The 461,373-nt window shown below is 44.1% G+C and carries 408 protein-coding genes, 2 tRNA genes, 1 other RNA gene, 1 pseudogene, 2 riboswitches and 2 other annotated features (2 of these 416 running past the window's edge); of the genes and pseudogenes, 164 read left to right on the top strand and 248 right to left on the bottom strand.

What is annotated here, in order from left to right; genetic code table 11:
• A protein-coding gene (locus OCU77_RS06365) for a fumarate hydratase (protein ID WP_048897081.1) crosses the window boundary here: on the bottom strand, nt 1-1,225 show its 5' portion. It extends 284 nt beyond the left edge of the window; 1,225 of the gene's 1,509 nt are visible here — the first part of the coding sequence; it begins with the start codon at nt 1,223-1,225; its stop codon lies off the left edge, out of view.
• Nucleotides 1,226-1,499: 274 nt separating this feature from the next.
• On the opposite strand from OCU77_RS06365, the gene pabB reads away from it, so the two are divergent.
• The 5 genes from pabB to OCU77_RS06340 all read left to right on the top strand — a co-directional run bounded on the left by pabB (nt 1,500) and on the right by OCU77_RS06340 (nt 8,700).
• Nucleotides 1,500-2,897, top strand: a complete 1,398-nt coding sequence (gene pabB, locus OCU77_RS06360; RefSeq protein ID WP_084711669.1) for an aminodeoxychorismate synthase component 1 — start codon at nt 1,500-1,502, stop codon at nt 2,895-2,897.
• A 211-nt stretch (nt 2,898-3,108) separates the two neighbouring features.
• Nucleotides 3,109-3,735 carry a CoA pyrophosphatase gene (locus OCU77_RS06355; protein ID WP_048897078.1) on the top strand — a complete coding sequence of 209 codons (627 nt, stop codon included), beginning with the start codon at nt 3,109-3,111 and terminating at the stop codon, nt 3,733-3,735.
• A gap of 180 nt (nt 3,736-3,915) precedes the next feature.
• A complete protein-coding gene (locus OCU77_RS06350) occupies nt 3,916-5,166 on the top strand; it encodes an aromatic amino acid transport family protein (RefSeq protein ID WP_048897077.1) in 1,251 nt (416 codons plus the stop codon).
• A gap of 238 nt (nt 5,167-5,404) precedes the next feature.
• On the top strand, nt 5,405-6,766 hold the full coding sequence (locus OCU77_RS06345; protein WP_048897288.1) for an L-serine ammonia-lyase: 1,362 nt from the start codon (nt 5,405-5,407) through the stop codon (nt 6,764-6,766).
• Between the two features lie 89 nt (nt 6,767-6,855).
• Complete coding sequence (locus tag OCU77_RS06340) at nt 6,856-8,700, top strand: LTA synthase family protein (protein WP_048897076.1); 1,845 nt, start codon at nt 6,856-6,858, stop codon at nt 8,698-8,700.
• Nucleotides 8,701-8,740: 40 nt separating this feature from the next.
• Here the strand turns inward: OCU77_RS06340 and OCU77_RS06335 are convergent, their stop codons facing one another.
• The 6 genes from OCU77_RS06335 to OCU77_RS06310 all read right to left on the bottom strand — a co-directional run bounded on the left by OCU77_RS06335 (nt 8,741) and on the right by OCU77_RS06310 (nt 17,452).
• A complete protein-coding gene (locus tag OCU77_RS06335; RefSeq protein ID WP_048897075.1) occupies nt 8,741-9,700 on the bottom strand; it encodes an ADP-ribosylglycohydrolase family protein in 960 nt (319 codons plus the stop codon).
• 100 nt (nt 9,701-9,800) lie between these two features.
• Complete coding sequence (locus OCU77_RS06330; RefSeq protein ID WP_048897074.1) at nt 9,801-10,394, bottom strand: acetate uptake transporter; 594 nt, start codon at nt 10,392-10,394, stop codon at nt 9,801-9,803.
• Between the two features lie 403 nt (nt 10,395-10,797).
• Nucleotides 10,798-11,565, bottom strand: coding sequence for a uridine phosphorylase (gene udp, locus OCU77_RS06325; RefSeq protein WP_048897073.1), 768 nt, complete (start codon nt 11,563-11,565; stop codon nt 10,798-10,800).
• A 340-nt stretch (nt 11,566-11,905) separates the two neighbouring features.
• On the bottom strand, nt 11,906-14,437 hold the full coding sequence (locus OCU77_RS06320; protein WP_107302383.1) for a zinc/cadmium/mercury/lead-transporting ATPase: 2,532 nt from the start codon (nt 14,435-14,437) through the stop codon (nt 11,906-11,908).
• Nucleotides 14,438-14,604: 167 nt separating this feature from the next.
• Nucleotides 14,605-15,729: a M20 family metallopeptidase gene (locus OCU77_RS06315; protein WP_048897072.1), complete on the bottom strand. Its 1,125-nt coding sequence runs from the start codon at nt 15,727-15,729 to the stop codon at nt 14,605-14,607.
• A gap of 886 nt (nt 15,730-16,615) precedes the next feature.
• Entirely contained in the window at nt 16,616-17,452 is an 837-nt protein-coding gene (locus OCU77_RS06310; RefSeq protein ID WP_048897071.1) for an SDR family oxidoreductase, read from the bottom strand.
• Between the two features lie 304 nt (nt 17,453-17,756).
• On the opposite strand from OCU77_RS06310, the gene OCU77_RS06305 reads away from it, so the two are divergent.
• The gene (locus tag OCU77_RS06305; RefSeq protein WP_048897070.1) at nt 17,757-18,611 is read left to right on the top strand and encodes a MurR/RpiR family transcriptional regulator; all 855 of its coding nucleotides are present in this window, start codon (nt 17,757-17,759) and stop codon (nt 18,609-18,611) included.
• Nucleotides 18,612-18,915: 304 nt separating this feature from the next.
• Entirely contained in the window at nt 18,916-20,361 is a 1,446-nt protein-coding gene (pyk, locus tag OCU77_RS06300) for a pyruvate kinase (RefSeq protein WP_048897069.1), read from the top strand.
• Between the two features lie 102 nt (nt 20,362-20,463).
• Here pyk and rimJ read toward each other — a convergent pair whose 3' ends face one another.
• A complete protein-coding gene (rimJ, locus tag OCU77_RS06295) occupies nt 20,464-21,042 on the bottom strand; it encodes a ribosomal protein S5-alanine N-acetyltransferase (RefSeq protein WP_048897068.1) in 579 nt (192 codons plus the stop codon).
• A 22-nt stretch (nt 21,043-21,064) separates the two neighbouring features.
• Here rimJ and OCU77_RS06290 point away from each other — a divergent pair, with 22 nt between their 5' ends.
• Entirely contained in the window at nt 21,065-21,550 is a 486-nt protein-coding gene (locus OCU77_RS06290) for a methylated-DNA--[protein]-cysteine S-methyltransferase (RefSeq protein ID WP_107302382.1), read from the top strand.
• Between the two features lie 42 nt (nt 21,551-21,592).
• On the opposite strand, the gene tyrR is transcribed toward OCU77_RS06290, so the two are convergent.
• From tyrR to pspA, 6 genes are all read right to left on the bottom strand, one after another.
• Entirely contained in the window at nt 21,593-23,125 is a 1,533-nt protein-coding gene (gene tyrR, locus OCU77_RS06285) for a transcriptional regulator TyrR (RefSeq protein ID WP_048897067.1), read from the bottom strand.
• A gap of 310 nt (nt 23,126-23,435) precedes the next feature.
• Nucleotides 23,436-24,476, bottom strand: coding sequence for a YcjF family protein (locus OCU77_RS06280; RefSeq protein ID WP_107302381.1), 1,041 nt, complete (start codon nt 24,474-24,476; stop codon nt 23,436-23,438).
• Nucleotides 24,473-25,870 (bottom strand): YcjX family GTP-binding protein, encoded by a 1,398-nt coding sequence (locus OCU77_RS06275; protein ID WP_048897066.1) that lies wholly within the window; start codon nt 25,868-25,870, stop codon nt 24,473-24,475. The genes OCU77_RS06280 and OCU77_RS06275 overlap by 4 nt, the downstream gene beginning before the upstream one ends.
• Before the next feature lie 228 nt (nt 25,871-26,098).
• Entirely contained in the window at nt 26,099-26,485 is a 387-nt protein-coding gene (gene pspC, locus OCU77_RS06270; RefSeq protein WP_048897065.1) for an envelope stress response membrane protein PspC, read from the bottom strand.
• Entirely contained in the window at nt 26,482-26,712 is a 231-nt protein-coding gene (gene pspB / locus OCU77_RS06265; RefSeq protein WP_048897064.1) for an envelope stress response membrane protein PspB, read from the bottom strand. The genes pspC and pspB overlap by 4 nt, the downstream gene beginning before the upstream one ends.
• A gap of 54 nt (nt 26,713-26,766) precedes the next feature.
• Nucleotides 26,767-27,432, bottom strand: coding sequence for a phage shock protein PspA (gene pspA / locus OCU77_RS06260; protein ID WP_048897063.1), 666 nt, complete (start codon nt 27,430-27,432; stop codon nt 26,767-26,769).
• Between the two features lie 263 nt (nt 27,433-27,695).
• On the opposite strand from pspA, the gene pspF reads away from it, so the two are divergent.
• From pspF to OCU77_RS06230, 6 genes are all read left to right on the top strand, one after another.
• Nucleotides 27,696-28,754 (top strand): phage shock protein operon transcriptional activator, encoded by a 1,059-nt coding sequence (gene pspF, locus OCU77_RS06255; RefSeq protein ID WP_107302380.1) that lies wholly within the window; start codon nt 27,696-27,698, stop codon nt 28,752-28,754.
• Nucleotides 28,755-28,929: 175 nt separating this feature from the next.
• Complete coding sequence (gene sapA / locus OCU77_RS06250) at nt 28,930-30,543, top strand: ABC transporter substrate-binding protein SapA (protein ID WP_048897287.1); 1,614 nt, start codon at nt 28,930-28,932, stop codon at nt 30,541-30,543.
• A 5-nt stretch (nt 30,544-30,548) separates the two neighbouring features.
• On the top strand, nt 30,549-31,511 hold the full coding sequence (locus OCU77_RS06245; protein ID WP_107302379.1) for an ABC transporter permease: 963 nt from the start codon (nt 30,549-30,551) through the stop codon (nt 31,509-31,511).
• Nucleotides 31,498-32,385 carry a putrescine export ABC transporter permease SapC gene (gene sapC / locus OCU77_RS06240; protein ID WP_048897062.1) on the top strand — a complete coding sequence of 296 codons (888 nt, stop codon included), beginning with the start codon at nt 31,498-31,500 and terminating at the stop codon, nt 32,383-32,385. Before OCU77_RS06245 ends, sapC begins: the two co-directional genes overlap by 14 nt.
• The gene (locus OCU77_RS06235; protein WP_048897061.1) at nt 32,385-33,383 is read left to right on the top strand and encodes a peptide ABC transporter ATP-binding protein; all 999 of its coding nucleotides are present in this window, start codon (nt 32,385-32,387) and stop codon (nt 33,381-33,383) included. The genes sapC and OCU77_RS06235 overlap by 1 nt, the downstream gene beginning before the upstream one ends.
• Entirely contained in the window at nt 33,380-34,204 is an 825-nt protein-coding gene (locus tag OCU77_RS06230; RefSeq protein ID WP_048897060.1) for a peptide ABC transporter ATP-binding protein, read from the top strand. The genes OCU77_RS06235 and OCU77_RS06230 overlap by 4 nt, the downstream gene beginning before the upstream one ends.
• 25 nt (nt 34,205-34,229) lie before the next feature.
• Here OCU77_RS06230 and OCU77_RS25205 read toward each other — a convergent pair whose 3' ends face one another.
• The 9 genes from OCU77_RS25205 to aroA form a co-directional block, all read right to left on the bottom strand.
• The gene (locus OCU77_RS25205; RefSeq protein ID WP_169773245.1) at nt 34,230-34,706 is read right to left on the bottom strand and encodes a type II secretion system protein; all 477 of its coding nucleotides are present in this window, start codon (nt 34,704-34,706) and stop codon (nt 34,230-34,232) included.
• A 187-nt stretch (nt 34,707-34,893) separates the two neighbouring features.
• On the bottom strand, nt 34,894-35,589 hold the full coding sequence (pyrF, locus tag OCU77_RS06220) for an orotidine-5'-phosphate decarboxylase (protein WP_048897058.1): 696 nt from the start codon (nt 35,587-35,589) through the stop codon (nt 34,894-34,896).
• A gap of 155 nt (nt 35,590-35,744) precedes the next feature.
• On the bottom strand, nt 35,745-38,918 hold the full coding sequence (locus tag OCU77_RS06215) for an Ig-like domain-containing protein (protein WP_162845604.1): 3,174 nt from the start codon (nt 38,916-38,918) through the stop codon (nt 35,745-35,747).
• 104 nt (nt 38,919-39,022) lie between these two features.
• On the bottom strand, nt 39,023-40,192 hold the full coding sequence (gene lapB, locus OCU77_RS06210; RefSeq protein WP_048897054.1) for a lipopolysaccharide assembly protein LapB: 1,170 nt from the start codon (nt 40,190-40,192) through the stop codon (nt 39,023-39,025).
• Nucleotides 40,193-40,195: 3 nt separating this feature from the next.
• Nucleotides 40,196-40,480 (bottom strand): LapA family protein, encoded by a 285-nt coding sequence (locus tag OCU77_RS06205; protein WP_048897053.1) that lies wholly within the window; start codon nt 40,478-40,480, stop codon nt 40,196-40,198.
• 320 nt (nt 40,481-40,800) lie between these two features.
• Nucleotides 40,801-41,091, bottom strand: coding sequence for an integration host factor subunit beta (ihfB, locus tag OCU77_RS06200; RefSeq protein ID WP_048897052.1), 291 nt, complete (start codon nt 41,089-41,091; stop codon nt 40,801-40,803).
• Nucleotides 41,092-41,175: 84 nt separating this feature from the next.
• A complete protein-coding gene (rpsA, locus tag OCU77_RS06195) occupies nt 41,176-42,846 on the bottom strand; it encodes a 30S ribosomal protein S1 (protein ID WP_048897051.1) in 1,671 nt (556 codons plus the stop codon).
• A 103-nt stretch (nt 42,847-42,949) separates the two neighbouring features.
• On the bottom strand, nt 42,950-43,630 hold the full coding sequence (gene cmk, locus OCU77_RS06190) for a (d)CMP kinase (RefSeq protein WP_048897050.1): 681 nt from the start codon (nt 43,628-43,630) through the stop codon (nt 42,950-42,952).
• Nucleotides 43,631-43,874: 244 nt separating this feature from the next.
• Complete coding sequence (gene aroA, locus OCU77_RS06185) at nt 43,875-45,155, bottom strand: 3-phosphoshikimate 1-carboxyvinyltransferase (RefSeq protein ID WP_107302376.1); 1,281 nt, start codon at nt 45,153-45,155, stop codon at nt 43,875-43,877.
• A gap of 313 nt (nt 45,156-45,468) precedes the next feature.
• Between aroA and OCU77_RS06180 the strand changes: the two genes are divergently transcribed.
• Nucleotides 45,469-45,900 (top strand): nucleotide triphosphate diphosphatase NUDT15, encoded by a 432-nt coding sequence (locus OCU77_RS06180; protein ID WP_048897049.1) that lies wholly within the window; start codon nt 45,469-45,471, stop codon nt 45,898-45,900.
• A gap of 6 nt (nt 45,901-45,906) precedes the next feature.
• Nucleotides 45,907-46,362 carry a GNAT family N-acetyltransferase gene (locus OCU77_RS06175; RefSeq protein ID WP_048897048.1) on the top strand — a complete coding sequence of 152 codons (456 nt, stop codon included), beginning with the start codon at nt 45,907-45,909 and terminating at the stop codon, nt 46,360-46,362.
• A 53-nt stretch (nt 46,363-46,415) separates the two neighbouring features.
• Here OCU77_RS06175 and OCU77_RS06170 read toward each other — a convergent pair whose 3' ends face one another.
• Nucleotides 46,416-47,531 (bottom strand): DUF5666 domain-containing protein, encoded by a 1,116-nt coding sequence (locus OCU77_RS06170; protein WP_048897047.1) that lies wholly within the window; start codon nt 47,529-47,531, stop codon nt 46,416-46,418.
• 146 nt (nt 47,532-47,677) lie between these two features.
• Here OCU77_RS06170 and OCU77_RS06165 point away from each other — a divergent pair, with 146 nt between their 5' ends.
• Both OCU77_RS06165 and OCU77_RS06160 read left to right on the top strand, forming a co-directional pair.
• Complete coding sequence (locus OCU77_RS06165; RefSeq protein WP_048897046.1) at nt 47,678-48,346, top strand: response regulator transcription factor; 669 nt, start codon at nt 47,678-47,680, stop codon at nt 48,344-48,346.
• Entirely contained in the window at nt 48,318-49,598 is a 1,281-nt protein-coding gene (locus tag OCU77_RS06160; protein ID WP_048897045.1) for a sensor histidine kinase, read from the top strand. Before OCU77_RS06165 ends, OCU77_RS06160 begins: the two co-directional genes overlap by 29 nt.
• Before the next feature lie 85 nt (nt 49,599-49,683).
• Here OCU77_RS06160 and serC read toward each other — a convergent pair whose 3' ends face one another.
• Complete coding sequence (gene serC / locus OCU77_RS06155; protein ID WP_048897044.1) at nt 49,684-50,766, bottom strand: 3-phosphoserine/phosphohydroxythreonine transaminase; 1,083 nt, start codon at nt 50,764-50,766, stop codon at nt 49,684-49,686.
• Between the two features lie 242 nt (nt 50,767-51,008).
• Nucleotides 51,009-53,681 carry a DNA topoisomerase (ATP-hydrolyzing) subunit A gene (gyrA, locus tag OCU77_RS06150; protein ID WP_048897043.1) on the bottom strand — a complete coding sequence of 891 codons (2,673 nt, stop codon included), beginning with the start codon at nt 53,679-53,681 and terminating at the stop codon, nt 51,009-51,011.
• 484 nt (nt 53,682-54,165) lie between these two features.
• Between gyrA and OCU77_RS06145 the strand changes: the two genes are divergently transcribed.
• The 6 genes from OCU77_RS06145 to yfaE all read left to right on the top strand — a co-directional run bounded on the left by OCU77_RS06145 (nt 54,166) and on the right by yfaE (nt 60,206).
• Nucleotides 54,166-54,312, top strand: coding sequence for a hypothetical protein (locus tag OCU77_RS06145; protein WP_162845603.1), 147 nt, complete (start codon nt 54,166-54,168; stop codon nt 54,310-54,312).
• 266 nt (nt 54,313-54,578) lie between these two features.
• Nucleotides 54,579-55,289, top strand: coding sequence for a bifunctional 2-polyprenyl-6-hydroxyphenol methylase/3-demethylubiquinol 3-O-methyltransferase UbiG (gene ubiG, locus OCU77_RS06140; RefSeq protein WP_048897042.1), 711 nt, complete (start codon nt 54,579-54,581; stop codon nt 55,287-55,289).
• Between the two features lie 134 nt (nt 55,290-55,423).
• Nucleotides 55,424-56,086, top strand: coding sequence for an HAD family hydrolase (locus OCU77_RS06135; RefSeq protein WP_107302375.1), 663 nt, complete (start codon nt 55,424-55,426; stop codon nt 56,084-56,086).
• 384 nt (nt 56,087-56,470) lie between these two features.
• On the top strand, nt 56,471-58,738 hold the full coding sequence (gene nrdA, locus OCU77_RS06130) for a class 1a ribonucleoside-diphosphate reductase subunit alpha (protein WP_048897041.1): 2,268 nt from the start codon (nt 56,471-56,473) through the stop codon (nt 58,736-58,738).
• Between the two features lie 44 nt (nt 58,739-58,782).
• Nucleotides 58,783-59,916: a class Ia ribonucleoside-diphosphate reductase subunit beta gene (nrdB, locus tag OCU77_RS06125; RefSeq protein WP_048897040.1), complete on the top strand. Its 1,134-nt coding sequence runs from the start codon at nt 58,783-58,785 to the stop codon at nt 59,914-59,916.
• Nucleotides 59,913-60,206, top strand: a complete 294-nt coding sequence (yfaE, locus tag OCU77_RS06120; protein ID WP_048897039.1) for a class I ribonucleotide reductase maintenance protein YfaE — start codon at nt 59,913-59,915, stop codon at nt 60,204-60,206. The genes nrdB and yfaE overlap by 4 nt, the downstream gene beginning before the upstream one ends.
• A gap of 99 nt (nt 60,207-60,305) precedes the next feature.
• Here the strand turns inward: yfaE and OCU77_RS06115 are convergent, their stop codons facing one another.
• The gene (locus OCU77_RS06115; protein WP_048897038.1) at nt 60,306-61,529 is read right to left on the bottom strand and encodes a CinA family nicotinamide mononucleotide deamidase-related protein; all 1,224 of its coding nucleotides are present in this window, start codon (nt 61,527-61,529) and stop codon (nt 60,306-60,308) included.
• 537 nt (nt 61,530-62,066) lie between these two features.
• On the opposite strand from OCU77_RS06115, the gene tyrP reads away from it, so the two are divergent.
• The 3 genes from tyrP (at nt 62,067) to OCU77_RS06100 (ending at nt 66,453) form a co-directional block, all read left to right on the top strand.
• Nucleotides 62,067-63,284, top strand: a complete 1,218-nt coding sequence (gene tyrP, locus OCU77_RS06110; protein WP_107302374.1) for a tyrosine transporter TyrP — start codon at nt 62,067-62,069, stop codon at nt 63,282-63,284.
• Nucleotides 63,285-63,606: 322 nt separating this feature from the next.
• Nucleotides 63,607-65,580, top strand: coding sequence for a putative bifunctional diguanylate cyclase/phosphodiesterase (locus tag OCU77_RS06105; protein WP_107302373.1), 1,974 nt, complete (start codon nt 63,607-63,609; stop codon nt 65,578-65,580).
• 162 nt (nt 65,581-65,742) lie between these two features.
• On the top strand, nt 65,743-66,453 hold the full coding sequence (locus OCU77_RS06100; RefSeq protein WP_048897036.1) for a sulfite exporter TauE/SafE family protein: 711 nt from the start codon (nt 65,743-65,745) through the stop codon (nt 66,451-66,453).
• Nucleotides 66,454-66,463: 10 nt separating this feature from the next.
• On the opposite strand, the gene OCU77_RS06095 is transcribed toward OCU77_RS06100, so the two are convergent.
• Nucleotides 66,464-67,666 carry a methyltransferase gene (locus tag OCU77_RS06095; RefSeq protein ID WP_048897035.1) on the bottom strand — a complete coding sequence of 401 codons (1,203 nt, stop codon included), beginning with the start codon at nt 67,664-67,666 and terminating at the stop codon, nt 66,464-66,466.
• 141 nt (nt 67,667-67,807) lie between these two features.
• A complete protein-coding gene (gene cysB / locus OCU77_RS06090) occupies nt 67,808-68,782 on the bottom strand; it encodes an HTH-type transcriptional regulator CysB (protein WP_107302372.1) in 975 nt (324 codons plus the stop codon).
• A 250-nt stretch (nt 68,783-69,032) separates the two neighbouring features.
• On the opposite strand from cysB, the gene OCU77_RS06085 reads away from it, so the two are divergent.
• The 3 genes from OCU77_RS06085 to miaE all read left to right on the top strand — a co-directional run bounded on the left by OCU77_RS06085 (nt 69,033) and on the right by miaE (nt 72,610).
• Entirely contained in the window at nt 69,033-70,676 is a 1,644-nt protein-coding gene (locus OCU77_RS06085; RefSeq protein WP_048897034.1) for a sensor domain-containing diguanylate cyclase, read from the top strand.
• Between the two features lie 275 nt (nt 70,677-70,951).
• Nucleotides 70,952-71,713 carry a hypothetical protein gene (locus tag OCU77_RS06080; RefSeq protein ID WP_048897033.1) on the top strand — a complete coding sequence of 254 codons (762 nt, stop codon included), beginning with the start codon at nt 70,952-70,954 and terminating at the stop codon, nt 71,711-71,713.
• A 141-nt stretch (nt 71,714-71,854) separates the two neighbouring features.
• A complete protein-coding gene (gene miaE, locus OCU77_RS06075; RefSeq protein WP_048897032.1) occupies nt 71,855-72,610 on the top strand; it encodes a tRNA isopentenyl-2-thiomethyl-A-37 hydroxylase MiaE in 756 nt (251 codons plus the stop codon).
• A gap of 94 nt (nt 72,611-72,704) precedes the next feature.
• Here the strand turns inward: miaE and topA are convergent, their stop codons facing one another.
• Nucleotides 72,705-75,356, bottom strand: a complete 2,652-nt coding sequence (gene topA / locus OCU77_RS06070; protein ID WP_048897031.1) for a type I DNA topoisomerase — start codon at nt 75,354-75,356, stop codon at nt 72,705-72,707.
• A 462-nt stretch (nt 75,357-75,818) separates the two neighbouring features.
• Here topA and OCU77_RS06065 point away from each other — a divergent pair, with 462 nt between their 5' ends.
• Entirely contained in the window at nt 75,819-76,067 is a 249-nt protein-coding gene (locus OCU77_RS06065) for a YciN family protein (protein WP_048897030.1), read from the top strand.
• A gap of 74 nt (nt 76,068-76,141) precedes the next feature.
• Here the strand turns inward: OCU77_RS06065 and OCU77_RS06060 are convergent, their stop codons facing one another.
• Together OCU77_RS06060 and sohB are read right to left on the bottom strand one after the other, a co-directional pair.
• Nucleotides 76,142-76,555 carry a DUF805 domain-containing protein gene (locus OCU77_RS06060; RefSeq protein ID WP_048897029.1) on the bottom strand — a complete coding sequence of 138 codons (414 nt, stop codon included), beginning with the start codon at nt 76,553-76,555 and terminating at the stop codon, nt 76,142-76,144.
• Nucleotides 76,556-76,563: 8 nt separating this feature from the next.
• Nucleotides 76,564-77,625 (bottom strand): protease SohB, encoded by a 1,062-nt coding sequence (gene sohB, locus OCU77_RS06055; protein WP_048897028.1) that lies wholly within the window; start codon nt 77,623-77,625, stop codon nt 76,564-76,566.
• A gap of 211 nt (nt 77,626-77,836) precedes the next feature.
• Here sohB and OCU77_RS06050 point away from each other — a divergent pair, with 211 nt between their 5' ends.
• The gene (locus tag OCU77_RS06050; RefSeq protein WP_048897027.1) at nt 77,837-78,580 is read left to right on the top strand and encodes a YciK family oxidoreductase; all 744 of its coding nucleotides are present in this window, start codon (nt 77,837-77,839) and stop codon (nt 78,578-78,580) included.
• A gap of 86 nt (nt 78,581-78,666) precedes the next feature.
• Here the strand turns inward: OCU77_RS06050 and rluB are convergent, their stop codons facing one another.
• From rluB to rnm, 3 genes are all read right to left on the bottom strand, one after another.
• Nucleotides 78,667-79,719 carry a 23S rRNA pseudouridine(2605) synthase RluB gene (gene rluB / locus OCU77_RS06045; RefSeq protein ID WP_048897026.1) on the bottom strand — a complete coding sequence of 351 codons (1,053 nt, stop codon included), beginning with the start codon at nt 79,717-79,719 and terminating at the stop codon, nt 78,667-78,669.
• Between the two features lie 137 nt (nt 79,720-79,856).
• Nucleotides 79,857-80,477: an L-threonylcarbamoyladenylate synthase gene (locus tag OCU77_RS06040; protein ID WP_048897025.1), complete on the bottom strand. Its 621-nt coding sequence runs from the start codon at nt 80,475-80,477 to the stop codon at nt 79,857-79,859.
• A gap of 31 nt (nt 80,478-80,508) precedes the next feature.
• Nucleotides 80,509-81,378, bottom strand: a complete 870-nt coding sequence (gene rnm, locus OCU77_RS06035) for an RNase RNM (protein WP_048897024.1) — start codon at nt 81,376-81,378, stop codon at nt 80,509-80,511.
• 122 nt (nt 81,379-81,500) lie between these two features.
• Nucleotides 81,501-81,596: a sequence feature (Trp leader region), on the top strand.
• 83 nt (nt 81,597-81,679) lie between these two features.
• On the opposite strand from rnm, the gene OCU77_RS06030 reads away from it, so the two are divergent.
• The 8 genes from OCU77_RS06030 (at nt 81,680) to OCU77_RS05995 (ending at nt 90,933) form a co-directional block, all read left to right on the top strand.
• Nucleotides 81,680-82,693, top strand: coding sequence for a bifunctional 3-deoxy-7-phosphoheptulonate synthase/chorismate mutase (locus OCU77_RS06030; RefSeq protein WP_048897023.1), 1,014 nt, complete (start codon nt 81,680-81,682; stop codon nt 82,691-82,693).
• The gene (locus OCU77_RS06025; RefSeq protein ID WP_048897022.1) at nt 82,690-84,258 is read left to right on the top strand and encodes an anthranilate synthase component 1; all 1,569 of its coding nucleotides are present in this window, start codon (nt 82,690-82,692) and stop codon (nt 84,256-84,258) included. Before OCU77_RS06030 ends, OCU77_RS06025 begins: the two co-directional genes overlap by 4 nt.
• Nucleotides 84,259-84,275: 17 nt before the next feature.
• On the top strand, nt 84,276-84,908 hold the full coding sequence (locus tag OCU77_RS06020; protein WP_107302371.1) for an aminodeoxychorismate/anthranilate synthase component II: 633 nt from the start codon (nt 84,276-84,278) through the stop codon (nt 84,906-84,908).
• Nucleotides 84,909-84,922: 14 nt separating this feature from the next.
• Entirely contained in the window at nt 84,923-85,933 is a 1,011-nt protein-coding gene (gene trpD, locus OCU77_RS06015) for an anthranilate phosphoribosyltransferase (protein ID WP_048897021.1), read from the top strand.
• Nucleotides 85,934-85,935: 2 nt separating this feature from the next.
• Nucleotides 85,936-87,318 (top strand): bifunctional indole-3-glycerol-phosphate synthase TrpC/phosphoribosylanthranilate isomerase TrpF, encoded by a 1,383-nt coding sequence (trpCF, locus tag OCU77_RS06010; RefSeq protein ID WP_048897020.1) that lies wholly within the window; start codon nt 85,936-85,938, stop codon nt 87,316-87,318.
• 1 nt (nt 87,319) lies between these two features.
• Nucleotides 87,320-88,510: a tryptophan synthase subunit beta gene (gene trpB / locus OCU77_RS06005; RefSeq protein WP_048897019.1), complete on the top strand. Its 1,191-nt coding sequence runs from the start codon at nt 87,320-87,322 to the stop codon at nt 88,508-88,510.
• Complete coding sequence (gene trpA / locus OCU77_RS06000; protein WP_048897018.1) at nt 88,510-89,316, top strand: tryptophan synthase subunit alpha; 807 nt, start codon at nt 88,510-88,512, stop codon at nt 89,314-89,316. Before trpB ends, trpA begins: the two co-directional genes overlap by 1 nt.
• A gap of 372 nt (nt 89,317-89,688) precedes the next feature.
• Entirely contained in the window at nt 89,689-90,933 is a 1,245-nt protein-coding gene (locus OCU77_RS05995) for a dicarboxylate/amino acid:cation symporter (RefSeq protein WP_107302370.1), read from the top strand.
• Nucleotides 90,934-90,996: 63 nt separating this feature from the next.
• Here OCU77_RS05995 and OCU77_RS05990 read toward each other — a convergent pair whose 3' ends face one another.
• From OCU77_RS05990 to OCU77_RS05980, 3 genes are all read right to left on the bottom strand, one after another.
• Nucleotides 90,997-91,518, bottom strand: coding sequence for a DUF2058 domain-containing protein (locus OCU77_RS05990; protein ID WP_048897017.1), 522 nt, complete (start codon nt 91,516-91,518; stop codon nt 90,997-90,999).
• A 90-nt stretch (nt 91,519-91,608) separates the two neighbouring features.
• Nucleotides 91,609-92,520 (bottom strand): DNA-binding transcriptional regulator DsdC, encoded by a 912-nt coding sequence (dsdC, locus tag OCU77_RS05985; RefSeq protein ID WP_048897016.1) that lies wholly within the window; start codon nt 92,518-92,520, stop codon nt 91,609-91,611.
• Between the two features lie 101 nt (nt 92,521-92,621).
• Complete coding sequence (locus OCU77_RS05980; RefSeq protein ID WP_048897015.1) at nt 92,622-93,206, bottom strand: TfoX/Sxy family DNA transformation protein; 585 nt, start codon at nt 93,204-93,206, stop codon at nt 92,622-92,624.
• A 444-nt stretch (nt 93,207-93,650) separates the two neighbouring features.
• On the opposite strand from OCU77_RS05980, the gene OCU77_RS05975 reads away from it, so the two are divergent.
• The 3 genes from OCU77_RS05975 to OCU77_RS05965 all read left to right on the top strand — a co-directional run bounded on the left by OCU77_RS05975 (nt 93,651) and on the right by OCU77_RS05965 (nt 96,344).
• Nucleotides 93,651-94,226 carry an LON peptidase substrate-binding domain-containing protein gene (locus OCU77_RS05975; protein WP_048897014.1) on the top strand — a complete coding sequence of 192 codons (576 nt, stop codon included), beginning with the start codon at nt 93,651-93,653 and terminating at the stop codon, nt 94,224-94,226.
• A 122-nt stretch (nt 94,227-94,348) separates the two neighbouring features.
• Nucleotides 94,349-95,272, top strand: a complete 924-nt coding sequence (locus OCU77_RS05970; protein WP_048897286.1) for an HDOD domain-containing protein — start codon at nt 94,349-94,351, stop codon at nt 95,270-95,272.
• Nucleotides 95,273-95,444: 172 nt separating this feature from the next.
• Nucleotides 95,445-96,344, top strand: a complete 900-nt coding sequence (locus OCU77_RS05965; RefSeq protein ID WP_048897013.1) for a lysine exporter LysO family protein — start codon at nt 95,445-95,447, stop codon at nt 96,342-96,344.
• Nucleotides 96,345-96,407: 63 nt separating this feature from the next.
• Here OCU77_RS05965 and OCU77_RS05960 read toward each other — a convergent pair whose 3' ends face one another.
• The 15 genes from OCU77_RS05960 to yceD all read right to left on the bottom strand — a co-directional run bounded on the left by OCU77_RS05960 (nt 96,408) and on the right by yceD (nt 109,122).
• Nucleotides 96,408-96,539 (bottom strand): hypothetical protein, encoded by a 132-nt coding sequence (locus tag OCU77_RS05960; RefSeq protein ID WP_261855997.1) that lies wholly within the window; start codon nt 96,537-96,539, stop codon nt 96,408-96,410.
• Between the two features lie 184 nt (nt 96,540-96,723).
• Complete coding sequence (gene ptsG, locus OCU77_RS05955) at nt 96,724-98,154, bottom strand: PTS glucose transporter subunit IIBC (RefSeq protein WP_048897012.1); 1,431 nt, start codon at nt 98,152-98,154, stop codon at nt 96,724-96,726.
• A gap of 466 nt (nt 98,155-98,620) precedes the next feature.
• The gene (locus OCU77_RS05950; protein ID WP_048897011.1) at nt 98,621-99,400 is read right to left on the bottom strand and encodes a TatD family hydrolase; all 780 of its coding nucleotides are present in this window, start codon (nt 99,398-99,400) and stop codon (nt 98,621-98,623) included.
• A 16-nt stretch (nt 99,401-99,416) separates the two neighbouring features.
• Nucleotides 99,417-100,382 (bottom strand): DNA polymerase III subunit delta', encoded by a 966-nt coding sequence (holB, locus tag OCU77_RS05945; RefSeq protein ID WP_048897010.1) that lies wholly within the window; start codon nt 100,380-100,382, stop codon nt 99,417-99,419.
• Nucleotides 100,383-101,012, bottom strand: a complete 630-nt coding sequence (tmk, locus tag OCU77_RS05940; protein ID WP_048897009.1) for a dTMP kinase — start codon at nt 101,010-101,012, stop codon at nt 100,383-100,385.
• Entirely contained in the window at nt 101,012-102,022 is a 1,011-nt protein-coding gene (gene mltG, locus OCU77_RS05935) for an endolytic transglycosylase MltG (RefSeq protein ID WP_107302369.1), read from the bottom strand. Before mltG ends, tmk begins: the two co-directional genes overlap by 1 nt.
• Nucleotides 102,016-102,825, bottom strand: coding sequence for an aminodeoxychorismate lyase (pabC, locus tag OCU77_RS05930; protein ID WP_048897008.1), 810 nt, complete (start codon nt 102,823-102,825; stop codon nt 102,016-102,018). The genes mltG and pabC overlap by 7 nt, the downstream gene beginning before the upstream one ends.
• A 79-nt stretch (nt 102,826-102,904) precedes the next feature.
• Nucleotides 102,905-104,143 (bottom strand): beta-ketoacyl-ACP synthase II, encoded by a 1,239-nt coding sequence (gene fabF / locus OCU77_RS05925; protein WP_048897007.1) that lies wholly within the window; start codon nt 104,141-104,143, stop codon nt 102,905-102,907.
• Nucleotides 104,144-104,230: 87 nt separating this feature from the next.
• Complete coding sequence (acpP, locus tag OCU77_RS05920; protein ID WP_016961388.1) at nt 104,231-104,467, bottom strand: acyl carrier protein; 237 nt, start codon at nt 104,465-104,467, stop codon at nt 104,231-104,233.
• 157 nt (nt 104,468-104,624) lie between these two features.
• Nucleotides 104,625-105,359 (bottom strand): 3-oxoacyl-ACP reductase FabG, encoded by a 735-nt coding sequence (gene fabG, locus OCU77_RS05915; RefSeq protein WP_048897006.1) that lies wholly within the window; start codon nt 105,357-105,359, stop codon nt 104,625-104,627.
• 53 nt (nt 105,360-105,412) lie between these two features.
• The gene (gene fabD / locus OCU77_RS05910; protein WP_048897005.1) at nt 105,413-106,336 is read right to left on the bottom strand and encodes an ACP S-malonyltransferase; all 924 of its coding nucleotides are present in this window, start codon (nt 106,334-106,336) and stop codon (nt 105,413-105,415) included.
• An 83-nt stretch (nt 106,337-106,419) separates the two neighbouring features.
• Nucleotides 106,420-107,376, bottom strand: a complete 957-nt coding sequence (locus OCU77_RS05905; RefSeq protein WP_048897004.1) for a beta-ketoacyl-ACP synthase III — start codon at nt 107,374-107,376, stop codon at nt 106,420-106,422.
• A gap of 5 nt (nt 107,377-107,381) precedes the next feature.
• A complete protein-coding gene (gene plsX, locus OCU77_RS05900) occupies nt 107,382-108,407 on the bottom strand; it encodes a phosphate acyltransferase PlsX (protein WP_084711668.1) in 1,026 nt (341 codons plus the stop codon).
• A 9-nt stretch (nt 108,408-108,416) separates the two neighbouring features.
• Entirely contained in the window at nt 108,417-108,587 is a 171-nt protein-coding gene (gene rpmF / locus OCU77_RS05895; RefSeq protein ID WP_048897003.1) for a 50S ribosomal protein L32, read from the bottom strand.
• Between the two features lie 19 nt (nt 108,588-108,606).
• Nucleotides 108,607-109,122: a 23S rRNA accumulation protein YceD gene (gene yceD / locus OCU77_RS05890; protein ID WP_048897002.1), complete on the bottom strand. Its 516-nt coding sequence runs from the start codon at nt 109,120-109,122 to the stop codon at nt 108,607-108,609.
• Nucleotides 109,123-109,400: 278 nt separating this feature from the next.
• Here yceD and OCU77_RS05885 point away from each other — a divergent pair, with 278 nt between their 5' ends.
• On the top strand, nt 109,401-109,982 hold the full coding sequence (locus OCU77_RS05885) for a Maf family protein (protein ID WP_048897001.1): 582 nt from the start codon (nt 109,401-109,403) through the stop codon (nt 109,980-109,982).
• 150 nt (nt 109,983-110,132) lie between these two features.
• Here the strand turns inward: OCU77_RS05885 and rluC are convergent, their stop codons facing one another.
• Nucleotides 110,133-111,080 (bottom strand): 23S rRNA pseudouridine(955/2504/2580) synthase RluC, encoded by a 948-nt coding sequence (gene rluC, locus OCU77_RS05880; protein WP_048897284.1) that lies wholly within the window; start codon nt 111,078-111,080, stop codon nt 110,133-110,135.
• 646 nt (nt 111,081-111,726) lie between these two features.
• Between rluC and rne the strand changes: the two genes are divergently transcribed.
• Together rne and OCU77_RS05870 are read left to right on the top strand one after the other, a co-directional pair.
• Nucleotides 111,727-114,975, top strand: a complete 3,249-nt coding sequence (gene rne / locus OCU77_RS05875; RefSeq protein ID WP_107302368.1) for a ribonuclease E — start codon at nt 111,727-111,729, stop codon at nt 114,973-114,975.
• A 325-nt stretch (nt 114,976-115,300) separates the two neighbouring features.
• Nucleotides 115,301-116,860 (top strand): SulP family inorganic anion transporter, encoded by a 1,560-nt coding sequence (locus OCU77_RS05870; protein WP_048897000.1) that lies wholly within the window; start codon nt 115,301-115,303, stop codon nt 116,858-116,860.
• 135 nt (nt 116,861-116,995) lie between these two features.
• On the opposite strand, the gene OCU77_RS05865 is transcribed toward OCU77_RS05870, so the two are convergent.
• Nucleotides 116,996-117,487, bottom strand: a complete 492-nt coding sequence (locus OCU77_RS05865; protein ID WP_048896999.1) for a low molecular weight protein-tyrosine-phosphatase — start codon at nt 117,485-117,487, stop codon at nt 116,996-116,998.
• Between the two features lie 92 nt (nt 117,488-117,579).
• Here OCU77_RS05865 and OCU77_RS05860 point away from each other — a divergent pair, with 92 nt between their 5' ends.
• The 6 genes from OCU77_RS05860 to OCU77_RS05835 all read left to right on the top strand — a co-directional run bounded on the left by OCU77_RS05860 (nt 117,580) and on the right by OCU77_RS05835 (nt 123,427).
• Entirely contained in the window at nt 117,580-118,491 is a 912-nt protein-coding gene (locus OCU77_RS05860) for a D-alanine--D-alanine ligase (RefSeq protein WP_048896998.1), read from the top strand.
• Nucleotides 118,492-118,673: 182 nt separating this feature from the next.
• A complete protein-coding gene (cobT, locus tag OCU77_RS05855) occupies nt 118,674-119,702 on the top strand; it encodes a nicotinate-nucleotide--dimethylbenzimidazole phosphoribosyltransferase (protein ID WP_048896997.1) in 1,029 nt (342 codons plus the stop codon).
• Nucleotides 119,703-119,704: 2 nt separating this feature from the next.
• Nucleotides 119,705-120,511, top strand: coding sequence for an adenosylcobinamide-GDP ribazoletransferase (locus OCU77_RS05850; RefSeq protein WP_048896996.1), 807 nt, complete (start codon nt 119,705-119,707; stop codon nt 120,509-120,511).
• A 28-nt stretch (nt 120,512-120,539) separates the two neighbouring features.
• Nucleotides 120,540-121,145 (top strand): cob(I)yrinic acid a,c-diamide adenosyltransferase, encoded by a 606-nt coding sequence (gene cobO / locus OCU77_RS05845; protein WP_048896995.1) that lies wholly within the window; start codon nt 120,540-120,542, stop codon nt 121,143-121,145.
• A 299-nt stretch (nt 121,146-121,444) separates the two neighbouring features.
• Nucleotides 121,445-122,803 (top strand): endonuclease/exonuclease/phosphatase family protein, encoded by a 1,359-nt coding sequence (locus tag OCU77_RS05840; RefSeq protein WP_048896994.1) that lies wholly within the window; start codon nt 121,445-121,447, stop codon nt 122,801-122,803.
• Nucleotides 122,804-122,992: 189 nt separating this feature from the next.
• The gene (locus OCU77_RS05835) at nt 122,993-123,427 is read left to right on the top strand and encodes a phosphate-starvation-inducible protein PsiE (RefSeq protein ID WP_107302367.1); all 435 of its coding nucleotides are present in this window, start codon (nt 122,993-122,995) and stop codon (nt 123,425-123,427) included.
• An 85-nt stretch (nt 123,428-123,512) separates the two neighbouring features.
• Here OCU77_RS05835 and OCU77_RS05830 read toward each other — a convergent pair whose 3' ends face one another.
• Both OCU77_RS05830 and OCU77_RS05825 read right to left on the bottom strand, forming a co-directional pair.
• The gene (locus tag OCU77_RS05830) at nt 123,513-124,835 is read right to left on the bottom strand and encodes an anaerobic C4-dicarboxylate transporter (protein ID WP_048896993.1); all 1,323 of its coding nucleotides are present in this window, start codon (nt 124,833-124,835) and stop codon (nt 123,513-123,515) included.
• A 367-nt stretch (nt 124,836-125,202) separates the two neighbouring features.
• Nucleotides 125,203-126,261, bottom strand: coding sequence for a metal-dependent hydrolase (locus OCU77_RS05825; protein ID WP_048896992.1), 1,059 nt, complete (start codon nt 126,259-126,261; stop codon nt 125,203-125,205).
• A 334-nt stretch (nt 126,262-126,595) separates the two neighbouring features.
• Here OCU77_RS05825 and OCU77_RS05820 point away from each other — a divergent pair, with 334 nt between their 5' ends.
• Nucleotides 126,596-127,048 carry a CBS domain-containing protein gene (locus OCU77_RS05820; RefSeq protein ID WP_048896991.1) on the top strand — a complete coding sequence of 151 codons (453 nt, stop codon included), beginning with the start codon at nt 126,596-126,598 and terminating at the stop codon, nt 127,046-127,048.
• Between the two features lie 138 nt (nt 127,049-127,186).
• On the opposite strand, the gene OCU77_RS05815 is transcribed toward OCU77_RS05820, so the two are convergent.
• The 3 genes from OCU77_RS05815 to apbC all read right to left on the bottom strand — a co-directional run bounded on the left by OCU77_RS05815 (nt 127,187) and on the right by apbC (nt 131,578).
• Nucleotides 127,187-129,370, bottom strand: a complete 2,184-nt coding sequence (locus tag OCU77_RS05815) for an AsmA family protein (protein WP_048896990.1) — start codon at nt 129,368-129,370, stop codon at nt 127,187-127,189.
• Nucleotides 129,371-129,656: 286 nt separating this feature from the next.
• Nucleotides 129,657-130,301 carry a uridine kinase gene (gene udk / locus OCU77_RS05810; RefSeq protein WP_048896989.1) on the bottom strand — a complete coding sequence of 215 codons (645 nt, stop codon included), beginning with the start codon at nt 130,299-130,301 and terminating at the stop codon, nt 129,657-129,659.
• A gap of 182 nt (nt 130,302-130,483) precedes the next feature.
• Nucleotides 130,484-131,578: an iron-sulfur cluster carrier protein ApbC gene (apbC, locus tag OCU77_RS05805; RefSeq protein ID WP_239685792.1), complete on the bottom strand. Its 1,095-nt coding sequence runs from the start codon at nt 131,576-131,578 to the stop codon at nt 130,484-130,486.
• A 224-nt stretch (nt 131,579-131,802) separates the two neighbouring features.
• Between apbC and metG the strand changes: the two genes are divergently transcribed.
• The 4 genes from metG to OCU77_RS05785 all read left to right on the top strand — a co-directional run bounded on the left by metG (nt 131,803) and on the right by OCU77_RS05785 (nt 138,188).
• A complete protein-coding gene (gene metG / locus OCU77_RS05800; RefSeq protein ID WP_048896988.1) occupies nt 131,803-133,851 on the top strand; it encodes a methionine--tRNA ligase in 2,049 nt (682 codons plus the stop codon).
• A gap of 535 nt (nt 133,852-134,386) precedes the next feature.
• Nucleotides 134,387-135,700, top strand: coding sequence for a dicarboxylate/amino acid:cation symporter (locus OCU77_RS05795; RefSeq protein ID WP_048896987.1), 1,314 nt, complete (start codon nt 134,387-134,389; stop codon nt 135,698-135,700).
• Between the two features lie 405 nt (nt 135,701-136,105).
• On the top strand, nt 136,106-136,960 hold the full coding sequence (locus tag OCU77_RS05790; protein WP_107302366.1) for a hypothetical protein: 855 nt from the start codon (nt 136,106-136,108) through the stop codon (nt 136,958-136,960).
• Nucleotides 136,961-137,018: 58 nt separating this feature from the next.
• On the top strand, nt 137,019-138,188 hold the full coding sequence (locus OCU77_RS05785; RefSeq protein WP_048896986.1) for a DUF3103 family protein: 1,170 nt from the start codon (nt 137,019-137,021) through the stop codon (nt 138,186-138,188).
• A gap of 137 nt (nt 138,189-138,325) precedes the next feature.
• On the opposite strand, the gene serS is transcribed toward OCU77_RS05785, so the two are convergent.
• The 5 genes from serS to lrp all read right to left on the bottom strand — a co-directional run bounded on the left by serS (nt 138,326) and on the right by lrp (nt 146,037).
• Nucleotides 138,326-139,618 (bottom strand): serine--tRNA ligase, encoded by a 1,293-nt coding sequence (gene serS / locus OCU77_RS05780; RefSeq protein WP_048896985.1) that lies wholly within the window; start codon nt 139,616-139,618, stop codon nt 138,326-138,328.
• Nucleotides 139,619-139,744: 126 nt separating this feature from the next.
• Nucleotides 139,745-141,085, bottom strand: a complete 1,341-nt coding sequence (locus OCU77_RS05775) for a replication-associated recombination protein A (protein WP_048897281.1) — start codon at nt 141,083-141,085, stop codon at nt 139,745-139,747.
• A 121-nt stretch (nt 141,086-141,206) separates the two neighbouring features.
• Nucleotides 141,207-141,839 carry an outer membrane lipoprotein chaperone LolA gene (gene lolA / locus OCU77_RS05770; protein WP_107302365.1) on the bottom strand — a complete coding sequence of 211 codons (633 nt, stop codon included), beginning with the start codon at nt 141,837-141,839 and terminating at the stop codon, nt 141,207-141,209.
• A gap of 57 nt (nt 141,840-141,896) precedes the next feature.
• Nucleotides 141,897-145,166, bottom strand: a complete 3,270-nt coding sequence (locus OCU77_RS05765) for a DNA translocase FtsK 4TM domain-containing protein (protein ID WP_107302364.1) — start codon at nt 145,164-145,166, stop codon at nt 141,897-141,899.
• 376 nt (nt 145,167-145,542) lie between these two features.
• Nucleotides 145,543-146,037, bottom strand: a complete 495-nt coding sequence (lrp, locus tag OCU77_RS05760) for a leucine-responsive transcriptional regulator Lrp (RefSeq protein WP_048896983.1) — start codon at nt 146,035-146,037, stop codon at nt 145,543-145,545.
• A 157-nt stretch (nt 146,038-146,194) separates the two neighbouring features.
• Here lrp and ald point away from each other — a divergent pair, with 157 nt between their 5' ends.
• The 4 genes from ald to cydC all read left to right on the top strand — a co-directional run bounded on the left by ald (nt 146,195) and on the right by cydC (nt 152,166).
• Nucleotides 146,195-147,316 carry an alanine dehydrogenase gene (gene ald / locus OCU77_RS05755; protein ID WP_048896982.1) on the top strand — a complete coding sequence of 374 codons (1,122 nt, stop codon included), beginning with the start codon at nt 146,195-146,197 and terminating at the stop codon, nt 147,314-147,316.
• Between the two features lie 194 nt (nt 147,317-147,510).
• Nucleotides 147,511-148,473 (top strand): thioredoxin-disulfide reductase, encoded by a 963-nt coding sequence (gene trxB, locus OCU77_RS05750; protein WP_048896981.1) that lies wholly within the window; start codon nt 147,511-147,513, stop codon nt 148,471-148,473.
• Nucleotides 148,474-148,679: 206 nt separating this feature from the next.
• Nucleotides 148,680-150,452, top strand: coding sequence for a heme ABC transporter permease/ATP-binding protein CydD (gene cydD / locus OCU77_RS05745; RefSeq protein ID WP_048896980.1), 1,773 nt, complete (start codon nt 148,680-148,682; stop codon nt 150,450-150,452).
• Nucleotides 150,445-152,166 carry a heme ABC transporter ATP-binding protein/permease CydC gene (gene cydC / locus OCU77_RS05740; RefSeq protein ID WP_048896979.1) on the top strand — a complete coding sequence of 574 codons (1,722 nt, stop codon included), beginning with the start codon at nt 150,445-150,447 and terminating at the stop codon, nt 152,164-152,166. The genes cydD and cydC overlap by 8 nt, the downstream gene beginning before the upstream one ends.
• 93 nt (nt 152,167-152,259) lie before the next feature.
• On the opposite strand, the gene OCU77_RS05735 is transcribed toward cydC, so the two are convergent.
• Nucleotides 152,260-152,721 (bottom strand): outer membrane lipoprotein, encoded by a 462-nt coding sequence (locus OCU77_RS05735; RefSeq protein WP_048896978.1) that lies wholly within the window; start codon nt 152,719-152,721, stop codon nt 152,260-152,262.
• Nucleotides 152,722-152,758: 37 nt separating this feature from the next.
• Here OCU77_RS05735 and aat point away from each other — a divergent pair, with 37 nt between their 5' ends.
• From aat to speB, 6 genes are all read left to right on the top strand, one after another.
• Nucleotides 152,759-153,472 (top strand): leucyl/phenylalanyl-tRNA--protein transferase, encoded by a 714-nt coding sequence (gene aat / locus OCU77_RS05730; RefSeq protein ID WP_048896977.1) that lies wholly within the window; start codon nt 152,759-152,761, stop codon nt 153,470-153,472.
• Nucleotides 153,473-153,474: 2 nt separating this feature from the next.
• Nucleotides 153,475-154,170 (top strand): arginyltransferase, encoded by a 696-nt coding sequence (locus OCU77_RS05725; protein WP_048896976.1) that lies wholly within the window; start codon nt 153,475-153,477, stop codon nt 154,168-154,170.
• A gap of 216 nt (nt 154,171-154,386) precedes the next feature.
• A complete protein-coding gene (gene infA / locus OCU77_RS05720) occupies nt 154,387-154,605 on the top strand; it encodes a translation initiation factor IF-1 (protein ID WP_005298441.1) in 219 nt (72 codons plus the stop codon).
• Nucleotides 154,606-154,908: 303 nt separating this feature from the next.
• Nucleotides 154,909-155,070 carry a hypothetical protein gene (locus OCU77_RS05715; protein WP_160314686.1) on the top strand — a complete coding sequence of 54 codons (162 nt, stop codon included), beginning with the start codon at nt 154,909-154,911 and terminating at the stop codon, nt 155,068-155,070.
• Between the two features lie 205 nt (nt 155,071-155,275).
• Nucleotides 155,276-157,183: a biosynthetic arginine decarboxylase gene (gene speA / locus OCU77_RS05710; protein ID WP_048896975.1), complete on the top strand. Its 1,908-nt coding sequence runs from the start codon at nt 155,276-155,278 to the stop codon at nt 157,181-157,183.
• A gap of 82 nt (nt 157,184-157,265) precedes the next feature.
• Nucleotides 157,266-158,180: an agmatinase gene (gene speB, locus OCU77_RS05705; protein ID WP_048896974.1), complete on the top strand. Its 915-nt coding sequence runs from the start codon at nt 157,266-157,268 to the stop codon at nt 158,178-158,180.
• An 89-nt stretch (nt 158,181-158,269) separates the two neighbouring features.
• On the opposite strand, the gene clpA is transcribed toward speB, so the two are convergent.
• Both clpA and clpS read right to left on the bottom strand, forming a co-directional pair.
• Nucleotides 158,270-160,534 carry an ATP-dependent Clp protease ATP-binding subunit ClpA gene (gene clpA, locus OCU77_RS05700; protein WP_048896973.1) on the bottom strand — a complete coding sequence of 755 codons (2,265 nt, stop codon included), beginning with the start codon at nt 160,532-160,534 and terminating at the stop codon, nt 158,270-158,272.
• Between the two features lie 45 nt (nt 160,535-160,579).
• Nucleotides 160,580-160,900, bottom strand: coding sequence for an ATP-dependent Clp protease adapter ClpS (gene clpS / locus OCU77_RS05695; protein WP_048896972.1), 321 nt, complete (start codon nt 160,898-160,900; stop codon nt 160,580-160,582).
• Nucleotides 160,901-161,482: 582 nt separating this feature from the next.
• On the opposite strand from clpS, the gene cspD reads away from it, so the two are divergent.
• Nucleotides 161,483-161,704, top strand: a complete 222-nt coding sequence (gene cspD / locus OCU77_RS05690) for a cold shock domain-containing protein CspD (protein ID WP_048896971.1) — start codon at nt 161,483-161,485, stop codon at nt 161,702-161,704.
• A gap of 197 nt (nt 161,705-161,901) precedes the next feature.
• Here the strand turns inward: cspD and icd are convergent, their stop codons facing one another.
• Entirely contained in the window at nt 161,902-163,152 is a 1,251-nt protein-coding gene (icd, locus tag OCU77_RS05685) for an NADP-dependent isocitrate dehydrogenase (RefSeq protein WP_048896970.1), read from the bottom strand.
• 142 nt (nt 163,153-163,294) lie between these two features.
• On the opposite strand from icd, the gene OCU77_RS05680 reads away from it, so the two are divergent.
• The 7 genes from OCU77_RS05680 (at nt 163,295) to OCU77_RS05650 (ending at nt 171,683) form a co-directional block, all read left to right on the top strand.
• Entirely contained in the window at nt 163,295-163,939 is a 645-nt protein-coding gene (locus tag OCU77_RS05680; RefSeq protein WP_048896969.1) for a pseudouridine synthase, read from the top strand.
• A gap of 386 nt (nt 163,940-164,325) precedes the next feature.
• Nucleotides 164,326-165,441 (top strand): tRNA 2-thiouridine(34) synthase MnmA, encoded by a 1,116-nt coding sequence (gene mnmA, locus OCU77_RS05675; protein WP_048896968.1) that lies wholly within the window; start codon nt 164,326-164,328, stop codon nt 165,439-165,441.
• A 13-nt stretch (nt 165,442-165,454) separates the two neighbouring features.
• Nucleotides 165,455-166,072 (top strand): high frequency lysogenization protein HflD, encoded by a 618-nt coding sequence (gene hflD, locus OCU77_RS05670; RefSeq protein ID WP_048896967.1) that lies wholly within the window; start codon nt 165,455-165,457, stop codon nt 166,070-166,072.
• Nucleotides 166,073-166,153: 81 nt separating this feature from the next.
• Nucleotides 166,154-167,524 (top strand): adenylosuccinate lyase, encoded by a 1,371-nt coding sequence (gene purB / locus OCU77_RS05665; protein WP_048896966.1) that lies wholly within the window; start codon nt 166,154-166,156, stop codon nt 167,522-167,524.
• A gap of 246 nt (nt 167,525-167,770) precedes the next feature.
• The gene (norV, locus tag OCU77_RS05660; protein ID WP_048896965.1) at nt 167,771-169,285 is read left to right on the top strand and encodes an anaerobic nitric oxide reductase flavorubredoxin; all 1,515 of its coding nucleotides are present in this window, start codon (nt 167,771-167,773) and stop codon (nt 169,283-169,285) included.
• Between the two features lie 12 nt (nt 169,286-169,297).
• The gene (norW, locus tag OCU77_RS05655) at nt 169,298-170,449 is read left to right on the top strand and encodes an NADH:flavorubredoxin reductase NorW (RefSeq protein WP_048896964.1); all 1,152 of its coding nucleotides are present in this window, start codon (nt 169,298-169,300) and stop codon (nt 170,447-170,449) included.
• Nucleotides 170,450-170,549: 100 nt separating this feature from the next.
• Nucleotides 170,550-171,683, top strand: a complete 1,134-nt coding sequence (locus tag OCU77_RS05650) for a ribosomal protein uL16 3-hydroxylase (protein WP_048896963.1) — start codon at nt 170,550-170,552, stop codon at nt 171,681-171,683.
• A gap of 76 nt (nt 171,684-171,759) precedes the next feature.
• On the opposite strand, the gene OCU77_RS05645 is transcribed toward OCU77_RS05650, so the two are convergent.
• The 9 genes from OCU77_RS05645 to OCU77_RS05605 all read right to left on the bottom strand — a co-directional run bounded on the left by OCU77_RS05645 (nt 171,760) and on the right by OCU77_RS05605 (nt 181,573).
• Nucleotides 171,760-173,862: a methyl-accepting chemotaxis protein gene (locus OCU77_RS05645; RefSeq protein WP_048896962.1), complete on the bottom strand. Its 2,103-nt coding sequence runs from the start codon at nt 173,860-173,862 to the stop codon at nt 171,760-171,762.
• 204 nt (nt 173,863-174,066) lie between these two features.
• Nucleotides 174,067-175,053, bottom strand: coding sequence for a murein tripeptide/oligopeptide ABC transporter ATP binding protein OppF (oppF, locus tag OCU77_RS05640; protein WP_048896961.1), 987 nt, complete (start codon nt 175,051-175,053; stop codon nt 174,067-174,069).
• On the bottom strand, nt 175,053-176,018 hold the full coding sequence (gene oppD / locus OCU77_RS05635; RefSeq protein WP_048896960.1) for an ABC transporter ATP-binding protein: 966 nt from the start codon (nt 176,016-176,018) through the stop codon (nt 175,053-175,055). Before oppD ends, oppF begins: the two co-directional genes overlap by 1 nt.
• 111 nt (nt 176,019-176,129) lie before the next feature.
• Nucleotides 176,130-177,041, bottom strand: a complete 912-nt coding sequence (gene oppC, locus OCU77_RS05630; RefSeq protein ID WP_048897280.1) for an oligopeptide ABC transporter permease OppC — start codon at nt 177,039-177,041, stop codon at nt 176,130-176,132.
• A 15-nt stretch (nt 177,042-177,056) separates the two neighbouring features.
• Nucleotides 177,057-177,977: an oligopeptide ABC transporter permease OppB gene (gene oppB / locus OCU77_RS05625; protein ID WP_048896959.1), complete on the bottom strand. Its 921-nt coding sequence runs from the start codon at nt 177,975-177,977 to the stop codon at nt 177,057-177,059.
• A gap of 79 nt (nt 177,978-178,056) precedes the next feature.
• Nucleotides 178,057-179,691, bottom strand: a complete 1,635-nt coding sequence (locus OCU77_RS05620) for an ABC transporter substrate-binding protein (protein WP_048896958.1) — start codon at nt 179,689-179,691, stop codon at nt 178,057-178,059.
• A gap of 451 nt (nt 179,692-180,142) precedes the next feature.
• Nucleotides 180,143-180,307, bottom strand: a complete 165-nt coding sequence (locus tag OCU77_RS05615) for a hypothetical protein (protein WP_162489931.1) — start codon at nt 180,305-180,307, stop codon at nt 180,143-180,145.
• A 513-nt stretch (nt 180,308-180,820) separates the two neighbouring features.
• Nucleotides 180,821-181,039 carry a helix-turn-helix domain-containing protein gene (locus OCU77_RS05610; RefSeq protein ID WP_048896957.1) on the bottom strand — a complete coding sequence of 73 codons (219 nt, stop codon included), beginning with the start codon at nt 181,037-181,039 and terminating at the stop codon, nt 180,821-180,823.
• Entirely contained in the window at nt 181,040-181,573 is a 534-nt protein-coding gene (locus OCU77_RS05605) for a DUF2975 domain-containing protein (RefSeq protein ID WP_048896956.1), read from the bottom strand.
• Between the two features lie 156 nt (nt 181,574-181,729).
• Here OCU77_RS05605 and OCU77_RS05600 point away from each other — a divergent pair, with 156 nt between their 5' ends.
• Nucleotides 181,730-182,932, top strand: coding sequence for an aspartyl protease family protein (locus OCU77_RS05600; protein ID WP_048896955.1), 1,203 nt, complete (start codon nt 181,730-181,732; stop codon nt 182,930-182,932).
• Between the two features lie 102 nt (nt 182,933-183,034).
• Nucleotides 183,035-183,424: a hypothetical protein gene (locus OCU77_RS05595; RefSeq protein WP_048896954.1), complete on the top strand. Its 390-nt coding sequence runs from the start codon at nt 183,035-183,037 to the stop codon at nt 183,422-183,424.
• A 92-nt stretch (nt 183,425-183,516) separates the two neighbouring features.
• On the opposite strand, the gene OCU77_RS05590 is transcribed toward OCU77_RS05595, so the two are convergent.
• From OCU77_RS05590 to moaA, 5 genes are all read right to left on the bottom strand, one after another.
• Complete coding sequence (locus OCU77_RS05590; protein ID WP_048896953.1) at nt 183,517-184,053, bottom strand: hypothetical protein; 537 nt, start codon at nt 184,051-184,053, stop codon at nt 183,517-183,519.
• 474 nt (nt 184,054-184,527) lie between these two features.
• The gene (moaE, locus tag OCU77_RS05585) at nt 184,528-184,977 is read right to left on the bottom strand and encodes a molybdopterin synthase catalytic subunit MoaE (protein WP_048896952.1); all 450 of its coding nucleotides are present in this window, start codon (nt 184,975-184,977) and stop codon (nt 184,528-184,530) included.
• A 2-nt stretch (nt 184,978-184,979) separates the two neighbouring features.
• Entirely contained in the window at nt 184,980-185,225 is a 246-nt protein-coding gene (gene moaD / locus OCU77_RS05580) for a molybdopterin synthase sulfur carrier subunit (protein WP_048896951.1), read from the bottom strand.
• A complete protein-coding gene (gene moaC / locus OCU77_RS05575) occupies nt 185,222-185,701 on the bottom strand; it encodes a cyclic pyranopterin monophosphate synthase MoaC (protein WP_048896950.1) in 480 nt (159 codons plus the stop codon). The genes moaD and moaC overlap by 4 nt, the downstream gene beginning before the upstream one ends.
• Before the next feature lie 60 nt (nt 185,702-185,761).
• Nucleotides 185,762-186,751 carry a GTP 3',8-cyclase MoaA gene (gene moaA / locus OCU77_RS05570; protein WP_048896949.1) on the bottom strand — a complete coding sequence of 330 codons (990 nt, stop codon included), beginning with the start codon at nt 186,749-186,751 and terminating at the stop codon, nt 185,762-185,764.
• Nucleotides 186,741-186,916: riboswitch (molybdenum cofactor riboswitch) on the bottom strand. Its footprint overlaps the gene before it by 11 nt.
• Nucleotides 186,917-187,110: 194 nt before the next feature.
• On the opposite strand from moaA, the gene OCU77_RS05565 reads away from it, so the two are divergent.
• From OCU77_RS05565 to yvcK, 3 genes are all read left to right on the top strand, one after another.
• On the top strand, nt 187,111-187,338 hold the full coding sequence (locus OCU77_RS05565; RefSeq protein WP_048896948.1) for a hypothetical protein: 228 nt from the start codon (nt 187,111-187,113) through the stop codon (nt 187,336-187,338).
• A 169-nt stretch (nt 187,339-187,507) separates the two neighbouring features.
• Nucleotides 187,508-188,080, top strand: coding sequence for an LON peptidase substrate-binding domain-containing protein (locus OCU77_RS05560; RefSeq protein WP_048896947.1), 573 nt, complete (start codon nt 187,508-187,510; stop codon nt 188,078-188,080).
• A 211-nt stretch (nt 188,081-188,291) separates the two neighbouring features.
• Entirely contained in the window at nt 188,292-189,191 is a 900-nt protein-coding gene (gene yvcK / locus OCU77_RS05555) for a uridine diphosphate-N-acetylglucosamine-binding protein YvcK (RefSeq protein WP_048896946.1), read from the top strand.
• Here yvcK and OCU77_RS05550 read toward each other — a convergent pair.
• The 3 genes from OCU77_RS05550 to uvrB all read right to left on the bottom strand — a co-directional run bounded on the left by OCU77_RS05550 (nt 189,153) and on the right by uvrB (nt 193,471).
• Entirely contained in the window at nt 189,153-189,512 is a 360-nt protein-coding gene (locus OCU77_RS05550; protein WP_048896945.1) for an Hpt domain-containing protein, read from the bottom strand. The genes yvcK and OCU77_RS05550 overlap by 39 nt on opposite strands.
• A 10-nt stretch (nt 189,513-189,522) precedes the next feature.
• Nucleotides 189,523-190,920 carry a quorum-sensing sigma-54 dependent transcriptional regulator LuxO gene (gene luxO, locus OCU77_RS05545; RefSeq protein WP_442799766.1) on the bottom strand — a complete coding sequence of 466 codons (1,398 nt, stop codon included), beginning with the start codon at nt 190,918-190,920 and terminating at the stop codon, nt 189,523-189,525.
• A gap of 535 nt (nt 190,921-191,455) precedes the next feature.
• On the bottom strand, nt 191,456-193,471 hold the full coding sequence (gene uvrB, locus OCU77_RS05540) for an excinuclease ABC subunit UvrB (RefSeq protein ID WP_107302363.1): 2,016 nt from the start codon (nt 193,469-193,471) through the stop codon (nt 191,456-191,458).
• Nucleotides 193,472-194,215: 744 nt separating this feature from the next.
• Between uvrB and OCU77_RS05535 the strand changes: the two genes are divergently transcribed.
• Entirely contained in the window at nt 194,216-194,722 is a 507-nt protein-coding gene (locus tag OCU77_RS05535; RefSeq protein WP_048896943.1) for a M48 metallopeptidase family protein, read from the top strand.
• Here OCU77_RS05535 and OCU77_RS05530 read toward each other — a convergent pair.
• From OCU77_RS05530 to OCU77_RS05520, 3 genes are all read right to left on the bottom strand, one after another.
• A complete protein-coding gene (locus OCU77_RS05530; protein WP_048896942.1) occupies nt 194,709-194,939 on the bottom strand; it encodes a DUF6500 family protein in 231 nt (76 codons plus the stop codon). The genes OCU77_RS05535 and OCU77_RS05530 overlap by 14 nt on opposite strands.
• 466 nt (nt 194,940-195,405) lie before the next feature.
• Nucleotides 195,406-195,496, bottom strand: a tRNA-Ser gene (locus OCU77_RS05525).
• Between the two features lie 25 nt (nt 195,497-195,521).
• Nucleotides 195,522-195,609 (bottom strand) — tRNA-Ser (locus OCU77_RS05520).
• 238 nt (nt 195,610-195,847) lie between these two features.
• Between OCU77_RS05520 and OCU77_RS05515 the strand changes: the two genes are divergently transcribed.
• Nucleotides 195,848-196,420: a UPF0149 family protein gene (locus OCU77_RS05515; RefSeq protein ID WP_048898767.1), complete on the top strand. Its 573-nt coding sequence runs from the start codon at nt 195,848-195,850 to the stop codon at nt 196,418-196,420.
• A 100-nt stretch (nt 196,421-196,520) separates the two neighbouring features.
• Here the strand turns inward: OCU77_RS05515 and OCU77_RS05510 are convergent, their stop codons facing one another.
• From OCU77_RS05510 to aspS, 19 genes are all read right to left on the bottom strand, one after another.
• Entirely contained in the window at nt 196,521-197,378 is an 858-nt protein-coding gene (locus tag OCU77_RS05510) for a bile acid:sodium symporter family protein (RefSeq protein WP_048898766.1), read from the bottom strand.
• Between the two features lie 91 nt (nt 197,379-197,469).
• Nucleotides 197,470-198,531 carry a quinolinate synthase NadA gene (gene nadA / locus OCU77_RS05505; RefSeq protein WP_048898765.1) on the bottom strand — a complete coding sequence of 354 codons (1,062 nt, stop codon included), beginning with the start codon at nt 198,529-198,531 and terminating at the stop codon, nt 197,470-197,472.
• A gap of 173 nt (nt 198,532-198,704) precedes the next feature.
• Entirely contained in the window at nt 198,705-199,457 is a 753-nt protein-coding gene (gene ybgF / locus OCU77_RS05500) for a tol-pal system protein YbgF (protein WP_048898764.1), read from the bottom strand.
• A gap of 13 nt (nt 199,458-199,470) precedes the next feature.
• A complete protein-coding gene (gene pal, locus OCU77_RS05495) occupies nt 199,471-199,998 on the bottom strand; it encodes a peptidoglycan-associated lipoprotein Pal (RefSeq protein ID WP_048898763.1) in 528 nt (175 codons plus the stop codon).
• 32 nt (nt 199,999-200,030) lie between these two features.
• Nucleotides 200,031-201,380, bottom strand: a complete 1,350-nt coding sequence (gene tolB, locus OCU77_RS05490) for a Tol-Pal system beta propeller repeat protein TolB (RefSeq protein ID WP_048898762.1) — start codon at nt 201,378-201,380, stop codon at nt 200,031-200,033.
• Between the two features lie 8 nt (nt 201,381-201,388).
• Complete coding sequence (gene tolA, locus OCU77_RS05485; RefSeq protein WP_048898761.1) at nt 201,389-202,411, bottom strand: cell envelope integrity protein TolA; 1,023 nt, start codon at nt 202,409-202,411, stop codon at nt 201,389-201,391.
• Between the two features lie 14 nt (nt 202,412-202,425).
• Nucleotides 202,426-202,869, bottom strand: a complete 444-nt coding sequence (gene tolR, locus OCU77_RS05480) for a protein TolR (RefSeq protein WP_048898760.1) — start codon at nt 202,867-202,869, stop codon at nt 202,426-202,428.
• 3 nt (nt 202,870-202,872) lie between these two features.
• On the bottom strand, nt 202,873-203,562 hold the full coding sequence (gene tolQ, locus OCU77_RS05475) for a protein TolQ (RefSeq protein WP_048898759.1): 690 nt from the start codon (nt 203,560-203,562) through the stop codon (nt 202,873-202,875).
• Entirely contained in the window at nt 203,552-203,965 is a 414-nt protein-coding gene (ybgC, locus tag OCU77_RS05470; protein WP_048898758.1) for a tol-pal system-associated acyl-CoA thioesterase, read from the bottom strand. The genes tolQ and ybgC overlap by 11 nt, the downstream gene beginning before the upstream one ends.
• A 237-nt stretch (nt 203,966-204,202) precedes the next feature.
• Nucleotides 204,203-204,505: a cyd operon YbgE family protein gene (locus OCU77_RS05465; RefSeq protein ID WP_048898757.1), complete on the bottom strand. Its 303-nt coding sequence runs from the start codon at nt 204,503-204,505 to the stop codon at nt 204,203-204,205.
• The gene (gene cydX, locus OCU77_RS05460) at nt 204,498-204,605 is read right to left on the bottom strand and encodes a cytochrome bd-I oxidase subunit CydX (protein WP_048898756.1); all 108 of its coding nucleotides are present in this window, start codon (nt 204,603-204,605) and stop codon (nt 204,498-204,500) included. The genes OCU77_RS05465 and cydX overlap by 8 nt, the downstream gene beginning before the upstream one ends.
• Before the next feature lie 12 nt (nt 204,606-204,617).
• Nucleotides 204,618-205,754 (bottom strand): cytochrome d ubiquinol oxidase subunit II, encoded by a 1,137-nt coding sequence (gene cydB, locus OCU77_RS05455; protein WP_107302361.1) that lies wholly within the window; start codon nt 205,752-205,754, stop codon nt 204,618-204,620.
• A gap of 15 nt (nt 205,755-205,769) precedes the next feature.
• The gene (cydA, locus tag OCU77_RS05450; RefSeq protein ID WP_107302360.1) at nt 205,770-207,356 is read right to left on the bottom strand and encodes a cytochrome ubiquinol oxidase subunit I; all 1,587 of its coding nucleotides are present in this window, start codon (nt 207,354-207,356) and stop codon (nt 205,770-205,772) included.
• Between the two features lie 1,074 nt (nt 207,357-208,430).
• Nucleotides 208,431-209,444, bottom strand: coding sequence for a Holliday junction branch migration DNA helicase RuvB (gene ruvB, locus OCU77_RS05445; RefSeq protein ID WP_048898755.1), 1,014 nt, complete (start codon nt 209,442-209,444; stop codon nt 208,431-208,433).
• A 19-nt stretch (nt 209,445-209,463) separates the two neighbouring features.
• A complete protein-coding gene (gene ruvA / locus OCU77_RS05440) occupies nt 209,464-210,084 on the bottom strand; it encodes a Holliday junction branch migration protein RuvA (RefSeq protein WP_048898754.1) in 621 nt (206 codons plus the stop codon).
• Between the two features lie 110 nt (nt 210,085-210,194).
• Complete coding sequence (locus OCU77_RS05435; RefSeq protein ID WP_048898753.1) at nt 210,195-211,268, bottom strand: glycosyltransferase family 4 protein; 1,074 nt, start codon at nt 211,266-211,268, stop codon at nt 210,195-210,197.
• A 126-nt stretch (nt 211,269-211,394) separates the two neighbouring features.
• Nucleotides 211,395-211,916, bottom strand: a complete 522-nt coding sequence (gene ruvC, locus OCU77_RS05430) for a crossover junction endodeoxyribonuclease RuvC (RefSeq protein ID WP_048898752.1) — start codon at nt 211,914-211,916, stop codon at nt 211,395-211,397.
• Between the two features lie 22 nt (nt 211,917-211,938).
• Nucleotides 211,939-212,682 carry a YebC/PmpR family DNA-binding transcriptional regulator gene (locus OCU77_RS05425; protein WP_107302359.1) on the bottom strand — a complete coding sequence of 248 codons (744 nt, stop codon included), beginning with the start codon at nt 212,680-212,682 and terminating at the stop codon, nt 211,939-211,941.
• A gap of 121 nt (nt 212,683-212,803) precedes the next feature.
• Nucleotides 212,804-214,600, bottom strand: a complete 1,797-nt coding sequence (gene aspS, locus OCU77_RS05420) for an aspartate--tRNA ligase (protein WP_048898751.1) — start codon at nt 214,598-214,600, stop codon at nt 212,804-212,806.
• 334 nt (nt 214,601-214,934) lie between these two features.
• Here aspS and OCU77_RS05415 point away from each other — a divergent pair, with 334 nt between their 5' ends.
• From OCU77_RS05415 to OCU77_RS05375, 9 genes are all read left to right on the top strand, one after another.
• A complete protein-coding gene (locus tag OCU77_RS05415) occupies nt 214,935-215,825 on the top strand; it encodes a DUF72 domain-containing protein (protein WP_048898750.1) in 891 nt (296 codons plus the stop codon).
• Between the two features lie 217 nt (nt 215,826-216,042).
• A complete protein-coding gene (gene cmoA, locus OCU77_RS05410) occupies nt 216,043-216,771 on the top strand; it encodes a carboxy-S-adenosyl-L-methionine synthase CmoA (RefSeq protein ID WP_048898749.1) in 729 nt (242 codons plus the stop codon).
• Between the two features lie 15 nt (nt 216,772-216,786).
• Nucleotides 216,787-217,761: a tRNA 5-methoxyuridine(34)/uridine 5-oxyacetic acid(34) synthase CmoB gene (gene cmoB, locus OCU77_RS05405; RefSeq protein ID WP_048898748.1), complete on the top strand. Its 975-nt coding sequence runs from the start codon at nt 216,787-216,789 to the stop codon at nt 217,759-217,761.
• Nucleotides 217,762-217,930: 169 nt separating this feature from the next.
• Complete coding sequence (locus OCU77_RS05400) at nt 217,931-218,704, top strand: ATP-dependent zinc protease family protein (RefSeq protein ID WP_048898747.1); 774 nt, start codon at nt 217,931-217,933, stop codon at nt 218,702-218,704.
• A gap of 13 nt (nt 218,705-218,717) precedes the next feature.
• Nucleotides 218,718-220,223, top strand: coding sequence for an inactive transglutaminase family protein (locus tag OCU77_RS05395; RefSeq protein ID WP_048898746.1), 1,506 nt, complete (start codon nt 218,718-218,720; stop codon nt 220,221-220,223).
• 3 nt (nt 220,224-220,226) lie between these two features.
• Nucleotides 220,227-221,204 (top strand): alpha-L-glutamate ligase-like protein, encoded by a 978-nt coding sequence (locus tag OCU77_RS05390; RefSeq protein ID WP_048898745.1) that lies wholly within the window; start codon nt 220,227-220,229, stop codon nt 221,202-221,204.
• Between the two features lie 125 nt (nt 221,205-221,329).
• Nucleotides 221,330-222,496, top strand: coding sequence for a MalY/PatB family protein (locus OCU77_RS05385; protein WP_048898744.1), 1,167 nt, complete (start codon nt 221,330-221,332; stop codon nt 222,494-222,496).
• A gap of 105 nt (nt 222,497-222,601) precedes the next feature.
• Entirely contained in the window at nt 222,602-223,111 is a 510-nt protein-coding gene (locus tag OCU77_RS05380; protein ID WP_048898743.1) for a VC2046/SO_2500 family protein, read from the top strand.
• A gap of 287 nt (nt 223,112-223,398) precedes the next feature.
• The gene (locus OCU77_RS05375; protein WP_244915149.1) at nt 223,399-224,091 is read left to right on the top strand and encodes an SDR family oxidoreductase; all 693 of its coding nucleotides are present in this window, start codon (nt 223,399-223,401) and stop codon (nt 224,089-224,091) included.
• 78 nt (nt 224,092-224,169) lie between these two features.
• On the opposite strand, the gene adhE is transcribed toward OCU77_RS05375, so the two are convergent.
• Complete coding sequence (gene adhE / locus OCU77_RS05370; protein WP_048898742.1) at nt 224,170-226,857, bottom strand: bifunctional acetaldehyde-CoA/alcohol dehydrogenase; 2,688 nt, start codon at nt 226,855-226,857, stop codon at nt 224,170-224,172.
• A gap of 700 nt (nt 226,858-227,557) precedes the next feature.
• Between adhE and OCU77_RS05365 the strand changes: the two genes are divergently transcribed.
• Both OCU77_RS05365 and OCU77_RS05360 read left to right on the top strand, forming a co-directional pair.
• Nucleotides 227,558-228,196, top strand: a complete 639-nt coding sequence (locus tag OCU77_RS05365; RefSeq protein ID WP_048898741.1) for a YchE family NAAT transporter — start codon at nt 227,558-227,560, stop codon at nt 228,194-228,196.
• A 266-nt stretch (nt 228,197-228,462) separates the two neighbouring features.
• Entirely contained in the window at nt 228,463-229,281 is an 819-nt protein-coding gene (locus OCU77_RS05360; protein ID WP_048898740.1) for an ion transporter, read from the top strand.
• A 131-nt stretch (nt 229,282-229,412) separates the two neighbouring features.
• Here the strand turns inward: OCU77_RS05360 and glpQ are convergent, their stop codons facing one another.
• Both glpQ and cysS read right to left on the bottom strand, forming a co-directional pair.
• On the bottom strand, nt 229,413-230,486 hold the full coding sequence (glpQ, locus tag OCU77_RS05355; RefSeq protein WP_048898739.1) for a glycerophosphodiester phosphodiesterase: 1,074 nt from the start codon (nt 230,484-230,486) through the stop codon (nt 229,413-229,415).
• A 313-nt stretch (nt 230,487-230,799) separates the two neighbouring features.
• The gene (gene cysS, locus OCU77_RS05350; protein ID WP_048898738.1) at nt 230,800-232,182 is read right to left on the bottom strand and encodes a cysteine--tRNA ligase; all 1,383 of its coding nucleotides are present in this window, start codon (nt 232,180-232,182) and stop codon (nt 230,800-230,802) included.
• Between the two features lie 394 nt (nt 232,183-232,576).
• Here cysS and OCU77_RS05345 point away from each other — a divergent pair, with 394 nt between their 5' ends.
• Nucleotides 232,577-233,074 (top strand): peptidylprolyl isomerase, encoded by a 498-nt coding sequence (locus tag OCU77_RS05345; protein ID WP_048898737.1) that lies wholly within the window; start codon nt 232,577-232,579, stop codon nt 233,072-233,074.
• 40 nt (nt 233,075-233,114) lie between these two features.
• Entirely contained in the window at nt 233,115-233,840 is a 726-nt protein-coding gene (gene lpxH, locus OCU77_RS05340; RefSeq protein WP_107302357.1) for a UDP-2,3-diacylglucosamine diphosphatase, read from the top strand.
• Between the two features lie 162 nt (nt 233,841-234,002).
• Here the strand turns inward: lpxH and OCU77_RS05335 are convergent, their stop codons facing one another.
• Nucleotides 234,003-234,884, bottom strand: coding sequence for a sulfite exporter TauE/SafE family protein (locus tag OCU77_RS05335; protein ID WP_107302356.1), 882 nt, complete (start codon nt 234,882-234,884; stop codon nt 234,003-234,005).
• 208 nt (nt 234,885-235,092) lie between these two features.
• On the opposite strand from OCU77_RS05335, the gene OCU77_RS05330 reads away from it, so the two are divergent.
• The 11 genes from OCU77_RS05330 (at nt 235,093) to hisIE (ending at nt 244,814) form a co-directional block, all read left to right on the top strand.
• The gene (locus OCU77_RS05330) at nt 235,093-236,322 is read left to right on the top strand and encodes an EAL and HDOD domain-containing protein (protein WP_048898736.1); all 1,230 of its coding nucleotides are present in this window, start codon (nt 235,093-235,095) and stop codon (nt 236,320-236,322) included.
• Nucleotides 236,315-236,854: a YchJ family metal-binding protein gene (locus OCU77_RS05325; RefSeq protein ID WP_048898735.1), complete on the top strand. Its 540-nt coding sequence runs from the start codon at nt 236,315-236,317 to the stop codon at nt 236,852-236,854. The genes OCU77_RS05330 and OCU77_RS05325 overlap by 8 nt, the downstream gene beginning before the upstream one ends.
• Nucleotides 236,855-237,046: 192 nt before the next feature.
• Nucleotides 237,047-237,232, top strand: a complete 186-nt coding sequence (locus tag OCU77_RS05320) for a hypothetical protein (protein WP_048898734.1) — start codon at nt 237,047-237,049, stop codon at nt 237,230-237,232.
• A 175-nt stretch (nt 237,233-237,407) separates the two neighbouring features.
• Nucleotides 237,408-237,545: a sequence feature (His leader region), on the top strand.
• A 64-nt stretch (nt 237,546-237,609) separates the two neighbouring features.
• Complete coding sequence (gene hisG / locus OCU77_RS05315) at nt 237,610-238,506, top strand: ATP phosphoribosyltransferase (RefSeq protein ID WP_107302355.1); 897 nt, start codon at nt 237,610-237,612, stop codon at nt 238,504-238,506.
• Nucleotides 238,507-238,511: 5 nt separating this feature from the next.
• Complete coding sequence (hisD, locus tag OCU77_RS05310) at nt 238,512-239,849, top strand: histidinol dehydrogenase (RefSeq protein ID WP_107302354.1); 1,338 nt, start codon at nt 238,512-238,514, stop codon at nt 239,847-239,849.
• Nucleotides 239,850-239,851: 2 nt separating this feature from the next.
• A complete protein-coding gene (gene hisC / locus OCU77_RS05305; protein WP_107302452.1) occupies nt 239,852-240,901 on the top strand; it encodes a histidinol-phosphate transaminase in 1,050 nt (349 codons plus the stop codon).
• Between the two features lie 14 nt (nt 240,902-240,915).
• Complete coding sequence (gene hisB, locus OCU77_RS05300) at nt 240,916-242,001, top strand: bifunctional histidinol-phosphatase/imidazoleglycerol-phosphate dehydratase HisB (RefSeq protein ID WP_084711779.1); 1,086 nt, start codon at nt 240,916-240,918, stop codon at nt 241,999-242,001.
• Nucleotides 242,001-242,633, top strand: a complete 633-nt coding sequence (gene hisH / locus OCU77_RS05295; protein ID WP_048898731.1) for an imidazole glycerol phosphate synthase subunit HisH — start codon at nt 242,001-242,003, stop codon at nt 242,631-242,633. The genes hisB and hisH overlap by 1 nt, the downstream gene beginning before the upstream one ends.
• 19 nt (nt 242,634-242,652) lie before the next feature.
• Nucleotides 242,653-243,387 carry a 1-(5-phosphoribosyl)-5-[(5-phosphoribosylamino)methylideneamino]imidazole-4-carboxamide isomerase gene (hisA, locus tag OCU77_RS05290; protein WP_107302353.1) on the top strand — a complete coding sequence of 245 codons (735 nt, stop codon included), beginning with the start codon at nt 242,653-242,655 and terminating at the stop codon, nt 243,385-243,387.
• A 15-nt stretch (nt 243,388-243,402) separates the two neighbouring features.
• Nucleotides 243,403-244,176 (top strand): imidazole glycerol phosphate synthase subunit HisF, encoded by a 774-nt coding sequence (gene hisF / locus OCU77_RS05285; RefSeq protein WP_048898730.1) that lies wholly within the window; start codon nt 243,403-243,405, stop codon nt 244,174-244,176.
• Nucleotides 244,173-244,814 carry a bifunctional phosphoribosyl-AMP cyclohydrolase/phosphoribosyl-ATP diphosphatase HisIE gene (gene hisIE, locus OCU77_RS05280; protein WP_048898729.1) on the top strand — a complete coding sequence of 214 codons (642 nt, stop codon included), beginning with the start codon at nt 244,173-244,175 and terminating at the stop codon, nt 244,812-244,814. Before hisF ends, hisIE begins: the two co-directional genes overlap by 4 nt.
• A 282-nt stretch (nt 244,815-245,096) precedes the next feature.
• Here hisIE and OCU77_RS05275 read toward each other — a convergent pair whose 3' ends face one another.
• Nucleotides 245,097-245,675, bottom strand: a complete 579-nt coding sequence (locus tag OCU77_RS05275; protein ID WP_048898728.1) for a thymidine kinase — start codon at nt 245,673-245,675, stop codon at nt 245,097-245,099.
• A 226-nt stretch (nt 245,676-245,901) separates the two neighbouring features.
• Nucleotides 245,902-247,497 (bottom strand): Na+/H+ antiporter NhaC family protein, encoded by a 1,596-nt coding sequence (locus tag OCU77_RS05270; protein WP_048898727.1) that lies wholly within the window; start codon nt 247,495-247,497, stop codon nt 245,902-245,904.
• 95 nt (nt 247,498-247,592) lie between these two features.
• Nucleotides 247,593-247,775, bottom strand: a riboswitch (Lysine riboswitch).
• Nucleotides 247,776-248,144: 369 nt separating this feature from the next.
• Here OCU77_RS05270 and OCU77_RS05265 point away from each other — a divergent pair.
• Entirely contained in the window at nt 248,145-248,546 is a 402-nt protein-coding gene (locus OCU77_RS05265; protein ID WP_048898726.1) for an H-NS family histone-like protein, read from the top strand.
• 386 nt (nt 248,547-248,932) lie between these two features.
• Here the strand turns inward: OCU77_RS05265 and OCU77_RS05260 are convergent, their stop codons facing one another.
• Both OCU77_RS05260 and OCU77_RS05255 read right to left on the bottom strand, forming a co-directional pair.
• Nucleotides 248,933-249,898 (bottom strand): lytic murein transglycosylase, encoded by a 966-nt coding sequence (locus OCU77_RS05260; RefSeq protein WP_107302352.1) that lies wholly within the window; start codon nt 249,896-249,898, stop codon nt 248,933-248,935.
• 7 nt (nt 249,899-249,905) lie between these two features.
• Nucleotides 249,906-250,187 (bottom strand): YcgL domain-containing protein, encoded by a 282-nt coding sequence (locus OCU77_RS05255; protein WP_048898725.1) that lies wholly within the window; start codon nt 250,185-250,187, stop codon nt 249,906-249,908.
• Between the two features lie 222 nt (nt 250,188-250,409).
• On the opposite strand from OCU77_RS05255, the gene minC reads away from it, so the two are divergent.
• The 3 genes from minC to minE are packed head-to-tail and all read left to right on the top strand — an operon-like array spanning nt 250,410 to nt 252,169.
• Nucleotides 250,410-251,072 carry a septum site-determining protein MinC gene (gene minC / locus OCU77_RS05250; RefSeq protein WP_048898724.1) on the top strand — a complete coding sequence of 221 codons (663 nt, stop codon included), beginning with the start codon at nt 250,410-250,412 and terminating at the stop codon, nt 251,070-251,072.
• Between the two features lie 21 nt (nt 251,073-251,093).
• Nucleotides 251,094-251,906, top strand: a complete 813-nt coding sequence (gene minD, locus OCU77_RS05245) for a septum site-determining protein MinD (RefSeq protein ID WP_048898723.1) — start codon at nt 251,094-251,096, stop codon at nt 251,904-251,906.
• Between the two features lie 2 nt (nt 251,907-251,908).
• The gene (gene minE, locus OCU77_RS05240) at nt 251,909-252,169 is read left to right on the top strand and encodes a cell division topological specificity factor MinE (protein ID WP_048898722.1); all 261 of its coding nucleotides are present in this window, start codon (nt 251,909-251,911) and stop codon (nt 252,167-252,169) included.
• A gap of 72 nt (nt 252,170-252,241) precedes the next feature.
• Here the strand turns inward: minE and rnd are convergent, their stop codons facing one another.
• The 7 genes from rnd to OCU77_RS05205 all read right to left on the bottom strand — a co-directional run bounded on the left by rnd (nt 252,242) and on the right by OCU77_RS05205 (nt 260,132).
• On the bottom strand, nt 252,242-253,363 hold the full coding sequence (gene rnd, locus OCU77_RS05235; protein ID WP_107302351.1) for a ribonuclease D: 1,122 nt from the start codon (nt 253,361-253,363) through the stop codon (nt 252,242-252,244).
• A 275-nt stretch (nt 253,364-253,638) separates the two neighbouring features.
• Nucleotides 253,639-255,327 (bottom strand): long-chain-fatty-acid--CoA ligase FadD, encoded by a 1,689-nt coding sequence (gene fadD, locus OCU77_RS05230; RefSeq protein ID WP_048898721.1) that lies wholly within the window; start codon nt 255,325-255,327, stop codon nt 253,639-253,641.
• Between the two features lie 272 nt (nt 255,328-255,599).
• Nucleotides 255,600-256,472, bottom strand: a complete 873-nt coding sequence (locus tag OCU77_RS05225; RefSeq protein WP_048898720.1) for an alpha/beta fold hydrolase — start codon at nt 256,470-256,472, stop codon at nt 255,600-255,602.
• A 29-nt stretch (nt 256,473-256,501) separates the two neighbouring features.
• Nucleotides 256,502-257,050, bottom strand: coding sequence for a Slp family lipoprotein (locus OCU77_RS05220; RefSeq protein WP_107302350.1), 549 nt, complete (start codon nt 257,048-257,050; stop codon nt 256,502-256,504).
• Nucleotides 257,051-257,135: 85 nt separating this feature from the next.
• Nucleotides 257,136-257,438, bottom strand: coding sequence for a hypothetical protein (locus OCU77_RS05215; protein ID WP_048898719.1), 303 nt, complete (start codon nt 257,436-257,438; stop codon nt 257,136-257,138).
• 34 nt (nt 257,439-257,472) lie between these two features.
• Nucleotides 257,473-258,174: a tRNA (adenosine(37)-N6)-threonylcarbamoyltransferase complex dimerization subunit type 1 TsaB gene (gene tsaB, locus OCU77_RS05210; protein WP_107302349.1), complete on the bottom strand. Its 702-nt coding sequence runs from the start codon at nt 258,172-258,174 to the stop codon at nt 257,473-257,475.
• A gap of 20 nt (nt 258,175-258,194) precedes the next feature.
• Nucleotides 258,195-260,132 carry an ATP-dependent DNA helicase gene (locus OCU77_RS05205; RefSeq protein ID WP_048898718.1) on the bottom strand — a complete coding sequence of 646 codons (1,938 nt, stop codon included), beginning with the start codon at nt 260,130-260,132 and terminating at the stop codon, nt 258,195-258,197.
• 182 nt (nt 260,133-260,314) lie between these two features.
• On the opposite strand from OCU77_RS05205, the gene purU reads away from it, so the two are divergent.
• Nucleotides 260,315-261,148 carry a formyltetrahydrofolate deformylase gene (gene purU / locus OCU77_RS05200; RefSeq protein ID WP_048898717.1) on the top strand — a complete coding sequence of 278 codons (834 nt, stop codon included), beginning with the start codon at nt 260,315-260,317 and terminating at the stop codon, nt 261,146-261,148.
• 93 nt (nt 261,149-261,241) lie between these two features.
• On the opposite strand, the gene OCU77_RS05195 is transcribed toward purU, so the two are convergent.
• Nucleotides 261,242-261,826 (bottom strand): VOC family protein, encoded by a 585-nt coding sequence (locus tag OCU77_RS05195; RefSeq protein WP_048898775.1) that lies wholly within the window; start codon nt 261,824-261,826, stop codon nt 261,242-261,244.
• A gap of 417 nt (nt 261,827-262,243) precedes the next feature.
• Here OCU77_RS05195 and argS point away from each other — a divergent pair, with 417 nt between their 5' ends.
• Nucleotides 262,244-263,974 carry an arginine--tRNA ligase gene (gene argS, locus OCU77_RS05190; RefSeq protein ID WP_107302348.1) on the top strand — a complete coding sequence of 577 codons (1,731 nt, stop codon included), beginning with the start codon at nt 262,244-262,246 and terminating at the stop codon, nt 263,972-263,974.
• 251 nt (nt 263,975-264,225) lie between these two features.
• On the top strand, nt 264,226-265,245 hold the full coding sequence (locus OCU77_RS05185) for a GGDEF domain-containing protein (protein WP_107302347.1): 1,020 nt from the start codon (nt 264,226-264,228) through the stop codon (nt 265,243-265,245).
• Between the two features lie 118 nt (nt 265,246-265,363).
• Here OCU77_RS05185 and OCU77_RS05180 read toward each other — a convergent pair whose 3' ends face one another.
• The gene (locus OCU77_RS05180) at nt 265,364-265,969 is read right to left on the bottom strand and encodes a DUF924 family protein (protein ID WP_048898716.1); all 606 of its coding nucleotides are present in this window, start codon (nt 265,967-265,969) and stop codon (nt 265,364-265,366) included.
• Between the two features lie 208 nt (nt 265,970-266,177).
• On the opposite strand from OCU77_RS05180, the gene OCU77_RS05175 reads away from it, so the two are divergent.
• On the top strand, nt 266,178-266,609 hold the full coding sequence (locus OCU77_RS05175; RefSeq protein ID WP_048898715.1) for an HIT domain-containing protein: 432 nt from the start codon (nt 266,178-266,180) through the stop codon (nt 266,607-266,609).
• A gap of 75 nt (nt 266,610-266,684) precedes the next feature.
• On the opposite strand, the gene OCU77_RS05170 is transcribed toward OCU77_RS05175, so the two are convergent.
• The 5 genes from OCU77_RS05170 to znuA form a co-directional block, all read right to left on the bottom strand.
• Complete coding sequence (locus OCU77_RS05170; protein WP_048898714.1) at nt 266,685-266,927, bottom strand: FeoC-like transcriptional regulator; 243 nt, start codon at nt 266,925-266,927, stop codon at nt 266,685-266,687.
• Complete coding sequence (gene feoB / locus OCU77_RS05165; RefSeq protein WP_048898713.1) at nt 266,924-269,200, bottom strand: Fe(2+) transporter permease subunit FeoB; 2,277 nt, start codon at nt 269,198-269,200, stop codon at nt 266,924-266,926. Before feoB ends, OCU77_RS05170 begins: the two co-directional genes overlap by 4 nt.
• Nucleotides 269,200-269,427 carry a FeoA family protein gene (locus OCU77_RS05160; RefSeq protein ID WP_048898712.1) on the bottom strand — a complete coding sequence of 76 codons (228 nt, stop codon included), beginning with the start codon at nt 269,425-269,427 and terminating at the stop codon, nt 269,200-269,202. The genes feoB and OCU77_RS05160 overlap by 1 nt, the downstream gene beginning before the upstream one ends.
• Nucleotides 269,428-269,793: 366 nt before the next feature.
• Nucleotides 269,794-271,143, bottom strand: a complete 1,350-nt coding sequence (mepM, locus tag OCU77_RS05155) for a murein DD-endopeptidase MepM (protein WP_107302346.1) — start codon at nt 271,141-271,143, stop codon at nt 269,794-269,796.
• Nucleotides 271,144-271,145: 2 nt separating this feature from the next.
• Nucleotides 271,146-272,039 carry a zinc ABC transporter substrate-binding protein ZnuA gene (gene znuA / locus OCU77_RS05150; RefSeq protein WP_048898711.1) on the bottom strand — a complete coding sequence of 298 codons (894 nt, stop codon included), beginning with the start codon at nt 272,037-272,039 and terminating at the stop codon, nt 271,146-271,148.
• A 93-nt stretch (nt 272,040-272,132) separates the two neighbouring features.
• On the opposite strand from znuA, the gene znuC reads away from it, so the two are divergent.
• On the top strand, nt 272,133-272,921 hold the full coding sequence (znuC, locus tag OCU77_RS05145; protein ID WP_048898710.1) for a zinc ABC transporter ATP-binding protein ZnuC: 789 nt from the start codon (nt 272,133-272,135) through the stop codon (nt 272,919-272,921).
• Nucleotides 272,914-273,702 (top strand): zinc ABC transporter permease subunit ZnuB, encoded by a 789-nt coding sequence (znuB, locus tag OCU77_RS05140; protein WP_107302345.1) that lies wholly within the window; start codon nt 272,914-272,916, stop codon nt 273,700-273,702. The genes znuC and znuB overlap by 8 nt, the downstream gene beginning before the upstream one ends.
• A gap of 43 nt (nt 273,703-273,745) precedes the next feature.
• On the opposite strand, the gene OCU77_RS05135 is transcribed toward znuB, so the two are convergent.
• The 9 genes from OCU77_RS05135 to sdhC all read right to left on the bottom strand — a co-directional run bounded on the left by OCU77_RS05135 (nt 273,746) and on the right by sdhC (nt 283,773).
• On the bottom strand, nt 273,746-274,051 hold the full coding sequence (locus OCU77_RS05135) for a VF_A0006 family four-cysteine protein (RefSeq protein WP_048898709.1): 306 nt from the start codon (nt 274,049-274,051) through the stop codon (nt 273,746-273,748).
• 121 nt (nt 274,052-274,172) lie between these two features.
• Nucleotides 274,173-275,045, bottom strand: a complete 873-nt coding sequence (gene sucD, locus OCU77_RS05130; protein ID WP_107302344.1) for a succinate--CoA ligase subunit alpha — start codon at nt 275,043-275,045, stop codon at nt 274,173-274,175.
• The gene (gene sucC / locus OCU77_RS05125; RefSeq protein WP_107302343.1) at nt 275,045-276,211 is read right to left on the bottom strand and encodes an ADP-forming succinate--CoA ligase subunit beta; all 1,167 of its coding nucleotides are present in this window, start codon (nt 276,209-276,211) and stop codon (nt 275,045-275,047) included. The genes sucD and sucC overlap by 1 nt, the downstream gene beginning before the upstream one ends.
• 159 nt (nt 276,212-276,370) lie before the next feature.
• Nucleotides 276,371-277,582, bottom strand: coding sequence for a 2-oxoglutarate dehydrogenase complex dihydrolipoyllysine-residue succinyltransferase (odhB, locus tag OCU77_RS05120; protein WP_048898708.1), 1,212 nt, complete (start codon nt 277,580-277,582; stop codon nt 276,371-276,373).
• A gap of 52 nt (nt 277,583-277,634) precedes the next feature.
• Nucleotides 277,635-280,445 carry a 2-oxoglutarate dehydrogenase E1 component gene (gene sucA, locus OCU77_RS05115; protein ID WP_048898707.1) on the bottom strand — a complete coding sequence of 937 codons (2,811 nt, stop codon included), beginning with the start codon at nt 280,443-280,445 and terminating at the stop codon, nt 277,635-277,637.
• Nucleotides 280,446-280,550: 105 nt separating this feature from the next.
• The gene (locus OCU77_RS05110; protein WP_107302342.1) at nt 280,551-281,264 is read right to left on the bottom strand and encodes a succinate dehydrogenase iron-sulfur subunit; all 714 of its coding nucleotides are present in this window, start codon (nt 281,262-281,264) and stop codon (nt 280,551-280,553) included.
• Nucleotides 281,265-281,278: 14 nt separating this feature from the next.
• On the bottom strand, nt 281,279-283,045 hold the full coding sequence (gene sdhA / locus OCU77_RS05105) for a succinate dehydrogenase flavoprotein subunit (RefSeq protein ID WP_048898706.1): 1,767 nt from the start codon (nt 283,043-283,045) through the stop codon (nt 281,279-281,281).
• Nucleotides 283,046-283,393 carry a succinate dehydrogenase, hydrophobic membrane anchor protein gene (gene sdhD, locus OCU77_RS05100; protein ID WP_048898705.1) on the bottom strand — a complete coding sequence of 116 codons (348 nt, stop codon included), beginning with the start codon at nt 283,391-283,393 and terminating at the stop codon, nt 283,046-283,048.
• The gene (gene sdhC / locus OCU77_RS05095) at nt 283,387-283,773 is read right to left on the bottom strand and encodes a succinate dehydrogenase cytochrome b556 subunit (protein WP_048898704.1); all 387 of its coding nucleotides are present in this window, start codon (nt 283,771-283,773) and stop codon (nt 283,387-283,389) included. The genes sdhD and sdhC overlap by 7 nt, the downstream gene beginning before the upstream one ends.
• Before the next feature lie 411 nt (nt 283,774-284,184).
• Between sdhC and OCU77_RS05090 the strand changes: the two genes are divergently transcribed.
• Nucleotides 284,185-285,474, top strand: coding sequence for a citrate synthase (locus OCU77_RS05090; protein ID WP_048898703.1), 1,290 nt, complete (start codon nt 284,185-284,187; stop codon nt 285,472-285,474).
• Between the two features lie 103 nt (nt 285,475-285,577).
• Here OCU77_RS05090 and OCU77_RS05085 read toward each other — a convergent pair whose 3' ends face one another.
• Nucleotides 285,578-286,336, bottom strand: coding sequence for a Nif3-like dinuclear metal center hexameric protein (locus OCU77_RS05085; protein ID WP_048898702.1), 759 nt, complete (start codon nt 286,334-286,336; stop codon nt 285,578-285,580).
• Nucleotides 286,337-286,576: 240 nt separating this feature from the next.
• Between OCU77_RS05085 and OCU77_RS05080 the strand changes: the two genes are divergently transcribed.
• Nucleotides 286,577-287,404 (top strand): DUF1853 family protein, encoded by an 828-nt coding sequence (locus tag OCU77_RS05080; protein ID WP_048898701.1) that lies wholly within the window; start codon nt 286,577-286,579, stop codon nt 287,402-287,404.
• A gap of 78 nt (nt 287,405-287,482) precedes the next feature.
• On the opposite strand, the gene pgm is transcribed toward OCU77_RS05080, so the two are convergent.
• Both pgm and seqA read right to left on the bottom strand, forming a co-directional pair.
• Nucleotides 287,483-289,129: a phosphoglucomutase (alpha-D-glucose-1,6-bisphosphate-dependent) gene (gene pgm, locus OCU77_RS05075; RefSeq protein ID WP_048898700.1), complete on the bottom strand. Its 1,647-nt coding sequence runs from the start codon at nt 289,127-289,129 to the stop codon at nt 287,483-287,485.
• A 39-nt stretch (nt 289,130-289,168) separates the two neighbouring features.
• Complete coding sequence (gene seqA / locus OCU77_RS05070) at nt 289,169-289,720, bottom strand: replication initiation negative regulator SeqA (RefSeq protein ID WP_048898774.1); 552 nt, start codon at nt 289,718-289,720, stop codon at nt 289,169-289,171.
• A gap of 103 nt (nt 289,721-289,823) precedes the next feature.
• Between seqA and OCU77_RS05065 the strand changes: the two genes are divergently transcribed.
• From OCU77_RS05065 to fldA, 3 genes are all read left to right on the top strand, one after another.
• Nucleotides 289,824-290,597, top strand: a complete 774-nt coding sequence (locus tag OCU77_RS05065) for an alpha/beta fold hydrolase (RefSeq protein WP_048898699.1) — start codon at nt 289,824-289,826, stop codon at nt 290,595-290,597.
• Between the two features lie 236 nt (nt 290,598-290,833).
• Nucleotides 290,834-291,055, top strand: coding sequence for a DUF2788 domain-containing protein (locus tag OCU77_RS05060; protein ID WP_048898698.1), 222 nt, complete (start codon nt 290,834-290,836; stop codon nt 291,053-291,055).
• 206 nt (nt 291,056-291,261) lie between these two features.
• Nucleotides 291,262-291,789: a flavodoxin FldA gene (gene fldA, locus OCU77_RS05055; protein ID WP_048898697.1), complete on the top strand. Its 528-nt coding sequence runs from the start codon at nt 291,262-291,264 to the stop codon at nt 291,787-291,789.
• A 78-nt stretch (nt 291,790-291,867) separates the two neighbouring features.
• Here the strand turns inward: fldA and OCU77_RS05050 are convergent, their stop codons facing one another.
• Nucleotides 291,868-292,422 carry a DUF4442 domain-containing protein gene (locus tag OCU77_RS05050; RefSeq protein ID WP_107302341.1) on the bottom strand — a complete coding sequence of 185 codons (555 nt, stop codon included), beginning with the start codon at nt 292,420-292,422 and terminating at the stop codon, nt 291,868-291,870.
• 277 nt (nt 292,423-292,699) lie between these two features.
• On the opposite strand from OCU77_RS05050, the gene fur reads away from it, so the two are divergent.
• Nucleotides 292,700-293,146: a ferric iron uptake transcriptional regulator gene (gene fur, locus OCU77_RS05045; protein ID WP_048898695.1), complete on the top strand. Its 447-nt coding sequence runs from the start codon at nt 292,700-292,702 to the stop codon at nt 293,144-293,146.
• Between the two features lie 116 nt (nt 293,147-293,262).
• On the opposite strand, the gene glnS is transcribed toward fur, so the two are convergent.
• Nucleotides 293,263-294,924 carry a glutamine--tRNA ligase gene (gene glnS / locus OCU77_RS05040; protein ID WP_048898694.1) on the bottom strand — a complete coding sequence of 554 codons (1,662 nt, stop codon included), beginning with the start codon at nt 294,922-294,924 and terminating at the stop codon, nt 293,263-293,265.
• Between the two features lie 397 nt (nt 294,925-295,321).
• Nucleotides 295,322-296,815 carry an N-acetylglucosamine-specific PTS transporter subunit IIBC gene (nagE, locus tag OCU77_RS05035; RefSeq protein ID WP_048898693.1) on the bottom strand — a complete coding sequence of 498 codons (1,494 nt, stop codon included), beginning with the start codon at nt 296,813-296,815 and terminating at the stop codon, nt 295,322-295,324.
• A gap of 255 nt (nt 296,816-297,070) precedes the next feature.
• Here nagE and nagB point away from each other — a divergent pair, with 255 nt between their 5' ends.
• The 6 genes from nagB to OCU77_RS05005 all read left to right on the top strand — a co-directional run bounded on the left by nagB (nt 297,071) and on the right by OCU77_RS05005 (nt 305,200).
• Entirely contained in the window at nt 297,071-297,871 is an 801-nt protein-coding gene (nagB, locus tag OCU77_RS05030; protein WP_048898692.1) for a glucosamine-6-phosphate deaminase, read from the top strand.
• A 13-nt stretch (nt 297,872-297,884) separates the two neighbouring features.
• A complete protein-coding gene (gene nagA, locus OCU77_RS05025) occupies nt 297,885-299,021 on the top strand; it encodes an N-acetylglucosamine-6-phosphate deacetylase (RefSeq protein WP_048898691.1) in 1,137 nt (378 codons plus the stop codon).
• 3 nt (nt 299,022-299,024) lie between these two features.
• Nucleotides 299,025-300,239: a DNA-binding transcriptional regulator NagC gene (gene nagC, locus OCU77_RS05020; RefSeq protein ID WP_048898690.1), complete on the top strand. Its 1,215-nt coding sequence runs from the start codon at nt 299,025-299,027 to the stop codon at nt 300,237-300,239.
• 168 nt (nt 300,240-300,407) lie between these two features.
• A complete protein-coding gene (locus OCU77_RS05015; protein ID WP_107302340.1) occupies nt 300,408-301,997 on the top strand; it encodes a cation:proton antiporter family protein in 1,590 nt (529 codons plus the stop codon).
• A gap of 304 nt (nt 301,998-302,301) precedes the next feature.
• Complete coding sequence (gene asnB, locus OCU77_RS05010; protein WP_048898689.1) at nt 302,302-303,972, top strand: asparagine synthase B; 1,671 nt, start codon at nt 302,302-302,304, stop codon at nt 303,970-303,972.
• A 322-nt stretch (nt 303,973-304,294) separates the two neighbouring features.
• Nucleotides 304,295-305,200, top strand: a complete 906-nt coding sequence (locus OCU77_RS05005) for an aldo/keto reductase (RefSeq protein ID WP_048898773.1) — start codon at nt 304,295-304,297, stop codon at nt 305,198-305,200.
• Nucleotides 305,201-305,283: 83 nt separating this feature from the next.
• Here OCU77_RS05005 and OCU77_RS05000 read toward each other — a convergent pair whose 3' ends face one another.
• From OCU77_RS05000 to htpG, 4 genes are all read right to left on the bottom strand, one after another.
• Nucleotides 305,284-306,588, bottom strand: coding sequence for an inosine/guanosine kinase (locus tag OCU77_RS05000; RefSeq protein ID WP_048898688.1), 1,305 nt, complete (start codon nt 306,586-306,588; stop codon nt 305,284-305,286).
• Between the two features lie 210 nt (nt 306,589-306,798).
• Nucleotides 306,799-307,770, bottom strand: a complete 972-nt coding sequence (gene hemH, locus OCU77_RS04995; RefSeq protein WP_048898687.1) for a ferrochelatase — start codon at nt 307,768-307,770, stop codon at nt 306,799-306,801.
• 201 nt (nt 307,771-307,971) lie between these two features.
• Nucleotides 307,972-308,616, bottom strand: coding sequence for an adenylate kinase (gene adk / locus OCU77_RS04990; protein ID WP_048898686.1), 645 nt, complete (start codon nt 308,614-308,616; stop codon nt 307,972-307,974).
• A gap of 213 nt (nt 308,617-308,829) precedes the next feature.
• Entirely contained in the window at nt 308,830-310,734 is a 1,905-nt protein-coding gene (gene htpG / locus OCU77_RS04985; protein WP_048898685.1) for a molecular chaperone HtpG, read from the bottom strand.
• Nucleotides 310,735-310,988: 254 nt separating this feature from the next.
• Between htpG and OCU77_RS04980 the strand changes: the two genes are divergently transcribed.
• On the top strand, nt 310,989-311,840 hold the full coding sequence (locus OCU77_RS04980) for a transcriptional regulator (RefSeq protein WP_048898684.1): 852 nt from the start codon (nt 310,989-310,991) through the stop codon (nt 311,838-311,840).
• The gene (locus tag OCU77_RS04975) at nt 311,831-312,376 is read left to right on the top strand and encodes a regulatory protein ToxS (protein ID WP_048898683.1); all 546 of its coding nucleotides are present in this window, start codon (nt 311,831-311,833) and stop codon (nt 312,374-312,376) included. The genes OCU77_RS04980 and OCU77_RS04975 overlap by 10 nt, the downstream gene beginning before the upstream one ends.
• A gap of 72 nt (nt 312,377-312,448) precedes the next feature.
• Here OCU77_RS04975 and recR read toward each other — a convergent pair whose 3' ends face one another.
• The 5 genes from recR to OCU77_RS04950 form a co-directional block, all read right to left on the bottom strand.
• On the bottom strand, nt 312,449-313,051 hold the full coding sequence (gene recR, locus OCU77_RS04970) for a recombination mediator RecR (RefSeq protein ID WP_048898682.1): 603 nt from the start codon (nt 313,049-313,051) through the stop codon (nt 312,449-312,451).
• Between the two features lie 3 nt (nt 313,052-313,054).
• Complete coding sequence (locus OCU77_RS04965) at nt 313,055-313,384, bottom strand: YbaB/EbfC family nucleoid-associated protein (RefSeq protein ID WP_048898681.1); 330 nt, start codon at nt 313,382-313,384, stop codon at nt 313,055-313,057.
• 59 nt (nt 313,385-313,443) lie between these two features.
• Nucleotides 313,444-315,618, bottom strand: coding sequence for a DNA polymerase III subunit gamma/tau (gene dnaX / locus OCU77_RS04960; RefSeq protein ID WP_048898680.1), 2,175 nt, complete (start codon nt 315,616-315,618; stop codon nt 313,444-313,446).
• Between the two features lie 148 nt (nt 315,619-315,766).
• Complete coding sequence (gene apt / locus OCU77_RS04955) at nt 315,767-316,312, bottom strand: adenine phosphoribosyltransferase (protein WP_048898679.1); 546 nt, start codon at nt 316,310-316,312, stop codon at nt 315,767-315,769.
• A 94-nt stretch (nt 316,313-316,406) separates the two neighbouring features.
• Nucleotides 316,407-316,796 (bottom strand): YbaN family protein, encoded by a 390-nt coding sequence (locus OCU77_RS04950; protein WP_048898678.1) that lies wholly within the window; start codon nt 316,794-316,796, stop codon nt 316,407-316,409.
• Nucleotides 316,797-317,502: 706 nt separating this feature from the next.
• Between OCU77_RS04950 and OCU77_RS04945 the strand changes: the two genes are divergently transcribed.
• Nucleotides 317,503-317,868, top strand: coding sequence for a dksA-type zinc finger protein (locus tag OCU77_RS04945; protein ID WP_048898676.1), 366 nt, complete (start codon nt 317,503-317,505; stop codon nt 317,866-317,868).
• Between the two features lie 212 nt (nt 317,869-318,080).
• Here OCU77_RS04945 and OCU77_RS04940 read toward each other — a convergent pair whose 3' ends face one another.
• A complete protein-coding gene (locus tag OCU77_RS04940; RefSeq protein ID WP_048898675.1) occupies nt 318,081-318,728 on the bottom strand; it encodes a YccT family protein in 648 nt (215 codons plus the stop codon).
• A gap of 175 nt (nt 318,729-318,903) precedes the next feature.
• Nucleotides 318,904-319,926, bottom strand: a complete 1,023-nt coding sequence (locus tag OCU77_RS04935; protein WP_048898674.1) for a porin — start codon at nt 319,924-319,926, stop codon at nt 318,904-318,906.
• Nucleotides 319,927-320,460: 534 nt separating this feature from the next.
• On the opposite strand from OCU77_RS04935, the gene dinG reads away from it, so the two are divergent.
• The 7 genes from dinG to OCU77_RS04900 all read left to right on the top strand — a co-directional run bounded on the left by dinG (nt 320,461) and on the right by OCU77_RS04900 (nt 327,554).
• Nucleotides 320,461-322,539: an ATP-dependent DNA helicase DinG gene (dinG, locus tag OCU77_RS04930; protein ID WP_048898673.1), complete on the top strand. Its 2,079-nt coding sequence runs from the start codon at nt 320,461-320,463 to the stop codon at nt 322,537-322,539.
• Between the two features lie 14 nt (nt 322,540-322,553).
• Entirely contained in the window at nt 322,554-323,327 is a 774-nt protein-coding gene (locus tag OCU77_RS04925) for a sulfite exporter TauE/SafE family protein (RefSeq protein ID WP_162845602.1), read from the top strand.
• Between the two features lie 37 nt (nt 323,328-323,364).
• Nucleotides 323,365-323,916 (top strand): primosomal replication protein PriC, encoded by a 552-nt coding sequence (gene priC / locus OCU77_RS04920; protein WP_048898671.1) that lies wholly within the window; start codon nt 323,365-323,367, stop codon nt 323,914-323,916.
• 2 nt (nt 323,917-323,918) lie between these two features.
• Nucleotides 323,919-324,830: a histone deacetylase family protein gene (locus OCU77_RS04915; protein ID WP_048898670.1), complete on the top strand. Its 912-nt coding sequence runs from the start codon at nt 323,919-323,921 to the stop codon at nt 324,828-324,830.
• 19 nt (nt 324,831-324,849) lie between these two features.
• On the top strand, nt 324,850-325,014 hold the full coding sequence (rsmS, locus tag OCU77_RS04910) for a pleiotropic regulatory protein RsmS (protein ID WP_048898669.1): 165 nt from the start codon (nt 324,850-324,852) through the stop codon (nt 325,012-325,014).
• Nucleotides 325,015-325,241: 227 nt separating this feature from the next.
• Entirely contained in the window at nt 325,242-326,537 is a 1,296-nt protein-coding gene (locus OCU77_RS04905) for a phosphatase PAP2 family protein (RefSeq protein WP_048898668.1), read from the top strand.
• A gap of 99 nt (nt 326,538-326,636) precedes the next feature.
• Nucleotides 326,637-327,554 carry a cation transporter gene (locus OCU77_RS04900; RefSeq protein WP_048898667.1) on the top strand — a complete coding sequence of 306 codons (918 nt, stop codon included), beginning with the start codon at nt 326,637-326,639 and terminating at the stop codon, nt 327,552-327,554.
• Nucleotides 327,555-327,808: 254 nt separating this feature from the next.
• On the opposite strand, the gene OCU77_RS04895 is transcribed toward OCU77_RS04900, so the two are convergent.
• A complete protein-coding gene (locus OCU77_RS04895) occupies nt 327,809-330,601 on the bottom strand; it encodes a M16 family metallopeptidase (protein ID WP_048898666.1) in 2,793 nt (930 codons plus the stop codon).
• Nucleotides 330,602-330,852: 251 nt separating this feature from the next.
• Between OCU77_RS04895 and yidZ the strand changes: the two genes are divergently transcribed.
• On the top strand, nt 330,853-331,842 hold the full coding sequence (gene yidZ, locus OCU77_RS04890; protein ID WP_048898665.1) for an HTH-type transcriptional regulator YidZ: 990 nt from the start codon (nt 330,853-330,855) through the stop codon (nt 331,840-331,842).
• A gap of 106 nt (nt 331,843-331,948) precedes the next feature.
• Here yidZ and OCU77_RS04885 read toward each other — a convergent pair whose 3' ends face one another.
• The 11 genes and pseudogenes from OCU77_RS04885 to OCU77_RS04835 all read right to left on the bottom strand — a co-directional run bounded on the left by OCU77_RS04885 (nt 331,949) and on the right by OCU77_RS04835 (nt 342,848).
• Complete coding sequence (locus OCU77_RS04885) at nt 331,949-332,419, bottom strand: RNA-binding S4 domain-containing protein (protein WP_053111812.1); 471 nt, start codon at nt 332,417-332,419, stop codon at nt 331,949-331,951.
• Between the two features lie 296 nt (nt 332,420-332,715).
• On the bottom strand, nt 332,716-333,111 hold the full coding sequence (locus tag OCU77_RS04880; RefSeq protein WP_048898663.1) for a type 2 periplasmic-binding domain-containing protein: 396 nt from the start codon (nt 333,109-333,111) through the stop codon (nt 332,716-332,718).
• A 10-nt stretch (nt 333,112-333,121) separates the two neighbouring features.
• The gene (locus tag OCU77_RS04875) at nt 333,122-334,399 is read right to left on the bottom strand and encodes a hypothetical protein (protein ID WP_239685956.1); all 1,278 of its coding nucleotides are present in this window, start codon (nt 334,397-334,399) and stop codon (nt 333,122-333,124) included.
• A 111-nt stretch (nt 334,400-334,510) separates the two neighbouring features.
• Entirely contained in the window at nt 334,511-336,130 is a 1,620-nt protein-coding gene (locus tag OCU77_RS04870) for a methyl-accepting chemotaxis protein (RefSeq protein WP_048898661.1), read from the bottom strand.
• A 384-nt stretch (nt 336,131-336,514) separates the two neighbouring features.
• A complete protein-coding gene (locus OCU77_RS04865; RefSeq protein ID WP_107302339.1) occupies nt 336,515-337,879 on the bottom strand; it encodes a hypothetical protein in 1,365 nt (454 codons plus the stop codon).
• 11 nt (nt 337,880-337,890) lie between these two features.
• Nucleotides 337,891-338,118 (bottom strand): hypothetical protein, encoded by a 228-nt coding sequence (locus OCU77_RS04860; protein ID WP_048898658.1) that lies wholly within the window; start codon nt 338,116-338,118, stop codon nt 337,891-337,893.
• 91 nt (nt 338,119-338,209) lie between these two features.
• Entirely contained in the window at nt 338,210-338,776 is a 567-nt protein-coding gene (locus OCU77_RS04855; RefSeq protein ID WP_048898657.1) for a TetR/AcrR family transcriptional regulator, read from the bottom strand.
• A 309-nt stretch (nt 338,777-339,085) separates the two neighbouring features.
• Nucleotides 339,086-340,228, bottom strand: a complete 1,143-nt coding sequence (locus OCU77_RS04850) for a mandelate racemase/muconate lactonizing enzyme family protein (protein WP_107302338.1) — start codon at nt 340,226-340,228, stop codon at nt 339,086-339,088.
• Nucleotides 340,229-340,342: 114 nt separating this feature from the next.
• Complete coding sequence (locus OCU77_RS04845) at nt 340,343-341,299, bottom strand: DMT family transporter (protein ID WP_048898656.1); 957 nt, start codon at nt 341,297-341,299, stop codon at nt 340,343-340,345.
• Between the two features lie 45 nt (nt 341,300-341,344).
• Nucleotides 341,345-342,456: pseudogene (locus tag OCU77_RS04840) on the bottom strand (UxaA family hydrolase).
• A gap of 62 nt (nt 342,457-342,518) precedes the next feature.
• A complete protein-coding gene (locus OCU77_RS04835) occupies nt 342,519-342,848 on the bottom strand; it encodes a UxaA family hydrolase (protein WP_048898655.1) in 330 nt (109 codons plus the stop codon).
• A 154-nt stretch (nt 342,849-343,002) separates the two neighbouring features.
• Here OCU77_RS04835 and OCU77_RS04830 point away from each other — a divergent pair, with 154 nt between their 5' ends.
• A complete protein-coding gene (locus OCU77_RS04830; protein ID WP_239685954.1) occupies nt 343,003-343,656 on the top strand; it encodes a GntR family transcriptional regulator in 654 nt (217 codons plus the stop codon).
• A gap of 349 nt (nt 343,657-344,005) precedes the next feature.
• Here OCU77_RS04830 and ffs read toward each other — a convergent pair.
• Nucleotides 344,006-344,102: signal recognition particle sRNA small type (gene ffs, locus OCU77_RS04825), an RNA gene on the bottom strand.
• Between the two features lie 185 nt (nt 344,103-344,287).
• On the bottom strand, nt 344,288-345,019 hold the full coding sequence (locus OCU77_RS04820) for a VP0952 family biofilm-associated protein (protein WP_048898654.1): 732 nt from the start codon (nt 345,017-345,019) through the stop codon (nt 344,288-344,290).
• 72 nt (nt 345,020-345,091) lie between these two features.
• Here OCU77_RS04820 and OCU77_RS04815 point away from each other — a divergent pair, with 72 nt between their 5' ends.
• The gene (locus tag OCU77_RS04815) at nt 345,092-345,400 is read left to right on the top strand and encodes an MGMT family protein (RefSeq protein WP_048898653.1); all 309 of its coding nucleotides are present in this window, start codon (nt 345,092-345,094) and stop codon (nt 345,398-345,400) included.
• Between the two features lie 71 nt (nt 345,401-345,471).
• Here OCU77_RS04815 and OCU77_RS04810 read toward each other — a convergent pair whose 3' ends face one another.
• The gene (locus tag OCU77_RS04810) at nt 345,472-345,891 is read right to left on the bottom strand and encodes a YbaY family lipoprotein (RefSeq protein WP_048898652.1); all 420 of its coding nucleotides are present in this window, start codon (nt 345,889-345,891) and stop codon (nt 345,472-345,474) included.
• Nucleotides 345,892-346,125: 234 nt separating this feature from the next.
• Here OCU77_RS04810 and tesB point away from each other — a divergent pair, with 234 nt between their 5' ends.
• Nucleotides 346,126-346,986 (top strand): acyl-CoA thioesterase II, encoded by an 861-nt coding sequence (gene tesB / locus OCU77_RS04805; RefSeq protein WP_107302337.1) that lies wholly within the window; start codon nt 346,126-346,128, stop codon nt 346,984-346,986.
• 223 nt (nt 346,987-347,209) lie between these two features.
• Here the strand turns inward: tesB and OCU77_RS04800 are convergent, their stop codons facing one another.
• The 10 genes from OCU77_RS04800 to OCU77_RS04755 form a co-directional block, all read right to left on the bottom strand.
• Nucleotides 347,210-348,991 (bottom strand): SmdB family multidrug efflux ABC transporter permease/ATP-binding protein, encoded by a 1,782-nt coding sequence (locus OCU77_RS04800; RefSeq protein ID WP_107302336.1) that lies wholly within the window; start codon nt 348,989-348,991, stop codon nt 347,210-347,212.
• Complete coding sequence (locus tag OCU77_RS04795) at nt 348,991-350,733, bottom strand: ABC transporter transmembrane domain-containing protein (protein ID WP_107302335.1); 1,743 nt, start codon at nt 350,731-350,733, stop codon at nt 348,991-348,993. Before OCU77_RS04795 ends, OCU77_RS04800 begins: the two co-directional genes overlap by 1 nt.
• Nucleotides 350,734-351,078: 345 nt before the next feature.
• Nucleotides 351,079-354,045, bottom strand: coding sequence for a cytochrome D1 domain-containing protein (locus OCU77_RS04790; RefSeq protein ID WP_107302334.1), 2,967 nt, complete (start codon nt 354,043-354,045; stop codon nt 351,079-351,081).
• 40 nt (nt 354,046-354,085) lie between these two features.
• Nucleotides 354,086-355,582, bottom strand: coding sequence for a hypothetical protein (locus OCU77_RS04785; protein WP_239685950.1), 1,497 nt, complete (start codon nt 355,580-355,582; stop codon nt 354,086-354,088).
• A gap of 14 nt (nt 355,583-355,596) precedes the next feature.
• Entirely contained in the window at nt 355,597-356,187 is a 591-nt protein-coding gene (locus OCU77_RS04780) for a hypothetical protein (protein WP_048898651.1), read from the bottom strand.
• 19 nt (nt 356,188-356,206) lie between these two features.
• A complete protein-coding gene (locus OCU77_RS04775; RefSeq protein WP_048898650.1) occupies nt 356,207-357,631 on the bottom strand; it encodes an FAD-dependent oxidoreductase in 1,425 nt (474 codons plus the stop codon).
• Nucleotides 357,628-358,446, bottom strand: coding sequence for an FTR1 family iron permease (locus tag OCU77_RS04770; protein ID WP_048898649.1), 819 nt, complete (start codon nt 358,444-358,446; stop codon nt 357,628-357,630). Before OCU77_RS04770 ends, OCU77_RS04775 begins: the two co-directional genes overlap by 4 nt.
• A gap of 37 nt (nt 358,447-358,483) precedes the next feature.
• A complete protein-coding gene (locus OCU77_RS04765; protein WP_107302333.1) occupies nt 358,484-358,966 on the bottom strand; it encodes a hypothetical protein in 483 nt (160 codons plus the stop codon).
• Nucleotides 358,967-359,092: 126 nt separating this feature from the next.
• Entirely contained in the window at nt 359,093-361,114 is a 2,022-nt protein-coding gene (locus tag OCU77_RS04760) for a hypothetical protein (protein WP_048898648.1), read from the bottom strand.
• 311 nt (nt 361,115-361,425) lie between these two features.
• Nucleotides 361,426-361,890, bottom strand: coding sequence for an Lrp/AsnC family transcriptional regulator (locus OCU77_RS04755; RefSeq protein WP_048898647.1), 465 nt, complete (start codon nt 361,888-361,890; stop codon nt 361,426-361,428).
• Between the two features lie 136 nt (nt 361,891-362,026).
• On the opposite strand from OCU77_RS04755, the gene OCU77_RS04750 reads away from it, so the two are divergent.
• The 4 genes from OCU77_RS04750 to OCU77_RS04735 all read left to right on the top strand — a co-directional run bounded on the left by OCU77_RS04750 (nt 362,027) and on the right by OCU77_RS04735 (nt 366,800).
• The gene (locus OCU77_RS04750) at nt 362,027-363,103 is read left to right on the top strand and encodes a PLP-dependent cysteine synthase family protein (protein ID WP_048898646.1); all 1,077 of its coding nucleotides are present in this window, start codon (nt 362,027-362,029) and stop codon (nt 363,101-363,103) included.
• 282 nt (nt 363,104-363,385) lie between these two features.
• The gene (gene queC, locus OCU77_RS04745; protein WP_048898645.1) at nt 363,386-364,072 is read left to right on the top strand and encodes a 7-cyano-7-deazaguanine synthase QueC; all 687 of its coding nucleotides are present in this window, start codon (nt 363,386-363,388) and stop codon (nt 364,070-364,072) included.
• Nucleotides 364,073-364,436: 364 nt separating this feature from the next.
• Nucleotides 364,437-365,756: a BamA/TamA family outer membrane protein gene (locus tag OCU77_RS04740; protein WP_048898644.1), complete on the top strand. Its 1,320-nt coding sequence runs from the start codon at nt 364,437-364,439 to the stop codon at nt 365,754-365,756.
• Between the two features lie 18 nt (nt 365,757-365,774).
• Nucleotides 365,775-366,800 carry a hypothetical protein gene (locus OCU77_RS04735; RefSeq protein ID WP_048898643.1) on the top strand — a complete coding sequence of 342 codons (1,026 nt, stop codon included), beginning with the start codon at nt 365,775-365,777 and terminating at the stop codon, nt 366,798-366,800.
• Between the two features lie 95 nt (nt 366,801-366,895).
• On the opposite strand, the gene prmB is transcribed toward OCU77_RS04735, so the two are convergent.
• Nucleotides 366,896-367,828 carry a 50S ribosomal protein L3 N(5)-glutamine methyltransferase gene (prmB, locus tag OCU77_RS04730; RefSeq protein WP_048898642.1) on the bottom strand — a complete coding sequence of 311 codons (933 nt, stop codon included), beginning with the start codon at nt 367,826-367,828 and terminating at the stop codon, nt 366,896-366,898.
• Between the two features lie 53 nt (nt 367,829-367,881).
• On the opposite strand from prmB, the gene smrB reads away from it, so the two are divergent.
• Complete coding sequence (gene smrB / locus OCU77_RS04725) at nt 367,882-368,412, top strand: endonuclease SmrB (RefSeq protein ID WP_048898641.1); 531 nt, start codon at nt 367,882-367,884, stop codon at nt 368,410-368,412.
• A 102-nt stretch (nt 368,413-368,514) separates the two neighbouring features.
• Here smrB and OCU77_RS04720 read toward each other — a convergent pair whose 3' ends face one another.
• Nucleotides 368,515-368,877, bottom strand: a complete 363-nt coding sequence (locus tag OCU77_RS04720; protein WP_193391657.1) for a hypothetical protein — start codon at nt 368,875-368,877, stop codon at nt 368,515-368,517.
• A 151-nt stretch (nt 368,878-369,028) separates the two neighbouring features.
• Nucleotides 369,029-369,502: a phosphohistidine phosphatase SixA gene (sixA, locus tag OCU77_RS04715; RefSeq protein WP_048898640.1), complete on the bottom strand. Its 474-nt coding sequence runs from the start codon at nt 369,500-369,502 to the stop codon at nt 369,029-369,031.
• Between the two features lie 310 nt (nt 369,503-369,812).
• Here sixA and OCU77_RS04710 point away from each other — a divergent pair, with 310 nt between their 5' ends.
• On the top strand, nt 369,813-372,578 hold the full coding sequence (locus OCU77_RS04710; protein ID WP_048898639.1) for an insulinase family protein: 2,766 nt from the start codon (nt 369,813-369,815) through the stop codon (nt 372,576-372,578).
• Nucleotides 372,579-372,654: 76 nt separating this feature from the next.
• Here OCU77_RS04710 and fadJ read toward each other — a convergent pair whose 3' ends face one another.
• Entirely contained in the window at nt 372,655-374,760 is a 2,106-nt protein-coding gene (gene fadJ / locus OCU77_RS04705) for a fatty acid oxidation complex subunit alpha FadJ (RefSeq protein ID WP_107302332.1), read from the bottom strand.
• On the bottom strand, nt 374,760-376,070 hold the full coding sequence (fadI, locus tag OCU77_RS04700; protein ID WP_048898638.1) for an acetyl-CoA C-acyltransferase FadI: 1,311 nt from the start codon (nt 376,068-376,070) through the stop codon (nt 374,760-374,762). Before fadI ends, fadJ begins: the two co-directional genes overlap by 1 nt.
• Nucleotides 376,071-376,767: 697 nt before the next feature.
• Between fadI and OCU77_RS04695 the strand changes: the two genes are divergently transcribed.
• The 4 genes from OCU77_RS04695 (at nt 376,768) to OCU77_RS04680 (ending at nt 381,270) form a co-directional block, all read left to right on the top strand.
• Nucleotides 376,768-377,340 carry a sigma-70 family RNA polymerase sigma factor gene (locus OCU77_RS04695; RefSeq protein ID WP_048898637.1) on the top strand — a complete coding sequence of 191 codons (573 nt, stop codon included), beginning with the start codon at nt 376,768-376,770 and terminating at the stop codon, nt 377,338-377,340.
• Nucleotides 377,327-378,055, top strand: a complete 729-nt coding sequence (locus OCU77_RS04690; protein WP_107302331.1) for a DUF3379 family protein — start codon at nt 377,327-377,329, stop codon at nt 378,053-378,055. Before OCU77_RS04695 ends, OCU77_RS04690 begins: the two co-directional genes overlap by 14 nt.
• 338 nt (nt 378,056-378,393) lie before the next feature.
• A complete protein-coding gene (locus OCU77_RS04685; RefSeq protein ID WP_048898636.1) occupies nt 378,394-379,665 on the top strand; it encodes an outer membrane protein transport protein in 1,272 nt (423 codons plus the stop codon).
• A 366-nt stretch (nt 379,666-380,031) separates the two neighbouring features.
• Complete coding sequence (locus OCU77_RS04680; RefSeq protein ID WP_048898635.1) at nt 380,032-381,270, top strand: outer membrane protein transport protein; 1,239 nt, start codon at nt 380,032-380,034, stop codon at nt 381,268-381,270.
• A gap of 74 nt (nt 381,271-381,344) precedes the next feature.
• On the opposite strand, the gene OCU77_RS04675 is transcribed toward OCU77_RS04680, so the two are convergent.
• The 10 genes from OCU77_RS04675 to ccmA all read right to left on the bottom strand — a co-directional run bounded on the left by OCU77_RS04675 (nt 381,345) and on the right by ccmA (nt 389,346).
• Nucleotides 381,345-382,181, bottom strand: a complete 837-nt coding sequence (locus OCU77_RS04675; RefSeq protein ID WP_144414902.1) for an MlaA family lipoprotein — start codon at nt 382,179-382,181, stop codon at nt 381,345-381,347.
• A 74-nt stretch (nt 382,182-382,255) separates the two neighbouring features.
• Nucleotides 382,256-383,470 carry a c-type cytochrome biogenesis protein CcmI gene (ccmI, locus tag OCU77_RS04670; protein ID WP_048898634.1) on the bottom strand — a complete coding sequence of 405 codons (1,215 nt, stop codon included), beginning with the start codon at nt 383,468-383,470 and terminating at the stop codon, nt 382,256-382,258.
• On the bottom strand, nt 383,470-383,982 hold the full coding sequence (locus OCU77_RS04665) for a cytochrome c-type biogenesis protein (RefSeq protein ID WP_084711781.1): 513 nt from the start codon (nt 383,980-383,982) through the stop codon (nt 383,470-383,472). The genes ccmI and OCU77_RS04665 overlap by 1 nt, the downstream gene beginning before the upstream one ends.
• Nucleotides 383,982-384,536, bottom strand: a complete 555-nt coding sequence (locus OCU77_RS04660) for a DsbE family thiol:disulfide interchange protein (RefSeq protein WP_107302330.1) — start codon at nt 384,534-384,536, stop codon at nt 383,982-383,984. Before OCU77_RS04660 ends, OCU77_RS04665 begins: the two co-directional genes overlap by 1 nt.
• Entirely contained in the window at nt 384,536-386,521 is a 1,986-nt protein-coding gene (locus OCU77_RS04655; protein WP_048898632.1) for a heme lyase CcmF/NrfE family subunit, read from the bottom strand. Before OCU77_RS04655 ends, OCU77_RS04660 begins: the two co-directional genes overlap by 1 nt.
• Complete coding sequence (ccmE, locus tag OCU77_RS04650) at nt 386,518-387,003, bottom strand: cytochrome c maturation protein CcmE (protein WP_048898631.1); 486 nt, start codon at nt 387,001-387,003, stop codon at nt 386,518-386,520. The genes OCU77_RS04655 and ccmE overlap by 4 nt, the downstream gene beginning before the upstream one ends.
• Nucleotides 387,000-387,206 carry a heme exporter protein CcmD gene (gene ccmD, locus OCU77_RS04645; protein ID WP_048898630.1) on the bottom strand — a complete coding sequence of 69 codons (207 nt, stop codon included), beginning with the start codon at nt 387,204-387,206 and terminating at the stop codon, nt 387,000-387,002. Before ccmD ends, ccmE begins: the two co-directional genes overlap by 4 nt.
• Before the next feature lie 7 nt (nt 387,207-387,213).
• Nucleotides 387,214-387,945, bottom strand: a complete 732-nt coding sequence (locus OCU77_RS04640; protein WP_048898629.1) for a heme ABC transporter permease — start codon at nt 387,943-387,945, stop codon at nt 387,214-387,216.
• A gap of 76 nt (nt 387,946-388,021) precedes the next feature.
• Complete coding sequence (ccmB, locus tag OCU77_RS04635; protein ID WP_094955879.1) at nt 388,022-388,690, bottom strand: heme exporter protein CcmB; 669 nt, start codon at nt 388,688-388,690, stop codon at nt 388,022-388,024.
• A gap of 5 nt (nt 388,691-388,695) precedes the next feature.
• Nucleotides 388,696-389,346: a cytochrome c biogenesis heme-transporting ATPase CcmA gene (gene ccmA, locus OCU77_RS04630; protein WP_048898628.1), complete on the bottom strand. Its 651-nt coding sequence runs from the start codon at nt 389,344-389,346 to the stop codon at nt 388,696-388,698.
• A gap of 108 nt (nt 389,347-389,454) precedes the next feature.
• On the opposite strand from ccmA, the gene OCU77_RS04625 reads away from it, so the two are divergent.
• Nucleotides 389,455-390,312 carry a hypothetical protein gene (locus tag OCU77_RS04625; protein WP_048898627.1) on the top strand — a complete coding sequence of 286 codons (858 nt, stop codon included), beginning with the start codon at nt 389,455-389,457 and terminating at the stop codon, nt 390,310-390,312.
• Nucleotides 390,309-390,605 carry an EscU/YscU/HrcU family type III secretion system export apparatus switch protein gene (locus OCU77_RS04620; RefSeq protein ID WP_048898626.1) on the top strand — a complete coding sequence of 99 codons (297 nt, stop codon included), beginning with the start codon at nt 390,309-390,311 and terminating at the stop codon, nt 390,603-390,605. Before OCU77_RS04625 ends, OCU77_RS04620 begins: the two co-directional genes overlap by 4 nt.
• 15 nt (nt 390,606-390,620) lie before the next feature.
• On the opposite strand, the gene OCU77_RS04615 is transcribed toward OCU77_RS04620, so the two are convergent.
• The 36 genes from OCU77_RS04615 to OCU77_RS04440 all read right to left on the bottom strand — a co-directional run bounded on the left by OCU77_RS04615 (nt 390,621) and on the right by OCU77_RS04440 (nt 427,491).
• A complete protein-coding gene (locus OCU77_RS04615; protein WP_048898625.1) occupies nt 390,621-391,052 on the bottom strand; it encodes a DUF2802 domain-containing protein in 432 nt (143 codons plus the stop codon).
• On the bottom strand, nt 391,052-391,543 hold the full coding sequence (locus OCU77_RS04610; RefSeq protein ID WP_048898624.1) for a chemotaxis protein CheW: 492 nt from the start codon (nt 391,541-391,543) through the stop codon (nt 391,052-391,054). Before OCU77_RS04610 ends, OCU77_RS04615 begins: the two co-directional genes overlap by 1 nt.
• Before the next feature lie 22 nt (nt 391,544-391,565).
• Nucleotides 391,566-393,092 (bottom strand): chemotaxis protein CheW, encoded by a 1,527-nt coding sequence (locus tag OCU77_RS25200; protein ID WP_315972514.1) that lies wholly within the window; start codon nt 393,090-393,092, stop codon nt 391,566-391,568.
• Nucleotides 393,082-393,861, bottom strand: a complete 780-nt coding sequence (locus tag OCU77_RS04600) for a ParA family protein (RefSeq protein ID WP_048899783.1) — start codon at nt 393,859-393,861, stop codon at nt 393,082-393,084. The genes OCU77_RS25200 and OCU77_RS04600 overlap by 11 nt, the downstream gene beginning before the upstream one ends.
• Nucleotides 393,862-393,871: 10 nt before the next feature.
• The gene (locus OCU77_RS04595; RefSeq protein ID WP_048899782.1) at nt 393,872-395,026 is read right to left on the bottom strand and encodes a protein-glutamate methylesterase/protein-glutamine glutaminase; all 1,155 of its coding nucleotides are present in this window, start codon (nt 395,024-395,026) and stop codon (nt 393,872-393,874) included.
• Nucleotides 395,027-395,110: 84 nt separating this feature from the next.
• The gene (locus tag OCU77_RS04590; protein ID WP_048899781.1) at nt 395,111-397,420 is read right to left on the bottom strand and encodes a chemotaxis protein CheA; all 2,310 of its coding nucleotides are present in this window, start codon (nt 397,418-397,420) and stop codon (nt 395,111-395,113) included.
• Between the two features lie 9 nt (nt 397,421-397,429).
• The gene (locus tag OCU77_RS04585) at nt 397,430-398,149 is read right to left on the bottom strand and encodes a protein phosphatase CheZ (RefSeq protein WP_048899780.1); all 720 of its coding nucleotides are present in this window, start codon (nt 398,147-398,149) and stop codon (nt 397,430-397,432) included.
• Nucleotides 398,150-398,184: 35 nt separating this feature from the next.
• Nucleotides 398,185-398,556: a chemotaxis response regulator CheY gene (gene cheY, locus OCU77_RS04580; protein WP_048899792.1), complete on the bottom strand. Its 372-nt coding sequence runs from the start codon at nt 398,554-398,556 to the stop codon at nt 398,185-398,187.
• Nucleotides 398,557-398,613: 57 nt separating this feature from the next.
• Nucleotides 398,614-399,336, bottom strand: a complete 723-nt coding sequence (locus tag OCU77_RS04575; protein WP_048899779.1) for an RNA polymerase sigma factor FliA — start codon at nt 399,334-399,336, stop codon at nt 398,614-398,616.
• Nucleotides 399,329-400,216 carry a MinD/ParA family protein gene (locus OCU77_RS04570; protein ID WP_107302329.1) on the bottom strand — a complete coding sequence of 296 codons (888 nt, stop codon included), beginning with the start codon at nt 400,214-400,216 and terminating at the stop codon, nt 399,329-399,331. Before OCU77_RS04570 ends, OCU77_RS04575 begins: the two co-directional genes overlap by 8 nt.
• Nucleotides 400,209-401,891 carry a flagellar biosynthesis protein FlhF gene (flhF, locus tag OCU77_RS04565; protein WP_048899778.1) on the bottom strand — a complete coding sequence of 561 codons (1,683 nt, stop codon included), beginning with the start codon at nt 401,889-401,891 and terminating at the stop codon, nt 400,209-400,211. Before flhF ends, OCU77_RS04570 begins: the two co-directional genes overlap by 8 nt.
• 127 nt (nt 401,892-402,018) lie before the next feature.
• Nucleotides 402,019-404,115, bottom strand: coding sequence for a flagellar biosynthesis protein FlhA (gene flhA / locus OCU77_RS04560; RefSeq protein ID WP_048899777.1), 2,097 nt, complete (start codon nt 404,113-404,115; stop codon nt 402,019-402,021).
• Between the two features lie 237 nt (nt 404,116-404,352).
• Nucleotides 404,353-405,483, bottom strand: coding sequence for a flagellar biosynthesis protein FlhB (gene flhB, locus OCU77_RS04555; RefSeq protein ID WP_107302328.1), 1,131 nt, complete (start codon nt 405,481-405,483; stop codon nt 404,353-404,355).
• A gap of 24 nt (nt 405,484-405,507) precedes the next feature.
• On the bottom strand, nt 405,508-406,290 hold the full coding sequence (gene fliR, locus OCU77_RS04550) for a flagellar biosynthetic protein FliR (protein WP_048899776.1): 783 nt from the start codon (nt 406,288-406,290) through the stop codon (nt 405,508-405,510).
• Between the two features lie 34 nt (nt 406,291-406,324).
• The gene (gene fliQ, locus OCU77_RS04545; protein ID WP_048899775.1) at nt 406,325-406,594 is read right to left on the bottom strand and encodes a flagellar biosynthesis protein FliQ; all 270 of its coding nucleotides are present in this window, start codon (nt 406,592-406,594) and stop codon (nt 406,325-406,327) included.
• Between the two features lie 17 nt (nt 406,595-406,611).
• Complete coding sequence (gene fliP, locus OCU77_RS04540; protein ID WP_107302327.1) at nt 406,612-407,445, bottom strand: flagellar type III secretion system pore protein FliP; 834 nt, start codon at nt 407,443-407,445, stop codon at nt 406,612-406,614.
• A complete protein-coding gene (fliO, locus tag OCU77_RS04535) occupies nt 407,442-407,846 on the bottom strand; it encodes a flagellar biosynthetic protein FliO (RefSeq protein ID WP_239686030.1) in 405 nt (134 codons plus the stop codon). The genes fliP and fliO overlap by 4 nt, the downstream gene beginning before the upstream one ends.
• Nucleotides 407,847-407,869: 23 nt before the next feature.
• A complete protein-coding gene (gene fliN / locus OCU77_RS04530; protein ID WP_048899774.1) occupies nt 407,870-408,259 on the bottom strand; it encodes a flagellar motor switch protein FliN in 390 nt (129 codons plus the stop codon).
• A gap of 14 nt (nt 408,260-408,273) precedes the next feature.
• Nucleotides 408,274-409,320 carry a flagellar motor switch protein FliM gene (fliM, locus tag OCU77_RS04525; protein ID WP_048899773.1) on the bottom strand — a complete coding sequence of 349 codons (1,047 nt, stop codon included), beginning with the start codon at nt 409,318-409,320 and terminating at the stop codon, nt 408,274-408,276.
• 7 nt (nt 409,321-409,327) lie between these two features.
• Nucleotides 409,328-409,816: a flagellar basal body-associated protein FliL gene (gene fliL, locus OCU77_RS04520; RefSeq protein WP_048899772.1), complete on the bottom strand. Its 489-nt coding sequence runs from the start codon at nt 409,814-409,816 to the stop codon at nt 409,328-409,330.
• 66 nt (nt 409,817-409,882) lie between these two features.
• Complete coding sequence (locus tag OCU77_RS04515; protein ID WP_048899771.1) at nt 409,883-411,835, bottom strand: flagellar hook-length control protein FliK; 1,953 nt, start codon at nt 411,833-411,835, stop codon at nt 409,883-409,885.
• 139 nt (nt 411,836-411,974) lie between these two features.
• Nucleotides 411,975-412,418 (bottom strand): flagellar export protein FliJ, encoded by a 444-nt coding sequence (gene fliJ, locus OCU77_RS04510; RefSeq protein WP_048899770.1) that lies wholly within the window; start codon nt 412,416-412,418, stop codon nt 411,975-411,977.
• Nucleotides 412,419-412,435: 17 nt separating this feature from the next.
• The gene (fliI, locus tag OCU77_RS04505; protein ID WP_048899790.1) at nt 412,436-413,791 is read right to left on the bottom strand and encodes a flagellar protein export ATPase FliI; all 1,356 of its coding nucleotides are present in this window, start codon (nt 413,789-413,791) and stop codon (nt 412,436-412,438) included.
• Nucleotides 413,792-413,931: 140 nt separating this feature from the next.
• The gene (fliH, locus tag OCU77_RS04500) at nt 413,932-414,729 is read right to left on the bottom strand and encodes a flagellar assembly protein FliH (protein WP_048899769.1); all 798 of its coding nucleotides are present in this window, start codon (nt 414,727-414,729) and stop codon (nt 413,932-413,934) included.
• 86 nt (nt 414,730-414,815) lie between these two features.
• Nucleotides 414,816-415,856 (bottom strand): flagellar motor switch protein FliG, encoded by a 1,041-nt coding sequence (gene fliG, locus OCU77_RS04495; protein WP_107302326.1) that lies wholly within the window; start codon nt 415,854-415,856, stop codon nt 414,816-414,818.
• On the bottom strand, nt 415,849-417,600 hold the full coding sequence (fliF, locus tag OCU77_RS04490; RefSeq protein WP_048899768.1) for a flagellar basal-body MS-ring/collar protein FliF: 1,752 nt from the start codon (nt 417,598-417,600) through the stop codon (nt 415,849-415,851). The genes fliG and fliF overlap by 8 nt, the downstream gene beginning before the upstream one ends.
• 15 nt (nt 417,601-417,615) lie before the next feature.
• Nucleotides 417,616-417,927 carry a flagellar hook-basal body complex protein FliE gene (fliE, locus tag OCU77_RS04485; RefSeq protein WP_048899767.1) on the bottom strand — a complete coding sequence of 104 codons (312 nt, stop codon included), beginning with the start codon at nt 417,925-417,927 and terminating at the stop codon, nt 417,616-417,618.
• 178 nt (nt 417,928-418,105) lie between these two features.
• Nucleotides 418,106-419,518 (bottom strand): sigma-54-dependent transcriptional regulator, encoded by a 1,413-nt coding sequence (locus OCU77_RS04480; protein WP_048899766.1) that lies wholly within the window; start codon nt 419,516-419,518, stop codon nt 418,106-418,108.
• Nucleotides 419,519-420,589, bottom strand: coding sequence for a sensor histidine kinase (locus OCU77_RS04475; protein WP_048899789.1), 1,071 nt, complete (start codon nt 420,587-420,589; stop codon nt 419,519-419,521).
• 148 nt (nt 420,590-420,737) lie between these two features.
• Nucleotides 420,738-422,198: a sigma-54 dependent transcriptional regulator gene (locus OCU77_RS04470; protein ID WP_107302325.1), complete on the bottom strand. Its 1,461-nt coding sequence runs from the start codon at nt 422,196-422,198 to the stop codon at nt 420,738-420,740.
• 174 nt (nt 422,199-422,372) lie between these two features.
• Nucleotides 422,373-422,777: a flagellar export chaperone FliS gene (fliS, locus tag OCU77_RS04465; protein ID WP_048899788.1), complete on the bottom strand. Its 405-nt coding sequence runs from the start codon at nt 422,775-422,777 to the stop codon at nt 422,373-422,375.
• Between the two features lie 17 nt (nt 422,778-422,794).
• Complete coding sequence (locus tag OCU77_RS04460; protein WP_048899765.1) at nt 422,795-423,079, bottom strand: hypothetical protein; 285 nt, start codon at nt 423,077-423,079, stop codon at nt 422,795-422,797.
• Between the two features lie 34 nt (nt 423,080-423,113).
• The gene (fliD, locus tag OCU77_RS04455) at nt 423,114-424,481 is read right to left on the bottom strand and encodes a flagellar filament capping protein FliD (RefSeq protein WP_048899764.1); all 1,368 of its coding nucleotides are present in this window, start codon (nt 424,479-424,481) and stop codon (nt 423,114-423,116) included.
• A gap of 23 nt (nt 424,482-424,504) precedes the next feature.
• Nucleotides 424,505-424,942, bottom strand: a complete 438-nt coding sequence (locus OCU77_RS04450; protein ID WP_048899763.1) for a flagellar protein FlaG — start codon at nt 424,940-424,942, stop codon at nt 424,505-424,507.
• A 63-nt stretch (nt 424,943-425,005) separates the two neighbouring features.
• Nucleotides 425,006-426,121: a flagellin gene (locus OCU77_RS04445; protein WP_048899762.1), complete on the bottom strand. Its 1,116-nt coding sequence runs from the start codon at nt 426,119-426,121 to the stop codon at nt 425,006-425,008.
• Between the two features lie 248 nt (nt 426,122-426,369).
• Nucleotides 426,370-427,491 carry a flagellin gene (locus tag OCU77_RS04440; protein ID WP_371703299.1) on the bottom strand — a complete coding sequence of 374 codons (1,122 nt, stop codon included), beginning with the start codon at nt 427,489-427,491 and terminating at the stop codon, nt 426,370-426,372.
• Between the two features lie 343 nt (nt 427,492-427,834).
• On the opposite strand from OCU77_RS04440, the gene OCU77_RS04435 reads away from it, so the two are divergent.
• Nucleotides 427,835-429,943 carry a tetratricopeptide repeat protein gene (locus tag OCU77_RS04435; protein ID WP_048899760.1) on the top strand — a complete coding sequence of 703 codons (2,109 nt, stop codon included), beginning with the start codon at nt 427,835-427,837 and terminating at the stop codon, nt 429,941-429,943.
• A gap of 98 nt (nt 429,944-430,041) precedes the next feature.
• On the opposite strand, the gene flgL is transcribed toward OCU77_RS04435, so the two are convergent.
• The 13 genes from flgL to OCU77_RS04370 all read right to left on the bottom strand — a co-directional run bounded on the left by flgL (nt 430,042) and on the right by OCU77_RS04370 (nt 443,021).
• Nucleotides 430,042-431,232, bottom strand: a complete 1,191-nt coding sequence (gene flgL, locus OCU77_RS04430; protein WP_048899759.1) for a flagellar hook-associated protein FlgL — start codon at nt 431,230-431,232, stop codon at nt 430,042-430,044.
• A gap of 13 nt (nt 431,233-431,245) precedes the next feature.
• On the bottom strand, nt 431,246-433,129 hold the full coding sequence (gene flgK / locus OCU77_RS04425; protein ID WP_048899758.1) for a flagellar hook-associated protein FlgK: 1,884 nt from the start codon (nt 433,127-433,129) through the stop codon (nt 431,246-431,248).
• Between the two features lie 173 nt (nt 433,130-433,302).
• Nucleotides 433,303-434,268 carry a flagellar assembly peptidoglycan hydrolase FlgJ gene (gene flgJ, locus OCU77_RS04420; RefSeq protein ID WP_084711837.1) on the bottom strand — a complete coding sequence of 322 codons (966 nt, stop codon included), beginning with the start codon at nt 434,266-434,268 and terminating at the stop codon, nt 433,303-433,305.
• Nucleotides 434,269-434,333: 65 nt separating this feature from the next.
• Complete coding sequence (locus OCU77_RS04415; RefSeq protein ID WP_048899756.1) at nt 434,334-435,431, bottom strand: flagellar basal body P-ring protein FlgI; 1,098 nt, start codon at nt 435,429-435,431, stop codon at nt 434,334-434,336.
• Nucleotides 435,432-435,451: 20 nt separating this feature from the next.
• Complete coding sequence (flgH, locus tag OCU77_RS04410) at nt 435,452-436,225, bottom strand: flagellar basal body L-ring protein FlgH (RefSeq protein ID WP_048899787.1); 774 nt, start codon at nt 436,223-436,225, stop codon at nt 435,452-435,454.
• Between the two features lie 19 nt (nt 436,226-436,244).
• The gene (gene flgG / locus OCU77_RS04405) at nt 436,245-437,033 is read right to left on the bottom strand and encodes a flagellar basal-body rod protein FlgG (RefSeq protein WP_048899755.1); all 789 of its coding nucleotides are present in this window, start codon (nt 437,031-437,033) and stop codon (nt 436,245-436,247) included.
• Nucleotides 437,034-437,053: 20 nt separating this feature from the next.
• Nucleotides 437,054-437,803 (bottom strand): flagellar basal-body rod protein FlgF, encoded by a 750-nt coding sequence (flgF, locus tag OCU77_RS04400; protein WP_048899754.1) that lies wholly within the window; start codon nt 437,801-437,803, stop codon nt 437,054-437,056.
• Nucleotides 437,804-438,027: 224 nt separating this feature from the next.
• Entirely contained in the window at nt 438,028-439,329 is a 1,302-nt protein-coding gene (flgE, locus tag OCU77_RS04395; RefSeq protein ID WP_048899753.1) for a flagellar hook protein FlgE, read from the bottom strand.
• 28 nt (nt 439,330-439,357) lie between these two features.
• Nucleotides 439,358-440,074, bottom strand: coding sequence for a flagellar hook assembly protein FlgD (gene flgD, locus OCU77_RS04390; protein WP_048899752.1), 717 nt, complete (start codon nt 440,072-440,074; stop codon nt 439,358-439,360).
• A gap of 16 nt (nt 440,075-440,090) precedes the next feature.
• Nucleotides 440,091-440,507 (bottom strand): flagellar basal body rod protein FlgC, encoded by a 417-nt coding sequence (gene flgC, locus OCU77_RS04385; protein WP_048899751.1) that lies wholly within the window; start codon nt 440,505-440,507, stop codon nt 440,091-440,093.
• Between the two features lie 3 nt (nt 440,508-440,510).
• Complete coding sequence (gene flgB, locus OCU77_RS04380) at nt 440,511-440,906, bottom strand: flagellar basal body rod protein FlgB (protein WP_048899750.1); 396 nt, start codon at nt 440,904-440,906, stop codon at nt 440,511-440,513.
• Nucleotides 440,907-441,168: 262 nt separating this feature from the next.
• The gene (locus tag OCU77_RS04375) at nt 441,169-441,996 is read right to left on the bottom strand and encodes a CheR family methyltransferase (protein ID WP_048899749.1); all 828 of its coding nucleotides are present in this window, start codon (nt 441,994-441,996) and stop codon (nt 441,169-441,171) included.
• 101 nt (nt 441,997-442,097) lie between these two features.
• Nucleotides 442,098-443,021 (bottom strand): chemotaxis protein CheV, encoded by a 924-nt coding sequence (locus OCU77_RS04370; RefSeq protein ID WP_048899748.1) that lies wholly within the window; start codon nt 443,019-443,021, stop codon nt 442,098-442,100.
• Nucleotides 443,022-443,151: 130 nt separating this feature from the next.
• On the opposite strand from OCU77_RS04370, the gene flgA reads away from it, so the two are divergent.
• The 3 genes from flgA (at nt 443,152) to OCU77_RS04355 (ending at nt 444,749) form a co-directional block, all read left to right on the top strand.
• Nucleotides 443,152-443,859: a flagellar basal body P-ring formation chaperone FlgA gene (flgA, locus tag OCU77_RS04365; protein WP_244915148.1), complete on the top strand. Its 708-nt coding sequence runs from the start codon at nt 443,152-443,154 to the stop codon at nt 443,857-443,859.
• 75 nt (nt 443,860-443,934) lie between these two features.
• Nucleotides 443,935-444,255, top strand: a complete 321-nt coding sequence (gene flgM / locus OCU77_RS04360) for a flagellar biosynthesis anti-sigma factor FlgM (protein ID WP_048899746.1) — start codon at nt 443,935-443,937, stop codon at nt 444,253-444,255.
• Nucleotides 444,256-444,320: 65 nt separating this feature from the next.
• A complete protein-coding gene (locus tag OCU77_RS04355) occupies nt 444,321-444,749 on the top strand; it encodes a flagella synthesis protein FlgN (protein ID WP_048899745.1) in 429 nt (142 codons plus the stop codon).
• Between the two features lie 14 nt (nt 444,750-444,763).
• Here OCU77_RS04355 and OCU77_RS04350 read toward each other — a convergent pair whose 3' ends face one another.
• Nucleotides 444,764-445,054, bottom strand: coding sequence for an ArsR/SmtB family transcription factor (locus OCU77_RS04350; protein ID WP_048899744.1), 291 nt, complete (start codon nt 445,052-445,054; stop codon nt 444,764-444,766).
• Between the two features lie 132 nt (nt 445,055-445,186).
• Between OCU77_RS04350 and OCU77_RS04345 the strand changes: the two genes are divergently transcribed.
• Nucleotides 445,187-446,116, top strand: coding sequence for a permease (locus OCU77_RS04345; RefSeq protein ID WP_244915147.1), 930 nt, complete (start codon nt 445,187-445,189; stop codon nt 446,114-446,116).
• Between the two features lie 542 nt (nt 446,117-446,658).
• Nucleotides 446,659-448,410, top strand: coding sequence for a methyl-accepting chemotaxis protein (locus OCU77_RS04340; protein WP_239686029.1), 1,752 nt, complete (start codon nt 446,659-446,661; stop codon nt 448,408-448,410).
• Between the two features lie 91 nt (nt 448,411-448,501).
• Here OCU77_RS04340 and OCU77_RS04335 read toward each other — a convergent pair whose 3' ends face one another.
• Both OCU77_RS04335 and OCU77_RS04330 read right to left on the bottom strand, forming a co-directional pair.
• Nucleotides 448,502-449,992: a YfcC family protein gene (locus OCU77_RS04335; protein WP_048899742.1), complete on the bottom strand. Its 1,491-nt coding sequence runs from the start codon at nt 449,990-449,992 to the stop codon at nt 448,502-448,504.
• Entirely contained in the window at nt 449,989-451,344 is a 1,356-nt protein-coding gene (locus tag OCU77_RS04330) for a M20 family metallopeptidase (RefSeq protein ID WP_048899741.1), read from the bottom strand. Before OCU77_RS04330 ends, OCU77_RS04335 begins: the two co-directional genes overlap by 4 nt.
• 1,073 nt (nt 451,345-452,417) lie before the next feature.
• Here OCU77_RS04330 and focA point away from each other — a divergent pair.
• The 4 genes from focA to OCU77_RS04310 all read left to right on the top strand — a co-directional run.
• Nucleotides 452,418-453,254 carry a formate transporter FocA gene (gene focA, locus OCU77_RS04325; RefSeq protein ID WP_048899786.1) on the top strand — a complete coding sequence of 279 codons (837 nt, stop codon included), beginning with the start codon at nt 452,418-452,420 and terminating at the stop codon, nt 453,252-453,254.
• A 60-nt stretch (nt 453,255-453,314) separates the two neighbouring features.
• A complete protein-coding gene (gene pflB, locus OCU77_RS04320; protein ID WP_048899740.1) occupies nt 453,315-455,591 on the top strand; it encodes a formate C-acetyltransferase in 2,277 nt (758 codons plus the stop codon).
• Between the two features lie 361 nt (nt 455,592-455,952).
• On the top strand, nt 455,953-457,572 hold the full coding sequence (locus OCU77_RS04315; RefSeq protein ID WP_048899739.1) for a response regulator: 1,620 nt from the start codon (nt 455,953-455,955) through the stop codon (nt 457,570-457,572).
• On the top strand, nt 457,566-461,373 hold the 5' portion of the coding sequence (locus OCU77_RS04310) for a transporter substrate-binding domain-containing protein (protein ID WP_048899738.1). Its footprint extends 422 nt past the window's final position; only the first 3,808 of its 4,230 coding nucleotides appear in the window; its start codon is at nt 457,566-457,568; its stop codon lies off the right edge, out of view. The genes OCU77_RS04315 and OCU77_RS04310 overlap by 7 nt, the downstream gene beginning before the upstream one ends.

Raw genomic sequence — 461,373 nt, 5'->3', positions numbered from 1 at the left:
AGCCTGCTTGCTCTAGCATCATATCGGTAAACTTATCCATACGTGTTGAGGTTGTCGGGCCTGCAGGGCCAACAACTTCATCACCTACAGCATCTACTGGGCCGACGTAATAAATAAAGCGATTGTTAAAATCAACTGGAAAATCTTCACCACGTGCTAGCATATCTTGAATGCGCTTATGCGCGGCGTCACGGCCTGTTAAAATTTTACCTGACAGCAGTACTGTTTCACCTGACTTCCACTCTTGTACATCGGCTTTGGTAATATCATCAACATTGACACGACGAACATTATTACCCACTTCCCAAGTCACTTCTGGCCAGTCTTCCAGTTTAGGTGGTGTCAGTTCCGCAGGACCTTGGCCATCTAAAGTGAAATGAACATGGCGTGTTGCTGCGCAGTTAGGAATCATGCACACAGGTTTAGAAGCAGCATGGGTTGGTGCAGTTTTGATTTTTACATCAATAACCGTTGTCATACCACCAAGGCCTTGCGCGCCAATACCCAGCTTATTCACACGGTCAAAAATGTCTAAACGCAGTTCTTCTTCGGCATTTTGTGCACCGCGTTCTTGCAGCTCATGAATATCCACGGATTCCATCAGCGATTCTTTTGCCAGTACCGCTGCTTTCTCAGCCGTACCGCCAATACCTATGCCCAGCATGCCAGGTGGACACCAACCTGCGCCCATCAGAGGTACGGTTTTCTCAACCCATTCTGCAATGTCATCAGACGGGTTTAGCATTACCATTTTCGTTTTATTTTCTGAACCGCCGCCTTTCGCTGCGATCTGAATGTCCACTTTATTACCCGGTACCATATCAATATGCACAACTGCAGGTGCGTTATCTTTGGTATTTTTACGGCTACCAGCAGGGTCAGCAACAACCGATGCTCGTAGTGGATTATCTGGGTTAGTGTATGCTTGGCGTACACCTTCATCGATCATCTCTTGTACCGTCAGATCACTGTCCCATTGAACATTCATACCGATCTTTACGAAACAAGTTACAATGCCTGTATCTTGACAAATTGGGCGGTGACCTTCCGCAGACATGCGCGAGTTAATTAAAATCTGCGCAATGGCATCTTTCGCTGCCTGACTTTGCTCTTTGTTATAGGCTTTTTCCAATGCTTGAACAAAGTCTAATGGGTGATAGTAAGAGATATATTGCAAAGCATCTGCAACACTACTAATCACGTCTTCTTTACGGATGACAGTCATATTTGCCCTCGTTGATTATTATCATTCCATGGCGCCCGATTTGCATCCTTTCAATGATTGCAACCTTGAGATACAAATAGGTATCAGTAGGGAAAGTTACAATCACTTTGCCAATATCCTGCGGCATAACCCTTTTGTTATATTTACTGACATAAATCGCCATAAATAAGCCAAAAGGTTCTTCCTTGGGCGTCGTATTCAAAACTCACTTTATGATACTCTTGCGGGCAACTTCGCGCTATGCGCTAATCGAACACCTGTCACAAAAAAGAAAATGATTTGTAAATCACAATCCTCGCTAAAGATTGAACAGCTCAAGTATCATCCAACTGCGTCACTGGAATGGTTTTCACCACTCTCTGCAATGCCGTGGGCTATGATATTACGCTCTGCTGCCAACAATCATCCAGATAATCGCTTTGATATTTTAGTTGCTGATCCTTTAGCCACTTTAGAGACACAAGGTGAAATAACCCGTATTAAATTGTCAGATGGTGCCGAAAAAACAAGCACCGAGGATCCCTTCAAGCTCGTTGCTTCACTCCAAGCATCATTATTACCGTCAGTTAACACTATGACGGGTATCCCTTTTCTTGGTGGGGCTTTAGGCTTTTTTGGTTACGATTTAGGAAGACGTATAGAAACTATACCTACATTAGCAGAACATGATTTAGCCACTCCTGATATGGCTGTAGGGATCTATGACTGGGCACTCATTGCCGATCACCAACGTAAAGAACTGTTCTTAGTTTCACCAAAAGACAGTAACCGCTTAACTTGGCTTCAGGATCTGAAAAACACTGCACAATTGAACCACGAAAAAGATGTTTCACAACATCCTGATGAATTTGCATTAACATCTGATTGGTCTGCCAACATGACTTTTGCGAGTTATTGCGAAAAGTTTAATCAAGTACAAGAATATTTAACATCCGGTGATTGTTATCAAATAAACCTTGCTCAGCGCTTTTCAGCCAGCTACTGCGGGAATGAGTGGCACGCATATTGTAAATTAGACGCTACGAATGGCGCGCCATTTTCAGCCTTTATTCGCACAGATCAAAGCAGCATTTTATCTGTTTCGCCTGAACGTTTCTTACAGCATCAGCAAGGCCAGATTCAAACTAAGCCAATCAAAGGCACTCGCCCTCGCTTTAAAAACGAACAAGAAGATCATGCCAGTGCAGAAGCGCTACGCTTAGCTGAAAAAGATCGCTCAGAAAACCTGATGATCGTCGATTTATTGAGAAATGATATTGGCAGAGTAGCAAAAGCAGGCACTGTAAAAGTCCCAAGTCTATTCGCTATCGAAAGTTTCCCTGCCGTTCATCACCTTGTTAGTACGGTAACTGGTGAGTTAGCTAGCCAGTATTCCCCGTCTGATTTGCTGCGTGCTTGCTTTCCTGGTGGTTCAATTACAGGCGCCCCAAAAGTGCGTGCCATGGAGATCATTGAAGAACTCGAACCCAACCGTCGAAACCTCTATTGCGGCAGCATTGGCTATATTAGTCAATGCGGCAAGATGGACACCAGTATCACAATTCGTACTCTTATTGCAGAAAACCAAAAAATATATGCTTGGGCAGGGGGTGGCATAGTCGCAGACAGTGAAGTAACCAGTGAGTATCAAGAAACACTGGACAAACTCAGTAAGATTTTGCCAATCTTATAATTACAAACTGATAACTTACACAGTGATCGATTTAACAATAAAACTATATGAGTATTGAATCTGCCTCTGAAACACGGCTACTCTGTAGCTTGTTTCAACCAATATTTAGCAACGGATAGCTGAATATAATGTCAAACAGTCGCCTGTGTCCCCTAGCGACTACACTAGAAGCTGCAGATCACCAAAATGCAGAGTGAACCACGGAAGGGTTATGAACCAGCAGCAGTTATTAAGTCGATTTATACTGGCGCCAACCGCAGACTATGACGAAAGTCATCAGTTGCGTGTGCGCCAGCATCTTGCTGCTCACTCCCTGACTACCCAACAACACCGCTCTCCGTTTAAGCCAGCTGCCGTGCTGATTTCGCTTGTGCCTCGTAATAACACCTTTAACGTTGTGTTAACCCAACGTGCCCATCACTTAAAGCATCATCCAGGGCAAGTTGCTTTTCCCGGTGGTAAAAAAGAACACTCTGATGTTGATCTTATCGACACTGCGCTAAGAGAAACCTATGAAGAGACAGGAATTATTTGTAACCGCGATAACATTTTAGGACAACTTCCGCCACTTCCAACAATAAGTGGATATGTCGTCACACCATATTTATCAACCATTTCCCCGCACTACTCTCCCACATTAGATCGCAACGAAGTTGACAGTTTATTCGAAGTTCCACTCGAATACTTAATCAACCCATTGAATATAAAAAGCCATAAATTCCCTGTAAATGGCCATTTACATGATATTTATTCCATATCATTCAGCAAATATTCAATTTGGGGTGCCACCGCACAAATGATTAAAATTCTATCAATGCAGCTTTGGCATGAAATATAATATTGCGACGGATTACTTTAGCTAATGCAAATACCAAGTAAAATGTGACGGCGATCACTTTTAATTGTATTGCAAAATGTATACATTCAATAACGAGATCTTAATCAAAGTTTTACTTCTATAAATCCTCAAAATGCGCCTCGTTCCTAACGTTCCCGTTCCGAAAATTGGATTTATACTATGCAAACTACTACAAGTTCCGCATCAGCAACTGCTCCAAAAGCAAAGTGGACCTATAAAGATTTCACTTGGGCATTATCACTATTTGGTACCGCTGTTGGTGCCGGTGTACTTTTCCTTCCAATCAAAGCTGGCGCTGGTGGCTTCTGGCCTCTTGTTATTTTGGCTCTTATCGCTGCACCAATGACTTGGTTCGCACATAAAGGTCTAGCACGCTTTGTTCTTTCTTCGAAAAACCCTGACGCAGATATCACTGATACTGTTGAAGAGCATTTTGGTAAATCTGGCGCAAAAATTATTACGTTCGCATACTTCTTTGCCATTTACCCAATTGTACTTATCTACGGTGTAGGTATTACTAATACCGTTGACTCTTTCCTTGTAAACCAAATGGGCATGGAACAACTTCCTCGTCCATTACTGTCTGGTGTGCTTATCGCTCTAATGACTGCGGGTGTAGTGTTCGGTAAAGAACTTATGCTTAAAGCAACATCAGCAATGGTTTACCCACTAGTATTCATCCTACTAGCACTTTCTGTTTACCTGATTCCTGGCTGGAACACTTCTATGATGGAAGTAACACCAGACTGGAGCGCAATGCCTACTGTTATCTGGTTAGCAATTCCAATCATTGTTTTCTCTTTTAACCACAGCCCAATCATTAGCCAGTTCACAAAAGAACAACGTCGTGTATACGGTGACAACGCAGTTGCAAAAACTGACATGATCACTGGTGGTGCAGCGATGATGCTTATGGGCTTCGTAATGTTCTTCGTATTCTCTGTAGTACTTTCAATGTCTCCTGAGCAACTAGCAATGGCACAAGCAGAGAACATCAGTGTTCTTTCTTACCTAGCTAACGTTCACGAATCACCATTGATTTCTCTACTAGGTCCACTGGTTGCTTTCGCAGCTATCACATCAAGCTACTTCGGTCACTTCCTTGGTGCTCACGAAGGTCTTGTTGGTCTAGTTAAATCAGAGAAAACACCAGCTAAGAAAGCAGAGAAAATCTCTCTAGGTTTCATCGTAATCACGACTTGGGTTGTAGCAATTGTTAACCCAAGCATCTTGGGTATGATTGAGACTATGGGTGCACCAATGATTGCAGGTATCCTGTTCCTAATGCCTGTATTCGCAATGTACAAAGTACCAGCAATGGCTAAGTACAAAACTTCAGCACCTGTACGCATTTTCACAGCACTATGTGGTGTTGCAGCGATTACTTCTGTAATCTACGGTGCACTATAAGGTTAAATAACACTCTTAGAGTATTATTTACTACCAGCGCTGATTTCTGATAAGAAAATGTGCTACAACGCATGGTCTTCACAGAGAATTAGCGTAAAATAGACAACCTAAAGAGCAGGGATGATTCATCTACTGCTCTTTTGTTTTTCTACATCTCGCCAAGGAAGGGGCGAGACAAATAAAACGATACAGTCCAAATTTAAAGCAGAGTGCTTTGAAACAGGCTGAGGTAATGAACATGATCAGTGTTTTTGATATCTACAAAATCGGTGTGGGTCCTTCCAGTTCACACACTGTCGGCCCAATGAAAGCAGGTAAAGAATTCATCGACGACCTGCGTGCAATGGGCAAATTACGTGATGTAACCAAAATTACCGTTGACGTTTATGGTTCTCTTTCTCTTACCGGTAAAGGTCACCACACAGATATCGCTATCATCATGGGTCTAGCGGGCAACAGCCCTGAACATGTTGATATTGATAGCATCCCTGGTTTTATTGCTCGTGTTGAAGAAACAGAGCGTCTTCCTGTTGGCATGCACTGCCACACTGTCGACTTCCCTCGTGACGGTGGCATGAACTTCCATACGACTAACCTTCCTCTTCACGAAAACGGCATGACTATCACAGCTTTCGTTGGTGAAGATGTTGCGTACACCAAGACATACTACTCTATCGGTGGTGGCTTCATCGTTGACGAAGAAAACTTCGGCAAAGAAGCAGCGTCTACAGTTAAAGTACCTTACATGTTCACTAAAGCTGAAGAGCTGGTTGAACAATGTAAAGAACACGGTTTATCAGTAAGTTCACTAGTGATGGCGAACGAACGCGCGATGAACGCAGAAGACGAAATCAGCACTTACTTCGCTAATATCTGGAAAACCATGCGTGAATGTATGGAACGCGGTATGAACGAAGAAGGTATTCTACCAGGTCCACTACGTGTACCTCGTCGTGCAGCAGCACTTCGTCAACAACTGATGACGAACGAAAAGCTAAGCAACGATCCAATGACGGTTGTTGATTGGGTTAACATGTACGCTTTCGCTGTTAACGAAGAAAACGCTGCAGGCGGTCGTGTTGTTACAGCACCAACAAATGGCGCATGTGGCATCATCCCTGCCGTTTTAGCTTACTACGACAAGTTCATTCAATCTGTTGGCCCTAAAGATTACACGCGTTACTTCGCAGCATCTGGTGCTATCGGCGGCCTTTACAAGCGCAACGCTTCTATCTCTGGTGCTGAAGTAGGCTGTCAGGGTGAAGTAGGTGTTGCTTGTTCTATGGCGGCAGCTGGTCTTGCAGAGCTTATGGGTGGTAGCCCAGAGCAAGTATGTATGGCTGCTGAAATCGCAATGGAGCACAACCTAGGTCTTACATGTGATCCTGTTGCTGGTCAGGTACAAGTACCTTGTATCGAGCGTAACGGTATTGCTGCAGTTAAAGCAATCAACGCAACCCGCATGGCACTACGCCGTGCATCTGCACCACGCGTATCACTTGATAAAGTTATCGAGACTATGCTGGAAACAGGTAAAGACATGAATGCTAAATACCGTGAGACTTCTCAAGGTGGCCTAGCTATTAAAGTTATCTGTTAATTAGATTTAAAATTATATATTATGCCCCTTTCTTTAGGGGCATTTTTTTGCCTTTATATTATAAGTGATAAATAAAGGTCAGGCTTCAGTTGCTCTTCAATATATTAATAACCTCATTTATTTTATTCTTCTTCACCTTATTAAGTAAACTTGTCGTATTTTCTTTAGGTGTTATTCCTTTTTCGTTTGAATCTCTTTATGCTCTTTTTTGGGGGCTACAATTAGATTTAACAACCGTCGCTATCTTTACGACTTTATGTCTTATTTTAAATATCCCTACAGCTCTATTATTTGCTAAAAATAGTATAATTGAAAAACTTCCAATTATACTTATATCTTGGTGGATAATCATTTCTACAACAGCAGATGCTATCTACTTTATAGAAGCTGGACGACATATAACTTTTGAAGTATTCACAGGCGAAGGTTCTGGATTTGCTCTATTCATCACATGTCTTATCAAATTCCCGCTTCAAAGTATTGCAGCCTTTACGCTTTGTGTTATATCGGCTTTTATAACGGTTAAGATTTACTTACCTCAACGTTATTCACTAAGTAGACTTAAAAGTAATTTAGCGTATTCACTTGTATGGATCATTTTTGCGGTCACAATGATACGTGGAGGCTGGCACGACCATCCACAATCACCGATGAGTGTTTACAAGATAGGTGATCCTAAGCAAGCAGAAGTCGCGTGGAATGCCCCTTACGCAATCACCTACTACCTTGTTAAAGGCGTTAAGAAAGCCGCGCATCGTATAACACCGGTCATCGATGACACCAGCATTTCACAACTACGAAAACAACTACCCCAAAGTTATGAAACTAAACTATCTGAAATAAAACCCCTAAATATCATTTTTCTCTTACTTGAAAGTTGGGGAGCGGCTGATATGAAGAGTTATGCCAATCATACTGATGTAACCCCTTTCTTTAATCAATTAAGAAAAGAATCATTCTCTCCTCACTCTATGTATGCAAATGGATTCAGAACTGTAGAAGGAATGTTTGCTTCTTTTTGCTCTTATTCAAATCCCATTGGTGCAGGTGTTGCAGGTACCCAACTTCAAAATATGAATTATATGTGTCTCCCAAGAATTCTTAATAATAAAGGTTGGAGCACCCATTTTGTTCAAGGAAGTGGAAAAGGAATCGTTGGCTCTTTTTCTCAAACTCTGGGTTTTAAATATTCCTATGGAGAACATGATTATAATCGTGATTCTATACTTAACCACTGGGGATATATGGATGATGACATTTATCAATTTTCATTAGATAAAATTAAAGAGCTTAAATCACCCTATTTTATAGCCATTAATACAGGCACAACGCATGATACTTATTTGCCAAATGAAAGTGACTATAATTTTGGGACTCAGTCTCGAGAACAAATAAGATATAGTGTTCTAAATAATGCTGATAAGTCTCTCGAAAAATTCATCGTTAAACTTAATGCTACTGTTACTGAACCGACTATTGTTGTTTTAATGTCCGACCATACCGCAGGTATGCCTCATACAGGGTTACAGCGTAATTCCATTCCCTTCTTGATGTATGGGATCAATGTGGATGTTCCTAAAACTAAACCTTACATCAACGCATCTCAGCGAGATGTCGCGCCAACGATACTCGATATTATGGGAGGATCAGCAAGATGGTTTACCGGTCAGTCAATGTTCGACAACAATTACAGCAGCTCAGCAGACTTCTCTCAAGGTAAGTCCGCTACTTGGATCAAAAACAATAAGTTAGTCAAAATAAATGCTGAAACAGGCAGTATTGAGCAATGTGCTTTCGTTGGAGAAAACACGATAGATTTAGAAAATACACCTTGTGAAAGTGAAGAGTTTCAAGCATTAATAAAAGAAGTTAGAGCCTACACATCATACTCTCAGCAACTCCTCTATAATGGGGAAACGGCAAGCTACTCATAATATTAACAAGGCGCTCACTCAATAAATGAGCGCCTTTTTATCAATATGATGCTGCTAATAAGGCTTCTATATCTTCCGCTATTGCCTCACCATTTTGCAATGTTGTCAGCCATGAGATGGGAATGCCATTCTCATCACCAAAGCCATAGCAAGCCCCTGCAATTGCTCCTACTATCATGGCTCGGCCACAGCTATCCCCCGATGCTTTAATATTATTCAACACCGCTTCGGTATAGCTATTACTGTTGTTAAGCACCCATGCGGCAAGCGGTAAGCTATCGGCTAAACGACAAGCCTGATTAACGATAGTAAGCACATGGCTTAAATCATTCACTTCCCCTTTTAACACCCGTACCTGCTCTATCTTTTCTCTTATTTCCTCAGGCGATTTAATTTTCAATATATTCAAAACAGGATCTATACGGCGAGAACGTAACGCCTCATTAAGGGCACAAGCAAAAGCTTTTGAGCATTGTAGTGCTGTCTCGTTTTGGTGAGTAATACCAACAATACGATCAATTTCTTGCTCAAGCTTCTCTGAGGGGTATTTTAAGGCAACTAGCGCAGGGATTGCGCATAAGGCTGGATTTTGATCATCATCGCTGCCTGAGTCTTCAGGCCAATCATCAGGGTCTAACGAGGAGAGTGACAAAACTAACGCTTTAGTTGGACTATCAACATAACCAATGAACTCCCCCCCTGGACCGAAATGTTCTAAAACATGCTGTTGAATATAGTGAGTGCTAATCGTAGGGTCACTCAGCAACCGAATGTACAGCGCAAGCCATTCTCCATAAATAGTCGATTCGCCCGCAACCAACCTATCGTGCGCATAGTAACCATCAACACCTTTATAATGTTCGGGATTGGGTTCAATAAAAGGGAAGTGCGGGAGAGATAAAAGCGATTTCACTCGCTCAGGAGAATATATCCAATGAGTCCCCATACTCGCAGCGTCTGCGATGAGGGCCCCCATAATCGCTGCATATCGCTGTGCCATACTGATTCCTTATCGTCTAGAAGGTGAAGCTGAGACACTTCTATTCTAGACGATCAAAAAAACCTCGCCGAAGCGAGGTTTTTTCATCAATAAGGTGCGATTAAGCTGCAGCTTTAAGCGGTGCTGCTTGCGCTACTTTTTTCTCACCTACAGGCAGAATTGTACGACCGAATTCGTTGTTCAATACTTGTGCCATAGCGAAGTAGATTGCACTTGCACCACAGATGATACCTTCGAAACCAGCGATTGTGCCAATCAGTGCGCTACCTGTGAAATCACGAGCGGCAAGAAGGAAGAACAATACAGTTAGTGAAGCAAAAACGAATTGCTTAGCACGTGGGTAGCAAAGTGAACCGATGAACATGAAGCCAGTAAAGATGCCCCATAATAGTAGGTACCAGCCCATGAAAGGTGCAGGGCTTGCCGCTAGACCCATTTTTGGCATAACGATTAGACCGACAAGTGTTAGCCAGAATAGACCGTAAGAAGTAAATGCTGTTGTACCAAACGTATCACCACGCTTGAAGCACATCATGCCTACAAGCACTTGACCAAGACCGCCGTAGAAGATACCCATTGCTAGGATCATTGAATCAATAGGGAAGAAACCCGCATTGTGGATGTTTAAAAGGATGGTAGTCATACCAAAGCCCATCAAACCTAAAGGTGCTGGGTTAGCTAGTTTTGTAGACATTGAGTTCCCCTACAGGAGTAGTTCAAAAAAAGTAATAAATATTAAAAAATGTGTGCATCTGTAATGCGCGGCGAATTCTAATGGATGATCACGGCAAGATCAATCCAGCAAACGCTGAAAAAGGCAGCAAAAAGAGAAAAACATTCAACTTTTTTGATTTAAGTAAATATTAAGTACAATTAACTCCCACCCACAAGTGTAACCAAGTGTAAAAAACGTAATTTTATAGATAAATATGCACCTTGATACAAGGTTGCTATGAATATCCAGAAATCACCACAAAACGACGTAAATACAGTGATTACTCTTACTATCACTTGACCCATCCTTGAATAGCGGCCATAAAAAAACCACCCGAAGGTGGTTTTAGACGTGTAGAAGCCAAAGCTTCATTTTAGAAACATTATTCAGCAAGCATACGGCGTGCGGCATCAACCACGACTTTGATTGAGCGAGTTTCTGTCGCTTTCAGTGTTGCGTGATCAGGGATCTCTTTTTGAGTACGGTTGATAATAACACCCGCAACACAACCAGCACGTAAACCAGAACTTGCACACATAGTCAGCAAGGTTGCAGATTCCATTTCAAAGTTAAGTACACCCATTTGCTGCCATTCATCCATAGAACCTTGGAAACGACGTACAACACGGCCAGTGAATGTATCGTAACGCTCTTGGCCTGGGTAGAAAGTATCGCTTGATGCCGTCACACCTGTATGTACAGTTGCGTTATCAGCATCACACGCGGCTTTCATTGCTGTTGCAACATCAAAGTCAGCAACCGCAGGGAACTCCATTGGGGCAAAGTGAAGGCTAGCGCCGTCTAGACGAACTGAGCCCGTTGTTACGATCATATCGCCAGGGTTGATGTGTGGCTGAATCGCGCCAGTTGTGCCAACACGTAGGAAAGTACGAACACCAAGTTGTGCTAGCTCTTCTACAGCAATCGACGTAGATGGACCACCAATACCTGTCGAACAAACTACCACTGATTTACCATCAAGTTTCGCGCGAAATACTGTGTACTCACGAGAGCTTGCTAGAAACTCAGGGTTATCCATTAGGTTGGCAATCTTTTCAACGCGAGCTGGATCACCTGGGATGATCGCTAGTTCAGCACCGTTAAGATCCGCTTTATTAACACCTAAGTGGAAAACATTATTGTCAGACATATTGATATCCTTTTTATCGTTATTGCATTCTGTGTAGAGTCGTCAGAATACTTTAATCATAGGGTACGTTAAGAGTCATACTCAGCAAGTTTCACTCTCAAAAGCATGTTCTTACGATAGCCCATCAAATCACACTTTTTAGTGACAGCAATCACGTTAAACAAAATCGATTAGTTTTCATTTCTCACAAAAAAGTGACACGAGTCACCTAAAATCGTTTGCGGATGGCAAAGATCACAAAAAAACCGCAGTAACATTTCTGTTGGCTGCGGTTTATTTTAGTTAGTGGGCGAGTATTAACGCTGGAATATTAATCAGAAATTCTCACCAAATAGTCCACTTATTTATCAGGGTTAAAGCGAAGTAGCCTGAGCGCATTTAATGTCACCAGAGCTGTTGCACCACTATCGGCCAATACTGCGACCCACAACCCAGTCATTCCTAATAACGTCGTCACAAGGAACACACCTTTCAAACCCAAAGCAAGCACGATGTTTTGACGAATATTCGCTAGTGTTGCACGTGACAGCGCAATCATATTCGGCAACTCAGATACGCGATTATGTGTTAAGGCTGCATCAGCAGTTTCTAACGCGACGTCTGTGCCGCCCCCCATCGCGATACCAATCGACGCTGTTTTCATTGCAGGCGCATCGTTAATGCCGTCGCCAACCATGGCGATATTATGCCTGTCGTTCATCTCACGTACCGCAGACACTTTATCTGCAGGTAACAAGCCAGCACGAAAGTCGATACCAATATCCGCAGCAATGGCGCTTGCTGCACGACAGTTATCACCCGTTAACATGACCGCACCAACACCGATTTCTTTAAGAGCAATAATTGCTTTAGCAGCATCATCTCGCAGATTATCACGCCACGCGATAACACCAACAGGAAGGCTACCTCTCATCGCAACGACCAGCGTTTTACCTTGGTTTTCTAGATTATCTACGGTTTGCTGCTGCTCTACGGTCAGTAGCACTGATTCAGGTAGGCGATCGGCTGCGCATAGTAAAAGCATCTCACCATCAACCTCACCTTGAATACCCTTACCCACCAATGCTTCACGATGCTTAGCTTCTGGGATATGAATACCCTTATTCTCTGCAGCTTTGATCACTGCCATAGCAAGTGGGTGAAGCGAGCCTGCTTCAATCGCAGCGGCTTGACGTAATAACCTCGTCTCATCCCCTTCCCAGCTCACCAGATCAGTCATCACAGGTTTGCCTTCCGTTAAGGTACCTGTTTTATCAAAAGCAACGGTTTGAATATGGCCTAACTGTTCAAGCGCAGCGCCCCCCTTGATTAAAGCACCACGTTTAGCCGCGGCGGCTAGACCTGAAGTAATAGCAGCTGGCGTTGAAATCACCAAGGCACACGGACATGCAATAAGCAGTAGCGTTAAACCTTTGTATAACCACTCATCCCATGACTGCCCAAATAACATAGGTGGAATAACAATCACTAGAGCCGCTAACACTATCATTGCTGGCGTATACCAACGGCTAAACTTATCCAGAAAACGTTCTAATGGTGCTTTACGAGACTCGGCATCTTCAATCAAATGAAGAATACGATCGATAGCATTATCACCTTGTTCCGATTCAATAGTTAATTGCACCACTTTGTCAGCAACTAATGAACCTGCCATCACTTTATCACCAGGCATACGCTCAACAGGCACCGATTCCCCTGTCAGAGCACTTTCATCAAAGCTCGCCGCAATATCTAAGACAATACCATCAGCAGGTAAGCGTGCACCTGGCGCAACCTCAATCACATCACCTTTCTTCAGACTTTCAACTGCGACTTTGGTACGTTCGCCATTAGGTCGCACCACAGTCGCTTCTTCAGGTACAAGATCCATCAAGGCTTTTACACCGCTGCGAGCACGAGAGGCAGCGTAACCTTCCAGTTGCTCACCAAGTAAAAACAGCAAGAGTACCATTGCCGCTTCCGCAGTTTCACCCAAGTAAAGCGCACCTAATGCTGCGATAGACATTAAGGTTTCAATTGAGAATGGTGAACCTGACTTAGCGAGGTTAATCGATTTTTTTAAGATTGGGATTAAGCCCAATATTGTGGTGACAGAAAACGCAATTAGGCCATAAAACTCAGACTGACTATCAATTGCAAACGAGACGATCATCATGAATGCAATGGCAATCACAGCGAAATGTTGCTGAATAAAACTAGGCTGATCATCTTTGACTGAAGATGTCGATCCAACTAATCGAAAACCTGCTTCTTTAGCTTTGCCTTCAATTTTATCCGCCATTGGAGACGCACTGCTTACCACTAATTTTTCAGTCGCAAACATCACTTTGGCTTGCTCAACACCGGTAAGACTCAGAACAGCCTTTTCAAGTTTAGCGGCACAGCTTGGGCAGTCCATGCCTAAAATATTCCAACGCTGGGTATGACCAGACTCATTGACAAGCGCAGCTTCAATATTTTCATCTTTCAACACATCTTCGTTTGCTGAACATTGTCCTGCACTGCAGCAATCAGAGGCATTGCTACTACCAGCGGCATTATGACTAATAGGTGTGTCATGACAATGTGGTTGAGTAGAGCCAGAAGGCGGAGTTAATACCGAAGATGAGTCAGCATTTTCAACCGTAGTGAATGCTTTAAATTTTGTCATAGATTTATCTGCCAAAGGTTGGTTAATCACGGCTCCTGAGGAGGCAGCATCACCACCATCATCACCATCACTTGTATCTGAAGTGCTGCTGCAACTTGAAGAAGTGCCTGTTGAACAACAATCAGTTGTCACTGCACTTTCAACTTTAACTGTGCTTGCACTCCCTACTGCGGCTTTAGTTGTATGAATATGGTTTTTCTTACTGTTACATTGAGCACACATAGCGCATCTCCTTAATACTTTCATACCGTAATAAACAGTGTTGACGGTATGAATGATTGTTCTGATAACAAAGATAAACCTTGGAGCTAAGTCCAAGGTCAAGCGTTAAGGTAATAAAAAAGCCAAAACTTTTCAGTTTTGGCTTTTCGCTATGACATTAAGTCAATCTACAAACGGCGTAGCGTATTTGCTAACAGCTCAATGCGAGGCGCAATCGAATCAATCAACAGATATTCTTTATCACTGTGGAAGCCAGCCCCCATAGGACCAAAACCATCCAATGTCGGTGTGCCAAGTGCCGCAGTGAAGTTACCATCGGAACCACCACCTGCATCTTCCCAGCCATACACAATATTCAGCTTATCAGCTTCTTCACTAACAAGTTTGATCAGTGCTTCAGTATCGCTTGAAGGCTGCATCGAAGGCTTGAAAGTCACTCGGTTGACCGTCACACTCGCGCCCGCTTCAAATGGTGCTTCAGCCATTGCTAATAGCTTTTCGTGGATCGTTTCTGCTTCATCGGTATTCCAAAAACGCAGGTCTACAGTTGCTTTCGCGTAATCAGGAACAACATTGACAGCCATACCACCTTCAATCACACCCACATTCATAGTGGTGCCCGTTTCGAGGTTAACCATATTTTTAATGGCTAATGACCAGTGGCTTAATTCATAAATTGCATTTACACCATCAGCCAATGCAGAGCCAGCATGAGAAGCTACACCGTGGAATTCAATTTCGTACTTAGCATTACCCTTACGAGAGCGGATTAAGTTACCTGTTGGGCGTGATGCTTCACAAACCAAGACTTGGCGGCTCTTACGTGCAAAGCCTTCCAGCCACTCACGAGAATAGATAGAACCAATTTCTTCATCGCAATTCAAAACAACCACAATCGCAAGGCGGGAACGTTCTTCGTCAGTGAGCGCTTTTAATGCATACCATGCGCTCAGAATGCCTGACTTCATATCAGTTGCGCCAGGGCCATACACCTTCTCATCATCAAAGGTCATAGGACGTTCGGCGACAGTGCCGACAGGAAATACTGTGTCCATATGACCACTCAGCATTACATCATAATGCTCAGCATCTGGTTTATTGGTGATTGCCAGACATGGCCCGGAATCGGGATGAGGCTGATGACGGCTCACCGTAAAGCCAAGAGATTCAAACATAGGGGTAAGTACATCTGCCACCTGCGCAATGCCTGTTGGGGTGTGGCTACCACAATCGATATTCACTAATTGTGCTAATTGCTCAAGGTACGTATTCAGCGAAAAACTCTGAGTCATCGCATTCTCCTTTAACGACATAGAGACTGTCTTTACAACAATATGAGCAGGCATAGTGGCAGAGCGCGACAAGATAAACCCTGATTTACATCATTTTTTGCAGAACAGAAATAGCCTTGCTTTAAATTCAATTTAAAATCATGAAGTTAAAATAAAAACTATAAATTTAGATAATTTCTTTGAACTAAGCCGATAAACACCAGTCATATATAGTGACATTAAGATTGACGATATATGAATTGTTCGCAGGCCGCCAACACGCATTCTTCTCTTCAATCTACGATGCCACTGCTGCTTAACTCCTAATTGTGTAAATAGAGCTTCGCCCACTCAATGTTAGTGGGCTTTTTTTTACCCACAAAGCAGGCAAAACACTAAGCAGCTGATATTTAATGGTTTTTAGCTTTTTTGAATCTTTTTTTAAATTTATTGGAACCATTCTGAAAACAGCCAGTCTGAATATATGACATTCAAATTAATGGTGATGCAAAAAGAGTGTTTTCATCATTAATCATTGATGCCACTGCTGCTAAAACTCCTTATTTTGTGTAAATGAATTATACCGTTTGGTAATCCCGCTGAGGACTCAGCGGGATTTTTTTACGCTTTATGCACAAAAAAGTTCCCTTCATCACCTAAAAAGCACCGAACCATTAAAATATCATTTTTTCTGAAATTATTTTGAACCAAGCTGATTTCGTGAAGTCATATTATATAGATTGAGATTAATTCTTTACCCATCACTGAATTATTAATGTGTTTTTAGTTATGGGTAAGTGCTACTGAGTCCTTATGCATTTAATCTTGAACTGCCACTGCTGCTTAAACTCCGAATTTTTTGGATATTCACGCTGAGCCCTTTGCTCAGCGTTTTTTTATCTAAAAATTAATACTTAAGGTCATCTAGCTCAGGTTTTACCTGCATCAAATCATCTTTGTCTAACACTAAACCAAGCTGTTCGCAGGTAAACAAAGCGTCAACTTGTTTCTCATTCTCACCACAATTATCAGTAAATTCTGGCACCGCTAACCCTGCTAATTTCGCCATCGCAGTATAGTAATCGGCTCGAGAAGGATGCTGGCTCGCAGCAAGATGGAAAACACTTTGCACAGGCTGAGAACGAATAATCGCCGTTATCGCCCGAATACAGTCTTGCTGATGAATCAAGTTAACAGGTGCCCCACCTTGCTGAATGTTACTACGCCCTGATAAAAATTTAACAGGGTGCCTATTCGGACCAATCAAACCTGCAAGTCTAAGTACAGTGACCTGTTCACCCCAAGAGGCCATCAAACCTTGTTCAATCTCATAATGTGCCTTGCCTGACTCTGTCGTCGGCATAGGAGTCGTCTTCTCAGAAACGGTACCAGTACAGTCACCATAAACGGACGTTGTACTGATAAAAATCAATCTTCGACACCCTTTTCTTTTGGCTTCTTCGCACAAGATTAAAATAGATTGCGCGTACTGTGCCGATAGCAACGTTTTTCGACCTGGTGGGATATTCACTACCATCACATCACAATCAAAAAAGTCATTCAGTTCTTCTACTGCTTCCTTGTTCAACGGCAATGCTAATGGAAAGCCGAGAATACCGTTATGACTAAGAGCTTGTGCGTCCGCGAGAGTACGCTTAGATCCCTGTACCTGCATTCCCTGATTTTTTAAATAATGGGCAAGTGGTAACCCTAACCACCCACATCCACAAATACTGACTTTCATGATATTTCCTTTCATTCTCTAATAAGCATTATTAACTGCACTATTAATTTCAAGCTGTAAATTAATTCCCACAATATGAAATTAAATAACAGAATAAGTGCCAAATCGCGCGTATTATTGATGATTTAACGCATTTTATTTTCAATTCTGAAAGAGAAAACTCGATCCCTGTCAAATTATAATAAAAAGGAATGCCGATATTGATCGATTCACTAGGAGTAACAATCACAGAGGTAGTATAGTTTCACCATATTGGCTAACTATGTAGTCTTTTGAAACTCAGTAACGAAGCGCGGTAATCTCGATGAATACCCTAGAAAAAATTCAGAAAAATTTAGATAACTTCAGTAAGTCTGAACGTAAAGTTGCAGAAGTTATCATTGCTTCCCCGCAAACTGCTATTCACTCAAGCATTGCTACATTAGCCAAAATGGCTGATGTGAGTGAGCCAACGGTAAACCGTTTTTGTCGCCGCTTAGACACAAAAGGCTTTCCCGATTTTAAATTACATTTAGCACAAAGCCTTGCAAATGGTACACCTTATGTGAACCGCAACGTTGAAGAAACAGATGGCCCAGATGCGTACACATCAAAAATTTTCGAATCAACAATGGCTTGCCTAGATGTTGCGAAAAACAGCCTGGAGCCACTTCAAGTTAATCGTGCTGTTGATTTGCTAACACAGGCTAAGAAAATATCTTTCTTTGGCCTTGGCGCATCAGCATCTGTTGCGCATGATGCACAAAACAAGTTTTTCCGCTTTAACATCCCAGTCGTTTGTTTTGACGATATTGTGATGCAACGTATGAGCGTTATTAACTGTAGTGACGGCGATGTTGTCGTTGTTATTTCACACACCGGGCGTACTAAGAGCCTGGTCGAAATAGCACGTATGGCACGCGAAAATAGCGCAACGGTTATTGGTATCACAGCCAAAGACTCACCGTTGGATCATGAGTGTTCGCTATCTATCTGTTTGGATGTACCTGAAGACACAGACATTTATATGCCTATGGCTAGCCGTGTTGTACAAATGACGGTTATTGATGTACTCGCAACAGGCTTTACATTACGTCGTGGCGCTGGTTTTCGTGAAAACCTTAAACGAGTGAAAGATTCGTTGAAAGACTCTCGTTTCTCTAAACAAGATCTTATCTAAGCCAACCACAAATCAGTCCAACCATACTCTAAAGGCATGCATTTATATTCATGCCTTTTCTTTTTTAAATGGCTAACTTGTTCTCTGCAGCCCTTTTCTAACCGCTACACTTACTTCATTGAATAAACTACCGCTGAAGTTCATTTTTATTTCATCTGTTGCATGTATATTTCTTACAGTTTATTGATGAATAACAACGAACATTTCGCTTGTCTTGTAGTAATATTTCAAACAGATTAATGGTTTTAACTGGCCCGTTCCTAACCAGTCCATTTTTCTTTATGAATCATAAATGGAGTTCCCAATGTCTGATAGGCTAAGACGCACTAAAATCGTAACTACTCTGGGTCCAGCAACGGATCGCGATAACAACCTTGAAAAGATTATCGCAGCTGGCGCTAATGTTGTTCGTATGAACTTCTCCCACGGTAGCCCTGAAGATCATATCCAACGTACTAAAACTGTACGTGAAATTGCGGCTAAGCTAGGTAAACACGTTGCAATTTTAGGCGACTTACAAGGCCCTAAAATTCGTGTTTCAACGTTTAAAGACAACAAAATTCAACTCGCTATTGGTGATAAATTCACACTTGATAGTGACTTGGCAAAAGGCGAAGGTAACCAAGACGCTGTTGGTCTTGACTACAAAGAGCTGCCAAAAGATGTAACGGCTGGTGACGTTCTATTACTTGATGATGGTCGTGTACAGCTACGTGTTGTTTCTGTTGAAGGTAATAAGGTTCACACCGAAGTAACAGTTGGTGGTCCTTTATCAAATAACAAAGGCATCAACAAACAAGGTGGCGGTCTATCTGCAGAAGCGCTAACGGACAAAGATAAAGCAGACATCTTAACCGCAGCTGCAATGAAAGTGGATTACCTTGCTGTTTCGTTCCCGCGTAACGGTGAAGATATGAAATATGCACGCCGTTTAGCTGTTGACGCAGGCCTTGAAGCTAAGCTCGTCGCGAAAGTAGAGCGTGCTGAATCTGTTGCGACAACAGAAGCAATGGATGACATCATTTTAGCCTCTGATGCAGTAATGGTTGCACGTGGTGACCTAGGTGTTGAAATTGGTGACCCTGAGCTTGTAGGCGTTCAGAAGAAACTTATTCGTCGTGCACGCAGCCTGAACCGTACTGTGATCACTGCTACGCAAATGATGGAATCGATGATCACTAGCCCAATGCCAACACGTGCAGAAGTTATGGACGTGGCAAATGCGGTTCTTGATGGTACAGATGCCGTAATGCTATCTGCTGAAACAGCCGCTGGCGATTTCCCTGTTGAAACCGTAACAGCAATGGCAAGTGTCTGTCTGGGTGCTGAAAAAGAACCTAGTATCAATGTTTCAAACCACCGTCTAGCGCGTACGTTTGAATCACCAGAAGAAACAATTGCAATGTCTACCATGTACGCAGCTAACCACATGGAAGGCGTTAAAGCGATGGTAACGATGACAGAGTCTGGCCGTACACCACTGATGATGTCTCGTATTTCATCGGGTTTACCTATTTTCGCCATGTCACGCAATGAAAGTACGCTTAACCGTGCTGCACTATTCCGTGGTGTCACACCGATCTTCTTTGATCGTGAAAGCGATGCGGGCCTTGAAGCAGCGAAACATGCCGTTGCTGTGCTGAAAGAACAAAACTACCTAGCAACAGGTGATCTTGTGATTATCACTCAAGGTGATGTGATGGATACCGTTGGTTCAACCAACAACATGCGTATTCTAACTGTTGAGTAATAGCTAGAAATACAGCACAAAAAACAAAGGGCTTGCACTGTGCAAGCCCTTTTTATATCAAGGTTAATTGATGAATCAGGTGCCTCGACTTCTGCAAGTACTTTATGGCGTCTGCCAATTCGGATTTATTTTCGAAGTCAGCACATGATCTTCCCACTTACCGTTTATTAGCAGGTAATCTTTAGCATACCCTTCTTTTTCAAAGCCTAATGATTCCAATACTTTTTCGCTTTTTGCATTACGAGGCATATAACCCGCTATCACACGATGAAAATTATGCTCTTCAAATAACCATTGAACTGTCGCAGCCACAGCACGACGCATAATGCCCTGACCTTGATAATGCTCACCTAGCGAGTAACCAACATGACACGCATGAAACGGGTGTTTCACTAGATTACTGAAATTCACCACACCACAAATTTCATCACTTCCCGCTTTGAAAATAACGAAATAATACGCAAGATGATGCTTTTGTAACTCAGTCAATTGAATTAAACGTTTTTCCCAACCCGCTAATGTATAAAAGTGCTCCTCGCGCAAAGGCTCCCAAGGTTGAAGGTAAGCGCGATTTTTTTGGTAATAGGCTGTAATCTGCTCAGCATCTTTGTTAGCAATCAGGCGAATTTTCAGATCATCGACTGCTAAATTTGATGAACGGTTTATAATAGAATTAAACAAATTAGTCCCTTAAGCCGTAACTATGTATTTCGACTATCTTGATACTGATATTGGTAGAATTTTTTTACTTGCAGACTCACAAGGTCTACGCCAACTCACTATTTGCAGCCCAGGCTTCTGCCCTGATAAGGAATGGGAGCATGAACCAACCAAAATGCAGCTCTATACTCATGAATTAAAAGAGTATTTCCAAGGAAAAAGGAAAAAATTCACCTTTCCTATCGCTCCACAGGGCACAAGCTTTCAAATTAAAGTATGGCAAGCTCTTCGCCATATCCCGTTTAATCAACACCAAACTAACCTACAAATTGCACAACAATTAGGCTTGCCGCATGCCGCCAGTGCAGTGGGAATGGCAAGAAATGTAAACCCAATCCCTATCGTTATTCCTTGCCACCGCATTGCGAGTAACGTCTCTTCACGCTATCACTTTGGTGATGATGTCATCCAACAGCTACATGCCCTTGAAACCGGACAACTCGCGTTGATTTCTACCCATAAAAAGTAGTTTTGTTGTCAGTAGTCGCCTATGGCGGCTACCTACTAGCATCTACTTATTAATATGGTATTCGCGTAGCTTATTCGCCACAGCGGTATGAGACACTCCAAGTCTTTTTGCCAACTTACGCGTTGATGGGTAGCTCTTGTACAGATTTGTCAAAATACCCGATTCATAGCGCTTCATGATGTCGTCTAATGAACCATCAAGAATTTCGTCACTAATGATACTGGTGGTTTCATTTTCAGGTAATTGAATGTCTTCAATTTCCAATTCATCACTATCCACTTGAGTCATCGCACGGAACAAAACATTCCTTAGCTGACGAATATTACCCGGCCAAGCATATTGGCTAAGATACTGAGCCAACTTATCGGAAATATTTGGCTTAGGTTGCTGCAACTCTTGGGCAAATTGAGATAAAAACAGATCCGCGAGCGGTACGATATCTGCAGTACGTTCGCGTAATGGCGGCACCACTAATGCCAGCACATTAAGTCGATAATATAAATCTTCACGGAATTGCCCTGCGGTGATCAAATCTGGTAATTTCTTTTGTGTTGAGCAAATAACACGTAAATCAACTTTAATTTCGTGCTCTTCGCCCACACGTCGAAAAGTGCCATCTTGTAAAAAGCGCAATAGTTTAATTTGAAGGTGCGCCGACATCTCACCGATTTCATACAAGAAAACCGTACCGCCATCTGCTTGTTCAAATATCCCTTTTTTACTTGGCTCGGTCGCACTGCCCGCAAAACCAAAAAGCTCAGTCTCGGCAGCGTTATCAGGCATTGACACACAGTTCACCACCATAAAAGGTTGGTCACGGCGAACAGAACGTTGATGACACGCCCGCGCCAACATTTCTTTACCTGTTCCTGTTTCACCTTGGATCAATAACGGAGCATCAAGCAAGGCAAGCTTTTTAGCTTGAGATAGCAGATGCTTAAAACGAGATGACTGACCAACAAGGTGCTCAAACCCATTATCACCACTAATTTTACGCATGGCGATTGGCATTTTAGCTTCGGATAAAGACTTGAGCAGTACAACAGCACTTGCCATGACTGACTCTTCATTATCATCAGTCACAAATACTGGCATAATTTCCATCATGTAATCTAAGCCAGAAATCACCACCATTTCACTGCGATGCTCACCCGCTTGATTTTCTAGCCACTGCTGAAAATTAAACCCAAGAATAGTTTGTATCGGTTCACCCAAAATCTCTTCGCGTTGCTTGGCGATCAAACGTTCCGCCGCTTCATTGGCAAGATCTATTTTGCCATGAAGGTTAATCGAGAAAACAGGATCAGGCAGTGTTTCTAATAAGGCACTTAACTCTTTATGCTCACGTTCACTAGGCATAAACTGAATTTTTCGCACGTCAGTTACGCCATCAAGTTGGCGTATTTGCGACATTAACTGACTGAATGGTTCAAATTCAATCTCAGGGCAGTTTAAGTAAATAATGCCAATGCGATCAATTTCAATCCCGCGAAGATCAATCTGCTGATTGGTGAGAATATCCAGCAATTCACGGGTAATCCCTAAACGATCTTCACAAAAGACTTGTAGCCTCATATTTTCCACTCCAAAAGTGTCAACTATTCCTGACACTTGAAGTGTGCGTCGATGTGTAATTTGAGTCAAGTAGAGCCTGATAACCTGTAACAATTATCGAGTTAAATGTGCTCAAGATCAGCTAAGCGAGTCAAAATCCGACTTCTGACACAAACCTTACCAAGGCGGCATCTTTTATAAAGAAACATAGGTGAAACCAATCGCAGCCAGATCCAGAAACATCGTCCGGGAAAATAAAATAACAGGCGAGAAAAAGGCAACACAAGGTTGCCTTTAAAGTAAATATTGAAAGATGCGCGTAGATTATAAATTACGCATCATCTTGTTTCTTAGTTAATTGCGCTAATAAGTCGCGGCGTATTTCACCCAGTTTAGGCTGGGATCCCTCTTGCCATGGTAAGGGACGCATTAACGCCATGGCTTTTAAGCCGAGTCTTGCAGTCAATAATCCAACGCCTACACCTTGCGCCACTCGGGTGGAAACACGACCAGCAATATCCATCGACAGCATATTCATGCCAGTATCAGCCACCACCTCACTGGCTCCTGCCAGTGCCATGTTAGCTAAAACCAATTTAACCAAGCGAATGCGTGACCAGTAACCCAATTCGACACCATAAACTGCCGATATTTGCTCAATCAATCTAAAGTTTCGCCAAGCAACCAGTAACATATCAGCAATGGCTAATGGGCTTAATGCCACCATTAACGCAGCTTCGCTCGAATACTTACTGACCAAACGTCGCGCTAATTTATCTTGTTGCGACATCACCATTTGATCATAAAGAAGGATCACTTCACGGTCATTGTGAGTAGCTGCTAACGACTGCTGCCAGCGATCATAGCCTACGTGTTCATTGTGAATGCCACTTTGCTTGGCTAGCTTGGTACAAAACGTTTTACCCTGTCCCATGCCATCGGCATCCAACAGCGCTTGTGCCTGATCGCGCTCAGTCTGACGCTGCTTCAAACGACGCAGCTTAAAGAGTTCTCGTCCTAGCGCAGCAATCCCCGTCGTTGCGATTGCAGCCGTAATGCCACTCCAACCAAGTGCAAGCCAATCTCCACTCTGATAAGCAGTTGCAACATAATCGACAGTTTGCCAGCCCACCATCGCCGCACCCGCCACCAGCAAACCTTTAAACCAACCACTACTTTTCTTTGACTTGGCCAGCGTTCTTTCTAAATCTTTTTCAAGGCTGACATCAGGATCAGCCTCAGGTGTCGTTTCAGGTAGGAACGTATTGTCGCCAGCAAATTTAAGTTGGCTATTTAATTCAAGATCTGGCTCTGTCTCTTGAGGTTCATCAAATACGACTTTTCTTTTTAATTCTTGAGGTTGTTGGCTCATTGTAATTTGTCCCCCAATAAATACTCCAACGCCTTATCCATACGGATATGCGGCAATGGTTCATCATTTTGTTGTGCTAATGGCCTGAAATTCACAAAATCAAACCCATTTTGTTCCCAGTAGTTCTCATTCGGCAGCCGACGAGGCACTTCCCCGGGATAAATAGTTTGGGGCTGTTCATCAAGAGTATGCCCTCTTAATGCAGGCATTTGCTGACCGTGGTAAGACACAAACCCAGGCTCTGTCGCTTGAATAGAAGACAAGCTAACACAGTCCATTTTTATGCCTTCAAACGAGGCGGTTTGCCACGCTTCGTTAACCAGCTGTTGCAGTAAACTCACTAAATTCGGGTGTTGCTCTGGCGTCACATGGTCTGCTTTTGTTGCCGCAAACAGTACTTTATCTATTCGCGGTGAGAACAATCTTCGCATTAACGAACTACGACCATATTTAAAGCTTTGCATCAGTTGATCGAGCGCTTGACGCATATCATTAAACGACTCGGGCCCTGCGTTTAGCGGCTGAAGGCAATCAACCAAAATAATCTGGCGATCAAACTTTGAAAAATGATCACGATAAAACGCTTTCACTACATGCTGCTGATAATACTTATAACGCTGCGCTAACATAGCAAAGTTACTGTGTTCATCTGCCTGTGCTAGTTCCGCTTCGCTGTAATGCTGTAACCATGCAAAAGGGAAAAACTGTAAAACAGGTGCACCCGCTAATTCGCCGGGTAAGACAAAGCGACCAGGCTGAACCCAGTGCAAGCCACCTTCCGATTTGCACGCGTAGAGGTAATCTGTGAAGGCTTTAGATATGGCTTCTATTTGCGCTTCATCCGCAGGGGCAAAAGGATCTAACTCAGCCCCTAATGTCAGCCAGTCTTGAGCCAGCGCCTCTCGCTGCCCTTTCATCAATTTGGCTTGCTGTGCCGACCACTCGATAAAGTTCATGTCGAGCAGAGGTAAGTCCAATAACCACTCACCAGGGTAATCAACAATATCAAGGTAGAGTGTCGCCGTGTCTTGCAGCAATTTCATCGGCCCTCTTTGGGGCTTATATCGCAATGCTAAGCGAGTTTGACTGACATCGCGTGTTGGATCGGGCCAAGCTGGCGGTGTCGATAATAAGGCATTCATCCCTTCATCGTACGCAAACTTTGGTACATGTAAATCAAGCTGTGGGACACGCTTCGCCCCAAGCAAATGTCCGTCACGAACCGCCGTAAAAAGTGGCAAACGTGGATTTGTGCTGACATGCATCAGCTGATTAATCAGCGAAGTGATAAAAGCGGTTTTTCCCGCTCGGGATAACCCTGTCACAGCCAAACGCACATGACGATCTAGGCTGCGGTTCACCAGTTTATTAAATTCATTACCAATTCGGTTCATAGCAATTCCTGCGAAAGAGCAAAGGCAAAAATGCGACAATAAATGCGTTAGCCTGCTGATGACATCAACTTTATCGTAGTGAAGGTTAACCTTGGATGAATGGATTTATCCGCTTGCATTAAGGTTGAACGAATAAAGTGTAAAGCGCCAAAGTAAAGATCAACCCCTAAATAAACGATAAAAAAACAAAAAGCAGGCCTAAGCCTGCTTCAATTAATGGTGGTCAAATTACAAGTTCTTAAATTCACGCTGAACATTGAAGGTGGAAGACGTCACATACGCTTCAATATCACGTACATTCTTTTCAATGTCATCCAGTTCAAGTTCAACATTGCGAAGGACTTGCTCTGGCGGTAACCCCGCCTGCCATGATTTCTGCTTCACATTATGTTCTTTATAAACATACTGCTGTTGGCTTCGATCTTCTGGCATCTTATCAAGAATCAAGCATGCAGCAATGTAAGCAACCAAGACAACAAAACCTAACCCCAGTAAAAATGCAGACACAGTAAGAATACGTACTAACCATACCTCCAGGCCAAAGTACTCCGCAACACCTGCACACACACCACCTAGCTTGCCATTTTTGGGGTCACGATAAAGCATTTTGCTCATTGCTTATGCCTCCACTGTGGTGCCTCTGCATCAAGGATTTTTTCCAGCGTTACAATACGCGTTTGCATCTGTTCTGCACGAACAACGAGCGACTGTAGTTTTTCTTGATCCTCACTGGATAATCCTTGTGATGCATGACGTTTACTCCGATAGTGCAAAATTAACCACAGTGGGGCTACCACCACCATGAACACAATTAATGGAGCAGCAATAAATCCCATCGACATTCGTTATCTCCTATTCGCGCAGCAAAACATATCCCAATCAATATAAAGGCTATCTTACTCTTTATCCTTAATATTTGCTTTGAGGCGCTCTAACTCTTTTTCAATTTCGTCTTGCGCTTGTAGATCTGCAAACTCTTGCTCTAAGTTTTTACCTCGACCTAGGTTATAGCTATCAGCTTCCGCTTCCATTTCGTCGATGCGACGTTCATATTGCTCAAACTTAGACATAGCTTCATCAACTTTACCTGTATCAAGCTGACGACGAACATCACGGCGATTACCTGCGGTTTTATGACGCATTACAAGTGCTTGTTGACGAGCACGTGTTTCTTGCAGTTTGCGCTCTAGCTCTGCGACTTCACCTGACAGTTTATTGATTGTATCTTCAACCAATTTATACTCTTCGTTCAGTGTTAGTACTACATCACTCAGTTTTTGCTTTTCGATTAAAGCAGCACGCGCCAAATCATCGCGACCCTTTTGTAGCGCTAAACTCGCTTTTTGCTGCCAGTCATCTGCTTGTGCTTGTAGTGATTCGATACGGCGATGTAATTCTTTTTTATCCGCTAAGGCACGCGCAGAAGAAGTACGTACTTCGACTAATGTGTCTTCCATTTCCTGAATAATCAGGCGGATCATTTTTTGTGGATCTTCGGCTTTATCTAGCAGTGAGTTAACGTTCGCGTTCACGATATCTGCAAAGCGTGAAAAAATACCCATAATTTCTCTCCTCGTTGAATGGATGAATGCGAATAACCTTATCGGCTTGGTGCATCCATCAAAAACTGTGTTGTCCAAAAGATATTCAACAAGCTGAGTGTAAATCTGGTTAAGTTAATCAGTTGACTCACTTGTCATGACTATAGATATATCAAGCAGCGTGCCAACTTTTAATTTATTAATAATCAGCAACTTAACTTTGCCTTTCATTGAGGGGACTGCTATGTTGTGGGTAATTACGCCAACAATTAGCGAGATTAACCATGCAAAAACAGGATAATTTAATTGGTGAGTCTGAAGCATTTCTCAGCGTGCTCGACACCGCGTCACGGCTTGCCTCTTTGAATAGACCACTGTTAATCCTTGGGGAGCGGGGAACAGGGAAAGAGCTGATTGCTCAGCGAATCCATTATTTATCAAAACGTTGGGATCAGCCTCTAGTCACGCTAAATTGCGCGGCGTTAAGTGAAGGCGTGATTGATTCAGAACTGTTTGGCCATGAAGCTGGCGCGTTTACAGGAGCAAAAGGTCGCCATCAAGGCCGCTTTGAACGCGCAGAAGACGGAACACTATTCCTTGATGAGCTAGCAACAGCACCACTTGGCGTACAAGAAAAATTATTACGCGTCATCGAATATGGTGAATACGAACGCGTGGGGGGCAGCAAAACTTGCCAAGCGAATGTCCGCTTGATCTGTGCAACCAACGCTGATTTGCCTCAACTGGCGCATGAAGGTAAATTTCGGTCTGACCTATTGGATCGGTTAGCCTTTGATATTATTCACTTACCGCCTCTGCGCGAGCGGCAAGAAGATATCTTACCTTTGGCTGAATACTATGCTGTACGAATGTGTCGCGAAATGGGGTACGGTTATTTTTCTGGATTTACCTATTCAGCTCGCCGTGCGCTGCTCGAATACACTTGGCCCGGTAATATTCGGGAACTGAAAAATGTTGTTGAGCGTTCAGTATTTCGCCATAGCCAAGAAGATATTCCTGTTGATGAAATTATTACCGATCCATTCACGCCACCTTGGCAAACGAATAACGCCCCCAAAGCAGACTTAGCACCTTCACACACGGCCGCTGCTATCGATACCAATAACCCACCTACTGTCATAAGTGATAGCTCGCTCCCCTCGTTACCTATCGATTTTAGACAATGGCAACAACAGCAAGAAGTGGCTGTTATCCAACACGCACTAAAACAATCTCAATTCAATCAACGACGAGCCGCTGATCAATTAGGTTTGAGCTACCATCAATTAAGGGGGCTACTCAGGAAATATCAACTTGTAGGGAGTGAACCGAGTAATAAGTAAGCAACAAAATAAATGTGGAGAATCGTGAGCATAAAAATTATCGATATTATGCCTGTGGTTTAGCGGCAAAATAGCTAAAACACGATAATTTCAGTGGTTATTACCACTGCTGACTTGGTGCAAAGGAGAGAAAGTGATAAATTTGGATGCTTATTTTCACAAATACCCTTTCCTTATGAACGTCTTTAGTCGTTGCCTGCTCGCTTGTTGGGGGCTGGTTAGCTTAGTTGGCTGCCAAGAACCTACCCAAGAAAGTAATACGCGCAGCAGAGGTTTCATCTACTGTGGGCAAAGTACGCCAACAACGTTTAACCCTCAGCTGACCGACAGTGGGCTCACAGCCGACACCTTAGCCGCTCAACTGTTTGACCGCTTACTGCAACTCGATCCTGTCAGCCACCAACCCTTGCCAGGGCTCGCGCGTAGCTGGGATATCAGTGGCGACGGCTTAGTCTATACCTTCCACCTACGCAGTGGTATTGAGTTTCAGACCACGCCTTGGTTCAAGCCAACGCGACCATTCAACGCACAAGATGTTGTTTTCAGTTTTAAACGCGTCATTGAGCCGAACCACCCTTTCTATCAAGCATCAGGGGGACGTTACCCTTGGTTTGAAAGTATTGGCTTTAGTCACCTAATTAAAGACATCACAATGACGGATACCAACACGGTAACCTTCACGTTGAATCGTCCAGATAATGCCTTCTTATCTAATTTAGCAACAACCTATGCAGTTATTTACTCGCAAGAGTATGGGCAGCAACTGCTTAAAGCTGGCCAGCTTGATCAACTAGATATGAAACCTATAGGAACAGGTCCGTTTTATTTAGACTCTTATGTGCCAAATAATGTCATTCGATTAAAACGTCATTGGGGATACTGGCGTGGCGCCGCACCTATGGAGCAAGTCATTTTTGATATCGCTTCACACGGCACAGGCGATCTTGCCAAATTACTGAGTCAGGAGTGTGATGTCTTATCATCCCCGGTTGCCAGCCAGCTACCTGTCATTTCTGATGATCCCGAGTTTGAGTTACTTGCCCAAACCGGTATGAACGTAGCTTTTCTGGCCTTTAATAATGATAAAAAATCCTTGGCTAATCCTAAAGTTCGTCAAGCAATCAATGCGGCAATAAACAGAGATAACCTACTTAACTCTGTTTATTACGGCACAGGAACTGAAGCAAAAAGCCTATTACCGCCTATGTCTTGGGCATACAACCATACCAGCCAAGCCCAAGGCTACAATCCAGAATTAGCACGTACACTCTTAAAAGAAGTGGGTATTGAGCCAGGCGTGACATTGGATTTATTAGTGCCTCTAGATCCTCGCCCTTATAATCCAAGCCCGAAGAAAACAGCCGAGCTGATTCAAGCCGATCTAGCTGCAATTGGGATCACTCTCAATGTCACGATAGAAAAACAAGATCGTATTAGTGCCATCAGCAATCAATTCGACATGGTTTTAACTGGTTGGATTGCGGATAACGGTGATCCAGATAACTTCTTGCGACCATTACTATCTTGTGACGCTAAGCAAGCTGGGCTGAATGTAGCAAATTGGTGTAACCTGTCGTTTGATAACTTACTAGAGCTAGCCTCTCGTACAAATCAACTTGAACAACGCGTTAGCTACTACCACCACGCCCAAGATATTATTGACCAAGAAGTACCCATAGTGCCATTGGCGCACGGTGTACACTTTCAAGTTCACCATCGTTCTCTTGGTGGCCTTCAGATGAGTCCATTCGGCACACGCTCTTTTTCTAGCGTGTACCGAAGCGAGTAATTACCATGTTTATTTATACAATCCGTCGGCTTAATCTTTTTATTATTACGCTCGCGATATTAACCATGATCGGCTTCAGCATTTTGCGCCTCGATCAAACATCGCTATGGAGTAACCAACCCTTTTGGAGTGGTTGGCTCATCTATATTGAAAATTTACTCTCAGGCAACTTAGGGTTAAATCAAAATGGCACCCCTATTTTGCAGGAAGTACTCACTGTTTTTCCTGCTACCTTAGAGTTATGCTTCTTTGCGTTTGGCCTATCACTGGTTGTGGGCATACCGCTTGGCACACTGGCGGGGGTACGCCAAGGTCGCCCTGTCGATACCATCATTTCATCACTGGCGTTAGTGGGCTACTCCATCCCTCTTTTTTGGCTGGCAATGCTGCTAATTTTATTATTTTCACTTAACTTAGGCTGGCTGCCCGTTGCTGGGCGTCACAGTTTGTTATATGAAATCCAGCATGTCACAGGCTTTGCGATTGTGGATGTCTTATTGTCAGAAAAGCCTTATCGTGCAGAAGCGTTAGTCGACGTCATTCGTCACCTCGTATTACCAACATTGGTGCTTGCTATGGCACCAACAACGGAGGTAATCCGCCTAACGCGTGCATCGGTCGCTGAAGTGATGACCCAAAACTATATCAAAGTAGCGCACACCAAAGGTTTATCCACATTTGAAATCATCATTCGTCATGTGAGGAAAAATGCGATTCCACCTATCATTCCTAAACTCGGTATGCAGTTTTCAACCATGATGACTTTCGCCATGCTGACTGAATCAATTTTCAACTGGCCGGGAATTGGCCGTTGGTTATTAGATGCAATCTCAGATCAAAACTATGTAGCTATTCAAGCTGGTGTAATTACAGTGGCAAGTTTCATTCTTATTGCCAACATCTTCTCTGACTTAGCGGGCGCGGCAATAAACCCCCTAGCACGGAAGGAATGGTATGCCATCAAATAATATTTATCAGGAACAGAAAATCCCAACCCAATGGGAGCGTTCTCGCCAAGATTTTCGTAGCAACTCTTTAGCGATGTTTGGCTTATGGTGTTTAGTCTTAACCTTATTACTAACAATAAGCTCACGCTGGCTTGCCCCCTACCTTCCTCACGTTCAGGTAGGCGAGTTATTGATGCCACCATCGTGGGATCAGTCTGGCCATGTTGAGTTTTTCTTTGGTACCGATGATCTCGGCCGCGATATTCTAAGTCGTTTGCTTATTGGCTCACAGCTTACGTTTGGTTATGCATTATTGGTCGCATTTGCCTCTAGTGTGATAGGTATCATTATTGGTGTGCTAGCTGGAATGACCCGAGGCTTAAAATCTAGCTTCCTTAACCATATTCTAGATACCGTCCTTTCCATTCCTTCCCTATTGCTGGCCATTATTGTGGTTGCCTACATGGGGCCGGGAGAAACCAATATTTTACTCGCCATTTGGCTTGCGCTGATCCCACGCTTTATCCGCGCCATTTACACAGCGGTACACAACGAAGTAGAAAAAGATTACATCATTGCCGCTCGCCTTGATGGTGCAAATAATTTCTATCTGCTGTACCACTCAATTTTACCGAACATTCTAACCACGATTACCACGGAAATAACACGTGCTATCTCTATCGCCATTTTAGATATCGCAGCCTTGGGTTTTCTGGGGTTAGGCGCCCAAGCACCATCATCAGAATGGGGAGCCATGCTCGGTGATTCCGTTGAGTTAATTTACCTTGCACCTTGGACAGTAACCTTACCGGGTCTGGCTATTATGTTCAGTGTCTTAATTGTAAACTTAGTTGGTGAAGGACTCCGCCAAGCCTTAAATGCGGGGATAGACTAATGCCATTACTGGATATACGTAATCTAACGATCGAAATCGATACCCCTCAAGGTATGGTGAAAGCGGTTGATCGTATGAGCTTAACGCTAAATGAAGGTGAAATTCGAGGCCTTGTTGGCGAGTCGGGCTCAGGTAAAAGCCTAGTAGCGAAAGCGATTGCTGGTGTCAGTAAAGATAACTGGCGCATCAGTGCTGACCGTTTACGCCTTGGTAATATCGACCTACTGGCACTTACGCCACGTGAACGCAGAAAGATTGTTGGCCGTGAGATCGCAATGATCTTCCAAGAACCGTCATCGTGCTTAGACCCTTCAGAACCTGTTGGTGAACAGCTAGAAGAAGCGATCCCGTCATCATCATTTAATGGTAAATGGTGGCAACGTTTTGGTTGGCGTCAAAAACAAGCCATTGCCCTACTGCACAAAGTCGGTATTAAAGAACATAAGCGTGTCATGCACAGCTATCCGTATGAATTAACGGATGGTGAATGTCAGAAAGTCATGATTGCGATGGCGATAGCGAACCGTCCCCGTTTGTTGATTGCAGATGAACCAACCAATGATCTTGACCCTATTACTCAGGCGCAAATATTTCGCTTATTGAGTCGGATGAATCAACTCGGCAACACAACAATCCTACTCGTAAGCCATGATTTAACACTGGTAACTCAGTGGGCAGATCGAATTACCGTGATGTATTGTGGGCAATCTGTCGAATCAGGTAGCCGAAAGCAATTAATTGAATCACCACATCACCCGTATACAGAAGCACTTTTGCGTGCTATGCCTGATTTCAGTCAGGATATTCCGCACAAAAGTAAGCTTGAAACCCTAGCGGGCTCGATTCCACCGCTACAACACTTACCGATAGGTTGTCGATTGGGCCCTCGTTGCCCACATGCACAACGTAAATGCGTCGAAGTACCTAAGCGTAGAAAAATTAAAAACCATAAGTTTAGCTGCCACTTTCCGCTAAACATGGAGGACGGTAACAAATGAGTGCTTTACTCGAAGTTGAAAACTTAAAAAAAGATTATCACTACCGTTCAGGCTTGTTTCGTCGACGCACTATTGAAGCCGTTAAACCTGTTTCATTTTCGTTAGAAGCGGGTGAAACCATGGCATTCATGGGCGAGAATGGTTCAGGCAAATCAACACTCGCAAAAATGCTAGCGGGTGTTGTCGAACCCACCGAAGGGATTATTCGAGTAAACGGCGATACGCTTTCGCCGAACGATTTTCAGACCCGCTGTAAATTGATCCGAATGATTTTCCAAGATCCGAACACCTCGCTTAACCCGCGCATTCAGATCGGAAAGATCCTTGAAGGTCCATTAAAGCGAAATACCAATATGACGCCACAAGCTCGTGAACGTCGTATTATGGACACCTTAAAACGTGTTGGCTTATTACCAGAACATGCTTATTTTTACCCTCAAATGCTGGCAACAGGACAAAAGCAACGTGTCTCTTTAGCCCGTGCTTTAATCTTACAGCCTTGTATTATTGTGGCTGATGAAGCATTAAATGGTTTAGATATGTCGATGCGATCGCAGATCATTAACCTGCTGTTTGAGCTACAAGAAGAGATGGGACTGTCATATATTTATGTATCACAGCATATGGGCGTGATTAAACACTTTACCGATAAGGTCATGGTTATGCATGAAGGGGAAGTTGTAGAATCAGGTAAAACAGCCGATGTGTTCAGTAATCCTCAGCATCCTTTAACACAGAAGCTATTAGACAGTCACTTTGCTGCGCCTTCACACGATCGCAGTAGCCGTATTAGTGGCGCAACACCTAAGATTTGCTGCTAAATGAGATTAAGCTATGGGCTGTTAATTAGCAGCCCGTATCCACCATTTCTAACGTGTAGTTAGTGGTGGTATTCGATGTTGGCGGACGATACATCACATAGCAGTTCTGTTTTTTATTCGTAAAATTTCTCGGCATGATATACAAACCATCTTTGGTTGGGCTTGGGTTATGCCACATCCACTCATATTTGCTAGCGTCTTGATACGGCACTTCCCCGAATTCCCCCACCAATAATTCACTCCAAACATCTTTATATTGGTTCTTTGGATAACCATAAATGACTTCTATCGAGCGGCCGTTCATCGCGACTGCACCCGATGGTGATCTATCAAGGCCAGTGATTATCGATTTAGCATAAACTTGCTCAGAGGCGGATGCCATTGCGGCTTTCATTCCTGCCAATGTCGCTTTACGAGCATCGTGTTGTAAATCAAGGAAACGAGGTGCGGCAGTAACGGCTACAATGCCGAGAATAACGATAACAATGACTAGTTCAATCAAGGTAAATCCTCGAACATCACTACTTTTAATCATGTTTACCAGTCACTTATATCGCTAAAAAGAATGACGATATTTTGACACACACCATAGATAAGCTACAAATATAAATTCTAATTATTGTTAATCAAATACAAAAACGGCCCACATTACTGTGAGCCGTCAGCGTAAATTTAGCAGAGAAAGCGAGTTACGCTAGCGATGCATTAATTTCTGCAAGTACTGCAGCAGGATCGGCAGCTTTAGTAATAGGACGGCCAATCACAAGGTAGTCAGAACCTGCTTGTACGGCTTCCACTGGCGTCATTACACGTCGTTGATCACCAGCAGCACTGCCAACTGGACGAATACCAGGAGTAATTAGCTTAAATTCTTGACCGAGATTAGCTTTTAGCATTGATGCTTCTTGCGCTGAACAAACAACACCGTCTAAGCCGCTGTTCTTCGTCAAATTCGCAAGATTTAGTACATGCTCTTGTGGCTCACATTGGATACCAATACCAGCAAGATCAGACGCTTCCATACTTGTTAGTACAGTTACAGCAATCAATAGTGGGCGATCTTTTCCATAAGGCTCTAGAATTTCGCGCGATGCGGCCATCATGCGCTCGCCACCACTGGCGTGAACATTGACCATCCACACACCTATATCGGCAGCTGCTGCAACAGCGCGAGAACAAGTGTTCGGGATGTCATGAAATTTCAGATCTAGAAATACAGAATGGCCCCGATCATGCAGTTTACGCACAAAGTCAGGGCCAAAATAAGTAAACATCTCTTTGCCAACTTTCAGTCGACAACTTCCCGGTTCGATACGATCAACAAAGGCTAACGCATCATCTAGTTTTGGGTAGTCGAGAGCGACAATCACTTTTGGGTCTAACATGGCATCTCCTGCTAAGTTATATGTTCAATCCAATTCAGCAATGCTGAACTGGGGTCAGGATTTTACATGAAAATTGTAATTTATCGAGCCCTTATCTGCATTTCATTACAATTACAACAAAAGTGGCACTAAACTAGCGCCACTAAACGTTTACCTTACTGAGAAAACAGTTCCAAATAATCTAACACTACAGCAGTTCCCGGCTTACCTTCAGTTACAAAACGAACCTCATTGGTTCCTGAGGGAAATACGACGGAATAACTCTGATAGTACTCGGTGTCTGTGGCTTTATAACGATCACGTCCACTCCCTCGACCATTACCGTTAGCAACCCCAGGCTTTCTGGAAAAGTCACCATTGATGTTAAAACTGGTTGCAACCCCGTTTTTATAAAGCACCAGCCCATCAACCCAATTCGCGCCATCACGATACTGGATCTTAAAATGCCCTTGCTTATAAGCATCTTCAGACCCAAGACGCACTACGGCTTGAGAAAATAGTTCACCATGGCTGGTTACAGAAAGTGCCGTTCCATGACCTCGTAAGATAAGTTGTGACGGTTCGTTGCGATGATGCTGGCCAGTAACAGTGACTTGTACCCCTTCAATCAACTTCGATACATTCATCGGCCACGCACGACTATCTACCTTATCACTACTATCAAGTTCATCTTGAGTAAAAGATAACGTTAATCGCTTGCCTTGTTTTTCTGGATTTACAACGCTCCAAATATTCCCGTTTACCCAGCCATCAGCAAATTGTGTATCTATGCGCCAATACAGTACTGGCCGCTGACGATCTGGTAGGATCTGAACTGTTGTTGCCATTCCCATATCACGTTGCTGTTCAAAGACAGTTAAGTCAGCTTGGTATCCCCAAGTTAAGCGATAACCTTTGACCCCTTTATTATTCCAGCGTAACGTTAAGTCTTGCCATGATGTCGATTTACCATTGAGTGGAGCATTGGAATACGCTTTTTGTTTGCCCTCGTAAAAATCACGAACTTCTTGTTCGTTCAACGCATAACTGTATAGTTGAATATCATCAACCCGCGATTTATGACTAACAAAGTCAGTCACGTCTTCCCAAATTGTTGTATCTCCCGCATTAAGCTGACGCATAAACCATGGTCCAACGTATTGGGAGTACCAATCACGCCCCGAACTATACCAACCATGCGTACCACCAGGGTAAACACCAGCAAAACCATCAGGTAAAGTAACATGGTCAGAAAAATCGGTATCACTCTTGGCCAACTTCATCGGCACAATTTTATTGTCTACCCAAGTTGTAACTGTGTTGTTTTCGCGGTTGACCACCCAAACAATTTTGTGCGGTTTATTGTCATTCACCACGACAGCATCAGGTTTGGCATACGCATGAACAATATGCGGCTGCTGACGAAAGTGACTTTGTGTAAAGAATTGACGTCCCACTAAAGTCCAACCGAGCCCCTTTAGCGGCTCACCTGAATGATTAGCTCGCTGGGTATTACCATTGAAATACGACAATGCAAACCCTTCATCTAGTTTACCTTGCCCAACCATAGCAATTTCTTGGCTTCCGCGACTCATGCTGCCATCAGCACGATGAGAAACAAAATCACCATCTTGGGTAAATGTCAGCGATACAGAATAGCTAGACAGGCCTGGTACTAAATCATGAGGCACATGGTCTTTATTCGCCATTACATCATTTTCTTCAAAGACTAAGTTGTAACCGCCTTCTCGCAAAATTTCCTGAGCTAAACCGACATAAGACCAACGTGGCAAATTTGTCACTCTGCGGATAAAATGTTCCCCTCCCGCTTGATTAACCAACAAATGAATATCACCAGCGGCTTTGTTATCTTCGGTTTTTAAATTTTTCCGAACTGTGTAGTTATCTAGCGAATAATAAGCAATTCGTGATTTCGACAGCACTCGCACATGAACTTCGCTGCGATCAGCCATACCCTGATCATCAACAATTACGTAACTAAATTCATCTTCCCCCACAAAACCGACCGGGGCGACATATTCAAAAACACCATTCCCCAAATGTGCAATACGAGCGTTTTGAGCCGAGCGCTGGTCAAACGCGCGAATCATCACTTTGCCGCCAGATAAATTACCGTTAGCATCAAAGTCATTTGCAAAGACATTAACTTGCCCTCGCCCATCACGCTCAACATCCAAGTGATCAATGTTGGCATTTGGGCTCATTCGCGACTGCATTGCAGGAACGATTTTGCCATTCATCGCCCCCGGAGAAGATTTAACAACCGAAATATTATTGGTCGGGATCAGTTCCATAGCCCCCATTAGACCAACAGACTCAGGGCCAATATCGTGACCCAAATTAAATGCATGCCCTACTTCATGAAGCGTGCACCACAAGGATTTATTATATTCACACCAACTCGTTAACCCCGTATTCGCACCACTATTGGCAGGGCCGGTGAAACGATGAAAGAGTGAAAACTTTTTGTCTAACTTAGTACGCAAATGCTGTTGTTGTTCATTTTCACTCAACCCACTTGGCTTAGCGGTCGCAATCAAGCCACCGGCATAACTAAATCGAATAAGTGCGTCGCGAGCAAACACGTAATCCAACAAATTAGCAGCATAATCCATACCACCAATCGCACTATTTAGCTTTTTCTTAAATATTTTGTCGTAACTATCAAATGAGGCAAAAAAAGTAATCTCTGCTAGCTGAAGATAAAAGCTCTCCTTGCTAGGAATAGGCGAAGAGAGCGATGGTGCGCCAAGCTGATGGTTCTCTTTTATTGGCTGTAAATCGACGGGAGAGCGATTGATTGCATTATTAAGGAGTAGCCCTTTTTGTACCTTCGTCGGCACGGGTATTGAAGGGATTTCCCAAGCCAACTGGCCTCCATAAAAAACACGACCATAGAAATTATTCTCCCCATCCACATAACCGATAATCATTGATTCTGGCTCAGAATCAACTTGTCCTCGGTAACTGCGAACTTCCGGAGTATAGCTTAAAGGCGTAATTTCAGCGGGGTTGTCTGCCGCATATTGATAGAAGACCGTATCTTTGCGACGTAAGGAGAATTTATTAAGCGTAACTTGTAAGACCTGATCATTACGTCTTACGGTTGTCTTGAAAGACTGTGGTAACGTTTCGTAATCGGCAATATTGAGTTTATCAGGCAGGGTACCGCCTCCAGAACCACCACCTGTTGTTCCTGTTCCTGTTCCTGTTCCTGTTCCTGTTCCTGTTCCTGTTCCTGTTCCTGTTGAGGATGAACTTGATGATTCACCACCACAAGCTATTAATAAACAAATAAAAGTAAATATAATTAAGATGCGACCAAACATAAAAACACCGTACAATAAATACGGTGTTTTTATACACTACAAAGCATTAAGATGCACTTAATTGCTTCTATTTTGATTGAACAAATAAAAAGGATTATTTAGTCTTACTCGCCATCCAAACCGCGAATAGGCTTCACTGTTCCCCAACTTTTACAAGATGGGCACTGCCAGTACAAAGAGTGGGTAGCAAAACCACAGTTACGGCACCGATAGTGCGGTTTAAGTTTAAGTTGTTCACCCACCAATTTACGCAACGAGGTTAAGCTATCTTTAGCACGCCCCTCTTCGGCCTCATCAAGGTGATAGTCCATCAATTGATAGAAGCCTTTCATGGTTGGGTTTTTAGTTAATTGACGAGTCATGAAAGCCTGAGCAAGTGCTGCGCCTTCATGTTTGAAAATTTCATCAGCCAACATCAACTCTGCAGTCGCACCTGCTTTGTGATCCACCGAATTTTGCAGATATTTAAGCCAAGCCGTTTCATTGCCCATTGCCTCATAGCATTGCAGCAACAAAGGTAACCCTTCACTAATAAAGTCGACATCTTGTTCAGCAATTCGCTCTAATTGCTTCGCTGCAGATTTGTATTCTTTTTCAGAGATCATAATACGCGCTGACGCTATCGTCGCTCGAACACAATTCTTATCGGTAGATAATGCTTTTTTTAGGTGTTGCTTAGCTTTATCTGAATTTTGGGCACCAAGTTCCAACATCGATAATTCACACCAGTAATGTGCAATATCATGCTTTAACTTTGTCTTACCCATCTTTACAAGTTGTGTCGCCATCTCTATCGCATTTTCCCATTCACGGGTCTGCTGATAAATAGAGAGGAGCTGTTGGAGTGCCGCTTTACGATGATCGGGTTCATCAAGCAATTGCTGAAATATTTTTTCTGCTCGATCGAGGAAACCAGCAGCCATGTAGTCTTTTGCTAACTGTTGTAACGCGAGATTACGTTGATCGATTGTTAGGTTTGGGCGAGCAATCAAGTTTTGGTGAATACGAATCGCACGATCTACCTCACCTCGGCTTCGAAAAAGGTTGCCAAGTGCAAGGTGGGTATCGATTGTTTCACTGTCAACTTGAAGCAGCTCAATGAACACATCTACTGCTTTATCTGACTGATCAGAAAGCAATAGGTTCAAACCTGTCACGTATTGACGTGACATGTGATGAGACTGTTCTTGTCGTTCGTTTTGTGCGTTCCTGTTACCCATATACCAACCATAAGCGGCGGCAATAGGGAGTAACAGGAACAACAGCTCAAGCATTAATTAGTCCTTCGCTGGCGCGGCACGAAGCTGCTCCAACTCTTTTTGTTGCTTAGCAACTTTTTTGGTTAGTAGATTTTTAGATACACGTGCTTTTAAATATAGAAGGCCACAAATCAACCAACCGATAGCAAAACCACCACCGAATGCGATACCTAATAATGTTGATAACTGGAACTCACCCTGGGCAACAAGGTAATTAAAATTCACCAGCTCTTGGTTTTGTGCCCCAAGCGCTAGGGTGATCAAAAAGCAGACTATGAGTAGCAGAATGCCAATTATTTTCATCGTGAATCCTCTCACTTAATCCATCAAAGTTCGATTATATCAAACAGAACATTCTGTGATTATGCAGCAACTCGTTACCAAAATCATTAAGTAACGGCATAATTCAGCACGTTCTATGAACACTTAGCTCTCAATATTGATATATTCATAAGAATAAACATTTTCTGCTTAATAAATAGTAACTTAACTCATTACCATTTTGCAGAATCACGGTTCAGAATCAATATTCTAAGGTGTCTTCTTTTCGCTGGCAACATAACTCAAATTTTAGGCATAAAAAAACGGCATACAATGTATGCCGTTTTTTGTCAGAACCGAGGTTAACCTGCCAGAGACAAATTAACACGATCGCGTAATTCTTTACCTGGTTTGAAGTGAGGAACGAACTTGCCGTCCAACTCAACTTTATCACCAGTTTTAGGGTTGCGACCTACACGGGGAGCACGGTAATGCAACGAGAAGCTACCAAAGCCGCGGATCTCAATGCGATCCCCCTCTTCAAGGGTGTTCGCCATGTGCTCAAGGATATCCTTGATTGCATCTTCTACCTGTTTGGCAGAAAGATGTGTTTGTTGACTACATAGCCTTTCAATTAATTCAGACTTTGTCATAAACACTCCGGTTTTTAGTATGTTTCTCAATAGTATAACCGTTTAGGGAGAAAATGCTAAAACGCTTTTTCTCCCTAAGCTCAATTATTCGCCTTTAGCAGCTTTGAAAGCGTCAGCCATAGCGTTACCGAACGAAGCGTCGTCTTGCTTGTTCAGAGTAGCCATTGCTTCTTGCTCTTCAGCAACGTCTTTAGCGCGTACAGATAGGTTGATTACGCGGTTCTTACGGTCAACGCCTGTGAATTTAGCTTCAACAGAATCGCCTACAGAAAGAACTAGAGTTGCGTCTTCAACACGGTCAACAGATGCTTCAGAAGCACGTAGGTAACCTTCAACGCCTTCAATTAGCTCAACTGTTGCGCCTTTCGCGTCAACTGCAGTAACAGTACCAGTAACTAGAGCACCTTTCTTGTTAACTGCAACGTAGCCGTTGAATGGGTCTTCTTCGATTTGCTTAACGCCTAGAGAGATACGCTCACGCTCTGCGTCAACTGCAAGAACTACTGCAGAGATTTCGTCGCCTTTCTTGAAGTCACGAACTGCGTCTTCACCAGAAACATTCCAAGAAATGTCAGATAGGTGAACTAGACCGTCGATGCCGCCTTCAAGACCGATGAAGATACCGAAATCAGTGATAGACTTGATCTTACCAGTTACTTTGTCGCCCTTAGCTTGCATTTCTGCAAATGACTGCCATGGGTTAGCTTTACACTGCTTAAGACCTAGGCTGATACGACGACGTTCTTCGTCGATATCAAGAACCATAACTTCAACTTCGTCGCCCACGTTAACAACTTTTGATGGGTGGATGTTTTTGTTAGTCCAATCCATCTCAGAAACGTGTACAAGACCTTCAACGCCTTCTTCGATTTCAACGAAGCAGCCGTAGTCAGTTAGGTTAGTTACGCGGCCAGATAGCTTAGTGCTTTCTGGGTAACGCTTAGCGATTGCAACCCATGGATCTTCGCCAAGTTGCTTAAGACCTAGTGATACGCGAGTACGCTCACGGTCGAACTTAAGAACTTTAACGTTGATTTCGTCGCCAACATTAACGATTTCACTTGGGTGCTTAACGCGTTTCCAAGCCATATCAGTAATGTGTAGAAGACCGTCAACACCACCAAGATCAACGAATGCACCGTAGTCAGTAAGGTTCTTAACGATACCTTTAACTTCCATGCCTTCTTGTAGAGATGCAAGTAGCTCGTCACGCTCAACGCTGTTTTCAGATTCGATAACTGCGCGGCGAGAAACAACAACGTTGTTGCGCTTCTGATCAAGCTTGATTACTTTGAACTCTAGCTCTTTGTTTTCAAGGTGAGCAGTGTCACGGATTGGACGTACGTCTACTAGTGAACCTGGTAGGAACGCACGGATGCCGTTAAGTTCAACTGTGAAGCCGCCCTTAACTTTACCGTTGATGATACCAACAACAGTTTCAGCTTCTTCGTAAGCTTTTTCAAGCTGGATCCAAGCTTCGTGACGCTTAGCTTTCTCACGAGAAAGTTTAGTCTCACCGAAACCATCTTCGATCGCGTCAAGAGCAACATCTACTTGTGCGCCGATTTCGATTTCAAGTTCGCCAGCAGCGTTCTTGAATTCTTCAGCTGGGATAGATGACTCAGACTTAAGGCCAGCATCAACAAGAACGTAACCGTTCTCGATAGCTACTACAGTACCTTTAACGATCGCGCCTGGGCGTGTTTCGATTTCGTTCAGAGACTCTTCAAAGAGTAAAGCAAAAGATTCAGTCATTATTTAATCTTCAATATGATAAACAACCATGGGTATCCTACCGCATGGGGTTGATATAAAAGTCAGTTATCTTCCGTGACACCGACGCCGCCTTGCTGATTGCTCAACAAGACAATTTTTTTTCAATATAAGCGAGTGCTTGCGCTGTCACTTCCTCTATTGAAAGCTCAGTAGAGTCTAGCACTAAAGCATCATCAGCGGGACGCAGAGGAGCAACCGCACGGTTACGATCTCTATAATCGCGTTCTTGAATCTCGCCTAAAAGGGTGACAAAGTTAACATCTATGCCTTTATTTTGCAACTGATTCATACGGCGATTAGCACGTTCTTCCGCACTCGCATCAAGGAAGATTTTTACTTCTGCTTGCGGGAAAACAACTGTCCCCATATCGCGGCCATCTGCTACTAAACCAGGTGCTTCACTAAATGCTCGTTGGCGACGAAGTAAGGCTTCACGTACACGAGGAAGTGCAGCAATTTTTGACGCTGCATTCGCGACATCTTGGGTACGCAATGTAGGCGATACATCCTCCCCTTCTAAGATCACTTTCACCAAATCACCTTCAGCTACAAACTGCACATCTAAGTGCGCAGCCAGTACCACTAACGCGTCTTCTGACTCCAGATCAACACCGTGGTGAAGCGCTGCAAGTGCAAGTACGCGGTAGATAGCGCCAGAATCTAAAAGGTTCCAACCTAGCTTGTCAGCTAAAAGCATACATAATGTGCCTTTACCTGCACCGCTGGGGCCATCAACCGTGATGACGGGTGAATGTGTAGACATAGAGTATCTCCGAATATTTTCACAATCGTTAATATTAATCGCTTAATTTTGCATAGCATAAACCAGCAACAACAAAGTTAAGCCATCAATCAAACGGGCGCAGATTATACGTGATTTTTTTGTAAAGGGGCAGAAGAAAACAGCTGCATAGACGATGAATGTGCCGCATGAAGAAAAAACACCCATATCGAGTAATATGGGTGTGATTATTGATTATTTTCCTATAGTTATTTCAACACTCGCTTTATTGGCTTAGGCCTTTTAATTTGTCGAAATAATCAGGGAAAGTTTTTGACGTACATTTCGGATCGTTAATCGTCACAGGTGTATCGCTTAATGCCACCAGCGAGAAACACATTGCCATACGATGATCATCATAGGTATCAATTGCGGCATGAGACAGCTGCTGAGGCGGCGTAATTGTTATGTAATCATGCCCCTCTTCCACTTCTGCGCCAACTTTACGTAGTTCAGTCGCCATTGCCGCCAAGCGATCGGTTTCTTTGACCCGCCAGTTATAAACGTTACGAATAGACGTTGTGCCTTCAGCAAATAATGCCGTCGTCGCAATCGTCATGGCTGCATCTGGAATATGGTTGAAATCAAGATCGACCGCTTTTAACTCACCTCGGCGGGCAATCACAAAATCATCTCCCCACTCAATTTCAGCCCCCATCGCGGCTAATGCATCAGCAAACTGAACATCACCTTGAATGCTTTTCTTTCCAATTCCCGTTACTTTGACCGTCCCGCCGTTAATAGCAGCCGCCGCAAGGAAGTAAGACGCTGACGATGCATCTCCTTCCACTAAGAAGTCACCAGGTGCTTGGTAGGTTTGTCCTGATGGTACAACAAACTCTTGATAATCACGGTTTTCAACTATCACACCAAATTGCGCCATAATATGCAGTGTAATATCAATATAAGGTTTAGATACCAAATCACCTTTAATGCGAATCACGGTGTCTTGCGTTGCCATTGGCGCAGCCATCAAGAAAGCAGTCAAAAATTGGCTAGAAATAGAACCATCAATTTCAACTTCGCCGCCATTAAGGCCCGTACCTTTAATTGCAAGTGGTGGATAATGTTCATTTTCTAGGTAAGTGACTTCAGCACCTGCGGTCCGTAGCGCATCTACCAAGTGTCCAATTGGGCGCTCTTTCATACGAGGCTCACCTGTTAAGACAAACTCACCACGGCCTAAGCACAATGCCGCGGCAAGTGGGCGCATTGCAGTACCAGCATTGCCAAGGTATAGCTCTAGTGCTTTTTCAGGTTGGAAAGCATGGCCTAAACCATTTACTACACACTCTGTTTTATCCTCAGAAAGTTCATATTGAACCCCTAACTGTTCGAGTGCATTTAGCATATGACGAATATCATCACTATCAAGCAAATTTGTTAAGCGTGTTTGTCCCTGTGCTAACGCCGCCAATAACAAGGCTCGGTTCGAAACACTCTTTGAGCCCGGCAGGTTCACTACACCATCAATCTGTTTAATTGGCTGTAACGTTAAACTTTCCATTTATTTATGCGTCTTCCTAAATTTTAGCGTTTCTGCAGATTAGCGAATTATGCTGTGAGATGCCAGCACCAATGCATCACCTAGCTAGTACAACCAAGCGATTACATATTAATTCACCTTAGTGCCCTTGTTTAATCCAACCCATTCGTGCCTATGCTTAAAAGAGCTATGACGAAAGACGCAATGACAATCATCGCATTTTCTGACGATAGAAGCGGCCAATTAAGCGCATTGTTAGCAAATTAGATTGGCAGTTCAGTTACTTCATTGTATATATAGTTTAAGAACACACTATTAGAGTTAAAGGCTTAATATGACAGCAGAAACCCCGAAAGTTGGCATAGGTATTATTCTGGTGAATAGCCAAGGGAAAGTCCTGATCGGTAAGCGCAAAAATAGTCACTCTCCGTATTACTCTATTCCTGGTGGCCACCTAGAAATAGGTGAGACGTTCGAGCAATGTGCTGTCCGTGAAATGCTTGAAGAAACGGGGGTTCAGATCCATAACCCGCAAGTGATTGCTATCACTAACAACCTCAAAACCTATCAAGAGTCTGGGTTGCATTACATCAGTATTGCCCTATTAGCGACTGAGTATTCCGGTACACCTGAACTAAAAGAGCCCGAAAAATGTGATGGTTGGCTATGGGTTGATCCGACTGCACTCCCACAACCTCACTTCGATGCAAGCGAACAGTCTATCGCCTGTTATTTAAATAATACCGTTTGCCTTAGTGCATCTTAAGTCTCTATGACACGTGCAGCCTCCTTCGCTATCCGGCCCGCTTATGATGAGGATTATGAATTTTTGTTTGATCTAAAAAAGCGAACCGAATTCGAACCCATTAAGCATGTTTTTGGTTGGGATGAAACGGTACAACGCCGTATTCATGCTGAAGAGTGGTTAGAAGAGCGCCCTTTAATCATAGCGTCGAAAGGCAAAGCGATAGGCAGTTACTTGGTACAAAACCAAGGCAATAAACTGTACTTTTGTCGGTTCTTTATTTTACCTTCGCATCAAGGACTCGGCATTGGCTCCCAAATTCTGAAGATGGCGATTAGACAAGCACAGCAGCAGCAACTGCCCTTAACCCTGAGTTACTTACAAAGCAATCGTGTTGGGGCGCTTTACCAGCGTATGGGGTTTGTTCAAACGGGTGAAGATAAAGAGTTCGTGTATATGCAATACGTTAATCCCTCTGAGTAAGAGTATAAAAAAAGCGCCAAGCGGCGCTTTTTCTCATACTAAAATAGCCAAGCTTAATCGTTCGATTCGATCTCTTTTGCCATTTTTCTTCCGTCAATGATCATGCCTTCAACTTCAACTTTTTGGCCGTCTAAGTTGTCGAACGTAATGCCATCATCGAACTCAGTCTTTGCATCCACGTAAATCGTTTCACCTGCCACCTCAAATTGTTTCAACTGGCTATTAACATTGGATGCCATACCTTCAAGATCGAATTCTTTCCCTTTGATCTTATCATCATCACCAAACTCAATTTCTTTCGCCCACAGCGTGTCACTTTGTGTTTGCAAATCAACTTCGATCCAACGCCCCAGTGCTAAGTCTGACTTTTTACCATCATCAAACTCAGTTTTTGCGGTGATTTCAGCGCGGATTCGCCCATTGATTTCAATTTGCGTTTGGCCTTTATTAACCCAAGTAAGTACACCCTCGACTTCCTGATCTGCATAGTCTTGCTCATCTTCCAGCTCGACCTTCTTAGCCGTAAAAGTACTGCCATCAAAAGTGCCGTATACTTCAACCCAGCTACCATTTTCTAGTTTCAGATCATCATCTTTATCAATAGATGCGCCGCTGTAATCGACCTCAACAGGACCAATTTTGAACCTCTTGTTATTATCATCAAGTTCAGCGACTACACCTTCAAATTCGTGCTGGTCGTTATCCAACTCTGCGATTTCTTTCACAGATACAATTTTTATTGAGCCATCGGCTTGGGTGTAACCTGTTACCAGTACCCAATCCCCAACCTCAATATCGTCATCTAATTTATATTCAAACGTTACACCATCAACCGTCACTTTCGTACCATCGATTTTTATCACCTTCCCCACAAGTGTAGGGTTCAGCTTAATGTCATTGGTTTCACCATTGTTAGCGGTCAACTGAACACGCATTCCCTCATCAAGATTACTGAATTGAAGTGTTTTACCTTGATAAGAGATTTTTGCATTTGCTGCTGATAGCTGCTCGCCGTGTAACGACAACGATTGCGTTGAAGGGTTTAAAGATTGAATTTGACCATCTAAGTTACCGGATTTCTTCACTATATTGTCATTACTGTCACTACCACTCCCGCCACAACCAACAAGTGCTACAGAAACCAATAATGTGAGTGCTTTTAACTTCATAATGTCCTACTGAAAATACTAAGTAACAATTTTCGCGCAGTATAAAAAGTTATTCGTGAAGAAATCGTGAAGGCGTGACATATAATTGACACATAAATGCAGTATTTTGTTCATCCTTAAAAGCCCGCTATCACTACAGTTATGATATGAAAGTACTTATTGTCGAAGATAACCCGCAAATAATCGAAACTATTTCTGATTATTTATCGCTTGATGGAGCGACGGTAGATTGTGCTTATCATGGTGAAGGGGCAATTTCTTTGCTTGAACATGAACAATACGATGTGATCGTCATGGATATCATGATGCCTAAACTCAATGGCATCCATACAGTCGAGTATTTACGTCAAGAACTACGTTGCGACATCCCCATCCTGTTTTTAACCGCAAAAAACAACCTCAGTGACAAAATTGCCGCTTTTCAGGCTGGAGGAGATGATTACCTAGTAAAGCCTTTTGCGCTTGAAGAACTTCATCTTCGCTTACAAGCACTGGCTAATCGCGGTCCACGCCAAGACATTGGGATACTCAAATTTGCTGATATCAGTATTGACCCTCGTACTGAGCAAGTAACGCGTGCGAACTCACACATCAAGCTCAGTCGCATCCAGTTTCTTATCCTTCAAGTATTAATGAAGAAAGCACCTGCCCTTATCAGTAAACAAGAACTCATTACGGCTGTATGGGGAGAAAACGCCCCTTCCAGCGATGCACTCCGTAGCCATGTTTATGGGCTTCGCAACGCTATCGATAAAGACTTTCCTTATTCACGATTAGAGACCATACATGGCAAAGGCTACCGACTCAAAGCATAAGGTTTACCCAAGTTTATATCGAAAACTGGTACTGACTTTCAGCATATTAACCTTAGTACTTGTCACTGTTTTTTGGGCCGTTATTTATAAAGCGGAAGAGCAAATGGAGATCATTAGCCTGCACCATTGGCTCGATACAGAGGCTAAACGCTATCAGCGCGATTACGTCTTTTTTGGTGAGGAGACAATTCCACCTAATACGGCCGAATTTTCAAGTTTTTGGAGTGAAAGGCCGCACCCTACATGGCTCAATGCTTACCAAAAACCAGGGTACTTTAAACACTTTATCGAAGATGATGATAAGCACTTTGTCGTGATCAAGCATCCATCAGGCATAGGATTTTATTACATTGTCTTCAATGACTACGCCGATGATTACCTTGATGATTATGAAGATAGCCTTCATTTCTACACCATACTTCTGGGTGGTATCGCCACGTTATTAGCACTTAGCTACGGCTTATATTTTGTTCGATTACTTGCAAAGCCTTTGAGTCAAATAGAAGAGAAAATTGAGCGACTCACCCCAGACACCCCAGGTGTTACCGTAACCGCTAAATACAAAGAATTACGCCGCATTGAAGAAAGCCTACTACAGAGCAAACTCACCACAGATGCCTACTTTAAACGCGAACAAGAGTTCCATCAATTCGCATCGCACGAGTTGCGAACACCATTGATGGTTATGTCAGGATCTATCGAGTTACTTGCACGGCTTGATGTCCTTCCGACCGTTGGTCAAAAGGCTGTAGCTCGGCTTCAACAAGCCAGCCATGATATGGAATTAATGACAGACACCTTACTGTTATTGGGTGTTGAACAAATAGAGCCCCACCATTATCAATCTCAGTCTTTATCGTTCGTACTCGAGAAACAAGTTCACTTATTATCGGCGTTATTCAGTCGCCACCAAGCAGCACTCACATTAACATCAAATAGCCAATTCACGGTCAATGCGCCTGCCAGCTTTGTCACTGTCGTTATCAATAATCTGATCAAGAACGCACATGAACATGGCAGCGGTACAGTCAACATATCGCTCAATAATGACACACTCAAAATACAAAACGCGCAAATAATCAGTACACCAGAATACAGCCAATCAAATAGCTATGGATATGGGCTGGTTATTATTCGCCGTATTTGTGAGCGTATGGGGTGGCCGCTGGATATAAAACATAACCCAGACTCGTTTATCGTGAGTGTGAAATTTGCCAAGCAGACAACACAAGCACCAAGTAGGTTGGTATAAAACCAATAAAAAAAGCAGCCGAGGCTGCCTTCATAATGATTGCTTGTACTGCGCCTTAATAAACAACTAGCGGCGCACGATAAAATTAAGCGTTCTCTTGTTCAAATCTCGCCATGAAAGTCACAAGGGCTTGAACACCTTCTATTGGCATTGCGTTATAAATAGATGCACGCATCCCCCCCACGGCACGGTGTCCTTTTAAAGCAACCAAACCCGCAACATCCGCTTGCTGTAAAAATAGCGCATCTAGATCTGGGTTCTTAAGCTGAAACGGTACGTTCATTAACGAACGGTTATCGATATGAACCTCGTTACGGTAAAAATCAGAATGATCAATAAAGTCATAAAGCACTTTTGCTTTGGCTTCATTACGCAGCTGCATTTCAGCCACGCCACCGATGCTCTTGAGCCATTTAAAAACTTCACCCGCCAAATACCAAGCAAATGTCGGTGGTGTATTAAACATTGATTCTTTATCCACCAGCACCGAGTAATCTAAAATACTTGGGAGAATCTCTTTGGCTTTACCTAACAAGTCATCGCGTACAATCACTAAAGTTAAGCCTGCTGGACCAATATTTTTTTGTGCGCCAGCGTAAATCACACCGTATTTAGACACATCTATTTCGCGCGACAGAATCGTTGAAGACATATCCGCAACAATCGGCTTATCGGTTTCAGGCAAGTCACGAATTTCGATCCCATCGATTGTCTCATTCGGGCAGAAATGTACAAACGCCGCATCTTCAGATAACGGCCACTCAGAGGCGGGTAAAATGGCTTTCTTACCATCGCGCACACACGTGATATCAACATTATTCGGTGTGCAGTATTTCTCGGCTTCTACTACGGCACTGTGAGCCCAGTAACCACCATCCATATAATCGGCCGATTTAGCATCACCCAATAAATTCATGGGTACGGCTGCAAACTGACCACGCGCACCACCATGGCAAAATAACACATGGTAGTTAGCTGGAATTGCTAATAAATCACGTAGATCTTTTTCCGACTGCTCCGCCACAGCAAGAAACTCTTTGCTGCGGTGGCTAATTTCCATCACAGACGTGCCTAAACCATTCCAATTAATGAGTTCTTCCTGAACCTTTTTTAAAACTTCCGCTGGAATCATTGCTGGGCCAGCGCAAAAGTTATAGACGTTTTCCATGATGAGAAGTGTGCTCCTGCTATACGAGATGGGGGATTTCGATTCATCACACCGATTTTAGCTGAATGTGATTACGATCAATCTCTTCGTTTTACACCTTTGTGGCAACGCTGAAAAGCCTTTCTCTATCGATTTAAAGAAAAAAATGAAGATAAGCCTTTCATCTGGCGGCCAATTTTATTTAGGCATAAAAAAACGCAACCCGTAGGCTGCGCTTTTATCAGTGATTCAATCTAAGAAGATTACTCTTCGTCAGTTGATTCATCTTGCTCTGAATCAGATTCAGGTTGTTGTGGCTGTTCAGCATCAGGCGCTTGGCCTTCCACTGCTTCACCGTCAACCACGGTTGCTTCGCCATCAATGACAGCGTCGTCATCCAGTAACACTTCTTCAGGCTCATCGATACGTTGTAGGCCAACAACAAGCTCATCTTCCGCAGTTCGGATCAAGGTAACACCTTGAGTGTTACGGCCAACACGGCTAACTTCAGACACACGCGTACGAACCAGAGTACCACCATTAGTGATCATCATGAATTCGTCACCATCTTCAGCTTGAACGGCACCAACGACTTTACCATTACGCTCAGAGACTTTAATCGATACAACACCTTGTGTTGCACGGCTCTTCGCTGGGTATTCTTCCAATGCAGTACGCTTACCGTAACCGTTTTCAGTTACTGTCAGTACGTCACCGTCATTGTGCGGTACGATTAGCGAGACAACTTTGTCGCCTTCCGCTAGTTTCATACCACGAACACCCGCAGCTGTACGGCCCATACCACGCACTTGTTCTTCAGAGAAGCGAACCACTTTACCCGCTTCAGAGAACAGCATGATTTGGTCAGTGCTGTTAGTAACGTCAACACCAATCAGTGAATCACCTTCACGTAGGTTCACCGCAATGATACCTGCGCTACGAGGACGACTGAAATCAGTTAATGGCGTTTTCTTAACTGTACCGTCTGCTGTTGCCATGAATACAAACTTATCATCTTCGTATTCTTTAACAGGCAAGATAGCAGTAATGCGTTCACCTTCTTCTAATGGAAGAATGTTAACAATTGGCTTACCACGTGCAGTACGGCTCGCTAGCGGTAACTGGTAAACTTTCAGCCAGTACATACGACCACGGCTTGAGAAGCACAGAATCGTATCGTGAGTATTGGCCACTAGCAGACGCTCGATGAAGTCTTCATCTTTCATGCGTGTTGCCGCTTTACCTTTACCACCACGACGTTGCGCTTCGTAATCACTTAGCACTTGATACTTAACGTAACCTTCGTGAGACAGTGTTACGACAACATCTTCTTGCGTGATTAGATCTTCAAGGTCGATATCGTGGCTTGCGGCTGTGATTTCAGTGCGACGCTCATCGTTGAACTGCTCTTTCACTGCAAATAGTTCTTCGCGAATAACTTCCATTAGACGCTCAGAGCTACCCAAAATAAGCAGTAGTTCTTCGATAATATCTAGAAGACCTTTGTATTCATCAAGGATCTTCTCGTGCTCAAGGCCCGTTAGACGGTGTAAACGAAGCTCAAGGATCGCTTGTGCTTGTTGTTCAGTTAAGAAGTACTGTCCACCGTGAATACCGTATTGAGGTGCTAGCCATTCAGGACGAGCAGCATCAACGCCAGCACGTTCAAGCATAGAGGCAACATCACCAAGCTGCCATGGACGCGCCAATAGGCCTTCACGAGCAACTTGTGGTGTTGGCGCTTGCTTGATTAACTCGATGATTTCATCGATGTTAACGAGCGCAATCGCTAAACCTTCAAGAATATGCGCACGCTCACGCGCTTTACGCAATTCAAAAATAGTACGGCGTGTCACCACTTCACGGCGGTGATTCACGAAGCACTTCAGCATTTCTTTTAGGTTAAACAACTTAGGTTGGCCATGGTCTAGTGCAACCATGTTGATACCAAATGTTGTTTGAAGCTGAGTTTGTGAGTACAGGTTATTCAGAATAACTTCGCCCACAGCATCGCGCTTACATTCAATAACAATACGCATGCCGTCTTTATCAGACTCATCACGTAGTGCACTGATGCCTTCAACCTTCTTATCTTTAACTAGCTCGGCAACCTTCTCGATTAGACGCGCTTTGTTAACTTGATAAGGGATTTCAGTAACAATAATGGTTTCTTTACCATTCTTGTCAGCTTCGATTTCAGCTTTGGCACGCATGTAAACTTTACCGCGGCCAGTGTTGTACGCATCGATAATACCTTTACGGCCATTGATCAATGCTGCTGTTGGGAAATCTGGACCTGGAATGTAATCCATTAGCTGATCGATAGTGATATCTTCATTATCGATATAAGCAAGACAACCATTAATCACTTCACCCAAGTTATGCGGTGGGATGTTTGTTGCCATACCCACGGCAATACCCGACGAACCATTTACCAGTAAGTTTGGCACTCTGGTAGGTAGAACGGCTGGGATTTGCTCTGTACCATCATAGTTAGGTACATAATCAACAGTTTCTTTATCGAGATCTGCCAACAATTCGTGGGCAATTTTTGCCATACGAATTTCGGTGTAACGCATTGCCGCTGCGGAGTCACCATCAACGGAACCGAAGTTACCTTGACCGTCGACTAACATGTATCGCAGTGAGAATGGTTGCGCCATACGTACGATAGTGTCGTATACAGCGCTATCACCGTGTGGGTGATATTTACCGATTACGTCACCTACCACACGGGCAGACTTTTTATATGCTTTATTCCAGTCATTGCCTAGCACATTCATCGCGAATAATACGCGACGGTGCACAGGCTTTAGGCCATCACGCACATCCGGAAGAGCACGACCAACGATAACTGACATCGCATAGTCGAGGTATGAGCCTTTCAGCTCCTCTTCAATGTTTACGGGCGTGATCTCTTTTGCAAGATCGCTCATTGAGCCAATATCCCTCAGGTAATTTCTGTCGTATTTTTATACGTGCAAGGTGCGAGAATATAGCATATTTCCGTAAAAATAGGCACACCTTTCACACTTTATGTTGTGAGTAATTGATGGGTTTGGTCAAAAAACGAAAGTAAATATCAGTCTATTAGTTAGCAAACCATCACTTCAACGTAAAAACACATACTCATATCAACTACTGCATAAAAATATAAAAGAAAGTGCTACCAATTGTAAAACTTAGATCTGCTCGCTTTTTATACAAAAACATTCACCGATCACTTCTTTATTAAGCAAAAATAAGATCGCAGTCACTACCGAGAAAAATAAGCCCAGTAGAATCAATTAGGCAATATCAAACAAGGTGAATACCTCGCATATTCAGTAGTCGCGACTGAATAGCAGTCCTTTGGTATACAGCCTTTTAGGTAATGCGTGCTCTGCGTAATGTTCACGTTAATTATTGAGTGAGGTTGTTATGTTGGGATCTGCGATTAATACCATTGGGCTTTGCATCATTGGCGGTAAATACATTCTTATGCTCATTCTTGCCGCTATGACTGCATTTTCAGGTTCAATTAACCCTGAAGCTTTTTCATTTGTCATGACCGAAATCTCACAGTAGCGCAGCAACTCGCCTCTGTTTCATTTCCTACCCTGCCTATGTTTTCTTCAGTTCAAGCGGGAAGCCACTCAGTGACTTCCCTTTATTATTTCGACGCTCACCGATTCACCTCATCTAATGCCATTCAGATTAGTAACATTCGCCGTGTTGTTATAAAAGTACGTCAGAAAAAATGATCCGTTACCGACTTGGATTGGTATAAATGTTTCAAGTCGCGATCAATTAGCTATAATGCGCCCACCGATTATGGACAAATGGCACGAAGCATGACCAAACCGTTAAATGTCGATCCGGCAGAAATCAGTAAATTTGAAGATATGGCCTCACGCTGGTGGGATCTTGAAGGTGAATTCAAACCCCTTCATGAAATCAACCCATTACGTCTAAATTACGTAATGGATCACGCTGATGGCTTGTTTGGTAAGAAAGTGCTCGATGTTGGCTGCGGCGGCGGTATTTTAGCAGAAAGTATGGCCGTCGAAGGGGCTGAAGTCACTGGCCTTGATATGGGCAAAGAGCCTCTGACTGTGGCTCGCTTACACGCATTGGAAACAGGCACAAAAGTGGAGTACGTGCAGAGCACGGCTGAAGAACATGCCGAGCAAAACCCAGAAGCTTATGACGTAGTTACCTGCATGGAAATGCTAGAACATGTGCCAGATCCTGCCTCTGTCATTGCTGCTTGCGCTAAAATGGTAAAGCCAGGCGGACACGTATTTTTCTCGACACTGAACCGCAATGCCAAATCTTACTTATTTGCTATTGTAGGCGCTGAGCAACTACTTAAAATCGTTCCAAAAGGCACGCACGATCACAGCAAGTTCATCCGACCTTCAGAAATGATGGCCATGATAGATCAGACCCCGCTGCAAGACCGTCACATAACGGGTCTTCACTACAACCCGTTAACCAATAACTACTGGCTAGGTAATAATGTGGATGTGAACTACATCGTGCATACCGTGAAACCTCTGTAGACAAAAATTGGTGAATTCTTAATCTGGTCACTTTATCATTGCTAAAGTGATCAGATACTTACCCAGTGTATGTCAAATCTAGCTATCCTTTATTAAAGCCCCGCAGCTTCATTAATTTTGATAAGGATATTGCCATGCCTCAACCAATTACAGGTGTACTGTTTGATCTTGATGGTACATTGTTAGATACCGCACCTGACATGGCACTCGCTGCTAACAAAGTTTTAGCTAATCACGGTATTCCCCCGCTGCGTGAACATCAAATTCAAGCCAACACCAGTTTTGGTGCGAAAGGCTTATTAGAAGCCGGATTTGATGGCATTCCAGATCATTTAGACTTCCCTCAACTTCGCCAAGCTTTTCTTGATTATTACCAAGAAAATATCTGTATCAACACCCGATTTTACCAAGGTATTGAAACCCTCTTGCTAACCTTAGAACAGCATAATGTGCCATGGGGGATCATGACCAACAAGCCGGCCTTTTTAACCGATTTGCTATTGCCCTTCTTTCCACTATTGCTCAAAGCCAAAGCCATCGTATGCGGCGATACCCTCCCCCTTGCAAAACCTCATCCTGAACCCTTGCTCTACGCCAGTGAGTTAATTGCGATCCCCCATCATCAGTGCGCCTATATTGGGGACATAGAGAAAGACATGATTGCAGCCAATGCCGCTAACATGCAGGGTTATGTCGCCAGTTGGGGTTATATCGGTGAGCATCATTCACCTGAAGAATGGAATGCGGCTGGTGTTCTGCCTACACCGCAAGACATACTCGCTTTGTTGCTTAAATAAATATCATCAATAAAGCCACTTTTTGAGCGTCTTTTATGCCTAATCGACAAGGTTTTATTGACTGAAAAATCAAGCAAAAAAAAATATTTTTTTCCAAAAAACTCACTCAAGATCTGTTGCAATTTTCTTTAATACTTATGTATCTGCCTGAGTGAGTTAGTGGGTACTAACTTTTTATAACGCATCCCCAAGTTATCCACAGATGGTCAATTTTTGTCAACTTGCAAAATGCCGTCATCAACACTATCTTGTAACGCATCAAGCTCAACACCCCAATATGTAGTGTTTTTATGCAAACACATAATCGTTACAAGGATCACATTCTTTAGTAACGAGTTACTCATAATTGCAAAAAACACGGGGTTCAACGGAATACTGCCAAAAATGAATCAACAGCTAACGGTTACTAAGCGTGATGGTCGCAAAGAGACTATCGAACTGGACAAACTTCACCGAGTGATTACTTGGGCTGCGGAAGGGTTAGAAAACGTTTCTGTATCACAAGTAGAATTGAAATCACACATCCAGTTCTACGATGGTATCAAAACAGAAGATATCCACGAAACCATCATCAAATCAGCGGCTGATCTCATTTCGGAAGAAACGCCAGATTACCAATACTTGGCGGCGCGCCTTGCGATTTTCCACCTTCGTAAGAAAGCATACGGTAAATTCGAGCCACCAGCACTTTTTGATCACGTAACGAACCTAGTAGAAAAAGGTAAGTACGACCAACATTTGCTCGAAGATTACACAGCTGAAGAATTTGCAGTGATGGATGGTTTTATCGATCACTGGCGCGATATGAACTTCTCATACGCAGCGGTTAAGCAACTTGAAGGTAAATACCTGGTTCAAAACCGTGTAAGCGGTGAGATCTTTGAAAGTGCGCAGTTCCTATATATCCTGATTGCTGCTTGCCTATTTGCTAAGTATCCAAAAGAAACACGTCTTGATTACATCAAACGCTTCTACGATGCAGCATCGCAGTTCAAGATTTCTCTACCAACACCTATCATGTCAGGTGTACGTACCCCTACCCGCCAATTCAGTTCTTGTGTACTGATCGAGTGTGACGATAGCCTTGATTCAATCAATGCAACCTCAAGCGCAATCGTACGTTACGTATCACAGCGTGCAGGCATTGGTATTAACGCAGGTCGTATCCGTGCGCTAGGTTCTGAGATCCGTGGTGGTGAAGCTTTCCACACCGGTTGTATCCCATTCTACAAATACTTCCAAACAGCCGTTAAGTGTTGTTCTCAAGGTGGTGTACGTGGTGGTGCAGCGACACTGTTCTACCCTATGTGGCACGGTGAAGTAGAATCTCTACTGGTACTAAAAAACAACCGTGGTGTTGAAGAGAACCGTGTTCGTCACATGGATTACGGCGTACAAATCAACAAATTGATGTACACCCGCTTGATTAAAGGTGAGAACATTTCTCTATTCTCTCCTTCTGATGTACCAGGGCTGTACGATGCATTCTTTGCGGATCAAGACGAATTTGAACGTCTATACGTAAAATATGAGCAAGACAGCAGCATCAAGCGCACAAGCGTTAAAGCGATTGATTTGTTCTCGCTACTGATGCAAGAGCGAGCTTCAACAGGTCGTATCTACATTCAAAACGTTGACCACTGTAATACACACAGCCCGTTTGACCCAGCTGTTGCACCAATTCGTCAGTCTAACCTATGTCTTGAGATTGCACTGCCAACCAAGCCATTGAACAACGTTGAAGACGAAAACGGCGAAATTGCACTATGTACGCTATCTGCGTTTAACTTAGGTGCGATTGAATCTCTTGATGATCTCGAAGAGTTAGCAGAACTGACTGTTCGTGCTCTTGATGCGCTATTGGATTACCAAGACTACCCACTACCAGCAGCACGCCGTTCAACCATGAACCGCCGTACGCTAGGTGTTGGTGTGATTAACTTTGCTTACTACCTTGCGAAAAATGGTGTTCGCTACTCTGACGGCAGCGCAAACAACCTAACGCACGAAGCATTTGAAGCGATTCAATACTACCTATTGAAAGCATCGCTTGGCTTAGCAAAAGAACAAGGCGCATGTCCTTCATTCAATGAAACGACATACGCACAAGGCATTCTACCTATCGATACTTACAAAAAAGATATCGATAAGATCTGTGACGCTGAACTGAAATACGATTGGGAAACACTGCGTGAAGAAATCAAAACGCACGGTTTACGTAACTCAACGTTGTCAGCGTTGATGCCTTCTGAAACATCGTCACAAATTTCGAATGCAACCAACGGTATCGAACCACCACGTGGTTTCGTTTCAGTGAAAGCATCAAAAGACGGTATCTTGAAGCAAGTTGTTCCTGAGTACAGTAAGTACAAAGATAACTATGAACTACTGTGGAACATCGGTAGCAATGATGGCTACTTGCAACTTGTTGGTATTATGCAGAAATTCATCGATCAGGCGATTTCAGCAAACACCAACTACGACCCAAGCAAGCAAGCTGGCGGTAAAGTGCCAATGAAACTCTTGCTAAAAGACCTGCTTAACGCGTATAAACTCGGCGTGAAAACGCTTTACTACCATAATACGCGCGATGGTGCTTCAGACGCTCAAGGCGATGTAGGTGCAGACGATTGCACAAGTTGTAAAATTTAAAGAATTGAATGGGAGCTTCGGCTCCCTTTAATGTCGAGGAAATCATGGCATACAGCACTTTTTGTCAAACAAATAACGATCAACTTAAAGAACCGATGTTTTTCGGTCAGCCAGTCAATGTTGCCCGTTACGATCAGCAAAAGTTCGAAATTTTTGAAAAACTGATCGAAAAGCAACTTTCATTCTTCTGGCGTCCTGAGGAAGTGGATGTCTCAGGCGATCGTATTGACTACAACAATCTGCCAGAGCACGAAAAACACATTTTCATCAGCAACTTGAAGTATCAAACGCTGCTTGATTCGATCCAAGGTCGTAGCCCTAACGTTGCGCTGCTCCCTATCGTTTCTATTCCTGAGCTTGAGACTTGGATTGAAACTTGGTCGTTCTCTGAAACAATTCACTCACGTTCTTACACGCATATTATCCGTAATATCGTCAAAGACCCGTCAATTGTTTTTGATGACATCGTAGATAACGAGCACATCATCAAGCGTGCTGGCGATATCTCTAAGTACTACGATAACCTGATCAACCAAACCAGCAACTACCACCGCCTAGGCGAAGGTACGCATGTTGTTAATGGTGAGAAAGTTGTTGTTAACCTTCGTGAAATCAAGAAAACACTTTACCTTTGCATGATGTCAGTGAACGCACTAGAAGCAATCCGTTTCTACGTGAGCTTTGCTTGTTCATTTGCATTTGCTGAACGTGAACTGATGGAAGGTAATGCAAAGATCATCAAGCTAATTGCACGTGATGAAGCACTACACCTTACTGGTACTCAGCATATCTTGAACTTACTACGTACAGGTCAAGACGATCCTGAAATGGCAGTGATTGCAAAAGAGTGTCAGCAAGAATGTTTCGACATTTTCCGCGATGCAGCTGAGCAAGAAAAAGACTGGGCTGAATACCTATTTAAAGATGGCTCTATGATTGGTTTGAACAAAGATATTCTTTGCCAATACGTAGAATACATCACTAACTTGCGTATGAGTGCTGTTGGTTTAAGCCAGGCGTACCCAGAAGCAAGTCAAAACCCAATTCCTTGGATTAACTCATGGCTATCATCTGATAACGTGCAGGTTGCTCCACAAGAAGCGGAAATCAGTTCGTACCTTGTTGGCCAGATCGATAACGATGTAAGCGCTGACGATCTTGGTGACTTCGAACTATGAGTCAATTAACCATTACGGTTAACGGCATTAAGGTTCACGGCAATAGTCGTGAGCCTTTGCTCGTCCAGCTTGAAAAAGTTGGCATTCAGCCAGAGTACCAATGCCGCAATGGTATGTGTGGTGCTTGTCGCTGCAAATTACAAACGGGTGCAGTCGATCAGCAGGATTCGATGGCATTTGTTGGTCAGAACGAAATTCTGAGTTGTTGCTCTGTGCCTAAATCAGACATCAATATTGAATTCGATTATCACGTTGTGCCACAAACACTCGCTGAAGCCTCCAATAGCTAACATTGCTTTGCAGCGTTAGCTATTTCGTTAAGCTGTCCTTTCCTTAACCTCCGTAGCAGCACTCCTTCACCACTGACTCATCCACACAAATCCTAGCTACTAGTGATGCGCCGCAAGAAATATCTCACCTGTCCGCTCTAACGAGCCATATTCACCCAGAACATCTTTATGCTCTAGCCAACGGCGCAGCATGTCTAACATCACAGTCGCAATCATAGTGCGATGTGCATTATGACCATACTCTCGCTTGGTTTTGACGGTTTGTGCCCAGTCACCTTGTGGGGTCGCCAGAGCAACAGCCACACAACCATCAATGCACATACCTGAGGCCAAAGCGACGTTCGTTTGGCTACGTTCACGTGCAGCAGATGCCATCGCCAAGGCAGCCGCGAGCTGATCGCTATTACTCTCATCAGCTTGCCCAGCTAGGATCCAGCCCTGTTGGCACTGAGCACGAGACTCCGGCGTATCTTGCATCCAATTGGTGACATAGCCACTGGTAAACTGCTCAGCCACTGTGAGCGTCAAATTATCAGCCGCTAAGCGCTGTCCAATATTCTCTATCAGCGATTGCTCAATAGATACAACATGATCCGCTAAGACCTCGATCATCTGTTGATGAAACTGCTGCGCATATTGATGTGCCTTGTCCGCAAACAATTTAACTTCTATAAACGGCAATGACGAGCGATAACCAATCTCACAGCCCTCTGGTAAATTCAATGCAGTCAAACTCTCACCAATACCTGATTCAGATAAACCAAAGGTATAAAAGCGATGACAACGTAGCGCGCTACTCTCAGGGTGTTGCCGCTTCATCCTTGGCAAAATTTCATCGTGGACCATTTTTTTGAATTCACTGGGTACGCCCGGTGTGAAATATAGCGTTGCCTTGTTCAACTTCATAGCGAAACCACATGCCGTACCGACAGGGTTTTCAAGCAGTTCAGCCCCTTCTGGCAACATGGCTTGCTTAAGGTTCGTTTTTGGCATGTCACGTCCGAGTTTCTGGTACTTCAGTAACATTTGTTCAACCCAGTAATCCGATTGCTCCAAACCTAGGTCACCAGCAACCGCTGCTGCTTGTGCGGTTAGATCATCGGTTGTAGGGCCAAGTCCACCGTTCACAATCACAATGTCGTTACGTAGGCTCGCATTCACTAATTCTTCCGCTAGAATTTCTAACTGATCCCCCACGGTTGTGCGCCGCGTCATCGCAAAGCCTTGTTCGAAAAACAGGCGTGAAAGCCAAGCAGCATTGGTATCGACAATGTCGCCATGCAATACCTCTTCCCCTGTACTGATCATTGCAATTTGTAGCATTGGTTCACCTTTATGCTTATGTATTTACTAAACCAACAGAACAAACAACTCCACACATTGTTCGTCGTTACTAAGTATATTAGCTTGCTCTGCCTCCTATGCCTACGCCTTAACTCACTGATAAACAATCAATCCTGCGCACTCGCTAACATTCTTTAAATGATTGTGGCTCAGCAAATTAAGCCTTCAATAAAACCCGCTCCTCTCAATACAGAGTGTAAACTTAGATTTACATAAAGTAATTCACCGTTGACAGTCTAGCTCACTAGCTTTAAGGTAGCTTTCAACCAAGATATTCCAGTCAAACACTGGAATACCAATAATAATAGCAATGAAAGAGTCAAAACTGTGATAACACACCATCAGCCAACCTATTATCGCTAGCCGCAGTAGCACTTAGAGCGTAAAGATTAAATTACACACCTACTGTGGCCACCCTAAAGCTATCACGATATAGCAAAAATCGTGACAACCTACTGATTTGGTAAAGATAACGAGGCCAAATCAAAATAGAATACTTTCGGGAGCGACCCTCAAATGACGATGAATAAGACCTTTGGCAGCATGTTAATTATTGCTGGTACCACGATCGGCGCAGGTATGCTTGCCCTTCCGCTCGCATCTGCCGGACTAGGGTTTTCTACCGCAATTATGATTATGGTGGGTATTTGGGCTCTAATGACCTACACCGCGCTATTAATGTTAGAAGTGCATCAATACGCGAGTCCAAACGCAACGTTACATACGCTTGCTCGAGACCTACTGGGTCGTAAAGGACAAGTAATTGCTAGCTTTGCCATGCTATTTCTGTTTTACGCACTGTGTGCCGCATACATTGCTGGTGGTGGTGCACAAATGAACGACAAACTTGTGCATTGGTTTGATCTCGATGTTGCACCGCAAGTTGGTACAATTGGCTTTACTGTCGTTATTGCTGCGGTGGTATCTATTGGTACCCACTCGGTTGATATGATCAACCGTATACTATTTAGCTTAAAAATTGTTGCACTGGCGACTATGCTCGGCTTACTTGTTCCTCACGTGCAAGGCGATCACCTTATTAATATGCCACTAGAGAAAGGATTGATCATTTCTGCACTGCCAGTTGTCTTTACTTCATTTGGTTTCCACGGCAGTATCCCTTCAATTGTTCGCTACGTTGGTATCGACATTCGCTCTCTGCGTAAAGTCATGGTGATTGGCTCTGCTGTTCCACTGACAATCTACATCTTGTGGCAAATTGCTAGCCAAGGCGTATTAAGTCAGCCAGATCTTATGGGCAGCTCAAATTTGGGCATGTTTATCAGTAGCCTTAGTGATATGTTGCATAATCCAATGGTGAGCCAATCTGTGTCTATCTTTGCAGACCTTGCTTTAGCAACATCATTCCTAGGAGTGAGTTTGGGGTTGTTTGATTTCCTATCCGACAGCTTTAACCGTGGCGATAAAGCCGGAGGTCGCCTTCAAACCGCCCTCATCACTTTTGTTCCACCACTGTGCTTTGCTTTGTTCTACCCGCAAGGCTTTATCATGGCGCTTGGCTACGCTGCAATTGCCTTGGTGATTTTAGCCTTATTCTTGCCTGTTGCTATGGTAAGTGCACAACGAAAAAAACAGGGTGAAACAAATGAATACGCTGATGGGTACCAAGTACGTGGTGGCAAGCCAGCGCTTGCGCTCGTTACCTTAAGTGGCTTTATCATTATTAGTGCCCAATTCCTACAAATGGCTGGTGTGATTCCCGCTGTTGGATAACAACTTATAAAGCCACTTTAGGCATGTTTATCTAAAGTGGCTTTTCAATAGAAAACCTATCATCCTTATAGCCTAGATCCCCATTTTTACTGGCGCGATATAATAAAATTGCATTTAATTAACACCTTAATCCTTTATGGTGAAAACAATCGTTTTCGGCGCATTATCGACTTTAATTTCTTCAAAAAATCAATAAATTAACCTCATCCATATTGTAATTAATGAACAGGCATCACGATTTCTTATAAAATTCATATTGTTAATAGTTATTTTGGGCTAATCTGAAGGCCTTACTCTTTGATACTAATTATAAAGTCTGGTAATGAGCCAACACTTTTCTCTTTTTGATCGCCTTCAATCCCCTGTGTGGGTATTCGACATAGATCACAAACGTATTATTTGGGCCAATCAGGCTTCACTACCATTATGGGAATCCTCGTCAACCGAGGAATTAGTTTCCCGTGACTTAGCCAAAGATATGTCACAAGCCGTCCATGCCATCCTTGAGGAATACCAACAGTATTTTCAACGTGGTGAGCATATAAAGACTTGGTGGAACTTCAATCCTAAGCAAAAACAAAAGAAGGCATTGTGTTGCTTCTCTGGCTTCACTTTAGACGATGGCAGAATGGCAATGCTGGTCGAAGTTATTGCTGATGAATCGACACTGCGCCGTGAACTTGCCTTTGCCGAATGCTCCAACCTTGCTTTGCTGTTTGAGTGCCAAGGCAGCTTAATCAGCGCCAATGATGTCTATACACATGAGTTCGGTTCTTTGCTGCAAGATTTAGCGCACTTTTTAGGCGACCGTCAATTGGCAGAGACTTGGCTAACAGAAGCAAGAGCAAACAGTGTTATTCATCGACAAAAGCTCTGTTGGACAGGTAAACAGCATCTTTGGTTTGATATTGAGGGCAAATGGCTGCAAGACAAGCAACAACTCTTGTTGCATCTCACCAATATCAGCCCTGAAAAAGAAAAATTACGTAAAGCCAAATACAACGCTGAACACGATTTTCTCACAGGGCTATTAAATCGCCGCGGTATTACCAATGCCATTAAGAAATCCCATCATGATCGCCAACCTTATAGCTTGCTCTTTTTAGACATTGATGGATTCAAACTGGTCAACGATACCTATGGTCATGCCATTGGCGACAAACTGCTGCGCGCGATTGCGATTCGCCTTAACGACACACTGCAACAAAAAGGCTTATTAGCGCGTTTTGGTGGTGACGAATTTATCATTCAGATCGAACGTCGTTACATTGCTGATAGCAGTCTGTTTGCCAAAGAATTAATTGCCGTGCTCAATCGCCCATTCCACCTAAAGGAAGTGGGTGAGCTATCGATTGGCTGCAGTATTGGTATTACCCATTACCCTGACGATGCCATTGATATTGAAACCTTGGTAACGCAAGCGGATATGGCAATGCATCGCGCAAAACTTCGGGGGCGTAACCGCAGCCATCATTTCTCACCTGAAATGGCTGATGCCTTATACCGTAAAATGACGCTACGCCATCACTTAACCGTAGCAATGGAAGAAGAAGCCTTTGAGTTGTATTACCAACCAATTGTCGATTTAAAAAGTCGGCAACTTAAAGGCTTTGAGGCCTTAGTGCGGTGGCATGACGAAGAATTAGGGCAAGTTTCTCCAGCAGAATTTATTCCTCTAGCAGAAGAAACCGGTCAAATTGTACCTATGGGGCGATGGATCCTTGAAACAGCCTGTAAACAGTTAGCAACATGGCAAAACAAGTACCAACGTAAGTTCATTATTAGTGTCAACTTGTCTCGTGCGCAGCTTCAAGCAAGTCTTGCAGGCAACGTGGCAGAACTTTTAGAACAATACCAACTTGAACCGTCTTCTTTAGCGTTGGAGTTGACTGAGTCGACCATGCTACAAGAATATGATGAAGCAAAACAATGTCTGGAAGATCTTGATGCCTTGGGGATAGAACTGCACCTTGATGATTTCGGTACAGGGTATTCCTCACTATCACAGCTACAAGATTTACCAATCAGTACAGTTAAGCTTGATCGCAGCTTTGTGCAAGGTGAGCATAAAGGTAGCCAAGCCATTATTGAAGCAACACAGGCCATATGTGAAAAGTTAGACTTAAAGGTTGTTGCAGAAGGTGTTGAAACGATATCTCAGCTTGAATACCTACAAAATTGTAACTTCGACTACTGCCAAGGTTACTACTTAGGTAAGCCTATGCCATCACATGAGCTTGAAGCGCGCGACTTCAATCTACTCAATAGCGTACCAGCGAGACGAGTGACTCACTGATCAACAACTCGCGTTATGCATGAAAACGTGAATACGATAAAGGCTCAGCATGGGCCTTTATCTTTAATTCGCTCTGTCATCGATAACGTTATTGCCAGAATAACACGAATAATAGTCCCCCTATTATCATGATGGAATGGCAGTGTGCGGAAGGAATAGGCAATGGATTTAGGACTATTACTGGCTATGCTGATGATTTTCATTGGCTCCTATGTACAAAGCTCTATCGGGTTTGGGCTTGCTATTATTACCGCCCCTATTCTGTTTCAAATTTCCCCCGACTATGTACCAGCACCTATTTGCCTAACCGCATTGTTTTTATCACTTATTAACGCTTATAAGTACAAAGCTAACATTTCTATGAAAGGGCTATGGATGGCATTTATCGGCCGTGTTCCGGGCTCTATTGCTGGCGGAGCCATGCTCTTTTATGTCGAGCCACAGACCTTGTCATTGTGGATTGGGGGGATTGTTTTGTTTGCGGTTATTATCAGTCTGCTACCGCTGCGTATCCAGCCGACAGATCCTCGCCTTGTGATTGCCGGGTTCTTCTCAGGCCTATTTGGCACAAGTTCAGGCATTGGTGGGCCGCCAATGGCACTATTACTTCAACACCAAGAAGCAAATCACATTCGCGCGAACTTATCGGCCTTTTTCGTCGTTAGCAGCCTACTGTCACTCATGGTTCAGGTGCCAGTTGGACATATGGGAATCAAACACCTTTACCTTTCTCTACCTCTCATTCCTATGTCTTATCTTGGCTATAAGCTAGCAATGAAAACGGTGGAGCATATTGATAAAAAAACAATTCGAGTAATCTCACTCGTCATGTGCTCTGTCTCAGGTATTGTCGCTATTTACGCTGCGCTCTAGCCTCCCTAGCTCAAGTCGTGGGCATAAACTCTGCGTGAATTAGGATATTCCGAGGCGTTGTTGGCTTGTCACAAAAGGTTCCTATCGTAACCTGATACCCAGACTCCTCCATGAAACATGCTCGGTCATACACCAGCCACATTTCAAGAGGACGACGAAATAGTTGACGTACTAGCTCCATACGCTCCACCAGTGCGTAACGCTGCTCACCTTCAGCCTGCCAATGGGAAAAATCAATCTCATTGGGTAATACCAGCCCTTTCTTTTCTGCAGCCCATAAACAAAACGCAGCAAAGCCTTCATTTAATAAGGCTTTTTGAATATTAGGAACAGGTAAATAAACGTTAGACCCTGATATATGACGTTGTAATGCATCAAACCCTAATCGAAAGCTCACTTCAACAAAGCGTTGGCGTCTTACGCGTTGACCTGCCGTCACCGTTTCTTGCAGTGGTAAGCGTAGATCATGCTTGGCTAACCGAATCTCACTACACTTGCTTATCTGTGATAATGGCTGGTACTCGGTATCACGGATCAGGTGGTAACAGCATGGCGAAATGCTCACGGCGCGGCCTTGTTTATTCGCTACACGTTGTAACAAGGATACGTGCAAATCACCACATGCATGGAGCGCAACTGCGTGTTGTTCAGACTTGATATATTGATCGCTGTCACAAGAGAAAGCATCCCCTTGAACGAATGTGATAGGCAAACCAAGTTGATTAACGGCAGCTTCACCGTCACGACAAAGTTGCTCTTGCCACTCTAAGCTCACTACAGGTGTTTGATGTGATGCAGCCAATACCCGTCCAAGGTGCCCTTTGCCCGCACACCATTCTAGCCAAGGTAAATTGTGTTGCGGTAATGCAGCATTAAACGCAGTAATTTGTGTCCATTTACGGCCAGGGATACCAACATCAAGCCCTTTCGGCAAAGCTGTTGTAGCTCTAGTCGTTAAAGGCTGGGTTTCAGATAAAGTAAGCAATTGATGTGCTTGAGGGATCCAAGGCGACAGTGCATCTGCCAAAGCGGTAGTATCTTGTGTCAGCGCCTCTATTTGTTCATCCGTGAGCGACATTAGCCACTGGCATAACTCAGGGTGAGATTGCTGCCAAGCCAATTGTGTTTCAGCAAACGGCATAAATTGCCAAAACGCACGCGTACTTGATAACGCAAAATCAAGCTGTTGAAGTAAAGAGGAGGAGCTAGGCATAAAGCTGTTCTTAAGAGAAAATACCGGGCGCTTAGTCTACCTGAACTATGGAAATAAAAAAGGCTACACACCATAGTGAGTAGCCTTCGAGCATCATGATATTTTAAAGCGAGTTATATACCTCAACGCTTATGTATCAAACTAACGAACGGGTAATTCCATCGTGGCAAACATGCTTTCAATTTCAGCATTCGTTTTCAACGCAACCGCTTGGTCAACAACATTACGCGTCAAATGAGGCGCAAAGCGCTCCATAAAATCATACATGTATGAGCGAAGGAAGGTGCCCTTCTTAAAGCCAATTTTTGTCGTACTCGCTTCAAAAATATGGCTGGCATCAATCGCGACAAGATCAGTATCTGTGACAGGATCCATTGCCATACTCGCAATCACACCGACACCAATGCCTAACCGAACATAGGTTTTAATCACGTCAGCATCGGTTGCGGTAAAGACAATGCGCGGCGTTAAGCCAGAGCGATTAAATGCACTGTCTAACTCTGAACGCCCTGTAAAACCAAACACATAAGTCACTAAAGAATAAGCGGCTAAGTCGTGTATGGTGATATTGTCTTTTTGCGCCAAAGGATGATCGGCCTTGACCACAATAGAACGATTCCAGTGGTAACACGGTAGCATGATCATGTCTTGATAAAGGTGGAGTGCTTCCGTTGCGATGGCAAAGTCAGTGGTGCCCTTTCCTACTGCATCGGCAATTTGAGAAGGCGTACCTTGATGCATATGCAGAGACACTTTCGGGTAACGTGCGGTAAACCCTTGGATCACTTGTGGTAGCGCGTAACGTGCTTGCGTATGAGTCGTTGCAATATTTAATGTGCCCATTTCAGGGTGAGTATGCTCACCGGCAACGGATTTAATACTTTCAACGCGAGATAAAATGTCTCGTGAAATACGTACAATTTCTTCGCCAGCCGTTGTCACCTTGGTCAGGTGTTTACCACTGCGCTCAAAGATTTGAATACCCAGCTCATCTTCCAGCAAGCGCACTTGCTTACTAATACCGGGTTGAGAGGTATATAAATTTTCTGCTGTCGCTGACACATTCAAGTTGTGATTCACAACTTCAACAATGTAGCGTAGTTGTTGTAGTTTCATGGTACCGCCTAACCTATAGTCCGTTACATCATATCAGTGCAACCATGCCTTTCGTATTGTTATATATCGTTTCGTTACGTTTTCATAGCATTTCTTATAGCTTTTTGCTCTAAAACAAAAAACTGAATGTTCACAAAATAGTCATAAGTTGGCGAATTCTCACACTATGAGTACAGAGTAAAGATCAAACACAAAGAAGGCTGCTATTATACAAAACGACGCCCTGTTTAATGAGTAGGGAATCAATAAGATGGAATGCGCACGTCCAAAGAACACAATACGAAAAGAAATATTCCAAAACAGCATGGTCTATTCAGTGCTGCTCCTCTCTTGCATGGCACTCATCATTTCTTGGCTGCTTTACAAATCAGAAGAAAGATCAGCACACCAGATCCTCAAACTCCACAATGAATCGACCAATTATATTATTGAAGGGCATTTCTCTGAACTCAGCAATATTGTCGAGAGCCTAACGCAATCCTATTGCGTTAAAAATGGATCAACGCTGAGTGAAGATGGGCAGCAGGAACTCATCAACTATTATCAAACCGTCACCAGTGCGAACAATAAAACAACGCACCTCTATTCGGCATACGCCAATAAATTATTGTTAATCCACAATTACACCCCGCCGCAAGGCTATGACCCAACCTCACGGCCTTGGTTTATTCAAGCCATCAAAGATGCCCCCAATGTTTCAATAGGAGTGCCTTACCAAGATGCAAAATATAATCTATGGCTGATCTCAACGGCGAAAGCATTTGTTGATAAAAATAACCGATCCGGTGTGATTGCGATTGATACACCACTGAGCATTATTACAGACCTACTCAACAAAAAAGCAGCGCGGTATACCACCTCAAAAAGTTTTATTACGGATCTCAAAGGTAGAGTGATCATTCACCCTGAATACAGCAAAATTAATCAACCGCTTCAAGGCATTGTCCACCAGCCCATTATACTCAACACAAGCCATGGTGAAATGACTTACAAGGAAAACGGTGTGTCGAAAATCGCTTACTATAGTCGAGTAAATGAAACAGGCTGGTTGCTCTTTACCGACGTGAACAAAAGCGAAATCTTCACTCCTATTATCTATCAGGTTATTCGCAATGTTGGTCTACTTGGTTTAGTGGCGGTGGCGTTAGCCTTGATATACAGCTCATTATTCAGTCAATCGTTATCGAGTTCTATGATTCGGCTAAAAGAGCACGTCCATCGCATTACCGAAGGAAAAGAACCAACGCATGCCACGCATACTTTCCCTAATAACGAAATTGGCAGTATTGCTAACGAGGTGCTTCAACTAACACAAGAGGCTTTGTATCAGCGCACCTTACGACTGGAACAAGCCAACCGTGAAATCGACGATATCAATCACACTCTGGAATTAAAGAATCAAGCGCTACAAAATTTAGCGGAGCGCGATCAACTCACTAACCTATTCAACCGTCGTAAAATCAATGAAACACTGCATAGCGAACAGGAACGCTTCATACGCTACCACACTCCATTTAGCATTATCATGATCGACATAGATCACTTTAAATATATTAATGATCAGTTTGGTCATCATGCGGGGGATGATGTTTTAAAAGAACTAACACTGCGCCTTAGCACCAATATACGTAAAACCGATATATTAGGCCGCTGGGGGGGTGAGGAATTTCTGCTAGTTTGCCCGGAGACAACGTTATCGCAGGCGAGTATTCTCTCAGAAAAAATACGGCGACTTGTCGAACAACAAGCCTTTTCCATCAACCAAGGGATTACAATCAGTGCAGGGGCAACAGAGTATTGCCTTGAAGACTCATTAACATCCGTACTTTCTCGTGTAGACAACAACTTATATCAGGCAAAGAATGCAGGACGAAACCAAGTAATTGCAAAGTAATAGCAGTGCACAGAGCTGCACCTGATTAACGTCATCAACATTTGTATTAAACAAAGTACCATGCTTTTTGCGAATTATTCGTGTCATGGGCATGAGATTCAGATAAGCAACAACCTGCAAAAATACGCAACTATACACAAGAGCAATCGATCAAGTTCAAAAAAGACTAAATTCGTTATTTTGAGCCAGCATTTTTCAGCCTTGTGCTATCACCATACTGTCAGTTGGTGTATCTTATACCCTTACAACAAATGTTACGGAAATTTGATTATCTTATGAGCTTACCTTTAGTAATAGGCTTGGTTGCCTTGTTACTGATTTTGATTGTTGGGTATAACGTCATCATTCAGTATCGCCAACGTGTTGAAAGTGTTAAACACCAAGAGCTTGCCAAGCATATTGCCATTATTGATGCGACCGAAGACTTAATCGGTAATGCTCATCACATGCCATACAGCAAAGAGCTACTGGTTTGTTTAAATCAACGAATTATGTACGCTTTACAAAGTATGCATGAGGCTGATCCGTCGGATAAATCGCTGCCTGCACGTGTATCGAATGTCACTCAGCAAATCCAACATTTGCAACAAAACTACTCTAATGCTGATGTGGCGCCTTTCAAAACTCCCACAACAGATAAACAAGCGCTGGGCATGTTGCAATTAGTGAAACGCTTGAAGACTGTGGTCAAAAATGAACACAGTAAGGGCCGCTTCGCAACCCAAGCATTTGTAGCAGAAAATGCCCGCCTTGAAGGTATCCAACTGCGCATTAACATTGAGAATGTTGTGAAACGGGCCAATGAGGCTCGCATGAAGCGCCAGCTTGGTACTGCAAAACAGTTGCTGAAAAAAGGGATCGATGTTCTTGCGAGCAAGAATGACAACTACGCTAACCAAGCGCGTGAAAAATTGCAGATGATGCTGAATGAGATAGATAACAGCCAATCAGCAACGCAAGAGCAAGAACGCCAGCAGATGCTAAATAAAGATCAAGACGATCTTGATGTCTTGTTCCAGCCGAAGAAAAAGTGGTAAACCGCTTTCTTCTCTCCTTTTAAAAGGTCGCTTGCGGCCTTTTTTATTACCCCTAATCCCCCCTTTTTCCTCTTGTTCTTTACTTCGACTCCTGTGATATGATGAAACCTTATATAGCAGCCAGCCTCTTATAATAAGCTCATGATTTCAGAACTATTAACGCCAATAAACCACTTCCTTAAGGCCTCAACGCCCGACGCTTGGATTAATGAAGCACGTAAGCCAGAGAACCTTTCCGTTATTTTACGTGACCACATGCTGTGCGAACTCAAAGCTGCACAAAGTGCGATCTTTCTTATTCGTAAATATGCGGTCGACAAAGAAAGCGCACAACAGCTTGCTGAATGGGTGAAACCTTACGAAGCCTTGGCTTACAAAAAAACAGGTACCCTTGCCTCTCTTCGCGGTAAAAGCAACGCATCAAAGCAAATCACGCCACGTGCTGATTGTGCTTATAGCCAAGATTTGATCGATAAGATGGTCTTGCTGATTAGAGAGGAGCTGCACCACTTCTATCAGGTGTTAGAGCTAATGGAAAATAAAGGTGTTAGCTATGAACTGATCGATGCAGGCCGCTATGCTAAAGGGCTTATCAAGCACGTTACCAGTTACGAACCAGATGCCCTGATCGATAAACTGATTATTGGTGCTTTCATTGAAGCGCGTTCCTGCGAACGTTTCGCCAAACTTGCACCACACCTTGATGAAGACATAGAGAAATTTTACATCTCATTATTGCGCTCTGAAGCGCGCCATTATCAAGATTACCTCACACTCGCAGAGCAAATTGCGGGTAAGGATATCTCAGAGCGTGTGGCCTACTTTGCACGTGTTGAGGCCGACCTTATTACCTCGCCTGATACCGATTTTAAATTCCATAGCGGCACGCCTGCCTAAGCTCTAGGTTTCTAGGTTTCTAGGTTTCTAGGTTTGAATTTTAGCCACAAAAAAAACCGCCAGTCGGCGGTTTTTTTATCAGAGCTAAAACGGATTACTCCGCTTTATCTTCTTTTTCTTTCTTTGGCTTTTTACGCTTGTCGGTAATTTCCCACTTACCGTCAATGTATAAACCAGTCCAGCCAGATGGCTTACCATCCACTTCTGAACGTACGTAGTTCTCTTTCGTCTTACGACTGAAACGTACAACGGTTGGACGACCATCTGGGTCTTCCGTTGGCGCATCTGTCAGGTAAGTGAACTTAGGCGACAGACGGTCTTTAAAGCGAACGAGCTCTTCCACTAATGGCGCACGCGTCTCACGTGATTTAGGGAAAGTACTTGCAGCCATGAACAAACCAGAAGCGCCGTCACGTAGCACGAAGTAAGCATCAGGATCTTGCGAACACGGTAGTTCAGGTAAGTGAACTGGATCTTCTTTTGGTGGCGCAATCTCACCGTTTTTAAGGATCTTACGTGTGTTCTTACAATCGTCGCTCGTACAACCCATGTACTTACCGAAACGACCGTTCTTAAGCTCCATATCGGAACCACACTTATCACATTCGATAACTGGGCCGTCGTAGCCTTTAAGAACAAACTCACCTTTCTCGACGATGTAACCATCACAGCTTGGGTTATTACCACAAACATGCAATTTACGATCTTGGTCGATTAAGTAAGCGTCCATCGCTGTATCACACTTAGGACAACGTTTTTTAGCACGCAGCGCCGCTGTTTCAACGTCTTCTTCAAGTACGTTAACAATGCCGTCTTCATCACCTAAATTGATCGTCGTCTTACAACGCTCTTTCGGTGGTAATGCGTAGCCAGTACAACCAAGGAAAACACCCGTTGATGCGGTACGAATACCCATAGGGCGCGAACATGTTGGACACTCAATATCAGTTTCTACGATATTGTTTGGCTTCATGCCGCCTTCGTTTTCATCAAGCTCTGCTTTTTCAAGCTCAGCAGTGAAGTCACTAAAGAACTGGTCAAGCACTTGCTTCCAGTTTTTCTCGCCTTCAGCGATTTTATCTAGGTTGCCTTCCATGCGAGCAGTGAAGTCAAAGTCCATCAGATCAGCAAAAGACTGGTCTAAACGGTCTGAAACAATCTCACCCATTTTTTCAGCATAGAAACGACGCATATCAACACGTACATAACCACGATCTTGAATGGTAGAAATGATAGACGCATACGTTGACGGACGACCAATACCACGCTTCTCAAGCTCTTTAACCAATGCAGCCTCTGTAAAGCGCGCTGGCGGTTTAGTGAAGTGTTGCTTAGGCTCAAGCTCGGTTAGCGTTAATGTATCGCCAACGTGAACCATAGGCAGTGTAGTATCTTCGTTTTTACCAGATGGACGCTGAACGTGTGTCCAGCCCGCAAAACGCATAGTGCGACCTTTCGCTTTTAGCGTAAAGTCAGCAGCCGATACCGTGATAGTGCTTGAATCGTACTTAGCCGGCACCATCTGACAAGCAACAAACTGACGCCAGATAAGGTCGTACAGTTTAACGGCGTCTTGATCCATGCCTTCTAGGTGCTCAGCTTGCACTTCAACACTTGAAGGACGAATCGCTTCGTGCGCTTCTTGTGCATTGCCTTTGCTGCCATAGACATTGGCTTTTTCTGGTAGGTAGTTATCACCGTACTCAGACGCAATAAATTCACGCGCCGACTCAACCGCTTCTTTCGAAAGGTTCGTGGAGTCAGTACGCATATACGTAATGTAACCCGCTTCATACAAACGCTGAGCAAGGCCCATAGTTCGCTTAACGCCATAGCCTAAACGTGTACTCGCCGCTTGCTGAAGCGTCGAGGTAATGTAAGGCGCAGATGGTTTACTGCTGGTTGGGCGATCTTCACGATCAGCCACTTTATAAGTTGCGCTATCAAGCACAGACTTCGCAGCCATCGTATCGGCTTCGTTTTCAGGACGGAACGCTTTGCCCGACTGATGCGTTACCATTAAACGCAGTGCGTCACTACCCAAGGTTTGTGTATTCGCGTGAATATCCCAAAACTCTTCAGGTGTGAACGCTTTGATTTCGCGTTCGCGCTCAACAATTAGCTTCACCGCTACTGATTGAACACGACCTGCTGATAAGCCACGAGCGACTTTTTTCCACAATAGTGGAGAAACCATAAAGCCAACCACGCGATCAAGGAATCGACGCGCTTGCTGGGCATTAACCCCATCAATGTTCAACTCACCAGGCTGTTCAAACGCCTGTTGAATTGCATTTTTGGTAATTTCGTTGAAAACCACTCGTTTGTAACGTGCATCATCGCCGCCGATGATCTCACGAAGGTGCCACGCAATAGCTTCTCCTTCGCGGTCCAAATCGGTTGCGAGATAGACGTAGTCAGCGTCTTTGGCGAGTTTTTGAAGTTCGTTAACAACTTTTTCTTTGCCTGGAAGCACTTCGTACTGAGCCGCCCAATCGTTATATGGGTCAACACCCATTTTACCGATCAGCGATTTACGATCTTTTTCTTTCTTGATACGTGCTTTTTCTTCTGGACTTAACCCTTTGGTCGAAGTCGCAGCGGCTTTCTTGCCGGTACTACGCGCACCCGTTGGCAAATCACGAACGTGACCAACGCTTGACTTTACAATGAAGTCCTTACCCAAGTACTTATTAATCGTCTTGGCTTTGGCAGGGGACTCCACAATAACGAGAGATTTACCCATAATGACTCTATTACGTCCTCGTGCTCGTAAAAAACTATAATTAAAACATAAGGTTGGACGCTAAAAAACGTATTAATTTGCACCGCAACGCTATTACAATATTGGGCTACTATACAAGAAGGTCAACTGGTTTTTAATGAAAACGCGCTGATTGCTCGCCCCTTCCCCAGTTGTTACGCATAGGTTAAATGATATATCAAACCTATATTCTTGCGATTTTATGACGCTTTTTCTCGTCGTGAGGTAGCTTTAAGGCGCTAATGATTACCACCTATCCCACGATTTGACTATTTTTTACCAAAAATATTTGCAACCGCTCACATAAAAACAGCTACATATTTGGTTTTGCGCACAGCTTATAGCCTAAGAAGAAAAAAAACACTAATAAACGAAGGGTTTGAGTTCTGTTTGCATAATTCATACACTAGCGAGGTTTGAAACTTTCCATATAGAGCATTCACTATGAGCGACAAAACTTCTATTTCATCTAATGACCTATTAATGATCGCTAACCAAGAAATTCAAGATCACGAAGGCTTTCTTGAAGGTATGCGTGCAACGTCTGTTGAAGAAAAAGACGGTGTATTGGTCTTTAAAGGCGAATATTTCCTTGATGATAACGGCCTACCAACAGCTAAAACAACGGCTGTCTTCAACATGTTCAAATACCTCGCTCACCAACTTTCGCCAAAGTTCACGTTAGAAAACTAAGCGCTGCACGACACACAGCTTAAAGAAAAACCCGCCTACATCACTGTGGCGGGTTCTTTATAAAAGTCAGTCCATTACATTTCAATGGTCATACTGTCTTTGTCATCATCATTAGAGCGCGATGATGGTGGCGTTGCACCACCTTTAGGGTCGGGACCAAACTGATTATCCCCTTCTGTACCTTTTAATATGCCTAATTCCACTAAAGCAAAAATAGGCCCAATTAAAGGTAGGAAAGTCACGACAACCCACCAGCCGCTTTTGTTACGATCATGCAAGCGCTTAATGTTAAGCGCCATTGATGCCCACATAACAAAACCCAATACCACCATGGCTAATAAATCGACCATAGGGTTCGAGCCTGTATTTTCAGGGGAGCTATACATGAAAACAGGTATAGTGACGAATAATACTGGCAAACTATATAACCAGTAGTCACGTCGTCGCATACGCCCTTTAAATGAAAATAATGCCCACTTCTGATTCATAACAAACCTTATACGATTGGTCGTTGACCACGACTGATCCATTTAAGCAGCAAGGTATCTGCCGCCTCACTGGTTGCACCCGCCAATTTTTCAGCTAATTTCTTACGGCGAACATAACGAATATTCAGTACTTCACGATCTTTACATGCTTTCGTAATGTAATCGTCACTGGTGCCAATTTCATCCACTAAGCCAAGTTCATGCACTTGCTGACCAAACCAATGTTCACCCGTAGCAACTTTTTCAAGGTCGAGCTCAGGGCGATGTACTGCAATGAAATCTTTGAATAATCCGTGGGTTTCTTCAATTTCATCTTGGAATTTTTCACGGGCTTTGTCCGTGTTTTCACCGAACATGGTTAGGGTGCGTTTGAATTCACCTGCGGTAATTTGTTCAAACTCAATATCGTTCTTTTTCAAGACTTTATTAAAGTTTGGTAATTGCGCTATCACACCAATTGAACCCACAATAGCAAAAGGCGCAGAGATAATACGATCACCAACACATGCCATCATGTAGCCGCCACTGGCTGCAACTTTATCCACTGAGATCGTCAGTTTAATGCCAGCACTTTTTAAACGGTCAAGCTGAGATGATGCAAGGCCATAGCCATGAACCATGCCGCCGCCAGTTTCAAGACGAAGAAGCACTTCATCACCTTCGATGGCTACCGCTAGAATGGCTGTGATTTCTTCACGAAGTGACGTCACTTCTTTGGCATCGATGCTACCGTGAAAATCTAACACAAATAAACGAGGCTCACGCGCATGAGAGAGTTCGCCCTCTTTTGCGGCTTTTTTCACTTCTTCCTGACGGGCTTTGTCTTTTGCTTTTTCTTCTTTTTTCTCAACTTTTTCTTTTGCTTTCAGAAGTGCCTTATCATAAAGATGGCCTTCCAGCTGGTGCACAGTATGTTTATATTGCTCTGTTAAATCTGTCACTTCTAATTCACCTTTTGGTGAACCATGACGACCGTTTAAACCTTTAGCGACAATAAGAATACCGACAATCGCTATAACAACTGTGGCGATTTTGGCTAGAAATAAGCCGTAATCAAACAAAAAATCCAATGTTGAGTCCTCATTTTATGAACTTATCTCCATTGTAACCTGCTGAGGCTATGGCAATGCAATGAAAAAGAGACTATTTTACATTTTCGTTAAATCGACATGCTGCAAGGATATTATTTCAAGCATGAGTTAGCGTGATCATTGCACTGATAACGCTCATACCGATTTAGCACTACTATAAGCAAGCGCATATTCAATAAGGAAGTAATACGTGGAATATCAAATTGCAGCTGATTCTCTAAAAAATCGCGTTGTTTTGGTGACGGGAGCGGGTGATGGTATAGGCCGTCAGGCCGCAATAAGTTATGCCGCTCATGGCGCGACCGTCATACTGCTAGGACGTACTGTTGCTAAACTGGAAGCAGTTTATGACGAAATTGAACGCCTTGGTTACCCTCAACCTGCGATCATCCCACTCGATTTAAAAGGCGCAACCAAGCAGAACTATATCGACATGGCTGAAACCATCAGCGATCAGTTCGGTCGCCTAGATGGTGTATTACATAACGCTGGCTTATTAGGTGTACTTAGCCCATTTGATCAACTTGATGAAGACAGCTTCGATGATGTGATGCAAGTGAACGTTAAAGCACAAATGCTACTGACTCAAGCAGTGCTGCCACTGTTGAAACAAGCTGAAGATGCCCGCCTAGTGTTCACAAGTTCAACCGTTGGTCATGTGGGTCGTGCATTCTGGGGAAGCTATGCCATTTCTAAGTTTGCAACCGAGGGTATGATGCAAGTGCTCGCCGATGAACTGAGTAATACCAATGTTAGGGTTAATGCCATAAACCCAGGTGGTACTCGTACAGGCATGCGTGCTCAGGCCTTCCCTGCGGAAGATGCTTCGCTGCTCAAAACGCCGCTAGATATAATGCCGCTGTACTTATTCTTGATGGCACCAGAAAGCAAAGACGTTAACGGCCAGTGTATTGACGCGCAGCCAAAGCGCTAATAAATACAACAGGCTTAGACAGTGAACACTAAATGATAGATACAAAAAAAGCAGCTGTTCAGCTGCTTTTTTATTAACAATAAGAATTACTTGCGAGTACGAGGCTTCGCTGGCTTATTCTTTAATGGGTTACGACGGTTGCTTGCATTACCCGATGGCTTACGCTTACCTGATGATGCGTTATTACCGCCCTTACCTCTACCACCACGAGCATTACCACCTTCTTCAGCACCTTTATTACGGGTTGAAGTTGGATTACGACGCTCTTTGCCACCACGACCGCGGCGACCTGATGATTCTTCGCTTGCACGTTCTTCATGACGACGAACTGCACGACGGATCTGACGCACACCACGCTTACGCTTCTGACCTTCAACAGTCAGCATAGTTTCGCTTTCGTGCTCAAGCTCTACCATTTCACGTAGGTAGTTAACTTCAGTCAGTTCTAGCTCCATCCAACCGCCACGAGGCAGGTCTTTGGTTAGGTAGATGTCACCGTAACGAACACGCTTAAGACGACTTACTGTTACGCCTTGCGAGTCCCATAAACGACGAACCTCACGGTTACGACCTTCAGTGATCACAACGTAGAAAGTATGGTTCATACCTTCACCGCCAGCGTAAACGACATCTTCGAAACGTGCCATACCATCTTCTAGCTTCACGCCACGAACAAGGTTACGCACCATTTCTTCGTTTACTTCACCGAATACACGAACCATGTATTCACGTTGAACAGTACGGCTCGGGTGCATCAAGCGGTTTGCTAACTCACCATCGGTAGTGAACAGAAGAAGGCCACTGGTGTTTGCATCAAGACGACCAACAGAAACCCAACGGCCTTCTGTTAAACGTGGTAGACGATCAAATACAGTACGACGCCCTTCTGGATCGTGACGCGTACACAGTTCGCCTTCTGGCTTGTTATAAGCCAACACACGACAAACTTCATCACTTGTCGCAACGAGATCAACTTTGTGACCATCAATACGTACAAGTACACTTAGATCGTCAAGGCGGTCACCAAGCTTGGCAACAACACCATCAATACTTACACGACCAGCTTGAATCTTTAATTCGATTTCTCGACGAGAGCCCTGACCTGAACGTGCCAGCACTTTCTGTAATTTTTCACTCATTAGACAAACCTTTGTCGCCTTCACAGGCGTCGAAATACTCATCCCTGATACCGGGTGGTACCAAGCAGCGGCGAATTATGCCAAAAGCACCATGAAGTTACTACCACTTTCATGCTTATCCGCTACTTGCATTCTGTTTACTCAAATGGTGCAGGATCGCCCGAACCAACGCGCACGATTTGTGCATCACCATCACTGAAGTCAATAACGGTTGTTGGCTGCTCACCTAAATAACCACCATTCACAATCAAATCAACAGCATGCTCTAGTTTGTCACGGATATCTTCAGGATCAGATTCTGCCACATCACTATTTGGCAAAATAAGTGTCGTCGACATCATAGGCTCACCCAACTCTTCTAACAGTGCGAGTGCTATTGCATTATCAGGCACACGAATACCGATCGTTTTACGTTTTGGATTCATCAAACGACGCGGAACTTCTTTAGTTCCTTTGAAAATAAAGGTGTAAGCGCCCGGCGTATTGTTACGCAGTAAACGATACGCGACGTTATCAACGCGAGCGTATAAAGACAGTTCCGACAAGTCACGGCATAGTAGTGTGAAGTTATGCTTATCGTTCAAACGACGAATTTGGCAGATACGTTCTAATGCCGCTTTATTTTCAATCTGACAGCCTAGCGCATAGCCTGAATCTGTTGGATATACGATAACGCCACCATTACGAATAATCGCAACAGACTGCTTCACAAGACGTGCTTGTGGTGTTTCGGGATGCATGTAAAAAAATTGGCTCATGGTTCCTCCCAAAAGGCATAACGACATTGAGTTACTCGGTTACGTCTTCTGAATCATCTCGCTTCTTTTCGACATTCCAATCGTGCCACACCTCGGTTACCCCTTTAGGTAACCATAAGTTACGACCTAGTTCAGTCCATGGCGACGGATAATGAAAATCGGAGCCTTGAGAAGCAAGTAGTTGATAATCAATGGCATAATCACCGAGATTACGGCGTTCATGCTGTCCTTGTTGCGGCTGTGCCACTTCCATAGCATCGCCTTTTGCTTCCACGAAAGTCGTTAATAATCGCTTAAGCCATTTAGTGGTCATTTTATAGCGGCCAGGATGCGCTAATACCGCTTGTCCACCCGCTGCGTGAATTGCCGCCACTGCTTCTGCAATTGAACACCAGCTAGGTGGTACATAACCTGGGTTACCCCGAGTAAGAAACTTTTTGAATACCGCTTGCATGGTTTTGGCATAGCCTTCCGCGACAATCCACTGCGCAAAATGCGCGCGTGTCAGCGTCGCGTCACCGGCTAAGGCTTTAGCGCCAGCCAGTGCGCCCGGCATACGATTCTTTTCCAGTCGCTCACCAATTTGCTCTGCACGTTCAGCGCGTCGTGCTATTTGCTCTGCAATCAGAGTCGTAATTGCAGGATGCTCAGGGTCAATGTTTAATCCCACAATGTGAATATCAAAATTTTGCCAAAGTGTCGATATTTCAATGCCTTTGATGAGAGTTAAAGGCAAATTAAGTGCATCAATCGTTTGTTGAGCTTCTTCAAGCCCTGCAACCGTATCATGATCCGTAATGGCGAGTGCATCCACGCGGTTTAGCACCGCACGCTCAACTAACTCTTTAGGTGACAACCGACCATCAGATGCCGTCGTATGACTGTGTAAATCAAATAACATAAATTTTATTCTTGACTCTATATCTGTAAACTAGTTTACTAGTACGCAGTTACCCGAAATCATAAATCGACTAACAGGACGATCCCATGGTACAGCATATTCATCATCAACTCTGCGCTTTATTCTCTTGGTGGTGGCACTCCCAATCTTGGGCGGTGTAATTCCCTGTACCTAACGGACAGCATACACAGTAGCCCGCTCATTGCGGGCTTTTTTCGGCCTATTGTTTTTCGAAGCACTTTATTACCAGCATATTTCAGCCCAATGTCAATTCGATGTTGATGCTCACAAGGACACTATTATGATTATTGTACTAAAACCAGCCGCGACTGAATCTCAAGCAAAAGAAATCCTCCAACGTATTGAAGATGCAGGGCTCAAGCCACTTTACATGCCAGGTGTTGAACGCATAGTACTCGGTGCGCTTGGCGATGAACGTATTTTGCAAAAACTAAACCTAGATGCATACCCATGCGTTGAAACAGTCAAACCAATTCTGACCAAATACAAAATGGTCAGCCGCGAAGTACAGGCACACGATACTGTGGTTCGTTTCGGTAATGCAGCAATTGGTGGTAATCAGTTTGCAGTTATCGCGGGTCCTTGCTCGGTCGAATCAGAAGAACAGCTGTTATCTGTGGCTGAAGTCGTCAAAAAACACGGTGCTATAGCCCTTCGTGGTGGGGCGTATAAGCCTCGTACCAGCCCTTATGATTTCCAAGGTATGGGTGTTGAAGGCTTAAAACTCCTTAAGCAAGCAAATGAACAGCTTGGCATGCCAACAGTGTCTGAAGTCATGGAAGTCAGCCAGGTTGATACAATGTGTGAATATGTTGACTGCCTACAGATTGGCGCTCGGAATATGCAAAACTACGCATTATTAAAAGCTGTGGGCGAAAGTCAAAAACCGGTCTTGCTCAAACGTGGACTTTCAGCCACTATCGAGGAGTTGCTTCTAGCAGCCGAATACATTTATGACGCAGGAAATCCCAATATTATCCTGTGTGAACGAGGTATTCGCACCTATGAAACAGCAACACGTAATACATTGGACTTAAATGCGGTCGCCTATTTGAAGCAGCGTACTCACCTACCTGTTGTGGTTGATCCTAGCCATGGTACAGGTGTTCGAGAATTAGTGATTCCATTATCACGTGCAGCAGCTGCGGTTGGTGCCGACGGTATAATTGTTGAATCACACCTAAACCCGTGTGAGGCGCTATCGGATGGCCACCAAGCACTGACAGGCCCAATGTTTGAGCAATTAATGCAAGAACTTAAACCATTTGTAGAAGCGGCAGGGAGAACGCTGTGAACACAACCCAACGCACCGTTGGCGAGCTGGACGTGCTCAGCCTTGATGTACCCTATGTAGCGGAGCCCACTGAGCTATATTACACCGTTTGCGGTGACCGCCCACATAACCTATTGCTGGAGTCGGCAGAAGTCGACTCAAAACAAGATCTTAAAAGCCTAATGCTCATTGATGCTGCGGTACGTATTGTTTGCCGAGGCACTGACGTTAGATTAGAAGCGTTAACTGACAATGGTTTGAATGTATTACAAACCATAGAGCAAAAAATCCCAGACACTGTGGGTCGCCAGCGTCACACCGACTGCTTGACGTTAACATTTCCAACCGCAGAACGTGCGTTGGATGAAGACAGCCGCTTGCGCCAAGCCTCTTCATTTGATGCACTGCGGATGGTACAGCATGCATTCGATACTGCAGGCCACCCACAAGAAGCCCTCTTTCTTGGCGGCCTTTTTGCTTACGATTTGGTCGCAGGTTTTGAACCCCTGGTCGATGTCGAGCAAGATAATAAATGCCCTGATTACCTATTCTATATTGCTGAGACATTGCTTGTTATCGATCACCAGCGCCGCAAAGGTAAGCTGCAAGCCACACTATTTGGTGGCTATCAATATACCAATAGCTACTTCGAGTTAAGTCGTCGCTTGCAGCAAATCAAAGAGGCGTGTTTAGCACCAGCCACCGTTCCACCAGCAACTCAAATGGCGCAATGCGAACCTGAAGTAAGTGTGAGTGACGCTGATTTTTGCCAAACCGTTTCCGATTTGAAGCAATACGTGATTGGAGGCGATGTATTCCAAGTCGTGCCATCTCGTCAATTCACACTGCCATGCCCATCACCGCTCGTCGCTTACAAAGAATTAAAGATTGGTAACCCAAGTCCTTACATGTTCTTCATGCAAGATGTTGATTTCACCCTCTTTGGCGCATCACCAGAGAGTGCACTGAAATATTCGACAGAAACCAATCAAGTCGAGATTTACCCAATTGCAGGTACACGGCAGCGTGGAAAAAACGCCGATGGTTCGATTAATCTCGATTTAGACGGTCGCATCGAATTAGAACTGCGCTGTGACATGAAAGAAAATGCTGAACACATGATGCTAGTTGATTTAGCGCGCAATGATGTAGCGCGTATCAGTGAAGCAGGCACCCGCTATGTTGCCGATTTACTAAAGGTTGACCGTTATAGCCATGTCATGCACTTGGTTTCTCGGGTGGTTGGCCAGTTACGCAGCGATCTTGATGCCCTGCACGCTTACCAAGCCTGCATGAACATGGGGACGTTAACAGGCGCACCAAAAATCCGTGCCATGCAACTCATTCGTGACGTAGAGAAACGTCGTCGTGGTAGTTATGGCGGCGCCGTCGGCTACCTCACAGGTCATGGTGACATGGATACCTGTATTGTGATCCGTTCAGCTTACGTTGAAGACGGTATTGCTAGCGTACAAGCTGGAGCAGGTGTGGTATACGATTCTGTGCCGCAAGCAGAAGCCGATGAAACGCGTGGCAAAGCACAAGCCGTTATCAGCGCGATTCGCAAAGCCCACACTCAGGGATAAAGAAAAAGGTTAAGACTATGACGAAAGCCCATATTGTCCTACTCGATAATTTCGACTCTTTTACTTATAACCTTGTGGATCAGTTTCGCTCACTGGGTCACCCCGTTACTGTTTATCGTAACAGTTTGACGGTTGAACAAATGACACAAGCCATTGCCGAAAAAACAAATCCTGTGCTGGTGTTATCACCCGGTCCAGGCGCCCCTGCAGACGCAGGCTGTATGCCAGACTTGATTACCCACCTAAAAGGCAAAGTACCCATGATAGGGATATGCCTAGGCCATCAAGCCATTGTTGAAGCATATGGCGGTAAAGTGGAAGGCGCTGGCGACATTGTGCATGGTAAAGCGGCCATGATGCGTCACAACCAACACCCTGTTTTTGGCGAACTGCCTAACCCATTATCAATTGCTCGATATCATTCCTTGGTTGCAACCCAAGTTCCTGATAGTTTAGATGTTGTTGCCGATGTTAATGGTTTGGTTATGGCCGTTACACAAAATGAAGATAAAGTCTGTGGTTTTCAGTTTCACCCAGAATCTATCTTAACAACGCAAGGCGCTCAGTTACTGATTAACACGCTAGATTGGGTCACGACCCCCTTTGTACCCACGCCTTCAATACCAGCCGTTAATCAAGACGTAGAATAATAAGGAATATCATCATGGATGCTGTTATTTACGATATTGCTGACAAAATTTATGCCCAGCAATCACTAAGCCAACAAGAGAGTCACACCCTTTTTGATGCCATCATCAAAGGCGAAGTCGAACCTATTCTACTCTCTGCTGTTTTAACAGCATTAAAAATTAAGGGCGAAACACCCGCGGAGATTGCAGGCGCTGCCAGTGCACTGGTTGCCAATGCGAATGCCTTTCCAAGTCCAGATTACGACTTTGGGGATATCGTTGGTACAGGTGGCGACGGCGCAAATACCATTAATATTTCCACCACTGCCGCTTTCGTTGCTGCTGCTTGCGGAATTAAAGTCGCAAAACACGGTAACCGTGGTGTATCGAGCAAATCAGGATCATCAGATCTTTTGGATAAGTTCGGTATTAACTTAGCAATGAAACCAGAAACGGCTCGCCAAGCCTTAGATGATTTAGGTGTGTGCTTCTTATTTGCACCTGAGTATCACGGTGGTGTTCGCCACGCCATGCCTGTACGCCAAACCCTAAAAACACGCACAATCTTCAACCTTTTAGGCCCACTGATTAACCCAGCGCGACCAAACATCGAGTTAATGGGGGTTTACGATCAAGCCCTTGTGCGACCTATCGCAGAAACCATGGCAGCGATGGGGATGAAGCGTGCCGCCGTTGTTCACGGTAGCGGACTTGACGAAGTGGCTATTCATGGTGAAACCACTGTGGCAGAAATTATCAATGGTGAGATCACCGAGTACACGCTCACACCTGCCGATTTTGGCTTAGATACTCACCCACTAGAGGCTATAAAAGGGGGGGAGCCCGAAGAAAATCGCGCCATTATTACTGATATTTTAACAGGTAAAGGAACAGATGCTCAGCAAGGTGCTGTTGCTGTCAATGTTGCGCTACTCATGCGCTTATTCGGCCATGAAGATCTCAAAGCCAACACCCAAAAAGCCATTGATGTTATGCAGGCTGGCTCTGCATTTGCACTGGTTGAACAACTAGCAGCACGAGGTTAATTATGGAAACTGTCCTAGCAAAAATTGTTGCTGATAAACGTATTTGGGTCGACGCACGCAAAGCCAAGCAACCACTAGAAAGCTTTATTGATACGCTTTCCCACAGTGATCGCAGCTTTTACGATGCATTAGCTAAAAAAGAGCCTGCTTTTATTCTTGAATGTAAGAAAGCCTCACCTTCTAAAGGTTTGATCCGTGACGACTTCGATCTTGATTACATAGCCCAAGTATATAAAAACCATGCAAGTGCTATCTCAGTTTTAACCGACGAGAAGTATTTCCAAGGTAATTTTGATTTTCTGCCACAGGTCCGTAATCAGGTGACTCAACCTGTTTTGTGTAAAGATTTCATGATTGACCCTTATCAGGTTTATCTGGCACGCCATTATCAAGCAGATGCCATTTTGCTAATGCTGTCGGTACTGTCTGATGACGAATACCGCACGCTAGCGAATGTGGCTGAGACCCTAAAATTGGGAGTGTTAACTGAAGTCAGTAATGAAGAAGAACTTGAGCGCGCGATTACTCTTAATGCAAAAGTAGTGGGTATCAACAACCGCAACTTACGCGATCTCAGTATCGATTTAGATCGTACTAAACAACTCGCACCGCGTTTAAATGAAGGCACCATAGTGATCTCTGAATCAGGTATTTATACCAACCAGCAGATCCGTGATCTTTCTGCCTATGCTAATGGCTTTTTGATCGGCAGTTCACTCATGTCGGAAGATAACTTAGAACTGGCGGTCCGTCGTGTATTGATCGGTGAAAACAAGGTTTGTGGGTTGACTCATGCCGATGACGCAGTGACAGCTTACCAAAGTGGTGCCGTCTACGGCGGTTTGATTTTTGTTTCTGCCTCACCACGCCATGTCGACGTTGAGCAAGCACGCATGGTGATGAGTGGTGCCCCATTGAAATACGTCGGTGTTTTCCAAAATGCCGACCCAGAGCAAATAGCAAAAGCCGCACACACTCTAACACTTTCAGCCGTTCAGCTACACGGTGATGAAACACCTGACTATGTGCAAACGTTAAAGGCTGAGCTTCCAACTGAATGTGAAATCTGGAAAGCCCATGGCGTAACCGACTCCCTGCCTGAATTTGCTCGATGGCAAGTCGATAAGCACCTTCTCGATAGCAAAGTCGGTCAGCAAACTGGCGGTACGGGGAAGGTGTTCGATTGGTCGATAATCTCAGAGGCTGACAAAGAGAATATCCTGCTCGCAGGTGGTCTCTCTCCTGACAATGTCAGTGAAGCAACGCAATTGGGGTGCCGCGGACTGGACTTAAATTCCGGTGTTGAAAGTGCACCTGGTAAAAAAGACAAAACAAAATTGGCTGCGGCATTTGCGGCAATCAAAAGCATTAAGGACAATAAATAATATGAGCAAGTTAGATGCCTACTTTGGCGAATTTGGTGGTCAATTCGTTCCACAAATCCTAGTACCAGCTCTCGATCAGTTGGAAGACGCTTTTATTGATGCACAACAAGATCCTAGCTTTCAAGCTGAGTTCATCTCACTACTAAAAGAGTATGCTGGTCGTCCAACAGCCCTAACGCTTTGTCAGAACCTGACCAAGGGCACAAAAACCAAGTTATACCTCAAGCGTGAAGATTTACTTCATGGCGGTGCGCACAAAACCAACCAAGTGCTTGGTCAAGCCCTACTTGCTAAGCGTATGGGTAAACGTGAAATCATTGCAGAAACAGGCGCAGGTCAACATGGTGTTGCGACAGCACTTGCGTGTGCACTGCTCGATTTAAAATGTCGAGTGTACATGGGCGCTAAAGATGTAGAACGTCAGAGCCCGAATGTCTTTCGTATGAAACTGATGGGTGCAGAGGTTATTCCAGTTCACTCAGGTTCAGCCACCCTAAAAGATGCCTGTAACGAAGCAATGCGTGACTGGTCTGCAAGCTACGACAAGGCGCATTACCTACTTGGCACAGCTGCGGGGCCTCACCCATTCCCAACCATAGTGCGTGAATTTCAGCACATCATAGGTGAAGAAACCAAAGCACAGATTTTAGAAAAAGAAGGTCGCCTGCCTGATGCGGTGATTGCTTGTGTGGGTGGCGGTTCTAACGCCATTGGTATGTTCTCTGATTTCATCAAGGAAGAAGAAGTGGGCTTAATTGGTGTCGAACCTGCGGGGAAAGGTCTCGATACCAATATGCACGGTGCGCCACTTAAGCACGGTAAGCTAGGGATTTTCTTTGGCATGAAAGCACCATTGATGCAAGACGAACACGGCCAAGTCGAAGAGTCTTATTCTGTTTCTGCTGGCCTTGATTTCCCTTCTGTTGGACCACAACACGCACACCTCAATGCGATTGGTCGTGCGCAATACGGCGCAGTCACCGATGAGGAAGCTCTGAATGCCTTCCAACTTCTCGCCCGTAAAGAAGGCATAATCCCAGCATTAGAATCAGCACACGCACTCGCGTATGCAATGAAAATGATTGAAGAAAATCCAGAAAAAGAACAATTATTAGTGGTGAACCTATCAGGCCGTGGCGATAAAGATATCTTCACAGTTCACGACATTCTTGAAGCAAAAGGAGCGCTGTAATGGATCGTTATCAACAACTTTTCAGCCAATTGGCAGAAAAACAACAAGGCGCTTTTGTTCCTTTCGTTACAATCGGTGACCCAACCCCTGAGCAATCCATGCGCGTTATCGACACGCTTGTTGAATCAGGAGCCGATGCTCTTGAGTTAGGTATTCCTTTCTCTGATCCATTGGCCGACGGCCCCACCATTCAAGGTGCTACAATTCGCGCACTTGACTCAGGCACAACACCTGCCGTCTGCTTCGATATGATTGCGCAGATCCGTACTAAATACCCTGAGCTACCAATTGGTTTACTCATGTACGCCAACTTAGTGTTTTCAGCAGGTATCGATAATTTTTACCAACAATGTGCTAATGCAGGTGTCGATTCAGTACTGATTGCCGATGTTCCCGTTAATGAATCCGCTGACTTTCGTGCTGCGGCAGAAAAACACGGCGTTCACCCTATCTTTATTGCGCCACCGAATGCTGACGAAGCCACATTAAAAACCGTGTCTGAGTTAGGCGGCGGTTACACTTACCTACTCTCTCGTGCGGGTGTTACAGGTGCCGAAACCAAAGCAGGCATGCCTGTCGGTCACCTACTCGATAACCTGAAAAAGCATAATGCACCACCAGCCATTCTTGGTTTTGGTATTTCAACCCCAGAGCAAGTAAAAGAAGCTGTGGAAGCCGGTGCCGCTGGTGCTATTTCAGGTTCGGCTGTCGTCAAAATCATTGAAAACAACCTTGATAATCACCCAAGTATGCTTAGCAAACTAGCGAGCTTTGTCGCTCCAATGAAAGCAGCAACTCAGCGATAAGCCACGATCCCCCCCAACAGGCTATAGAGATCATACTTCTATGGCCTGCTTTTTATGATCATCGCAACGAGATCACATTAATAGTCAAACAACTTCTTTTTAGTCTCCCTCACTAATTACTCCCCACTATACTTCAATCAACCTTTCTCTCACGCCATATACTTGCAACACACCTGTAGCACGCTGTACTCACACAGGGCGCAATTAAAAATAAAATCGTCCATGTTATGAATTGATCTCCACAGGGATTACATGTAAAAACACACTCGCAAAACATAGAGTCAACAATTACAACAAATACAAAACAAAGCTCTACTCTCTATGGGCCATTAATGGCTTATTACACCGTTTAATGTAGACACGACAGAGGTATTGAAGGTGTTAGAAAATAAAGGACTTTTGAATAATATTGGCGTCCAAGTCGTCATCGCTATGGTGGTCGGTACACTCGTGGGAGCAATGATGGGGCCAACGGCCAGTATCTTCGCCCCGCTTGGCAGTATCTTTATTCACTTAATCAAAATGTTAGTTATCCCACTCGTCGCTGTGGCTATCATATCTGGCGCCGCAGGCTTAGGTAACAGTTCAGCAGCAGGTAAAGTCGGGTTATTAACCCTTGGCTTTTTCGGTTTTACTTCTGCTGTCGCCGTTGCTCTCGCGCTCTTTATGGGCGAAGTGTTCCAACCAGGTATCGGGGTTGACCTTTCTGGGGTTGAAGGCATGTTTTCTAACGCCTATGCTGACAAAGGTGACTTGCCTACCTTCTGGGCAACCGTGCTAGGCATGATCCCAACCAATGTTTTCCAATCTTTAAATGAAGCCAATATCCTGCAAATTCTCGTCTTCTGCTTATTCTTTGGTATTGCTGTTTCCAAATTAGAAAAAGATCGTCGCGATCCACTGATCAACGGTGTAAACGCGATTGTCGATGCCATGGTTTGGATGATCAACGTTGTTATGAAAATCGCCCCATTAGGGGTATTTGGCTTGATGGCAGATGCGGTGGGTACATTTGGCTTTAGTGCCTTGATGGTGGTATTTAAACTATTTGTTGTTTATGTCGTGGCTATTTTGGTTTACGGCTTTATCTTTTACCCATTAATGATAAAAGTATTCAGCAAAACCTCGCCCCTGAAATTCCTATCAGTAATGAAAAAGCCACAAGCTGTTGCACTATCAACAGCATCTTCGATGGCAACCCTGCCTGTGACGATGGAGGTCTGCGAAGAAGAACTGAAAGTAAAAAATTCAACCGCTTCATTTGTACTGCCGCTAGGTGCAACCATTAATATGAGTGGTAACGCCATTTACTATGGCTTGGTCGCTATCTTCTTCGCGCAAATATTCAATGTGGATTTAAGCATGAGTGCTTATATGGCGATAATCATCACGTCGACGTTAGGCGCTGTGGGTCAAGCTGGTGTGCCAGGACCTTCATTTTTGGTGGTTGCAGTATTACTATCGGCAGGGATTCCAATCGAAGGTCTACCACTTTTATTTGCGCTGGATCGTATCTTCGACATGATCCGAACAGCACTCAACATCACAGGGGATGCCGCTTGTGCGGTGATCATTAACGACCATATTGATGTAGAAACTAAACAAGAAAACGCTTAGCTCGCGTAAAAAATAAAGCCCTGAAAATTCAGGGCTTTATTTGAAAATTTAACAACGCAATCATTACCACATTAGATCATCAGGGATCACGAAATCAGCGTACGGATCATCCTCGTCCGGCTCATCGTTCTCCACGACATTATTCAATACAATGCTTGATTCATCACGTTGTGCAATCTTATCTGCCACTACGCTTGGAATGACTTCGTAGCTATCAGCCAAACGTACAATCGCTAAGCGACCACGCACCAACTGATCTTGCATTGTTTTATCAACATAAATCTTCTTCACTAACGTACCGTCGGTGAAGTTATAACCGATGTCACCATCTTTACGATCGAGACGGTTCATTTCGATAAGTTGCTTAACTTGTGCTTGAAATTCTTTTTTCTGAACTTCTTCGTTCTTAAGGCGATTTAGGTTCTTATCTTGCTCTAATTGCGCCGCTCGATTTGCTTCAACAGCCGCTTTCGCTTCACGCGCTTGAACACGTGATTTTTTCGAGCCTTTCGCTGCTTTTTTTAGTTTCTTTTTATCAACTAAACCAGCTTTAAGCATTTGCTCTTGTAGGCTTAACTTGGCCATTGATTCTCCATCATTAATCTGAGTAACACTTATACCGCTATTATCACTATCGAGTGATATAAGGGTCAAGGGGCTATCGAGTGTGAACCATTAAAATTCAGCAATTTCACTATGCAGCCACTCCTGAAAAGCTTTTATACGCGGTGAAATCGTGGCATCTTGCCGGCAAACAACGTAATAGCTCAAAGGTGACTGAACCGCCATATCAAAAGGTACAACAAGCCGACCATCTTTTAGCTGTTGGTCAACAAAGGAGTGCCGCCCCATCGCTATCCCCAAACCATTTTCGGCGGCTTGCAATGCTAAATCGGCACGATCAAAGGTACAGCTATTTTCAGGTAATTGAATACCATTAGTTTGTGCCCAATATTGCCATTCATCATTACGCCCGGCACGAGCCCAAGGGGCAGCATCATGCAGCAGCATACAGTTTATTAATAAATCAGGATTATTGTGTAAATAGTACTCTTGCGCATACTGTGGACTACATACGGGTACCATGCTCTCATCCATCAGCTTTTCTGAATGCAAACCTGCATATTTCCCATGACCAAAATAAATCGCGCAATCAAATGACTCTGTCTGAAAGTCAACCAAGTCATTACGTGTTCGCAAATGAAAACGGAGAGCTGGATACTTATCAATAAAATGTTTTAAGCGAGGAAGTAGCCACGTTTGGGCAAAAGTGGGTGGCACGGAGACATTAAAATCGCCACTTAATTCTAAGGTTTTTAAATCACGCAGTTCATGGGCAATATCACCAAAGTTTTGAGCGACAACGGCCTTCAGCCGCTTCCCTTCTTCGGTTAACAAGAGCTTTCTTGGCTGACGAATAAAGAGTTGAACCCCAAGGCTATCTTCAAGGTTCTTAATTTTATGACTAACCGCACTTTGAGTAAGACATAAAATTTCTGCGGCGCGGGTAAAGCTCATTTGATCGGCGGCAATCAAAAAACAATGTAAACCAGAAAGGACGGAGCCTGTTAACTTGGGAAGCTGCATACGTTATTGATATTCTTAATTATAAAGGCGTATGCATCCATTATAACAACAAAAGCCACTACAGGTGCAGCGGCCATTAAATCAATAAAACTAAAAGGGAGCTAATTAACAGCACTCAATAAGCTCGACTTCTGATCATCATTCAACAACGTCCAATGGCAACCTTGAACAGCACCAGCAAACATCCACAATAGCTTAATGTCTAAATCTTGTCCGTGTACTTGGCGTACTTTACAAAACACTTCTGATGCACCCAGCTCCATAAAACTGGTTACATCGTTCACACCGGCTTTTTTTACCATGCGTTCTAAGGTTAAACGCATATTTGGTAAGTCACGAATACGTTTGTTTTTGTCTGCCGCTTTCTCGACTTTATCTTGGCGTGCAATTTGGATCGAGTGTTCAACTAATTCATTGCTCAACTCGCGAGATTCATTAAAGAGCGGCGTAATATCGTAGTAATTAACGATCGCAGTTGTGCTACGTTTGATGTGTTTAAACTTTGCACAACCTAGCTGTTTCAAACGGTCATCCAACGCATCACCACCTCTTAAAAACAATGACTTATTAGTGATAATGGCGTACATAGCTCCGTTAATAAAGACCCCCATCCCACCAAACATTGAACGTTTTTCGTACTTGCCAAATCCACTGAGGTAGGTGAAATATTCTTCCTTAAACGACATAACTGTTCTCTCTTCTTGAAAAATAAGCGGTGAGCGTGTGCGTATTAAACCGAATGTCCGTGTCAACAATTTGACTATGCCATATCGACTGAGTGAACTCTACATATGCAACAAAATACTTAGTCAGTATGAGATTTCAAGCATATTATGCGATGCAAAAAAAGGGAAAAGAGACAAAAAGTGACCAAAAAGAAGCGGAAACTTGAGATGCATAACACCTTATCACTATTGACAAGTTTGTATGTTCGTGTGCGTTAAAACAGAACAAGGTCTATGATTATTGATATAAATGCCACTAAGATAGCGAGCATTGTCATTTAAAATCAACAACTTAAAACATCGAGTTATACAATGGTAATACTCGATGATCAGAAGCGACTTTCAATCATTATAAAGAATTGATAACAAGGTGGATTCAGTGTCACAGCAACAAGGAGCGACTTCATGAGCAAAATAGCATTGATGCCGCATACCCATCATTTGTTACCAGGTGGAAGGTTAGATATTAATGTCATAGAGGGTCGCTTTATACGAATGATGAAAGAGGCCTTGTCAGAAAAACGTCCATTTGCCCTTTGTATGTTAAACGAAGGGACAGAATCAGATCCTGTCAAAAATCTACCAGCCATAGTCACACTCGCCAAAATTATTGATTTTAACCAAACAGATACAGGGTTAATCAACATAGTGGTCGAAGGGCTACACAATATGAAGCTCTCTGTGGTTTATCATGAATACGATGGTTTATTCAGTGGTGAAGCGACCAACATGAATCAATGGCCATTCTTACCCATCAATTCAGCAACTGAATGCTTAGCGGAAAAGTTAAAGCATTATTTTGCCACCAACCCTGAACACACTGCGAACTATGATGCACAGAACTACCGTGATGCCAGTTGGGTATGTCAACGTTGGATAGAAATCGTACCTATAGAGGTACATTATAAGCAACTTTTAATGGCACAAGATTCGCCAAAACTCACTATCCGATTTTTACTTAAGCTTTTTCAACACGGATAAAGAATCGCCAAAAAATAGCCCCTTTAGACTGATTTATCACAAAGTTTGATTTAAGGTTACCGTCTTTTATACGGCTGTGTTATTGATAAGGTCAATCGCTAGCTGCCAAGTTTTTTTTCTCTATGGATCATGTCTCCTTTTTTTGGTTAAAACCTGAAAATAATAAAATTGTAAAAGGGCTCGAGTCTGAGTTTTGCGCACTTGTTAAAGACGCTATTCGCCATGACCGTCTTATTTTACCCCCTATCCCTGAAGTGCTCGCTCGACTACTTGACCTCTGTAAACAAGAAGAAACAACCGTACGTGATGTCGCAGATCTATTACTTGATGATCCAAGCATCACCGCACTTATCATCAAAACATCAAATACCGTCATTTTTAACCGACGTAATGTCATTTGCCACGATATTTTCACAGCAGTTTCTCGACTGGGCATCCATCGAGTCAGAGATATTGTTGCTGTCTACGCCATTCAAGAGCTCAAAAACAACGCGAATTTCAGCCTTGAATGTAACACTATTCTCAAGCACAGCGCCCAAAACTCTCGGCAATTAGCCGCAACAATGGCTGTAATCGCTAATCGCCTTCCGGATAAAAACCAGCACAAAAATAGGCTTGAGATCGATAAGTGCCTCTTAGCTGGTCTACTGGCTGATATCGGGCTATTTGGCTTAGTTCATGAATATCAAGCCTATCTTGATTCTGGTAACTACTTAGATCTCGATATTGCCAAGTATATTTTTGAGAACTGCTGTGACCAGAGCAGTGAGACCGTCCTTAAGCATTGGGGATTTGACGACGATTTTTTGGCGGTGGCAACCAACACGAAACCGCATAATTACCCTGAACACCATAACAGCTATTATCTTGAGATAGCACGTATGGCGAGTCATTTACTGATGTTTAGAAATAATGATACTGACATCGAGACTCATGAGATCGAACTTGATCTTAATGGTGCCGAACTTATGTATGAGCTCACCAATATCTCAGACTCCGAGTTCACAGGCCTGACAAAAGAAGCCATGCAAAATAGTGGCCTTTAACCTTTCATAATCACATCTTAGATTGCCCTATTTAGACGCTGTTGATAATCTACGAAAATCAGCAGCTTCTTGTTATGCTTCCAACTAATGCAAGCTTATTGTCATAATAAGCTTCATTTATGGTGCCTATACATACAGCTTGTTAACTTTCAATCTACACGCAAGGAACCGTATGTTTTCAGGGATGTTCTATATTTTCTTACCCCTTATAGTGGGGTATTTAATTCCTATCAGTAACGGAACACTGTTGGAATTCATCAATAAGCAAACCAGTCGGCTTGTGCTCGTTATTCTAGGGTTAATGGGGTTAAGCCTTGCAGGCTTAGATAATTTAAGTCAGAACCTCCACCACATCTTGCTTTATACCACCACTTTCTTCATTGCGATAAGTGCCTGTAATCTCATTGCGCTCCCTTTTATTGATAAATTGCTCCCTATTGCAACGGAGTTACAGCACAAGAAACTACCGTTCAAAGATATGATGATGGAATCAGTACGATTAATCTTGGTGGTTGCAGGCGGCCTCATTATTGGATTAATGCTAGGTATGGATCTTTCATGGGTCGATACCGCAAGCGAAATCATTCTACTGCTCCTGCTATTTTTGATCGGTATTCAACTGCGAAACAGTGGTATGACGCTAAGGCAAATATTATTAAACAAGAATGGTATGCTTATCGCCGCCGTTATTATTGTAACTTCTCTACTGGGAGGCATGATCGCTGCGCTCATTCTTGGCATACCAGTCAAGAATGGCTTAGCTATGGCCTCTGGATTCGGCTGGTACTCTCTAGCAGGGATTTTAATGGGTGATGGCCTTGGGCCTGTTTATGGCGGCGCAGCCTTCCTAAATGAGCTACTGCGTGAATTGGTGGCACTCACGCTAATACCTTTAATGATTCGCCGCTATCCAAGTACAGCCATTGGCTACGCAGGTGCAACGGCCATGGATTTTACGCTACCTGTTATCCAAAACTGTGGCGGAATCCGTTGCGTACCTATCGCGATTGTCAGCGGCTTCATCTTAAGTTTACTGGTCCCTTTTTTAATGTTGTTTTTCCTCTCTCTTTAATCGCTTTATTCCGATAACAGCGATAAAGCATGTCGCTGTTATCTGCCCTTACTTAATTACCCCTTAATCCCTCTCTGTAGCCTTGGCTTTGGCTTTGGCTTTGGCTTTGGCTTTGGCTTTGGCTTTGGCTTTGGCTTTGGCTTTGGCTTTGGCTTTGGCTTTGGCTTTGGCTTTGGACAAGGTGAATCGCTTCACGCCCTACCTACCACAAACGCAATCGTCCTAACTAATCCCTCTCTAGCTCAAGCTTTCACTCTTTACATCAATACAATACAAGACAGCACGTGGTTTAAACTTAGTAACACATGTGTCACCAAACCAGAGGCACAAAAAAGGGAAGCCGAAGCTTCCCTAGATATTTATGTCTGGTTAATTCGTATTAGTTGTTACGAATCCACTCATCCATGTCTGATTTCAAGTTATCAGATTTAGTACCGAAGATAGCTTGAACACCACTACCTGCAACAACAACACCTGCTGCACCTAGTTTCTTCAATTTATCTTGGTTTACGTTTTCAACACTTGCAACTGACACACGTAGGCGAGTGATACACGCATCAAGACCTGTGATGTTGTCTTTACCACCGAATGCCATTACTAGGTCTTTCGCTAGTTCAGAACCTGTTGCAGCTGCTTCTGATGATTCATCTTCATCTTCACGGCCTGGTGTTTTCAGGTCAAGAGTACGAATTACAGTGCGGAATACTACGTAGTAAAGTGCAGCGTAAGCAATACCTAGACCTACTAGTAGAAGCATGTTCTCTGCACGAGGAGATTGAACAACAAAGTCAATGAAACCGTTCGAGAACGTGTGACCGTGTACAACACCTAGTGAGTTGGTTAGCACGTATGCTAGACCAGAAAGAAGTGCGTGGATTCCGTAAAGTACTGGAGCAATGAATAGGAAAGAGAATTCAATTGGCTCAGTAATACCTGTTAGGAAAGATGTAAGCGCAGCAGAAGCCATGATACCCATAACTTTAGCGCGGTTTTCAGGCTTCGCAGAGTGTGCAATCGCGATTGCAGCAGCAGGAAGACCAAACATCTTGAATAGGTAACCACCAGCAAGTTGACCGAAACCGTTACCTGCAGCGCGTGAAGCGTCATCAGCAGTTAGGAAACAAGTCATGATACCGTTTACTTGCTCGCCTGCATTGTTCACACAGCTACCTGCTTCGTAGAAGAAAGGTACGTTCCAAATGTGGTGAAGACCAAAAGGAATCAGAGAACGTTCAACAACACCGTAAATACCAAACGCTGTTACTGGGTTTTGGTTTGCAGCCCAGTCAGAGAATGAAGCAATCGCGCCGCCAATTGGTGGCCAGATGAAAGATAGAACAACACCTAGTGCGATAGAAACGAAACCTGTGATGATTGGCACAGCACGTTTACCCGCAAAGAAACCTAGGTATTCAGGAAGCTGAATACGGAAGAAACGGTTAAATGCCCAACCAGCAACACCACCAGCTAGGATACCGCCAAGAACACCCGTATCGATGCTTTCAACGCCCATTACTGTTGCCATTACGCTTAGCGTAGCAGCCATGATGCCGTAACCAACGATAGCAGAAAGACCTGCAACACCGTCGTTATTTGTAAAGCCTAGTGCAACACCTACTGCGAATAGTAGTGGCATTTGGCCAAACACGGAACCACCCGCTTGTTCCATGATGTGTGAAACGATTTCTGGTAGCCAGCTAAAGTTAGCGGCACCAACACCTAGTAGAATACCCGCAACCGGCAGAACCGATACAGGCAGCATAAGCGCCTTACCGACTTTCTGTAGGTTTGCAAATAAGTTCTTAAACATATTGTGCTCCTGAGTGAGATGTATTGTTTGATTTAAATCGGTACTAGCGGCATACCCCCGTAGCCATAATGCTAGACCTCTTTTTTATATATTTCGGCATCAGTATAAAATGCGGCTGCAAATATAACTTGATGACAATCATAAATACCAACAGAGCGTGAAATATAATTTCAAAACATTATATAGATCACAGTTGTATTTTGCGCTTAAACACAAAAACGAAAGACCACACATCAAGGTAAGGTACTGATAAATATAAATTTAAGAGCAAATAAAAGAAGGTAATGGGAATTTTTATGCAGTTTTCAATCTTGTAACGCTTGTTATTTTACGTAACAAAACTACATTTCGAGGCTATTTGGCTAATTTGTCCGATAATTCGCCAGTTATAGGTATACCACTGGCGAATTATCAACAAAACAAGTAAACATTACAACCAGAGGGACATAACCCCCTCTGATATCAGTTAGTTATTTTTAGCACGCGAAAAAAGTTTGAAGAAGTTTTCAGTGGTCACTTTAGCTACCTCTTCACCGGATACGCCTTTCAGCAAGCCGATATAATCAGCAACTTCTTTCACATAAGCGGGTTGATTTTCCTTTCCTCGATATGGGATCGGGGCAAGGTAAGGTGAGTCTGTTTCAACAAGTAATCGTTCAAGCGGTAGATTACTCACAACATTTTTAAGCTCGCTCGCCTTATTGAAGGTCACAATACCTGAGATGGAAATATAGAAACCAAGTTCAATTGCTTCTTGGGCCATTTCTAGGCTTTCAGTAAAACAATGTAAGACACCACCACACTTCTCTGCTCCCTCTTCACGTAAGATACGCATGGTATCTTCACGTGCCATTCGGGTATGAATAATAAGCGGCTTATTCAACTCAACAGCAACACGGACATGTTGACGGAAAATGTCTTGCTGCGCTTGCGCTGTCTCAGGCTGATAATGGTAATCAAGCCCTGTCTCACCAATGGCAACAACACGCTCATGCTGAGCATAGGCTTTAAACTGTTCATAATCTAAGCCTGAATCAATATCTAGAGGGTGAACACCACAAGAGGCAAACACATTCTTATGCGGTTCAATCATTTCCATCATGGTCGGGAAACTACGTAGCGTGACCCCTACAGACAGGAAGTATTCAACCCCACGTGCCTTCGCTTTTGCCAACACATCATCAATCCCTGTATGCAGTTTTTCGTAGTCAAGTTTGTCAAGGTGACAATGTGAATCCACTAACACGTTATATTCCTCTGTCTTATTCTTCTTTCAAAAATGTACTTAACCATTCAACAATCAATAACTCACTATTAAGCCCTGTGTGTTTTTGTAATTGTTGATGGAGTTGGTTGATCTGTCTAGCTTGACGAATCAGCACAGCAATTGGCACGGCTCGCGCGACTTGTTCTACCCAAGTGGCGGATTCTTGGTGGACTAAGTAACCCGCGGCACCTTGCTGGAACTTAATGCAATCAAGCAAGAAAAAACTTAACCATTGCAAACTGATGGCGCCCTCACTGGCACACAAACCAGCCACATCATATAAACCAACATGTGGAGGCTGTAAAAAAGCGGCAAAGGCCTCAACCAATTTACCGTGGCGTATATCCTGCCCTTGATCTACAAACGTGAGCGTCGCTAATGGTGCCCCACAGTTAAGGCGCACTGATTCTGCCTTAATCGATTGCATCAGTTGTTGTTCAACCCAACGCTTTGTTTGAGCTTCATCTGGCACACTTAAGCGCCACTTATTACAGCGGCTCACGATAGTCGGCAAGAGGCTGTCGAGTGATTGCGCCGTCAGAATAAACTGACAGTTTTGAGGCGGCTCTTCCAATGTTTTTAGAATTGCATTTGCCCCTGCCTCACCTAAAGCATCGGCTGACTCAATAAAGATAACGCGCTTTCCGCCAAGCTGCGAGGTTTCAATAGCCAAGCGATTACACTTACGCACCGCCTCAACACTGATCTGCTTACCTTCTTGCTCTGGCTTAATCCAATGAAAGTCTGGGTGCGTTTTTGCCTCAAATAACTGGCAAGCATGGCATAAACCACAAGGCTCATTGCCACCATTCAAGCACAAGACTGTCTGCGCGAGGTGTTGGGCTAAAGCGCCACGTCCACTGCCCTTTGCCGCTGTCAGCAAGATCGCATGATGCAAGCGACCTTGCCCTATTAACAGCTGCCACTGCTGCCATAGCGTTTCTTGCCACGGGTATAACATCTACTGTGTCTCCAACCACTGGGTTAGCGCTGAAGTAATATCTGCGGTTACAGCTTCTAGTGTTTGGCTAGCATCGATAATCACAATACTGTCGTCATTTTCTGCCAATTCAAGAAAACGAGCACGGGCGCGATGGAAGAAATCAATGTTCATTTGTTCAATACGATCAAGCTCACCGCGACCTCGCGCGCGTTCAAGCCCTAATACAGGGTCGATATCCATATAAATCGTAAAGTCAGGACGAAAATCTCCCAAAACAGTATCACGCAAATTTTCCATCAAGGCCTTATCAAAACCACGGCCACCACCCTGGTATGCCTGCGACGACATGTCATGGCGATCGCCAACCACCCAGCGACCAGCTGTAAGTGCAGGCTTAATCACGTTATCGACTAATTGAATACGTGCCGCATATAGCAAGAGTAGTTCGGCCATATCCGTTAAAGGCTCATCTGGATGACCTTCTTTAACCAAGGTGCGCATTTGCTCCGCCAGCGGCGTGCCACCAGGTTCGCGGGTAGACTGGGGATCATGGATCCCTTTTGCAGCCAATGTCGCCACAACTTGATTAATTGCAGTGCTTTTACCTGCCCCTTCAAGGCCTTCAATTACAATAAATTTACCGTTCATTACTTTCTTAATGTTTTTAAATAGGCGCGTACTGCGCGATTGTGTTCACGGAGTGACTTAGAAAACTTATGACCGCCATTACCATCCGCAACAAAATAATAGTAACCACTGCTTTCTGGCTTCATTGCAGCCAATACAGAGGCCTTACTCGGCATTGCAATAGGCGTTGGTGGTAAACCAAAAATAGTATAAGTGTTATACGGTGTTGGCGTTCGTAGATCTTTTTTACGAATATTGCCTTTATAGTTCTCCCCCATGCCGTAAATAACCGTTGGGTCCGTTTGTAAACGCATGCCTTTGTTTAAACGATTCATAAAGACCGATGACACTAATGTACGCTCACTATCGACGGCGGTTTCTTTCTCGATAATAGAGGCCATGATCAGTGCTTCGTAAGGATTTTTAAGGGGGATGGCCTGATCTCGTGCTTGCCACGCTGCACCTAATAAACGCTCCATCGCTTTATAAGAGCGACGCAATACTTCAATATCGCTGGTACCTGCAGTGTAATGGTAGGTTTCAGGCAACAAGTAGCCTTCTAGCTTGTCCGTGGTTGCGCCAATCTTCTCTGCAATGTCCGCCTCACTCATGCCTTCCGTCGCATGTTTGATATGCGGTGCTTGGCTGAGCTGAGCGAGCCAATCAGAGAAGCGATCACCTTCAACCAAAGTGATTGCAAACTGATGCTCTTTTCCACTTGTTAGCAGTGCTAATACACCATGCAAGGTCAGATCAGTGGGAATTTGGTAAGTACCCACTTTTACTTGTGCCAACGTTGGTTCTAATTTAACCACCCAGCGAGTCCAGCGCGTTTGCTTAATAATTTGAGCACGGTCAAGTTGATTCAAGACACCTCGAAAACTAGAACCTGGAGTAACAGTGAATAGCTTCGCTTCCGTGTTTATTACTGGCTGCGACAAAGACGCCACAACTTGCTGATACGACCAACCAATAGCCCCTGCGCCAGCTACCGCTAATACTAGGATAACTAACAATAACTTCTTCAACACGAATACAACCTCTTGTTCAACTCATCAAGCGCAACGCGCTCAGTAAAAGAATGTTCATTGATTTTATTAATAGGCACTAACGCCATTAAGGCATTAGTAATAAAGACTTCATCTGCGCAAAGCAATGCATCTGGTGATGATTTTACAATCTGCAGACAATAAGGTGTCTCTTCGATTAGTCCGATAACATGCTCGCGCATTACCCCACAAACCCCTGCCATTGACAGGTCTGGGGTATATAACGTATTACCTTTGCGCCAAAAGATATTCGATGCAGACGTTTCCACGACGTGCCCCAATACATCACACACCACAGCGTCTAGCCACTGGCGAGATTCTATCTCTTGTTTAAGTAGAACTTGTTCTAAGCGATTAAGGTGCTTAAAGCCAGCAAGCATAGGTGAAAGCCCTAGTACTTGATCGCAAACACCAAGCTGAATACCATCTTGTTGCCACTTATAATAATGGTTTGGGAATGCCGATTGTGAAATAACCACGCTCGGTGACTGGCAACCTGTCGGGCTATAACCTCGCCCGCCACTACCACGGCTGATTAAAACTTTCACCACACCTTTTTCTGCAACCTCGGCCGCAAGGGTCGCTATTTGTTGCAGCACCATCACCCAATCAGGTTCAGGAATAGATAAAGCTGCGAGTGTTTTCACAAACCGAGCTTGATGCAGAGGCCAAAGTTTAGGCTTACCACCCTCAATAAGAATGGTTGAAAAACAGCCGTCACCGTATTGCATCGCACGGTCAGTCACAGCTATATACTCAGCATCGGCACCATTTATGCGGGTCATATCCACTTGCTCGCTAACTATTACGCAAAAAAAACGGCCCGGTAAGAATACCGGGCCGCTTTATGATAACAGGTTACAATTAAATTTTCTTGAACAGCAATGAGCCGTTTGTGCCGCCAAAACCAAATGAGTTACATAGCGAGTACTCTAGGTTTACTTGACGCGCTTCACCCGCAACGTAGTCCAAATCACAGCCTTCGTCTGGGTTATCAAGGTTAATTGTTGGTGGTACCGCTTGGTCAACCAGTGCCATCACAGAAATGATAGCTTCAACAGAACCAGCTGCACCAAGAAGGTGGCCAGTCATTGATTTAGTTGATGATACCAATACATCATTCACTGCTGCGCCCATCGCGCGTTTAATGCCTAGCGTTTCAGCTACGTCACCAGCAGGTGTTGATGTACCGTGTGCATTGATATAGCCGATTTTATCTGCATTGATACCCGCATCACGGATACATGCTTCCATCGCTAATGCACCACCTGAACCGTCTGTGCTTGGTGATGTCATGTGGTAAGCATCACCACTCATACCAAAGCCAACAAGTTCAGCGTAAATTTTTGCACCACGCGCTTTTGCATGCTCGTACTCTTCCAGTACCATCATGCCTGCACCATCACCAAGAACGAAACCATCACGGTCTTTGTCCCATGGGCGAGAAGCCGCTTGTGGATCGTCATTGCGAGTAGACAGTGCTTTTGCAGCTGCAAAGCCGCCCATGCCTAGTTCAGTTGATGCTTTCTCTGCACCACCTGCTAGCATAGCATCTGCATCGCCGTATGCGATCATACGTGCAGCATGGCCAATGTTATGAAGGCCTGTTGTACACGCAGTAGAAATCGCAATGTTCGGACCACGTAGACCATGCATGATAGACATGTGGCCAGCGATCATATTTACAATTGTAGATGGAACAAAGAACGGGCTAATTTTGCGCGGACCTTTTTCCATGTATGCACGATGGTTTGCTTCAATAAGACCAAGACCACCAATGCCAGAACCAATAGCTACACCGAAACGCGGTGCATTTTCTTCAGTAACTTCAAAACCAGAGTCTTTCAGAGCCTGAACGCCAGCCGCAATGCCGTATTGGATAAACAAATCCATTTTACGAGCATCTTTCTTAGTCATGTATTCTTCACAATTGAAGTCTTTCACCATACCCGCAAAACGGGTAGCAAAAGCACTTGCATCGAAATGCTCAATATTGCTAATACCACTAGTACCAGCTAACAGTGCTTTCCATGAAGAATCAACTGTATTGCCTACAGGCGACAGCATTCCCATGCCAGTAACAACAACGCGACGCTTTGACACGATCTATCTCTCCGGGAATTGAGGGTTTAAACAGGGATACATAAAAGAAATAAGGCGGTCATGGTGACCGCCTTGAGGTGTTCTTAATTACTCAGAAGCGCCAACAACGTAGTCGATTGCAGCTTGAACTGTTGTAATTTTTTCAGCTTCTTCGTCAGGAATTTCTGTATCGAATTCTTCTTCAAGAGCCATTACTAGTTCAACTGTATCTAGTGAATCAGCACCTAGATCATCAACAAAAGAAGCTTCGTTCTTAACTTCTGCTTCGTCTACACCTAGTTGCTCGATGATGATTTTTTTTACGCGTTCTTCGATGTTGCTCATTAATCTATTTCCTTAAAACAAGAATTCGCTAATGCGATTTGCTGTAGTTTATTCATTACTACAAAAGTTGCAACTCTCACAGTGCTGGTCAAACCACGATTTTGCATGAAAATACGATGAGTTTGACTTGCATCATCAAGTTTTACAACTTTTTTGGTTAAATCATGTACATGCCGCCATTTACGTGCAACGTTTCACCAGTTACATAACCCGCATCTTCTGATGCAAGAAAAGCAACCGCTGCCGCGATTTCACGTGGATCACCTAGGCGACCTGCAGGTACGTTTGCTAGTGTAGCAGCACGTTGGTCATCATTCAGTGCTTTTGTCATATCGGTTTCGATAAAACCAGGTGCTACAGCATTCACTGTAATACCACGAGAAGCCACTTCACGTGCCATAGATTTAGTAAAACCGATCAGGCCCGCTTTTGCTGCTGCATAGTTAGTCTGACCCGCATTACCCATAGTACCAACGACTGAGCCAATGCTAATAACACGGCCATGACGCTTTTTCATCATTGCACGCAATACAGCTTTAGACAGACGGAAAATTGAAGTCAGATTAGTATCCATGATGTCTTGCCATTCGTCATCTTTCATACGCATTAGCAAGTTATCACGTGTGATACCAGCGTTATTAACTAGGATGTCAACGTCGCCGAACTCTTCTTTAATTTGCTTAAGAACCGTTTCAATCGACTCAGGCGATGTAACGTTTAGTGCCAGACCTTTACCGTTTTCACCTAAATAAGCGCTGATTGCTTCTGCGCCACTTTCAGATGTTGCAGTACCGATTACTTTCGCGCCACGCTCGACTAAAATTTCAGCGATCGCACGACCGATACCACGGCTTGCACCAGTTACTAGTGCAATTTTACCTTCCAGGCTCATTGTTATTCCTCTTTAACTAATACTACTTAGTGGGTAATGCAATAACTATTCAGTTATTTTGCTGCTTCAAAAGAAGCAGAATCATTTACAGCAGAACCACCAAGTGCGCGATTAATACGTTTTGTCAGGCCAGTAAGAACTTTACCTGGACCCATTTCTAACAACTGTTCAATGCCTTCCTCAGCCATACGCTCTACAGATTCAGTCCAACGTACTGGGCCGTAAAGTTGCTTAACAAGCGCAAGCTTAATAGCAGCAGGATCGGTTTCAGTTGCAACATCTGCATTGTTAATCACTGGGATTGCAGGTGCTTTAAATTCAATATTTTCTAGTGCTACCGCTAGTTTGTTAGCAGCAGGTTTCATAAGTTCACAGTGCGATGGCACAGAAACTGGTAGTGGAAGTGCACGCTTCGCGCCCGCTTCTTTACACAGTACGTTTGCACGATCGACGGCTTCTTTATTACCCGCAATAACCACTTGGCCTGGCGAGTTAAAGTTTACAGGCGATACAACTTGGCTTTGCGCTGCTTCTTCGCACGCTTTCGCAATTGCATCGTTATCTAGGCCGATGATTGCAGACATTGCGCCGACACCGGCAGGTACCGCTTCTTGCATCAGTTGACCACGTAGTTCAACCAATTTAACCGCATCTTTAAAATCGATTACGCCAGCACATACAAGCGCAGAGTATTCACCTAGGCTGTGACCAGCAACAACAGTCGGTTGTTCGCCACCTTCTTGTTGCCATACACGCCAAATCGCAACAGACGCTGCTAGCAATGCAGGCTGAGTGCGGTGCGTTTGGTTTAAATCTTCTGCTGGGCCGTTTTGAACCAGTGCCCATAGGTCGTAGCCTAGCACTTCCGATGCTTCGGCAAATGTGTCAGTAACAACAGAAAACTTTTCAGCAAGTTCAGCTAACATGCCAACTGCTTGAGAACCCTGACCAGGGAATACAATCGCGAACTTAGACATTCGAGAATCCTTATTCTTATTTTACTGAATGATATTCAGCTTTTTATAGAGTTACCGCTGCAGACGCTTCAGCAGCCATAAAATTAAAACTTAACCAGCGCAGAGCCCCAAGTAAAGCCACCACCAAACGCTTCTAGCAGCAAGGTTTGACCACGTTGGATTCTGCCATCACGTACTGCTTCGTCCAGTGCTGTTGGCACAGTCGCCGCAGAAGTATTACCGTGACGATCAAGGGTAACAACCACCTGATCCATCGACATCGATAGCTTTTTCGCTGTCGCAGAAATAATGCGTAAATTCGCTTGATGCGGAACAAGCCAATCTAATTCTGACTTATCCATGTTATTTGCTGCTAGTGTGTCTTTTACAAGGTTTGATAGCTGAGTAACGGCTACTTTAAAGACTTCGTTACCCGCCATGTAAAGCCACTTGTCATCGGTAAATGCTTCACCATGCTCTGGTGTTGCTAAGCTAAGCAAACCACCAAAGTGGCCATCTGCATGCAGATGGGTCGAAAGAATACCCGGCTCTTCACTTGCCCCAACAACAACCGCGCCAGCGCCATCACCAAACAAGATGATCGTGCCGCGATCTTCTGGATCACATTTGTGTGATAACGCATCCGCGCCGATCACTAACACATTTTTCGCCATACCGGTTTTAATGTGTTGATCTGCAATACTAAGTGCATATACGAAGCCAGAACATGCCGCTGCAATATCAAATGCAGGGCAGCCTTTTATATCCAGCATACCTTGCACTTGGCAAGCTGCTGATGGGAATGCATGGCTCGCACTCGTCGTTGCAACGATGATCAAGTCGATATCTTCTTTATCAATACCCGCCATTTCGATAGCGTTTAAAGATGCTTGATACCCCATAACCGCAACGGTTTCGTCTTCGGCCGCAATACGGCGCTCACGAATACCTGTACGTGCAACAATCCACTCGTCGGTCGTCTCGACCATTTGTTCTAAATCGGCGTTGGTACGCACTTGTGCTGGTAGGTAACTACCAGTACCTAAAATTTTACTGTTCATGAAAATCAATAAGGCCTCTCGAGTAAGACTTCTTCCAAACGATGACTGATTTTTTTCGGTATTTGTCGTTTGACCTCGTGTACAGCTTCACCTATGGCATAAGTAAAAGCTGCAATATCGGCACTTCCGTGGCTTTTCACCACAATACCGCGCAATCCTAGCAGACTTGCACCATTATACTGGTCGGGGTTCAACTGTTTAAGGTTTTGGAATAGGTCACTAAACAACCATTTGGCCAATAAACCTTTTATTGGATTACTACTCACGGCTTTTTTAAAGCTAGAGATAAATAAGTCCGCGACGCCTTCACTTGTTTTCAAGCAAACATTACCGACAAATCCATCACAAACCACAACATCCGCCTTATCAGAGTAAAGCTGATCACCTTCCAAGTAGCCAATAAAATGAATATCTGGTGATTGATGTAACATCTCTGCACAACGCTTCACTAAATCGTTGCCTTTGATCTCTTCCTCACCAATATTGAGAAGCGCAACCCGTGGCTTTTCAATATCACACTGTTCCGCCATCACAGAGCCCATCACTGCAAACTGGAACAAGGTATCGGCATCACACGATACATTTGCGCCTAAATCGAGCAACCATGTTTTGTTGTGATTCTTTGTTGGAATGGCTGATACCAAGGCTGGTCGTTCAACACCTGGAAGCTGTTTTAGTATATAGCGTGATAACGCCATCAAAGCGCCAGTATTCCCCGCACTCACACAAGCATCGGCGTTCTTTTCTGCAACAGCATCAATAGCCATACGCATAGACGTGCCCTTGCTATGACGCAATGCTTGAGACGGACGAGTGTTGTTTTCTATGATGTGTTCGCAATGAACAATACTGATTCGAGGGTGTGAAGCGTGATTATGGAGAGATAGTTGAGATGTGATCGCACTTTGATCACCATAGAATATAATTTTTAGCTCTGGGTATTGTAATAATGCCTGCACAGCGGCAGGCACTATTACTTGAGGACCGAAGTCCCCACCCATTGCATCAAGTGCAACGGTTAGACCACTCAAGGTTCAACCTTATTTGTTGATAACCTTGCGGCCACGGTAGAAACCGTCAGCTGTCACGTTGTGACGTAGGTGAGTTTCACCACTTGCAGCATCTACAGATACAGCTGAAGTTGTTAGTGCATCGTGTGAACGACGCATACCACGTGCTGCACGTGATTTTTTGCTCTTTTGTACGGCCATTAACCCTACTCCTGTTAAATTACTTACTTAGATTTTTCAATACTGCAAACGGGTTCGGACGCTCATCAGCAACGGGGATCTCACCAAAAGTCATGTTTCCGCTGGCTTTACAGTCAGCTTCATCATGCATTGCAACTTGTGGTAATTCTAACATTAACTCATCTTCGATAAGCTCAATTAGATTGATCTCGCCATTTTCGTCGACTTCCGCCGGCTCATAGGCTTCCGGGAACTCATCAACTGCCTCTGGTTTGAGGAGTGGACTAAAACAGAACTCAACACCGTATTTGTGTTGGAACTCTTCCTGGCATCGCTGACAGGTCAACGTCACTTCAACATCTGCACTTCCGCGCATGAAAGCAAGGTGACGTTGGTCAAAGTCAAATGATAAGGTGACGTTTGCATCACTTGTTACGCTCTGGACAGATTTCGCCAAACGCTCTAAAAGCTCAGCTTTGATGATGCCATCATAGTCGAGTCTTTTTTGTGCACTTCGAACGATATCGATCGTTAACGGTAATTTTACCTTTTGCATAGGGCGCGAATATTAGCCTTCTAATTTGTTTGAGTCAAAGGAAATGTGTGTGAATTACCAGCTTTTAACCAATTCACTCGGTGTTACCTAGTGAACCGTTATAAAACATGTCTATTTCCTGTTTATATCTTACTTTCGGCAGCACAATGAGTCACTTGTGAACAGGCCATTACACGGTGAAATAACCATCACTTTGTGTAGTTTTATTCATCAACAGCTGCGGATGCAGGGCAATAATATTAGAATACAGGCCATAAGCCTATAACGAGATTTACCCCATGCCACAGTCATTGCTTTTAGCGTCAACTTCGCCGTTTCGTAAAACCTTACTAGAAAAGTTTGGTTACCCTTTCGAAACAGCAAACCCAAATATCGATGAACAAGCGCTCAGCTCAGAGTCAGCAGAGCAACTGGTCATGCGACTGGCCGAGCAAAAGGCTCGAGCCTGTGCTGCAACCCATCCTGAGCACCTTATTATAGGCTCAGATCAGGTCTGTGTAATCAATGGTGAAATTATAGGTAAACCTCACACGATTGAAAATGCGTGCCGCCAACTTGCAAATGCAAGTGGTCAAGTGGTCACTTTCTACACAGGGCTTTGCCTCTACAATGCCAAAACCTGTGCATCTCAGGTTATTTGCGAACCCTTTTGCGTTCACTTCCGTGAGTTAACAACCCAAGAAATACAAAGTTATGTGGAACGTGAGCAGCCTTTATATTGTGCAGGAAGTTTTATGTGTGAAGGCTTAGGCATAGTGTTATTTGATCGCCTAGAAGGTCGTGACCCGAATACACTTGTGGGCTTACCCCTTATTGCCTTACGCGAAATGCTTGAAAAGCAAGGTATTCAGCTCCTATAACGGACCACTACAATCACTAATCACTCGGCTCATCAATCTATAAAATAAAAGAGAGGTAGCCTCAGCCACCTCTCTTTATTGTTTTTACTAGCCAAAGCTAGCTACCGCAATTATCGTCAATTCAAGAAAATAGGCGATAACAAACTAGCGTTAGCCTTTCACTCGCAGCTTCTCAACCGCTCGTTGCAATTTGTCTTCCATGGGTGCACTAATATCCATCGCCTCATCCGTTCCCGGGTGAGTAAATTTGATATTCGCAGCATGCAAGAACAAACGATCTAAGCCTGCCTTTTTGGTAAAAGCATCAAATCGCGGATCACCATAGCGATCATCCCACGCAATAGGATGGCCTGCATACTGGCAGTGAACACGAATCTGGTGCGTTCGACCAGTCACAGGGCTAGCTTGAACCAGCGTCGACTTATCCAAGCGCTCAAGTACTTTATAACGTGTATCTGATGCCTTCCCATTCGGGTTAACACGGACAATACTGTTTACTTCATTTTTTAGCAGTGGTGCAGTCACTTTTTTACAGCTGGCTTTCCACTCACCCATTACAAGCGCAAAGTAGTATTTCTGTACCGTTTTTTCTCGGAACTGTTCTTGCAGGCGACGTAATGCAGAACGCTTTTTTGCCACCAACAAAATGCCAGAGGTATCACGGTCGATACGGTGTACCAATTCAAGAAAACGCGCATCAGGACGTAATGCACGTAATGCCTCAATCGCACCAAACTTCAGACCACTACCACCATGAACAGCAGTACCCGAAGGTTTGTTGAGAATCAGCATGTGATCATCTTCATAGATAATGCACGACTCTAATTCAGCCACTTTATCGAGCTTAGTGCTTAATGGCGCTTGTGTTTCTTTTTCCGGCACCTTAACTGGCGGAACACGTACAAGATCGCCATCTTGCAATTTATATTCAGGTTTTATACGTTTTTTGTTTACTCGCACCTCGCCTTTGCGCAAAATGCGGTAAATCATACTTTTTGGAACGTTTTTAAGCCGAGCACGGAGAAAGTTATCGATCCGTTGGCCTGCAAAGTCATCAGAAATCTCGATGAAATGCACTTTTGGTTTATCTTCATTCATGGGCATGATTGTATACCCAAATGACTATTTGATGCTATGTTCATGAGTACTTTGGGTACAAGTCGCATGTAATACCAAAACCATCAATTAACTAAGCAGAAGATTGCACAGGAAAAAACACTTAATACTAGGCATAGATTACAGTTAGTAAGTTGTTCTAACGACAAAATCTATAACGCTGTTATCAGTGATTTTAACCCGCAAGAATGATTCGATAATTGATGGGATGGTATAAAGCAGATTGCCGCAAAAAATGCTGCCTGCTATCATTGCGTACTAAGTAGGATAATATGCCTACTTTTTTGACAAGGTGATGATTACCTCACCTAAACGACTAATATTTATGCAGCTTTAATAACGTACGCAGCAGATGGCGTAAGACGTTAAGCGTTTTTAGAGCATTATTAGCGTGTTTGATTAAAGAATTTTTATCGATGCGTAGATACAACCGCGTCGATGTGGTGATGCCGGCTGTTTATTTTCTGATTTAACCATCTGAAACAGCTGGCTAATAAGTGTTGCCGAAAAGCACTCCTGAAATCCCAGCCGTGAGGCTGCACTCATATACAGTCTTGGAGTCTGGCACCGTCGATAAAGAATCTCTGATCTACTCGCTATAACAACGACAATAAACGAGTACATTAAAATGAAAAGAATGTTGATTAACGCAACTCAGAAGGAAGAGTTGCGCGTCGCATTAGTTGATGGGCAGAAGCTGTTCGATCTTGATATCGAAAGCCCTGGCCACGAATCTAAAAAAGCAAATATCTACAAAGGCCGCATCACGCGCATCGAACCAAGCCTGGAAGCAGCGTTCGTTGATTATGGTGCTGAGCGTCATGGTTTCCTCCCTCTTAAAGAAATCGCGCGCGATTACTTCCCAGCTAATTACACTTACCAAGGTCGTCCAAACATCAAGGAAGTGCTAAATGAAGGCCAAGAAGTTATCGTTCAAGTCGACAAAGAAGAACGAGGCAACAAAGGCGCTGCGCTTACCACTTTCATCTCTCTAGCTGGTAGCTACCTTGTACTGATGCCTAATAATCCTCGTGCTGGCGGTATTTCTCGCCGTATCGAAGGTGAAGAGCGTACCCAACTTAAAGCAGCACTAAGCACATTAGAACTACCGCAAGGTATGGGTCTGATTGTTCGTACTGCTGGCGTGGGTAAATCAGCCGAAGAACTTGAGTGGGATTTAAACGTTCTACTTAACCACTGGAGCGCAGTAAAAGAAGCAGCAGATGCTGCTGAAGCCCCATTCCTGATTCACCAAGAAAGTAACGTTATTGCTCGTGCAATTCGTGATTACCTTCGTCGTGACATCGGTGAAATCCTAATCGATAGCCCTAAAATCTTCGACCGCGCACGCGATCACATCAAACTGGTTCGCCCAGATTTCTTGTCTCGTGTTAAACGTTACGAAGGTGAAGTGCCGCTATTTAGCCACTATCAAATTGAAAGCCAAATCGAATCTGCGTTCCAGCGTGAAGTTCGTTTGCCTTCTGGTGGCTCAATCGTTATCGACCCAACTGAAGCGCTAACCTCTATCGATATCAACTCTGCTCGCGCAACAAAGGGTGGCGATATTGAAGAAACAGCACTACAAACAAACCTTGAAGCAGCAGATGAAATTGCTCGTCAACTTCGTCTACGTGACTTAGGTGGCCTAGTTGTTATCGACTTTATCGATATGACGCCAGTTCGTCACCAGCGTGAAGTTGAAAACCGCCTACGTGAAGCCGTTCGTATTGACCGTGCTCGCGTACAAATTGGCCGTATTTCACGCTTCGGTCTGCTTGAAATGTCACGCCAACGCCTAAGCCCTTCTTTGGCTGAAGCTAGCCACCACGTATGTCCACGTTGTACGGGTACAGGTGTCGTTCGTGATAACGAGTCACTGGCACTGTCTATTCTTCGTTTAATTGAAGAAGAAGCATTAAAAGATAACAGTGCGCAAGTACTGGCTATCGTCCCTGTGGCAGTTGCATCGTACCTATTGAATGAAAAACGTCGTTCAGTACAGCACATCGAGAAGTTCCACAATGTTCGTGTCATCATTGTTCCTAATGCTGATATGGAAACACCGCACTTTGAAGTACTTCGTGTACGTGGCGGTGAAGAAAATGATGCACTTTCTTACCTGATTCCTAAGAATCTGGAAGCACTAAAAGAAGCGGAAGCGGCAGAACAACAACAGCCTGAGCGCATTGTTAAAAAACGCGAAGAGCCTGTACTTCAAGGCTTTGCTGCACCAAAACAACCAGCACCTACTGCTAAACCAGCGGCGAAACCTACTGCTGCTCCAAAAGCGGAAGAAGAAAAGCCTGGTTTGTTTAGCCGTCTATTCTCTGCAATTGCTAACTTCTTCTCAGGTTCTGCTGAACAAGAAACGGAAAAGAAAGAACAAGAGCAAAAAGATAACCGCCAGCGTCGTGACAACCGCAATAACCGCAACAACCGCAATAACCGTCGCGATAAGGACAACCGTCGCCGCAATAACCGTCAACAAGATGGTGAGCGTAATGACAACGAAAACCGTGAAAATCGTGAAAACCGCAATCCGCGTAACAACCGTGGTGATAGAAACCAAGGTGAACAACGCCAGCGTCGTAACGATAAAACGAAGCAAGAACGCCAAGATCGCAACGCTCAAGGTGATAAGCCGAACAAACAACGTTCGCCTCGTAACGAAGAAGCTAAAGAGCAAAAGCGTCAATCTCGTAAAGAGGAAGCGCAAGCTCAAAAGCGTCAGAAGCAAGAGCAACAATCTGTTGCCGCTGAAAACGTTCAAGCTGATGATCAACAGCGCGAACAAGCGAAAGCAGCGAAAGTAAAACAACGCCGCCAACGCCGTCAACTTCGTAAGAAAGTACGTGTAGCTGATGAAGCAGAAAGCGCAGTAGTGCAAGAGACAGCACAAGTTGAAGTACAAGCGCCTGAAGTTGTTGAAAAGCCAGTAACCTCACCTCTTCAAGAGATGGGTACTTCTATGGCGAAAGAAGCACAATCAGAAGCCGTACCTCAAGATCAAGTTGAGCAGCAAGCTCAAACTGCTGATCAAGACCAAGATGCAGAGCAGAACGAACGTGAAGGCGGTCAACGTCGCAACCGTCGTTCACCTCGTCACCTACGCGCAAGTGGTCAACGTCGTCGCCGTCTACGTGATACACGTGTTGAAAAACCATCTGACGAAGACGCTGTTTCAGATGCTATCGGCCACGCTGTTGCTGAGGCTTCAGACACGCTAAACGACATCGAAAACGTTGTTTCAGTTGTTGAGAAACCGCAAGCTGTTCGTCCTCGTACTGGCGTTGCATCACCAGAAATGGCGATGGGCAAAGTATGGGCTCGTGCACCTAAGCCTGCAGTGACAGCTGTTGAAACTGCACCGGTCGAGGCTGACGCTGTTGAAGCACCTGTTGCTGAAACACCAGTACAGACAGAAGCAGTAACAACATTGTCTGGCGTTGCTATGCCTGAATTAGCAATGGGTAAAGCTTTCCCGCTTCGTGACGATGCTATTGTTTCAGAAGATGCAGCCGCTAACGTTGAAGAAACAGTTGCTACAGAAGCAACGGTTGAAACAGCAGTAGCGCAAGAAGCACCTGTTGTTGAAACACCAGCAGTTGAAGCGCCTGTTACAGAAACAAGCATTGAACCCGTTGTTGCACCCGTTGCTACTCCAGCAGAGAAAGTGCTAGTAACCGCAACGTCACCTCGTGGTAAACACGCAGTAGCGATGATGGCAAAAGCACCAGCGCCTGTTGAAACAGCAGAAGCCGTTATTGTGGCAAGTGCACCACTACGTACGGAACGCCTACAAGCGCGCCAAGCAGGTAGCCAAACCGCAACAAGCAAAGCGACTGCACCAATGGCAAGCACAATGCTTAACTAAGCATTCAGTTTGCACAAAAAAAAGGCCATGCTCTGCATGGCCTTTTTGTTTTGAAAAATCCAGCAAACAGCCCAACACTTACTCCATATTGGATAAGAATGACTACACTTGATAGTTTGATAAGCCACATTTCAATCATATTGGCGTAATGAACAAATACGCTAGATTGATATAAACGTGATTTATCACTGCACAACACACATATTCGTCCGAATTGTATTAAAAGCAGGAATAAGTCAGCATATAAGTTGAACTAAATTTGGCTTTTCTGTAGGATTCGCGACTTTATATCCTCTTCCATAAGACAAAGCAGCCCTTATTAAACATGTTTGAATTCCCTCAATTTTCACGTCAGTCTGTAAAGAATGACGTTTTATCAGGCTTAACGGTCGCACTGGCTTTAGTGCCTGAAGCTGTTGCCTTCGCCTTTGTTGCTGGTGTCGACCCTATGGTGGGTCTATATGCAGCATTTATTGTAGGCTTAGTAACTGCAGTATTTGGTGGCCGCCCAGGTATGATTTCTGGTGCAACCGGTGCGATGGCTGTTGTCATGGTCAGCCTTGTTGCTGAGCACGGTATCGAGTACCTATTTGCCGCTGTGATGCTAGCAGGTGTACTCCAAATTCTTGCGGGCGTCTTTAAGCTTGGTAAGTTTATCCGTATGGTACCGCACCCTGTAATGATCGGCTTTGTAAATGGCTTGGCGATCGTTATTTTCCTAGCCCAACTTGGCCAATTTAAAGTACCGGATGCAGCAGGCACACTTCAATGGATGCAAGGCGCTGAGCTTTACACTATGTTAGGCCTAGTCGGTCTAACCATGTTCATCATCCACTTTCTGCCAAAAATCACGAAAGCAGTACCCTCTTCACTGGTTGCAATTATCACAGTAACAGCGCTGGTTCATGGCTTAGGCTTAGACTCTCGTACTGTTATCGATTTTGTCCGCTCGATGAGTGGCGATGCCGATGCAACACTCGCAGGTAGCTTACCAACATTTGCACTCCCACAAGTTGGCTTTAACTTAGAAACGCTGCAAATTATCCTACCTTACTCCTTAGTACTTGCTGCTGTTGGTCTAATCGAATCACTACTGACGCTAACGGTTATTGATGAAATGACAGGTACTCGTGGTCAAAGTAACCGCGAGTGTGTAAGCCAAGGTATGGCTAACGTAACTTGTTCAGTGTTTGGTGCTATGGGTGGTTGTGCCATGATTGGCCAATCAATGATCAACATTAACTCTGGTGGTCGTGGTCGTCTATCTGGTATCACAGGCGCTGTTGGCCTATTACTCTTCATTCTATTTGGATCGGCACTGATCGAAGTCATTCCACTAGCAGCACTTGTTGGTGTGATGTTCATGGTAGTGATCGGTACTTTTGAGTGGGCAAGCTTGAAGATGATGCGCAAAGTACCAAAACATGACTTCTTTGCCATTATTCTAGTAACCTGTGTAACTGTTGCTGCAGACCTTGCGTTAGCGGTTATCGTCGGTGTTATCTACTCAGCGCTTGTTTTTGCTTGGGAACATGCAAAGCACATTTACGCATCTACACACATTGATGAAAATGGCTCTAAAATTTATGAAGTCAATGGTCCACTCTTCTTTGGCTCTGCTTCTCACTTCCTTGAGCTATTTGATGCGAAAAATGACCCTAAAGATGTGATCATCGATTTTGCTAAATCACGCGTATCGGATCACTCTGCCATCGAAGCGATTGATACTATTGCAGAGCGTTACGCAAGCCAAGGTAAGACACTTCATATTCGTCATCTAAGCCAAGAGTGTCGTTCACTACTGAAAAAAGCTGGCAATCTGGTTGAAGTGAACCTAATGGAAGATCCAACCTACAAAGTAGCAACAGATACCCTAGGTGGTTAATCTCGTTCAGTAAATACGGTTTATCACCTCGTTTACTGCCTTGCTACACAAGGTGTTGCAAAGTAAGCTGCATAAACGCCCGCACTTGCGGGCGTTTTTATATCTATACATCAGATGTTTTTAATTATATTTCAGCTAGCCTTGTGAGCTAGAGCTAGTATAAGTTTGAATTGAATCAAGCAAGTGGTCGGCTGCATCTTCGACTAGATCCAAGACATACTCAAAGCCACGCGCACCACCATAATAAGGATCAGGTATTTCATCCCGCTCCCCTTCACCATAGCGCATAAATAACTCAACCTTGTCGTGTAAATGAGGAGGACAAATGGATAACACATCTTCTAAGTTATTGTTATCAGCAACCAATAACTTATCGAAGATTTCAAAATCAGCGGGTTGGATCGAACGCGCAGTAATACCAGAAAAATCGTAACCTCTGGCTTCACCGGCCGCAATAGAACGAGGATCCGGGCTACTTCCAGTGTGGTAACTGATAGTGCCTGCAGAGTCGACAACAACATTAAGACTACGCTCTCGTACTTTTTGCCTTAGTACGGCTTCAGCTGTTGGGGAGCGACAAATATTCCCCATGCAAATCACTAAAATCTTGTACGAATTATTAGACATAACACACTCCAATGTTAATATTGCCTCCCAATATGTGCATACAGTTTTGCTGTAACTACACACTTATATCACTATATTACGAGAAATCTGACGTGTTAAAGAAAATTGCAGTACTTTATGGTGGCAACTCAAGTGAACGTGCGGTCTCATTAATGTCTGGAGAAGCCGTATCCGCCGCGCTACAGCGTAAAGGTTATGATGTCGTTCCTGTTGATATTGATGAAAATTTTGATTTAACTAGCCTAAAAAGCCATAACATTGATAAAGCCTTTCTCGCTCTTCATGGCGGTATCGGCGAAGATGGGACCTTGCAGGCAGCTCTGAAAATGCTAAACATTCCTTATACTGGCAGCCATCACCGTGCTTCTGCTATTGGAATCGATAAGGGATTAACTAAAAAAGTATGGCAAGCAGCGGGAATCCCAACACCGCTATTTATTGAGCTAAATAAAGCCTACTACGAAGAAAGTCAATTAGACGAACGTGCCGATTCTTTTACTTTTCCTGTAGTCGTTAAACCTGTAACTCAAGGTTGTAGCATTGGTATCAATCAAGCAAATGATTTAGATGAATTGAAGTTCTTTGTTGATGAAGCCTTCAAATATGAAGATACCGTTATTATTGAAGACTATGTCCACGGCCGTGAATTTACTGTGAGTTTACTTAACGGTGTCGCTTTACCTGCCGTCGAGATCGATCACTCTCACTCTTTCTTCGATCACGCTGCAAAGTTCAGCGCCGCTGACACCAAATACCACTGCCCAGCCAACTTAACAGCAGAGCAAGAGAAAGCGATTCGTTCACTAGCTTGTCGTGCGTTTGAAGCCGTTGGCGCGACTGGCTGGGGCCGAGTCGATATCATGGCTGATCCTGACGGTTTCTTCTATGCCATTGAAGTCAATACAATCCCAGGCATGACACAACGTAGCGTCTTCCCACTTGCAAGCCAGCAAGTAGGACTCAACTATGATGATACAGTCGACGCAATCTTAAACAGTCACTAATTTTGCGCGGCAACATTATTAATAACACATTGGGAACGGTGTCCCCCCCCTTCCCAATGTATTAACCTTCCACTAGCACCTTTTCATCAACCCCGATAAAAAATACTCATTTTACATTGCCTTAAAGCTATGGCTGCCGCAAAATCCTTACTTAGACGCGTTTTAATAAGGAATTAGCCAGCATGTTTACCATCACTTCTCCCTCCCAAGAACATCACGAAGCTATCCAGCAAAGAATTGATACAAAAACCAAACCGCTTGGGTCGCTAGGGCAACTTGAAGACATTGCTAAACAAATCGCGCTAATTCAACAAACTGACACGCTATCAATTAAACATCCTTATATGTTGGTTTTTGCCGCAGATCACGGTATTGCAGCTCATGGGATTAGTATTGCCCCACAAGCAGTAACTCAGCAAATGGTGGCAAATTTTCTTCATGGCGGCGCAGCCATTAACTGTTTTTGCCACAGTAATGACATGGCTATGATGGTGATTGATGCAGGGATATTAGTTGAACCCGATGATCACCCAATGTTGAAAAAGCAACGCATTGCAGCAGGAACACTCGACTTTAGCCAACAAGCAGCCATGAGCCGTGAGCAAGCGATCACGGCAATAGAATATGGTGCAAGCGCAGTAGAAACCACTTATCAACAAGGAACAAATCTCGTAGCCTTTGGCGAAATGGGGATCGGTAATACAAGCAGCGCTACAGCCATTATGGCCAGTATTCTTAGCTTACCAATTGATGAATGTATAGGTCGTGGTACAGGTATTGATGATCAACAATTATCTCTCAAAGAACACCTGATCACACAAGGGTTGAATCGCCACCAAGCATCAATGACGGATCCAATCGCCATCTTAACTACTGTTGGTGGATTTGAAATCGCACAAATTGTCGGTGGTATGTTAAAGGCCGCTGAAAATAAGATGATTGTACTGGTTGATGGCTTTATCGCGACAGCTGCTGCTATGCTAGCGGTCGAAATGCACCCTGAAGCAAAAGCCTACTTCATCTTTTGTCACTGCTCACAAGAGGCAGGACACCAACGCATGCTAAACCACCTAGAGGCTTCGCCATTATTAAACCTTGGTCTACGCCTAGGTGAAGGCACAGGCGCTGCACTTTCTCTTCCACTTATTCGTTCAGCCTGTGCTTTTTATAATGACATGGCGAGCTTTGAGCAAGCAGGGGTGACAGTGTGAGCATGCAATCAGAAGCGTCCCCACACACGTTGACAGCGAAAGCGAGGTTGCAGTGGGAAATCTTCTTAGTGGCATTAGCTTTTTTTACCCGTATTCCTATACCCAAAGATACTCCCTACTCCGCTGATCGGCTCAATAAGGCCAATCGCTATTTCGGTTTAGTTGGTTGTCTGATTGGGACAATTAGCGCAGCGGTATATTTACTGGCTGTGCAATGCTTTCCAGCCAACATAGCCATTGGCTTTGCGATAGTTGCTAGCTTACTCATCACAGGTGCATTCCACGAAGATGGCCTTGCTGATGTATTCGATGGATTCGGTGGTGGCTGGACTGTCGAACAAAAGCTCGACATCATGAAAGACTCACGGTTAGGCACCTATGGTGCAGCAGCACTGATCATGATGCTTACCTTTAAATGGCTAGCACTGAGCGAACTGGCTGAATTGAATAAACTACTGCCTGCGATAGCTCTCTTTACACTTCACGGCTTAAGCCGAATCTGTGCAGCAAGTTTAATTTTTTCATACCCCTATGTTAGAGCAGATCAAAACAGCAAAGTTAAACCATTGGCCAACCAACAAAGTCCTTATGACCTGTGGGTTTTAATCTTCACTGGTTGCTTTATATTATTGCTACTCCCGCTTGCGCTAGCGACTGCGCTTGTTCTTATTCTTGGGCTAACGCGCTATGGCTGTGGCCTATGGTTTAAACAACAGCTGGGGGGATATACCGGGGACTGTTTAGGAGCAACACAGCAATTAAGTGAACTCGCGGGTTATCTCGTTATATTAGCGTTCTTCACTACATAACAAATAACTACAGCCAAAAGGAAGTCACATGGTCGACCACAATCAAAAAGATGAACGCTATAAAGCACGCCAACAAAAAGTCAAAGAAAGCGTCGATGCGAAAGTAAATGCAGCACAAATAGAAAAAGGGCTGTTCCTCATTATAACAGGCAACGGCAAGGGCAAGTCCACTTCTGGGTTTGGCACAGTCGCACGTGCTGTGGGACACGGTCTGCGCTGTGGTGTCGGTCAATTTATCAAGGGGACATGGGATTGCGGCGAACGTAACCTTTTGGAACAACATGATGTTACCTTTGCGGTTATGGCCACTGGTTTTACGTGGGAAACCCAAAATAAAGAAGCTGATAAACAAGCAGCACAAACCACATGGGCCGAATGCAAAAAAATGTTGGCCGATGAACACTACGATCTGGTATTACTTGATGAAATGACCTACATGGTTAATTATGGCTACATCGAGTTAGACGATGTTCTTACCGCAATTTCACAACGCCCAGCGCACCAGTCTGTGATCATTACGGGGCGAGCAGCACACCGCGATTTAATCGAAGTCGCCGATACCGTATCAGAAGTACGTAACATCAAGCACGCATTTGAAAGTGGAATAAAAGCTCGTAAAGGGGTGGATTGGTAGACTCAAACCTGGATGTTCCTCCGCCTAAAGCCACACATTCGTGGCTTTTATTTTATACCGCTCTCTAAGCCTTCTAGCTGGCAATGTTAGCCACTCTCTAGCAGCAAACTCATCAAAGCAAACGCTTGCATGATTAATTAACAATCAACCACTTAGCTATAAGATTGTCAATTAGATCGGATTTCAACCATACATCAAACCACTCGTTGATCTTGATCTCATTTTTCTGACAGCCAACAGAAAGAAGCTCATTAATTCTATAGCCTCTGTCGCATCAAACCATAGATGTGAATACGATAATGTTTTTGAAAAAATCGCTGCTAGCCGTGTCAATTGCTCTCACAACATTGAGTGGCTGTAATAGCAATACGCCGACTGAATATTCTGCTGCCCGCTTTGCAACATACAATTTGTCCTTTGATCGAGCGACATATGAGATCCTAGCGGATGAAATGTCGATGAGTCACACAGAACAAAGTAATTTGATCAATATGTTCAAGCAATCACCAGAGCGGTTAACAGAAGATCAAAAATCGACAGCGAAACGCATTATTCAAATTCGCAATGTGGCTGAAACTATTCAACGTGTTCGCCCTAACGCTTTTGTTTTAGCTGAATTCAATAACGATGGCGAAGGTAAAGACATGACAGCAATTAATGGCTTTCATGATAATTATTTAGCATATTCTCAAAATGACCAACGCCCAATCAACTTTACATTCAAAAAGAATGTCGCGACCAACACAGGTAGAGCCAGTGGATTTGACTTAGACCGCGATGGTAAGAAAACGGATATCAAGAATGATGCATGGGGTTTTGGCGGCTACCACGGTCAGTATGCGTTCGCAATTTTCTCTCAATTTGAAATTGATGAGAAAAATGTCCGCACCTTCCAAAACTTCAAATGGAAAGATATGCCAGGAGAAGAAAACCTAAAAATCATTGACTGCAAACTAAGTAAATCAGGTTGCCCGACCGGTATGAAAGAAGGTGATAATTGGTATTCTGACGAAGCTTGGCAGCAGATGCCATTATCCTCGAAAAACCACGTCGATGTACCACTGATTATTCCGACAAAAGCTGGCAATGAAGTTATTCACTTTTTGGTCTCACATCCTGCGCCTCCGATCTTTAACAATGTTGCCAACCATAACTACGAGCACAATCGCGCCGAGTTAAAATTCTGGGATGATTACATCAATGCCAAAAGCTATTTCTACGACGACAATGGCAAAACTGGCGGTTTAGCTGCAGGTAGCAAATTTATTATTGCTGGTGACATGAATGCAGATGCAATGAAAGGCGACGGCGATCGACTCACTATCGATAAACTATTAAAAAGTCCTTATGTAAACATCAACGCCACTGTTGGTGGTAAAAAACCAACCAGTAAAGGCGGCCCTGAGTGTTTCGATCTTGGTCACTGTAAAGCAGAAAACAGCAATACCCTCTACCCTGAAGCGATCACTAGCGTTTCTGGCTTACGCCTAGACTACGTTATCCCTTCATCAAATCTGAGTATCAATAATTCAGGTGTATTCTTTCCATCGAGCCGAGAAGAAGGTTACCACTTAGTTTTTGATAAAGAGCTCGGTGCAAGTAAAGGTGTGACATCAGATCACCGTATGGTGTGGATGGACTTAGATCTCACGAAATAACCCAGCCATTTATTCTGTATACAAAAGCCTCATACTATGAGGCTTTTTCATTTTAGAAATAAATATTCTTACTCTATTTTTGAATAGTGCGCATTTTTCTTTGCTTTTCGCTTAGGCTTTCTATAATGACGGCATGATATTACAAGGCGTTACTCTATCAGTATCAACGCCATCAGTGCCGGAGAAGCCATGCCTTCACATTTACCAAAAGCCTTTAGTGCTCGTTTTCTTAAAGTGTTTCATATTCTTGAAGCCATATTATTAGTCGCAATTACTTTGGCCACCTTGCTTGCCATGGTAAATGAATTCATTCATGTCTTTAACGAACAAAACATTCAGTTAACCGACATCTTACTCATGTTCATTTACCTTGAAGTGTTAGCCATGGTTCAACAATTTGTTGCCAACGGTAAAATCCCCGTTCGCTACCCTATCTACATTGCAATCATGGCAATTGCTCGTTACATCACTTTGGGCATGAAAGAGCTCGATGGTATGTTTGTCGTATGGTTGTCTTTAGCCGCCTTCATCTTAGCAGCTGCGACGCTACTCATTCGTATTGGCCACCACTATTGGCCTTACGAACAGGTAACGGATCCCTCTAAAATTCAGCCTGAAGATTGATAAACACCAATCCAATGCCATAAAAAAGCGGATACCTAGGTATCCGCTTTTTGTTACGTGATGTTCTATCTATTGTGTTTCTTGATTACACAACAACTTGTGCAATGGTATAGCCTATGCAACACGCAGATACGACACCAATTAAGCCCGGCACCATAAAGCTATGGTTAAAGTAATACTTACCGATTTTCGTTGTACCTGTCACATCGAAGTTACAAGTTGCGATGTCTGATGGGTAGTTTGGAATGAAGAAGTAGCCGTAAGTCGCAGGCATCAAACCAATCAATAATGCTGGGTTTAACCCCATTGCCATACCCACAGGTAGCATCATACGCGCTGTCGCTGCTTGGCTATTCACCACAACAGAGACAATAAATAGCGCGAGTGCGAATGTCCAAGGGTAACCTTGTACCATCTCAGTGATGCCCGATTTGAACGATGGCATCGCATATTGGAAGTAAGTATCACTCATCCATGCAATACCAAAGATAGCGATAGCAGCAACCATACCTGATTTAAATACTACCCCTTCTGGCACTTTCTGCACGTTTGTACGGGTTACTAGCAGGATAAGACCACCAAACGCCAACATCATCATCTGAATAATCAAAGACATTGAAATAGGCTTAGCATCACCGATGGTACGGATCTCTGGCACCATAGCGACAATAACAATCGACACTAAGGCAAGAACAAATAACAGCACCGCGTGCTTCGCTGAAGTTGGTAGCTTTTCGTCAAGCGACGTCGATGTAGTATGAAGGATTTTTTCACGCCAAATAGGATCTTCTAGGCGACGTTGGTACTCAGGATCATCCTCAAGCTCTTTACCGCGACGTAGGCTGTAAAGCGACAGCAAAATAGTACCTAGTAACGTTGAAGGTACAGTAACCATCAGAATCGTCAGTAAGTGGATACTTTCGTTAATACCTGATAGTTGTGCTAAATAATAAACAACAGCAGCAGAGATAGGACTGGCGGTAATGGCTAACTGGGATGCAACAGAAGATGCAGCCATTGGACGCTCAGGACGGATACCATTTTTCAGTGCAACATCACCAATGATTGGCATGATAGAGTACACAGCATGGCCCGTACCTAGCATGAATGTCATGGTGTAAGTCACTAAAGGACCAAGAATAGTAACGCGCTTTGGGTTACTACGCAGAATACGTTCTGCGACTTGCAGCATGTACTTAAGGCCACCAGCAGCTTCAAGAATCGAAGCACAAGTTACCACAGCCAAGATGATCAACATCACTGTAATTGGTGGTGATGTTGGTGGCATTCTGAAAATAAAGACTTCAACAACCAAGCCTAAACCAGATACTACACCTAGACCTATACCACCAAAGCGGCTACCTGCGTACAGCACAAGCAACAGGAATAAAAATTCCAAATACAACATGCTCGTTATCTCCCTATATCGATAAATGTCAGCTTCACAATGAAGCCGTTAATACTTTATAGGTAGACTGCCAGCACAATTACGCTGAGCTATTGATAAATATCAAATTGAGAAATTATAAAAATAATATGCAACGGTTATGTGAGCACTTCCTTAAAAACAACGTGCTGTAATTTCACATTCGCTACATGTTTTGGTTGGTTTATTTACCTTAGGGTTAACAGTACGCAACATTTAGCGCGGTGATATTTATGTGCTTGTTAAAATACAAAGCACTCAATATGCAACGAAAGGATTAAAAATGAGCAATTACACTTTAATGTGCTACAAAGTGTAACAACTCATTTGTTAACAGTCGTGAAGATTATTAACCTGCAATGATTGCCGCTTGAGCTGACCGTTCCAACTTAGGGCACTCCGCCTCGTGGCATAAATTTGCATCTATTGCCTGATTTCCCAATAACCGTAACCATAGTGCGGGAACATGCTTGATACGTACGTTAGGAGACTCTATGGCAATAGGTAAACCAAATTGCCACTCATGCCCCGTATTTTGCTGAGCAAATTGAAAGCTAAAAGGTAAATACTGTGCCACACCTAGACGAAGATCTGTCGCAGTTAGCCTATTTTCAATGTGTTGGTATTTAACAAAGTCTTGTGTAAATTGCTCTAACATCAGTAAGTGTTGGGGTTTATCCTGCAAAGGCCATTTCCCACGGTCTTTGGCGATAAAATCGATATGAGGATTGTCATCCAGTAACGAAGTTAGCCCTTCCCAGTATGTATCACCGTCAAGCACTACTATCCGCCAAAGCACGGTATTTAATGGTGTTGGTGCAATAAAAACAGGCTGTGCTTCAAGTGGCGTACCTACCAATTGATTTTCAACTCGATTTTCTACCATAGATAACGCAACAACTGACCAGGTTAAATATAAAGATGAAAGCCCTAGCCCAATGCCACATAGCTTTGCGCCCTTTTCACGCCACAATAAGCTCGCCAACACCATTACAACCAATGGGACGGTATAAATAGGATCGATGATAAAAATACTCGACACTGCAATACTGGCAGAAAGCGGCCAAAGCAGTTGTGTGCCATAAGAGGTGAAAGAATCAAGCAGTGGATGGGTTATCAAACAAGCGGCAACCAAGAACCATAAATGCATGAAAGAAAATACTGTGGGCTTAAACCGCTGCCAAACCAATGCCAACAGCCATGAGAAAGGCAGCAGCACAAAGATAGAATGGCTAAAGCCTCGGTGCTTCACCATATCAGAAACAGGATCGCCGTAATGAATAAGCACATCAAGATCAGGTAGAGTGCCCAGAGCAGCCCCCGCTAAAAGCACTTTAGGTGAACACTTCTTCCCTGCAATAAGACCGGCGACAGCCGCACCTAATGCCGCTTGTGTAACTGAATCCAAGTTTATCTCCTTTACAGCCCCACAATTAAGCTGGGGGGATATGACGGTTAGTTCCCTCTGACGTACTAGCCTTGCTAAGCCATAGATCAGGCGATCACTGAAAATATCTCATTCATTATGAATTGAATAACGAAATAGTAACAAATTTCATCCCCATTCCCTAAAACAAATAAAATCGTTCACAGGGGGATAGTTGGCAAAAGAGCTGAATGATTAACCAGGGCGTAAGAAAGTATATCCAAAAGTAAAAACGCGCTCTGAGTCGCAGTTAAACAAGGTACTTTTCGTTAGCGTTAGAGAGGCACATTGATTAAACCGATAAGGAACAATGCTAATGCCGACAAAAGTCTCAGAGTATATGACACGCAAAGTGATTACGATCACCGCTGAAACTGGCTTAAGAGAAGCTTTTTTTAAGATGCGAGATGAAGGTATCCGCCACTTACCCGTTATCAACCAAGATAATATAGTAATAGGTATGGTGAGTGATCGTGAACTTCGTCGACCAGGTTGGGTAGATGAAACCCCCGACATTGGTCATGACTATGCCCTCTCAGACGATTTGCACATTGGCGATGTAATGATTACTGATGTTATCCATGTGCGCACTTACGATACGCTAACCAAAGCGGTAGCGACACTACTCGATAACACAATAGGTGCAGCGCCCGTCTTTGATAAGACAGGCGATCTGGTTGGAATGCTTTCTGCGGTTGATTTACTCCGAGCCTTTCAAGATAGCTTAGAATCACAAAAGCAAAATAAGAAGAAAAAGGCAGCTGTTTAATCTCGCTAAGTATTAGGTCGATTAAGCCAGTTATTCGCTCATTCTGTATCACACTGACAGAACGCAATAAAAAAAGCTTGCTCCGTTTAGAGCAAGCTTTTTTAGTTTTAGCACACAGGCCATTTGTACCAAGTATGCTTAATTAAACAGACCTTTAAGCAATTTATTGGCTGCATCTTTGACTTTGTCGTCATCTGCTTTATCACCTAACAGCTTTTTCAAGCCACGCTCTACTTCACGTTCTGCTTTTTTCTCTAACTCATTATTACGCTTTAATAGCTCTTTCAGGTTCAGAGAAAATTTAGGCTCAGTCCAATTACCTTTCACATCAATGGGCACCGTAAGGTCTTTCAGTTCATCGATATCTTTACCACCCTGTCCCTGTGAAGACTCCACAACAGATGTCATCACAGTAAAGTCGATATCTTCTGACACTAGATTAGTTTGACCTTCACCATCAATGCGCAACAATGGCGATGCCAAATATAAATTGTTGGTCGAAAGTACACCCTTTCCTAGCTTCATTGTCGAGGTTAACGCTGAGAAGTCGGTTTTACGCTCTTCTTTCACGTATTCAGCTTTCTTGCCTTTTAACGTGGCACGCGCTTCACGGATCATCTCAGCCACATTAACGCCGTATACTGAACCATCAGCAAAGTTGATATCAACCGTACCAGCTATGTTCTGTCGGATACGTGTTTCGGCTAAGCCCGTACCTGATAAGTTAATATCTATATTACCCGTACCTGCAAGGTTTTCGAATTCAGCAACATCCACGAGCAAGGGTTGAACTTGAACACCTTTAATGTGCTTAGTCACTTTATAAGTAGGTAACTTACCGTTAGCATCTATTGTCGCTTTTGCATTAATAGAGCCACCGTAGAGCTTAGCATCAAAGCGTTTTAGGTTAAGTACGCCCTTCTTAACGGCTAACTCAGTCACTACAGCAGAAACTTTCGCGTTCGCCGCTTTAAAGTTATCTATCGCCACTTTACCCGCAATATCGAGTGTTTTCAGGGCTGATAAATCAGGCTCTTTAGATTTATCAACTGCAGTTGCTGCTTGTGTCGTGCTCGTACCCGAGGCTTCACCAGTAGTTGGTGCTTCACTGCCTGTTTTACTCGACGCTGCCTTACTGGCTTTATCTAACCCAAGGAAAGCATCTAAATCGATGTTATCGCTGTGCACATCGAAACGAATCACAGGAATATCAGCCGTTTGAAAAGAGGCTTTACCATCGAGGGCAATCTCATCCACTTGGGTTGTAAATGCCGATAGCGTCGCTAACCCTTTCGCTACATCGTAAGAAGCATCTGCGGTTAGACCAATTTTCATTTCAGGGCGAGGTAATGCATTACCTTTTACATTGCTGTTTAAACTTAGCCCTTCAACCGAAGCTAAATTAAAGTCAGCACTTAGTTTTAGACGGGTTTCACCTTTAGCATCAAAGGCAAGATCAGGAATTTCACCTTTGGCACTGAAAGTTAGTGCAGACCAATCACCGACACGAAATTGATCCACAGTCAGGCTAACAGATTCAATCTTATTCACCTTATCAGCCGCTTGCGCATCTAAAGTAAGGGCTTTCAGCTCTGCACCATCAAGGGTTGGGGCTATATTCAGCTCAGTCTCGCCTTTAGCTGTAAAGGTTAATTCACCATTCTTACCCTGCACATCAAACGCAGCTTTTGCCCACTCACCTGGAGCAAAACGGGTTAGGCTAACGTTTAACTGTTCAATATCTGTCAGTGCACCCGTTTTATCATCACGAATAACAGCACTCGCATTGACCAATTCCACACCAGCTAAGCTAATTGTCCACCCCGCAGCAGGTGACTCTTGGCTTGGTGCAATGTCCGATGATTCAGGAGTGGTCGACTGCGGCTGCTGTTCTGCAGCACTCTCGTCTGCACTTGTCGCGGTGCTTGCTTGTGCGCCAATGCCATCAAGGTTACTGACGCCATCTTTACGTGTTTGAATAAAGACGCGTGCATCATTTAAGCTGACATTGCCAACTTCAAGCTGTTGCGACAAGAGTGGCATCACAGCCACAGAAAGTTCGGCATTGCTAAAGCGAACCAAATTCGCTTCTGCAAATCCTTCTGGGTTACGAAACTCAGTTTCCCCCAGAGTAAGACCAACACTTGGGAAGAAGCGCCAATCAATATCACCGCTAATAACTAATTCACGGCCCGTATTTTTCTTCACTTGCTCTGCAATTAGCGGCTTAAATTGGTTTGGATCAACCAAGGCCAAGAGCGCGGCGATACCAATGACGACCACCAGTACTAGCGCAAGAAGGATATAAAGAAACTTTTTCATCGTGTCCTCTGTGTTTTCCGTCCACAAGGGTTATTACATAGGGGTAATAACCCATTCCGTTACGACAGTTAAAGCGATAAATAGTTGTATTTAGAACAAATAATAATACCAATCCGATCAAAGCAAAAATAAAAGCCACCAGAAATGCTGCTTTTATTGCAAACATAGGATTGAAACAGTTTACAAGGTATAGCGATAACGAGGTCTCGTGCATTAGCACCAGATACAAAAAAGGCTGACAATGTCAGCCTTCATTTGAATAGCGTGTTGCAGACTAGGTAATCAATTACGATTTTAGTAGCTTAGCAATGTGCGCTTTTAACACATCAATCGCGATACGGTTTTTACCACCACGCGGTACGATGATATCTGCGTACTGTTTAGACGGCTCAATAAACTGCATGAACATAGGGCGTACCGTCTTTTGGTATTGCTGTAGTACTGACTCCATAGTACGGCCACGTTCTGCAACATCGCGTTGTAAGCGGCGAAGTAAACAGATGTCTAGTGGCGTATCCATAAATACGCTGGCGTGCATAATGTCACGTAGGCGTGGATCAGTCAGTAATAGAATACCTTCCAGAATGATCACCTTCTTCGGAGTCATAGTGGTTGTTTCAGTCAGACGAGTATGCTCGCTGTAGCTGTACTGAGGTACTTCTACCGCTTCACCCTTCATTAGCTGCAGCAAGTGCTCGCTAAGAAGATTATGATCTAACGCGCTTGGGTGATCATAATTCGTTTTAACCCGCTCATCCATGGTCAGGTGACTTTGATCGTTGTAGTAACAATCTTCCGTAATAACACCGATCTGATGATCGCCGACTTTTTCTTTTAGCTCTTGGTAAACCGTACTGGCAATCAAACTTTTACCGGACGCAGACGCGCCTGCGATACCGATAATGACGCATTGGTGTGAATTTTCAGACATATCAGAATGCACCTGTAACAACTTTGGCGAGGTTAAATATCCATTCACCCCATGAGTAATTTACTCTTGCTGAGGGGAACTAAACCGCCTGATTATAGGGAGTTGGCACGCTAGATGCCAGTAGAAATGCCACACCTAGCGCAGTTGGATTAAAAATATGCTATTTGGACCTACGCAATGGTTTACATTGTGCGAATAGTAATCTGCTCTGCTACCACATCACCAGTCCAGTACAAGCGACTTGCCACTTCACCCGCTAATTGGATGTAACTTGCAGCCTGTTCTGACTCAGGTGAAGCCGCCACAGTTGGCCTACCCCGGTCGATATCTTCACGAATTTTGATATGCAGCGGAAGTTGTGCCAGCAATGGAATCGAGTGCTCTTTTGCCATTTTCTCTGCACCACCACAACCAAAGATCGGCTCATGATGACCACAGTTACTACAAATGTGATAACTCATGTTCTCGACTGCACCAAGTACTGGTACAGACACCTTATCAAACATATTCACCCCCTTAATAGCATCGGCCAATGCAAGGTCTTGTGGGGTGGTGACTATGATTGCACCTGTCACAGGGATCTGCTGCGCTAAAGTCAGCTGAATATCACCCGTGCCCGGTGGCATATCGATAACCAAGTAGTCTAAATCAGGCCACCAAGTTTCACTGATTATCTGCTGCAGCGCTTTTGATGCCATAGGACCGCGCCAAATGGTTGCGCTTTCTGCAGGAACTAAATACCCCACAGAGTTAGTGTATAGTCCACAAGATTCGATTGGCATCATCATTTTGCCATCCGGTGATTGTGGCTTTTCATCGACAGTGCCAAGCATCATAGGAACAGAAGGGCCATAAATATCGGCATCTAATAAACCCACTTTTGCGCCTTGCTGTTGTAAACCCAGCGCAAGATTGACGGAAGTGGTCGATTTACCTACCCCACCTTTCGCGGAACTCACCACGATAATATTTTTTACACCTTTTAGAGGTTGCTTATCGCCCGTGGCTAAAGTGGCTACGCGACTGGTAACAGTAAACGCGACATTAGCAGCGAGATGATGAAGTTGCTGCTGGGTAATGATCCAATGCTGAAGCAGCTCAATAATTGATGCAGATGCGAAAGGCAGCGTAATTGTCACACCACCTTCAGCTGAAACAGAAATAAGGTTTGGTGTATCCGCCCATTCGTGCGGTAACCATGGATGTTCAAAATGGTTCAACCAACGGCTAATGTCTGCAATGCTTTCAAATGGCATTGCTGCCTCGTTTCCCGCCATATTTACGACTCCGTTATCCAGATTGGCATGAAATTGTTGCTTTTCTATCCAATTAATTTGTTGTTATGAATAGGACAATCAAACACTTTACTAAATCCTATCACCAAAGGTCATTTATCGCTGCTTTTTAAGGGGAATATCCTTGTCACGCGCTAGGCAATACGTTCCCCATCAGTTACTATTTAAGGCTATATTTTTACCCATCACGAGCGAAATAAGTAATTATGGCTGCAAATCCGAGAAAAATTCTGGTGACCTGCGCCCTGCCGTACGCTAACGGTTCTATCCACTTAGGTCACATGCTTGAGCATGTGCAAGCGGATATTTGGGTGCGCTATCAACGCCTTCGCGGCAACGAAGTTCATTTTATCTGTGCAGATGACGCACATGGTACGCCAATCATGCTTAAGGCTCAGCAGATGGGTGTTGAGCCAGAGCAAATGATTGCAGAAGTGAGCAAAGAGCACCAAGCGGACTTTGCTGGCTTCGACATTGATTTCAGTAACTATCACAGCACACACTCAGATGAAAACCGTGAGCTAGCTTCATTTGTTTACACACAACTGAAAGAAAAAGGCTTTATTACTAGCCGTACTATCTCTCAGCTGTTTGACCCTGAAAAAGAAATGTTCCTACCAGACCGTTTCGTAAAAGGTTCATGCCCTAAGTGTAAAGCAGAAGACCAATACGGTGATAACTGTGATAACTGTGGCGAAACATACAGCCCAACGGACCTGATTAACCCTAAATCAGCCGTTTCTGGTGCTACGCCTATCATGAAGGATTCAGAGCACTTCTTCTTCGACCTGCCACAATTTGAAGACATGCTAAAAGCGTGGACCAAATCAGGTGCACTTCAAGACGAAACGTCTAACAAGATGCAAGAGTGGTTTGAGTCTGGCCTGCAACAGTGGGATATCTCACGCGATGCGCCTTACTTCGGTTTCGAAATCCCAGGCGAAACAGGCAAATTCTTCTACGTATGGCTAGATGCGCCAATTGGCTACATGGGTTCTTTCAAAAACCTATGTGACAAACGCAATGACCTAGACTTTGATGAGTTCTGGAAAAAAGACAGCACCACTGAGCTTTACCACTTCATCGGTAAAGACATTGTTTACTTCCACAGCCTATTCTGGCCAGCAATGCTAGACGGTGCTAGTCTACGTAAACCAAACAATGTATTCGTACACGGTTACGTAACAGTAAACGGCGCGAAGATGTCTAAGTCTAAAGGTACCTTTATTAAAGCAGGTACTTACCTACAGCACCTAGACCCAGAATGCCTACGCTACTACTACGCGGCGAAACTTAACAGCCGTATTGATGACCTAGATCTTAACCTTGAAGACTTCACACAACGTGTAAACAGCGATGTCGTGAACAAGATTGTTAACCTAGCATCACGTAACGCTGGTTTCATTGCTAAACGCTTTGAAGGTAAGCTTTCTGCTAACTTCGCAGAGCCTGCGCTATACGCAGAATTCGCTGCTGCCGCTGATCGTATCGCAGAGCTATACGAAACACGTGAATTTAGCCGTGCAATCCGTGAAATCACAGCACTTGCTGATAAAGCTAACCAATACGTTGATGAAAAAGCACCGTGGGTTGTTGCGAAGCAAGAAGGCAAAGACCAAGAGCTACAAGAAATCTGCTCTGTCGGTATCAACTTATTCCGCGTGCTAATGACGTACCTGAAACCAGTTATGCCTAAGCTAGCTGAACGTACTGAAGGTTTCCTAAATGAAACCCTAACGTGGGAAGGTGTTGCACAGCCACTGACTGATCACGAAGTGACCAAGTTTAAAGCACTGTTCAACCGTATTGATCCTAAACACGTTGAAGCTATGGTTGACGCATCAAAAGAAGATGCAGCCGCAGAACAAGCTGCGAAAGCACAAGCTGAAGCAGCAGCAAAAGGCCCACTAGATGATGAGCCGATTGAAGCTGAAATCGAGTTTGATGACTTCGCTAAAGTTGATATGCGTATCGCTAAGATCGTATCTTGTGAAGAAGTGCCAAAAGCAAACAAGCTGCTGAAATTCCAACTGGATATCGGCGGTGAAATGCGTCAGGTATTCTCTGGTATCAAATCAGCATACACGCCTGAAGAGCTTGTTGGTAAGCACACTGTTATGGTGGCAAACCTTAAGCCTCGTAAGATGAAATTTGGCATGTCTGAAGGTATGATCCTGGCAGCTGGCCCTGGTGGTAAAGATCTTTGGATTCTTGAACCACACGAAGGCGCACAGCCTGGTATGCGTGTGATGTAATTATCACCCCATTGAAAAAAGGAGCTTCGGCTCCTTTTTTATTACCTTCAATTTCTTGTGATGAAAGATACATTTGGAAACATACAGTTACAGGCATAACTATAGTGAATTATGCACAAAATCTAACACATCGTTTTAGGGTTTCTCTGCATCGTTTTACTGTAACATTCATTCAACAGTACACCTATAGTTCACACATCGCAGGCAATTTAAACCCTTGCAGACTTTTATATCATCACAATCACTTGTTACAGTCATATCTATAACAACGCATAAGATCCTGACCTTTTGTATATTAGCCTCTCATTAACGGTTAAATTAGCACCACTTGTCATTTTTTAATTTAAATTACGTTAAATTTCAGTTAAAAAACCTGTTTTTTGGTACGCCATACCAACGAAAAAACGTGATCACAAACAGAACTTTGCACTCCAGTTAGAATTTTACTTCGCCTTAACACCCAAACTACTGATAACCTCCTCGGCACTTAGAAAAACGATTTTTCTAGTGAATAATTATAAGGAGTATTCCGATAATGAATACAAACAAGAAGAAGTTATCCCTGACAGGCCGCGTTATTCTCGGCATGTTACTGGGCATAATGACTGGTTTTATCATTCGCACACTTTTTGCAGACACATCTTTTGTCCATGAATACCTAGTAAATGGACTATTCGACGTGGGTGGTAAAATTTTCATTGCAAGTTTAAAGATGCTTGTTGTACCGCTTGTTTTCGTATCACTGGTTTGTGGTACTAGCTCATTAAAAGATATCAGTACATTAGGCCGTCTTGGTGGTAAAACCGTCGCTTTCTACCTAATGACTACGGCTATTGCTATCACCCTAGCCCTCACTATGGGTAATATTTTCCAACCAGGTGCAGGTGCCGATCTAACCGCTGCAACTACTTTTGCTTCCAAAGAAGCCCCATCACTGGGTGATGTAATTGTAGGCATGTTCCCAACCAACCCTATTAGCTCAATGGCACAGGGTAATACTCTACAAATCATCGTCTTTGCTATTTTGTTTGGTATTGCAATCAGTGCTGCAGGTAAAGCGGGTGAACGTTTAGCTGCGGTGTTCTCTGACTTAAATGAAGTCATTATGAAGCTCGTTGCTTTATTAATGAACGTAGCGCCTTACGGTGTATTCTTCCTAATGGCTAAGTTGTTCACAGGTTTAGGGCTAGATGCCATTTTCAACCTGTTTGAATACTTCATGGTATTGACTGCGACCCTATTGATTCATGGTCTAGTGACTTACAGCATCATGTTGAAAACATTCACAGGCCTAAGCCCTAAAGTGTTCTTGAAGAAAATGGAAGATGCGATCATGTTTGCATTCTCTACTGCCTCTTCAAACGCAACAATTCCTGTCACGATGGAAACAGCTACCAAACGCTTAGGTGTGAACAATAAAATCGCTTCGTTCACTGTCCCACTCGGTGCGACCATCAATATGGATGGCACGGCTATCATGCAAGGTGTAGCGACGGTGTTCATTGCGCAAGCATTCAATATCGACCTTACGATGAGCGATTACCTTGCTGTAATTATGACAGCTACCTTAGCTTCCGTGGGCACAGCCGGTGTACCTGGTGTGGGCTTGATCATGCTAGCAATGGTACTAAACCAAGTGGGTCTACCTGTTGAAGGTATTGCACTTATCATGGGTGTTGACCGTCTACTCGATATGATCCGTACTGCGGTAAATATCACAGGTGATAGCGTTGTAACCTGTATTGTTGCTAAAACTGAAAATGAAATGGATTTAGAGCGCTTCCACGATCCAGTTGCGGGCGCAAAAGATGAAGAAGTACATTTTCACCCAAGTAGCCAGCAAAGCTAAACGCTACTAAATACCCATAGCATAAGCTCCTTTAGTTAATTAGATCTTTATTATTTAATTCAACTAAGGGGGCTTTTTTATATCAACTGACACTGAACACAAGCATCTTTGATTGCACTAGTATTGTGCAATCTTGTTGCGATTAAGTGCAACAGAGCAAGCAACGCTATCACGCCCCCATAAGAGCAATACTTCGCCTCCACAGTCGAATTCTAGAAGCATCTACGATAACCCATTGTACAAAATAGAATAAAGCGCATATCCCATCCTCATTTTTATCGAAAAAAGTAGCGAGAACGCATGAGAAAACTGCGCCCCACTTCATCGGGTTGTTGGTTCAATTATTGCTCTAACTAGATAGTAGGAATATATCGACCATAGCTTTAATGGCTCAGGAGGAAGGATATGATGGGGTTCATACTAGCGTTACTGATCAGCATAGGAATTGGTTACATTTTTTATCGCCATAGAGAAAACCAACAATTTTTACAGCAGCGCTTTGATCAGGTAATAGGCTTACGACAACTCATTGATTTGCTACGTTTTCACCGTCGCCAAACGCACCAACTACTCGTTATGCAAGGTACCTCAATTACTCACCCTATGCTTTCCGAATCATTGGCGGTACAAAAGCTGACGACAACACTGTTATCACAAGCGGAGCATGCGCATAGGCCGATGTATCGCGTTTTACAACAACGAGTGTCAAACATGCTCAACGAGTGGCCTCAGTATAACCTTCAGCGTAATCAAGCAGTACATGGAAAAATGATCCGTCACGTCCTGTACCTTATTGACGATACAATCACTCAAAGCCTGCTGAATACAGACAAAGCCGCACAGTTTCAGCATTACCAAACTATTTGGCCTATCGTATTAAATGCAATTGATAACCTAAGTCGCTATCGATATGCCATCGAAAAATATCAAATCGGTATGCCGGCCACTGCACGAGAACTCCAAGTACATGTCGATATTTTCCATCGTCGATTAGAGCAAATTAGCATGCAGATTAAACAGCCAGTTCCCCCATTATTTATTGAGAGTTTACGTCAGAAATTTCAAGACATTCAACTTGCAGAACTCCCTGATCCCCAAGCAAAACTACGCCTATATCGACATTCACTCAAACTCTCTGATGCGTTATATTTACTGTTCGATCTTGTCCTTAGCGACATTGCGGATGATGTCGCTGTTAACCTGCCCAGACGAAAGCAAAAAAATGCTAAAAATGAGACATCGCAAGGTCTAACCAGTTAAGTAATGAGTGCACTTAGTCGCTTATAATAGGTACACCTCATTCTTATAAGGAATACCTATGAGATACATACCGATCGGTGCAGCATGCATTGCCTTAACCCTAGTCCTATCAGGTTGCCAAGAACAACAAAACACAACCGAAAAAACCAGTAACGCAGCTGAACAAACAGCACCCAATATTGAAGCGCAAAACAAGCGCGAAATTGCCCAACAATTGGCGAAAAACTATACGCAAATTGCAGCTCAACTTAAACAACACATTAATGTTGAAAACAGTGGAGTATCATTAGAAAGCTTAGTGAAAACAATTAATCTACCTTCACTAACAACTCAAGCTGCCAACACTGAAAAAATGGTATTCGCGAAGCGCGGTTTAGATCAACATCCTGAAGACCTGCTGACGGTATCGCTGGCTAATCCTAGCATGTTGCCAGGTGTTGAAGCGGGTCAACAGCCTCTATTTACTTACCAGCAAGACAACGTAAAAGCTGGCGACAGTATCGATATGTTCGATAGCCATGGTGACCTTGTTATAGGCTCAGCTGATGTGATGCCGGAACAACCTGTGTTTATCGTAGGTGTGGATGAACAAAAAGCGATGCGTGCTGGGCTTGCAACCATGCAATCAGTATTCGACGCCAATGATACAATAATGCGAGATAACTTACCTAAGTTAGCCAGCGCACCTAAGGCGGGTGAAGAGTTCTTATCAGCCACAGTTTTGAAAAAAGTCAGTGTTAAAGATGATCAAGAACCTTGGATCTCAGGTAAAGCAGAAATTTACGCCCTAGTCAGTGGTGTAAACCCAAGCCGTGATGAACCAACCCTTGATGTCGTGGAAATGCCTTACTTGGATTACCAAGACCAAGTGTACTACCCGAACCAAATCATGGTCTATTGGGCACGTTACCGCTGGGGAGCTGCCAACATCATCCTTATGGAGCATGACACTAACACTAACTACCGTGAATTAGCGCAAGTCATCATTAAGACGGCAGCCACGGTTATTGCAAGTCAAATTGATGGTGGCGCAGCAAGCTTACCCATTGTGAATACTTTGGTGGACGCGATCTTAAAAGCGATCCCAGATGAGACCTTTACTAACAATGACGATATGGTGGATTTCTACTACACCATCCTACAAACCGATGAACTCATCGATCAGCCAGGTGCAAGCAACAATGCCACAATCACGCTTGAACCTCGTGAAATTCCGTTAACACAGTAATACTCTTGAGTAGCAATCAGGATAAGTCAGTGTTCAGCGACTTATTCTGATTAGTAACACCGCGATAGCTTGTATCGCAAGCATAAAAAAACCCAGCTTAGTCGCTGGGTTTTTTATTAAGAAGCTAACAACAAGTCTTAGCCTAGGTGTGTTGCACCGTTCATGTACTTACGTAGTACTTCTGGAATCATAATACGGCCATCTGCTTCTTGGTTATTTTCAAGAATAGCAACCATAGTACGACCAACAGCAAGACCAGAACCGTTTAGCGTGTGAACTAGCTCAGGTTTCTTCTCGCCTTTACGACGGAAACGCGCTTGCATACGGCGAGCTTGGAAATCCCACATGTTTGAACATGAAGAAATTTCACGGTAAGTCTCTTGTGCTGGAACCCATACTTCTAAGTCGTAAGTTTTACATGCGCCAAAGCCCATGTCACCAGTACAAAGAATCACTTTACGGTACGGAAGCTCAAGAAGTTGAAGTACTTTCTCAGCGTGAGCCGTTAGCTCTTCCAGAGCATTCATTGAATCTTCTGGCTTAGTGATTTGTACTAATTCAACTTTATCGAATTGGTGCATACGGATAAGGCCACGTGTGTCACGACCGTACGAGCCTGCTTCTGAACGGAAACAAGGTGTGTGTGCAGTCATCTTCAGTGGAAGATCAGCTTCGTCAGTGATGGTATCGCGCACCATGTTAGTCACTGGAACTTCCGCAGTTGGGATCAGTGACATACCTACGCCTTCTTCTGTCGCAGGTTGAGTGTGGAATAAGTCTTCGCCGAACTTAGGCAGCTGACCCGTACCAAATAGGCTGTCTTTGTTCACTAGGTACGGTACATACATTTCTGTGTAGTCGTGCTCATCAGTGTGAAGGTCAAGCATGAACTGTGCAATTGCGCGGTGAAGACGAGCAAATTGACCTTTCATCACGATGAAACGTGAACCTGAAATTTTCACTGCGCTTGCGAAATCAAGGCCGCCAGCAATTTCACCTAGATCAACGTGATCTTTTACTTCAAAGTCGTACGCTTTAGGTTGACCCCAACGTGAAACTTCAACGTTTTCATTTTCATCTTTACCAGCAGGAACAGCGTCGTCCGGCAGGTTAGGCACAGAAAGCGTGATATCTTGAAGTTCGTTTTGCAGTTCAGCTAGTGCTTTTTTTGCATCATCCAGTTCACTGCCAAGGTTAGCAACGTCTGCTAGAATCTTTTCAGCTTCTTCATGATCGCCTTTAGCTTTAGCTTGACCAATCGACTTCGATCGCGAGTTACGCTGAGCTTGTAGCTCTTCCGTTTTAACTTGAAGGGACTTACGTTGTTCTTCAAGGTCGCGTAATTTTTCTACGTCTAGCGTGAAGCCACGACGTGCGAGTTTTGCAGCTGTTTCATCCAGCTCAGTTCGAAGTAATTTAGAATCTAGCATGCTAATCCTATGCTCTGTATATTCTGAAGTGCGTGTTATTTAGGCAAATATCGCCTAAATACCTTTATTTTGGTCGGTAACCAGTGCAACTGGTAACTGTCATTAAACGATACCCAAAAAGCCCTATTATTGGTAGCGCTTTAGTGTGCTTTTTGCATCTAATGCAGCAAGATAATCCAACTTTTCGCTAATTTTCGTTTCCAAGCCACGGTTTGTTGGCACATAGAAGCGAGTATCTTTTAATTCTGGTGGGAAATAGCTCTCACCAGCAGCATACGCACCTGGTTCATCGTGTGCGTAACGGTACTCAGCGCCATAGCCCAAATCTTTCATTAATTTGGTTGGTGCATTCCGTAAATGCGGTGGCACTTCATAATCAGGGTGATTACTCGCTAACTGCTTAGCTTGGCTAAATGCGGTGTAAACCGCATTACTCTTTGGCGCACAGGCTAAATAAACGATGGCTTGAGCAATCGCACGTTCACCTTCATAAGCCCCTACCCGGGTATAGCAATCCCATGCAGATACTGCCACTTGCATAGCACGCGGATCGGCATTACCCACATCCTCTGAAGCGATTGCTAACAAACGTCGCGCAATATAAAGCGGATCACAACCAGCTTGTAGCATTCTGGCAAACCAATAAAGTGCACCGTCTGGGCTAGAGCCTCGAATAGACTTATGCACCGCAGATATCATGTCGTACCAAAGATCACCTTTATTATCAAACCGTGCGACTTTCTCACCCGCGACTTCAGCTAATAATGCCAGGGTGATCTGCTTGTTCCCTTTGCTATCTTCTTCAGCCATATCAACAAGCTGTTCGAGGTAGTTCAGTGACATCCGTGCATCACCACACACAAGCTCAGCTAAACGCGCTTTCACATCATCGACAAACACAAGATTATCATCGGTAATACCACGCTCCGTGTCTGATAAGGCTTGTTCAATCACTTCTAAGATGTCGTCGTTTTCTAGCGATTTCAGCTTATAAACGCGTGCTCGGGATAATAAAGCGTTATTCAATTCAAAAGATGGGTTTTCTGTCGTCGCCCCAATAAAAGTAACAGTGCCATCTTCAATATGTGGCAGAAAGGCATCTTGCTGACTTTTATTAAAGCGATGCACCTCATCCACAAATAAAATAGTACGGCGGCCTGCCATTTTATTTTCACGTGCTTTATCAATTGCAGCACGAATATCTTTTACGCCAGAGGTTACGGCAGACACACGCTCTACTTCAGCTTGTGCATAATTTGCAGCAACTTCAGCCAAGGTGGTTTTGCCTGTGCCTGGAGGCCCCCAAAGGATCATGGAATGAAGATGCCCCGCTTCTAACGCACGGCGTAGTGGCTTACCTTCCCCCAGAATATGGCGCTGACCAATATATTCCTGCACCGTACGTGGACGCATACGTGCAGCTAATGGGCGAAAATCAGAAGAGAAATCTAGGCTAAAATTGCTCACAACAACCCCTTGAATAACAAAAGGTGACCCCATGAGGCCACCTATAAAATATTAGCGAGTAAACGCTATCAACAGATTTCAATCACTCGGTACTGATTGTAACGAACGGGGATTCACACGATTAGTTACGCTGATCATCCAGCTCTACGCCTTTCGGCGGTACGAACGTGAACATGTTCGCTTTAGGCTCTGCCTTTTTGAACTGGCTAAACGTAAATTGGCTACGTTGGCCGTCTTGTTCAATCACTGAGAAACCACGAACTTCACCCGACTTCGCGACAGTGAGCACAAATTTCCCCATCGAGGTATTGGCTGCTTTCGGTGTCAGCGTGAAGGTATCAGCCGTTTGAGCAACATTGTAGTTAGCCCAATCGGCATCACTATTACGCGTGAGCAATACAAATGGCGTTTGCTCTGTCGCATCTTTTAGCCACATTGCAGTGACTTGCTCGATAAATGGGCTGTAATACCACAAGGTTTTACCATCTGATACCAGCATATTTTCATCTGGCGTTAGCGTATTCCAACGGAAAAGATTAGGGCGTTTAATTGCCATATCCCCTTCACCTTCAACCAGTAAGTCCCCTTCAGGGCTTACCACTTTTTGCGCGAAAGAGGCACTAAATGCGTTAACTTTATCAAGTCGGGTACTTAACTCTTGCTGAGGCGTTGCCCATGCCGCCGTCGTCATCAATAACGGCGCCATTAATAAAGGGCCAATCAGTAAACGTTTCACAAGTGTCTTTTTAATCATTATTAAACCTTCTTTCATCAGGCCTGCACGGTATTCACCATGTGCAGGCTCTGTATATTAATCGCGTGGTGGTGGCGCAGGCGCAAGCACTTCACGGTTACCGTTATGCCCTGGCGCACTCACAATGCCGTGCGACTCAAGTTGCTCAACAATGCGAGCGGCTCGGTTATAACCAATCTTAAATTTACGTTGTACGCCAGACACAGAGCCACGACGCGTTTCCGTTACAAAGGCCGCGACTTGATCAAAGAGCTGATCTAAATCATCGTCGCCGCCTACTGGTGCTTCACCGGGAAGTAAGCCTTCAGCACCCTGATCAGAATTAAGAATGCCATCAATGTACTGTGGCTTCGCGCGCGCTTTCCAATCATTGACCACGTTGTGTACATCATCATCCGACGCAAATGCACCATGAACACGTACAGGGTGGTTCTGACCCGCAGGCAAGTACAACATATCACCCATGCCAAGGAGTGATTCTGCCCCACCCTGATCAAGAATGGTGCGTGAATCTGTTTTAGTCGAGACAGTAAACGCCATACGACTTGGAATGTTCGCTTTAATCAAACCAGTGATCACATCTACCGAAGGACGTTGCGTTGCTAACACTAAGTGAATACCCGCTGCACGTGCCTTTTGGGCCAATCGAGCGATCAGTTCTTCAACTTTCTTACCCACAACCATCATTAAGTCAGCAAATTCGTCGACAATAACAACAATGCTTGGCATTTTTTCCAATAACGGTGGATGTTCATCCATGCTATCACCTGGCTGCCACAATGGGTCGTAAATAGGGTGCCCCGCATCCGCTGCTTCTTTGAGCTTAGCATTAAAGCCTGCAAGATTACGTACACCAACAGCGGCCATCAGTTTGTAACGGCGTTCCATTTCACCAACACACCAACGCAGTGCATTACCTGCATCTTTCATGTCAGTAACGACTTCCGTCAATAGATGTGGGATACCTTCGTAAATAGAAAGTTCCAACATTTTCGGGTCAATCATGATGAAACGACACTCATCTGGCGTACATTTGTACAACAGACTCACAATCATGACGTTGACACCTACCGACTTACCAGAACCTGTCGTACCCGCCACCAGCAAGTGTGGCATTTTACAAAGATCGGCGACGACGGCTTCACCCGCAATGTCATAGCCTAATACGATTGGCAGTGCGCCTTTCATGTCTTTGAACTTTTCGCTATCAACCACTTGCGACATATAAACTGTTTCGCGGTTCACATTTGGCAGCTCTAAGCCTATGTAAGGTTTACCCGGAATTACTTCAACCACACGCACAGCAGTGGCAGACAAGGCGCGGGCCAAGTCTTTTGCTAGGCCCGAAATACGGCTGACCTTCACGCCTGCCGCAAGGTCTAACTCATAGCGGGTAATAACAGGGCCAGGGTACACGCCAACCACTTTGGCTTTAATTTTGTAGTCAGCCAGTTTCGATTCAACCAAACGTGCCGTGTGCATCAATTCTTCTTCTGTTGCAGGCTGTACGTTTTGGCGTGCTGGCGCAAGTAAATCAATCGTAGGCATTGGAGAAGTCGGTACAGGCAAATCTGCTTCTGCTTTCATCAAGAAAGGATTATCAAGTCCTGCTGCATGTACCTGTTCTTTTTGTGCATCGCGGATACGTTTTAAGAACGCGTCCTCATCGCTCATTTCGTCCGCGGTTGCAGGGTTATCCATGAGTTCGCCACTCAAGGCTTCACTATCGGTTTGCTGAGCACGCTCTAGTTCAGATAAGCCATCATGCACACCAATTTCAATACCAGCAGGTTCAATATCGGCTACGCCTTGAGTGACAACGTCTGGTTGCAGCTCAGTCGATTGAGGGACGGCTTGGGAAATCGATCCCTGATGCGCCTGCTCATAGCTTGTTTCTTCGATCACTGTCGACTCGACAACTGGCGTTTGAAGCTCAGGCTGTGAGGCAACGGGAGTTACTGGAGCAGCTTCAGGTACAGGCACAAACTCAGTTTCACTCACGGCTTGTGCGGTTAATGCGGCTGAAGAGGCAGTAATCGAGTCAGGCGACATAGGTGTTAATTCAATCGCGGGCTCATCAGTATCAATCGCCTCAAATTCATGATTAAACATCGCAGTGTTATCAATATTATCTTCTGCAATATCACCAGCTAAGGTATTCGGCGCTACTGCGTTTTCAGTCATTGGGTTTTCAGCTTGTCCCGATTCTTCGACATACATAGTGAAGTTTTCATCACGATCAAGCTGCTGCTCTAGCTGTGCTATCGTCATGCCTTTCGCTTGCATGGTCGAATTCACAACAACGGGCTCTTCTACCACCGCAGCCTGTGAGTTTACTTGTGCATCAGATGCTGACATTTCTGGCACAGCAGCTGCAGCTGACTCAGCAATAGGAGCAGCAACCGCTGCTGCGGCAACGACAGGCCGTGGGTTAATAACAATGCGAGGAAGATCATCATCTTGCGGTTTAACCACTGGTGTATCATTTTGAGCCACTGGCGTAACGTTTGCTTGATTATCCTCTACTGGCACTGCTGTCGGACGACTGCTAGAGGCCAATAAAACATCATCAGCATCAGGTGTGCTATCTTGTAGCCCATTGCCTGCAAATGGATTATTCGCTCGGTGTAAATCTTCAATATTTGGCTCTGTGGCAAAAGGCTCATCTTTCGCAAACGATGTTAATGTTTCTGAACGATCAGAGCGCACTTTATTCAACAGCCAAGCCATAGCACCTAAAGTACTTTCGCCAAGCGCATCAACAATTGTCAGCCATGAAATACCCGTGAACAGGGTAAAACCTACGGCCCACAGAAACATCATCACCAACGTCGTGCCAAGAAGGTTAAAGAGCGGCAATGCCATATTAGAGACCACATCTCCTATCACTCCACCCGATGAAAAATACCAGATATCATCAAAGTTAAGATCTGCAAGGCTACAACTTGCGAGAAAGAGGATCAGCATGCCCAATAAGCGCGTGCCATAAATCATGAAATCAATCGCTTCACGTTCACCGCGACGTCGAAATAGCACCCATGATGCCAGTACAACAGCAACGGGTAGTGAATAGGCTAACGACCCAAACGTGAAAAACAGACTATCAGCAACAAAGGCACCAAACGCCCCCGCTTTGTTTTGAACGGGTCCTTGCCATGCCGTTTGCGACCATGAAGGGTCTGCAGGATCAAAACTGACCAATGCAACCATCATGTAAATAGATGCAAAGAGTGCAATTATAAGAAAGCTTTCCAGTAAACGCTGCCCACCACTTAGACGAACTTTCGTTGACTGTTTGCCTTTAACCTTCCTCAAAGAAATCTCCATTGTCATTACTGCTCGCTACTCCCGCCACACTCTCTGGGTTATTTATGATTTTTATTGCTTCAAGTGAAACTGACTTAGCAACATTCATTTTACGAATATTATCTGTATCGATGTTATACCAGATCTGACCATTAAGGAAAAAACTACTGGATAACTGAACAGTCTATTGTAATCGTTTATGGAGAGGAATAACGCAAGGAATTGTTAAAACACGCGGATAATCGGTGAATTTTAGAGCAATTAAATCTATTGAGATAGCAATGCGGTAGCAATATCACACTGTGCGGGCAATTAAGGTCAGCATAGAAACAATTCAAGCGACCGAAGTCGCTTGAATATTTATAGAGAAACCGACAACTTTATAATTAAAAGACGATTAACGTGTTTTAATAACAAGATGATTAGTTTGCTTCACTTCTTCCATAACAACGTATGTACGCGTGTCATTCACACCTGGAAGGCGCAATAGGGTTTCACCCAGTAACTTACGGTACGCAGACATATCACACACACGTGTTTTTAGCAGGTAGTCAAAATCACCAGATACAAGGTGACATTCTTGAATGCCTTCAAGCTCTTGTACTGACTTATTAAACTCTTCAAACACATCTGGTGTGCCACGGTTAAGTGTAATCTCAACGAACACCAATAAAGACGCGTCAAGGAATTGAGGATTCAACAGTGCTGTATAGCCACTGATATAAGCTTGTCGCTCTAGACGGCGTACACGCTCAAGACACGGTGTTGGTGAAAGACCTACACGTTTAGACAGCTCAACGTTTGAAATTCGGCCATCTTTCTGTAGTTCGTTCAGAATGTTACGGTCAATGCGATCCAATTCCTTGGATGGTTTCTTTTTGGTATCTACCATTTTTTATTCCACCTTCTTACTTCCTTGCAAAAAAATATACTACATCTTTCTAATATTTAGAATCAAATACTCTAGTAGTCAAACTATACTGCCATTAGATCCGCATTTATAACCTTCTCAATAGCACGTCACACTATAATATAGCGAGGAGCGCAGGATGATCATTGGTGTACCCAAAGAGATAAAGAATCACGAGTATCGGGTAGGGTTAACCCCTGCCAGCGTGCGTGAACTTGTACTACTCGGCCACCAGGTTCTCATTGAATCTAATGCAGCCATTGGTATCGGCTTTGTTGATGCTGACTACCAAGCTGTAGGTGCTTCCATTATTTCTACGGCTAAAGAAGTTTTTACCAGATCAGAGATGATTGTCAAAGTAAAAGAGCCTCAAGCAGTAGAAAGAGCTATGCTTCGCGAAGGACAGATACTTTTCACCTACCTCCACCTCGCCCCTGATTTTCCACAAACCAAAGAACTGATTCAAAGCAAAGCTATCTGCATCGCTTACGAAACAGTAACAGATAAATATGGCAGATTACCACTATTAGCACCTATGTCTGAGGTCGCTGGCAGAATGTCCATCCAAGCAGGTGCCCAAACACTAGAGAATTCTAGCGGTGGACGTGGATTATTATTAAGCGGCGTGCCCGGTGTTTCACCAGCGAAAGTTGTGATCTTAGGCGGTGGTGTGGTGGGTTCAAATGCAGCAAGAATGGCGGTTGGAATGCGTGCCGATGTAACCATTTTAGATCGAAACATTGACACACTTCGCGCCTTAGATTGTGAGTTTCAAGGCCGCGCAAAAGTGCTGTATTCAACCAGAGAAGCCATCGATAAATTGGTGCCAGAAGCCGATTTAATTATCGGGGCTGTGTTAATTCCAGGGGCTGCAGCACCCAAGCTAATATCAGCTGAGCATATAGATAAAATGAAGGCTGGCTCTGCCTTAGTGGATGTCGCCATCGATCAAGGTGGATGCTTTGAGACCTCTCATCCAACCACTCATACCGACCCAACATTTATTGTAAATGGCGTCGTACATTACTGTGTTGCGAACATGCCAGGGGCAGTTGCACGCACCTCAACATTTGCCTTAAACAATGCCACTCTTCCTTACGTTATTACACTCGCAGAAAAAGGCTATAAGAAAGCCTTGTTAGAAGACGATGGATTCATCAACGGCATGAATGTTATGTATGGCAAAGTCACCTGCAAAGAAGTCGCAGAAGCATTTAACTTACATTTCACCGACCCTAGCGTTGCTATAAGTATGCATTAACTTATAACTAAATATTCTAGATAAGCCTCAGCAAAATGAGGCTTTTTTATCCTTTTTGTTACGCGCTACTAGCAAGATAGCCCATATCTATTAATAGAATTGATACTCCTTATCACCAAGTCCTTCCTTTACACCGACAATTTACCTACAATCGAGCACCATATAAGAATTATCTCATTCAGCCTGGAGAAGAAATGAGTAACGTAAGACACTGTAATCTGCTCATCCTTGGTTCTGGTCCTGCGGGCTATACTGCAGCGGTTTATGCAGCTCGTGCGAACCTTAATCCAGTTATGATCACTGGCATGCAGCAAGGCGGCCAACTGACTACCACAACAGAAGTGGAAAACTGGCCAGGTGATGCAGAAGGCTTAACAGGCCCTGCTTTAATGGATCGCATGAAAGAACATGCTGAAAAGTTTGAGACTGAAATCATTTTTGATCACATAAGTGAAACTGATTTTAGCCAACGCCCTTTCCGCCTTAAGGGTGATAATGGCGAGTACACGTGTGATGCCTTAATCATTTCGACAGGCGCTTCAGCCAAATACCTTGGCCTAGAGTCAGAAGAAGCATTTAAAGGGCGTGGTGTGTCTGCTTGTGCGACCTGTGATGGTTTCTTCTACCGTAATCAAAAAGTTGCCGTTGTGGGTGGTGGTAATACCGCTGTTGAAGAAGCGCTTTACCTGTCAAACATCGCGTCTGAAGTACACCTTATTCACCGCCGTGATACATTCCGCTCTGAAAAAATTCTTATCAAACGCTTAATGGATAAAGTAGAGAACGGTAATATCATTCTTCACACTGACCGCACCCTTGATGAAGTATTAGGTGATGATATGGGTGTAACGGCAGTACGCATTAAAGATACCCAGTCTGACGCGACAGAAACTATCGAAGTCATGGGCGCATTTATTGCTATTGGCCACCAGCCAAATACCGCAATTTTTGCAGGTCAACTTGAAATGGAAAATGGTTACATCAAAGTACAGTCAGGTACACAAGGTAATGCAACACAAACCAGTGTTGAAGGTGTGTTTGCCGCAGGCGATGTGATGGACCATACCTACCGCCAGGCCATTACCTCCGCAGGTACAGGCTGCATGGCCGCGCTCGATGCAGAACGTTACCTCGATGCGCTCGAAGAGCAACAATAATAAGTAAATACCGAATAGGCTGCCTTGTGCAGCCTTTTTGCGTTAATGGTGCCCCCTAATTACAACCTAGTCATGGCATTCATTTTCGCCGCTATATCGCGCTTTGGTACTTAGTTTGTCATTCTCAGTTTGCACACATGGCACTTAGAGGTTTGACTTGCTAACCTGCCTTTTAACAATAGCTCATCGCTTTTTAGAACATTTTTATGGATAAACAATTACAACGCGATTTAACCAAATGGCTAAAATCACAAAGCAAACTTGCGAAACGCTGGTTAATGCTCAGTGTTGGCCTTGGTTTTATCTCTGGGTTGCTACTGATTGGACAAGCCGCTTTGTTGGCTCACATCCTTCATCAACTCATTATCGAACACACAGACAAGAGTGAATTGGTCGCTCATTTCATCGGCCTAACCGCGGTTGTTGGCTTGCGAGCAGCTTGTAGCTGGGGACGAGAAGTCTTTGGTTACCGTTGTGGTGAACAAATTCGTCTCCACATTCGCCAATTAATCATGCAACGGCTGCACAACTTAGGGCCTGCTTATATTAAAGGCAAGCCTGCGGGAGCATGGGCAAGTTTAGTGCTAGAGCAAGTGGAAGAGATGCAAGATTTCTTCTCTCGCTACATTCCACAAATGTCGATTGCCGTATTGGTACCTTTCACTATTTTGGTGGTGGTATTCCCGCTCAACTGGGCAGCTGGCTTAATCTTCCTAATTACCGCACCATTAGTACCTCTTTTCATGGCGCTAGTAGGATTGGGAGCCGCCGACGCTAACCGTCGTAACTTCAAAGCATTACAACGTTTATCGGGTCACTTTTTTGACCGCTTACAAGGCTTATCGACATTACGTTTATTCAACCGTGCTGAAGCCGAGGCAGAGAATCTGCATGCGGCATCGGATGTGCTGCGTAAGCGTACGATGGAAGTGCTGCGTCTTGCCTTCTTGTCTTCTGCTGTACTCGAGTTCTTCTCTGCCATTTCAGTGGCGATGGTGGCAGTCTACTTTGGCTTTACCTTCATCGGTGAACTTAATTTCGGCACCTATGGCGTACCGCTCAGCCTATTTACTGGGCTATTTGTGCTCATCCTAGCGCCTGAGTTCTACCAGCCGCTGCGTGATTTAGGCACCTTCTACCATGCTAAAGCGCAAGCAATCGGCGCCGCTGAATCTATTGTTGAATTCTTAAACGCTGAAGCCGATGAAATGAAGCAAGGTACGGAAAACCTACCGTCACCTGAAACCATAGAGATCGAAGCCAATGCACTGGAAGTACTGAGCCCTGAAGGGCAAGTGCTCGCAGGCCCACTCACCTTTACGATTAAGCCGAACGAGCATATTGCGCTTGTCGGCCCAAGTGGTGCAGGTAAAACCAGCTTACTGAATGCGATCTTAGGCTTCCTACCCTATCGTGGCAGCTTGAAAGTAAACGGTATTGAACTGAAATCCTTGGAGCACAGCCAATGGCGTCAAGCCATTAGCTGGGTAGGTCAAAACCCAATGCTGGTTCACGGTACCGTACGCGATAACATCACACTGGGTAACCCACTGGCAACCGATGAACACGTTCGCCAAGTGACCCAACAGGCCTATGCTGATGAATTCATCAATCGCTTAGAGTTAGGGGATCAGCACATTGTTGGCGATCGTTCTGGTGGTTTGTCTGTCGGTCAGGCCCAGCGTATAGCCGTTGCTCGTGCCATGTTACAAAACGGCGCATTTTGGTTACTTGATGAACCAACCGCAAGTCTGGATGCAAACAGCGAACGCCTTGTGCTCGATAGCTTATCCATTGCAGTTCGTGGCCAAACTACACTCATGGTGAGTCACCGCCTTGACCAACTCTCAATGATGGATCGTGTCTTTGTGATGGATAACGGTCAATTAGTGCAAGATGGCCACTTTGATACGATTCGTGAGCAAGGTCTACTTGCTGAAATGTTAGCGAACAAAGATATGAGGGATCTCGATGCGTGATTTACTCCCTTACCTAAAACTGTACCGTAAGCACTGGTTTGGTCTAACACTGGGTATGCTACTGGGCTTAGGTACGGTACTGGCGGCAATGAGCCTCTTAACCCTATCAGGCTGGTTTATTTCGGCATCTGCGATTGCCGGCTTAACCATTGCACGCGAAACCTTCAACTATATGTTACCTGGTGCGGGTGTTCGTGGGTTTTCCATGGCCAGAACCGCAGGCCGCTGGGGGGAGCGCGTTGTCAGTCACAATGCGACATTCAAGTTGCTGGCTGATTTACGCCTGTTCTTCTTTCGCAAGTTAACGCCTTTGATCCCGGGTCGCCAGACCAACCTGCGTGATGCGGATTTATTGAACCGCTTAGTGGCTGATGTCGACGCAATGGACCATGTCTATCTTCGCCTGATCAGCCCATTAGTGATTGGCGTGATTGGCTTAATATCGATTACCGCTTTCTTGTGCTATTTCGATATGGTTATTGGCCTAACGCTCGGCGCTGTCCTGCTGTGCTTGATGCTGGCCTTACCTGTTATCTTCTACCGATTAGGTAAAGCTAACGGCGAAGCCTTAACCATGGCAAAAGCAAACTACCGTGTGAAACTGCTTGATTGGCTACAAGGGCATGCCGAATTACTGCTGTTTAACGCGGAAAAGCGCTACCGCCAAGAAGCCGAGCAAGAACAAGACAGTCTGTTAGATGCCCAGCGAAAAATGGCATCACTGACAGGGTTAGCCAATGCAATTTTGATGGCCTCTACTGGGTGGACTTTAGTGCTGATCACCTGGATTGCCGCCGATGGTGTTGGCGGTAACCTACCAGATCCTTTCATCGCATTAGTTGCATTCGCCACTATGGCGAGCTTTGAAATGATGATGCCCGTTGCAGGTGCTTTCCAGTACTTAGGGCAAACCCTAACTTCGGCGCGTCGTTTAAATGAAATCATCGAAGCGACACCTGATACGCCGTTTGACCCTAATGGCCATCAAGCGGTTGTACGTGGTGATCTCACTATCGATAATATCAGCTACACCTATTACGGCAGTGATCAGCCTGTGCTTAACCAAGTGTCGGTTAACCTGCAAGCCGGTCAAAAACTGGCATTACTGGGCCGAACTGGCTGTGGTAAATCCACGCTATTACAGCTATTAACCCGTAGCTGGGATCCACAGCAAGGTAGCATCAGCATTGATGGCATCGCACTGCCACAATGGCATGAAGCTTCGCTACGTGATGCCATTACGGTTGTGAGCCAGCGTGTTGATGTCTTTAATGGTTCACTACGCGAAAACTTATTGTTAGCCAAGCCTAAAGCTACCGATGATGAATTGGCTGCCGCGCTACAGCAAGTTGGGCTTGAAGCTTTACTTGAAGATAAAGCGCTGGATACTTGGTTAGGTGAAGGAGGACGCCAAATATCGGGTGGTGAACGCCGCCGTATTGGTATTGCGCGTGCCTTATTGCACGATGCGCCTATCCTACTCTTGGATGAACCAACAGAAGGGCTAGACCGTCGTACAGAGCAACAAATTCTTCGTCTGCTAATGGATCATGCCAAAGATAAGACTGTGCTATTCATTACCCATCGACTTGTTGGCTTAGATCAAATGGACCACATTTGCTTAATGGATGAAGGCCGTATTATCGAAGAAGGTAAGCATCAAGCATTACTTGAACACAATGGTCGTTATACAGAATTGTGGAACCGCCTGTAATCGCAAGTGAATAACACGATATAAAAAACGGGTGACCTATAGTCACCCGTTTTCTTTTATTTTGCCACTCGCACCATAGCGAGCCCCAAACGATTACGGATAAGTTTTATCCACGCGTACCCCATCATTGAAATACAAAATACGAACATCATCACCACGATTAAAAATCATGCTTTGATCAACATCTTGAATAACATCGATGAACTTACCCTCTTCACTTTTGATCAGCAGCTCAACCAAACGATATTGAATCACCTGTTGTGTATTCTGCCGATTATGCGCGTAGCCAGCACCTGCCACAACACCAACAGCTGTAGCAACTTCACGGCCCCGTCCACCACCAAACTGGTTACCAATCAAGCCACCTACAACACCACCTAGTAGCGTTTCCCAACCATTATGTTGAGAGTTAATCACCTCTTGCTGAGTAATATAACGGACCGAATCAACCTGACCAAAAACAATCTGGTTCACGGCGCGGGCTTCATTGCGTTTATAAGGGGCCGCTGTCAACGTCAGAGGAACGATTAGCAGTAACATTAACAACTTTCTCATATATAATTTCCCTACTAACAGTTATTAGTTTGATTATATGGCTATTTATTTACCTGAGTTGAGTTTATCTACAACTCAATTTCCGCACCCAGTTCGTGCTCTTGATGAACCGAATGGTTTACTTGCGTTCGGCGGCGATCTATCACCGCAACGTTTACTGGCCGCCTATCAACAAGGCATTTTTCCATGGTACTCAGAAGGTGAACCTATTTTATGGTGGAGCCCTGCACCTCGTGCAGTCTTTTGCCCCGACACTTTTAAGCCAAGTAAAAGCCTGCGTAAATTTGCTCGCAAGTCAGGTTACCAGATAACCCTGAACCACGCCTGTGCTGAAGTTATCGAACAATGTGCTGCTTGTCGCGGTCCAGAAGAAACTTGGATCATGCCAGAGATGATTGCCGCCTACAAAGCCATGCATTTACAAGGTTATTGCCACTCCGTCGAAGTCTGGCTTGACGACCGTTTAGTCGGTGGCTTATATGGCATCCAAGTTGGCTCTGTTTTTTGTGGCGAATCAATGTTTACTCTCGCAGACAATGCCTCAAAAATAGCACTCTGGTACTTCATTCGACATTTCAACGCTCATGGCGGTTCATTGATAGATTGCCAGATAATGAATGACCACTTGCAATCACTTGGTGCCAGCACACGGGATCGTGAACCATTTTTGGCACACCTGAGTGAAGCAAAAAATGCCATACTTAAGTCAGGCTGCTTCACCCCACAAACTATAGAGATGCCAACAAAGTAACCATGAATGATCTAAGCTTTCGTATCGGACTCACTCCCACATCAGGTTGTAATTACCTTCCCGACCAACAAGAACAGCTTGGCGTGGTAATAGATCAAGATTGGTTAAATCCACATGGCTATCAGCTCTTAATTGCCTCAGGGTATCGCCGAAGTGGCAAAGCCATCTATAAGCCGATGTGTACCGCTTGCCAAGCCTGCGTGCCGTTACGTGTCGACTGCTTCTTATTTTCACCCTCTAAAAGTCAAAAGCGCCAACTCAACCAAATGAAAAAGCTGCGTTGGGAATTTAAGTCTGAACTCGACCCGAATTGGTTTGCCCTGTATGAAAAGTACATCACAGCGCGGCATGCTGATGGCTCCATGTACCCGCCCAACAAAGATCACTTCTTTGAGTTTAGTACTGCAGAGTGGATGGATAGCTTATTCCTACACGTTTATGACGGCAATAAACTCATCGCGATTGCGGTTACCGATGTATTCGAACATGCTTTGAGTGCTGTCTATAGCTTTTTCGACCCAGACTCCCCACTGTCTCTTGGGACACTCTGTGTACTATTCCAGATCCAGTATTCTCGCAATACGGGTCGACGCTGGCTTTATCCCGGCTACCAAATTGATGACTGTAAAGCGATGAATTACAAAGTGCGCTTTCAGCCTCACCAAAAACTCATCAATGGTCAATGGCATTCGGAATAAGCCTATATTGCTCTAATTTCATGCTATCAAACATATTTTGGTTGCAACTGCGGGCTCAATTTACATAAAAAGATAAATAAATCCGTATTAATCCAGAACAAAAGCTGACAAAGGATCCCTGCAAGGGTAAAATTGCGACCTAAACTTTACACTCAAACAGTTTCGAGGCATTATCCAGCCCGATCAGAAGCATGGCTGGTAGCCTAAGAGGATTCAATGGCAAAAGAAGACGTAATTGAAATGCAAGGTACTGTACTTGATACACTACCTAACACAATGTTCCGCGTTGAGCTAGAAAACGGTCACGTTGTTACCGCTCACATCTCTGGTAAAATGCGCAAAAACTACATCCGTATTCTTACTGGCGACAAAGTAACTGTGGAACTGACTCCATACGACCTGACTAAAGGCCGTATCGTCTTCCGTGCTCGTTAATCTTTTATAGATTAAAGAATGCAGATGAAACCCAGCATTAATGCTGGGTTTTATTTATCTATCAAACCCACCCTATTTCCTTGCTATCTCTCTGTTTTCAAGCCTACCGACTTGCCATCAAAACCACTCATCGTTACAACAAAATTATTTTATTTGCCTCATTTTGTATTCGGTTGTTTAATCGCACCGCACCCAGTTGTCTCTCTCTATTTATGCAACCGAGGTGTAGACGGGTTCAGCCATGAGCCTCATCTTTCTTTCATACCGTGAACCTCTTTGCAGCACGGCCATGTAGGAATGCTAATGAAACCTCTCGCAATCCACGATGCACTAGTACAGCTTAGCCTAGTGACCGTTTGCGATAACGCAGCCAATATCCCCTCTCAAAAAATTACGCTAACACCGTCGACTTCAATGACTCGTCGTAAGAAAAGGCCGTCATTAAGGCGAAGTCAAAGGTCTTAGTTAGCCTAATGAATATGGCTTAATCGGTTTCACTCAGCTTACGATACGTATTCTTTATTCAAACGCTCTATCTCGCCTTTGAATGAATACCCCTTCGTATACCTGATGAATATTATCAACTTGGTGCTTGCAGCCAACAGCATACCTTTCAACTGCTGTCACAAATGCCTGCTGCTTGCCCGCAATCACTGATCGAGGAAAAAACATGAGTGATTGGTCTATCAATGATGCACGCGACGTCTACAACACCCCATATTGGGGCCAAGGCTACTTTGACATTAACGCGCAAGGTGAAGTTATTGCAAAGCCTGACAATCTTAATCCGAACAATACCGTAGCCCTTTCACAATTAGCTGATGAGCTGATAGCTAAAGGTGCATCACTGCCAGTATTAGTTCGTTTTCCTGATATTTTGCATCATCGGGTGGACAGCCTATGTTCAACTTTTAATCAAGCAATTGAACACTATGGCTACCAAGGTGAATACCTTGCGGTTTATCCCATTAAGGTAAACCAGCAAGATGCGGTGGTAAGTGAGATTTTAGCCAGCCAATACGCTAAACAACAGCGTCAATTGGGGCTGGAAGCGGGCAGTAAGCCTGAATTGATGGCTGTGTTAGCTATGGCGCAACAAGCAAGTTCTGTGATTGTTTGTAACGGCTACAAAGACCGTGAATACATCCGCTTAGCCTTAATTGGCGAAAAGCTCGGCCATGAAGTGTATATCGTACTAGAGAAACTGTCTGAACTACGCACCGTAATGGAAGAAGCTGAAGCTCTCGGCGTGAGACCACGTCTAGGTTTACGTGCCCGCCTTTCTTCACAAGGGAAAGGAAAGTGGCAAGCAAGCGGCGGTGAAAAGTCGAAATTCGGTCTATCAGCGTCTCAAGTATTAACCGTCATCAAGACACTCGGCGACAATGCCATGCAAGACTGTTTACAGCTGTTGCATTTCCACCTTGGCTCTCAAATTGCCAACATTCGCGATGTACGCAATGGTGTAGGTGAAGCTGGACGCGTCTATGCGGAACTTTGCAAACTGGGGGCGGGCATTACCACTGTCGATGTTGGTGGTGGCTTAGCGGTGGATTACGAAGGGACACGTAGTCAAAGCAGTTGCTCAATGAATTACAGCCTACGTGAATACGCGAATAATGTGGTTTATACCCTAGGTGACATCTGTAAAGAGTATGACATTCGCATGCCGCGTATCATCTCTGAATCAGGCCGTAACTTAACAGCACATCACGCTGTGTTAATTACGGATGTCGTCGGTGTGGAAAGCTACAAGCAAGAATCCGTATATCCGCCAGAAGCGACTGCACCGCTGATTTTACATAACATGTGGAATTCTTGGCAGGATCTGAAAGCGCTGAGCGATCACCGCTCACTGGTTGAGATTTACCATGATAACCAGAGCGATTTAGCCGAAGTGCATACCCAGTTTGCTATGGGCATGTTGAGCTTCACTGAGCGCGCATGGGCTGAACAAATCAGCTTACGTTTATGCTATGAACTTGAAAAACGACTATCGACAAAGAACCGTGCACATCGCCCATTATTGGATGAAATGCACGAGCGTTTAGCTGATAAGTTCTTTGTGAACTTCTCACTATTCCAATCATTGCCAGATGCATGGGGAATTGATCAAATCTTCCCAGTGCTACCACTTAGCAAGTTGGATAAAGAACCGGAACGTCGCGCTGTGATCTTAGATGTCACCTGTGACTCTGATGGTGCTATTGACCAGTACGTTGAAGGCCAAGGTATTGAAAGTACTCTAGCTGTCCCAACTTGGACCGACGAGTCGCCGTACCGCTTAGGCTTCTTCATGGTGGGTGCCTACCAAGAAGTACTTGGTAATATGCACAATTTGTTTGGTGATACCGATACTGCGATTGTTCGCTGTAACGAAGCTGGCAGCTATGACATTGAGCAAATCGTACGTGGTGACAGTGTCGGTGATGTATTACGTTATGTTCACCTTGATTCTGAACAATTCTTACATCAGTACGAGTTAATGGTGAAACAACATCTACCAGAAGATCAGCATGAAAGTATTTTGGCTGAACTGGCTGAAGGCTTGAAGGGTTACACCTACCTAGAGCAATAACCGCGCGGTAATAAGTCCGCAGTTATCACTAACGTCTTCAATACAGCTCGTGCCTTGGTGCGAGCTGTTGGGAACTAAGATTATGGCAACATTAGCTACACACCCAGATTACTCTTTGTATGCCAATGCTTTTGGCTTTTTACGCCAACCATTAGCCTTCAACCCGCAAGCATCAGATGCTGATGTGATTATCACTGGCGTGCCATTTGATATGGCGACAACAGGCCGCTCAGGTAGCCGAATGGGGCCTGGTGCTATTCGTCAAATATCGACCAACCTTGCTTGGGAAGGTAAACGTTGGCCTTGGTCTTTCACCTTAACCGACAAAATTAGCATGGCTGATTGCGGTGACTTGGTATTTGACAGTGGCGATGCAGGTCAAATGTGTGAACGCCTTGAGCAACATGCCACCAGCCTGCTTGAACTAGGCAAGACCCTACTGACCTTTGGTGGTGATCACTTTGTCACCCTGCCTTTATTGCGTGCGCATGCGAAAAAGCACGGTGAAATGGCCCTGATCCATTTCGACGCGCACACCGATACCTATGATATGGGCAGCCAGTACGATCATGGCACCATGTTTTATCATGCACCAAACGAAGGCTTGATCGATCCTAAGCACTCAGTACAAATTGGTATTCGTACTGATTATGACAACAAACTTGGCTTTAATGTGATAGATGCTGCTACCGCCAATGATTGGTCGGTTGAGCAGATTGTCGAAAACATTAAGCAAACCGTTGGCGATCGCCCTGTTTACTTAACGTTTGATATTGATTGCCTTGACCCTGCATTTGCGCCAGGCACAGGCACGCCAGTTTGCGGTGGCTTAACCTCAGACAAGGCCTTAAAAATCATTCGTGGCTTGCAAGGGATTAACTTAATAGGAATGGATGTGGTTGAGGTAGCCCCTGCTTACGATCATGCCGATATGACAGCGTTAGCCGCTGCTACTATCGCCACCGATTTACTGCACCTGTGGGCGAGTAAGCGCTGAGTAATCACAAACAAGACCACACCAACTTTACACAAAAAATAACCGCCAGATTGGCGGTTATTTTATTTATAACTTAGGTAACGCTGTGATTAATGCGCTGGTTCCATTTCACTACTGAATTGGAAGTCCAACTCATCATTAATCAAATCAACACGCACCGAGCCACCATTGGTTAAGCAACCAAACAGCAGTTCGTTTGCCATTGGTTTTTTAAGGTTCTCTTGAATAACACGTGCCATTGGACGTGCACCCATAGCTTTATCGTAGCCTTTATCTGATAACCATTGACGAGCAACTTCGGACACTTCCATTGAAACGCCACGCGCATCAAGTTGTGCTTGTAATTCGACAATGAACTTATCAACCACTTGGTGAATCACCTCTTTCTCAAGGTGGTTAAACCAAATAATGTTATCTAGACGGTTACGGAATTCAGGTGTAAACACACGCTTAATTTCCGCCATCGCATCGTGGCTGTGATCTTGTTGAATCAGACCAATCGATTTACGTACCGTTTCCGTTACGCCCGCATTGGTTGTCATCACGAAAATCACATTTCGGAAATCAGCCTTACGACCATTGTTATCCGTTAACGTACCGTTATCCATGATTTGCAGCAGCAAATTGAATACATCAGGGTGTGCTTTTTCGATTTCATCAAGTAACACTACTGAATGCGGTTGTTTGATAACAGCATCGGTTAACAGACCACCTTGATCGTAACCAACATAGCCCGGAGGGGCACCAATCAAACGGCTCACTGTATGGCGTTCCATGTACTCTGACATATCAAAACGTAGTAGCTCGATACCTAAAGTACGTGCAAGCTGAACAGTCACTTCTGTTTTACCTACCCCTGTTGGGCCGGCAAACAAGAATGAGCCTACAGGTTTGTTATCTGCACCTAAACCCGCACGGCTTAGTTTGATCGCTTCTGTTAGCACATCAATCGCAGGATCTTGGCCGAATACCAGCATCTTCAGCTTACTATCAAGTTTTTGCAGTACATCACGGTCACTTGAAGAAACTGATTTTTCTGGAATGCGCGCCATTTTCGCAATCATGGCTTCAATGTCGCTAACATTCACCGTCTTCTTACGTCGGCTAGCAGGAGCAAGACGACAACGCGCACCGGCTTCATCAATCACATCAATCGCCTTATCAGGCAGGTGACGTTCGTTAATGTATTTCGCTGAAAGCTCTACTGCAGCACGAATTGCTTTATTGGTAAAACGTACTTCATGGTGTGCTTCGTATTTTGGCTTCAAGCCCATCAAAATTTTGGTAGTGTCATCTAGCGATGGCTCAATCACATCAATTTTTTGGAAACGGCGAGATAGCGCACGTTCTTTCTCAAAAATATTGCTGTATTCCTGGTAGGTCGTTGAGCCCATGCAACGAAGTTTACCACTACTCAGTAGAGGTTTAATGAGGTTAGCGGCATCAACTTGACCGCCCGACGCAGCACCGGCACCAATGATGGTGTGAATCTCATCAATAAAGAGTACCGCGTGGTCTTCTTTCTCAAGCTGCTTCAAAATACCTTTGAAACGTTTCTCAAAATCACCACGGTATTTAGTACCCGCCAGCAATGAACCAATATCAAGCGAATAAATGACACAATCTTTGATGATGTCAGGTACTTGGCCTTCAACAATACGCCATGCCAAACCTTCCGCAATGGCGGTTTTACCCACACCAGCCTCACCCACTAACAATGGGTTATTTTTACGGCGGCGACACAGCACTTGCACCGTACGCTCAAGTTCGCCGTCACGACCAATTAATGGGTCGATACCACCCGCTTTCGCCAGCTGGTTAAGGTTAGTCGCAAAATTTTCTAACTTATCTTCAGCGTTTTGCTCTGCGCGAACTTCTTCACCACCAACATCAGAGCCACTCATATCATCGTTGTCACTGTCTTTCACAGTGCCATGTGAGATAAAGTTAACCACGTCAAGACGGCTAATATCGCTTTTCTTAAGCAAGTATGCAGCGTGTGATTCCTGTTCACTGAAAATCGCAACAAGGACATTTGCCCCAGTTACTTCGCTTCGACCCGAAGACTGAACATGGAAAACTGCACGTTGAAGTACACGCTGGAAGCTGAGTGTAGGTTGGGTTTCTCGGCTCTCATCATCAGCTGGGATAAGAGGCGTAGTTTGCTCGATAAAAGAATCAAGCTCTTTGCGAAGCTGCTCCAAATCCGCACGACAAGCAATCAGTGCCTCTTGTGCTGAAGCATTCTCAAGCAATGCCAGTAGCAAATGCTCGACTGTCATAAATTCATGGCGCTTTTCGCGTGCTCGCGCAAATGCACCATTCAAGCTAGCTTCAAGTTCTTTGTTTAGCATAGGCACCTCCCCTAAATACCACTCAATATGGCGTGCCGGAAAAAGCTAGGCTTTTTCCATCGTACACAACAGCGGATGTTCATGCTCTCTTGCGTGCATCATTACCTGCGCCACTTTTGTTTCAGCGACTTCGGCAGTAAAGGTGCCACAAATTGCTTTTCCTTCATAATGCACCGAAAGCATCAACTGTGTTGCTTTCTCCAGATCCATGGAGAAGAACTTCTGTAACACTTCTATCACAAAATCCATCGGTGTGTAATCATCATTGTTCAAAATTACTTTATACATCGATGGTGGCTTTACTTGAGCTTCTTCCTTATCTAAGACATCAGACTCAGGCACAACCCATTCATATAACTTACTCATAAACCTAACTTATACGCTCGGTAGAAACAAACCAAAAATCAACAATAATCAACTATTTCTATTGCCAACAATCCGTGCAGCGCTAGCACTTTTGCCTACCTATATACTGAGACTAATGCACACATTGTATTCCAGCAAATCTAAGATGACCATGCTCAAAGTCTTGCGAGGTGATTCAGCGCAGATCATAAGTACAAACAGTATGCATAATCAAAAAACACGAGTGCTTTATAAGCGAAATAAGCATACCGAGCAGCCTAAAGTTGTGCAAAAAGCCTGTAACGTACCAGCTCTGAGACAAGGTAAAAATAGTCTCGCACAGCGCCAATCACACGCTAGAAAATCATAATTGAAAATAACTCTCATTTAGCGCTTTCAATAACATCATACTGCTTTTAGTGTTGCAAATAAGATTTTATCGGGATGTTACAATATGCACTTGACTGTCTAGCTCCATTTACTAAAGTGTAACCTGTAGTAGATATTAACTGCATTAAAACAGCATGAGTATGCAGGACAATCGCTAAGGCATCCTGTACACTAATTGCTCAATGGAACTGAAATGCGAGAAGGATGTAAAGCATGGCAACAGGTACAGTTAAGTGGTTCAATAACGCCAAAGGATTTGGGTTCATTTGTCCAGAGCAGGGTGATGGCGATATCTTCGCGCACTACTCTACAATTCAAATGGATGGGTATCGTACGTTAAAAGCAGGTCAGCAAGTTAACTACACGATTCAAACCGGTCCTAAAGGTTTTCATGCCAGTGAAATCGTTCCCGTTGAAGGTGAACTCGCTAAATAGACTTCTCTCTGGCAGTATGAAAGGTGAGCATATCGCTCGCCTTTTTTGTGTCTACACATTAACAGATAATGAATAACCCTTGAATACCCCACCCTGTAACCCTGCATTGTTATTAACATTATCGTTAACAACTGGCAATAGATCAAAAAAAGCCCCAGCATAACGCTAGGGCTTCTTAATCAAGAATCAGTGATTGATTACATGTGCTCGATCATATCATCAGCAAACTCAGAACACTTACGTAGTGTTGCGCCTTCCATTAGACGCTCAAAATCATAAGTTACTGTCTTATTACTGATCGCAGCTTCCATTGAGCTAATGATCAAGTCTGCAGCTTCAGTCCAACCTAGGTGACGAAGCATCATTTCAGCAGAAAGAATCAATGAACCAGGGTTCACTTTATCTTGGCCTGCATACTTAGGTGCTGTACCGTGGGTTGCTTCAAATAGCGCCACACCATCACCAATATTTGCACCCGGAGCAATACCAATACCACCAACCTGTGCAGCCAGTGCATCAGAGATGTAGTCACCATTTAGGTTCATGGTTGCAATAACATCGTACTCTGCAGGGCGCAGAAGGATTTGCTGTAGGAACGCATCGGCGATGCAGTCTTTGACAACAATTTCTTTACCCGTATTCGGGTTCTTCAACGTCATCCATGGACCGCCATCAAGCAGCTCAGCACCAAATTCTGCCGCCACTTCGTAACCCCAGTCTTTGAAGGCACCTTCGGTGAACTTCATGATGTTACCTTTATGCACAATCGTTAATGAATCACGATCATTATCAATTGTGTATTGCAGTGCAGCACGGACTAAACGCTTAGTACCTTCTTCAGAAATAGGTTTAATGCCTACGCCACATTGTTGTGGAAAACGGATTTTAGTTGCACCCATTTCATCTTGAAGGAATTTGATAACCTTATCGGCTTCTTTTGTACCCGCTTGGAATTCAACACCAGCGTAGATATCTTCAGAGTTCTCACGGTAAATAACCATGTCTGTTAGCTCTGGCTGTTTTACTGGGCTTGGCACACCTTCGAAGTAACGTACAGGTCGAGCACAGATGTAAAGATCAAGCTCTTGACGAAGTGCTACGTTCAGTGAGCGGATACCACCACCAACAGGGGTTGTTAGCGGGCCTTTAATCGCCACTTTGTAGTCACGAATAAATTCTAGTGTTTCTTGCGGTAGCCATGCGTCTTCGCCATATACTTGGGTAGACTTTTCGCCCGTGTAGATTTCCATCCATTCAATCTTACGATCACCGGCATAGGCTTTGTTTACAGCAGCATCAACTACTTTGATCATTGCAGGGCTTACATCAACCCCAATACCATCACCTTCAATATAAGGAATGACAGGGTTGTTAGGAACAACCAGTTTACCTTCAGAATCTAGCGTGATTTTCTGACCTTCAACTGGTACAACTACTTTACTATCCATTTAAATCTCCTAGCGTCCATTTGTTATCTTTTTGTAAGATGCGCGCAAATCATACTCGATTTTTTAACGACACGCCAATCCGCGAATTTTCACGTATAATATGCGGGTCATCATCACTAATCCCCAGTACAACACGCTATTTATGAAGCCAAATACAACCTCACGTCAACCTCAACGTGCCAATAATGAGCGCAGAGCATCAAGAAAACTCAATAAACCTAAGCGCCCTCGAGGCCCTCAAAAGATCATTTTATTTAACAAACCCTTCAATGTACTGACCCAATTTACAGGTGAAGAAGGCGATACTACCTTGGCAGATTTCATCCCTGTGAAAGATGTTTATCCTGCTGGTCGCCTTGATAAAGACAGTGAAGGATTGTTGGTACTCACCAATGATGGCATCTTGCAAGCTAAATTGACTCAACCGCAATCTAAGTCTCCAAAAACCTATTGGGCACAGGTCGAAGGTGAGCCAAGCGATGAACAGTTAGACGCACTGCGTAAAGGTGTCACCCTAAAAGATGGGCCAACTTTACCCGCTGAAGTCGAGCGTATGGCTGAACCGCCGATATGGGATCGCGTACCGCCTATTCGTGAACGAAAAAATGTACCAACCACTTGGCTTGCGATCACGCTACGAGAAGGACGTAATCGCCAAGTTCGCCGCATGACAGCGCACATAAACCATCCAACCTTGCGTTTGATCCGCTACAAAATGGCGCAATGGACTGTCGATGATCTGGCGCCAGGTGAGTGGCGAGAAGTCACATTACACTCTGGCCAATAGTCGTACTTATAATCACTAAGCCTTAAAGCCCCCCCTGTTTTAGGCTTAGTGAATTTTCAACGCAGTATTGTGCATACAAGACCAAAAATTCCAGAATATCGTCGACAAAACACTACCTTTTTTAACTCAGTTCCTCTATCATTGCCGCAAATAGCAAACGTTTGCCTTTTAGCTAAAGGTGTTCAACAAAAACATTTAGTCTGAAGTAATAAACAGAGACTGAAATGCTAATTTCCTAAGGGAAAACGCTTTATTGCTATGCTGTTGCCGATAACAGCACAAAAAGAAGCCAATAATGAAAGTGTGATTCAAATCGTACTCTGTTTCGACAGATTGCTTTCTGTTAGAATTACGCCCTTAACACTTATTAGCGACTGAAGAGAAATATGTCAGATAACAGCCAAAAAAAAGTCATTGTCGGCATGTCCGGCGGCGTTGATTCATCGGTATCCGCTTACCTACTCCTTCAACAAGGTTATCAGGTTGAAGGCCTGTTCATGAAGAACTGGGAAGAAGATGATAACGAGGAATACTGCTCTGCCGCAGAAGATCTGGCTGATGCACAAGCTGTATGTGACAAACTGGGCATTCACCTGCATACCATCAACTTTGCAGCTGAATACTGGGATAACGTATTTGAATACTTCCTTGCTGAATACAAGGCTGGCCGTACTCCTAACCCAGACATTCTTTGTAATAAAGAAATCAAATTCAAAGCGTTTCTAGAGTTTGCAGATGAAGTTCTAGAAGCCGATTACATCGCAATGGGTCACTACACACGCCGTAGTTTCCCAACCGCTGAAGGCGAATTGCCAAAAATGCTACGCGGTGTAGATAACAATAAAGATCAGAGCTACTTCCTATACACATTAAGCCACGAGCAAATCGCTCGCAGCCTATTCCCTGTGGGTGAACTAGAGAAACCAGAAGTTCGCCGTATTGCTGAAGAGCAAGATCTGATCACTGCGAAGAAAAAAGACTCAACGGGTATCTGCTTTATCGGTGAGCGTAAATTTACAGAATTCTTAGGTAAATACTTACCTGCGCAGCCGGGTAAGATCGAAACGGCTGACGAAGGTAAAGTGATCGGCGAGCACCAAGGCTTGATGTACCACACCCTAGGTCAACGTAAAGGCCTACATATTGGTGGACAAAAAGGTGGCAACGGCCTAGAAGACGCATGGTACGTCGTTGACAAAGATGTAGAACGTAACGTGTTAATTGTCGGCCAAGGTAAAGACCACCCACGCCTAAAATCTGAAGGTTTGGTGGCTTCACAACTGCATTGGGTTGATCGTCAGCCAATCCGTGAGCCATTGCAATGTACCGTGAAAACACGTTACCGCCAGCAAGATATCCCTTGTACTATCTTGCCAATCGATGATGAGAACATCAAAGTTATCTTCGATGAGCCACAAATTGCAGTAACACCAGGTCAATCAGCTGTCTTCTACCTTGACGAAATTTGTCTAGGTGGCGGCATTATTGAACAACGCATTTAAGGAGCAGTCGCACGTGGCAAACTCTTTATACGATCGTACTATCGCTTTTGCTGGGATCTGCCAAGCAGTGAAACTCGTTCAAAAAGTTGCCCGCGACGGCACTTGCGATAGCGATGAGTTAGCAGCCTGTCTTAACAGTATTATTGTGACAGACCCTGCTAACACCCTTGAAATTTTCGGTGATGAATCAAGCCTACGTTTGGGGTTAGAAACCCTGACGGCAGAGATTGATAACACGCCTTCTGGCAATGAAATCACACGCTACCTTGTTAGCGTGATGGCACTAGAGCGTAAATTATCTAGCCGCCGCGATAGCATGGCTCAGCTTGGTGAGCGCATTGATGTCTTAAAGCGCCAAACTGAACATTTTGAATTGCTCGAAGAACAAATGGTTAGCAATATTGCTAGCGTTTACCTTGATACCATTAGTCCATTAGGACCTCGCATTCAGGTAACAGGTACACCTGCTCACCTACAACAAAATAGTGTTCAGCATAAAGTACGCGCTTTGCTACTTGCCGCTGTTCGCAGTGCTGTGTTGTGGCGTCAAGTTGGTGGTAAACGTCGTCATTTGATCTTTGGCCGTAAGCAAATGGTTGAACAAGCAAAAATCTTGCTTGCTCGCTGTTAATATTTTTTGATTGCGAAATAGCATTCGTGCTGTTTCGCAATATCCAATTTGTTAAACCTCATCAATCAGGAGAGAGACAACATGGAACTGTCAGCATTGACTGCTGTTTCCCCGGTAGACGGCCGATACGGAAGTAAAACAATTGCACTACGCAGCATCTTCAGCGAATTTGGTCTGCTTAAGTACCGTACTATTGTTGAAATCCGTTGGTTACAAAAACTGGCTGCTACTGACGCTATCGTGGAAGTTCCTGCATTCAGCGCAGAAGCAAACGCATTTTTAGATCGCGTTGCTGCTGAATTTAGCGAAGAAGATGCGCTACGTATCAAAGAGATCGAGCGTACAACAAACCACGACGTAAAAGCGGTTGAATACTTCCTGAAAGAGAAAGTTGCTGACGTACCTGAACTACACGCTGTGAATGAATTCATTCACTTTGCATGTACTTCAGAGGACATCAACAACACATCTCACGCGCTAATGCTTCACGAAGCGCGTGAGACTGTGATTCTTCCTGAAATCCGTAACGTTATCGATGCGATCAAAGCATTGGCTAACGAATACCGTGAAATTCCACTACTGTCTCGTACACACGGCCAACCAGCTTCTCCATCTACTATGGGTAAAGAAATGGCTAACGTGGCGTACCGTATGGAACGTCAATTTAAGCAAATCGAGAACGTTGAAATTCTAGCGAAAATCAACGGTGCTGTAGGTAACTACAACGCACACATCTCTGCTTACCCAGAAGTTGATTGGCACCAGTTTAGCGAAGAGTTCATTACTGAATCTCTAGGCGTTACTTGGAACCCGTACACAACGCAAATCGAGCCGCACGATTACATCGCTGAACTATTCGATGCAATCGCACGCTTCAACACCATTCTTCTTGATTTCGATCGTGACGTTTGGGGTTACATTGCACTGGGTCACTTTAAGCAAAAAACGATTGCTGGCGAAATTGGTTCTTCAACCATGCCGCACAAAGTTAACCCAATCGACTTTGAAAACTCAGAAGGTAACCTAGGCCTAGCTAACGCTATCTTTAGCCATCTAGCACAGAAACTGCCTGTTTCTCGCTGGCAGCGTGACCTAACTGACTCCACTGTGCTACGTAACCTAGGTGTAGGTTGTGGTTATGCAATCATTGCATACACATCAACACTAAAAGGCATCAGCAAGCTTGAAGTAAACCAAGTGGCACTAGAAGCTGAACTAGACAAAAACTGGGAAGTATTGGCAGAACCAGTACAGACAGTTATGCGTCGCTATGGCATCGAAAAGCCTTACGAGAAGCTAAAAGAGCTTACTCGTGGTAAGCGTGTCGACGGTGAAGGCATGCGTGCATTCATCGATGGTCTTGAGCTTCCTGAGCACGAAAAAGATCGCCTAAAAGAAATGACACCAGCTAACTACATCGGTGATGCCGTTAAGCTAACAGACGCACTATAAGTCGCGTTTTGTCATGAAGAGGTTGGCCTAGGCCAACCTTTTTTTTGTGCAATTCCCCACCAAAATGTTATACAGCCACCTTACCCTCTCAATAATAAAAACACCTTATATGAATTTTATTTCTTTTATAATCAAAAAGATAATTTAAACATGTATTTTTTATATATGTTTAGTATTGCCACAACGGATGCTCGGGTATAACATGCACTCAAAATACATGTTATGCAAAATACATAGGTAGCTGTTATGTCTATTCAAGTTAAAAACAATGTGAAATGGGTTGGTATCAAAGACTGGGAAACAGAATACTTCCACGGTACTGAGTACAAGATGGGTCGTGGTACGAGTTACAACAGCTACCTGATCCAAGAAGAAAAGACAGTGCTCATCGATACCGTTGATCACCAATTCGACGAACAGTTTATTGCCAACTTAGAGCAAGAGATTGATCTTAACCAAATTGATTACATCATCACTCAACATGCTGAGCATGACCACGCTGGCGCATTGTCGACACTAATGGCAAAGATTCCCAACACACCGATCTACTGCACTGAGGCGGGGGTTGACAGTATTATTGGTCATCACCACCAACCTGATTGGGATTTCCGTGTCGTCAAAACAGGTGATACGCTAGATATCGGTAACGGCAAAGCGCTAGTTTTTGTTGAGATGAAGATGCTGCACTGGCCTGATTCAATGGCGACCTACATGACAGGCGACAATATCCTATTCTCTAATGATGCTTTCGGCCAGCACTACTGCGATGAGCACCTATTCAATGATGAGATGAATCAAACTGAGCTATTCGATGAGTGCCAGCGCTACTTCTCGAATATTCTGACTCCGTTTGCACCACTGGTTAAAGCAAAAATCGAGGAGGTTCTCGCACTTGGCGTGCCAATCGACATTATCGCTACATCTCATGGCTGTATTTGGCGCGAAAACGCGACACAAATTGTAGAAAAGTACTACGAGTGGTCACAAGCATACAAAGAAGATCGTATCACAATCGTCTATGACAGCATGAGTGGTAATACGCGCATCATGGCAGATGCGGTTGCTAAAGGTATTCGCCGCGAAAGCCCTAATACGGCAATCAAAATTTATAATATTTCTCGTCATGATAAGAACGTCATTCTCGCTAGCCTGTTCCGCTCTAAAGGGGTGTTAGTGGGCAGTTCTACAATGAATAATGTCATGATGCCTAAAGTAGCCGCTCTACTTGAAGAGGTTCATGGTCTACGCTTCAAAGAAAAAGCAGCCGCTGCATTTGGTTCTTCAGGCTGGACAGGTGGTGCCGTTAAGCGTATTGACTCCCGCCTAAAAGAAGCAGGCTTTAGCGTTGAAGAACCATTGCACTTACATTGGAAACCAGACGGTGAAGGGGTTGCAACTTGTGTTGAATATGGCGTGTCTATAGCCAAAACATGGAATGATCAAAATGTTGTTGCAGCGGACATGGGCGAGAAACCCCAAGAACCTGAGGTAGTCACGAGCCAAGCTGATGAACAACCACTGCCAGAAGTGCGAGCATCAAGACAAGCTACCCAGGAAGACGCTAAAACAGAAATTAAGCCAGAAAGTCATGCTGATGACTGCACTTGCTATCTCTGCACTGTTTGCAATTGGGTTTATGATCCAAAAGTTGGCGAGCCAAATCAAAATGTAGAACCTGGCACTTCATTCCATGATCTTTCGGACAGTTTCCTGTGCCCTGAATGTGGTCTTGGCAAAGAAGTTTTTGAGCCAATAGCGTAAGGGGCAAATACAATGAATGATCATATTGTTATTGTGGGGAGCGGCTTTGCGGCTTACCAACTGGTTAAATCTTTACGCAAAATTGATTCAACCACGGCGATCACCGTCATCACAGCTGACAGTGGCGATGATTACGCAAAACCAGATCTCAGCCATGTATTTTCACGGCAGCAAACGGCCAGTGATTTAATCAAGCAAGCAGCAGCTGAATTTGCATTAACAAATGCAATTACTTTACTGAACCACACCAAAGTTGAAGTCATTGATGCACAGCTAAAACAGGTGAATATTAGTAATGCATCAGGTAGCAAAGCTTTATCTTATAGCCAATTAGTACTCGCTACTGGTGCACACGCTTTCGTGCCGCCCTTTGCAGGCAATGCTGCAGATGAAGTCATCACACTGAATAGTTTGGCGGAGTACGCTGAAAACCAAGACAAAATTGCTAGCGCGAAGTCAGTGTTAGTGCTTGGTGCCGGGCTTATCGGAACTGAAATTGCGATGGATTTATCAATCGCAGGTAAACAAGTTACCCTGACCGATAAAGCGACACATATTATGCCCAGCTTGCTACCTGAGCTACTAAGCGCATCGGTATACCAAACGATGGTAGAGCGCGGCGTGACACTCAAATTAGGTCAGACCGTGGAGAGTATCAATCGCCACCACCAGCAATTAATAGCTAAAACCAGTGATGATCATAATACTGAGTATGATGTCATCATTGCCGCGATGGGACTAAAATCTAATATCACCTTGGCGAAGCAAGCAGGACTAACAACACAGCAAGGGATTGTGGTTGATCGATATTTACAAACCTCACAGCCCGGTATCTATGCACTGGGTGATTGTGCGGAAATGGACGGCCAAGTACGAGCATTTTTACAACCGACCATGTTATCTGCGATGGCATTAGCCAAAACCTTAGCCGGTAATTTAACAGCTGTGACATTAGCGCCTTGTTTGGTCAAAGCCAAGACACCTTGGTTCCCACTATCACTTTCAGGCCAAACAACCCGTCAAGATGCGAGCTGGGAAATCACACATTCTGGTAATGGCTATCTTGCAAAAGCCTTTGACCCAGAGACAGAGCAACTGCTTGGCTTTATTGCTAGCCATGATCAGCAAGCCTCAGCATTTCCTTTACTAAGGCAACTGCAATAACGACTCAGCGCCACATATAAAAGCGATTAGCGAATTCCTCATCACCTTCGATGGGGAATACGCTATACTCGCGGGTCATGCACATTGAGTCAAAGCCCACATGTACGATTTTACTTTCAACTTCGAACAATTCCTTGCCGAATATTGGCAAAAAAAGCCCACGATTATTAAAGGTGGCTTCAAAAACTTTATTGATCCAATCAGTCCTGATGAATTAGCAGGATTAGCAATGGAAGATGAAGTTGATTCCCGCTACATTGCTCAGCATGGTGACAAATGGGAAGTTAAACACGGCCCACTAACCTTTAATGATGTACCTGAAGATCACTGGTCTTTCATCGTTCAAGCTGCAAATCATTGGCACGAAGGCGCAGCTCGCCTTGTGACCCCATTTCGTCTATTACCAAACTGGTTAATGGATGATTTAATGATAAGCTACTCTACCCCAGGTGGTGGTGTTGGTCCGCATATCGATCAGTACGATGTCTTTATCACTCAAGGCTCAGGCAAACGCCACTGGCGTGTCGGCCCCAAAAATGACGATTACGAAGAAGAGTTTCGTCACCCTGAATTACGCCAAATTAAATCTTTTGACCCTATCATCGACGATGTACTTGAACCTGGTGATATTTTATATATTCCACCAGGCTTCCCGCACGATGGCTACGCGATCGAAACATCAATGAGCTTTTCGGTCGGTTTCCGTTCCCCGAAGAAACAAGAATTATTAAGTAGTTTTGCTGATCACGTGATTGCGAATGAGATTGGCGATGTACACTATCACAACCCAGATTTACCCGCGCGCAGTAATAGCGGCGCTATCTTGGATGCTGAACGTCAAGATTTAGAAAATATGATGCGTAGCCTGCTCGATCATCCAGAACTCATGAAAGACTGGATGGGCGAACACTTAAGTCAAAGCCGGCATGAGCTTGATCTTATCGCCGCAGAACCATTATGGGAAAACAGTGAAACACACCAATTCTTTATGGCAAACGAAACATTAAAACGCCTTGGTGGATTACGTGCTTTCTATTACCCTGAAACACCTCATATTGGCTATATCAATGGTGAAACCGTTGAGCTACCAGAAGAATGCAGCCAAGTTATTATCGCACTTTGTGATCAAGAAGCACTTGATGGTGACACGCTGGGAGCGATGCGTGAGCATCCTGCTGTTATCGATCTGCTGACTCAGCTGATCAATCAAGGTAGCTGGTATCCTGCCGAGTAATCTCAAAGAAAAACAACATATAAAACAAAGCCGAATCCTTGGATTCGGCTTTTTAATGCCCACGTTATATGAGAAATCAGACTTTAAACTGCCCGGTTAAGCGTTTTTGCTGCTCGGCCAACGCCGTTAATCGATCACTAATATCCGCAGAACTGCCCGCTTGATGCAAAATACTTTCGCTCAGCTCTCGAATGTTCGAAACATTACGGTTCACTTCCCCCGATACCGCTTGCTGCTCCTGCGCCGCGCGCATGATCTGTTCATTCATGGTTTGAATCGCAGTCACTGAATCCGTAATTTGCTCTAAACTCGTCACCGCTTCAGAAACTTGTGATGCCGTATCACCTGCAAGATGATTACCTTCCTCGATTGCCGCAACCACACTTCGCGTTCCTTGCTGTAACTGCTCAATGACTTCGCGGATTTGTCCCACCGAATCTTGAGTCCGACTCGCAAGCTGACGTACTTCATCAGCGACAACAGCAAAACCTCGGCCTTGTTCGCCTGCCCTTGCCGCCTCAATCGCAGCATTTAATGCCAGTAGATTCGTTTGTTCAGAAATTCCACCGATCACTTGCAAGATCTCATCGATATTCTTACTGCTATTGGAGAGTTCTTTAGCAACGGGGACAGCCATCTCCATGCGTTCAACCAAATTAGTCATCGACGCTGCAGACTGATGAATGACCCCCTGCCCTGCAATCGCAGCTTCGCCAGCTTGCTGTGCAGCATCAAGTGCCGTCTGTGTATGCTGTACCACTTCACCAGCAGTCTGCGTCATCTCTTCCGAAGCCGTCGCCACCATATCCACTTCTTTAAATTGCGCTTGGCTGCCATCGCGGCTATTACTCGCGACCTTAGCCGCTTCACTGGCCGTGGTATCAACTTCGTCAACCGCCACAACCACTTGCTTCATGGTCGTTTGTAATTTATCAAGAAAGCGATTAAACCACATGGCTAACTGACCAACTTCATCCTGTTGATCTAGCTGAATACGTTGAGTTAAATCACCTTCACCAGACGCAATATCTTCCAAACGCGCGGCAAGTAATTTAATAGGCGCAACGAGTTTTGCTGAAGCAAATAGCACCACAATAAGCCCGACCAAAGCCATCACAACACTGGCAACTATCTGCACCTGCGACGACTCCACACGTAACGCATCAATATGGGTATTCAACGCCGTGGCTTCAGCAAGTACTTTGTCTGTAGGCAGCTGAATAACAACGCCCCATGCAGATTGCCCGAGTACGACTGGCATATACGCTGACAACCATTGCTGATCTGCACTCCAACCTATGTATTCAGCACCATTCGTCAGCCAGTTTTTCATCTCACTCGGTAATCCATCATTGACATTAAATTGACTACCCACACGCTGGCGGCTTTGATCCCAAGCCACGATCGTGCCGTCATCACTCAATAAACTCACTTTGCCAGAGCCATCAAATAAATTGCTGTCTACATCGCTGATCACGCTCTGTAAAGCACTGAGATTAATATCAAGCCCTAGTAAGCCAATCGCTTTACCATCAACAATCAGTGGGGTAGTAATTGAACTGATTAATACCTGATTTGCAGAATACTCGGGGCGCAATACACAAGCCGTTTGCTGATCAATACTGCAACTAAAACGATGATGCTGGGCCGCTGTAATGTCGGATTCAGTGATAATAGTTTGCTCTGCACTACCATCTTCTGCCGTTACCCAATAAGGCGAGAATCGCCCCGTATCGTTTGCGCCAACATAGTCAGCACCATGGTAATTCCCATCTTCACCGTCAAGTGCATCGGGGTTAAAAACCACGAAGGCGCCACGAATATTACTGAAGTTATCGACAGAACGACGCAGTAATTCATTAATTGAACCACGAAGCTCTGAACTATTCGTGTAGTTTTCTTCAGCATTAAACTTTAGAAATAAAACACTTTGTGCCAACATTTCAGCACGATGCGCCGCTTCATCTAAATACTGTTTAACGTGAATAGCCTGACGCTGTGCCTGAACCCGTACTAAGGATTGTGATTGTTCTCTAAGAGAGGAAAATGTCTGTTCATTTACCAAGCGCTGACTTTGCGCCGAAAAGTAAAACGACAGACCTGTAAGTACTGTAATTGTAGCTAATAACCCTACCCCCGCGAGTAAAGTAATTTTCCATTGCACTGAAAGTGACCGCATAACAACATCCTTGTGTAATGCCAAAAATAAGTTACCGAAGTAAAAGAAGTGTTAAATTTAACCTTTATTTAGTCAGTTATCAATATGTTAAATCATTGACTGTAAAGTCATTTTTATGACGCAAACAAACTCAAACCTAAACTTCAGACATAAAAAAAGCGCGGCTTTAACACCGCGCTCAAAGCCTGTCACAGGCTCGAATTGTTACACATTTAAACAAGCTACCGCATGTACATCATCGCCTTTTAACGATGGTTTTTGTTGGGCACAAGCTTCGGTGGCTTGCGGACAACGCGTACGGAACACACAACCTGTCGGTGGGTTAATGGGTGAAGGTAATTCACCCTCCAATAACTGGATAGTCTTGTTTCGTTCTAATTCAGGATCAGGGATCGGCACTGCAGACATCAATGCGCGGGTATAAGGGTGCTTAGGCTCAGCAAAAAGTGCTTCACTTTCCCCCATTTCAACCGCATTACCTAAGTACATCACGAGTACACGATCAGAAATATGTTTAACAACAGACAAGTCATGGGCAATAAAGACTAAACTCAGCCCCATTTCTTTCTGAAGCTCTTTCAATAAGTTAACTACCTGCGCTTGAATAGACACATCCAACGCTGAAACTGGCTCATCACAAATGATCATCTTAGGTTTAAGAATTAATGCGCGTGCGATACCAATACGTTGACATTGGCCGCCAGAAAATTCATGCGGGTAACGGTTAATTACGTTTGGAAGCAAACCGACCTTAGTCATCATCTGCTTAACCTGCCCTTTCACATCATCCTCTGATAATTCAGGGAAAAATGTCTTCAACGGCTCAGCAATAATTTCGCCAACAGTCATACGTGGGTTTAGCGACGCCAGTGGATCTTGGAAGATCATTTGGATCTCTTTGCGCTTTTCTCGCAAGGCGTTATGCGGCAGTTTGGTAAGATCTTGTCCCAACCAAACAACATTACCGTCTGTAGCTTCAACCAAACCGATAACTGCACGAGCAAAGGTCGATTTACCACAACCTGATTCACCAACAACCCCGAGCGTTTCACCCTCATATAAACGGATATCAACCCCATCAACAGCTTTCAGCTTTAATGGTTTCGCCCATGGCCATGCTGATTTAGCCGCAATGTTGAAGTGAACTTTTAGGTCTTTAATGTCTAATAACAGATTCTTTTTAGTATTCATTACCACGTCCCCACATCAGAAAAACACGCACGTAGACGACCTTCCGTGAAGGCTTTTAAATCAGGTGCTTCTTGCTTACAACGGCTTGTTACACGGTGGCAGCGGTCTTGGTAAGGACAGCCCTCTGGCAAGCGTAGTAAGTTAGGTGGATTACCAGGAATCGTCGGTAATACTTCACCTTCTGTATCTAAACGTGGGATAGCGCGTAACAAACCTTCTGTATATGGGTGAGAAGGCTTATAGAAAATCTCATCAATTTTGCCGTATTCCATAGTACGGCCAGCATACATAACCAATACTTTGTCACAGCTACCTGCAACCACGCCTAAGTCGTGGGTGATCATGATGATCGCAGTATTGAAATCAGTTTTTAGATCGTTAAGCATTTCCATGATTTGCGCTTGAACCGTTACATCCAAAGCTGTTGTTGGTTCATCAGCAATCAGGAGTTTAGGACGGCAAAGTAGTGCCATCGCAATCATCACACGCTGGCGCATACCGCCTGAGAACTCATGCGGATACATGCTAATACGCTTACGTGCTTCTGGAATTTTAACCGCATCTAGCATACGAACAGATTCTTCGAATGCTTCGGTTTTCCCCATACCTTTGTGTAGCATTAATACTTCCATTAGCTGATCGCTAACTTTCATGTATGGGTTCAACGATGTCATAGGGTCTTGGAAAATCATCGCAATTTGCTCGGCACGAACCTTGTTAAGCTCTTTCTCTGGCAAATTAAGAATATTACGGCCTTCAAATTCAGCACTGCCGCTGATGATGCCGTTTTTAGCGAGTAGACCCATGATAGCGAATACAGTCTGACTTTTGCCTGATCCTGATTCACCAACGATACCTAAGGTTTCACCTTGGTTTAGTGAGAAGTTTAGATCGTTAACTGCCGTCACAATCCCGTCTTGCGTGGTAAATTCTACACGCAGATCTTTAACATCTAATAGGCTCATTGCTTCCTTCCTTATTTGCAATGGTTCAGCGCAGTGTTGCTTGGTAGGGCTGCGCTAAACAATTGCAATATATCCTTTAATTTGTTCTGTACCTGCTAACAGGTGCTATTGTTATCTGTCTTTCGGATCAAGCGCATCACGCAGACCATCACCGACATAGTTAAAACAGAACAAAGTTACGACCATAAATGCAGCCGGGAACAACAGTTGCCAGATAGCAACTTCCATGGTTTGAGAACCTTCTTGCAATAATGCCCCCCAGCTTGTCATTGGCTCTTGTACACCCAGGCCAAGGAAGCTAAGGAATGATTCAGTCAGGATCATTGATGGCACTAGCAATGTTGAGTAAACCGCAACAATACCTAGAACATTAGGCACAATGTGACGAGTAATGATTTTCCAGCGGCTGACACCACATACTTCTGCGGCTTCAATAAATTCTTTGCTACGTAATGATAGTGTCTGTCCACGCACAATCCGCGCCATATCGAGCCAAGATATCGCACCAATGGCGACAAAAATCAGCATGATATTTCGACCAAAGAAGGTCACAAGTACGATAACAAAGAACATAAACGGAATGGAGTACAAGACTTCCAAGATACGCATCATTACGCGGTCAGTACGGCCACCAATAAAGCCAGATGTGGCGCCATAAAGTGTACCAATCACAACAGCAACTAATGCCCCTAGAATACCCACCATCAGTGAGATTCGACCACCAACTAAAGTACGAGTGTATAAATCTCGGCCTAAGCTATCAGTACCAAAAAAGTGCCCTTCTGCGCCTAGGCTTGGTGCTGCATGGAGTGCATACCAATCGGTGTCATCAAAGGCGTATTGGCTGAACATAGGGCCAAAAACAACTGCTAACGTGATTAACGTGAGAATGGCTAAACTCACCATTGCCGCTTTATTACGCTTGAATCGAGTACGGGCATCTTGCCACAAACTACGACCTTCAATTTCTAGCTGATCGGAGAACTTCTCGATAGCGTCAACGCTTTCCTTTTTAACTAACATCATCTTGTTGTTCTCCTAGTAACGAATTTTCGGATCAATGTACGCCAGTACGATATCAACGATAGCGTTGAAGATAATAGTCAAGGTACCAATTAGGATGGTCACACCCAGTACCAATGAGTAATCACGGTTGAAGGCTGCATTCACAAAAAGCTTACCAATACCAGGTAGACCAAAGATGGTTTCGATAACGACCGAACCTGTGATGATGCCGACAAACGCAGGACCCATGTATGACACAACAGGAAGAAGTGCAGGTTTAAGCGCGTGTTTTACAATAATGTATGGGTAACTTAGGCCTTTCGCACGAGCAGTACGAATAAAGTTACTGTTTAGTGTTTCAATCATGCTACCACGGGTAATACGAGCAAAAGTGGCAACGTAAAGTAGTGACATACCAAACATAGGTAACAGCATGAATTTCAGTGAGCCATCTTGCCAACCACCAGCAGGTAGCCAACCAAGATTAATCGCAAAAATGTAGATCAAGACGGGAGCGAGGATAAAGGAGGGCATGACGACCCCCGCCATCGCGGTGGACATTATGGTGTAATCTATCCAAGTATTATGCTTCAAGGCGGCCACCGTTCCGACCGTAACCCCCATAACAACCGCAAAAATGAAGGCAAAGAAACCAATCTTTGCAGAAACAGGTAATGCCTTACTTACTAATTCATTAACTGTGAAGTCTTTATATTTAAAAGACGGACCGAAGTCCCCTTGTAATACGTTTCCCAAGTAAGTGGTGTATTGCTCAAATACAGGCTTATCAAGGCCGTACTTCGCTTCAATGTTAGCCATTACTTCTGGTGGTAATGGGCGCTCTGAAGAGAAAGGGTTACCTGGTGCAAAACGCATTAGGAAAAAAGAGATAGTGATTAACACCAACAAGGTTGGTATTGCTTCTAAAATCCTTTTAGCAATTAGTTTAATCATAATTTCTACCGAATTTAGTCTGTGACAGAAGGCACCACACCCAGCCCTGGGTGTGGTGTTTATTTATTATGCTTGCTGTTTATTTGTCAGCAATGATGTACATGTCTTTAGAGAAGAGTTTATCTTCAGCATTGTTCATCGCCACGCCACCCACATGTGGGTTAACTAAACGTGCTTTAACATACTGGTAGATAGGAGCAATTGGCATATCACGAGCCAGAAGTTTCTCAGCTTGAATATAAAGCGCTTCACGTTCTGTGTCCGAAGTTGATGCCAATGCTTTCTGCATTACTGCATCGTATTCTTTGCTGTGATACTTAGGATCGTTTGAACTGTTATTACTTTGCATTAATGACAAGAAGCTTGATGCTTCATTGTAGTCACCACACCAACCCGCACGAGTCACATCAAAGTTACCTTGACGACGGTTGTCTAGGTAAGTTTTCCATTCTTGGTTCTCAAGGTTAGCTGTTACACCTAGGTTCTTCTTCCACATAGAAGCGATTGCTACAGCAATTTTCTTGTGGTTTTCAGATGTGTTGTAAAGCAGCGTAAACTCAAGTGGGTTACTGTTATCAAAGCCCGCTTCTGCTAGCAGTTCTTTCGCTTTAGCGTTACGCTCTTTTTGCGTAAGTTTGCCGTAAGCTGGGGTTACAGGGTTGAAGTTGGCTGTAATCTCAGGTGTAAGGAAATAACCTGGTTTTTGGCCTTGACCCAATAGTGCTTTCGTTACTACATCACGGTCAATCGCGTAAGAAAGAGCTTTGCGAACACGTGAATCATCAAATGGTGCTTTCGCGTTATTGAAGCCGTAGTAGTAAGAACATAAGTTACCGACAATTTGAACATCTTCTGCATGTTGTTTTTGCAGACGACGGAAGTGCTCGTTCGGTAGCTCATTGGTAATATCGATTTCACCCGATAGGAAGCGGTTCATTTCCGCGACTTGGTTTTCGATTGGTAAGTAAGTCACTTGGTTGATAACAGTTTTCTTGTTATCCCAGTACTTAGTATTACGCTTCAGTACGATACGCTCATTCACTACCCACTTATCAAGCACGAATGCGCCGTTACCTACGAAGTGTTCAGGCTTAGTCCAGTCGTCACCATACTTCTCAACCACTTTGCGATTTACAGGCTTCACCGTTGTGTGGCCCATCATTTTCACAAAGTAAGGTACTGCAGACTCAAGTTCAATCTTCAGCGTGTACGGATCCACTGCTGTCACGCCTAGCGATTCTTTGTCTGCTTTACCTGCAATAATTTTTTCAGCATTCTTCATGGTCGTCATTTCTAGGTACCATGAGTAAGGCGATGCTGTTGCAGGATCTACAGCACGCTTAAAGCTGTAAACGAAATCTTCAGCGGTAACAGGATCACCGTTAGACCATTTAGCATCTTTGCGTAGGTGGAATGTGAACGTGCGGTTATCGGTTGTTTCCCAACTTTCGGCAGCACCAGGGATGGTATTACCTTCACCATCTTGGTTAACTAGGCCTTCAAGTAGGTCACGAATAACGTTTGATTCTGGTACACCTTCAGTCTTGTGGGGATCAAGTGAAGCAACCTCTGTACCATTACCTCGAACTAGCTCTTGTTGTGCTGCCAGCTTTACACCCTCAGGAACTTCTGCTGCTAGTGCTGAAAAAGAAGCGGCTGAAACAGCCAGACCAGCACTTACTAATAACGCCTGAGTGATTTTATTCTTATACATGCATAACTCCAATACATTCTATCGTTGCGTCCATGACGTTCTTCGGTAGGCGACTAGTGTTACGCAATATTCACACCGTTAATCCTAAACAATGTAAATCAAACCGAAGAATTGCTCAAAACACTAACAGGCATTGAAGTAATTTGCCACAAAACTATCACAAAAAGCCGCATTATTCTTAATAACAGCTGAACAGGCAGTGATATGTTTCGCATGAAAGATTCCCATTAGACTAAATATCCGCTATTTAGCAAAAACAAAGTAAGATCCGCCAAATCAGCCAAAAAAGACCCATTTTTGAATAAATAATTATTATTTTGAATAAATAACCAGCATTTTCCACCAGTACTAGCAGCAGAACACAACATAGTCTGCAACAAAGATCACAATTACATAACATCACAAACAAAAAAAGCGCCTGTTAGGCGCTTTTTAATAATGATTCTCAGTTCTATTTATTTTGGCTGTCAATGTCTAATAGTTGTTTATCTGGACTGACGGACTGCTGTTTTTTCTCCAGCAATGCTTGTTCTTCATTTTCTTGGTTATCTTGGCCGATACCCGCTTCTGCTAACAATTGCTTCATGCGCTTGTTCGATACACGTCTATGTTTCATTCAACCCTCCAATGTTAAACGGCGCTAGACTATTTTTATCCAGCACTATTAAGCATGGCACAATTTGTGCGTGTCTCAGCTTACTTTTAATAACAAAAAAGCATAAAAAAAGACTCAATAGATTAACTTTTCACATCACTGTTTTTCTGTGTAATTCAAGTACCTACCACTACCTAATAACGCTACTATCAAGATTGAGAGTGGCATTAAGGGTTTTTCCTGGCTTTTTCTGCCTTTTCTCATTCCGTTCCCGTTCCGAAAGTAGAAGTCGAGAGTTAACTATGAGACCAGCAGGTTGTTTCTCACGCCCGAGTCCTTCCCGTGTTCGTCATGGCTATGTGCCACCAGCGCACAAAGCGAAAGATGAAGCAAACGGTGCTAAATAAGTTATTCGATAACACATGCAGCACAACCTCGTAGCCCCTGAATATCAGGGGCTATTTTTTGTAAAATGCTTAATCGAAAATGCTCAGGAGAGAAACAAATAGCATTGTATAAAAGCACCAGCTCTCCCTACTCCTCCAGCTTGTCAGGCACATATTCTAAAATATCACCAGGCTGGCAATCTAAGTGAAAACAGATGGCCTCAAGCGTTGCAAGTTTTACCGCTTTAGCACGCCCATTTTTAAGAACTGACAAGTTTTGCTCAGTGATACCTATGCGTTTCGCCAGTTCATTTGCACGCATTTTCCTTTTCGCTAGCATGACATCCAGATTAATTATTATCGCCATTTAGATTGTTAGCTCACTTTCTTCATGGAGCTCTACCGCCCTTTCCATAACCACCGCAATAACCCGTACGATCAGGCCTATCACCATCATAGTAATATCCGCATCGTTGGCCTCTGTTGATAATTTAAAGCCTTTATCATCAAGCGTTAAAGCTAAGCTCACGAGCACATCACTAAAAATGCTGGCAAATGGAGAGGCGATCAAAAGGTAACTTAGCTTCTTATAGCAATCTACATTTTTACGCTCGAAAATTGCACCTTGCTCGTATAGACGAAATAAAACAATAAGTTGCCACAACAATGCCATAGTCAAAAAGGGTGAAAACATACTTGGGATAAACCCTAGTAAAGAACGCATCACAGGTAAGGGTAAAGTCACCTCGACAGGAAATGTAACGGTCAGCCAATCAAAGGACTCACCCACTAAAGTAGGAATGAACCAAAATGCAGTATTCAATACCGCAACAAATATTAAAGAAAACCAGAATAAAATAAGTAACTTGCGGCTAAATCTGCTTATCGAGAGTTGCGACATAATACACCTAACACCAACATAATTTGCGTTTATCTTACAAGAAGAATATCAAATAACAATAAAAACTTATCGCAAAACGATAAGTTTTTATTGACTGAAGTGACGCTAATTATTAGCCTAATAAATAAACAAGTAAGAAGAACCAAAGATTGCCCTATGAAAATACTCACTTTATTGTTAGCTATTACATTCATCACACCTTTAGCGGCCTATGCTTCTATTCTGGATTCCGGTGAAATATCAAAAGCCCAATACTCTGTCACTCTCCCCTTTAAACTCGTTAATAACATGATGATTGTTTCTTTACCGATTAAGGGCAAAAACTACCATTTCATGTTTGATACAGGCGCTGCAAACGTACTCAGCAATCAAGCCATTAAAGAGCTCGGTCTAAATAAACGCAGTTACACCATGAAGTTTCATGACATTAGTGGTGAAGAGCGCGAATCAGAATTGTATAAAGGGCCAGATCTGCATATAGGCGATGTCTCTTTTACAAATTTCGACTTTGCAGCACTAGATACACTAAAAGATTTTCCAATGTCATGTTTTAAGCTTGATGGAATACTTGGGTATAACTTACTACGCCACTCTGCAGTGGCTATCGATTATCAAAAAAAAGAAATTACCTTGAGTGATTCCTACAAAGGGAACCCAATATCAGAAGGTTATAATCCCATCGGCTTCTCTTTCTATAATAATGATGCACCTCAAGTCGCAATATTCCATCAGTTTGGTGATCTTCTTCTTGGCATTGATACTGGCAAAGATAACGGCATTACTTTCAATCACCCTGAAATGCTATCGGTATTAGATGGGCTCGGATATAAACCGGACAGTAGCTACACAATCAAAGCACTTGGCATGTACGGCTTAAAAGAATATAAGATGCATGACTATACGTTAAGCAACATGAGCATTGGCCGTATTGTGCTAAACGATACGACGGTAACAGTTAAAGCGAAAAAAGGGATATCTCTCGCTGGTGTCGGCTTTCTCAGTTACTTTAAAACCATTATTGACTTCCCGTCTCGAGTGCTTTGGCTCAAGCCCATTAGTAAAGAAGAAGATGGGTTTTCATTACCCAGATATGGCTTCAACCTAGATTTAGCACCAGATGGAAAGCTATTAACGTCACATGTTGCTGAAGGGATGCTCGCTCATCAAGCAGGGCTGAAGAATGGCGATCAGATCATCGCTATTAATGGTTCGAATAAGTCTATTTTCTCTCAAAATGATTACTGCAACATCTATCTCGACCAATCTAATCATTTGTATATCAGCCGAAGTAAAAGATTGAATTTAACCGTTCTTCGGAAAGGTAAACAAAAAGACATTATTATTTATTACAAAAAATAATATCGAGCAATAAAGAAGCAACGACACAGAAGTGTTAGTGCCGCTTAACCGCATCGACTCACTGGCATCATTAACCAAATAAAATAAGCCAAAGGATCATTCATGAAAACACACTCTTTATTAGCCTTGTATTTAACGTTATCAGCTTGCCCCACTTTTGCTGGTGAAACATTCCTAACAGAGCTAAACAGCCAAGCTACAATCGTAAAACCCACAGAGCTTGTCGCGTTAAGTAATCAGACGCTAGCCGCAGAATCCACAGACTGGCAACCTTCTGCGTATTCAACCAGCACGACACCAACGCAGCAACAGCTCAGTGGTGATGACTGCGTATACATCACACAAGATCAACTAAGTACTAAACATAGCCAACAGAAAAAAAATGATAGCGCATGTTATATCACCCAATTTCCGGGCCAAGGTATAGAAACTCACATGCAATCGAACCAAGACGGTGAGATGAGCATAGGTGTGAAATGGGAGTTTGAATAAAAGACTTTCGGTTAAATTACTCCCGAAAAAAAGGCCGAATAATCGGCCTTTTTAAATAGACTGTGTATCCCGTTCTGAACAAGATTCGCGCTTTAATGCACAGGGATCTTAGCGACCCATATTTCATGCTTATCTTGAATAAACTCATTATTCTCAGATAAGTTCTTTAAATAGGCGAAACGGTGATGCCCTTCCAGCAAGTTAAATGGCGCTTTCAGTACACGACCATTGGTTGCGTATAAATCGCGCTCATACTCAAGCACAATCGGTGCGACAGGCCAAGTTCCTGTATCTTGCATATTCTGCACAAGCCAGCTGCGCTGAAAAATAGGGTTACTCATTCGACGTGAGAGTTTATCTATCACATCATCATGTGGTGTACAGATCTCAGATAAAACCTTATCACTGCTCCATGACTGCTTAGTAAAACTCATCGCGTTGAAATCTAGCCACCCCCAATTACACAATACCCCTTTCCAATGACGGTATAACCATTGCTCTAATACTTCATCAGGAAACTGTGGCAGCATGGTATGTGCTCGCACGCGCCAAGTATCCCAAGATTCACAATGACGTTCACCAAAGCCTTCTGGGGCAATGTCGTAGAGTAAGCGATCGCTCCTGATCATAATATCTCTCCTTCTATTGCATGATACTTAATCACGTAACACATTTAACACACTCGAATAAAATATAACCATTCACATATAAAGGTTATTTATGCTGTTAAATTGAACATAGCACAGTGTTTTGTGAAACAAAACCCGAATAAACAAGAAAGATTATTCACAACAGTAATTCACCTTTCAAAGTCCCGCCAATAAAGGCATATAAGACCAAACATATAGCCTTGAATAAGCGCAATAAATCATCTAAAAGCATCTTATCTATTCATAAAGCAGTTAAAAGTGAAATGAATGCTTATCTAAATAACACTTCAACTCATTTTTCCTAGAAAAAGAAACAAATGAAAATATAGTCAAAATACCATTCAAAAATTCAGTGATTAAGTCGCTTCGACTCAGGCTGAGATATGCTTAAGAAGGAAAATAAAGCAAAAAAAAGGAGCCTATAGGCTCCTTTCTCAATGTAGCTGATAACGGTTAGTCTTGGTTCCAGCGATCCGCCGCACTTGTATCAGTATCACGCGCATCAACCCAACGTGTTGCTTCGGTTGTACGTTCTTTTTTCCAAAATGGTGCTTGTGTTTTCAGGTAGTCCATAATGAACTCACAGGCTTGGAAAGCGGCACCACGGTGAGCACTGGATACACCGACAAAAACAATTTGATCGCCAAGCTCTAAATCACCAACACGGTGGATAACGCGAGTCGCTAATAATGGCCAACGCGCATTCGCTTGCTCCACAATCTTTTCTAACGACTTTTCTGTCATACCAGGGTAATGCTCAAGCGATAAGCCAGTCACATCGTCACCTTGGTTAAAATCACGTACTTTACCGATGAAAGTCACAACCGCACCCGCGCTAGTACCTTGCGCTAAACGTTCGTATTCTTCAGCGACCGAAAAATCTGCTTCTTGTACTGAAATCATGCTTAACCCCCAGTAACTGGTGGAAAGAACGCAACCTCATCACCATCTGTAATCGCACTGTCCAGCGCGCAGATAGTTTGGTTAACAGCAACCAACAACTTACCTTTCTCTAAAGCCAGCTCCCACTTATCACCACGTTGCGCTAAATGCTCACGCAGTGCGTCAGCCGTTGCGAATTCAGCTGCCACTTCAAGTTTATCTGTACCCACAAGTTCTTTCACTTGCGCAAAGAAAAGGACGTTAATCATGCTTCCACCTTAAAATGACCAGATTTACCACCCGTTTTCTCAAGTAAACGTACTTGATCAATCACCATGTCTTTCTGAACGGCTTTACACATATCGTAAATGGTCAAGGCCGCAACAGATGCCGCTGTTAGTGCTTCCATTTCAACACCGGTTTTACCCGCTAACTTACAGCACGATTCAATACGCACTTTATTTTCCGCTTCAATCGCTTCTAACTGTACTTCAACCTTAGATAGCAGCAACGGGTGGCAAAGTGGGATCAAATCCCAGGTCTTCTTCGCGGCTTGAATACCAGCAATACGTGCCGTCGCGAAAACATCACCCTTGTGATGATCGCCAGAAACAATAAGTGCTAAGGTTTCAGGAGCCATGTGGACAAACGCTTCTGCGCGCGCTTCACGTACAGTGTCAGTTTTCGCAGAGACATCCACCATATTCGCTTCGCCAGAAGCATTGATATGTGTAAATTGAGTCATGTTTTGAGTTCTCAGAATGATGTTCGCACAGAGTAAGCCAGCGCCCACTCTGTGAAAGAATTAACCGCCAATAGAGGCTAAGTGTGGGGTCATACCCGTGTTTCCGTCTTGCAAAAAGTGGCTTACCGATTTTTGCTGTAAGCCGCCCTGAATACGGGCAATTAAAGCATCACGCTGTTCGTCTTGCTCTAATAAATCACGTAAATCGATACCATGATCACCAAAGAGACAAAGGTGAAGCTTGCCATTTGCAGAAACACGTAGACGGTTGCAGCTTTGGCAAAAGTCTTTTTCATACGGCATGATAAGGCCAATCTCACCCATATAGTCTGGATGACAAAAAACCTGAGCGGGGCCATCATTGCTGCTTTTGAGTTTCAAAATCCAGCCATTCGCAATCAGGTGATTACGAATACTTACCCCAGAGACATGGTGTTTTTTGAACAAGTTGTCCATTTCACCGGTTTGCATCAATTCAATAAAGCGTAATTGAATAGGACGCGTTTTGATCCAATCAAGAAACTTAGGCAGCTCTTGTGAATTAAGATCTTTCAGTAAAACGGTATTAATTTTAACTTGCTCAAAACCAGCATCAAAGGCTGCATCGATCCCTTCCATCACCTGATTAAACATGTTCTCACCCGTTATCTGGTAGAACATTTTAGGATCAAGACTATCAACACTCACATTGATGTTAGTTAAGCCAGCTTCACGCCATTCATGCACATGCTTCGCCATGCGGTAACCATTCGTTGTGGTCGCAACTTTGGTAATACCAGGCTGATCAGCAACAGTACGAATAATGTCAGTAAAATCTCGGCGTAAACTCGGTTCACCGCCCGTGATTCTGACTTTACTGGTACCGCATTGTGCAAATGCGCCAGTGACACGCTCTATTTCGTCAAGCGTTAAGAATGAGGGTTTCTTATGACCTTCCGGACGGTAACCGTCAGGCAGGCAATAAGTACATTTAAAGTTACACACATCGGTAACAGAAAGGCGTAAATAGTAAAATTTACGCTGAAAACTATCTTCAAATTGTATTGCCATTGGACACCTTTCCAAATACGGGAGGCCGTTTCATTTCTAAAACGACCCTGGTGACATTCCGTCACTGGCATTGATCACTTATCACTGTGTGTCCGTAGAATCAAAGTAGCGCTATTCATCGAACTAAAGCAACTTAGCAATTAATGCTCGGAGCTATGGCTGCTACCGCAGGGTAAAGAACCTCGAATGGGTTCAACCAAATGCGATAGCGGCTAAATCTTATTATAAAAGTATCAGAGATTTCGTGCTATTGACAAAATCAATGAAAAAAACGTGCTGCATTCTACCGTTCATGGTGATTCACGACAATACTACTAAAGTGAATATTGACAAATTTTCTTAGTAAAAGTGAGGTTATTATGGTCAACATTATCGAGTCAGCCACACTGGACGACATTGCGCTCTACTTACAGCGTGAAGATGGCATAGAACCACAAGCGGCTTATCGTGAAGCACAAGGGGTTATCGACAACTTCAATGACATGATGGACAAAGGCCTGATCAAAGGCTGGTACTTTGACGAGCTGGGACATTTAGAGCTGTTACCCAGTGACAGCGCAATGCGAATCATCGGCAACAATAAGTAGTTCGCATTTTGCATAGGTTTTTGTAATTTGCGATTGCAAGTTGAGAATAAAAAGGGATTTTTATGTGCTAAAAAACGGCTAACTAAGTAAATATGGCCTTTTGCCGTTTCGGCATCACTTATGCATTGTCTTTTATATCTAGAATCAATAACAAGAATTGGAGCAGACAATGGCTAATTTAATCCCTTTATTATTTCAAAAACGTCATGTGTTACCAAAAGGCAAAATGCCTATGCGTGTTGCTCCAGGGTCGCAAATGGAAGCATTTAAACATGCACTCACATCAGACATAGGTTTTGGTGTTTGTATGATTGACGACAACAAATCATCACACTACAGCCAAATTGGCACACGTGTCACCGTTGAGGATTTTGATACTTCAAAAAATGACGGGGCATTGATTGTGACTCTGTACGCACATGAAAACTTTTGTATCAAATCACTCGAACAACACCAAGATGGCGCTATTTTTGCCGAGTTTAAATCATTACCTTTGTGGCCAGAAACCGAGATTGCCAATGATCAGCAACTATTAGCAGATAAATTACAAATTATGTTCGACAAGTACCCTGAATTAGCGGGCCTACACCAGAATAAAGAATTTAATAACTTGAGCTGGTTATGCCAACGCTGGCTAGAAATACTACCTGTGCCCGCTCAAGAGAAGCAAGCTCTGATCAACACTCCTAACTGTTTGAACACCTGTGACTATTTAATGAGCATGATGCTAGACCCACACTAGCCTCACGCCAACACAGTAACTACTGCTCTTCAATCTAGCTACTGCCTATTTCCTTTCTGCTAGCCCCCGTTATGGGGGTCTTTTTTTGAAAATAAGCTGCATATTTATTGTAATAAGTGACACCATTATCATATTGAATACCGCAGGATGTATTCTGTACAAGGATTAGGTACACTAATTTACGTTTATGATCACAATAAAATGCAACGCTATGACAAATACCACACTTGAAAATTCTACTAAGATCGTTGCCATTGGCGGCGGCCATGGCTTAGGCCGCATGTTGTCAGCCTTATCCGATCATGGTTCTAACGTGACAGGTATTGTGACCACCACAGATAATGGTGGTTCGACAGGCAGAATCCGAGCCTGCCAAGGTGGTATTGCATGGGGCGATACGCGTAACTGTATCAACCAATTAATTACAGAACCGTCTGTTGGTTCGATGATATTTGAATACCGCTTTAAAGGGACGGGTGAGCTAAGTGGTCATAATTTAGGTAATTTAATGCTAACCGCGTTAGGAAACCTGAGCATCCGCCCCCTTGATGCCATTAACCTTATCCGAGACATGCTAAAGGTAGAAACACAGATAGTACCTATGAGTGAGCATCCTGCCGATTTGTCTGCAATGACACCGACGGGTGACGTTATTTATGGGGAAACCAGTGTGGATGAGTTACAGGAAGTACCACAGCGCCTGTATGTTGAACCCGCTGTACCAGCAACAAAAGAGGCAGTATCGGCTATTGAAAACGCTGATTTAATTTTATTAGGCCCAGGTAGCTTTTTAACCAGTGTAATGCCACCGCTGTTACTCAAAGAAATAGCAGCCGCACTTAAAGCATCTTCAGCACGTATTGTCTTTGTTACCAACCTGGATAAAGAAAAAGGCCCAGCAGGAATGATGAGCCTAGAAACTATGTTGCACTGGTGTGAGCGAGCGATGGGGGGACGATACGTAGATGGTGTAATTACCGAGCAACATTTACCCGACATCGCACCACGCTATGAACAGTTTATCGAAACATTAGCGGCCAGCAACCATAACTGGCGACATGACCGCACCAAGTTAAAGGATGCGATCAATAAGCTGATCGTCTGCCGCTAACGCTTTATATTCTTGCGCCATACCTTGTACCATTTGTCTAAATTCAGGCAAATGGTCATTCATCCATTCATCTTGACCTTGCTTTACACGCGATTCACACTCTTGTGCCATTGCTGCGAGTTCATCTGCCCCAAAACTTGCGGCGCTACTTTTAATCGCATGGCTAATTTCACCGACTTGATTCACCGACGGTTGGTCCGATAATTGATGCAAATATTGATGTAGTTCATCACTGAATACATTGAATAAGAGCGAGACTGTTTCTTGACCGACTTCATCTGCCAGTCGCTTAATTGTTTCTGCATTAATTGCTGTCGCCATAACTCGCTCCCTATTTACTGCCCGCGACTTCTTGCCAGGTCTGTAATTTTCGATAAATGGTAGATGGACTTACTTCCAGTAAGCCTGCTGCGCGTGGAATATTGCCATTACAAGCATCAATTGCTGCTTCAATTGCTCTTTTCTCAACAATCCATAATGGTTCAATGGTTTGTCGTTCGTCACCACTCGCGGGCACTGTTTGTTGTTTCACCATAGGTGCTGGTGAAACGCTTTCATGGACTGATGCAATTTCAGCGCCATTTCTCAATTTCAGCTGAGGCGGTAACATGGCTAATGTCACTTCATCGCTGTCATTTAGCACCACTATATTTCGTATAACATTCTGCAGTTCACGAACGTTACCTGGCCAATTATATTGGTTGAAGAAATTTGTCACTTGGTCTGCGAAACGACTGAAATTCTTTCCTTCTTCTAATGACATCAACGCCAATAGTGCATGAGCAATTTCAATTACATCCTCACCACGCTCACGTAGCGGTGGTAAAGTTACGGGGATCACATGCAAGCGATAGTACAAATCTTCACGGAAACGCCCCTCTTGTACTTCAATCCAAGGATCACGGTTAGTCGCACAAACAAATCGAACATCAACCGTTTGGGTCTTTGAAGACCCCACTTTCTGGTATGTTCCTGTTTGAATAAAACGAAGCAGCTTACTTTGTAAGTCCAAGTCCATTTCACACAACTCATCAAGGAAAAGTGTCCCTTGATGGGCCATTTCAACGGCACCTTGTCGCTCCGTTGAAGCGCCTGTAAACGCCCCCTTCATATGACCAAACAACTCACTTTCTATGAGTTCTTTGGGAATTGCCGCACAGTTAAGTGCAACAAAAGGCTTATCATTGCGAGGACTCGCGGCATGAACGGCTTCAGCACACACTTCTTTACCTGTCCCGCTCTCTCCTGTGATGAACACTGTCGCTTTACTTGAAGCGGCAGACTCTATCACACGATAAACGGCTTGCATCGGAAGGCTATTTCCAATGAAACCTTGATATTGCGCGCCACCTTGTTTGGATTCGGTGCTTTTACTTGCCTTTTGCTCTTGTTTTAGCGCATTGTTTACTGTGATACGTAAGCGATCAGCTTCACAAGGCTTAATTAAAAAGTCCTGCGCACCATAACGCATCGCTTCAACGGCAACATCAATAGAACCATGGGCCGTCATGATCACCACAGGAACATTACCGTAATCGCGCCTCACGGATTCAAGAACTTCCATTCCTGTCATATCGGGTAAACGCAGATCGAGCAAAATAAGATCTGGAACAGTTGACGCTATCATGTCTAGCGCTTCCTGGCCTGTTCCCACAATATCAACCTGAAGGCCTAACGGATTAAGGTATGATTTATATAAGGCAGCGACAGAGGCAGTATCTTCTACCATAAGCACCTGACGCTGTTTACTTTTGCTTTCCATTGCGACCTCCTAACGTCCTTAAATTAATTGTAATCAAAACAAAAAAACTATGGCTATTAATTTTTTGCTTTCTGTTTTTCTCATTTCAGTTTGCAATTTGATTCGCAAAATGCAAATAACTTTACCAGTGTAGAATAAAATTAGGCTAAAAACATTACAAAGGCCCTGAAAAAAGTGCATTTCACCGTCCACAAAAAAGTTGGCATAGAGTCTGCAATAATAACCGTGACTCGTAAGAGTCAACCTAGCCAACTGACGTTGTTTGTGAATACTTTCACTAAAACAATGACGCCAACCGAATTCATTACGGTTGGCTTTTTTTTGCCTGAAATTCAGTACCTTTGGCTAATTCATTCTAGGCAATGCAGGATGGTTAAGTATAAGGTGACCAAAAAAGCCACCTTAAGAGTAGAAAGGTTGGGGGGTATCTTAAGTGGGAGATAAAAGCGTCAACTGGAACAAGCAAGTTACCCACTAGAGCATCATCTAACGGGTACCCTCATTAACTATTGGCAATAAATTGCTGACGTAAAATATGAATTTTATCACGTGTTTCTGCCGCTTTTTCGAACTCTAAATTCTGAGCATAATCGTACATCTCAGTTTCAAGCGTTTTAATTTGCGCATCAAGCTCTTGAGGCGACAAGGATGAATAGTGTCCTTTTTGCTCCGCAACCTGGTTAAGTTTCGCGGCTTTATTCGCAGTCTTACTCTGACCAAGCTCCAAAATATCAGCCACTTTTTTGTTTAGTGCTTTCGGAACAATGCCATTTTTTTCATTATAAGCTTGTTGCTTCTCACGACGACGGTTAGTCTCGTTCATCGCACGCTCCATAGACCCAGTAATACGATCGGCATACAGAATCGCTTTACCTTCTAGGTTACGCGCTGCACGGCCAATGGTTTGGATCAGAGAACGCTCTGAGCGTAAGAAACCTTCTTTATCGGCGTCTAAAATAGCAACCAACGAGACTTCTGGCATATCCAGCCCTTCTCGCAACAAGTTAATTCCTACCAAGACATCAAATTCGCCTAATCGAAGATCACGGATAATCTCGACCCGTTCGACCGTATCAATATCAGAGTGTAAATAACGCACCTTCACACCATGCTCTGCTAAGTATTCGGTCAGATCCTCTGCCATTCGCTTGGTTAACGTCGTCACTAAGACACGTTCACCTTTCGCTTCACGTATGCGAATTTCAGACAGTAGATCATCAACTTGGGTTGTAACTGGCCTTACTTCAATTTCAGGATCCAGTAGACCTGTCGGGCGCACCACTTGTTCAGCAATATCCGTATCACATTTTTCAATCTCGTAATTGCCAGGGGTCGCTGAAACATAAATGGTCTGAGGCGCTAACGCTTCAAACTCATCGAATTTCATTGGGCGATTATCCAATGCTGATGGCAGACGGAAGCCATACTCCACTAAGTTTTCTTTGCGTGAACGGTCACCGCGATACATAGCACCTATCTGCGAAACAGTAACGTGTGATTCATCAATGATCAGCAAGCCGTCTGCTGGCAGGTAGTCAAATAAGGTTGGAGGCGGCTCGCCTTCGGCACGTCCACTCAAGTAGCGTGAATAGTTTTCAATGCCAGAACAAAAGCCCAACTCATTCATCATCTCAATATCAAATTGAGTACGTTGTGAAATACGCTGCTCTTCTACCAGTTTATTGTTGTCCATTAATTGCTTACGACGGTCAACAAGCTCTTCCTTGATACTCTCTATCGCTTCAAGAATACGCTCTCGCGGCGTGACATAGTGGGTTTTAGGATAAATAGTACAACGTGGTAAATCACGCTGAATAATGGCGCCTGTTAATGGGTCAAATGAACTAATGCAGTCGACTTCATCATCGAATAGCTCAATTCGAATAGCATCTTTCTCTGATTCAGCAGGAAAAACATCAATCACTTCACCACGGACACGGAAAGTACCGCGTTCAAAAGCCATGTCGTTGCGCTTATATTGCAATTCCGCCAAACGGGTTAATACGTCACGCTGATCAAGCACATCACCGCGGCGCACGTGCAGCATCATTTTCAGGTAGGAATCAGGATCGCCCAGACCGTAAATAGCAGAAACAGAAGCAATAATGACAACATCACGACGCTCTAATAATGCTTTTGTCGCAGATAAACGCATTTGTTCAATGTGCGCGTTCACAGAGGCATCTTTCTCAATGAAAGTATCTGTCGTCGGAACATATGCTTCTGGCTGGTAGTAGTCGTAGTAAGAAACAAAATACTCCACCGCGTTTTCTGGGAAGAATTCTTTCATTTCGCCGTAAAGTTGAGCAGCCAATGTTTTGTTTGGCGCCAAAATCAAGGTAGGGCGATTGCTCTCTGCTATCACATTCGCGACAGTAAAGGTCTTACCCGATCCCGTAACCCCAAGCAATGTCTGATGAGCAAGGCCTGAATCTAGCCCGTCTAATAATTGATTGATTGCTGTCGGTTGATCACCTGAAGGTGAAAATGGTGACGAAAGCTTAAACAGTTTACTCATCTACACTACTCGAACTGAAATGATTGAAAGACATTGTCCGCACTCACCTATTGAAGTCAATGCATTGAAGCGGCTATACCACTACGTCGTAACTAATGGCACATACTCGAATCTTCAAAATAAGCATACTCGAAGGATTGACTTTATATTATGGATCGCGTAAATTTCACGCCCCTGACGACGATTAACCTCATCAGGCCCCCTCTTTATTTAAGTACCGCTGACTTTTCATTTTAGATAATGAATTGCAAATTATATCCTGATAATTTGTCTTTTTGCGTTATTAATCCACAGTTTATTCAAGTTTTGATGTAAATCAATTCACATGCTTATTTTTACTACTTTTCCTGAATTAGCTTACGCTGGAAATTGTGAATGAAACTTGATTTTTATTCTGCAATCGCAAGTGATATCAGGGGATTAGAACCCCGCCCAAGATCGTACAAAAAACAACCAAACAGTAGTAAGCACTCCCGTTTGATGACTTCCTAAACATCCATCAACACACTTATCCACAGTTTTTGTGGGTAACTCATGTAAACCCTTGCTACATCTGGGCTGGCGGAAATCAAGATTTATTTTCACCTGTATTTTGGCGTCTGTATGCTCATTTTTAGAAGTGGCTCCCCCTTAATCATGACGGATAAAAAACAACCAGCTGATACTCGTTCACAGGCATAATTGCACTGTTTAAAGGTTACCGTTACTATTTAGCGCTATTTTCTTATTTCAGAAACCGTATGCATGCAAACATTGAAATATCTACAAGGCTACCCTGCTCATTTAACTGAGCAGGTTAATCAACTAATCGCAAAGGAACAACTCGCTGGACTGCTACTGAAGAAGTACCCAAAGCCACACACTGTAACAACAGAGAAAGCGCTGTATGATTACGTGGTCGATATTAAAAACCAATACTTAAAAAAGTCAGCACCGATTAGCAAAGTAGCTTTTGATAATAAAATCAATGTTATCCACCATGCACTAGGGCTACATACTTTCGTTTCACGTGTTCAAGGCGGAAAATTAAAAGCAAAACATGAGATCCGTGTCGCCGCTATTTTTAAATCGGCACCAGAAGCCTTTTTAAGAATGATCGTGGTTCATGAGCTCGCTCACTTACGCGAGAAAGAGCACAACAAAGCTTTTTACCAATTATGCTGTCACATGGAGCCTAACTACCATCAACTTGAGTTCGATATGCGCTTGTATCTGACTCAACTCGATACCTTTGGGCCTATTTACAGCTAAATGACTCGCTTTTAACTAGCTCGATAATTTTCTTTGCTTTTTCAAAATGATCGAGCTGGTGCTTCTCTATCCACCATGTCGCTGCTTCCATCAACAAAGCCGGATCATCGTTTTTATTTGCAAAAAAAGCATAAAATGACACACCGACGTTATCGCCCTTCTGTTCAATTTTCTTATAGCAAACGCTAATAACTTTATTTCGCAAAGATGTTCGCATGATGCTCCTCCTAATCCACCGCATTATCCTAACGCTTCAGTTTTAATACGTCCACAAAACACTGATTATTTAAACAGTATGTTTTTATAACCAGCCTTTTGTGCTTGCTATAGTTTCATTATTAATAAAAACCAGATGCAAAAAAGCCCAGCATTTCTGCTGGACTTTCCTTAATGTGGCGAAGCGCTTTGAGTATGGCGGGATTTAGTACAAATCCTTTTCACGTTAGCTCAAACGTAAAAAAGGCGCTAATAAATTAGCGCCTTTCTTGAATGTGGCGGAGAGATAGGGATTTACTGCTCGCAAGCTCGCGCCCTTCGGGCTATTGCCTTTTCGCGCCTTCGGCACGGGCAATGTGCTTTCGCTTCGCTCAGGTGAACCCTACTCTAGGGTTCGGCACCCTATCTCATCATCATAAAATTTAGACGAAAAAAAACCGCTGAATGCTCAGCGGTTTTCTTAAATGTGGCGGAGAGATAGGGATTTGAACCCTAGATACGCTACAAACGTATGCCGGTTTTCAAGACCGGTGCTTTCAACCACTCAGCCATCTCTCCTAATTGTAATCATCTAAAAAGATGATGGCGGTGAGGGAGGGATTCGAACCCTCGATACGTTGCCGTATACACACTTTCCAGGCGTGCTCCTTCAGCCACTCGGACACCTCACCACATATCTGTTAAGCATGTCGCTCAACAGGACGGCTACTATAGTGCTAAGCCTTTATCAGGTCAATGAAAAATATCGATTACCTTCTCGAACGTTCAAATTTACAACAATAATATTATTTAATGAATTTATGCCTCTATTACTGCTGATAGCATTTAGGGCTACTGATACAATAAAAGCAATTAACCTAGAAAGTGCGGCGGTAGTATCCGCAATCTACTAATAACTGAGAGTGAATTATGTCTTCACAATTAAGTGTGATCCTCGAAAACCCAGAACTAGCGGAACAATTGCTACCAGAAGCGCAAACTCGCGGTTTTGTAACAGCAATGGCAGCAGCACCACATGTTTTAGACCCAGCTGAATGGCTTGCTTTCTTATGGGGTGGCGAAGAAGTCTCACCATTTACCAGCCAAGAAGATCTTGAAACATACGCCAATGCCATTATCAACATTTGGAATGAAAGCCGAGAATCACTACTCACAAACACTTGGGCTTGGCCTGAAGGTTGTGCACTAGACGATAAAGAGCTAGTAACCGAAGCAACCCGTGATTTCTCTGAAGGTTTACTACAAGGTTGGCAGTTAGCGCGTGATGATTGGGAAACGATCATGCCTGAAGATACCGAAGACAGCGCATTACTTGGCGGTGTATTACTGTCTATCAGCCTGCTATACGATCCAGAAAATGCAATGCAAGCACTATCTGAAGAAGGCGCAGATGGCCTTGCACAGTTTGAAGAGATCTTTAAATCTGTGCCTATGATGCTTTGCGGCCTATCACAGCGTGCGCACGCATTAGTTAGCAACTAATTTGATTGCTTATCACAATTACGAAAAACGGCAGCCTCATAGCTGCCGTTTTTTATATTTTCAATCTGGCTGATTAGTACATGCTCGTGTTAATGAAGCCTTACGCTAACACCTTGCGTTGCTGCATGCGGTACAAATAAATAAGGCCAAATGCGGGAATGTTCATTAAGATCCCATAAAGCAAAGGCGTTATTGCAAACTCAGGTCGACCTAATAAAATGACTGCTGCAAAAATCGCAGTTCCTGCATTTTGCACCCCAACCTCAATTGCAAATGTTTTTACTATCGCCGTCTTCTCACCCATCACACGTGCAATTAAGGCCCCAAGCGCCATGCCTAAAAGACACAATGCAACTACAGCAAGCGTCGCCTTCGAAGCAAATAAGTGGAACACTTCAGTATTAGCAGTAACTGTAATTATAACGGTGAAAAACAAAGCCCAAAGTGCACTTTTACCTGCTTTTTCTGCAAACGAAGTAAACCATGTTTCATCTGTATAATGGCGTAAGCCCATGCCGACTAATACAGGCAACAGCGTGACTACAGTTAATTGTAGGATCGCAGTCTTAAGCGGAATCGCGAGTGAAAGCTCAGGCATGAACAAAGTAAACATCACAGGCATAGTGAAAGGGATCACGACACTACTAATGGCTGTTATAGTGATTGATAATGCAGAGTCTCCCCCGCTCAGGTGCGTAATCGCATTAGATGATGCTCCACCTGGAGCAAGTGCTAGCAGCCAAAGGCCAACTGCAACGGGTTCTGGTAGCCCTAGCAAAGTGATGATGCCGTATGCCAGCAATGGTAATCCCACAAGCTGTGCCAGTAACGCCGCTATCACTTTAAATGGATACTGAGATACGCGTTTAAAGTCTGCAATGCTAAGTGTCATTCCCACACACAACATCATCCATGCGAGCGCCATTGGTAAGGCGACCGTTAATAACATTTGACTCATGCTTTTTCCTTTGCACTTGAAGAATGGCCATACTGTAGCACAAAAAAATGGCGACCGTTGGTCGCCATTATTATGATTCTATGTCACTTAATTATGCGTTACCCTTTACCTTCAGTTGCAGCTCAGCAGCAAAATCCAGCATACGGTTTAACGGAATGAGTGATTTTTCACGCAGAGCTTCATCCACAAAGATTTCATGCTCACTGCCACCATCACGAAGTGCTTGCTCAATCGCCTTCAAGCCATTCATTGCCATCCAAGGGCAATGCGCACAGCTACGACAAGTTGCACCTGCACCAGCCGTTGGTGCTTCTACCAACTCTTTCTCTGGTACCAGTTGCTGCATCTTGAAGAAAATACCTTTGTCAGTCGCTACGATCAGTTTCTGATTTGGAAGCGCTTTCGCGGCTTTAATCAACTGACTTGTAGAACCAACTGCATCCGCTAATTCCACCACACTCGCAGGGGATTCAGGGTGAACAAGAATAGCCGCCTCCGGATGTAAGTGCTTCATATCACGAAGCGCTTTAGCTGAAAATTCGTCATGAACAACGCATTCACCTTGCCATAACAGCATTTCAGCGCCAGTTTGATTAGCAATATAAGAACCTAAGTGGCGGTCTGGGCCCCAAATAATTTTCTTATCTTCACTATCAAGGTGTTCAACAATTTCAAGAGCAATACTAGAGGTAACAACCCAATCAGCACGTGCTTTGACCGCCGCGGACGTATTCGCATACACCACAACAGTATGATCAGGGTGAGCATCACAAAACTCGGTAAATTTATCTGCAGGACAGCCCAGATCAAGTGAACACTCAGCTTCAAGCGTTGGCATTAGTACATGCTTTTCTGGGGTCAGGATTTTTGCAGATTCACCCATGAAGCGCACACCGCAGATAATCAAGGTTTTTGCAGGGTGCTGATTACCAAAACGGGCCATTTCAAGGGAGTCACCAACAAAGCCACCCGTATTTTCAGCTAGGGCCTGAATTTCTGGGTCGGTGTAATAGTGGGCAACTAAAACCGCATCTTTTTCCTCAAGAAGGGCTTTAATTTTTGCGATGTATTCCTGCTTTTCACTGTCACTCAATGGCACAGGTTTTGGCGGGAATGGATAGATTGTTTCTGACGGATCGAATGTTAAGCTCATTACTCACTTGCTCTATCAGCTAGTCCTTACTATCCGGTCATTATACACAGCAGCGTACTATTTTCCCTCTTTTCTTACTGAGAGTCACTGTGCCATCAGCCATAGCTTACAAAAGTTACTGATAGATAAACAAAAGGCCAGCATAGTGCTGGCCTCTAGAAGTCTGATACGGATTATTTTCCGAGTTTTTTCAAGCTTGCTTGCGCTTGTCGAGAACTGGTGGAATCAGGGTATGTTTTTACGACTTCCTGATACATTTTCTTCGCTTCTTCGACGTTTTTACTGCGCTCTGCAATCACACCGAGTTTAAGTAAGGCGTCGGCGCGCTTATTTGAATCGCTATAATCAGCAACAGCTTTAAACTGTTCGCCTGCTTGTTTCAGCTGATTCTTAGTGAAGTAAAGTTGCCCCAACCAATAGTGGGCATTCGGTTTATAAGCCGATTGAGGATACGCAACTAAGAAGCCTTCGAACGCTTTCACAGCGCCATCGTAATCCTTTTCTTTCAGAATAAGGTTTACGGCTTTTTCATAGTCGGCGTTCTCGCTAACATTACTTGTGTAGGTTTCTGTGGATTTTGGTTGGCTATCCGCAGTGTCTGTTGCTGCTTTTTGCGGCTGGCGGCTTAGTGCATCGACTTCACGGTACAGTTCACGTTGGCGTTCTAGCATCTGACTTAAGTCATACGAGTTACGCTCAACAACACCTCGAAGTTCATCCATTTCAGAAGCCAATTGTTCAAGTTGACGTTGCATATCAATCTGAATTTGGTTTCTTGCCTCAAGCATCCGCTCCAATCGCTCAAGGCTATTTCCCTGAGCACTGCTACTGTTTAGCTCAGTAACGGGTGCAGGAGCGGCGACCACTTGGGTCGCCGCACCAACCAGCAACGCCAATGCGGCAACGCGCATCTTGTTACTGTTCATAGTCATCTACCTATTACTTGTACACTAGAACCGAACGACGGTTCTTAGCGTAATCTGCTGCAGTGTGACCAAGCACAAGTGGCTTCTCTTCACCGTAGCTTACGATTTCAAGTTGAGATGCAGATACACCTAGTGCTTGTAGGTATTTCGCTACAGCATTTGCACGACGCTCGCCTAGTGCGATGTTGTACTCTGGCGTACCGCGCTCATCAGCGTGGCCTTCAACAGTCACTTTCTGACCTGCGTTGTTACGTAGGTATTCAGCGTGAGCTTCTAGCATCGCTTGGTAATCTGGTTGGATTTCTGCGTTATCAAACTTGAAGTAAATAGTTTGCTCTTGACGCAATTCTTGGCTACGTAGCTCTTGCTCAGAAAGAACAGGAGTCGTGTTCTCTACTGGTGTTGCTACTACAGTTTCTTCTGCTGCTTTATTGGTAGTATCAGAAGCAGAAGTTTCAGTACCTTCAGTTGAGCTACAAGCCGCAAGAGTCATCATTGGCAGCGCAATTGCCAGCCCCTTTAAAACTTTATTAAGTTGCATTTTATTTTCCTTGTTTGCTAATTACGTGAACGTTAGAGATATGGGCCCCAAGAAGGAGCTCGCACTCGCCCGTTCGTCGCAGGTAAACGTGCTTTAAAGCGCCCGTCAATCGACACTAACGACAGTTCGTTTGATTTATTATTCACTGAACTGTAGATCACCATGCCGCCATTCGGTGCAATGCTTGGAGACTCATCCAAAAATGTTTTGGTTAAAATTTGAAGAGCTCCAGTCTTCAGGTCTTGCTTAGCAATGTTGTACCCAGAATCAGATCTGTGCACCATGACTAAGTAACGACCATCAGGTGTAAGCTGACCACCAAGGTTTTGACTTCCCTGCCAAGTCAAACGTTGGGTTTTGCCATCAGCTAAATTTACTCGATATATCTGAGGTTTACCACCTCTGTCTGAGGTAAATACCAAAGACTGCCCATCAGGATCCCAAAATGCTTCCGTGTTATTGGCACGTCCGCGAGTGATCTGTGTGAGTGCCTTAGTTTCTAGATCTTTCACGTAGATCTGCAAGCTACCACTTTTTGATAGTACGATTGCTAACTTCTTGCCATCAGGTGAGAAACGAGGTGAACCATTGTGGCGAGGGAAAGATGTGATCATTTCACGCGTTCCCTTGTAGATATCCATAACGAATACCTGTGCTTGGCCATTTTCGAAGCTCACATAAGCTAACTTGCTACCATCAGGAGACCAAGATGGTGACATCAGTGGCTGTTGTGATTTCAGCACTAAACGCTCGTTAAAGCCGTCATAATCAGCAACACGTAGTTGATATGGGTATTTCGCTTTATCATCAATAACAACGTAAGCAATACGCGTTAAGAATGCACCGCGCTCACCAGTTAACTTTTCGTAAACATAGTCAGAAATCAGGTGCGCAAAATGACGCATGCGCTTGCCTTCAACCTTGGCCCGGTTATTCAGCAACAAATGATCTTTTGTGAGTACCAACTCACCACCACTTAAACCACGGCTTTGACCACTGGTTAACTGGCCACGAACAATATCAACGAGCTGATATTCAACGATATAGTTACCATCGACGTCCTGACGGATCTTACCTGTGACTAAGGCATCAACACCCATCGATGTCCACGCATCGTAATCAACTTGCGATTCATCATAGGGTGTCTGCGGCATTTTACTCGCGGCAATTGGGCTAAACTTACCACTGCGCTGCAAATCAGAGGCAATAACACTTGAAATATCAGCAGGTAACTTACCATCCCCTTCCCACTTGAAAGGTACGACACCAATTGGGCGAGCGGAGTTAACCCCTTCGGTAATAACCAGCTCTAATTCAGCATGGGCGAGTTGGCTAAATCCCATAAAAGCGATAAATAGCCCTATAATCCAACGTTTCATAATTCTTCCTTCTACTCTGGGCTTACTGTTAGGCGGATTGCACGAAGTTTTTCTATTACTTCAGGATCTTCTGGCATTGGGAATTGACTGACTTTCACCACCGCTGCTTTTGCAGCACGACAAAGTGTTCTTTCCCCACCATCCTCTGTTGCATCTAACAATAAACCATTCGCCGACAAGCGCATGCGAATAACACACTCTTTGCCCGAAAAGCTTTGATCAACCAAGAGGTTTTGCTGGATCATTTGGGTGAAAATCGCACTGTATCGTGCCACTTCATCACTCACAAATTGCCCTCTCGCACCACCTCGTTGCTCCGTTTCAGCTTCAAGACCTGCGAACATATCGTTCAATGCGGCTTCTTGCTGGCGCTGCAATTCTTTTGCTTCTGCCGCTTTACGTTCAGCTTCTATGCGAGCTTTTTCTGCTTTTTTCGCAGCAGCTTCTGCACGTTTTTGTTCTGCGACTTTCGCTTTACGCGCTTCTTCAGCCTTACGCGCAGCTTCTTCCGCTTTGCGTTGTTGTTCAACTTTACGCTGACGCTCTTGTTCCGCTTTTCTCGCTGCTTCTTGCTTAGATTTGCGCTCAGCTTCTGCTTTAGCAGCCTGTGCTTTAGCCACTTTGGCTGCGGCATCAGCTTTACGTTTCTCTTCTGCTACTTTTTGCTTTTCAGCCGCAACACGTTGGCGTTCTTTTTCCGCTAAACGCGCTTCTTTTTCAGCTTTAAGCTTGTTAGCTTTAAGTTCACGTATGCGTTTTTCTTCTGCTTGACGCTGTTTCTCTAATTCTTCTGCTTGTTGCTCCAAACGACGAAGACGATCACGTTCAGCCTTTTTCGCACTTTCACGTTCTTGACGAATACGTTGTGCTTGCTGATTCACTAAAGCAGGGTCAACCACTACAGCTTGAATCGTATTGCCTGATTGCTTAGATTTAGACATGGAAAAGTCTGCGCCCCAAAGCAACGCAACAAGTAGTAAAGCATGAAGTAATAACGAAACGATGACAGCGACGCTGTAGTTATTATTTCTCATCTGCTTTATGGCTCCTACTGCTCTAACGGTTCAGTCATTAGACCTACCGAAGCCACACCTGCACGGTTTAACGCATCGAGTGTTTCTATGATGTAAGCATATTGTGCACGGCTATCACCGCCAACTAACACGGTTGATTTAGGGTTTAACTGCAATTCGGCACGCACACGCGTCAACATGGTGTTCATATCAAGGCCACGAATCACATCAGCATTATTAACGCTGACCCCTAAATTGCCATGTTGATCGACTTCAATAATGATCGGTGCACCGCTGTCATCTTTAGATAACTCTGCAACCGTTTTTGCCGTTGTTGTACCAGGTAACTCGACATCTACCCCTTGGGTCACAAAAGGTGCAGTAACCATAAAGATGATGAGCAGTACCAACATGACGTCAATATAAGGTACGACATTAATTTCAGCCGTCATCTTACGTTTCTTAGGTTGGTAAGCCATGGCTTATTGCTCCTGATTACCAGCGAAAGCTTGGCGGTGCAAAATGCTAGAGAACTCTTCCATAAAGGTCGCGTAAGTGTGCTCTAACTTAGATACTTGGTTTGTCAGCTTGTTATAGAACATAACCGCTGGAATCGCAGCAAACAGGCCCATCGCTGTAGCAACCAGTGCTTCAGCAATACCCGGTGCAACCATAGCAAGTGTTGCTTGTTTTACAGCACCCAGGGCGATAAAGGCATGCATGATCCCCCAAACAGTACCGAACAAGCCGATATATGGGCTAATAGAGCCTACCGTTGCTAAGAAAGGTAAGTTAGTTTCTAAGCCGTCAACTTCACGCGATAGCGATACACGCATGGCGCGGCCTGTTCCTTCCATCACAGCCTCTGGTACTTTGCCATTACTGCGATGCAAGCGAGCAAATTCTTTAAAGCCTGCATAAAATATTTGTTCTGTACCAATCAAGCTATCTTTGCGCGCTTGAACTTCTTGGTATAACTGTGACAAATCATTTGCAGACCAGAAGCGATCTTCAAAGCGAAGGGCTTTAGAACTGGCTTCTGATAATACTTGTGAGCGTTTGATGATCATTGCCCACGAGACCACCGACATACCCAACAAAATGAGCATTACGATTTTTACCAACAGGCTGGCCTGTAAAAACAGGTCTAGAATTGATAATTCAGCAGTCACTAGATATCTCCGACTTAATATTTTCTGGAATGGCTGTTGGTTTCATGGAGCTTGAACGGATACAGGCTACCTTAACCACGGCTTTACACAAGATTTGGCCTTCATTGTTAACTAAATCCTGACAAAATTCGATAGATGCACGGCGTAATTCGCTGATTTTCGTACGAACTAGCAGCTGATCATCCAACTTAGCACCTTTGATGTAATCAATCGCAAGGTGGCGAACAACAAACCCCAAATCACACTCAAGTAATGCTTGTTGACTGACACCATTATTTCGCAAGAGTTCCGTTCTTGCCCGCTCGAAGTACTTGAGGTAATTGGAGTGATACACCACCCCGCCCGCATCGGTATCTTCGTAATACACAGTGATTGGCCAATTAAAGGTTTGGGCTGTTTCCATGGTTTTTCTCATATTAAACGGCGAACTTTACTATACCTAACTTAATGAGTTTTATGAAATTAAGCTGCATAAATTTGATGTTGGTATAGGGTGAATTGTAAATAAGTTCGTCAAGTTCATCGATGGGCTAGCGAATATTAAGGTCGCATATAGGTGGAATATTATAACTCGCACGGCTTAATAAAAAAAACGGCCTACTGTGTTCCCACAGTAGGCCGTTATTATGCTGGGGTACGATTAATAAAACCGTAGCCAGTAGATGTAGGTTAATACAGGCAATGATAAGAATGGCGTGAAGAACACTTGCCAATACCAATTACGGGGAACAAAGCCCACACCGTAAATCATTGTCGTACAAATCGCCCAAATAAGTGCAGGCGAAATAACTGGGCCAAAACCACCGATTGCTTTCGCAAACAAGGTTGGATCCCAAACAACTAGGCCCGTAAGCCCAAGTCCTGCCAGCATGGCTACAAGGCGTAATACCCCGAAGTCCAACTGCTGGTGTGCTGCTTTAACCCACAGATCTATCTTACTCACCAGACTCATCCAAGTTTTCGGTTGCTTCTAACCAAAGCGCATTAATAATGCCGAATGAACATGCAAGTAGAACACCTAAAATCCAAGCAAAATACCACATGGTGTCGTCTCCTTAGTACAGTGAGTTTTTGTTTTCTTCGATGAACTTGTCATCAAGACGGCCAAACATTTTGTAGTAAGTCCAGATAGTGTAAGCCAAGATAATTGGCACCATCACGAACGCTACACCAGTCATAATGTTCAACGTTAGCTCAGAAGACGTCGCATCCCATACCGTCAGGCTGTGAGCAGGGATCAAGCTTGAAGGCATAATGAATGGGAACAATGCGAAACCAAATGTCAAAATAACGCCAGCCATTGTTAGGCTTGATGTTAAGAAGGCAAACGCACCACGGTCAGCTTTTGTTGCAAGTACTGTAAGCAGCGGCATTACAACAGCTAATACAGGCGCAATCCAAAGTAATGGGTATGCATCATAGTTAGCAAATAGTGCACCAGACAAACGAGAAACTTCTTTTGTCAGTGGGTTAGACGGCGCATTCGTTAAGATTTCAGATGTAATCACGAAACCTTCAATGCTTTGTGCCCATACACCTGCAATAGCAAACAATACTGCCGTCGCAATCGCGGTAATAACCGTTACGTTGCGTGCACGCGTGTGAAGTTCACCCGTTGTTTTCATTTGCAGGTAAGTAGCGCCTTGCGTAATGATCATCATTGAACTTACTAGACCACACACAAGTGCGAATGGGTTTAGTAGACCAAAGAATGAACCTTTGTACGTTGGTACAAGGAATTCATTAAGCTCAAACGGCACACCTTGAAGCAAGTTACCAAAAGCAACACCAAAGATCACTGGCGGTACAAAGCTACCAACAAAGATTGCTTTATCCCATGCGCCACGCCATTGGTCGTTAGGCAATTTTGAGCGGTAGTCAAAACCAACTGGGCGTAGCCATAGTGCAGCGAGTGTTAATATCATTGCTAAGTAGAAACCCGAGAATGCCGTTGCGTAAACCAAAGGCCACGCAGCAAACAGTGCACCACCAGCGGTGATAAGCCAAACTTGGTTACCATCCCAGTGTGGAGCAATCGAGTTAATCATTACACGGCGTTCGCTATCAGTTTTACCAATAACAGGTACTAGTGCGCCAACACCCATATCGAAACCATCTGTTACTGCAAAACCGATGCAAAGCACACCAATTAGTACCCACCAGATGAATCGCAATACTTCATATTCAAACATTGCTAAATCTCCCTATTACGCTTCAACCTGACGAGATACCACGTTTTGTGGTGCGTCATTTTGTTCAAAGTGGTAGCGACCTGTTTTCAGGCTACTTGGACCTAGACGAGCAAACTTGATCATCAGGTACATTTCAGCAATTAGGAATACTGTGTACAGACCGATAATAACCGCTAGTGATGTCAGGATTTCTGAGGCTGCAAGATTAGAAGCCGCCATAGATACAGGTAGGATTTCACCTACAGCCCATGGTTGACGACCGTACTCTGCAACAAACCAACCTGCTTCAATCGCAATCCAAGGAAGTGGAATAGCGTAAAGCGATGCTTTAAGTAGCCATTTCTTCTCGGTGATCTTGTGACGACACGTTTGGATAAACGCAGCACCAATGATCGCTAACATAATGAAGCCTGCAGCAACCATGATACGGAAGCTCCAGAATAGCGGCCATACTGTCGGGATTGAATCATCAGCAGCTTGAGCAATGTGCTCTTCTGTTGCATCAACAACGTTGTCAGTATAAGGCTTAAGCAAGAAGCCGTAGCCCAGATCATGTTTCACTTCATCAAACGCTGCAACGTTCTCAGGTGTTCTTTCACCCGCACGCAGTTTTTCTAGTAGGCCGTATGCAATCATACCATTGCGAATACGCTCTTCATGTTCAACTTTCAGATCACGTAGACCTGTTACTTCTGTGTCCAATGAACGCGTTGCGATAATACCCATTAGGTAAGGGATCTTAATCGCATAATCCGTTTCCATTGTCTCTTGGTTTGGAATACCGAAAGCAGTAAATGCTGCTGGTGCTTCTTCTGTATGCCATTCAGCTTCGATTGCTGCTAGTTTAGTTTTTTGAACATCACCTAGCTCGTAGCCTGATTCATCGCCAAGGATGATTACAGAAATGATAGCTGCCATACCGAATGAAGAAGCAATTGCGAAAGAGCGACGAGCAAATGGAATGTCACGACCTTTCAACAAGTAGTATGCACTGATACCCATTACGAACATTGCGCCACATACGTAGCCCGATGCTACTGTATGAACAAACTTCACCTGCGCTACTGGGTTTAGGATAACTTCAGCGAAGCTCACCATTTCCATACGCATGGTTTCGAAGTTGAACTCGGCACCTACAGGGTTTTGCATCCAACCGTTAGCAATCAGAATCCAAAGCGCTGAGAAGTTAGAACCTAACGCAACTAACCAAGTTACTGTTAAGTGCTGGCGCTTTGATAGGCGATCCCAACCAAAGAAGAACAGACCAACAAAAGTGGATTCTAAGAAGAATGCGACCAGTGCTTCAATCGCTAGTGGGGCACCGAAGATGTCACCAACGTAGTGGGAGTAGTAAGCCCAGTTTGTACCAAACTGGAACTCCATGGATAGGCCTGTTGCCACACCTAGAGCAAAGTTAATACCAAAAAGCTTACCCCAGAACTTAGTCATGTCCTTGTAGATTTGCTTTCCAGTCATTACGTAAACAGACTCCATAATGGCTAGTAGGAAAGCCATACCTAAAGTCAATGGGACGAACAAAAAGTGATACATCGCAGTTAATGCGAACTGTAACCGCGATAGTTCGACGATATCAGTGAACATTGTGAACTCCTTTTTTCACCAGGCTGACTGGTGACAGTACTTCGTAAAAGTGTACCGATGATTGGGCTTAGCGAAATGTAGCTAACAACACATCACAACTTATAAATCTTCCTGATTACCACTGATTTCATGGCATCCCTTTTATGTTGCGACTATGTACCAAATTAGTTACTTTATTGTTAAGCTACAGCTAATAAAGTCATTGCTAATATTACTGGTAATTGAGTCAGGCTTCAAAGGATTTGTCGCAAAATTTGCTTTGATGGAAATCAATAAATGCCGCTCACTTTTTGAGCGTTCAATATTCTATTGATGTAGATCATGTTTTGCGAAGATAGACATATGAGTTTTTAAGGCACTAAAAGATAAGATTTTTCGCTAGGCACGGTGCGGATTAACACTTAGACATAATCTATTTTTAATTCGTCACACAATAATTATTTTAAGTTAGAAAAAAGAAGGATAACTAAGACCATAAAACCTCCTATAAAACTTGCCAACAAACCAGTCAATAACATCAATAAGTTAGCTAAAGATTATCTTCACCTAGCATTTTCGCATTACTTTAACTAATCCTAAATTTTAATTTTACTCGCTTTTCCTCTTAAGAAAAAAACCTATAATCAGCCTCATAAGATAGATAGATGCTCCAAGCTACAAAAGCAGACTTTTTGATGAAAGCTGCTTACCTTTACCTTTAACTATTAACTTGATTGAGGTCGTCGTTATGGCACTAATTTTCGAAAAAATTATCGCTCTATACCAACCAAGTTTCTCTGAACTGTATAAACGCGCTTACTAAAACAGATTTTAAATGCGTCATAAATGCAGCATTTTCTCTGCTGCAGCCATAACCACGGGCGACTTTGTCATAAAGATGTAAATGAAAAACCTGTTTATTGCACTATTATCAACTACTTCATTGGTAGTTTTTATTGAGTGATCAAAAAAGCGAGGCTTAATAGCCTCGCTTTTTTTACATTCTATTTACTAAATTTTCAGCAATAATGCGAAAAAATGTGCTGATATGGGCAGCCCCCTCCTTCTACACGGCGCAATACTGTTGATCCAATATTAGCTTTCTGGCAAATCCAAACCAAAGTGTAGGTACGCACGGTGAGTCGCAATTCGACCTCTTGGCGTACGTTGCAGGTAACCTTGCTGAATTAGGTAAGGTTCTAAAACATCTTCAATCGTATCTTTCTCTTCACCAATCGCTGCGGCTAAGTTATCGAGCCCTACAGGGCCACCCATGAACTTATCGATGATAGCCATCAATAATTTTCGGTCCATGTAATCAAAGCCACTGCTGTCGACATCTAGCATATCAAGTGCTTTAGCAGCAACATCTGGGCAGATATGGCCATCCGCCATCACTTCGGCATAATCTCGCACACGACGAAGTAAACGGTTCGCAATACGTGGTGTTCCACGCGCACGAACAGCCACTTCCATCGCACCTTCCTCTTCCATTGAAAGTTCAAGGCAATTAGCGCTGCGCTTTACGATATCTTTCAGATCTTCCACCTTGTAATACTCCAAGCGCTGAGTAATACCGAAGCGATCGCGCAGTGGCGATGTCAAAGACCCCGCTCGCGTCGTTGCACCAATAAGAGTAAAAGGAGGTAAATCAATCTTGATTGAACGTGCAGCAGGCCCTTCACCTATCATGATGTCCAACTGATAGTCTTCCATCGCTGGGTAGAGCACCTCTTCAACTTGAGGGCTTAAACGGTGGATTTCATCAATAAACAGCACATCATTTTCTTCAAGGTTCGTCAGCAATGCCGCAAGATCCCCTGCTTTTTCAAGCACAGGGCCTGATGTAGTACGAATATTGACACCCATCTCGTTCGCGACAATATTGGCTAGCGTCGTTTTACCCAAGCCTGGCGGACCAAAAATCAATAAATGATCCAAGGCTTCGTTTCGAAGCTGTGCCGCTTTGATGAATATTTCCATTTGGCCACGAACATGGTCTTGGCCTTGGTAGTCTTGCAACAATTTAGGGCGAATAGCTCTGTCTATCACATCTTCATCGCGTGATGGTTCAAAGTTATTCGAGATAAGGCGATCTGCTTCAATCATTGTTTAGCTATAACCTTTCTTAAACCATTGAACGCAGTGCATCACGAATAATCGCTTCACTTGTCATGTCTGGTTGAGCAACTTGCGACACAACTTTCGATGCCTGCTGCGGTTTGTAGCCCAGTGCCACTAGGGCACTTACCGCTTCATCTTCAGCACGTGCCGATGATTGGGCCGCAACAGCCTGTGAAGCTGCCGTGTCTTGTGCAGGTGTAAAGAGATCACCCTCACCCCAACCTTTCAAGCGATCACGCATTTCAATGACTAACCGTTCAGCCGTTTTCTTACCAACACCCGGGATCTTCACGAGTGTGGTGACATCTTCGTTTTCAACGCTCAGTACAAATTGGCTTGCAGTCATTGCAGAAAGGATCGCTAAGCCCAGTTTAGGGCCAACACCATTGGCTTTAATCACTTCGCGGAACAATTCACGCTCACTTTTTTTATTAAAGCCATACAGTAATTGTGCATCTTCACGTACAACAAAGTGCGTAAAGATAACCGCTTCTTGGCCGACTTCTGGCAGCTCATAAAAACAGCTCATTGGCATTTGAACTTCATAGCCCACTCCACCACTCACTTCTAGTAAGACTTCAGGCGGTTGTTTTTCAAGTACGGTTCCACGTAGACGACCAATCACAGCTTCATCTCTATCTTTGAATCAATAATTGGCTCTAGGATAGTCAAATACTGGATGGACATCCAGCTATTTGTGGTGCCGTGAGGTCAAGAGACAGATTCAGCTTGTGATCAATAGAGAGTCTGAATCTCTTGCTGCCACTGAGCAGCTATCTTACTTGGCACATAGCGCTTCACTCCAATTAAGGCTTGTTGCTGGTAATGGCTCCTCAGCTGATTATCTTCGATCAATGCTGACAAGGACTGCGCCAATAGCTCAATAGACTCTGCAGGCACAATAATACCAAATTGATCATCAATGATTTCTTTTGGCCCCATTGGGCAATTGTAAGCGATCACAGCCAACCCTCGCGCCATCGCTTCGACCAATGTCATACCAAAGCCTTCATAACGCGAACTCATCACGTAAATAGCACTGCTGTCATACACTTGCTCCATATTGTGGCTTGCCCCAGCAATAATCACTTGGTCTTCTAACTGCAATTTTGCAATTAATAGCGCCACTTCCTTACTCGCACTCCCTGTAGGACCCACTATGTGTAACTGCCACTGTTCACGGGTTGTAGCAGGAATAAGCGACCAAGCACGCACGAGAAAATCAAAACCTTTCTGAGAGGTGAAGCGCCCAACTGACACGACTCTTTTGATAGAAGCTGCTTCTATTGAAGAACGCACCGTCATGGCACAAGGGTTAGGAATAACAGAGACAGGAGGGTGTGGCTGATACTTGTCTTGCCAAGACACTTTATCTTGCTCGGTAAGCACCACTATTTTATCGAACAGTCTCGCAGCTATTTTTCGACCAAACCAACGGCTACCAAATCGAGTCACCACCTGAGAATTAAAATGCTCCCACGCAACGACTTTTGCTTTTGATAACAATTTCAATGGCCAGACATATAAACAAAGCTGAGTATCAGAGGCGATCACGACATCAAACTGCTTACGTACTTGAATAACTTGCCATAATTGATGCAGATGTTTGCGTAAAGATGAATAAGTGCGCTTAGGTTGTAGCAGTGTCACGTCATCATTGAGTGTAAACGCAGGAGATGAATCGACGGATGTCAGGCTTAAAACCGAAACCTGATTACCTTTTTCCGCTAATAAATTCGCGATGTGAGTCGTTACTCGCTCTGTTCCACCAACGCAATCTAACCCATGAATAACCAGTAACACTTTCATAAACACAGTAATCCTTTACAAGTGATTACTGTTAAATCTAGTACACCACTCTGTTTATGTATTTGTTTATCTGCTAAGTGCACGCATAAAAAAAGCAGCCGAAGCTGCTTCCTTAACTATGATAACTTAGCGATAACGGCCACGACGCGCACCACTGGCACGCCCCGCCATCGCGATTAATGTTTTATGCGTATGAGCATGACAAATCGCGACAGCCAATGCATCAGCAGCATCGGCTTGAGGCTTACCTGGCAGTTTCAATACCGAGCACACCATATGCTGTACTTGGGCTTTGTCTGCGCCACCGGTGCCAACAACGGCCTGTTTAATTAAGCGAGCAGCGTATTCGCTCACAGGTAAGTCCGCATTAACCGCCGCCACAATGGCACTGCCCCGCGCCTGCCCTAGCTTGAGTGCAGAGCTGGCATTTTTTCCCATGAAGACTTCTTCAATCGCAAAAGCGTCGGGTTGAAACTGAGTGATAACTTCAGACACCCCTGCGTAAATCTGCTTAAGTCTACCTGGAATATCTTCAGCAGAAGTGCGAATACACCCGCTGCCAAGGTAATCAAGATGTCGACCTTGTTGACGAATAACACCATAACCAGTGATACGTGAACCTGGGTCAATACCTAAAATGATGGACATAAAAGGCCTTCGTTCAGACAGCTTATAGCTGCTCTGCTACCTCATCTGAAATTTCACCGTTATGGTAAACTTCTTGAACATCATCAAGATCTTCTAGCGCATCAATCAAGCGAAGCAACTTAGGTGCTGTTGTTGCATCTAGCTCTGCTTTGGTTGACGGTACCAATGTGACTTCAGCATTTGCAGCTTCAAAACCGGCACCATCTAATGCATCTTTCACCGTACCGAAATCAGCAGGTGTCGTGAATACATCAATAGAACCATCATCGTTGGTTTCAACGTCATCAGCACCACCTTCAAGTGCCGCTTCCATGATTGCGTCTTCATCTAGGCCTGGGGCGTAAGAAATCACACCTTTTTTATCAAATAAGTAGTTAACACTACCGTCAGTCCCTAGGTTACCACCAGCTTTGCTAAATGCATGACGCACACCTGAAACCGTACGGTTACGGTTGTCTGTCATACACTCAACCATCACGGCTGTACCCGCAGGGCCATAGCCTTCATAAATAACGGTTTCAACACCTTCATCGCCTTCACCACCAGCACCACGGCTTACTGCGCGGTTAATAGTGTCGCGTGTCATGTTGTTTGAAAGTGCTTTATCAACAGCCGCACGTAAGCGTGGGTTATTTTCTACTTCTGCGCCACCTTCTTTCGTGGCAACGACGATCTCGCGAATGAGCTTAGTAAAGATTTTACCGCGCTTGGCATCCTGTGCCGCTTTACGGTGTTTGATATTGGCGAATTTACTATGACCTGCCATGATCTACTCCGAATCAGTCCCAATGAGTAAGCGCGTAGCCCCCTCTGGGTAACGTTTAAAACGTAGTTCCAAAAAAAAAGCTGATCAGATCTAGGGGGATCGGATCAGCTTATCAAAACGATTAAGCGTTGTTAGCTTGGTCGTCTTTCTCTTCTTTCTTTGCAATCGCAACAGCAATTGATAGCTCTTCAAGCGCAGCTGGGTTAGCTAGGCTTGGGGCATCAGTTAGCAAGCAAGATGCCGCTGTTGTTTTAGGGAATGCAATCACATCACGGATATTGTCTGTACCACAAAGCAGCATAACTAAACGGTCAAGGCCGAATGCTAGGCCTGCGTGTGGTGGCGTACCATACTTCAATGCTTCAAGTAGGAAACCAAACTTCGCTTTTTGCTCTTCAGCTTCAATACCTAGAATGCTAAATACTGCTGATTGCATTTCTGCGTTATGAATACGAACAGAACCACCGCCCACTTCGTAGCCGTTGATAACCATGTCGTATGCATTTGAATTTGCAACCGCAGGGTTAGCCGCTAGCTCTTCTGGTGTTAGGTCTAAAGGAGACGTGAATGGGTGGTGCATCGCATGCAGGTTGCCTTCATCATCTTCTTCAAACATTGGGAAGTCGATAACCCATAGTGGTTTCCATGCTGACTTATCAGTCAGTTCAAGGTCTTCACCCAGTTTAAGACGAAGTGCACCCATAGCTTCTGTTACAACACGCTTGCTATCAGCACCGAATAGGATGATATCACCCGTTTCAGCAGCCGTACGCTCAAGAATTGCGTTAACAACGTCTTCGTTTAGGAACTTAGCGACTGGAGACTGAACACCTTCTAGGCCCGCAGCGCGGTCGTTCACTTTCATCCATGCTAGGCCTTTCGCACCGTAGATACCAACGAACTTAGTGTATTCGTCGATTTGCTTACGAGACAAAGAAGCACCGCCTGGTACACGAATAACCGCTACACGACCTTTTTCGTCATTTGCAGGACCAGAGAATACTTTGAATTCAACATCTTTTAGGATGTCAGCAACATCAACAAGCTCAAGTGGGTTACGTAGATCTGGCTTATCTGAACCAAAACGACGCATCGCTTCTTCGAACTTCATGATTGGGAATGCGCCAAGATCTACGTTTAGTAGCTCTTTCCACATTTCAGTAATCATACGCTCTGTCACTTCACGTACTTGTGGTGCAGTTAGGAAAGAGGTTTCGATATCGATTTGAGTAAATTCAGGCTGACGGTCAGCACGTAAATCTTCATCACGGAAACATTTAACGATTTGGTAGTAACGATCAAAACCAGACATCATTAGCAGCTGTTTAAATAGCTGTGGTGATTGTGGTAGTGCGTAAAAGTTACCTTTATGAACACGGCTCGGTACTAGGTAGTCACGTGCACCTTCTGGCGTCGCTTTAGTTAGTACTGGTGTTTCGATATCTAGGAATAGGTTGTCATCTAGGAAACGACGAACAAAGCTAGATGCTTTAGCACGTAGCTTGATACGATCGCTCATTTCTGGACGACGAAGATCGATGTAACGGTACTTAAGACGTTGTTCTTCAGAGTTCGTTTGGTTGAAATCTAGAGGAAGAGCTTCAGAACGGTTAATGATCTCAAGACCTGTTGCTAGTACTTCAACTTCGCCTGTTGCCATGTCTTTGTTAACTTGGCTTTCAGGACGAACGCGTACTTCACCGGTAAAACGAATACAGAATTCGTTGCGCAGTTGGTTCGCGACTTCGAATACTTCTTTCATATCCGGATCAACGACTACCTGAACAATACCTTCACGATCTCGCATATCAACGAAAATTAGACCGCCTAAATCACGGCGACGGTTAACCCAGCCGCATAACTCTACTGTTTGCCCTGCTAGGGACTTGTTCAGGTGACCACAATATTGGGTGCGCATAAGAAATTCCCGATCTGTTTACTTAAATCCTGTGAGCGATTTCAGCAAGCGGCTTATTTCGCTTGCACAGGTTGACTCATCCCGACCGCAAATCGCTCAAAATTCATCCAAAACTGATGATTAGGTGTGGTCGAGAGACAAAAATAACGCGTTATTATAAAGCAAAAGTTTTAATGTAGGAAAAGACGACGGTCGAAATCAAGCAAAAAACACCAACAAAGCGAGTTCGATTGGTTAGATTCACACATTTTGTTGAATCCGTGTGCAGCTACGCACGCAATTGTTGCTTAACAAAGTCTATTTCACCTATAACGTAAGCTAAAAAGGAAAGAATATGTCAGCGCCTTCAGCTCAAGCTCACTTCCCTATTCGCCTTGGCTTAGCCATGTGGTCCCACAATTACTGGCAATCATCCTTGTACGGTAGTGGTTGCAAAAACAATGAACGCCTCGCACGATACGCTGAGGTATTCTCGACAGTTGAAGGTAATACCACCTTTTATGCGACGCCCGCAGCGACCACGGTAAAGAAATGGCACGATGCAACACCCGATGATTTCCGCTTTACTTTTAAACTGCCTTCAACAATTACTCACCAACATCAGTTACAACACTGCGATCAACTGATCACCGACTTCTTCAACGTGATGTCGCCATTAGAGAACAAAGTCGGGTTATGGAAAGTCCAACTCCCTGCGCATTTTGGTCCTCAACATCTCGCACAACTCGCGACATTCCTCGAGCGATTACCTAAGCATTTTCCTGTTGGCGTTGAAGTGCGTCACCCTGCCTTTTTTGCCAAAGGGGAAGAAGAAAAAGCACTGAACCAGTTGCTCATCGCACACCATGCCAACCGTATTATTATGGACAGCCGCCCCGTATTTGCTGCACCGCCAACAACCGATGCTGTGATCGACGCGCACCAAAAGAAGCCTAAAGTGCCCGTGCACGCCATTGCCACCAGCGACTCACCCATGGTTCGCTTTATTGGGCACCCAGACGATTTAAGCAATGATCCTTTCTTTGCGAATTGGTTATGTCGCTTACCCAAATGGATACAAGATGAGAAGCAACCTTATCTGTTTATTCATACTCCAGATAATAATCATGCCCCTGAGCTTGCAACTCGCTTGTATAAAAAACTGCAACTCAAAATGGCTGAAACTAACTTACCCAATGTTGAATTACCCAAAGCAGAGCCTGATCCACAATTTCAGCTCATCTGACAACTTCCCTTCTTTATATTGCAGGTTGGTAGAAGTTCGCGGCTAATTATTGCTTTTATGGGTTTTGCCCCCACCAAAAATCCCTAAAGACAAACGGCCGCATTTTTTCTACAATACGCGCCTTTTTAGAGGATGATGGATCATGCCTCGTGCCTGTCTCTGTTCAGGCTAACTGCATTACGCATACCATTTCCTAAAGTTTAAGAGGTTCGTGAGAATGGCTGGCCACGACAATATATTTGCAGCACCGATTGAAAAAATGGGTGACTTCACGTTTGACGCACGCGTTGCTGAAGTTTTTCCTGATATGATTCAACGTTCTGTACCGGGTTACAGCAACATCATATCGGCGATTGGCATGCTTGCTGAACGTTTCGCAAAGCCGCATTCAAACATTTATGACCTTGGTTGTTCATTAGGGGCTGCAACCCTATCTATGCGTCGTCATATTCAACAAGAAGGCTGTGCCATTATTGCAGTAGATAACTCATCTGCGATGGTTGAACGTTGCCGCTTACATATCGACGCATACCGTTCAGACACACCAGTGACTGTGATTGAAGCCGATATCCGTGAGATTGAAATCACTGATGCTTCCGTTGTGGTATTGAACTTTACGTTGCAGTTCCTATCTCCGCACGACCGCCAACAGTTACTTGAAAAGATTTACGCTGGCCTACGTCCGGGCGGCATATTGATCCTTTCAGAAAAATACATCTTTGAAGACGATAGTTCGAACGAGTTATTAATAGACCTTCACCACGACTTTAAGCGTGCCAACGGCTATAGCGAATTGGAAATTAGCCAAAAGCGCAGCGCCATTGAGAATGTGATGCGTCCAGACAGTATTGATACTCACCGCGAACGTCTCGCAAATATTGGTTTTAGCAGCTCTGAAGTCTGGTTCCAGTGCTTCAACTTTGGCTCTATGTTTGCGATTAAATAAGGTTTTAAGTTACACATGTTTAGTTTTTCAGAATTTTATCAGCTAATCGCACAGCACGAGACGCTACGCCCTTGGCTTAACACGCTACCCAAGCAACTTGATGAGTGGGAACGAGCACAACACGGTGATATGGGGCGTTGGACTCGTGCACTACAAAAATTCCCAACCGATAAACCCGATACCATAGATATTAAGAACGCGGTCAGTGTTACTTATGAAGATGGCATTGCTAATGGTGAGCAAAAGCGCCTGGAAAGCCTACTGCGCTTACTGCACCCATGGCGTAAAGGCCCGTACCATGTACACGGTATTGATATCGACACCGAGTGGCGTTCTGACTGGAAATGGGATCGTGTGCTGCCACACATTTCACCACTGAAAAACCGAACCGTTTTAGATGTGGGCTGTGGTAATGGCTACCACATGTGGCGCATGCTAGGTGAAGGCGCCAAGCTAACAGTCGGCATTGACCCATCTAACCTGTTTTTAGTGCAGTTCGAAGCAATTCGCCGCCTAATGGGTAACGATGAGCGCGCATTCTTACTGCCATTGGGTATTGAAGAGCTGCCAGAATTAAAGGCATTTGATACCGTATTCAGCATGGGCGTACTGTATCATCGTCGTTCACCACTTGATCATATTATGCAGTTGAAAAATCAGCTTCGTAAAGACGGTGAAGTGATCCTCGAAACCTTGGTGATTGAAGGTGATGAAAACACAGTATTAGTCCCGACTCACCGTTATGCACAGATGCACAACGTGTACTTTTTCCCATCAGCAAAAGCACTCAAAGTGTGGATGGAAAAATGTGGCTTTGTCGACGTACGCATTGTTGATGAAAATGTCACAACCACCGATGAGCAACGTTCAACAGAGTGGATGACCAATAACTCACTACCGGAGTACTTGGACCAAAATGATCCAAGCAAAACCGTAGAAGGTTACCCAGCACCACGTCGTGCAGTATTGGTTGCTCGCAACCCTGATTAATACACTATGGTGTCATTTTTTAGCGATTTGTTGCTTACCTGCCCGCGCATTAATAACAAATACATTAAAAGATGACTTCACGCTGACATTGGGGTGCTATTCGCACCCCCTTTTGTGCGCTAAACTAGCGTCGTTTATAGAAAAATAACAATTATTTACCGGAGATATGATGCTTCGCCGTAGTTTTCCCTTATTGGCCCTCGCCTTGCTTTCTGGATGTGCGCTAAACCAGCCTGAACAGCATCAAAAAACCCTACAAGCTATTAGTGCAATGGAAGTCAACGTTAATAGCCAGCTCTTGACAATGTCTGATCAAATAGATCAACAAAATGAACATATTGCAAATCTAGAAAAAGAGCTATTATCATTATCAGAGGGTGTGAATAACGCGCCAATTCGTACCATTATCCAACCTCAACAAATTGAGGCTGAAAAACCTAAAAAAGTCGTTCCTATTCAAATGGAAGCACCAAACCCTAAGCTTGCTCACGGTAAAGCGATTCTAGGTGAAGAAGAATGGGTGTGGTTGGATTCTGTGCAATCTCACTTCAAAGCACGTATTGATACAGGTGCAACAACCTCGTCGTTAAACGCTGTTGAACTACAAGTCTTTGAACGTAATGGTAAAGAGTGGGTTCGATTTAATTTGAACCATCAGCTAACAGACGTAGTCGAAGAACCTGAAATCTTTGAGGCTCCGGTATTGCGCTGGGTGAAAATCCGCCAATCCACCAGTCAAGAAGCGGTTCGTCGTCCTGTTATCGAAGCTTGGGTTCAATTAGGCTCGTTACACGAGAAAGCGCAGTTTACACTCGCAGACAGAACACAAATGACCTACCCAGTTTTACTTGGGCGTGAATTCTTTAAAGATATCGCTCTTGTTGATGTCGGTAAAAAATATGTTCAAGGCAAGGACGAACCCGAACAACTAACACTACGATAATGATGAGGATGTCATGACATCAAGAATACCTTTTTATTTTCTCGTCACTTTGCTCATCATTGCCGGTGTTGGCCTTAGCCAATACCGCCATGATGTGTATGGTGTACCATGGACGCCAGGAGAAAAACGTGCACTTTGGGAACTTGAAGCACGTGTAGAATTTGACGCTATTGGCGACCCAGTCAAAGTATCAATGGCGGCACCAGAAACACAGAAAGGCTTTACGCTTATCGATGAAAGCACCTCTTCACCGGGTTATGGTGTGGCACTGATCGATACCGATAAAGGTCGTCGTGCCGAGTGGTCGATTCGGGAAGCCACTGGCAAACAAATCCTCTATTACAAAACGCAAATGCTGGTTGATGACCAAGCTCAGTTTGATCAATCACCGCCCAAAGGTGAAACCGCGGCCGTCAGTTTAGACAACCCACAACAAACTGCAGCGACCGCATTGCTCGATCAAGCACGCGCACTCTCTTCAGATAATCTGACACTTACACGCGAGCTCATCAAACAATTTAACGACAAGCAAAACCAGAATGCTTCCTTGCTGCTTAATAACTTAAGCCGTGATGATGCCATTATTAGTTTACTGTCATTAGAAGGTATCCATGCACGCATGGTGGGTGGATTAGTGCTTGAAGATGGCCGTCGCCGCCAAAGTATTAACCCCTTGGTTGAAGTATGGAATGGCGAACAATGGCTACTGTTTGATCCGCAAACTGGCGAAGAAGGCAAACCCGAAGATGTTTTAGTGTGGAACCAAAAGGGTCACTCCATGCTTGATGTTGTCGGGGGACGTAACTCGAACGTGAGTTTCTCCATCATTGCGCAAGACATCACGCCACAACAAGCGACCAGCGAAAAAGTAAAAGCAGAAGATTTACTTAACTTCTCAATCCACAGTTTGCCGGTTGAAGAACAAGCCATGTTCAAAACCATCATGCTGGTGCCTATTGGTGCACTTATCGTGGTATTCCTTCGCGTTATTGTCGGATTAAAAACGTCAGGGACTTTCATGCCAGTCTTGATTGCGGTTGCTTTTGTACAAACCCAATTGGTTACAGGTATTGTCGGCTTCTTGTTGATTGTTGGCACAGGTCTGATTATTCGAAGTTACCTCTCGAAGCTCAACCTCTTGCTCGTCGCCCGAATATCCGCGGTTATCATCACGGTTATCATGATCATATCGGTCTTTACAGTGGTTGCCTTTAAGATCGGTTTAGTTGAAGGGCTTACGATTACCTTCTTCCCTATGATCATCTTGTCATGGACTATCGAACGTATGTCGATTCTATGGGAAGAAGAAGGGGCAAAAGAAGTCTTTATCCAAGGTGGTGGTTCACTGTTAACCGCGATTTTAGTGTACTTAGCCATGACCAATGAAGTTGTTCGTCACTTAACATTCAACTTTATCGGTATGCAGTTAATCATTCTTGCCGTTATCCTGATGCTAGGTAACTACACAGGTTATCGCTTGAGTGAACTACGTCGCTTTAAGCCCCTAACGGAGGATTAAGCTATGTCTTTATTGTCACAGTTTACCTCACCGTTCAGGCTTCGTGACCGTGGCATCATGGGCATGAATAAGCGTAATCATAGCTACATTGGCCGTTATAATGACCGCAGCTTGTATCCACTGGTGGATGACAAGCTCAAGACTAAAAAGATCGCGCAACAGGCCGGAGCAACCGTACCTGAGCTTATCGGCATTATCGATAGCCAAGTGTACGTAAAACGCGTCCACGACATGGTAAAAGACTGGCCGGGCTTTGTAATAAAACCAGCCCAAGGCTCTGGTGGTAAAGGCATCCTCGTTATCGTTAAACATAAAGACGGTGTCTACACCAAGCCATCTGGTGCTGAGATTTCAAAGCAAGATGTCGAGCGTCACATCACTAATACGTTAGCGGGGCTGTTCTCGCTTGGGGGTAAAAATGATGTGGCTATGATTGAAAACCTGATTCAGTTTGATGATGTTTTCGACGGCTTTAGTTACGAAGGTGTGCCAGACGTTCGTGTGATCGTCTTTAAAGGCTACCCCGTCATGGCGATGATGCGCTGCTCTACCGCAGCCTCAGACGGTAAAGCAAACTTACACCAAGGTGCTGTGGGTGTCGGTATTGATATTGCGACAGGTAAAGCTGTCCGGGCAGTACAATTTAACCAACCGATTGAGCGCCACCCTGACACTGGCCGCTTGCTGAGTGAGTTAGCCGTTCCTAACTGGGATCGTCTATTAACACTTGCAGCTAGCGCTTGGGAAATGGCGGGGCTGGGTTATATGGGCACGGATATGGTGCTGGATAAAACCAAAGGCCCTATGGTATTAGAGCTTAATGCTCGCCCGGGGTTAGCCATTCAAATCGCTAACGGTTGCGGTTTATTACCGCGCTTACAGCATATTGAACATATGGGCACCCCTAACGATATCCCGACGCCAGCCGAACGCGTTGCTTATGCTGCCGATCAATTCGGTGTGAAGCCTCTGGCAAAGTAACACCAAAGCCTTCGTTAATACATAATGTGAACTCAAGCAGCTCTGATGAATAATCAGGGCTGTTTTTTTATGTCACGCTTTCCTTATACTGCTATTACTACCCTCTCTCACATAGCCATTTGATTATGCCTAAGCTACCGAGTCACTCTCTTTTCGATCCTATTATTGAACGCCGTCACTCCAATAGCATTAAATGGAGCAAATACGCAGACCAAGACATACTTCCTATGTGGATTGCTGACAGTGACTTTGCCGTACCAACAGCAATTACTGATGCACTTCACCAACGCGTAGATCATGCGATTTTTGGTTATAGCCATGCGCCAGAACGCCTTACGCAGCTGATTGTCGATCGCATGGCAACACGCTTTAATTGGCAGATAGAACCAGAATGGATTGTCTATTTACCTGGATTAGTTTGTGGCATAAATTTATGTGTCCGCGCATTTACCGATGATCAGCAAGGTGTGGTGACACCCAAGCCAATTTACCCGCCTTTCATGTCATCGATAAAATTGGCCAAACGCCCCTTATCAACCATACCCGTCACTTTGCAAAATCAACGTTGGCTACCAAACTTACAACATGCCGAACTGGCGACCAACACCAAACTGATGCTGCTTTGTAATCCGCTCAACCCCGGTGGAACCGTCTATAACCGTCAGGAATTAACGCAGACATTGGCATTTGCGCAGCAGCACGATTTACTCGTTTGTTCGGATGAAATCCACAGCGATTTGATACTCGATGAACACGCAAGTCATATTCCTTTTGCCAGTTTAAACGAGCAAGCAGCGCAGCGTAGTGTCACTCTAATAGCACCGAGTAAAACCTTTAATATTGCAGGGCTAGGTGCATCCATGGCCATTATTCCTAACCCAGAGCTTCGTCGACGATTTAATAAAACCAAACTCGGCATAGTTCCTGATGTTAACGCCCTTGCCTATACCGCAGCTCAAGCAGCCTACGAGCATGGCGAAGACTGGCTCAACCAACAAATTGGTTATTTGCGTGAGAATCGTGCGCTGCTCACGGCTGAAATTAACGCCATGCCTTTTCTAAAATTACACCCAATCGAAGCGACTTACCTTGCTTGGATTGATGCATCTGCCCTTCCCGTACCAAACCCACACACCTTCTTTGAACGAGCTGGAGTGGGTATGTCACCCGGTGCCGATTTTGGCAATAAGCAATTTGTTCGCCTTAACTTTGCCTGTAGCCGTGCGTTACTTGTTGAAGCGCTGAATCGAATGAAAACAGCCATTACCCAGCTAAGTGCTCAGCCAGAATAGAGTCGCGAAAAAGAAAACCATCAGGTTTTAATAAAAAACACTAAAGAATTCAGTCCATCACCCGATAAAAGAGGTATCACATAACAAGGGCCTCTTTTAGTTCAGATGCAAATCCATACGTTAGACAAAGCACAGCTGATAAACGAAGTACAGCTAGGCAACCAGCTCAACCACGCGGTTGAGACGGGGCGCCGATCTGACTTTGCCTTGATGCTTGCCATGCTCTCACCGGATTATCTGGAAAAAACGCCAACCGAGATCCCTCCAGCTGAAGGGAAAACGGAAGAAGAGCTCCGTGAATACTTTGAACTGGCACAACCGCAACCGCTAACAAGTACCGAGCATTGTTACGAACGCGCGGCTTCACAATCAGATGCTTTCCACCGTGGAGGCTTACGTAGCTCGCACTTTTTGCATGAACTACAGCCAACAGCCCTGACCTTCCCGCCTCAAGGAACAAAAGGCATGCCGGAAGAGTTATACCACAACTTATCAGGCCACGAGCGACGCCGCTTACCGCCAGCCGAAGAAGCCAAACTCAAAGTATCACCGCAAGACCTATACCTATCGCTAATCCATGCCAAGCGTTTTGCCGAAATGCATCACGCAGCGTGACCCTCTTCAAACATCCATCCTGAATGGCACCATCTTTCGTGACCCTAATCATACCTTTGTAGATACCCTTCTTTATCACGAACACAATTGACTAACATTTGAGCATGACATGCAGAATATGCATTGCATCAAATACAGTTTTCGGTTCATAGCAAGTCACTTTAGGCACCATGCTATACATAACGATTCATTTTCTAAAAGTATGTAGAAATGATCGCCTTTAGCCGTCAAGCGTATAAATACGTACTTACTCAAGAACTCAATATTCATTAATACGGATGGTCGCCATGGAAATTGTGCAATCTGTCATACTAATCACTGCTGCAGGTAGCCCAATTGGCAAAGCCATTTCATTGCATTTTGCCTCGCTAGGGGCAAAGCTAGCGCTTGTTGATATAGATAAAGTCCAGCTGAATCAAACCTATCGTGCTTGTAAAGCAAACGGCGCAGCATGTGAAGCCTTCTGCCTTGCCCAACAAGATGAAGCCAATATCGAAGGTGTTTTTGATTCAATTCATCAACAATTGGGGGCTATCGATGTACTGATCAACTACACGCAAGGCACAAAACTACCTGCACTTTTCTCACCTTCCTCCGTCGATACCTTTAGCCATTCAATGATTGATCTCGCCACAACCTTCTTTGCTTTCGGTAAGCAAGCCGCGCACTACATGCGCAATTACAATCGACAAGGCGTTATCGTTAACCTCATCACTCAACCACAAGATAACGAAGCACACCCAAATTTCGATAGCACCAAAGCCATGGTGTCTGGCCTGACCCAGAGTTGGGCGAAAGAATTAGCGAATTTTAATATTCGTGTCGGGGGCGTTGTGCCGATTACCATCGGCTGCGACTGTAATGATTGTTCTGGTAGCCATGTAATGAACCAGCACTTACAGTATGAAATAGTACGAAGTGCAGAGTACATAGTGACCAATGACTATTTTAATGGGCGGATGCTAGAAGCAGAAATCTAAACTTTATCTATAATTACCAGCCATAAAAAAACCCGCCAATCGGCGGGTTTAAACATTAAAGTGTGCTAGCAATAAAGATTAAGCTTTCGCTTTTTCTTTCTTTGCTTTTGGTGCTTTAACTGGCTCTGACTTTTTGATTACTGTAGTACCTTCAAACGTCTCACCTTCAACGTATGCTTTACCGTAGTAAGCCGCTGTTAGCACATCTTTCAGCTCGCTGATTAATGGGTAACGTGGGTTAGCACCTGTACATTGGTCATCGAACGCTTCAACAGACAATTCATCTAGTTTCGCTAGGAAGTCAGCCTCTGGAACACCCGCAGCTTGAATAGACAGTGGGATCTCTAGGTTAGTTTTCAGTTCTTCCAACCAAGCTAATAGACGCTCAATCTTCTGAGCTGTACGGTCACCTTCGTGAGATAGACCTAGGTGGTCAGCAACTTCTGCGTAACGACGACGTGCTTGTGGGCGGTCGTACTGAGAAAACGCAGTTTGTTTTGTTGGGTTATCATTCGCGTTGTAACGAACAACGTTAGAGATAAGCAGTGCATTCGCCAGACCGTGTGGTAAGTGGAATTCTGCACCCAACTTGTGCGCCATTGAGTGACATACACCTAGGAAGGCATTCGCAAATGCGATACCAGCGATAGTCGCCGCATTGTGAACTTTCTCACGAGCGATTGGGTCAGCAGCACCGTTCGCGTAGCTTGATGGTAGGTATTCTTTTAGCATCTTAAGTGCTTGAAGTGCCTGACCATCTGAGTATTCGTTCGCAAGAACTGATACGTATGCTTCTAGTGCGTGAGTGACGGCATCGTAACCACCAAATGCTGTTAGCGACTTAGGCATGTTCATGACTAGGTTCGCATCAACGATAGCCATTTGCGGTGTTAGTTCGTAATCAGCTAGTGGATATTTAGCACCAGTCTTGTCGTCGGTAACAACAGCGAATGGTGTCACTTCAGAACCGGTACCAGAGGTTGTAGTGATACATACAAGCTCAGCTTTCTTACCCATTTTAGGGAACTTGTAAATACGTTTACGGATATCCATAAAGCGCATTGCTAGCTCTTCAAAGTGAGTTTCTGGGTGCTCGTACATTACCCACATGATCTTCGCAGCATCCATTGGAGAACCGCCACCAAGCGCTAAGATAACGTCAGGTTGGAAGCTCTTCATCGCTTCAGCACCCTTTTCAACAACAGATAGCGTTGGATCCGCTTCTACGTCGAAGAAAGTTTGTACTTCGATGCCTTGTGCTTTCAGTAGTGATACAACTTCGTCTGCGTAACCGTTGTTGAATAGGAAACGGTCAGTTACTAGGAATGCACGTTTCTTGTCTTCTAGATCGCTCATTGCGATTGGAAGGCTACCACGACGGAAGTAGATAGATTTTGGTAGTTTGTGCCACAACATATTCTCAGCTCGCTTCGCTACTGTTTTCTTGTTGATAAGGTGTTTAGGACCTACGTTCTCAGAGATAGAGTTACCACCCCATGAACCACAACCAAGCGTTAGAGAAGGCGCTACGTTAAAGTTGTAAAGGTCACCGATACCACCGTGAGTAGTTGGGATGTTTACAAGAATACGTGCAGTTTTTAGTTTGTCACCGAAGTAACGAATACGGTCAGCGTTAACATCTTGGTTAGTGTAAAGACCAGATGTGTGGCCGATACCGCCAAGCTCTACCATTTTAACCGCTTGGTCTACCGCGTTCTCGAAAGAAGACGCACGGAACATACCAAGTGTTGGAGATAATTTTTCATGTGCGAATTCGTCTTCAACACATACTTCTTCACCTTCACCGATAAGGATCTTGGTGTCAGCAGGTACTTTAACGCCTGCCATTTCAGCAATCTTAGTTGCTGGCTGACCAACGATATCTGCGTTTAGTGCACCGTTGATAAGCAGTACTTTACGTACTTTTTCTGCTTCAGACTTAGTTAATACGTAGCCGTTGTGAGAAGCAAAGCGCTCTTTCACTTCGTCGTACACTTCATCCATAACAATGACTGCTTGCTCAGAAGCACAAACAACACCGTTATCGAACGTTTTAGACATAAGCACAGATGCTACTGCACGTTTGATGTCTGCAGTTTCATCAATAACAACAGGAACGTTACCTGCACCAACACCGATAGCTGGTTTACCTGAAGAGTAAGCCGCCTTAACCATACCTGGACCACCAGTCGCAAGGATAAGGTTAATATCATCGTGCTTCATTAGCGCGTTTGAAAGCTCAACAGAAGGCTGGTCGATCCAACCAATGATGTCTTTTGGTGCACCCGCAGCAACAGCAGCGTCGAGTACTAGCTTAGCAGCATCATTTGTTGAGTTTTTAGCACGTGGGTGTGGCGAGAAGATAATCGCGTTACGTGTTTTAAGAGAGATTAGAGATTTGAAGATTGCAGTAGATGTTGGGTTGGTTGTCGGTACGATACCGCAAATAATACCTACTGGTTCAGCGATGGTCATTGTACCTAGGTTGTCATCTTCATCTAAGATGCCACAGGTTTTTTCATCTTTATATTTGTTGTAGATAAATTCTGAAGCGAAGTGGTTTTTAATAACCTTATCTTCAACAATACCCATACCAGATTCAGCAACAGCTTGTTGAGCTAGAGGGATACGCGCATTGTTAGCCGCTAGGGAAGCTGCACGAAAGATTGCATCTACTTTCTCTTGAGAGAAAGTCGCAAACTCTTTCTGAGCCGCTTTAACACGTGCAACCATTGCATCTAGTTCAGCCATATTTGTTACAGGCATAGTTAACTCCTAACTTAATATTGAAAACTTTTTAGTAAGGATACGTCTCAAATCCTATTTGAGTGCAAATACAACGAAATCTCGTTACATCACCGCAACACCCATACTTAGTAAATTGCTTTCAAAACTGATTATATTATTTCACACTGCGAAAAAAATTGATTCAGATCACTTGTAACCCATTTGAGGTATTAATTGTCAAAATCCGATTTACATCATGTAAAATCAACAGGTTAATCGTAGATTTTGCGACCAAGTCGCTATCTTTTACTACCTATTGGTAAAAAGCACCACTTTCTACAAAGTGAAATATTACGTAATAAACCTACAAAAATTACACATATTGACGCCAGTTGTGACTGTAATCACAAAAAAAACACCACTCTGCTCAAACTTTGTTTCATAAGTGACTAGCACGTAATTCACCACTAAAGAGTAATACGTAAAAAACCGATTAACAATGGCATAACAGGCAGACGCAGTTAATCCCTGTGAACTCTCATAATTACTTTTATTTCATTGGTGATTAACAATACTTTGGCTTAAAATATCGTCAATTAGCTGCTATGTTCTATTTCGTTCCATTCAACATGTGCATCAAAATGCACCTATAAGCAGATTAATCACGTTGGATTCGCCACCTCACCATCACTTGGTGACACCGTTCCAGTAGTTCTTACTCTCGTATGATGATTAACCTATGCAAACAATCGAATTTGCTATTTACCTTCAATTTTTTGTCGGCTTAATTGCGGCCGTAAACCCTATCGGTATCATGCCGGTGTTTGTGTCCTTAACTGCGCATATGAGTCCCGATGAGCGCAATAAAACAGCCTATACCGCCAATATTGCTGTCACAGTGATCTTAACGGTGTCATTGCTTGCAGGGCAGTTTTTACTGGATATGTTCAGCATTTCACTGGATTCATTCCGAGTCGCTGGTGGCTTGCTACTAATGAGCATCGCATTTTCGATGATGAGCGGTAAACTCGGTGAAGATAAACAGAACAAACAAGAAAAATCGGAATCAATCAGCCGAGAACAAATAGGGGTTGTTCCTCTCGCTATGCCGCTCATGGCTGGGCCTGGTGCTATCAGTTCAACCATAGTTTACGGTGCACGCTACCCAGGACTATCAAGTACAGTGGGTATCGCGGTAACTATTTGTCTATTTGCATTCAGCTGTTGGCTACTGTTTCGTAGTGCCCCCATTATTGTCCGCTTCCTTGGACAAACTGGCATCAACGTCATCACCCGTATTATGGGTTTGATTTTGGGTGCTTTAGGTATTGAATTCATCGCCACGGGCTTACGGGCCCTATTTCCAGGCTTGAGTTAAACACAGCCATGACCTGCAATTAAAAAGGGGAAACCATGACAGTGGTTTCCCCTTTTGCTTCTCAACAACTAAGAATTTCAAGCCCCTTGCCTATATAGGCTTTACCATTATTCAAACAAATCTGATAATTTCATAACAGTAATAAATGACAGTCGCTATGGCCACTTTCTATAGCTCGCTAAAAAACCAAGTATCTAATATCCAATTTGATTAAGCTATTGATCATATTGATATAAACATTGAAGAAAAATAATTAGAATCCAGTTATGTCTAAATCACCACTAAGAACGAAACTGTATGACATCATCTTTGGTACCCAAACCAAAGGCGGACAATACTTTGATATTGCCTTAATCATCGCCATCATCAGCTCTGAAATCGTTTTAATCCTCTCTTCTGTCGCCAGCATAGAAACGCGTTTTAGTCGCTCTCTTTTCTATATCGAATTGGGGTTTACTCTGCTCTTTACAATCGAATACCTATTGCGCCTGTACTGCTCGCCCAAACCGCTTGCTTATGCGCGTAGTTTTTATGGCATCGTTGACTTGATTGCCATCGTACCGGCTTATATCGCGTTCTTTGTACCTGGTGCGAATTACTTACTGATTATTCGCTTAATCCGTGTGTTACGGATCTTCCGTGTGCTCAAATTAGTACGATACTTACGCGATTCCAATATCTTGCTACGATCTCTTAAGCACGCTCAACGAAAAATCTTGGTGTTCTTCAGTTCCGTATCTATCTTAGTAACTGTCTTTGGCTCGTTAATGTACATTATTGAAGGGCCAGATAATGGGTTTTCGAGCATTCCACAAAGTATCTACTGGGCGATTGTAACTATCACCACTGTGGGGTACGGCGACTTAGTGCCACACACAGTACTCGGCAAGTTTGTGGCGTCGTTAACTATGTTGCTGGGCTACTCAATTCTAGCGGTACCCACAGGCATTATTACGGCGGAATTAAACCAAGAAATGAAAGTGAGTCGTGAACTGATCCGCTGTCCAAACTGTGCCACCAGCGGCCATGAAACCGATGCACATTACTGCAAAGAATGTGGTACCCACCTGCCGGAACAGGTGTAAATGACGAAATAAAGCCGCTATTGCGGTAAAGAGGAATAGCAATAAAAAAGGGAGCATTTCGCTCCCTTTTACATCAACAAAAAACGATAAACCTAGCCAATAGTTTGATCATTGTTTGCCTCGGTATGATTTTATTCATGCTCCGAAATAAATTCTACAGCAATGTCAGGGAAGTCAGTAAACACCCCATCAACATTGGCTGTGTTATAGAAAATATCGAGCATGTCTTCAAAGTTTTCCGCATAGGCAGGAATACGACCTTCATCTTTACGGAAAGTGTATGGGTGAACCGCCATGCTTTCAGCATGCGCCGCTTTCACTAAGCCCGTCAGTTTGATATTCCCTTTGGTGGATGCATCTGAAACCACCATTGGCTTCCAAGGACCAATACCGTCAGCATATTTTCCAAGCGTTTTCATTCCACCCTTTTCAAACATCCAGTCGTAGTCGTAAGGTTGTGCCTTACCTTTGGCATCATAGACCATGGTTTCATTCCAATCGGTATACGCCATTAGCTGAACCAATTTTAAGTCCATATCCATTGCTGGCATTAGCTCATCGTGAATACGCTTAAGCTCATTAAAATCAAAAGTCTGTAAATACACATTACTGTCTTTCTCTGTGTACCCATATTCTTTTAATACTTTTAGCACAGCTTTACTGATGTCTTTGCCTTCGTGGCGATGGAACCACGGTGCTTTTATTTCTGGGTACAAGCCAATGTCATAGCCCAAGGTTTTATTCAAACCTTGGATCATTTCAATTTCTTGCTGGAAGGTCGGCACTTTAAAGTCAGACTTCCACATAGGGTAACGCTCAGGGAAGCCTTGTACTTGCTTACCGTCTTTGATGTTAAAACCTTCTGTTACGCTTAATTGCTTAATTTCAGCTAACGTAAAATCAATCGCGTAATAGCGGCCATCATCACGGGCACGATCAGGGAATAGCTGAGCAACGTTCGTTACACGATCCAAATAATGATCATGCAAAACGACCAACTGATCGTCTTTAGTCATTACAACATCTTGCTCGATGAAATCAGGCTTCATCGCGTACGCCATCGCTTTGGCAGGCAGAGTATGTTCAGGCAGATAACCCGATGCACCACGGTGTGCAACGACAATTTTATCAGAGTCTGTTTGCGCCACTGTTAAAGGAGAAAGAAGTGCACAGCCCACTGCTGCTGCAAGACACAGTTTTTTCATTATTATTGTCCTTAACTTTTCGTTATTGGATTTTGATGCTCGTTAGAAACAAGCAACAACATAATAATGGTTAATTGATATTGAATTTGGTGAATATACTATTTCTGTGACCAAATGCGCTCGAACTCGCTCATTATTTTTTCGATTAATGACACAAGATCAAATTTTATAACTGAATTCAACAACCTAGTGATTGCTAGCACAGCAAGCCACTGGATATAAATAAGAAGATTTACCGTCTTTACTCTTCATCAGACAGAAAAAAACCGCCCATCAAGAGCGGTTTAATCAGTATAGAAAGAGTTGTTACAGCTTACTTACGACGCCAGGTTGTACCTTGTGGACCATCTTCTAGGATGATATTCATCGCCAGTAACTTATCACGCGCTTCATCGGCCGCAGCCCAATCTTTTGCAGCACGTGCATCTAGGCGTTGTTGGATCAGCGCTTCGATTTCAGATACATCTTCTTGACCAGCAGCACCACCTTGCAGGAAGGCTTCAGGCTCTTGAGAAAGAAGACCAAGTACATCAGCTAACTCACGCATACGTGCGCCCAATACTGATGCCGCTGCAAGATCATCTGCTTTCAGGCGGTTTACTTCACGCGCCATATCAAACAATACTGAGTATGCTTCTGGTGTGTTGAAATCATCATCCATTGCTTCTTTGAAACGCGCAATAAACTCTTCGCCACCCGCCGCAACAGCATCTGTGTCTAAACCACGTAGTGACGTGTATAGACGCTCAAGTGCCGAACGCGCTTGTTTCAGGTTATCTTCGCTGTAGTTCAGCTGACTACGGTAGTGGCCAGACATTAGGAAGTAACGTACTGTTTCGCGATCGTAATGTGCAAGTACATCACGAATAGTGAAAAAGTTATTTAATGACTTCGACATTTTTTCGCGATCAATCATTACCATGCCGCTGTGCATCCAAGTATTGACGTACTTAGAGCCTGTCGCACAGCAAGATTGTGCAATTTCATTTTCGTGGTGTGGGAACTGTAGATCAGAACCACCGCCGTGAATATCAAAGTGATCACCCAGAATCGCTGAGTTCATCGCTGAACATTCAATATGCCAACCTGGACGGCCTGCGCCCCATGGTGATTCCCATGTTGGTTCACCTGGCTTAGACATTTTCCACAGTACGAAATCAAGTGGGCTACGTTTAGCTGATTCAATATCAACACGCGCGCCTGCTTGTAGCTGATCAAGATCTTGCTTAGACAACTTGCCGTAATCATCGTACTTGCTCACTTCAAACATCACATCGCCGTTATCGGCAACGTAAGCAAAACCGCGCTCAATTAGGCGCTCACAAAGTGTAATGATTTCTGCAATAAATTGCGTTGCACGTGGCTCAACATCTGGACGTTTCATGCCTAACGCATCAAAATCAGCGTACATTTCACCGATTAAACGCTCAGTCAGTGAATCACAACTTTCGCCGTTTTCAGCGGCACGCTTAATAATTTTGTCATCGATATCTGTGATGTTACGTACAAATGTTAGATCGTAACCAGAGTAGCGTAAGTAACGTGATACAACATCAAAAGAAACAAACGTACGACCATGACCGATGTGACACAAATCGTAAATGGTCACCCCACAAACGTACATGCCCACTTTGCCAGGCTGAATTGGTGTAAATTCTTCTTTTTGTCGTGTGAGTGAGTTATAGATCTTTAGCATGTCTTGTCATTACTCATGTTGAGGGGTTACAGATTTATAGCAATTACACCTTTTATGCGTTACTAAGGCAAGGAAAAATAAGTCTTCATCTTCGTTCGAGCGTTAACTTACTACCTAACGCACTTAATTTAATGCTATCTCATTAAAATCGTTAACAAATTTAAAGCAATTTAGAATCATACTAGCTGTAAGCATATCCAGCTCATGGCTATCGATCCCTCATTAATGCTGGCTATAACAACAGCCGCTGATAAAGCTGCTCGCAATTTAACCGACATTTTCACACAACACCTTCGATGATATTATCACCTATAGTTAAATGATATTGACGGCATCCCTTAGTACGATAAAATTCAATACTTAACGCAATAAACATCCAGTAAAGGACAATCTCATGGTAACGCTTCACACAACTTTTGGTGACATCAAAATTCAACTAAACGAAGAAAAAGCACCAGAAACATGTGCTAACTTCATGCAGTACTGCCGTGACGGTTTCTACAATGGCACTATTTTCCACCGTGTAATTGACGGTTTCATGGTTCAAGGTGGCGGCATGGCATCTGGCATGGAAGAAAAAGAGTCTCGTGCACCAATTAAGAACGAAGCAAACAATGGCCTAAGCAACAAAGTAGGTACACTTGCAATGGCACGTACAATGGAGCCGCATTCAGCAAGCTCTCAGTTCTTCATTAACGTGAACGACAACAAATTCCTAGACTTCAAAGCAGAAACACCAGACGGTTGGGGTTACTGTGTATTCGCTGAAGTTGTTGAAGGTATGGACGTAGTAAACAAAATCAAAGCTGTTTCTACTGGCAACTGGGGTTACGTACACCAAGACGTTCCAGTTGAAGAAGTACTAATCAACGACGTAACTATCGAAGAGTAATCTTCTATTAAGGGTGGCTTAGCCACCCTTACTTTTATCTATGACAACTCTTTTTATTGCAGATCTTCACCTTAGCGCCGACCGCCAAGATATTACCGACTGTTTTTTGCAATTTATGGCAAATGAAACAGCGAATATCGATGCCTTATATGTTCTTGGTGATCTTTTTGAAATGTGGATTGGCGATGACGACAATTCCCCCTTCCACCAGCAAATTAAACACGCATTCAAACAACTCACTGACAGCGGTATCCCTTGCTTTTTTATCCACGGTAATCGTGATTTCCTAATAGGAAAAAGATTCAGTGAAGAAACTGGCGTGCAGCTATTAGCCGAACATACCGTAATCGATTTATACGGCACCCCGACACTTATCCTGCATGGTGACACGCTCTGCATACAAGATGTAGATTACCAGCGTTATCGCAAAAAAGTGCATAACCGTTTTATCCAGTGGTTATTTATGCGCTTGCCACTTAGTCGACGATTAAAGATTGGGACTAAAATTCGCGGTAGCAGCAGTGAAAATAATCAACGCAAAGATCTCGACATTATGGATGTTGATGGGAAGGCGGTTATTGATATGCTTCAAGCCTACCATGTCAATCAAATGATTCATGGTCACACCCATCGTCCCGATGTTCATCAAATAAATATGAATGGCCAGCAAGCAACTCGAATCGTGCTTGGTGATTGGTATGATCACGGCTCGGTATTAGTAGTAACGCCAGAATGTAGCCAACTACAAACTCGCCAATTTAATTAATTTTATTTAGGCTGAGAACAGCAATAAAAAAGGTACGCATTGCGTACCTTTTTTATTCTAACGCTATACAAAAACGAACATGCAATTATCCGAACTTATCATCAATAAAATAAGCCATGCTTTATTTAGCTTACTCTCCTAGTCGCGAATAAATATAATTCGTTATGCAGTTGCGAATGCTTGTCGCTCTTGCAGCCAAGATCGAAACATAGTTACAGATGTATACAGAACAACACCAATAACTAACCAAGCTAATAAATGTAAATCTAACGACTTCACCAAATATGCAGCAATCATCACTGCGATTGGGCCAGTTATAGCAACGGCCACTGCAGCTCGAGAGTTCACGCGATCCATCCGAATAAAACTGCCTGCAGAGAAAAAGCTTAAGAAAGCGCATGAACACATCATGATAGGAAACGCAGCTAGAGGGTGCATACCCAATAGATAGATCATTGTCATACAAGGTGCATATAAACCAATACCAACGGTCATCAATGCGCCAAATAAGAAATTACCTATGATAGCAATGACTAACTTCCACCCAGTAAGGCCTAGCTCTAAACCACCCAATGGAAATAATTTGAGTTGCCCTGCCAGCATGAGTGTCGCCACTATCATGAGAGCTCCCCCCATGACTAAACGTATTATTTGGCGATCCCAATTCGATACAATACGCGCACCAATCGTTGCACCTAAGCAAGCTGCAATCACTAAGCTAACCAAAGTCACAGGATCCACTTGTACGGCAGTTAAAAAGATAAGGGACTGCGCCACGGTAGATAATACCGCCTGACAATTAAGTGTACCGGGTAGTAGCTTATCGTCCACCAAGTTAAACTGCTTATAACCTGCCGTTTTTATAGCAAAACTACCTATACCAAGCGTGTCGCAAAAATTGGCAAAACCACCAATCAATGCAATAGGCAAAATTTTCGTTTCAGCTTCCTGCTTTCGATGTTTGCGCCATGAATTAAAAAGCATCACGACAAAGACCGCACCACCTACAAGCAACCCTGCCTGTATCATAGTTAAGAGAGACATATTTAATACAGTTACTAATACAAAAACGCATTATTAATCATAATAAAATGACTCGCTATGCTTAATATCAAATTTATCATTACCTTGAGTGATACAAGTGCGCAGTTTACAGTCTTGTATTCACTAAAAGCATGATAAACGCTATGCGCAATAGGTTTTTTTCGCTATAATTTTGCAAATTCTCAGCCTTGTTTACCAGATACTCTCAATGTATTCATACCTCGCTCGACAGCCGATACTTAATAAAGACAAAGTGACTATTGGTTATGAGTTACTTTTTCGCGATGGTCCTGAAAACAGCTTTCCTAATATCTGCGATGAAACAGCGACCAATCGTTTGCTTATTGATAATTTCTTCTCATCAGGAAGCAATCAGGTAACTGGCGGCAAACGAGGATTTGTAAACTTCCCTCATAAAAGTTTAATTCAACGTGTCCCTCTACTATTTCCAAAGAAAAGTTTTATTATCGAAATTTTGGAAACTTGTGAGCCTAATGATGAATTGTTAGAAGCCGTCATCGAGCTAAACCAAAAAGGCTATACATTAGCGTTGGACGACTTCATTCCTTCGCCTGAATGGAATCGTTTCATTCCATACATTCATATCATTAAGTTCGATATACGCGTTACCCCAATTGAAAAATGCATGCTTTTTATTCGCCTGCATAAAACCAATAAGATTAAATATCTTGCTGAAAAAGTAGAAACTCATGAAGAATTCATTCAAGCTAAAGAAGCAGGATTTGATTTCTTCCAAGGTTATTTCTTTAGTAAACCTGAAATGCTTCAACGTAAATCATTAAGCCCATCGAGTTTAACAACATTGCGCTTATATCAAGAGATTTGCCAATCCGAAGTTAATTACAACAAGATCGAAGAGATCATTGCCACTGACGTATCGCTGTCTTATAAACTATTGCGTCACGTTAATGGTATGTTTGTTATTCGCGCTAAGCCTATTTCGTCTTTCAAGCAAGCACTGGTGTATTTAGGTGAAGAACGATTACGCCGATTTGTGACATTTGTTGCGACATCGCACGCGTTAGAAAATAAACCTCAGTGTTTATACAATTTATCGCTACAACGTGCGCAATTTTGTGAACGCCTAGGGGTTCGCTCGCCACTTAATATTTCGGGTAATCAAGCCTTCTTGATGGGGTTATTTTCGTTACTCGATTCTTTACTCGATCAGCCTTTAGACGAATTATTACGTTTATTACCGCTCAGCAATGATATTAAGGGTGCCCTCGTCGACCAAACAGGTTCACTGGGTGTGCTACTTAAATTAGCCATGGCTTACGATAGTGCTGATTGGGACACAGTTAATGACTGCACCAAAGCATTAAAATTAAAAGAAAGTGATGTTGTCGATGCCTATATGAGTTCAGTAAAATGGGCGACCGCTTTTGAAAGAACAATGACGAAATCTGATGCCTAAGACTTTATGCCCTTGTGGCAGCCAACAAGCTTTATCACACTGTTGCCAGCCAATTCACCAAAATCCAGCGCTTGCTTCTCACCCAGAACAACTAATGCGTTCTCGCTATAGTGCACACGTTCTAGGGCTGGTCGATTATGTGGTTGCCACTTATCACCCAAGTTGTCACGCTGAAGATCACCGCGACGCTATTGCCGATTCAGTGAATTCATATTGGTTGGGCTTAAAAGTTATCAACAGTGAAATCGCAACTTCAGGCGAAGGATTTGTTGAGTTTGAAGCCTATTACCAAGATGGTGACGAGCAATATTGCTTGGCTGAACGTTCTCGTTTTTTACAAGAAAGTACAGATGGCGTTACCCAATGGTATTACATTGATGGCGAATACCCAGACCACGAACACCAAGCTGCACCAGAATTGACAGTCAATTCAGCGCCCCAGCAGCAACCTACCGCGAATCCGGATAAAATAGGTAGAAATGATCCTTGCCTCTGCGGCAGCGGTAAAAAATACAAGAAGTGCTGCGGCTAATAATACTACCGATGTAACACTGTCGCATGAGAACAGTTTACAACGCCAAAGTGAGATCAATCGATTGATTTCACTTTGTTTCACCATTTCGTGACCAAACCTCCAATCCTCTGCTTTATCATAAAAAACCGCTCAATAAACAGGCAAGCATTGTCGATAAAGTAAACATCTTTCTGATGTAGAGACAATGCTATGATCAATCCAAATAATCATCTGCCATACCCTACTCGTCCCCCGCTCGGGAAAACAGAAAAATCCACCGCTATCGACGAACGTAAACAGCGCGTTGATAGCCATGAAAAACAGCAACAAAATGACAAAGAGCAGCCAAAGAAGAAGAAACCACCACGCAAAGGCTTGCTCGATATCTATGTATAAGTGCATTTTTAAGTCACTGTTTTACAGTGAGTTATAGATTATTTATCAAATATTCGTTTTTTCTTTGAAAACCATGTTGCAAATTCTAATGAGCTTCGTTAGTGTAAATGACAAGCAACAATTAAATATCAATTTATTCAGAGTTCATAATTATGCGTATCGAAATGATTAACCTACATCATCATCACCATCCTGATTAGTCTTTCGGGAGGATACGCCTCACTCTGGAAGACGATGAACACCTCTTCCAGTGGTCAATGAGAATACAGAATTCAAGACCCTTGGAAGCCAAAGTTTCCAAGGGTTTTTTCTTTTTAGCACAATGGATTAGCTCAAAATTAGTAAGCGCTCGCTTTAAAAGAAATAGGGATAGCAGCATGCAAACACAACGACTTCGTATCGCAATTCAAAAGAAAGGCCGCTTAAGCAAAGAGTGCCAAGACTTACTTAAACGCTGCGGCGTTAAATTCAACATGGTTGGCGAACGCTTAGTGGTTCACGCAGAAAATATGCCAATCGATTTGTTACTGGTTCGTGATGATGACATCCCAGGTTTGATCATGGATGGCGTAGTCGATTTGGGCGTAATTGGTGAAAATGAACTGGAGGAAGTGGCTCTTGAACGCACGGCTCGCAACGAGCCCAATGAGTACCTCAAACTACGCCGCTTAGATTTTGGTGGCTGCCGTCTATCTATTGCAATTAACAAAGATGACGCTTACAACGGCCCACAAGATCTACAAGGAAAACGTATTGCAACCACTTATCCGCAACTGGTAAAGCGTTACATGGATGAGCAAGGAGTCAAATTTAGTACCTGTATGCTTAATGGCTCTGTAGAAGTTGCGCCACGTGCTGGTCTTGCTGATGCTATTTGTGACCTAGTATCGACAGGCGCTACGCTAGAAGCCAATGGCCTAAAAGAAGCCGAAGTTATACTTCGCTCGAAAGCCGTATTAATCCAATGCACCAACCCACTGAGTGATGAGAAACAAGCCCTGATCGAGCGCCTACTCACACGGATGCAAGGCGTGATACAAGCCAAAGAGTCCAAGTACATCATGCTACACGCGCCCACTGAGCGCCTCGATCAAATCAAAGCCCTGTTACCAGGCGCGGAAGATCCTACGGTTTTACCGCTATCACAAGATAACAACCGAGTTGCTGTACACCTTGTCAGTTCCGAGAATTTATTCTGGGAAACCATGGAGCAACTCAAGGAGCTAGGAGCAAGCTCTATTCTGGTACTGCCAATCGAAAAAATGATGGAGTAATCGTCATGAAGACTTTGGTTTGGCAAACATTAAGTGAATCTCAGCAAGAAAGCTTACTGCAACGCCCTGCTATTACAGAAGGCGCAAATATCACGGCTACCGTTGCTCAAGTCATAGCTGATATCCGTCAACGCGGTGATGACGCTCTGACTGAATTAACTGAAAAATTCGATCGTGTTCGCCCTGAATCTATCCGTGTTGAGCAAGATGAGATTGACGCAGCCAGTGAACGCCTAAGTGCAACAATGAAGCAAGCCTTACAGCAAGCATATGACAATATTCGTTGCTTTCATAAGGCACAGAAGCCGAAAACACTGCGAGTAGAAACTCAGCCGGGCGTTGTCTGCGAACAAGTCACACGACCAATCAATTCGGTGGGTTTATATATTCCCGGAGGCAGTGCACCGCTTCCATCGACCGTTTTGATGCTGGGTATTCCCGCGCAAATTGCAGGGTGTCGCCAAGTCGTGCTGTGTTCTCCGCCACCGATTGCAGACGAAATCCTATACGTTGCCAAACTGTGTGGTATTACCCAAGTCTACAACGCTGGTGGGGCTCAGGCCGTTGCCGCCATGGCTTATGGCACAGAGAGTGTCGCAAAAGTGGATAAGATTTTTGGTCCTGGCAATGCCTATGTAACCGAAGCAAAACGCCAAGTTAGTAATGATTTTCGTGGCGCTGCTATTGATATGCCAGCGGGGCCTTCTGAAGTCTTAGTGATAGCCGATGAAACCGCAGATCCTGACTTTATTGCTGCGGATTTGTTAAGCCAAGCGGAACACGGGCCTGACTCGCAAGTTATCTTAGTTACCCCCGATCCAAGCTTGGCTGATCGCACTGCGGATGCGATCCAAAAACAGCTGGCTGAATTGTCCCGTGCTGATATTGCTCGCCAAGCACTAGGTTCTAGCCTGCTCATCGTCGCTGAAACTCTTACTCAGTGTATTGCTATTTCCAATCACTACGGACCAGAGCACTTAATTGTTCAAACCCGTAACCCACGTGATTTAGTGCCACTGCTTGATAATGCTGGCTCCATCTTCTTAGGAGACTGGTCACCAGAGTCTGTCGGTGATTATGCTTCTGGTACTAACCACGTTTTACCAACTTATGGGTACACCCGCACCTATTCAAGCCTAGGGTTGGCCGATTTTAGCAAACGTATGACAGTACAAGAACTCAGTGCTGAAGGGTTACAACAATTAGCACCAGCAGTGACAACCATTGCAGAAGCTGAAGGGCTCGATGCCCACAAACGCGCAGTGACTATTCGAATCGAAAAATTGAATGCCGCACTTAGCGCTGCAGATAACGCAGCAGAGACAACAAAGGAAGTATCATGAGCATCACCAAACTGGCCCGTCAAACGGTACAAAACCTAACGCCTTATCAGTCGGCTCGTCGACTGGGAGGAACTGGTGATATCTGGCTGAACGCGAACGAATCACCTTTTGCGAATGACTACAACATCAGTTGTGATCGCCTTAATCGCTACAGCACCTGTCAGCCAGAGGCGCTTATCCAAGCCTATGCCGATTATGCTGGCGTGAAAAAAGAACAAGTACTGACATCACGCGGCGCGGATGAAGGCATCGAGCTTCTTATCCGAACTTTCTGTGAGCCGAGCAAAGACAGCATTCTCTACTGCCCACCCACTTACGGCATGTACGGTATCAGCGCAGAAACCTTCGATATAGCGAGCAAAGTCGTACCGCTAACATCGGAATGGCAATTGGATCTGCCGACTATAGAAGCGAATTTAGATAGCGTAAAACTGGTCTTTGTTTGCAGCCCTAATAACCCGACAGGCAACCTGATTGATCGTACTGATATCGAACGCTTGCTTGCGATGACAGCCAATCGTGCCATTGTGGTTATGGACGAAGCGTATATCGACTTTTGCCCAGAAGCATCAACCGTCGACTTACTCGCAGATTACCCGAATTTAGTCATTCTACGTACCCTCTCGAAAGCCTTCGCACTGGCTGGATTACGTTGTGGCTTTACCTTGGCCAGCCAAGAGATTATTGAACTGCTATTAAAAGTGATTGCCCCCTACCCTGTACCAATCCCAGTAGCCGATATTGCGATTCAAGCTTTATCACCCGCGGGGCTCGCGAAAACCAAATTCCAAGTATTAGACCTCAGTGCCAACCGTGCTTATCTTCAAGCTGGCTTAGGTATGCTTGAAGGCGTCAAAGTGTACGATGGTTACGGTAACTACCTCTTAGTGGAATTTCCAAACGCCGATCAACTCTTTCAAGCCCTGTGGGAAAACGGGATCATTCTACGACGCTCACCAGTGCCAAACTGCATTCGGATCAGTGTCGGTAACCGTGACGAATGCGAAAAAACACTCGCCTTTATTCGTGAACAAGTCGCACAAATTAAATAATTAAGGACAGCATTGTGAGCAAGGAAAAGATTTTATTTATTGACCGTGATGGCACCTTAATTGTTGAGCCTCCTGTAGATTTTCAAGTCGATCGCTTAGATAAACTCAAGCTAGAACCCTATGTCATTCCTGCACTATTAAAACTGCAAGATGCAGGTTACACCCTCGTCATGGTGACAAACCAAGACGGCTTAGGCACAGATGCCTACCCACAAGCCGACTTTGATGCACCACACAATATGATGATGGAAATCTTTGCATCGCAAGGGGTGAAATTTGCCGATGTGCTGATTTGCCCTCACTTTGATGACGCAAATTGTAGCTGCCGCAAGCCGAAATTAGGGTTAGTCAAAGCGTATCTGCAACAAGGTCGCGTTGATTTTGCGACATCGGCGGTGATCGGTGATCGTCAAACGGATCTTCAACTTGCGGAAAACATGGCAATCCGTGGCATCCAGTACAATCCGACGCCAAATGATGAAACAACCATGAACTGGCAACAGATCGTTAAAGATCTTACGACTCGACCACGGATCGCCGAAGTTATTCGCACCACCAAAGAAACAGATATTCGTGTGCGCGTTAACCTCGATGAGACTGGCGGTAACAGCATCAATACTGGATTAGGTTTTTTTGACCACATGCTGGATCAAATTGCCACCCACGGGGGCTTTCAAATGCAGCTCAATGTTGAAGGTGACCTCCACATTGACGATCACCACAGCGTGGAAGACACAGCCCTTGCCCTTGGCCAAGCATTAAAAGATGCACTTGGGGATAAGCGTGGTATTGGGCGCTTTGGCTTTAGCTTACCTATGGATGAGTGTTTAGCACAATGTGCGCTGGATTTATCTGGCCGCCCTTATCTTAAATTCGATGCAAGCTTTAGCCGTGAGCAAGTTGGTGATTTATCCACTGAAATGGTATCCCACTTTTTCCGCTCATTAACTGACACCTTGGCATGCACCTTACACCTATCCTCAACAGGTGCAAACGATCACCACATTGTTGAGAGCCTATTTAAGGCCTTTGGCCGTACTCTGCGCCAAGCAATCGCAGTAAATGGTAGCGAGTTACCAAGTAGTAAAGGAGTTCTGTGATGGCGCTTACCAATCAAAAAATCGTCATTATTGATACCGGTTGCGCCAACGTGTCTTCAGTGCGCTTTGCCATAGAAAGGCTCGGCTATACAGTCACGGTTAGTAAAGAAACAGAGGTTGTACTGAATGCTGACAAGCTGTTTTTACCCGGCGTAGGTACCGCCAGTGAAGCAATGAAAAACTTGCAAGAGCGTGGGTTAATCTCGTTGGTTAAGCAAGTCGACAAACCATTACTTGGCATCTGTTTAGGCATGCAATTATTGGGTGCCCTCTCAGAAGAGCAAGGGCAAAACGGTACATCGTTAGTGAATTGTCTAGGGTTGTGTGATGCCCCCATTGAAAAGTTAAAAACAGGCGACTTGCCATTGCCCCACATGGGTTGGAACACCATCACCCCAACGCAAGGACACCCGCTTTTTAAAGGTATCCCTGCGGGTAGCTACTTTTATTTTGTTCACAGCTATGCCATGCCAGTGAATGATGAAAATTACACCATTGCACAGTGTGAATACGGGCAAATGTTCAGTGCTGCAATTCAAAGCGGGAATTACTACGGTGTCCAATTTCACCCAGAAAGATCAAGTAAAGCGGGTGCACAACTCATAAAGAATTTCTTAGAAATGTCAGCGTAAAGCAATAAAAGGATTTAGGATGATTATTCCCGCTCTCGATTTAATCAATGGCCAAGTCGTTCGCCTCTTTCAGGGCGATTATGGCCAAGTTACAGAATACAAAGTTGATCCTATTGAACAATTTGATCTTTACCACCAAGCGGGCGCAAATTGGCTTCACCTGGTTGATTTAACAGGTGCCAAAGATACCTCTGCACGCCAATTATCGCTAATTCGCCGTTTACTTGCGAGCACCCCAGCCAAAGTGCAAATCGGAGGAGGCGTCAGAACCGAGCAAGACGTTGCCGATTTACTTAACGCAGGCGCTGAGCGTGTCGTTATTGGCTCGACGGCCGTTAAGCAACCCGAACTGGTTAAAGGCTGGATTAAAAAATACGGGGCTGAACACATAGTACTCGCACTGGATGTCAATATAGATGATGCAGGCAACCGCCATGTTGCGGTTTCTGGCTGGCAAGAAGATTCAGGCGTGAGCATTGAAGCTCTGCTTGACGACTTTTTAACCGTTGGCTTACAGCACGTCCTCTGTACCGATATTTCACGCGACGGCACGCTAGCAGGTTCAAATGTCGAACTCTATGTTGATTTGTGCGCGCAGTATCCCCAAGTGAATTTTCAATCATCAGGCGGGATTGGCGGCCTTAATGATATTACCGCTTTAAAAGGCAGTGGTGTGGCTGGTGTCATTGTTGGCCGAGCACTACTCGATGGTAAATTCTCAGCAGACGATGCCTTCCAATGTTGGGCAAACTAAACAAGGAGTGATGACATGTTAGCAAGACGTATTGTGCCTTGTTTGGATGTACGAGATGGTCAAGTGGTGAAAGGGGTACAATTTCGTAATCACGAAATCATTGGTGATATTGTCCCTCTCGCCAAACGCTACGCAGAAGAAGGCGCAGATGAATTGGTTTTTTATGATATTACCGCATCCAGTGACGGTCGAGTGGTCGACAAAAGCTGGGTAGCACGCGTTGCAGAAGTGATCGACATTCCTTTTTGTGTCGCTGGCGGCATAAAATCGGCTGACGATGCTAGCCGTATATTGCAGTTCGGGGCAGATAAAGTATCCATTAACTCCCCAGCTCTTGCCAAACCAGAGCTTATCACTGAGCTTGCCGATAAATTTGGGGTGCAGTGTATCGTAGTCGGGATTGATTCTTACTTTGATGCCGAAACCGGTAAATACCAAGTCTACCAATTTACTGGGGATGAAAATCGCACCCAAGCCACCCAATGGGAAACAAAGGATTGGGTACAAGAAGTACAGCGCCGAGGCGCAGGCGAAATCGTGTTGAACATGATGAACCAAGATGGCGTTCGTAACGGTTATGACATTGCACAACTCAACATGGTACGTGAGGTTTGTAAGGTTCCTTTAATCGCTTCGGGGGGCGCAGGTGAAATGACCCACTTTGCCGATGCTTTCAAACTCGCCAACGTAGATGGCGCCCTTGCCGCTTCGGTCTTCCATAAGCAGATCATCAATATTGGCGCGTTAAAGCAGCACCTTAAAGAACAAGATGTGGAGATCCGATTATGAATGCAGCCTCAACTATCGATTTAAACAGTGCCATTAACTGGGAAAAAGTAGATGGCTTGATCCCTGCAATTGTACAAGATAATACCAGCGGCCAAGTGCTTATGCTGGGTTATATGAATACTGAAGCCCTCGCTAAAACACTAGAAACAAGCCAAGTTACCTTCTGGTCCCGCACTAAATCACGCTTATGGACTAAAGGGGAAACGTCAGGCAACGTACTTAAACTTAAAAGTATCGATCTCGATTGCGACCAAGATACTCTCTTAGTAAAAGTGAACCCTGTGGGCCCAACCTGCCACTTAGGTACACAAACGTGCTTTGATAATAAAAATGGCACCCCCACAGAGCAACCTGCTTTGGTGTTTCTTCATCAACTTGAGCAAGTATTGGCTAGTCGTAAAGATAGTGATCCCGAATCGTCTTATACCGCCAGTTTATACGCCCGTGGTACCAAACGTATTTCGCAAAAAGTGGGCGAAGAAGGCGTTGAAGTCGCGCTTGCGGCAACGTCGGGTGACAAAGCGGAATTAGTTAATGAGTCGGCAGATTTGCTTTATCACTTAATTGTACTGTTGCAAGACCAAGGTTTGTCACTAGCAGACATTACTAAACGTTTAGAAGAGCGCCACAATAAGTAACAACAACTAATACCAATCTAACTAAGTAACTGATCATTCTTGCTGGTTAAAATCAATGATAACTGCGTTATAGATTTTGTAGATAGAGCAACTAGCTATCTGCAATCTACGCCTTGTTTTCAGTGCTTTTTCCTGCGCAATCACCTGAACATTTACTTACCCAAATTGGTATAAGATAAACGTAGCTTTGAATATTAAATAGCAAAAAGCCCGCAACTAAATGACGTCCAACGATTCGGAGTCTGTTGCGGGCTTTTTATTAAATCATGTCACCTGAAGTGATTAACGACCTAGCGCTTCTTTATAATGTCGACGACATACAGATACATAGCGATCATTACCACCAATAACCACTTGATCACCATCTGCAATTGCGCGGCCCGTTTCATCTTGGCGAATCACCATATTCGCTTTGCGTCCACAATGACAAATTGTTTTTAACTCAACTAACTTATCAGCCCAAGATAATAAATAGCGGCTACCCTCAAACAGCTCACCTCGGAAATCACTGCGCAACCCATAGCATAAAACGGGGATATGTAATTTGTCGACAACTTCAGTTAATTGATATACCTGCTCTTTACTTAAGAACTGGCATTCATCAATCAACACACAATCTGTATGCTGCCCATTGTGAATGGTTGCAATACGATCGAATAAATTATCATCGCTCGTGAAAAGTTCAGCTTCCTCTTGTAAACCAATACGCGATGTCACTTTTCCTTTGCCAAAACGATCATCAATTGCCGCAGTAAAAATAAGTGGCGTCATACCACGTTCGCGATAATTAAATGAAGATTGCAGCAATGTGGTTGATTTACCTGCATTCATTGCAGAGTAATAAAAGTACATCTGGGCCATGAGGCTTTCCTAGTCATCTGGGTGAAGAAAGTGCGGGCGAGATGCTACAGAAAATACACGAATAATTAAAGCGACACTGGCAGATAGACATAAGTTTTTACGACTTTAGCCACGGAATTGAAAATAGCTATCCATAAAAAAACCAGCACATCTGTGTACTGGTTTCTTTTATTAACAAAGCAAAATGAATCTAATGCTGTTCAATCACTTGTATTTGTTCTAATTTTTACGCATTCACCGGTGATGATAAACGACGACGCGATAACCAGCCCAATGTCGCACACACGAGAATAAATGCCAGTGTCGCAGCAAGGAAAGATACCGCTAAGGAATCTGTAAAACCAAGCACAACGAAACCAACTGCGGAGACAAGTGCAACAGACAATGAATAAGGCAGCTGTGTCGATACGTGGTCTATATGGTGGCAACGTGCACCTGTTGAAGACAAGATAGTTGTATCTGAAATTGGTGAACAGTGATCACCAAAAACAGAACCAGCAAGCACAGCGGCGAGCATAGGCAGCATTAAAGCAATGTCCGTAGCTCCAGCCAAGTCACCGGCAATAGGTAACATAATACCGAATGTCCCCCATGACGTACCGGTTGAGAATGCCATCACACCTGCAAGCGCAAATAAAATAACAGGCAGTAGCATAGGGTTCACATTACCTTGAACCAAAGTAGACAGGTATTTACCTGTTGCCATGTCACCAATGACGCTACCAATACTCCACGCAAATAAAAGAATTAAAATTGCGCCAAACATAGATTTAGCACCAATCCATAGCGTGCTCACGACATCAGAAACAGGAATACGCTGGCGAATAACAGGAATTAACGCACAAATGAAGCCAATCACACCACCGTAGCACAGCGATGCACCAACATCGGTATTTTCAAACGCACCTAAAAGGTTAAATGCTTGGCCATCAGCTGCAAGTGCTTGGTAACCCGTAAAGATTAAGAAGAAGAAGGTTGCCACAATCAATGCAACGATTGGCATCACCAAATCAGACACGCGACCATTCGCACTTTCTTCAATTTCTAGTTCATCATTGAGATCTTTTGCTTGGTTGTCGTCATCACCTTCATCAAAACCATGGCCACGACTTGCCTCTAATTCATGCTTTAGCATTGGACCAACATCAATTTGGAACCAAGACACAACAAAAACCATCAACAAAGCAAACACGGCATAAAAATTCATTGGTGCAAGTTGCATAAATGCACCTAGCGCTGAATATTCAGTCACACCGTGTGAAACTAAAATACCACCAACAATCGTAATTATGTATGCGCCCCAGCTTGATGCTGGCATCAGTACACACATAGGCGCAGCAGTGGAATCGAGAATGTACGCAAGTTTCGCACGTGAAACATAGTAACGGTCAGTCACAGGACGGGCAATCGCACCTACTGCTAGGCTATTAAAATAGTCGTCTACAAAAATGAACACGCCTAAAAATGCAGCAAGAAGCTTAGAGCCGCGTTTGGTTTTAATCCGCGTTTGTGCCCATTCAGCAAAAGCGCGAGTACCACCTGACAGGGTTAATAGTGCTGTTGTCATACCTAAGATGATAAGGAAGGCAACAATACTCATGTTCCAGCTATTTATTGCACCGTCATCGATGAATAAACCCTTAACCGTTGTACCGATGTAACTTGCTGAATGAGTGAAGGAAAAGTCCGTTAGTAATAGTGCACCTAAAGCAACACCCATACCAAGCGAAAGCAAAACGCGACGCGTTAAAATCGCTAGACCCAATGCCACCAATGGGGGCAATAATGAAATGGAGGAATTTGAAAAATCTACAATGTTCATGATCTCTACTACAACCGAATCTTGGTTGGAGATCTACTGCTGACACAAGTGTGCCATGATGAGATGCCTATATAGAGAGTAAGAAAACCCTCCGACCCCACAGTAGCGCTCCATAGTTAATGTAATTATATACTATGGCAGTGTTGCCTCTATTCGATGACAACCCCAGCAAGAAGGTTTGACAGCCCTTTCTCACTTCGGCATTGGCTCCTTTCATTTGCTATCAACGGAATCACCTCCAGCAAATTACTTATAGACAATGCGCCTCTACCCTTAAGAAGGTACAAACCATTCTACGGAATCGAATCAAAGATGCAATAAGTTAGCGTGAATTTTTTAACATAAACAGTGAATAATTTTACCATCAAGCTCAAAAAACGAACAAGCCAACAGCCTATTGAGTTACTAATAGGGCCACCTTTAGAATTCTCTCTATTATTCATTCAATTTTATAACTAGGTCACATTTACTTTAAAACAACATAAAACTAATTACTAAAAAGCGTAAAAAACCTAAAATTAATAATTATTAATAACTTTAATTAATAATTTGTTTGGCAAATTAGATATGAAGTATTACTATTGCATTTATTAACTCTTGACTGCTATTCTTATTTCAAGCCAGTTTAAATGAACAGGAAATAAAAAATGTCTGACGCATTAAAAGCACTATTAAACCTACGTAGCCTACGCGCTCTTGCTCGTGAATATACTCTAGAGCAACTTCAAGAAGGCCTAGAAAAACTTCAAACAGTCGTTTCTGAGCGTGAAGAATCTGAAGCTGAAGAAATTGCTAAAGAAAAAGAACGTACAGAGAAACTAAACCAATACCGTGAAATGCTGCTAGCAGACGGTATCGACCCAGAAGAACTATTAGGTTCTCTAGGTGGCGCTAAAGCACCAAAAGCAAAACGTGCTGCTCGCCCTGCTAAATATAAATTCGTTGACGAAAACGGCGAAGAAAAAACATGGACTGGTCAAGGTCGCACACCTTCAGCACTTAAAACTGCACTAGACCAAGGTCGCTCTCTAGAAGAATTTGAAATCTAATTTCTAATTCTTGATAAAAGCCCAGCACTGTCTGGGTTTTTTTGTACCTTTACATCAGGATTATTTCCTCTCTCTCGCTCACTCTCTCCTTGCTAATTGTCTGCGTCGTCTTGCTCAATAGAAGCGAATTAGCTCTAACTTTGCCAAAAATGCATTCTTTGCAGGTACTCAACACACGCCCAAGCTTCAATGTGACAAACAGCACGAAGAAAGTCTTTTACGATCAAAGGTTCTATTCATAGGGATAATTCGTATCATGAAGGCAGTCGAGAATAGGTATTAACATCAAAACAAATCATGCCAGAGTGAGCCATCTCACACTATTGATAAATATAACAAAAAAGCCAGAGCGCGGGCTCTGGCTTTAAAGTATATGCTCGATTTTTTTAGCGAATACGGTCAGCTAAATGACTTACAGCAAGTGCGAAATAATGCGATCTATTCCATTTAAGCAATGTCTGGTAATTATCATAAATGAGATAAGCACGGCCATGTTGATCATCTGGCTGTATCAACCATGCATCAATATCAACGTTAGGTAAGGCGCTACCATCTAACTTGCGTACACCTAAACCTTGCCATTCACTTAATGTTTTCGCTTTTTCTAATTGCACGCCTTTAAGATTTTCAGGCAAGCTAGGAATACTGACTTGTCGTCCCCAAGTATACGCATCATCCCAGCCAGATTTACTCAGGTAATTAGCCGCTGAAGCAAAAACATCCGCTTGGGTATTCCAAATATCGACTCGTCCGTCGTTATTTCCATCCACTGCAAACGTTAAAAAGGAGGTTGGCATAAACTGAGGTTGCCCCATTGCGCCAGCCCATGAACCTTTCATATCCTTTGCAGCGATATGGCCTTCATCTAATATTTGTAATGCAGCCATGACTTGCTTTCTAAAAAATGCTTCGCGGCGTCCTTCATAAGCCAAAGTTGAAAGCGCTTCTACCACATTATAATTACCCATAAGGCGGCCGAAATTACTCTCTACTCCCCAAAGCGCAACAATAAAACGTGGCTGAACACCATATTTTTTTCCTACTGCCTCAAGCGTTTTTCGATGCTTTTGATACAGCTGGTTCGCTTGCTTTACTTTCCAATCAGGTACAGCTCGAGGAATATACTCATCCAGGGTGAGCTTTTTTTCTGGCTGATTCTTGTCGGCTTTAACAGCGCGTTCGGTAAAAGTGATTCCCTCAAAAGCAGCCGTAATAGTGCTAGCACTAATACCGGACTCTTTTGCTTCCGTTTTTAAGCTTTCAACGTATTTATCAAACCCTTCATCTGCAAAAGCTGCGGTGGATGTACCTATCCCTATGGCCACTAAGACCGAAATCAAACGCTTATACATATAAACCTTAAGACTTTATAGCCGCCTTGGCTGCTTTATATTCATCTAATAAATTAGTCACTGGAGGCGGCAATTGTAAATAATAACCGACAGTGGCTAAATCTGATTTCACTTTTTCAATGTCTGCGCCCGCTAATTTGCGATCGCCAGCTAACTTCACCACCATGACAAGTTGTGGTGTACCGAATGTTGCGAGTAACGTTTCAGGCACAGCCGAGAAATCGTCCTTCTTAATAACATATAGGTACGTATTTTCTTTCTTTGGACTTTTATAGATTGAACAAAACATTTTGCTGCCTGTTAGTTACGCTCTTAATTACATCTGACCTTATAACTGAGATTTCATTCCCTAGAATAAGGAATATTTTCACTGACCAGATGAGAGCTTTGTCTGAATTTACAACGCTAGAGCAAGGATAGCTTGCTGATAAACAGTTTGGAATATAACATGCTTATACCTATGTGATAACGTATCTGAACGGCTAATTTCGCTTCAGTCAGTAAAAAGACTATGACTAAACAGGCAGAACTAAAAGGGAGCACATTCACGCTCTCAGCACTTCATCTCAGTAATGAAGACATTCAGCAGGCAACGGATCACCTAAAAGAAAAAGTGAACCAAGCGCCCAATTTTTTTGCTGCCGCTCCCATTGTCATCGACATTTCAAATGCGGGCACCAATATAGACTTCAAACAGCTGAAAGCAGGCATCACTGAAGCTGGAATGATTCCTGTCGGTATCAGTGGTTGTAAAGACACAAAAATGCAAAGCCTCGCTAAAGAAGCTGGATTAGCGGTTATGAATGCCGCCAAACAAATTCAACCCAATGTGCCAGCAATGGAGCCAACACGGATCATTCGCACACCCGTGAGATCGGGCCAACAAATTTACGCAAAGAATTGTGATTTGGTGGTAATGAGTAACGTAAGTGCAGGCGCAGAAATTATTGCTGACGGCTGTATTCATGTATATGGCGTATTACGCGGTCGCGCTATTGCAGGTGCTAATGGACAAAAACAAGCGCGTATCTTCTGCCACAACCTTCAACCTGAACTTGTGTCAATTGATGGCAATTTTTGGTTAAGCGACAAAATTGAAGATGGGTTCTGGGGTAAAGGTGCCGTTATCTCACTTGCTGAAAATAATTTAAACATAGAGCCTCTTGCTCTATAACGTTTTATAAGGAATTAATGAATGGCTCGTATTATCGTTGTTACCTCTGGTAAGGGTGGCGTTGGTAAAACAACATCAAGCGCAGCAATTGCATCAGGTTTAGCCGTTAGCGGAAAAAAAACAGCGGTTATCGATTTTGATATTGGCTTGCGTAACCTAGACTTGATTATGGGTTGTGAGCGTCGTGTTGTTTATGACTTTGTTAATGTGATCAACGGCGAAGCAAATCTAAACCAAGCACTAATTAAAGATAAGCGTGTAGACAATTTATATGTTTTACCCGCTTCTCAAACGCGTGATAAAGATGCACTAAGCCGAGATGGTGTTGAGCGTGTGTTCAACGACATGACTGAAATGGGTTTTGAGTTTATTATTTGTGACTCTCCAGCAGGCATTGAAACGGGCGCGCTAATGGCATTGTACTTTGCAGATGAAGCCATTGTAACCACTAACCCTGAAGTCTCGTCTGTACGCGATTCAGACCGCATTCTTGGCATTCTTGACTCTAAGTCTCGTCGTGCAGAGAATGCAGAAGAACCAGTGAAGACGCACCTGCTGTTAACACGTTACAACCCAGCACGTGTGGTTCAAGGTGAAATGCTAAGTGTTGAAGATGTAGAAGAAATTCTACACATTCCTCTGCTTGGTGTTATTCCTGAATCACAAGCTGTACTTAATGCATCAAACAAAGGTGAACCTGTCATCTTTGATAAAGAATCAGATGCAGGACAGGCATACGCTGATACCGTAGCACGTCTGATGGGCGAGGAACGCCCATTCCGTTTCTTAGAGGAAGAGAAAAAAGGCTTCCTTAAACGTCTATTTGGAGGCTGATAATGGCATTGCTAGAGTTTTTCCGCCCAAAGAAAACCAAAACAGCGAATGTAGCGAAAGAGCGCCTACAAATCATCGTTGCTGAACGTCGCTCAGCCAGTCAAGCTACGCCCAGCTATATTCCACAGCTGAAGCAAGACATTCTGGAAGTGATCCGTAAGTATGTGCAGATCAGCCCTGAGCAAGTGACGGTCAATTTAGATCAGAAAGAAGAAGACCTTTCTGTTTTAGAGCTCAACGTAACACTGCCTGAAGATAAATAAGCCAGTTTTGCGCATTAAAAAAGCCACTGTTTAAAACAGTGGCTTTTTTGTATCTCGCTAACTATGTAAACGTTAGCGATCTAACAAAGGTAATACGCGCGCTTCAAATAACGGCTGACGCCATGTTTTTAGCATTTCAGGCTTTTTATCTTGCGGGCGTTCATTCTTCCAGGCCCACGAAATAAGCTGATTAATTTGTTTTTTAGATGCTAAAAATTCAGAGGCTAATCCAGTTTCAGCTTCCACTTTAGTTACTTCATCTTTAATTTTCTTCACCAGCTGTTTATAGCCACTTAAGTCGACCAAGCGTACGATTTTTTCTGGGTAATCCGCAGGGTTCATGTCTTCCGTATCAAAGACCATTTTGACTAAGCGACCCGCATGACGTTGTACTTCACGCTCATCAAACTCTTCACGTAACATCATGGCTTTGGATTTAATGTTGTAACGCGCAACTTTCCAAAGGCTTAGTTCTTTTACCACAAAGTTAAGAGCCAGGTCACGTTTACGGGCTTCAAGCACACGCCATTTCGCCAACTTCTGCAGTACCGCTAACTGCTGTGGGTTCAGCTGCCATGCATTCTTAATATCAAGGTACGCTTTATCAGGATCGGTTTGCTGGGTGCGTTTTAGCATTAAGCTTGCGCACTCATCTTCTAATGCTGCAACTCTGCCCTTCTCTTGCACCTTGGTTAACAAGGTTTCAAACAAAGGCTTAAGGTAATAAACATCAGCTGCAGCATAATCGAGCTGTTTATCGGTTAAAGGACGTGCCATCCAGTTAGTCCGCGCCTCACCCTTTTCAAGATCAACACCGACATACTCACTGACTAAAGCACCAAAACCCGTTGAAATGCCATGGCCTAAGAATGCCGCCATCAACTGAGTATCCAGCATAGGTACAGGTAAGCAACCCGCATAATGCTGGAACACTTCTAAATCTTCACCACACGCATGCAGAACTTTCGTTACCGACTGGTCTCGTAGCAACGCCCATAATGGTTCCATCTCTTCGATCGCAATAGGATCTATCAATGATAGGGTCGTGCCATCGAAAAGTTGTACCAAACCCAGTTTAGGGTAAAGCGTACGCGTACGAACAAATTCAGTATCAAGCATGACATATTGCTGAGTCGCCGCTTGTTCACATACTGTTGTTAACCGTTCTGTTGTCGTTATGATTTCAAATTTCACAGCAAACCTTTTTTAGCACTACCGAGTGCACCGTGTATTTATGGTTATAAATAAAAATGCCGTATGGAAATACCGAATTGAAAAATTATCTCACTACCTTTTAAACTGGTCGTTCAGTACCTAGTCCTATCAAGGGGAGAGCATTCTTCAATTGGTATTCACCACGACAGTAAAACGCAAAAAGTGCCAGCAACAGCCAGCACTTTAATACTTTTACGTATTGTAACCCATTATAGTCTTCAAAGGCGAAAGCCATCGAAATACCTAAGGCTAACTTACGCTTCTTGCTTCAGTTTTTTATCTTGCTCTTCGCGCAATGCACGGCGCAAGATTTTACCCACATTGGTCTTTGGCAATTCATCACGGAATTCTACAATTTTAGGAATTTTGTAGCCCGTTAGATGTTCACGACAGTGTGCGAGTAGATCATCACGCGTTAATGTTGAATCACGCTTAACAACACAAACCTTCACAACTTCACCCGAAACCTCATGTGGCATACCGATCGCTGCAACTTCAAGGACTTTACCGTGCAAGGCAACAACATCTTCGATTTCATTCGGATAAACATTAAAGCCAGATACCAAGATCATGTCTTTTTTGCGATCGACAATATGCAAAAAGCCGTCGTCATCAAAACGCACGATATCACCCGTTGATAACCAGCCATCTTCAGACAGAATATCACGTGTGTCTTCAGGACGTTGCCAGTAACCTTTCATCACCTGTGGACCACGAACCTGTAGTTCACCCACTTGATCATTACCCACAACATTTCCTTCGTCATCAATAAGACGGACTTCCGTTGATGGCACAGGCAGACCAATAGAGCCGTTGTAATCAACCAGATCGTATGGGTATGCCGCCACAAGAGGAGAACACTCCGTCAGACCATAGCCTTCAAGCAAGTAATTACCTGTCGTTGCTTTCCATTTTTCAGCAACCGCACGCTGCACAGCCATACCGCCACCCACTGACAGGCGAAGGTTACTGAAATCCAGTTTACTGAAATCAGCATGGTTAAGTAGCGCGTTGAAAAGTGTGTTTACACCTGTAATGGCAGTAAATGAGTAACGCTGCAGCTCTTTAACAAAAGTAGGAATATCACGCGGGTTGGTGATTAATAAACTTTGACCGCCCATCTCAATAAACAATAAGCAGTTAACTGTTAGTGCAAACACATGGTATAGCGGTAAAGCCGTAACGATAAGCTCACGGCCTTCCGTTAATACTGGACCGTATGCGGCTTTCGCCTGCATCACGTTCGCGAGCATATTACGATGCGTTAACATTGCACCTTTCGCCACACCCGTCGTACCACCTGTGTACTGCAGAAAGGCAATATCATCACCTGACATGAACGGCTTCACATACTGCATACGACGACCTTTGCTCAGTGCCGAGCGTAATGAAATCGCATGTGGTAAATCGTATTTTGGCACCATCTTTTTGATGTATTTAACAACAAAGTTTACCAAAGTCCCTTTAGGGCGTGAAAGCTGGTCACCAAGACGCGTCAAAATAACGTGTTTAACACCCGTATTTTTCACTACACTTTCAAGCGTATGAGCGAAGTTAGAGACAATAACAATGCTCTTCGCACCTGAATCGTTCAACTGATGCTCAAGTTCACGTGGGGTATAAAGTGGGTTAACATTCACCACAACACAACCCGCACGTAAAATACCAAACAGCGCAATAGGGTATTGCAACAAGTTAGGCATCATCACGGCAACACGATCGCCTTTTTTAAGCTTTAGCTCATTTTGTAAATATGCGGCAAACGCACGGCTACGTTCTTCCAGTTTACGGAAGGTCATCACCTGGCCCATGTTGATGAATGCTGTTTGATCAGCATACTTTTGAACAGATTGTTCAAACATCTCAACTAACGATGGGTATTGATCCGGGGTAATTTCTGCCGGTACGTCTTCCGGATAGCGGTTAAGCCAAACCTTATCCACTTGCACTCTCCTGTTTCTTGGCGATGATGCCTATTGAATTTGCTGTTAAAGAAACTATCTATTCCACACGGCTCTGTTCATGGTGTGAGGTAATTGACTCGTCGTTCATCCCTAGATTCTATCTCCAGCACGCTGATGACAAAGTAGGATTCGACGCTGAGTTATTCTTCCAGAACAACATCATGACCATAGAACTACGGGCATAAGTATAATTCAAACAATGCTTTATAATCACATTACAGCATAACTAACATATAATTAACACTTACTGATTAGGACTGAATGTCAATTTTTGACGTAAACGCCACTATTGAATCACAAACCGCTTGTGGACTTTCAAGGTGACAATGATGCCCCCCTTCCACTCGCTGTTGTTGAATATTTTTCACCCAACCTAATTCCGGTGCTCTCTGTTGTAGGCGCGGAAAACCGTGCTCACCCACAATAGACAAAACCGGACACGCTATCGCCGACATAGTTGCTTGTGCATGCTCTTGTGCTATTCGGTATAAAGAATCACACCGCAAGCGCTCATCGTGCCGCCAATAGTATCCACCCTCTATGTACTCTACCCCGCGCTTAACGATAGGCCGTAATAACGCCTCATCCAGTTGATTAACCTGACAACGCAACATCAACGCTTGCTCAAATGACACCATTTTACGACGTGGTTTACGTTGGCTTCGTTGACGATAACGCTGACGACTTAAGATCCCTTGACGTAACCGTTGCGCTGTATTCTCAGGTGCTTCATATAAAGGTGATAAACCTTCAATAAGCACTAGACCTAAAACGTTCTCAGGAAAAGCGGCAGCATAAGTAGAAGCCACTAACGCGCCTAATGAATGCCCGACCACGTACACCTTATTGGTATTTAACTGCAATACAACTTGGTGTAAATCATCGACATAATCAAAGAAGTGATAATAGTTATCGGCATCTCTTCGCTCTGAATAACCGTGTCCCGGCCAATCTAGCGCATAGAGGCGATAGTGGTCTTGCAACTGCGGAAATAGGTGGCTAAAGCTGGCGGCATTATCTTGCCAACCATGAAGCATTAACATTATCGGCTTTTCAGCATCCGTCTTAGCCACTGTTAGGGCTGCGAGCTGACGCTCTGCAAGCTGAAAAGCCGTTTCTTTCATTATCTTTCTCGAATCAAACAGCTTCAATGCTATTTGGTTACACGGTGATATACCTCACCACGCGTGGTCCCAAAACCAAAGTACGAACAACGTGAACCAAAGCAGCTATGGTACGAATCAAAATCATCCATACGGATTTCTTGTTTTACTCGCCAAATTTGATTACCCGTTGCATCTACAACAGGAAACACATATTCATGCTCGCCGACTTTTCCCTCTTCCTTACCCGTCAAGCGACCAACAACCGTCACTAAACGATCAGGGGCATATTCCAATGGCTCAAGAAAGCCAGGTACATAAGCAACGAAGCGTCCAACAGGCTTTGAGTCTATTCGTGGGCGACCATCAGAGGTCAAAGGTAAACTCGCTATTTCTAAACGCGTGCGTTCTTTTTCATTGGTTATCGAGGCAATAATACCGCCTAAACGAACCTCTTGCCCTTGTGCACCCTCAGGATCATCTATGATGCTCACAAGATCCATAATAGGATCTTCAGTTTGCGTTTTTAATGTCTCAGGCAAGCTCGCGCAGCCTACCATAAAGAACAAGACTCCCCCAAGAAATAGCTTTTTAAACATGCGTTTCTCCATAACAATTGTTCATTATACGCTCATCATTACAACACCTAAATTTAAGCAAACGATTACTTGGCTTTAGGCTAAATTAGGCATAGATGTCGACGCCTATCATGGCTGAAAGCTCATCGCGTTTATTTTGATGCATGACATTCAAATACGATGACACTGCATCACGGTGTTTGCCATCAGGCTGGTCATATTGGATGTGGCTATGCGCTTCTTGGATCAACGCTGACTGCTCAGCAGATGAGACCGATGGTGCCACACCTTTGGCGACGGCTTTGGATACTGCCGTTGGTTCAGTTGCTGGCTGTGAGGTAGGTGTTTTTGAAACCCGCGGCTTCTGCTGCGGGTTTATCGATGGCGGTAAACGATGAATAGAAACCATAGCTGTAGAGTTATCCCTCGCTTGCTAGTCGTGATTACTCACGACCCGGTAGTTTTTTCCACGTTACTTTATCACGAAGATACACTGGGCTCGCATGTTCCGCTTCCACAGCTTCACCACGTGCAAAGGCAAAATTCGCCAACACAACCATATCTTGAGAGTCAGGATACAAGATTGTGCCTTGTTCAGTTTCGACATCTAACTGCGCTAGAGGTTCAGCATATTCCGCCCAACCTGTACCTGCCGTTAACCACGTGCCTTTTTGAGACTCAAAGTTAGCCAATAAATCAGCCGGAGCAATCACCAGCTCATTGCCTTGTACCAACCAGTCACCATTCGCTTGGCGAGCATATTGCCCCCAGTACAATTCACCCATACGCGCGTCAATGGCAGTCAGTACACGCTCAGCTTGATGAGTACGGTAAGTGCCTTGCGCCATTGCAGCCAATGTCGAGACACCGACCATAGGTAAATCTGCGCCAAACGCTAACCCTTGGGCGATACCAATACCGATACGTACGCCAGTAAAACTACCAGGGCCACGGCCAAATGCGAGGGCATCAAGCTGCTTAAGCGTAACGCCACCTTCAGCTAACACTTCGTCAACCATAGGTAAGATTTTTGTGGTGTGCTCACGCGGTGCATATTCACAACGTGAAATCACCTCATCACCCACCATAAGGGCAACAGAACAGTTCTCGGTTGCGGTATCAACCGCTAGGATTTTGGTGCTCATTCAAGCCTCTGAATGCTAAATTACTTAACTTCGGTACAATCAAGATCGTTGATTGCACTCAGGAACTGCCCAACGCCAGCCACATCGCGCGTACGCGGGATTGACGGTAGACTTCGTAAAAATACCGCGCCATACGGGCGGGTAACTAATCGGTTGTCACAAATAACTAAGACCCCCTTATCCTTCTTATCGCGGATTAGGCGCCCCACCCCTTGTTTCAAGGTGATAACAGCATCAGGAATTTGGACCTGCGCAAAAGGATCGCCGCCACGTAAACGGCAATCTTCAATACGCGCTTTTAGCAACGGATCATCCGGTGCAGTAAAAGGCAATTTGTCGATAATAACACAGCTAAGGGCTTGCCCTCTAACATCAATTCCCTCCCAAAATGCGCCTGTAGCGACCAATAACGCGTTCCCTCGCTCCAAGTATTCCGCTAATAAGCGCTGCTTGGTCGTTTCTCCCTGAACAAGAACGGGAATATCTAATACTGCTCTAAAGCCTTCCGCTAAGTCTCGTACCATTTGGTGAGAGGTACATAAAAAGAAACAACGCCCTTGGTTATGCTCAATAATCGGCGCAAGCATTTCCACCAGCTTATCGGCAATACCAAAGCTATTCGGCTCAGGTAAGAATCGAGGGACACAGAGTAACGCTTGCGATGCATAATCAAAGGGGCTTTCTAACGAAAATTGCTGTTTCGGTTCTAGCCCCAAACGGTGGCTAAAGTGACCAAAATCATCATCAACGGCTAGAGTCGCAGAAGTGAAAATCCACGCCCCTTGCTGTTGCTGCATTTGCTCACGAAACTTATCAGCAACCGATAGCGGTGTAATATTCAAACTAAAATGACGCGGGGTACACTCATACCAATAGGAATAACCCGTGATCGAGGTATCGGCCAAACGCTCTAACCGTGCTTTTAACAACGTTGCTCGCTCAAAGGCGGCATCCAATAATTGGCTTCGCCCTAACGCCAACTTTAACACTTCATGCGCCAGCTCTAATGCATCACTCAAGCGAACTAATTCACGTTGAATTGCGGGGTTACTTGACGCATCACGCCAGTTACCACGGAAACCGGGTTCCCCAAGCACAATGCGCATTTCCGCTGCCGCCTGAGATAAACGATCCGCCATTTTTTGCAATTGACGCATGTCTTTAGCTTCTGTGCGATAACCAATTTCAATATCTTTGGCGAGTTCTTGCAGCTGACGGCTCGATAAACTCTGACCAAAATACTGGCTGGCAATGTCAGGCATTTGGTGGGCTTCATCAAAAATGAACACTTCCGCTTCAGGGATCAGTTCACCAAAGCCCGTTTCTTTAATCGCTAAATCAGCAAGGAATAAGTGATGGTTCACCACCACGACATCAGCTTCCATGGCTTTACGGCGAGCTCTTACTACGAAGCAATCATCGTATGAAGGACACTCTCGTCCTAAGCAGTTATCGTTATTAGAAGTGATCATAGGGATCACCGGGCTATCTTCGGCAATGGTTTCACATTCACCTAAGTCGCCGGTTTTTGTGGCAGATGACCAAGTGCGAATCTTCACAAGCTGGGTAAGCAAGGTAGGATCCGCATACTGACCATGGCTTTCGGTGATCTGGCGGCTTAGGCGATCATGGCAAAGGTAGTTGCTTCGCCCTTTCAGTAAAGAAACACGCCCAGTAAACCCTAACGCGTCGGCCATAAGCGGCAAATCACGGTGAAAAAGCTGTTCCTGTAAGTTCTTAGAGCCTGTACTTATGATGGTTTTTTTGCCTCGGACTAGAGCTGGAACCACATAGGCAAATGTTTTACCTGTGCCCGTTCCAGCTTCGACCACTAGCTGAGTTTGCTCATTGATAGCACTGTCGACCGCTTTTGCCATATCAATTTGAGGTTGGCGTGCCTGAAAACCAGGGATCGCCTTGTCTAACGCGCCGCCTGCAGCAAAAAACTTCTCAATCATAGTATTGGTTATTTATACAGTAGATAACGCGCCATTATGCCAATATTCACCGCATGCGACCACGATTAATTACGCAAATAGGGTTTCAGCACGATACGATAGAAGTGGAAAGCCTTTGACCATACACACAATAGCGAGTAATAAAGAGAGAGGATTATTAAAATAAATATTCAAGGAAGACAATGGAAAAGAAGACGTTACTCACCGACTGCCCAGATGCTGTCGGCCTAATATCGAAAATCACCAATATTTGTTACAAGCATCAACTGAATATTATTCACAATAATGAATTTGTTGATAACCCAAATCGCCAGTTCTTTATGCGCACAGAATTAGAGGGGGTATTCAATGATGAGACCTTCTTACTCGATCTTGACCACGCTCTACCGCAAGGCAGCCACCGCCAGTTGATCAGTTCAGCGCGTAAGCGCATCGTTATTATGGTCACCAAAGAGGCACATTGCTTGGGCGATATCTTAGTAAAAGCCTTCGATGGCAGTTTGGATGTGGACATTACCGCCGTGGTTAGTAATTACGACAGCTTACAGGGGCTAACGGAGAAATTTGATATTCCGTTTCATTACATTAGCCACGAAGGTATCAGCCGAGAAGAACACGAAACCGCACTTTTGAAGGTGATTAATCAATACCAGCCCGATTACGTTGTACTCGCAAAATACATGCGTATTCTCACACCAGATTTCGTAGCAGCCCTCCCCCATAAAATCATCAATATCCATCACAGTTTTTTACCTGCTTTTATTGGTGCCAAACCCTACTTACAAGCGTATGAACGAGGTGTGAAAATTATTGGGGCAACGGCTCACTTTGTGACAAACGATCTCGATGAAGGGCCTATCATTACCCAAAATGTCATCCCTGTTGATCACAATTTCAGTGCCGATGACATGGCACGCTCAGGTCGTGACGTTGAAAAATCAGTATTAAGTAAGGCGTTAGGGTTAGTACTAGACGATCGGGTCTTTGTTCTGGGAAATCGAACTGTCATTCTGTAACAGCCCCTTATAAAGCATCCCCGCTAAACAACATTGGCTGCAAATACACAAAAGGCGTACTGCTCTGTACGCCTTTCTTATCTGTACTAGCGATTATTCAGACTCACTGTCAATAACCGCTTTTAAACTACAAGGGTGAAGCTTAATACAGATATTACCTTGCTTAAATGCATAGGTAGGGTTAGCTAAACGCTCGTGCTCACCTGATGGCGAGCTCGCTTTCACCTTAATGCCCTGTTCCGTTAATGCATCCCAAGCCAATGATGGTAATTGCTGATCTAACGATGCTTTTAATTCATCCGTTGTCGACACACTCGACGGAATAACGAATTCAACGTGCTCCCACCCCTGCTGTGGATAAACTTTGTCACTTGGATAAGGCAATTCAAGCGCTTCAATTGTCCAGCCTGCAACCTCTAATGGCTTAGCAAAGCCAATAACGACAATAGGGCGACCATTAATTTCGTTATTAGACCATTCTTCGCCGTAAGCTAGCCAAGCTTGATGCAATGCTTTCGCCAGTTCCGCATCGTTAACACGCAACGCAATATGGTCAGCTTGATACGGTGACAAATCGATGCCTAAAGCCAACGATAAATCCGAAATCTTGCGCATGAACGCAGGCAGCTGTGCCAACATTTGCTCAGGGTGCAACCCCGCATCAAAGAGCTTTTGCATGTTTTTTCTCCCGTTGTTTTTATATTTATTAGCAAGCGCATAATTATCCATGTTTTAACGATAGACGAAAGGATAACCTTTACCGCTACAGACCTTATTCTGTCTTACTTGGTGCATAATTTTCACCCTGCGCTCAAAGCGAAAAAAAAATCGCAAACAATACACTTTATGGGTTGCCAAAACACCTCAATTTGTGGGTATTATTAGGGTATTAAGAATCTGTGTTCGCAGACTTTCTTTTCTGAAAGCAACACTAGCCCGTCAAAAATACTCACGCAAGCCAATTCCCTAGGGATATTAACCCTTTGTATTCGGTGTCGTGACTATTTTTGACGGTTTATGATCTCGAGCACAGTGACGTTCTTGCAACGCTAGATTATCGGTATCTGGCGTCCAAACGATTTGAAGGATAAGCGCGTGAACATTCAAGCACTAATTAATGACAAGGTTTCTCAGGCTCTTGAAGCCGCTGGCGCACCAGCTGGAAGCCCAGCAGCCGTTCGCCAATCAGCGAAAGCACAATTTGGTGACTACCAAGCTAACGGTGTTATGGGTGTTGCGAAAAAACTGGGTACTAACCCACGCGAATTCGCACAAAAAGTAATTGATGTGTTAGAGCTAGATGGCATCGCTGAGAAAGTTGAAATTGCTGGCCCAGGTTTCATCAACATTTTCCTAAGCAAAACATGGCTTGCTGAGCGTGCAGAAGAAGCACTAAAAGATGACCGCATTGGCGTTGCACTTGAAGCACAGCAAAACATTGTTGTTGACTACTCTGCACCAAACGTAGCAAAAGAAATGCACGTTGGTCACCTACGTTCAACAATCATCGGTGATGCTGTTGTTCGTACACTTGAATTCCTAGGCCACAATGTTACTCGTGCTAACCACATCGGTGACTGGGGTACACAGTTCGGTATGCTTATCGCAAACCTTGAGCGTGTACAAAAAGAGTCTGGTGAAGTTTCAATGGAACTATCCGATCTTGAAGCCTTCTACCGTGAATCTAAGAAGCTATACGACGAAGACGAAGAATTCGCAGCACGCGCACGTGGCTACGTAGTAAAACTACAAGGTGGCGACGAATACTGTGCTGAAATGTGGAAGAAGTTGGTTGACGTTACTATGATTCAAAACCAACGTAACTACGACCGCCTAAACGTATCACTAACACGTGATAACGTAATGGGTGAGTCTATGTACAACCACATGCTTCCTGGCATTGTTGCAGATCTTAAAGAAAAAGGCCTAGCAGTAGAAAGTGACGGTGCACAAGTTGTATTCCTAGATGAATACAAAAACAAAGACGGCGAGCCTATGGGTGTGATCATCCAGAAGCGTGATGGTGGCTTCCTATACACCACAACCGATATCGCTTGTGCAAAATACCGTTACGAAGAACTAAACGCAGACCGCGTGCTTTACTTCATCGACTCTCGTCAACACCAACACCTAATGCAAGCATGGTCTATCGTACGTAAAGCGGGTTACCTACCTGAAAACGTAACGCTTGAGCACCACGCATTCGGTATGATGCTAGGTAAAGATGGTCGTCCATTCAAAACACGTGCAGGCGGCACAGTTCGTCTAGCAGATCTGCTTGATGAAGCAGAGCTACGTGCAGCGAAACTGATTGAAGAGAAAAACCCAGAGCTAGATGCAGAAGAAAAAGCGACTATCGCCAACACTGTTGCTATGGCTGCAGTTAAGTACGCGGATCTGTCTAAGCACCGTACGACTGACTACATCTTCGATTGGGACAACATGCTGGCATTTGAAGGTAACACTGCACCATACATGCAGTACGCTTACACGCGTGTATCTTCTATCTTCAAGCGTGCAAACGTTGAAGTTGCAGACCTAACTCACCCTGTTGTGATCAACGATGAGAAAGAACAAGCACTACTATCAACACTGCTACAGTTTGAAGAAGCGGTATTAAACGTTGCACGTGAAGGTCAGCCGCACCTAATGTGTACTTACCTATTCGAACTAGCGGGTAAATTCTCTAGCTTCTACGAAGCATGTCCAATTCTGAACGCAGAAGAAGATGTGAAGCAAAGCCGTTTGAAACTCGCTCTTCTTACATCGAAAACGATCAAACAAGGTCTTGATCTTCTAGGCATCGAAACCCTAGAGCGCATGTAAAAAAATGTTACGTTAGACTAAAAACCATTAGCCTTCTAGGGTATCCTTAGAAGGCTTTTTTATATTCGTTAAACAGACCAAATGGCAAGGTCTAGCGCTGCTTAAAGACTTCAGCCTAACAATGCCACCCAACTAACAAGTAGAAAGCAGCGGTAAACACCTCATAGCGCCAGTAGATCCGTCTATCAGCCCGATACCGCTATTATTGATTTAATTACTTATCCCCGCTGCTGATCGATGGAATGCAGGTTATGAACAAAGATAGCTTTGCGAAATCAACGGAAACGCTAAAACAAACTGTTCCTTTGATGATCAAACACAAAGTCCCTACCACCCCCGCTAATTATGCATTGTGGTACACCTACGTCTCTCAAGAGTCACCGCTGTTAAACCAAGCAATGGATGGTGAAATCGCCGCTCAAGGTCAATGTACGCCAACAACTTGTGAACAACTTTATCATCAGCATATTGCAACAAAAGCGGTACAGGACATCTCGCAACTCAAGCAAAGTTTAACGCTCATGATGCAAGAAGTTTCTCACTCGATGACAGACACTCTGACAGAAACTGAATCATTCCAACTCAACCTTGATAAAGGCTTCACTAAATTAGAATCCGCCGAGCGAGAAGGCCTCTCTCTTGAAGAAACCATGGGGCTCGTACGCGGTTTAATTAAAGAATCACGGAACATTCAGCTTTCAACAGGCGCATTCAAAAGCCAACTAAATACCGCTCAGCAAGAAATAGCTACGCTGCGTGAAGCGTTACAAGAGAGTCAAAAAGAAGCGAACGAAGATGCACTAACTGGCATATTTAACCGCCGTGCTTTCGATCGTGATATTGATAGCGTTCAGCAAAAAAACATCCCTTTTTCGCTGATTATGCTCGATATTGATAAATTTAAGATATTCAATGACAGCTACGGCCACCAGCTTGGCGACCAAGTATTAAAAGCCGTATCACGCCGCTTAAAAGAAAGCTGCCGTGAGCAAATGCAAGCTTATCGCTTTGGTGGCGAAGAATTCGCTATTATTCTCGTCAATAAAAACCACAGCACAGCCCGCCAACACGCCGAAACACTACGCCGCAGTATTGAAAGAATATCAGTTCTGGATCGTCGCAACGGTGAGCGAATAAACACTATCACGGCATCATTTGGCATCGCTGAAAAAAGTCGAGCAGAAACCGCAGAAGAAGTTATTTGTCGCGCAGATACATTCTTAAATGATGCGAAGAAACTGGGAAGAAACCGCGTTTTACCCCTCAGTTAATCATCAAAGAATCATATAAAACATCGACAAAAAGGTCAGCAGCGCTGACCTTTTCGCGTTAAGCCTTTAATGGCTTTATGTCGTTTGCTATCTAGGGATATAGTCATCACGTACCAGCTTATTGCCCAAAACGCTGGCCACCATCATGCAACCATGCAAGCTCTTCAGTAGTCGATAATCGCCCATGAGCCGCATTGCGATGTGGAAAACGACCAAATGTTTTTACAACGTCAAAGTGCTTGGTCGCATACTCATAGAAACCATCAAACATTGCTCTATTATCAGCTGATACCAGCTGCCGCAGTTGATCAAAGCGAAACACACACTCTTCTTGATCATCGAGTACCTCTGAATGCTCTAAAGGTAGATAGAAGAAAACGCGCTCAATCGGAGAAAGCTGCTGATCAATATTCTGCGCTAACCCTCGCTTACATATAGCCAGAGCCAAGGCATCATTACGAAATGCTGCGCTCAGCCCACGATAAATATTACGGCTAAACTGATCCAATAAAATAATTAAGGCTAATGCACCTCGAGGCTCTTGGGCCCAATAGCTTAATTCACCTGTGCTTGCTTTACTGACCAAAGGCAAAAAATTATCAGTAATATACTGATCAACTTCTGCACCACCTTGAAACCACAATGCACCTTTATTGATTTTCGTTACTTCACCCTCAATATCCCCGAACCAATAGCTGAGTATGGCTTGATATTCTGCGGCCATCTATCTTCTCCACTTCTCATTACGTCGTTGTATAACAAAAATGATGCGATATTATGTATTTAACCGTTAAGTACTTAACCACATCATAAGACGTTCCATTTTTATATTGATACGTATCTTTAACAGTCAGAATAGCGCAGTGCGAATGTTTGAAAATACTCAATCTGACAGCCTGTGAGCAGCGCTGTACTCTATAGGAATATTTACAATGAATTTCATGCTTCATCCTCGTTTAGCGACAGATACCACAGTTTTGGGCGACCTTCCCCTGTGCCGTGTTCTGCTATCAAAAGAAGCACTTGGTCCTTGGCTGATCTTGGTTCCACGAAAAAATGATTTACGAGAGATCCACCATCTAGCACAAAGCGAACAGTACCAGCTCATTAACGAATCAAGCGCAGTAGCTGCTTTACTCGAAAATGACTATAAAGCAGACAAAATCAACGTCGGGGCTTTGGGTAATCTAGTTCCGCAGTTACATGTTCACCACATCGCTCGTTTTGAAACTGATATCGCGTGGCCTGGCCCGGTATGGGGAAACACCGATGGTACGCAGCGTAGCGAGGCATTACAGCTTGCGTTAGCCGAAGAGTTACGTGCAGAACTTAGTGTAATTGATGGCTTCATCGCTAGCTGTTAGTACAGAATAGCGATCAAAAAAAGGCAACCTTACAAAGGTTGCCTTTTTATTTATTGCGCTTTACTAAACAATAACTTAACGCATAACCGTTACAGATAGTTCATTGTCTTGCAGCTGGCGATACCATACTTCTTTTGCCCCTTGGCAACAGCCATCGGTATCACACCCAATTAACTCTTTACCAATTTTGCCCTTCTGTACCCAGACAGAGAGCATGGCATCAACCCCGTCCTCACTCATACCAAAGTGGTTAGCCAAATCAGTACGGCGAGAGCGACCATGTTGCTCAATATAGTTTTTCAGCTGCTGTAAAATCATAATGCAAGGATCTCAGCTTGTTGTTTCTTACCTTCTCGCTTGAACAACACCAACAAGCCAGCATTGATTGCAACGAAGAATGCAATCCACAACATACTGCTTGTCGGGTGATCTGCAAAGTGCGCCACTTGGTAGAAGACAGATGCAAACGTGTAAGCCAACAACATAGTCCAACCTGCGATGAATAATGAGAACTTCTGACCGAATTCACGTACATAAGCACCCATCGCCGCAGCACAAGGCGTGTAAAGTAGGATGAAAATTAAGTAAGCCATTGCTGCTGCAGAACTAACAAAGTGCGCTTGAATATTACCAAAGACAGAAGCGTCAACTTCTTGATCTTCAGCCACAGCGTCTAAGTCGTTTAGCTCACCAACCGTAATGCCTAAAGGATCGCTATAGCTTAAATCAGACAAGTTTGCACCAATGCTACCAACCGCTTCTTGTAAGCTGCCCACTAAGTCATAGTCAGCACCTTCATCATCAGAAGATGGCGCATACAAACTGTTCAACGTCCCTACAACCGCTTCTTTGGCAAAAATACCCGTAATGATACCAACCGTTGCAGGCCAGTTATCTTCCTTCACACCAATCGGTGCAAGTACAGGCGTCACGATTTGAGCTGCTTTCGAGAGTACAGAAACTTCAGTATCTTCGTTACCAAAAGTACCGTCTGTACCTAATGAATTGAAGAAACTTAAGAACGCAACAACCACAACGATTGTCTTACCCGCACCTAGTACGAATTTTTTCAATTTTTGCCACGTTTTAATACCAACGTTACGCATTGTTGGTAGCTCATAATCTGGCATTTCCATGATGAAGCTATCGCTTGAACCAGGATAAAGCGTGCTACGTAAAATCAAGCCAGTCAGAACAGCGGCAAAGATACCTAGTAGGTACAAAGCAAATACTACATTCTGACCACTTTCAGGGAAGAAGGCCGCCGCAAATAATGCGTAAACAGGTAAACGTGCACCACATGACATAAATGGAGCCATTGCTGCTGCCAATTTACGTTCACGTTCTTGCTCTAACGTACGTGTTGCCATAATCGCAGGTACGTTACAACCAAAGCCCAGTACAAGAGGTACAAAGGCTTTACCCGGTAGACCTACTTTTTGCATCACTTTATCCAGAACAAACGCAGCACGCGCCATGTAGCCCGAGCTTTCTAATAGCGCGAGGAACAAGTACAGACAAGCAATAACAGGAATGAAGGTTGCGACCGTTTGAATACCACCACCGATACCATCCGCAATAACAGTTACCAGCCACACTGGTAGGTGACCATCAAGAAGATAGTGGCCGCCATCAACAAGTAGCGCGCCGACACTGATGTCGAAGAAATCGATAAATGCACTACCAATGTTAATAGAGAACATAAACATTAGGTACATAACAACGAAGAAGAATGGGATACCAAATGCACGATGAAGTAATACGCTATCGATTTTGTCGCTCACACTACGGCTTAATTTGCCTTCTTGGCGACGTACTTGCTGACAAAGTTGGTGCAAGAAAGTGTAACGTACATCAGCCACTTGAATATCTGGATCAACTTCAACGGCTACTTTATTGCGAATATTACATGCAGCGTTCTTATCTGACTCTGATAAGCGATTAATGATTAAGGTATCATTTTCTAGCACACGAATAGCTTGTGAACGAGCATTCACTTCTGCGCTTGCAAATAAAGGTGATAACTCCTTAATCGCGGCTTCAAAAACATCGCCATAATTTAAGTTTATCTCTTTAACAGCAACACCTTGTGTCAGCATTTTGTGCAGTTTCATTTTAAAGTCTGCAACTTGCGACTGGTTATTGGCTGATAAAGTGAATACAGGACAACCGAGTGCTTTCTCTAGCGCTTTCACATCAAGTACTTGACGTTGGCGTTGTAGAACATCCATTTTATTCAGAACAACAACCATAGGGCGGCCAAGTTCACGTAGTTGTAGGGTCATGTAAAGACTACGTTCAAGGCTTGATGCATCAACAACATTGATGATCACATCGGCAGGTGAGGTCAAAATGGCACGTGATGCAATCGCTTCATCTAGGCTGTTAGCATCGTTAGCACTATCAAGGTTATAAATACCTGGTAAGTCGGTCAGCGCAAAGTCATCACCTGAACATTTGTAGTTACCAGTTTTCTTCTCAACCGTAACACCCGCCCAGTTACCCACTTGTTGTTTAGCACCCGTCAAACCATTAAATAGCGTTGTTTTACCACTATTTGGGTTACCGACAGTAAGAATATTATATTGCATTAGCGCACCTCTACATCGATATTAGCGGCAATTTGCTTACGAAGAGCAATGTCGACACCACGAACACGTACTTGTAAAGGGTCACCCATAGGGGCAATACGTACAACAGATAACTCGGTATTAGGCAGTACACCCATCACCATAAGTTTTTTACGCGTAGCTGCGGGTAGCGCAGATAGATCCGACACGACTGCACTCACACCACATGCCATTTCCGACAGTTTCATGAATCGCTTACCTTAATAATAATAATTAGCATTTAATGATATATGTTACATATTGACACATATGCCACCTTGATTAAAGTCAACTAAACTTAACTTATTTACACTTAACTTATTTATCTGTCGGACAAGGCACTCACTCTCATAAAAGTGGGAGAGCACTCTGTAGCATGCTGATTTAATTCGGGTAAATTAAACTGTTTATAAAGCTCGCCATAATGAAAAGACGACGTAAATTGTGAGCTAATGAAAAAATGGGCGCTGGACTGCTCAGGGCAATTAAGCATTCTATAAGTGAGTGATACTTTATATGACATAAAAAAAATGCGCACCGAGTGCGCATTTTTACTGTTGAAGTATCTCGTTAAATTAGCCAGGCATAACCGCTAACAACTTCTGACGTTCTTCACTTGCTAATCGTAGGTATTTTTTACGATCTTTAGAAGGAACAGGTTCAGCCTGAGGCAATGGTACTTTCATCGCGTTCACTGGGCGGTTCTTTTTGATCAATTCATAGTGCAAATGCGGGCCTGTTGAGCGCCCAGTATTACCACTTTGTGCAATACGTTGCCCCATGGTCACCTTATCCCCTACCTTCACTAAGCGTTTATTTAAGTGAAGGTAGCGCGTCATGTATTCACGACCATGCTTAATAACAATATAATTGCCCGCTAATGGATGCTTACTCGACTTCACTACCACACCATCACCAGCCGCTAACACTGAGGTGCCAATAGGTACAGCGAAATCAGTACCGTTATGTGGTGATATTCGCCCCGTGATCGGGTGCTTACGCGTTGGGTTAAACGGAGAGCTAATACGGTAGCGTTTCTCAAGTGGTAAGCGGCGTAATGCACGATCTAGGCTCTTGCCATCAGCGTCATAAAAGTTATTTTCACCAAAACGCATCGCAAAGACTTCGCGATTACCACTCAAGTAGTAGATAGCTTTTACATCGCCTTTATTTACGGCGCGACCATCAATAAATTCACGGTCAACAGAGACAGCAAAGCGATCACCTTTTCGTGCTTCACGACCAAAATCAAACCGCCATTGTAATTTTTGCGCCAACGTCTGAATTTGGTTTGCTGTCAATCCAGCTGCCATCGCTGAGTTATAAAAGCTCCCGCTGATACGGCCAGTAAGTACAACAGGCTTTATCTCGCCGCTCTCTTCTACTTGCTCGTAAGAATAACCGTTTTTGGTTAACGAAAAGGTATCGGTGATTTTGGCACTACGCTTAACCGAAAACTCAGTCACTTGACCGTCGTCGTCAACTGACCATTCGATGGTTTGACCTACACGTAAGTTCTGAATCGATTTATTCACATTGATTAGCGAGTACATATTAGAAATAGGTAGCGCGTATTGCGAAAAAATCGAGCCTAGGGTTTCACCCGAAGTCACTTGATGGCTATGAGAAACATCAACTTCTTCTTGAAGCTGCTGTTCTAACTCATCTTTGGGTACCAAAAATTCAGGGTCTTTAGGATCGACAACTTCCCCGATAGGCTCACTGTTCATATCTGACAGCTTCTCTAAATCGGTACTCAACGCAATATCTACACGTTGATCATTGCCGAAGGTGCTCAGTGTCACTGGTTTCGAGGGCTGCCATAACAAGGCAGCCAGTAACACAAAAGACGTTGATGCTAGCGCAATACGATGTTGGCGTGGAAGCTGCTTGATAGTAGCAACTGCGACCTTATGTAATTTCATTATTATTTAAGACACTTGGTAAAACTTTGACCTAGTTCTTGTAAGAACGCGATGTACCCGCCCTGCTCGTAAGCAATATTTGTAGCCATTGGATCTAATGTACCAATGCTGACATCCGTGCCGTTTACCACACTGCTCACGACTGCAGGAGAAAACTGTGGCTCACTGAAAACACAGTATGCTTGCTTCTCTTGCAGTGCACGACGGATTGAAATAAGAGTTTTAGCTCCAGGTCGGCGATCTGGCTTGACGGTAAAGTGTCCCAAATTGTTTAACTTGAAATACTTTTCAAAATAACCGTAACCATCATGGAAAACGAAGTAGCCATGTTGCACAACAGGTTGAAGCTGTTTTTTTAACTCATCGGTAGCTATATTCACCGATTTTTCAAACTGGGCAAGATTAACTTTATATTCATTTTTATGCAACGGATCAAAAGCAATCAATGTATCAGTGATCACAGCTGCCGCCTGTAATGATTGCGTTGGTCCCATCCAAAAGTGAGGGTCTACCCCTTCATGGCTATGATCATGCCCTGAATGGTCACCTTCCTCGTCATGATCGTAATATAAGAAATCAATTGTGGGCTGTTTTGTCAGAGCAATGTTAGTAACATCATTTGATAGCATTCGAGCCATAAAGGTTTCAAGCTCAGGGCCAACCCAAATAACCAAATCTGCATCATGAATTTTTTTCACATCTGACGGTTTCAATGCATAATCATGCGGTGAAGCCCCCGCAGGCAATAACACGTGTGGTGTCGTTACACCTTGGGTCAATTCTTGTACGATCAATTGCAATGGCTTAACACTAGTTACAACGTTAAACTCCTTTGCCATCAATTGACTAGAAAAGAAAAAAGTGAAGATTAGACCGAATGAGATAAAGCGACTCATATTGGTTTCCATTATAATTATGAACACTAACAAAAAAATTAGTGTTATATTGTAACATCTCAGTTTGCTAACGTCCTTACTAATCTCTTTTTTATGACCATATTAGTTGAATTACAGTCAGTCACCGTTACCTTCGCGGAACGGCACGTACTTGATCAAGTTTCACTCAAACTTGAACGAGGCCAAATCACAACCTTAATTGGACCAAATGGCGCGGGAAAGTCCACCTTAGTAAAGGTCATCACAGGATTACGTAAACCATCTGCAGGCAAAGTCATTCGCCAAAAGGGATTACGCATTGGCTACGTCCCGCAAAAGCTGCAACTTAATGCTTCGCTACCACTTAGTGTCGATCGCTTTATGCGTTTGGCTGGTCGCTACTCTGAAGCTGACCGTATAGAAGCACTGCGCTTAGTTGGTGGTACGCACCTTCACCACAGCGATATGCACAGCTTGTCAGGTGGTGAAACTCAACGGGTGCTACTTGCACGTGCTTTATTACAACAGCCTGATGTTTTAGTGCTGGATGAGCCTGTGCAAGGGGTTGATGTCAATGGCCAATTAGAGCTATACAGTCTAATCCAATCGCTCAGGGATAAACTTAACTGTGCTATTTTAATGGTTTCGCATGATTTGCATCTTGTGATGGCAAAAACCGATCATGTCATTTGTTTGCATCATCACATTTGCTGCTCTGGTGAACCCGATGCAATCACTAACCACCCATCTTATGTGGCGTTGTTTGGTAAACAGCAAAGCGAACAGTTAGCGCTGTATCACCACCAGCACAATCATGAGCATGATTTAGCAGGTAGTCCTGTGGGACCATGCCAACATACACACGATCATTCAGCACCTAGTTCGGATAATAAAAATGCTTGAGTTCCTTTTACCCGCCCTTGCTGCTGGCATTGGTATCGCCATGATTGCAGGCCCTTTAGGGTCATTTGTTGTCTGGCGAAAAATGGCTTATTTTGGCGATACACTTTCGCATGCTTCACTGCTGGGTATCGCGCTCGGTTTTCTGTTTAACATTAACCTCAACCTTGCCTTGCTTATTTGCTGCTTAGTATTGGCGGTTATCTTGGTTACGCTGCAAAAACAAAAATACGTTGCAACCGACACCTTACTTGGCATTTTAGCCCATAGTTCTTTGTCGTTAGGTTTAGTGGCAATTAGCTTCCTTGATCATGTCCGAATCGATCTAATGTCATACCTCTTCGGCGATTTACTTGCCGTTACAACGTCTGATCTATTGTGGATCTATGGAGGAGCAGCAGTTGTCTTAACCTTGCTGGTAACGCTATGGCAACCATTACTGTCGATGACCATCAGTGAAGAATTGGCGCAAGTTGAAGGTATTAATGTTGATTTAATGCGTTTGATACTAATGCTTATGGTGGGAATGGTGATTGCGGTCGCGATGAAGTTTGTCGGTGCTTTGATTATTACTTCACTACTCATTATTCCAGCGGCAACAGCACGTCGATTTGCGAAAAGCCCTGAATCAATGGCGATAATCGCCTCAACCTTAGGGTCTATTGCTGTTATTATTGGTTTGGCTATGTCGTGGCACTACGACACCCCAGCAGGTCCGTCAGTCGTAGTTGCGGCAGCCGCCTTGTTTATGCTGAGTCAATTCAAGCGTGGTGAAGCGTCTTAATTATTCACGACTAAATCACTAGGCCAGTAAGTATTTTGCTGGCCTAATTAAATAAACTACGGTGTTTTCGATCGCAAGTTTGTTGTACTTGCACTGCTGCAGAACGCTTTTTCACATCAGGCAAATAATCAAGTAAGCACTGAAAGTAATCTTGATCTTTTGAGCTAAGCATAAAATTATCAATATATAAACGGTGACAGGCATTAGTCATGATACTTGCCGCAGCACTATCTTCCGCTTGAGAGGCTGACGACAAAATACAATCTTGGTAAGCCTCTTTATCTTGTTTCGCAACAGCGGTGCTCGCGACCAAACATAATGCAACGCTCAGCCCTTTATTTATTCTCACTATCTAATTCCTCCCCCTCTAATACAAGACACAATCATACATTGTTTTATATTATCGCGTAGGGTTATTTCCATAAAAAAACCCGCTAACCAGTAGCGGGTTTTTGTTAAATATTAAAAGCTTACCAACCAGTGACTTCACGTAGTGCTGAGCCAATTTCAGCTAGACTTTTCACTGTCTTAACGCCAGCAGCTTCAAGCGCTGCAAACTTATCGTCAGCCGTACCTTTACCACCAGAAATAATCGCGCCAGCATGGCCCATACGCTTCCCTGGAGGCGCAGTCACACCTGCGATGTAAGACACAACAGGTTTAGTAACGTTAGCTTTAATGTAAGCCGCCGCTTCTTCTTCTGCTGTTCCACCGATTTCACCGATCATTACGATCGCTTCGGTCGCAGGATCTTTTTCAAACATCTCTAGAATATCGATAAAGTTTGCCCCCGGAATCGGGTCGCCACCGATACCAACACATGTTGATTGACCAAAACCTTCATCTGTCGTTTGCTTAACAGCTTCGTACGTCAACGTACCAGAGCGAGAAACAATACCCACTTTGCCCGCTTTGTGGATATGACCAGGCATAATGCCAATTTTGCACTCGTCAGGTGTAATGACACCTGGGCAATTAGGGCCAATCATGCGCACGCCTGCTTCATCAAGGCGTACTTTTACATCAAGCATGTCCAGCGTTGGGATGCCTTCTGTAATGGTTACAATCAGCTTGATGCCTGCATCAATCGCTTCAAGAATCGCATCTTTACAGAAAGGTGCTGGTACATAAATCACAGAAGCGGTAGCCCCTGTTGCTTCAACAGCGTCACGCACGGTATTAAAAACAGGAAGACCTAGGTGCTCGGTGCCGCCTTTACCAGGAGAAACACCACCAACCATTTGTGTACCGTAAGCAATAGCTTGCTCTGAGTGGAAAGTACCTTGACCACCCGTGAAACCCTGACAGATTACCTTGGTATCTTTATTAATTAGAACTGACATTATTTACCCTCCGCCGCAGCAACTACTTTCTCAGCTGCTTCAGTCAACGAAGTCGCAGCAATAATGTTTAGGCCGCTTTCAGCCAATTTCGACGCTCCTAGCTCAGCATTGTTACCTTCAAGGCGAACAACCACTGGCACTTCAACGCCCACTTCTTCAACAGCACCAATGATACCTTCTGCGATTAAATCACAACGAACGATACCACCGAAAATGTTAACCAATACGGCTTTTACATTGCTATCGGAAAGGATGATTTTAAATGCTTCTGTTACACGCTCTTTGGTTGCACCACCACCAACATCAAGGAAGTTTGCTGGCTGGCCACCATGTAGGTTGACGATATCCATCGTACCCATCGCCAGACCGGCACCATTAACCATACAACCAATGCTACCATCCAACGCAACGTAATTTAGTTCCCATTTCGCGGCATGTGCTTCACGCTCATCTTCTTGTGAAGGATCGTGCATTTCACGCAATTTAGGTTGACGGTACATCGCATTTGAGTCGATGTTAATTTTACCATCTAGGCACACTAGGTTGTCGTCGCCGGTGATAACTAGAGGGTTAATCTCTAAAAGAGCAAGATCGTATTCAGAGAACATGTTACCAAGACCCATAAAGATCTTTGTAAATTGTTTAATTTGATCGCCTTTAAGACCCAGTTTAAATGCTAATTCACGGCCTTGATAAGCCTGAGGGCCAACCAATGGATCGATCGCAGCTTTATGAATAAGTTCTGGCGTCTCTTCTGCCACTTTTTCAATTTCCACACCACCTTCAGTCGATGCCATGAAAACAATACGGCGCGTACCGCGGTCTACAACTGCACCCAGGTACAGTTCATTTGCGATATTTGATGCTTCTTCAACCAGAATTTTTGTAACTGGTTGGCCATTCGCATCTGTTTGGTAAGTCACTAGATTTTTACCTAGCCACTTTTGTGCGAATGCTTTAATGCCTTCTTTTGTGTCATGCAGTTCTACACCGCCCGCTTTACCACGGCCACCAGCGTGAACCTGACATTTTACTACCCATTTGTCGCCGCCAATTTTACCCGCCGCCTCAGCCGCTTCTTGTGGTGTGTCACAAGCGTATCCTTCTGGAACTGGCAGACCGCATTCAGCGAACAGCTGTTTTGCCTGATATTCGTGCAGATTCATGATGTTCTATCCGTTTTTATATCCCTTAAGGGATTTGTTATATCCATCTGATGTCACGCTTACCAATGCTTGATTAATTCGCGCTTCACCACTCATACCTGAACTCAAAACTAGGCCGAACGTGAGCATGTCCGGCCCGCACTATTTATCGGACAGGTATTACACGTCTAGTAGTAGACGTGTTGGGTCTTCTAATAAATCCTTAATTGTTACCAAGTAACCCACTGATTCGCGACCATCAACTAAGCGGTGATCGTAAGACAGTGCAAGGTACATCATAGGTAAAATTTCAACTTTGCCATCCACAGCCATTGGGCGGTCTTGGATTTTGTGCATACCAAGAATCGCTGATTGTGGTGGGTTAATAATTGGGGTCGACATAAGTGAACCGAACACGCCACCGTTAGTGATCGTGAAGTTACCACCGGTTAGATCATCAACCGTTAGCTTACCGTCACGACCTTTCAGTGCTAATTCACGGATACCTTTTTCGATTTCAGCAAGGCTTAGCTTGTCACAATCGCGAAGTACTGGTGTTACCAAACCACGCGGAGTCGATACGGCAATGCTTACATCAAAATAGTTATGATAAACAATATCTTCGCCATCTAGAGATGCATTCACTTCAGGGTAACGTTTCAGTGCTTCTACCACAGCTTTCACGTAGAAAGACATGAAACCAAGACGGATACCATGACGCTCTTCAAAGATATCTTTGTATTGCTTACGAAGATCCATGATTGGCTTCATGTTTACTTCGTTAAACGTTGTTAGCATGGCTGTACTGTTTTTCGCCTCAAGTAGACGCTCAGCAACACGCTTACGCAAACGTGTCATAGGGACACGCTTCTCGCTACGATGCGCCAGTGGTGCTTCTACTTTCGCTTCTACAGCAGGGGCGACTGGTGCCGCTTTGCCTTGCTTAACGTATGCTTCAACGTCTTCACGAGTAATACGACCACCAACACCTGTACCTTTCACATCAGAAGCTTTGATACTGTGCTCACCCAGTAGACGGCGCACTGTCGGGCTTAAGGCTTCGTTGCTTTCATCTGAAAGAGACGCAGTATTACGTTTGTTCGGCGATGATTCCGCTTCAGCAGGTACATCTTTGGTCGGCTCACCAGCAACAGCACCGGCTTTTAATTTACCAATGAGTTGCTTAGTCAGTACTGTCGTCCCCTCTCCTTCAAAGATAGCTTCTAAGATGCCATCTTCTGGAGCGGGTACTTCAAGCACAACTTTATCGGTTTCGATATCAACTAACACTTCGTCACGCGCGACCGCATCACCAGGTTGTTTATGCCATGTTGCAACTGTCGCATCCGCAACAGATTCAGGTAAATCGGGAACCAAGATTTCGATTGTCATATCGGTTTTTTCCTTTTTGTTCCAGTGCCTAATCGAGGTCACTAGGGCTCAATTAAGCAATAGTCAGTGCGTCTTCAATTAACGCTTTTTGTTGTTTCAAGTGAACCGACATGTAACCAACAGCCGGTGAAGCAGATGCTTGACGTCCTGCATAATTCAAATCAGCACCTTTTGGCAATGCTGAACGGAAGTTATGCTGGCTTGAATACCATGCGCCTTGGTTTTGTGGCTCTTCCTGACACCATACAAAATCTGTGACATGTTGGTAATCAGCCAAGGCTGCTTCAACATCTTCTTTAGGGAATGGGTAAAGCTGCTCAATACGAACAATCGCCACATCCGTCTGTTCATTCTTACGACGCTGATCAAGCAGGTCGAAGTACACTTTTCCTGAACAGAACACTACGCGTTTCACTTGCTTCGGATCTAAATCATCGATTTCAGCGATAGCTGGTTGGAATGTACCATTCGCCAGTTCATCCATCGTTGAAGTACAAAGAGGGTGGCGAAGTAATGATTTAGGAGACATTACAATCAGCGGACGACGCATAGGACGTAACACCTGACGACGCAGCATGTGGTAAACCTGTGCTGGCGTAGATGGAACAATCACTTGCATGTTTTGTTCAGCACAAAGCTGAAGATAACGCTCTAAACGTGCCGATGAGTGCTCAGGACCTTGCCCTTCGTAGCCATGAGGTAGCAACATGGTTAAACCGCACATACGGCCCCATTTTTGCTCACCCGAGCTAATAAATTGGTCGATAACCACTTGCGCACCGTTTGCGAAGTCACCAAACTGCGCTTCCCAAACCGTTAAACCGCTTGGCTCTGCAGTGGCATAACCGTACTCAAACGCCAATACCGCTTCTTCAGATAAGACTGAGTCAAACACTTGGAAAGTGCCTTGCTTATCATGGATATTTGATAGCGGGATATAAGTGCTCGCGTCTTCTTGGTTATGCAGTACAGCATGACGGTGGAAGAAAGTACCACGACCAGAATCCTGACCTGTAATACGAATACGGCTACCTTCATCAACCAAGGTAGCGTAAGCCAATGTCTCTGCCATGCCCCAATCGACGGCTTTCTCACCAGCAACCATGGCAATACGGTCGTTATAAAGCTTTTGAACACGGCTCTGTAACTTATGGCTCTCTGGGAACTGACAAACACGGTTACCTAACTCAGTTAAGCGATCCATCTCTGTTTTATTCGGCCAATCAACCGTCCAGTCATGGCCTAAGTAGGGTTCCCAATCAACTGAATGCAGCTTCATCGGACGCCATTCTTTCACCACACATTCACCGCGGTCTAACGCATCACGGTATTCATTAATCAGTGCAGTGGCCGTTTCTAGCTCTATGGTTGACACATCGGTTAGTGCATCAGCATAAATTTTACGCGGTGTTGGGTGTTTCTTGATTTTTTGGTACATCAGCGGCTGTGTCGCATTGGGCTCATCCGCTTCGTTATGGCCGTGGCGGCGATAGCACACTAAATCAATCACAACATCACGCTTGAACTCATTACGGTAGTCAAACGCTAAACGTGTAACAAATGCGACAGCTTCAGGGTCATCCGCATTTACGTGGAAAATTGGTGCCTGTACCATCTTCGCAATATCAGTACAGTATTGTGTAGAACGCGTGTCGTTCGGGTTTGATGTGGTAAAACCAATTTGGTTATTCACAACAATACGAACAGTACCACCCACTCGGAAGCCACGTGACTGAGACATATTGAATGTTTCAGCAACAACCCCCTGACCCGCAACCGCGGAGTCACCGTGAATAGTAATAGGTAAAACTTTAGAGCCATCTTGATCATCCAGACGATCTTGACGTGCTCGAACTGACCCCACAACCACTGGGTTTACGATTTCTAGGTGAGATGGGTTAAATGCCAGTGCTAAATGCACATCGCCACCTGGTGTTGCGAAATCGGCTGAGAAGCCTTGGTGATATTTCACATCACCCGTACCCCATGATTCGCCGTGCTTACCTGCGAATTCATCGAATAAGTCTTGTGGTTTTTTACCTAGTACGTTTACCAACATGTTCAAGCGGCCACGGTGAGCCATGCCCACAACCACTTCGCGAACACCTTGTGCCCCCGCATGACGAATCAATTCTTTCATCATAGGGATCATGGCATCACCGCCTTCAAGCGAGAAACGTTTTGCACCTGGGAATTTTGCCCCTAAGTAACGCTCTAAGCCTTCTGCTGCAGTGAGTTCTTCTAGGAAGGTAATTTTTTCTTCTTGACTGAAAGTACCTTGGCCAACCACCGACTCTAAACGTTGCTGAATCCAACGTTTTTCATCTGTGTTTGTCATGTGCATGTATTCAGCACCGATTGAACCACAGTAGGTTTTTTTCAATGCATCATAAATTTCAGACAATTTCATGGTTTCTTTGCCGATAGCAAACGAACCCACGTTGAAGCTTTGATCGAAGTCTTCCGCTGTTAATGTATGGAAAGCTGGGTCTAAGTCTTCGACTTTTTCCCGTTGCCATATACCAAGCGGATCAAGGTTTGCGTGTTGATGTCCACGGAAACGGTACGCATTGATAAGCTGTAGAACTTTAACCTGCTTGGCATCCACATCTGGATCACTGACGCTTGCGCTTAAAAAGGTTGTTTCTTTAGCTAAACGTCGGAAGTAATCACGTACACGCGAATGAGGTTGTTCAACAACCGTCTCTTCCGCTACAGGTAAGCCGTCAAATACGTCTCGCCATACGTCATCAACTAAGTCTGGGTCGCTAAGATACAACTCGTAGAGATCCTCTACATAAGTCGCATTGGCGCCAGCCAGGTGTGAAGACTCAAGCCATGTCTTCATAACGCCATTCTGCATTGTTTTCCCTTAACCACTAGTTATCGCCAATTGCTCTGGTCTGAGCCGAGCTTATAAAAGCTGGCTTCCAATCTGTTGGTCACCAGCATATCGATAATATGAATTTTATACTGCGCGTTTAAGCAGCATTGTTTTGATATGTCCGATTGCCTTCGTAGGATTTAATCCCTTAGGACAAACATTTACACAGTTCATGATGCCATGGCAACGAAAAACACTAAAAGCGTCGTCGAGATCAGATAATCGTTCATCTGTTGCAGTGTCTCGACTATCAATTAGCCAACGGTAGGCAGCAAGTAGGCCTGCGGGGCCAATAAACTTGTCAGGGTTCCACCAGAACGATGGGCACGATGTCGAGCAACACGCACACATGATGCAATCGTACAAACCATCAAGATGGGCACGATCTTCCGGTGATTGAAGGTTCTCACGTGCCGGTGGTAGTGCACCATCATCAATGAGAAATGGCTTCACCTTGGCATAGTTCGCGTAGAACTGCTCCATATCAATGATTAGATCACGAATCACTGGCAAACCAGGTAGAGGACGTATCACAATCGTGCTTTCACCCGTTAGTGCTGAAAGTGGCGTAATACAAGCCAAACCGTTCTTGCCATTCATGTTGATACCGTCTGAACCACACACACCTTCACGGCATGAACGACGGAACGATAACGTTGAGTCTTGCTCTTTCAGCAGGATTAACGCATCCAACACCATCATGTCTGAACCTTCAGGCACTTCAAGGGCGTAGCCTTTCATGTGCGGAGCATTGTCGACATCAGGGTTATAACGGTAAATTGAAAAATTCAGTTTCATAATTTATCCCTCCCCTAGTATGTACGTGCTTTAGGCGGAAAAGCTTCACGATGAATCGGCGCCATATTGACATCACGCTTCGACATTTCTTCTGTCTCAGGGTTGTAAATAGAGTGGCATAACCAATTTGCATCATCACGCTCAGGGAAGTCGAAACGCGCATGCGCACCACGGCTTTCTGTACGATAGTTCGCTGCAACAGCCGTTGCGTATGCTGTTTCCATCAAGTTATCAAGCTCTAAACACTCGATACGCTGGGTATTAAATTCAGATGAGGTGTCATCTAAGCGCGCTTCTTTCAATCGCTCACGAATCACTTTTAACTCACTCAGACCTTTCGCCATTGCATCACCTTCACGGAACACCGAGAAGTTGTTCTGCATGCAAGTTTGCAGATCTTTGCGGATTTCAACTGGGTCTTCACCTTTTTGGGTAGTATTCCAGCGATTAACACGTGTCAGTGACGCTTCAATATCAGAGTCAGTTGCAGGACGAGCTTCCGATTGTGCCGCTAAGGTTTCGCCAAGGTGCAAACCCGTCGCACGGCCAAAGACCACTAAATCGAGCAAGGAATTACCACCAAGGCGGTTCGCACCATGCACAGATACCGAAGCAATTTCACCACAAGCGAACAAACCTTGAACTTCTTCGTCTTGGCCTGATGCTGTTTGTTTCAATGCTTGGCCTGACACTTGGGTCGGTACACCGCCCATCATGTAGTGACAAGTTGGTATAACTGGGATTGGCTCTTTCACCGGATCAATATGTGCAAAGGTACGTGATAATTCACAAATACCTGGCAAGCGAGATTCCAGAACATCTTTACCTAAGTGATCCAGTTTCAGCTTAATGTGTGGTCCCCATGGGCCATCACAGCCACGGCCTTCTCGAATTTCAACCATCATCGAACGTGCTACAACATCGCGACCCGCAAGATCTTTTGCGTTTGGCGCGTAACGCTCCATAAAGCGCTCGCCGTCTTTATTCAGAAGATAACCACCTTCACCACGACAACCTTCAGTCACCAGCACCCCAGCACCTGCAATGCCTGTTGGATGGAATTGCCACATTTCAATATCTTGCATAGGTACGCCAGCACGCAGTGCCATACCCACGCCATCACCCGTATTAATGTGTGCATTCGTTGTTGATGCATAAATGCGGCCTGCGCCACCTGTTGCAAGAATGGTGGCTTTTGATTTGAAGTAACAAATCTCACCCGTTTCCATGCAAAGTGCTGTACAACCTAAGATGGCACCATCTTGGTTTTTCACTAAATCGAGTGCATACCACTCTGAGAAGATGGTTGTTTTGTGTTTGATATTTTGTTGGTAAAGCGTATGAAGCAAGGCATGGCCTGTACGGTCAGCCGCGGCTGCGGTACGTGCCGCTTGTTCACCACCAAACTCTTTTGATTGGCCGCCAAAAGGACGTTGATAAATAGTGCCGTTATCAAAGCGAGAAAATGGTAAACCCATTTTTTCTAGTTCAATAACTGATTTTGGGCCATTTTGGCACATGTATTCTATGGCGTTTTGATCACCAATGTAGTCCGAACCTTTTACGGTATCGTACATATGCCACTGCCAGTTATCTGGGTGAGAGTTACCAAGCGCAACGGTAATACCACCTTGTGCTGACACTGTATGAGAGCGGGTAGGAAATACTTTAGATAGCAGGGCACATTTTAAGCCTTGCTCAGAAATTTGAAGTGCAGCGCGCATACCTGCACCACCAGCACCAATAACAACAGCATCAAATTCTCGAACTGCAATGCTCACTTACGCACCCCACACAATTAAGAAACCTGAAAACAGGTAAACAAGAAGAACAGCAACTACCCCAAATTGGAGCCCAGCACGTAAAGCCGCTGGTTTTATGTAATCAGTGAGTACTTGCCACAGGCCAATCCACGCATGAACTAAGATCGAAAGTAACGCTAACAACGTGAAAACACGGGTATTTAGCTGGCCAAAGAAAGCTGACCACGTTTCAAACGTTAGTTCCGGACCAAATGCGAAGAATCCGACCATATAGAAGGTGTAAAGTGTAAGGATCAGTGCAGTTGCACGAATTAGAATAAAGTCGTGTATGCCATTACGGCCGACAGTTGAAACATTACCTACCATACTAAACCTCCTGCAAAAACAGAAAGTACCGCTGTAATTGCGAAGCTGACTTTCGCGCTTGCAATCCCAGTTTCCATTTCTTCAAAATATCCCATATCCATCAGTAAATGACGGATACCAACAACGATGTGATAAAACAATGCTGTTAGAATTCCCCACAATACAAATTTCACAAAGAAGCTATCGACGATGTCGGCAGCGCTTGCAAAGCCTTCAGGGGAAGAGAGTGACATGTTGAGCAGCCACAATAGGATAGAAATAGAAACAAACGTAATCACGCCGGATACACGGTGTACGATTGACGCAATCGCAGTCAGAGGAAAGCGAATCGTCTGTAGGTCGAGGTTGACAGGTCTTGGCTTTTTTACTTTCACGGTCATTGCCCACTCAGCTCCTTTGGAGCGCATTATTTTTATGAATGAACTCTCCAGTTCATTTTTCCACTTAGCCTCTCAAACAAATGCAACATTTTAGTAACTTACGGTTATTATGTTGTTCTACTATACATTTAGAACATTTATAGCTTTAAGTTACTAATAACATTGATGACTAAAACATTTGTTACCAGCATAGCTGTGCTAGAGACCTGCCGCGATTATATGCCTCGTAACAACCAATTACAAACCTCTTAACATGACATCTAACACGGTTTCGTGAATTAGTACTTTTTTATCGAAAGTTATTAACAAGCGCACACATCAAAGCACAAAAATTGACAATCCGAGCTTCGGGCGGTACAACAAATAAGCATCCGCCTTGGATTAGGATTATAAAAAACAAAGGAGATTGTTATGGCAGATAAGAACGCTACTCTTCATATTGAAGGGAAGGCTCCTATCGAATTGCCGATTATCGGGGGCACTCAGGGGCCAGAGGTAATTGATGTGCGTAAACTGGGCGCTAACGGTTACTTCACATTTGACCCTGGTTTTCTAGCCACTGCTTCGTGTGAATCACAAATCACCTACATTGATGGTGATAAAGGTATTCTTCTGCACCGCGGCTACCCTATTGATCAACTCGCCAACAATGCTGATTACCTTGAAGTTTGTTACGTCCTATTATATGGCGAAGTACCAACGCGCGAAGAGTATGAAAACTTCCGTACGACTGTGACTCGTCACACTATGGTACACGAGCAAATTGCGAGCTTTTTCCATGGATTCCGTCGTGATGCACACCCGATGGCAGTTATGTGTGGTGTGGTTGGGGCTCTTGCCGCCTTCTATCATGATTCATTAGACATTAATAACGACGAGCACCGTGAGATCACGGCCTTCCGTCTATTGTCTAAAATGCCAACATTAGCATCGATGTGTTACAAATATTCCATTGGCCAACCGTTCATCTTCCCTCGTAATGATCTTGATTATGCAGAAAACTTCCTGCACATGATGTTCGCGACCCCTTGTGAAGAGTACGAAGTAAGCCCTGTTGTTGCACGTGCTATGGATAAGATTTTCACACTGCATGCCGATCACGAACAAAATGCATCCACCTCAACCGTACGTCTTGCGGGTTCTTCTGGTGCTAACCCATTTGCTTGTATTGCTGCGGGTATTGCATCACTTTGGGGGCCTGCACATGGTGGTGCTAACGAAGCCTGCCTGAAGATGCTCGAAGAAATTGGCAGTGTTGATCAAATCCCTGAATACATTGATCGCGCTAAAGATAAAGATGACCCGTTCCGCCTAATGGGCTTCGGTCACCGTGTTTACAAAAACTATGACCCACGTGCAACAGTCATGCGTGAAGCATGTCATGAAGTACTGGAAGAGCTTAACATCCAAGATCCGCTTCTCGATGTCGCGATGGAACTTGAACGCATTGCACTTTCAGACCCATACTTTATTGATAAGAAACTATACCCGAACGTCGATTTCTACTCAGGTATTATCCTGAAAGCGATCGGTATTCCAGTCTCTATGTTTACCGTTATTTTCGCGATGTCGCGTACTGTCGGCTGGATTGCACACTGGAGTGAAATGCACGCTGATCCTACAAACCGTATCGGTCGTCCTCGTCAACTTTATACCGGTTACACTCAACGTGAATTCCAACCAATTCACGAGCGTGAATAATCACTTAAGTAACAAAATCTAGAAACGAAAAGGGTTGCCACTGGCAACCCTTTCCTTTAAACAATCAAACTAAATATTTAATTTATAAGTGCCATCAAGGCGACTAAACAGGGTTATCAATATCAATGAAAGTCACATCAAATTGATGCTCTTTCGCCAACCACTCACCGAGTGCTTTCACCCCATAGCGCTCTGTCGCATGATGACCAGCACCGAAGTAATGAATGCCTAATTCACGTGCAATGTGCGTTGTACGTTCGGATACTTCACCTGAGATAAACGCATCCAGCCCTTTCTGTGCTGCTAATTCAATAAAGTCTTGGCCACCACCAGTACACCAGCCAAGTGTTTTAATTTTAGTCGGTGCGTTATCACCGATATGGAGAGGCTCACGGTGTAAGGTCATCGCTATACGTGCCGCCAACTCATCACCTGTTAATGGTTCTTCTAGTTGACCATAAATTGCCACTGATTTCGGATTACCCTCTTCCAAACCGCCAAGCACATCAACACCCAACAATTGAGCAAGTTGCGCATTGTTACCAAGCTCTGAATGGACATCTAACGGCAAATGATAAGCGTACAAATTAATACCGTTATCCATCAAAGCTTTGATTCGGCGATATTTCATGCCTCGAATTTCAGAAGCTTCACCTTTCCAGAAAAAACCATGATGCACCACTAAAGCATCAGCATTTTCTTCAATCGCACGATCGATTAATGCCTGACAAGCCGTTACGCCAGTCACAATTTTTTTAACTTCAGCCTTACCTTCAACCTGTAAGCCATTTGGGCAGTAATCTTTGATTAAGTGGGGGCTAAGTAGTTTATTTAATACCGATTCTAGTTGTAAATTATTCATTCAGTCTTCCATTTGACGACAAACGAGTTATATCAATCTGGGTAGTATTCTGGTTTGCGTAGGAAAAAGCATACAGAACAGCTAACCACTGCTCTATCTACAATCTAGTTAGCAGTGGTCTTTACCAGTAGAAACAATCAGTGACTGAGCCAGATTGGTACGAATACCTATAGTGTAGCCATTGTCATCATCCAGATCACCCGCTTACAATGGTGAAAAGCTATTTAGGTAATGTATTGAATGAAAACACAACTTTGTTATGACGACATCCAACAAATCGCAAGCGACTTCAATGCGCTATTAACCCTTCCACCATTAACTGATCAACAGCCATTCCAAATTGATGATGCTTGGCTGACACAGTTCAAACACAAGGCGCGACTCCCCTGTATCAATACTTACGAAGGGAATCGACGCTTAGGGTTTTACTATCAATGGCTTTGGCTTCAACTGATTGAAGCTCACCCAAACTACGTACTTGTCGCAGATGAAATACAACTAAATTGGCACCAACGAACACTAGGGGCCATTGATTTTCTGGTTAACAATACACAAACCAACGAACTAGAACATTGGGAAGTGGCCATTAAATTTTATCTGGCGTATCAAGGGCAATGGCTAGGACCAAATGCGAACGATAATCTCGATAAAAAAACAGCACGCATGGTCGAGCATCAACTCAATTTAACCGATCATCCAGCCTATCTGGGGGCATTGACTGATCAATATGGCGCAGTCACGCAAAAGCGACTCATCATGCAAGGGCGCTTATTTCATCATTATCAAGGAAAAGAAACAGGCTCGACTATCGCCATTCACCCTGATGCGACAACAGGACTATGGTGCTTTAAGCATCAAGCCAATACGCTGTTAGACCAGGGAAAGCAATTTAGGCCACTTAAGAAGCCCCAGTGGATATCTCCGCCCGCGTTCAATGACTTATCCGTCCCACTCGATCTCACTGCGCTAACAACACCCACACAAGTTGTCGATCAAATGAATACCATATGGTTCATCGTGCCAGATCATTGGCCGCTGCATAATCGTGATATCGAGTTCAAACAATAACTAACCCCAACCCTAGATACAAAAAAAGACGCCCTATCGGCGTCTTTTTCAATTAGTCACAGTTTTACTCAACCCAGATTACAAACCTGCGTCTGCAAATACTTTACTTACAATTTCTTGTGCTTCGGTTTCAATTAAACGAAGGTGCTCTTCGCCTTTAAAACTTTCACAGTAAATTTTGTAGATATCTTCAGTGCCCGATGGACGAGCAGCGAACCAACCATTATCGGTAGTCACTTTTAGGCCACCAATTGCTGCGCCATTACCCGATGCATGAGTTAAGCGTGCAGTAATTGGATCACCCGCTAGCGTTTCTGCCGCTACCATTTCTGGTGACAGTTTGCTTAGTACCGCTTTTTGCTCACCATTCGCAACCGCTTGTAAGCGGTTGTACTGAGACTCACCATGCTTAGCCACTAAATCAAGGTAGTATTCATGCGGGTTTTTACCTGTCACTGCTGTAATTTCAGCCGCAAGCAGGCAAAGCAAAATACCATCTTTATCAGTAGACCAAGGCGTACCATCAGCGCGTAAGAAAGATGCGCCTGCACTCTCTTCGCCACCAAAACCAAGTTTGCCTGAGTATAAACCGTTCACAAACCATTTAAAGCCAACAGGGACTTCACACAGTTCACGGCCAAGATCGGCAACCACACGGTCGATTAAAGCACTTGATACCAGTGTTTTACCCACTGCAACTTCCGCGCGCCACTCAGGACGATGGCGGTATAAGTAATCAATACATACCGCTAAGAAGTGGTTTGGGTTCATTAGGCCAGCTGGCGTAACAATACCGTGGCGGTCGTAATCTGGGTCATTACCAAAAGCAAGATCGTACTTGTCTTTGTGCGCCAGTAAACCAGCCATTGCATACGGTGAAGAACAGTCCATACGCACCACGCCATCTTTATCCAATGACATGAAGCGGAATGATGGATCAATTGATTCATTAACAAGGGTCAGATCTAAACCATAATGCGCCGCAATCTGACGCCAGTATTCAATACCTGAACCGCCTAGTGGATCAACGCCAAGGGTTAGGTTGGCTTTTTGAATCGCTGCCATGTCGATAACGTTTACAAGATCATCAACATAAGGAGCGACCAAGTCTTGTTCAACCACAAGCTCACTCGCAAAAGCGGCTTCGATTGCAACACGTTTTACGTCTACTAAACCATTCGCAATGATTTCATTCGCACGTGCTTCAATCGCAGTTGTTAACTCACCTTCAGCAGGGCCACCGTGTACAGGGTTGTACTTAATGCCGCCATCTTGCGGTGGGTTGTGTGAAGGCGTGATAACAATACCATCCGCCTTGGCTGTGTTCGCTTTATTATGGCAAAGAATAGAATGCGAAATACCCGGTGTTGGGGTATAACCTTTACCTTGTTGGATAATGACTTGAACGCCATTAGCCACCAACACTTCGAGCGTTGAGGTAAATGCAGGCTCTGATAATGCGTGAGTATCTTTACCTAAGAAAAGCGGACCTGTTACACCATTTTCAGCACGAACTTCAGCAACCGCTTGAGCAATTGCCCAAATGTGATGCTGATTAAACGTGCCTTTATCTGCCGTACCACGGTGACCTGATGTCCCGAAAGCAACGGCTTGGTGCGGATTATTAGCATTAGGTTCAATTAAGAAGTAATTCGCCACTAACGCTGGAATGTTATGCATATCTTCTTGCTGGGCTTGCTGCCCAGCACGAGGATGAATCGCCATAAAGTTTTCTATCCTTGTAAAAAGAGAGGCTTATCGCCTTTAAATTTCACCGCAAACTTTCTCTGTAATATCGCCACCGAAGCCCATTTTGGTCATCAGTTGCTCTACCATTTGACGTTTACGATCAGTATTCGTATTTGTAATTACCCAAAATGGGGTCTCAGGAATGGCCTTAGGTTTTGTAGTTTTACCACTCGCGAGTAACGTCTCTTCTTTATCTGCGAAATATACACGTGTACGGCCCTTGATTGCCGCAGCTTCTGTGAATCCTTGAGAATCAATGCGATAAAGCGATGATAAGATCATCATAAAGCGACCAATTGCTTTTTCCTGTGCCGCGAACTCATCAGAGATCAGTAGTGATCGCATTTCTTTTACACGATCTACTTGCGGTGCATTACCAGCATCTTTACTTACAACGATACCGCGTGGGCGAACAGGCATAACCACTTCAGGTGCAGGTGCAACCTGTAGGTTTTCCTGAGGCATCATCAGTAAGCGACGCAGAATGTCAGAGGCGCTTTCACCAATATGCTGAGTTTGGCTGGCAATATAGCGGTATAGCTCGTCGTCGACTTCAATCGTCTTCATCGTAGTGTTCATTATCGTTCCGTTTAAAAATTCACGGTGCGATTATACCGTGATATACGGTTATACTCTACGGAAAACCATTAACAACAAGAGAAATTAGTCGGTGAATCTTCATTATCGCGTGGAAGGCGAAGGCGAAACGATCATTTTGATCCATGGCCTTTTTGGCAGTTTAGACAACCTTGGCTTATTAGCCCGAACACTGAAAGAGCACTATCAAGTGATCAGTGTTGATCTCCGTAACCATGGACAATCCCCAAAGAGTGACCGTTTTACATACCGAGAAATGGCACAAGACGTACTGGCCGTTGCCGATCATTTGCAGATCGAGCAATTCGCCGTGATTGGTCATTCAATGGGTGGCAAAGTCGCAATGGCATTAAGCGAAGTTGCTCAGCATCGCTTAACGCAGCTTATCGTGATGGATATTGCACCAGTCGCCTACCAAGAACACCGCCACGAAAATGTGTTTAAAGGCCTATTGGAAGTTGCTAAACATACGGTGAATAAGCGTAGCGAAGCTGAAACTTATCTCGCGCAACACGTGGTTGAGCCAGGTGTGCGCCAATTTCTACTAAAATCATTCGCTAAAGGTGATAACGGCTATCAATGGCGCTTCAATGTTGATGCTTTGATCGCCAACTATGCAACTATTATGGGCTGGGAACCTGTCCAACCTTTTATAGGTAAGACACTGTTTATAAAAGGGCAAAACTCCGAATACATTCAAACTGCGCACCGCGCTGAAGTCGCAAAGCAATTTCCCAATGCAAAAGCCCACATGGTCGCCAATACAGGCCACTGGTTACACGCAGAAAAGCCCGATGTTGTTAGCCGAATTATCCTCAATTTTTTAGACGCTAAAGCAGATAATTGATACACGCACCTATCTTGGTACTAATGCCTATTCTGATAAGTCGTTGCGTAGAAGAAGTACTGAAAACAAGGCGAAGATTGTAATTTTCTCGTGATTTTCACCAGCAAATATGATCACTGATGACCTTGGAATACTATAAAGCCATCAATATTAACGATTAGCGTTTGCAGGCGTTAACAGTAAGTACTGGGTTATGATATAGTCTCGCCCTAGCTCAAACGTTGTAAGGAGACAGTGTGTTATACGAGCATATGGATCTGCTTGAATCCATCGGGTTGGACTTGTTGTTTGCATCAATCTTTTTCTTTATCGGTATGGCGATAAAAGATGTACTTCAACAAGGTAATGTTCCCCCATTTGGACGCAAAATTGTTTGGCTAGTACTATTCTTGGGCTGTGCAGGCTTTATCACTAAAGGTTTAATCCAACTGAGTTGGGAAGGTGCGGGGATAGGGTAAAGTTTTGCTGATGAGAATCAAAATGATGGCTCATCGGCTTTGTTCACTGAACAATTTGATAATCAGAGATAGCCTGAAGCGAAAAGCCTTCGCGCTAGTTAATCAAAACGATTATCATTAAAAATTATTTCAGGCGTTTCCTGAACTAGTTACTGTAAACCGTTATTTTATTTCGGTCATAATCTTATATACGGGTAATCTCTACTATGGCGAGCGTTGGACTCTTCTTTGGTAGCGACACAGGTAATACCGAAGCTGTCGCGAAAATGATTCAAAAACAACTAACCAAAAACTTAGTTGAAGTTAAAGACATAGCTAAAAGCAGCAAAGAAGACATCGATAACTTTGATCTTCTTCTGCTAGGTATCCCAACGTGGTACTACGGCGAAGCACAATGTGATTGGGATGATTTCTTCCCTGAACTAGAAGCCATCGACTTCTCAACTAAGCTAGTTGCTATCTTTGGTTGTGGTGACCAAGAAGACTACGCTGAGTATTTCTGTGATGCTATGGGTACAGTACGTGATATCGTAGAAAGCCGTGGTGCAACGATTGTTGGTCACTTCTCAACTGAAGGCTTCGAGTTTGAAGCATCTAAAGCACTTGTTGATGACAACAACTTCATCGGTCTATGTATCGACGAAGATCGCCAGCCAGAGCTGACTGAAGAACGTGTTCAGAAGTGGGTTGGTCAAATCTACGAAGAAATGTGTCTAGCAGAGCTTGCAGACTAATCACTAACAAACGTTAAGTGAGACAGTCACAAAAAAACGCGCTTAAAGCGCGTTTTTTTATGGGCGTAATATATAAGGCTATTGATGTACTTTCTCTGAAGCTATTTTGCTTTCTGAACTTATGTGCTCCTCAAAACCAAGTCCCTCTTCTCGCTCTCTGCTGCTTTCTTCTCTAAATTGGGGCTTCTTACGCACATAAAGTACACGTTTAACCGTCGCCACTGTATCTCCGTCAGCATTCATGACATTCACCACAAACTCCGGAAAGCACTTATCACCGTCTGCTGTTTGTTGTTTTATCCAACGAACACAATCGTCTGAAATAATGAAATGCGCATTAAGATCCGAGCTACCAGGCTTTAAAAAATTGATGTCAGCCTGCTTATCCCATACATAATACTCATGCCCAAGTATCCCTATCAACATCAAGGCATAAATTGGATCCGTCAATGAAAAAATACTCCCACCATACTGAGTGCGATTTGCATTTTTATTCCACCAACGTAATTTTAGATTGACGTCTACAGCACGAAAATCATCACTGATATGTGTGATATTAATGCCAGCCCCCCAAAAAGGTGGCCAGAGATTTAATGCTCGTCGAACAATATTGGGTTTGTAATACTTGTACACGGGTCGATTCCTTTCAACTGGTACGATGAGAGCCAGATACAAATACTAACAATTTAACAACAACAAAAACAGCGAATTTATTTACAGTAAGAATAACTCAACACAACTAAGCATTCACACATAAGCATATGACGATTTAAAAAACAGACTAATTATTTGAGGCTGACTAGATTCATCCGCTTTTAAGGTTTATTGTTACCTTATCGTCACTTATAATAAATAAATACGAGAAAGACTACCGCAGACCAACTTTGCGGCTAGCCAATAGGAAACCCAGATGTCAGATAATAACCATGCACTAAAACAAGCAGGTTTGAAGGTTACGCTTCCACGTCTAAAGATTTTAGAAGTGTTACAACAACCAGATTGCCAGCACATTAGTGCTGAAGATTTGTATAAAAAACTAATCGATATTGGTGAAGAGATTGGCCTTGCGACTGTTTACCGCGTCTTAAACCAATTTGATGACGCTGGCATTGTGACTCGCCATCATTTCGAAGGTGGAAAATCTGTTTTTGAGTTAGCGACTCAGCACCACCACGATCACTTAGTGTGCCTTGATTGTGGCAAAGTGATTGAGTTTTCTGATGATGTTATTGAAGAACGTCAGAAGGAAATCGCGTCAAGCTTCAATGTAAGGTTAACCAACCATAGCCTATACCTATACGGTCACTGTATGGAAGGCAACTGCACTGAAGACGAAAGCCTTCACGACCAAAAATAATTCGCCGCAGACATTAAAACTATAAGATTAAGAGCTCAACACTTAATCCTCTGCAATGAATTAAAAAAAACCAGCCCCCAAAGGCTGGTTTTTTTGCATCTGCATTTTATTAGTGATTAATCACCAATTTTTGCCCAAGTATCACGTAGGCCGACAGTGCGGTTAAAGACCAACTTCTCAGCAGAAGAGTCTTTAATATCAGCACAGAAGTAACCCGTACGCTCAAACTGGAATGCTTTCTCAGCTTCTGCTGTTTGTAGCGCTGGCTCAACAAAGCCATTCACAACAGCCAGTGATTCTGGGTTAATAACCGCAACAAAATCATCAGCTGCACCTGGGTTAGGTACTGTAAATAGACGATCGTACAAACGGAACTCAGCTGGAAGACCTGCCTCTGCAGATACCCAGTGAATAACACCTTTCACTTTACGGCCATCAGCAGGGTTCTTACCTAGCGTGTCTGCATCGTAAGTACAGAAGATAGTTGTGATATCACCTTCCGCATCTTTTTCGATACGTTCAGCTTTGATCACATACGCGCCGCGTAGACGCACTTCTTTACCTAAAACTAGGCGTTTGTACTTCTTGTTTGCTTCTTCACGGAAGTCATCACGCTCGATGTAAACCTCACGGCTAAATGGTACCTGACGCTCACCCATCTCTGGGTTGTTCGGGTGGTTCGCAACCGTTAGTACTTCAGTTTCACCAAAGTTTTCGATAACCACTTTGACTGGATCAAGCACTGCCATCGCACGTGGTGCGTTGGTGTTTAGATCATCACGAATACAAGACTCAAGTGAGCTCATTTCGATCGTGTTATCTTGCTTAGTCACACCGATACGCTTACAGAATTCACGAATAGATGCAGACGTAAAGCCACGGCGACGTAGACCAGAAATGGTTGGCATACGTGGATCGTCCCAACCAGAAACTAGGTTTTCAGTTACTAGTTGGTTTAGCTTACGCTTCGACATAACCGTGTACTCAAGGTTCAGGCGGCTGAACTCGTACTGACGCGGCTGACAATCGATAGTGATGTTATCCAGCACCCAATCGTATAGACGACGGTTGTCTTGGAATTCAAGCGTACAAATTGAGTGTGTAATGCCTTCTAACGCATCTGAGATACAGTGCGTGAAGTCGTACATAGGGTAAATACACCACTTATCACCCGTTTGGTGGTGAGTAGCAAAACGAACACGATAGATAACAGGATCGCGCATAACCATGAATGGCGACGCCATATCAATTTTAGCACGAAGACACATCTTGCCTTCTTCGATCTCACCGTTCTTCATTTGATCAAACAGCGCGATGTTTTCTTCAACACTACGGTCACGGTATGGGCTATGCTTACCAGGCTCTGTTAATGTGCCACGGTACTCACGCATCTGCTCAGGACTTAGCTCATCAACATACGCTAAGCCTTTATTAATTAGTTCAACTGCAAACCCGTGTAGCTTATCGAAGTAGTTTGATGAGTAACAAATCTCACCACTCCACTCGAAGCCTAACCAGTTAACATCGTTCTTAATAGACTCAACGTACTCGATGTCTTCTTTCTCAGGGTTAGTATCATCAAAACGAAGATTACATTGTCCCTGGTAGTCCTGAGCGATACCGAAGTTCAAACAAATAGATTTAGCATGGCCGATATGCAGGTAACCGTTCGGCTCCGGCGGGAATCGGGTATGGACGTTTGAATGTTTGCCACTGTCTAAATCCGCATCAATAATTTGGCGGATAAAGTTTGATGGACGAGCTTCAGATTCACTCATCAATTAGACCTCGTATGCTTACAGGATTTTTGAGCCTTCTATGATCCATAAATATGGCTCACTACTCAACAAATAGTATGCATTGTTTGTTGATATGGATAAAAAAACCCCGCAAAAGCGGGGCTAATACAATACATAATTTTATCACAGTGCCAACTTAGCACCAATAAACAACATTCCACTCAGGAGTCCACATGGGATTGAGGACAACCTGCCCTTGAAAAACAAGGAGAAGTCACCGAAATAACTTCTGCTATTTATCATTTTTCTCATGGTTTGCTGCACCCTCCATGATAAATACAGAAGTCATCTTCTTCGCGTATTACGTTTTTTACTTAAAACATCGGCCTCAAAAGAGGCCGATAGATAATTAATTCTTACTTAGCTGTCGAAGAGACTAAGGCAGTTTTACTGCAGATAGATCTTCTGATGCAGGGATTTTTTTCATTTCGCCCGCAACGATTTCAGCTAGAGGGCCTAGGATAACTTGTAGGTTGTTTGAACCTAGTTTAACCACACCCATTGCACCTAGTGCTTTCAATGTTTTCTCATTCGCTAGGCTGCTGTCTTTAAGAGTCAGACGTAGACGAGTGATACATGCATCGATGTTTTCTAGGTTACCGTGACCACCCAGAGCTTTAAGGTACTGCTTAGCCAGCTCACCAGTTTCTTTAGAACCAGTTACACCAGAAGACTCTTCTACATCGTCGTCTTCACGACCAGGCGTCTTAAGATTGAACTTAACGATAGCTGTGCGGAAGATTACATAGTAAAGACCGAAGAAGACTAGACCTTGTACAATTAGCATGTACCAGTTAACTGCTAGTGGGTTACGAGTAGATAGAACCATATCCACTAGACCTGCAGAGAAACCGAAGCCTGCAATCCACTGCATAGATGCAGCGATGTATACAGATAGACCAGCAAGTGCTGCGTGAACTACGTATAGCGCAGGTGCTAGGAACATGAATGCGAATTCTAGCGGCTCAGTTACACCAGTGAAGAATGAAGCGAAACCTGCAGCAATCATGATAGATGCTACTTTTTCTTTGTTCTTCGCTTTAGCCGTGTGGTACATCGCAAGTGCAGCACCAGGTAGGCCAAACATCATGATAGGGAAGAAACCAGCTTGGTACATACCTGTAACACCTACAGTTGCAGTACCTTCAGCGATAGATTTCGCACCACCAAGGAAGTTAGGGATATCGTTAATACCCGCTACGTCAAACCAGAATACTGAGTTTAGTGCGTGGTGAAGACCAACAGGGATCAGTAGGCGGTTGAAGAATGCGTAGATACCAGCACCTAGCTCACCCATACCTTGAATTGTTTCACCAAAGTTTACTAGACCACCGTAAACTGCAGGCCAGATGTACATAAGTACGAAAGCAATAAAGATACCAGCGAAAGACGTTAGGATAGGAACCAAACGCTTACCAGAGAAGAATGCTAGTGCTTTGTGAAGTTCTACAGCAGAGAAACGGTTGTAGATTTCAGCAGAAGTGATACCAACTAAAATACCAACGAATTGGTTGTTGATTTTACCGAAAGCGGCAGGAACTGCATCAGGTGCAATACCTTGAATCTGTGCAACAGCGCCCGGAGAAAGCAGCGTTGTTACTACTAAGAAGCCAACAAAACCAGAAAGTGCTGCAGCACCGTCTTTATCTTTAGACATACCATACGCAACACCAATTGCGAATAGCACTGACATGTTGTCGATAATCGCCGCACCAGCTTTAATCAAAAATGCTGCTAGTGCACTGTTACCGCCCCAAGCTACCGGGTCAATCCAGTAACCAATACCCATTAAAATAGCTGCGGCAGGCAGTGTGGCGACTGGCACCATCAATGCTTTACCTACTTTTTGAAAATATCCAAGAATATTCACCCTTAGTTCCCCCTATGGTTTTCTTAGATGTAATTTAGATAACTTATTTTGCTATCCGATTTAGTCCTTTGCAGTTTAAGAAATTAATTTCGCCCCGCAAATTAAAACGTTATCATTTGTGATCTTTATCACCTGTAGAGACAAGATCTAGGCGATTTTGCTAGCTCGATCATAAAACTTATTTTATCATTCGAAACAAAGGCAAGAAGCCGCTAAGATTTTTACCGTATTATCTATCTTGAATGAGGTGTCACTGTGAGACTAATCCCGCTTAATAACGCTAAAGATGTAGGTTTGTGGTCAGCGCGCCATATCGCTGATTCTATTAACAAATTTCAGCCAACTGCGGAGCGTCCATTTGTTCTTGGCTTACCAACAGGTGGTACACCACTGACAACTTATAAGCGCTTAATTGAACTTTATGAAGCAGGCGAAGTAAGTTTCAAGCATGTTGTTACTTTCAATATGGACGAATACATCGGCATCTCAGCTGATCACCCTGAGTCTTACCGTAGTTTTATGTACGGTAACTTCTTCAATCATATTGATATTCAAGAAGAAAACATCAATCTTCTGAATGGTAATACTGATGACCACGAAGCAGAATGCCAACGTTACGAAGACAAAATTAAGTCTTACGGTCGCATCAACCTATTCATGGGTGGCGTAGGTAACGACGGTCATATCGCATTTAACGAGCCAGCATCATCGCTATCTTCTCGTACTCGCATCAAAACACTAACTCAAGACACACGTATCGCTAACTCTCGTTTCTTCGATGGCGATATCGAACAAGTACCTAAATATGCACTAACAATTGGTGTTGGTACGCTACTTGATTCAGCTGAAATCATGATCCTGGTAACAGGCCACAATAAAGCACAAGCATTAGAAGCTGCTGTTGAAGGCTCTGTAAACCACCTATGGACAGTATCTGCACTTCAACTTCACCCTAAATCACTGATTGTTTGTGATGAGCCTGCAACGCAAGAGCTTAAAGTGAAGACAGTAAAATACTTCCAAGAGCTTGAAGCTGAAAATATTAAAAACCTTTAATAAGGAAACGTTCATGTACGCGCTTACCAATTGCCGCATTTTTACCGGTAGCGATGTGCTGAATAACCACGCCGTCATCATTGACGGCGTGAACATTCACGCTGTATGCCCTGTTACCGAGCTTCCTCAAGATATTAAAACCGTTGATTTAGATGGCGCAGAACTAACGCCTGGCTTTATTGATCTACAGCTAAATGGCTGTGGTGGCGTAATGCTTAATGATGAAATCAACGCTGATACCATTCACACCATGCACCTTGCTAACCTGAAATCAGGTTGTACTAGCTTTTTGCCAACCCTGATCACTTCATCAGACGCTGACATGAAAGCTGCTATTGCTGCAGAACGTGAATACCAAAGCAAATACAACAATCACTCTTTAGGCCTACACCTTGAAGGTCCTTACCTAAACGTGATGAAAAAAGGCATTCACAGTGTTGACCATATTCGTCGTTCTGATGACGAAATGATCAAAACTATCTGTGATAACGCCGATGTTGTAACTAAAGTGACCCTAGCACCAGAACAAAACCCACACGAGCACATTGAGCAACTCGTAGAAGCTGGGATTGTTGTTTCTGCAGGCCACACGAATGCAACTTATGTTGAAGCTCGCCAAGGCTTTGCTGCTGGTATTACATTTGCCACTCACTTATTCAATGCAATGACCCCAATCGCTGGCCGTGAACCTGGTATGGTGGGTGCCATTTATGACACGCCTGAAGTATACACAGGCATCATTGCTGATGGCTTCCATGTCGATTATGCCAATATTCGTATGGCCCATCGCATGAAAGGTGAGAAATTAGTCCTAGTTACTGATGCAACTGCACCTGCAGGAGCAGACATGGATCACTTTATTTTTGTCGGTAAGAAAGTATATTATCGTGATGGCAAGTGCGTTGATGAAAATGGCACACTTGGCGGTTCGGCGCTGACAATGATAGAAGCAGTAGAAAATAGCGTCGAGCATGCAGGCATCGCCCTTGATGAAGCGATCCGTATGGCTACTCTGTATCCTGCACGCGCTATTGGTGTAGATCACAAACTGGGTGCCATCAAAAAAGGCATGGTTGCTAACCTGACTATTTTTGATCGTCAATTCAATGTTCGGGCGACTGTTGTTAACGGTGAATACGAGCAGAACTAAACTATGACAGGCGGACAAATTGGTAATGTAGATCTAGTAAAGCAGCTAAACAGTGCTGCTGTATATAGACTGATCGACTTACAAGGCCCTATATCACGGATTCAGGTTGCAGACGTAAGTCAACTTGCTCCCGCAAGTGTTACTAAAATTACCCGCCAGTTACTTGAGCGCGGCCTTATCAAAGAGGTCGCGCAACAAGCATCGACAGGTGGTCGACGAGCTATATCGCTGACAACGGAATCAGCAGCTTTCCACTCTATTGCGATCCGCCTCGGACGCGATTCTATTGAAATGACCTTGTACGATCTCAGCGGTAAATATATCGCAGGGATGGCGGCACAATTCTCTTATGATGACCAAGACGCACTCCTTTCAGGCTTAATGAAGTACATTCATCAGTTTATTGCTGATAATGAAAACGTCATGAAAGAATTGGTGGCCTTTGGTATTACGCTTCCAGGTCTTATCGATCCTGAAAAAGGCATCATTGAATACATGCCTCACATTGAAGTCGATAACTTCCCACTCGCAGATATCATCACCGATACTTTTGGTGTTTCTTGTTTTGTTGGTAATGATATTCGTGGGTTAGCACTGGCTGAGCATTACTTTGGTGCTAGCCGTGACTGTAAAGACTCCATCTTAGTCAGTGTCCACCATGGCACAGGCGCAGGTATTATCGTCAATGGTCAGGTTTTCCTTGGTTTTAACCGCAATGTTGGTGAAATTGGCCACATCCAAATTGATCCACTGGGCGATAAATGTCAATGTGGTAACTTTGGTTGCCTCGAAACTGTAGCCTCAGATCCTGCTGTTATTGCACATGTACAAAAACTTCTCGATCAAGGCTATTCAAGTAGCCTACAAGAGCTTGAAGAAGTCACCATGTTGGCGATTTGCGAAGCTGCAAACAAAGGTGATGAGCTGGCAAGTCAGGCTTTAATCAAAGTGGGTAACCAGCTGGGTAAAGCGCTCGCGATGACCATCAACTTATTTAACCCGCAGAAAATTGTTTTAGCAGGTAATATTACGCAAGCCAAAGAGATAGTGTTACCAGCTATTCGTCGCTGTATTGAAACGCAATCGCTATCAACCTTTCATAAGGATTTGCCGATTGTGCCTTCAGAACTTATTTCACACCCGACAATTGGCGCTTTCTCAATGATTAAGCGTGCTATGTTGAACGGTGTACTGCTACAACGCCTATTAGAAGATTAAGAGGGGCATACTTTCGCGAGGATAAGCTGAATTCGCCGCGTCCCGCTATACCCACACTCTTAATTTGTAACAGTTATTTAAGGGCCATACGTCAACAGACGTATGGCCCTTGTGTTATATTCTCGTGCAATATTTTGCGTCTAAGAGAGAAGGAGCATCACCCCCACCATGGAACTCGTTTTTATTATCACCGCCTTCATTGCTGGTTTTATTGCAATGCAATGTAAGTTGCCCCCACTCGTAGGCTTTCTTGTCGCCGGGTTTGGGCTTAGCAGTATGGGGGTACAAAGCACTGAAACTCTATCCCTATTGGCTGATCTTGGTGTGACGCTACTTCTCTTCAGCATTGGCTTAAAATTAGATGTTAAGACACTACTGGCCAAAGAGATTTGGGGCGGTGCAACACTACATAACCTCCTCTCAACCGGTTTATTCACTCTCGCTTTACTTGGTTTAAAACAGCTAGGCTTAGGCATGCTGGCAGATTTAAGCCTTGCTCACTTAGCACTGCTTGGCTTTTCGCTTTCTTTTTCAAGTACCGTTTTTGCGATTAAAGCCCTGCAAGATAAAGGCGAGTTAAATGCCACCTACGGCACATTGGCTATCGGTATTCTGGTAATGCAGGATATCTTTGCCGTGCTGTTCTTAACGATCTCAACAGGAAAAATCCCTGAAATCACAGCACTAGGCCTCTTTGCGCTGCCTTTCTTACGTCCACTGATGTTCCGAATTTTGGATAAAGCAGGACACGGCGAAATGCTGGTACTGTACTCAATATTCTTAGCCTTAGTAGCAGGTGCCGGGCTGTTTGAGCTTGTTGGCCTAAAAGCCGATTTAGGCGCGCTAATTCTCGGGATGATGCTTGCCGCTCACCCGAAAGCCTCTGAGATGTCTAAATCACTCTTTAATCTTAAAGAACTACTGCTAGTGTGCTTCTTCCTCAATATAGGTTTATCAGAAGCTCCGACTCTCGATGGCGCCATTATGGCTGTGATTCTCTTGTTATTGTTGCCAATCAAAGGGATTTTGTACTACCTCATTTTCCACTTGTTCCGGTACCGTGTGCGTACCTCACTGCTTGGAACATTAACCCTGTTTAACTACAGTGAATTCGGTTTAATCGTCAGTGGATTAGCCTATAAGCTGGGCTGGCTTCCTGGCAGTTTCTTAGTGGCTATCGCAATGACGGTCTCAATTTCATTTTTAATCGCTGCACCACTTAATAGCATTGGCCACAGACTCTATAACGATACTTCTAAGTGGTTAAAAGAGTACGATGCCGATCTACTAAACCCCAGTGATAAATTGATCGATTTTGGTCAAGCACACGTGCTTATACTAGGCATGGGGCGTATTGGTAGCGGTGCTTACGATGAGCTTGTCGAACGCTATGGCAATCAGATCATCGGTATTGAAACTCGTGAAGAATCGGTAGATGACCACCTTCAGGTTGGACGTAACGTGCTTCATGGCGATGCGACGGACCCTGACTTCTGGACACGTGTTATCAGTAGCCACCAAATCAAACTGGTGTTACTTGCAATGCCAAATAGTCATGCCAACAGCTTTGCAATGGAACAAATCAATACCCTGAATTACAAAGGCAAAGTGGCTGCAATAGCGAAATATACCGATGAGATGGAAGAGTTAGAAAACTTAGGCATTGATGCCGCCTTCAATATTTACCATGAAGCAGGCCGTGGTTTTGCCCGACATGTTTGCGAAGAACTAGAGATGGACCTTAAACCTCGGACTTAAGCCTTATTCGCAAATGATGAATATTTTAAGACGGTTGCTTCGGCAACCGTTTTTTTTGGTCAAAAAATCACTAACTATAGATAGGATTCGGAAAAACCAATATTTATTAGATATTATTCATCAGAGGTCTTTTTCTTCAATTGATCTGAAGTTTTTCATTGCAATTAATTACTGAATACGCAATTTTAAAAAACAAGTAAGGGAAAAGTGACGTATCCGTTAAATTTGGTACTGAAGCATTCGCCAAAGAAGGCAACCCGAGAAAATTACCAAGAATTGCAATAGTTTAGGTTGGAGTGAAAATATGTGTTCAGTATTTGGGATATTAGATATTAAAGGCGATGCTACCGCATTACGTACAACAGCATTAGAGATGTCAAAAAAAATGCGTCATCGCGGACCAGACTGGTCTGGTATTTATGCATCAGACAAGGCAATCCTGGTTCATGAGCGCTTAGCAATTGTGGACTTAAACAGCGGTGAACAGCCACTTTACAACCAAGACAAAACCCATGCACTCGCAGTTAACGGTGAGATCTACAACCACAAAGAACTGCGCGCTGAATTCGCACCCAACTACCCATTTCAAACTGAATCTGACTGTGAAATCATTCTGGCACTATACAAAGAAAAAGGCCCAGAACTACTCGATTACTTAAACGGTATTTTTGGCTTTATTCTTTACGATGAACAAGAAGACGCTTACTTAATTGGCCGTGACCACATTGGCATTATCCCGCTTTATCATGGCCATGATGAGCATGGTAACTACTATGTAGCTTCTGAAATGAAAGCGCTTGTACCTGTTTGTAAAACCATCAGTGAGTTCCCTCCAGGTCACTTCCTATGGAGCAAAAAAGGCGAGCCGGTACGTTACTACAAACGTGACTGGATGGAATATGATACCGTTGCAGATGCAAAAACAGATAAAGCAGCACTGAAAGACGCGTTAGAAAGCGCTGTAAAACGTCAATTGATGACAGACGTACCTTACGGTGTATTACTGTCTGGTGGTCTTGATTCATCAGTTATCTCTGCAATCACCAAAAAGTTTGCAGCAAAACGTATTGAAGATGATGAGCAATCTCAAGCTTGGTGGCCAACCTTGCACTCCTTTGCGATTGGTCTTGAAGGTGCACCCGATCTAAAAGCTGCGAAAGTTGTTGCTGACAGCATAGGTACGGTTCACCATGAATTGACTTACACCGTTCAAGAAGGTCTTGATGCCATTCGTGATGTGATTTACCACATTGAGACCTACGATGTAACGACAATTCGTGCATCCACCCCTATGTACCTGATGTCGCGTAAGATCCGTGCAATGGGTATTAAAATGGTGCTCTCGGGTGAAGGGGCTGATGAAGTCTTTGGTGGTTACTTGTACTTCCACAAAGCACCAAATGCCAAAGAATTCCATGAAGAAACTGTACGTAAATTACTTGCGCTGAACATGTTTGACTGCGCGCGCGCCAACAAATCAATGGCAGCATGGGGTATTGAAGCACGTGTACCTTTCCTTGATAAAGATTTCTTGGAAGTGGCTATGCGAGTTAACCCTGAAGACAAAATGTGTGGCAACGGTAAGATGGAAAAACACATTATTCGTGAGTGTTTTGAAGATTACTTACCTGAATCTGTGGCATGGCGTCAAAAAGAACAGTTCTCTGATGGTGTTGGTTATAGCTGGATTGACACGCTACGTGATGTAGCGGAAGCAAAAGTGTCTGATCAGCAACTTGAAACAGCGAAATTCCGCTTCCCATACAACACACCAACAACCAAAGAAGCGTATGCTTACCGTGAGATCTTTGAAGAACTATTCCCGCTAGAAAGTGCGGCAAAATGTGTTCCTGGCGGTCCATCAATTGCTTGTTCTAGTGCAAAAGCGATTGAGTGGGATGAAAGCTTTAAGAACAGTGCCGATCCATCAGGTCGTGCGGTTGCTGCCATTCACAATGAAGCTTACAAAAAATAATACCTTAAGATATTTTTATTTTAGTGATCAAACGCAGCCTTCGGGTTGCGTTTTTTCGTTATTACGACCAGACGTTTATTGAAACTCAATGCATTAATACTGGAAATATATGTCGTAAACTTACGCCAATCTTTTATAAAAACGCTAGCCAGCCCACAGATTGGGTTTCCATTATCCCCTAGTCTGACTGTCATAAACATTATCTACCTCGCTCAATAATCGACAGCTGTCTCTTTTAAAAAGTTAAAGCCGCTACTTAATTTTTATGCAGGCAGGTAGTAATGAAACACGTTTTAAATTTCAACAAATAGACAGACACCACATGAAACGAATAAAGACAGAAGTAAACGGCCCTGAGTTCTCCCAATTCATTGCTGGCTATTGGCGCTTAATGGAATGGAACATGACACCACAACAGCGTCTGACCTTCCTAAAACAGCATGTCGAGTTAGGCATCACCACTTGTGATCACGCGGATATTTACGGTAATTACGAATGTGAAGCGGCTTTTGGTGAGGCCTTAAAATTAGACCCTAGTATGCGTGATAGTATTGAGATCGTGAGCAAATGTGGCATTCGCCTGCCAAGCGCTCCTTCGGGTGATATCGCACTACCCCATTACAATACCACCACTGACTACATAGTATCGCAAGCTGAGCAATCACTAAAAAACCTTCACACCGATCATCTTGATTTACTATTGATACACCGCCCCGATCCACTGATGAATGTGGATGATATTGCAGAGGCCTTTAGCCGCCTTAAACAAGACGGCAAAGTAAAACATGTGGGGGTATCAAACTTCACTACCAGTCAGTTCGATTTATTACAATCACGCCTAGATTATCCATTAGCAACGAACCAACTAGAGATTTCGCCAGTCAATATGGCAGCACTGCACGATGGTTCCTTAGACCAAATGCAGCAGCACCGTATTGCACCTATGGCATGGTCATGCTTGAGTGGTGGTAGTTTGTTCAACGGACAAGATGAAAAGTCTAAACGTCTACGTGCAGAGCTTGAAATAATCGCGGCTGAAGTCGGTGCGGAAGGTATCGACCAAATTGTTTATGCCTGGGTACTCGCCCTACCCTCTAAGCCACTACCTATCATTGGCAGCGGCAAAATAGAACGCGTCCGCCAAGCTATTCGCAGTGCTGATATAACGCTAACACGTCAGCAATGGTTCCGAATCTGGGTTGCCTCAAACGGCCACAACGTGCCTTAGCTACCACTTATTAAAACCGAGACATAAAAAAAACCCAGCATTTGCTGGGTTTTTCTTGAGTTCAATAATCACTGATTGAGCGATTAACGTTCCCAGTATGCTTCTTCAAGACTGTCTTCACGCTCAGGCAAGCCACGAGATAAACGTGGTGAGTGCTGAGCCAGTACTTCGTAACTAACACGGTTAGAGTACAGACAGATTTGAGAAAACGAAGAGTACGTCAAAAAGCTATGTTGGTGCTTACTTGAATTAGGGACGTTCTCTTTGTGGTAACGGTTGGCTGACATATCATGCAGTAATGCAGACAGAGCACCATCACCTGCACCATTGGTATTCTTGATACGTTCAGGACCACCCATGTACGGTGATATGTGTGAGTACGCCTTAATTGGCGCTTCACATGCCTCTTTCAGCATAGGGCGACTAAATTCGTAGCGGTTAAACTCTGCAATTTCACCAGGCAATAGTGGCAAGCTCGTTGTACGCTTTGCACTGTCTTCCGTGTAGCCCGCCGTGTACAAGCCAATAGGACCAGCAGTACATAAAACAAGGTCAACCCACTCAAGCGTTTGATCAGCCGCAACCAATGGATCAGATTCACCCGTTAAGGCTTCGGCTTCATCTTCATTCATCGCCACAACCGTCACATGATCGCGTAGGAAATCACGCCACCACTGTGGATCGTCTTGAATCACAAACTTAGTACCTAAAGTTAAAACAACAGGCACATCATATTTTTTCGCGTAATCAATTGCTCGCATTGTTGCAGCAGGCATTGGGTCGCCATCTTTACAACGAACAAGGTAAGCCGTTAATACAAGTGCCGAAGCATTTTTAAATACAGATTCAGGAATGCTATCTGGGCTTAGTTGGTTCATGTGTCCTTCGTTAATCGCAAAGGTACGCTCACCTTCTGCAGAGATTAACGCAAAACAACGACCAATAGGGCCATGCACTGGCTGTAGGTGGTTCATATCCATACGGCTTGATGTATTACACAAGTAACGATATGCGTAGCTACCTACTTCAATATCTTTACTCATCACACCCAGCAGTACCGATTTATCATCAGCCAATACGGAATAGTTGTGTAGCGTGTTACCTATGGTACCGCCAGCAAACTCATGGCTAATTAAGTTCTTTTCTTTTAGCTCCTGATATAAAGCTTCTGCTTTTTCATCAGAGATCACTAAAGAATGACCTTTGCTTAGCTCATAACGTTCAAGAAATGCGTCATCTACACAGGCTTCAATATCAACCAAAGTTTGGTCGATACCAACAACATGGGTACGAGTTAGACGTTTTTCTTGCTTTGTTTGACTCAGAAGTGGATCACGAGCATGTACAGGAAAGTAATGCTTCGATTTACGTTGGCCTGGAAATTTCATCTGAATGAGCTATCTGTCTAGTGAACTTTTTGCGAATTCTATCACATTATCGTGAACATAAAAGAAAGCCGCTCATTCTTTTTGAGAGGCAAGAGCTTTTTTGTAACACAATTCCGAGTCAATAATACGCCTAAATAGAGTAATAACGACTATTTACTCTCGTGGAAGCAAAACGAAAACATGGATGATCAATAACTTAACGCTTCATCGTTACTCACCCCACCCCTGTGTATTTTGCTTTACAAGGTTTGCCATCATCGTGATGTGTGCCGAGTTATCATTCAAGCATGGAATAAGATTGAAGCTTTCGCCACCAGCTTCAATAAAGACCGCTTTACACTCTTCTGCAATTTCTTCCAATGTCTCTAAACAGTCCACAGAGAAAGCGGGGCACATTACATCTAAGCGTTTCACGCCTTTTTTCGCCAAAGCTTCAATGGTTTTATCCGTATATGGTTGCAGCCATTCTTCCCGTCCAAAAATCGATTGGTAACTCATGCTCATTTTTTCACGCGGTAAGTCCAAGCTTTCAGCAAGCAATGCTGTTGTTTGGTTGCAGTGCACAGGGTACGGATCACCATTGTCTGCATAACGTTTAGGAATACCATGGTAAGAACACAATAGGTAATCAGGTTGACCGTGCTCAGCCCAAAAATCAGAGGCTGATTGAGCTAAGGCTGAGATATAGTCTGGATGTTCAAAATAGTGGTTAACGAAACGAAATTCAGGTAACTCTGGCCATGCTTTTATCGATTTCGCTAACTTATCAAATACAGCAGCTGTTGTGGTTTGCGAATATTGCGGGTAAAGCGGCAACACAACCACTTTGTCACAGCCTTGCTCTTTAAGAGCGGCTAACCCAGCTTCAATACTTGGTGAACCATAAGTCATACCAAGCTCAACAGGTACATTCAGTTCTGCTTGTAATAACTGTTTCTGACGCTTTGAATACACCATAAGTGGTGAACCGTCATCCATCCAAACAGATTGATACAACTTTGCGACTTTAGGCGCACGGATAGGTAAAATAACACCATGTAATATTGGACACCAAAGCCAACGAGTCATGTCAACCACGCGCTTATCGTGTAGAAACTCGCCCAAGAAACGCTTTACACCGGCCGATGTTGGCTCATCTGGCGTACCTAAATTCACTAACAATACGCCGTGCTTTTTACTCATTATTTATCCGCCGCTTTATCTTAGTTAAACCGTATTATAGCTAATACTATCACTAACTTGTACGGCTCAATATCGTAAACGATCATTCTGTTTACTAAATTTAGTATCTAGGATTTGGGGACTTTTTATCAATGGCTTTATGAGAATAAAAAACGGGCACACCTAAGTATGCCCGTTTCAATTAATCACACTAAGCGGTGATTAAGATAATGCTTTTTCTAGCTCAGCGCTTACTGCCGCAACTTCTTTAGTACCGTCAAATTTAAGGTACTTAGTGTTACCTGCTGCAGCTTCTTTACCGTAGTATTCGATAAGCGGTGCAGTTTGCTTGTGGTAAACACCTAGACGCGCTAGTACTGTTTCTTCTTTGTCATCTTCACGGATAACAAGATCTTCACCAGTTTCGTCATCTTTACCTTCCACTTTTGGCGGATTGTAAACAACGTGGTAAGTACGACCAGAAGCAAGGTGAGCACGACGGCCCGCCATACGCTCAACGATCACTTCGTCAGCCACATCGAATTCGATAACGTAGTCGATCTCAACACCGTTTTCTTTCAAGCCATCAGCTTGAGGAATAGTGCGTGGGAAACCGTCTAGTAGGAAGCCTTTCGCACAATCGTCTTGGGCAATACGCTCTTTAACCAGACCAAGAATGATGTCATCAGACACAAGTTGACCTGCATCGATTACAGATTTCGCTTGTTTGCCTAGCTCTGTACCTGCTTTGATTGCTGCACGTAGCATGTCACCCGTAGAGATTTGAGGAATACCAAATTTCTCCATGATGAATTGTGCCTGAGTACCTTTACCTGCACCTGGAGCGCCCAGAAGAATGATGCGCATCGTGATCCCCTTTATTAAATAAGCTTGGTGTTTCTCAAAAAAAGTGAAAATACACTGATTAGACGTCAGTCGCAAGCCCAGCACTTAGTCTGGGCTTGGTTTACATTCTTTATCAGCATACTATGCGATAGTCACAAGAGCGTCGATTAGACCTTAGTCAGTCTCTCACCATAATGCCTATCACATCTTATTGATTGTCTCACCAACGACCGACTATTTAGCCAGTAGCTGATTAACCGCATTCAGGAACTGAGATGGATCTTCCATCGCACCACGTTCCGCTAACATCGCTTGACCCATCAGCATTTCAACCCAACGGCCAAATACCACTTCGTCAGCTTCGTCTGCCATTTGTTTAACCAGAGCATGCTCTGGGTTAATTTCGAAAATGTATTGCACTTCAGGCGCTTCTTGACCGACAGCAGCCATCAATTTTGCCATCTGCGTGCCCATTTCGTTTTCATCTGTAACCACAACAGCAGGTGTATCGTGAAGTTTAAAAGTCGTACGTACTTCTTTCACACGATCCCCCAAGTAAGCTTGGGTGCGTTCAACCACAGATTTGAAAGCTTCTTCTGTTTCTTTTTGCTTTTCTTTGTCTTCTTCATTCTCGAATTTAGACAAATCAAGATCCGCCTTTGTGATTGACTGGAACTGCTTGCCATCAAATTCAGGTAAGTAATTCATCAGCCACTCGTCAATGCGATCGTGCATTAAGATAACTTCAATACCTTTCGCACGGAATTGCTCAAGGTGAGGGCTATTTTGCGCTGCTTTAAAGCTGTCTGCTGTGATGAAGTAGATCTTCTCTTGATCTTCTTTCATTCTTTCAACGTAATCCGCCAATGAAACAACTTGTTCAGCCGCATTATTCTCAGTTGAGCTAAAGCGTAACAAGTTCGCTATTTTGTCACGATTAGCAAAATCTTCTGCAGGGCCTTCTTTTAGTACTTGGCCAAATTCATTCCAGAATGTCTGGTATTTCTCTGCATCATTCTTCGCCATGCGCTCAAGCATAGTTAATGAACGTTTCGTACACGCCTTACGTAGCGCTTGAGTCACCTTGTTATCTTGTAAAATCTCACGCGATACGTTTAGTGGTAAATCGTTAGAATCGATCAAACCACGCATAAAGCGTAGGTAACTTGGCATAAATTGTTCAGCATCATCCATAATGAACACACGTTGAACATATAACTTCAAGCCATGCTTACTATCGCGATTATATAGGTCGAATGGTGCTTTAGAAGGCACATATAATAAGCTAGTGTAATCTTGCTTACCTTCGACACGGTTATGGCTCCAATGAAGCGGCTCGGCATAGTCATGAGAAACATGCTTGTAGAACTCTTTGTATTCTTCTTCAGAAATATCTGACTTGTTGCGAGTCCACAAAGCCTGCGCCTTGTTGATTTGCTCCCACTTTTTGTTGCCTGTTTCTTTCCCTTCTTCGTCCATCTCTGCCGTTTGCAGGTGAACAGGAATACCAATATGATCTGAGTATTTACCGATCACGTCACGTAGGCGGTATTCGCTTAAAAATTCTTTTTCTTCTTCACGAAGGTGAAGAATGATATCAGTACCACGTGTCGACTTAGTGATATCTTCAACACTGTAATCACCTTCACCGCTTGATTGCCAGCTCACGCCCTGCTCTGCGGGTGCGCCAGCAGCACGGGTGTGTACTGTGACAGAGTCAGCCACAATAAACGCAGAGTAGAAGCCAACACCAAATTGGCCAATAAGCTGTGAGTCTTTGCTTTCTTCATTACTTAGGCTACTGAAGAAATCTTTTGTGCCTGATTTTGCAATTGTACCTAAGTGCTCAATCGCATCTTCACGGCTCATACCAATGCCGTTATCGCTAATAGTCAACGTACCTGCATCGGCATTAAATGACAATTTAACACCTAGATCTGAGTCACCTTCATACAAGTCTGGCTCTGACAATGCACGGAAACGTAATTTATCTGACGCATCCGACGCATTAGAAATTAGCTCACGTAAAAAAATCTCTTTATTTGAATACAAAGAGTGAATCATCAGATGAAGAAGTTGTTTCACTTCTGACTGAAAACCACGGGTTTCCTTATTGGTAGAGGTATGTTGTTCGCTCATCGAAACTCCAAAAACAATAGTTTTACGTAAAATTACCACTATATTCATGCGGTTAAGTAACCGCTCGTCTATTTATGGTAAAAATTCCCAATTAGATACCAATTAGATGTGGTCAAATAGTAGGTTTTCAACCTAAAATAGCCTTTTTTATTCTTTTTAGAATTTCTACGCAGAGATTTTCCTTTTTTTACATTCAGATTATATTCAGGGAATTATGATATATAAGTGCCTAAACTGTTTCATTGGGGCTAAAAATGCATAACACCTCCACTAAGTTCTTAATTGGTAAGCGTTTCCTTTTTGACCCTTACGACAACAGCTTAATTGACCAACTTGAAAGTGATGAGCTTACTCGCTTAGGCAGTAATGAAAGCCGCGCACTCAGCCTTTTGATAGAAACACCTGGCGCAATCATCACTCGCACTCAATTACATGATTTTGTTTGGAGAGAGCAAGGTTTTGAGGTGGATGATTCTAGCTTAACCCAAGCCATTTCAACCCTGCGTAAAGCATTAAAAGATTCAACAAAGTCCCCTGAATTTATAAAAACAGTGCCTAAACGCGGTTATCAAATGATAGCACCCGTTTCAGAGCATCTTACAAAGCCAGAAAAATCTGAAAAAACCTTTGCTGAAGATCTCGTCAGCCAAATACCAACCGCAGAACGTTCCGCGCCTGAATACGACGCAGCACCTGTGGAAAAAACAGCACACCACACAGCCGCAGCACCAATCAGTAAAGGTCACCGTGTAAATATCTACGGCTGGTTAGCCCTTGTTATCGCGCTACTTCTGCCGTTAATGGTTAATACTAGTTACCCACCTAAATCAGCGGCTTTTGCTAATTTCATCGACGTTGAAGGTATCCCAGTTCTGACTCCCAATAATCACCCAGGGTTGAGTCGTTGGGAGCCAATGATCCGTACATGTGTGGCGCGTTACCTTGAGTTTCATCCTGAGGGTAAAAGGCCGATAGAAGTTATCGCAACTGGTGGTCAGCAGAGTCAAATTTGGATTAATTACGTTCATAGCACTGATTCGCCAAACGAAAATGTCACGCTACGTTTGTTATCAAGCCAAGAGGATAACGATCAGTTATGCCAATAAAAGAAAGTTCGATCTCAACTATTTTAAAACGTTTTTGGCCGTACCTGGTTTTAGCGATTTCAACAGTATTTAGCTTTTGGCTCTACTACTCTAGCGACTACAAGCAAGAGCAACTGATCATGTCACGTGAGTGGCAGTCAAACACAGTCAGTCGTATTGAAGAAAAACTACTCGATGATGAGCTACTAGTACTACGCCGTGTCGAGCAAACCAGCCACATGGTATATTTACCCAATAAAAATTACTCACGCATTACACTGATGAAACTATACAGTGATAATGAAGAGCCACTAACGCTACATATCTCTGAATCGGGCACATGGAACATCAGTGGCGGCTATTTGCTAACTGAGCCAGCCGAGTTTAAAGACATCACCTCTGGCACCAATAAAGATTTCCAGAAGAAGCAGTTAACGGCTATTCGTAAAATCTTTCGTATGGATGCTCGTCAAAGTCGCCGTATTGATATCTTAAACGAAAAGAGTTTGCTGCTCACAAGTCTCACTTATGGCTCGACCATTTATTACTCGTTGTAGTCCCTTTTGATGTATTCGAGATATAAAAAAACCGCACCCTATAGTGCGGTTTTTTATTACGCTGAAACTTGTCTAATACAGCTTTTGACGGCCAGCAATTGAGTGCGATAACGTTGTGCCATCCACCAATTCTAGCTCCCCACCAACAGGAACACCGTGCGCGATTCGACTCGCAGGTACATCGTATTCACTACATAATTCAGCAATATAGTGCGCTGTCGCCTCACCTTCCACCGTTGGGTTGGTTGCTAAAATCAGTTCACTGATTGGTTCTTTCTGTAAGCGAAACTCCAGAAGATCCAATCCAATGTCTGATGGGCCAATACCATCTAGCGGTGAAAGATGCCCCATTAACACGAAATAGCGACCAGAGAATTGCCCCGTTGATTCAACAGCAACAATATCGGCTGGACTTTCAACCACACAGATTTGCCCTGATTCCTGACGACGAGGATTAGCGCAGATGGCACAGACCTCTTCTTCAGTAAATGTTCGGCATTGTTGGCAGTGGCCAATTTCAGTCATGGCTTGGCTTAGAGCATCAGCAAGTTGAAGACCACCTTGCCGATTGCGCTGTAACAAACTGAAGGCCATTCGCTGTGCTGACTTGGGGCCAACCCCAGGCAGACAACGAAGGGCCTCCATTAATTGTTCCAGTAATTGACTGGTACGCATTGATTAGAAAGGTAGCTTGAAGCCAGCTGGTAAGTTCATACCACCTGTAACACCAGCCATTTTCTCTTTTTGCGCTTCTTCAACACGACGTGCAGCATCGTTAAATGCAGCAGCAATCAGGTCTTCAAGCATGTCTTTGTCGTCTTCCATTAGGCTATCATCTAGCTCAACGCGACGTACACTGTGGCTACCAGTGATGGTAACTTTAACAAGGCCAGCACCTGACTCACCCGTTACTTCCATGTTTGCAATTTCTTCTTGCATCTTCTGCATGCGCTCTTGCATTTGCTGCGCTTGCTTCATCATGTTGCCCATACCGCCTTTACCAAACATATTATCTCTCTCTATTGGTCTGGTTAATATTCACGCTACACCGCAGTCTGATACTGCAGTTAAATCGGTCGAATGCTTTCTTCATCAACCACCGCGGCAAAGCGCTGGCAGATAAAATTAACATGTGGGTCTTGCAGTAAGCTGTGCTTCGCTTGACCCAATTTTTCCTGATAAATCGCTTCTCGCCATTCAAGCGGCGTTTGCCCTTCATCACTTAATTCAATATTCAGTTCAATCGGCTGTTCTAATAAGCCACCAATTGCTTCTTGTAACTGTTCCCGAGCCTTCGGGCTATCGAGGTGTGCTTGCGTTTGTCGCAATTGCAAAGTGACCTTATGCTCTCTTTGCACAAATGCAGAGTTTAATGCTAATTGTTGTACTAAACGTCCAACATTAAGCTTAGTCACTAAATCAGACCAACTATCCTGATTTGCCGCTTCAATGACAAGTTGTTTTGTCATTTCGGGTGTCTTTTCATGCTCTAACGCTTGCTTTATTTGGCGTGGTGCAAGTTTCACCTTAGATTCAGACACATCGACTACTTGCGTCGATTTCCACTGGTACTCTTCTGGCTCTAAGGGGGCTTGTTGCGCCACTAAATGCGGAGGCATAGATGCATTCGACACCGGCATCGCAGTCTGGCCATGGCCATTTTTTGCTTTAGTCGCGATGCGATCTAAAACATTGGTTGCGACTTTCTTGGCTGGTGTCGATTCAGGCTTTTTTCCTATTGGGGATTCAGCACGATTTTTTTGGCTGCGTAAGCCATTTCGCGCAGCAAGCAAGCCTGACACACCGGATTGAGGTGGTGTTTGCGGTGCCTGCTGAGGCTGTACAGATCGAGCCTGTTCCGATTGAGCACTCGGTGTGTTCATTGGTACTGGTTGCTGTTGCGGAGCTTGCTCATAACGAGGTTCAGGCTGCCTCGGTGCAGACATGGTTTCCGGCGCATGCTGTTGCGTCTGAGAAACCGCAGTGGCTGGCTGCATTCTCGCTTTCAATGCCTGTACTCGCTCCATACCACCTTGTGTTGGCGCAGAGTGTAGGCTTGATGCAGGATGCGAGCTAGGTGCTGATTGTTGCCCCTGAGGGACAGGCGCTGGCTCAGTAGCAGGCACATTGATAGATTGCGGAGTGATCCCCTGCCCTGACATAGGTCTAAACGCCAGCATACGCAGCAAGACCATCTCTAAGCCTGTGCGCCCTTCTGGTGCATAAGCTAAGTCTTGGCGGCCTTGTAGCGCAATTTGGTAGCTCAGCTGTACATCTTGCGGCGACATAGCACCACTCAATGCCACAATGCGGTCTGCATCAGGTGCTGACTCATCTAGCGAAGCTGGTAAGGCTTGATGAAGTGCAACACGGTGAAGTTGTGCCGCAAGTTCGCGCAGTAAGCTATCCCATTCCACACCAATCGCAGCGAGTGATGCAACACTGGCCATCGCAGTTTGTGCTTCACCTTGCGCGACAGATTCAAGCAACTGTAAGGCTTGGTCTGTATCGAGCGTTCCTAGCATCATAGAAACAGGTTCAGTTCCTACACAACCGTTCCCCAGAGCAATAGCTTGGTCCGCAAGACTAAGGGCATCACGCATAGAACCATCAGCAGCACGGGCTAATAAATTTAGTGCACGCGGCTCGAAATCCACCTGCTCTTGCGTCAAAACATGAGCAAGTTGATCGTGAATTTGTGTGGTATCTAGATGCTTTAAATGGAACTGTAAGCAACGCGATAAGATCGTCACCGGCAGTTTTTGTGGATCGGTCGTTGCTAAAATAAATTTAACGTATTCTGGCGGCTCTTCTAGTGTTTTTAATAATGCATTGAAGCTATGACGAGAGAGCATGTGCACCTCATCAATCAGATACACTTTAAAGCGGCCACGCGCAGGCTTGTACTGCACGTTATCGAGCAGTTCACGAGTATCTTCTACTTTGGTTCGCGATGCCGCATCGATTTCCAGCAAATCAACAAAGCGACCTTCTTCTATTTCACGACACGTCGTACATTGCCCACAAGGCGACGCCGTGATCCCTTGCTCACAATTTAACCCTTTAGCAAAAATACGTGCAATGGTCGTTTTACCAACACCTCGGGTGCCGCTAAAAAGATAGGCGTGATGAAGTCGGTCATGGGCAAGTGCATTGGCCAGAGCCGTTAAGACATGGGATTGACCTACCACATCGTCGAATTGATGCGGTCGCCATTTGCGAGCCAAAACCTGATAACTCATGAATTATTTAACCTTACTGAATCAAGATTTCAATGCTAGCACAGGGAGGATTTTGGCGCGAGAGGACTCTACCTTGAGCGTCCAATACTTCACCACCGATGCGCGAAACACAACAGTGGCGGAGTAATATAAGCATGATGCTTAACGATTAGTGACCACTAAAATCACAAATACTGAACACATTTAGGCCTAAACCTTTCAGACGTGCTTCACCACCGATATCTGGCAAGTTAATCACAAACGCAGCATCTTCTACGTTACCCCCTAAACGACGAACAAGCTTAGTGGTTGCTTCAATAGTACCGCCTGTAGCTAGCAAATCATCAACCAATAATACTTTATCGCCTTCATTGATCGCATCAACATGAATTTCTAGCGTATCTTGGCCATATTCTAGTTCGTAGCTCTCACCGATCACTTCACGAGGCAATTTACCCGGTTTACGAACCGGCACAAAGCCTACACCAAGTTCCAGTGCCAGTGGTGCACCAAATAAGAAACCACGAGCTTCTGTACCAATCACTTTAGTGATGCCTTGATCTTTGTATTTCTCAATCAATACGGCCATGGTTGCACGGTAAGCCGCTGGGTCTTCCATCAGGCTAGTAACATCACGGAAAAGGATACCTGGCTTAGGGTAATCTTGAATAGATTTGATGCTGTTTTTAATTAGAGCTAGCTTGTCTTGAGTCATAATTGTATTCCATCCCCTAATAAAGAGGTCAGGGTGTTACGCAAACAATACGTCGACTGCAAAAACAAGCAGCTGACGCAATCAGCCCGCAATATTAGTAATTTTCACGGCGAGGGGCAACCGACTCTACAACGGGCAAACGATTAAACCAGACCAACAAGGTTACGCCGATCACAATCAGCATTATTTTATGCCAAGCAAGAGGGACTACAGCAATAGAAAAGGCAAAACTCACCACTATCATAATGTTAGCGCGTCGCTTTATCTTACGTGTTATCGCACCATGTTGATGCCAGTTATACAATATAGGGCCAAAGGTCGGGTGGTTAGTTAACCATGTATTTAACCGCGGTGAACCTCGCATAAAACAGGCACTGGCAAGCAACAAAAAAGGCGTTGTGGGTAGCAGCGGTAAAAAGATCCCTAACACGCCTAGTGCCACGCAGCACCATCCAACAGTTAATAAAATGAATCGTTTTATCATTACACTCAAAGCCTTTATCTACATCACTAATACACTGCAACAGTGCACCCTAATTTGGCAGCCTGATTCTACCGTATTTTGAGTATAACAAGCGCAAAAATGACTTTAAGAACCGAGTTAATCTGTATCAAAATACGACACGGCAGCGCTGTTGTATTAAACGATTCAAAGGGTAACTTTCAAGGCACTAGTTTCAAAAACTGTTTTCACAGATCAGTGACGCATGAAGTAAAAACAAGGAAGGTATATCAGGAGTACGATATTCAAAAAACAGAATAGGAATGTTCACCATGGCGAATATTGTACTAGCCAGTCATGATGAACACCCCGTAAGGTTACCAGCACCTAACGACCTAGGATATCCAACACGGTTAAACTAGCAGGCAAGGTTGGTAGCAATAGCGCAACAAGCAGCCCTAAAAAGTACAGTGCGTTGTAGGGTTCTTTATATCCATGTTCCATCTTAATTCCTTTGTATGAGCTGACATTATTTTTAGCCTCACGCTATATAGCGAAGCTAGCGCATCTCTATGGATGATTTTCGCTGAAACACTATATAAGAGGATGTCGTCGACAAAAACCGATGGAAAGTAGGGATATGAGGTTTCTTCAGTGTAAATCTTCATAATGGTTTGATTCAAATCAGGATCATGAATCTAAAGAGATTTAGACTGAAAAAACGTTAACACGAAAAGAATAATAGATTATGGCTAACCCAGAGAGAATTAATAATGTGCTTCAGCATGATTTAGAGGCGCAATATGAAGCTTTAACCGCATCGCTTCGACATGAAATAGTCACGCACTCATTAATGTCGAACGTCACGACAATGAAACAGCTTGAATTAAATGAACTGATTAAGATGGCCAAATCATCTTATATTCCAGACTTACTCGAACTTGCAACCAAAGTGGAAAAAGTGGATGCCGCCGTGTGTACACTGACATTAGGTATGTATGGCTTATGTGCCGATTGCGAGGAAGAAATTGAAACAGAAGATTTAATCAAAGATCCTGCTCAAGCACGTTGCCGATCATGCCGAGCCCATAGCCGCTATCACCATGATGAATAAATTACCCTAACTCATGAAAGATCATAAAGATCATGCCAGATCCGCTTTCAAGGTTGCGGCTCTAGCTATGGTCAAACATTGCGACTAACGAACTGGTAAATCAGTGAGTAGCGCTATCGTTAAGCTGCACTTTACCCCTAAATGCAGCTTGCTCATCATGTTTAATTAACGCTATCAATGCCCTGCAATTCTAGCGTTAAACACTTTCTCTATTACTTAAACTCTTGCTCTGCCATCCAGATCTTAAAGGCTTTCTTTTCTTTTGCAGAGGCTTTGGTATACCAAAGTTTAAGCTGTGCTAGAGAATCGCCAGTAATCGTCACTTCACCCGCGTCATTCACCACCACTGCAGCTTTAGTCATATCTGTTGGTTTACCTTGCTCTAACGCAATGCCTTTGTCTTGGTTATAGTTAGCCACTAGCTCTTCAATATCAGAGTACGGAATAAAGCCGCCACCACCTGGTAGTACTTCCGCTTGATACGACAATGCAGTACCACCAACCATTACACTCCACTTTGGTTCGTCATTGCGAAATTCAGTCTCTGCCGCGCGGTAATTGCTCGCAGCTTCAGGGAAACGAATCATGACATCATCTTTAGTGTCAAAGCTCATAATAAAAGGTCGAGTACTGAAGAGTTCCGTTTTGGTACCACGACGTAACATTTTTTCGCCACGGATAACCACTTGGTTTTTTCCCTCAACAATATCATAGGTGTTATCAGCGATAGCGTTATCACTGTTCACAGCAACACCGTTAATCGCCAGTACTGATAAGCCATATTCTGTTTCTAACGTATTCGCTTGTGCGGAAGCGGCAAATACCAAGCTAAGGGCGAACCCAACCACTGTTTTATTCATTACTCTTTACTCCTTCAAAGCACCTAAATAGCGATCTAAATAATATCAATACTGCTAATACCAATCCATCTAAGTCACTGAGCGTTGTATCCCAGCGATAAACGAAAAAAGCCGCCCGAAGGCGGCTTTTAAATATAGGGGGAAATTTTATTTCCTAATTCGCTAAAAAGCGTGATTAGAATTTAACTTCCATACCTACTACGTAACCGAAGCCTTTTTCTTCAACAGCTTTAACATCTTCGTAGCCTAGTTCAACGTAAGCACGAGTGTTAGCAGTCAGTTGGTGAGCAACGTTTGCGTAAAGGTTCATTGCGTCTTGAGCTTTAGCATCGCCAGAGTTTTGTGCGTAGCCAAGACCAAATGTGTTCTTACCTAGTGTGTAAGAACCAGCAAGTTCCCAAGTTTTGATATCGCTGTCTGTGTCAGAACCATCATCAGATTGGCCGTATAGTGCACCAACGTAGATAGGACCAGCTGCGTAAACAAATTCTAGATCCCATGCAGTTTGTTCTGTACCAACGACAACGCCAGCGTCATTTTTAAATTGCTCATTTTTGAAATCAGCGTAGTAAGCACGTGCTTCAAAATCACCAAATGGAACACCAGCAGCGATTTCTAGTAGTTCTTCGCCTTTTTTGCCAGTAGCATCTTCTTGAGCGATGTTGTAACCAGCACCAGCCCAGAATTTCTCACCAGAGAAGCGGTATTTGATGTACTGATCCATGTCAGTATCTTCGTAGTTAACACCAGCTGTGTCTTTCAGCTCGATATCAACACCAACACCAGCATCATCGATGATAGCTAGTTGACGACCGAAAGTAACTTCACCGAAGTTACCACCTAGACCAACGTATAGACCGTCGTTCACTACGTCGCCAGAGCTCTTACCTTGAGATACTTTATTATCTTTAGATTCGCCGATTGCTAGTTCGATAGCACCTAGAGCGTATAGGTCAGCGTTTACTTGGTGTTGAACGCGTAGTGCTAGGTCACCGTCATCGATACGGATAGATGCGTCTGCATCTGTATCAGCTGCTTTTGCGAATGCATCAGCTTTAGCTGAACGGTAGTACTGAACTTCAGCAGCACCAGACATAGTAACTTGAGTACCGTCTTGGTCGTATAGAGATACTGCTGCAGAAGCAGAACCAGCTACTAGAAGTGCTGGAACTGTAAGTGCTAAAAGAGTCTTTTTCATGAGATCCACTGCCTTTTCTTATTTGGAATGGAATTCCTATTTCCAGAATTCCTTTTCTATTATGTTTTTTTAGAAGACCACCCGGTTAATACCAAAAGAATAATCATCTAAAGCAATTTGATTGCGGGGCTATCCTGACAGAGTTTTCGCCTAGGTGTCAAATAGTTCAAAAAATAAATCAAAAAACATTTATTCATTATTATTCAATAGGATAGGTGCAACAACAAAAGAAACAAAAGACAAAAAAGTTCTATTTAGCACGGTTAATCGTTTTTTAAAATGACAAAATAACAACACAAAAAACCACAAAATACCAAAACCAACGGTGGCATTGGTCATATATATTATAAAACACTGATTTTTTAGTTAAGTTAGTGTTTTATCGACAACCACCTTGCGCGTTCATGTTGAGTTCAATTTATTTTCGTGACCAAAATCTCATTTAGATTCAAAGTTGTTCAATTTATTTGCCCCCGCTCACATTCAGATGTTCGTGTTATAATCAGCTTCCTTGCCATTTAATACGTTACTTATATGTTACACAGCCAAATAAAACGCGATATCAAGCAATGCTATGAAAACCTAGGAAGCCAACTTGATAACTTCCGCCCAAGGCGTGCGCAGAACTACCTTGTTGCAGAAATAGCCAAAACATTGGCTGGCGAATACCATAAAAAGAACCGAATGTTAGTGGCAGAGGCGGGAACAGGGATCGGAAAATCTCTGTCTTATTTGATCGCAGGCATTCCTTTTGTACTGTTTAACAATAAGAAGCTACTTATTTCGACTGCAACCGTCGCTTTGCAAGAACAGCTCATTGAGAAAGACTTACCCTTGTTTAACCGCATTTTCCCAAAAGAATTCAGCTTTATTTTGGCAAAAGGACGTCAACGCTACTGCTGTGGGCATAAGTTAGCAGCATCGTGTGACGGAAATAGCGAAGACCAGATGAGTTTTTGGCAAGAAAAACCTAAAAAGTCTGATTTAGAACTTTTGACAAGAATGAAAAGTGCTTATGAATCAGGTAAATGGGATGGTGACCGTGATGGTTGGCCAAAACAAGTCCCCGATCGCGTATGGCAGCAAATTGTGGCAGATAAACACAGCTGTCATGCTGGATTACCCAAACACCGTCAGTGCCCTTTTGCTAAAGCACGCGAACATTTAGATAAAGCTGACGTCATTATCGCCAACCATGCACTGCTAATGGCAGATATTGAGCTTGGTGGTGGCGTAATTTTACCAGAACCCGAACAAACGATTTATGTAATCGATGAGGCCCATCACCTACCACAAGTAGCACGTGACTTTTCGTCTGCGGCTGCCAGCTTAAAAGGCGCAACCAATTGGTTAGAAAAGCTCAATCAATCTGTCGGTAAACTTGCTGAACTCGCGGATTACAGTAAAGCTGGGCGTTTTCAATCTTCGCTACAAGAAAACATTCAGCACCTTATTCCAACTCTGCGCCAAATCGCAGCCAATATTGATCCAAGCCATTTCAGTAAAGATGGCATTTATCGCTTTGAACATGGTGAGCTTCCCGCTTGGCTACAAGAAGAAGCCAAAGGGTGTAAAGATGCCAGTAAGAAAGCGTTACAAGCACTAGGCAAACTCCATGACTTAATTTCAGAACGATTAAAAGATAATGAAATTGGTGCTCGCCAAGGAGAACCCGCATTAGCTGAATCTGGATTTTACCTGCAAAGGTTAGAAAACCTAGAAAAAGTCTGGGCGCTAATGGCGCAGCCTTGTAACAAAAAAGGGGCTCCCCTTGCCCGTTGGATAGAAAAAAGCGGCGACCGTGAAGATGACTACATTATCGAAGTTTCGCCACTTGAAGTTGGCTACCGCCTAGACCAACTGCTATGGAGCCGCGCAGCAGGTGCCGTCCTCGTTTCTGCAACATTACGTGCGCTTAACCAATTTACCTACTTTTGCCGCCAGGTAGGTATTTCGGAATCCGATGGTGGGAAGTTTTTAGCTCTGGCTTCACCGTTTGATTATCAAAATAACGCGCGCTTAGTGATTCCAGCGTTACCGTTAGAACCACAAGCCGATAAATTTACTGAACTCTTGATTGAGACCCTCCCCGAATATCTCGAAGGCGAGACCGCAAGCTTGGTCTTATTCTCTTCGTATTGGCAAATGAACAAGGTAGCAGAGAGCTTGCAGCCACTGGCCAAGAAAAACAAATGGCAACTGCTGGTTCAAGGTGATGAAGCTCGCCACACCATTCTAAAAAAACATAAAGAGAACTGTAAAAATAAAGTACCGAGCATTTTATTTGGTACAGGGAGCTTCTCTGAAGGGCTTGATCTACCAGGTGATTTGCTTAAAAACCTTATCATTACCAAAATCCCTTTTGCCGTGCCAACCTCGCCTGTCGAAGAGGCTCACGCTGAATACATCGAAAGTCGTGGTGGTAACCCGTTTTTACAGATTTCTGTACCAGAGGCGAGTAAAAAGCTAATTCAATCTGCTGGTCGTTTACTGCGTAAAGAAGAAGATTCTGGTAGAGTGGTCTTGCTCGACCGACGCGTGATTTCACGCCGTTATGGCAAAGCATTATTAGATTCATTACCGCCGTTCAAACGGATTATCGAACACAAATAAACAGAATTGCCATAATGATAGAAATGATTGAACCTACCACGCTAATAATCCTTGCCCTTGTGGCTTTTTTAGCGGGGTTTATTGATGCAGTTGCAGGTGGTGGCGGTATGCTTACCGTACCTGCATTATTATCGCTAGGGCTTCCACCACATATTGCCCTTGGGACCAATAAGCTAGCGGCAACCTTTGCCTCATCAACCGCAGCCTGGACGTATTATCGCAAACAGCTATTTTCGCCACACTTCTGGCGACTATCATTCATCGCCACCCTAGCCGGTGCGATTGGTGGCACACTGATCGTCGATATCATCAGTACTGAGTGGCTAGAGAAAGCCCTACCCCTGATCATTTTAGCAGCCGCTGCTTATACTCTTTGGCACCCTCAGCCAAAAGGAGAACAACGCCAGCTGCCTAAAGATGACCCCAAGCTAAAGAAAAAACAGTGGTTACAAGGCGGTCTTCTTGGCTTCTACGACGGAGTTGCAGGCCCTGGTACTGGCGCGTTTTGGACCGTTTCAAGTATGGCGCTGTATCGGTTAGACATTCTTCTGGCTTCTGGTCTTGCGAAAGCCATGAACTTCACCAGTAATATTACCTCCCTCATTACCTTTGCTATTTTAGGTCATATTAATGTCGCACTAGGCTTAACCATGGGTGTGTGTCTAATGATAGGCGCATATATTGGAGCGCATTCTGCCATTCGCTTTGGCGCAAAATTTATTCGCCCTGTTTTTGTTACTGTTGTCGTGATTCTTGCCGGTAAACTGGCTTGGCAGGCTTGGTTCTAATATAGCATTGGTCAGTTATAGAGAAGGTTAAGTCAGTATGTTTGATGTTTCAAAATTAAAAGCGCATGTCGATCAGTTATTAAAAGAAGCCGCAGCTGTCGATCGCCAGCGCGGTGAAGCGCCTCGCCCTTTATTTGATGAACAGCTCTTCCTCAGTCGCAGTAAATTAATCACACCTTGCGTAGAAGAAATCAGTAACGAAATAAAATCGCTGCAACGAGAGCAACGATCTGGACGTTTGCTCGCTTCTCGCACAGCGCATATTTGCGACAAAATCGTAGCGCAAATACAAGCCGTTCAGCGCGAGCTTGCCACACAAAGCATTAGAAAAAACGAACCGCAACAAAGCAATACTAACCAGGTACCTATCCATGAGTTGTACCAAGATCTAGCGAAACACCAAGAATGGGAGCGTCGCTTGATCGGTATGAAGCGCGATAAAACAATGCTGCTCAATAACTGCCGAACACTGGCAGAGCAACAAGTGATCCAAAAAGAAATACTGGCGTTAGAAGGTCGCGTACAGCGCTGTCAAGCTGCCGTCACTAAAATTGAAAAACACATTACGATCAGAGAGCGTCAGGGTTAATCATGCTACCGCTGGTTTATCACACGATTTACTCGCAACTGGATTTGCCGCCAGAACACCGCTATCCACTCAGTAAATACCGTCGATTGTATGATCATTTATCCGTGGCATTTCATCGCAATGATGTGCAGCGCATGGCATTTTTCCAACCCGCCCCCCTTTCTATTGATACAGTAAAATCGGTTCATCATCCTGATTACGTCGATGCATTAGTAAATAACACCCTACCGGCAGCCAAAATGCGTCGTATTGGCTTTCCTTGGAGTGAGCAATTAATACAGCGTACACTGACATCAGCAGGTGGAACTTGGCGCACAGTTGAGCTGGCCCAGCAATATGGTCTTGCAATACACCTTAGTGGTGGTTATCACCATGCCCACCATGATTTTGGCAGTGGCTTTTGCCTCTTTAATGACTTAGCCATAGCGGCCAAACAAGCACTGAAGCTAGACAATATCGATAAGGTAATGATTATCGACTGTGATGTACACCATGGGGATGGCACAGCGACACTTTGTGCTGAGCACGACAATATCATCACTTTTTCTGTGCACTGTGATAAAAACTTTCCGGCGAGAAAGCCAAACTCCACCATAGATTTAGCATTACCACGCCAAACAACAACGAAAGAATACCTCAGTACATTTCTGCCTATAGTGCAATTAGCGATTGCACAGCATCAGCCAGACTTAGTCATTTACGATGCAGGCGTCGATATTCATGCTGACGATGAACTCGGCTACTTCGATGTCTGTCTTGATGGTCTGTATCAACGTGATCTTTTTGTACTGACGCTATGCCAGCAACATGCTATTCCCGTTGCAGCGGTTATCGGTGGTGGCTATCGTTCTGATCACCAACAGTTAGTCGCATTACATAGCCAATTAATCAAAGCTGCTTTAACCCTCGTTTAATTATATTACTGAGAAGAATATGACAGAAAAAACATCCCCACTAGATAACGCACCAGAGGATATTAAGTTGGCGGTCGACCTTATTTACTTACTCGAAAGCAATGAAATTGCCCCTGAAATCGCGTTATCAGCACTAGCTATGGTCAAAAAAGATTTAGAAGAAAAACTAAAAAATAAAAGCTAGATTTGCTCATATGTATAAAAGCAATTAAGTAAGTTTATACTTCCATTAAGTTCCATTCATGCTTCTAATTGAATTATACTTTCTTGTAGTTTTTTAGCATTAAAGACTTTTTATTCGTCCGAAATAGAAGTGTTAGTCGATACAATAAAGACAGCTATTCACCTTTGTTGAAGTTGTTCATTTGTACTATCTACACTCTAAGATGCAATGAACAACAAGGATGTAAAATGAAACATAAAGCACTTTCTTTCTTACTGAGCTCAGCAATGTTGCTGCCAAGCTATACATTAGCTAGCGACAATGAAATCACCCGTACCAACAATGACGAATTTGTCGAAGCGGGTGACATGCTACAAATTTTATTACCCGCTACCGGCCTTTTTGCTGCATGGATGTATGATGATGCAGAAGGTGCAAAACAGCTTGTTTACGCCACAGCATCTACGCAAGCAATCGTTCAAGGGATGAAATTCACCATAGGTCGTAAGCGTCCTAATGAAAGTAACTGGCACTCATTTCCGTCAGGCCATACGTCTGCCGCTTTCTCTGGCGCTGCGTTTTTACAGTCTCGCTATGGTGCAGCTTGGGGGATCCCTGCGTATACAGGTGCGACATTAGTCGCGGTGAGTCGTCTTCATGGTAATCACCACTATGCCGGTGATGTAGTTGCAGGTGCTGGTATCGCATTTTTGGTTAATCAATATTTTGTTTCGCCATACCGTACTGAAGGTGTTTACTTTAATGCACAACCAACGGAAGACGGTATAGCTTTGGGGGTCACACTAACTGAGGAGGCATTCTCCGACAGTAAACGCGACCGTGCCAGCTATCAAATCGTCTCAACCGACCGTAAACACCGCATTGAGCTCGGGGTAGGTGTAAACCTTGCCGACAGTTCAGGGCAATTTGGCGCCACAGAGTTTCTAGCCGGCTCCGAACTCATCGATGAATACCAACCCTTTTCATACATCAATTACCAACTTGAATTAGCCAACGACAACAGTTTTGAATTGGAATTTATTCCAAGTGAAACCCGTCGCCGCGGTAAAGCAACCAAGCCCTTTACGGTAGATGGCACTACCTATACCTCAAGCGATGGACAATTATTCACTGCCTTTCGTCATTGGATGCTAGGGTCTTCGGTATACAAAGGTTATAAAGTTAATGACAAATTCAACGTTGATTTTGGTTTAGGTTTATACGCCCATTGGATCAAGGTGTCTGTCGATCAAGATCAAGGTGGAAAGTTCGCCAGTGACGAAACGTGGCGAGCAATGCCAAACCTAGCAGCAAAAACTCAGTATAACTTTACTGATCAGCTTTCTATTTTGGCAAAAGCACAATACCAATTCTGGGATGGTGATAGTTACGCCGCAGCTGAAGCCGGCTTGCAATATCAAATCAACCCAGCCTGGGAAGCGGGTATTAAGTATATATACAGCGATACTCAGCTCGATAATACTAAATTTAAAGCTAATTATGATAGCCAATCCATTGCGATAACTGTCGCTAACCGCTTTTAAAGCCCAGTTGCTACCATCATTGCCATATTGATAAAACGCTCTACCATAGAGCGTTTTATCTACGCTACTTAGTAAATCGTCACCTTTAGAGAACAATAGATGAAAGATAAAATAATAAAAATTGAGCGCCAATCATTAACAGTCGGACTATGCGCCAATCTATTTATGGCTTTTTCAGGTTGGGCAACCTTTTACCTTTCAGGATCTGAAGCCTTACTATTAGACGGTAATTTCTCGTTTATTTTATTTCTATCTTCCATTGCCGCGTTAAAAATTTCAGCAATCAAAGCCAACCGCTCCAACACCTTTCCATTTGGCTTATATGTGTCAGAAGCTCTTTACTCTTTACTCAAAGGCTTATTAATTGGCGGCGTATTGCTGACAGCATTAACAGCAAATGTATCCAAAATAGCTAAGTATATTCAAGGTGAAGAACTGTCGATGCTAAAGACAGGGCCGATCTTAATTTATTCCATTGCTATGGTTGTGATCTGTTTTAGCCTATCACTTTTTTATCACCAGCAAAATAAACGTACCGGTAACAGCAGCAGTATGCTTGAAACCGATAAAGCATCCTCATTAGTCGATGGTTTTATGTCTGCGGGTACAGGTGCTGCACTGGTGCTTATTGGTTACATTAATCCAGCAAGCAGTTTTGATTTTTTATTGTATATTGGCGATGCCATTATGGTTCTTTTTTTAGCGATGATAATGGCCAAACAGCCTATTCATATCGTGAGGGAAGCCTTTATCGAGCTAGCCGGTGGACGATTACAAAATGTCGATGCTTATCAAGCCATTGAAGGTGTAATTACTCAGGCACTGTCCCAAAATGAAACAACTGCAAACAATGTCTTCATCAGCAAAACAGGTAGCAGTTATTTGATTGTTTTAAGCTTTACCACTGAAGAGGTTGAAAACAAAGGCATCACTCTTTTAGCTGATATTAAACAATCACTAGCCCACAAGCTGACACAAGACTACCCCCATATTGATATTGAATTAGTCCTTAGTTAGTTTTGAACCTTATCTTGCAATTAATATCGCTCACATGAAAAAGTCGCCTAGTTGGCGACTTTTTCATTAGGGTGGAATGATTACGAGTAATACCAATCTGGGTAAGTAAATGTTCAGGTAATTGCGCAGAAAAAGCACTGAAAACAAGGCGTAGATTGCAGATAGCTAGTTGTTCTATCTACAAAATCTATAACGCAGTTATCATTGATTTTAACCAGCAAGAACGATCAATTACTTAGTTAAATTGGTATAAACTAGCCTTTCGGCAATATCGTCGCTTCAATGGTGTAACTTTGTTTTCCCATCAAGCTACTAGCCTGTTGATTTAACACTTCAACAGTGACCTTATCGATAAAACGCTGCGGATTTTTCACAGCCTCGACATCATAACCATGCAGCAAGTAACGCCCCATGAAACGTGCTGTTTCCGCCCCATTTTTGGCCATGGGTTTTAAATCCAATGCCAACTGTTTGGCGGCGGTGTCTCGCTCTTGTTGGGTTATCCCTTCTTGTTGAACCCCTTTTAATAGTTCAGCTACTGCTTGCTTCGATTTCGCTAAATCTTTTTTATCTATGTTCAAACTAACAATAACACTGCTGTATGCGCCGCTATCTGGGATATCACCAATAATGCTTGGCGCATAGCTTAAGCCATATTGACCACGAAGCAATTGAAATGCACGCTGATTAACAATACGAAGCAGCATGTCTTGTGCCATCACATCCGTTGCTAACACTTTGGTTTCATCTGATACCGGGTTAGACAAAAACAACAGGTAGCCCACTGATTTTTCGTTTGATACGGGTAACTCCAATACTTGAGGTGCCTTGTTTAACTCCACCACAGCTGACCGTTCATGTTCGTTGGCAGCTAGTGGAATATTCGCAACATACTGACGCAACAGTGGTGTAATATCCGCAGGTTGAAGATCCCCAACAATCACTAAACGGTTGTGATGCTGCTGCTGGAATAAATCTTGGTAAACCTGCTGAACGTCATTATCGGTTACACCGGCAAAGGTTTTACTCGGCCAAATATTGTAAAACGTGCCACGCGCAATCAGGCTATCGTTCACTTTCTTCAACACAAGCCCCCATGGCGACCTTTCATACTCAGCCCGATCTTCTACATATTGCTTTTTCACCTGCTTTAACTGCACAGGATCAACTTTGCCTTCAGTTAACACATGATGTAATGCAGACATGGCAAACGGTAAATTATCGTGCTGAGTCGCAATCGATAATCCGTTGTCATAGTCATTAAGGTAAGGCGTAAGCAAGGTATTATTGGCTGAAAATACTTTTTCAATCGCTGCGACATCTAGTCCAGCGAAGCCGCTGCGATACAAGGTCTCGAAGGCTAACTCACTTGCTGGATACAAAGCAGGATCCAATTGCGATCGACCCGCTTTTACGGCCCAATTCATGTACGCATTTTGCTTTGTTTCTGGCATTTGCTGAAACCAAACCTCCACCCCATTGCTAAGTTGCCACACCCAAGTTGTATCATCGACTTGTTGCTCGGAAAGGATTTTTCCTTTCCGAGCAGGTGTAGGAAAAACAGAAACCGTTTTTGCCAACATCAAGGCATGACCTGATTTAGCCAAAGATTGCGTGAATAGCTGAACATCTTGCGCAAGCTGTTGCGATTGCTCAGCCTTGGTATAAGCCATAAAGTAATAGGTTGCTTGCTGATCAAGTAACTGTGTTAACTGCTGTTTCAAACTCTTATTTACTCGAGCCTGATCCATCTCTGCCACAAAGCGTACTAGAACCGCTTTATGTTCAGCTTCAGACATCAGGGTGCGAGGTTCAAATAAGCTGGTAAACATGCTGTCGGTAATCACCCATGAATCATCGGCTTTCCAATTCTCAGCATGGTTCTTTAAGTTTGTTTGATAACTGGCCATCGCCGCCGCTAATTCAGCCTGTCCAATACCGTGATCACGCAGATTCGCCAGCTCTTTAGCCACAAAATCTTGTACTTCAGCGCGGTGTTTTTCCTTAAAACCGACTGCAAGGGCGCTAAATTTCTGTCCCTCAAACGTATCAGCATAAGCTTCTACGTAACTCGCATTGCTTGCAAGTGCAATACTGCGATCCAGTAAACGTGCTTGTATGAGGTGATTTAACAAATCAACTTCAAGAGATCGGAATTGATCACCATAAGTTAAGCGTTGTGCTTCTCCGAGTGGTTTGACAATAATCAGTGCCGACTCTGTCCCTTCAGGGGCAACTAATGCGTGCGCTTTCTGACTCGGTAACTGTATTGGCTCAATATTCGCAACTTTCTGCCCCTGACCTAGCCATGAGGAAAAGTGCTGAGCTATTTGCGCCTCAATGGTAGTGGCATCAAAATCACCCACTACCACTAATTCCGTATTCGCTGGGAAATACCAGCGCTGATAGTAATCCTTCAGTGCTGCTGGCGTTACCGATTGAATACTCTGCTTAGTGCCTAATACCTCATGATAACTCGTATTATCCGCACGAAGGCGCGCTTCTACCTGACTGTAGATACTGCGCTCTTGCGGTAAACGAAGGCGATACTCCCCCATGACGGCTCCGATTTCAGAGTCTACCTGCTCCGGCTTTAATAACATGCCGTCAGCAACATCCCGAAACCATGTAAAAGCCGTCGGCAAATCAGTTGAATCAGGCAGCGTTAGTTGGTACCACGTCTGGTTGTAAGAGGTATAAGCATTAATATCAGCACCTGCACTCAATCCTAATCGCTCGAAGAACTGCCATACATCTTGTTGCCCCAATTGCGTCGTATCTTTAAAGGACATATGCTCAAGGAAATGGGCATAGCCATGTTGTTGTTCATTCTCTTGTGCGCTGCCAGCATGCACAACAAATCTCAGTTCGACAGCTTCATCATCTTTTTGGTAAAGATGGTACTTCATGCCATTTTCAAGCTGCCCATGCTGCCAATCTGGATCGGATTTTATTGTTGTTGCATACCACTGACCGTCTTGTTGACACCCTACTAATAAAAACAGGCCAACCAGTAAAAAACCACATAACCTAAGCCACTGTTTCATAACTACTCCTTATCAATTAACCCAGAGTACAGCAGCGTTTAGATAGTTAAGACAAATAGATCAAATAAAAGCATTATTTTGCGATCTCACAGGCAATATTTACACTTAGAAAATATTACTAAACGCGGTATATGCTTAGTGAGCTTTATCTTAATTTCTCAAAAAACGTTAATATTAAGGAAGGTCGTCGTTCATCGTTTAACAATGGTGATGGTATTTTTAGTAGCATTATTTAAGAGACTATACCGACAATGCGAAAGCCCCTGCACCGCTTAGATTTAAATTTATTAATCACCATGCAAACGCTATTACAAGAACGGAGCGTGACGCATACCGCTAAAAAACTCAACATTACGCCTTCAGCAGTAAGTAAATCACTCGCCAAATTACGAGACTGGTTTGATGACCCGCTTTTTGTCAGAGCACCAAATGGTTTACAACCTACTCAGTTATCGCTCAGCATGGAGCAAGAGTTGGCTGAACTCTTTTTATTGGCCTCTCGCATTGCAGAAAGAAACGGCGATATTAACCCTGTGGGTTTAAACTTCCAGTTGATGCTTGAGTCCCCCTTTCATTTCCTTTACTTTCCTGAGCTTGCGCAAGCAATCCAACAGCAATATCAAGACTGCACCATTCGTATTCGAAATTGGCAATCAAGCTCCCTCGATAGCATTATTAATGGTGATTCTGACTTAGGTTTCTGCGGAAGAGAGACACATCATCGATCGCAAGAGACCCTTGAAGAGCTCCCCTACTATGTTAACTACGAAGTACTTTATGAAGACAGACCCATGGTCTTCTTGCGCAATGACCATCCTTTGTTAACACAACCATGGACACTGGATACCTTGCTGTCTTTTGATTTCATTTCGATTCTTTGGGAAGAGAGTGAACAGTTTGCGTTCGATGAGTTATTGGCAACAAAAGGCTTAAAGCGTAGAGTTTCTTTTACCTTGTCGGATTTCGAGCAATCCCTTTTCATGACAGCGCAACCGGGTCATCAGCAAATAACCACAGCCCCTTCTTCTATTGCTCCCTATGTTAAGCAGCACAGCCCTGAGTTAACAATGCGCCCTCTCCCCATCACAGAGGAAGAATACCAACAACTCACGATTCAATATTGTTTGCTATGGCACAAACGAAATACGCATAACCCTAAAATAGAATGGCTACGAGAAACCATCCGCCATCAATTTTCAAACCATATCAAGGCGATGAACGAAACAAATAGTGAGCAATAACCATTTGATAATGAATGAGCATCGGCTTGATGACACAGCTATATGCACGCCATCTTCAGACAATAAAAAAGACTCCGTAGAGTCTTTTCTCTCTAAAACATTTCAGTTAAAAACTCAGCGATTTGCGCCCTGTCGTTTTATCAAATGACGGCTTTTCTGCAGTTTGTTTAGCCGGTTTTTTCGCCGGTTTTTTAGATGATGCCTTGCTTGACGATGCTTTAGCCGACTTATTCTTTCGCTTATTTACTGCTGAATTTTTCGATGCTGCTGGTTGCTTATCCACTTGGGCAGCTTTCGCCTCTTTAGCTACTTTTTCTGTTGGTTCTGTTACTGGTTGATCACAAACAACCACATAATATTCTTGATTAAACTCAATAACATCACCATCGTATAATTTACGACGCTTACGCTGTTCTAGCTCACCATTAACGCCAACATAACCTTCAGAGATGGCAAATTTAGCTTCACCGCCACCGCCTACTAAGTTGGCAATTTTAAGCACTTTATACAATTCAATTGGCTGAGCAGAAACTTCAATTTCTAATGCTTCTACTTCGTATTCTTCATGTTCAGACATAAATTCGCTCTGGATTATTAATCTATTGCTAGTTCTTATATCAACCTGGACAAGTCAATGTTCAGTTGCTTAAAACGACAACAATACACAGTGACTTATTAAGAATGACACTACCTTAGCGAGGCAATGACCTTGCTATACAGACCTAGGCTTAATACCTTGCAGTGTACCCGAGAAGGTTATGTCGCGGTAGCGTGAATACGCATATCCTTTTTATGGGCATAAAAAAAGCCATCAAACATGATGACTTTAATCGTTTTAATGATCCGCCCTACATCAGGCTAACCCAAATTTTATTATGGACGTAAAATCACTTTTACGCTGCCATCAACTTCGCTTTCGTCAATGTAGCCAATCGCGTTCGCTGTATTCGCAACGGTATTTTTGACAATCGCACTGGAGCTCAATGCTTTAGGTGGCTGCCCTTTACCTGTGAATACTTTTTTCGCCCAGTATGCTTGAAGCTGTGCTTCTGTTTTACCGGTCACTTTAGCGTGGAATTCACTTTTAAGCGGCTGCCCATCGGCTAGGTCAATCGCTTCAACATTCAGCGATTTCGCTTTACCTAAATAAACTTTCTTAATGGTTTGAGCGTCAAGATCGGCCGCAGCAGGGTTTGCAATAACCACCACACCCGCTTGAGCAAAGCTTGATGCAGCAAGGCAAAGTGCTAAAACTGTTTTTTTCAACATGACTTTCTCCTTAGAAAACAACATCAAGTTTGACTGTGTACACCATGGTGTCATCAATATTTTGACCTTTCATTTTGGCATTTACAGCGCCCGGTAAACCACCGTTGGTATCACCAAAATCAGTCACATAAGTCACATCGGCTTTTAGCGCCATGTTGGTGTAAACATCCCAACGCGCCCCCACACTGTAGCTAGTGCGTTGCATATCAAGCAATTCTTGCTGTAGTCGCGTTGAACCCGCTAAAAACATATTAGGTTTGGTCTGATTCTGCATAAAGTTTGCCGCAGCTTGCGCTGAAGCTTTCTTACGACCATCGTTGTCTTTGGTCTTCAGATGTGAAACTGTGAAGTAAGGTGTGACCGATTCAATACGGTAACCCGCAGTCACGTAAGCAGCATCAGCATCAGGGTAGAAGCCTTGAGTTTCTGTACGTGTCACTTCTGACATCACGAACAGGTTTTCACCATCGAAACGTGCGCCAACACCGTAAAACTTCGCTTCATCATTTTGGAAAGTCGTTGCACCAACCGGCTTGCCACTCAGCGTCCAGTTGTCTTGCGACGTCACTTTTGCCTGCGCATAGCTTGAACGCAGTGTCACCGTATCGTTGGTCCACGATACAACACCACCATAAATTTGATCGAATTTCGTCTGTGCGCGGAATTTAGTTTTATCTGAACTTAGGTTATGAGAGCCCGCAAAACCTTGTAGTTGAATGCTGCTATCATCCAGCTCGATATCGTAAAGCATATCAGCACCGGTAAACGAGGTTGCCACCACATTGCCATATACTTCATTAGGTACACGCACACCTAGCTGCGCGTAACCCACTTCTAAGTAATCCGATAACATAAATAGTGGTAGACGCAATTTACCCGCTCGACCTTTTAGGTTATGGGTAAATTCATGGCTAATGAAAGCCCACTCAATTTGTGGCTTCCAGTTTTCAAGCTCAGTACCGCGACTCACCAACTGCACTGTCGCTTGGGTTGAGTCATTAATCGTAAATACCGTTTGTAAACCGAATAACGAACCTTCATCTAAATTCAACTTATCCGAAGCGCCTGCATAACCGGCTTTGTTATTCGCCACTTGAAGATTTAACGATGCAAAACCATCAAATTGAAAACGATCTGCGATGCTAGACTGCTGCTGTTCTGATAAAACTGACACTTGGTTTTCTAGCTCACTAATACGAGCATCTGTTGCGCTCGCAGCGTTAACTTGGCCAGAAAGCGCGCACAAGGCTGCTAGTGGCAATAGGCGAAAAGCCTTTATTGTCATCATGAAACTCCGATTTATTTTTATAGTGTGTAACTGCTTGATGTCGCGGTATTTATCGCAAAGCCCCTCGTTAGGGCTCTGCAATAACATTTGATTTTTCTTTGATAGACGCCGTTAAACTTTAAACTGTGCCGTCGAATGGCTTAATTGATCGACGACCCCAACCAATTGATCACTGGCAATACCTAATCGATCCGACGAGGACGACACTTGTTCTGCGCTACGGTTAAACTCTTGCAGCTGCTCTTGAATAATCAACGAGGTTTGGTGCTGCTCTTCTGTGGCTGAAGCGATTTGATCATTTACAACGGTAATACCAGCCACTTTCTCTGTAATTGAACGTAAACTTTCTCCAGCGGTCGCAGCACTGCTCACACCATCTTCTGTCTGGCGTAACCCTTGATGCATGGCTTCAACTGCCGATTTAGAAGCAACTTGCAACTCCCCTAATACCACTTGGATCTCTTCTGTCGATTGCTGGGTTCGAGCAGCAAGTGTGCGCACTTCATCAGCAACAACAGCAAAACCACGCCCCTGTTCGCCAGCACGAGCGGCTTCAATTGCCGCATTCAAGGCCAATAGGTTGGTTTGATCAGCAATGCCTTTGATCGTCGATAAAATAGCATCAACGTTTGCTGTATCTTGTTCTAGCTTATCGATAACAGTCGCGATCTTACGGACATCATCAGATAAAACATTAATAACATGTACTGTTTGTTGAACCACACCAAAGCCATCATCAGCTTTGGTATTGGCGTCATTCGCCTGCTGTGAGGCTTGGTTGGCAAAGTCAGCAACATGACTAACAGTTTGCAACATTTCACCAACGGACAAAGTTACTTGCTGAATGTTCGATTGCTGCTCAGCAGTAAATCGAGAGGTGTCTTGACGACTTTCAGATAGCTGCTGTGTAATTGCTTCTAGCTGATGAATGCTAGAGACTGTCTCGGAAATAGTGCTATGTAACTTGCTGATGAACTGGTTCACATTATTCACAAGCTCTGCCACTTCATCTTTGCCGTCATAGTGAATTCGAACCGTCAAATCACCTTCTCCGTTCGCGATCTCATTCATTCTTGTTGTAACAATCGCAATGGACTGGCTGATCGAACGTAAGATTGCAAAACCAAAACCGAGCAAAAATGTCACCACAATTAGGCCCGATACAACAGAATTAAAGCCTGCCTGATCTGCGCTTTCCCTAGCATTACCGATCAAACTAACAACTTCTTCTCGCACGTAGTTTTGTAAGGTTTGTAGCTCTGCTTCGAGTTTTTCCTGCGTCTGACGATTTTGGTCCGCTTTTTGAGAAATAACGGCAACAGACTCGTTCATGTTAATGAAGTCGAGAGCCAACTGATTACCTGCATTGAAGTAACTCGCCATCAAGGTTTCAACATGCGACAGTTCATTACTTTTTTGTGGTAACAGTTTTTTAAATTCAGCTAAATCTTTCTTTAGTAAAAGATAAATAGAAGCAGCTTCGCTAAGTGCATCCTCTTCCCCTGTGACAACAGCCGTTTCAAACTGCTGAGTCAGGCGCGGTAGTGTGCCATCTAAGCGAACAACAACCTCCATTGCTGGGTAATATTGCTGATCGAGTGACACTAAATGAAGGTTATTTGTACGATGAACATTTGCATTCATAAGAATAATGACTGCTATGCCAGTTGAAACAAAAGCCATTAACAACCAAAATTGATGACGTATAGTGAGATAACGAGATAAATTCATAATATCTTCTTGTGCTTAACGGTTCGCTTAATATGATATTCACTGCGAATAAAAGAAAAGGAGATAAGAAAGATGAACTCGTTTTCTTATGCTCAATACTTTGTCTGTTTCATTGTTCAAATGAGAAACGCAAATGCCTATTTTTCTGGACCTCATAACGATAAAACCCAAAAGGTAAGCTATTGCCTAAACACTCAACTTTATATTTTGTGATTATATTGGAACATAAAAGCATAATTAACCTGAACCATTAAACAAAAGGACATTTTTGTTCAACGAAATAAATTAAAGTTTTCATCTCCGCCAATAAAGTGATCAAGCTCGATTTAAGCTAATGAAAAAAAACGCCTTACTAAGTAAGGCGCTCATTATTATCTTTTAAAATTACTTCCAAAATTGGAGGCTAGAAAAACCAGTAAACTCTTTTTCTTTCATTTCATATTTTGCTTTCATTTCGGCAAAGACCTTATCGTCTATTTTTGCAGCAGGCTTGACTGAGTTTGATACACTTTCAACCACATCAATAATATCCTTAGCACTGCGTACTAAAGCTGAGTCTTTTACATTAATCTGTTTACCTTGACCTGTTGTAAAGGTAGTGAAAATAACCTTTTCTTTACCCTTAATATCAGCAGCTGTTGGCTGACAAGATCCCAAAGAGCGGTACCAACCTTTATAGCGAACAACTGGCTTACCTTCACTGATCTCTTTAATCATACAAGCATCAGGGCTTTCACCTGTTAGATCATGGATATTGTTAAAGTTATAGTCTAACCAATTGCTTTTTGACTCAGAGTTATAAGCATCGGCATTTTTAACCGATGAATCACTTTGCAGTACAAGACGGCGCTGTACATCATCAACAATAATTACATCTTCATTTCTACTGTTTTTGTGTACACCAATCACATCACGCGTAGCCCAGTAAGTCGCAACGTCTTTAAGCGTATTATTATTGTTGTCATACATTTGATTTGCTTTACCAGACATCACCATAAATGTATTTACTGCGACATTCTCAAGATTGCTGTTATCTTGATTTAAGGGTTCACTTGTCCATTGATAAGACTTAAACGCAATTTTCTGACCATCTTCAGGACCATAATCAGCATATTGCTCAATATTGTACCTCGCCACACCCGTAGAATTATCACGGGTTACCTTGGTCACATCACCGATTAACTGCCCTTTAAAACTGTGTAAGAAAGACGATGAAATCGTTTCTCTCTTACCATTCACAAGGTAGGTATCGATCAAATATTGTTGCTCACTCTCATTACCTAATTGCGTAAAGAAGGTTACTTTTCCTGTTCGAGTATTTTTAGCCATCGCTTTACTGATGGTTTTCGGGTCTAACTTACAACTAGCCCCCGCATCATCGACTTCAAACACAATGACAGCACCAGAGTCTGCAACCTTACAGACATAAGGCTTATAACCAAACTGGCCTTTTATTTGGCGAAGCACATCTTTTTGGCTAGTGTCAGATACGTGTGGGTGCGTAGCCAGCATAGTCTCAAAGTTATCTAATTGAAGCGCTCCTCCACCTATCGCAATACCTTTAGCGTGTAATGCATAATCTAAAGCAAAGAAATCAACCTTGTTCTGCATCATCTTGTCAGAAACGTAGTCGATTGTAGCTCGCGTTTTATAGTAACCCTGCAAGCTATTTATGTTCGTGGTAGCAGCTGAAGCAAAAGTGGTTAAGCCGAGTGAGACTGCAAGCGCTAATTTATTGATACTATTCATTATAATTATCCTTATTTTTTGAATACGTTATGTGCTTCAAACGCCTTACCATCGACTGACTGATATTTAATCTCCTTCAGCTTGGTCAATTGTGCATCTGTCAGCTTCAAGCCACCGCGGGTCGGCAATGGTTTTGATACTGATGGCGACGTAGGCGTTGAGCCATTATTGTCCCCAGACTCACCGCCACAACCGGCTAGCATTAGTACTGCGCTTACAATTACTGCTACTCTTTTCATGATCCCTCTTCTTGTATCTATGGTTACACCAATGGAAAGTCACTCTTTCTCAAAAAACACATACCTATCACTAGGTATGAAAAATAAAAATTCAGCAAACAGCTTGGGGCAAAACGCTTTCATAGACATTTTGTAAAAATGATAAGTCTATGTTTTTCTCATTGCTTATATGTTCAGAGATAAACGGATAAGTTGAAAGTGACATCACTAGCATGTAATAGTATTTTTCATTATATGGGTTACATTCAGTGATGCTACTAAGCAAAGACATTAACTTTTTTTTATGAGGCATCAATAGCTTATTTATCAGCCTACTTTTGGCTTCTGTATGGTCTAACGACAATAACTCACGATGAATAATGACAGGTATAAGTGAATTAACACGCCAAGCTTCAATATAATTATTCACTATCATAGATAATGTCAGATTTGATTCTTTCTTTAGTTTTTTAATCATACATTCAAGTTCAGGAAAGAATTCTTCAAATATCTGACAGTATAAGTTCTCTTTTGAGATGAAATAATAAATAACCAAACTCGGGCTAACATTCGCACTTTGTGCAATTTTCCTAATCGTCACTTTTCCATACGGGTTATGGGCAAAGAGATCTGTTGCATTTGAAAGTATTTTTTTTCTTGTTTTAGCTTCAGATAACATTAACGACAGGACCTATTATGCAGAAAATCTTTTAGAGAAAATTATAAAGTGATGTATTCATACCAGCGCATTTTCGCAACCATAATATATAACCAGACAAAAAAACAGTATTCAGATGAAAAATATGATGAGAAAAATTGAACTTTAACCAGCGACAGTTAAAAAGGATGAGGATGGAGGTATAAAAGCAAATGACACTAATGTTTTATTATCACACAAATAAATAAGCCTAAATACTTACGCACTTAGGCTTATTTATATAGATATAAATCGTTTTAAACGATTCATTTGTACCATAGTAGAAAATTATTAATTAACTCGGTACTTAGCAATCACCTCTTCATCAAGCTCTACGCCCAAGCCAATTGTATTTGGTACGTCAACAAAGCCGTTATTGAACTGAATTTGATTCTTTACCAGTGACGTAAACAGTGGGCTTGTACTCTGAGAGTATTCAATCAGGTCACCATGCTCACGAGAAGCGAGAAAGTGTACCGTTGCAGCAATTAAGATACCCGTTGAGAAACCGTGAGGAACGAGTTTCATGCCCGCCATGTGTGCCATGTCGTAGATCTTGACCATTTCACTAATACCACCACAACGGGTCACATCAGGTTGAACAAAGTCAGCACCCGATTTTTCGATGAAATTCGCAAACTCATAACGTGTTGTTAGCGTTTCACCACCAGCCAATTTTTGTGAGGTCGATTGTGAAATCTTACGGTAACCAGCAAGCACATCATCAGTAATCGGCTCTTCAATCCATAGTAGGTTGAATTCTTCTAACTTCTTCGCCATTTCAATTGTGTGGCCAGCTGTACGCCATGCGCTCGCTAAGTCGATCGCAATTTCAACGTCTTTGTTGATACTACGAGCAGTTTCACAAACAGTCTTAATGATTTCGTAATCAGTCTCTGCATTTTTACCTAGCGGACCACCACCAAACTTCAGAGAAGTAAAACCTTGCGCTAATAATTCCGTTGTACGAGCAATGTTTTCTTCTTTGATGGCTGATGGGATGAAGGTACCGTATGCACGGATCTTTTCACGGAATTTACCGCCCAAAAGCTGCCATACTGGCACTTGATAGAATTGACCAGCAATATCCCATAGCGCCATATCGATAGCTGAAATAGCGTGGATCATTGTTGAACGACGGCCCGCATAATGGGTGCCGTTGTACATCTTGGTGTATAAGCGCTCAATTTCTAGTGGGTTTTCACCAATAAGAAGGCGTTCAAGACCTTGAGAAGATCCATGACTTTGCGTTGCTTTAATACAAGCCTCAATCATCATTGGTGAGCTATCAGACTCGCCCACCCCTGTAATCCCAGCATTGGTATGAACACGAATAAGCACACCATCTTCTCCCCACTCACAAGCCTCATCAAGTGCAGGCACGCGCAGGTGAATAACTTCTACATCCGTGATTTTCAATTCATGAAATTGCATTATCTTATCTCTTATAATTAAGTTGTTACCTTCTCACTTAATCAAACCCTGATTCCATTTGATTAAGAGAGAAAGAAGCTGCCAGTCCCGTCACTGGCAGCTCGCAGTGGGGTATTAAATAGCGGCTTCTTGAAGAGACGCTTTTTTCTTAAATTTATCGCCTGCAGTGTAGATACACAGCGCAATAACAACTGTCACGACACCGGCTAATTTTTGTAGAGTAATGGTTTCGCCAAGCAAGAAGTAAGCAACGATCATCGCGAACAACGGCAGAACATTCAGCGCCATAGTAGTGATAACAGCATCTTGTGTTTTCAAAGTAGCGACTTCCCAAACCGCATAAGCGATACCAGAACATAGCAAGCCAAGGGAAAGAATTGTCGCAATATGCTTACCGTTTTCAACCAAGACAGTGGCAGTGCTGAAATCAGCCCCCGTTACCACACCGACGACTAATAGAACAACTGTTGCAGCACCGAATTGGTAGAAACAGCTTGAGAACGTATCGTAGCGTGAGTTTAGATCAGAGCCGAATTTTCCCAGAATGTAATTGTAAGTAACAAAACCTAGTACACCGCAAAGAGCAAACAAGTGACCAAAGTTCAGACCTTGGATCTTATTCGAGGGATCGTAAGCAATCACACCCGCACCAACCAATGACAGCACAACAGCAAACACTTTCACCGCTGATGGCTTGACTTTATCAATGATAAATACCGCCGCCATTGTTAGGAATGGTGCCATGCCGTTGATAACACCAATTTCACCTGATGACGTGTATTCATAAGCAAGAATAGTGAAGTAGAAGAACACGGCTTGCGCTGAGATACCGGCGCTCATTAGCAAAATCGCGTCTTTCTTACTCTGGATTTTTTTCAGCGTATGCTTCTTAGAAAAAACAAACAGAACAACAAACCCAAGAGTAGCTATTGCGTAGCGTGCTATAGCGAGAACAACCGGGTCCAGCTTCCCAGCAAGCACACCACCAAGTGGGAACGATGCGCCCCATAGCGCAGCACAAATAAGGGCAAGGGTTAAACCAAGTGATTTATTAGGAGCAATCTTACTCATTTTTTTTATCTCACATGAAGGAGGTGATACCCCCTTTAATAGTTATTATTGAGGGCAAATACCGATAACATGTTCTAAGCGCTGATCTTTTTGGTACAGTGAAGCGTAAGCAAAACCAATACCTTCCAGGTTAGTAGGCGCGCCGCTTGCAACATCAAACACCTTCTCGACAATCTTATTGGAGACATTATCAATCGTGTCTGTTGCATCCATAATTCCGCATGCGTTGATGTCCATATCAGCGGTGATCAGCGAACTATTACCTGAAACACGAATCACAGGGACAATGGAATTATTGAAACCAGCGGCACCAGCAGTCCAAAGAATCAACTGACAGCCAAGCGATGCAAAGTGCATGGCTGCTCCACCACACAACATGGTCGTTTCCGTTAAATAGAACCCTGGAACAGTCGGCTTTTCACGGTGAACATGGCTAATGCGTAGGCAATCTTGAATTGGGCGCGTACCCGTTTTGTGCATCGCACCTTGTGATTTTTCATCTATGGTTGTTAAGCCACCGACACTGTTACCAATAGACATAGTTTCAGTGCCTTCAATTACGTGCCAGCGCTTTAAATCTTCTGCAATGAGGCGCTCAATTTTATCACCGACTTCAACTGTAACTGAACGCGCTTTCAGGATATCTTCACAACCAAGCAGCTCTAATAGCTCACCTGCCATTGTGGTAGCCCCCATATCGACCAGCTTATCTGAAGCTGCACCACCGAAGGGTTAGAAGCAAGGCCACTGGATGTGTCTGATCCACCACACTTAATACCGATACGCAGTGCTGAAACAGGCGCATCAACACGCTCTATACCATCTGCGTATGCTTTTAGCTCTTTCGCAAGTTCGATACCGTCTTTAATGGTTTCAACCGTACCTTTGTTTTTGATGACCGTTAGGCTATGAACAGGTAAGCCTTCTTTACGAACAGGCTCTGCAATCATTTCAGGATCAATCGAACCACACCCCATTGCAATAACCAGCACACTCGCAATATTTGGGTTAGTTGCCGTATGAATAATGGTGTCGATCATCTCTTCATTACCACCATACATACAGGTGTAATGGTTAGTGACAACAACCGAATCATCAATTTCTTTGCTAATGTTACGTGCAATGCCTTCACAACATTCATCAATTGCAACAATCATCACATTGTTGCGAATACCAAATGTACCGTTTGGACGTGGGTAACCTTTAAATGTCGCGCTCATTACTGCTCGATCCCCATTTGTTTGATGATTTCTTCAATAATTGCTTCAGGAATGTCTAAACGTTCACTACGAACATTTTGAACATGAACAAGTTGACCTAGCGGAATTTCAACAATCGATTTACCAATTGAATGGCCACATTTCAAAATGTGCTCACCAAGCGGGATATCGCCAAGTGCAATCTTGTTGCCGAATGTGATTTTTTGTAGGGCATTAACTTGTGCAATCACTTCATTGTCAGCTGAAATAATTTCAACGAGTTCATGCTTTTCTACACTACCCAGTAGCGTGGCTACATTGTCTGTAGAAGAAAGTTTTATGGCTTTCATTATTATATTCTCTGCCTATCGTTAACAGTTAACAGTTAATTGTCTATTGTCCGACAATCGGCAGTATACAGATCTACAGATGACAAAATATGACAAACGTCACAAGTTCGTGTTATATTTTTCAATAACTTAAAGCATGCACTAAGAACAAATCATGAAAATGAAGATCAACAAACAGAGCCTAGAAGAGCAAGCCACTGAATTTATTAGAGATATGATAGTTTCAGGTCAGCTGGTGATGGGTGATAAAATTGTTGAGAGTTCGCTATCGAAAGAACTAGAACTTTCGCGCAGTACAGTTCGCATGGCACTGAACTCACTTTCACATGAAGGCTTGGTTGTACAAAAGCCTTATGTTGGCTGGCATGTATTCACATTATCTGACGATGATTTGTGGGAGCTGTACAATTTACGTGTAGCCATTGAATCACAAGCAGCAGTAATGGCAGCAGAAAAAGCGACTCAAGAAGATAAAGATGAATTAAGCCGTATTCACAAGGAATTCTGTGAATTATGTGCAACAGGCAAGTTGGATCTCATCGATGTTTGCCAAAAAGACTTTGAACTGCATCGAAAAGTGGTTGAAATCAGCAAAAGCAATAAGTTCATAAAGATATATGAACAGATCTCTAACCAACTAAAAAGTTACATCAAGCTCACCCATAATGATTATGATCTTTCACAAAGTGGTATCAGCCATACCGGTATGGTGGAAGCGATCATCGCAGGCGATGTAGATCGTGCTTGGTTAGAGTCAAAACAGAACATCACGACATTCACCGATCTTTCCTTACATAGTAAAAAATAACAGTATAGAAAGCCGCTATCATCACAACCGCTTCCCCCACTGAATGACGCCTCTTTTATTGATAGGCGTCACTCAGTACATTTATCATTACTTTCCCTACGCAAGAATACCTCGCTGATTTAACTAGCTGTAAATAAAGCGATTAAAATTCAACATATTAAAAAGATTCGAATTAAATCGCTGCTGTATTAGCACATGTAAGAGATCAGTTAGCAATAACAGAAAATAGCCAAGTTAAAATAACGAGCGATACAAGAGTGTAATATCAGAAAAAAGAGAGTACTGAGGAATGTTGGCTGTTGAAGTGAAATTCGATGGAAGATTTTCTAAACGCTAGATGGGTGGAAGCCCCCTCCAGCCACATCCCGGCACACACGTCGCTTGTTGTGGCTGCTCCCTTCCGGGCCTGACCAGGTTCACAAGTTAGTGTTGCGGGAGGACCAAAGGGGGCCTCCATAGATTCTTTGTCTCTTTGCGAGAACGAGAGGGATTATCTACCAAGCCTTATTGCTTTGCAAGGCGTTCTCGGTAAACTCTGGTTTAAGTGGTGTTTTATTACACAAAACCCTGTGATTATCACCTTATCTATTTGAATTAACTCATTACTGAGCCATTTCGTTCTCAAAAGAAGTTATACCTCTTCAGGGTCTTCCAGCAAGTATTCCCCTAATAAAGCGCCACCAAGTACCAGTAACCAAGCAACTAATATAGGGTTAGGGACATCAAAATGCGGCACCACAACTAAAGTAGCAAACCCTACGGCAGGAAGCACCCAAGACAGGCGTGGCACCCAATCACCAAACTTCACTTTCTCCATCCCCTGCATGGCAGCAATCAAGCCTGTAATGCATAAAGCGACTAAAGCTGCATGCTCCATACCTCCAACCCACAAGGGAACGACAAGGAACAGCGGCCACCATGTATTGCCTTCAACAGGCCGCCAACTGCGACATGCAAACCAAATAACCCCCACTGCAAGTATTTGCACCACAGTGTATAAGCTACTACCTGGTAACTTACCTTCGCTTTGCAATGCCATCAGTCCAACATCCATAGCAAGAATAATGGAAATTAAGAGCGCACCTAGCTGCCAACTACTCTTTTGAGACATGCAAATATTAAATACCGGCAGCATCATAAAAATGCTAATGGAAAGGGCAAGAGGCTGTTCAGGCAAGACCATACCGTACGCGCCAAGGCCAATGAGCAGCAACCACGCTGCCATACCTCCTTGTGGAAGCAGCCATAGAGCAGGAATCGCTAAAGCGAGTGCAGGCAGTTGCCCCTCACTGTATCCGAGTGCTGTAACGCCTAAGACGGTTAATGCAACACTGACCAGAACTAATAACGCGGCATACAACATGGCAGCACCTCCTTGCGTTGTTCGGGAGTACATAGAAGAATAGCAGTCTATTTCTTACGGTCTTACTCTAATATGGACGATTTTACAGGGCAAATCTATAGCGTGGTCTATCAAATTCCAGTAGGAACGGTAGCAACCTACGGCGATATTGCACGATTAGCAGGCTTTCCCGGCTATGCTCGGCAAGTTGGAAAACTCATGTCACGCTTACCTGAAGGCTCGACACTACCTTGGCACAGAGTGATTAATGCGAAAGGGATGATTTCATTGACTGGCGACGACCTTATTCGACAGCGCGATAGGCTGCGCAATGAAGGGATCACCGTAAGTGATGAGGGCAAACTATCATTACGTATTTATCGGTGGGAAATATGCCGCTAAACACGATTCAAAGCATTGGGGAGGCCAATGCTTTGTTCTTTATAAAAATTATTGATTAGCCTTGTAGTGGACTAACGCGTTTTCACCAACATCAAATCAATATTTTCGGTCTTATTCGGATCGGTGATCACACGATTTGAGGTATCGGTAATAAACATCAGCTTACCATCGACCTCAATACGCGCACTTACTGCATAAGTGTGATTAGCAATAATTTCATCGGCTTCATAATCAAGCGAAAAGTTAAACGGAACTTGCTTACCATCCGCTAAGAAAGATTGCTGACTGATCACTTCTGCCGCTACATCCATTAATGATACATCTGCTAATGTCACCGTTATTTTGGCATTTTCAGGTAACGCAATACGTTCACGGTAACTTACCGTTCCTTCTACCGAATTCATGCCTTTATCTTTCTGAATAATCGTCGAACATGCCGTGATCGCTAATGCCGCCGCTAGACCCACTAATACCGTAATAACCTTTTTCATTGTTAACCTCAAGAACACTCACGATTGACTAAATTTGGCTTCTCTACACTTGTCTTTAAATCGTTTGATATAAACCCCATATATATCAGTGAGATTGGTTATCGTGATGCGATTTAACTTGAAATTGTAGCTAAGTCCTCGTAAAACTCTTAATCAAAGATAAGCAATTATCTAGACTATCAGCAAGATAGTGCTTATCTTTCTTAATTCAACATTATTAATAATGGATGCCCAATGAGCAAAGAACTGACTGAACTTCTCACGCTGTTACACTTAGAACCTCTTGAACTAGGCTTGTTCCGAGGGCAGAGCGAACACCTAGGGCTCCCCCAAGTTTATGGTGGTCAAGTTATTGGTCAATCACTCTCTGCAGCGAAGAAAACCGTGGAAATTGATCGTCATGTTCATTCATTCCATAGCTACTTTCTTCGTCCTGGCGATCCACAAAAACCGATTATTTATGATGTTGAAAATTTACGCGACGGTAAAAGTTTCAGTACCCGTCGTGTAAAAGCGATTCAAAATGGCCGCCCTATTTTCTATTTAACGGCCTCTTATCAGGGCGAAGAAGAAGGCTATAGCCATCAATCTACTATGCCTGATGTGCCAGCGCCTGAAACACTTAAATCTGAAACAGAGTTAGTAAAATCTCTTGCTGATTACTTGCCTAAACAAGCGGTTGAAACCTTTGGCCGTGACCGCCCGATTGAAGTGCGACCAGTCAATGTTATCAACCCTCTAAAGCCAACCAAGGCAGAAGCAAAACAGTACTTATGGATCAAAGCCAATGGCGAAATGCCCGATGATTTGCGCATTCATCAATATGTATTGGCTTATGCGTCAGATTGGGGCTTCTTAGTGACCGCCTTACAACCGCATGGCGTCACCTTGCTGACTCCTAAAATGCAAGTCGCAACCATAGATCACTCAATGTGGTTCCACCGTCCATTCCGTCTTGATGAGTGGTTGCTGTACGTTATCGACAGCCCTTCTGCCAGCGGCTCACGTGGCCTTGTTCGCGGTGAAATTTATAACCAACAAGGCGAACTTGTTGCTTCCGCAGTTCAAGAAGGCTTAATGCGTCACCACAAATAATCCTATTACTTAGATATCAATGCTGAAACGCCACAGAAACGACGCCTGTTTCTGTGGCGTTTGACTTTATGCTCGTTCACTAGCATGGAGCCCACCAGCTAGAATACTCTAGCTTGAAGGTGTTTTGTCAGCGTTAGGTTAAATCATATTGATTTATCAAATGGTTAACCTTTACTTTGTTTCATTATCATTATCACTATGACTCAAACGAACACGGTGCCTGTTAGGCTGACGCTGCTTCCACACCGTCACTTTCTAACTGCTGAATATGTTCGCTAGCCTGCTGTAACTGATACATTTGTAAGTAATGTCCTTGTGCTTTCAATAGGTGCTGATGAGTACCACGCTCAATAATTTCACCACGGCTTAATACGACAATTTCATCTGCATCCATGATGGTTGATAAGCGGTGAGCAATCACCACAATGCTCATATCGCGCCGCAATAGCGTCAAACTACGCTGGATATTTTGCTCAGTACCTGAATCAATATTGGCAGTTGCTTCATCCAGGATCAGTACTTTAGGCTTGGCGACAAGCACACGGGCAAGGGCTAATAATTGCTTCTGCCCTGCTGATAAATTCACTTCGCCACCACCTAAACGCGTCTCAAGCAAATCGCTGTATTGTCTAATTTGGCTCGCTAAGCCAACATCTTCCAGTGCCTGCCAAATCGCTTCATCGCTTACCGCTCGTCCCAGGCAAATATTTTCACGCACAGTGTCACTGAGTACATGCGGGTCTTGTTGCACCATAGCAACGTCTTGACGTAAGACCGACTGTTCAAGGCTCGCTAGTGGCCGCCCATCTAACCGTACTTCCCCCTCTTTTACTGGGTAAAAACCCATTAAGAGTGAAGCTAATGTACTCTTGCCACTGCCCGTATGCCCCACTAAGGCTAAGAAGCCACGGTGAGGCAAATCAATCGAAATATCCTTCAAGATGGTTTGCTCACCATCATAGCTAAAAGTAATATTGTCGCACTGTATTGCGCCAGTTTCGAGTAGGCGTTTATCTTCGCCATACACTTGTTGCTTAGCATCAATAAAACCAAAAATACGTTCGCTTGCCACCAGTGCTTGCTGCAACAAAGAAAGCTGCTGCGTCAATTCAATCAAAGGTTCTGTCACACGGCCTAAGTAACTAATAAAGGCATACAAGACCCCAACACCCACCAGCTCAACACCACTAACACCAAACACGGCAACCAAAGAAATCAACGCGATCCCTGACAGTAAGTCGATTAATGGGCGTAGTAATAAACCATTGAGTTTAGTCACACTGACTTGCGCAGCTAAATGTTCTTTATTGATTTCTGCAAACTGTTGGCTGAATTCACGCTCTTGACGCATTAGCTGGATCAGGCTCATCCCCTGAATCGACTCACTCATCGACGCATTGATGTCCGACAGTAAATCTCGCATACGACGATACGCATTGGCACTTTTCCGCTGATAGATCACCATGACGCCCGCTACAATCGGTAAAAGCACCAGCACCACCAAGGTCAAACGCCAACTCAGCATACTCATCACCACCAGCATGACGCTGATTAAGGCAATGTTTTTCACCACGGTTGAAATCACAAAGATATAAAAGTCTTTGATTGATTCGGTATCGTTGGTGATCCGCGAGATCAACCGCCCCGTCGGCATATAATCAAATGCCGACAGTGGCTGATTCAATATCTTACCAAACAGCTCTTTTCGCACTGTTTGCACTACACCTATCGCAATATCATTAAAGCGGATCGCCTGCCAATATTGGAACAAAGCAGCAATAATCATCAAACCAACATAGCTCGCACCAAGCGTGATCATCACTTCTAACGGGTAATCATTTTTCGCGATATGGTTATCAATAAAATGCTGCATCAGCCAAGGGCCAGCGACATCTGCTATCGACGCAATAAATAAAAACACTATAGCTATGGTTAATTTTCGCTTATCCGTAACACCATAACTTAGTAGGCGTTTGAGTATTTTTGGGTTAACAGCACCTTTCATTACGCCCCCTCGATAGCTTGTTCTAGTTTCTGATACCGGTACATCTCGGCATACCAATTTTCAGCCTTGATTAAGGCTTGATGTGTACCACGCTCAGCAATACAGCCATGCTGAAGCACTAAAATTTCTTCAGCCTGCTCCAATGCCGTCAAACGGTGCGCGATAACGATCACTGTCTGGCGTGTTTGTTGACGACGTAGATTACTTAATATTTGATGCTCGGTTTTGCCATCAACCGCAGACAGTGCATCGTCTAGCACCAAAATCTCAGCCTGAAGTAACAGAGCGCGTGCAATCGCAATCCGCTGTTTTTGTCCGCCCGACAATGTAATGCCTTTTTCACCCACGAGTGTGCCGTAGCCATCGGGGAACTGCATAATGTCGTCGTCAATACATGCCATTCTTGCAGCTTCACGAATCGCGTCATGGCTCGCCTCTGGTTGCCCTAATGCAATGTTGTCAGCAATCGAACGCGAGAATAGAAAAGGCGTTTGGCTTACCACTGCAAATCGGCTGCGCCAATGATCCAAATTTGCCGACTCAATACTGACATCGCCATATTTGATGGATCCCTCTATCAAGGTTTGCTGCCGTAATAGTAGGCCTAATAAGGTCGATTTACCGCTGCCAACAGGCCCTGCAATGCCCAACATGTGCCCTGCTGGTAGCTCAAAATTCACCGCATTGAGCACACTGAACTGCTGGCTTTGCCAGGTAAATTGATCAATATCGACCGTCAATGTTTGTTGGCGTTGTTTTAAAGCGGTTTCACCACTAACAATCTCTGGCGCTTCATCAAAAATATGCTGCAAACGCTTCCATGCCGCCGACCCCCGCTCCAAAATATTAAACAACCATGCCATTGCCAACATAGGCCAAATCATCAAACCTTGGTACAAAGTAAATGCAGTAAGATCCCCTAAAGATAAACGTCCAGTTGAAACAAAATACGCCCCACCCGCCACACTTAAAAAGAAAGACATACCTATGGTAATTTGGATCACAGGATTAAACAGGGCATCGACCTTTTCTACCGCCAGATTCTTGCGACCCGTATCGTCTACCACATCATCAAATTCTTGCTGCTGACGCTGCTCTAAACCAAACGCTCGGATCATCCGCACACCGTTAAGCGTTTCTTGGGTTTTATCCGTTAGGTTGGAAAACGCAGCCTGAGAGACACCAAAGCGGGTATGTAATTGACGGCCAAGGAAAAAGACGACAATGGCCATTATCGGCATTGGTAGCAGAGCCAGTACAGTCAGCTCCCAGCTGTATTGCGTTGTCATCACCAGCAGCACAACGATGCCCGTTAGCAAAGAATCTGCCGCTGTTAATACGCCCTCGCCAGCAGTCAATACCACCGAGTTAACATCGTTAGTTGAACGAGCCATCAAATCGCCCGTTTTAAAGCGCTCAAAAAAGACGGGAGGATGAGAAGAAAAATGGCGATATAAGCGATTACGCAGCACGGTTCCCAACTTTGCAGCCGCACTGAATAACCAAACCCGCCAAATAATACGCAGCACGTACACCACGCCCCATAAAGCAATCAGCGCGGCTAAACTCAGCAATAATGTTGATGTCGACATGTCGCCAGCCACTACACTGTCGACCACCCAACCAATGGCTTTCGGCGGTAATAGCTCAAATAACGCCACGACGCCCAAAATCATGATTGCACCGCCGTATCGGCGCCACTCTTGTAAAAAGAACCAACGAAGTTGCCAGAAAATCTGCATCATCCCTCCACAGACATCAGGTATAGCCAAAATGTAAGCATCATATAGGTGAGATCTAATGCTTTATAATCTTTGTTTTAGTCGATCTCGAAGAAGATCTTAGGTAGGAATGACTCTGAAACATCCCATTAACACTGATGATTATCTAACTATGGTATTTTTATTCAACAACTTATTTACCCCTAAATTAAAAAGCAGACATCCTTCTAAGTTCTGTGCATCTCTCGTTATTGATTAGGCATATATCACTTTGTACTGTTAGCATTTATTCGTAATTATATTATTGAAAAAAAAGAGGCTTATCATAGATAGGCCTCTTTCCCTTCGTTACGGTTTTATATCCAGTTAGTGCGAGCTTGACGCTTTACTCGTGACATTCTGATTCTGTCCATTATTCATGGCATAGGTCTTAGTCACTGCCTGCAGTTCAATCACTTCAGGATCAGGAATATGCTCATCAGGGTAAGCGGCACGAACTTTATCCGTTAACCCTTTGGCAAACACTTGATATAGCACTCGGGTTGAAACCGTTAATGGATACTGCGCATTATCGGGTAAATCAAACACCTCATTACGCGTTTCACCTGATTTAATCCGAGTATCTTTACCAATTTTGACATAGCGCCAGAACCGTAATCCGACAGGTTTACCGTCTTTATCGACACCCACTTTAATGAATTTGTGCGCATCTTTCGGGATCACACCATTTTGCATCACACCACTGGTAAAGACCTGCTTACCATTAGCATCTGTGGCAATCACTTCTAACCACACCTGACGGCGAGCACCACCGGGCATATCATGCCCTGAATTCACATTGGTTACTTTGGCGGTGAATTGATTGCCTTGTTTTTCGACCTCTAGGCTCAGTGCTGTTTTTAGAATGTCGATACTCATCTTCTTGTGTTCGGGGTTACGCATCCCGGTAAAGAAGTAGTTTCCGCCGACCAAATGGTGCGAACGTAAATTCGATTTCATCGGGCCATTATTGGTTGATTGACCACCCACTTTGTTATCAAAGTTAGTAACATCTTGCGTCATGTGACAATCGATACATGTCTTATGTTGTGCAGGGTTACCTGGGGCATTAAACGGGGATGCTAACCACTCGCCAAAGTTGTCATTCACATTTGCCCCTTGTCCGGTAGTGAACTCGTTATGACAGGTCGCACAATACAGTGAGCTCTGATAAAGCTCAGGGTTAGAATAAGAGGCCTTATGTGGCGCAGGCATCGCATTGATCTGTTTTTCTGATAGCCACTTCAACATGCTATTTTTTGCATCTTCAAACACGTAGCTTTCGCGATCTTTGAGGTTAACCGTCATGTCAGTATTCCCACCCGCGTTTTCCGCCTTGGTCACTCGGTGACAGAATACACAGCCTGTTCCTCGCTCATTGACTGACTGACCATGCGCTAATGCTACTTTGAGTGACTTGCCGCCTTTTTCTCGCATATCGCCAAAATCAGAGAAAGGCTTATTATCACCATTGATCACCATTTGTGGCGCATGACAACCACGGCAAAGCACACGAAATTCTTCGCCTTCGCTTTGTGCCGCGACATCTTCTTGAAAACGGTAATAAGGGTGATCCATATTCATGCCATGGTTCGAGTCCGCCCATTGATCATAAATCGTGGTATGACAGTCAGAACACTCCGCCGAGTTAACCCATTCGTCAGGGTGGGTATAACGCTTGTTATCGTCAAGGCGCAGCCAAGTGGAAAGGTACGGTAGGTTTTCTGGCGAACGAACATATTCATTTAGAGCCATCATCATCTTGACCGCTTCCAATGGCGGTTGCTCCACATTAACAGGTGGCATATCGTCTTCACGCGGATCGCCGCCCATACCACCTTGCGTTTTTTGAATAATATCGATGTATGCGCCAACCGGGTCGCCAGCGATCATCTTACGCACATCAACATGGCCCGTGACGGCATTTTTGAAGCGATCTTTTTTGCCATCTTCCATCAATTGACGGTTGGTAAAATTAAAGCCATCAAGGTGACAGGAATTACAACTCATCCAAAAATCCCCGGCCATTGGGAATTTAGGGTTATCGGCCATATTGGCACGATTAAATAAGGTTTTACCTCTGCGCAATTGTTTAGGCAGCGGATCGGCACTGACAAGGTTGGCAAAGTTGGCTTGAATCAGTTTAACTTTGGCAAAAGGCCCTACTGCACCAGTATCAAATTTAGCAATATCCAATGACATCGCATTTTGTACATACAGCTCACGCCCAACGACCAAAATGCCGCGCGGATTATCACCAGGAACATTACGGAAAATTTGGGTCGCTTTGACCCCGCCCTGGAACTTCTTACGACGGTGACGTTTTTTATTTTTCTTACCTTGGCGTGATAAGTCAAACACCATCAGGTCTTCAGAACCCGCTAGCGTAAAAATGACTTTTTTACCATCCTCGGTAAACACGCCATCATGCGGGTTGGAAACGATACGAATACGGTTACCGCTCTCGATGATGTTGATTTGTTTAAAAAGTTGCTTACGTTCATCGACAATTTCATGTTCATTACCCGGTTCTAAATCCAAAATAGACACCGTTGGGAAGACAGTCGACTGAAACTGAAAATCATGACCAAACGACCACAGTACATGGGGTAGCCATGCCTGCTGACCATCTGGCGAAATCACAATATTATCCAATAAACGAGGCTTACCTTGCGGTGTGGTTTTCTCTTTATGAGCAGGCGTATCAACAAGTTGCACCACTTTGATCAATTGCGGCGTCGAATTTGTGACATCATAAATTGAGACCTCGCCTGATAATGCGTGGGTAACTAACAAACGGCCATCATCCGTCAGAGCCAAACCACGAGGGGTAGAAGCCGTCGCTAAGACTTGAGTGACTTCCCCTTTTCTATCAATTACCAGTAACTTATCACGCTCAAAACTGGTGACATAAAATTGCTGGTTGTTAACATCAAACACCACCCCAAATGGACGTGATGGCACCTGGGTCACTTGCTTAGTCGCAAGCGTTTTGGCATCTAAAAGCACGACCTGATCGTTTAAGTAGTCTGTCGCCAATAAGAGCTGTTCATCTTGAGTAAGCGCAATACGTCGAATATCTCGACCTATGGTGACTTCTTTTTCAATGTCACCGTTTTCTCGATTGAGTAAACTCACACTTCCTGCATCGAAGTTCGCACTGATAATCTGCGTTTTATCACTATTAAAAAGCATCGAGCTGCTTTTTTCGATCGCAAAGACTGATTGACTCATCAGTACAACAATCAATAAAAACAACTGTTTAATAGGCTTATATTTACTATTTAACTTCATTTGCCTTTACACTCACATAACTTCAAATCAGTCATTTTCATTACTGACTTATCTGATATAAAAAGAGGCCCCGCTCACCAATAAACCTTGGTGCAAACTGTGCTTCCAGTTTCAATCCTGGCAATTGAGTACCCGATATACGCCACGCACTGTTTGGGTTTTGATACGCTTGCTCACGCAATGCACGTTCACTACTCGGGTAATACATGTCGTATACGGCCCGACCTTGAAGCTGGGAACGTAATAAATTCACGCTGTAATTGGTGCCGACCACCTTAATTGTCGGCTGGGATCGAATCCATTGGATTGCCTGCTGTATCGGTGCTTGGCGTTGAACCAGATCCTGTTTAAACGAGGGCACCATGGCATCAATATTGCGCCCACAGTAATAACTGATCAGGCCAAGCACCACGACAAACAGTACTGGGCGGCCTTGGATCAGACGAGCAACTTGTACTGGCATCACCACCAAAACTAAAAACAATACCGGCGCCCAATGGCGTAAATTGTCAGGGTTTTGTCCAACACTTATCCATACCCAATACAGGCCTGTCACCGTCGCCAATGCCGCAAGTTCAGGGGACGACAAGGCGTCCAATCGAGAGCGCTTCAGCCATATTGGTTTAATGCTTGCTATAGCTATAACAATCGCCACGCTGAGTGACAGCAAGCTCGCCAATAACAATGCCCCACCAAAACCGTTACGCAATGCAATCACCCACTGCCACAAGGTGGCATCGTTTCCTTCAACGGTATTCCCCCAAATAGCAAAATGCCCTTGAGTAAAACGGATCCCTTCACTGATATAAGCCGCGCCATCATGTGCCCAGATGAAAGTCAGACTCACACCTCCCACCAAAGCCAATGAGAAACAGGCTTTTAAAAAGGCTTTTGTTAACCCAACCAAACCTAATTGTCGATGCAGACCTTGCCACCAAGGCACAGCCGCTACAGCGAAGGCGAGTACGACATAAGAAGGACGAGTCGCCAGCATTAATCCAAGCCACAGCCCTACTCGCCAGTACTGTTTTTGTATCGTTGCAGCTAAAGCCACCAGCAACAACAAAATGGCTGGCGCATCAGATAAGCCACTTAAGGCCATGGAAGCCAGCAAAGGTTGCGTCAAAGCCAAGACACCGCCGAGCGTTGCTGCAACCAACGAAAGCGAACACAAGTGAATCAAGCGAGCGACAGCCAAAGGGATCAACATGGCACTCATCAGTGACACCCAGATCGCAGCAGTACTCGGTTCAACCCATAACGCAGCAAATCGTGCAAAACCAATAAATGCCGGATACCCCGGGAAATGAGGTCGAAACTCCAACACGGAAAAACGCTCAACACCGCGAGCAAAATTCAGTGCATCATCACTGGTCAGTTGCAGTGGGAATTGCCCTATCCAATGCCACCAAAACAGGTAAGCCAGCAGAGTAAACAAGGCACACCCCTGCCACACCAACTTATCAGGCATAGCAAACAGAAAAGTGCTGATTCGCTCACTTTGCTTTGCTAGCCCTTCGCGCAATTGCTGGCCCACCTTTCGTTCACCGCTTACTGGTGCAAGGTACTGATCGCATCAATCAGCAATTGGCTTTGCTGCTTAAATGCTTGAGGATCTGCCGGCGCTTGACCCACCCCGAAGACACCAGGGTTACCGATAGCCTGCAATGTGCCCTGAATGGCCAGATCGGCTTGTTGACGGTGCGCGTCATCGAGCTTAGGCGTGATCAAATCAAGAAACAGTTTACTTTTAACAACCAGTACTTTTGCGACTTGATAATCCGCTAAATTTTTACCCGCACCGTCTAAACGGCGAATGATCTCTTCAACCACAGCGCGATCCATTACAGCCTCGACTTTTGCCGCATCCTTAGCAGCCACAGCAGCTTGCATTGGCGTAAACAAATCAACCTGATGCTCTTTTTGTAAATAAGTAAACTCATCCGTCAATCCATCAACGGCCTGTTGTACGGCTACAAAATCTTGCTGGCTAAGTGCAGTCAAAATAGCTTCACGCCCATCAATAACTGGCTCTTTACCTGCCGCAGCATAGGAGTAGGCATAACTTGCCGTACTCGCCAATAGAGCTAGGCCAAGCACGAACAGTCGCGTTAGTAATTGAACATAACCTTGTTGTTTCATCCATTATTCCTCTGGCTTGTTATGCGACGCTTTGAACTTCAATCACTGTCTTTTCATTACGAAAATCAAATATTTCTCGGCGACGATCTTTACCATCAATCACTGACTGCGCAGCCATCATGCCCATTTCCATTGCGGTATCTGTGAAGATATAACGGAAGGTACCTTGTCGCCCTGTCATGATTAAATTGCTGTATTGCGAAAGGTGAGTAATCGCTTTTTCACGTTTGGCTTGATACGTCATGTCCATCAGTGGGTAAGCATGCTCAGTGTAAGATGTGAAGTACTCCCCCGTCGCAAGCTGAGGATCAACACCTAATGACGCTAAATCCGCAAGAACACGCTGCTGCAGACGGTCACCATCCATGTTCCACACATCATCATTTTTATTACATGGAATTTCGATCATCACAGACGATCGTCCAGCTGGTGCCATAAATGATGAACGGCGTTTCGGCTCTTGTAGGCGCGTACCAAGCAGTTCAGGATCGGAAAGGTACTGCCACGTGTTATCAGAGATATCTTGGGTTTCCATAGGCATATTCATGAAGCGCAATGATCGAAACGCTAATCCACTGTCAAACCCTGTCAATTGACACATCAAGGGAAGTGGCAAAGTCGAAATCACTTGATCGCAGCTAAGGATGTGTGTTTCACCTTGTTGACGGTACTCAACATGCTCAATCAGCTGGTTAGCATTGACCTTCAAACCACAGACATCACTGTTTAAAACGATGGTGACACCTTTCTTTTCAAGTTCTTCAGCAAGACGGGTGTACAGCTGACCAAACCCCAATTTCGGGTAACGGTATTGGCGAGCATAAGTACGTACCGATGAACGGCGCCCAGGCAATAAACGACGTGCAACGTCTTTCAAATCCATCAAACTGATGCGTTGAGACGCCCAGTCACCAGATAGAAACTTAGGATCTATCCCCCATAGCTTGCCGGTATACCCCTCAAAAAAGTGTTTATATAAAGTGGTACCAAAACGGCTTTCAATCCACTCAGCAAAACTCACGGAAGATTGATCTTTTGGCTTAGGCTTAAACATTTGTTTCGCTAAATCGACAGCTCCACCCACCAGCAGAGGCAAAGGAGCATTTTTGATCAAATCCACCAATGCCAATGGATATTGGTAGATACGACCACGGTAACGGATGACACTTTTACGTTGAGCAAACAATAAGTCGTCACCCATTAAGGTATCGACAAAAGACAACAGTTTTGGGTTCTTGGTAATAAACCGGTGGCCACCAAAGTCAAAACGATAGTCACCGTGCTGACCAGAAAAAGTCTGAGTAGCGCACATACCACCAACGTGATCATCGCGGTCAAGAATCGTTACTTGATAACCTGCTTCCACTAGCTCCCATGCCGCCATCAAGCCAGCAGGGCCTGCACCTAATACCGCGATGTGTTTGTTTTCAGCTGCCGTACTCATGCTTGCTTATAACCTCGATTCCAGAAAAATATAAATGTCACCATGTAGCCGCCCCATACCATAAGTTGTAATAACCCCGGCGATGAGTTGTAGCCAAACAAAGCACGTAAGAAAGTCCCAAAGACACCACGATCATCGAGGATATGTGATATATCAAAAAGCTGTGCATGAAGGATTGGGAGAACATGCGCCGCTTGCAACATGTTTACCGCCGAAGACAAGAGTCCAGCAGCAATCACAATGATCAGCAAACTGGTCCAACGGAAAAAAGAACGCAGCGGCACATTACGTGTTGTACGTAACATCAGCCACACGATAGCCAATGAAAGTAACAAACCGGCGACAGCACCAATTAAGGCATCTTGGGTGCTGAATTCGCCAAAGTTGGAATACATTAGGGCGGAGAAAAATAAGATCGTCTCAAAACCTTCACGTAAAACGGCCAACAGAGACAAAAAGACCAAACCAAATAAGTTGCCCGAGCTGACCATGTCAGACACATCTTGCTGCATCTGTGCAACTTGGTTTTTGGCTTGATTCTGCATCCAGATCGCCATATACGTCAGCACAACAGTGGCAAAAGTGAGGATCCCTGCCATCAAATAATTTCGGTATAACTCATTGCTAAACTGATCAACGACGACTTGGAATACAACCGCCACCACCAATGACAACAACAAACCAACAAACACCCCTAAATAAATATATTTGTTGTATTGGCGGGCATTAAGTTTGGCTAAGTAGGATAAGGCGATCCCTACGAGCAAAAAGGCTTCCAACCCTTCTCGTAGCGTAATTAAAAAACTGGCTAACATGGTTTCCCCAAACAATTTTTACTGTTTTTGTTATTCATCATTTAAAAAATTTCGATAGGTTTAACACGCTCCAGCGCATTGCATGGCGAAATACCAGAGGAGCCAATAACCAAGATGAATAGAAGTGAATATTTTGCATTACGACACCAAGGCTATTGCCGGTATTGCCGTAAAAAATCAGGTAGAAGCCGCTAAGACTGCACGCAATCAAGAGCCACTCAATCAAGGTGCCAGTTTGGCGTAGAAATGGCTTATGACTTTTTATGATCAAACGGCGGTGAGCGCCCCAAAATGCACCAACAATAAGCGTGAACAAAGTGGCACCAGCCAGCATGTGCGCTAACAGTAACCAACGTTCAACCTGCCACGTCACCCCAACACGATCCCACAGCAAGATCCCGCTGAAAAACATCATATAAAGTAAAGATTCAGCCCACTTATGGTGATAAGCCAAACTCGTCCACCATTGGTTAAACCACCCGGACTTCGGAAGTTGTTCCGACACACTATGCGCAGCCATAACAATTCTTACTCACGACCATCATTACTTACCGATAAAAAACACAATAAATAATCAAAATAATAAAAACGACAAAGGCAGCGATATAAAATCGCTGCCTAATCCGTAGCAAATTATGGTAACTGATTATTTAACACTGGCCTTATTTGCCATTGTCATTGCAGTACCAAACTTACCTCCAGCAGCGATAATTTGATGAACACCATCTTCATCAGTGTCTGTCGAGTTGCTGCCTTTAATTTGGTTTTCACCTGAATCACCCATCCACTCTGCTAACTGCATACCGCCGTTAATCACAGTGCGGAACCAGCTAACATAACGATCCGTCAAGGTTGTTAATTCGAGTGCAGGCTCGTTCTCACCTTCTTCATTTTTCAGGTGAAGAATCGCTTCACGTAAACCACCTGAAATTGCGGCTTCCGTGTATGGTGTGTGAATAGTCGCTTTACCCGGTACGGTTGCCCATGTATTGATATTTTTATCAAACATGTTTTTCTCTACCGCAAGGTAAATAGAGCGTGCTGCTTGTTTATACTTCACATCATCTGTTGCAAGGTAAGCCGCAACCAAGCCACGAATCGCCGCGAACTGTGCACCCAGTGATTTATCTTTATTTAAGGTAATCACGGTATTTAGCGTTAGGCCATCAAATACAAGACCGTTACTGCTCACAAGGTGATCAATAATGAAGTCAGCCTGACCCTTAATCATTGCCAATGCGTCTTTACCCGCTGCGGTTTTCAGGTCCACATCGCCAGATTCAGCAGAGGCATAACCAACAGGTAGTGCATCTTTCGCACGTTGGTAAATAGACAATGCAACAATTGAGTACGCCGCATCGTAAGTGTCAACTTTGTTACCTTGCTTGCCATTTTTGTATTCAGTAACAAACGTGCCTTTTGCTTGGTTATAGTGCAGCGCTGCAATATTTTTAAATAAAAGGTTAGAGATGTTGTTGGCCAACGAGAAAGCATCTTCTGCCACTACGTCATTCGCTTCATTCGCATCAGTGTTAGCTGCAGGAGCTGCTGCAAATGGAGCACCATCAAATACAGCTAGGAAGGCAGGGTTTTGCGCACTGTTTGCTTTACGTTGGTCACTGAAGGCAAAGAATTCCGCAACTGGCCATAGCGTTGACCATGTATCACGTAGTGTTGATGTGCTATCAGTAACTTTCAAACCAGCAATCGATTTAACGCCGTTTTGTTCGCCTTCTGTCACAGCGACTTTGTGCGCGAACCAAATAGGACCTTTTGCTGGATCATAATCAGGGCCAAATTTGACGCCAAGTTTATTGCCATCAAACCCTAATTGCTGCTGCATGATAAGCAGCTTATCAATCGACATTTCGGTTAACATCATGCCGTTAAAGCCATCAGCAGCCGATACGCCTAAACTGTGCTTGCCATCTTGATCCATCACTGCAGATTCAGCTTCGACTTCTTCATCTGTCGCAGTGACATGCATACCACCTAAGAAGTCTTGTGACCACATCACTTCTTTCAGCAAAATACCGCCAGTCGCCGCTGGATTGAATGACTTATCAAAACTCGCGTCGTTCCAAGCCAGTGTTTTGTAGTCTCGGAAATAAGCAGGAACAACCGTTTGAACTGTTTTGCTATTACCTTTTGCCGTCGTGATCTCAACTTCATCGCCGTTCACTGTTGTTGTGTCAGGCTTTTGCGCAAACTCAGGGCTACCCGATACGTACGGAATCGAAATTGGGTACATGTTTTGTGGAATTTCACTCGCAGGGAAACCCACCGCTTGTGCCATTTCAATTACACGTTTACCTAAATCAACAAGTTTACCGCCACGAGCTTGGTTTACAGGGCCATTCACTAGATGCGGCCCCATTTGCGATTGGTAGTTCAGCGCGTACATCGCTTCTTCTGAGTACTCGTAGCTTTCAATACCAGCAGCAAAGTCAAATGGTGTTGGATCATCTGCAATATTCGGATCTAATACATCAAGATCGAGACCTAGCGATTCTGCTAACGGCTCTCCTGATAATTCAAATTCGGTATATGCTAAAAAGTTACCTGCGGGCTGATGAGTTTTATCAATAACTTTAACTTGTGCTGCGGCACTCGCAGTCGATGCAAAAACGGCTGCTGCAATGGCAAGCGTTAACGTTGACTTCTTCACGGCTTTTCCTTTTTTATTATTCCATCACGGCTATTCGCACAACGAATGAGTGCCACCGAACAGATTCTAAACGAGAATTGTTCGCACTATATATGTTTCAAAATGTAAATAATAGTAATGATAACAATTTTTATTGCCAATATTGACTAGCGTCACTTTTATTGCATAAAAAATACACCATTTAAAATATGCTGATATGAACCAAGTAAAATAAGGGATATGCAATGTATTTAATTAAGAATGATGTATAAAAAACCCGCCTTACGCTCCATTGGCATAAGGCGGGCTGTAAAGGATCTGGTGACGAGAAATTATAGTGGTAACGCAGTCGTGTATTTCAATGGCTCCATGGCAAATGTTGAAGTGACATTGGTTAGTCCTTCAATGCTATTAACCATTTTCTTATAAAACTGATCGAAGGCGGCCATATCAGCGACTTGCACTTTCATCATGTAGTCGTATTCACCGGCCATACGATAAAACTCCATCACCTCAGGAAAATCAGACACGGCTTCAACCAAAGATTTGTACCACTCTTTAGAGTGATTACTGGTTTTGATTTGTACAAATGCAGTAAACGACAACCCCAACTGAATTGGATCAAGCAAAGCAACACGCTGACGTAAAATGCCATTTTCTTCTAAGCGTTTTAGTCGTTTCCAGCAAGGGGTTGTTGTTAGGTTCACCTTGTCTGCCAGCTCGGCAAGAGAGAGCGTACCATCTTGCTGTAACAACCTAAGTAATGTTCTATCAATTTGATCGATTGGAGCCTTCATTAACAGCTAACCTCACACAGAGAGAATTATTTTCTACATTTAGCGTTATTTAAGAAAATATAGCAAAACTTTTATCCTAATAAATAATTAAGATAATCAATATCAAATAAAGCAATAACCTGTTGAGGAATAGATAATGCGAAATAACTCACAATGGATTAACACTGCTATTCGTAAGATTGAAGCCGACTACCAACGTTCAGCAGACACGCATCTTATCAAATTGAACATTCCAATCCTCAGCGGCATTGATATTTATTTAAAAGATGAAAGCACGCACCCGACAGGCAGTTTAAAACACCGCTTAGCCCGTTCACTCTTTCTTTATGCCCTATGTAATGGCTGGATCAGTGAAGGGACACCTATCATAGAGTCATCGTCTGGCAGCACCGCCGTGTCTGAAGCCTATTTTGCACGTTTACTTGGCTTGCCTTTTATTGCCGTCGTACCACGAAAAACAGCTTGTAAAAAAATAGAACAAATTGAGTTTTATGGCGGTAAGGCACATTTTGTCGATAGTCCCAGTGAGATTTATGACGAGTCGCGTCGGTTAGCCAAGGAAATGAATGGGCACTACATGGATCAATTCACCTTTGCTGAACGCGCTACTGACTGGCGTGGTAACAACAATATTGCCAACAGTATTTTTAACCAAATGGAATTAGAAGAGCATCCTATCCCACGTTGGATTGTCATGAGCCCAGGAACAGGCGGAACATCTGCGACCATAGGCCGCTACATTCGCTACCAAATGCACAGCACACAACTGTGTGTGGTTGATCCTGAAAATTCCGTTTTCCACGAGTTCTATAAAACACGTAACGCTGCGTTAACTGGGAATAAAGGCAGCCGAATTGAGGGCATTGGCCGCCCAAGGGTTGAACCGAGTTTTATTCCTGATGTCGTTAACGAAATGCGAACGATCCCAGATGCAGCCAGCGTGGCAACGGTACATTGGTTAGAGAAGTTATTAGGCCGAAAAGCGGGCGCTTCGACTGGTACGAACCTTTATGGTGTACTGCAACTGGCTATTGAAATGAAACAGCGCGGTGAAACCGGTTCTATCGTCACGTTATTATGTGACAGTGGGGAGCGCTACTTGGACACTTACTTTAATCATGATTGGGTAAAAGCCAATATTGGTGATATTTCTGGCTACCTCGCTCAACTTGAGCAATTTGAACAAACAGGTCAGCTTGATGCCTTAGCCTAATACGGCAAAAGTAATGCTGTACTCAAAGCCGCAATAGCGTTAACTGCGGCTTTTTGATCTTAATTACTCCCTTCATTTACTTTCTCTTTTTCAATGCTTTTTTCTGCGTACTTTCTTCTACACTCAGGGTGCGGTAGCATGACCCCGCCAATAGAGAACCTGCTGTTGGCCTATCTTTTAGTACTAAGCTTTTTTATACCAAGCTAAGTATTTAGCCACAAACGCTAAGATAGATCCCTACCGACTGTTTTTCGGTACGAACACTTTGAAGGACAAAGATTCATGCGCAAAGCCGTAGTTGTTTTTAGTGGTGGTCAAGACTCCACAACCTGCCTTATTCAGGCTATCGCTCAATACGATGAAGTTCACTGTATTACATTCGATTATGGTCAACGCCATAAGCTTGAAATTGAAGTGGCTGAAGCAATTTGTAAAGAGCTAAACGTCACCGCCCATAAAGTCATGGATGTGGGTCTATTGAATGAACTCGCGATCAGTTCATTAACTCGCGATAGCATTGAAGTTTCACATGAGTTACAAGCCAATGGCCTACCTAACTCCTTTGTACCAGGACGTAACATTTTATTCCTGACCCTTGCGGGGATTTACGCTTACCAAATTGGTGCCGAGTCAGTGATCACTGGGGTATGTGAAACCGACTTTTCAGGGTATCCAGATTGCCGTGACGAATTTGTAAAATCTTTAAACCAATCACTCGTGCTGGGAATGGATAGAAACTTCACTATCGAAACCCCTTTAATGTGGCTCAATAAAGCTGAAACTTGGGCGTTGGCAGATCAGAGTGAGCAACTCACATTTGTGCGCGAAAAAACCTTAACCTGCTATAACGGCATCATAGGTGATGGCTGTGGTGACTGCCCTTCTTGTGATCTTCGCCGTGCAGGTTTAAAAGATTATTTAGATAATCGCGCTGAAGTTATGGCCTCACTTGTAAGCAAACAAGGCTAACAAACAGCTAAGCTCTGCTAACACTTTGAAAAATAAAACGCAGTGCTAACAACATTTTTTACGATAAGGTGAGGCTATGCTTCACCTTTTTTATACGCGCGACCTCTAACACAACCCTCCTCCCTCATTTAGCTCTAGCATAGATTTTTAACCAGACTCATATTCCCCACATACATAGAAATAAAAACCCTACCTCTAAAAGATATATTCCGTACGCAATGCTAAAAAATATAGATATGGAATGCCATACTGTGTATCATCCCACCTCACCTAGAACGTCATACCATAAAATACATAGAAAGATTGTGCTGACACTGGGTTTATCACTCTTTTCGTTTTGTTTGTAATAAGTGGTTCATTTCTGATGATGAAAATCATGACACCTGCATACACTTCTATCTTACTTTTATGCAGCTTCTCTACCTTGGCGCAATCTACACTCGCACAAAGTGGCTCGCAGCCTATCACAGACAAGTCCGCAATCATCTTCGAAGCGAACCTTAAACGCGCAGAGCAGCAACTTGCCGATTACGATGCCGCGATTGCTGCGCTTGAAGATTCTTCCGAGCACGAACAAGACGAACAAAAAACAGAAGCGCAGATCGATAACTTGCTCTACGCGAAAAAATTTCATCAAGAAATAAACGGCTTACCTATGTTCACCTTTTTAGGGGGGCCAGCGTACACCCCAGAACAAGGCATCTTAGTCGCTGCTGGCGGGTTGTATTCCTTCAAAACCAACCGTAATCAACAGGCTCTACAACGTTCAAGCCTGTCATTATTTCTTGTCGGCAACGCTGTTGATAATGAATTTGGCTACGGCTTGCGCGCAAAGCACAACTTGTTCTGGAATAACAATGATATTCAATTCATTGGAATGTGGAATGCTGGTATGCAAACCAAGCACTACTGGGGTATTGGCTACGACAATGCACAACAGTACGAGCTAGGGGATGATACCAAGCAAAATGTCCTGAGTACGACTTATGAGTCCAACCTGAACTTTCGTCTCTACGATGAGTGGTTTATTGGTCCTGCTATTCGCCTAAATTACTACAACCCACAAAATGACACCCCAGCCAATGCCATCAAAGACGATGACAATTATCTCGCTTTTGCCGATAAGCCGTTCACTTTTGGCTTAGGGGCTGCTTTGCAATACGATTCTCGAGATGTCGCGGTCAATGCATGGCAAGGTCAGTTTGCCAAACTGCAATATATTGTTTTTGACCAGCTTATTGGCAGCCAAAGTAATTATCAAAAGCTCGATATCCAACATCGTTTCTATCACAGCATCGCAAAAGGCAATGTTATCGCGACCTATGCCGCCTACCAACAAGCTTGGGGAGATATCCCCTATTACGATATGCCAACGTTGGGAGGGCCGATATCGATGCGAGGTTTTTATCAAGGTCAATATCGAGATAAGACAACCGCTGAATTCACCACAGAATACCGCCACACCTTCAAACGAAACAATGGTGAACTATCCAATCACGGCGCAACACTTTGGACCGGTATAGGTTCTATTGCACCTTCGGCTCAACAGCTAAGCGAACACTTACTGTTGAGTTATGGCGTCGGCTACCGCTATGAAGTTCAACCGCGCATGAACGTAAGGCTGGATCTCGGATTCAGCGAGCACGGCATGGCGTTTTACTTCAACTTTACTGAAGCTTTTTAAGCGAGAATCACTGTGAATATGAAACAACCTTTACTTCCTGTATGCACCTTAATAATGGGCTTATTTTCAACTTTGGCGCACTCACAAAACAGTGATGTACTCGCGCAAGTTGAGCGTGAGAAAAATAACGCTCACTGGAGTGGTTTACCTGTGTTTGGTGACAAAGCACGCGAGCTAGGTTATGACTTACCTATTCCTGTTGGGTTTGGGATTTACATGAACACGCAGGAAGTAGAGTATATTGCCGAAGACGATTTTAATATCGTGGCAAATGGTGGCACTATGGGCAAACTCTGTGGAGCAAGTTCTCCACGTAGCCAAGCTCGACCTACCCCGAACCCAGACCGACCACCGGTTGAAAAACCAGAGCCGGTATCAGGATCTTGTGCCATGAGCATTCCCGCAGATAATGTCGGTATCACAGGTAAAGATGAAAGTATTCAGCTTCGTCTCGACGCTTGGGTATTCCCATTTATGAACGTGTATGGCTTAGCGGGTTACACCCGTGGCACCAAAGACATTGAAGCCGATTTATCCACACTTAATATTGGCGATAAGCAATTATCGATTGATGCCACGCTGCCACTCCACCTTGAATACGAAGCCTACAACCTAGGTATAGGTACCGTGTTAGCAGGGCAGTTTGAAGTGATTGATGGCATGCGCCCAATCATTGTCACCGCTGTGGGTGCGATGACCAACTCTTGGACCACGACCACTGACAGCACTATTCGCACTTCTATTGGTGCGCTGCGTGTCGGCCAACGTTTTGATGTACCTTACGGTAAACTAACCGTCTTGGGTGGCTACACCTATCAAATGATCCAGCAAAATGTCAGCGGCAGTATCTCTCTTAAAGACACACCACTTGATGGATTAGCTGACACCATTGATTTCGATGTCGATCTCAAGAGTAAAGAAAGCTCTAACATGGCCGTCAGTGCTGTGTATGACTTCGGTGATAACAAAGAATGGACGCTATTTGCCGAATACGGCTTCATGAATTGGAATCAGTTTACCTTCTCGTTAGGACGCCGTTTCTAACCAAGCAGATTGAAGCCAAATTTTAGATACAAAAAACGGAGCATGGTGCTCCGTTTTTTTATTCTGCTAACACTCAGTGCTTTAACCTTTCTGGATTAGTCACGGTAGAGTGAAAACTCATCTTGGCACTCGATCAATTGTTCACGTGTCATCATGAATACGCCATGACCACCGTTTTCAAATTCGATCCAAGTAAATGGAATATTCGGGTACTGCTCTTCCATGTGGATCATAGAGTTACCTACTTCACAGATCAGTACACCATTTTCTTTCAAGTAATCTGGCGCATTCGCCAAAATACGACGAACCAGTTTAAGACCATCGCTACCAGCGGCTAAACCAAGCTCAGGCTCATGACGGAATTCGTCTGGTAGGCTATCCATATCTTCTTGATCCACATACGGTGGATTCGTCACGATAAGATCGTACAGATCTTTAGGAACATCACGTAGTAGATCTGAACGCAGTGGGATCACTTGCTGTTCTAAACCATGATCCATGATGTTCTGCTCTGCAACTGCCAGTGCATCTGTTGAAATATCAACAATGTCTACTTCCGCTTCAGGGAACATATGTGCCGTCGCGATACCAATACAGCCACTACCCGTACAAAGATCCATGATGCGCGTTGGGCGTTCTTTTAAGAATGGTTCAAAGCTATTTTCAATTAGCTCACCAATTGGTGAACGCGGCACAAGTACACGCTCATCGACAAAGAATTCCATACCACAGAAGTATGCTTTGTTCGTTAGGTACGATACGGGTGTACGTTCGTTAATACGACGAATAACACGCTCAACAATACGTAAACGCTCGCTGCTGGTTAAACGTGACTCACGCACATCTGATGGAATATCTAACGGTAAGTACAGTGTAGGAAGAACAAGCTGAACAGCTTCATCCCACGCATTATCAGTACCATGACCATAAAAAAGACCCGCAGCATTGAAACGGCTCACCGTCCAACGTAGCATGTCTTGCAATGTATGAAGTTCGTTGACGGCTTCGTCGACAAAAATCTTATCCAAAATAGCCTCCGAATGACGCTACAATACCGCTATCGAGTTGTTGGAAATTCATTATGAGTAAAAAAGATCCTGCGTTGGAAGATGACTTCTCTCTCTTCCAAGATGCGGTAAAGGGCGTAAAAAAGTTGACGCATGATACCATAATCACATCACGCCGACAGAGCACAAACGTCGATAAGCCCAAAGTCTCGACAAAAGAAACTCAAAACCACGAGTTTTATTTCTCTGACGAGTTTGAGCCGCATTTAAATGAGAACGGGCCAATGCAATATGCCCGTACTGGCGTGTCTAAATATGAAGTAAAGAAACTTCGCCGTGGGGTGTATGTGCCTGACATGTATCTGGATATGCATGGTATGACACAGCAAGAAGCGAAGCGAGAGCTTGCTGCGATGATTGCCGCCTGCATCAAAGAAAAAGTGGCTTGTGCCTGCGTGATGCACGGAATTGGCAAACACATTCTGAAAGCAAAAGCACCGTTATGGTTGGCGCAACACCCCGACGTGATGGCTTTCCACCAAGCGCCACTTGAGTTCGGTGGCAATGGTGCTTTACTGGTATTGTTAGATATACCTGAGCGTTAATCTTACGCTGAAAAAACAAAAAGCGAGCTGACCTTAGTCACCTCGCTTGTTTTTATTTCACTGGATGCTATATCAAGTAAACAAAGTTAGTCAGTGAATGCGCTAGTAGACAAACTTAGCCAATGCGCCCACGTTAATCACTTTACCTTCTTTAATTAATGTCACTTCGCCACTTTTACAGATCTGCATACGTGTTTTTAATGCGCCTTCACTGTAGTAGTGCTCGCAGTCACCATTACGTGCACTGTCGATACGAGAAAAAATAGCAATGCCACCACCGCTGCGACCAAATGAACTCGGTGCTGCAAAAGTTAACGTACTGCCCGATGCTGATATGTGCATTTCTTCACTAAAGCCATTGGCCCATTTTATCGCACCATTTGCATTGATGCTTGGCCCTTGGGGCGGTTGAACACAACCAAAAAGAAACAAAGTACAAATTACCGCAAGAATTTTTGTTTTCATTACCGCTATTCTTTTGTTGAAGGTGCTAACGACGATCTTGGTCTGTGCCAAACCATCCCTCATGGTTACCTTATCGGCAATCCTTTTCGTTTCTTAAGCAAAAACTGCACCAAGAGCAAAAAGGACATGAAAATCCAGCCAAACCACTGAATTAACCGTGAGGAATCACTTGTTCAACAAAAGTAGCAAGCTCTGTTTCTGGGTTGAAATCTATGACAGCAATCGCTGATGTCTGAAACATAGGTGGCTGTATACCTGCCACTAGCTCAGCCGTTAAATATCCCACCAGCGGCAAATGTGACACAACCAATAATGTTTCAGGGCGTTCTACACCAATAACAGCTTTGATGTAAGCTGCAACCTGTTCAGCTTCACCATAAGGGGTGATGTCATCGACTGTCATGACTTTCGCGGCAGGGGGTAAACAGTCAACCATGGTTTGCCAAGTTTGCTGCGCGCGTAAATACGGGCTGACCCATACCATATCGAGTTGGCCATCCAACTGCTCAGCTAAGTGCTCAGCCATTTGACGTGACTGTAATTCACCTCGCGGTGTAAGGGGGCGCTCGGCATCACTGGGAGCAAAGTTTTGGGCTTCACCGTGACGCATAATAAAAATTCGCATGCTCTAATCCGATACTCTATTTCGTCACAATGCTAACAAGCCTTGCCGATGCTGAATAGCTATTGCGGCAATTCTATTCCTATTCCGTGACTTCAGAAACGCTATTTTCAACGCGTGTTTCTTCCAATGTCCGAAAATAGACTCGCAATAATTCTATGATTACCATTTATACGTAATACCCCTTGTTAATTGCTCAATTAAAAAGTGACAAAAATGATAATAAAGTCAACATTGTGAGCGTGTTAAGTTTGCCAGCATGGGGGTTGAGCGTCATAATTAGCCTAATTATCATAATAATATAGGCTCCCCTGTGCACATTAGTCCAAATGATCCCAAACAGTATCGTTGTCTGACCTTGCCTAATGCGCTCAAGGTCTTATTAGTTCATGATGAACATGCACCCCGCTCAGCTGCCGCATTAACGGTGAATGTGGGTCACTTTGATGATCCTATCGACCGACAAGGGATGGCGCATTTCCTTGAGCATATGCTCTTTTTAGGTACGGAAAAATACCCGGTTATTGGCGATTTTCAAACCTTCATTAATCGCAGTGGCGGTAGTAATAATGCGTGGACAGGTACAGAAAATACCACCTTCTTTTTTGAAGTCAGCCCACATGCTTTTGAAGAAGGATTAGATCGCTTTGGTCAGTTTTTCACAGCCCCGCTATTCAATGAAGATGCTGTAGACAAAGAAAGACAAGCCGTTGACTCTGAGTACAAATTAAAAATAAAAGACGATGTACGTCGCCTCTACCAAGTACATAAAGAGACCATCAACCCAGATCACCCGTTTGCTAAGTTCTCTGTCGGTGATCTTACGACACTCAATGATCGTGACCAAGGCTCGGTACGTGATGAGCTTATCGACTTTTATCAAACCCATTATTCAGCCAGTGTAATGGGCTTAGTTTTACTGGGGCCGCAATCATTAGATGAGCTAGAAGCGTTCACCACTGAATTCTTTAGCCATATTCCGTCTAACGGCCAATCTCGCCCTACAATAAACACACCGATAGTCACTGAAAACGAAACCGCACGTTTTATTCAGATCGATCCTATTAAAGAAGTACGTAAGCTGACACTCTCTTTCACTATGCCATCAGTCGATGCTTTCTATCGTAAAAAGCCGTTATCTTACATCGCCCATTTGTTGGGTAATGAAGGACAAGGTAGCTTGATGTCCTATTTGAAAAAACAAGGCTTCATCAATACCCTAGCTGCAGGTGGTGGGGTCAGTGGTGATAACTTCCGCGAATTCACAGTAAGCCTGAATTTAACGCCGAAAGGGCTAGAGCATATTGATGATGTGGTGGAATCTGTTTTCCAATACATTGAGCTTATAAAAACCCAAGGCTTAAACGAGTGGCGTTACAAAGAAAAACGCTCCGTATTAGAGTTTGCATTCCGTTATCAAGAGAAAAGCCGTCCACTGGATACCGTTAGTTATTTAGTGATGAATCTGCTGCATTACACGCCAGACGATCTTCTGTATGGCGATTACATGATGGCTGAATACGATGAAGCACTGATCCAAGATTTGCTGAGTTACCTAAAACCAGACAACATGCGCTTAGTGCTTGTCGCACAAGGTCAGCACTATGACCAGATAGCCCAGTGGTATCACACCCCTTACTCTGTCACTCCCTTCAGTGATGCCCAGCTAGCGCGTTGGCGACATGTTGCCGTACCATCAGAACTAACGTTACCCGAACCCAACCCGTTTATTTGTGAAAGCTTAGATCCTCACCCACTTGTGGACCATGCCGAACAACCACCCGCTCTGATTCAAGATTTACCCGGCTTTCGTTTGTGGCACAAACAAGAACATGAATTTCGTGTACCTAAAGGCGTGGTCTATGTCGCAATTGATAGCCCACACGCGGTGAGTTCACCACGCAATATTGTCAAAACACGCCTGTGTGTGGAGATGCTATTAGAGGCAATCAATGAAAGTGCCTACCCCGCTGAAATTGCAGGCATGTCTTACAATCTGTATGCGCACCAAGGCGGCGTCACCTTGCAACTATCAGGGTTTAGTGAAAAACAACCCCTCTTGATGAAGCTGATCCTTGATAAATTCGAGAATCGCAACTTTGACCCAGAGCGATTTCGTAATATCAAAGCACAGATGCTACGCAACTGGCGTAATGCAGCAGAAGATAAACCAATCTCTCAGCTATTCAACGAACTAACAGGGTTATTGCAACCCAATAATCCGCCTTATCCCGCATTGATTGAAGCTTTAGAGTCGATAGAATTGGAGGAGTTACCCGAATTTGTTGAAGCCATGTTTGCCGAGCTACATATCGATACTTTCGTCTATGGGAACTGGCTGAAAGACGATGCACTCGCACTCGCAGAAATACTCAAAGATGCTTTCCGCGTCACAGACCAACTATATGGCGAAGCACAACGGCCCTTAGTCCGTTTAGGTGAAGGCGGAACGCAAACACATGAGATCAGCTGTAATCACGCTGATTCAGCTATTTTGATGTACTACCAATCGCGAGAAACGACACCGCGTAAGATCGCTATTTACACACTTGCGAATCATCTCATGTCGACCACTTTCTTCCATGAGCTACGTACCAAGCAGCAATTAGGCTATATGGTAGGAACAGCTAATCTGCCGCTTAACCGACACCCAGGGTTAATTTTATACATTCAATCCCCTGTTGCAGGACCTAGCTATTTATCTGAAGCGATCGATGATTTCACCAATGAATTTGCACTGGTGTTACTGGAGTTAAACGAAGCGCAATGGCAAGCCAGTAAGCAAGGCTTAATTGCCCAGATATCAGACCCTGACACCAACTTACGTACGCGAGCCCAACGGTTCTGGGTAAGTATTGGTAACAAAGATGAGAGCTTTAACCAGCGCCAAAAAGTGATTAAAGCGCTTCAATCATTAAGCCGTGCCGATATGGTGCGTTTTATTGTTGATATAGTTAAACCTCGAACGGCAAACCGTGTCGTTATGCACTGCCAAGGGCAAGCACATGCCAACCTTGAGCCGCTTGATATTGGCCAGCCTATCGAATCTATCGATGAGTTCAAAAAACAAGCGCGTTAACCTCCTGGTTCAAGCTTTCTCCCCCAACAAAAAAGGTCTGCATCATGCAGACCTTTTGTTTTCCACTCAGTAAATATTATGAGTAAAAAGTTTGCCCTTCATTTGCCATTGCAACTAACTTGTCGCATGGCTGGAAGCGCTCACCATATTTATCCGTACACTCTGTTAGCATCTCAACTATACGTTCGATACCCACTTGATCCATGTAGCGGAATGGCCCGCCCAAGAATGGAGGAAAACCTATGCCGAAGATAGCCCCAATATCACCATCTCGCGGTGATTTAATCACCCCTTCATCTAAACAACGCACGGCTTCATTAAGCATCATCAGACTACAGCGCTGTGCAATATCAATTGCGGCTGCATGCTGCTGTGGCTCAAGGTTCAGTAGTTTATACACAGTTTTATCGACTTCTTTTTTCTTGCTGTCGTACCGATAGAAGCCTTTCCCTGTTTTCCTGCCCTTACGGTTATCAGCAAGCAAGACATCAAAGACATCAGGGCCTTTAAAGCGCTCACCCAACTCCGCCACTAGGATCGGCATAATTTTCGCACCAATATCTACACCGACTTCATCCAGCAGTGTGATAGGTCCAACCGGGAAACCAAAATCCAGCAGCGCATTATCAATATGCTCAATCGGCTCGCCTGCCATTAATACCGCCGCCGCTTCATTCATGTATGGCGCTAAAATACGGTTAACGTAAAAGCCCGCTTTATCCCCCACCACAATCGGCGTTTTACCTTGTTTCTTGGCTAACGCCACCACAGTCGCGATGGTTTGCTCCGATGTCCCTTCATGAGGGATCACTTCAACCAAAGGCATTTTTTCCACTGGGCTAAAGTAATGCAGACCCACTACATTCTCAGGACGAGTAGCCGCTTGAGCAATTTGGTGAATCGGTAACGACGATGTATTGGTCGCAAAGATCGTTTCTGCATTGCCGTGTTCTTCGATCTCTTTCACCATTTGATGCTTCAGGTTCAAGTCTTCAAATACGGCTTCGATGACAACATCGGCATGATTAAAACCAGTGTAATCTGTCCCACCAGAGATAGAGAGCATCTTCGCTTGCTGTTGCGCTTTACTAATAATGCGGCGCTTACGTTGCTTCTCTAACAGCTTAAAGTTATAGCTCATAGCATTTTGAATGCCATCGTTAGCAATGTCTTTAATTCGTGTTGGCAGTTTGGCTTTGACCGCTGAGACATGGCTGATCCCGCCTCCCATTAAACCACCACCTAAGACACCAATACGCTTCACCGCTTTCGGTTCTGCATCTGCTCCGTGCTCTTTCTTCATCGCTGTTGTCGCAAAAAAGATGCTTCGCAATGCAGCTGACTCTGGGCTCATGACCAACTCACCAAAGCGTTTCGCCTCAATCTCATAGCCTTTTTTCAAGCCGTCTTGTAAGCCAACCTTAATCACTTCAAGAATCGCATCGGCCGCAGGGTAGTTACCGCGCGTTTTCTCATGGGTTTTCTTCGCTGCTTGCTCAAACACTAATGAACGCCCTAACGCATTACCGCCAAGGGCCCACTCCTGTAGCGAACCTTTGCGACTCACTTTCGGTTTTAGAGCTTGCTTTTCTGCCACATCAAGCAAAATACTCAAGGGGACAGATTCTTCAACTAAACCAATTTTCTTGGCTTTTTTCGCACGTAGTTGCTTACCCGTTAAAATCATATCTAGCGAATTCGCAACACCCACTAAACGCGGTAAACGTTGCGTCCCACCCGATCCCGGCAATAAGCCTAATTGCACTTCAGGCAAACCTAAGCGAGTTTTATCATCATCTGAACAAACACGGCTATGGCATGCTAAAGCGAGCTCAAGTCCACCACCTAAGCATGGGCCGTGGATCGCAGCCACCACATGAAATGGTAGTGCTTCAAGTTGTGAGAATAATGTTTGCCCTTGTGCAGCCAATTTCTGCGCTTCTTCCGCGGTCGCACAAGCAGCAAGCATCTTAATATCAGCGCCAGCGATGAAGTTGTCTGGCTTACCTGAATACACCACCATGCCCTTGAGGTCTGATTTCGTTTTCAGCTCAGCTAAGACTTCAGTCACTTGTTCAGCAAACGCCGACTGCAAGGTATTCATTTTTTCATCAGGCACATCGATCTTGAGCCAAGCAACACCGTTATCGCCATACGTTAATGTAAATGCTGATTGTGTCATTACTCTGCCTCCAAAATCATTGCTGCACCTAAGCCACCTGCGGCACATGCGGTATTCAATGCGAAACCACCACCACGTCGTTTTAATTCACGCAAGGTTTGCGTCATCATACGTGCACCTGTTGCGGCAAATGGGTGACCATAAGCGATAGATCCCCCAAGGACATTGAATTTATCCATGTCGATTTCACCAATCGCTTCACTACGCCCTAGTTTTTCTTGGGCAAACTTAGTCGAGCCAAACATCTTCACATTTGACAAGGCTTGAGCCGCAAAGGCTTCATGCATATCAATCAGGGTTAAATCAGACAAAGATAAGCCGGCACGATCTAAGGCCATTGGCGTCGCATAAGATGGCCCCATTAGCATATCTTGCTCAACACCAATCGCAGAGAAGGCATAAGAACGGATATAACCCAGTGGGGTGAATCCCAGTTCTTTTGCTCGGCCTTCGCGCATCAACAACACGGCAGCCGCACCGTCCGTTAAAGGTGTACTATTTGCTGCGGTAACAGATCCAAATTTACGGTCAAAGGCTGGACGTAATTTTGCGTATAACTCCAGACTAGAGTCTTCTCGAATATTATTATCTTTATCGATCCATTGGCGATAAGGTTCAGGGAAAGCCGTAATCACTTCACCTTGAATTAAGCCATCCCGCCACGCCTGAGCTGCTAATGTGTGTGAACGGTGAGCCAGTGCATCTTGCTCTTGACGGGTGATGCCATGGCTTTTGGCCATCTGTTCCGCAGTCTGCCCCATACTCAACCCTGTTGAATATTCAGCAACAGCAGGTGGTACTGGCATTAAGTCTTTAATGCTCAATTTACTCAGCAGCTTTAAGCGTTTACTCATGGTTTTTGCTTTGCTTAGCTGCAATAAAGTCGCTGCCATTTTTTTCGATACGCCAATTGGTAGCACCGACGACGAGTCAGCCCCACCAGCAATACCAATATCTATGGTGCCCGATAAGATACTTTCACTCACATTGGCTGCCGCTTGAAAGCTGGTCGCACATGCACGTGTCACGCTGTACGCATCCGTACCAATATCCATGCCAGTGCCCAGTACGATTTCACGCGCAATGTTAGGGGCTGCAGGCATTTGAATCACTTGACCAAATACAACTTGCTCAATCAGTTTTGGATCAATATCCACTTGATTAAGCATTTCATTTACCACCATTTTGCCCATATCAAGTGCAGACACGCCATCAAAGGCTGTTGCTTGACGAGCAAAAGGGGTGCGTAATCCACTTACAACGGCGATGCGCTCACCCTGTGAGGTGGTGAGGTTTTGGAGACGTGTCATCGCTACTCCTTATTAATGATTAAATTGCAGCTAATTGTGAGCACCTGACTCAGAGACACTTGACAGGGATCACCAAAATAGAGGTCAGACCACACCAATTGTAATCAGCTTGTTATTTAATTCAAACAAATGTTTTAAGAAGTATGATGAACATCGATACTTTTGAGCGATAATTTCACTCACTATCACTCAAGACCCTTGCCTTTAGCAAGTGGTTACCTACAGCAAAATATAGTGTTAACTATCAATAAGATAAGAATTGAAATGAAAGAGGAGAATAAAACTTCATTAGGCACTATGTCTTGGCTTGGGTATATACTTTTCTATAGGCAAAAAAAAACCACACCTATATGGTATGGTTATAATTTACGCGGAAAGCAATCTACGTAATGAATATAAAGTCAATTAACATAAAGCCAATTGCAAATCAGGCAATACCTGATAGGAGAAAGTAAAGTCAGCCTTCAAAAGGAAGTTGTCATCTTGCTCAACAGATAGATCCTGTTGCTCGCAACCCTGAATCCTCAGAACTTGCGCTCAACCATCTCTACCAGATGACGGGGACTACTATAACTTGCCTGCGAAGTCAGAATTTGAAGCAGATCAATTTTAGGGCTGAAAACAGATTTTTTTGATTAACCAACGACGATAATTCACTCAGATTGCAAGGATAACCACCACTGGTTTAGGCAAAGACATGATTAAACAATTTTTTCGTAAGAAAAAACCGGATGCCTCGGTCTCTGTTGATATGAATAAGCAAAGACGATACGAAGCCCTCGTTAGGGCCTGGCACCGAGATCTTTACCGATATGCATACTGGCTTTGCCACGATCAGCATATTGCAGAAGATTTAGTCCAAGAAACTTGCTTGCGAGCGTGGCGCTCTCTCGATAGTTTACAAGATGACAAAGCAGCAAAAGCATGGTTAATTACCATTCTTAGGCGTGAGAATGCCCGTCGCTTTGAACGTAAGCAGTTCGACTTAGTCGACATTGATGATTACGCCATTGCCGATACGCACCAGCAAGATAATGAGATGGAATTGGAGCAACAGCAACTTCACCGCCAAATAATGAAACTAACCCCTGAGTACAGGGAACCGTTAGTATTGCAGGTAATGGCTGGTTTTAGCGGCGATGAAATTGCAGACATTCTGGATCTAAACCGTAATACCGTTATGACTCGCTTGTTCAGGGCAAGAAACCAACTTAAAGAGCAATTAGAGAAACAATCCGAACAGAGGGGTCATCACAATGGACGATCTTGAATTCCGTAGGCGTATTCTCGCGGATCCTAACGACAATAGTGCTGAAATGATCGAAGCAAAAAATTCATCCTTGGTGAATCGTAAGCTGTCCGATGAATTATTGCAGCTCGATACGAAACTAGAAAAAGCACTAAAAGTTGATGTCCCCGATGATCTGGTTGATCGTATTTTGTTCCATCAATCAGGGCAAACACCCGCCAAACCTAAAACCACACGAGTGCACTTAGCGATTGCTGCTTCCATCGCCTTTGCTTTTGGTGTCTTTACCGGACAGTTTGATCAAATCATATCGAACGCTGATGTGACGCGTTCTGCAGAGGCTGCGCCACTGGGACAAATAGCACTCAGTCATGTACATGATGAAGCACCGTTCATTGATACTATCGATGAGTCGGTTCAACTCAGTCAGGTTAATGCTAAATTAAAGCCTTTTGGGACAGAGCTATCATCACTACCAGGCCATGTGTACTACGTAAACCACTGTGCCTTTGGTAAGCAAAATGCGCTTCATATGGTCGTTGATACCCCTGAAGGGAAAGTCACTGTTTTCATTGTTCCAGAGCAAAGCCCTGCGGCTGCGAGCTTTAATGATAAAACGATGGCAGGCATAGTAATGCCACTTCAAAATGCCAGCTTAATTGTGGTTGGTGATAAGAATGCTGATATGCAGCCTGTCGCTAAAACAATAAAGTCTGAACTTCAGTGGCAAATATAAAGTAAAACCAAGTAGGTAAGCATAAAACACCCTATCTTTCACTGTTCATTTATTAAACAACAGTCCCCCTCAAAAAGCTGCGCTTATCTCGCAGCTTTTATTCTTTTTTCACATGGGCAAAGTAAAACTGTTACCGCTGTTGCATAAAACATTATTGCTCCTCCCCTATTACCGCTCAATTGTTATACGATACTTAACGAAACGTTAACTTTAGTTAAACGTATCAATAAAATAGCAACTGGTCTGCTTTGATAGGCTAGGCTACACACCTACAATCTTGCGCAATCTTCCAAAGTAGAAGATATATCTGCACAAAATAATTAGGAATAATAATAAATATGAACAAGAAGCGTCTGTTTACTAAGTCAATCCTAGCATTGACAGTGGCAATGGCATCTCAGCAAGCGGCAGCTGCTGGTTTCCAACTAAATAGCCAATCGGCAACTGGACTAGGCCGTGCTTTCGCTGGTGATGCGGTCATCGCAGATAATGCATCTGTACTGTCTCGTAATGCTGCAGCTATGGCTCTTTTCGATGCACCTGCAATCTCACTAGGCCTTAACGTTATCGATACTGATATCAAGGTTAAAGATGTTGATTACAAATTCGCTGGTCAATCAATTCCTGGTCAAGGTGAGCAAAGTGTTGGTGGTGCATCATACGTACCAAATATTTACTACATTCACCCTATCAACGACAAATTTACTGTCGGTGGTGGTATCTACTCAAACTTCGGTACTAAAACTGAATTCGACGACAGCTTCGCTGGCAACGAATACGGCGGTTTAACTGACGTTAAGAGCATCAACTTCGCACTAAGTGTTGCGTACCGTATCAACGAGCAATTCAGCGTGGGTGGTGGTTTAGACCTCATCTATGGTAGCGGTAAATTACAACGTACTAATAAGAACATTGAAGGTCTACTAGGTGCATCAGGCAAACTGGTTGATGTTGATGCCGATGGTTACGCATTGGGTTGGAACATTGGTTCTGTTTATGAATTAAATGAAGATAACCGTTTTGGACTTTCATACCGCTTCAGCCCAGATCTAAAAGCTGAAGGTGATATCAGCATGGGCGGAAAAAAAGTTGATGAGAAACTAATCATGCCACTGCCTGATATGGCAGAATTCTCAGGTTTCCATAAGCTAAACGATCAATTCGCGGTTCACTACAGCGTACAATGGATCAAGTGGAGTGAGTTTGACAAGCTAGAAACAGATGGCGGAACTCACCTTAATGACTATAACTGGAAAGATGGCTGGCACTACGCACTAGGTGGAACTTACTACCTAAACAACGACTGGGAGCTGCGTGCGGGCTACATGTATGATACCAGTGCGCAAGATGCTACTACATCGATTTCAGTTCCAGATTCAGACCGTCAGTGGTTATCCGCAGGTTTCACATACCACATCGATAGCAAATCAAACATCGACTTTGGTTTGACTTACCTAATGGGTAAAGATGTAGAAGCGAATGAATCTACGAAAAATCCAATGCATAACCCACAGATCCCACAAACTGGTCCAGCTGAAATTTCAAGCGTAAAAGCAACTACACGTGCAGATGCTTGGCTATACGGCGTACAATACAGCCGTTCGTTCTAATTTCAGCGAACAGTCAAACGTTTAAAGAAGAAGGGAGCCAATTGGCTCCCTTTTTTATTTTTATTCATTTTAGTTATATTAACCATTAATAAATATGCACTTTTCTACAATTTCATTGAATTAACTTTTTAACCATCGCTGACTTTCAGCGACGCACTGTACGCTCAACCCAGCCTTTATGGGTACACGTGTACGCTGAAAACACTCTTTCAAAATGTAAATGACTGAAAAAAACACCAAGTATTTCTAACTTCCTCACTAAATTGCCGTTTATTCATCCAAAAAAACGAAAAAACGCATTTATAACTTAAAGCATTTACTCTAAAGAGTATCATTTGTATAACTAATTTCAGCGAACAAGTTATCATGAAAAAGAATAATATCACTCTAGCTTTAGCAGCAGCCTTAACTTTTGGTGTAAGCACAAGTGCAACAGCTGCAGGTTTCCAACTTGCAGAATACTCAGCAACTGGTCTAGGTCGTGCGTTTGCAGGTGAAGCAGCGATGGCTGATAACGCAGGTGCACAATTCCGCAACCCAGCTATGCTTACCTACCTTGAAGGAACACAAGTATCAACAGGTGCTATCTACGTTGATCCAAACATCGATGTAAAAGGTGAGTTGAATGTTGGTAAGAATATCCCAACTGAAGCTAAGGACATTGCAGGCTCAGCAGTTATTCCTAACTTCTACTTATCTCACCAATTGAATGACCAAGTATTTTTAGGTTTAGCATTTTCAACTAACTACGGCATGGAAACAGAACTGGGTGGCGACTTTAAAGCAACACAGTACGGCAACCAAGCGAAAGTGCACTCTGTAGAAATCAACCCGAATATTGCTTACAAAATTAACGAGCAATTCAGTGTCGGTGCGGGCGTTCGTTACGTAATGGGTGAAGGACACTTTGGCGCTGCAATGGGTGGCCAAGACTTGAAATACATGGAAGGTGAAGACAATGCATGGGGCTGGCAACTAGGTACAGCTTGGCAGATCAATGATGACAACCGCATTGGTTTCAACTACCGCTCAGCGGTTGACCTAAAACTAGAAGGTGAAGCGTCTGGTTTAGTCTTTGACATGATGGCTAAACAAAAAGGTGGTAGCTACACTGGCAGCATGGATCTGACACTACCAGCGACAGCAGAGCTAGCAAGCTTCCACCAGCTAACCGATCAACTTGCGATACATGCGAGCTTTAACTGGACCGATTGGAGCAGCTTCGACAAGCTAGAAGCCAACATTGATGAGCTAGGTACACAGCACATCAAAGATGAGAATTGGGAAGATAACTACCGCTTTGCAATTGGTTCAACTTACCAACTGAACCAAGCACTAGTACTACGCACGGGTGTGGCTTACGATACCTCGGCTGTTAACGATGACAACCGCACTCAAACGATCCCAGAAACCGATCGCCTATGGCTAAGTGTTGGTGCTGGTTACCAAGTGACTAAAGCCTTCACCCTAGATGGCGGCTTCACTTACATCTTCGCGAAAGATGCGTCAATGACAGAATCTGAAACTGGTCTACCGGGAAGTTTCTCTGGTGAAACCACAGGTAACGTTTGGCTATTAGGTGTTCAAGCAAGCTACCGCTTCTAAGACCAAGCACAAATAAAAAGAGAGTGCTGATTAGCACTCTCTTTTTTCATTTAAGCATTCCGATAAATCAGCAATCAATAATCATCAATTTCATCTAAGAACTCATCAGAGAAGGCTTCTTCTTGTGGTTCTTCATCAACCGAAGCACCACCGGTTGCTCTAAAATTCTTATATTGGATGTAAGCATCACGGGTAAAGATATACGGATCAGGGGAGTCATCCAATATGGACTCTTGCGGTACAAGAGCTGCACGTTTCTCTAGCCCCTCCAACGCCCATTTACCTGCACTTTGCCAAAACGTCAGTAAGCTCAGTGGGAAATAAAGCCCATCAACAATGTCACCCGTTCCTTCCCGTAAAGTAATCGGTCCGTAAAGTGGCACCATAAAATAAGGGCCATTACCTACTCCGTAATAGCCTAATGAGTCACCGAATTCACGCTGACCAGGCGATGGAATATTTGCAGCGGTTGCAATATCAATCAAACCACCCAAACCAAATACGGTGTTAAACCAGAAACGATTAAAATGCGTTGCAGCATTTTCAGGGTTCAGCATTATCAGGCTATTAACCATACTAGCTGGTTCTTCAAGGTTAGCGAAAAAGTTCGCAAGCCCAGAACGAACAGGCACAGGTACATAATCCACGTACGCAATGGCAGCAGGACGCGCAATATAAGGATCTAGATAGTTGTAGTTTAGATTCCACATTGTTCGGTTGATACCTTCAAAGGGATCGTACACTTGGCTATCTAGTGCTATCTCAGCCTCATAATCAATGTGCTCAGCGACAGTTACTTTGTTAGTTTCAGTAACATCAGCTGTGGATTGTTCAGGCGTGTCGGCACAGCCCACGAGAGACAATGATAAAGTGCAAGCCACCAACGATGTTCTAACTGTTTCTTTTAACAAGCTTTAAATTTCATCCATAAAAAAGCAGACTCAATAATAGTATCGAGCCTGCTCCATATATTCCAGTTTTGTTATTAGTATTGCTGATTAATTTTTACTTCTACGCTACTTCCAAGTTCAACCGGCTGACTCTCGCCATACCAATCACCTTGTTTAGTCATTACGTTACCATCAGTATCAATACGCGCCTTCACCATCAATTTAGATTGAGAAGACAACAAACGCTCTGGGATCATGCTATCGTTATCATCTAGCGTGATTGTCATCGGAAAACTGCCAGATAACGGTACACGGCGGGCAGCGATTGGCATTGGTGAGCCATTCTCATCATGTGCAGAGATGATCAACAAGCCCTGCTGAGGCATTTGAACGTTAGGGGCAATATCAACCGTTACAGCCACTGATTTCGCCGTCACACCTTTTGGCGATAGCTGCGCTTGGGCACGTTCAATACTACGATTTAGCATTGGTGCTCGCGGGTCATCCGGCGAGATCAAGTTCTTCATCATAGTCCAGTACGAGATTGCTTGCTCAAATTTCCCATCTTCAAACGCATCAAATGCTAGTAAAGACATTGCACGAACATTGGTATGGTCACGCTTTATAACGGATTTCAGTAGGTAACGAACAAAATCAACCTGTGCAGGGTCACCAATCATCATCAATGTCTGCGCATAACCCAACTGAGTTTCTGTATCATCTGGGTTCAGATCATACGCACGCTTCATTGCACTTTGTGACGTTTCTGCATCACGGTTAGCCATACCGACACGACCTAGTAGCAACCAGCCCGTTGCATCATCAGGTGTTGCATGCAAGCGTGTACGAAGGGCTAACGTCAGGTCATTCATTTCCTCATCGCTCATTGGGTTTTCAGCATCCCCCATCAAGCGTTGGGACAACTCAGGTAAACGCGCCGCAACTTTTTGCCACTCATCAACTTTATTGATATTACCCACGCTAAAATACATACCGTAGCTAATCATGACCATCACTAATACACCAGGGATAATCAAACCTGCTGACATATTGGTTTCGTGCGGGTCTTTTTGTTCAGTAACATCATCAAGCAGTGATTGTTGAAGCTCAGTCACAAGATCACCTTGCTTTTCAACAATGCCTTCACTTGTTTCTAGCTCAATTTCACGCACACGGTCTTGATAAAAGGCTTTGTTTAGCTCATCGCGACTGGCAACTTCATCTTCTTCTTTGCCCGAATAAATCGGTACCACGAAGACTGCAACCGCAATCAGGGTCAAAACGACTGTGGCAATCCAAAACAACATCATTATTTTTTCACCTTATCGTCTTTATTCTCAGCTTGTTCCATTTCAGCAAGCAGCGATTTAAGGCGCTGTGCTTCTTGCTCATCTAAATCCACAGTCTGCTCTGTGTTATCAGTCACTGTGGTGCGGCGAGAGCGCATCACCAACACAGTGAAACCAATTGCGATAAACAATAAAGGACCAAGCCAAAGAATAATCGTCGATAGCATCACTGGTGGTTCATAGGTTACAAAATTACCGTAGCGAGCAATCATGTAATCGACAATATCTTGCTTTTCTTTGCCTTGCTGCAACATGTCATAAACTTTCTGGCGCATATCTTGCGCCAGCGGAGCCTCTGAATCTCCAATAGTATTATTCTGACACTTAGGGCAACGCAAGGTTGCCGTTAGCTCTTGGAAGGTTTCTTCTTGCTCAATATTATCAAAGCTATGCACTTCAATCGCTGCATATACAGGCAAGGCCGCTGTGAATACCAACAATATGCTGGCTAGCAGAATAGAAAGGCGCTTCATCATCCTTTCGCCTCCTCAAGTAATGCTTGATACATAGGCTGAAGTGTTTCTGACCAATTACGTGGGTTTACATCGCCCACATGACGATAGCGAATAACCCCATTAGCATCGATCAAGAAAGTTTCTGGTGCACCGTACACCCCCAGATCCATCCCTAACATGCCGTTACCATCAAACAGACTATGAACATAAGGGTTACCCAGTTCATTCAGCCAGTTAACCGCTTTTAAACGATCATCTTTGTAGTTCATACCAACAATTTTTACACCGTCAGCAGCCAGTTCATTTAAGTACGAGTGCTCGGCATAACAAGTGGGACACCAAGTTGCCCATACATTAAGTAATAGTGGCTCACCTTTGAAAATGTCTTGCTCGTAAAGCTTGCCCGCTTCAACTAAATCTTCCAATTTAAACTGCGGAACAGGTTTACCAACGAGGACAGATTCTAACTTAGTTGGATCGTCCCCACCCGCATTACGGGTTAGCTGAACAAGGAACATGACAGCAAGTCCAATGAACAAAGCTAGTGGAATAAATAAGATCTTTTTATTCATCAGTTCACCTCTGCTTCTTGTACATTACTTGATGCTGATTGCTTCGCTTTTTTGCGGAAACGGTAGCGTTTATCGCTGATAGCAATTGCGCCCCCTAACGCCATTAAGGTTGCACCGAACCAAATCCAGTTCACAAATGGCTTGTAGTAAATACGCACAGCCCAAGCACCGTCGTCCCCCAGTTTTTCACCCATAGCGACATAAAGGTCACGGGTAATACCACTGTCGATAGCCGCTTCTGTCATCATAGAACGCGCTACACTGTAGAAACGTTTTTCAGCATGAAGTGTGGTGACACGCTTGCCCGACTTAGTAATATTGAAGTCAGCAATATAACCATCGTAGTTAGGACCATCGGCATCACGAACACCAGCAAAGTGGAAGTCGTAACCTTCAACATTGATGGTTTCACCCGGTGCCATACGCACATCACGCTCAAGATCGTAGTTAGAGACAAGTGCAATACCAATAACGGTAACCGCCATGCCTAAGTGACCTAGCACCATAGCCCAATGGCTACGGCCAAGCTTACCAAGACCTGTCATTAAGCTGTGGCGATGTGTTGCTCGCTCATACAGTTCGTAACATTGCAGAGTAATAATCCAAACAGCCATTGCGACGCCTAAAGCAGCAAGTGCATGGAACTTATCCGTCAGAAGGAATACAGAACCAATAGAAAACGGCACTGTAATTAACGCTGAAATAATTAATGGCTTTTTGATGCTCGACATCTGGTCACGCTTCCAGCGAACCAATGGGCCTACACCTAAAATGAAAGCAAATGGGATCATCAACCACGTAAACAAAGTATTAAAGAATGGTGCGCCGATAGAAACCGAGCCCAAACCAATTTGTTTATGTACCAGTGGTAACAAAGTACCGATCAATACCACTAATAAGCCAGCAACTAACAATAGGTTATTGGCAAGCAGTAGATTTTCACGTGACAGTAAGCTGTAGTTACCACGAGAGCGGATTTGACCACCACGTAGTGCATAAAGCAGTAACGAGCCACCAATAACAACCACTAAAAAGCCTAAAATGAACATGCCACGTGCAGGATCAGAGGCAAAGGCGTGAACCGAAACCAATACACCTGAACGAACAAGGAAAGTCCCGAGTAGGCTCAATGAAAATGCAGAAATAGCTAACAATACAGTCCAAGCTTTAAAGGTGCCGCGTTTTTCTGTCACAGATAGCGAGTGCATTAATGCCGTACCCGCAAGCCATGGCATGAATGATGCGTTTTCTACTGGATCCCAGAACCACCAGCCGCCCCAGCCAAGTTCGTAGTAAGCCCACCATGAACCTAGTGCGATACCCAGAGTTAAGAAAGACCATGCAGCAATTGTCCAAGGACGAGACCAGCGAGCCCAAGCGGTATCAAGACGACCTGTCATTAACGATGCAATTGCAAATGCAAATGCAACAGAGAAACCCACATAGCCCATGTAAAGCATCGGCGGGTGAATGATCAGACCTGGATCTTGAAGCAATGGATTAAGATCGCGACCATCAACCGGGAAGTAAGGTAAGGTGCGCAAGAATGGGTTTGAAGTCACAATGATAAACAGTAAGAAGCCTACTGAAATCATGCCCATAATCGCTAATACACGCGCCACCGATTCTAACGGCATGCCACGGCTCAGACGCGCCACAGCAGAAGCCCAACCTGCTTGGATCAATACCCAAAGCAGCAGTGAACCTTCGTGTGCCCCCCAAACTGCGGTAATACGGTAGTACCAAGGCAGTAAAGAGTTCGAATTACTTGCTACATATGTAATCGTAAAGTCGTTGCTATAAAAGCCCCAACATAGAATAACAAACGAGATCATCAGCATACCAAACACACCATGTGTCAGTGGTCGTGCTGTTCGCATCATCGCTTGATTTCCTGTCGCTGCACCATAAAGCGGGTAGATGCTCGCAAGCACCGACAAGCCAAGCGCAATGATCAGAGCAAAGTGCCCTATTTCAGCAATCATTGTGTACTACCTTGCTTTTGTTCTTTTGAATACTCAAGTGGCGCATGTGTTTTTTCCATTGCCGCAGCAACTTCAGGCGGCATGTATTCTTCATCATGCTTCGCTAACACTTCATGCGCTTCAACAGTTGTAGGGTTAACCAATACACCCTGAGCAACAATACCCTGACCTTCACGGAACAGATCAGGCAAGATACCGTCATAGGTCACTGTGACTGACGGACCAATATCTGCCACATCAAAGCTCACCTGTAACGACTGAGGGTCACGATTAACAGAACCCGCAACGACCATACCACCTATACGTAAACGCTGACCTACTTCTGGCTTGGTGCCATCAGGTTTGCCGTTTACAAGCTCTGTTGGGGTATAGAACAAGTCCATATTTTGGTTCAATGCATACAGCATTAAACCAACAGTTGCACCGAGGCCAACGACCAACGCTAACACTAAGGTTAAGCGCTTTTTACGTCTCGGGTTCATAATGTGTTCTCCAGTTTTTTCGCATCTTCAATACGCTGCTCACGCGCAATTTTGTTTTTAAGCTCCGCCATTAAGCGGCGCTTTTTTTGTAAACTAGACAATAAGATCCAAAGCATCGCAAGGAAAGAGATGCCGTAAGCGCTCCAGACGTAAGTGGCATAGCCACCCATAGCTAAAAAGTCGCTAAATGATTCAAAATGCATACTTTCCTCACTTTACTAACTGACGGACCCAAGGGCGATGGCTTTCTCGTGCAATGATTTCACTGCGCAAACGAACTAATGTCACCGCACCAAAGAAACATGCAAAGCCGATAATGTTGAGCAATAGCGGCCACAACATTGAGCTGTCCATCGATGGTTTATCAAATTTGGTAATGGTTGCACCTTGATGCAAGGTATTCCACCACTCGACTGAGAAGTGAATGATTGGCAGGTTGATCACACCAACAATCGCAAGGATACCCGCTGCTTTTGCTGCTGTTTTTTGATCATCAAAGGCGCTGTACAGTGCGATAACGCCAAGGTATAAAAATAGAAGAATCAATTCAGAAGTCAGGCGAGCATCCCATACCCACCAAGCGCCCCACATAGGTTTACCCCAAATAGCCCCTGTTAACAGTGCAATAAAGGTAAACACAGCACCAATAGGTGCCATTGCAGCAGCAGCCATGTCTGATAGGCGAATTTGCCATACTAAGCCAATGAAAGCGGCAATCGCCATCGACATGTATGCGCCCATTGACCAGATTGCAGCCGGCACGTGCAGGTAAATAATACGGAAACTATCGCCTTGCTGATAATCACTCGGCGCGTAGGCCAGCCCCCAAACGGAACCTGCGATAATAGATATCAATGCGATAACGGAAAACCAAGGTAACAACTTGCCGCACAGGCGGTAGCAGTTTTCAGCTTTTGCGTAGGGATGTAGCCACTTCCACATAAATCAACTCTACTCAGTCTAAATGTAACAGTTATAAATATAATTATATTACTCACCGCAACCACGAAGGCTGCAATCAGTTCACGCTAATTCTCAACGATGCAGCAACCGCAAACGGCGATAATGTTGCTGATGCGACCAACATGGCCCCCATTAGGGCTAATTGGCCATTGTATGGCATACCTAAACTTGCAGCATCTATCGCTGAGGTTGCAAATATAAGCACAGGTATATACAGCGGCAATATGAGCAAACTCAATAAAACGCCACCTTTGCGCAATCCAACAGTTAATGCTACCCCGATTGCGCCTAGAAAACTCAACGTTGGTGTACCAATTAACAGGGTCAGCACCACCGCTTTCCACGTTGCCCAGTCCAATGACAGTAAAATCGCCAGTAAAGGGCTTATGATTAATAGTGGCACACCCGTTAACAACCAGTGTGCTAACATTTTCGCTAATGCCAAAACCGGTAGCGGTGTTGGCATTAACATCATTTGTTCTAATGAACCGTCGGCATAATCGTCACGAAACAAACGCTCAAGTGATAATAGCGCCGCTAATAGTGCCGCAACCCAAACAATCCCAGGTGCTATACGCGCTAGTAAGTTAGGCTCTGGCCCTATCCCTAATGGAAATAAGGTAATCACGATAATAAAAAACCACAACGGGTTAAAAACATCAGCCTGACGACGAAAAGCGATTAATAACTCTCGACGAATAACCTGAGAAATAGCATTCAACATTCGGCTTACTGCCCCAATTTTATTTTTCTTAGTTGATCACTGTCTGTAAACATATCTTGGTGTGTCGTCAGCAACACAATGCCGCCTCGCTGGGCATGTGCTAAAAACAAACGCTCTAAAACACGAACACCTTGTTTATCAATCGCTGTGAGGGGTTCATCAAGCACCCACAATCGATGATTACTTATCCATAGCCTTGCCAAAGCAACGCGTCGTTGCTGCCCTGCAGAGAGCTGTCCCGCGGGGACATCTTCACGCCCAGCCAAGCCAACATGCGCTAATGCTTGCCACAAGGCATTTTCACCAGAAACCTGCGCATGACCTTCCAATGGCGAGTCACCTACTTCGGTGTGCATCGCTTGGAAAAACGCTAAATTCTCAAACGCTGTCAGTTCACGTTTAACACCCGTTTGGTGCCCTAAGAAGAGCAACTCTTGGTGAAATTCTTCACGGGCACTGAGAATGTCTTCTTGATTCCAGCAAACCTTGCCTTCATCTGCATTCCCTAACCCCGCAATAATACGGAGTAACGTGGTTTTCCCCGCACCATTATGGCCCTCGATCTGCACTAACTCACCGTTTTCAACGGTAAAAGTTAAGTCATCGAACAGTACCCGTTCATCACGAATACAGCTTAGCTTTTCTACTGACAACATACGAAATGATGTATCCTAGGTGACACAATTAAGCACGCATATTACCACACTGGGCCGACATATTGTTAGCGACCCAGTTATCTAGATTACTGATGAAGGTAAGTATTTGTGAACCCTGTACACATCAACAAAACGTTAATGGCTATAGTACCTAGCGATAGACAAGTCAATACAGATAAAGTGCAATTAAACACTAAAGTAATTGATACAAGTCAACCAGTTACCACCAAAGTAGTACAACAAACAACCCAATCTCAGCTCCATCAGTTATTAACAAACTTACCGGCTCTGCAACGTTTCGTTGCACTTTTGTCGTCACTTAATGGCACGTTAACCGCACCGCAAAACTTGACTCAGCAAATCTTCTCTCAGCTTCTTTTGCCGAAGAATCAAGCAGCAATGATCCCTTGGCTCCAACAAGGTGCGGGGCAATCAGCAATAAAAGTGCTCCTTCAACAGCTATCAACACCTAATAGTACGCTTAATCTATGGCTATCCGATCTCTCAACGCATGAGCAAAATGAATTTAAAGCCTTGCTTCGATTAGCAGCCGAACAGCGACTAGCACTGAGTCCTCAACCTGATACTGATATACTGAACGTATTACAACTGCACTTAACTCAGGCGCAAGGACGAGAAATCAAACTTCATGTGTGGCGGGAAAATACGAAGAGGAAACACAAAGAAAATGAGAAAGAGGACACTTGGCATATCAACCTCACTCTCCCTATTGGTAAGAGTGAATCTTTAATCACCAAAGCAGTGTGGAAGAATGAACAATTGAATTTACTGTTCAGTAGCACTTCACCGCAACTACTCCAACGTACAGAGCTACTTGCACCGCACCTCACTCATCGAATGCAATCACTCGGCATCGCAACATCAAACATTACTTTCAAACAAACAAGTAAAGCGTATGATTCCGGTGAAAGTGCGACCTACACAGGACTGATCGCTAAAATATGAGTTATTCAAAGCATGCTGTGGCGTTGCATTATGACGGCCGCACTACCCCACAAGTAACCAGTAAAGGTGTTGATCAACTTGCCGAGCATATTATCGAGCAAGTTAAGCAACAAGGTGGGCTGATCCACGAAGATCCGGTGCTATTGGAGTATCTAGATAAACTCAAAGTCGGTGACACAATTCCAGAACAACTCTACGTCATCATTGCAGAGCTGATCGCTTTTTCATGGTTCATAAACGGAAAAACCCCTCCCGGCTGGGAAGGGTCTGAAAACATCAATACTGTCGTATAACAACAAGCCGTATGATTAGCGACGACGGGTTTGTGATATTTGTTGTAAACGCATTAGCAATTCAGCTTCTGCTTTCGGCAAATCACACTCTTCCATCAGTTCGTTGATATCGGCACCTAACTCAACCATTTTGTTGGCTCGGCTGTACAAGCGCCCATCAGGGTCTTGCATGGATATCTCACTTTGGCGGTCTGCTAACGCTTCTTGATGCTCAGCGATTTCGGCCATTTTTTGACTCATACCCATAGTGCCTACACGCAGTTCATTAAACTGCTTAGTAAGGCTTTCATGCTGCTGACGTGCATTTTTGGCTACAAGCTCCATCGCCGAAAATTTAGCTTCTAACGCCAAACGGGCTTTTCGCTCACGACCAAGCAGTACAAACAGTAATACAAGCGCAATCAATGAGATACCTAGAGGTAACCATTGCATGACCAAATTTAGCATTATAGGTACGCCATCTCGTCCCATTCGTCATCACTAAGCAGCTTGTTCAAATCAACAAGGATCAATAGCTCGCCATCACGGTTGCTCACACCTTGAATAAACTTAGCACTTTCTTCAGTACCAACGCTTGGCGTTGTGTCGATTTCAGAGCTACGTAGGTAAACCACTTCCGCAACACTATCAACCAAAATACCAATCACTTGCTTTTCTGCTTCAATAATTACGATACGCGTATTGTCAGAAATCTCACCAGGCATTAAGCCAAAGCGAGAGCGGGTATCAATAACCGTTACAACATTACCACGTAGGTTGATAATACCAATTACGTAGTCTGGCGCACCTGGTACGGGTGCAATTTCAGAATAACGCAGTACTTCGCGTACCTGCATTACGTTAATACCGTAAGTTTCATCTTCCAGCTGGAAAGTAACCCACTGTAATACTTGATCGCCGTCTTCTTTTTGAATTTCGGCTACACTAACCTGCGACATGCTGTTTCCTCTTTGGGCCTACTCACTGAATACCCTTAACATCTAGCCCAGCGTTGAGCATTTTGATAAGTTCTTCGACGTGAATTAGAGCACACATTTTTTCTTTAACCATTCCAGCAAGCCAAGGTCGTTTCCCAACCTTTTCTCGCCAACGAATACTCTGTTTTGTTAGCGTTTCAGTACCGTGGAGCTTATCACATGCTAACCCCCACTTACTTTCACCCAACATGACGATATAGCGATAGTTTTCTTTATGTTCGTCAGAGCTTAACTTTTCTGGCATTACCCACCGTGCGGTATCAACAACATCATGTTGCTGTTCACGGTTGGTTAATAAACCAAGATACCACTCTGGACGGCCTAGCAGACGGTTTAAATCGCCCATCTGATGGATACCGCCCAATTCTGTTAACGACACTGCAAATGTCACTCCACTGGCTTCAAAAAAGAGCGCTTGGAATTCATTGCCTAACTGTGATTCTGCCGTTTTTTCTGGCGGCACATCACTACCAGCTTGTGTCGATAACTGAGATTCAACCTCATTGTTGACCGCAAGGTTTACAAGCGTGTCAGTTGCAACTGAAGGGGCGACCTCCACTTGCTCGATAATTTCTGGCTCTGGCTCTGGCTCTGGCTCTGGCTCTGGCTCTGGCTCTGGCTCTGGCTCTGGCTCTGGCTCTGGCTCTGGCTCTGGCTCTGGCTCTGCAAGCATAACTTCTTCTTGCGCTGCCGCAAGAAATTCTGCTTCAGTTATGCTATCAATCAAGGCATCGCTGTCTTGTTGAATCGCCGTTTGCATGTTGGCCATTTGATCAAGTAGGCGTTGAACGCCTTGCATGTCCGGCTGATTATGCTCCATCACTAACGGCGTAAACGATGTACCTTTGCTTACTTCAACGCGTTGGGCTGATGGTGCCCAATTTGATGCTTGCGACTGGCTATGCTGTGTCAGTGAAAATGATGACACCAGTGATGGTGATACCAGATCATCATTTATCTCCGAGTTAACCTCAGACTGTTCCAACGCAGAATCGGATAATCGCGACTGTGTCGCTAATACTTCTTCATCGTCGTGGTGCGTGTTAACCACTTGGTCGTCTTCAGACTCATCTGCGCTTTGCGTCAATTCTATGGTCGAAAAGTCATAATGCGTACTACTGCTTGACGACATTTCTAATGCAAGAACATCAACAAACTCATCTAGGCTATCGACCGTTTTTGAATTATCTTCACTTTTTTGATCGCAATTAGTGATTAAACCATCAACTTTGTCAATCTCGGCCAGTGACGCTTCTGTTGATTGCCCCGCTAACTCATCGGTATCTGACAGTTGTGCCGGCAATTCATCGGTAGATTTCGCATCAAGCGCGCTATCCCGCTCTTGTGTTTCAGGTACGCCCTCTTGAGGCTCAACCGTTTCAATTTCGCTTTCAGAGGCATCACTTTCGACAGTCGGCGCTGGTTCAAGCACCTCTTCTGGCTCAATCAACAAATCAAAAAAATAATCGTCCAGCGCTTGTTCACTGGATAACCGATTCTTATCGCTCATCTTGTTCTAACCGCAGGAGATAATTTAATAATGTTTTATACGCGAAGACACCACGACAGCTGCGTGCAAAGTATGACGGTGGCATATGCTTGATGCTGGCATCACGGAACTTGGTATCGATTGGCACCGCCGATGCCCACACTTGCTCTGGAAAACGTACTTTAAGCTCTTGTAAAGTCTGCAAAGATGCACGTGTTCGCTTATCGTACATAGTCGGTACTATGGTTACTTTGAACCCATTAGGCTGCGACTTTTGCATGATATGCAGTGTACGCATCATACGCTCTAGCCCTTTCATGGCCAGAAACTCAGTCTGTACCGGGATCAAGATACGGTCACTTGCCGCTAACGCATTCACCATCATCACGCCAAGAATTGGAGGACAATCGATCAATACATAATCATAATCATCTGCCAAGCTACGCAATGCTTTTTTAAGCACCAACCCCATACCACCACGGCTTCCCATCACACGATCTAGTGTCGCTAACGACATATGTGCAGGAATAATATCAATTCCTTCATATGCCGTTTGCATGATGAGCGGCATCACGGTGTTACGGTTAATATCAGTAAGCTGGAACAGATCAAATAAGCTCGCAGGCACATGATCTGAGTCGATGTTCAAATAGGTACTCAACGAAGCGTGCGGATCGGTATCAACCAACAAGACACGCTTGTTTCGCTCGCTAAGTAACCCAGCAAGCGAAACGGTTGTCGTTGTTTTACCAACACCACCTTTTTGGTTAGCTATGCTCCAAACTAACACGTGGTGCTCCTCACCCTAGCCCTAACTCGACAAGAATTCGCTCAGAGATACGCTCAAGGGGTAAGTCTTCGGTTGAAATACCGGCTTTTGCAACAGCTTGTGGCATACCGTATACCACGCAACTTTCTTCGTCTTGTGCCCAAATCGTCGAGCCACTACTTTTCAGCATACGACAACCTTCACGGCCATCAGCACCCATACCCGTTAGGATCATCGACAAGACTTTATCTTGGTAAATCTTCGCAGCAGAGCCAAAGGTCACATCAACACATGGTTTGTAGTTCATGCGTTCACCACCATCAATGATGCGAACACGGGTCGCACCAGGGCGGCCTTCTAGCATCATTTGCATACCACCGGGAGCTAAGTAAGCCACGCCAGGTTTAAGTACGTCACCATCTGCCGCTTCTTTTACTGAAATCTTACACAGATTATTCAAGCGTGCCGCAAAAGCTGCTGTGAACGTCGCAGGCATATGCTGAACAAGGACGATAGGCAATGGAAAATTAGCCGGTAACTTAGTTAATACCTTTTGAAGTGCAACCGGGCCACCTGTTGAGGTGCCAATTGCCATTAACTGGTATTTTTTGCCTGTTGCTTTAAAACGTGCTGCTGACGCTTTCACCGCTGGACGAGGAGCGACAGGTGTACGAGTTGCTGTCGCCGTGGTACGCGCCGCTAATGGACGAACACTATCACGTGCAGCTGGCTCACGTGCTGTTGTTGCTGCTGCAACTGGACGAGTCGCAGTGCGGCGCATCATGACACGTTTACGCGCAATTTCAGTGACACGTTTTTGTAATAAGCTCACAGCTTCATCACGGTTACGTGCAATGTCTTCAAACTTTTTAGGAAGAAAATCTAACGCACCAGCATCTAAAGCATCAAGCGTTGCTTTGGCACCATCATGAGTTAGTGATGAGAACATTAAGATTGGTGTCGGTGTGCTTTTCATAATTTCACGCACAGCCGTAATACCGTCCATCACCGGCATTTCGATATCCATGGTAATAACGTCAGGGCGAAGTTGCTTTGCAAGATCGACTGCTTCTTTACCATTTACCGCGTTACCAATTACTTCCAGTTGTGGATCTGAGTTAATGATTTCACTCACACGACGACGGAAAAAACTTGAGTCGTCCACTACCAATACTTTAATTGCCATCTATTCTATTGTCCTGTTGCTCCGGATATCCGGTAAAAGATTAGGCGCCTGTGCGCCTAACCTTTTTGATTTATTGTTGTTTTCTTAACGGCCTGCGTAATGCTTTAGTAGATTTGGCACATCAAGAATCAGAGCAATATGACCATCACTTGTGATCGTTGCACCCGCCATACCTGGCGTACCTTGTAGCAGCTCATCAAGCGGTTTGATAACCACTTCTTCTTGGCCAATCAAAGTATCAACCACAAAGCCAATACGCTGATGCCCTAGCTGTACAATAACAACATGACCATGCTCGCGCTCGCGCTTAGGCAAGCCCACACCACTCAACCAATCTTGGAGGTAGAATAATGGAATCGCTTTGTCCCTAACAATCGTTGTTAGCTGACCATCCACCACATTGGTCTTGCGCAGATCAAGGTGGAAAATTTCGTTCACGCTAGCCAATGGCAATGCAAACGGCTGTTCAGCAACACCCACCATCAAGGTCGGTAGAATCGCAAGCGTTAGCGGTACTTTAATGTCAATGCGTGTACCTTTACCCAGTGCTGAATCGATGAAAATCGAACCATTTAACTGGTTGATACCCGTTTTAACCACGTCCATGCCTACGCCACGACCAGAAATGTCAGAAATTTCTTTTTTAGTCGAGAAGCCAGGAGCAAAGATCAAGTTGTACGCTTCATTATCTGAAATACGTGAAGCCGCATCCGCATCCATCACACCACGCTCAACCGCAATCGCACGCAGTTTATCTGGATCCATACCGCCACCATCATCTTCGATGGTCAGTAGAATATGGTCACCTTCTTGCGAAGCAGAAAGCAGAACAGTACCAACACGAGGTTTGCCTTCTTTCTCACGAACCGCAGGCATTTCAATACCGTGGTCAACAGAGTTACGCACTAAGTGGACAAGTGGATCGGCGAGTGCTTCTACCAAGTTCTTATCAAGATCGGTATCTTCACCACGCATTTCCAGCACGATTTCTTTGTTCAAGCTACGCGCTAAATCGCGGACAACGCGAGGGAAACGACCAAAGACTTTCTTGATTGGTTGCATACGCGTTTTCATTACCGCGCCTTGCAGATCAGCCGTTACGACATCTAAGTTAGCAACCGCTTTCGACATGTCTTCGTCGTTGTTATTCAGGCCTAAGCTCACCAAACGGTTACGCACTAGTACCAATTCGCCGACCATATTCATGATGGTATCTAGCGTTGAGGTATCAACACGAACCGTTGCTTCCGCTTGTGGTTTCGCAGGCGCGGCTTTTGCTGGTGCAGCAGCTTTACGTTCCGCAACAGGGTTCGCGGCAGGCGCTGGCGCTGATACCGGAGCCGGTGTTGGAGCGACAGGCTCAACAACAGCAGGTGCCGGCGTAATAGGAGCAGCTGGAGCCGAAGTGGCTGGTGCTTCATCGGCAATCATTTCAGCAATAGGTTTAGTCGCAAAATCAAGCTCATCTGGTGACGGGCCTTTCCCTGCACCATGAAGCTCATCTAATAAGCGCTCAAACTCATCATCTGACATTAAATCGTCATCACTTGACGATGCTGAAAGTGGTGCAGGTGCAGCGGGTTTAGCCGGTTCGACAACAGGCGCTTCAACCACAGGTGCAGCAACTACAGGGGTATTTGCACCAGGCGCTTTGCCTGAGCCATGCAATTCATCAAGTAGACGCTCAAATTCGTCATCGGTGATGTCACCACTTTCCGCTTGAATTTGATCAACAATGCTTTCTGCGGCTGGCGCTGAAGTAGAAACAGGCGCAGGACTAGATGCCGCTGATGGACTATTACCAACACCGTGAAGCTCATCCAAAAGACGGTCAAATTCATCTTGCGTAATGTCATCAACGGAGTTACCCGCAATCACACTGTCATCAGGGATTGTCGAGCTCGGTACTTCAATAGGAGCTTCAACCACAGGAGCTACTGGCTCTGGTGCCGCTACAGGTACCGCAACCTCTTCCACAGCTGGCGGGTTTAGCTCAGCTTCTGTTGGTGGCTGGCTATAACGGTGAAGCGCATCCAATAATGCTTGATCCGCAGGGTCCAATGGCTCACGCGCTTGAACTTGGACAAACATGGCATTAATGGTATCTAATGCTTCTAAAATCACATCCATCAATTCAGATGTAACGGGACGCTTACCTGTACGAAGTAAGTCAAAGATGTTCTCAGCACCGTGACAAGCATCGACAAGCTCACCGAGTGATAAGAAACCGGCACCACCTTTTACGGTGTGAAAACCACGAAAGATCGCGTTTAGAAGTTCACCGTCATCTGGACTACGTTCTAGCTCCACAAGTTGCTCAGAAAGCAACTCTAGGATTTCTCCTGCTTCAATAAGGAAATCCTGCAGGATATCTTCATCTAAATCAAAGCTCATATAATTCCCCTAAAATCCAAGGCTCGACAGCAAATCATCAACATCATCTTGAGAAGACATTACATCGACACGTTCTTCACTGTTGATGATTGGCCCTTCTGGGGCAATAGTTGGTGCTTCCGTTAGGGCTTCCGCTTTGTCATCTTGTTCCATGTCAAAGGCTTTCAGGATATCAACTAACTGATCTTCCACTTCATGGACGAGTTCAATCACACGGCGAATTATCTGCCCGGTGAGATCCTGAAAGTCTTGCGCCATTAAGATTTCTGTCAGTTGACTACGAAGTTCACCGCTATCGCCCTCAACTTGCATCAGCAAGCCATCGATATTGTGACAAAGCGTTTTAAATTCGTTCAGCTCAATTTTACCTACCATTAGTCGCTTCCACTGAGGCTGAACTAATAGCAAGTTATCGTGCAATTTATCCGCAATAGGCAACGTATTCTCTACTGCATCCATCGTTTTATTTGCCGCTTCTTCAGTACGGTCAATAACATACGATAAACGCCCTCTCGCATCTGGAATTTCAGTTTTAGCGAGATCACAAATACGCGGGTCAAGACGGAAATTCTGCAACGAGTCATGCAGCTGGCGAGTCAGTTTACCGACCTCGTCATACATAGGATCGCGGCTTTCATTAACGGCAGATAAAACGATTTGATTCGCTTGATCTTGTTGTCCGTCTTCAAGCAGGCTGACAAGCTGTTTAGCTTGAGCAAGTGTTATCATTATTATGGTTACCTGTTAGCGTCTGACAGACAGCATTACTGCATACGTTCGAAAATTTTATCCAATTTTTCTTTCAGTGTTGCTGCAGTAAACGGCTTAACAATGTATCCATTAACACCCGCTTGAGCGGCTTCAATGATCTGCTCACGTTTAGCTTCTGCTGTGATCATTAAAACAGGCAAGTGCTTCAATTCATCGTCAACACGGATGTGCTTCAAAAGATCGATCCCTTGCATGCCAGGCATATTCCAGTCAGTTACGACGAAATCAAAGCCACCTTTTTTAAGCATAGGTAATGCGGTCAATCCATCATCCGCCTCTTGAGTGTTATTAAAGCCCAAGTCACGTAAAAGGTTTTTAACGATGCGGCGCATTGTTGAGAAGTCATCAACAATGAGGATTTTCATGTTTTTGTTCAAAGTTGCCTCCACTGAGGTCACAGTGTTTTTATAGTATTCTAATTTTTACGCAGTCCAAGCAGTGAGCTTAGCGCGCAAGCGTTGCATGGCCTGACTGTGAATCTGACACACTCGGGATTCACTCACCCCAATAACAGCACCGATCTCTTTTAAGTTGAGTTCTTCATCATAATAGAGCGACAGTACTAGTGCTTCACGTTCAGGCAAGGTTTTAATGGCTTCAGCCAATGAATGGCGGAAATTATCATCTACAACACCTTGAAATGGAAGATTTTCCTCAAGCGATTCCTCGTTGGCAATCGCATCTTCTGTCACACCAAGATCATCTATTCCTACCAAGCGACCACAATTTACATCATTTAAAGCTTGATAGTATTGATCCAGTGTCATTTCGAGATGTGTCGCAATTTCCTGATCGTTCGGGTCGCGACCTAGCTCACTTTCAAGTACCGAGATAGCTTCAGTAATACGTCGGCTATTTTTATAGACCGAACGTGGTACCCAGTCTCCACGGCGAATGTCATCAAGCATTGCGCCCCGAATACGAATTCCAGCAAATGTTTCAAAACTCGCCCCTTTTGTCGGGTCATAGTTCTGTTGTGCTTCAAGCAGGCCAATCATGCCTGCTTGAATTAAATCTTCAACTTGCACACTGGGCGGTAACCGTCCCATTAAGTGATGTGCAATCCGCTTAACCAAGGCCGAATAGCGCATTACGAACGCTTGCGGGCTCTCTTGGTAACGGCCATAGGTTAACGCTTTATTCACCGATAGGTACCTCTGTTGGCGTTGGTTTCACTAATAACCGCTCAACAAAGAACTCAAGGTGACCTCCAGCACTGGTAGGTACTGGCCAAGTAAGCGCTTTGTTCGCCAGCGAACTTAACGCTAATGCTGCAGGACTTTTAGGGTAAGCTTCAACCACAATTTTTTGACGCTTCACTGATTGACGCACTTTATCGTCCAGTGGCACACAAGCAACCAACTCTAAATTTGCGCTTAAGAAGCGTTCAGTCACTCGTGTTAACTTGGCGTAGAGCTCACGGCCTTCACGATAACTGCGGACCATATTGGCAACAATTTTGAAGCGCTGAACATCATACTCTCGGCTAAGAATTTTAATCAGAGCGTATGCATCGGTAATCGATGTTGGTTCATCACACACGACAACCAGCACTTCTTGCGCGGCACGCGAGAAACTCAACACCATGTCTGATATACCTGCGGCAGTATCCACCAGCAGTACATCAACATCATCAGATAAACTACCAAAAGCGCGAATCAACCCTGCATGCTGCGCGGGACTTAACTCTGCCATATTTTGTGTACCAGACGATGCAGGGATAATTTTCACACCGTATGGGCCTTCTACAATAATATCTTGTAGATCACACAGCCCAGCTAAGACGTGGGATAGGTTTCTTCCTGCGCGCAAGCCTAACATAATATCAACGTTAGCCAGCCCCAAGTCGGCATCAAGTACCATGACTCTCTTACCTTGGCGGGCCATTGAGATTGCCATGTTGAGCGTGACGTTAGTTTTACCTACTCCACCTTTACCACCAGTAACAGTAATAACTTTGGTTGAAGACAGTTTAGTCATACGGCGTAAGCCGCTCGCTTGATCGTGCATCATGTTCTCAATCATAAAAATCCGCCGCCTGGTTTTCTGAATTGTCGCTACTCCAGAAATGAGGTTGCTGACTAATTTCTTGTTCTAATAGTTCGTTGGCTCGGGCGACCAAAAATTTGCCAGTGGCAACTTTAATATCTTCTGGTACACGCTGACCATCGGCCAAATACGCAATAGGTAGTGCATTTTCTATGGTAACGCACATCACCTCACCCAAACTCAATGATTCATCAAGCTTGGTTAATACACAACCAGATAACGGTATACGACGGAAGTGTTCAATCGTTTCATGCAAAACTCGGCGCTGAGCAGTTGAAGGTAATACCAACAAACTACGTATCTGAGCACCACTGTTTTGCATGAGCGTATCCAGTTGTTCTGACAGACGAATATCGCGCTGTCCCATCCCTGCTGTATCTAATAAAACTAATCGTCGATGGCGTAACTGATGAAGTATATCGGCCAGTTCTTCCGCATCTTTAGCAACTCTTACCGGACAGCCTAAAATTCGACCATAAGTAGATAATTGCTCATGTGCACCAATACGATAAGTATCCGTTGTAACAAGTGCAATTTCTTCTGGCCCATAGTCCATCGCTGCACGGGCGGCGAGTTTTGCAATGGTTGTTGTTTTGCCTACACCTGTAGGACCTAATAAAGCGACCACTCCACCCGTTTCTAAAATACAGTCATCGGTGGTGATGATTTGATCAGCTAATAAGCCAAGCAATGCTGGCCAAGCTTCGTGGGCTGGTACATCCTCTGGAATGTAACAAGCCAGCTGATCACTCAGCTCTGGTGACAAACCCATTTTTTCAAGGCGTTTAATCATCATGGCGCGCATCGGTTCACGGCGCTCCACTTCTTGCCACATCAAACCAGACAGTTGATGCTCAAGTAAGCGACGTATAGAAGCCATTTCATTGCGCATCGCATCAATATCTTCAGGGCGTGATGGCGCTTTTGAATCGTAACGAGTTGGGTCTAAGCGATTGCTTCGCTCACCCATAGTGTTCGATGATCGCGATCCTGTATTACTACCTTGCATCCCTCGGTAGCCACTGCCGCGTTGATTGGTGTTCCAATCATGCTTTTCATCATAACTGTGTGAATTCGGTCTTTGATAGTCACCAATATCTAGCGCATGCTTGGCTGGCTGGCGCTTACCCAAACCACCATTGGCATGACCACTATTCGCTTGACCACCATAAGTATTAGAGCCTGAATTTCGGCTTTGCATCGGTTGACGAGCGTGCTGCTGTGGTTCACGACGACGAGATGCTGAGTCATCTCGATCATAACCGTAATCGCGGCCACCATTATTGTGCTTAGATTGACGCTTTAATAATGCCGACAAAGAATCTTCTTCCGTGTGGCTTTCAGCGGCAGGCTCGTTGTGGTCTTGATAATTTTGCAGCATGCTCGCAAATCGGCTGCCTGCCGATTGCTTCAGCTGTACTTTATCATCAACCAGCTTGCGCTTGGCTTGGCCTAAGCGGTTCGCCAATTCATCACGGGCTGGAGACGGTGGCGGCGGCTGATTGCCTGAGTCAGTGTCAACTGCGGCAACAATCTCCACTCCGCCAGTGACTTTTTTATTCGACATGATCACGGCATCTGAACCAAGTTCTTCCTTCACTTGGCTCAATGCTGTTCGCATGTCTTTGGCAAAAAATCGTTTAATCTTCAATCTAATATTCCCGTCAAATGGCGCTAAACCACTTTGTCAGACTCATTAAGCTAGCAGCTGCTAACTTTAAAAAAACGTTATCAAGCCCCAAGCAAATAAATGCATTGGAGCACAATGTTTTACAGGCTTAGTTTCCCACTGCATTGACAATGCGAATTTGCTTTTCATCTGGTACTTCTTGATACGAAAGCACCCGCAAGCTTGGGATAGTATTCTTCACAAACTTCGCTAGCGTTGAACGTAAAACGCCAGAGGTTAGTAGTACTGCTGGCTCACCTTTCAGCTCTTGCTGCTGCGTCGCCTCAGCCAAGGAGCGTTGCAAACGCTCGGCTAAACCCGGTTCAATACCTGTGGATTCACCACCGGCAGACTGCATTGTTTGATGCAATATTTGTTCCAACTCTGGAACCAGTGTGATAACAGGTAATTCCGGCTCTATACCGTTGATTTCTTGAACAATTAGTCGTTTTAATGAAATCCGAACCGCGGCAGTTAAGATGTCAGGATCTTGACTCTTAGCGGCGTACTCGGACAAAGTTTGAACAATTGTTCGAATATCTCGAATTGGAATGCTTTCATGTAGCAAGTTCTGCATCACTTTTACAACCACACCCAAAGAGATTTGGTCAGGCACGAAGCCTTCTATCAGTTTCGGTGTCGACTGCCCTAGCATCTCAAGTAAATTCTGTACTTCTTCATGGCCTAGCAGTTGCGCTGCACTATTGGTTAAGATCTGACTAAGGTGCGTTGCCAATACAGTGGCTGAATCCACCACGGTATAACCAAGCGCTTGGGCATGCTCGCGCTGTGACTCCATGATCCATACAGCTTCTAAGCCAAAGGCTGGGTCTGTTGTAACCTCACCATCAATAGAACCAAACACTTGGCCTGGGTTGATCGCAAGCTCCATATTGTGGTGAATGTTAGCCTCACCACAGGCTACTCCCATTAAGCTAATGCGGTAGCTATTGGGCGGCAACTCCAAGTTGTCACGGATATGGACTGGCGGCACTAAGAAACCAAAATCTTGCGATAGCTTCTTACGCACCCCTTTCACACGCTCTAACAGTTCACCACCCTGCTCTTTATCCACCATAGGGATCAAACGATAACCTACTTCTAAGCCAATAATATCAACGGGTTGAACATCATCCCACGACAATTCTTTTTGCTTAGGTGCAGCAGCTAACTCAGTAGAAGCATCATCTTTTTCAACCAGCGCAGCTTCTTTTTCTTTCTTCACACGCCAGTACGCCATGAGGCCAATCAGTGCCGCCAGTAAAATAAATGGGACGTGTGGCATACCAGGGACAATACCCATCACAAACAAAATACCGCCTGTAATGATCAACGCTTGCGGGTTGTTGAACATTTGGAAGTAAAGTTGCTGTCCCATATCCTCGTCAGTATTTTGACGAGTCACCATCATCGCAGCACCAATTGATAATAGAAGCGACGGAATTTGTGCAACTAAGCCATCACCTATGGTCAACAGGCTATAAATTTCAAGCGCTTCGCCAAACGCAAGGCTGTGTTGACCCATGCCGATAACTAGGCCGCCGATAATGTTGATACATAAAATCAGGATACCAGCGATGGCATCACCTTTTACGAATTTTGACGCACCATCCATCGAACCGTAAAAATCCGCTTCTTTAGTCACTTCACCACGTCGAGTTCGTGCTTGCTCTTGATCAATCAAGCCTGCATTCAAGTCAGCATCAATGGCCATTTGTTTGCCGGGTAACGCATCCAAGGTAAAACGAGCGCTTACTTCTGAAATACGACCGGCACCTTTGGTTACTACCATGAAGTTAATGATCATCAAAATCAGGAAGACCACCAAACCCACCGCGTAGTTACCACCAATAACAACCGAGCCAAATGCATCGATCACCTGACCTGCCGCATCTGAGCCTTCGTGGCCGTATAGCAGTACCACACGGGTTGACGCTACGTTCAAGGCCAGTCGTAGCAAGGTCGCAATCAGCAACACCGTCGGGAAAGCAGCAAAATCCAAAGGACGACGGGTATAGATGGTAACAAGCAGTACCACCATAGAAAGCGCGATATTAAAAGAAAACGCCATGTCCAACAGAATTGGAGGCATGGGTAGAATGATCATCGCAAGCGTTGCAAGTACCATGACAGGGGCGCCAATGGCAGGCATTGCTTTTAAACGAGACAGCGGTAATTTCGCCGCTAAAGACGTTGGAAGTTTCATTAAATCGCTATTAATACTGTCGCATGGGAAATTGGAATAATAATTATCTGGCTATTTTAAGGCTTTCGTCTTAAAAACGGAACAACAAAGCAACAATCATGCCTCATTTAGCGTCATTTTTTTGACTAAAAATATAATTTGAAAGCGATCACATTATAACAAAGAGCGGTGCTAATTTGTACAATTCGATATCGAACAATAGTTTACTTATTAGCCATCATACTCGTTGATGTCGCATCAGTGGCGAAGCTCTGTTGGAATGTTATTCGCTTCTTTTGAGAGAACGGGCTTTTTGCCTTGGCCTTTGCGGTACTGTTTTAGTTGATAGACATAAGCCAATACCTGGGCAACAGCAACAAATAATCCATCCGGTATTTGCTGCTCTAATTCCGTAGTATGGTAGACAGCACGTGCTAATGGCGGTGAAGGAACGATATCAATTTTGTGCTTGTTCGCCACTTCTCGAATTTTTAGAGCAAGGTGATCTGTCCCTTTGGCTATCACTATTGGCGCAGCATCAAGATCTGTATCGTAGCGAAGCGCTACCGAGAAGTGCTCAGGGTTCGTAATAACAACATCAGCTTGCGGTACTTCTGCCATCATTCGACGCTGAGCCATCTCGCGCTGAAGCATACGAATACGCCCTTTCACTTCAGGCTTACCTTCGCTGTCTTTAAATTCATCTTTAATTTCTTGCTTGGTCATTTTCAGCTGTTCATTGTGCTGCCAAATTTGGTAAGGCACATCAATGGCCACTATCACTAATAAAGAACAACAAATCAGCAGTACAAAATTCATTAACAGCTGGAGAGCATGGTAAAAGTTGTTCGGGAATAATTCCGTGCTGATCAAAAACAGATCATTGATGCTGCTGTACATCAAATACAGCGCAACCCCAGCCACCAGCAACACTTTCAGGATAGACTTGATCAACTCCACCCAACTCTGAAGACCAAACATTCGTTTGATCCCGCTAATAGGGCTCATTTTCGATAATTTTGGCCGCGCGGCTTCCGCAGAAAAACTCACCCCGCCAAGTGCTGATGCGCCAACCAAGGCGCTGACAAATAAGAACGCCAACACAATAAACAAAGGCATAGCGATATGCTTAAGTGATTCAAAAATCATCGCAAACAGCTTGGTAAGATCGAAAATTTCTTCACGCGATAAGGTGAACATCTTTGTCATGATGGCAATCATGCCATGTGCCAGTGACTCGCCAAACCACATCAGTGATACGGCGCCTGCCACTAACACGGCAACTGAAGCCAATTCTCTTGAGCGCGGTACTTGACCCTTCTCCCGCGCCTGCTCGAGCCTTCGGGGTGTGGCCTGTTCGGTACGTTCCTGACCGTCAGAATCTGACATTTCTGCCTCTTCCCCTACTCTGGATTAACAATCTAAACGGATCAGGCTACACACCTGCTCGACACCCAGCTGCCACTGGTATTCATACTGTGGCAACATTCCCAACACCAAGAACCAAGCAATGAGTAAGCCCAGCAATAGTGCGAACGAAAAACCTAATGCAAAAATGTTTAACTGTGGCGCAGCTCGCGTCATAACACCAAATGAAAGGTTTACTGTCATTAAGGCGATAATACCCGCGAGTGCCATATTAAGTGCTGATTGGAACATCAAGCCAAACCAACCCGCGAGTTGATAGTAATCTCCCACCTCCAACATACCTTTACCTATAGGTAAGGTTGTGAAGCTCACGATCACCATTTGCAACATCACTAGATGACCATCGGTCGACAAAAACAACATCAAAGCAAACATCATAAATAGCTGACCTAATACCGGAGTATTCTGGCCATTAGCAGGATCGACCATAGAGGCAAAGCCTAAGCTTGATTGCATACCTAAAATTTGCCCCAATAAGACAAAGGTTTGACTCACAAACTGGGTTACAAACCCCATAGATACGCCAATGATCACTTGCTGTGCGATAATCAAAAAACCTTGAAACGACATAATTTCAATGTCTTTAGGCACTGCAGGTAAAGCCGGCATCACCGCAATAGTAATGGTAATGGCGAGATAAAGACGGATCTTAGGGGAGACAAAACGCGCGCCAAAAAACGTCATCGACATAAGCATCGAAGAAATACGAATGAAGGGCCAAAAGTAATTAGCCATCCAATCGAGGATCATGGCCGATGGATAGCTCATCGTTTACACGCGTCCATATTCATAATTCCGTGCACTAATAGAGTAACTGCGGGATCCGCTCAATCACGCGGTAAAAATAATCCATCAGCATGGTTGTCATAGCATGACCAAATAACATCAAGGCCAATAGCGTTGCAATCAAACGCGGTAAAAAACTCAGGGTTTGTTCGTTGATCGAAGTCGCGGCCTGAAAGACAGCCACTATCAAGCCGACCAGCAAACCAGGAATAACAATCATGCACACCATGATTAAAACCATGTAGAGTGCGTCTTGGAATATTTCGACAAACGCTTCAGGTGTCATACGCCATCCTCTACCGACTAGGTACCAAAACTGCCCGCGAGTGTAGACAAGATCAAGTTCCAGCCATCCACCAAAACAAACAACATGAGTTTAAACGGTAAAGAAACAATCATCGGCGATAGCATCATCATACCCATGGCCATCAATACCGAAGCTACCACCAGGTCAATAATCAAAAATGGCAAAAACAGCATAAAGCCAATTTGGAAGGCCGTTTTTAACTCAGAAGTAATGAAAGCAGGGATCAGTACTGTCATCGGCACTTCTTGTGGATCAGTCGCCGATGAACCAGACATATTAACGAAGCTTTCAAGGTCTTTAACACGCGTTTGCTTAAGCATAAACTGACGCAATGGATCTTGGGCTGCCGTAAATGCCTGCTCTGCATTGATTTCTTCGTTAATATAAGGCTGAACAGCTTGGGTATTGATTTTGTCTATCACCGGTGACATCACATAGAATGTCATGAACAAGGCAATACCGATAATCACCTGATTCGAGGGGGTTTGTTGCAAGCCCATTGCCTGACGCAAGATCGACATCACCACCACGATACGGGTGAAGGATGTCATCAAAATAATGATGGCGGGTAAAAAGCCCAGTGCTGTCATCAAGGCCAGTATCTGCAAAGTGACGGAATAATCTTCGGTTCCGTCTGGGTTCACACTGACAGAAAAAGCAGGGATCCCAGTACCATTGCGCTTGGCCACCATTTGAGAGGCACCTTGCTCACTTTGCATGGCTTGTTCAGTCACGCTCACAGTACCATTTTCAACTTCAGCAAAAGCAGAAAAACTGAAGAAGAATGTACATGCTGCCAACAATGCAGCCACTAGGCTATTTCTTATCATTTTGTTTTAGCGTCGTGTTTTAATATTTTACCCAACTGAGTAGCAAACTCAGGACGCGTAACAACAGGCTCTGGCAGTGGCTGATCCAGTTTGTTCAGTAACGAAATATTGTGTTGTGTCACACCAAGCAGTAATTGCTCTTCCCCAACCTGCACCAACAATATGCGCTCCTTTTGCCCGACAGTTAGCTGCTTAATAATCTTCATATTGCTATCGCCCTGAATCGCAGGCAAACGTAAGCGCTTTAATAACCAGGCTAATACCAAAATCAGCATAATCACGAGTAAAAGTGACGCCAAGGTTGTCGAAACATTCACTTCAGGTGGTGCAGCCATCGCTGGTAAAGATAAACCAGTCAGTAGCAGAGGGAGCAGCTTTTTCATCATTCGTTGGTCGACCATTTCACTCAATTTACATCGCAAGATTAACGTAACTTTTTAATACGTTCAGTTTGGCTAATCACATCCGTTAAACGGATACCAAACTTATCATTCACCACAACCACTTCACCGTGTGCAATCAAGGTGCCGTTAACCATCACATCAAGAGACTCACCTGCAATACGGTCTAACTCAACCACCGAACCTTGGTTCAATTGCAGTAAATTACGGATACTAATTTGAGTACGACCCACTTCCATCGAGATAGTCACAGGAATATCCATGATGCTATCAAGTTTACGGCGCTCATCTTCACTGATTGGCGCACTGTCATCGGTCAATTCTTCAAGCGGGGCAGCTTGTACTTCATCATCAGCTTGTTCAGCCAGCGCTGCTGCCCAGTCATCTGCGATTTGTTGATCATTTTGTGACATGATTACACCTATCGTTAGTCTTCATCATTAATTTCCATCAACGCGCTGCCCAATGCATCACGATCAAGGAAGGCCAGATCGGTTTTCACCATGTCTGGTCGTTTGAGTTTCTCTGTAATTTTTAAAGCGACGTTATCGCCGGCTTTGCCCATTTTCGCGCGATATGTTGGCAGATCTTCAACAAAGACGGTCGCTGCTTCAGGCATATCAATTGGGATCACATCCCCAGTTTGCAGCTCCATTAAGTCACGCAGCGATAAATCGACATCGAGTAATTTTGCGCGCATATTCACGGGCACATCCATGATTTCATCACGCAGTGCTTTACTCCAGCGAACATCGGTATCCATTTTGTCAGACTGCACACCCGCATCTAACAATTCACGAATAGGTTCCACCATCGAATATGGCATTACCACATGGAAATCACCGCCACCGCCATCCACTTCGATATGGAATGAACTCACGACAATCACTTCGGTTGGGCTGACAATATTAGCCATGGTTGGGTTTACTTCAGAGTCGAGATATTCAAACTCTACCCCCATGACAGGCGACCATGCCTCGCGGTAATCTTCAAACACTAACTTCAATAACATTTGAACAATACGACGCTCTGTTGGTGTAAATTCTCGCCCTTCGATTTTGGCGTGAAAGCGCCCATCACCGCCAAAGAAGTTTTCTACCAAGATGAAAACCAAACGCGCTTCCATGGTGATAAGGCCTGTCCCTTTTAGAGGGCGAAAGCGCACCATATTCAAACTGGTTGGAACGTATAGGGTGTTTTGGTATTCACCAAATTTGATCATCTGGACGCCATTGATCGACACTTCAGCCGTTTTACGCAGCATATTAAATAAGCTAATACGCATGTGGCGGGCAAAGCGTTCGTTGATCAATTCAAGCGTAGGCATCCGCCCACGAACGATACGATCTTGCGATGAAAAATCGAATGTCGTGGCATTGGAGGAACCACCATCATCGAGATTATCATCATCTTCTACGTCATCAACACCATGTAGTAGCGCATCAATTTCGTCTTGGGTTAATAGATCACTCACATTGAACCTATTGCATTACAAAGCCAGTAAATAAAACACGCTCGATCACTTGTCGTCCCGAGACTTTTTGCAGTGCGCCTTGCACAGATTGCAACGCTTTTTCACGTAGTTCCACGCGACCATTTGGCGTGCGTAGCTCTTCTACTGTTGCGGCACCAAAGGTTTGTAGCAAGGTACTTTCAATCAAAGGAACATGCTGTTTGGCGGTTGATTCATTGTCGTCACCTCGCACCATTAATTGCACTTTAACTTGAACAAGGCGATCGCGTTTATCACCCGTCACATTAAAGATAAAAGGCTGTGGCAAAGTCACGTAATAAGCAGGCTCAGTTTTTGCTGCTTTTGCAGGGGTGCTCGTCGCCTCAACAGTCTCTGGGGTATCATCCCCCATCATGAACCATGCTGCCGCACCACCGCCAATTAAAAGAACAACAACGGCCACTATAATGATAATGAGCTTTTTCTTACTGCCCGTTTCTTGTAACTCGTCCGCCATGCTTCCTCTTTATATTTTATTAAGCCTAAGCCAATCCAATGTGCCTATTGTCGTGTATTTTTCTGCTTAAGCATAGTAATCGACACGATCGTTTGCTGGTGTTGCATACATTTCTAGCGATTCACCATCAGCGGTACCCCAATGGCCTTCACCTTGGCCATGTCCGTGACCACTTCCATGCCCCGATGCCCCGCTTTGTTGCCCACTATTCGCGCTGCCTTGCCCATTAGCCTGCTGACCTTGTTGACCAGAAAAAGGCTGACCGGCTGTTTGCTGGCGGCTTGTATCTTGCTGTACTGATGTTTGTGCTAACTGTACACCTTGTTGCTGCATGAGTTCACGTAAACGCGGCATTGAATGTTCCAACAGTTCACGGGTTTGTGCATTCGCGGCTGTAAACTGGATCGATGCCTGATCTTGATTCATCGATAATTTGATTTGTACCTTGCCTAGCTCTGGTGGATCTAACCGAATATCAACATGCTTTAGATTTTTCGACATCATGATATTCACTTTTTCAGCCAACTCATCGCCACCTTGTTCTTTACTTAACTGAATAGGCACCTGAGCTTGGGCGATAGCCTCTGCTTTAGCAGCTTGTTGCATGGTTAAGCTACCGGCAGTAACGGTGCTGGCTGTTGCCGTCGATTCGCTGCCGGAAGTACTTGCCGTAGGATCTGGCTGACCATCGCTCGTTGCTGCCACACCACCTGCTAGCATTGCTGCAGAATAATCGATCTCGGTACTACTATCACCACTGGCAGTGGCAATACCAGCACCAACAGCAAGTCCACCCGCTAACTGAGCACTTGATGCATGGATACTATCCATCGCAGTTGGCGTTGTAACTGCATTCGATGACCACGGGATACTATTGACTAGGCTACTAGAGGTTGCAGTCCCCGTATTTGCACTGTTTGCCAAAGCAGCTGCGCCACTTGCTTGGCCTGCCACCTTATCTGTTGCACCATCGCTCACACCGCTACTTACACCCTCTACGGCTGGATCCAGGTGCACATTATTTGCCGCAGCCACACCTATAACACCAGACGCGGCAATGGCCTGACTGGCTTCTGTTGCACCTGACGCTGTGGCGTTCACAGCCGCTTCCGCTTCGCTACTGGTCACCGATGCTTGAGTTACATTAGTCGCTCCATTGGTATTCAGTGCTGTTGCAGCCCCCGCTGTTGAAGCTGCTGTAAACACATGTGCCAATGAAGCCTTGTCGCTGCTACCCTCTTGCCCTTGCAAAGCGGCCGTATCAGTATTTCCTGCATCAGCTACATTCAGCGCTTGACCTGCGGCTAACGCGGCTCCTGCTGGCAAGGAATTGCCATCTGCATCCTGAGTTGAAGGTGGGGCTAAAGGCTGCGCCTTAGTATTTGATTCTTTGGTTGGTAACTGTTTATTTGCAGCATCCATCTGACTTAAAAAGGCTTCCCCTTCTGTCATGGTCTGCTGCTTAGTTTGGCTTTGCGGTTGATGTTCACCAATAGTCGAATTTGCTGGCTGTGTTGTTGCCGCGCCTCCAACAGAAGCTGCCGCAGCCACCTCATCAGCAGTAACGTCACTTGAAGTAATCTTATCAGCCGTCGCCTCATCAGCAGTCAGATCGTTGCCCTTTACCGTGCTAACTTGCTGATTAGACGTTGTTGTTTGTGTATTCTCATCCAATGATGCGAAATCTATTGCAGCAGCATCACCCTGCTCGGATGCAATATGAACCTCTGCAGTATGTTCAGCTGATTCTGTCCCATCCACTTGCTCTGCCGTCAGTTTATTGCCGCGAGTTGTTACTGAATGCTCAGCATCTTCCGAAACAAGTTCACTGGTTTTCGATTGGCTGTTCTTGGTAGCAGGAGCTTTTGACAAAGAAGAGTCAGAATTAGCGCTAGCATGTTGTAATTCTTCAGAAAAATCACTTCCAGCCTCAACACCTTTCGTTGCTGCATTATCAACATTCGGTGCTGCTTTAGAGGCAGAAGAAAAATTAAAAGGCATTAAGCTAGACAGGCTCATAAACACTCATCAACAAGAAAAAATGGCAACATAATGAATGCAATAATTATGCAAAAATCAAGCCAACTAAAGTTTAATTGATACTGACTTCAGCAGTACCGATTCAGCGTCTAGCGATACAAGAGCCACGAAGCATAACTCAACGTAAATGGCGGCGGGCAAACTGTAATGTTGAAAATTCATCCATCATTTTTTGCTCTTGTTTATCAAGCATCTGTTGACGTTCAGTTTGCTTTTTCTCTAATAACCACTCAATAGATCGGCGCTTCTTTCGGATCTCTTGCCAGTATTCACTGCAAGCCGTCACTTGCTCATCGAATTGGGTACCAGCCATTCTCTGCTTCGCTAAGGTTTCATCTAATTGCGTCAGGAATTTTTGTAAGTGGTTGTAGTTGCTTGCAGTCAAGCCAGCCTGACCACGGCTAGAGAGTTGCTTACAGTAGTCAAGCCGGTATTGTTCAATTTGCTGAAGCTGAACCAAGTAGTTATCACGCTCATTACGCGCGTTATTTAACGCTAAAGACGCTTGGTGTTCATCTTCTTTGGCGCGTTCGAGGATAAGTTGTAAAGCACTATTAGGCATAAATTACCAATATTAAATTAGCCGCTGAGCGTACTTCGAAGCATGTTGACACACATTTGATACGGCACAGATTCTTTCATCTGCTGCTGCAAATACATATCCAATTTAGGTTTCAATACAAAGGCTTGGTCAATCGCAGGATCGGTGCCTGGTTTATAGGCCCCGATGGACACCAAGTCCTGATTCTTACGACAAATGGACAATACCTGCCGCACCGCTTTCGACATCAGCATGTGCTCGTCATCAACGATCGCTGGCATTACACGGCTGACGGAACGCTCTACATCAATCGCAGGATAATGACCAGCATCAGCCATCTCTCGCGACAGAACGATGTGACCATCCAAAATGGCTCGCGATGCATCGGCAATAGGATCTTGTAAATCATCACCCTCGGTTAGAACGGTGAAAAAAGCCGTAATAGAGCCTTGGTTTTCATTACCATTACCTGCACGTTCCACGAGGGCTGGCAATTTAGCAAAGACCGATGGCGGATAACCTTTGGTCGCTGGCGGTTCACCCACTGACAAGGCAATTTCACGCTGTGCTTGCGCGAAACGAGTCAGTGAATCCATTAATAACAAGACATCTAACCCTTGATCGCGAAAGTACTCAGCAATTGTCAGCGCAGTCTGGCAGCCTTTTAATCGCATAAGTGGCGAGGCATCAGCTGGTGCAGCCACCACGACGGCACGCGCACGCCCTTCTTGACCAAGAATTTCGTCAATAAACTCTTTTACTTCACGGCCACGTTCACCAATCAAGCCGACCACGACAACCTGCGCTGTCGTGCCTCGGGTCATCATGCCCAAGGTCACAGATTTACCAACACCAGAACCAGCAAATAAGCCAATACGCTGACCTTTACCAACCGTTAATAAACCATTAATCGCTTTAAGCCCCACATCGAGCGGCTCTTTAATTGGTTTGCGTGACAAGGGGTTAATCGGTTCAGCATTAAACGCCGCGCGTTCTGCGGTAAAGATAGCTCCCATACCATCAAGTGGGTTACCCACGCCGTCTATCACTCGGCCAAGGAGCTCCATACCAACAGGAATACCTGCGGCTTCTGTAATAGGGGTTACTTTGGCGCCCGGCATGATCCCTGTTAACTGCTCACTGGGCATCAAAAATAATGTATCACCAGAAAAGCCGACCACTTCGGCTTCCATTTCACCTTTGAGTGTTTCCACTTTACACAAGCTACCAACAGGGGCTCGACAACCGATCGCTTCAAGCGTCAAGCCAACAACGCGCACTAACCGCCCTGAGGCCACAGGACGAGACGCTAAGCCTTGAGTTTGATACTGAGATAGCTTTTGCGCGAAATTAGGAGAAACATGCGCAGGAGTAACAGGCACGGGATCTGACATAGCACCTGATGCCGCATTAGTCTCGATTAAAGGCTCATCACCTTGAAAGACATCTTGCAGCTCAGGGCCTGTTTGGGGTGTCAGATCATTAGGATGTGGCTGACTTGCTGTAAGGGGTTGCTCGGAATCAGCAGAGGACATTACTCACCACCATGTTGCTGATTCACACCTTGGAATTGCTGCAATAACTGACGAATACGATCGTCCATAAAGAAGCCGACACTTGAATCGCCAGCTTGAACATGAAGATCACCACGATTCATTGCAGGCTCTGCTTGTAGCTTCCATTGTCGATCTTCAAGATCATCATCGCTATAAGCGTCACGTATAATCTCAAGATCTTCAGGGTGAACTTGCAATGTGACAGTGCGATCAGCCATCGGCAACTCTGCAATCACTTCACGTACGGTCTGCAATATCACTTGAGGGTTAGTTTGCACTTCCACTCGAATAAGTTCTTTTGCCAAGCTCGTTGCCATTTCGACAAGTTGCTTTTCAACTTCGCTATCAAGCTGTTGAAGTGGTGTAGCGAATTGTTCAGCCAGTTTCACCAAAGCAGCAACATGAGCCGCTATTTCAACTTGTCCCTGTTGCATCCCTTCAGCGTGCCCTTGCTCTCGGCCTTCAATTAAACCTGCGTCTAAGCCTTCTTGCTTGCCGAGTTCATAGCCTTCACTATGACCCGCGGTACGACCTTCAGATAAACCTTCCTCGTAAGCTGACTGACGAATCTCGTCTAAATCAGCCGCCGTTAATGGTGGTGGACCAGGTTCTTCTTCTGGCTCTAACGGTTCAGGTTCCCATTGCGGGTCAAAGCTTATTGCATTATCGCGAGGCGCTAGTTGTTCTTCCGCGTAATCAGGAAAAGCCCAGCGCTCTAGCTCTTGTGCCTGATGCTCAGATACGCGCATAAAGCCGCGACGGCGATCAGTACTCATTAGGATACCCCGCCTTGTTGACTCGCAGTTGAGCTTTGAGTTTTTCGCTCAATACGGCCATAACGTTGACGATTGTCGTTCATCATTTATAAGAACTCATCACCGCCACCACCCGATAGCATCAATTCGCCCGCATCGGCAAGACGACGTGCAATCGATAGAATTTCTTTCTGCGCAGATTCAACGTCGGCCACACGAATAGGTCCCATAGCTTCAAGGTCATCTTGCAGCATTTCTGCAGCACGTTTAGACATGTTACGTAAGATTTTATCACGTAGCAGATCATCCGCACCTTTAAGGGCTTTTTGTAGTAGCTCTTGTGGTACATCACGCAGCAAGGCTTGAATACCACGATCGTCAACCTCTGCAAGGTTATCAAATACAAACATCAAGTCTTGGATTTGCGTAGCCATATCTTCATCATTATCGCGGATTTGATCCATCAACAAGCCTTCAACATTGTTGTCGAGGTAGTTCATGATTTCTGCCGCTGCCTTCAGGCCGCCAATTTTCGCAGCTTGTGCGCCAGCCTGACCAGCAAACTGTTTCTCCATGATGTCATTCAGTTCGTGCAAGGCTGCAGGCTGAACTTCTTCAAGGTTGGCGATACGCATCATAAGATCAAGACGTACACGCTCTGGGAATTGAGCTAAAATTTCAGCCGACTGCTCAGGCTCTAAGTACGATAATACAATCGTTTGGATCTGCGGGTGCTCGTTCAAAATGATACTGGCAACCTGACGAGGATCCATCCATTTCAATGAATCCAAGCCACGCGAACCACTGCCCATCAAGATCTGATCGACTAGATTATTGGCTTTATCTTCACCTAATGCAGCCACCAAGGCATTGCGCACGAAGTCTTCGCTGCCCATACCGATACTGGTGTACTTCTGAATATCTTCCAGAAAATTACGATGCACCGCTGATAGCTTTTCTTGGCTCAAGTCGTTCATACTTGCCATGATGCCACCAACACGTTGCACCTGTTTCGGTTCAAAGTGACGAATGATACTCGCAGCATCTTGCTCACTTAAACTCAGTAATAGAATCGCGGCTTTTTCAGTGCCTGATAAGCTGGTTACATCAAACTTTTTTTCTTCTATTTTTTCAACGTCATCAGCCATCTTCATTTACCCATGTTTTCACTACCTGCGCAGCCAAGTCTGGTTCATTTGCAACCAAGGCACGCACGGCTTTCAGTAAGTCTTCATCTTTATGCAGGTTAGGTAAATCAAGTCCGCTGCTACTAAGATCAAAGCCATCACTACCATCTAAATCGGATCCAATCAAACCAAGGCCATCACTATCATGAGTGACCATAGGTAGACCATTTTCATCCAACGGCGTGCCATCTTCAGCTTGGTTTGGATACAAGAGTTTACGCATGGCCGGACGCACCAAGGTTATCAATACCACAACGATAACCAAAGCTGCCGCTAACCAACGTACCCAGGTATTAAAGTTTTCGTGTTCCCAAATCGGGATATCTGCCAATACAGGCTCTTCAGGCAAAGCGAAAGGTACTGAAATAACTTCAAGCATATCGCCACGGTAGTCTGCAAAACCAACCCCGCCCATTAGCAAACGGCGTATTTTCGCCAATTCAGCTTCGCTCACAGGTACACGAGTGACTTCACCGGTTTCAGGGTTGGTAACTTGCTTATAATCCACAGCGACAGAGACAGTTTGGCGGCTAATCACCCCTGTTTGAGCGCGTTTGTGGCTGATAGTCGTATCCAGTTCAAAGTTACGCGTTGCTTCGCGATGAACTTTACCGTTATTCGAGCCATTACCGCTCTGTAAATCACGGATATCTTGTGGGATCGAAGCATCAGCAGGTGGCTGATTACTTAATGCCCCTGGGATTCCCGCCACAATATTACCGTTGTTGTAATCTTCAAGTGTGTATTCACTTCGCGTCGATGGTGTGGAAGGGTCGAACTTCTTACGCGTTTCTTCTAACGCACTAAAGTCCATCGACACATCCACTTGCGAGGTGTAGTTACCCAAGCCCAATACAGGGATCAGGATAGAATCTATCTTCTCGCGCAAGGCTTTTTCTTGCTTGCGCTCATACTCGTATTCTTTACGTTTCGCCGTCGCTGATGGGTCTTCTGTACCTGAGCTGAGCAAACGACCATGCTGATCCGTGACTGTCACTCGAGTTGGCTTCAGGCTAGGCACTGCGGTTGCGACCATGTCGACAATAGAGTCAACTTCTTGCTGTCCCAGCGTGGTATTGGATGACAAGGTCAAAAATACTGTTGCTGTCGCTTCTTGGTTATGGCGAACAAATACACTCTGCTTCGGCATCGCAAGTAAAATTTGAGCTTTGCGCACATGGCGAATTTGCTCAATTGCTCGTGCGAGCTGGCGTTCACGGCTTAATTTAAGTCGCTCTTGCTCTAAACGCTGTGAAACACCAAAACCCATATCTTGCAGCAAGATATCATCGCCTTCCGCCACCGCGCTATTCAACCCAGCACGAGTCAACTCAAGTTTCACCGATGCGTATTGATCACTTTGTACTCGAATCGTGTTGCCATCGAGTACATAGGCAATTTTCTTTTGGTCAAAGTGATCAAGAATAGGGATCAATTCTTCTGTCTGATACGTCCCAAGTGGGCGCATTTCAGGCTCTTTAATCCACATCACGACCATCACAATCAGCGAAACGCAAATAGCGACGGACAAGACAAGGATCACCTGACGTAGCAAATCGAGGTTGCCGAGTAAGCCGTCAACCTTGGAAGCACTTTTCGCTTCTAAATCTGGATTTTGTAGTTCAAGATCACTATCTGCTGAAACGACCGCTGAGCTAGTGTTGCCCGCGAGAGCCAGATCATGATTTTGTGATTGTTCAGACACGAATTAATTCCCGAATTAAACTGGCATGTTCATCATTTCTTTGTAAGTTTCTACCAGCTTGTTACGTACTTGTACGGTTGCTTCAAAAGCAACACTGGATTTATTACGGGCTATCATCACATCGGAAAGACTTACGCTGCGATCACCTTGATCAAAACGCGTTTGTAGCGCACTAGACTCACCTTGCAATTGGTTCACTGATTTAATGGCATTGCCAAGTAAATCACCAAAGTCAGCATTCACTTGCTGAGCCGTGGCAGGACGTGTTGTGTTCTGCGCTTCTAATGCCATGGTTTGCATTTCAGATTGAAGACCACTGATTTTCATTCGCTACCTCATGGCCCCCCCATCAATGTACATCCAAGCACATTACCATAATGAGAGAGTAGTAATTATATTGATTCGGTTTGCCATTATATTGACAGAGAGATTTATTAGCACTCTTTTCAGGCAATAAAACGGCAAACTCTACGCTATTATGTCTGCTTCGTTGAGTTCAAAGCCATTACAATGGAATTTCAATTCCAGCATCACGCATTTTAGCTAGCTTATAACGCAATGTTCGTGGGCTAATACCCAACTGCTCAGCTACATCTTTTCGACGACCTTCACAGGCGTGGATTGTATCAAGAATGATTGCGAACTCTTGCTCTCGTAATTCATTCCCTAAACCTTCACGGCTATTATTATTTGAGTGACTAACCCCATTCGCTGATGTGGCTTGTGCAACAGGCGCTACGCTTGGTGCTGTCGCGTTATCGTACGTTGGTTGGATACTGCATGCATCAAGCCAGTCTAAACTTTCAAGCAAAATGGCATCAGCATCAATTTGCGGACCATTCGCTAAAATCATGGCGCGCTGTATAACATTATCGAGCTCTCGCACATTCCCCGGCCAATTGTATCCCAGTAACTTTTGCTGCGCTTGTGCAGTAAGGCTTGGAACCACACTACCTTGTTTTACACAGTGGCGCTCTAAAAGATGTGTCGCAAGTGGCAGAATATCACCTGCACGCTCAGCCAACGCTGGCCACACCAATGGGAAAACATTTAAGCGATAATATAAGTCTTCACGGAAATTACCTTCCGATACATACTGTTTTAAATCACGGTTACTGGTGGCCAATACACGTACATCTAACTTGATGCTCTTACGGCTACCTAAACGTTCAACTTCACGCTCTTGCAGTACTCGCAGCAATTTGGCTTGAAGATTCAGATCCATCTCACTGATTTCATCCAGCAAGATCGTTCCGCCTTGTGCCTGTTCAAACTTCCCCGGACAAGCCTGAATCGCTCCCGTGAACGCCCCTTTTTCATAACCGAATAGGGTCGCTTCCAACATGTTGTCAGGAATAGCGGCGCAGTTGATAGCAACAAATGGCTTGGTATTGCGATGGGATTGCTGATGAATATAACGAGACATCACCTCTTTACCTGAACCACTCGGACCAAGTACCATCACGCTGGCATCGGTTTTCGCCACTTTATCGGCAAGTGCCAGTAGTTTTAAGCTTCTTTCATCAGCCGCAATTGCATGACTACTTTCTGTTTTAACGGGTGCGTAGCGGCTAACCATATTAAGCAACACTTCAGGGGCAAATGGCTTGGCCATATAATCAATAGCCCCTTCTTTCATTGCAGCCACTGCATCTTCAATATTGGCGTACGCCGTCATTAGCAATACTGGGATTTTAGGCCAATGCTGTTTTATATTACGCAACAGCCCTAAGCCATCCATGCCTGCCATCTGTACATCTGAAACCACAATATCGACCGACTCAGATTTCAATAACAAAAGTGCTTGCTCAGCGCTGTCCGCCTCTACCCACTGATAGCCAGCAAGGGCCAAGGTATCAACGAGTGCTTCACGCAGACCTTCATCATCTTCTACAACTAAGACTCGGCTTGTGTTCATTTATAGATCTCCCATTGGGGTATTTTCAGCGTACTGAGTAACAAGGTCACTCTCTGTGGCAACAACGTCTGCCATTGGCAATGAAACAGTGAAACATGCCCCCTGACCTTCTTGTGATACTAAGGACAGATGGCCTTTATGTGCTTTCGTCACCATTTGGACGACCGCAAGCCCAAGGCCAGTGCCTTGCTGACGAGTGGTGAAAAAAGGCTCTAATATTTTGGCTTGCATTTCAGGTGCAATGCCAGGGCCATTATCAATCACACTCAGGTGAATTTGATCTTGGTTTGCTCGGCATACCAAAGAGACTTGGCTTCCTTTTCCAGCAATTTGAACAGCGTTAGTTATCAGGTTGCTCAACGCACTTGCGAGCGCATTGGCGTTACCTAGAATCAATAGGCTTTCATCATCACATTCAATACTAAAATCAATTTTCTGCGCTAGCACCTGAGCTTCAACCATAGGTTCAAGCTCATTGAGTAACGCTTCTAACGAAAACGGCGCAACAACTTTATTATCACCACCTTTCGCAAACAACAGCATGTCATTCACTTGTTTTTCAAGATCATGTAGCCGATCTACCAACTTGGTTTGAAAGCGCTCACGGGTTTGTTCATTCAAATTAGGTGAGGATAAATTCGATGCATATAACATAGCGCTCGACAAGGGCGTACGTACTTGGTGAGCTAATGATGCAACCATACGGCCTAATGAGGACATTCGCTGCATATCACCAATGCGGGATTGCAATAAACGGGTTTCCGTCATATCTGTGATCAAAATAAGCTGGCCAGCATCAGAGGCTGAAATTGCTAGCTTTACTTTACGGCCATTACGCAGAGACACTTCGTGTCCGTCATCTTCTTTGGGTGAAAACGCACGTTGTATCACATCAAACCAGCGTTCACCCGCTAACGGCGTATCTAATAGTCGCTGTGCTTCAGGGTTTGCTTCACAGACACACCCCATAGGGTCTAACAAGATCACACCCGCAGGCAAAACATCTAATACTTGCTTATAGCGACTGATCTGTTGGCTCAAAGAGCCGAGTGGTGATTCTTGTTGATCCATACGTAAGTTGATTTGCTCGAAATAATCTAACACTTAGTCCTATTAAGCATATTTCGTGCCAATAAAAAACGTTGATTTTCAAGGGATTGAGCTTTATAGGAAGGCAATAAGGCGCGTCATTTTTATGACGCACCTTATTTTTAAGTTACTAGCTTGCTTTATTCAAGCCGTATTTGCGCATTTTTTCAACAAGCGTGGTACGACGCATACCTAACATGTCAGCAGCACGTGCAACCACTGCACCTTGAGCGTCAAGCGCTTGACGTATCATGTCAATTTCAAGCTCAGCTAACATCTCTTTTAGGTTTACACCTTCTGGTGGTAGGTCATTAAACCCAGCATTGTCATCAAGTTGCTCATCTTCAAAAGATGAGGCAAACATATCTGCGAGTGCTGCTCGTTCCTGATCTTCTACCGACAAGAAATTATTATCTTCTGGTTGGAAGTCCGGTAATTCACTATAACGGTACTTCATGGGTAGATGATTCACATCCACCATTTCACCTGGGTACAGGATAATTAAGCGTTCAACCAGATTAGCAAGCTCACGTACGTTGCCTGGCCAATCATGTTCCATTAATGAATTAATTGCACGCGGTGTAAAGTGGATAGGCTTCGCCCCTTCCGCTTCCATACGCGCAAGCAGTTCTTGTAACAAGAGTGGCGTATCTTCAATACGTTCACGCAATGCTGGCATTTCGATTGGGAATACATTCAGACGGTAATACAGATCTTCACGGAACTTATTCTCGGTGATCATTTCGTCTAAATTACGGTGTGTTGCAGCCACAATACGAACGTTCACTTTAATGGTTTGATTACCACCAACACGCTCAAAACTGCGCTCTTGTAACACCCGTAGCAACTTCACTTGCATCGACATTGGCATATCGCCAATCTCATCAAGGAATAAAGTACCACCGTCAGCTAATTCAAAACGACCTTTACGTGAAGCAATCGCGCCTGTGAATGCGCCCTTCTCATGGCCAAACAATTCACTCTCAAGTAAATCAGGCGGAATTGCGCCACAGTTTACGGGTACGAATGGCCCTTTTCCACGTGATGAGTGGTAGTGGATGTTACGTGCTACCACTTCTTTACCTGTACCAGACTCACCCAAGATCAAAACACTAGCATCTGTGGCTGAAACTTGTTCAGTCAGATGACGCACTTGGCTGATGCTTTCACTGCGACCAACCATGCTACGGAATAATGTATTTTTTCGGCCTAGCTGAGGTACATGAAAGCTACGCTTACCAAGGAACTCTTGGCAATGACGTAAAGCATCCGTCAGCTGAGGATAATGAAGCGGTAGTTCAAGTTCACCCACATAATTTGAGAGGCCAGCAACTTCGCTATCATGCGTCGATAAAGCGATTACTGGTATGTGATGATGAATCTGAAGGAAATCCAAAATCTTGGTCAGCGCTGTTGGCGAGCTAATTTTACCAAGTAAACACGCTCCCCAGGCTTGATCTAATAGTGAACTGTGCACTTCACCTGTTGAGACGGCTTCATGCTGTTCACCCACAAAATTTAAAATGACACTTAAGTCATGTCGGTGCTGCAAATCGTCATCAATAACGAGAGTTTTAGCTAAGCCTTGCATAGGTCTAACTGCCTGCCTTTATGAGGGGTTTTATTTTGTGGCCTATTCTAAAAAAGGAACAGCTACCAAAATTCATAACTGTCTATTGTAATAAATGCACAGCAGATGGCAACTGGGGACGACAAAAACCTGTGACCCCAGTACAAACCAGACGTGTTTTTTGGAAGAGGTTGATTAAATATCAAGCTGTGTCATAGAGTGAAATTCAGTTGGGATCTGATCCCAAGCAGATTTAATTTCACGAAGGATATCAACAACGTCATCCAGTTTCTCTGGTTCGTTGTTTTGATTGGCGGTGGAAATCTGATGAATCATAAAGTCATACAGTGAATCAAGGTTGGTCGCAATCTCACCACCATCTTCCATTGATAAACAACCACGCAAGCTAATTACGATGTCCATTGCTTTGCCAAGACGCTCACCTTTCACAGCAATCGAGCCTTGTTGCATTGCTGCTTTACCTTGAATCAAACGCTCAATAGCACCAGCCATTAACATTTGCACCACACGGTGTGGTGTTGCTGATGTTAGTTGGCTATCAACGGATACACGTTTATAAGCCTGAAGAGAGCCTCTCATTGCCATGATTACTTACCTTAACGAAATTTATTATAAATCTGCATCGAGCGTTGCCCGTGCTGTAATCGCTTTAGTTGACCTGCGGATCTGTCTCTGTGTTGACGGATCTTCTCAAGCAACAACGATGTTCTTTCTACGGCAGCTTGCCATTGCAGTTTATCCAACCGCTCAGGGTGCGCCATTAATTCTTGTAGCAACACTTCACGTTGCTGTAATAACTGCTGCAGCTGCTCAGAATCAACCTCTGTCTCTGTTGCCAATAAGGCGGCTAACTTTTCATCTAGCTGATCTAATCGCTGCATACTGAAATCTCTTTATTACGCCACCAGCATTACTTTACTGCGGCATCATACTCATCATGGAACCAAACTGGCTCTGCATTTTACCCATCGCATTATCCATGGCTGCAAACTGATCAAAGGTTCGCTTTTGCACGCTGTCCATACGTCGGTTCAACTTATCTTGATCGCTATTCAGATCAAGCACCTGGTCATTCAGGCTATTTTCACGGCTGCGTATACTGCCTGTGATCCCTGTGTGGGCATGGATCAACTCTTCAATTTTCCGTGCAAAGCCGTTTCGACCGCCAAGAAACTCCCCCACATCGCTGAAGTTTCTATCTAAATGCTTATCAAGCACCTTGTAATCAATTTCTAGAGTCCCTTCGAGGGTTGTCTTGATGCCAAGCTCACTCAGCGTTGACAGCGACTCAGGGGCTTTTTCTAATGGGGTAGAAAATGCAGCCCGGAGCTGATTATTAGCAATACGTACTATGCTATCCCCGACTAGCGGCCCTTTTTCTTGGCTTTGCGGATCAAATTTCGCGAGCCGTTCAGACGTATTCTCAAATTGATTATAAGCTTGAACAAACTGCTCTATTGCACCTCGAACAGAGTCACGATCGTAAGCAACTTCAAGCACAACAGGTTTTACATCAATGCCATCGGTCAGCTTTTCTAAATTGAGATCCACCCCTTTGATTGCATCTTCAATCACGTTGTTTTGACTTGTCACAACGGCTAAACCATCAATTAAGACCTTAGAGTCTTTCGCAGCCTGCATTTCACTCATGGAGTTGAGTTCATTATTGGGATTAAACCCAAACTTCTGCAAGGTACTCGCAATAGGAGCATCCACTTTGACTTTGATGGTGTTATCTTCACCAGGCTTATCCGATGACAGTACCAAACGCGTACCGACATCATCTTTAATCAGCGATGCCATAACACCTGTGTTAGCCGGATGACGGTTAATCAAGCGAACAACATCTAATACTTTGCTTTCGTTCTCTGGGATCTCAACGTTGAAATGCCGACCACCTAAAGCAATAGAAAGCTTACCAGCACCTAATTTGTCTTTTTCGTCAAATGAACCCGAGACAATTTTATGTGACTGCGCAAGTTGCTGAACATCAATGGTGTATTTGCCAGGAATAGCGTCTGCATCAACCGATGGTTTAAGTACTTCATCGTTATCGACGCTGACCATACGTGCCGAGAAAGCATCATTACGGCGAAAGTCTGACATCATGTCTTTCATGACATCGAGCGAGCTTTTGAGTTGCCCGTAGGCACTGATGGTGGTGCTGATTTGTCCGCGTTGTTCATTGATCCGCGCTTCTTTCGGCGCGCGCTCAGAATCAACAATCTTGTTAACCATGCTGTTGATGTCTAGGCCAGATGCCGTTGCGGAACCAATATTCATTTACATCCTCGAACGTATCAAAATTAAACTTGGGTAGTAAATAACCCCCCAGAGTGGGTCGCTAACTGACGAGACAATGACAATAAGTCTTCATCAGGGATCTGCCGTACAATTTCACCGCTTTTTTTATCGTAAACGGTAATAATTTGCCGACCAGAATCTTCATCTAAACGAAAAGCGAGCCCTTTATTCAAAGTGCCAACAAACTCTTCGATGCTCTCAACCATTTTTGCCAATTCTTGCTGCTGAATTTGTTGTTTTTCTTCAAGCGAAACTGTTTGTTCCACACGGCGAACATCAGTTTTACCTTGATCACTGCTTTTTACAGCTTGCTCTTGGTGTCTTGATTGAGAAAGTGATGCTGTGCTGCCAGATTTATCTGCAACATTCGTGCCAGATGAGGAGTGTTGCGCAGAAGTGGATGAAGGCAGCTGAGACATAGCAACGGGTTTTATTTCCATTATCTATTACCTTCCAGTAAACAGAAAAACGGCAAGGTTCTCACCTTGCCGTCTTATCAGCGATTAACCTAGTAGGCTAAGTGCCGCTTGTGGCGTTTGTTTTGCTTGCGCCAAGATAGACGTAGAAGCTTGAGATAGAATCTGGCTCTTCGTCATTTGCGTGGTTTCTTTCGCAAAGTCTGTATCACGGATACGGCTGTTAGATGCCGATACGTTTTCATTAACGTTGTTCAAGTTGTTAATGGTGTGGTTCAAACGGTTTTGCGAAGCACCTAGCTCTGCACGGTTTGAATCAACATACTTAAGCGCGTTATCGATAAGAGCTACCGCTTTCTGTGCGCCAGCAACATTTTTGATATCAACATCTTGAATTGTTTCTTTAGTACCAGCACCACTTGTTAGACCAAGAGATGTACCAACAGCACCAGCAAATGTTACTGATTCACCAGCAGCAGAAACAACTTGTAGTTTACCGTCGTCACCGACAGAAGCATTGATACCGTCAACCGCACCATTGATCTTGGTTGCTAGTTCTTCGATATCGTCACCAGCTTTAACGTTAACGTCGATAGTCGCGCCACCGTTAACTTTAATCGTCAACGTTGAACCTGCTTTTACTTCCCAACCCGCTGAAGCGCCGTTAGTTGCGGTGTGAACTTGACCACCCATTTTCGCTTCATCAGCACGTACGTTTTTAATTTCCATTTGTACGGCTTCACCTGAATCCGAACCTACTTGGAAAGAACGTGTATTGAACGTACCGTTAAGCAGTTTAGTACCACCAAAAGAGGTTGTTTCTGCGATACGGTTAAGTTCGTCTTGAAGTGCTGTTACTTCTTCTTGCATAGACGTACGGTCTTCTGAAGAGTTCGAGCCGTTAGCAGATTGTAGCGATAGGTCACGCATACGTTGCAAGATGCTTGTTGTTTCTTGCATTGAACCTTCAGCGGTTTGCGCCATTGAAATACCATCGTTAGCATTTCGAACAGCAACATCAAGGCCACGGCTTTGAGTCATCAAACGGTTGGAGATTTGAAGACCAGCAGCATCGTCTTTCGCACTGTTGATCTTACTACCAGTAGCAAGACGCTCCATTGATTTACCAGACGCTTCAGACGCTTGGTTTAAGTAACGCTGAGCGGTCATTGCAGAAACGTTAGTATTTACTGTAACTGCCATAATGTATCTCCTTACCTATTCATAATGGCTTGACCAGCCCAGCCGGCAAAACCTTTCTAATTCTTTATTCAAGAGTTGTAACGGCATGGTTTCGAAAACCTTTAAGACTTTTTTTAAAAAAAACCAAAAAAGATAAATTACGTAAATACAAACAGCGATATTGATAGCAACATCAATAGGATTGCAATAAAAAGCAAAAAAAAACGGCAAGAGGAAACCTCTTGCCGCTCAATGAAGTCTGATATGACTTATTGAAGTAATGTCATTGCCGCTTGCGGTACTTGCTTCGCTTGCGCAAGGATAGACGTACTCGCCTGTTGCAAGATCTGGCTCTTCGTCATCTCTGTCGTTTCTTTCGCAAAATCAGTATCACGGATTCGGCTGTTAGATTGAGAGACGTTTTCAGATACGTTAGCCAAGTTGTTGATGGTGTGGCCTAAACGGTTCTGTTTTGCACCTAAATCTGCCCGTTGGCTATCAATGTACTTAAGTGCAGCATCGATAACACTAACCGCAGATTGCGCACCACCAACAGATTTAACATCAATTTCTTGGACGGTTGTTAAAGCACTTTTGGCACCCGCCGCAAAAATATCAGCAGCAGCACCTGCAGCATCAACACCTTGTGCAAGTTTTGTCGTACCATCGATTTCAATGCTGCCTTCGTCAGAGAAGATTTGTAGCTTACCTTCTTCCGTTACCGACGCATTTACACGGCCGTTAGACTGACCATTGATACGTGTTGCCACTTCTTCGATATCATCGCCTTCAATAAGGTCGATAGAGATAGACGGTGAGGCTTCACCATCAATCTTAATTTTCATAACATTGCTTGAACCTGCAGTCCAAGAGGGGTTTGCCATACCGCTTGCTACAATCTTCTGGCCACCCATGTCAGTATGGTCAGCACGTACACTCGTGATACCCATAATGATAGCTTCACCAGAATCAGAACCAATCTGGAATGCCGCTTCACCAAATGTACCGTTCAATAATTTACGACCACCAAAGGCTGTCGTTTCAGCGATACGGTTCAGTTCGTCTTGCAGTGCAGAGACTTCTTCTTGCATAGCAACACGATCATCATCGGAGTTTGCGCCGTTAGATGATTGAAGGGATAAGTCACGCATACGTTGCAGAATGCTGGTTGATTCTTGCATCGCACCTTCAGCGGTTTGAGCAATAGAAATACCATCGTTAGCATTTCGCATGGCAACATTTAGGCCGCGCGTTTGCGCGACTAAGCGGTTAGAAATCTGTAAACCAGCAGCATCATCTTTTGCACTATTGATCTTCTCACCTGTCGATAAGCGTTCCATCGAACGGCCAAGATCTTCTGATGCCTTGTTCAGGTAACGCTGCGCAGTCATGGCAGACACGTTGGTGTTTACTGTTACACCCATTTTGCTCTCCTTTGACTTTCGCTGTATTCAGCGAAACAGCCTACCCGCAACAGTCAATCCAAAAGACAATGAAGCGGGACTAGCTATCTAATATCATTCATTTATTGGCAACACTTGTTGCCCCACCGAGCATTTAGCAATAAGTATGCCAATAAAAAAATCGAATATTTATCAACAAGTTGCATTCAACGCATAAAGTACAATACGGCAAGGTGGCAAAGTGATGCCCATCCCAAAACGACAAATTAACTAAAGGTACACTTCTTGCTTTATAATCAGCCATAACTGTAGATGTGGCTGAGAACAAATAATGACAAGTGAGACAAATAAGGCGTCCTTCACGTTAGAAGAAGCGTTTAACCTCGCGGTGGAACACTATCAAAAAGGCGAAAAAGAGGCGGCGAGAAATATTTTTGAACAAATACTCACTGCCGCTCCTGATGCTGTACCTGTTTTACAGGTGCTCTCTGTCTTAGATATGGAAGATAACCATTTTACTGCCGCTGAAACAAAACTTCGTCATGCTCAGAGCCTAGCGCCTGAAGATCTTTCTCTCACTTTAGATCTTGCTATCGCCATTAAAGCTCAAGGTCGAAACAAAGATGCATTGCGTTATACGGAAGATGTTTTATCTCTCGACCCAACCAATGCCGCTGCATTACAACTGCGGCAAGAGCTTACCGCACTCATGGGGCAACGCGGTGCCAGTAAACGCGACCAAAAGCAGCTAGAACAGATAAAACAGCATAAATCACAGCAACTCGATACTGAGATTGCCGAGACACTCGCAGTGGTCGAGACCTTAATGACTCAAGGTCAAAATGAGCAAGCTGAACAATTAATTATTGCGATTCTATCGTTAGATGAAAATAACCGTGAAGCCATTCATAAATGGTCACAGTTATTGATGCTACAAGAGAAAAATATTGAAGCGGCCCACCAGCTCAAACGTTTATTAGCGCTCAATCCTACCGATGAACTTGCTGCACTTTTACTATCAAAAGTGTATGCCCGATTAAACCAATACGCAGAAGGCAGACTCGTTTGCCAAAACTTCGTCCGAGCAGCAGGCCACCATGCGCAGATTGAGAAACAATGGCTGGTCATGTGCGTCAAAGACAAACAATGGCTTCAAGGTGAAGCACTGGGTAAACCGCTAAAACAACGCTACCCTGAAGATAACGATATTTGCTATTTGTACACTTTATGTAGCTTTCACTTGTTACGTAATCGCCACAATTACACGCCAGAAACAATGCAAGCGACTATCGATTGTATAGATCAAGCCATGGTTGGAGCCTCTCAAAAGCGACTTAACGAACTACTCAGCTACAAAGCTGAGGTCACTTGGTATTTAGGTGATATTCAGCAAGCTGAGAGCTATTTTACTGATGTTTTTCGCATGAACCCTGACAATTTACAAATGCGTTGGCTTCAGCATATTTTGTTTTTACACCGCAATAACTGGCAAGAGTATTACCCGGCCTACGAACTGGGTATTGAGCTTGATGAGCGTGTTAACCACACCAGTGATATGCCTCGCTGGCACGCAAACCTAGCAAAAGAAGAAACGGTTATTGTTCTCCCTGAACAAGGTGTTGGTGATGAAATCCGTTTTTATCATAACCTCAACTTCATTATCGAGCGCGCGCAAAAAGTCTTTGTGGCTTGCGATCAACGCTTAGTGCCTTATTTATCACTCGCCTACCCAACAGTTAGCTACATTCCACTTAAGCGATCTCAAGAAAAGCACTTACTTGATATTCCAACCGAAATCGTTCAGCAATGTACCAGCTGGATCCCTGCAGGCAGCATAGGGGGTGAAATTTATGCAAAGACCAGTAAGCACTGGGCCAAACCCCATTATGGCGTGTTCCCTGCGGATCTAAAACAACACTGGCAAGACAAGATAGATGCCCATCATTCAGGTAAAGGACTCAGAATCGGCATTAGCTGGCGTAGTGGTTTAGGCTCTGCCTCTCGTAACATTAACTTCCTAAAAACTCATGAAGTGGCACACTTTATTAAGCAGTTTCCTGGTGCGACTTTCTATAACTTGCAGTACGGTGAATGCAGTAAAGAATTAAAGAAAATTGAGAAGTTAAGCGGCGTGAAAGTGATTCAGCTTGAAGGGCTAGACCTGCGTGATGATTTCCTTGCCACTGCAGCTGTTATGGATTCACTGGATGTTGTCTTCACAGCCCCAACCGCGGTGCACATGTTAACCGTGACAACCACAACACCTTGTTATGTGTATGGCGCTGGCTCGAATGAATCGAATTTTGCAGAACCAACAGAATACTTTGGTGACATGAATGAAAAGCAAGAATTCTTCTTCCGCTTCCCACCACTGATGGATAACAAATATCCGATGATTGAGGCGATTAGTCAGCGGATCAAGGCAGACTTCACACGCTAAGCACTCTCGCTGCGGATCAAAAAAGCCTTTGCACTCATCATGCAAAGGCTTTTTGTTATAGTCTGTTGCTTATCCCGACAGGTATAAATCAAGAACAACTAGATATAATTAAACAAATTCAAATCTTTAGTTTTAGCAAAGGCCTGCTGCGAGGCTTGCAGCGACATCATGTTTTCATTGAGCTCTATCACAGCGCTGGCATAATCCAAATCTTCTAGTGTGCCTCGCGCTTGGCTCATGACTATCTTAAAATCTTGATGCATGTCTTCTTGGCGATCCAGTGTTTGTAGGCGTGTGCCTACCTCTGAACGGGTCCGGTTAATATGCTTAAATGCTTCCGATAATTCCGCGGCAACTTGGTGCAGTTCAGCACTGGCTGACGCATCCGACACACTGCTATCGGATAGCTCGATCCCACGACGAAAGGCTTCAAACACATTAACGTGTTCTTGGCGATTCAAACTGATTTTATCACCGTCTTTGATTTCGCCTTCAAGATCAACTTGTAGTGTCCCCCACTGAATACCAGTATCAGGCTCATATTTACCTTGCTGAACCGATACCCCATTTTGGAATAGCTCATAGTTAGTGCCGGCAGCTGTATTGGTAAAGGTAATATCATAGGCCGCATTATCAGCATTGTTGCTATTTGCTGCATTGGATAACAGTAATAAAGAGCCGCTTTTTAAGTCATAGTCAGGCTGGTAATCACCATACGGATTCGCGACTTCTAAAAATAATTTGTCACCCGCATCATTCACAGGTACATCAACCGATGCGGAGACCTTAGCCATCCGCTGGTAGCTGTCACCGGCGTATGCAACAACACCGTTGTTATCTCTAAAGAAAGGCTGCTTGTTATAGCGCGTCCCCGCAAAGACAAAGTTACCTGACTCATCTTGACTATTCACCAAGTTCATAAACGAATCGTATAGCCCCTGCATATCTTGCTTATGCGCGATACGGTCATCAGTGGATAGGGAACCGTTGACCATCAGCATGGATTTTCGTTTTGCTTCATCCAGTAAGTTTTCAACTTCAGCCACTGCCGTTTCTTCATTATTCAGGCGGTTTCGAGCCATAGTAATGCTTTTCAGCGATTGATCTATTTGAGTATTTTGCTGATCAAAGTTCTGAATATAAATCGAAGAAACAGGGTCATCACCCGCTGTTAATAGTCGTTTGCCAGTTGCTAACTGCTGCTGGTTTTCGGCAACTTTAACTTGCTGGCGATTCATATCATTCGCAACAGATTGATAGTTATGGAAAGTTGCCATACGAGTGATCATATCAAGTTACTCCCTAGCGAGATGCATTCAGCAAGGTTTCAAACGTTTCATTTGCTACCGTCATAATTCGAGATGACGCAGCATAAGACTGTTGGAAGCGCATCATATTGGCGGCTTCTTCATCAAGGTTCACCCCTGATATTTCAGCAACTCGGCTTTCCGCCGCTTCTTTTTCCACTAAGCCGACTTCACGTAAGCGGCTTGCTGATGCCTTTTGCACACCCATATCGGTATTCAGCCCTTCGTAGACATCCAATACTGTCGAACGGCCATCATTCATCAGTTTCGCGGTTTGCACATCCTGCATTTTGATCAAGTTGCCGTTATCACCAACAGCAGCATTAAGGTTAACCGCAAAGACATCGTTACCTAATGCCCCATTGGTCAAACTGAAGCTAGTACCATTTACCGTCACATCCCCTGCTGGCGGATACGCTTGTGGCGCTTGTAAAATTTGTCCTTTCATATCAAGCACAGCGAACTGGCTCGCATCAGGCGAAATAGCAACTTGGAATTCACGTAAGGCACCTGGTGTCGAAACTTGCAAATCAGCCGTACCGTGCGCTTTAGTGGCAGAGCTCATGTAACTCTGTGCTGCCAATTTTGATGGGTCTTCCATGGTAACGCGAATTTCACTGGCAGAAGTCCGCGTTGGACGAATAAGAATAGGCTCACCAATACCAATAGGCGCAGCAATTTCAATCTCTAAACCATCAATACTGAACTTAGGCGGGGTACCACTTGGCATCACCGTCTGACTCTGTCCATCTGGTGAGACTAATTTGTGTTGGCTACCATCAAAGCTCAGTTGATATTCACCTGACTTTAACGCTTTAATATCATCAATATAAACATTCACAGCCGCCGTTGAACCTTTAGGGATCAATGCACGAGCCGCCGCTGTTTCAGGGCTGTTGATATCGTGGAAAATATTCTCACCAACGCGGCCTTTTAAATCTAAACCTTGCGATTGCAGTTCATTCATTGAATCAGAAAAACCGATCGCGATACGCCCCATCTCATCCATGGCTTGCGCTAAGGTTTCATCACGAAACTGAAACAGTGCTGCTAACTTACCACCAATATCATCATTACGAATGACTTTGAGCGACTTACCCTCCACCATTGCTAACTGTGTTTGACGAGGATCGGGGTTACCGTCCACCATTTTCAGTTGGCTCGATTCCGTTCCCGATACCAAGGTGTGGCCGCTACCAATCATGATATTAAAGGTTTCATCATTCTTGCGCGTCACCGTCACTTTAGTGTACTGAGACAACTCGTTAATCAAGGCTTGGTGGCGATCGAGTAAATCATTATCAGAGCCCGCGGTAGGTGTTTTGATGATTGCTTGATGAATATCGACTAACTCACGGCCAATATCATTCACGCGATCAAGGGTGCGTGCCAAAATATCATTGGTTTCTGTCTGCTGCTGCGCCAACACTTTATGGTTATCATTAAGGCCTGCTGCAACAAGTTTGGCTTTTTCTAACACAACTTTCCGACTACCAATATCGCTAGGGCTATCGGCCATGCCTTTAATTGCGTCGTACCACTGGTTCATGTCTTCTGGGATTTTCTTGGCACTGTTCGCCAACATATTATCCAAGCGACCCAACTGACCTTCGCGTTCGCTGGCATAATTGAGGTTGGTGGTGGTCAAGTTTAATTCGTTAGTGGCAAATTGGTCGTAACCACGGCGAACTTCTGCCGCATGTACACCTGTGCCATACTGGTTGCCGCCCCACCAAATAGGATCATTTGTGCTTTGAACAACTGACTGACGGCTGTAGCCCTCAGTATTAACGTTATTAATATTGTGGCTAGTGGTGTTGAGTTGACGCTGAGCAGTTAAAACGCCCTGCGACCCCATATTGAGTAGGTCAAACCCCATCTCGCCTCCAGTGAATTGTTCATGCAAATATGATTAATGCTGACTTAAATGCAATATTCGCGCCAACTGAAAAATTCCCAATGAACAAATAAATCAACACCAGCTAGAAAACAAAAAAGCCCCCTGATTAGGTGCTTTTGATAAATGAGTGATAACCCATTTGTTGAGTGGTATTACTTCATCATACTGGTGACTTTATCCATCACGCTGATCACTTTTTGTGAGTAATTCGGATCAGTCGCGTAGCCCGCTTTGTGCAAATTACGGATAAACTGACGGGGATCTTCCGGTGAATTCAGGGCATTTTCATAGCGTGGGTTTTGGTTTAAAAACCGCACATAATCATTAAAGCTATCTTGGTAATCGTTATACGAACGGAAGGCCGCTTTTTCTTGTACCGCGATCCCGTTATGAAACTCCAAGGTATTAGTGGCGACTTTACCGCCCTGCCAACGTGGATCCGCTTTGATATTAAATAAGTTGTTACTTGAACCCGCAGCATTCTTGATAACTTTTTTACCCCAGCCTGTTTCGAGCGCAGCTTGAGCGATCAAAACGGCAGGATCTGTCCCTAACGCGTTGGCCGCTTTTTCTGCGTATGGCTGCAATTTACTGACAAACTCTTCAGGGCTATCAAAACTTTCGGGGTTTGCTTTGGCTAACGGTGGTGCCATAACTGCCGATTGCTGCGCTTGTGATGCTTTCATCGCTTTAATTGCATCATCAGCGGCTTTATCAACCATCGCTTGATCAGGCTTGTTACCGTTTTTATCGACAGGTAAGCGTAATGGCGAGTCATGGATCGCATTACGGATCACATCTTCAGGTGGTTTTTCTTGCTCGCCCCCTAATTGGTTAACGATCAAATCCGCCAACCCTAATGAGCCAGTACTGCTTAGCTCACTGGCCATTTGTTCATCGTGCATCTGCTCAAAGAACTTGGTGTTAGTGCTGCTCATTAAATCCGATTCAAATGCTTCATTGGCTTGTCGCATGGATTTAAATAACATTTGAGTAAAGATAGATTCAAACTGTACTGCGGCGGCACGTAACGATCCTTGCTCATCATCTTTGATCCCGGCCCGTAAGCGATCTAGGCTTGATAGGTCATGAACAAATCCCGCATCTACATTTTTAATCATTATCTTGTCTCAATTTAATCTTTTATCTGTTTAGCCTTCTCTCAACTGACTCAGAGATACCCTTAGATAATAATCAGCTGGCCTTCAATCGCACCCGCTTGTTTTAGCGCTTGCAAAATTGCCATCAAATCTGATGGCGCCGCCCCAACTTGATTCACCGCGCGGACTAAATCATCCAAGCTCACACCCGGATCAAATTTAAACATACGTGAATCAGCTTCTGTAACTTCCACTTCAGAGTTAGGCACAACAACCGTGTTACCACCTGAGAAAGCATTCGGCTGACTCACTTGTGGATTCTCTCGAATAGTGACCGTCATGCCACCATGAGTAATGGCAGCAGGCTTTAACTTAACATGCTGACCAACCACTATGGTGCCAGTGCGCGAGTTAACAATAATTTTGGCTGCACCTTCTGCAGGATCAAACTCTAGATTTTCAACCGTTGATAAAAAAGCAACCCGTTGACTGATATCACGCGGCGCACGAACGCGAATCGATGTCGCATCAATTGCTGCCGCCATATCTGGACCTAAGAATTGATTCACGGTATCCGCCATGCGCTGCGCTGTGGTGAAATCAGATTCAAACAAATTAAACGTTAGGAAGTCACCACGGCCAAAGGGGTTTGGAACTTCTTGTTCAACCATCGCACCATTAGTAATACGACCAACGGTTGGGTTATTACCTACAATCTTTGAACCATCAGCACCACTGGCACTAAAACCACTGACCACTAGGCTGCCTTGAGCAACGGCATAGACTTTGCCATCTAAACCTTTGAGGAAGGTTTGCAGCAAGGTACCGCCACGCAAGCTCTTAGCTGAACCGATTGAAGAAACCGTGATATCAATGCTCTGACCTTGCTTAGTAAATGCAGGGAGCGTGGCATTCACCGCGACTGCAGCAACGTTTTTAGTTTTCGGCTTTTGCCCAGCAGGTAATTGAATACCAAAATTTTGCAGCATGGCACGGAAGCTTTGATCGGTGAACGGTGTGGTTTCGCCCGTTCCCGGCAAGCCGACAACCAGACCATAGCCCACTAATTGGTTACTACGAACCCCAGCAACTTCCGACACATCTTTGATGCGTGCAGCATTGGCTGGCAAAGTGAGTAACATTAGCAAGCTAGCGATTAATAGACGGACGTTCACGTTCATGCTCCAGGTAGATGCCACAGTTATAAGGTGACGTTAAAGAATCGGCCTAGCCAACCTTGTTCTTGAATATCTTGGCGATCACCCGTACCTGAATACTGGATACGCGCATTGGTAATGCGTGTTGATGTGACGGTATTTTCTTGTGAAATATCATCCGGGCGAATCGTGCCGCTAACGCGGATGTATTCATCACCCGTGTTCAAGGTTAACCACTTTTCACCACGCACCATTAAGTTGCCATTTGCTAGCACGTCAATGACTTCAACCGAGATTTCACCTTTAATGCTGTTGCTCTGATCAGCCGATGTCGTTCCTGCGAATTTGTTTTGGTTTTTCACTTCATAAGACAGTTCACGACCACCAATTTGCAGGTTTTGACCACCGATCGCCATCGGATCCATGCTCATGTCGGTTTTCTTATCGAGATCAGAACTCGCACTCTTTTTCGCTTGCGTTTTCTCTTCTAATAGCACTGTCACTATGTCACCAATCCCACGGGGCTTGGTGTCATCGTATAAATCTTGCACTTGGCTTTGACTGAATAACGATCCTGTCGATGTTGCATAATGTTCAGGCTTAGGCTGAGGGCGAATACTTGCCCACGCCGGATCACCGGCTTGAGGATCGGTACGGCGACGGAGCATATCCACCAGATCGGAGTCTTTTTGTGTCGAGCCTTCAACAGCGTCCACGTTCGTCGTCGCTTTCTCAACATCACTACCTGTATCAGGCGGTGGCATCATTTCACAACCCGTCAGTGTCAAAAAAACACAGCCACACAAGAATTTTTTCATCATCAAAGCCTTACCTTACTTACAGTTGCTGATTGACGTAGCTCAGCATTTGGTCAACGGTTGAAATAACTTTTGAGTTCATTTCATAAACACGTTGCGCTTCAATCATGTTAACCAGTTCTTCGGTCACATTAACGTTCGATGTTTCTAGCATCGACTGACGAATTGAACCCAAACCATTCAATCCAGGAACGCCTTCTTGCGGATCGCCACTTGCACCTGTTGGTAAGAAGAGGTTTTGACCAATCGGCTCTAAACCGCCTGGATTGATAAAGTTGACTGTGGTGATCTGACCAAGCACTTGGTTTTCTTGCTGGCCACGAATACGCGCTGACACTTCACCGTCCGTACCCACGGTAATACCCACGGCATCTTCAGGTACTGCTACTTCTGGTTGAAGGACATAGCCCGAGCCTGTTGTGACCAATTGACCTTCGTTGTTGATCGTGAATTGACCATTTCGGGTATAACCAATGTTGCCGTCAGGTAGCATGATTTGGAAGAAGCCATCGCCTTCGATCATCATGTCCATCGCGTTATTGGTAGTTTGAGTATTACCTTGGGTAAATACTTTCTGCGTAGCGACAACTTTTGAACCCGCACCTAGCATCAAACCCGATGGCAATTGTGTGTCTTGCGACGATTGGCCACCCGGTTGGTTAATATTTTGGTAAAACAAATCTTCAAAGACCGCACGGCTCTTTTTAAAACCCACGGTCGAGGCATTCGCCAAGTTATTCGAAATGGTTGAGATATTGGTTTGCTGAGCGTCAAGGCCAGTCTTACTTACCCATAGTGCTGGATGCATCTTAGTTTCCTTTTACCCTATTAGCTCATGCGCAGTAACGAGCTTGAGGCCTCGTCCATCTGCTCCGCCGTTTTCATCAGTTTCACTTGCATTTCAAAGTGACGCTGTAGATCTATCATGCTGGTCATTTCACCTACCGCATTGACGTTACTGCCTTCCAACGCCCCTTTTAGGACTTTGACGTTAGCATCCGCTTCGTAAGTTTTACCTGGTGTTTTCGACTTAAATAAGCCATTCGCATCTTTGTAAAGTTCATTGTTTGCAGGGCGAACCAGTTTCAAGCGATCGATCACTTCCATCGCATCAGGTGGCGCACCTTGCGGCAATACCGAGATAGTGCCATCGGTACCAATTTCAATTTTGCTGATTGGGAGAGGAACAAAGATTGGACCGCCATTTTCACCCATCATTAGGTTGCCATTCGCGTTTTGTAACATACCCGTTTGGTCAATCTTTAGGTGGCCTGCGCGCGTGTAGGCTTCTTGTCCTGATGGATCCATCACGGCTAACCAACCTTGATCTTGAACAGCAACGTCCAAATCACGGCCAGTTGTCATAAGGGCACCTTGCGAGAAATCTTGTCCTGGACGTTCAGTCATCGCAAAAACACGGCTCGGTAAACCCTCGCCATACGCTTGCATGCTACGCGCTTGCTCAAGGTCGGCACGAAAACCCGTTGTTTTTACGTTAGCAAGGTTGTTGGCATGCAGCTGCATACCATGCATGTCTTGCTTTGCCCCACTCATGGCAAGAAATAGCGCGCGATCCATATTACTCTCCCATCATCATATGACGATGATAAAGCAATAAATATGCCATTATTTAATAGCCTTATTTATCAAAATGTTAGATTGATGGAGGCAAAGATAAGCAGAAAAGTGCCAATTTCATGACAGAAGATATGACAAAATTTGCCGCTTTAGGTAAAAGCGGCAAATTCAATAAAGCAGTATCCGAATGATGAATAAAAGTGGACTATGATAGCCCGTCGTCATTAGCGGATTTGTAGGATAGTTTGTTGTAGCTGGTTATCCACTTCTAGCGCACGTGAGTTTGCTTGGAAGTTACGTTGCGCGGTGATCAAGTCAACCAGCTCTTGCGTCATGTCGATGTTTGATTGCTCAAGCGTACCGCTCTTAATCGCACCGAATGCACCTTGGGTTGCTTCACCCCAAATCGCAGCACCTGAATCTTGGCTTGCAACCCACTGAGTACCGCCCTTAGACACCAGACCTTGCTCATTCGGTACACGTACCATACCCACACGGCCTAATGTTACGTTCTCACCGTTACTGTATGTTGCAACAATAGAACCTTTAGGGTCGATATCAACTTTTGCTAAGTAACCTGTGGTAGCACCATCTTCGTTAAAACGACGAACTTCAAACGGCGCTGCGTATTGAGTCGGCTCATCGTAATTAAAGGTAAGGGTTTGCTGATCATCACCACCGTTCATCTGAATACCAGCAGTTGCAAAGTTATCAGTCACGATAGGATTACCACCGTTAATGGTATTCACTGAACCGTCAGAATTGAAGTCCATCACCACACCTTTATGACCAGTAGCACTTGTTGAACCACCATTGGTCACATTCACTGGCTTCTCACCTTCACTGTCCGTTACCGTATAATGAGATACCCAACGGTTTGGCGCAGTATTATCTTTGGTGTAATAGGTGGTCATCTTATAAGGTTGACCCAGTGAGTCGTAAATCGTTACCGACGTTGATTTGTCGTACGTTGCAGGATCATTGTGATTGAACAATGAAGCATCTTTCGCATCCGCATTAGCAGGTAAGTTAACACCGACTTGAATATTGGTTGACGCGCGCGGCTGGCCAAACTGATCAGGCACTTTCAAAGCTTGTGGTTCGTACGATGTCACTTGGTCAGTTTCTGCATCCACTTTATAACCTAACAAGTACTGGTTCTCTGAGTTCACCATGTAGTTGTCTTTGTTTAAGTGGAATGCACCGTTACGGCTTAAACTATTATTTTGTGGCTGTAGGCTATCATCTGCTACGGCAAAGAAACCACTGCCTGAAATACGCATATCTAACGGATTATTGGTGTAGATGCTTGAACCTTCGTGGAATTGCTGTGCAACCACAGATGTCTGCACACCGCCACCCGTAGTGGTTTTTGCATTCGAAAAAATCGACGATGAGTACACATCACCAAACTCAGCACGCGACTCTTTAAAACCATATGTATTGGAGTTCGCGATGTTGTTACTGGTGGTATTAAGGTCTTTTTGTGACGCCCCGATACCACTAAGTGAAATGTTAAAACCCATGTTCTTTTCTCCGAATACCTAAACCTTGTTAAACCTGACCGACTTCTAAAACTTCAGCCAATTTGAATGGTGAATCCAAACCAGCAAGGTTTAGCATGACATTGCCATCACCATTGCCTAGCAAAACGCTATTCACGTTTGCATAGGTTGATACGTCGAATTCACGGTTTTCACCGCCAACTAGACCTGCCGCTTTTACTTGATATCGACCTTCTGGCAATGGATTGCCGTTTTCATCCATACCGTCCCAATCAAGACGGTGTTCACCTGGCGGTTTTGCGCCAAGATCCATTGTCTTAATTAATTGACCTTGTTCGTTTTCGATGCGTACCATCAAGTTATCGAGTGCTTGCGGCAATTTCACCATACCAGCTACACCACCTTCGATACCTTTGACTGCGGTAGCACTAGGAATCAAAACATCACGACCGACCAGCGATGAAGCTTGTAGCGCTTGGCTCGATGTCATTGCTGAATTCAAACTACCAAACTGGTCATTCATTTGGCTGATACCATCAACCGTTGCAAACGACGCCATTTGAGCAATCATTTGATCATTACCCACAGGTTTAAATGGGTCTTGCTGTGCAAGTTGCTTGGTTAGCAAAGACAAAAAGTCTTCTTGCTTTAGCTCATTCTGACCTGTGGTTTTCTGTTCTTCTTGTACCTTTTTATCTTGCATCGACTTAAGCTGATCAAGATACGTTAGGTTGGAAGCGCCACCTGCACCATTAATACCGGTCATCACAGAAACTCCTTACCTATTTGCCCATCTGTAATGTGCTCATCAGCATTTGCTTACTCGCATCTGCTACTTGCACATTACTTTGATAGGAACGCGATGCAGAAATCATATTGGCCATTTCTTCCATCACATTAACGTTTGGCTTGTAGATGTAACCTTCAGCATTCGCCATTGGGTGAGCTGGGTTGTATTCAGCACGTAAAGGCTTTTGGCTTTCAACGATGCCTTTAACTTGAACTGGCACACTGTCTTCACGGCGATAGCTGGCACTTTGCAGTTCAGCCGCAAAAATTGGGTGGCGAGCTTTGTACGTTTCTTCTGCAGAACTACTGACACTGTTAGCATTGGCCAGGTTACTTGAAGTGGTATTCAAACGAACCGATTCAGCACTCATGGCAGAACCTGCCACATTAAATACGTTAAATAGGCTCATTTATTACTCCCCTTTCAATGCTTTCGTCATGTTCTGGAATTTAGAACCAAGAAAATCTAGCGATGCTTGATATTCCAATGAGTTCTGCATGAACAAGCTTTTTTCTAGTTGGGCATCAACCGTGTTGCCATCACCCGTATCAGGTTGAGTTGGTACACGGTACATTTGTTCGCCCATCAATTTTGTTGAGGCAGATATATGCCGATCACTGGTGCGGCTAAGGCCAATACTTGCCCCAGACTTTGCCGCTTTTAACGCACGATCGAAATCCACATCCTTTGCTTTATACCCTGGAGTATTCGCATTGGCGAGGTTACTCGCTAGCGTTTCTGCGCGTTGTGCACGCACGCCAACCGTATGTTGGTGAATACCTAATGCTTTATCAAAAGAAATGGACATAGCTGCCTCCAATTAACCTGACAAGTTAAATGCAAAGACGATGCCAAGTTTTAATTAATAGTCGATATAGAAAAGAAGAGAGTGCGATCGGTTATCGATATTCGCCGTGATGTTCGCAAAAGAGTACAAGAAGAAGGAATGATGGCATTGTTCCGATCACAGTTAGAACCATGAAGTGAAACAATGCCATATTATAGCAGTATAGGGTAGGTCTTCGCCTTCCCCTACCGAGTTGCCAGTGTATTCACTGGCAGCAACCGGATTATTTTAGCTTGTAGATGATACCTGGGTTACAGCGGATCATTTCAAACTTATCGGTCAAACCCGTTAACGATTCTGACGCACCAAGGAACAAATAACCACCGGGGTTAAGTGATGCTGCCATTTGGTTAAGTACTTTTGATTTCATCTCTGGCGAGAAGTAAATCAATACGTTACGGCAGAAAATAATGTCGAACTTACCTAATAAGGCATAGCTGTCTTTCAAGTTCTGCGGGCGGAAGTTAACCATACGCTTCACTTTATCGTTCACTTTCATGCGACCATCGCCGTTATCTTCAAAAAACATACGACGACGTTCAGGTGATAAACCACGACTTAGAGCAAGGTTGTCATATGCACCTGCACGGCAAGTATCTAGCATAGTTTGCGAAATATCCGTTGCAGTAATACTTACACTAGACAATAAGCCAGGACGACGTGCTTGCGTTTCTAAAATCGTCATAGCAAGTGAATACGGTTCTTGACCCGATGAACTCGCTGCAGACCAAATTTTTAGTGGTCGCTTGTTCGCTGCAAGTTCAGGCAAGATCTTGTCTGACATCACAGTGAACGGGTAGCCATCACGGAACCATAAGGTTTCGTTGGTCGTCATCGCATCAACAGCTGCAACGCGAAGTTCGCGATTACGGCCACTGATCACTAGCTGCAGTAATTCAGACAGAGATGATAGCGAAAATCGGCTGACTAATGGACTTAGGCGGCTACGCACTAAGTACTGCTTGCTGTCGCCAAGGACAATGCCACACTGAGCTTCTAGAAATCGGCAAAAGTCTTTATATTCTTGGTCTTTTATTGTTATAGCTGTCATCTACTACTCTTTAATACACGGTTGCATTTCAGCATTTTTTATTACTCACGGTTTATCTTACTTCTGAAAATAGAAATAAAATAAACCAGTCGTAATCTTACTTATTCTTTTGAAGGCATTGCCGCTTTTACGGCTGCACCTAGCTCATCAGGGTTGAACTTAGGAATGAATGCATTTGCACCAACACGCTCAACCATAGCTTGGTTAAAGACCCCACTCAATGATGTGTGAAGAATAACATGAAGATCTTTTAAATTTGGATCATTGCGAATTTCAGCTGTTAATGTGTACCCATCCATTTCAGGCATCTCGATATCAGAGATAACAAGCGCCAGCTGTTCATAGATACTGCCTTCTTTCGCCATTTCGCGCAGCTTAACAATCGCTTCACGGCCATCTTTTACTAGGACACATTCACAACCGATTGCTTCAATTGCGCGTTGGACCTGTTTACGTGCCACACTCGAATCATCAGCAACAAGCACACGACGAACTGCCGAGAAATCTTCCACTAATTCTTCTAATACCGTGTCAGTAATATCAGTGTTCACTGGTGAGATTTCATCAAGGATTTTTTCTACATCCAAGATTTCTACTAGCTCATCATCAATTTCTGTCACAGCAGTCAGGTAGTTCGCTTTACCTGCGCCTTTTGGCGGTGGCAGAATCGATTCCCAGTTCATGTTAATGATACGCTCAACCGAAGAAACCAAGAAGCCTTGAATTGAACGGTTAAACTCAGAAATAATGACAAAACAGTTATCCAAATCATCGATTGGACGACCACCAGTCGCAAGACTCATGTCAATCACAGAGATAGTTTGACCACGAATATGAGCAATACCTTTCACCAAAGGGTGCAGGTTAGGCATAGTGGTCAATTTAGGGCACTGTAAAACTTCTTTCACCTTAAAAACGTTAATGCCGTAACGCTGACGTCGGTTTAAGCGGAACGTAAGTAGTTCCAGACGGTTTTGGCCGACAAGCTGGGTGCGCTGATTCACTGAATCAAGTATTCCCGTCATACAGGTGACTCCATCTAAAGATTTTTATATTTAAGCGGGTGTTCGCAAGCAATCTCTTCGCGAATCACATATTATGGACTTCATCACTTGCGATTTCAGCCCCTGCGTTATTGTTAATATGAGTAAAACAGTGACAAATAAAGCACATTCTTCACCCTTATTACTGATAGTCGGCATCTTCGCGATTATCTTTAGCACTATTGTACATGGATCGAGTACAAATTATCTACATACCGTACAGCAAACGGCTAAAATTTTTGTCACTGATAGCCTATCCCCCCCACAAAACGGGGAGTTACAAGTTACCGCAAGCCAACTAGATTCACGGTTACGGCTAGCAGAGTGCTCTGTTCCACTCAATACGTCGATTCCCGGTAAACAATCAATGACAGGTAATGTCACTGTACTGATCACCTGCCCATCAGAAGGCTGGCAAGTATATGTCCCTGTGCGAGTAAAACTACTCTTACCACGGGTTGTAGCAACTAAACCGCTCCCTCGCGGCACTGTCTTATCTGCCTCGGATCTCACCATTAAACTGGTCGAAAACCGCTTTCAACGTAGTATGAGTTTTGAAGATCCAACGCAAGTGATTGGCTCTAAAGTTAAGCGGGGGGTCAATATGGGCGACACCATTGAAGCCAACGACATTTGTCTCGTATGTCGCAATGATCCAGTGCTGATTCGAGCAGGTGGAAGTGGGTTGAATATTGTCACTAATGGCACTGCGCTCAGTGACGGTGCCTTGGGAGAGCAAGTTCGTGTTCAAAATGCGAAATCTAAACGCGTGGTCGATGGGATCATTACTGGCGTGGGTGAAGTGACCGTAAATTTTTAATTTTGGTGCTAAAGTTATAATATTCACGGCCGATAGCATCGCTGTAACCAGTATTTTGTTCAAAAGGGTAATCTTATGGCAAATATCGATCAGCTCCGTGGCGGACAACCCATTCCGGCCACGCGTAGCAATCAAACCAAAGCAGGCAGTACATCATCTGATGCGCCAACGACAGCTGCTGCGTCGAGCCCGCGTGTAAATAATGATGCCGTATCCCTTAGCGCACAAGGAAAAGCAGTGGGACAAATCCACCAACAGCTCGCGGCTGAGCCCAGTTTTGACAGCGCAAAAGTTGCTGAAATCAAACAAGCTATCGCTGATGGCTCGTACAAAGTTGATGCCGATAAACTAGCATCAAACATGACAAAATTTGAAGATGAGCTACGTGGTATTTAAGGGGTAGTTACCCTCCCCTTAGATAACACTCCGCACATATAACCCTTTATTACTGGTAACTTTAGATGTCCCAGACCATAGAACAGTTGCTTGAACTACAACATGCAACATTAATGTCGTTGTCTCGCCTTCTTGAGCAGGAAAAAGGGGCTATCGTATCGCGCCAATCGACAGAGATTGAGCGTCTTGCCAAAGAAAAACTCAATCTGATCAATAAAGTTCAGCAACAAGACCACCTGATTGCCAGCCACACGCAACGTAACCTACTGACTGAGTCACCAACCCACAGTGAGTTTGTCAGCAAAATCAAAGCCTGTGCTGCACGCTGTAAAGAACTGAATGCTATTAACGGTGAAGCGCTGCAACGCGCACAACTCAGCTTTCATAAACTGAATAATTTATTTCAACAAAGCCGTGGTAAGCATCAAATGACTTACAATAGTGAAGGCGCGGCACAAAACATTCGTACACTGGGTACGAATATCAAGGCCTAACCGTCTCCCCTGCGCTACTCTGCTCGGCTACAGCACTCATCTTGTAGAAAATCAATTACTTGCTGCAAAGCATCATACTGTGGCAAACAGTAAAGTGTTCGCCCTTCACGGTGTTGCTTCACTAAGCCAGCCGCCACTAAACTTGAAATATGGTGTGATAACGTCGAGCCAGGAATGCTTAACTCTTCTTGTATATCGCCAACCGCTAAACCTTGATGCCCAGATTTAACCAAATGCTTAAAAATCTGAAGGCGTGTCGGATGCCCTAGCTCTTTCAATGCCTTAGCAAAATAATCGATATCCATAACCAGTCACTCTTCTTCGACTCAATAATTTATATTTCGATAATAGCAGAAATATATTGACGGTGAAATCGAACAAGCCTATATTTCGACTATTCCAGAAATATGGTTTCAGAAGAAAATTTAAGGCTTACTATGATCACTCCAGACATGCTAGCAATGGCAAAAGACACTTTAGATATGTTTGTTTTTCTTGCGGCTGAATTAACGATCCTATTTTTGTTAATCAGTTATGCCGTAGGGATCTTGCAAGAGTACATCTCTCCCGCGAAGATCCAGCAGATCCTAAGCGCGAAAAGAGGTAAAGGTTATATCATTGCGGCATTTCTAGGGGCGATTACCCCATTCTGCTCATGCTCGACAATCCCTTTCTTAAAAGGATTACTGCGCGCTAAAGCAGGCTTTGGCACCATGATGGTATTCTTGTTTGCCAGCCCATTACTTAATCCAATTATTATTGGTTTATTTGCCGTGACCTTTGGTCTCCAAGTGACAGTGTTCTACTTTGCGATAGCGATGGGTGTCTCTGTTATTGCCGGTTATACACTCGAAAAGCTAGGCTTTGAGCGTTACATCAAGCCAGAAGCCTACGAAGCACCAACATCAAAAGGCTGTGGCTCAAGCTGCGGCAGTAAAGCGAAACCTGTTAGTAAATGGGTTCGAGTATGGCGCTCTACTTGGGCTGACTTCAAAAAAGTCCTTCCATATTTGATCGGTGGTATTGCGGTTGGTTCGATGATTTATGGCTTTATGCCGACAGAGTGGGTCGCAAGCGTAGCAAACGACGATAATATTTTTGCTATTCCCGTTGCTGCAGTGATCGGGATCCCTCTTTACATCCGTGCAGAGGCGGTCATTCCACTTAGCGCAGCGCTAGCCGCTAAAGGCATGGGTCTTGGTGCTGTGATGGCATTAATCATTGGTAGTGCGGGTGCGAGTCTAACAGAAGTTATTTTATTAAAATCGATATTCAAGAATAAAATGATTATTGCATTTCTTGTTGTCATTTTAGGCATGGCTATCAGCGCAGGTTATCTATACCAAGTGTTGTTCCCTGCAGTGTGATTCGTATTCGGTAACTCTTATATCGACCGTAAAAAAAGAGGCAAATTTAACTCATTTGCCTCTTTCCTTTAATTCTCCAAATGAAAGTATAAATATAGTTCTTACAAGAAAAGTTAAGTTATGAAGAAACAGCAATATTAATCTGTTAATTGTCTAATCTATTATGTTTTTTAAATTAATATTTATTTATCTCTTTCTCGCAATCCCTTTTAAATAATTAATCTCGGTATATAATACCGCTCTAAATATCATCCTTTGATATTCACTAAAAACAAAAACAAATAAAACCTACAACAAAAATAACCACGCTATTATTTCAACATTTCATACGTAGACGAGATATGCTAAATACTATAAAAAACATTCCTTTAAGAGTTTTATTATCACTTTCCTCTATTTTTGCCATTGCTTGTTTTATTATTACAATATTAATTAGCCAAAGCTTACTATCTGACGTAGAAGAAAATACTAATACTGTAAATAACTACATTTCCTTTAATGCCACATTAAAAGAATTCCAAGATTTACAAGATGTTAGCAGAATGGCTTCTATCTATGGCTTAGGTTTCTATGAACGATTGGATCAAATGGTTGTCACTAATAATGACAACTATGCCAAAGTTCAACAAAGCTACGGTGATTTAATTAAAGCTGGAAATATTGCACTAACACCTAAAGTTAAATCAGAACTTGATAAATTTATTCGTAACTTTAACCAATACACTATTAATTCACAGCATGTCCGTGAACATCGTCAAAATATTAACGCACTTTATGATGCGACGAGTTGGATAACTAACGATATTAATGATGCTGATAGTGCGATTGCAAGTAACCGAAATATCGAAGATATTGACCTTTGGACGAATAAACTTTCTGATATTTCAAGTATCGGTGGTTTAATGTTGTTTGATATTGCTGAAGGTGTAAAGGGTCAAGAAAGTGACGCAACCAGAAAAGCACTTGAACAAACCCGTTTGCTGATCGAAGAACTCAAACCTTTCCGTCAATGGCCAGAAGCACAAACATTAGTTAACCATGCCAATGAATGGGAAAAACAAGTCTCTCAAGTGATCGCACTTGAAGCACAGAAAGCCAAAGCCGTAACAGCGATGATCAGTTTGGGAAATATCAACACAGACATCATCACGAACCTTACGCAAGATGCCGTCATGCACACGGAAAAGCTATCTAACCGCTCGCATGAGCTATTAAATTCGGTGGCCTCTAGTCAAATTATCGCCTCAACCATTGCCATCATCCTCTCTATGGCAATCAGCTTACTGCTGGCAAATGCAATCAGTAACCTAATGCAAAACCTTTACCTTGCAGTGAAGTCACTAGCAGAAGGTAACCTTACTTCACGTTCAGGTATTAGCGGTAAAAATGAGCTAGGTAAACTAGGTCAAAGTTTGGATGATGCAATTGTACAACTCAACCAAACCATTCATGCATTACGAGGCATGGGTGATGAAGTGGCAACCTCTTCTACTGAGTTAGCAGCCGTGATGACACAAAGTGAAGTAAATGGCCGTGAACAGCAGCAGCAAGTGGAGCAAATTACTCATGCTGTAACTGAACTTTCGACTGCGGCATCACAGGTGGATGGTTACGCAAGAACAGCTGACGATAGTGCACAACAAGCACTGGCAATGGGCGCTGAAGGTAGTGCCATTGCCCAGCAATCACGAGAACTATCACAAGAGCTGACTCAACAACTGAACGAAACCTCTGAGCAGGTGCTTGATCTGAACGAGCAGAGCATCAAAATCAGTGAAGTGATCACAGTGATCGACAGCATTTCAGAGCAAACTAATTTGCTTGCTTTGAATGCAGCGATTGAAGCGGCACGTGCAGGTGAAAGTGGTCGTGGTTTCGCCGTGGTTGCTGATGAAGTGCGCGTATTGGCAGCCAAAACGCAAGAATCAACTCAACAAATCCAAACCATTATTGAGCAACTGCAAAGCAAGTCATCAACGGTTGTTACGGCAGTGAATAACAGCCTAGACAAAGTAAATGAGAATAATGAAATTGCAGAGCAAACAAGCCTACAGCTAGAGTCGATTACACAAGCACTACGTCATATCAGTGAAGTGAATGGCGATGTGACGACATCGGTTGATGAGCAAAGCCGAGCGATCACTGATATCACTCAGAATATCAACAACATTAACGATATCATCAGTCAAAATGTAGCAGGTATTAGCCAAACAGCAGAAGCAAGTGGCCATTTATCTCAGTTGGCTGAAAATCAGAAGAACCGCTTGAGTGAGTTTACTGTTACCAACCACTAACCCATAGTCAATAAACTATAGTGCGGTAACAAAAAAGAGGTGTACCTAAGTACACCTCTTGTTTAACTGTTACGTAAAGTCAGATATAGGCTTACATCATCGCTGCACCAGCAAACAGCACAACAATGGTGGCAACAAACACGATTACGACAAATGGCATTACCCATTTCAAGAAGCGTTCATACGGTATTTTTGCCAATGCTAAACCAGCAACTAAGTGACCCGCTGTTGGTGCAAAGATATTAATCCAGCCACTTGCTGATTGGTAAGCGGTGATAATCAAATCACGGCCAATACCGGAGAAATCAGCCAACGGTGCCATTAGCGGCATAGATACTGTTGCTAGGCCAGATGTTGATGGAATGAAGAAGCTCAATACGATGTGAACAAGGTAAGTCACAATCACGAACACGCCAGATGACAAGCCAGTAACCACGCCTTCAGCCCAGTTCAAGATAGTATCGATGATCACACCGTTATCCATCACCACATAGATACCACGCGCAACAGCAACCACCAGCGCAACACCAATCAGGTCTTTTGCCCCTTCCATGAAGGTCTTGATGAAGTCGCCTTCAGACATGCGGTTAATCACGGCAATCAAAATCGCAGACGCCAAGAACAGGGTAGAAAGCTCATCGAACCACCACCACAACGTTGGAATAGCTGTGATACCCATGTCAGCCCATGGAATAACACCGTAGATCATCACTAAGAATGCGCCAAAGAACACACTCATGGTCAGTTTTTGTTTAGTGGTAAATTCGCCGGTGTCTTCTTTCATGTGAGAGAATTCATCGTCAAATTCAATATCTGATAACACAGATTTAGACTTATCAGCCTTCACTTGCGCCGCATAGCGCATAACAAACCAAGACGCTAGCGCAATCAGTACAGCAAGCTGGATAACACGCAGCCCGATACCATCACCAATAGGCAAGCCAGCAAAGCCAGAAGCAATCCCTGTTGCAAACGGGTTCACCGTCGATGCTAACACACCCACACCAGAGCCGAGTAAGATGATCCCAGCAGCCACCATGCGGTCATAACCCGCAGCGGCCATAACTGGCAATATTACCGCCCAGAAAGCAACGGTTTCTTCTGCCATCCCATACGTTGAGCCACCTAATGCAAACAAGGTGATCAAAACAGGAATCAGCATTTGCTCACGCCCACGGAATTTACGAACAATCGCTGCCACCCCGGAGTCCATCGCCCCCGTACGCATGGTGATTGCTAAGAAGCCACCGATCACCAAAACAAATAGTGCCACATCAACAGCTTTGTGGAAGCCTTTGATTGGTGCCATCAAGACATCTATCACCCCTTGTGGCGATGATTCAATTTCTTGATAAGAACCAGGGATTGGTAGTAACCGCTCACCCCCGTTGTAATCTAAGACCTCAGCTGCCGGTATGATCTGATCAGTACCATTCACCATGTAATCATATTTACCTGCTGGCATGATCCATGTCAGCAAGGCCACCAAGCCAATAATAATAAACAAGATGGTATAAACCGTTGGCATCTTGAATGATTTCTTCGCTTTTACCGGTTGGCTTTTTTCTGTTGCCGTTGTCATAACTCTACTCCCTGTAGCTGATAAATGGCATTTGCGTACACATTCATCGCTTTAAGCATGTCATCGATAATGAGGTATTCATTTGGCATGTGTTCTACTTTCTCGCGCCCAGGGAATATAGCCCCGTACGCAACACAATTTGGCATAGCACGGGCATATGTCGCCCCACCAGATGTCATTGGCTTACTGTCCATATCGCCACTGATATCTTGGTATGCTTTCATCAAGCTTTGGATAATTGGGCTATCTGCTGGCATATAAAGTGATGGCAACACATCGAACTCTTCGTATTGCAAGTCGTATTGCTCACTCACCGCTTTAATGTCGTTATCGTAATCTTCTTTACTGAAAGTAACAGGCACACGAATATCAATCCCACACTGGCTATGGGCTTCATCAATCTCTAGCTGTGCCACATTGAAAGTTAAGCGCCCACTGACATCTTCCACAGAACCAAAAATTTCTTTGGCATTGGCATCTTCACCTACTTGTTCAGCGATGAAGCGCACCATAGGATGATCTACGCCCACTTTAACTAGCGCCATACAGAGTCGTGCAATCGCATTGACACCTTTCGTATCTGCTGATGCTGAATGCGCGGCCTTACCGAATACCGTCAGCTCATCGTCTTCACAGCTAAAATCGAAGCCCATTTGATCAAGTGCAGCAACCAACTCTTCCAGTAAAGGACCTTGGTAGCGAGCAAGCTCAGGAACGGCATTTAACGCACCGCCGCATTTAAGGCTTAGATCCACATCACCGCCACACTTCAAATAAGATTGGATCAGCATTTTTTCAGCGTGGATCAATGGGAAGGCAGAATCAGGCGTGAAGCCACATTGGGGAATTTCTTCTTTCTCACAGTAGCGATCAATACAACGCCACAGTGTTTCTTCATCCGTACCGAATATAAAGCGAACACGTTTATTAAAAGTAACATCGCATGCTTGTAAGGCTTTTACGGCAAACATAGCCGCAATCGTTGGGCCTTTGTCATCTTGGGTGCCGCGACCGTAAATACGACCATCGCGAATGTCCGCTGCAAACGGGTCGGAATCCCATGCTGACAGTTCACCAACGGGTACAACATCAAGGTGGCCAAGTACCCCTATCATTTGTTCACCCTGACCCACTTCAGCGTAACCGTAATAACCTTCAGGATCTTTATAAGTTGAAAAGCCTAACGTTTCACAAAACGCTAATGTCGCCGTTAAGCAGTCATCAATTGGCTGACCAAATGGCGTATTACTCTCATCCTCTTGATATACACTTGGCATCGACACTAAATGTTGAACAGCTTGGATATAATCTTCTCGCAAGCCATCAATGTAATTAGCTATCTTGGTTTTCATCGTATCCCTCGTTGTTATGCCAAAGCGTCGTCCACTTATCTGCATACTCGCCAGTAAGCAGCATATTACTTCGGCATTTAATTCTTAATCAGCACAAGATGCGCGATCGTTTTTATTAAGCCACATAATTCTGCTACAGGCGCCAAAGCTAATCTGTGACAACTTTCACTGCTCGTACCATTGAGATGAGATAAGCGTCAAAATGTATGAAAAATATTCTAACTTTTCACTCAATAAGGGATTGGGTATAACAACAAAGACCTTGCGGCATAGCACAATGACCGCAATATTTGATTGATCTTAGTTAAGTAAGGCTCCGAGATTAAACATCAATAAAGTATTAATAATAAAAATATTTTCCATCGAAACAATACTGCACTGGGTCACACTTTCTCCCCCGCTATCCCCCCCTACCCATACAGCTGTGGCATAGCGATAGGCATGAGAAACACGCGGTAACAATAAAAGGTGTAATGTGCTTTTATGATCTAAAATCTGGTAACCAGCATGCTGCTATTCCAATACACAAGAAGTTGTTGAATTCTTACTACACACGGCATGAGATGGTGAAAAAATAGGCGCACTAGCGGTAATATCACATTTTGTAACAAAATTTAGCGTTATTACGAGTTCGCTTATTATCCTTTTTGCTTATTACAACAAACTCAAACCACATTCATTAACAAAGCATTGATTATTAATACAACTTTGTATTAACAAGCGAATCGGAATCAATATTTCCAATAATCATAACCTAGCTAAAAAAGAGGGCGTTCCAATTCACTATGTTGTTGAAATTACATAGATAACCCTAAAGTGTAAATTTCACCTTACGAGATGAAATTAAATTACATTAAAATTTTTTTAGCGTTTATCAAAAAATTTATATCTTTATAAATCAACAAATTACGTTTGTATGACATATAACAAAACGACCAAAGTTGTTATATAATTTCACCGCCATGATCTGAATCAACTTTTTGAGTGCTGCCATTTGCTATTATTCTCCCAGCAAAAATTTGAACTGAAAGAGCATTCCTGTGAACACTGAAAACAACCCGTTTGACGCTCTCATGCCACCCGCGATGGCGCATAAAGCCGAAGAAGTTGGTGTCTATAAAGCAACGAAGAATCCACTACAATCCTTCTTCCTTGCTATTACTGCTGGCGTATTTATTTCAATTGCCTTTGTTTTCTATACCACGGTTACGACTGGCGCGGGTGACATGTCTTGGGGCATGGCTAAACTCGTTGGTGGTCTCGCGTTTAGCCTTGGTCTTATTCTTGTCGTTATTTGTGGTGGTGAGCTTTTCACTTCTTCGGTTCTAACTACTGTTGCTCGCGCAAGTGGCCGCATTACGACTTTTCAATTATTACGCAACTGGGTTGTCGTTTACTTAGGTAACTTTGTTGGCGCTAGTTTCTTTGTGGCTTGCATTTGGATTGCACAACAACATATGGGTGCAAATGGCCAATGGGGCATCACAGCAATGAAAATTGCACAACACAAATTGCACCATACTTTTGGCCAAGCCGTAGTATTAGGTATGCTATGTAACCTAATGGTGTGCTTGGCAACGTGGATGACATTTTCTTGTCGCACCGCAACTGATAAAGTTATGGTAATGCTGCTCCCTGTTGCTATGTTTGTAGCGTGTGGTTTTGAGCACAGCATCGCTAACATGTTTATGATTCCGATGGGTATCGTGATTCACTCTTTCGCTAGTCCTGAGTTTTGGACCATGGCAGGTGTTGACCCATCGCAGTTTGCAGATTTAACGGTAAGTCATTTTGTTTTCAACAACCTGATTCCAGTAACCATAGGTAATATCCTTGGTGGTGGCTTCTTAGTTGGTATGACTTATTGGATTATCCATCGCCGTCCAGAGCTAAAAGGCCAAAGCCACTAAGTTTTAGACGTCGATAACACGATTATTTTTTCTACTGAATAGAATATAGGTAGGTATACAATGGCAGAGCAATTTGCTAAAGCTTGGGAAGGTTTCGCTGCTGGCGAATGGCAGAACGATGTTAACGTTCGCGACTTTATCCAGAAAAACTACACTCCTTACGAGGGTGACGAGTCTTTCCTAGTTACTGAAGGTACTGAAGCAACTAACAAGCTTTGGGATCAAGTAATGGAAGGTATCAAGCAGGAAAACAGCACTCACGCTCCTGTTGATTTCGATACTTCCCTTGTTTCTACCATCACTGCTCACGATGCAGGTTACATCAACAAAGATCTAGAAACGATCGTTGGTCTTCAAACTGAAGCTCCACTAAAACGCGCAATCATGCCAAACGGCGGCGTGCGTATGATCGAAGGTTCTTGTAAAGCATACGGCCGTACTCTTGACCCAGAAGTATCAAAAATCTTCTCTGAGTACCGTAAAACGCACAACCAAGGCGTTTTCGATGTTTACTCTCCAGACATCCTAAAATGTCGTAAATCTGGCGTTCTGACTGGTCTTCCAGATGCATACGGCCGTGGTCGTATCATTGGTGACTACCGTCGTGTTGCTCTATACGGTATTGATTTCCTAATCAAAGAAAAAGTTGCTCAATTCCATTCTCTACAAGAAAAACTAGAGAAAGGCGACGACCTACAAATGACTATGCAGCTTCGTGAAGAAATTCAAGAGCAGCACCGTGCACTAGGTCAAATGAAAGAAATGGCAGCTAAATACGGCTACGACATTTCTGAGCCAGCAACTAACGCACAAGAAGCTATCCAATGGGTATACTTCGGCTACCTAGCAGCTGTTAAATCTCAAAACGGCGCAGCAATGTCTCTAGGTCGTACATCTACGTTCCTAGATATCTACATTGAGCGTGATATCGCTGCTGGTAAGATCACTGAAGTTCAAGCTCAGGAAATGATCGACCACTTCGTAATGAAACTACGTATGGTTCGCTTCCTACGTACTCCTGAGTACGATGAGCTATTCTCTGGCGACCCAATCTGGGCAACAGAATCTATGGGTGGTATGGGTGTTGACGGTCGTACGCTAGTATCGCGTACTAACTTCCGTTTCCTAAACACGCTATACACTATGGGTCCTTCTCCAGAGCCGAACATCACTGTTCTATGGTCTGAGCAACTACCTGACGGCTTCAAACGTTTCTGTGCGAAAGTATCTATCGATACTTCTTCTATCCAGTACGAAAATGATGACCTAATGCGTCCAGATTTCGACAACGATGACTACGCTATCGCTTGTTGTGTATCTCCAATGGTTATCGGTAAGCACATGCAATTCTTCGGTGCGCGTGCAAACCTTGCTAAAACACTACTTTACGTAATCAACGGTGGTGTGGATGAGAAACTGAAAATTCAGGTTGGTCCTAAAGCAGAACCTATGCTTGACGAAGTTCTAGACTTCGACAAAGTATACGCTGGTCTAGATAGCCTAATGGATTGGTTAGCAACTCAGTACGTGACAGCACTAAATGCTATCCACTACTCTCACGACAAGTACAGCTACGAATCAGCGCTTATGGCTCTACATGACCGTGACGTTCGTCGTACTATGGCTTGTGGTATCGCTGGTCTATCTGTTGCTGCTGACTCACTAGCTGCTATCAAGTACGCTAAAGTTAAGCCAGTACGTGACGAAGACGGTATCGCAATCGACTTCGACATCGAAGGCGAATATCCTAAGTTTGGTAACAACGATTCACGCGTTGATGACATCGCTTGTGAACTTGTATCTAACTTCATGAACAAGATCCGTAAGCTTAAGACTTACCGTGATGCGATCCCTACTCAGTCTATCCTAACTATCACTTCAAACGTGGTATACGGTAAGAAGACTGGTAACACGCCTGACGGTCGTCAAGCAGGTGCTCCATTTGCACCAGGTGCAAACCCAATGCACGGTCGTGATGAAAAAGGTGCTGTAGCATCTCTAACATCAGTAGGTAAACTACCGTTTGCTGATGCGAAAGATGGTATCTCTTACACCTTCTCTATCGTACCGAATGCACTAGGTAAAGAGCAGGATACACAGCGTTCTAACCTTGCAGGCCTAATGGATGGTTACTTCCACCACGAGTCTGGCATCGAAGGCGGTCAACACTTGAACGTTAACGTTCTTAACCGTGAAACGCTAGAAGACGCTGTTAAGCACCCAGAGAACTACCCTCAGCTAACTATCCGTGTATCGGGTTACGCTGTGCGTTTTAACTCTCTAACAACTGAACAACAAAAAGACGTAATCGCACGTACTTTCACAGAATCTCTATAATCTAGACTTCTGATTTGTTGTTAAAAACCGGCCTTAGGGTCGGTTTTTTTATGCCTGTTATTTGCTCAAACTCGCACGGCCAATAAACAGAATGATAAACTGTATATTGGCGATAATTGTCATATCTCACAAATAATACACCTATTAACAATACGACATACTGAATGGTATTTTGTTTATTGCCAAAGGCATCACTCTCACTTATTATTTGCGCGAAATTCCCATCCCCTGTACCAATGTTATTTTCAGGATGAATAACGCTTAGTTATAAACAAAGCAATACAGTTACCAGCTCGGGTAGTCTACAGGGATATATTGCGATTTATGATTTAGCGCGTACACGCGTAAGGTAATAAGCTCAATGCGGCAAGATAGCTCTGTACTTGTTGTAGACGACTGTTCGATCATCCAACAGACTACCAAACTGATTCTACAAAACTGTGGTTTCAATCCTGCTAATATTCACACAGCAACCAATGCCAGCGATGCAATCAAAGCCTGTCAAAGCAAAGTTTTTGACATTTTATTTATTGATTTCAATCTTGGTCACGGTAGTACTGGCTTACAGCTGTTAGAACACCTATCGCAAAAAAAATTGCTGATGCACTCTCCGATGGTCTTTGTGATCACGGCTGAAGATTCAACACCTGTCTTCATGGGGTTTGCGGAATTTGAACCGGATGACTATCTGATAAAGCCATTACGTAGCGATGCCTTACAGCAACGTTTACAAGCAAGCTTTATGCAGCGTAAGCTCAATAAACTGGTACAAACTGGGTTTAAACTTTCAGGGGTTGGCGGCGCAAAATCGGCTTTACAACAAGCAAAAAGTACCAAGGCATTCCGTCAAGCAATCACAGCCCTTTGTAAGCAGTTAACCCTTGATGGTGAACATCAAAAGGCAATCGCCCTACTCGCGAGTTTTGTGCCTAAACACCCTTATTTACCAGCACAACTGCTACTGGTTGAGCTATACATGCTGCAACAGGATCTAGCGGCTGCAAATGCAGTGCTTAGCGCGTTACGTATTAGTCACCCGAACCACCTCTTAGTGCTAGATTTAAGTGCCAAGATGGCGCTACATAATCACCAATTCAGTGAGGCGATGCAGTACTGGCAACACGCCCAACAATTAAGTTATACCAACCTTGATCGCCAATTTTCGCTTTTTTGGTTAGCCCAAGGGCTACACTCACAAGGTGCTTTTTCGAAGCTACGTGAAGCTTGCGCCCATATTCAGCACTCCATTTGGGACGAACCTCGTTACCATGCGTTGCTATTCTTAGGGCAAATTGAGCAAGGAATTACGCAAAAGCACACCATTGAACGCCAGTGGCTAATACAGACAAACCAAAAAGCACTTTCAGCCGAAGAACGTGCCTTCGCCTTTGCGTTAAAAGCCTTACAAGCCGTTCGAAACGGCGATAATTTCACGGCCTACCGTTTATTAAAACACAGTCATATCACCATGGCTGAAGAACTGCTTGCCACCAGCTTTGAATTTAATGCCATTTTGCTCAAAGTTTATCGTCTATTGAATATGACAAAGGCTGATATTGAAACCATAGAGCGTTTGGATAAGTTAAGCGTGAACGAACACAACTCAACGCATCGCTTGCTCAAACAATATTGGCTTAAACGTCAGCGTGAATCATTTAATACCTCCGCAGCTGACTACCAAAAAGCGATCACTTTATTTACGGACAAGCAATACAAATTAGCAGGCCAAGCATTATTAACTATCTGGCCAAGCTTTCGCTTTGACCCAATAATTGCAAAGCAGCTTATCGAGCTGTTTAGCTTAAATCTATTACCGCTAACACACTTGCAGCGGGAATATTTAATGGAAGCACGTTGGACATTTGAAGCCCTATCCGAGCCTCCAGCCTGGTACCAAACACTCAGAAAAAAAGACGATGCCTTTGCTACTCCAATCGAACAAATGACCGCGAAAGCATCGGGGACTGCAGCTATATGTTAAGAATTATTTTGTTGTTTATTCTTTGCTTTGCACCCATTTACAATGCGCTTGCAAGTGAAAAATATGAGCCTAACCAATTAACCAGCCCAGAGATCATCTCGGTTGCCACGCCAACACAACCAGAACAAAAAAAAGTACTGCGTATTGGCTACCCCAATTTTGACTGGGCACCATTCACTTATGTCTCTGACCGCGGTCACATGGCAGGCTTGTTGCCAAGCATAGTGTATGAAATAGCAAAGAAGAGTGGCTACTCAACCCAAACCGTTATATACCCTAATTTTGAAGATGTGCTTGCAGGCTTCAATAACAAAGAAATTGATATTTTAGTGGGGGTATCGTCGACGTTTGAGCGTAAGAAAATCATGCATTTTAGCCAGCCGTTGGTTGTCGTACCTATGGCGGTCGTCAGCAAAGATCCTTCTATTCGTAATATTCAAGACTTAACCGGCCAAGTAATTGCAGTTGAAAGTGGGTTTGCAATCGAAGAGCAACTGCATCAATTATCGAATAAAAAATTAAATATCGAACAATACGCATCAAGCTCCGAAGCCTTTAATGCGATGCGAGTCGGTGATGCAAATGCTTATATTGGTAATGCCATCACATTACGCAATATGTTATCACGTGAAGATGATCGAGAATCAATCGTCTTCCAAGAATTACCCGATCTCCCATACGAGCGCTTGTATATTGCCAGCCATAAGCAAGACACGGCTGTCATTGCTGATCTAAATGCAGCATACGCTTCGCTCAACCAACACTTATTAACCTCGATTTATGACACTTGGCTAACAACATCGCAGCAACGTTACTTAAATATAAAAAATAATCTGAATTTAACGTCAGATGAGCAAGATTGGCTTGATAACCACTCAACCCTAAAAGTTGCTTATCACCCTAATGATTTTCCGTACCAATTCAGTGGTTCTGACGGTGCAATGGAAGGGATCAGTGCTGATATTTTGGCGGAAATAGGCAAACTGCTTAAAATATCCATTTCACCTATGCCAATAACATCACTAAAAACCGTGTTGCCCCGATTAGAAGCAAATGAATTTGATGTTATCGCGGCAGTTACTTGTACTTCAGATAGAAAAAATTTATTCCATTGTACCCAACCTTACACCGAAGAAAGCTGGGTTATGGTTGACAATGCCGAGCAAGAACCTTTTTCCAAGACCAGCACAATTGGTGTGCTAAAAAACCGTTACGGCCATGCACTGAGTAAAAAGCTCTTTAGTGATAATCCCCTCGCCTTCTATGACAACAACGAGCAACTGTTGATGGCAGCAATGAATGGCAAGGTCGACGTGGCAGTAATATCACTTTCTAGCGCATCTTCATTGCTGCAAAGCGAATTTCTTGGTCGCTTGCAGATCATCTCTAGTAAGCTGGACGCGTATAATCACCCTGTTGGTATGGCCGTCTCGAAAGATAACCGCCTACTACGTGATTTATTAAACAAAGCACTGAACGCTATCCCACCGAAAAAATTCAGTGAAATTGAAAAGCAGTGGCAGACAGTCACGGTTCACCAAGGGATCCCCTACAAAGAGCTGCTGCTATGGGGAGCCATCATCAGTGCCGTTTCCGCACTGATCATCCTGACTATCATGTACTGGAACCGTAAACTCAGCCATGAAGTGAAGCAGCGTAAGCAAGTGGAACAACAACTCACTTACCTGACCAATAACTTCGATGGCGTCTTATTACAGCATGTGCAACGTAGCGATGACCCGAGTGATATTGAATTACTTTTCGTCAGTAACAAGGTCCACGAACTGATAGGTATTTCAGCAAGCAAGTTATTCACTCAACCTATGCTTATCTTTCGATTGCTAAAGCAACGTGATGACAATAATGACATTTTAACGGCTATGCGTGACGCCTGTTCCAAAGGGTATTGGAAAACAGAATTACAGCTCAAGAGCCTTCAAACCAGCCAACGTTGGATCGAAATTCGCTGCCACATTACACCACAAGAGAATGGCTGGCAGTGGAACACGATACTGCTTGATATTACCCACATGAAAGAGCAGCAACACGAGCTTGAATTAGCCCGTAAAGATGCCGAAGCGGCCACAGTTGCAAAGTCACGCTTCCTTGCCATGATGAGCCATGAAATTCGCACGCCTATTAGTGGCGTTTTGAGCTTACTTGAACTTTTAGCACCTCACGTCCGTCGACCTGAAGCAAAAAGTATTCACACCAGTTTGGTGCAATCAGGCAATAACTTGCTCAATATTGTTAACGATGTTTTAGACTTCTCAAAAGTTGAAGCGGGTAAATTAAGCTTGAGTGCTGAACCCTGTGACATGGCGAATTTGATCCATGAATTAGTGCAACCGCATGTGGTTCATGCAGAGCAAAAAGGCGTACGCTTTAAACTTTGGGTTGATCCTGCGATAGCTCAAACCATGGTGTGTGACCCGCTTCGTTTACGTCAGGTTATGAATAACCTACTCAACAATGCAACCAAGTTTACAGACCATGGCCATATTGGGTTATTGGTCGATCTTGCTAATCAGCATAATAATCAGCAAACATTGCGCTTCACCATTGAAGACAGTGGTATTGGTATCAGCGACAGTGACATTCAGAAACTGTTTCAGCCTTTTGAACAAGCTGATGTGAGTAGTGAGCGCCGCTTCAGTGGTACAGGCTTAGGGCTTTCCATCTGCCGCCAGCTGGTTCAACTCATGGGTGGCGAAATTCATGTTGAAAGCCAATTAGGCCTTGGTAGCCAATTTATTTTCCACCTGACATTTTCAGTTGTCACACCGTCAGAACATACGCAGCTTTTACCACACTGCGGGTTGATCAACTTACCTATAGAGCAACATTTTGCTCTGCATGCGTATTTGAATAACTGGTCTGGGCATACCTTCTCTATCGAGGCATATAACCAGCCAGAGCTACTCAGATTGCTGCAACTTCAGCAGCAAAAACAAGCGCTGCATACGCTGATGATCAGTGAATATGACTATCAAGCATTACAATTAACACCTGCATTGTTAGCCGAATATTTCCCTGAAGTGAAGTGGATCTTCTTGCGTCAATCAAGCCTACTATCGCCAGAGCCTGCACCACAAGGTTGGGTATTATCACTGTCACCGCTAATGCCAATGCAACTAAAACATGTACTGATGACACAAGCCGATGATGCCATGCTGGCTGATGTTCATTACACAAAGAATAGTCAGGTTCAGCACTTAGCCGAACAGAATGCAGAAGCAAGCTTGGCTGAAGGCGATGGTATTGAAGAGGTAGAGTTAAAGCCCTACAAGATTTTGGTGGCTGAAGATCATCCGATTAACCAACAAATTATTGCTCAGCAATTGCGGCAATTAGGCTATCAAGCCGACATTACCGATAATGGCCAACTTGCACTAAATGCACTACACCAACAAGATTATGATCTGATCTTAACGGACTGCCATATGCCTGAATTAGATGGCTATGGACTGGCATCCGCGGTGCGCCAGCAAGGTTTCTGTACACCGACAGGCAGACTTATCCCTATCATTGCACTAACAGCTAATGCCGCTGCAAGTGAAAAATCGAACTGCAAAGCCAATGGTTTCGATCAATGTTTATTTAAGCCCGTTACGCTGCAACAGTTAGACACAGTATTAGCGTTATGGCTCCACCCTGATACCGACATTAACCTGCAGGATGGGTGCGGTTTTGCGTTAAATGAAACGCTCTCCCCAGCCTCTAATGAGGATCTTGATGAATGGGACTTAGGTGACTTTAATGAACTCGAGAATGACAATGAAGCCAACGAGGTGAATATCT

It is taken from the genome of Photobacterium swingsii, from assembly GCF_024346715.1.
GTDB classification, from domain to species: domain Bacteria; phylum Pseudomonadota; class Gammaproteobacteria; order Enterobacterales; family Vibrionaceae; genus Photobacterium; species Photobacterium swingsii.
This window is presented reverse-complemented; position numbering and strand designations above follow the sequence as displayed.

Coding starts and splice junctions, on each gene's coding strand:
- pabB (WP_084711669.1), top strand. CDS start 1,500: ATGATTTGTAAATCACAATCCTCGCTAAAGATTGAACAGCTCAAGTAT.
- OCU77_RS06355 (WP_048897078.1), top strand. CDS start 3,109: ATGAACCAGCAGCAGTTATTAAGTCGATTTATACTGGCGCCAACCGCA.
- OCU77_RS06350 (WP_048897077.1), top strand. CDS start 3,916: ATGCAAACTACTACAAGTTCCGCATCAGCAACTGCTCCAAAAGCAAAG.
- OCU77_RS06345 (WP_048897288.1), top strand. CDS start 5,405: ATGATCAGTGTTTTTGATATCTACAAAATCGGTGTGGGTCCTTCCAGT.
- OCU77_RS06335 (WP_048897075.1), bottom strand. CDS start 9,700: ATGGCACAGCGATATGCAGCGATTATGGGGGCCCTCATCGCAGACGCT.
- OCU77_RS06330 (WP_048897074.1), bottom strand. CDS start 10,394: ATGTCTACAAAACTAGCTAACCCAGCACCTTTAGGTTTGATGGGCTTT.
- udp (WP_048897073.1), bottom strand. CDS start 11,565: ATGTCTGACAATAATGTTTTCCACTTAGGTGTTAATAAAGCGGATCTT.
- OCU77_RS06320 (WP_107302383.1), bottom strand. CDS start 14,437: ATGTGTGCTCAATGTAACAGTAAGAAAAACCATATTCATACAACTAAA.
- OCU77_RS06315 (WP_048897072.1), bottom strand. CDS start 15,729: ATGACTCAGAGTTTTTCGCTGAATACGTACCTTGAGCAATTAGCACAA.
- OCU77_RS06310 (WP_048897071.1), bottom strand. CDS start 17,452: ATGAAAGTCAGTATTTGTGGATGTGGGTGGTTAGGGTTACCACTTGCC.
- OCU77_RS06305 (WP_048897070.1), top strand. CDS start 17,757: ATGAATACCCTAGAAAAAATTCAGAAAAATTTAGATAACTTCAGTAAG.
- pyk (WP_048897069.1), top strand. CDS start 18,916: ATGTCTGATAGGCTAAGACGCACTAAAATCGTAACTACTCTGGGTCCA.
- OCU77_RS06290 (WP_107302382.1), top strand. CDS start 21,065: ATGTATTTCGACTATCTTGATACTGATATTGGTAGAATTTTTTTACTT.
- tyrR (WP_048897067.1), bottom strand. CDS start 23,125: ATGAGGCTACAAGTCTTTTGTGAAGATCGTTTAGGGATTACCCGTGAA.
- OCU77_RS06280 (WP_107302381.1), bottom strand. CDS start 24,476: ATGAGCCAACAACCTCAAGAATTAAAAAGAAAAGTCGTATTTGATGAA.
- OCU77_RS06275 (WP_048897066.1), bottom strand. CDS start 25,870: ATGAACCGAATTGGTAATGAATTTAATAAACTGGTGAACCGCAGCCTA.
- pspC (WP_048897065.1), bottom strand. CDS start 26,485: ATGAGCAAAATGCTTTATCGTGACCCCAAAAATGGCAAGCTAGGTGGT.
- pspB (WP_048897064.1), bottom strand. CDS start 26,712: ATGTCGATGGGATTTATTGCTGCTCCATTAATTGTGTTCATGGTGGTG.
- pspA (WP_048897063.1), bottom strand. CDS start 27,432: ATGGGTATTTTTTCACGCTTTGCAGATATCGTGAACGCGAACGTTAAC.
- pspF (WP_107302380.1), top strand. CDS start 27,696: ATGCAAAAACAGGATAATTTAATTGGTGAGTCTGAAGCATTTCTCAGC.
- sapA (WP_048897287.1), top strand. CDS start 28,930: ATGAACGTCTTTAGTCGTTGCCTGCTCGCTTGTTGGGGGCTGGTTAGC.
- OCU77_RS06245 (WP_107302379.1), top strand. CDS start 30,549: ATGTTTATTTATACAATCCGTCGGCTTAATCTTTTTATTATTACGCTC.
- sapC (WP_048897062.1), top strand. CDS start 31,498: ATGCCATCAAATAATATTTATCAGGAACAGAAAATCCCAACCCAATGG.
- OCU77_RS06235 (WP_048897061.1), top strand. CDS start 32,385: ATGCCATTACTGGATATACGTAATCTAACGATCGAAATCGATACCCCT.
- OCU77_RS06230 (WP_048897060.1), top strand. CDS start 33,380: ATGAGTGCTTTACTCGAAGTTGAAAACTTAAAAAAAGATTATCACTAC.
- pyrF (WP_048897058.1), bottom strand. CDS start 35,589: ATGTTAGACCCAAAAGTGATTGTCGCTCTCGACTACCCAAAACTAGAT.
- OCU77_RS06215 (WP_162845604.1), bottom strand. CDS start 38,918: ATGTTTGGTCGCATCTTAATTATATTTACTTTTATTTGTTTATTAATA.
- lapB (WP_048897054.1), bottom strand. CDS start 40,192: ATGCTTGAGCTGTTGTTCCTGTTACTCCCTATTGCCGCCGCTTATGGT.
- OCU77_RS06205 (WP_048897053.1), bottom strand. CDS start 40,480: ATGAAAATAATTGGCATTCTGCTACTCATAGTCTGCTTTTTGATCACC.
- ihfB (WP_048897052.1), bottom strand. CDS start 41,091: ATGACAAAGTCTGAATTAATTGAAAGGCTATGTAGTCAACAAACACAT.
- rpsA (WP_048897051.1), bottom strand. CDS start 42,846: ATGACTGAATCTTTTGCTTTACTCTTTGAAGAGTCTCTGAACGAAATC.
- cmk (WP_048897050.1), bottom strand. CDS start 43,630: ATGTCTACACATTCACCCGTCATCACGGTTGATGGCCCCAGCGGTGCA.
- aroA (WP_107302376.1), bottom strand. CDS start 45,155: ATGGAAAGTTTAACGTTACAGCCAATTAAACAGATTGATGGTGTAGTG.
- OCU77_RS06180 (WP_048897049.1), top strand. CDS start 45,469: ATGACAGCAGAAACCCCGAAAGTTGGCATAGGTATTATTCTGGTGAAT.
- OCU77_RS06175 (WP_048897048.1), top strand. CDS start 45,907: ATGACACGTGCAGCCTCCTTCGCTATCCGGCCCGCTTATGATGAGGAT.
- OCU77_RS06170 (WP_048897047.1), bottom strand. CDS start 47,531: ATGAAGTTAAAAGCACTCACATTATTGGTTTCTGTAGCACTTGTTGGT.
- OCU77_RS06165 (WP_048897046.1), top strand. CDS start 47,678: ATGAAAGTACTTATTGTCGAAGATAACCCGCAAATAATCGAAACTATT.
- OCU77_RS06160 (WP_048897045.1), top strand. CDS start 48,318: ATGGCAAAGGCTACCGACTCAAAGCATAAGGTTTACCCAAGTTTATAT.
- serC (WP_048897044.1), bottom strand. CDS start 50,766: ATGGAAAACGTCTATAACTTTTGCGCTGGCCCAGCAATGATTCCAGCG.
- gyrA (WP_048897043.1), bottom strand. CDS start 53,681: ATGAGCGATCTTGCAAAAGAGATCACGCCCGTAAACATTGAAGAGGAG.
- OCU77_RS06145 (WP_162845603.1), top strand. CDS start 54,166: ATGTTGGGATCTGCGATTAATACCATTGGGCTTTGCATCATTGGCGGT.
- ubiG (WP_048897042.1), top strand. CDS start 54,579: ATGACCAAACCGTTAAATGTCGATCCGGCAGAAATCAGTAAATTTGAA.
- OCU77_RS06135 (WP_107302375.1), top strand. CDS start 55,424: ATGCCTCAACCAATTACAGGTGTACTGTTTGATCTTGATGGTACATTG.
- nrdA (WP_048897041.1), top strand. CDS start 56,471: ATGAATCAACAGCTAACGGTTACTAAGCGTGATGGTCGCAAAGAGACT.
- nrdB (WP_048897040.1), top strand. CDS start 58,783: ATGGCATACAGCACTTTTTGTCAAACAAATAACGATCAACTTAAAGAA.
- yfaE (WP_048897039.1), top strand. CDS start 59,913: ATGAGTCAATTAACCATTACGGTTAACGGCATTAAGGTTCACGGCAAT.
- OCU77_RS06115 (WP_048897038.1), bottom strand. CDS start 61,529: ATGCTACAAATTGCAATGATCAGTACAGGGGAAGAGGTATTGCATGGC.
- tyrP (WP_107302374.1), top strand. CDS start 62,067: ATGACGATGAATAAGACCTTTGGCAGCATGTTAATTATTGCTGGTACC.
- OCU77_RS06105 (WP_107302373.1), top strand. CDS start 63,607: ATGAGCCAACACTTTTCTCTTTTTGATCGCCTTCAATCCCCTGTGTGG.
- OCU77_RS06100 (WP_048897036.1), top strand. CDS start 65,743: ATGGATTTAGGACTATTACTGGCTATGCTGATGATTTTCATTGGCTCC.
- OCU77_RS06095 (WP_048897035.1), bottom strand. CDS start 67,666: ATGCCTAGCTCCTCCTCTTTACTTCAACAGCTTGATTTTGCGTTATCA.
- cysB (WP_107302372.1), bottom strand. CDS start 68,782: ATGAAACTACAACAACTACGCTACATTGTTGAAGTTGTGAATCACAAC.
- OCU77_RS06085 (WP_048897034.1), top strand. CDS start 69,033: ATGGAATGCGCACGTCCAAAGAACACAATACGAAAAGAAATATTCCAA.
- OCU77_RS06080 (WP_048897033.1), top strand. CDS start 70,952: ATGAGCTTACCTTTAGTAATAGGCTTGGTTGCCTTGTTACTGATTTTG.
- miaE (WP_048897032.1), top strand. CDS start 71,855: ATGATTTCAGAACTATTAACGCCAATAAACCACTTCCTTAAGGCCTCA.
- topA (WP_048897031.1), bottom strand. CDS start 75,356: ATGGGTAAATCTCTCGTTATTGTGGAGTCCCCTGCCAAAGCCAAGACG.
- OCU77_RS06065 (WP_048897030.1), top strand. CDS start 75,819: ATGAGCGACAAAACTTCTATTTCATCTAATGACCTATTAATGATCGCT.
- OCU77_RS06060 (WP_048897029.1), bottom strand. CDS start 76,555: ATGAATCAGAAGTGGGCATTATTTTCATTTAAAGGGCGTATGCGACGA.
- rluB (WP_048897026.1), bottom strand. CDS start 79,719: ATGAGTGAAAAATTACAGAAAGTGCTGGCACGTTCAGGTCAGGGCTCT.
- OCU77_RS06040 (WP_048897025.1), bottom strand. CDS start 80,477: ATGAGCCAATTTTTTTACATGCATCCCGAAACACCACAAGCACGTCTT.
- rnm (WP_048897024.1), bottom strand. CDS start 81,378: ATGTTATTTGATTTACACAGTCATACGACGGCATCTGATGGTCGGTTG.
- OCU77_RS06030 (WP_048897023.1), top strand. CDS start 81,680: ATGATTATTGTACTAAAACCAGCCGCGACTGAATCTCAAGCAAAAGAA.
- OCU77_RS06020 (WP_107302371.1), top strand. CDS start 84,276: ATGACGAAAGCCCATATTGTCCTACTCGATAATTTCGACTCTTTTACT.
- trpD (WP_048897021.1), top strand. CDS start 84,923: ATGGATGCTGTTATTTACGATATTGCTGACAAAATTTATGCCCAGCAA.
- trpCF (WP_048897020.1), top strand. CDS start 85,936: ATGGAAACTGTCCTAGCAAAAATTGTTGCTGATAAACGTATTTGGGTC.
- trpB (WP_048897019.1), top strand. CDS start 87,320: ATGAGCAAGTTAGATGCCTACTTTGGCGAATTTGGTGGTCAATTCGTT.
- trpA (WP_048897018.1), top strand. CDS start 88,510: ATGGATCGTTATCAACAACTTTTCAGCCAATTGGCAGAAAAACAACAA.
- OCU77_RS05990 (WP_048897017.1), bottom strand. CDS start 91,518: ATGGCCAAGTTAAGCCTACAAGAGCAAATGCTTAAAGCTGGTTTAGTT.
- dsdC (WP_048897016.1), bottom strand. CDS start 92,520: ATGCAGCTTCCCAAGTTAACAGGCTCCGTCCTTTCTGGTTTACATTGT.
- OCU77_RS05980 (WP_048897015.1), bottom strand. CDS start 93,206: ATGTCGTTTAAGGAAGAATATTTCACCTACCTCAGTGGATTTGGCAAG.
- OCU77_RS05975 (WP_048897014.1), top strand. CDS start 93,651: ATGAGCAAAATAGCATTGATGCCGCATACCCATCATTTGTTACCAGGT.
- OCU77_RS05970 (WP_048897286.1), top strand. CDS start 94,349: ATGGATCATGTCTCCTTTTTTTGGTTAAAACCTGAAAATAATAAAATT.
- OCU77_RS05965 (WP_048897013.1), top strand. CDS start 95,445: ATGTTTTCAGGGATGTTCTATATTTTCTTACCCCTTATAGTGGGGTAT.
- ptsG (WP_048897012.1), bottom strand. CDS start 98,154: ATGTTTAAGAACTTATTTGCAAACCTACAGAAAGTCGGTAAGGCGCTT.
- holB (WP_048897010.1), bottom strand. CDS start 100,382: ATGTTATACCCGTGGCAAGAAACGCTATGGCAGCAGTGGCAGCTGTTA.
- tmk (WP_048897009.1), bottom strand. CDS start 101,012: ATGAACGGTAAATTTATTGTAATTGAAGGCCTTGAAGGGGCAGGTAAA.
- pabC (WP_048897008.1), bottom strand. CDS start 102,825: ATGACCCGCATAAATGGTGCCGATGCTGAGTATATAGCTGTGACTGAC.
- acpP (WP_016961388.1), bottom strand. CDS start 104,467: ATGAGCAACATCGAAGAACGCGTAAAAAAAATCATCATCGAGCAACTA.
- fabG (WP_048897006.1), bottom strand. CDS start 105,359: ATGAGCCTGGAAGGTAAAATTGCACTAGTAACTGGTGCAAGCCGTGGT.
- fabD (WP_048897005.1), bottom strand. CDS start 106,336: ATGTCTAAGTTCGCGATTGTATTCCCTGGTCAGGGTTCTCAAGCAGTT.
- OCU77_RS05905 (WP_048897004.1), bottom strand. CDS start 107,376: ATGAACAGTAAAATTTTAGGTACTGGTAGTTACCTACCAGCACAAGTG.
- rpmF (WP_048897003.1), bottom strand. CDS start 108,587: ATGGCCGTACAAAAGAGCAAAAAATCACGTGCAGCACGTGGTATGCGT.
- yceD (WP_048897002.1), bottom strand. CDS start 109,122: ATGCAAAAGGTAAAATTACCGTTAACGATCGATATCGTTCGAAGTGCA.
- OCU77_RS05885 (WP_048897001.1), top strand. CDS start 109,401: ATGCCACAGTCATTGCTTTTAGCGTCAACTTCGCCGTTTCGTAAAACC.
- rluC (WP_048897284.1), bottom strand. CDS start 111,080: ATGAATGAAGATAAACCAAAAGTGCATTTCATCGAGATTTCTGATGAC.
- rne (WP_107302368.1), top strand. CDS start 111,727: ATGAAAAGAATGTTGATTAACGCAACTCAGAAGGAAGAGTTGCGCGTC.
- OCU77_RS05870 (WP_048897000.1), top strand. CDS start 115,301: ATGTTTGAATTCCCTCAATTTTCACGTCAGTCTGTAAAGAATGACGTT.
- OCU77_RS05865 (WP_048896999.1), bottom strand. CDS start 117,487: ATGTCTAATAATTCGTACAAGATTTTAGTGATTTGCATGGGGAATATT.
- cobT (WP_048896997.1), top strand. CDS start 118,674: ATGTTTACCATCACTTCTCCCTCCCAAGAACATCACGAAGCTATCCAG.
- OCU77_RS05850 (WP_048896996.1), top strand. CDS start 119,705: ATGCAATCAGAAGCGTCCCCACACACGTTGACAGCGAAAGCGAGGTTG.
- cobO (WP_048896995.1), top strand. CDS start 120,540: ATGGTCGACCACAATCAAAAAGATGAACGCTATAAAGCACGCCAACAA.
- OCU77_RS05840 (WP_048896994.1), top strand. CDS start 121,445: ATGTTTTTGAAAAAATCGCTGCTAGCCGTGTCAATTGCTCTCACAACA.
- OCU77_RS05835 (WP_107302367.1), top strand. CDS start 122,993: ATGCCTTCACATTTACCAAAAGCCTTTAGTGCTCGTTTTCTTAAAGTG.
- OCU77_RS05830 (WP_048896993.1), bottom strand. CDS start 124,835: ATGTTGTATTTGGAATTTTTATTCCTGTTGCTTGTGCTGTACGCAGGT.
- OCU77_RS05820 (WP_048896991.1), top strand. CDS start 126,596: ATGCCGACAAAAGTCTCAGAGTATATGACACGCAAAGTGATTACGATC.
- OCU77_RS05815 (WP_048896990.1), bottom strand. CDS start 129,370: ATGAAAAAGTTTCTTTATATCCTTCTTGCGCTAGTACTGGTGGTCGTC.
- udk (WP_048896989.1), bottom strand. CDS start 130,301: ATGTCTGAAAATTCACACCAATGCGTCATTATCGGTATCGCAGGCGCG.
- apbC (WP_239685792.1), bottom strand. CDS start 131,578: ATGGCGGGAAACGAGGCAGCAATGCCATTTGAAAGCATTGCAGACATT.
- metG (WP_048896988.1), top strand. CDS start 131,803: ATGGCTGCAAATCCGAGAAAAATTCTGGTGACCTGCGCCCTGCCGTAC.
- OCU77_RS05795 (WP_048896987.1), top strand. CDS start 134,387: ATGAATACAAACAAGAAGAAGTTATCCCTGACAGGCCGCGTTATTCTC.
- OCU77_RS05790 (WP_107302366.1), top strand. CDS start 136,106: ATGATGGGGTTCATACTAGCGTTACTGATCAGCATAGGAATTGGTTAC.
- OCU77_RS05785 (WP_048896986.1), top strand. CDS start 137,019: ATGAGATACATACCGATCGGTGCAGCATGCATTGCCTTAACCCTAGTC.
- serS (WP_048896985.1), bottom strand. CDS start 139,618: ATGCTAGATTCTAAATTACTTCGAACTGAGCTGGATGAAACAGCTGCA.
- lolA (WP_107302365.1), bottom strand. CDS start 141,839: ATGATTAAAAAGACACTTGTGAAACGTTTACTGATTGGCCCTTTATTA.
- OCU77_RS05765 (WP_107302364.1), bottom strand. CDS start 145,166: ATGGAGATTTCTTTGAGGAAGGTTAAAGGCAAACAGTCAACGAAAGTT.
- lrp (WP_048896983.1), bottom strand. CDS start 146,037: ATGGTAGATACCAAAAAGAAACCATCCAAGGAATTGGATCGCATTGAC.
- ald (WP_048896982.1), top strand. CDS start 146,195: ATGATCATTGGTGTACCCAAAGAGATAAAGAATCACGAGTATCGGGTA.
- trxB (WP_048896981.1), top strand. CDS start 147,511: ATGAGTAACGTAAGACACTGTAATCTGCTCATCCTTGGTTCTGGTCCT.
- cydD (WP_048896980.1), top strand. CDS start 148,680: ATGGATAAACAATTACAACGCGATTTAACCAAATGGCTAAAATCACAA.
- cydC (WP_048896979.1), top strand. CDS start 150,445: ATGCGTGATTTACTCCCTTACCTAAAACTGTACCGTAAGCACTGGTTT.
- OCU77_RS05735 (WP_048896978.1), bottom strand. CDS start 152,721: ATGAGAAAGTTGTTAATGTTACTGCTAATCGTTCCTCTGACGTTGACA.
- aat (WP_048896977.1), top strand. CDS start 152,759: ATGGCTATTTATTTACCTGAGTTGAGTTTATCTACAACTCAATTTCCG.
- OCU77_RS05725 (WP_048896976.1), top strand. CDS start 153,475: ATGAATGATCTAAGCTTTCGTATCGGACTCACTCCCACATCAGGTTGT.
- infA (WP_005298441.1), top strand. CDS start 154,387: ATGGCAAAAGAAGACGTAATTGAAATGCAAGGTACTGTACTTGATACA.
- OCU77_RS05715 (WP_160314686.1), top strand. CDS start 154,909: ATGAAACCTCTCGCAATCCACGATGCACTAGTACAGCTTAGCCTAGTG.
- speA (WP_048896975.1), top strand. CDS start 155,276: ATGAGTGATTGGTCTATCAATGATGCACGCGACGTCTACAACACCCCA.
- speB (WP_048896974.1), top strand. CDS start 157,266: ATGGCAACATTAGCTACACACCCAGATTACTCTTTGTATGCCAATGCT.
- clpA (WP_048896973.1), bottom strand. CDS start 160,534: ATGCTAAACAAAGAACTTGAAGCTAGCTTGAATGGTGCATTTGCGCGA.
- clpS (WP_048896972.1), bottom strand. CDS start 160,900: ATGAGTAAGTTATATGAATGGGTTGTGCCTGAGTCTGATGTCTTAGAT.
- cspD (WP_048896971.1), top strand. CDS start 161,483: ATGGCAACAGGTACAGTTAAGTGGTTCAATAACGCCAAAGGATTTGGG.
- icd (WP_048896970.1), bottom strand. CDS start 163,152: ATGGATAGTAAAGTAGTTGTACCAGTTGAAGGTCAGAAAATCACGCTA.
- OCU77_RS05680 (WP_048896969.1), top strand. CDS start 163,295: ATGAAGCCAAATACAACCTCACGTCAACCTCAACGTGCCAATAATGAG.
- mnmA (WP_048896968.1), top strand. CDS start 164,326: ATGTCAGATAACAGCCAAAAAAAAGTCATTGTCGGCATGTCCGGCGGC.
- purB (WP_048896966.1), top strand. CDS start 166,154: ATGGAACTGTCAGCATTGACTGCTGTTTCCCCGGTAGACGGCCGATAC.
- norV (WP_048896965.1), top strand. CDS start 167,771: ATGTCTATTCAAGTTAAAAACAATGTGAAATGGGTTGGTATCAAAGAC.
- norW (WP_048896964.1), top strand. CDS start 169,298: ATGAATGATCATATTGTTATTGTGGGGAGCGGCTTTGCGGCTTACCAA.
- OCU77_RS05650 (WP_048896963.1), top strand. CDS start 170,550: ATGTACGATTTTACTTTCAACTTCGAACAATTCCTTGCCGAATATTGG.
- OCU77_RS05645 (WP_048896962.1), bottom strand. CDS start 173,862: ATGCGGTCACTTTCAGTGCAATGGAAAATTACTTTACTCGCGGGGGTA.
- oppF (WP_048896961.1), bottom strand. CDS start 175,053: ATGAATACTAAAAAGAATCTGTTATTAGACATTAAAGACCTAAAAGTT.
- oppD (WP_048896960.1), bottom strand. CDS start 176,018: ATGAGCCTATTAGATGTTAAAGATCTGCGTGTAGAATTTACCACGCAA.
- oppC (WP_048897280.1), bottom strand. CDS start 177,041: ATGTTAGTTAAAAAGGAAAGCGTTGACGCTATCGAGAAGTTCTCCGAT.
- oppB (WP_048896959.1), bottom strand. CDS start 177,977: ATGATTAAACTAATTGCTAAAAGGATTTTAGAAGCAATACCAACCTTG.
- OCU77_RS05620 (WP_048896958.1), bottom strand. CDS start 179,691: ATGTATAAGAATAAAATCACTCAGGCGTTATTAGTAAGTGCTGGTCTG.
- OCU77_RS05615 (WP_162489931.1), bottom strand. CDS start 180,307: ATGAAACATAGACGTGTATCGAACAAGCGCATGAAGCAATTGTTAGCA.
- OCU77_RS05610 (WP_048896957.1), bottom strand. CDS start 181,039: ATGGCGATAATAATTAATCTGGATGTCATGCTAGCGAAAAGGAAAATG.
- OCU77_RS05605 (WP_048896956.1), bottom strand. CDS start 181,573: ATGTCGCAACTCTCGATAAGCAGATTTAGCCGCAAGTTACTTATTTTA.
- OCU77_RS05600 (WP_048896955.1), top strand. CDS start 181,730: ATGAAAATACTCACTTTATTGTTAGCTATTACATTCATCACACCTTTA.
- OCU77_RS05595 (WP_048896954.1), top strand. CDS start 183,035: ATGAAAACACACTCTTTATTAGCCTTGTATTTAACGTTATCAGCTTGC.
- OCU77_RS05590 (WP_048896953.1), bottom strand. CDS start 184,053: ATGATCAGGAGCGATCGCTTACTCTACGACATTGCCCCAGAAGGCTTT.
- moaE (WP_048896952.1), bottom strand. CDS start 184,977: ATGATTTCAGTACAAGAAGCAGATTTTTCGGTCGCTGAAGAATACGAA.
- moaD (WP_048896951.1), bottom strand. CDS start 185,225: ATGATTAACGTCCTTTTCTTTGCGCAAGTGAAAGAACTTGTGGGTACA.
- moaC (WP_048896950.1), bottom strand. CDS start 185,701: ATGACTCAATTTACACATATCAATGCTTCTGGCGAAGCGAATATGGTG.
- moaA (WP_048896949.1), bottom strand. CDS start 186,751: ATGGCAATACAATTTGAAGATAGTTTTCAGCGTAAATTTTACTATTTA.
- OCU77_RS05565 (WP_048896948.1), top strand. CDS start 187,111: ATGGTCAACATTATCGAGTCAGCCACACTGGACGACATTGCGCTCTAC.
- OCU77_RS05560 (WP_048896947.1), top strand. CDS start 187,508: ATGGCTAATTTAATCCCTTTATTATTTCAAAAACGTCATGTGTTACCA.
- yvcK (WP_048896946.1), top strand. CDS start 188,292: ATGACAAATACCACACTTGAAAATTCTACTAAGATCGTTGCCATTGGC.
- OCU77_RS05550 (WP_048896945.1), bottom strand. CDS start 189,512: ATGGCGACAGCAATTAATGCAGAAACAATTAAGCGACTGGCAGATGAA.
- luxO (WP_442799766.1), bottom strand. CDS start 190,920: ATGGTAGAAGATACTGCCTCTGTCGCTGCCTTATATAAATCATACCTT.
- uvrB (WP_107302363.1), bottom strand. CDS start 193,471: ATGAGTAAACTGTTTAAGCTTTCGTCACCATTTTCACCTTCAGGTGAT.
- OCU77_RS05535 (WP_048896943.1), top strand. CDS start 194,216: ATGCAAACATTGAAATATCTACAAGGCTACCCTGCTCATTTAACTGAG.
- OCU77_RS05530 (WP_048896942.1), bottom strand. CDS start 194,939: ATGCGAACATCTTTGCGAAATAAAGTTATTAGCGTTTGCTATAAGAAA.
- OCU77_RS05515 (WP_048898767.1), top strand. CDS start 195,848: ATGTCTTCACAATTAAGTGTGATCCTCGAAAACCCAGAACTAGCGGAA.
- OCU77_RS05510 (WP_048898766.1), bottom strand. CDS start 197,378: ATGAGTCAAATGTTATTAACGGTCGCCTTACCAATGGCGCTCGCATGG.
- nadA (WP_048898765.1), bottom strand. CDS start 198,531: ATGAGCTTAACATTCGATCCGTCAGAAACAATCTATCCATTCCCGCCA.
- ybgF (WP_048898764.1), bottom strand. CDS start 199,457: ATGAACAGTAACAAGATGCGCGTTGCCGCATTGGCGTTGCTGGTTGGT.
- pal (WP_048898763.1), bottom strand. CDS start 199,998: ATGCAACTTAATAAAGTTTTAAAGGGGCTGGCAATTGCGCTGCCAATG.
- tolA (WP_048898761.1), bottom strand. CDS start 202,411: ATGAGAAATAATAACTACAGCGTCGCTGTCATCGTTTCGTTATTACTT.
- tolR (WP_048898760.1), bottom strand. CDS start 202,869: ATGGCTTACCAACCTAAGAAACGTAAGATGACGGCTGAAATTAATGTC.
- ybgC (WP_048898758.1), bottom strand. CDS start 203,965: ATGGAAACAGCCCAAACCTTTAATTGGCCAATCACTGTGTATTACGAA.
- cydX (WP_048898756.1), bottom strand. CDS start 204,605: ATGTGGTATTTTGCTTGGATTTTAGGTGTTCTACTTGCATGTTCATTC.
- cydB (WP_107302361.1), bottom strand. CDS start 205,754: ATGTTTGAATATGAAGTATTGCGATTCATCTGGTGGGTACTAATTGGT.
- cydA (WP_107302360.1), bottom strand. CDS start 207,356: ATGTTCACTGATATCGTCGAACTATCGCGGTTACAGTTCGCATTAACT.
- ruvB (WP_048898755.1), bottom strand. CDS start 209,444: ATGATTGAAGCAGATCGCCTTATCTCGAATAACTTTGAACCATCACGC.
- OCU77_RS05435 (WP_048898753.1), bottom strand. CDS start 211,268: ATGAAAGTGTTACTGGTTATTCATGGGTTAGATTGCGTTGGTGGAACA.
- ruvC (WP_048898752.1), bottom strand. CDS start 211,916: ATGTCCATCATTTTAGGTATTGACCCAGGTTCACGTATCACTGGTTAT.
- OCU77_RS05425 (WP_107302359.1), bottom strand. CDS start 212,682: ATGGCAGGTCATAGTAAATTCGCCAATATCAAACACCGTAAAGCGGCA.
- aspS (WP_048898751.1), bottom strand. CDS start 214,600: ATGCGCACCCAATATTGTGGTCACCTGAACAAGTCCCTAGCAGGGCAA.
- OCU77_RS05415 (WP_048898750.1), top strand. CDS start 214,935: ATGTCAGCGCCTTCAGCTCAAGCTCACTTCCCTATTCGCCTTGGCTTA.
- cmoA (WP_048898749.1), top strand. CDS start 216,043: ATGGCTGGCCACGACAATATATTTGCAGCACCGATTGAAAAAATGGGT.
- cmoB (WP_048898748.1), top strand. CDS start 216,787: ATGTTTAGTTTTTCAGAATTTTATCAGCTAATCGCACAGCACGAGACG.
- OCU77_RS05400 (WP_048898747.1), top strand. CDS start 217,931: ATGCTTCGCCGTAGTTTTCCCTTATTGGCCCTCGCCTTGCTTTCTGGA.
- OCU77_RS05395 (WP_048898746.1), top strand. CDS start 218,718: ATGACATCAAGAATACCTTTTTATTTTCTCGTCACTTTGCTCATCATT.
- OCU77_RS05390 (WP_048898745.1), top strand. CDS start 220,227: ATGTCTTTATTGTCACAGTTTACCTCACCGTTCAGGCTTCGTGACCGT.
- OCU77_RS05385 (WP_048898744.1), top strand. CDS start 221,330: ATGCCTAAGCTACCGAGTCACTCTCTTTTCGATCCTATTATTGAACGC.
- OCU77_RS05380 (WP_048898743.1), top strand. CDS start 222,602: ATGCAAATCCATACGTTAGACAAAGCACAGCTGATAAACGAAGTACAG.
- OCU77_RS05375 (WP_244915149.1), top strand. CDS start 223,399: ATGGAAATTGTGCAATCTGTCATACTAATCACTGCTGCAGGTAGCCCA.
- adhE (WP_048898742.1), bottom strand. CDS start 226,857: ATGCCTGTAACAAATATGGCTGAACTAGATGCAATGGTTGCACGTGTT.
- OCU77_RS05365 (WP_048898741.1), top strand. CDS start 227,558: ATGCAAACAATCGAATTTGCTATTTACCTTCAATTTTTTGTCGGCTTA.
- OCU77_RS05360 (WP_048898740.1), top strand. CDS start 228,463: ATGTCTAAATCACCACTAAGAACGAAACTGTATGACATCATCTTTGGT.
- glpQ (WP_048898739.1), bottom strand. CDS start 230,486: ATGAAAAAACTGTGTCTTGCAGCAGCAGTGGGCTGTGCACTTCTTTCT.
- cysS (WP_048898738.1), bottom strand. CDS start 232,182: ATGCTAAAGATCTATAACTCACTCACACGACAAAAAGAAGAATTTACA.
- OCU77_RS05345 (WP_048898737.1), top strand. CDS start 232,577: ATGGTAACGCTTCACACAACTTTTGGTGACATCAAAATTCAACTAAAC.
- lpxH (WP_107302357.1), top strand. CDS start 233,115: ATGACAACTCTTTTTATTGCAGATCTTCACCTTAGCGCCGACCGCCAA.
- OCU77_RS05335 (WP_107302356.1), bottom strand. CDS start 234,884: ATGTCTCTCTTAACTATGATACAGGCAGGGTTGCTTGTAGGTGGTGCG.
- OCU77_RS05330 (WP_048898736.1), top strand. CDS start 235,093: ATGTATTCATACCTCGCTCGACAGCCGATACTTAATAAAGACAAAGTG.
- OCU77_RS05325 (WP_048898735.1), top strand. CDS start 236,315: ATGCCTAAGACTTTATGCCCTTGTGGCAGCCAACAAGCTTTATCACAC.
- OCU77_RS05320 (WP_048898734.1), top strand. CDS start 237,047: ATGATCAATCCAAATAATCATCTGCCATACCCTACTCGTCCCCCGCTC.
- hisG (WP_107302355.1), top strand. CDS start 237,610: ATGCAAACACAACGACTTCGTATCGCAATTCAAAAGAAAGGCCGCTTA.
- hisD (WP_107302354.1), top strand. CDS start 238,512: ATGAAGACTTTGGTTTGGCAAACATTAAGTGAATCTCAGCAAGAAAGC.
- hisH (WP_048898731.1), top strand. CDS start 242,001: ATGGCGCTTACCAATCAAAAAATCGTCATTATTGATACCGGTTGCGCC.
- hisA (WP_107302353.1), top strand. CDS start 242,653: ATGATTATTCCCGCTCTCGATTTAATCAATGGCCAAGTCGTTCGCCTC.
- hisF (WP_048898730.1), top strand. CDS start 243,403: ATGTTAGCAAGACGTATTGTGCCTTGTTTGGATGTACGAGATGGTCAA.
- hisIE (WP_048898729.1), top strand. CDS start 244,173: ATGAATGCAGCCTCAACTATCGATTTAAACAGTGCCATTAACTGGGAA.
- OCU77_RS05275 (WP_048898728.1), bottom strand. CDS start 245,675: ATGGCCCAGATGTACTTTTATTACTCTGCAATGAATGCAGGTAAATCA.
- OCU77_RS05270 (WP_048898727.1), bottom strand. CDS start 247,497: ATGAACATTGTAGATTTTTCAAATTCCTCCATTTCATTATTGCCCCCA.
- OCU77_RS05265 (WP_048898726.1), top strand. CDS start 248,145: ATGTCTGACGCATTAAAAGCACTATTAAACCTACGTAGCCTACGCGCT.
- OCU77_RS05260 (WP_107302352.1), bottom strand. CDS start 249,898: ATGTATAAGCGTTTGATTTCGGTCTTAGTGGCCATAGGGATAGGTACA.
- OCU77_RS05255 (WP_048898725.1), bottom strand. CDS start 250,187: ATGTTTTGTTCAATCTATAAAAGTCCAAAGAAAGAAAATACGTACCTA.
- minC (WP_048898724.1), top strand. CDS start 250,410: ATGACTAAACAGGCAGAACTAAAAGGGAGCACATTCACGCTCTCAGCA.
- minD (WP_048898723.1), top strand. CDS start 251,094: ATGGCTCGTATTATCGTTGTTACCTCTGGTAAGGGTGGCGTTGGTAAA.
- minE (WP_048898722.1), top strand. CDS start 251,909: ATGGCATTGCTAGAGTTTTTCCGCCCAAAGAAAACCAAAACAGCGAAT.
- OCU77_RS05225 (WP_048898720.1), bottom strand. CDS start 256,472: ATGAAAGAAACGGCTTTTCAGCTTGCAGAGCGTCAGCTCGCAGCCCTA.
- OCU77_RS05220 (WP_107302350.1), bottom strand. CDS start 257,050: ATGTTTAAAAAGCTATTTCTTGGGGGAGTCTTGTTCTTTATGGTAGGC.
- OCU77_RS05215 (WP_048898719.1), bottom strand. CDS start 257,438: ATGGTTTCTATTCATCGTTTACCGCCATCGATAAACCCGCAGCAGAAG.
- tsaB (WP_107302349.1), bottom strand. CDS start 258,174: ATGAGCACCAAAATCCTAGCGGTTGATACCGCAACCGAGAACTGTTCT.
- OCU77_RS05205 (WP_048898718.1), bottom strand. CDS start 260,132: ATGATTGAGAAGTTTTTTGCTGCAGGCGGCGCGTTAGACAAGGCGATC.
- purU (WP_048898717.1), top strand. CDS start 260,315: ATGGAAAAGAAGACGTTACTCACCGACTGCCCAGATGCTGTCGGCCTA.
- OCU77_RS05195 (WP_048898775.1), bottom strand. CDS start 261,826: ATGCAAAAGCTCTTTGATGCGGGGTTGCACCCTGAGCAAATGTTGGCA.
- OCU77_RS05185 (WP_107302347.1), top strand. CDS start 264,226: ATGAACAAAGATAGCTTTGCGAAATCAACGGAAACGCTAAAACAAACT.
- OCU77_RS05180 (WP_048898716.1), bottom strand. CDS start 265,969: ATGGCCGCAGAATATCAAGCCATACTCAGCTATTGGTTCGGGGATATT.
- OCU77_RS05175 (WP_048898715.1), top strand. CDS start 266,178: ATGAATTTCATGCTTCATCCTCGTTTAGCGACAGATACCACAGTTTTG.
- OCU77_RS05170 (WP_048898714.1), bottom strand. CDS start 266,927: ATGATTTTACAGCAGCTGAAAAACTATATTGAGCAACATGGTCGCTCT.
- feoB (WP_048898713.1), bottom strand. CDS start 269,200: ATGCAATATAATATTCTTACTGTCGGTAACCCAAATAGTGGTAAAACA.
- OCU77_RS05160 (WP_048898712.1), bottom strand. CDS start 269,427: ATGAAACTGTCGGAAATGGCATGTGGTGTGAGTGCAGTCGTGTCGGAT.
- mepM (WP_107302346.1), bottom strand. CDS start 271,143: ATGAAATTACATAAGGTCGCAGTTGCTACTATCAAGCAGCTTCCACGC.
- znuA (WP_048898711.1), bottom strand. CDS start 272,039: ATGAGTCGCTTTATCTCATTCGGTCTAATCTTCACTTTTTTCTTTTCT.
- znuC (WP_048898710.1), top strand. CDS start 272,133: ATGACCATATTAGTTGAATTACAGTCAGTCACCGTTACCTTCGCGGAA.
- znuB (WP_107302345.1), top strand. CDS start 272,914: ATGCTTGAGTTCCTTTTACCCGCCCTTGCTGCTGGCATTGGTATCGCC.
- sucD (WP_107302344.1), bottom strand. CDS start 275,045: ATGTCAGTTCTAATTAATAAAGATACCAAGGTAATCTGTCAGGGTTTC.
- sucC (WP_107302343.1), bottom strand. CDS start 276,211: ATGAATCTGCACGAATATCAGGCAAAACAGCTGTTCGCTGAATGCGGT.
- odhB (WP_048898708.1), bottom strand. CDS start 277,582: ATGACAATCGAAATCTTGGTTCCCGATTTACCTGAATCTGTTGCGGAT.
- sucA (WP_048898707.1), bottom strand. CDS start 280,445: ATGCAGAATGGCGTTATGAAGACATGGCTTGAGTCTTCACACCTGGCT.
- OCU77_RS05110 (WP_107302342.1), bottom strand. CDS start 281,264: ATGAAACTGAATTTTTCAATTTACCGTTATAACCCTGATGTCGACAAT.
- sdhD (WP_048898705.1), bottom strand. CDS start 283,393: ATGGTAGGTAATGTTTCAACTGTCGGCCGTAATGGCATACACGACTTT.
- sdhC (WP_048898704.1), bottom strand. CDS start 283,773: ATGACCGTGAAAGTAAAAAAGCCAAGACCTGTCAACCTCGACCTACAG.
- OCU77_RS05090 (WP_048898703.1), top strand. CDS start 284,185: ATGGCAGATAAGAACGCTACTCTTCATATTGAAGGGAAGGCTCCTATC.
- OCU77_RS05085 (WP_048898702.1), bottom strand. CDS start 286,336: ATGAATAATTTACAACTAGAATCGGTATTAAATAAACTACTTAGCCCC.
- OCU77_RS05080 (WP_048898701.1), top strand. CDS start 286,577: ATGAAAACACAACTTTGTTATGACGACATCCAACAAATCGCAAGCGAC.
- pgm (WP_048898700.1), bottom strand. CDS start 289,129: ATGGCGATTCATCCTCGTGCTGGGCAGCAAGCCCAGCAAGAAGATATG.
- seqA (WP_048898774.1), bottom strand. CDS start 289,720: ATGAAGACGATTGAAGTCGACGACGAGCTATACCGCTATATTGCCAGC.
- fldA (WP_048898697.1), top strand. CDS start 291,262: ATGGCGAGCGTTGGACTCTTCTTTGGTAGCGACACAGGTAATACCGAA.
- fur (WP_048898695.1), top strand. CDS start 292,700: ATGTCAGATAATAACCATGCACTAAAACAAGCAGGTTTGAAGGTTACG.
- glnS (WP_048898694.1), bottom strand. CDS start 294,924: ATGAGTGAATCTGAAGCTCGTCCATCAAACTTTATCCGCCAAATTATT.
- nagA (WP_048898691.1), top strand. CDS start 297,885: ATGTACGCGCTTACCAATTGCCGCATTTTTACCGGTAGCGATGTGCTG.
- nagC (WP_048898690.1), top strand. CDS start 299,025: ATGACAGGCGGACAAATTGGTAATGTAGATCTAGTAAAGCAGCTAAAC.
- OCU77_RS05015 (WP_107302340.1), top strand. CDS start 300,408: ATGGAACTCGTTTTTATTATCACCGCCTTCATTGCTGGTTTTATTGCA.
- asnB (WP_048898689.1), top strand. CDS start 302,302: ATGTGTTCAGTATTTGGGATATTAGATATTAAAGGCGATGCTACCGCA.
- OCU77_RS05005 (WP_048898773.1), top strand. CDS start 304,295: ATGAAACGAATAAAGACAGAAGTAAACGGCCCTGAGTTCTCCCAATTC.
- OCU77_RS05000 (WP_048898688.1), bottom strand. CDS start 306,588: ATGAAATTTCCAGGCCAACGTAAATCGAAGCATTACTTTCCTGTACAT.
- hemH (WP_048898687.1), bottom strand. CDS start 307,770: ATGAGTAAAAAGCACGGCGTATTGTTAGTGAATTTAGGTACGCCAGAT.
- adk (WP_048898686.1), bottom strand. CDS start 308,616: ATGCGCATCATTCTTCTGGGCGCTCCAGGTGCAGGTAAAGGTACTCAG.
- htpG (WP_048898685.1), bottom strand. CDS start 310,734: ATGAGCGAACAACATACCTCTACCAATAAGGAAACCCGTGGTTTTCAG.
- OCU77_RS04980 (WP_048898684.1), top strand. CDS start 310,989: ATGCATAACACCTCCACTAAGTTCTTAATTGGTAAGCGTTTCCTTTTT.
- OCU77_RS04975 (WP_048898683.1), top strand. CDS start 311,831: ATGCCAATAAAAGAAAGTTCGATCTCAACTATTTTAAAACGTTTTTGG.
- recR (WP_048898682.1), bottom strand. CDS start 313,051: ATGCGTACCAGTCAATTACTGGAACAATTAATGGAGGCCCTTCGTTGT.
- OCU77_RS04965 (WP_048898681.1), bottom strand. CDS start 313,384: ATGTTTGGTAAAGGCGGTATGGGCAACATGATGAAGCAAGCGCAGCAA.
- dnaX (WP_048898680.1), bottom strand. CDS start 315,618: ATGAGTTATCAGGTTTTGGCTCGCAAATGGCGACCGCATCAATTCGAC.
- apt (WP_048898679.1), bottom strand. CDS start 316,312: ATGACTCAAGACAAGCTAGCTCTAATTAAAAACAGCATCAAATCTATT.
- OCU77_RS04950 (WP_048898678.1), bottom strand. CDS start 316,796: ATGATAAAACGATTCATTTTATTAACTGTTGGATGGTGCTGCGTGGCA.
- OCU77_RS04945 (WP_048898676.1), top strand. CDS start 317,503: ATGGCTAACCCAGAGAGAATTAATAATGTGCTTCAGCATGATTTAGAG.
- OCU77_RS04940 (WP_048898675.1), bottom strand. CDS start 318,728: ATGAATAAAACAGTGGTTGGGTTCGCCCTTAGCTTGGTATTTGCCGCT.
- OCU77_RS04935 (WP_048898674.1), bottom strand. CDS start 319,926: ATGAAAAAGACTCTTTTAGCACTTACAGTTCCAGCACTTCTAGTAGCT.
- dinG (WP_048898673.1), top strand. CDS start 320,461: ATGTTACACAGCCAAATAAAACGCGATATCAAGCAATGCTATGAAAAC.
- OCU77_RS04925 (WP_162845602.1), top strand. CDS start 322,554: ATGATAGAAATGATTGAACCTACCACGCTAATAATCCTTGCCCTTGTG.
- priC (WP_048898671.1), top strand. CDS start 323,365: ATGTTTGATGTTTCAAAATTAAAAGCGCATGTCGATCAGTTATTAAAA.
- OCU77_RS04915 (WP_048898670.1), top strand. CDS start 323,919: ATGCTACCGCTGGTTTATCACACGATTTACTCGCAACTGGATTTGCCG.
- rsmS (WP_048898669.1), top strand. CDS start 324,850: ATGACAGAAAAAACATCCCCACTAGATAACGCACCAGAGGATATTAAG.
- OCU77_RS04905 (WP_048898668.1), top strand. CDS start 325,242: ATGAAACATAAAGCACTTTCTTTCTTACTGAGCTCAGCAATGTTGCTG.
- OCU77_RS04900 (WP_048898667.1), top strand. CDS start 326,637: ATGAAAGATAAAATAATAAAAATTGAGCGCCAATCATTAACAGTCGGA.
- OCU77_RS04895 (WP_048898666.1), bottom strand. CDS start 330,601: ATGAAACAGTGGCTTAGGTTATGTGGTTTTTTACTGGTTGGCCTGTTT.
- yidZ (WP_048898665.1), top strand. CDS start 330,853: ATGCGAAAGCCCCTGCACCGCTTAGATTTAAATTTATTAATCACCATG.
- OCU77_RS04885 (WP_053111812.1), bottom strand. CDS start 332,419: ATGTCTGAACATGAAGAATACGAAGTAGAAGCATTAGAAATTGAAGTT.
- OCU77_RS04880 (WP_048898663.1), bottom strand. CDS start 333,111: ATGTTGAAAAAAACAGTTTTAGCACTTTGCCTTGCTGCATCAAGCTTT.
- OCU77_RS04875 (WP_239685956.1), bottom strand. CDS start 334,399: ATGATGACAATAAAGGCTTTTCGCCTATTGCCACTAGCAGCCTTGTGC.
- OCU77_RS04870 (WP_048898661.1), bottom strand. CDS start 336,130: ATGAATTTATCTCGTTATCTCACTATACGTCATCAATTTTGGTTGTTA.
- OCU77_RS04865 (WP_107302339.1), bottom strand. CDS start 337,879: ATGAATAGTATCAATAAATTAGCGCTTGCAGTCTCACTCGGCTTAACC.
- OCU77_RS04860 (WP_048898658.1), bottom strand. CDS start 338,118: ATGAAAAGAGTAGCAGTAATTGTAAGCGCAGTACTAATGCTAGCCGGT.
- OCU77_RS04855 (WP_048898657.1), bottom strand. CDS start 338,776: ATGTTATCTGAAGCTAAAACAAGAAAAAAAATACTTTCAAATGCAACA.
- OCU77_RS04850 (WP_107302338.1), bottom strand. CDS start 340,228: ATGCAATTTCATGAATTGAAAATCACGGATGTAGAAGTTATTCACCTG.
- OCU77_RS04845 (WP_048898656.1), bottom strand. CDS start 341,299: ATGAGTAAGATTGCTCCTAATAAATCACTTGGTTTAACCCTTGCCCTT.
- OCU77_RS04835 (WP_048898655.1), bottom strand. CDS start 342,848: ATGAAAGCCATAAAACTTTCTTCTACAGACAATGTAGCCACGCTACTG.
- OCU77_RS04830 (WP_239685954.1), top strand. CDS start 343,003: ATGAAAATGAAGATCAACAAACAGAGCCTAGAAGAGCAAGCCACTGAA.
- OCU77_RS04820 (WP_048898654.1), bottom strand. CDS start 345,019: ATGTTGTATGCCGCGTTATTAGTTCTGGTCAGTGTTGCATTAACCGTC.
- OCU77_RS04815 (WP_048898653.1), top strand. CDS start 345,092: ATGGACGATTTTACAGGGCAAATCTATAGCGTGGTCTATCAAATTCCA.
- OCU77_RS04810 (WP_048898652.1), bottom strand. CDS start 345,891: ATGAAAAAGGTTATTACGGTATTAGTGGGTCTAGCGGCGGCATTAGCG.
- tesB (WP_107302337.1), top strand. CDS start 346,126: ATGAGCAAAGAACTGACTGAACTTCTCACGCTGTTACACTTAGAACCT.
- OCU77_RS04800 (WP_107302336.1), bottom strand. CDS start 348,991: ATGAAAGGTGCTGTTAACCCAAAAATACTCAAACGCCTACTAAGTTAT.
- OCU77_RS04795 (WP_107302335.1), bottom strand. CDS start 350,733: ATGCAGATTTTCTGGCAACTTCGTTGGTTCTTTTTACAAGAGTGGCGC.
- OCU77_RS04790 (WP_107302334.1), bottom strand. CDS start 354,045: ATGAAGTTAAATAGTAAATATAAGCCTATTAAACAGTTGTTTTTATTG.
- OCU77_RS04780 (WP_048898651.1), bottom strand. CDS start 356,187: ATGAAACAACAAGGTTATGTTCAATTACTAACGCGACTGTTCGTGCTT.
- OCU77_RS04775 (WP_048898650.1), bottom strand. CDS start 357,631: ATGAGTACGGCAGCTGAAAACAAACACATCGCGGTATTAGGTGCAGGC.
- OCU77_RS04770 (WP_048898649.1), bottom strand. CDS start 358,446: ATGTTAGCCAGTTTTTTAATTACGCTACGAGAAGGGTTGGAAGCCTTT.
- OCU77_RS04765 (WP_107302333.1), bottom strand. CDS start 358,966: ATGGCTGCGCATAGTGTGTCGGAACAACTTCCGAAGTCCGGGTGGTTT.
- OCU77_RS04755 (WP_048898647.1), bottom strand. CDS start 361,890: ATGAAGGCTCCAATCGATCAAATTGATAGAACATTACTTAGGTTGTTA.
- OCU77_RS04750 (WP_048898646.1), top strand. CDS start 362,027: ATGCGAAATAACTCACAATGGATTAACACTGCTATTCGTAAGATTGAA.
- queC (WP_048898645.1), top strand. CDS start 363,386: ATGCGCAAAGCCGTAGTTGTTTTTAGTGGTGGTCAAGACTCCACAACC.
- OCU77_RS04740 (WP_048898644.1), top strand. CDS start 364,437: ATGATGAAAATCATGACACCTGCATACACTTCTATCTTACTTTTATGC.
- OCU77_RS04735 (WP_048898643.1), top strand. CDS start 365,775: ATGAAACAACCTTTACTTCCTGTATGCACCTTAATAATGGGCTTATTT.
- smrB (WP_048898641.1), top strand. CDS start 367,882: ATGAGTAAAAAAGATCCTGCGTTGGAAGATGACTTCTCTCTCTTCCAA.
- OCU77_RS04720 (WP_193391657.1), bottom strand. CDS start 368,877: ATGAAAACAAAAATTCTTGCGGTAATTTGTACTTTGTTTCTTTTTGGT.
- sixA (WP_048898640.1), bottom strand. CDS start 369,502: ATGCGAATTTTTATTATGCGTCACGGTGAAGCCCAAAACTTTGCTCCC.
- fadJ (WP_107302332.1), bottom strand. CDS start 374,760: ATGACACAATCAGCATTTACATTAACGTATGGCGATAACGGTGTTGCT.
- fadI (WP_048898638.1), bottom strand. CDS start 376,070: ATGACACGTCTCCAAAACCTCACCACCTCACAGGGTGAGCGCATCGCC.
- OCU77_RS04695 (WP_048898637.1), top strand. CDS start 376,768: ATGATTAAACAATTTTTTCGTAAGAAAAAACCGGATGCCTCGGTCTCT.
- OCU77_RS04690 (WP_107302331.1), top strand. CDS start 377,327: ATGGACGATCTTGAATTCCGTAGGCGTATTCTCGCGGATCCTAACGAC.
- OCU77_RS04685 (WP_048898636.1), top strand. CDS start 378,394: ATGAACAAGAAGCGTCTGTTTACTAAGTCAATCCTAGCATTGACAGTG.
- OCU77_RS04680 (WP_048898635.1), top strand. CDS start 380,032: ATGAAAAAGAATAATATCACTCTAGCTTTAGCAGCAGCCTTAACTTTT.
- ccmI (WP_048898634.1), bottom strand. CDS start 383,470: ATGATGTTGTTTTGGATTGCCACAGTCGTTTTGACCCTGATTGCGGTT.
- OCU77_RS04665 (WP_084711781.1), bottom strand. CDS start 383,982: ATGAAGCGCCTTTCTATTCTGCTAGCCAGCATATTGTTGGTATTCACA.
- OCU77_RS04660 (WP_107302330.1), bottom strand. CDS start 384,536: ATGAATAAAAAGATCTTATTTATTCCACTAGCTTTGTTCATTGGACTT.
- OCU77_RS04655 (WP_048898632.1), bottom strand. CDS start 386,521: ATGATTGCTGAAATAGGGCACTTTGCTCTGATCATTGCGCTTGGCTTG.
- ccmE (WP_048898631.1), bottom strand. CDS start 387,003: ATGAACCCGAGACGTAAAAAGCGCTTAACCTTAGTGTTAGCGTTGGTC.
- ccmD (WP_048898630.1), bottom strand. CDS start 387,206: ATGCATTTTGAATCATTTAGCGACTTTTTAGCTATGGGTGGCTATGCC.
- OCU77_RS04640 (WP_048898629.1), bottom strand. CDS start 387,945: ATGTGGAAGTGGCTACATCCCTACGCAAAAGCTGAAAACTGCTACCGC.
- ccmB (WP_094955879.1), bottom strand. CDS start 388,690: ATGTTGAATGCTATTTCTCAGGTTATTCGTCGAGAGTTATTAATCGCT.
- ccmA (WP_048898628.1), bottom strand. CDS start 389,346: ATGTTGTCAGTAGAAAAGCTAAGCTGTATTCGTGATGAACGGGTACTG.
- OCU77_RS04620 (WP_048898626.1), top strand. CDS start 390,309: ATGAGTTATTCAAAGCATGCTGTGGCGTTGCATTATGACGGCCGCACT.
- OCU77_RS04615 (WP_048898625.1), bottom strand. CDS start 391,052: ATGCTAAATTTGGTCATGCAATGGTTACCTCTAGGTATCTCATTGATT.
- OCU77_RS04610 (WP_048898624.1), bottom strand. CDS start 391,543: ATGTCGCAGGTTAGTGTAGCCGAAATTCAAAAAGAAGACGGCGATCAA.
- OCU77_RS25200 (WP_315972514.1), bottom strand. CDS start 393,092: ATGAGCGATAAGAATCGGTTATCCAGTGAACAAGCGCTGGACGATTAT.
- OCU77_RS04595 (WP_048899782.1), bottom strand. CDS start 395,026: ATGGCAATTAAAGTATTGGTAGTGGACGACTCAAGTTTTTTCCGTCGT.
- OCU77_RS04590 (WP_048899781.1), bottom strand. CDS start 397,420: ATGAGCTTTGATTTAGATGAAGATATCCTGCAGGATTTCCTTATTGAA.
- OCU77_RS04585 (WP_048899780.1), bottom strand. CDS start 398,149: ATGATAACACTTGCTCAAGCTAAACAGCTTGTCAGCCTGCTTGAAGAC.
- cheY (WP_048899792.1), bottom strand. CDS start 398,556: ATGAAAATCCTCATTGTTGATGACTTCTCAACAATGCGCCGCATCGTT.
- OCU77_RS04570 (WP_107302329.1), bottom strand. CDS start 400,216: ATGATTGAGAACATGATGCACGATCAAGCGAGCGGCTTACGCCGTATG.
- flhA (WP_048899777.1), bottom strand. CDS start 404,115: ATGAAACTTCCAACGTCTTTAGCGGCGAAATTACCGCTGTCTCGTTTA.
- flhB (WP_107302328.1), bottom strand. CDS start 405,483: ATGTCAGATTCTGACGGTCAGGAACGTACCGAACAGGCCACACCCCGA.
- fliR (WP_048899776.1), bottom strand. CDS start 406,290: ATGAGCTATCCATCGGCCATGATCCTCGATTGGATGGCTAATTACTTT.
- fliQ (WP_048899775.1), bottom strand. CDS start 406,594: ATGACACCTGAAGCGTTTGTCGAAATATTCCAAGACGCACTCTACATG.
- fliP (WP_107302327.1), bottom strand. CDS start 407,445: ATGATAAGAAATAGCCTAGTGGCTGCATTGTTGGCAGCATGTACATTC.
- fliO (WP_239686030.1), bottom strand. CDS start 407,846: ATGGTCGACCAACGAATGATGAAAAAGCTGCTCCCTCTGCTACTGACT.
- fliN (WP_048899774.1), bottom strand. CDS start 408,259: ATGTCACAAAATGATCAACAAATCGCAGATGACTGGGCAGCAGCGCTG.
- fliL (WP_048899772.1), bottom strand. CDS start 409,816: ATGGCGGACGAGTTACAAGAAACGGGCAGTAAGAAAAAGCTCATTATC.
- OCU77_RS04515 (WP_048899771.1), bottom strand. CDS start 411,835: ATGAGCCTGTCTAGCTTAATGCCTTTTAATTTTTCTTCTGCCTCTAAA.
- fliJ (WP_048899770.1), bottom strand. CDS start 412,418: ATGCCTAATAGTGCTTTACAACTTATCCTCGAACGCGCCAAAGAAGAT.
- fliI (WP_048899790.1), bottom strand. CDS start 413,791: ATGTCAGATCCCGTGCCTGTTACTCCTGCGCATGTTTCTCCTAATTTC.
- fliH (WP_048899769.1), bottom strand. CDS start 414,729: ATGAGTACTGATCGCCGTCGCGGCTTTATGCGCGTATCTGAGCATCAG.
- fliG (WP_107302326.1), bottom strand. CDS start 415,856: ATGGCTGATGACGTTGAAAAAATAGAAGAAAAAAAGTTTGATGTAACC.
- fliE (WP_048899767.1), bottom strand. CDS start 417,927: ATGAAAATCAGTGGTCTTCAATCTGAAATGCAAACCATGGCATTAGAA.
- OCU77_RS04480 (WP_048899766.1), bottom strand. CDS start 419,518: ATGAACACAAGCCGAGTCTTAGTTGTAGAAGATGATGAAGGTCTGCGT.
- OCU77_RS04475 (WP_048899789.1), bottom strand. CDS start 420,589: ATGGATCAACAAGAATCACCACTCGGCTCTTTGAGCCAACAGATCAGT.
- OCU77_RS04470 (WP_107302325.1), bottom strand. CDS start 422,198: ATGCAAGGCTTAGCTAAAACTCTCGTTATTGATGACGATTTGCAGCAC.
- fliS (WP_048899788.1), bottom strand. CDS start 422,777: ATGAGAGGCTCTCTTCAGGCTTATAAACGTGTATCCGTTGATAGCCAA.
- OCU77_RS04460 (WP_048899765.1), bottom strand. CDS start 423,079: ATGCAGCGATTAGATCAGCTAGATGAAAAGTTAGCCGCCTTATTGGCA.
- fliD (WP_048899764.1), bottom strand. CDS start 424,481: ATGAATATTGGTTCCGCAACGGCATCTGGCCTAGACATCAACAGCATG.
- OCU77_RS04450 (WP_048899763.1), bottom strand. CDS start 424,942: ATGGAAATAAAACCCGTTGCTATGTCTCAGCTGCCTTCATCCACTTCT.
- OCU77_RS04445 (WP_048899762.1), bottom strand. CDS start 426,121: ATGGCAGTTACAGTAAATACTAACGTTTCTGCAATGACCGCTCAGCGT.
- OCU77_RS04440 (WP_371703299.1), bottom strand. CDS start 427,491: ATGACTGCGCAGCGTTACCTGAACAAGGCATCAGAAGATCTTGGCCGT.
- OCU77_RS04435 (WP_048899760.1), top strand. CDS start 427,835: ATGACAAGTGAGACAAATAAGGCGTCCTTCACGTTAGAAGAAGCGTTT.
- flgL (WP_048899759.1), bottom strand. CDS start 431,232: ATGATCACTCGTATGGCAACTTTCCATAACTATCAATCTGTTGCGAAT.
- flgK (WP_048899758.1), bottom strand. CDS start 433,129: ATGGGGTTTGACCTACTCAATATGGGGTCGCAGGGCGTTTTAACTGCT.
- OCU77_RS04415 (WP_048899756.1), bottom strand. CDS start 435,431: ATGAACGTGAACGTCCGTCTATTAATCGCTAGCTTGCTAATGTTACTC.
- flgH (WP_048899787.1), bottom strand. CDS start 436,225: ATGAAAAAATTCTTGTGTGGCTGTGTTTTTTTGACACTGACGGGTTGT.
- flgG (WP_048899755.1), bottom strand. CDS start 437,033: ATGCATCCAGCACTATGGGTAAGTAAGACTGGCCTTGACGCTCAGCAA.
- flgF (WP_048899754.1), bottom strand. CDS start 437,803: ATGGATCGCGCGCTATTTCTTGCCATGAGTGGGGCAAAGCAAGACATG.
- flgE (WP_048899753.1), bottom strand. CDS start 439,329: ATGGGTTTTAACATTTCACTTAGTGGTATCGGGGCGTCACAAAAAGAC.
- flgD (WP_048899752.1), bottom strand. CDS start 440,074: ATGACCGGTATTAATGGTGCAGGTGGCGCTTCCAACCTAACGTATCTT.
- flgC (WP_048899751.1), bottom strand. CDS start 440,507: ATGAGCCTATTTAACGTATTTAATGTGGCAGGTTCTGCCATGAGTGCT.
- flgB (WP_048899750.1), bottom strand. CDS start 440,906: ATGTCCATTTCTTTTGATAAAGCATTAGGTATTCACCAACATACGGTT.
- OCU77_RS04375 (WP_048899749.1), bottom strand. CDS start 441,996: ATGACAGCTATAACAATAAAAGACCAAGAATATAAAGACTTTTGCCGA.
- OCU77_RS04370 (WP_048899748.1), bottom strand. CDS start 443,021: ATGACGGGAATACTTGATTCAGTGAATCAGCGCACCCAGCTTGTCGGC.
- flgM (WP_048899746.1), top strand. CDS start 443,935: ATGGCAAATATCGATCAGCTCCGTGGCGGACAACCCATTCCGGCCACG.
- OCU77_RS04355 (WP_048899745.1), top strand. CDS start 444,321: ATGTCCCAGACCATAGAACAGTTGCTTGAACTACAACATGCAACATTA.
- OCU77_RS04350 (WP_048899744.1), bottom strand. CDS start 445,054: ATGGATATCGATTATTTTGCTAAGGCATTGAAAGAGCTAGGGCATCCG.
- OCU77_RS04345 (WP_244915147.1), top strand. CDS start 445,187: ATGATCACTCCAGACATGCTAGCAATGGCAAAAGACACTTTAGATATG.
- OCU77_RS04340 (WP_239686029.1), top strand. CDS start 446,659: ATGGCTTCTATCTATGGCTTAGGTTTCTATGAACGATTGGATCAAATG.
- OCU77_RS04335 (WP_048899742.1), bottom strand. CDS start 449,992: ATGACAACGGCAACAGAAAAAAGCCAACCGGTAAAAGCGAAGAAATCA.
- OCU77_RS04330 (WP_048899741.1), bottom strand. CDS start 451,344: ATGAAAACCAAGATAGCTAATTACATTGATGGCTTGCGAGAAGATTAT.
- focA (WP_048899786.1), top strand. CDS start 452,418: ATGCCACCCGCGATGGCGCATAAAGCCGAAGAAGTTGGTGTCTATAAA.
- pflB (WP_048899740.1), top strand. CDS start 453,315: ATGGCAGAGCAATTTGCTAAAGCTTGGGAAGGTTTCGCTGCTGGCGAA.
- OCU77_RS04315 (WP_048899739.1), top strand. CDS start 455,953: ATGCGGCAAGATAGCTCTGTACTTGTTGTAGACGACTGTTCGATCATC.